We start from the raw sequence: 445,493 nt of genomic DNA on the forward strand, positions 1-445,493 counted from the left end.
CGAGGGCCTCGGCGGCGGCCTCCGCGGCCTGGGCCGTGTCGTTGGCGGCCTGGGCGGCACCGTCGTCCGAGCGGCTCTCGCGGGTGGCGGGCGACTGGGGCAGCGCTTCGGTGAAGGCGCGGGAGACGCCCTGGAGCGCGGAGGTGACCTCGCTGGGGATGACCCAGAAGGTGCTGCCCGAACCCTGGGCGAGCTGCGGCAGCACCTGGAGGTACTGGTAGGCCAGGAGTTTGGGGTCGGGGTCGTTGCGGTGCACGGCCTGGAAGACCTCGTCGATGGCCCGGGACTGCCCCTCGGCCTTGAGGATCTCGGCGGTGCGGTTGCCCTCCGCGCGCAGCACGGCGGCCTGCTTGTCGCCCTCGGCGGTGAGGATCTGCGACTGGCGCTGGCCCTCCGCGCCGAGGATCGCGGCCCGCTTGTCGCGCTCGGCCCGCATCTGCTTCTGCATCGCGTCCTTGATGGACTGCGGCGGGTCGATGGCCTTGATCTCCACCCGGTTGACGCGCAGCCCCCATTTGCCGGTGGCCTCGTCCAGTACGCCGCGGAGCTGGCTGTTGATGGTGTCACGCGAGGTGAGGGTCTTCTCCAGGTCCATCGAACCCACGACGTTGCGCAGGGTGGTGACGGTGAGCTGCTCGACCGCCTGGAGGAAATTCGCTATCTCGTAGAAGGCCGCGCGTGGATCGGTCACCTGGAAATACAGCACGGTGTCGATCTCGACGACCAGGTTGTCCTCGGTGATGACGGGCTGGGGTTTGAAGGAGACGACCTGTTCGCGCAGGTCTATCACCGGATAGACCCGGTCGATGTAGGGGATGACGAGGTTCAGCCCCGGTTTCAGCGTGCGATGGTAGCGGCCGAGCCGTTCGACATTGCGGGCACGGGCCTGGGGCACGATGCGAACCGCCCGCACCACGGTGAACACCGCGAGAAGCGCGACGATCACACCGGCGATCAGGAACGCCGAGAATTCCATGGTCACTCCCGGGGATAGACGAATGCGGTGGTGCCGCTGATCTCCATTACGTCGACGGTCGCCCCGCGGGGAATCACCAGCGTCTCGTCGTAGGAACGGGCGCTCCATTCCTCACCGCCGATACGGACCCTGCCCTCCATGCCCGTCACCTCGGAGACGACGTACGCGGCCTTGCCGACCAGCGCCTCCACGCCGAACCGCTCGGTCTGGGGCTGTATGAGATGGCGTACGGCGACGGGGCGCACGAACAGCAGGGTGACCGTGGCGACGACGGTGAACAGGAGGAACTGGAAAGGCGGCGAAAGGCCGGCCGCGGCGGATCCCGCCGTGATCAGCGCGGCGGCACCCAGCATTCCGAGCGCAGCGGTCAGAGTGAAGATCTCCGCCACGATCAGGACCGCCGAAACGATCAACCAGATCAGCCACGGATCCATGGCGACCCCTCCCGGACGATGCGAAAAGAGCGGTCTGTTGATCAAGTAGTGATCAAGGCACCACAAAGGCGCCTTTGACGTAATTTTACCTGGTTCCCGGAAAATCCGACCCCGCCCGGGATCAGCCCTTTACGATCACGTGTTCGGCACCCGGGAGCCCTTTTTCCCACCAGTGTCCGTAGCGCCGGTACACGGCCGGATCGCGGTCGGCGAGCAGCGCCAAGAGTTTCTCCGCCTCCTCGGTCACACCGCGCCACGCGGCCTTGCCGAGCTTGTGGAACGCGGTCAGTTCCAGTCCGCCGTCGACCGCGCGCCACACCCCGGCGACCCGGCCGTCGACCAGCAGGCAGGGCAGCACGTCACCGTTGCGGCGGACGACCGCCGGGCGGTACTCGGGAGGCAGGAACCGTCCCGGGACGACGTGCGCGAGCAGGGTGCTGTCCCACATCGGCAGCAGCCGGGGCGGGGCCTCGGCTTCCTCGGCCGGCACGGTGGCGTCCGCCAGGTCGAACAGGGCGGCGCGGCCCCGGCCCGCCACCGGCACCACCCGGTCGCCGAGTTCGTGCAGCGCCCCGTCGACGGCGCCGCGCGTCAGCAGGGTGAAGCGGGCGAAGTCCTGGGCCGTGGCGGGCCCGAACGCCCGCAGGTAGGAGAGCAGCAGCCGCCGCACCCCCGCGGCCGCCTCCCCCGGACCGTTCTCGGCGTCCGCCGGGGCGGCCAGGTAGGCGTTGCGCGCGGCGAACGACCAGGGCCCGCCGGTCGGCCCGTGATGTATCGGCGCGTAGGTGCGCAGCGCCCACCACACGCGGTGCGCGTCCTCGCCGAACCGCGCGGTGACCTCCTTCTCCACCTCGGCGCCGGTGCGGGGGGTGTCGAGGAACCCGGCCAGCTCCGGAAGGACCGAGTCGGCGTCGGCGGGGGTCAGCGATGTCGAGGTGAAGCGGCGGTCGTACAGCCGGGAGGCGCGCAGGGTGCTCAGCATGGCCGCGCGGAAGGGCGCGTAGTCCTCGGCGTGCACGGCGTGCAGGGTGATCCGCATCAGGCTCGCCTTGACGATCCGGCGCTCCGCGAACGCCGCGTCGAGGTCCTCCGGCGCGAAGTCCCGCACCCTGTTCCACAGCGCCAGGTACGGCGACGCCGGTGACTGCGCCTGCACCGCGCAGACCCGGCGCACCGCCTCCGCCACGTCCAGGCGCTCGCGTTCGAGCAGGAGTTGCCGGTCCAGGGTGGCCAGGGCGAGGCGTCGCGGGGTGAGGGTCACGCACGGATTATGGCCTCCCGGGGCCCGCGCGGGGTGACGTGGGCGTGCAGGCCCCTCCTCCGCCCTCGTCCGTCGGACCGGCCGGGCCGCTCAACGCCGGATACGGTGGTCCGATGAGTACCGTCAACGCCAACGGAGTGACCCTGGGCGTCGAGTCGTTCGGTGACGACGACGCGCCCCTCGTGCTGCTCGCGGGCGGGACGACGATGCTGTCCTGGCCCGACGCGCTCTGCGAGCGACTGGCCGCCGGCGGTCGACGCGTGGTGCGCTACGACCTGCGCGACAGCGGCGAGTCGACGACGGCGGATCCGCAGGCGCCCGCCTACACCCTGCGGGACCTCGCCTCCGACGCGGCGGCGCTCGTGCGCGCCCTGGGCGGCGGGCCCGCGCACCTCGCGGGGACCGGCGTCGGCGGGATGGTCGCCCAGGTGGCCGCCCTCGACCATCCGGAGGCGTTCTCCGCACTCACCCTGGCCGGCACCCGCGCGGTCGCCCCCGGCCCGCCCGACGACGACCTCCCCGACCACGACGCGGCGACGATGAGCCGCCTGTTCGCGCATCCCATGCCGGACTGGACCGACCGGGAGGCGGTGGCGGAGTTCGCCGCCGCCGGTGCGGCGATCCTCGGCGACGACCCCGACGCCGCGCGCGCGACGGCCGCGCGCGTCTGGGACCGCACCCCCGGCACCGAACCCCCCGTGCACCTGGCCAACCAGCTCGGCATGGTCTTCTCCGCGCTCGACTGCGCGCCCCGCTGGCGGGAGCGGCTGCCCGGGATCGCGATCCCCACGCTCGTCGTCCACGGCCGCCGCGACCCGTTCTTCCCCGTCGGCAACGCCGAGGCGATCGCGCGCGAGATCCCCGGCGCCCGGCTGCTCGTGCTGGAGGACACGGCGACCGCGATCCCCGACACGTCGGCCGGGGAGGTAGCCGAGGCGATGCTCGCGCTCGGCACGGGCCGGTCCTAGGGCCTGTCTGACAATTCCCGTCGTCGCCCGGAGGGCGGCCTCGCGGCGTCAGGTGCGTGCTCTCGCCGTGCCGGGCGTAGAGCCTCGTACTGGATGTACTTGGCTCTGCGCCCGGTGCGGCGAGAGTGCGTGCATGGCGTCGCGGGGCTGGGGGCACCTCCCGGCCGGAGGCTGGGGGAGGGAATTGTCAGACAGGCCCTAGGCGCCGGCGCCGGGCGGCCCGTCGAGGACCCTGGGGACGTACTCCAGCAACTGGAGCCCGCCGTCGAACGTGCGGTGTTCGACCATGTCGAGGGCGAGGTCGGGATAGCCGTCGAAGATGCGGTCCCTTCCGGTGGCGCCGGTGATGACCGGGAAGACGACCACGCGGAAGCGGTCGACCACGCCCGCCGCGATGAGCGACCGGCACAGGGTGAGGCTGCCGAGGGTGCGCAGCGGGCGCCCGTCACGCTTCATCTCCCGTACGGCCGCCACGGGCTCCTGGCGGTTCAGCTCCGAACCGGACCACGACAGCGGCGCCTCCAGGGTCGAGGAGAACACCACCTTGGGCGTCGCGGCCAGGAGGGCCATCCCCGGGTCGTCGGGCATCTGGGCGGCGAACCCCGACATGAGCCGGTACGTCGTGGCGCCCATGAGGGTCGTGTACTCCTTGTGCGAATCCTCCTCCAGCCAGGCGAGGTACTCGGGCCCCTCCATGCCCCAGAATCCCGGCCATCCCTCCGCGGCCCCGTAGCCGTCGAGCGAGATGATGAAGTCCACCATGAGGCTTGACATCGGTCTCTCCTCCTACGCACGTGTACGTAAGAGTGCTGACCGGCGGCGGGAGCGAAAGTCATCGGCGCCGCGGCGATCCCCCGGAGGGCCTCCGCCCTGACGGACGGCGCATCGGCCCAGCGCTGAACCGGCCTGCGGTCAGCGTGTCGTCAGGCGGGCGATCGTCCCGTTCTCCAGGGCGGTCCAGATCGCGCCGTCCGGTCCCTGGACGATGCCGTGGGGTTCCGAGCCCGGGGTGGGGAGGTCGTACTCGTCGATCTCGCCGTCGGGGGTGATCCGCCCCACCCGGTTGGCTCCCCACTCGGTGAACCAGCAGCCGCCGTCGGCGCCGGGGGCGATGGCGTGCGGGCGGGACTCGCGGTCGGGCAGGGCGAACTCGCCGATCGTGCCGTCCGGGGTGATCCGCCCGATCCGCCCGGCGCCGATCTCGACGAACCACATGGCGCCGTCGGCCCCGGCCGCGATGCCGACGGGGGCGGCGTCCGGTGTCGGCAGCGGATGGACGTCGACGGCGCCGTCGGGAGCGATGGCGCCGATCGCGTTCGCCTGGTTCATCGTGAACCACAGCCGGTCGTCCCGGCCGGCGGCGATGCCCGAGGGGAAGGCACCCGAGACGGGGAGGGGGAACTCGGTGACCCGGCCGTCGGTCGTGATCCGGCCGATGCGGTCGGCGCTCGCCTCCGTGAACCACAGCGCGCCGTCCGGGCCCGCCACGATCCCGAACGGCCCGGCGTCCGGCGTGGGCAGCGCGAACGAGGTGACCTCCCCGGCCGTGGTGATCCGGCCGATCCGATGGCCGCGGAACTCGGTGAACCACAGCGCGCCGTCGGGCCCCGTCGTGATGGTCGACGGTCCGCCGGAGGCCGGGTCCAGGGCGTGGGAGTCGGTGGCGCCGTCGGGTGTGAGGCGCCCGATCCGCCCGTGGTGGACCATGGTGAACCACACCGCGCCGTCGGGTCCGGCGGTGATCCCGTAGGGGCCTGCCCCGGGGCCGGAGACGGAGAACTCCTCGATCGAAACGGTCGGGCGGCGCGACATGGGCGGTTCCTCGATCGGTCGGCGGCGGGAGTCCGACGGCGGATGCTAGCCGTGCCGCGGTCACCACGCCTCCGATTTTTCCGGCGGCCCGGCCGGCGGCGACGCCTCGCGGGACGACGCGCATGCACGACGGCGGACAGGGCAGAAGCAGCGTCGTCGGCGTCGGCCGACGGCTCAGGGGCGGGTTCACCGGGAACTGTCGCTTCCCCTTGCGCGCTTCGAAAGGAAACAGGGATGACGAGTGTCCAGGAGGTCCCGTCGGCCTCCGCCCGCGCGGCGGACGACGGTGCGGTGGCGGAACGGGCCGTGCGGATACGGCGCCGCCTGGAGCGGCTGATCGGCATCGCGGCGACCGAGGGCAACGCGCTGCTTCCGCTGCGCAACGGGGACGAGATCTTCCCGGCCATGCTCGACGCCATCCGCTCGGCCGAGCACACCGTGGACATGATGACGTTCGTGTACTGGAAGGGTGAGATCGCGCGGGAATTCGCGCACGCCCTCGCGGAGCGGGCCCGGGCCGGCGTGCGCGTGCGGCTGCTCCTCGACGGTTTCGGCAGCCGGCTCATCGACTCCGACCTGCTCGCCGAGATGGACCGGGTCGGCGTCCAGGTGGCCTGGTTCCGCAAGCCCGCGCACCTGTCGCCGCTCAAGCAGAACCACCGCTGCCACCGCAAGGTCCTGGTCGTGGACGAGCAGGTGGCCTTCACCGGCGGCGTGGGCATCGCCGAGGAGTGGTGCGGCGACGCCCGCAACCCCGGCGAGTGGCGGGACACCCACGTCCAGGTGCGGGGACCGGCCGTGGACGGCATCGCGGCCGCGTTCGCGCAGAACTGGGCCGAGTGCCACGACGAACTCTTCGACGACCGCGACCGCTTCACCCCGCACCAGCCCCACGGCGACGCGGTGGTGCAGGTGGTGCGCGGCTCGGCCAGCTTCGGCTGGCAGGACATGCAGACCCTGATCCGGGTCATGATCGAGTCCGCCGAGGAGCGTTTCCGGCTGACCACCGCCTACTTCTCCCCGGACCGCTACTTCATCGAACTCCTGTGCGCCGCCGCACGGCGCGGCGTGGAGGTGGAGATCCTGCTGCCCGGCCCGCACACCGACAAGCGCGTCTGCCGGCTGGCCGGACAGCACTACTACGACGATCTCCTCGCCTGCGGGGTGAAGGTCTACGAGTACCAGCCGACCATGATGCACGCCAAGGTCATCACCGTGGACCGTACGGCCGCCCTGGTCGGGTCGACCAACTTCAACCGGCGCTCGCTGGACCACGACGAGGAAGTCATGCTGGCCGTCCTGGACGCGGAGTTCACCGCCGGCCTGGACGCCCACTTCGACGCCGACAAGGCGGCGGCCGAACCGATCCGCAAGGGTGCCTGGAAGCGGCGTTCGGTGCTCCAGCGCGCCCGCGAGGCGGCCGTCCAGCCCATCCGCCGGTTCCTGTGACGGTGACCGTCGGCACGGCGGCCGTCGCACGCCGGGCCCCGGTCAGCGCAGTGCCCGCGCCCGCGGCCCGATGACCGCGAGGAGGCGCAGTCGGTCGTGGCTCTCGCTGCCCGGGACCGCCGTGTAGACAAGCAGTCGGTGTGACTGGTCCGGGTCGAGGAGCGTCTGGCAGTTCAGTTCGAGGGCGCCGACCTCCGGATGGCTGAAGCGCTTGACGTGGTGCGGCCGGACGCCGACCTCCTGCTTGTCCCACAGGGCGCGGAACTCGTCGCTCCGGGCGAGGAGCAGCTCGGCGTAGTGGGCGGCCCGTGAGCCGGGGCCCCGCAAGGCGGTGACCTCACGCAGCCCGGACGCGAACATCCGGGAGAGGAACGCGTGATCCTCCGGCGCGTAGAGCCCGCGGGTGGCCGGGTCGGTGAACCAGCGGTAGCCGATGCTGCGCGCGGGTCCGGTGCAGCGGGTCGTGTCGCCGGTGAGAGCGACGCCGAGCGGGGTCTGGCGCAGCGTCTCCCCCAGCTCGGTGACGACCTCCGCCGGCGTGTCGTCCAGCCGGTCGAGGATGCGGAGCAGACCGGGGCTGACGTGCTCGTCGACGGCGCCCGTGCCCCGGACGGGCGGAGCGTGGCCACCGAGGCGGAACAGGTGGTCCCGCTCGTCGAGGGAGAGGTGCAGCCCCTGCGCGATCGAGGCGATCATCGACTCGGACGGCTGCGGGCCGCGCTCGCGCTCGAGCCGGGCGTAGTAGTCGGTCGACATGTGACACAGCTCGGCGACCTCCTCGCGGCGCAACCCGCTGGTCCTGCGCCGCGGCCCGCGCGGGAGGCCGACGTCCTCGGGTTGCAGCAGCTCTCTGCGGCGCCGCAGGAACGCCGCGAGCCCGGCCCGGTCGATCTCCATGCGCTGTCTCCCTCTCCCACCGGTCTCTTTCTAGCGTGTCCGGCCGCGCTTATCCACGGTCCGCCGATCCCCCTCTGCGACGGCGCCGCGCGACCGCGCGCACAGGTGGATCGGGAGTCCCTGGATGGGTCCGGTCGCCGGGGTGACGGTGGAGGCAACGCCATCGTTGGGAGCAGACATGCCACGCAAGGACATCGACATCACCGTTCCCGACCTGACCGGGAGGCGCGCTGTCGTCACCGGAGCGAGCGACGGGATCGGACTCGGCATCGCGACGCGTCTGGCCGCCGCCGGCGCGCAGGTCGTCATGCCGGTCCGCAATCCGGGCAAGGGCGAACGGGCGGCCGCCGGGATCCGGGAGCGGATCCCCGGGGCGGACGTGTCCCTGCGCGCCCTCGACCTCTCCTCGCTCGCCTCCGTCGCGGAGCTGGGCAGGACGCTGCTGGACGAGGACCGCCCCATCCACCTCCTCGTCAACAACGCCGGCGTCATGACCCCGCCCGACCGGCGGACGACGGCCGACGGCTTCGAGTTGCAGTTCGGCACCAACCACCTGGGGCACTTCGCCCTGGTCGGCCATCTCCTCCCCCTGCTACGGGCCGGGCGGGCCCGCGTGACGTCCCAGATCAGCGTCGCGGCGAACCGCAACGCCATCAACTGGGACGACCTGAACTGGGAGCGTTCCTACGACGGCATGCGCGCCTACAGCCAGTCGAAGATCGCCTTCGGTCTCTTCGGCCTCGAACTCCAGCGGCGCAGTGAAGCGGCGGGCTGGGGCATCACCAGCAACCTCTCCCACCCGGGCGTCGCACCGACGAGCCTGCTCGCCGCCCGTCCCGAGGTCGGCCGCGCCCAGGACACGCTGGGCGTACGCCTGATCCGGGCCCTGTCCGCCCGCGGCATCGTGGTCGGAACGGTGCACACGGCGCAGTTGCCCGCCCTGCACGCCGTCACGGCCCCCGAACCCGAGGCCACGGGCGGCGGCTTCTACGGACCGAGCGGGCCCGGGCACCTGGGCGGCCCGCCGGCGGAGCAGAAGCTGTACGGCCGCCTGCGCGGTACGGAGGACGCGCGGCGCGTCTGGCAGATCTCCGAGGAACTCGTGGGCGCCCACGCCTGGCGGTAGGCGGGTTCGCCTGCCGGTACGTTTGCACGGAAGCGGGGCGCACGGGCGACGGAGGAGTACGCGAACCGGACGCCCCTCGGGGAGACTCCGAAATAACCGTTGGCGGACGGGTGCCGGCCACTGCTACGTTCCCGGAGGCCGTGCGAGAGAGCGAGGAGGTGGTACCCGTGAACACAGTATCGACGTGGGTGCTCCCCTCCGGGGTCACGGTCGGGCGATAGGCAGGTCGTCCGGGAGCGCCGTTCCAGTGCACTCCCGAAAGGCACGACCATGCATGTCACTTCCGAGCAACGCCTCGACGACGGCGTCCTCGAACGCGCATTCACCCTCGGTGAGATCCCCGGCTTCCTGTGGACGCCCGAGTCCGCGTCCGCTTCCGCACCCGTGCCGCTGATCCTGCTCGGCCACCCCGCGCTCGGGCTGGGCAGGATGTACCCCCGGCTGGCGGCCCGGGCCCGGCACTCCGCGGCGGCAGGCTTCGCCACGGCCACCATCGAGCTTCCCGGAAGCGGCGACCGGCCCGGTTGGCCCGCCCTCGACCAGGCCCGCACCGACCTGCGCCGGGCCATGCAGGCCGGCCGGCCCGTCCCCGACGAGACGGTCGACGCCCTGATCCTCCCGCTGGTCGACAGGGCGGTCCCGGAGTGGCAGGCGGCGCTGGACGTCTTCCTGTCGCTCCCCGAGATCGGCGGTCCGGTCGGGTACTCGGGAGGAGTGATCTCCATCGGCGTCCGGCTGGCGGTGGTCGAGCCACGCATCAGGGCCGCCGGCCTGTTCGCGGGGAGTCTCGTGCCTCGCGTCATGTTCGAGGAGGCCCGGCAGGTCACCATTCCGCTGCACGTGCTGCTCCAGTGGGACGACGAGGGCAACGACCGTCAGGCGTCCCTGGACCTGTTCGACGCCTTCGGTTCCAAGGAGAAGTCCCTGCACGCCAACATGGGCGGGCACACCGGCGTCCCGCAGCACGCGGGAGACTCCGCGGCGCAGTTCTTCACACGACACCTGAAGTAGGGGTCACCGCCCAGGGCCCCTGCCGAAGTCTCGGCAGGGGCCCGCCCCGGTCCGGCTGTACCGGGCCACCCCGCGCGACTGACCGGCCTCCGTCCACGACCGCGAACGGCTCACGGCACGGCGATGCGGCTCACCCGGCGTTCTCCAAGCCGATGCGGGCGAACGGCGAAGCCCCGGCGAATCGTACGACCGCGTCCTCGATCTGCTCCTCGCTCAGGGGGAATCCGGGGAAGCGGGAGAGCCGTCGCAGCGGTATCGCACGGATCATCTGACCGTTGTGCGAGTCGAAGAGGACCGCGCCGAAGCCCTGCTCCCCGACCGCCTCGCGGAGCCACGGTCCGGCGTCGCCGTGGGACAGCCACTCCTCCGCCGGGGAGTCGGGCCGGAGCGGGAGGGCGATGTCGTCGCCGGTGAGGGCGACGGCGGTCTCCAGGCGGATGTCACGGGACGAGGCGCCGACGCGCAGCCCGAACGTGCCGCCCTCGACGACCCACCGGCCCAGTGCCTCGTTCCAGAAGGCGAAGGCCCGACGGCCGAGGGCGAGGGTGACCAGGGAACTCTCACCGGGCTCCAGGACGACCCGCGCGAACGCGCGCAGTTCCTGCGCGGGCCGGCTCACGGTCGATTCGGGGTCCGTGACATAGAGCTGGACGGTCTCGGTGCCCGGCCGGTCACCGGTGTTGGTGACGGTGACCGTGACCTCCACCTCCGGCTCGGCGCCGTCGGACCGGACCACGGCGTCGACGTCGTCGTAGGAGAACGTCGTGTAGGACAGCCCGTGGCCGAACGGGTAGGCGACGGGCATCCGGCGCGTGTCGTACCAGCGGTAGCCGATGAGGAGGCCTTCGCCGTAGTGGACGCGGCCGAAGTCGCCGGGGAAATTGGCGAAGGCCGGGTTGTCCTCGTGGCGCAGCGGGATGGTCTCGGCCAGCTTGCCGGAGGGGGTGGCGGCACCGAGGAGGAGGTCCGCCACGGCGCTGCCGCCCGCCTGCCCGAGCAGCCAGCCCTCCAGCACCGCCCGGACTCGCTCCTGCCAGGGTGTCAGGCATACGGCGGACCCGTTGGTCAGCACCACCACGACGCGCGGATTGACGTCCGCGACCGCGTTCAGCAGGTCGATCTGGTGGGCGGGCAGGTCCATGTGGGCGCGGTCGTAGCCCTCGGACTCGTACGAGGGGGGCAGACCGAGGAAGACCACGGCGACGTCGGCGTCCGCCGCGGTGCGCACGGCTTCGGCGACGAGGACCGGGTCGGCCGACTCGGACTCCACGACGAAGCCGGGTGCGAAGGCCACCTCGCGACGTCCGTCGACCGCGGTGCGCAGCGCGTCCAGCGCGGGGACGACGCGGGTCGGGTTGACCTGCGACGAACCGGCCCCCTGGAAGCGCGGGGTGCGGGCGAACTCGCCGATCACGGCGATCCTTCCGCCCTCCGCCGGGTTCAGCGGCAGAATTCCCCCCTCGTTCTTCAGCAGTACGGCGCTGGCGCGGGCGGCCTCCCGGGCGAGCTCGTGGTGGGCGTCGGCGTCGAAGCTCGTGTCGGCGTCATGTGCTGCCCCGGCCCGGTTCACGAGCGTCAGGAGGCGGGTCACCGCGAGATCGAGGTCGGACTCGGCGAGTTGCCCGGAGCGGACGGCTGCCAGGATGTCCTGGGTGCCCGTGCCGCCGGACGCGGGCATCTCCAGGTCGACGCCCGCGGTCAGGGACCGCGCACGGCGGCTGACACCGCCCCAGTCGGACACCACGAGGCCGTCGAAGCCCCACTCCTCGCGCAGGAGCCCGGTGAGCAAGGTACGGCTCTCGGCGACGTACGTGCCGTTGATCCTGTTGTACGAGGACATGACGGTCCACGGCCGGGCCTTGGTGACGACCGTTTCGAAGGCGGGCAGGTAGATCTCGCGCAGCGTCCGCTCGTCGACCTCGGCGGACACCGTCATGCGGTCGGTCTCCTGGTTGTTGGCGGCGTAGTGCTTGACGGACACGCCCACGCCCTGGCTCTGCACGCCGTTGGTGAAGGCGGCGCCGAGTTCACCGGCGAGCGCCGGGTCCTCGGAGTAGTACTCGAAGTTCCGGCCGCACAGCGGTGAGCGCTTCATGTTGACGCCCGGACCCAGGACGACCGAGACCCGCTCGGCCCGGCACTCGCGGCCGATCGCCTTCCCCACGCGGGCGAGCAGGGCGGTGTCCCAGCTGGAGGCGAGGCCGGCGGCGGGCGGGAAGCAGGTGGCGGGGACGCTGTCGAGGAGGCCGAGATGGTCCCCTCCCTCCTGCTGCTTGCGCAGGCCGTGCGGGCCGTCGGACAGCATGATCGCGGGAATGCCGAGCCGTTCGACGGGCTGCGTGTGCCAGAAGTCCGACCCGTCGAGCAACTGGGCCTTCTCCTCCAGGGTGAGCTCCTTGAGCAGCGCCGGGATGTCGAGTCGCGCCGTGACGTGAGGTCCGGGCATGGCGGTGCCTCCTTCATGTCGTATGTGTGTCGCCGACCGGTGCCTCTTGCCTGCCGGGCACCGGGTGCCATATGAATGGTGACACGTGTAACCCGCCCCAAGGAAGGCTTCGGCAGATGAAGTTGAACGTTCATGAGAACGGCACCGGCGACAAGGTCGCGCTGCTGATCCACGGCGGCATGTCCGACCACCGCACCTGGCACGCGATCGAGGACCACCTCGTCGGCCTCGGTTACCGGGTCGTCGCCCCCGACCTGCGCGGACACGGCCGCAGCCCGCGCGGCGAGTACCGTCCCGAGCTGCTCGCCGAGGACCTGGTGGAGAACCTGCCGGCCGGCGCGGACGTGGCGATCGGACACTCCCTCGGCGGTCTCTCCCTGGCGCTCGCGGTCTCCCGGCTGGCGCCGGGGCGTGCCGTGTACTCCGATCCCGGCTTCCTGCTCGGCAACGTGCCGGCCGGGGCCACGGCGGGCATGCGGCGGATGGTCGCCTCCGCGACCGCCGAGAGCGTACGGGCCATGAACCCCAGGTGGTCGCAGCAGGACGTGGCGGCGGAGCTGGCGGGCTTCGCGCTCTTCGATCCCGAATTCCTTTCCGCCGTCGAGCAGTTCGAGCAGGGCTACCTGCCGGAGACTGCCGTCGTGCCCTCGCTGGTGCAGCTGGCCGATCCCAGCCTGTGCGTCGACGCGCGGGGCGCGGCACGCCTCGAGGAGCGCGGCTTCGAGGTGTGCGTGGTGCCCCGGACGGGACACTGCGTCCACCGCGACGATCCGCAAGCGTTCCTGAAGTCGCTGGACGGCTGGATCTGAGCCCGCCCCGGACGGCGTGAGACGCTCCCCGAACGGCGTGAGACGCAGCCGGACATCGTGAGAGGGCCCCGGCGCTCCCCCCTGAGCCCGGGGCCCTCGTGGTGGGGGGGTGGGAGCGGCGGCGTGTGCCGCGCCGCGCCCACCCCGGTCCTCAGTGCCCGCCGCCCCGCACGAAGCGTTCGAGCGGCCGGGTCTCCGGGCCCGTGTGGGTGCGGTCCGGACCGACCGGTGTCACCGTCACGTAGCCGCGCTGGAGCAGGGCGAAGTCCGGACGGCGCTTGCTCTCGGGGCGGCAGTCCGGTGAGTCCGCCGCACAGAGCCGGCCGCCGATGGTGAAGGTGTCACCGTGCGCCGTGTAGCGCGGCTCGACCAGTTTCTGGGTGCCCACGGACGTCCACACCGTCCCGCGGGGGCGCTGTCCCGGCGCGTGGTGCGGGTAGTTCACGTTGACGACGTACTCCGTTGTGAGCAGGTCGCGTTGGCGCAGACCGGCGATGAACCCGGCCCCGAACTCGGCGGTCCTGCGATAGGTGTGGTCCGCGACCTCCAGGGAATCGGTGACGGCCGGGTCGTAGGAGCTGTTGAGGGCGACCGCCGGCACTCCCTCGTCGATCGCGGCGAGCGCTGCCCCCACGGTGCCCGACTCGTTGACCACGGAGGCCACGTTCGGGCCGTAGTTGCTGCCGGCGACCACCAGATCGGGGCCGTCCTTCCAGCCCGCCTTCGCGGCCAGTGCGCCACGGGTCGCGAGCCGCACGGTGTCCGCGGGCGTCGCGCTCGGCGTGGACGGCCCGCAGGGCGCCGCCCCCTTGCAGACCCCGTACACCGCGCCGCCGCCCGGCGCTCCGGAACAGTCGCCCGCGTAGCCGGCGGGCAGCGCGTCCCGGCGCTGGACGGTCAGGGCGCCCGCGCTCGTGGCGCTGGTGCCGGCCCCGCTCTGGTTGGCCCACGGGGCCATGACGACGACGTCGGCGCCGGCCGCGCACAGGGCACGGCGGACCTCGTACAGGCCCTTCCCGTCGGAGGCGTTGGGGCGGGCCATCTGCATGGAGTCGTCGTTGCTGAGCAGGACGCGCAGGCCCGCGAGCGGCCGCCGGTCACCCTCGGCCCCCGGCCCGGGTCCTGGTCCGCCGTGGGCCGCCCGCGCCTGGGTGCAGGCGAGCAGCACGGTGCTTGTCGCGGCGAGTGCGGTGAGTGTTCTGCGTCGGTTCACGGTGCGTCTCCTGGGGCGGGCGGTGTGGGCTGTGGGAGCGGTTTGGCCTGTGCGGGCTGCGTGGTCGGTATGGACGTGCCGGGGCAGCCAGGCCGACGGCCGTGCGGGGTTGTGGCCGGTGTGGTGTTGTGGCCGGTGCGGCGGCCGGTGCCGCGACCCAAGCCACGACCGGCGCGGAGGCCCGAGCCACGACCGGCGCCGAGGCCGAAGTCGCGGCCGATGCCGTGTGGGACCGGCGCGCGATCACCGGACGCCGCGGACGCGCAGTACGCCCACCGCACCGATCAGCGAGACGACGGCGGCGACCGGGAAGAGGGCCTCGTAACCCCCGGCGGCGACGATCCAGCCGGCGACGGAGGGGGCGAGGATCTGCGGGCCGGCGTTGGCGATGTTGATGACGCCCATGTCCTTGCCGGCGTCCTCGGTGCGGGGCAGCACCTTGGTGATGAGGGCCATGTCGACGGCCATGTACACCCCGAAGGCCAGACCGCCGGCGATGTTGTACGCGAGCATGCCGCCCTCGGTCGGCCACACCATCGGCAGGGTCAGCGCGAGCGCGGCCGCGATGCCGGAGGTGAGCACGAAGGGCTTGACCCGCCCGACCCGGTCGGCGAGGGGCCCCACCACGACGGAGGCGATCACCGTGCACACGGCGTTGACGATCATCAGGAATCCGACCGTCGGCAACAGGTCCTGCGGCGGGACCTCGATGTGCTCCGCGAGCAGGAACATGTTGTACGTGAGGACGATGAAGTAGCCGAGCATGACGCCGAGTCGCGACAGGAAGGCCCAGCCGAAGTCCGGGTGACCCTTGGGGCTGACCCAGAAGTTGGCGAGGAACGCCTTGAGCGAGAACCGTTCCCGCGGCAGGGCGCGCGCGTCCTGGTCCGGGGAGACGATCACGAACATGATGGCCGCGGCGACGACGACCGCCGCGATCAGGTAGTAGCCGTTCTCCCCGGCGAACCGCCCGCCGAAGCCGCCGATCACACCCGCGAAGCCGAACTTCTCACCGGGCACACCGCCGATGACCAACGCGGCGGCGATCGTGCCGAGCGGCACGCCCAGCCCGACCAGCGCGGAGAAGGTGCCGTACCTGGCGGCGGGCACCCGGTCGGGCATCGTGGCGGTCAGGGCCGCCTGGTAGCCGTTCATGATGAACTGCACCACCCCCCAGCTCAGACCGAGCATGGCGATGCTCGCCGCGTGCGCCTGACCGACCAGGGCGAGCGCTCCGAGCACGGCGCACAGCAGGATCCAGGGCGCACGACGGCCGTACCGGGAGCGGGTGCGGTCCGAGAGCTGTCCGAACACCGGGTTTCCGACGGTCGCGAGAACGGCGCCGATGGTGCTGGCGGTGGAGAGCGCGGCGGTGTCGTTGGTGCCGGTGATCCGCGCGACCTGGAGGGGGAGCAGGAAGCTGCCCACGCCGAACCAGAGCAGGTACAGCGCGATGTTGGCGACCGGCAGCGTGGCGTGGAGCCGGCCGAGGCGCGCGGGGCCGGCCGGCGCGGCGGCGCCCTCGTCCCCGCGCGCCTCGGCCGTCACGGTGGCGGGTGCGTTTTCAGGAAGTGAATGAGTCATCAGGGCCCCTAGGAAGGCGATGCCGAAGTAGCGGGACGCGGGGTGGGGCACGCGTTCGGCAGGAGCGTAGATGACACGTGTAAGCAAAGGAAGGCGTCGTACACCCCTCGATGCTTTTCGTTTACTTCCGCGGGGTGCTGTGTTGAGAAGTTGGAGTCAGGCCGATTCGCGCACGACGATCCCCGCGCGGAGCATGTCGTGGGTCTCCGGCGGCGTGCCGGGGGCGCCGATCAGCCGGTCCAGCAACCGGGCGATCTCGCGCGAGGGCATGTAGTCGAGACGGACGGTCGTGAGCCGGGGCCGCAGGAGTCTGCCGATCAGGAGATCGTCCGCGCCGACGACGGCGACGTCCTCCGGCACGCGCACCCCCGCGTCCTGCAACGCGCGCAGGGCGAGCGCCGCGTACTCGTCGTTGTACGCGAACAGGCCGTCGACGCCGTCCGCCGCGCACCGTCGAGCCCACCGCGGCGCGGCTTCCTCGTCGAGCGACAGGGTCTGCCGGACGACGGTGGCCCCGCCATGGGCCCGCGCGGCCCGCTCGACTCCGGCCAGCCGGGGCTCGGCGAACCCGCGCAGCGAGGGGTCGACGGGCGTGATCACGCCGAGGGTCCTGCGGCCGCTCGCCAGCAGATGGGTCGCCGCGTGGAAGCCGATCTGTTCCTCATCGGTCACCAGGGCGTGTGCCCCCGCGACGGGTACCGGACCGAAGGCGAGTACGACCTTGACGCCGGCCTGGTGCAGAACGGCCACGGCGTCCTCGTCCATGCTGTCGTCGCGCAGCGACAGGACGGCGTCGGGCCGCAGTTCGGCCCAGCGGCGGCCGGCGTCCACGCCCCGGACGCCGGTGGGGCCGTAGAGCACGGCCGTGTGGCCGAGTGCGGACAGCTCCTGCTGCAACTCGGCGAACGTGCGCGCGAAGAGGGGCCCCACGGTGACCGCCGGCGCGGTCAGCAGCACGATCCCGCTGCGTCCGGCCCGCAGGGCCCGCGCCACGGCGTGCGGCACGTAGCCGAGTTGCCGGGCGGCCTCCCGCACCCGCTCACGCGTCCCCTCGCTGACGCGTCCCCCCTCGGTGTCGTTGAGGACATAGGAGACCGTGGCCCGCGACACCCCGGCGGCCCGTGCCACGTCACTGCTGGTGGGCGGGGTACCGGCGGGGCGGGGCGAGGAGGGCGGGGGCGGGGCCATGGTCGTCATCTTCGCAGAGGGGTGAGACGGACCGCCTTCCCCCTGGTGTCCGGGACCGGTGAGACCGGCCGGTGCGGTTCAGCGGGTCCGGTAGCGCGCGTAGAGCAGTCCGCTGTCGAAGGCACGCTCCTCGACCAGTTCCAGATCGAGGCGTACGCCGTCGGGGAAGAACCGCTTGCCGCCGCCGACCACGCTGGTGGTGATGAACAGGTGGTACTCGTCCACCAGACCGGCCGCGATCGCCTGGGCCGCGAGGTTGGGGCCGTCGACGGTGAGGTCAGCCTCGGCCTCGGCCTTGAGCCGGCGCACCGCCTCCGGGTCGAAGGTCCGCTCGATCCTGGTCTTCGCGCTGGACACCGACTCGAGCGTCGTGGAGTACACGACCTTCTCGGCGGCCTGCCAGTCGCGGGCGTACTGCAGGATGTGCGGCGGCTGGCCGGGCTCGGTGTGCGCGGTCTCCCAATAGACCATCGTCTCGTACATCCGCCGGCCGTAGAGGTAGGTGCCGACGGGGCGGAAGAGGTCGTTGATGAAGGTGTGCACCTCCGGGTCCTCGGCGCCGGTGCCGAGGTCGCCCTCGGCCGCCTCGGCGTAGCCGTCGAGCGAGGTGACCATCGAGTAGATGAGCTTTGCCATGCCTCTCCTTCGAGTGAGACAGCGTCAGTCTGTCAGCGGTCCTGCGCATCATGACCGCGGCAGGGCCCGGAACTCATCGTTCGGCCGCTCTCCCTGACGGACGCCCCGGCCACCATCGGCGATTCGGCCACGCCCGCGCGCGCGGAACCGGCTCCAGCAACGCGCCGCCCCGTTCGCTCCCTTGTGCGGCAAGGGATCCAGCGCGTCCGGAATCGAGCGCGTTCGATTCCGGGTCCGCGTCGTTGTGCCGGGCACCACCGAGCCGTCGGGGCTCGGTACCGACCTTCAGGAGGGACGCAGGTGACTGCGACTCACGCCTCGACCGCGAACGAGGGAACGCCGCCCCCTCCGCCGCCTGCCGCCCTCACCTTCGGGGGGATGCACGGCAAGAACCCGCTGGCGGACGCCAGTTTCGCGGCGATGTGCCGCCGCCTGCCCTCGGTGCTCGGGCACACCGTGCGGCTGGCGTGGGCCGTCGACAGGGCCGGTGTCGTCCTGCTCCTCGCCTGTCAGCTGCTCACCGGCGTGGCGGCCGCCGTCGTCCTCGCGTTCACCGCTCGGGCCATGACGCACGTCCTCGGCACCGGCCCGGTCTCCGAACGCCTGGACGATGCGCTGCCCGCCCTGGTCGTGGTGACGGCCGCGGCCGCCGTCGGCCGGATCGGCGGCGCCCTGTCCTCCTACGCCGACGGCCGCATCACTCCCCTGCTCACGACCGAGGCGGACGTCGCGCTGGTCGCCGCCGTGTGCCGGGTGGAGTCCTCGGCGTACGGCGAGGACGGGTTCGCCGACCGGCAGGAGGCCGCCGAAGTGGGCGTGACCCGCACCCGGCTGATGGTCCAGGACGCCCAGCGGTTCATGTCCGCCCTGATCCGGATGGTCGCCGCGAGCGGAGTCATCACCGCGCTGCACCCGCTGATGCTGCCCCTGCTCCTGCTGGCCGTCCTGCCGGCCGGCGCCGGAGCCGTGCTGTCCGCACGCGTCACGTACGAGACCCACTACCTCAACGTCGGCGACCGCAACGTCCGCACCATGATGCGCTGGTGGGCGACCTACTCACGGCACGGCGACGAGGTCCGCGCCAACGGCATGACCGGCTACCTCCTGTACTGGTACCGCGCCCTGTCCGACCGCATCGACCGGCGCACCCTGACCGCGGCTCCGCGCACGCTGCGCATCGTGCTCTCCACCAGCGCGCTGGGCGGGGTCTTCCTGCTCGGCACCTGGGCCACCCTCGCCTGGCTGGCGGCCGGCGGCCGGGTCGCCCTGCCCGTCGCCGCCACCGCCGTCGTCGCCGTGCAGACCACGCTCGCGGCGCTGTCCCAGTTCGTCGTCCACGGCGCGGCGATGTTCCACACCTCGCTCTACCTGGCCGACATGCGGGCCTTCCTCGATCTGGCCGCCGAACGCGCGCCCCGACGGGGGACGTCGGCCATTCCCGAGCGGGTGGACGAGATCCGGCTCGACGAAGTGGTCTACCAGTACCCCGGCAAGGACGAACCGGCCGTCGCCGGGGTCTCGCTCGCGCTCCGCCGGGGCGAGATCCTGGCGATCGTCGGCGAGAACGGCTCGGGCAAGTCCACCCTCGCCAAACTCATCACCGGCATCCTCCTGGCCGACAAGGGACGCGTCTCCTGGGACGGGGTCGACCTCGCCGACGCCGACCCCGACGCCGTGTGGAAACGGACCGCGCTCGTCCCGCAGAACTTCGCCTGCTGGCCCCTGCGCGCCCGCGAGAACATCACGCTCGGACAGCCCAGGACCTTCGACGACGGACCCGTGTGGGACGTCGTGGACGCGGTCGGCATGCGCGAGGCCGTGGAGAAACTCCCCCAGCGGCTCGACACCCTCCTCGCCAAGGAGCTGTGGGGAGGCGCCGAACTCTCCGGCGGCCAGTGGCAGCGCCTGGTCTGCGGACGCGCGCTGTACCGGCGGACACCCCTGCTGATCCTGGACGAGCCGACCTCCCAGATGGACGCCCGCGGCGAGCACGCGATCTTCCTGGAGATCAAACGGATCGCCGCCGAGCGCATGACCATCGTGGTCACCCACCAGCTGGAGAACACCCGCCTGGCCGACCGCGTCCTGGTCATGGACCGGGGCCGGGTCATCGAGCACGGGACGTACGAGGACCTGGTCGGCGCCGGCGGCCTGTTCGCCGAACTGGTGGCCCTGGCCAAGGACAGGTGACCGGACTCCCCCAGTGTTGACGGTGCTTACATGGTCGGGTTAGCGTCATGTAAGCACTGTCAACATAAGTCAAGGGAGCTGCTCCGATGCCATCGAGCCGACAGGAACCGGACGGGCGGGACGGGGTTGAGGTCGATCTGGGCGGCCGCACGGTCACCGTGCCCAGGGGCGGCCTGTACGACCGCTACCGGATGGACACCGACCTCGACGAGGTCGCTCGCGACCCCCGCGTCAGCGGGGTGGACTTCTTCCGGCGGCTGCCGAAGACGCGGGTCGACTCCGCCATCGGCCCCACCCTCACCCCGAACTTCTACTACCGCGTCTCGACCGCCCGGCTGACGATGCCGGCCCCCTCCCGGGCGATCCGCTCCCGGCTGCCGAAGGAGCTCGCACCGCTGGAGGTCGCGCCCGGGCTCGGCCTGGTGTCGGTGATGTTCTTCCGCTACGACGTCTGCGACATCGGCTTCTACACGGAGGCCGCCGTCGGCATCGCCGTCAAACCGGCGCTCCACGGCAGGCTCGGCTTCTTCGATCTCGTCGCCGGACTGAAGAACGAACACCTCAACTCCTACGTGCTGGCCCTGCCCGTGAGCACCCGGATCGCGCAGGTCCGCGGCCACGACGGCTACGGCTTCCCCAAGTGGGTCACGACCCTCGACGTCGACATCGACACGGACCGCACGACGGCGCGCGTCGCCAACGACACGGGCGGCACCGACCTCTCCCTCTCGGCGGCCACGCCCGCGCAGACCGCCCACCCCAGCGGCGAGCGCGTCACCTCGCTCACCTCGTACACGACGATCGACGACGCGTGGCACTCCACCCTGAGCCAGACCCACGTGCTGTCGGCCGGTACGGCACGACTCCCCCGCGACCTCACCCTCCGGGTCGGTCAGGGCCGCATGGCGGACGAACTGCGTTCGCTCAAGCCGAGGAGAGCGGTCCGGTTCGACGTCATGACCGAGGGCCAGCTCGCCCTGCACATGCCGGTCCCCACCTCGGTCCGGAGCCGCGACCGGTGAAGGGGAGCCCCACCATGGCCCGACGGGACGAGGCGCTCGACCCCGAAGGCGACGGGGTTCGCTGAGCTGCGGTCCGGCTACGCGGGGCGGCGCAGCGTCGCGTCGTCCCGCGAGGCCGACAGCCAGGCACGGTAGCGGCGCAGCGCCCCGCGCTGCTTCCACTGCTCGGACAGCAGGGTGTACACCGGGTGGATCCGGAGCCTGGGGTCACTTCCGCGGGCGAGGCGGCGCATCTGGTGCCGTACCCGGGCCATGCCCGCGGCCGAGGCCAGGGCCTTGTCGGACCAGGTCACCGGCGCCATCTGCCGGTCGGCCTCGCGTTGGTCCCGCCAGCGGTCGGGCAGGTCGGGAGTGACGGCGAGGGCGGTGCCCATGCCGACGACGCCCACACCGCTGTCGAGGACCCGCTCCGCCGTGACCCGCCGCGTGATGCCGCCGGTGAGCATCAACGGGAGGGGGCTGGTGCCGACCAGGTCGCGCGCCAGGTCCAGAAAGTAGGCTTCGCGCGCCTGGGTGCGTGCGTCGGCGGAGCGGCCGGTCATCGCCGGGCTCTCGTAGCTCCCGCCGGACAGTTCGACCAGATCGACGCCGAGCGGCTCGAGCATCTCGATGACCTGACGGGCGTCGTCGGCGTCGAATCCGCCGCGCTGGAAGTCGGCGGAGTTGAGCTTCACCGCGACCACGAAGGACGGGGAGACGGCGGCTCGGACGGCGCGGACGACGTCGAGCAGCATCCGCGCGCGGTTCTCGGGCGTCCCGCCCCACCGGTCGGTGCGACGGTTGACCAGGGGAGACAGGAACTGCGACAACAGATAGCCGTGGGCGGCGTGGATCTCCACGCCGTCGAAGCCGGCCTTCTCGGCACGGTGCGCGGTGACCGCGAACCGGGTCACGGTCGCGTCGATCTGTTCGGCGGACATGGCTTCCGGACGGCCGAAGCGGCCACTGTGCCGCCCCAGTTCGACGCCGACGTCGGACGGCCCCCACACGACGCCGGGCATGTCGGAGGTCACCTGCCGGCCGGGGTGGTTGATCTGCATCCATATCGCGCCACCGGCGGACTTGCCGGCCTCGGCCCACTCGGTGAACGGGCGGAGCGGAGCGTTCTCGTCGAGCACGACACCTCCCGGGCCCGTCAGCGCCTCGGCGTGCACCATGACGTTGCCGGTGATCAGCAGCCCGCTGCCACCGGCGGCCCAGCGCCGGTAGAGCGTCAGCAACCGCCGGTCGGGCAGCTGGCCGTCGCCCGCCAGGTTCTCCTCCATCGCCGCCTTGGCGATCCGGTTCTTCAGCACCTGTCCGGAGCGCAGGGGCAGCGGCGAGAACAGCTCGCTGGTCATCCCGATTCCTCTCGTTCGTCTCGGCCACCTACGATGTATGCATCGTTCACATTAGACGACGATGTAAGCACCGTAAACATAGAGAGGTGTGACCTGTGCCGCAGACCAGCACGTACCACCACGGCGATCTGCGCGCCGCCTGCCTGCGTGCCGCACGCGAGCTGCTCGAAGCGGACGGCAGCGCCGGACTTTCGCTGCGTGCGGTCGCCCGGCGTGCCGGAGTGTCGGCGACGGCCCCCTACCGCCACTTCGCCGACCGCGACGCCCTCGTCTCCGCGGTGGCCGCCGAGGGGTACCGCGAGCTGGCCGGGTACCTGGCCGAGGCCCACCCCGCACCCTCGACGCCCGACGAACTCGCCGCGGTCGCCGTCGCCTACGTCCGGTTCGCGCTCGACCACCCGGCTCTGTTCCGGGTGATGTTCGCCGAGCCCTGCGACCCCACGAGCGAGGAACGGGTCGCCGCCACCGCGGCCATCTCGGAGTACGTCCGCGGCATCGTCCGCGCCACCTTCCCCGAGGTGGACGCGGACGCCCTGTCGACCACGGTGTGGGCCCTGGTCCACGGTCTCGCGTTCCTGCACCTCGACGGCAAGCTCGACGCCTCCACCCCCGAGGTGGTCGCCACGCAGGTCCGGGCTGCCGTGCACGCGCTGTTCGCCGCCTCACCGGCGGTCCGCGAGGTGCCTGCTACTTGACTCGGTCGAGGAAGCCGAGCACTCGACGGGCGACCTGCTCCGCGGCCCCTTCGTCGTAGGACGGCAGGCTGCTGTCGGTGAACAGGTGCCTGTCGCCCGGGTAGAGGAACAGCTCGCCGTCCGCCGCCGTCGCCACGAGCGCGCGGGCCGCGTCCACGTCGCCCTCCCCGGCGAAGTAGGGATCCGCGTCCATGCCGTGGACCTGGACCGGGACGTCCCGGGGCCAGGCGCCGCCGAACTCGGCGACCGGGACGCACGACTCGATCAGCAGCGCGCCCTTCGCGCCGGGGCGGGTCTGGGCCAGCTTCTGCGCCGGCAGGACGCCGAGTGAGAAGCCGACATGGACGACCTCGGGCGGCAGCTGCTCGGCGGCGGCGATTCCGCGCGCGGTGATCGTGCCGAAGCCGACGCTCCCGGCGTAGGCGATGCCCTCCTCAAGGGTGTCGAACACCTGCCCCTCGTACAGGTCCGGGGCGTGGACGGTGTGCCCGGCCCGTCGCAACCGCTCCGCGAACTCGCGGACGCCCGCGGTCAGCCCGTGTCCGTGATGGAAGACCAGCACCTCAGCCATGTTGCTCCCCTCGTGCCACGGTGCCCGGGTGGCGCCGCGGCACGAGTATGGCCGGGAGCACTGACATCCGGTCCGGCTCGGCGCTCACCCACTCCGGGCAGGAGCTGGGCGCCGGCCGGCGCCCGGCATCAGGCGACCCGCGGCCGGAGGGCCGGGAGCGGGGTCAGGGAGGCGTACTCCAGCGGCGCCGACGGATCGATGGACACCTCAAGCGGCGCGGGCTCGGCGCCGGCGCGGACGAGGAGGTCACCGACGGCGGCGATCATGGCGCCGTTGTCCGTGCAGAGCGTCATGGGCGGCACGCGCAGCTCGATCCCGGCCGCGGCGCAGCGTTCCTCGGCCAGGCCCCGGACCCGGGAGTTCGCGGCCACACCGCCGACCACGATCAGTGTCCGCACGTCGTGGGCACGGCAGGCGGCGAGCGCCTTGCGGGTCAGCACGTCCGCGACGGCCTCCTGAAGGGCGGCGGCACCGTCGGCCACCGGCACCTCCTCGCCGCCGAGCCGCTGCCGCTCGACCCATCGGGCCGCGGCCGTCTTGAGCCCCGAGAAGGAGAAGGCGTACGGATCGTCGCCGGGGCGCGTGAGGGGGCGGGGGAAGTCGACGGCGCGGGGGTCGCCCTCCCGTGCCGCCCGGTCGATCGCGGGTCCGCCCGGATAGGGCAGACCGAGGATGCGGGCGACCTTGTCGAAGCACTCCCCCGCCGCGTCGTCGAGGGTGTCCCCGAGGTGCAGGATCGGCTCACGCACCAGGTCCCGTACGAGGAGCAGCGAGGTGTGTCCGCCGGAGACGATCAGCACGACGCACGGTGTGGGCAGCGGCCCGTGCTCCAGCGTGTCCGCGGCGACGTGTCCGGCGAGGTGATGCACCCCGTACAGCGGCACCCCCGCCCCGTAGGCGAGCGACTTGGCTCCGGCGAGGCCGACCTGGAGGGCGCCGGAGAGCCCGGGGCCGGTCGTGACGGCGACGGCGTCGATCCGGCCGAGTCCCAGGCCCGCCCGGTCGAGGGCCTCACGCACGACCGGGGTGAACGCCTCGAGATGCGCCCGGGCGGCGATCTCGGGCACGACCCCGCCGAAGCGGGCGTGCTCGTCCATGCTCGACGCCACGACGTGGGCGAGCAGCCTTCCGTCCTGGACGATTCCGGCTCCGGTCTCGTCGCACGAGGACTCGATCCCGAGTACCACTGGTCCGCCCATCGGGCCCATCTCCTTCTGCATGCGATCTGCAACTGCAATATATGCGCAATAGATACGGGCAGACACGTCCGGTGCGTCCGAGGGCGACGGCGAGCGGGTGCGGCGCGAGCGCTTCCTGACCGCGGAGGCATGCGGGGGCGGGATTCCGCGCGCAGAATGAAGCCCGTCGCCGGCCGCGCGGCCGTCGGCGGAAGGAGAAGCGTGGGCGAGATTCCGTCGAAGCACATCGCCTCCGGGATGCGGGAGGCGGCACATGCGCTGCTGGCCGCCCTGGAGCCGGAGCAGGTGCGTGAACTGCGCTCGGGCCCCGGCCGGTTGGACGCGCCGGAGCTGCGCGAGTGGACCTACCTGCCGGGCCCGCGCCCGGGGCTCTCCACCGAAGGACTCGACGCCGGGCAGCGGGAGGCGGTAGACGCGCTCCTGGCCACGGCGCACAGTGCGCCGGGAGCGGAGCTGGCGCGCGGGGCGATCGAGGTGGAACGGCATCGCCGCGCCCAGCAGGGGCCCGTGGGCGCGGACCGCTACTGGGTGCGACTGCTGGGCGACCCGGACGGCGACGAACCGTGGGGCTGGCGGATGAACGGCCACCACCTCGCGGTGCACGTCCTGGTCACGGCGGCCGGGATCCGGGTGACGCCGCACTTCGTCGGCTCGGAACCGGCCCGCATCGGCAGCGGCCCCCAAGCCGGCCGCCGGCTCCTGGGCCCGGAGGAGGACCTGGCCAGGGAGCTGATCACAGGCCTGGACGGCGGCGCGCGGGCCGAGGCGGTCTTCGCCGCCGTGCCGCCGGACGACATCCTGACCCGGGACGATCCCTTCGCCGATCCGACCGTCCTGCCGGACGGCCTGGCCCACGACCGTATGACGCCAGGTCAGCAGCGCCTGCTGGAGTCCCTGGTGCGCCGCTATCTCGACCGCGCGCCCGCGGCGTACGCGCGGGAGTGCTGGTTGGACGCGGTGACCCGCGGACTGGGTTCGGTCTCCTTCGCCTGGGCCGGCGGCCTAGCCCCCGGAGACCGGCACTACTACTGCGTCCGCGCCCCGGACTTCCTCATCGAGTACGACAACACCCAGGACGACGGCAATCACGCCCACTCGGTCTGGCGTCACGTCCGCCACGACTGGGGAACGGACCTGCTCCGGAGGCACTACTCGGAGCAGCACGCCTAGGGCCTGTCTGACAATTCCCTCCCCCAGCCTCCGGCCGGGAGGTGCCCCCAGCCCCGCGACGCCATGCACGCACTCTCGCCGCACCGGGCGCAGAGCCAAGTACATCCAGTACGAGGCTCTACGCCCGGCACGGCGAGAGCACGCACCTGACGCCGCGAGGCCGCCCTCCGGGCGACGACGGGAATTGTCAGACAGGCCCTAGGGCGGTGCCGCCCCGTTCAGTTCCCGGATCCGGCGATGGCGGTGACGCGGATCTCCACGCGCATGGCGGCGAGGCCGAGGACCGTGACGCCGGTCTCGGTCCAGATCGGCGCGCGGCCGCCGAGGCGACGGCGGAACTGCTCGGCCATGACCCTGTTGTGGTCGTCGCCGATGACGTCGTCCCCCGGCGCGACCTTGTGGTACGAGTTGACGTGGATGACGTCCTTCCAGGTCGCGCCCACCGTGGCGAGCGTGCGCTCCACGTTGTCGAAGGCCTGGACGATCTCGTCCTCCAGCGAGTCGGGAATGACGAGATCGTCGTCCACGCCGGCCTGGCCGGAGATCTCCACCCGGTCGCCGACGCGGACGGCTCCGCTGTAGCCGAGGGCCTCGTGGAGCTTCTCACCGAAGCCCGGGGTGACGCCGAAAGTGACGGTACTCATGGTGGTCCCTCTTCCTGTCCGCAGGGCCGCGTTTCTCGTTACATGACTTCACGCGTAAAGTGAGACTAGCAACCGATGACTTCAAGCGCAAAGTGATGGCGGAGGGTTCGTGAGCGACACCGGGGAACATGAGGACGATCAGGAGCTGCGATGGCTCGACGAGCAGGAGAAGTCGGCGTGGACGGGGCTGATCTCCCTCGTCCTGCTGCTGCCCGGCAAGCTGGAGTCACCGCTGCGGCAGGAGCACGGCCTCACCCTGTTCGAGTACCTCGTGCTCAGCCACCTCTCCGAGGCTCCGCAGCGCAAGCTGCGCATGGGAGAGCTGGCCTTCCTCGCCAGCGGGTCGCTCTCCCGCCTGTCCAACGTCGTCAAACGCTGTGAACAGCGGGGCTGGATCGTACGGACCCCCGACCCGGCGGACGGCCGCTACACGCTCGCCGAACTCACCGACACCGGCTTCGACACCGTGCACCTGGCAGCCCCCACCCACCTGCGCTCCGTACGCCGCGTCGTCCTCGACTCGCTCAACACCACGGACCAGAAGGCCCTCGCGCGCATCGCGCAGAAGCTCCGCATCGTCCCCGACGACTTCGGCTGACGGGCGGAGCCGGTCACATCAGTGACACGGCGCGGGCGACGAAGAAGGCGGCGAAGATCACCGCGCCGATGAGGATGATCCACGTCCAGATGCGGGGGTGCTCCCAGATGCCGCCGTCGGGGCGCTCCTCGTGGGCCTCCGCCGTGGAGCCTTCGACGGGAGGGGTCTCCTGAGGGGGTACGAGCGGTTCTGTCATGGTTCCAGGTTCCTTCAGACACCCGGGGAACGCATCCGCTGCCCGCACACCCCCGCGGACCCGGAGCACGAAGGTCCCGGCGGTGACATGACTGTCACTGCCGGGACCGGGCACCGCCGGGGTGATCACCGTCGCCGGGATCAGACTCCCGTGGGGTCCTTCTCGTGCCTCCGCTGCGCCGGGGGCGCCGGCTCGTGGCCGCCCTCGCTGAGACCGAAGCGGTCGTGCGCCTTGCGCAGGAACGGTGGCGCGTACCAGGCCGAGCGGCCGAGCACGCGCATCGCGGCGGGCACGAGCACCCCGCGGACGGCGACGGCGTCGATGAGGATGGCCAGTCCGCTGCCCAGACCGAACATCTGCATGTAGCTGATGCCGGCCGTCCCGAAGGCGAAGAAGCTCACCGCCAGCAGACAGGCCGCCGCGCTGACGATGCGTCCCGTGTGCCCGAGCCCGTCGACCACCGCGGTCTCGTTGTCCGCGCCCTCGTCGTGCAGCTCCTTGATCCGGCTGGTGACGAACACCTCGTAGTCCATCGAGAGGCCGAAGGCGATGCAGAACATCAGCAGCGTCATCGACACCTCCATCGGCTGCGGCGTGAAGCCGAACAGGTCGGAGAGGTGACCGTCCTGGAACATCCACGTCATGACGCCGAGGGCCGCTCCCAGACTGACGATGTTGAGCACCAGCGCCCGCAGCGGCTGCACCACGCTGCCGGTGAACAGGAACAGCAGGATGAAGGTGGTGAGGGCGATCAGGCCGCCGGCCGGCGGAATCAGGCTGGTGATGGAGTCCTTGGAGTCGACCAGCGCGGCGTCCCTGCCGCCCGCCAAGGCGTCCGTCCCCCCGGGCGCTTCGACCGCTCGCACGTCCTTGACCAGGTCCTGGGCGGCGTCCGACATCGGCGTCAGGTCGCTCACCACGTTGATCCGCTGCGCCTCGGGGCGGCCGAGCGCCGTGTTGCGCGGACCGGGCGCGGCGGCACGACCGTCGGTGTAGGTCCCGGTGGACGCCTCGACGCGGACCACTCCGTCCAGCTCGGAGAGCTTGCCCGCGTACGCGTCCAGCGGCGCCCTGTCGACCGCCTCGTCCATGACCACGTGGATGGCCGCCGCGTCGCTGCCGTTGAAGTTCTTCTCCAGTGCGGCCGAGACCTGGCGGCTCTTGGCGTCCTCGGGCAGGGAGCGCTCGTCGGCGATGCCGATGGTGATGCCCAGCAGCGGGCTCGCCGCCAGCAACAGCACCGCGAGGACCGGCAGCGCGGTGAGGGCGGGACGCCGCACGGCCGTACGGGCCAGCCGGCCCCAGAAGGGGAGCCCGGAGTCCTGCCGCTTCGCGTTCCCGGCCCAGGGCAGCCGCCCCTTGTTGACCCGGTGCCCCAGGACCTTGAGCAGGGCCGGCATCACGAACAGGGTGCTGATGGCGGCGATGGCGACGACACCGACCCCGGCGTACCCGAACGAGCGCAGGAAGTACTGGGGGAACACCAGCAGTGCGGCGAGCGCGACCGCCACCGTGGCGGCGGAGAAGGCGACCGTACGGCCGGCGGTGTGCACGGTGTGCCGGACGGCGTCGTCCACGCTCGCGCCCTTCGCGAGCCGCTCGCGGAACCGGCTGACCATCAGCAGCGCGTAGTCGATGCCGAGGCCGAGTCCCAGGGCGGTGGTCAGGTTGGTGGCGGTGATGGAGATGCTGGTGGCGCTGCCGAGGAGGAAGAGTTCCGCGAACGTACCCACGATCGCGATGAGCCCGATGACCAGCGGCAGCAGGGCCGAGACCACACTGCCGAAGACGAAGAGGAGCAGCAGGAGGGTCAGGGGCAGCGCGATCGCCTCGGCCAGGACGAGGTCCTCGGAGGAGTAGGTCCCCATGTCGTCGCCCACGGCGGCGGTGCCGCCGGCCTCGACGGTGAGCCCGGCGCCCTTCGCACCGGTGTACTCGTCGATGATCTCCTTGGCGTTCTCCCGCTCCTCGGTGTCACCGCCCTTCACATGGGCGAGCACCATCGCCTGGTTGCCGTCCTTGGAACGGAGGTCCGGGTTGTCCGTGTCCCAGTACGAGACGACGTTCGCGACCGTGTCCTCGTTCCTCAGGTCGGCCGCCAGTTTCGTGCCCTGCCGCTCGACGGCCGCGGCGTCGACGCCGCCCTCGGGGGCCCGGACCAGCAGGACCAGATTGGACTCCCCGCCGAACTTCTCGCCGATGACCGTCTTGGCCTTGCTGGACTGGGAGGACGGGTCGTCGAAGCCACCGGGCAGGAGCTTGCCGAACGCGCCGGCGCCCAGGACTCCCATGAGCACCACGGCCACGGCGGTGATGACGAGTACCAGCCGGGACCGGCGGATCGCCAATTCGGCTATGCGTTCAAACACGCACTTTCTCCTTGCATTCTGACGGAGTGAACCCTGGGCCCGCGCGGGTGGTGGCGGGTGTGGCCCTGAAGGTATCCAGGCAGCAAGGGGCTTTGGCAGTGCGAGATTTACCTGACAGTGTCAGGTAAATCTCGCACCTTGGATTCGAGCGTTCCCGACCGCTCTCACACACTCCGTTCGGGGAGCGTCGGGAGGATCTTCTCGGCGATGTCGAGGAGCGCGGTGTCGTCCGGGAGGGCTCCGGTCTCGCTCCACACGGTGATGTCGAAGTAGCCGCCCCGGTCCTTCGCGTCGAAGGCCACGGACAGCGTTCTGGCCGGCGGGCCCTGCTCGACCGGTCCGCCGGATCCGCCGCTCCCGAGATTGATCTCGATCCTCATGGTGTGGTCCGAGGCGAGGACCGCCGGCCGGCCGAGGACCACGAGCTTCTTGACGTCCGTCTCCTCCCCGTACTTCATCAGGTTCACGTACTGGGCGATCGACAGCTTGTTGTACGTGGCCGAGACGTTCACGGTGTAGGTGTCGAACTGGACCTCGGCCTCCGGCTGGGCGACCTTCCCGTCGGTCAGGGGCGCGGTGTTGCTCGTGCCGGACGCCACGGTGGCGGTCTCGGCGGGGGTTCCCAGGAGCCGGGCCAGGTCGGGCACGTTGAGTGCCTTGCACAGCTCGTCGCCCGTCACCGCCTCGGGGTTCTTCGCGTAGGCGCCCGGCAGTTTCTCGTCCTCCCCGCTCGAACACGAGGCGGCCTGCGGCGTGCTGTCGTTCCCTGAGGGCTGAAGACGCGGGCCCAGCCACACCGCGGCCCCGAGCGCCGCGAACACGGCCACGGCCGCGAAGGCCTGGGCCCACGCGTTGGGTTCCTTCTCCGGGGCGGACGGAGTGGGACGCTGCGCTGCTGGAGCGTGAGTCTGCGCCTGCGCCTGCACAGGGGCGGCGGTCGCCGTCCCGTCCGCCGAGGCCGCCGGGCCCGGGTTCCGGCGGGCGCGCAGGGCACGGACCACCGTGTGGACGCGCACCGCGGTGAACACCAGGAACACCGCACCGATCCCGGCCGGCACCCATGCGTCGTCGCGGAGGGCGAGATGCAGGAGGCGAACGCCGAAGACGGCCCCGACCACGATGAGCAGCGGCTCACGTACCCAGAAGGGCAGGAGCCGGAGGAGGAAACCGAGCATCCGGCAATCTCAGCAGGACAAGATCGCATTGGCTGTGGTGGAAGCCACAGTTCCGGCTCGGACGGTTCAGTGCGCGACCGCATCGTCCGGGACGCCACCGCATCGGGCTTCCTGGCCGTGAGCTGCTGGACGTCCCGATGCTGCCCGCTCCGTACGACCGCGCCCGGGTGGCAGCCGCCGATGCCCGGAACCGGGCCACGCTTGCCCATCTCCGCTGCCGCAGCCGCGGCCGGCGGCAGGCCGCTCTCACAGCGGGCGCGTGAGCGGCTCATGTCACACCCGCGGAGAGAACAAGGTCACAACCGCTCCCTCTGCTGCGCCTCGAGCGACCTGACCTAACATCCGAGCATGACGCTCCTGCCTGACGACGGACTCGACCTCGCGGCCGAGTTCCCTCACGTGACACACGAGCAGTGGCAGCACCTGGTGGCGGGCGTGCTGCGCAAGTCGGGCAGGGAGGTGCCGGACGACGAGGCGGAAGCCGCCCTGTCCACGGCGCTCGAGGACGGCCTGCGGGTACGCCCCCTGTACACCGCGCGTGACGCCGCCCCCGACCCCGGTCTGCCGGGCCTCGCGCCCTTCGTGCGCGGCGGCCGCGCCCAGGCCGCCCGCATCGGCGGCTGGGACGTGCGCCAGCGGCACACCGTGGCCGAGGGAGCGTCGGTCATGACCGACCTCGAGAACGGTGTCACCTCCCTGTGGCTGGTCGTCGGCGAGTCCGCCGGCATCCCGGTCACCGCGCTCGACGGCGCCCTCGACGGCGTCTACCTCGACCTGGCTCCCGTCGTCCTGGAGGCGGGCGACGCCTTCGAGCCGGCCGCGCGTGCCCTGTTGCGCCTGCACGAGGAGCGGGGCGTCCCGGCGGACACCGTGCGGGGCAACCTCGGCGGCGATCCGCTGGGCCACGAGGCCCGTACCGGCAGGTCGTACGAGACCGCGCCCGTGACCGAGCTGGCCCGGCTGTGCGCCGAGCGCCACCCCGGAATGCGGGCGCTGACCGTGGACGCGCTGCCCTACCACGAGGCCGGTGGCTCGGCCGCGCAGGAGCTGGGCTGCTCCCTGGCGACGGGCCTGGCCTATCTGCGCGACCTGACGGCGGCCGGACTGGACATCGCCCAGTCCCTCGCCCAGCTGGAGTTCCGGTACGCCGCGACCGCCGACCAGTTCCTGACCATCGCCAAGCTGCGTGCCGCACGCCGGCTGTGGGCGCGCGTGGCGGAGGTCTGCGGCGCGCCGCGCGAGGGCGCGCAGCTTCAGCACGCGGTGACCTCGCCGGTGATGATGACGCGCCGAGACCCGTGGGTGAACATGCTGCGTACCACGGTCGCCGCCCTGGCCGCCGGGACGGGCGGCGCCGACGCCGTGACCGTGCTGCCCTTCGACCACGCGCTCGGTCTGCCGGACGCGTTCGCGCGCCGCATCGCCCGCAACACCTCCACCATCCTGATCGAGGAGTCGCACCTGACCCGGGTGATCGACCCGGCGGGCGGTTCCTGGTACGTGGAACGGCTGACCGACGAACTGGCCGACGCCGCCTGGACGTTCTTCCAGGACATCGAGCGGGCGGGCGGGCAGGCGGCCGCCCTGCGCTCCGGGACGGTCGGCGAACGGCTGGCGGACACCTGGGCCGTGCGCAGCGCGAAGCTGGCGAAGCGGCGGGAACCGGTCACTGGGGTCAGCGAGTTCCCGCACCTGGCCGAGAAACCCGTCGTGCGCGAGCCCGCGCCCGAACCTCCGTCCGGGGGCCTGCCCCGGGTGCGGCGGGACGAGGCGTTCGAGGTGCTGCGTGCCCGTTCGGATGCCCACCTGGCCGCGACCGGCGCCCGGCCCCGTGTCCACCTGGCCGCGCTCGGCCCGGCCGCCGCCCACACCGCCCGGCTCACCTTTGCCGCCAACCTCTTCCAGGCCGGCGGCATCGAAGCCGTCACCGACGGGGACTTCGGTGCGAGCGGGGCGCGGGAGGTGTGCCTGTGCTCCAGCGACGCGCTGTACGGGGAGCAGGCCGAGTCCACCGCCGCCGCGTTGCGCGAGGCGGGCGCCGAGCACGTGTTCCTCGCGGGCCGTCCGGGCCCGTACACGGGCGTGGACACCTACGTCTTCGCGGGCTGCGACGCCGTCGCCGTGCTGTCCGCCACCCTCGACCGCATGGGAGTGTCCTGATGTCCATCCCCGACTTCTCCGCGATCGAGCTGGGGACTCCGACCGCCGACGCCGACGCCTTCGACGAGTGGCGTGCGGCCGTGAAGAAGGCCGCCGACGGCGACGACCTGCGCTGGGAGACGCCGGAGCAGATCACGGTCAAGCCGCTGTACACCGGGCAGGACCTGGAGGGTCTGGACTTCCTGGACACCTTCCCGGGCGTCGCCCCGTACCTGCGCGGGCCGTATCCGACGATGTACGTCAACCAGCCGTGGACGATCCGTCAGTACGCGGGTTTCTCCACGGCCGAGGAGTCCAACGCGTTCTACCGCCGCAACCTGGCGGCAGGGCAGAAGGGCCTGTCGGTCGCCTTCGACCTGCCCACCCACCGCGGCTACGACAGCGACCACCCGCGGGTGACCGGCGACGTCGGCATGGCGGGCGTGGCGATCGACTCGATCTACGACATGCGGCAGCTGTTCGACGGCATCCCGCTGGACCGCATGACGGTGTCGATGACGATGAACGGCGCCGTGCTGCCGGTGCTCGCGCTGTACATCGTGGCGGCGGAGGAACAGGGCGTGCCACCCGAGAAGCTGGCCGGGACCATCCAGAACGACATCCTCAAGGAGTTCATGGTCCGCAACACCTACATCTACCCGCCGAAGCCGTCGATGCGGATCATCTCCGACATCTTCGCGTACACGTCCCAGCGGATGCCCCGCTACAACTCCATCTCCATCTCGGGCTACCACATCCAGGAGGCTGGCGCGACGGCCGACCTGGAGCTGGCGTACACCCTCGCGGACGGGGTGGAGTACATCCGGGCCGGGCGTGAAGCGGGCCTGGACGTCGACGCCTTCGCGCCCCGGCTGTCGTTCTTCTGGGCGATCGGCATGAACTTCTTCATGGAGATCGCCAAGTTGCGGGCGGCCCGGCTGCTCTGGGCCAAGCTGGTGAAGCAGTTCGACCCGAAGAACGCCAAGTCGCTTTCCTTGCGTACGCATTCGCAGACCTCCGGCTGGTCGCTGACCGCGCAGGACGTGTTCAACAACGTCACCCGCACGTGCGTGGAGGCGATGGCCGCCACCCAGGGCCACACCCAGTCGCTGCACACCAACGCCCTCGACGAGGCGCTCGCGCTGCCCACCGACTTCTCCGCGCGCATCGCCCGCAACACGCAGCTGCTGCTCCAACAGGAGTCCGGCACGACCCGCGTGATCGACCCGTGGGGCGGCAGCGCCTACGTGGAGAAGCTGACGTACGACCTCGCGCGCCGGGCCTGGCAGCACATCCAGGAGGTCGAGGGGGCGGGCGGCATGGCGCAGGCCATCGACGCCGGCATCCCCAAGCTGCGGGTCGAGGAGGCCGCCGCCCGCACCCAGGCGCGGATCGACTCCGGGCGGCAGCCGGTGATCGGCGTGAACAAGTACCGGGTGGACTCGGACGAGCAGATCGAGGTGCTCAAGGTCGACAACTCCTCGGTGCGCGACCGGCAGATCGCCAAGCTGCGGCGGCTGCGCGAGGAGCGGGACGAGACCGCGTGCCGGGACGCGCTGGACGCGCTGACACGGGCCGCCGGCGCCGAGGGCAACCTGCTGGAGCTGGCGGTGCGCGCGGCTCGCGCGAAGGCGACCGTGGGGGAGATCAGCGACGCCCTGGAGAAGGTGTACGGGCGGCACGCGGGTCAGATCCGTACGATCTCCGGTGTGTACCGCAACGAGACGGGCGAGTCGCCGGCCGTGGAACGCACCCGGGCGGTGGTGGACGCCTTCGCCGACGCCGAGGGCCGCCGGCCGCGCATCCTGGTCGCCAAGATGGGCCAGGACGGCCACGACCGCGGCCAGAAGGTCATCGCCACCGCCTTCGCCGACCTCGGCTTCGACGTGGACGTCGGCCCGCTGTTCCAGACCCCGGCCGAGGTGGCCCGCCAGGCGGTCGAGGCGGACGTGCACATCGTCGGGGTGTCGTCCCTGGCCGCCGGGCACCTCACCCTCGTCCCGGCGCTGCGCGAGGCGCTCGCCGAGGAGGGGCGCGAGGACATCATGGTCGTCGTCGGCGGAGTGATCCCGCCGCAGGACGTGCCGACCCTGCTGGAGATGGGCGCGGCGGCCGTGTTCCCGCCCGGCACGGTGATCCCGGACGCGGCCCGTGACCTGGTGGGACGGCTGGCGGCCGGTCTCGGGCACGACGAGCTGTGAGCCGGTGACGTGATGGCCCTCGAACTCGACGCCTACGTCAAGGGCGTCCTGGACGGCAAGCGCGCGGTCGTCGCCCGCGCGATCACCCTCGTCGAGTCCACCCGTCCCCAACACCGCACGCTCGCGCAGCAGTTGCTGACGGAACTGCTGCCGCACAGCGGCACGGCCCGGCGGATCGGGATCAGCGGCGTGCCGGGCGTCGGCAAGTCGACGTTCATCGACGCCTTCGGCACGATGCTGACCGGGCTCGGCCACCGGGTCGCCGTCCTCGCCGTCGACCCGTCCTCGAGCCGGACCGGCGGATCGATCCTCGGCGACAAGACCCGGATGGAGCGCCTGGCCGTCGACCCGGCGGCGTTCGTCCGCCCCTCCCCCACCGCGGGGACGCTCGGCGGGGTCGCGAAGGCGACCCGCGAGTCGATCGTGGTGATGGAGGCCGCCGGCTACGACGTGGTGCTGGTGGAGACGGTCGGCGTGGGCCAGTCCGAGACGGCCGTCGCCGACATGGTCGACTCCTTCCTGCTGCTCACCCTGGCCCGCACCGGCGACCAGTTGCAGGGCATCAAGAAGGGCGTGCTGGAACTCGCTGACGTGATCGCCGTCAACAAGGCGGACGGCCCGCACGAACGCGACGCCCGCACGGCGGCACGTGAACTGGCGGGCGCCCTGCGGCTCATGCACGGCAAGGACGCCTTCTGGACGCCGCCGGTGCTCAGTTGCAGCGCACGCGAGTCGACCGCGCTCGACACCGTCTGGGAGCGCCTGGAGCAGCACCGCACCCTGCTGGACTCCACCGGCCGCCTCGCCGCCAAGCGCCGCACCCAGCAGGTCGACTGGGTCTGGAGCATGGTCCGCGACGAACTGCTGGGCCGCCTGCACGCCGACCCGGCCGTCCGGTCGCTGGCTCCGGGGCTCGAACAGCAGGTGCGGGAGGGCGGATTGACGGCGACCCTGGCGGCGGAACGCATCCTGGACGCGTTCACCACGGGCACGGCGGCCTCCGCTCGGTGACCGGCTCGGTCATCGCCGGCTGCCCGCCGTCACCGGGACACGCCGGTGGGCGCTGGGCGGCCGCACCCTGCCGAGACGGTGCCGAAAAGCCGCACCGGCCGCAGTCCGCCGGCGCCGCAGAGCGATCGAAGGCCGGTGATTCAGACCCGGCGCCTACGCTCCTGCGGCATGATCCTCGACTATGGACCTGTCTGCCATAGCCGCATTGCTTGCCCTTGCCGGCATTCCCGCACCGAGCACCTGGGTCCGCAGACGAGTACGAGAAGGAGCGTCACCGGCAGGACGGTCAGCCACCCTTCCCCGCCCTCAGGGCCGCTCGCCATGGGCCCTGTCCAGCGCGGCCAGCGCCGCGTCGAGGTTCGTGGTGCCGGCGAAGAGGGCTTTGACCTGGGCGAAGTGTGTCCGCTGGACGGCGGAGTTCGGCCAGCGCTGGTCCATGAAAGGGACCGTGGTGCCGGCCTTCTGCCGCTCGGCCACCTCTTTGATCGCGGGGTCGACGGTGAAGGAGGTGTTGGGGATGGCGGGCAGGGTGGCCCCTGAGCGGTTGTAGAGGTTCTGTCCGCGGGCCGATCCGAGGAAGTCGATGAGAGCGAAGGCCTCCTTGCGGTGAGGTGTGTCGGGGTTGAGGGCGTAGGCGGCTGACACCGCCCCCGGCATCCGTGTCTCCTCGGGGTCGTCACCGGCGGGCAGCGCTGTCATGCGCAGTGTCAGGTCGGGGGCGGCTGCGCGCAGTTCGGACAGTACGCTCGCGACCTGGACGACCCCGACCGCGCGCCCTGTCGCCACCTGGTCGAGGCTTTCCTCGTAGGTCGTCTCCAGTGGGTCGGCGTTGAAGCAGCCGCGTTCGTCCAGTTCCAGGTACTTCCGCAGTGCCGTTCTCCATCCCGACCCGGCGAAGGTTTCCTTGCCGAGGTCCAGGTTCCGGTCGAAGTCCGGTTCGTCGGCGTACACGGTTGTCGCGACCAGGGCGTAGCTGATGAGCTGAGTGACCCACGGAGTCGCGTTGCCGACGGCGAAGAGGACCTTCCCGTGATCGCGGGCCGTCTGGCAGAGACTCAGGAGTTCCGTCCATGTCCGGGGCGGCTCTCCTCCGACGGCGTCCAGGGCGCCCATCGAGAAGACAGCTCCGATTCCGCTGAAGGTCACCGGCACCGCGTACGTGCTGCCGTTGACGTCGGTGACCGGTTTCACGCCCATGGGCATCGTGAGGTTGAAGCGGCGGAGGCTGAGGTTCTCCAGGAGGCCGTCCTGTTCCAGCGCCGTGACGGAGGCGGGGTTGCCGCTGCCGGGCCAGACGGTGAAGATGTCGGGCCCCTTCTCCGCACGGAAGTCTTCGGGCAGTTGCTCCTGGAGGGTGTCGGCGTCGGCGTAGGCGACCGAAACGTGGATGTCCGGGTTGAGGCGGTGGAACTCGGCGACGACGGCGTCCATCGCCGACTTGTCGGTGATGGACGCCTTGACGGTCAGCTCGACCGGCGCGTTCTCCGAGGCGCCGAACGGACCGCATCCGGTTGTCGTGGTGGCCGCGAGGACCAGGGCGAGGGTGAGACCCCGCAGGCGTGAGGGGCGTGTCATGGACGGGCTCCGGGCGGGAAGGTGAGGGCGGTCGGCTGGGCGGTGTGCGGATGGAGCGGATCGCCCGGTCGCCGCCGGCTCGCGCGGGTCCGCCGGGCGGAGGTCCCGCGAGCCACCGGCGGCCGGGGCCCGTGGTGAGGGTCAGCCGAGGGCGAGGGTGCGCCGTGCGGTGATGGCACGGGACGATCGCGCGGTGGCGAAGGTGTAGGTGCCGGAGGTGAGCGCCGCCGCTCCCGACGTCCACACGGTGAGGTCCTGGACCGGGATCGTCAGGGTCAGACGCTTGCTGCCGGCCGCGGGGAGCGTGAGCTTCTGGAAGGCGACCAGTCGGCGCGGCTCCGCCGCCGCTGCGGCGGGCAGGACCGCGTAGACCTGGACCACGTCGGTGCCCTGACGCCGGCCGGTGTTGGTGACCGTCACGGAGACGGTGACCTGCTCGGCCGCCGGCTCATAGGCCGCTTCGAGGGAGCCGTGGGCGAAGGTGGTGTAGGACAGGCCGTGGCCGAAGGGGAAGCGGGGCTCCTGCTTCCTCGCGTCGTAGAAGCGGTAGCCGACGGCTGTGCCCTCGGCGTAGGAGACGGTGCCGTTGGTGCCGGGGTAGGTGGCCGGCGTGGTGCCGGGCCCTTGGGTGGCGTCGGCGGGGAAGGTGACGGGAAGCCGGCCGGCGGGGTCGCTGTCGCCGAACAGGACGGCGGCCAGGGCGGTTCCGGCGCCGCGGCCCGCGTACCACGCCTGGACCACGGCCTCCACGTCGTCGATCCATGGGGTCGCGACGGGACCGTCCGTGTTGAGGACGACGACGGTGCGGGCGTTCGCGGCGGCCACCGCTTTGACGAGCCGGTCCTGGTCGCCGGGGAGCGCGTAGCCCGCGTGGTCCATGCCCTCGCCCGCGACGCGGTTGACGAACACGACAGCGGCGTCGGCCGCGCGGGCCGCCGTCACGGCGGCGGGAATGAGGGAGTCGGGCTGCCAGCCGAAGGTGAGGCCGCAGGTCCCGGTTTCCGCGGTGGCGTTGTTGTACGTGATCTCCACGGTGACGGCGCGGCCGGCGGTCAGTTCGGCGGTTCCCTGGAGGGGATAGTCGTAGGGGCCGAGGAAGAAGCGGGCCATCTGCCGGGTGCCGGAGACGACGACTTTGCCGTCGATCTTCAGCGTGGTGGTTCCGGACGGGAGCAGGGAGAAGCGGTGGAGGCCGGTGGTGGTGGGGGTCAGGGTTCCGGTCCACTTCGCGGACCACACCTGTGGCAGGCCCTCGACGGGCGCGGTGGTGAAGTCGACGGCCGCATCGGTGCGGGTCGCGACCGGTGTGCCGGTGCCGTCGGCACTGGCGTAGTAGGTCCCCGTCAGTCCGGCCGCCCCGGAGGACGTGCGAAGGACCGTCGAGGGGACCGCGGTGAGGGGGAGGTCGCCCTTGGTGCCCTGGGCGTGTGTGACCTCGACCGAGCTTCCGGCGCGGGCCCGGATCGCGTCGAGGGGAGTGGTCCAGGTGCCCGGTTCGACGTAGGTGGAGCCGGATACACCGGTAAAGGTGTCGCTGCCCGCCGGGCCGATGACGGCCAGCGACTTCACCGCACCGGTCAGTGGGAGCGCCGCCGAACGGTTGGTGAGCAGCACCGTGGAGGCGACGGCCGCCTCGTGGGCGAGGTCCTGATGCGCCTGGGTACTGACGTTCCCGGCGGGGGCGGGGACCGGGTGGTCGAAGAGACCGTTCGCGAACATGGTGACGAGGATGCGGCGGGCGGCGTCGTCGAGCCGGGCGGCCGGTATCGCGCCGCCGGTGAGGGAACCCGCAGGGAACTGGACGGCGCCGGGTCCCAGTCCCGCGAGGTCCATGCCGGCCCGGGCGGCGGCCACCTGGTCGTCCCCGGCCCAGAAGTCGGGCACGGTGTAACCCTGTAGGCCCATCCCCTTCTTGAGGTCGTCGAAGAGGCCGGCGTTTCGTGTGGCGAAGGTGCCGTTGATCTTCGGGTAGGCCATCATCACCGAGGTGGCGGGGGCGGCGGCGATCACGCGGCGGAAGGGGGCCTCGTAGTACTCGCGCAGTGCACGGTCGGAGACCTTGCTGTCGATGAGGAAGCGGTTGACTTCCTGTGTGTAGGCGGCGAAGTGCTTGAGGGTGGCGGCCAGGTGCTTCGACTGGATCGCCACGGTGAGGGCTGCGCCCAGGCGTCCGGCGAGCACGGGGTCCTCGCCCATGGCCTCGGCCTGGCGGCCGAAGTGCCAGGTCCGGGTCAGGTCGATGGTGGGGCCGAGCGCGTTGTTGTAGCCCTTCGCCCGTCCTTCGGTGCCGATGGCCTCGCCCATCCGTCGCGCGAGGCCCTCGTCGAAGGTGGCCGCCTGGGCGACGGGCACGGGGAAGGCGGTGACCCCCGTCTCTCCGCGCAGCCCCGCCGAGGCGTCGACCATGGTGAGGGCGGGGATGCCCAGATGGGCCACCGCGGCGAAGTCGCAGCGCACGAGGGCTTCCTTCTCGGCGGCCGTCATGCGAGCGAGCAGTTCGCCGGCCCGGTCCTGCGCGGCGGAGGCCGGCGCGGCGACCGCACGGTCGGTCACGGTGGGGGCCATGCTCGCGGCCAGGGCCGTGAAGGCTGCGGCGGAAAGGAACGTTCGTCGGTTCACAGCGGCTCTCCGGACTGACATGGCGGCCGTAGGACGCGCCGCCGAGGATGGGGGGAGGGGCCGGCCGAGGGGTCAGGTCACGGCCGGCCCCGGCTCGATGGGCTCTGATGAGCCTGCTGGTGGCCGCGGCGAAACAAAGCCATATTCGCGACGAAGAATTCAACCAGCAGGCTGGAAACTACGACCCTTTGAGCCTCAAGGTCAACCCTCAGGAAAGGCTTCATGCGACTACGCCCTGACCAGCGTTTTCATTGCATTGGAAATTGAAAAGCACGCTTGAATTTCAATTGAAGAAGACGCTTTCCCGCCTCACCATCAACGCCTTGGATGGCCCTATTCGCGAGGCGAATGGCTGGGATCAAGCCGCGTCCTTGATTTCCGACGTGTCCAGGAAGTGATCGCCCGGTGGCAGGACGATCGGCGCGCAGCCGGGCAGTTCCGCTGTGGCCGTGCAGCCCTCCGGCACCGTGGCGCGGGCCGTCATACCGGTCGCGGTGAGTTCCCAGGAGAGAGCGACCGTCCCGTAGGGCGTCTCGTGTCGGACACGGGCCCAGGTGATACCGCCTCCTGGGCGAGGGCGAAAGGAAAGCCGCCGGTAGCCGGGTGCGGTGGCGGCGATGCCGCCGACCACACGGTGCAGCCAGTCGGCGACGGCCCCGAGCGCGTAGTGGTTGAAACTGGTCATGCCGCCGGGGTTGAGCGTGCCGTCCGGGCGCATGCTGTCCCAGCGCTCCCAGATCGTGGTCGCCCCCATGGTCACGGTGTAGAGCCAGGAGGGGCAATCGGTCTGGAGGAGCAGCCGGTAGGCGACGTCGAGGTGGCCGTTGTCGGCGAGGGCGTCGCAGATGAGGGGGGTGCCCACGAACCCGGTGGAGATGCGGGCCTCGTCGGCGAGGACGATCTCGGCGAGACGGTCGGCGGCCGGTCCGCGCTGCTCCGGAGTGAGCAGTCCGAAGGCGAGGGCGATCGCGTACGCGGTGGCGCTGTCACTGGTGAGCCGGGCCGCGGGCAGAACGTACCGGTGCCGGAAGGCTTCGGCCACTTCGGCCGCGAGCGCGGCGTACCTGTCGGCGTCCGCGTGCTTTCCCAGTTCCTTTGCAGTGAGCGCGAGATGGTGCGCGGAGTGGGCGAAGTAGGCGGTGGCGACGAGGTAGCGGTCGGTGCGGCCGGCGGCCGGGTCGTCGGGCGGGGCCGCCGGGTCGAGCCAGTCCCCCAGCTGGAAGCCGGTGTCCCACAGGCGGGTGGGCCCGGCGAGGCGTTCGACGAGGTCGACCCATGCTTGGGCCATGGGGTAGTGCCGACGCAGGAGTTCCCGGTCGCCGAAGCGCTGGAAGAGGGTCCAGGGAGTGAGGACGGCGGCGTCGCCCCACGCGGCGCCGGGATGGATCGGCGTCCACATGGGTTCACCGGGTATGACCGGGACGTACCAGGGGATCGTGCCGTCGGGGAGCTGCTCGACGCCGACGTCGGTGAGCCAGGAGTCGAGCAGGCCGGCGCAGTCGTGGAGGAAGCTCGCGGTGGGGGCGAAGACCTGGATGTCACCGGTCCAGCCGAGGCGTTCGTCGCGCTGCGGGCAGTCGGTGGGCAGGTCGACGAAGTTGCCGCGCATGCTCCATACGACGTTCTCGTGCAACCGGTTGACCAATGGGTTACTGCACTCGAACCATCCGGTTCGGCGCATGTCCGTGTGGTGGACGCGAGCGGTGACCTGACTGGTGGTCATGTCCTGCGGCCAGCCGGTGATTTCGGCGTAGCGGAAGCCGTGCAGGGTGAAGCGGGGCTCCCAGGTGAGGGGTCCGCTCCCGGAGAGGATCAGCGTGTCGGTGGACGTCGCCTCGCGCAAGGGGCCGGTGGCCAGTTCGCCGTTCTGGAGAACTTCCGCGTGGCGCAGGGTGAGTGTGGCACCGGCCGGCCCGTCGACCGTGACGCGGAGGCGGCCGACGAGGTTCTGCCCGAAGTCGAGCAGGTGACGCCCGTCGTCGGTGCGGGTGACGGTGAGGGGGGCGATCTCCTCGGTGCAGCGGACGGGCGGTCCGAGGGGGGCGACGAGGGTGGCGGGGTCGCGCACACCCGTGCGGACCGGTGTCCACTGCCCTGTGCCGGTCGCCGCCGGGGTGGCCCAGGCAGGGTCGTGCAGTCGTGCGTCGAAGGTCTCCCCCTCGTACAGACCGCTGGTGAGGATCGGGCCCGGCTCGGCCGTCCAGGTCCCGTCGGTTGCGACGACATGCGTGGTGCCGTCGTCGTACTCGACCTCCAGCTGGGCGATGAGGGACTGGTCGGTGCCGTAGATGTCGCGGGTTCCGCCGTCGAAGCCGTACTTGCCCCGGTACCAGCCGTCGCCGAGCCAGGCACCGACGGTGTTCGAGCCCTCTGTGAGGTGGGCGGTGACGTCGTGGGTGCGGTAGCGCAGCCGGTGGGTGTAGACGGTCCAGCCGGGCGCGAGGGCCTCGTCGCCGACACGGCGTCCGTTGATCTCCACCTCGTACAGACCGTGGGCGGTCACGTAGAGGCGGGCGCGGGCTACGGGACGGGCCAGCGGGAAGTCCTTGCGTACGCGGGCCGGGCGGCGCTCGGCCCCGGGGTGCTCGTCCCACGCGGCACCCACGGGTACGGCCTGCCAGTCTTCGGGTGCGAGGAGCCCGGCCTCGACCTCGGTCGGTGGGCTCCACCGGGAAGGGCCGGCGGCGTCGGGTGTCCAGACCCGGACGCGAACGGCGGCGCGTTCCCTGGACGTCAGCGGTGCCCCGGGCCAGGCCACCAGTATCTGCTCGTCGCCGTCGACGCGTCCGGTGCGGTGGGTACCGTCGCGGCGGTCGAGTTCCAGTTCGTACGCCACCTGGCGACCGGTGCCCGCGGGCAGGGTCCAGGTCAGCCGGGGGGAGGCGACGCCGATGCCGAGTCCGTCCGGCAGGTGTTCGAAGCTGACCGGCGAGGGCTGAGGGGGGAGCAAGGGGGGACCCTTCTTTCACGTGTGATCACATGCGGGAGCGGGACGGCGGACCCGGTGTGGGTCGTCCCCCGGAGGGTGGGCCGGAGGGAGACGCCTCGGGTCGGTGGCCGGGTCAGCCCTTGACCGCTCCGGATGTGAGGCCCTTCATGACCTTCTGGTTGAGGAACAGATAGATCAGGAGGGTGCCGAAGACGTTGATGCAGATGGCCGCGAAGAGGGGGCCGTACTGGGTGGCACCGAAGTCGCCGGTGAAGTTGAGCAGTCCGACCTGGATGGTGCGCAGGTCCTGGTTGTTGGTGAAGGTCAGTGCGATGAGCAGGTCGTTCCAGATGAAGAAGAACTGCACCAGGCCCACGGTGAGCAGGGCGTTGCGCACCAGGGGGACGCTGATGGTCCAGAAGGCGCGCAGGATGCCCGCGCCGTCGATCGTGGCCGCCTCGAACAGCTCCCGGGGGACGGTGCGGTAGTAGGTGGCCATCATGAAGACCGTCAGCGGCAGGCCGGTGCCGGTGTAGGTGAGGATCAGCGGCCACAGGGTGCCGGACAGGCCGGTCTGGAAGTAGACGGTGAACAGGGGCAGCAGGATCATCTGCGGCGGCACCATCATGCCCGCGAGGAAGATCAGCAGGGTGAGGCTGCGGCCCTTCCAGACCATGACCTGGAGAGCGAAACCGGCGGCGGTACCCAGCAGGAGCATCAGGGCGAGGGCGGGCACCACTGCGAGCAGGCTGTTCTGCACGTAGAGGCCGATGTGCCCGGTGGTCCACGCCTCGGTGTAGTTCCCCCATTGCCAGGTGGTGGGCAGGGACCAGGTGGAGTTGTTCAGGTAGTCGTCGTTGGACTTCAGCGACGTGAGGAACATCCAGACCATGGGGTAGATCTCGACGACCAGCAGGAGGGCGACGACGATCTTGACCCAGAGGCGGTTTCCCCGCCTGCCGCGCCGGGTCCTGAAAGGTCGCGCGGGCGCGGGTCCGGAGCCGTTCGGCGGGGTCTTCACGACGGTGTCTGTGGTGGCCACGGTGCTCAGCCCTCCGTGAGGTCGCGCCGCGAGACGCGGTAGACGACCAGGCTCACCAGCAGGCACACGACGGTCAGCAGCAGGGCGATGGTGCTGCCGTAGCCGTAGTCGCTGTAGGTGAACGACGTCTGGAACATGTACAGGGTCAGTGGAGTGGTGCCGGTGCCGGGGCCGCCGTTGGTCAGGGCGACGATCGAGTCGAAGACCTTGAGCGTGCCGTTGATGCTGAAGATCAGCGAGGACATGAGGACGGGCAGGGACAGCGGCAGCACGATGTGCCGGATCAGACGCAGCCCCGTCGCCCCGTCCAGACGGGCGGACTCGAGTACCTCGTCGGGGATGTCGACCAGGCCGGCGAAGAGCAGGACGGCGTAGAAGCCCATGGAGCGCCAGATGTCCATGGCGATCAAGACCCAGAAGGCGCTGCCGGCGCTGCCGAAGAAGTCGATCGAGTCGATGCCGACGGCGTTGAGGAGGGAGTTGACCGGACCCGTCTGGGGGGCTACCTGGAAGAACTTCTGGAAGAGCAGGCCGACGGCGACGGTGGGCAGTACCACCGGGAAGAACACCAGGGTGCGGATCAGCGCCGAGGCGCGCTTGAGGAAGAAGACGTAGAGCAGCGCCAGCAGATACCCGGCGACCACCTGGCCGGCCGTGACGACGACGGCGTACTTGAGGGTGAACCAGAGCGCGTCGTGCACGGCCGGGTCGTCGAGGAGCCGGGAGAAGTTGGCGACACCGTTGCCGGTGAAGCCGTTGATCGTGTTGCCCTTGGTGAAGGAGTACCCGAGTGACCACACCATCGGGACCAGCATGATCAGGGAGTAGACGAGGAGAGCGGGACCGAGCAGGACGGCGATGGCCCTGCGGTCACCGAGTACGCGGTGCATGGGTGGTGTCCACTTTCTTGGCAGGGACGGAGGCGGCCCGCGCGCGGCGGGGCGGCGAGGTGCGCGCGGGCCGCCCCCGGCCGGTCACTGGGCGGCCAGGGCGTCCTGGACGGTCTGCATGAACTGCTCGGGGCTCGTGCTGCCGTTGACGAGGCCCGCCGCGCCCTGCTGGCTGACGGTGGTGGCCTTGGTGCTGAACAGGGCCTCGAACCACAGGACGTTCTGCTTCGAGGAGCTGATGGTGTCGCGCACCTGGGTGGTGACCTCGTTGGTGTCCTTCACCTCGGTGTTGACCTTGAAGCCGGAGATGGAGCCGTGGTCCTCGAGCCCGGTCGCGCCGTAGTTCTTCGCGATGCAGGAGACCCAGTCCCCCGTCTTCTTGTCGAAGGACTTGGAGGCGAGGGTGATGCCGAGCCCGACGTTGGACGGGTACTGGTCGGCGGAGCCCTTGCCGCCCGTCACGGCCGGCAGCGGCATGAAGCCCGTGTTCTCCGCACCTATCTTGTTCTGCTTGTCGTCGGCGATGTTCGCCAGCGCCCAGCTGCCCATGTAGAACATGGCGGCCTTGCCGGTGAGGAACTGGTTCATCGCGGTGTCGTAGTCGATGGAGCCGACGCCCTTGCCGAAGTAGCCCTTCTTGCCGAGGGCGGCGACCTCCTCGGCCGCCTTCACGTACTGGGGGTCGGTCAGCTTCGCCTTGCCGTCGGCCACCTTCCGCAGGGCGTCGGGGCCGAGGCTTCGGTAGAGGTAGCCGCTGATCAGACGGGTGAGCGGCCAGCCCTGCTGACCGGATGCGGAGAACGGCTGGACGCCGGCGGACTCCAGCTTCGCCGCGGCTGCGACCAGTTCCTCCCAGGTGCCGGGCACCTTCAGGCCGTTGTCCGCGAAGAGCTTCTTGTTGTAGAAGATGCCCTCGACGTTGTACTCGTACGGCAGGACCTGGAGTTCGCCGCCGTACAGGGCCTTGATGGTGGAGACGGCGGCCGGCTCCAGCTGGTCGAGGACCCCCAGCTCCTTCAGCTTCGCCTCCAGGTCGGCGACCTTGCCGGACTTGTCCAGCTCCTGGGTGAGCGCGGGGGCGTTGCCGGCGGCGAACTGCACCGGCAGTGCGTCCTGGCCGGCCAGCAGCTGGAGCTTCTGATCCAGGCTCGCTTGCGGAACGGTCTCCACCTTCAGCGGCAGGGCGTCGTTCGCGCTCTTGCAGGCGCCTTTGGACAAGGTGGTGAGCGCCGTCTTCACGGTGGTGTTCTCGGTGACGCTCAGGTAGTCGAAGTTCTCCGGGGCGGAGGAGGAGCCGCCCGACCCGCTGCCGCCGCAGGCGGTGGCGAGCAGCGCGAGCGAGGCGGTGCCGGCGGTGAGCAGGCTCAGTCGCGCACGACGGGCGCGGGAGGTACGGAGGGGCACGGGTGACTCCCAATGGTTCGTGACGAGGGATGAGTTCGGAAGGAGCGTCATGGGCGACGAGCGGGCCCGGCAGTGAGGGCGGACCGGCGACTCGACCGTTGTTGTAAAACGTTATCCACGATCGAGTGGGCATTACCTTGCACCCCTCCCCTGCCACCGTCAAGACACGAGCCGGTAACACTGTGTTGATGGACGGAGGCTCACCAAACGCCTTGACGACCCATGGGGAGTATCGTGTAGACCGTTACACTCACGACGACTCCAATCCGGGATGTGGACGATGGGCGGGGCTCCTGCGGCCAGGCCGAACAAGCGCGTGACCATCACCGATGTCGCCCGGCATGCCGGCGTGTCGACGGCCGCCGTCTCCAAGGTCATGCGCAACGCCTACGGCGTGAGCGAGGCCATGCGCGAGAAGGTCCAGGCGGCCATCGCCGACCTGGGCTACCGTCCGCACGCGGCGGCACGGGGAATGCGCGGCCGGACGTACACGATCGGCGTGCTGCTGGACAACGTGCGCAACGCGTTCTTCGCCGACATCCTCGACGGCATCCGGGACGAGCTGCGCCACACCGACTACACGGTCCTGATCGGCGCCGCGGGCTTCGACCCGGAGGAGCAGGCCAGGACCATTCGTTCGCTGGTCGACCGGCAGATGGACGGCCTGATCCTGATCGCCCCGGGGACGACGCGCGCCGAGGTTCTGTCCACTGCCGCCTCGACGCCGACCGTGGTCATCGGGCACCACGACGCCTCGGACGCCCACGACTCGGTGGTGGACGCCGACGACCTCGGTGCGGGCCTGGTGGTCGACCACCTCGCCGCGCTGGGCCACCGCGACATCGCCCTGGTCTCGGCCCCCGGCGCCCGCGCCAACAAGTGGAAACGGACGCCTGAGGCCGTGCTGAGCGAGGGCTACCTGCGCGCGATGGAGCGGCACGGACTCGCCGCGCTCGCACGGGTCCACCACACCGCCTACTCCGACGACGGCGGCTTCAAGGCGGGCATGACGCTGCTGACGGCCGACCGTCCGCCGACCGCCGTGATGACGGGCGCGGACGTGGCCGCGCTGGGCGTCTACCGCGCCGCGCACGAACTGGGACTGCGCGTCCCCGAGGACCTGTCGCTCGCCGGCTACAACAACACCGCGCTCGCCGCCCTGGCGCCCGTGCAGCTGACCAGCGTGGACCAGGCCGGGCACACCATGGGGTCCGCCGCCGCCCGGATGCTCGTCGAGCGTGTCGAAAGCCGGAGGGACCGAGCCATGCAGACCACGATGACCCCCCGTCTGGTGGTGCGCGCCACCACCGGCGCACCGCGGGGACGCTAGGCCGTGGACCACCGGCCCGCCGATGCGCCCACGGCGCACCTCGCACCCGGCGCCGGCGGGAGGACGGTGATGGCCGCACAGGCCGGCCGCACGCGTCCGCGGGTCGGCATCAAGGACGTGGCGCGGCAGGCCGGCGTCTCCCTCGGTACCGTCTCCAACGTCCTCAACCGGCCGGAGGTGGTCTCCGAAGGCACCCGCTCCCGCGTCCTGGAGGTCATCGACTCCCTCGGCTACGTGCGGGCCGAGGGCGCCCGGCAGTTGCGCGGATGGGCGTCCCGGGTGATCGCCGTCATGGTGCTCGACATGGCCAACCCGTTCTTCACCGCGCTCGCCTCCGGCGTGGAACAGGCCGCCCGGGAGGCGGACCTCGGCGTCATGGTCTGCACGGGCGCCCACGACCCGGCCGAGGCGGCGCGCCATCTGTCGCTGATCACTTCGCACCAGGTGCGGGGTGCGGTACTGACCTCCGGCGAAGGAGTCGGGCGGACCGTCGCCGCCTTCCGCCGCAACGCGGTCCCGTTCGTCGTGGCCGACCAGTACGCGCCTCAGCCCGCCGCCTCTTCCATCGGTATCGACGACATGGCGGGCGGCCGGGCCGCCGTACGGCACCTCGTCGAACGGGGGCACCGCTCCCTGGTCTATGTCAGCGGCCCCGACCGCCTTCAGCAGGTGCGGGACCGCCGCCGGGGCGCCCTCGCCGCGATCGGCGAGTCGGGTCTGCCGTCCGCCGCGCTGAGTGAACTGCCCTGCGACGCCCTCACCGTGACCGCCGGCAAGGACGCCGGGTACCGCGTCCTCGGTCTGCCGGTGCGGCCCACCGCCGTCTTCTGCGCCAACGACCTGCTCGCCCTGGGTGTCCTGCAGGCGCTGTACGAGGGCGGCCTCAGGGTGCCGGACGACATCGCGGTGGTCGGCTACGACGACATCGAGTTCGCCGCGTCGGCGGTGGTGCCGCTCACCTCGGTGCGGCGCCCGGCGGCCGCCATGGGGCGCCAGGCCGGCCGACTGCTCATCGAGGACACGGCCCGTGGAACCGGGCACACGCACAGCCACGTCGTGCTCCAGCCCGAACTGGTCGTGCGGCGGTCGACGATGGCGGCTCCCCCGCGCTGAACGTACCCGCTCCAAGCGGTGCCGCTCGCCACCATGAGGGGCGTGCGCGTCGGCGACGCGCGGCAGGGCATGAGGAACGGGCACGACATGACTCCGGCCGGCGGTGCGGGAAACCGCCCCCGGACGTGAAGGGATCCGAGACCGGAGGCAGACGTGGCGGGGGAACCCGCGGACGTGCCTGTTCCGAGCATGCGTTTCGCGGGGCGGTATGCCCACCCCTACCGTGATTCACGTTGCGGATGACCTCCATTCGTCCGGTGGATGCCATCCGCCGCCCGTGACACGCGGGGCGCCGTTCGTCCGTGGCAGGCGGCCCCCTCACGCCTCGGGCTCGTCGGGCATGCGCCGGCCGACCCGGGCGGCGGTCTCGCGCAGCCAGATGTGGGCGGCGTCGTGGGTGTGCACAGGGTGCCACCACATGGCTTCCCGCAACGGCACGGCCTCGTACGGCGGATCCACCACGCGAACACCGGCGAGCGGTGCCAGAAGCCGGGCCAGGCGGGCTTGGAGGAGAGCGATGCGCCTGGTCCCGGCCACCAGCAGCGGGATGCTCTGGAAGCTGTCGACGGAGACCTCGACCTGCGGTTCGATGCCCAGCATTCCGAGCTGGCGCACGGCTGGGGCGTCGTAGGTGCGCTGGTAGGTGACCCAGGGCAGACGGGCCAGGTCCTGGCGGTCCAGACGGTCCTCGACACTCGGGTGGTCGTCGGCGACGAGGAAGACCCAGCGGTCCCCGTAGAGGTCGGTGGCCGGGAAGTCGCTGATGACTCCGTGCGGCATCAGCAGGCCGTCGGACGTGCTCAGCAGCGCGTCGGTGGCGTCCACCACCATGGTCGGGGTCTGTGCGAACCGCAGCCTGATGCCGGGCGCCTCCTCGTGCACGACCCGGGCCAGCTCGGCGCCGAACACGGCCACCGCGTAGTCGGAGGCGATCAGCTTGAACTCCCGGTGCTCCCGGGCCGGATCGAAGTCCGCCTGGCTGGCGAAGAGGCGTTCCAGAACGTCGTACGCCGTGGTGGTGCGGTCCAGGAGAACCTGCCCGAGGGCCGTCAGTTCGTAGTGACCGCCGACCCGGGCGAGCAGGTCGTCGTCGAAATGGCGGCGCAGCCGGGACAGGGCGGCGCTCATCGCGGGCTGGCTGAGCCCGACCCGCCGTCCGGCGCGGGTGACGTTGCGCTCCTCCAGCAGGGCGCGCAGGGCTACGACGAGATTGAGGTCGAGGCGACTTAGATTCACGGCGGTTTCCCTAGCTGTCCGGCGCCGACCAGCGGAAATTTGACCCATCAATGGCAATCATCAACAGAATCGATTTCCGTGATCGCGAGTGGCGGGTCCAGATTAGTGCCATCGCAATCAGGAGGACATGTCCGTGAAACCTGAAGCCGCGTCCGCCCTCTTCGCCGGACCCTTCGCACTGGCCACCCTTTCCACCCACGAGGGCCCCGCCTTCCCCGCTCTCGTCACACCCGACGCCCAGGTCCTCGATCTGCGTCCTGCCCTCGGCGATACCGCTCTGACCACGCGTGGGCTCCTGGACGACTGGGACTCGACGGCGCCGCGGCTGGCCGCACTGGCCGAGGACGGCTCCCTGCCCCGCCGACCGCTGACGGAGTTCCGGGTGCATGCCCCCGTCGAGCCGCGTCAGGTGCTGCAGTCGGGTGCCAACTACCGGCAGCACGTCATCGACCTGCACGTCGCGCACAATGCGCCGGGGGACGACCGCCCGGAGGAGGAGCGGCGGGCGGAAGCCGCGGAGATCATGGACCGCAGGGCCGCCGAGGACCTGCCGTACGTCTTCATCGGCCTGCCGAGCGCGGTCACCGGTCCGTACGACGACGTGGTGCTGCCCGCCTGGGCGAAGAAGCCGGACTGGGAACTGGAACTGGCCGCGGTGATCGGCCGCCCGGCCCACCAGGTGTCCGTCGAGGAGGCCCTGGACCACGTGGCGGGGTACACCATCGCCAACGACCTGACCGACCGCGCCACCGTCTTCCGCCGGGACATGCCGCAGATCGGCACCGACTGGCTGCGCAGCAAGAACGCGCCAGGCTTCACCCCGCTCGGCCCGTGGATCGTGCCCGCCACCTCCGTCGCCGAGCCGGACGACCTGCGACTGACGCTCAAGCTCAACGGCGAGACCATGCAGGACGAGTCCACCAAGGACATGATCTTCAACGTGGCGCGGATGGTGGCGTACGCCTCGCAGACCGCCCGGCTGCTCCCCGGCGACCTGGTGCTCACCGGCTCCCCCGCCGGCAACGGCATGCACTGGGGCCGGCTGCTGCGCGACGGCGACGTCATGGACGCCTCCATCACCGGGCTGGGCGCCCAGCGCACCCGCTGTCTGGCGGAGGCGACGACGTGACCGTCGACCGTACGGACCCGGCGGGCTCGGTCGCGAGGGCCGCGAAGGCGTACTCCAACTGGGGCCGCTGGGGAGCTGACGACGTGCTCGGTACGCTCAACTTCCTCGACGAGGCCAAGCGCCGCGAGGGCGCCGCGCTGATCCGGAGGGGCGTGAGCTTCTCCCTCTCCCAGCGCTTCGACATCGACGGTCCGCAGAAGGGCTGGCGCAAGCGCACCAACCCGGTGCACACCATGCTGGACACCGGAACGGACGCCGCTCTCGGCAACCAGGGGCTGCCGCACGGCATCGGCGGCGCCGACGACGTCATCGCCATGCCGCTGCAATGCTCCACCCAGTGGGACGGGCTCGGCCACATCTTCGACCACGGCAAGGCGTGGAACGGCCGGGCCGCCGAGCAGGTCGTCACCTCCGACGGTGACCAGGTCACCGGCATCGAGCACATGGCACCGCACGTCGCCGGGCGCGGCGTGCTCCTCGACGTCGGCCGGGCCGTCGGCGAGGGCGGTGAACTGCCGGACGGCTTCGCGATCACCGAGGAGCACCTGGCCGCCACCGCCGAGGCCCAGGAGGTCACGGTGGGCCGCGGCGACCTCGTACTGGTGCGCACCGGTCAGCTCGCCAGGGTCCGCCGCGACGGATGGGGCGACTACGCCGGCGGCCCCGCCCCCGGTCTCTCCTTCACCACGGCCGGCTGGCTGCACGGCACCGAGATCGCCGCGATCGCCACCGACACCTGGGGTTTCGAGGTGCGGCCCAACGAGTTCGACCACGCCTTCCAGCCGCTGCACCAGGTCGCCATCCCCCATCTCGGCCTGCTCATCGGCGAGATGTGGGACCTCGAGGCGCTCGCCGAGGACTGCGCGGCCGACGGCCGGTACGACTTCTGGCTCACCGCGGCGCCACTGCCCATCACCGGGGCGGTCGGCTCCCCCGTCAACCCGATCGCCGTCAAGTAGACCGAGGAACAAGGGAGTTCCCCCATGAGTCCCCTGAGTGAAGGCCGCGAGGTGCTCGTCGTCGGCGGCGGAGCCGCGGGCAACGCCGTCACGATCCTGCTGCGCCGCGCCGGTGTCCGCGTCGACCTCGTCGAGGCCAGGGAGGACTGGAACGCCACCGCCGGTTCCGGCATCACCCTCCAGGGCAACGCCCTGCGCGTGCTGCGTGAACTGGGCGTGTGGGAGCAGGTGGAGGCATCCGGCTACGGCTTCGGCTCGGTCGGCATCACGGCACCCGACGGGACCGTACTGCACGTCCAGGACGACCTGCGCACCGGCGGCGACGACCTGCCCGCCACCGTCGGTATCCGGCGCCCCCGCCTCCAGCAGATCCTCATCGAGGCCGTCCGCGCCAGTGGCGCCACCGTGCGGCTCGGCACCACCGCCGAGATCCTGGACCAGGACGCCGACGGTGCCTCCGTCCGCCTCTCCGACGGCTCGGAGCACCGCTACGACCTGGTGATCGCCGCCGACGGGCTGGGCTCCGCCACCAGGGCCGCGATCGGCATCACGGACAAGCCCGAGCCGACCGGCATGGCCATCTGGCGCGTCGAGGCCCCGCGGCCCGCGGACGTGACCCGCACCGACCTCGCCTACGGCGGGCCCGCCTACATAGCCGGCTACTGCCCCACCAGCGCGACGACCCTGTACGCGTACGCCGTCGAGGCCAACCGCGACCGCGCCTCCATACCGCCCGCTTCCCACGCCGACGAGATGCGCCGCCTCACCCAGCACTACGGCGGCTTCTGGCCCGAGATCACCACGCACATCACCGACGCGGCGAAGGTCAACTACACCTGGTTCGACCGGCTGCTGGTCGAGGGCTCCTGGCACCGCGGCCGGGTCGTCCTGGTCGGTGACGCCGCGCACTGCTGCCCGCCCACCCTCGCCCAGGGCGCCGCCCTGTCCATGGAGGACGCGTGGGTGCTCGCCCAGATGCTCACGGGGTCCGACACCTGGGACGAGGCGCTGCTCCAGGCCTACTACGAGCGGCGGATCGCCCGGGTCCGCCCCGTCGTGGAGGCATCCGTGCGGATCGGGCAGTGGCAGCTCGACGGCGTGCGGGACGCCGACGTACCCGGCCTGATGGCCCGCACCATGACCATGCTCCGGGAGCTGCCGTGAGCATGCCGCAGCCCCGAGCCGCGGCCCCCACCGTCGACGTGCACGCCCACGTCCTGCTGCCCGAGATCGAGGCACTGGTGGAGGGCGAACCCCGGCTTGCCGAGGCGCGCGCGCTGGACGCCCGCCGCAACGGTCCGGCCGCCCTCGCCGTCAGCGGGCCGATGATCCGCGAACGCTTCCCCCGGCTGACGGACGTGTCCGTCCGCCTCGCCGCCATGGACGCCCAGGGCGTGGACGTCCAGCTGGTCAGCCCCTCCCCCTCGCACTACCACTACTGGGCCGACGATCCGACCGCCGAGAAGGTGTACCGGCTCGCCAACGAGGCGACGGCGGCACACTGCGCAGCTTCCCCGGACCGGCTGCGCGGGCTGGGTCTCGTCCCGCTCCAGCACCCGGAACGCACCGTCGAGGCGCTCGACCACGCGCTGGCGCAGGGCCTGCTCGGTGTCGAGATCTCCAGTCACGCCCCTGACCGTGAACTCTCCGACCCGGCCTTCGAGCCCCTGTGGACCCGGGCCGAGGAAACCGGTGCGCTGCTCTTCCTGCACCCCTTCGGCTGCACCCTCGACGAGCGCCTCGACCAGTGGTACTTGTCCAACACGGTCGGCCAGCCGGTGGAGAACGCCGTCGCGCTGTCCCATCTGATCTTCTCCGGGGTCCTCGACCGGCACCCGGGGCTGAAGGTGGTCGCCGCGCACGGCGGCGGCTACCTGCCCACCCACATCGGCCGCTCCGACCACGCCTGGGCCGCCCGCCCCGACGCCGGCGCCGGCTGCGCGCAGCCGCCCAGCAGCTACCTGAAGCGGCTGTACTTCGACTCCCTCGTCCACGATCCGCACGTCCTGAGGGAGCTGGTGAGGGTGGCCGGGGCCGACCGGGTGCTGCTCGGCTCGGACTTCCCCTTCGACATGGGCAGCGAGGACCCGGTCGGCGCCCTGCGCGCCGCCGGGCTGCCCGACTCCGACTTCCACGCCGTACGAGGCGGCAACGCCGCCGCCCTGATCGGGAAGGACTGATCCCGCCATGCGCCTGCTCACCCACCTCAGGCACGTCGACCTCGCCGTGCCCGACTACGACAAGCAGCTCGACTTCTACTCGGGCGTCTGGGGCCTGACCCGGGTCGCCGAGGACTCCGGCATCTCCTTCCTGGCCGCCGAGGGCTCCCCCGAGCAGTACGTCGTACGGCTGCGCAAGGCCGAGGAGAAGCGCCTCGACCTCGTCTCCTACGGCGCCGCGTCCGCCGCCGACGTCGACACCCTCGCCGAACGGCTCCTCGCGGGCGGCGTGCAGCTGATCTCGCAACCGGGGAAGGTCGACACCCCCGGCGGCGGTTACGGCTTCCGCTTCTTCGACGTCGACGGCCGCACCATCGAGGTCTCCTCGGACGTCGAGGTCAGGCAGCACCGCAAGATCGAGGAGAAGGAGTCCATCCCGGTCAAGCTCTCCCACGTGGTCCTCAACTCCCCCGACCTGAACCGCACCCGGGAGTGGTACGAGCGCCACCTCGGCTTCGCCCTCTCCGACACACTCAGCTCACCGCACATGGGCGAGGTCATGCACTTCATGCGGATCAGCAGCCAGCACCACTCGATGGCCCTCGCCCAGGGCCCGCACACCTCCCTGCACCACGTCTCCTTCGAGATGCGCGGCATCGACGAGTACATGCGCGGCTCGGGCCGCGTCATCCGTGCCGGGTTCAGGAAGATCTGGGGTCCGGGCCGGCACATGGCGGGCGACAACACCTTCACCTACTTCCTCGACCCGCACGGCAACACCGTCGAGTACACCACCGAGCTGGAGTGCCTGGACGAGGACACCTGGCACCCGCACGTCTACGACTTCTCGCAGCCCGAGGTCACCGACCAGTGGGGCACCGCCAACCCGATGAACGAACTCGTCGCCAAGGAGTCCTTCAACGACCCCGACCGCGGTGTCTTCACCGCCCCGCCGGTCTGAACCGGCCCGCCGGCTTCGGGGACACGGCAGTACCGCCGACAGCCGCGGCTGCCCGGGCCTCCGCGCGAGAGGCCGGCTGCCGGGGCCGCATCACCGTGGGCCGCGACCTCGTGCGCATACCACTCGCCTGATCACACTCCGCTGGAGCCCCACCATGCGATTCGCCGCTTACGAACACCGACACCGCCGCAGAGTGGCGGTCGTGGAAGAGGACGGCACCCTCTTCCCGCTGCCCGCCGCCACCTCGCTCACCGAGCTGATCAAGGACTGCGACGGGCTCCCCGGACTCCTCGCCGCCGGCGCCGCGGCCCTGGACGTGCCCCCCGGCCCCCACGTCTCCCAGGTCCGCCTGCTGCCCCCGCTCCAGCCGTCCTCCGTAAGGGACTTCGTGGCGTTCGAGGAGCACGTGGAGGGGGTGCGTCGCGCCGTGGAGGGCACCGGTGGCGTTCCGGAGCAGTGGTACGCGGCACCGACCTTCTACTTCACCAACCCGCACGCCGTCTACGGCCCGGACGACGCGATACCCGTACCCCCGGGATCGTCCGAGCTCGACTTCGAACTCGAAGTGGGTGCCGTGATCGGCCGGGAGGGCCGCGACCTCACCCCGGACCGGGCCCGCGACCACATCGTCGGATACACGGTGTTCAACGACTGGTCGGCCCGCGACCTCCAGGGCGCGGAGATGAAGGTGGGCCTCGGCCCCTGCAAGGGCAAGGACACGGCCACCAGCCTCGGTCCCTATCTGGTCACCGCCGACGAACTGGAGCCGCACCGGGACGCGGACGGATTCCTGCGACTGGCGCTCACCGCCACGGTCAACGGTGAGACCGTCGGCAAGGACCTGCTGTCCAACATGAGCTGGACCTTCGAGGAGATGGCCGCCTACGCCTCGCGCGGCACCCGCGTCGTCCCCGGTGACGTCCTCGGCTCCGGCACCTGCGGCAACGGCGGCTGCCTCGCCGAACTGTGGGGCCGGCGCGGCGAGCGGACCCCGCCCCCGCTGAAGCCGGGCGACACCGTCGCCCTCACCGTCGAAGGGCTCGGCACACTCACCAACACCGTCGTCCCCGGCGTGGAGCCCGTTCTCCTCCCCGCGGGCCGACGCCGTTCGCGGGAGCGTCCGTGAGGGGCCTGCACCCCAAGAGGCTGCTCGGCAAGGTCGTCGTCGTCACCGGCGCCGCCCGCGGTCAGGGCGCAGCCGAGGCCGAGCTGCTCGCCCGGGAGGGCGCCCGTGTCATCGCCGCCGACCTGACCGAGGCACCCGGCTGCCGTCGGCTCGACGTCACCGACGAGAAGGCCTGGGCCGAACTCGCGGCCGAACTGCGGGAGTCCTCCGTCCAGGTGCACGGCCTGGTCAACAACGCCGGCGTCACCTGGCGGGCCCGCCTCGACGACGTACGTCCCGAGGACATGGCCCGCGTCCACGCGGTCAACGTCACCGGTCCGCTCCTCGGCATCCAGCATCTCGCTCCCCTCATGCCGCCGGGCTCCTCGATCGTCAACGTCGGCTCCTCGGCGGCCCTCACCGCCCATTACCCGGTCGCCTACACGACCAGCAAGTGGGCGCTGCGCGGCCTGTCGAAGACCGCGGCGCTGGAGTTGGGCCCGCGCGGCATCCGGGTCAACACGGTGCACCCCGGCTACATCGAGACCGAGATGACGGCCTCCGCCGCCCCCGCGTTCCGCGAGGCCAACGTCGGCGAGACCCCGCTGGGCCGGACCGGCACGGCTGCCGAGGTCGCACCCCTGGTCGCCTTCCTGCTGTCCGACGGCGCGTCGTTCATCAGCGGCGCCGAGATCCCGGTGGACGGCGGCATGACCGCGCACGGCGGCGTGAAGTCCGTCTCCGACGCCCTGCGCGGGGGAACTCCGTGAGGCGGCTGGAGGGCAACTGATCCGTGCCCTGTACGAACGCGGCACGAACGACCTGAGGGTCGTCTCCAACAACTGCGGAGTCGACGTCCGCGGCCTCGGTGTCCTGCTCTCCGCCGGCCGCATCGCCCGCGTGACCGGATCCGTCACCGTCGAGGAGATCACCGCCCGGACCGGGACCGTGCCGCACGTGAACGGCGTATCCGCCGCCTGCTGACTGCGTGGCGCCGTGGAGTGTCGCACCACAGAAGACCGCCGGCATACAGAAACTCATGGAGGCCCCGATGCCCGTCCCACCTTCCCCGCTACACATCGCCGTGGTCGGCGGCGGCATCGGCGGACTGGCCGCCGCGCTCGCGACCGCCCGCACCGGCCACCGCGTGACGCTCGTGGAGCGGGCCGAGCGCTTCGGCGAGATCGGAGCCGGCCTGCAACTCGCCCCGAACGCCTCCCTGGCCCTCGATGAACTGGGCGTGCTCACGGCCGTCCGGAGCACCGCGGTGACCCCGCCTCGGCTGGTGATGATGGACGCGCTGACCGGCGACGAGGTCACCTCTCTCGATCTGCGTGGCTCGGCCTATACCGACCGCTTCGCGCACCCCTATCTGGTCACGCACCGCACCGATCTGCACGCCGCGCTGCTGGCCGCCTGCCAGGAGCACCCCGGCGTCACCCTGCGCACGGGACACACCGTCACGGAGGCCGAGCAGGACGGCACCGGGGTGCGCCTGCGCTTCGCGGAGGGCCACCCGAGGCTGACCGCCGACGCGGTCGTCGCCGCGGACGGACTCCACTCCCGCCTGCGCCAGGCACTGGTCGGCGACGGCGAACCGGTCTGCTCACGCTATGTCGCCTTCCGCGGTGCCCTGCCCACCGAGAGGATGACGGGCCGGATGTCCCGGCTGGCCGCCTCGGAAGCGGTCATGGTGTGGGCCGGACCGCGCATGCACCTGGTGCAGTACCCCGTACGCCGCGGCGAGCTGTACAACCAGGTCGCCGTGTTCGAGAGCGACCACTACGCGCCGGACTCCGACGGCTGGGGCACGGAGGCCGAGTTGGAGGAGCGCTTCGCCGGCGCCTGCGACGCCGTTCGCGACGCGTTGCCCCTCGTCTCCCGCGACCGGCGCTGGCCGCTGTACGACCGTGCACCGATCGACACCTGGGTGCACGGCCGCGTCGTCCTCCTCGGAGACGCGGCGCACCCCATGCTCCAGTACCTCGCGCAGGGCGCCTGCCAGGCGCTGGAGGACGCCGTGGCCCTGGGCGAGGCCCTCGGACACCGCACCGACCCCGCCGACGCCTTCACCGCGTACGCGGACCGGCGCCGGGAGCGGGCCGCCCGCGTCCAGACCAACGCCCGCCGCTTCGGGGAGATCTGCCACCTGGAAGGCATGGGAGCGACCCTGCGCAACATGCTGCTCGCGTCACGCGGCCCCGAGGCGTTCGACGACATCTCCTGGGTGTGGACACCCGCGCCCGCTCCCCTGCCCGCTCCGGTCCCGGCCCCGTGATCCCGCTCGCGAAGGAGAACACACCATGACGACGGACGAACTCGCCTACAAGGCCCTGGACGGCCTCGGCGCGGCCCCGCTGTGGCGCTTCTACGGCAACCTGTTCCCCGCCCAGCCCAAGAGCCGCGCCGTCCCCTACCGGTGGAGCTGGCGCGAACTCCGCCCGCACCTGCTGCACTTCTCCAGGACCCTGTCCCTGGAGGAGGCCGAACGCCGGGTCCTCATGCTCGTCAACCCCGGCCTCACCGACCCGCCGGCCACGGTCAACACCCTCTACGCGGGCCTTCAGATCATCCTCCCGGGCGAGACCGCCCAGGCCCACCGGCACACCTCGAACGCCTTCCGCTTCATCCTCGAGGGCGACGGCGCCTGGACCACCGTCAACGGCGAGCGCGTCTTCATGTCCCCCGGCGACCTGCTGCTCACCCCCGGCCGGCACTGGCACGACCACACCCACGAGGGCGACGCCCCGATGATCTGGCTCGACGCCCTCGACTACCCCTTGGTCAACGCACTCGAGGCCGGCTTCTACGAGAAGTACCCCGAGCGCCTCCAGCCGGTGACCAAGCCCGACGACGCCGGCAGCCGCCAGTTCCTGCACGGCCGGCTCACCCCCGCCTGGCTCACGCAGGACGGCCCCAACTCCCCCGTCACCCGGTACACCTGGCAGGAGACCCGGCGCGCCCTGGACGCCATCGCCGACACGGCCGACGGCAGTGACGTCGACGGCATCGTGCTGGAGTACACCAACCCCTGGACCGGTGGCCCGGTCATGCCCACCATCGGCTGCCGCGTCCAGCGACTGCGCCCCGGCTTCGAGGGGGCCGGCCGCCGCCACACGGCCTCAACCGTCTTCAACGTCGTCCGCGGCGAGGGCGCCACGATCGTCGACGGCGAGCGGCTGGAGTGGTCCGAGCACGACACCTTCGCCGTCCCCGGCTGGGCCTCCTACCGCCACGTCAACACCTCGCCCACCGCGGACGCCGTCCTCTTCTCCTACAACGACGAGCCCGTCATGCGCTCCCTCGGCCTCTACCGCACCGAAGACGCCGACCCCGGCGCCTGATCCGCCCGCCCGACACCCACAAGGAGGCCAGCATGCGTCTGGCGCTGTTCAACAAGGGACGCCTCGGACTCGTCGACGGCGACGACCTCATCGACGTCACCGACCAGGTAGCGGGAGCCGACACCGCCGGACCGGCCGGAGCACTCCAGCGCTGCATCGAAGCCGCGTCGGACGGTGCGACGGTCCCCTTCGAACTCGACGGGCGGACCCGGATCCCACTGGCCGACGCGGCCCTCGACGCCCCGCTCCCCCGCCCCGGGAAGATCATCGGTGCGCCGGTCAACTACCTCGACCACAAGGCCGAGATGGAGTACACCACCTCGGTCGCCGACCTCGGGGTCTTCCTCAAGGCGAACTCCTCCGTCATCGGCCCCGGCGAGGACATCCTCCTCCCCTACTCCGACAAGCGCACCGACCAGGAGGGCGAGCTGGGCGTCGTCATCGGCCGCACCACCACGCACGTCAGCGCGGACGACGCCCTCGACCACGTATTCGGCTACACCTGCGTGCTGGACATCACCGTGCGCTCCGGCGAGGACCGCTCCACCCGCAAGTCCTTCGACACCTTCACCCCCATCGGCCCCTGGATCGTGACCGCCGACGAGATCCCCGACCCCGACACCCTCGACCTGCGCTGCGACGTCGGCGGCACCACCCGCCAGCGCACCAACACCGCCGACCTCATCTTCGGCGTCCGCGAACTGATCGCCTACACCTCCTCCGTCATGACCCTGCACCCGGGGGACGTGATCGCCACCGGCACCCCGGCCGGCGTCGGCCCGCTCGCCCACGGTGACCGCGTCGTCCTCGACATCGAGAAGGTCGGCCGCCTCGAGGTCGGTGTCGACGGCTCCCGGGCCACCCCCTACGAGCAGCGCCCCGGACGCCGCGACCGCTGACCGCACCGTCCCCGCCGGGTGGTGCCGGGCCACCTCGTCCGGCGCGTCCGTCAAATGAGCGCGGTGGCTGTATGTCTGCCAGTCCGGTATTCCCCAGGACCCGCAGACCTCGCCTCGCGTGACCTCAGCGGTCACAAGGTCGATACTGCCCCTGCGGGACTCTTGTCGGTCTGTAGTCGACTCGCCACAAAAATCTGACGCTGCGTGACCAAAGTCAGCATTGAGTCAGTATCAGTACCGCCGGAACCCGCTCCCGACCGCCGCCGACCACCAAGATCACGCACCGACCTCAACCACCCCGACCAGCAAAAACCCAGGCCCATCACCCAGCTGCTGACTTACACAGGAGGTACCCGTGAAGATGCTCATCAACGTCCCCGAGACCGTGGTCGCGGACGCGTTGCGCGGTATGGCGGCCGCCCATCCGGAGCTGGCCGTGGACGTCGAGAACCGGGTGATCGTGCGGCGGGACGCGCCCGTGGCGGGGCAGGTGGCTCTGGTGTCGGGGGGCGGGTCCGGGCACGAGCCGCTGCACGGCGGGTTCGTGGGGCCGGGGATGCTCTCGGCGGCCTGTCCGGGCGAGGTGTTCACCTCGCCGGTGCCGGACCAGATGGTGCGGGCCGCGGCGGCCGTGGACAGCGGGGCCGGGGTGTTGTTCGTCGTCAAGAACTACACCGGTGACGTGCTCAACTTCGACATGGCCGCCGAGCTGGCCGAGGACGAGGGCATCCAGGTCGCGAAGGTGCTGGTCAATGACGATGTCGCGGTGACCGACAGTCTCTACACGGCCGGGCGGCGCGGCACGGGGGCGACGCTGTTCGTGGAGAAGATCGCCGGGGCCGCCGCGCAGGAGGGACGGCCGCTGGAGCAGGTGGAATCGCTCGCCCGGCGGGTCAACGACAGCTCCCGCAGCTTCGGCTTCGCGCTCAGCGCCGTCACCACGCCCGCCAAGGGTTCCCCGACCTTCGACCTCCCGGCGGGTGAACTGGAACTGGGCATCGGCATCCACGGGGAGCCCGGCCGTGAGCGGCGTCCCATGATGACCTCGGGTGAGATCGCCGAGGCCGCCGTGGACGCGGTCCTCACCGACCTCGCGCCGCGCAACCCGGTCCTCGTGCTGGTCAACGGCATGGGCGCGACGCCACTGCTCGAGCTGTACGGCTTCAATGCCGAGGTGCAGCGCATCCTCCGCGGGCGCGGGGTCGCCGTCGCCCGTACGCTCGTCGGCAACTACGTCACCTCGCTCGACATGGCGGGCGCCTCCGTCACCCTGTGCGAGATCGACGAGGAGCTGCTCGGACTCTGGGACGCGCCGGTGAGCACCCCCGGACTGAGGTGGGGCATGTGACGGTGGACGGGGAAGGGATCACACCGTACCTACCAGGCAAGGAGACACCGTGCTCGACGCCGACTTCTTCCGCCGCTGGATGACGGCCACCACCACGTCCGTCGACCGCGAGGCGGAACGGCTCACCGCCCTCGACTCGCCCATCGGCGACGCCGACCACGGCAGCAACCTCCAGCGGGGCTTCAGGGACGTGGCGGCCGCGCTGGAGAAGGAGGCGCCGGACACCCCCGGCGCGGTACTGATCCTCGCCGGGCGCCGGCTCATCTCCACCGTCGGCGGTGCCTCGGGACCGCTGTACGGGACGCTGCTGCGCCGTACCGGCAAGTCACTCGGGGACGCGCCCGAGGTCAGCCGGGAGCAGTTGGCGGAGGCGTTCCGGACGGGGGTGGACGCCGTCATGACGCTCGGGGGTGCCGCGCCGGGCGACAAGACGATGATCGACGCCCTGGTGCCGGCCGTGGACGCCCTCGGCGAGTCGTTCGCCGCGGCGCGCACGGCGGCCGAGGAGGGGGCCGAGGCGACCACGCCGTTGCAGGCCCGCAAGGGCAGGGCGAGCTACCTCGGCGAGCGCAGCATCGGGCACCAGGATCCCGGGGCCACCTCGGCGGCACTGCTCGTCGCGGCACTTCAGGAGGCGGCCGGTGAGTGACGACAAGCTGGTCGGGATCGTGCTGGTGTCGCACAGCGCCGCGGTCGCCGCGTCCGTGGCGGAGCTGGCCAAGGCGCTGTCGGGCGGTGGCGCGGCCGTCCCCGTCGCCCCGGCGGGCGGGACCGCGTCCGGCGAGTTCGGCACCAGCTCCGAGCTGGTGTCGGCGGCCGCAGCGTCCGTGGACCGGGGTGCGGGCGTCGCCGTCCTCACCGACCTCGGCAGCGCGGTACTCACCGTCAAGGCGCTGCTCGCCGAGGGCGACGAACTCCCGGCGCACACCCGCCTGGTGGACGCGCCGTTCGTCGAGGGCGCGGTGGCCGCCGTGGTGACGGCCTCGACGGGCGCCGACCTCGCGGCCGTGGAGGCGGCCGCCGCGGAGGCGTACTCCTACCGGAAGGCCTAGGTTCCCGCGCCGGGCGGTCGGGTGAGTCCGGCCGCCGTGGCGCGGTGCGCGGGGGCGGGCGCGGTCCTCGGTCGTCCCGGTCTCAGTCGTCGCCCATGAACTCCCGTACCAGCCGCTCCCCCTCCTTCTCCGCGGCCGCCGGGTCCTCGATGGGCTCGACCCGGCTCCCCTTGAAGACGATGTACGTCACGTCGGACGCCGCGCCGCCGCCGTGCGGGTCGGCCGGGACGCCGAGCGCCTTCGCGGCGGCGTAGGACGCCTCGCCGACGAGGTCGCGCGGGCCGACGTCGCCGACGACCGCGTACCGCACCCGGTCCCCGTGGACGAGGGCGGCGAGCGACCCGCCGCGCACGTCGTCCTCGCGGTGGTCCCAGATGTCGCTCGGTTCGGGCACGACGACGTAGGGCAGGCGTTCGGCGTCCAGCGGGCGGCCGTCCGACCGGGTGAACGCGGTGGCGGGGCTGAAGTGCGGGTCGCTGCGGCTGTTGCACCGGTCGCCGGGCACCCCGTCGCAGTCGACGTCCAGGTCGGCCTTCCAGTACACGGCATCGCGCTTGCCGCAGACCGGGATGTCCGCCGGTGTCCCGGAGTCCTTGCGGTAGCGCCCGCGCGAGACGGGTGTGCAGTCGCGTACCTCGGCCAGCAGGTCGGCGGCGCGGACCGGCGCCTCTCGCCGGTCTCCCCTCGGGCGGGCGGCCGCCCCTGCCGGGCGCTCCGGGACCGGCCCGATCCGGACTCCGGACCGGTTCGCGCGCCCCGGGACGTCCTGGGACCGGTCGGCGGCCAGGTGGCGCGCCGGGAGGTCGGCGCGGAGCGGGTGCGGAGCGTCGGGGAACGCCGTGGGAGCGATCAGGGCGGCACTGGCCGCGACCAGCGTCAGCGACTGGACACGCACGATGTGGCCTCTCCTGGGGGACATGGGCGGGCACTCGGTCCCATCTGTCCCCGATTCGGCCGTGCGGCCACCTTTCACAGGGCCAGACGGTGCACGCCCCGGTCCTCCGCGCCGCCTCGGCGGTGCGACGGGGGGCGGGCGGGCCGGGACCCGTGACGGCTCCCGGCGCGCCCGGCCACCCGCGCCGGCACGGCATCTGCGACGACAGCGGTCCGCGCCTTTGGCCCGAACCCGCCCGGGACATCCCGGAGTTCGGCCCTCAGGTGACTCAGCATACGTAACGCGGTGACGGCCTCTTGATGTGATCGCGTCACGGGCGTCATATTGGTCCGGACCATTGCCGCCGCATCGAATCGGACCGACGCCCCACCGGAGGCTGAGCCGTGCGAGACGTACCCGTTCCCGCTGTCCCCGCGCCCACCGCCGCCCCCGGCGCTTTCCTGCGCCGGTGCGCCCTGCCCCTGTTCTGCGGCGCGGTCGTCCTGCTGACCTCCTGCGGCACGGGCGCGGGCGGGGAGGGGGAGGACGGCGGGCTGCCCGGCGTACCCATGGGCGTCACCGCCGAGGCGGGCAGCGCGACGACCGTGCACGTGATGTGGAACGCCCTGGACGGGGCGGAGACCTACGAGGTGTACCGCGGCGGCACGCTGGTCAAGGAGGTACCTGCGTCCGACCGCATGGTGGACGTCACCCGGCTGCGCCCCTCGACGGCGTACGCCTTCACCGTCCGGGCGCGCGACGCCGACGGGCGGCTCGGGCCGCGCAGCCGGGAGGTGCGGGCCACCACGCCGGCCGCCGTCACCGACGCCTCCGCCCCCACCCGCCCGGAGGGCGCCGAGGGCCGGGCGGCGGGCGGCCGGGCGGTGCAGCTCACCTGGTCGGCCGCGAAGGACGACCGCAAGGTGGTGTCGTACGACGTGTACCAGGGCGGCACGAAGGTGCACAGCGTCGGCGGCGCCCAGACGGCGGCCGTCGTCACGGGGCTGCGGCCGGGCACCCGTTACACCTTCACGGTGCGGGCGCGGGACGCCGCCGACAACCTCTCTCCCGCCAGCGCGGTCGTCCGGCTCTCCACCCCGGGGTCGGACGACGGCCGCACCTCCGCGCCCACCGCTCTGCGCGCGGCCTCCCATCTCGCCGACGGGGCGTACTACCTCGACCTGACCTGGGTCCCGCCGCGGACGGACGGCCCGGTCACCGAGTACCAGATCCACCTGGACGGCCGTCCGGCGACCTCCCTGGTCTACGGCGCCGAAGCGCCGCGCGACCTGGCCGAGTACAGCTTCTACGCGGGACGCGAGGCCGGTGTCACGCACCGGGTGCGGATCCGGGCCAGGCTGGCCGACGGCACCTGGGGCGGCTTCTCTCAGGAGCGGAAGGTGACGCTGGGCGCGGGCGGCTGACCTCGGTGCGGCTCGGACCGGGCGGCGCGTCACCTGGGCGGTCGCGCTCGGCATGCGGGCGCGCTCGCCGCGCTGTTGGCTGCCACTGAGGGAGCACGGGCGTTCCCGATCTCGGCGACGCAAGGGATGTGCCGCCGACCGTGCCGCCGGAGGGCAGTCCACATGCGCATCTCTTCGCCGTTTCTCCGCTCCGGCCTGACCGCGGCGGCCGCCGCCGCGCTGCCCGTCGCCCTGGCCGCCGGGCCGGCTCTCGCGGGGCCGGGCATCTCGGTGAGCACCACCGGGACGACGGTGTCGGTCACCACCACGGCCTGCGCCCAGCTCAACGGCAGTTGGGGCACCGCATCGCTGCTCACCAGCAGCCAGCGCGACTTCGCGCAGGGGCGCCAGGTGGCGCTGTCCGGCACCGGCTCCGGGCAGTCGGCGGCCTGGTCGGGGATCTCGCCGGGCACCTACACGGTGATCGTCATGTGCTCGAACAACAGCACCGCGGGCACCCAGACGGTCATCGTCTCCAGGGCGCCCTCCCCCTCCCCGAGCCGCTCGGCCGCTCCCTCGCCGTCCGCGTCGCCGCGCGGTGTCATGGGCGGCCTGGGCGGGGCGATCCAGGACTACGGCACCGCGACCCTGGTGGCGGGCGGCGCACTGGTGGGGGCCGGTGTCATCGGCGCGGCCTGGTTCCTGCGCCGCCGCGCGAAGCCCTACCGGTTCTGAGTCCTACCGGTCCTGAGTCCTACCGGTCCCGCGCCCCGGTTCCCTCGGCGGGCAGCTCGGCGAACTCCGCCAGCGCGTGCCTGAGCCACCCCGTCCAGAAGGTCTCCAGGTCGATGCCGGCCCGCAGCACCAGGTGCCGCAGCCGGTCCTCGGCACCGTCCCTGCCCGGCGGGAAGTCCCGCTCCTCGATCTGCCGGTACTCCGCCAACTGCCGCTCGTGCAGGTCCAGATGGCGACGCAGGTCCTCCTCGACACCGGCGGTGCCGACCACCGCGGCGGCCCGCAGGCGCAGCAGCATCGTGTCCCGCAGGGGCTTGGGGTCCTGGGGTACGGCGGTCCAGCGGGCCAGTTCCTCGCGGCCCGCGGGCAGCACCTCGTAGGACTTCTTCTGCCCGCGGGCCGGCTGCCGCCCGGGCAGCTCCCGGATCAGGCCCTCGCCCTCCAGCTTGCCCAGCTCGCGGTAGATCTGCTGGTGCGTCGCCGACCAGAAGTAGCCGATCGACCGGTCGAACCGGCGGGTCAGCTCCAGCCCGGACGACGGCTTTTCGACCAGGGCGGTGAGGATCGCGTGCGGGAGGGACATGCGCTCATCCTAGGGATGCCGCGGGCCGCCCGGACGGCCGCTACAGCGCCGCCGCCAGTTCGGTGCCCTGCTTGATGGCGCGCTTGGCGTCCAGTTCGGCGGCCACGTCGGCGCCGCCGATGAGGTGCGCGCTGCGGCCGGCGGCGATCAGGTCGTCATACAGGCCGCGGCTGGGCTCCTGTCCGGTGCAGAGCACGACCGTGTCGACCTCCAGGACGGTGGACTCGTCGCCGATGGTGACGTGCAGTCCGGCGTCGTCGATCCGGTCGTAGCGCACGCCCGGGACCATGGTGACGCCGCGCTGCCTCAGCTCGGTGCGGTGGATCCAGCCGGTGGTCTTCCCCAGCCCGGCGCCGACCTTGGAGGTCTTGCGCTGGAGCAGGTGGACGGCGCGCGGCGGCGCGGGGCGCTCGGGCGCGGCGAGGCCGCCGGGGGCGGCGTAGTCCATGTCGACGCCCCAGAGGCGGAAGTACGTCGACGGGTCCTCGTGCGCCTTGTCGCCGCCGTCGGTGAGGTATTCGGCGACGTCGAAGCCGATGCCGCCGGCGCCGAGGACGGCGACGCGGTCGCCGACGGGCGCGCCGTCGCGGAGCACGTCGAGGTAGCCGACGACGCTCGGGTGGTCGATGCCGGGGATGTCCGGGGTGCGGGGCGTGACGCCGGTGGCGACGACGACCTCGTCGTGGCCGGTGAGGTCGTCGGCCGCGACGCGCGTGTTGAGGCGTACGTCGACGCCGTGCGCGGCCAGCTGGGTACGGAAGTAGCGCAGCGTCTCGTCGAACTCCTGCTTGCCGGGGACCTTGCGGGCCACGTTGAGCTGGCCGCCGATCTCGCCGGCGGCGTCGAAGAGGGTGACCTCGTGGCCGCGTTCGGCCGCGCTGACCGCGCAGGCGAGCCCGGCGGGTCCGGCGCCGACGACCGCGACGCGCTTGCGCCGCCGGGTCGGGGTGAGGACCAGCTCGGTCTCGTGGCAGGCGCGAGGGTTGACCAGGCAGGAGGTGATCCGGCCGCTGAAGGTGTGGTCGAGGCAGGCCTGGTTGCAGCCGATGCAGGTGTTGATGGCCTCGGGGCGGCCCGCGGCGGCCTTGGCGACGAAGTCGGGGTCGGCGAGCATCGGGCGGGCCATCGACACCATGTCGGCGGTGCCCTCGGCGAGCAGCCGCTCGGCGACCTCGGGGGTGTTGATGCGGTTGGTGGTGACGAGCGGCACCGTCACCTCGCCCATCAGACGCCTGGTCACCCAGGTGTAGGCGCCGCGCGGCACGGAGGTGGCGATGGTGGGGATGCGGGCCTCGTGCCAGCCGATGCCGGTGTTGATGATGGTCGCTCCGGCGGCCTCGACGGCCTTGGCGAGGGTGACGACCTCGTCGAGGGTGGAGCCGCCGGGCACCAGGTCGAGCATGGACAGGCGGTAGACGACGATGAAGTCCTCGCCGACCGCCTCGCGCACCCGGCGGACGATCTCGACGGGGAAACGCGTCCGGTTCTCGTACGAGCCGCCCCAGCGGTCGGTGCGGTGGTTGGTCCGCGCGGCGATGAACTCGTTGATCAGGTAGCCCTCGGAGCCCATGATCTCGACGCCGTCGTACCCGGCCCCGCGCGCCAGTCGGGCGGTGCGGACGTAGTCGTCGATGGTGCGCTCGATCTCGGCGTCGGTCAGCTCGCGGGGCACGTGCGGGCTGATCGGGGCCTGGAGCGCGCTGGGGGCGACCAGGTCGGCGTGGTAGGCGTAGCGGCCGAAGTGCAGGATCTGCAGGGCGATCCGGCCGCCCTCGCGGTGCACGGCGTCGGTGACGACGCGGTGCTGTTCGGCCTCGTCCTCGCTGGTGAGCCTGGCACCGCCCGGGTAGGGGCGGCCCTCGTCGTTGGGGGCGATGCCGCCGGTGACGATCAGGCCCACTCCCCCGCGGGCCCGGGCCGCGTAGAAGGCGGCCATGCGCTCGAAACCGTTCTCCGCCTCCTCCAGGCCGACGTGCATGGAGCCCATCAGGACCCGGTTGGGGAGCGTCGTGAAGCCCAGGTCGAGCGGGCTCAGCAGGTGGGGGTAGCGGCTCATCGGGGCGCCTCCGTGCGGGGTGTGGTGCCTCCGTTGTAGAGGACGGCCGCGTCTTTGTGCAACTAGTTGCACAAAGACGCGGCGCACACCACACCGCCGCACCGGCGGGTCCCGGCCGGCTCAGCGGCTCTCGAGCCGTACGTGCAGCTCGCGCTCCTGGTCCCCGGAGGCCGTGCTCAGGTCGCGCACGGTGAACAGGGAGTCCAGGGTGGTGCGGAACCTCTCGATCGCCCAGTAGCCGCCCTGCACGTCGGCCTCCACGGACTCCCGCAGCCGGGCGGGGTCGCACTCGCCCCGGTGCGCGTCGGCCACGTCGAAGGTGCCGAGCCACACGGTCGGGCGGACCTCGTGGTACTCCCGGGTCACGTCGCCCGCGTGCCGGTCCGACCCGTAGCACGCGCACAGCGCGTCGAACACGGTCCGGGCGTCCTCCTTGCTGCACCCGCTCAGCTCCACGGAGACGGATTCCGGATGCAGTCGCTCAGCGTCCATCGTGATCGCTCCTCTCGCGGCCATACCACCAGAAAAGCACCACCTGGTGCCGGGCACTACCGGGTGAAGCGGTAGGTCTTGCTGTCGGTCAGCACGCAGAAGCCCGGCGAGACGACGATCACGCGCAGGGTGCCGGTGCGGCGGTCGTAGTCGATGCCTTCCGTCTCGAAGTCGCCGGAACAGGCGCTGCGCAGGGGCAGCTGCCGCAGGGCGGTGACGTGGCCGGTGACGTCCGCGGCGCCGTTGGGCGCGGCGGACAGGTCGATCCGCAGCAGGGGTTTGGTGATGCCGAAGAGGGTGCCCTCCGGGTCGTCCGAGGAGCACAGCAGGGTGGTCGCGTCGAGGAAGTCGCAGCCCTGGACGTCGCGCACGGCGTGGTCCAGGCGCACGGTGGAGGCCTGGGGGAGGTTCGCGGACGGCGAGGTGGCCGGATTGACGCCCGGTGTCGGGAAGACCAGCAGCCGGTCCATGGTGCCCCACTCGCCGGAGAGCATCCACTGGCCGTCCGGCGAGACGGCGGACCAGGAGTTGTTCCGCGCCTCACCGGGGCCGAGCGTGTGCACGTACTCCGCCCAGCTTCCGTCGGGCTCCCGCACGCGGAACATCTTCGTGTTGCCGTCGTCGCGCTGGTACGGCTCGATGTAGTGGCCGTCGTAGGAGGCGTCGGGGTCGCCGACGTGGTTCCAGCCCCGGGTGCTGAGGCTCAGCGGGATGGTGCCGATGCCGGTGTAGCGGTTGGGGCTGCCGGCCGGGACCTCGACCGAGGCCAGGCCCTGGCTCTCGGTGAGCGGGTCGGCGCGGTCGGAGCCGACCTCGGTCCAGGTGTCGGCAACGGACGACTCGGACGAGGCGCCGACGGCGGCCGCAGGGCCCGCGAGGCCGGCGGAGAGGGCGAGGGCGGCGAGTCCGGTCAGGACGGTGTGACAACGTTGCCGGGCGCGCAGGGGCATGGAGGCTCCTCGGTGGGGGGCGGGCGGCAAGGACGGGGCGAGCGCGTTCGGCGCACAGTCTGGACCGCCCATCACGGCATGTACAGACCAACTCCGGACGCGCTTCGTGCGGCGGTCACCGCCCGGCCGGGAGATGCTGGAAGGAGTCCGCGGAGCCGGTCGGAATCGGCCCTGTGCGCGGCGGAACGCGGTAGAACAAGGGAGTCGGCATCAGGAAGGCGTGCCGCGCGGAACGGTGAAGGCGGGGCGTGGGATGAGTGCATCCGGGTCTGCCGGGTTCGAGGGCGACGCGTCGCCGCGCGGCCCCGTGCGGCCCAGCGGACTGCTCGACCTGCTGAGCGTGGCCTCGGTCGTGCTGGACGCCGAGGGCCGGATCGTGCTGTGGAGCCCGCAGGCGGAGGAGCTGTTCGGATACTCCGCCCAGGAGGCGCTGGGGCAGTACGCCGCCCGCATCATGGTCCACGAGCGCCACCTCGACCTGGTCGTCAAGCTGTTCTCCGACGTCATGCGGACCGGCCGCAGCTGGGCCGGGGCCTTCCCCATCCGGAACAAGGACGGCGGCACCCGGCTGGTGGAGTTCCGCAACATGCGTCTGCTGGACGACCGGGGGGACGTCTACGCGCTGGGGCTCGCGGCCGACCAGTCGACGGTGCGGCGGCTGGAGCGCGACCTGGCGCTGTCCTCACGGGTGATCACACAGTCACCGGTCGGACTGGCGGTGCTCGACACCGACCTGCGGTACGTCTCGGTCAACCCGGCCCTGGAGCGGATCAACGGCATCCCGGCCGACGACCACATCGGCCACCGGACCCACGAGCTGCTGCCGCAGGTCGACGCGGCCCAGATCGAGGCCGCGGCGCGAGAGGTGCTGGAGACCGGGCAGCCGGTGATCGACAGGCCCACCACCGGACGGACGCCCGCCGACCCGGACGAGGACCACGCGTGGTCCGTCTCGCTGTACCGGCTGGACGACGCGCTCGGCACGGTCCTGGGCGTGGCCGTCTCGGTCGTGGACGTCACCGAGCAGTACCGGGTGAGCGCCGAGGCCGAGGCCGCGCGGCGCCGGCTGGCCTCGGTCGCGGACGCCTCCGCCCGGATCGGCACCACGCTGCAACTGGACCGCACCGCGCACGAGCTGGCCGACGTGGCCGTGCCCGGCCTCGCCGACGTCGCCGCCGTGGATCTCCTCCAGGCCGTGGTGGAGGGCCGGCGCAGCAACCTGGGCCCGGCCGAGCCCGCCGTGATGAGGGCGCTGGCCGTGCACGCGGACGACGCCCCCGACGCGCTCGCGGCGGCCGACCGGCCCGGCCAGGTGGCCCGGTACGGGCCGGACCGCCTGGTCACCGAGTGCGTGCGCAGCGGGCGGCCGGTGTGGGTGGCCCGGGTGACCGGGGAGGACCTGGAGCGCATCGCGCGTTCACCGGAGGCGGTGGAGCTGCTGCGCCGGGCGGGCGTGCACTCGTACCTGGCCGTCCCGCTGATCGCGCGGGGCGAGGTGCTCGGCGCCCTGGACCTGAAGCGGACCGCCAACCCGCTCCCGTTCGGCAAGGACGATCTGCTGCTGGCCAACGAACTGGCCGCGCGGGCCGCGCTTCAGATCGACAACGCCCGCTGGTACCAGAACGCCCGTACCACCGCCCTGACCCTTCAGCGCAGCCTGCTGCCGAGCCATCCGCCGGTGACCGGTGGCCTGGAGGTCGCCTCGCGCTACCAGCCGGCCGGGGCCACCAGCGAGGTCGGCGGCGACTGGTTCGACGTGATCGAGCTGGAGGGGTGCAAGACCGCGCTCGTGGTGGGCGACGTGATGGGCAGCGGCATCGCGGCGGCGGCCTCGATGGGGCGGCTGCGCACCGCGACGAACACCCTGGCCGCCCTCGACCTGGATCCGGCGCTGCTCATGGAGCACCTGGACCGCACCACGGCGGGCCTGGACCAGGCCATCGCGACCTGCGTCTACGCCGTGCACGACCCGCACGAGAGGCGGTGCCTGATCGCCAACGCGGGGCACCTGCCGCCGGTGCGGCTGCGGGCCGGGCACCCGCCGGAGCTGCTTGACCTGCCCACCGGGGTGCCGCTCGGGGTGGGCGGCGTCCCGTTCTCCACGACCGCCGTCGCCCTGGAGCCGGGCGACCGGCTGGTGCTGTACACCGACGGCCTCGTCGAGACCCGCCGGCACCCCCTGGACGAGCGGCTGAACGCCCTCCTGGCCCTGCTGGACGGCCCGGACTGCCCGCTGGAGGAGGTCTGCGACCAGCTCCTGCGCACCCTGCACGAGCCGGAGAACTCCGACGACGTGGCCCTGCTGATCGCCCGCGCCACGCCGCCCGCCTAGGGGTTGCCGTACCGCGCTACTCCCGTACGCCCGTCACCACGTGGGCGTACAGCTCCTCCGATTCCGCGACGCGGGTCGTCATTCCGGCGCGGGTGAAGGCGGCGACCGCGGCGGGTGCCTGGGCCTCGCTCGTCTCGACCAGCAGGCAGCCGCCGGGCGCCAGCCAGCGGGGCGCCTCGGCCGCGACACGGCGCAGCACGTCGAGTCCGTCGGCGCCCCCGTCGAGGGCGACCAGCGGTTCGTGGTCGCGGGCCTCGGCCGGCAGCAGGGCCACCTCGGCGGTCGGGACGTAGGGCACGTTGGCCGCGAGGATGTCCACGCGGCCGCGCAGAGCCCCGGGCAGCGCGTCGAACAGGTCACCGGCGTACACCCGGCCGCCCGCGTCGGCGAGGTTGCCGCGGGCGCAGCGCACGGCGGCGGGGTCGACGTCGGCGGCGTGCACCTCGGGCCGGTCCAGCGCGGCGGCCAGGGCCGCGCCGACGGCGCCGGAGCCGCAGCACAGGTCCACGACGACGGACGCGTGCGGCGCGTGGGCAAGGGCCTCGTCGACCAGGAACTCGGTGCGACGGCGGGGGACGAAGACACCGGGGGCGACGGCGACCCGCAGGCCGCGGAACTCGGCCCAGCCGAGGACGAGTTCGAGGGGCAGCCCGGAGACCCGGCGGTCGATCAGGGCGGTGAGTTCACCGGCGTCGCGGGCGGCGGCCATCAGGAGCGCCGCCTCGTCCTCGGCGAAGACGCAGCCCGCGGTGCGGAGCGCGCCGACGACCCGGTCGCGCGACGGACAGGCCGCGGAGGGCAGAGGGGAACGAGAGGAAGAGAGCGAAGAGCGTGCGGGAGAGGACGAGGCCATGGAAGCCGAGAGCCTTTCGGGAACCGAAGGGCGCTCTCGCGGTCAGCCGTTCGCGGTGACCGTGCTGCCGTGAGGTGAGAGCACCCGGACCGACACAGCGGTAATGGGTCTCACCTCCAGACGTCCGGCGGCCGGGACGGTCCGCGGCCGCCGGTCACATTACCCCAAGTTGTACTCTGCAACCAGCGATACGAGGGAGGATCCGTGACGGCTGCCGAGATGCCCGATGCCGCGGCGGACGCGGCCGTGGAGACCGTCCAGCGCGAGATGACGGCCTTCGCCCGCCGCGCCCGCGCCTCGGCGGGGCGCATGCATCCGGAGCTGTCGCTGGTGTCGTACACACTCCTCGGGCACCTGGAGGAGCAGGACGGCTGCCGGGCCACCGACCTGGCGGCCCACTACGCCCTCGACAAGTCCACGGTCAGCCGCCAGGTGTCCGCGCTGGAGCGGGCCGGGCTGATCGAGCGGCGTCCGGACCCCGAGGACCAGCGCGTGCAGGTCCTGCACCTGACGCGGGCCGGGCGGCGCATCCTGGCGCAGGTCACCGAGAGCCGCCGGGCGGCCTTCCGGGAGCGGCTCGCCGACTGGCCCGACGAGGACCTGATCCGCTTCGCCGCGTATCTGGAGCGGTACAACGCGTGGCGGGGCGGTCCGCGGGGCGAGGACCCGGACCGGGGAACGCCGACGGGCACGTACCGTTGACGGCGTACGCACTGATCACGCAGGCCGCGAGCATCTGCCGCAGCGGCCCGAAAGGCCCCACCGCATGAACACCACCCGAGGCTTCGCCGGGCGCCCGCGCGTCGACCGGCCGGGGCTGCCGCCCGGCCAGTACGACGCGGGCGACGACTGGCCCGTGCTGTCCGCCGAGGTCACGCCCGACCTCGCCCCCGCCGACTGGACCTTCCGGGTGGGCGGTCTCGTGGCCGAGGAGCGCACCTGGGACCTGGCCGGGGCGCGACGGCTGCCCGCCTCGGCGTACGAGGGCGACATCCACTGCGTCACCGGCTGGTCGAAGTTCGGCGTGCGGTTCGGGGGCGTGTCCCTGGACGCCTTCCTGGAGGCGGTCCGTCCGCTGCCGTCCGCCACGCACGCCGTGGCCTACGCGCACACGGGCTACACCGCGAACCTGCCGCTGGCGGACCTGACCGGCGGGCGGGCCTGGATCGCCTGGGAGTACGAGGGGCGTCCACTCGCCCCCGAGCACGGCGGCCCGGCGCGGCTGGTGGTGCCGCACCTGTACTTCTGGAAGAGCGTGAAGTGGCTGGCCGGCCTCGAACTGCTCGACCACGACCGGCCGGGCTTCTGGGAGCAGAACGGCTACCACGCGCGCGGCAACCCCTGGGAGGAGCAGCGGTACTCCGGTGACTGAGACGGCCATGCACACGGCGGGGGCCTTCGCGCCCCCCACGCGGTTCGCCGTGCCCGGACGCATCGAGGTGAACGGCCCGGCGGCCGGAACCTGGCAGCCGGCCACGCTCACGGAGATCCGCCGCGAGACGCCCCGCGCCTCCACCTTCCGGTTCGCCGTGCCCGGCTGGGCGGGCCATCTGCCGGGCCAGCACCTGATGGTCCGGCTCACCGCCGAGGACGGGTACGTGGCCCAGCGGCACTACTCGCTGGCGTCCGCGCCGGACGGCTCCGGGCACATCGAGCTGACCCTCGACCACGTGTCGGACGGGGAGGTGTCGGGCTGGTTCCACACGGTGGCGCGGCCCGGCGACCGGATCGAGGTGCGTGGGCCGCTGAGCGGCTTCTTCGCCTGGCCGGGCGACCGTCCCGCCCTGCTGCTGGGCGCGGGCTCCGGCGTCGTCCCGCTGATGTCCATGGTCCGCCACCACCGGGCGCGGGGGCTGACGGTGCCGCTGCGGATGCTGGTGTCCGCGCGCGGCCCCGAGGAGTTGATCTACGCGGACGAGTTCGGCCCGGAGACCACCCCCGTCTTCACCCGGAGTGCCCCGGCCGGGACGCCCGTGGGCAGGCTGACCGCCGCGCACCTGGCCGCGCTGCTGTCCGAGCCGCCCGCCGAGGGCTGGGAGGCCTACGTGTGCGGGTCGAACTCGTTCGCCGAGCACGCGTCACGGCTGCTGGTGGCCGGGGGCCAGCCGGTGGAGCGCATCCGGATCGAGCGCTTCGGCTGACCCGCGGCGGAACTTCGCCGCGAGGGTGGGCGAGTCCCGCCGGACTGGGTACCAGTCCAGTACGGGCACTCGCACACTGGCGCGACCCGGAGGCGCGGGGGTTCCCGCCCGTCATGGACGTCCGTCCGCCTTCCGGTCGCGGTGATCGCGGGGAGGTCGACATGCGGAACCGGGTGCGCGGCTGGCGCTGGCGGCACAATCCGCTGCGCCGCCGGTCGGACGTCGTCGAGTCGTGGACCCTGCTGGTCGTCGCCCTGCTGCTGTTCGTGGGCGCCCCCCTGCTGGGGGCCGCCACCGCCTGGTGGGGCTACGGTCAGGCGAAGGCGATCGTGGCGGAGCAGCGGGCGGACCGGCACCGGGTGAGCGCCGCGGTGGCCGGCGACACCGGGGGCACCCTGCCGTCCGCCCAGCTCGACGGGCAGCACTCGTACCGCACGACCGTCCGCTGGAGCACGCCGGACGGCACGGAGCGGAGCACCACGGCACGGGTCCCGGCCGACGCCCGGCGCGGTGACCGGGTCGACGTGTGGCTGGACTCGCGGGGGCGGAGCGTGCCGCCGCCGTCGGACGGCTCCCAGATCTGGCAGCACAGCGCCACCGTGGGCTCCTTCACCGCCATCGGCACCGGCCTCACGGTGCTCCTGCTGCACCGTGCGGTGCGCGGCGTGGCCCTCAGGCGCCGGATGAACGAGTGGGACCGCGACTGGGCCCGCACCGAACCCCAGTGGACGCACCGCGGGGCCTGACGGCCTCCCGCCCGCGCTCTGGTCCGCCTCCCGGCCCCTCACGTACGGTGTGATCATCCGTACGGTCCGGCACGTGCTCCCGCAAAGGCGGTTCCCCGATGGCCCTGTTCGATCTTCCGCTCGACGAACTGCGGGAGTACCGGAGCGCGTCGGGCGAGCCGGAGGACTTCGACGCGTTCTGGACCAAGACGCTCCAGGAGGCCCGCGCGCACGACGTGGACGCGCGCTTCGAGCCGGTCGACACGGGCCTGTCCACGGTGCGGGTGTACGACGTGACGTTCGCCGGGTTCGGCGGTCACCCGGTGAAGGGCTGGCTGGTGCTGCCGGCCGCGGCGGAGGAGCCGTTGCCGCTGGTCGTGGAGTTCGTCGGGTACGGCGGCGGGCGCGGGCTGCCGCACGAGCACCTGCTGTGGGCGTCCACCGGCCGGGCCCACTTCGTCATGGACACCCGGGGCCAGGGCAGCGGCTGGGGCGGCGGTGGCGGGACCGCGGACCCGGTGGGCGGCGCGCCCGCGTACCCGGGCTTCCTGACCCGCGGCCTGGACGCCCCCGAGAACTACTACTACCGCCGGGTCTTCACCGACGCCGTGCGCGCCGTCGAGGCGGCCCGTTCCCACCCGCTGACCGACCCGGCACGCACGGTCGCGCTCGGCGGGAGCCAGGGCGGCGGGATCTCGCTCGCGGTGGGCGGTCTGGTGCCGGACCTGGTGGCGGTCGCCCCGGACGTGCCGTTCCTGTGCGACTTCCCGCGCGCGACCACGATCACCGACCGGCATCCCTACCGCGAGGTCGGCCTGTACCTGAAGACGCACCGCGGCCGGACCGAGGACGCGCTGCGCACGCTGTCCTACTTCGACGGCGTGCACTTCGCGGCGCGGGGCCGGGCGCCGGCCCTGTTCTCGGCGGCGCTGGAGGACCAGACCTGCCCGCCGTCCACCGTCTTCGCGGCCTTCAACGCCTGGGCGCACGAGGACAAGGCGATCGAGGTGTACGACTTCAACGACCACGAGGGCGGCGGACCGTTCCAGCAGGCCGCCAAGGTGCGCTGGCTGCGCTCGTACGCCTGATCCGACGCGGTCCCGGTGGAGACGGCGCGGTTTCGGACACGGCGCTCCCGCCGGAGGCCGTACGCCGCCGTAGGCGCGGGTGATCTTTCGGCCGAACCGGCGGACCGGCCTTCCCTGCTGGTTTAGACCAATGGTACTCCTGGTGGCGCACCGAGCCCGCACGGCTACCGTACGTCACCCTCAGGAGGCGCGGCATGGACCGCACCACCCCGCACGACGACCCTCTCGCCGACGACCGGCCGCTGTACTGGCGGGTGGCGGCACGACTGCTCGGCGAACTGCACGACGGCACGGTCCCGCCGGGCGAACGCCTGCCCGGCGAGCGCCGGCTGGCGGAACACTTCGGCGTGAGCCGGGAGACCGTCCGGCAGGCCCTGGACGTGCTGCGCCGGGACGGTCTGCTGACCACCGACCGCCGGGGCAGTCACGCCGCCCTCCCCGGACCGCCGGCGGGGAACCCGGCGCCGCTCGCGTTCCCGGTGGGCGCCCGTCCGGCCGAGCCCCGTACGGGCGACCGCGCCACCGTCGCCTGGGAGGCGCCGCCGCCCGAGCACGCGGCGGCGCTGGGACTGGTGCCGGGCCGTCCTACGCTGGTGCACCGGTACGCGTCGGCGACCGCCGACGGGAGCGGGCGGCGGACTGCCGTGACCTCGTTCTCGGCCGTCGCGCTCGCCGAGGTCGAGGAGCTGGCCCGCTACCGCGACCGCGCCGACGGCGTCGCCTCGGCCCAGCTGCGGCGGGCCTACGACTGGATGCGCAGGGCGGGCCTGACCCTGCATCACCGGGACACCATCACGCCGCTCACGGACGCGGCCTCGGTCCGGGTCGTGCGCCGGGTGCACGACCAGCACGACCGTCCCCTGGAGATCACGGAGCTTCTGGTGGACGCCCGACAGGACGCCCTGGTCTACGAGTTCACGCTGCCGGCCGCGGGGTGAACCCCGCGCGCTACGCCGTACGCCGGGCCGTGACCAGCCGGACGCGCGGGCTGCCGTCGGGCCGCCGGCCGAACTCGGGCAGGGCGTGCAGTTCCGCCCGGAAGCCCGCGCGGGCGAGTTCCCGGCCGACGTCCCCGAGGCGGAAGGTCCGGTAGTACATGACGAACGGCGGCCGCCACAGCGCGTTGCGCACCCGCATCGCGGCGTCGAAGCCGAGCAGCGTCCAGTACCCCGCGGAGCCGGGGCGGGGCGGCGCGACCACGGGGAAGGCGAAGCGGCCGCCCGGCCGGAGCACGGACCGCACCTGACCGAACAGGCCCGGCAGTTCCCGGGGCAGGAAGTGCCCGAACGCGCCGAAGCTCACCACGAGGTCGAACTCGGCGCCGAACGGCAGCGCACGGGCGTCCGCGCGCACCCAGGAGACCTCGGGGCCCGGAGGCGCGGGGCGCCGACGGGCGACCTCCAGCATGCCCGCGCTGAAGTCGACCCCCGTCACCCTGTCCCGGCACACCCGGGCCAGCACGTCCACACCCGCGCCGGTGCCGCAGCACAGGTCGAGCCCGGCGCCGAACGGTCCCATCGGCGCCAGCGCCGAGGCCACGGCGTCGAGCACCCGGTCCGGCGTCCGGTAGGGGGTGTGGTCGAACTTCGGGGCGAGCAGGTCGTAGCCGCGCTCGACCGACGACAGTGCCTGGACGGCGAGTTCGCGCAGGGTGGGGCCTTCGGAGCTGAACATCGGCTCAGCCTAGGGCGTGTCCAGTGGGGCCCGCCGGGGCACGCCGTTCGTCGAGCACGGCGAGGACGCGCTCGCACCAGCGGGCGTTGTCCCGTTCGAAGGTGATTCCGGCGAGCAGCGTGAGGTAGGGCCCGACGCGGTCAGCCTCGCGGAGGTGCCGCTCCTCCGTGCGCCCGTCCAGGAGGCGTTCGCGCACGCGCTCGTAGCGGGCGAGCTTGCCCAGGGCCCACGCCCTGCGCTCCTCGACCAGTGCGCGGACGGCGTCGGGGTCGGCGCCGTCCATCGCCTGCATCTTGATCAGGAACTCGTCGCGGACGGCGGTGGGGCGCCGGGTCGGCTCGACGGCGAAGGCGCCCAGCCGCTCCCGCCCGGCCTCGGTGAGCGAGAAGAGCCGTTTGGTGGGCCTGCGTTCCTGCTGCACCGTCCGTGCCTCGATCAGCCCGTCGCCCGCCAGGCGCTCCAGCTCCCGGTAGAGCTGCTGCGGCGTGGCGGGCCAGAAGTTGGCGAGCGACACGTCGAACACCTTGGACAGTTCGTAGCCCGAGGCCTCCCCCTCCAGGAGAGCGGCCAGGACGGCGTACTTGAGAGACATGTCGACACGCTAGCAAGCACGGACTAATCTACTCCGCACCTATTCAATTATTTTACTAGGAGGTGGCCGCGATGCAGGCATTCCGCGCGGCGGTCGAGGCGCACGACATCGACGCCGTCGAAGCACTGCTGGCCGAGGACGTGGTCTTCACCAGCCCCGTCGTGTTCAAGCCCTACCGGGGCAAGGCGATCACGGCGGCGATCCTGCGCGCGGTCGAGCGCGTCTTCGAGGACTTCCGCTACGAGCGCGTCATCGGCGAGGAGGGCGGCCGCGACCACGCGCTGGTCTTCTCGGCACGGGTGGGCGACCGGGAGATCGGCGGCTGCGACTTCCTGCACCTGGACGAGTCGGGCCGGATCGACGAGCTGACGGTGATGGTGCGTCCGCTGTCGGGCGCCCAGGCGCTCCAGGCGGCCATGGCCGCGCAGTTCGAGCGGATCGCGCAGGAAGCGCAGGAGGCACAGGCGGGCACGGCCGGCTGACCTCGGCCCGGCACATGCGGAACACGGAATCGCGGAAGCCGGAATAGGGACCGCACCGCCGGCGTTGAGGGGCGCGGGACGCAGGTTCGTCCCCTTCCCGTGCCCCTCCCACCACGTCCCGTGGTACGGTGCGGTCAGCACTTGTGTACGCCCCACTGGGGCGCCGGTGCCAGTTTCCTTCGGTTCGCCGACCAGCCCGTCGCGATGCGACCGGCGCGTCCGCTTCTCAGCACAACCTCTTGAGCAGGGTCTTCGTACCCGCGGTCACCGAGGTGCTGTTCCCGCCGTCCGGAGGCGTGTCGTCCGACCCCTCGCACGGCTTCCCCCTTCCTTCCGCATGTCCCATGCCCAGGTGTCCTCGAAAGGACCGACCACCATGACCACCACACTCGAACACCCTCCTGTACAGCAGCCCCCGGCCGAGACCGCGAGCGGCGTCCTCGACATCGAGACGGGCGGGAAGGGCCGCCTGCGGGGCGCGAGCCTCCAGCCCGGGCCGGACGACCTCGCCCTCTCCCCCGCCCTGATCCGCCGGCACGGCCTGCGCAAGGGCGACCTGGTCGAGGGCGTGCGCGGCGACCGGCGCACCCTGACCGACGTCGTCCGCGTCAACGGCCGTACGCCGGACGGCCGGGGCGGCCGCCGGCACTTCCACGACCTGACCCCGCTGCACCCGCACGAGCGGCTGCGGCTCGAACACCCCGCGTCCGGTCTGACCGGGCGCGTCACCGACCTGCTCGCACCGGTCGGCAAGGGCCAGCGCGGCCTGATCGTGGCCCCGCCCAAGACCGGCAAGACCGTCCTGCTCCAGCAGCTCGCCGCCGCGGTGGCCGGCAACCACCCCGAGTCCCGGCTGATGGTGGTGCTGCTCGACGAACGGCCCGAGGAGGTCACCGACATGCGCCGGTCGGTGCGGGGCGAGGTGTACGCCTCGACCTTCGACCAGAGCGCCAAGCAGCACATCGCGCTCGCCGAACTCGTCGTCGAGCGCGCCAAGCGGCTCGTCGAGGCCGGTGAGGACGTCGTCATCCTGCTCGACTCCCTCACACGGCTGTGCAGGGCGCACAACAACGCCTCCTCCTCGGGCGGCCGTACGCTCAGCGGCGGCGTCGACGCCGGGGCGCTCCTGGGCCCCAAGCGGTTCTTCGGCGCGGCCCGCAAGGCGGAGGAGGGCGGCTCCCTCACCATCCTCGCCACCGCCCTGGTGGAGACCGGCTCGCGCGCCGACGACTTCTACTTCGAGGAGCTGAAGAGCACCGGCAACATGGAGCTGCGGCTGAGCAGGGAACTCGCCGCCCGCCGGGTCTTCCCGGCCGTGGACATGGCCGGTTCGGGCACCCGGCGCGAGGAACTCCTGCTGTCCGCCCCCGAGGCCACCGCCGCGCGCGGGCTGCGGCGGGCGCTGGCGTCCCGGGACGGGCAGTCCGGCCTGGAGACGCTGCTGGAGCGGATGCGCCAGACCCCGGACAACGCCGCGTTCCTGCGGCAGGTCCAGCCCACCCTGCCGGCCGGCTGACCCCACCCGCCCCGCCGGGGTCACCCCGCCCCGCCGAGACCCCCGTCCTACGGCAAACGGGTGCATGCGCGCCCGACTCGCCCCGGGCAGCGCGGCGGTTCGGGCAGTCGTTCCTACGTTTGCGGTATGACTATCGGATTCTCAGCCCGGGCGGCTCGATCCACTTGCGTGCTCTGCGTGGCAGGCCTGCTGACGCTCATGCCCGCCGCCGCGGCCGCCCGTACGGGACAGCCGGACCCCGGGCCACCGGGCGCGCCCGGCCCGATGGCGGGGCCCGCGGCGCTGTACGGCTCCGGAACGCAGGTCCGGCCCGGCCCCGAGGCACCGGAGGTTCCCCATGTCTCCGCGCTGTCCTGGGTGGTCGCCGACGCCGAGAGCGGCGACGTGCTGGCCGCCCACGACGCGCACCGTCCGCTGCCTCCTGCCAGCACCCTCAAGACGCTGTTCGCCCTCACCGTGCTGCCGGTCCTGCCGGGCGGCGTCCGCCACGAGGTGCGCGCGGACGAACTGTCCGGCATCGGCCCGGGCAGCAGCCTGGTCGGTGTCGCCGAGGGCCACACCTACCGCGTCTCCGACCTGTGGAACGGGGTCTTCCTCAACTCCGGCAACGACGCCGTGCACGTCCTCGCCTCGCTCACCGGGGGCTGGAGCGCCACGGCCGCCCGGATGCAGGCCGAGGCCCGGGCCCTCGGCGCCCTCGACACCCAGGTGCGCTCACCGGACGGTTACGACGCGCCGGGTCAGGTGTCGTCGGCGTACGACCTGGCGGTCTTCGGACGGGCGGGACTGCACAACCCGGACTTCGCACGGTACTGCGGCAAGGTCGACGCGCTCTTCCCCGGCCGGGACGGCGAGGCGTACGGAATCATGAACACCAACCGCCTGCTCACCGGGGCGGACGGCGTGGAGCCGTACCCGGGGCTCATCGGCGTCAAGAACGGCTACACCAGCAACGCCGGCAACACGCTGATCGCGGCGGCCCACCGCGACGGGCGCACCCTGGTGGTCACCGTGATGAACCCGCAGGAGGGCGGCGGCCACGCCGTGTACGAGGAGACCCGTTCGCTGCTCGACTGGGGCTTCGAGGCGTCCGGTCTGGTCGAGCCGGTGGGCTCGCTGACGCCCCCGGACGACCGACCCCAGCCGGGCTCGGAGGCGGCAGCGCCCGTGGCGGTCGCGTCGACGCGGGCCGCCGAGCACGAACCGGGCTGGCCGGAGACCGGCGCCATCCTCGGCGTCGCCGGGCTCGGCGCGGGCGCCATGGCACTGGCGCTGCGGCTCAAACTCGTGCGCGACGACGGGAGTTGACGAGAGGCGGGAGGAGGCCCCCGGAGCGGGGGTGGTGCTGGCCACACCCCTGTTCCGGGGGCGGACGCCATTCTGCGGCCGGTAGCGCGTTCACATACTGAACCGCATGGCCAATCCAACGATGCTCATCGAGAACTCCCCCGCGCGCGGACGGGAACCACGACGCGAGAAGGGCAGCGACTTCTCCGAACTCGCACGGCGCATGGCCGACGCGGATCTGCTCCGGCGCCGCCCGCTGTACTACACGGTGCGCTTCGGTGCCGTCGCCCTCGCGCTCGCGGGCGGTGTCGCCGCCTTCGTCACCCTGGGGGACAGTTGGAGCCAGCTGGTGGTCGCGGCGGCGCTGGCCGTCGTCTTCGGCCAGCTCGGACTGGCCGCCCACGACCTCGCCCACCGGCAGGTCTTCACCCGACGGCGCCCCAGCGAGGCCGGCGGACTGCTGGTGGCCAACCTGCTGCTGGGCATGAGCTACGGCTGGTGGATGAACAAGCACACCCGCCACCACGCCAATCCCAACCACGAGGAGAAGGACCCGGACGTCTCACCCGACATCCTCGTGTGGTCCCGGGGCCAGGCCGGCAGGGCGAAGGGGCTGCCGCGCTTCGTCGGGAAGCACCAGGCGGCCCTCTTCTTCCCCCTGTTGACGCTGGAAGGTCTCAACCTGAGCTTCAACAGCTTCAAGGCGCTGCGCAGCCCGTCCATGAAGCGGCCGGTGGTGGAGGGTTCGCTGCTCGTCGCGCACTTCGTCCTGTACTTCGGCGGACTGTTCACGCTGCTGTCCCCCGGCAAGGCGCTCGCCTTCATAGCCGTGCACCAGGGCCTGTTCGGGATCTACCTCGGCTCGGTCTTCGCACCCAACCACAAGGGCATGCCGATGATCGAGGAGGGCACGCGGCTGGACTTCCTGCGCCGCCAGGTCCTCACCTCCCGCAACGTACGCGGCGGTGTCTTCGTCGACGCCTTCATGGGCGGCCTCAACTACCAGATCGAGCACCACCTCTTCCCCAGCATGCCGACCCCCGCGCTGGCCGAGGCCCAGGCCCTCACCGAGGCGTACTGCGCCGAGCTGGGCGTCCCGTACCACCAGACGGGGCTGCTCGCCTCGCACCGCGAAGCCCTGCGGCACATGCGGAGCGTCGGGGAACCGCTGCGCGCCGCCCGCTGAGCGCGGTGGCGGTCAGCTCTTCAGCACGCCCGCGCCGAGCAGCCCGAACAGCAGGACGCCGACCGCGATCCGGTAGACGACGAAGGCGTTGAAGGAGTGCTTGGCGACGAACTTCAGCAGCCAGGCGATCGAGGCGTAGGCCACCACGAAGGAGACGAGGGTGCCGACCAGCAGGGGCGCGGCACCCGCTCCCGCGCCCAGGGCGTCCTTGAGTTCGTACAGACCGGCGCCGGTCAGGGCCGGGATGCCGAGGAAGAAGGAGAGCCGGGTGGCGGCGACCCGGTCGAGGTCGAGCATCAGGGCGGTGGACATGGTGGCGCCGGAGCGGGAGAAGCCGGGGAAGAGGAGCGCGAGGATCTGCGAGCCGCCGACCAGCATGGCGTCCTTGAACGAGGTGTCGTCCTCGCCCCGCTTGTGCCGGCCGGTGCGGTCCGCCACCCACATCACCCCGCTGCCGACGATCAGTGAGCCGGCCACCACCCACAGGGAGGCGAGCGGGCCCTTGATCAGCGGCTTGGCGGCCAGGCCCACCAGGACGATCGGGATCGTCGCGCAGATGACCCACCAGGCGAACTTGTAGTCGTGGTGGTAGCGCTCCTCCCGGTCCCGCAGCCCGCGCACCCACGCGGAGAGGATCCGAGCGATGTCCTTGTAGAAGTAGACGAGCACGGCGGCGATCGCGCCGACCTGGATGACCGCCGAGAAGCCGATGACGGAGTGGTCGTCCACCGGGATGCCCATCAGCCCTTCGGCGATCTTGAGGTGGCCGGTGGAGGAGACGGGCAGGAACTCGGTCACCCCCTCGACGGCTCCGAGGACGATGGCCTGACCGATGCTGATGGCGCTCATGAGACCCACTTCCTACTACACGCGGGCGAGCACCCCCCGTCACACTCGGAGCGCGTCGGCGAGTGTCACCCCCGCGAACACCGCCGCGAGGCCGGCCGCCACGCTCGCCAGCACGTTCACCGCGGCCGGGAGGCGGGAGCCCGTCTCGGTGAGGCGGAGCGTCTCGTAGGAGAAGGTCGAGTACGTCGTGAGGGCGCCGCACAGCCCGGTCCCGAGCAGCAGACGCAGGTCGGATCCCACGGCTCCGGCCAGCGTGGCGCCGGTGACCAGGCCCAGGACCAGGGAGCCGGCGACGTTCACGGTGAAGGTGCCCCAGGGGAAGTCCGCGCCGTGCCGGGACTGCACCGCGCGGTCGGTGAGGTAGCGCAGGGGTGCTCCGACCATGCCGCCCACGACGACCAGCAGCCAGTTCATCCGGGGCTCCGCCTCCGCTTCGGTGTCCGGCGGGCCGCCCACGAGGCGAGCCACACCGCGGTGAGTGCCGCGAGCGGGGTGGCGGCGAGGTAGGCAAGACCGGTGCCCGGGTGGCCGTCAGCGAGCAGCCCGCGGATGTCCGCCGCGTAGGTGGAGAAGGTGGTGAAACCACCGAGCACGCCGGTGCCGAGGAAGGGCCGGACCAGGCGGTGGACGTCCCACACCTCGGTCACGGCGACCATGAGCACGCCCATGGCGGCACAGCCGGCCACGTTGACCCAGAAGGTCGTCCAGGGGAAACCGCCGCTCCGCGTCGGCCACCACAGGGCGGCGGCATAGCGGGCCGCGGCGCCGGCACCACCGCCGAGCGCCACGACCGCGACGACGGGTGCCTGGACACGCCACCCCTGCGTCATGGTCGTATGCCTCCCGCTCGCTCGACGGCGGGGCCAGGCTACCCGTCTACCAGCCCTTCTCGAACATCCGGGCCACCTCGGCGATGCGCACCTCGTCGCGCCGGTAGTACGTCCGTCCGCGGATCCTGCGGGTGCGCAGCAGGCCGAGGCGGGTGAGCAGGACCAGGTGGGTCTCGGCCACCCGGCGGGGCACACCGAGCTTCGCGGCGACCGTGCCGGACGGGACGCCGTGCGTGGCCGCGTCCACACAGCGCTGCGGCGGGAAGTGCGCGACCGGGTCCTTGAGCCATTCCAGGATGTCGAGACGCGTGCCGTGCCCGGGAGCCCTAGGCATCTCGCCCTCCCCTCCGTCGGGCCCGCCCTTCCCTGTCCGTCCACTGTCCCGCAGCCGGGGCCCCGCTGTCCGGGAGTCCCCTTCCTTGTCCGGTACCCGACCCGCTGGAGCCCCGCCCTTTCTTGCACGCGCACTAGTTGCACACTCAACGAATGGGCTTTCCGGTGCTACCGTGCAGGTATGGCAGTCAGGACGGCCGGTCTGCGGCTCGAGGAACGGTGGCGGGACATCCTCGCCGTGCACGCGCGCACCATGTGCGAGATCGACCGCGTGCTGCATCCGCACGGTCTGGGCGCGAGCGACTTCGAGGTGCTCGACCTGCTCGTGACGGAGGGGCCGGAGGAGGGCGCCCAGTGCCGGGTGCAGAACCTGGTCGGCCGGGTCCACCTGAGCCAGAGCGCGCTGTCCCGGCTCATCGCCCGGCTGGAGAAGGACGGACTGGTCGAGCGCACGATGTGCGCGGAGGACCGGCGCGGTGTGTACGTCGCGCTGACCCGCCGCGGCCGCGAGCTGCACGGCGAGGTACTGCCGCTTCAGCGGGACGCACTCTCCCGCATGCTCGGCGACGAAGACGAGCCCCGCCCCTGACCGCGGGCGGGTCAACCCCCCGCGACGGGGCGAGGCGGCGAAGACCCTCTGACGGATCGAGGCCAAGTCGGCTCAGGGGCGGGCCAGCAGGCTGCGCACGCCGTCCGACGTCAGGGTGAGCCGGTGCTCCGAACCGGCGTCGATGGACAGCGACAGGTCGTCGGCGGGCCACTGCGCGGCGAGGGCGCCCAGCGGCACCATCCGGTAGCGGGAGACGTACGGCAGCAGGTCGGCCATCTCCAGCTCCGAGGTGAACACGGGCACCACCTGACGGCCGCCCTGCTGTTCCAGCACCGGCAGCGCCAGCATGCCGGGGTCGGCGGCCTCCTGGTCGTTCGTGTCGTCGGGCACGGGGACGAGGACGTCGCTGCTCGCGAGCGTGTCGAGCGCCGCGGTGTCCTCGGTGTTCTCGGCCAGCGTGTCCAGGGCACGCTGGGCGGGCGTCACGGGGTGGTCGTTCGCGGGTGTCTCCATGGCAGATTCCCTGATAGCGGCGGTCTACGGCCCGCGCGGACGATGGGCACGCACGCGCTCCAGACTCGCGTACCCGATCATCCAGGGCGCAATCATGTGCGCCGCGGGTGCCGGACTCAGCCCTTCCGCTCGGCCGCCTCCACCAGTGCGGCCAGCTTCGCCAGCGCCATCCGCGTGCCCGTCTCGTTGTCCTCGGCCGGCACCGCGTCGGGCAGACCGTCGTGGGCGACGACCACCTCCGTGCCGCCGCCCGCGTCGGTGAGCGTCGTGGTCATGGTCATCCGGCCCTGGAACGCGGGGTCGGCGGACTCGAACTCCAGCACCTCCACGACCTGCTCGTCGGGCACGAGGCGGGCGAAGTGGCCGTGGTAGGTGTCGGTGTGCGCGGCGGACTTGCCCGTGCCCGTCGGCGCCTCGTAGGTGAGTGACACGCGGAAGGCGCCGCCCGCACGGGCCTCGAACGCGTGCACCCGGGCGGTCATGCCGTCCGGGACGCGCCAGTCGGCGACGGCCGCCGGGTCGAGCAGCGCGCGGTACACGGCGGAGCGCGGGGCGTTCACGTGTCGGGAGACGCGGGTCGAGTGCATGGACACCACCCTTCCCCCGCCCGTCCCCCCGGGCAAGCACTGCGGAAAGCGCACTCATCTGATCGCACGGGGGCCCACTTGATCGATCAATGGAGTGGTCGGGTTAGCATATGAGCGCCGCCTAGCTCGAAAGATAGAGACGTGACTGTCAACGACGACTCGTTCACCAACTGGAAGAACCGCGAAGAGATCGCGGAATCGATGATCCCGATGATCGGGAAGCTGCACCGGGAGCAGGACGTCACGATCCTGCTGCACAGCCGTTCCCTGGTGAACAAGTCGGTGGTCAGCATCCTCAAGACCCACCGCTTCGCCCGCCAGATCGCCGGCGCGGAACTGTCGGTCACCGAGACGATGCCCTTCCTCCGGGCACTCACCACGCTCGACCTCGGTCCCTCGCAGATCGACATCGGCATGCTCGCCGCCACCTACAAGGGCGACGACCGCGGACTCACCGTCGAGGACTTCACCGCCGACGCCGTCGCCGGGGCCACCGGCGCCAACAAGATCGACCGCCGCGAGCCGCGCGACGTCGTCCTGTACGGCTTCGGCCGCATCGGCCGGCTCGTCGCCCGCCTGCTGATCGAGAAGGCCGGCTCGGGCAACGGCCTGCGGCTGCGCGCCATCGTCGTCCGCGGGGGCGGCGACCAGGACCTCGTGAAGCGGGCCTCGCTGCTGCGCCGTGACTCCGTGCACGGGCAGTTCCAGGGCACCATCACCGTCGACGAGGAGAGCAGCACGATCCTCGCCAACGGCAACGCGATCAAGGTGATCCACGCCGACGACCCCTCGCAGGTCGACTACACGGCGTACGGCATCAAGAACGCCATCCTCATCGACAACACGGGCAAGTGGCGCGACCGCGAGGGCCTGTCGAAGCACCTGCGTCCCGGCATCGACAAGGTCGTCCTGACCGCCCCGGGCAAGGGCGACGTCCCCAACATCGTGCACGGCGTCAACCACGACACCATCAAGCCGGACGAGCGGATCCTGTCCTGCGCGTCCTGCACCACCAACGCGATCGTGCCGCCGCTGAAGGCGATGGCCGACGAGTACGGTGTGCAGCGGGGCCACGTGGAGACCGTCCACTCGTTCACCAACGACCAGAACCTGCTGGACAACTACCACAAGTCGGACCGCCGCGGCCGCAGCGCGCCGCTGAACATGGTCATCACGGAGACGGGTGCCGCCTCGGCCGTCGCCAAGGCCCTCCCGGACCTCAAGGCGCGGATCACCGGCAGCTCGGTCCGGGTGCCCGTGCCGGACGTGTCGATCGCGATCCTGAACCTCCAGCTCGCCCGCGAGACCACCCGCGAGGAGGTGCTCGACCACCTCCGCGAGGTGTCGCTGACCTCGCCGCTCAAGCGCCAGATCGACTTCATCAGCGCGCCCGACGCGGTCTCCAGCGACTTCATCGGCTCGCGCCACGCCTCGATCGTCGACGCCGGAGCGCTCAAGGTCGAGGGCGACAACGCGATCCTCTACCTCTGGTACGACAACGAGTTCGGCTACTCCTGCCAGGTCGTCCGCGTCGTGCAGCACGTCTCCGGGGTGGAGTACCCGACGTACCCGGCTCCGGCCGTCTGATCCGGAGTACGCGCGAGGGGGCGGCGGGACACGGTTCCCGCCGCTCCCTCGGGTATCAGCCTGCCGCGGCCCGGGCATGCGTGTGATGGCGTTCCCGCCCGGACGCCCCGCGTGGCACGACGGCCGGCTGAAACGAGAATGGCTCCATGGACGCACTGGTTCGGCGCTCCCCCTGGGTCGGGGTGCTGACCTGGTGCGTGGCGGTGCTGAGCCTGACCGTCCTGGCCGCGGCCGCCGTCATCCGCAGCACGGTGCTCGACCCCGGGTTCTACGGGCAGGTGCTGGAGGACGAGCGGGCCTACCAGCGGTTCTACGACGAGGTACTGGTGGACCCGGGCAGTACGCCGTTCACCAGCGAGCTGCTGGACCGGCTGCCGGTGCCGCAGTCGACCGTCACCTCGAACCTCAAGGTCGTGATCCCGCCGGAGACCCTGCGGGCCATGGGGAACCGTCAGATCGCCGAGGTGGTCCAGTACCTGGAGGGCGACCGCGAACGGCTGCGGATCACGGTCGACCTGGAGCCCGTGGTGGCGAACGTCGAACGGCTCAGCCAGGCCTACTTCGGTGATGCCGTCGCCGCTCTCCAGGAGCGGTCGGAACCCGACTTCCAGGCCTTCGTGCAGCGCATGTCCGAGCTGGCGGCGCGGGTGGTGGCCGGTGAGGCACCGCTGGAGGGACTGCCGTCGCTGCCGCTCTCGCACAGCCAGGCGGTCGCGGCCACGGACGCGCTGATGCCCCTGCTGCCGAGCGCCGAGCGCGCGGACCTGCGGCCCAGCGTGCAGACGGCACTGGACCGCGGGGACCTCGCCTCGGCGCTGGCCGCGATCGCGCCGGTGGTCCTGACGGACCAGGTCCGGGACGCCGCCACCGAACTGCTGAGGGAGGCGCGGCAGGGCACCTGGGTCGTCTCGGCCGACGTCGACCCCGCCGCCGAGGCGCTGGCTCCGGTGGACCGCGCCCGGTCGGTGACCCGGCTCTTCCAGGAGGTGGTGGAACCGGCGGCGGCCGTGCTCGGCGCCGCCGCGCTCACCCTGCTGTGGCTCTCCACGCCCGGGCCCGCGAGGCGCCGGCTGATGCCGCTGGGCTGGGCACCCGCGGCCGCCGCGGCGCTGCTGGCGCTGACGGTGCTGGGACTGCGGCTCACCCTGGGCGACGCGCTGTTCGGCCGGCCGCCCGCGTGGCCCCCGGCGGCCTCGGGTCTGCTCGCCGACGTCCAGGCCACCGCGCTCGACCGGCTCCTGACCACCGCCGTCGTCGTCGCCGTCATCCTGCTCGCCGCCGGCGCCCTGCTGATCCTCGTGGGCTGGGTCTGGGAGACCCGGCCCAGCGTGCCGGTCCTCACCGATCCGCGGCACGGTCCGACGCTGACCTTCGCCGTGACCGCCTGCGCCCTGGTCGGGACGATGGTGGCGCCGGTGGCGATCACCGGCTCCTCGCCGCGCATCTGCCAGGGCAGCGCCGAGCTGTGCGACGCCCGCTACGACGAGATCGCCCAGCTCGCCTCGCACAACGCGATGGCCACGACGGCGGACCGGTTCATCGGCCCGCTGCAGGACCCGGACATCGTCGGCCAGCTGGGCGCCGGGGTGCGCGCCCTGCTGCTCGACACCCACCAGTGGGAACGGCCCGAGGAGGTCGCGGACCGGCTGAGCACCTCGGACTTCTCCCCCGACCTGCGCCGGCGGCTCACCGGGATCCTGGGGCGGGTGAACCCGCCGCACCCGGGTCTGTGGCTGTGCCACTCGGTGTGCGGCGCCGGGGCGCTGGAACTGGTGCCCACGCTGGGCCAGATCGGTGACTGGCTGCGGGACAACCCCACCGAGGTGGTCACCCTGATCCTCCAGGACGGCGTGGACCCGGTGACGACGCAGAACGCCCTGCTCCAGGCCGGGCTCGCCGACCTGCTGTACCGGCCCGACCCGGACCCGGACCGCCCCTGGCCGAAGCTCAAGGACATGATCGACAGCGGCCGGCGGCTGGTCGTGTTCGCCGAGCAGGCGGACGGCCCCGCGCCCTGGTACCGGAACCTCTACCGGTACGGCATGGAGACGCCGTTCGCCTTCCGCAGCCCGGACGAGATGTCCTGCGTGCCGAACCGGGGCGGCTCGGACAAGCGGCTGTTCCTGCTCAACCACTTCGTCACGGCCGGCGGCGGGCTGCGGCTGGACGCCGGGACCGTCAACTCCCGGGAGCGGGTGCTGGAGCGGGCGCACAACTGCGAGCGGCAGCGCGGCAGACCCGTCAACTTCATCGCGGTGGACTACGCGACGATCGGCGACGCGCTGGGCGCGGTCGAGGAGCTGAACGCCGAACGGCTGGAGGACGACGCCCGCGACCCCGTCGAACGGTCGCCGGACCGGCTGCGCGACGCGCGGAACACGCCCGTGCGGGACGGGTCACCGGGGGCGTGAACGGGCAGGGGCCCGGCGACGCGGTGGTACTCCGCGTCGCCGGGCCGGATGGTGTGTCAGGGCTACCTGTTGATCCTGAACTGGGAGCCCGGCTCGATGGTGACGTCCTCCTCCGCCGAGTTGGTGATCGTGACGTCGGTCAGCGTCGCGCTGCCGCGGGCGCCGCCCATCGCGAGGATGCCGGAGCCGTTGTTGGACTTGTCGATGCGGACATTGCTGATCTTCACGTCCGGCATCGCACCGCCGCCGGTCTTGAACTGGATGCCGTCGTAGGTCGAGTCGAGGATCTCGGTGTCCCGGATGGTCACGCCCGGGATGTCCTGGCCCTGCGCGAACAGGGTGATGGCGCCGAACTCCTGGTCCTCGTTCCAGAACGCGCCGCCCGTGCGGTGCAGGGCGTTGCCCGCGATGAGGGTCTGCCCGGAGAAGGGCAGCGGGTCGTGGTCGGTGGCGAGCATGATGCCGGGGTAGTTCATGGTGTCGGAGATGACGTTGTTCTCGATGGTGTTGCCGTAACCGCCGTACACCGCGATGCCGTTGGCCCGCCAGGGCAGCTGGATGGTGTTGTTGCGGAAGTGGTTGTCGTGGCCGACGTCCACGGAGGTGTCCTTCACGTACTTGCTGGCCCACACGGCGAGCGAGTCGTCGCCGGTGTTGCGGAAGGACGAGTTGTAGACGGTGGAGTTGCGGGTGCCGTTGGCGAAGTTGATGCCGTCGGCGTACGTGTTGCGGATGCGTACGCCGGTGAACTCCAGGCCGTCGCCGGGGCCCCACAGCTCGGGGATGTTCGAGTAGTCGCGGCCGGCCCAGACGCCGACGTTGGCGTGCTCGATCCAGACGTTGGTGATCTTGGTGTCCTTGCCGAAGCGGCCGTTGAGTCCGACGCCGCCCTCGTGGTTGCCGTCGCCGCCGCGGATGGTGCCCGAGCCGAAGATGGCGATGTCCGAGATCTTGGTGTTGTCGTCGATGTCGAAGCCGAAGTTGCCCTCGTGCGGGTGGTTGATGCCGCCGGCCTCGTGCGGCGGGGTCAGCGTGTAGAGCTGGGAGTGCCACATGCCGGCGCCCCGGATGGTGACGTTACGGATGCCGACCTGGTTGAACTGGCCGCGGTTCTGCGGGTCGTCGGTGAGGATCTTCTGTTCCTGGCGCCACTGTCCGGCCGGGATCCAGACGCACTCGATCTGGCCGTTCTGGTCGGCGGTGACGGCGCGCTGGATGGCGTCGGTGTCGTCGAGCCCGTCGCCGGGGACGGCTCCGTACTGGGTGATGGAGGTGCAGTTCGCCGGCTTGGCCGCCGGGGGCGCGACCTGCTCCAGGTCGATCAGGTCGATGACGTAGAAGGCGGCCGTGTCGCCCGCGTCGCGCTGAAGGCGGAACTGGGTGCCCTGCGGGAAGGTCTTGTTCAGCAGGGCGTGGGACTCGTCGAACAGGCGCCGCGCGTCGCCGCCGGGCCGGTTGGTGAGGCCCTCGGGGTCGTCGGTGCTGCCGTAGAGCCAGCTGTGCTTGGACGAGAGGTTCAGCTTCTGCACGAACTGGCCGTCCGCGTAGAGGCTGATGGTGGCGTCCGCTCCCCCGCCGCCCGGGGCGTCCGGGATGGAGTTGCGCACCACGATGGAGTTGGTGGGCGTGGTGGAGGTGAACTCGACGTGGTCGCCGGTGGAGTCGAGCCGGACGGACTCGCGGCCCGAGGACTCGGTGCCGAAGTTGGTGTGCCCGAAGGTCCGCTTGGCGTCGGAGGTGAGCAGTGTGCCGTCGTAGCGGCCGTCCTCCGCCTCGTACTCGGTGTACGGCACGGCGGCGCCGCGTCCGACGACGAGGGACTTGGCGAGCACGTTGTTGTTCTCGTTGGTCTCGGCGACGACGTTCGTGGCGTCGGCGGACGCGGTGAGCGTGACGCCGCCGCCGGTCGCCTTCCAGGTGCCGCTGACGGGCACGTTCACGGTGGCTCCGGCGGCCACCTGGCCGGTGGTGCCGTTCAGGGTGGTGGAGCCGGCCTGGATCCGGGTCACCGAACCGGCCGCGGCGGCGCTGGTGCCGCGGTTGTGCACGGCGACGGTGAAGGAGACGTCGGCGCCCACGGCCGGGTTGGCCGGGTTGGTGGTGATGGACCGCACCTCGAGGTCGGGGCCGGGCGCCTGGCCGACGACCAGCCGGTCGGTGGCGGTGCGGCTGTTGTTGGTGTCGTCGAGTTCGGCGACGGTGTCGCGGGGGTCGGCGACCGCGGCGACCGCGTAGCTGCCGGCCGCGTGGGTGCCGGTGGAGACGGCGACCTCGGCGGACTGGCCCGGGTCGAGCGCGGGGACGGAGGCGCTGCCGGCGGCCGTGCCCTCCACGGTGACCTCGGTGGTCGTCGCGGCCGAGCGCGCGGTGCCGGCGTTGCGGACCGTGGCGTTCACGGTGACCGCGTCGCGCTCGGAGGGCGCCGCGGGTGACCAGTCGAGGCCGGTGACCGTCAGGTCGGGCGCGGGCGCGGCGGTGCCGACGACCTGGAACTCGGCGACCTGTCCGCCGGGGGCGCCGGTGTTGGAGAAGAACCTGAGCCGCACGTCGGACATCCGGCCGCTGACCGGGATGCTCACGGTGTTGGCCTGGCCGGGGCTGAAGGCGTAGTCGGCGCGGTCGCGCAGCGAGGTGAACCCGCTCGCGCCCTGGGCACGGCCGAGGACCTGGATGCTCTGGGTCCGCGCGGCCCACACCGGGTCGGGGTTGAGCTTGACCACCACGCCGCTGACGTCCGCGTCGGCGCCCAGCTTGACGGTGAGGTCGGCCGGGTGTCCCGCGGCTTCCCAGTACGTCGAGGTGGAGTCGTCGGTGGCGTTGGCGGCGACGTAGGACTGCGTCGACGAGGTCGCCTCGACCGGCTTGTTGCGGGCGAGGTTGGTGCCGGTGGGCGGCGGGCCCGGGTCGGTCTCGTCGCCGTAGACCTCGAGTTCGGACAGTTGCGCGGCGTTCCAGCCGGTGTTGCCGGTGATGTCGACGCGGACGTAGCGGGTGCCGGCGGCGGAAGCCAGGTCGACGGCGACGGTGTTGGCGCGGTCGGGGCTGAACGCGCGCGCCGCGCCGGTGGCGAGGGTGCGGAAGGTGGAGCCGTCGGTGCTGCCCCGCACGGAGAGGCTCTGGCTGCGGCTCTCCCAGCCGGCGGGCAGTTTGAGGACCACCCGGTCGACGTCGCGGGCGGTGCCGAGGTCGACCTGGAGCCACTGGGGGAAGGACCCGGCCGGGCCCTCCCAGTAGGTCGCCTGGGTGCCGTCGGTGGCGTTCCCCGCCGGGTAGGCGCCGTGCGAGCCGCCCGCCTGGGCCGGGCGGCCGAGGGCGAGGTTGACGTCGGCGGCGGCCTTCGCCGGGGCGGCCTGCGCGGTGGCGGCCAGGGGCAGCGGCAGCAGCCCGACCGTCATCAGCCCGGCTACGGCGGCGCCGGGCAGCGACCGTCGGCCGAGAGATCTCCATCTCATGGGGGTCCTCTGTTCCGTGGGGAGGCGGGGAGCGCGACAGTCCGGCAGGGAGGGAGAGCACCGATCCTGCGCGCCAATTGAGCAGGACAGTCGATTCTTTGCGGAAAGTGCGTCATCAGGTTTCTAGCGTGTCACCGGTTTGTCAACGGTCGCGGTTGAGGCGGGAGTTGGCACGTAATTCACTTGCGCGGCTTGCGTCATCCTTGCGTACGCGTTGAGCTGCGCAGGGATGAACCGGCGCGCGCGGATGGGCGGTTCGAAGCCAGTCGGGCACGCAAGTCGTGCACGGAGGTGAGAAACAGAAAGGCCGGCCCGACGCCGTGAGGCGTCGGGCCGGCCCTTGCCGGTGCGGGGTCCCCCCGGAGGGGACGGATCAGTCCGTGCCGGACTCCATGGCGGCGCGGTCGAGCAGTTCGTCCTCGGCGGAGACCTGGCCGCGCGAGGCGATGGCCTCGGCGCCACCCTCCGGCATGGCGCCGATCAGCCCGGTCGAGGCGGCCTGGGCCGCGCCGATGGCGGGGTTGGCGGTGCCGATCAGGCCGATCCCCGCGTACTGCTCCAGCTTGGCGCGCGAGTCGGCGATGTCGAGGTTGCGCATGGTGAGCTGGCCGATCCGGTCGACCGGGCCGAACGCGGAGTCCTCGGTGCGCTCCATCGACAGCTTGTCGGGGTGGTAGCTGAACGCCGGGCCCGTGGTGTCGAGGAGCGAGTAGTCCTCACCGCGCCGCAGCCGCAGGGTGACCTCGCCGGTGACCGCCGAGCCGACCCAGCGCTGCAACGACTCCCGGATCATCAGCGACTGCGGGTCCAGCCACCGGCCCTCGTACATCAGCCGGCCCAGGCGCCGCCCCTCGGCGTGGTACTGGGCGAGGGTGTCCTCGTTGTGGATGGCGTTGACCAGCCGCTCGTAGGCGGCGTGCAGCAGTGCCATGCCCGGGGCCTCGTAGATGCCCCGGCTCTTGGCCTCGATGATCCGGTTCTCGATCTGGTCGGACATGCCCATGCCGTGGCGGCCGCCGATGGCGTTGGCCTCCATCACCAGGTCGACCGGGGAGGCGAACTCCTTGCCGTTGACCGTGACCGGGCGGCCCTGGTCGAAGCCGATCGTCACGTCCTCGGCCGCGATCTCGACGGACGGGTCCCAGAACCGCACGCCCATGATGGGCTCCACGGTCTCCACGCCGGTGTCGAGGTGCTCCAGGGTCTTGGCCTCGTGGGTGGCGCCCCAGATGTTGGCGTCGGTGGAGTACGCCTTCTCGGTGGAGTCCCGGTAGGGGAGGTCGTGGGCGACGAGCCACTCCGACATCTCCTTGCGGCCGCCCAGCTCGGTCACGAAGTCCGCGTCCAGCCACGGCTTGTAGATCCGCAGCTGCGGGTTGGCGAGCAGGCCGTACCGGTAGAACCGCTCGATGTCGTTGCCCTTGAACGTGGAGCCGTCGCCCCAGATCTGGACGTCGTCCTCGAGCATCGCCCGCACCAGGAGCGTGCCGGTGACGGCGCGGCCGAGCGGCGTGGTGTTGAAGTAGGCGCGCCCGCCGGAGCGGATGTGGAACGCCCCGCAGGTGAGCGCGGCCAGGCCCTCCTCCACCAGCGCCGCGCGGCAGTCGACCAGGCGCGCGATCTCGGCGCCGTAGGTCTTCGCACGGTCGGGCACCGAGGCGATGTCGGGCTCGTCGTACTGGCCGATGTCGGCGGTGTACGTGCAGGGCACGGCGCCCTTGTCACGCATCCACGCGACCGCGACCGAGGTGTCGAGGCCGCCCGAGAAGGCGATACCGACGCGCTCGCCGGTGGGAAGGGAGGTGAGGACCTTGGACATAGGAAGAGTATGCATGATGACGCATGACCATGCAAAGCCTGTCGCTCAATCTCCTCCTCACCGGGTCGGCAGCGCCACGTACTGGTACTCCAGGAACTCGTCGATCCCGACCCTGCCGCCCTCCCGGCCGAGGCCCGACTGCTTGACGCCGCCGAAGGGGGCGGCCGGGTTGGAGACCAGGCCGGTGTTGAGGCCGACCATGCCGGTCTCCAGGCGTTCGCTGACCCGCAGGCCGCGGTCCAGGCCCTCGGTGTAGAGGTAGCCGACGAGGCCCCAGGGGGTGTCGTTGGCGCGGCTTACCACCTCGTCCTCGTCGTCGAAGGTGAGGATCGCCGCGACGGGGCCGAAGATCTCCGTGTCCATCAGCGCGCTGTCCGGGGAGACGTCGGTGAGCACGGTGGGCGGGTAGAAGCAGCCGGGGCCCTCGGGTGTCCGGCCGCCGGCCAGCACCCGGGCGCCGCGCTCCACCGCGTCGGCGACCAGTTCCTCGACCTTGGCCCGTCCGGCGGCGTCGATGAGGGGGCCCACGTCGACGCCGTCCCGGGTGCCGGGGCCCACCACCAGCGCCTCCATCCGCCGGGCCAGCCGCCGCGAGAACTCCTCGGCAACCGGGCGGTGCACGAAGAAGCGGTTCGCGGCCGTGCACGCCTCGCCCATGTTGCGCATCTTGGCGATCATCGCGCCGTCCACGGCGGCGTCCAGGTCCGCGTCGTCGAAGACGATGAACGGCGCGTTGCCGCCCAGCTCCATCGAGGTCCTGACGACCGTGTCCGCGCACTGGGCGAGGAGCAGCCGTCCGACGGCGGTCGAGCCGGTGAAGGACAGCTTGCGGATCCGGCCGCCGCGCAGCAGCGGTTCGCAGACCTCTCCCGCCCTGGAGGTGGGGACGACGTTCAGCACGCCGTCCGGCAGTCCGGCCTCCTTGAGGACGGCGGCCAGGGCCAGGCTGGAGAGCGGGGTCTGCGGGGCCGGCTTGTGCACCATCGTGCAGCCGGCCGCGATCGCCGGGGCGATCTTGCGGGCGCCCATGGCGAGCGGGAAGTTCCACGGGGTGATCAGCAGGCAGGGCCCGACCGGGCGCCGGGAGAGCAGCATGCGGTTGCGCCCGTCGGGCAGGAGGCCGTGGCCGCCGTCGATCCGGACGGCCTCCTCGGAGAACCAGCGGAAGAACTCGGCGGCGTAGGCGACCTCGCCCCGGGCCTCGGCCAGCGGCTTGCCCATCTCGGAGGTCATCAGCCGGGCGAGTTCGTCCGTGCGCTCCAGGACGATCTCGTGGGCCCGGCGCAGGATCTCGCTGCGCGCCCGCGGTGCCGTGCGCGCCCACGCCTCCTGCGCCAGGACGGCGGCGTCCTCGGCGAGCCGGGCGTCCTTGGGTCCGGCGTCGGCGACGTGGCGGACGGTCTCGCCGGTCGCGGGGTCGTCCACGGGCAGCACGGCGCCGTCCGCCGCGTCCGTCCACGCGCCGCCGATGAACAGCTGGGTCGGTGTGTCGGTCATGGGGTCCCTCCTGGTCGCCCGGCCCGGAGGCCGGGCTCGGTCTGCGTGTGCTCGGTCCGCCCGCCCTCCTCGCGCGGGCGGCGGCCGTCGGGTCACCGGTCGGCCGCTCCCGGTGGGCCGGCCTCGGCAGGCGAACCGGGTCGCCGCGCGCGACGTGCCGGCCTCGCCGGCCGGACCCGGCCGGCGCGCGCGCCGGAGGGCCCGCCCGCCTCACGACGGCGGCGGCCGTCGGCTCACCGGTCCGCCGCCCCCGACGTGCCGGCCTCGACGGCGGCGGACCAGGCCCGCAGGCCCTCGTCGACCGCCGTCTCGTCGATCACCAGCGCGGGGATCATCCGGACCACCTGGTTCCAGGCTCCGCAGAGCAGCAACAGCAGGCCCTCGTCGACCGCGGCCCGCTGGACCCGGGCGGCCGTCCCGGGGTCCGGGTCCCCGTTCTCGGTGACGAACTCGCTGGCCAGCATCAGCCCCATGCCCCGCACGTCCCCGATGGCGGGCGTCCGCGCGGACACCTCCTCCAGTCCGCGGCGCAGGCGCGCGCCCATCGCCTCCGTGTTCTCCACCAGCTTCTCGTCGCGGACGACGTCGAGCGTGGCGCAGGCCGCCGCGCAGGCCACCGCGTTGGCGCCGTACGTGCCGCCCTGCGAGCCCGCCCATGCCTTGGCCATCAATTCCTCGGAGGCCGCGATCGCGGACAGGGGGAAGCCGCTGGCCAGACCCTTGGCGGTGATCAGGATGTCGGGGGTGACGCCGAAGTGCTCGTGGCCCCAGAACCGGCCGGTGCGGCCCACACCGGTCTGCACCTCGTCCAGGATCAGCAGGAAGCCGTGGCGGTCGGCCCGCTCGCGCAGGCCCTCCATGAAGGCCCGGGTCGCGGGGACGTAGCCGCCCTCGCCCAGGACCGGCTCGACGATGACGGCGGCGGTGTCGGCGGGCGAGGTGATCGTCTGGAGGGTGTAGTCGAGTTCCTGGAGGGCGAAGCGGGTGGCGGTCTCCTCGTCCCAGCCGTAGCGGAAGGCGGTCGGGAAGGGGGTGACGACCACGCCGCTCATCAACGGCGAGAAGCCGGACCGGAAGCGGGTGCCCGAGGTGGTCATGGACGCGGCGGCGACGGTGCGGCCGTGGAAACCGCCGTGGCAGACCAGCACGTTGGGGCGGCCGGTGGCCTGGCGGGCCAGGCGCAGCGCCGCCTCCACCGCCTCGCTGCCGGAGTTGGTGAAGAAGAGGCTGTCCAGACCGGTCGGCAGGACCTCGCCGAGCTTGTCGACGAGGCGCCGCAGCGGCTGGTGCATGACGGTCGTGTACTGGCCGTGGACCAGGGTGCCCACCTGCTCCTGGGCGGCGGCCACCACCCTGGGGTGGCAGTGCCCGGTGCTGGTGACGCCGATGCCGGCGGTGAAGTCCAGATAGCGGCGGCCGTCCTCGCCATGGATGTGGACGCCCTCGCCCCGGACGGCCACCACGGGCGTGGCCTGGCGAAGGTGCGGCGACAGTGCGGTCATGCTCGTCTCCCGGCGTGATCGTCGGTCTCCTGCGGTGCCCCGAGCCTTCCCGCCGGGGCGGGCCCGCCAACGCGTGATCTGTCCGGCGCGGGCCCGGTATCCGGACGATGTGTCAACCGTCCGGCGCCGCGCGCGCCGCCGGACCGCGCCCGCGCGACCCTCCGAGCGCTCTTGCGCAGGTCAAGGAGGCTTGTCAGAGTGACCAGGGGGCACAGGGAGGCACCGTGAGCGAGAACCGGCACCCGGGCCGGGAGGGCCGTCCGCCCACCGTGGCGGACGTGCTGGCCCTGCCGGTGCTGGCCGGGGGCGAGCCGCGGGTGGTCACCGGCGCCGACCGCGTGGACCGCCCGGTCCGGTGGGTCCACGTCACCGAGCTGACGGACCCGGCGTCGTTCCTCAAGGGCGGCGAACTGGTCCTCACCACGGGCATGCCCCTGCCCGAGGACCCGGCGGGGGTACGCCGCTACGTCGACGAACTCGCCGACGTCGGTGCCGCCGCCCTGGTCATCGAGCTGGTACGCCGCTACCACCGGCCGCCCGAGGCCCTCGTACAGGCGTGCCGGGCGCGCGGGCTGCCGCTCGTCACGCTCGCGCGGGACGTCAACTTCCTGGAGGTCACGCAGGTCGTCCACGCGCTGATCCTCGGCGGCCAGGCGGGCGCGATGCGCAGGACGCAGCGGGTCCACGAGGCGTTCACCGCGCTCACCCTGCGCGGCGCCGGTCCCGAGGACGTGGTGCGTGCGGCGGCGGAGATGAGCGGACGCACGGTGGTGCTGGAGAACCTGGTCCACCGGGCCCTGGTCTGCGAGCCCTCGGGCAGTACGGCGCAGGCCGCGCTCACCGGATGGGAGCGGCGCTCGCGGACCGCACCGGCGACCGACCGCGCGGGCGTGGCCGGTCCCGAGGGATGGCTCGTGGCCCCGGTGGAGTACCAGGGCGAGGGCTGGGGGCGGGTCGTCATGCTGCCGGGCGGGGGCCGGGCCTTCGGGCCCGAGGACGTCACCGTGCTGGAGCGGACCGCGATGGCCCTCACCATCGCCCGTCTCACCCACTCCACGCCCTGGGAGCGCACCGCCCACCGCACCGCCCTGCGGGACCTGGCCGAGCGGCGCCACCGCTCCCCGGCGGACGCGCGCGCCCGCGTCGCGGCCCTGGGGCTGCCCGCGGCGGACGCCCGCTTCGTCGCCGTACTCGCGGACCTCCCCGGAGAGGCGGAGGCCGCGACGGCCGAGGACCGGCTGTCCGAGGAGCTGAGCACGTCGGGGGCGCGGGCGCTCGTCGGCCTGCTCTCCCCCACCCGCCTGGGCGTCATGCTGGCGCTGCGCCCGTCGCCGCCCTGGCGGGAGGCGGTCGAGCGGCTGAGCCGGGGCGTGCTGGACGCCGCTCCGGACGCGGTCGTGAGCGTCGGCTCCCCCGCCCCGGATCTCGACGGCGTCGCGCGTTCCTTCGGCGAGGCGGCCCGGGTGGCCGAGGCGACCGAGCCGGGCCGGCCCCCGCCGCCGGACCGCTCCTTCCACGAACGGGCGGACATCGGCCTGGGCCGGCTGCTGTTCGCGCTGCGCGACGACACCCGCGTCCAGGACTACGCGGAACGGCAGTTGGGCCGGCTGCTCGAACACGACGCCCGGCACGGCACCGACCTCGTGACGACCCTGCGCGGCTATCTGGACGCCGCGGGCAACAAGACCGTCGCCGCCCGGTCGGCCGGGCTGTCCCGGGAGACCGTCTACCAACGGCTGCGGACGATCGAGCGGTTGCTCGGGCGCGACCTGGAGTCCGGCGAGCAGCGCACCGAACTCCACGTCGCGCTCCAGGCGCTCGACGTGCTGCGGGGCGGCTGACCCGGGTGCCTCAGCCGACCGCCGACGGCTCCTGCCCGAAGACCGCGTGCAGCCGCCGCGTGTGGTCGACCCGCCGTGGCGCACCGGTGACGGTGACCGCCGCCGTCAGGGGCGGCGCGGTGCTGGACGCGGCGAACCGCAGCTCCAGCGCGCCGGGTTCGACGATCCGGTGGCCGTCGCGCCCCGTGAAGGAGGCGAGGTCGGCCGGGACGACGACGCGCACCCTGCGGGCCTCGCCGGGCGCCAGGGGCACCCGGGTGTAGCCGACGAGGCGCTGCACCGGCTGGACGACGGAGGCCACCGGGTCGTGCAGGTAGAGCTGGACGACCTCGGTGCCGTGCCGTTCGCCGGTGTTGCGGACGGTCAGCGCCAGCGAGAACTCGCCGTCGGCGGGCGCCTGTCCCACGTCCACCGCGAGGTCGCTCCAGGCGAACGTGGTGTACGTGAGGCCGTGCCCGAAGCCGAAGGCCGGCGTCGGGTCGATGCTGGACACCTCGCTCGCGTGGGCGAGCCGCGCCCCCAGGTAGGTGGTCGGCTGCGCACCGGCTCCGCGGGGCACGCTGACCGGCAGCCGGCCGGAGGGACCGGTACGCCCGCTGAGCACGCCCGCGAGGGCGGCGGTCCCCTCCTCTCCGGGGAAGAAGGACTGCACGATCGCGGCGGCCTCCGTCACGGCCCGGCCCAGCGCGTAGGGCCGGCCCGCCAGCAGCACCGTGACCACCGGCCTGCCGGTGTCCAGCAGGGCGTCGAGGAGCTGCTGCTGGGCGCCGGGAAGGGCGAGCGACTCGACGTCGCAGCCCTCACCGCTGGTGCCGCGTCCGAAGAGTCCGGCGCGGTCGCCCAGGACGGCGACGACGACGTCCGCCTCCCCGGCCGCGCGGACGGCCTCGGGGATGCCGGAGACGTCGCCGTCGTCGACGCCCGTGCCGTGGGCGAGCGTGAACTCGGTGCCGGGGAACTCCGCGGCCAGGGTGGCGCGCAGGGTGGGCAGGTCGATGCCGACCGGGGTCGCGGGGTGGTGGACGCCGATGTGCTGGGGAAAGGAGTAGCAGCCGAGTACGGCGGTGGGCTCGTCGGCGTTGGGTCCCACCAGGGCGATGCGGCGCGGCCGGTCGAGGGGCAGCGTGCCGTCGTTGCTCAACAGCACGACCGCTTCCTCGGCGACGGTGCGGGCCAGTTCGCGGTTGCCGGGAGCGTCCAGGTCGATCCGGCCGCGCAGGGCCTCCGGGTCGTCCAGGTCCGCGCCGTCCAGTGCGGCGGGCACCGGGTTCCAGTCCGGGTCGAGGAGCCCGAGCAGCGCCTTCTGGGTGAGCACCCGGCGCAGCGCGCGGTCGATCACCTTCTCGGGGACCCGGCCGGCCGCGACCGCCTCCACCAGGGGCGCGCCGAACGTCTTGACAGTGGGCAGCTCGACGTCGACGCCCGCCCGCAGCGCGGCGCCCGCGGCCTCCGCCCAGTCGGCGGCGATGCCGTGCAGGGTCTTGAGGAAGGCGATGCCGAAGTAGTCGGCGACGACGGTGCCGTCGAAGCCCCAGGTGTCGCGCAGCAGTCCGGTGAGCAGGTCCTCGTCGGCTGCCGCGGGGACGCCGTCGGTGTCGGTGTAGGCGTGCATCACGGACCGGGCGCCGCCCTCGCGGACCGCCATCTCGAAGGGCGGCAGCAGGACGTCGGCGCGCTCGCGCGGGCCCATCGGGGAGGGCGCGAGGTTGCGTCCGGCGCGGGAGGCCGAGTAGCCGGCGAAGTGCTTGAGGGTGGCGACGACACCGGCGCCCTCCAGGCCGCGCACGTAGGCGGTGCCGATGGTGCCGACGAGGTACGGGTCCTCGCCGATGGTCTCCTCGACCCGTCCCCAGCGGGCATCGCGCACCACGTCCAGGACGGGTGCGAGGCCCTGGTGGATGCCGACGGACCGCATGTCGCGGCCGATGGCGGACGCCATGCGGTGCACCAGGTCCGGGTCGAAGGTGGCGCCCCAGGACAGGGGGACGGGGTAGGCGGTCGCGCCCCAGGCGGCGAAGCCCGCCAGGCACTCCTCGTGCGCGACGGCGGGGATGCCGAAGCGGTTCGCCGAGGCGATGCGGGCCTGGGTGCGCAGCAGCGAGAGCGCGCCGAGCGCCGGGTCGACGGGGGCGGTGCCGAAGGGCCGGGTCAACTGGCCGAGGCCGGTGGGCAGGAGCGCGTCGAGGTCGACCGCCTCCTCCATGTCGTGCTGATGGGGGGCTACGTCTCCGCCCTCGTCGGACGCGCCGACCCAGACGCCGTAGAGCTGGGCGATCTTCTCCTCGGGGGTCATCGCCTCGATGAGCGCGGACACCCTGGTGGTGACGGAGAGGGCGGGGTCGTTCCAGAGGGGGATTTCGGGGTGGGTCTCAACCGCCACGTTGTGGGTCACTTTCCTCCGACGCCCATCAGGCCCTGGACCAGGGCGCGACGGGCGAACAGGTAGACGAGCAGGACGGGCACCATGGACAGCACGACGGCGCCCAGCAGGCCGGGGATGTCGATGCCGTGTTCGGTCTGGAAGTTGTAGAGGCCCAGGGTGACGACCTTGGTGGCGTCGGACTGGGTCAGGACGAGCGGGAACAGGAAGCCGTTCCACGCCTGGAGGGCGGAGAACACGACGATCGTGGAGAGTCCGCCGCGGGACAGCGGCACCACGAGCTGGAAGAACATGCGCCGCGGGGTGGCGCCGTCCATGGTCATGGCCTCGAACAGCTCCGGGGAGATGTCCCGCATGGCGCCGCTGAGGATCAGCGCCGACATCGGGAGGCAGAACGCGGTCGTGGGCAGGATGACGCCGAGCAGGTTGTCGTACAGCCCGGCCTCGCTGATCAGGTAGAACATCGGCACGATCACCGCCTGGGCGGGGATGGCGAGGCCGAGCAGGAAGAGCCGGAAGACCGCCGAGGTGGCCCGGCCGCGGCTGCGCACGATGGCGTAGGCGAGGGGCGGGACCAGCAGCAGGACGAGGCCGACCACGCAGGCCGTGACGACGAGGGTGTTGAGGAAGTAGCGGCCGAAGCCGGAGTCGAAGGCGCCGGTGTAGTTGTCCAGGGTGAAGCTGTCCGGTATCGACACCGGGCCGTTGTCGGCGTAGTCCTGCCGGGTGCGCAGGGTCGCGGCGATCAGGACGTACAGCGGCAGGCCGACCAGGAGAAGCCAGACGAACGAGCCGGCGCCGGCCAGGTAGTTCGGTCGGCGCCTCATGACACACCCTCCATGGAACTGCGCATCTTGTCGTAGCCGGAGACCCGGACGACGATCAGCGAGACGACCGTGGCCGCGACGACCAGGGCCAGGGCGATCGCGGAGCCGGTGCCGTAGTCGAAGCTCTTGAACGCCTTGTCGTACATGTAGTAGGCGCTGATGGTGGTGTCGGTGCCGGGGCCGCCCTGGGTCAGGATGAGGACCGTCTCGAACGTGGTCAGTCCGCCGACGGTCATCAGGATCATCGAGGTGATCATGGCGGTGCGCAGCTGCGGCAGCGTGATGTGGAAGAACTGCCGGTAGCGGCCCGCCCCGTCGACCTCCGCCGCCTGGTACAGCACCTGCGGCACGGCGCGGGCGGCGCCCTGGTAGATCAGCGTGTGGAACGGGGTGAACTGCCATGTGCTGACGAACGCGAGGACGCCGATGGCGGTGGCCTGTTCGCCGAACAGGTTGCCGTCGCCGAACAGCCAGGTGGCGTCGGCCGGGATGCCGAAGTTCGGGTCGAGCAGCGCCCGCCACAGCACGGACACGGCCGTGGCGGACAGCAGCAGCGGGATGAAGTAGATGACCGACAGGACGGCGCGGTTGCGCTGGTGCCCGGCGGCCCAGACGCCGAGCAAAATGCTCAGCGGGGTCTGGAGGGCCACGCCGAGCGCGGTCAGCAGCAGGGTCAGCCAGACGCTGTCCAGCATGACCGGGTCGTCGGCGAGGCGCGACCAGTTGTCCGTGCCGACGAACTCGGGCGCGCTGATGCCGTCCCAGCTCATGAAGGACAGCACCGCCACCATGATCAGCGGCACGATCGCGAAGAGGGCGAAGAACACTGCGGCGGGCAGCGCCCAGACGAAGCCGGGCCGGGCGCTCGATGTCTGTGTGGTCATGGGCCGTTCGTCAGTCGGTCGGGAGGGCCTGCATGGCCTTGATGAAGCCGTCCGTGTCGAGCTGTCCGTTGAAGAACTGCTGGATGGCCTTGTGCATGTCGGAGCTCGCCTTCTGCGGGTACGCCTGGTCCCAGGAGAGCTGGAACGACGGGGCGTCGGCGACGAGGTCGTACTGGAAGCGCGAGTACTCGGGGGTGCCCGAGCCGTCGATGAACTTGTCGGTGTTGGTCGTGGTCGGCAGGTTGCCGATGTCCAGTTGCGCCTTCACGAACTCGTCGGAGTACATGAGCTTCAGGAACTCGGCGACGGCCTCGGGGTGCTTGGTCTTCTTCATCACCGAGTAGTAGTTGTTGGTGTTGCCCGCGACCGCGGCCGGGTCGCCCTTGCCGCCCTCGACGGTCGGGAAGGCGCTGTATCCGAGGTTCTTGCGGGCGAACTCCTCGTGGTCCGTGAGCTGCTGGGAGTAGTACCAGGAACCCATCAGTTCGAAGCCGGCCTTGCCCGAGGCCACGAGCTGGACCGAGCCGCCGTTGGTGTACTTGACCGAGTCGTAGTTCTTGCCGAAGGCGCCGGTGTCGACCAGCTCCTCGATCATGCCCAGGGCCTTCCTGCTGTCCGCGCTCTCCCAGGCGCTCTTGTCGCCCCCGACGGCCTTCGCGAACAACTCCGGTCCGGCTGTGCGGTCGTAGAGGTACTGGAACCACATCTGGGTCGGCCAGACGTCGCCGCCGCCGAGCGCGATCGGCGTGACCCCCTGGCCCTTGAGCTTCTCGACCGCGTCGAGCAGCTCGTCCCAGGTCTTGGGCGGCGCGACGCCCGCGTCGTCGAGGACCTTCTTGTTGTGGAAGAGCAGGACCGGCTGGGTGCCGCGCATCGGGATGCCGTACGGCTTGCCGTCGACGACGGCGCTGTCGAAGACGGACGGCAGGAACTTCTTCTCGAGGTCCGGGTCCTTCTCGATGAGGCCGTCGAGCGGCAGCAGCAGGTCGGCCTCGACGAACGGCTTGATGCTGCCGCCACCCCAGTTGAAGAACACGTCCGGTGCCTGCGGCGTGCTGATGATCGTCTGGAGCTTCTTCTGGTAGTCGGCACCGGGGATGGTGTCGAGGACGGCCTTGACGTCGGACGTCTTGTTGAAGGTGTCGACGATCCGCTGCTCGACCTTGTTGCTCGCGTCCCCGTAGACCAGAACATGGATCTTGCCGTCGTCGGACGACGCCCCGCCGTTCCCGTCGCCGCAGGCGGACAGGCTCAGCGCCAGGGCGAGCGTCGCGGCGGTGGCGACGAGTCCGGGCAAGCGCGCACGTTTCTTCATCGTCTGCCTTTCGAAAGTTTCGGTGCCGTCACCGAAAGCTCATGGTGTCGGACAGTAAAGTCAGACGGGAATCTTGGTCAATGGCCGTGCAGGCGCGGACTCAATTCGTTATCGATCGCTTCCGACACTTTCGAATGCCGTGCCGGTGCCCGGGCGCGTCGGCCCGCGGCGAGGCCTGGCAGGATGGGCGGATGCGGGAAGGTGACGGCAGGCATCTGCTGGTGGTGGACGACGAACCGGCGATCGTCGACGTGCTCGCGACCTCGCTCCGTTTCCTCGGCTACGACGTGGCCGAGGCGACCAGCGGCCGGGAAGCACTCGCCAAGGTGCGCGAACGCAGGCCCGATCTGGTGCTGCTCGACGTGATGCTGCCGGATTTCGACGGCTTCGAAGTGGTGCGGCGGCTCGCGGCCGACGGCGGCGCGCGGGTACCGGTGGTGTTCCTGACGGCGCGTGAGAGCGGGGAGGACGTCGTCGGCGGCCTCGATCTGGGCGCGGACGACTACATCACCAAGCCGTTCCGGCTCGCGGAGGTCGCCGCCCGGGTGCGCGCGGTGCTGCGCCGCGTCGAGGGGCCGGGCGGCACGACGGAACGCGCCGTGCTGCGGTGCGCGGACCTGGAGCTGGACACGGTGGCCTACGAGGTGCGCCGGGGCGGGCACCTGGTGGAGCTGTCGCCGACCGAGTACCGGCTGCTGCACCACCTGCTCGCCAACGCGGGCCGCGTGCTGACCCACGAGCAACTGATGGACCGCGTATGGGAGTACGGCACCGGGGACACGGCCGTCCTGAAGTCGTACATCTCATACCTGCGCAGGAAGATCGACTCGCGTGGCCTGCCGCTGATCCACACTCGCCGCGGCATCGGCTACGTGCTGCGCGCTCCGGAGGCGTGACCGATGGGGGTGGCGGGGTCCCGGCCACCGCGGTCCCTGCGGGGGAGGCTGCTGCTCGCGGTCCTCGCGCTGACCGCGGTGGTCCTGGCCGCCCTGGACGCGGTCGTGTACGTGTCCCTGCGGGACCATCTCCTCGACCGCACGGACACGTCGTTGCGCGGGGTTCAGGCACAGGTCGTCAAGCAGATACGCAACGGAAGGCCTCCCGCGCAGGGACTCGCGGCGGACGCCCGGATGCTCGGCGTCTCCGAGTACTTCATCGAGATCCGGCGGCCCAACGGCGACGTGGCACCGCTGGCACCGGGTCTGCGCGATCCCGGCGACGCGCCACCGCGGGTGCCGGAGAAGCCGGAAGACGCGGCCGGCACCCCGGTCACGGTGCCCGCCGAGGACGGTGGCGGCCCCGACTACCGGCTGCTGACCCGTTCGCTGCCCGAGCGCCGCGGCACGCTGGTGACCGCCGTTCCGCTGTCCTCCGTCGACGGCACACTGCACCGGCTCCTGCTGGTGGAAGGCGCGGCGACCGCCGGAGCGCTCGTGCTGCTCGCCGTGTCCGGTCTGTGGCTGCTGCGGCGCGGGCTGCGGCCCCTGGAGTCGATGGCGCGGGACGCCGACGCCATCGCGGCCGGAGACGGCGGGCTCCGCGTCGCGCCGGCGGACGAGGACAGCGAGGTGGGCCGGCTCGGCCTCGCGCTCAACACCATGCTGGACGAGCAGGAGGCGACCCAGGGCCGGCTGCGCCAGTTCGTCGCCGACGCCTCGCACGAGCTGCGCACACCGGTGACGGCGATCCTCGGCTACGCGGATCTGCACGCTCAGGGAGCGCTCGGCGATCCCGCCCACCTCGGCCGGGCCATGGACGGCATCACGGACGAGGCGCTGCGGATGCGCCGACTCGTGGACGATCTCCTCCTGCTCGCCCGCCTCGACACGGTACGGGCGCCCGAGCGGCTCCCCGTCGACGTGACGAAGGTGGCGCGGGCGGCGGTCGCCGCGGCCCGGGCGGCGGCTCCCCGGTACCCCGTCGCGCTGGACGCCGAGCGGCCGGCCGTGGTCGAGGGGGACGGGGAGCAACTGCGCCGCGTCGTGGACAACCTGCTCGGCAACGTCCGCGCCCACACGGCCGAGGGGACCGGGGCCCGGGTGACCGTACGGGCGGCGGCGGACGGCTCGACGGAGCTGGCCGTGGTGGACGAGGGTGCGGGTATCCCGGCCGAGTCGCTGCCCAAGGTGTTCGATCGCTTCTACCGTGCCGACCGGGCTCGCGGCGGCCACGGCAGCGGTCTCGGCCTCGCCATCGTGGCGGCGGTCGTGGATGCCCACGGAGGGCGGGTCGACGTCGCGAGCACGGTCGGGAGCGGGACCCGGGTGACCGTGCGCCTGCCCGCCCCCGCGCGGGCGTGAGCGCCCCGGAGGTCGCTACAGGAAGGCCAGCGTCCGGTCGTGTCCGTCCAGGATCCGCCCGGGGTCGGTGTCGAGCACCCGCGCCAGCAGCGTCGCGTACACGTCCCGGAAATCCGTGGTCGTGGCCAGGTCGTCGTCCTCGAGGCTGGTGAGGCTCGGCTGGTCGCCGTAGAAGCCGCCGCGGACCGGTTCGCCGAGGATCAGCACGGGGCCCGAAGTGCCGTGGTCGGTGCCCTGGTTGGCGTTGGCGCGGGCGCGGCGCCCGAACTCCGAGTAGACGGCGACCACCACGTTCTCGCCGCGTACCTGCCGCAAGAAGCCGGTGACGGCGTCGTCCAGTTGGCCGAGCAGCCGCGACTGGGTGTTCTTCTCGGCCGCGTGGGTGTCGAAGCCGCCGAGGCTCACGCTGTACGCCCGGGTCGGCGCGCCCGTGCGGATCGCCTCGGCCACCACCGCCAGCTGGGCCGCGAGTTGGCCCTGTGATCCGGCCGAGCCGCCACCGTCGTCGTCACCGTCCGTGTCGTCGCGCGGCTCGTCGGGGTCCTGCGGAGCACCGGTGTCTTCGTCGCGCGACCGGCCTCCGAACCGGCTCACCACCGTGTTCAGGTCCCCCAGGGAAGCCGCCGCACGGGCCTGCAACGGGTGCACACCTGCCTGAGCCACCGCCAGTTCCTTGCACACCCGCTGCCAGGGCGCGGCGAGCCGGGCACCTCCGAGCTGCACGGCGGCGCCCGCCGTCTTCTCCCCGGCGAGCAGCGGCGGCAGCGTGGCGCCGATCGACACGCCACGCAGCGGGTCGCGGTCCTCGGCCGTGTCCAGCCAGCGGCCGAGCCAGCCGGTGGGCAGCGGGCCGGAGGGCGAGGCGGTCTGCCAGATCGACATCGAGCGGAAGTGGCTGTGGTCCGGGCGGGGGTACGACACGCCCCGGACGACGGCCAGCTGCTCGTCGTCCCACAGCCCCTTGAGGCCCTTCATGCCGGGGTTCAGCCCCAACTCCTCCCCGAGCGGCAGCACTTCGTCCTCACCGTAGGCGAGGTCGGGACGCAGGTCGTGGTACGCCCGGTCCCAGGCCGGGACGACGGTGTTCAGGCCGTCGTTGCCGCCGTACAGGGTCACGAGCACGAGGACCTTGGCATCGGCGGCCCGGGGTTCGGCAGCGCCGGAGGCCAGCAATTGGTCGACGGTGTACGCCGTGGCGCCCGCCGCCAGTGCGGCTCCCGCGGTCACGCCGCTCGTGGTCAGGAACTTGCGTCGGGTCCAGGTGTCCACCGGGTACTCCTTCACGGCGTGGGGATCGGTGCGTCGGATCGAGAGCGGGAGTCACGGGTGCAGGAGGTACTCGGGCGCGGTCAGGGCGATCGCCGCGGCGCGGTCCGGCTCGCCCGCCGCACCGGCGAGAACGGCGGCGGTCCGTTCGCTCCAACGGCGCACGCCGAGCAGCCGGGCCAGTACCTCGGGGCGCTCCTTCGCAGGCGCTGTCTCCACCGCGCTCAGGTCCCCCTGGTGTACGGCCTGCTGTGCGAAGCCGATGCGCACGCGGGCCGCCGCCGTGGTGAGCCATGCGGTGCCGTGCGGCCAACCACCCACGCTGGGCGGCGCGAAGGGCACCTGACCGAGACCGCTCAGCGTCCGCAGGAGTTGTCCGCGGGCCTTCCGCTCCAGGCGGGCCGGCCGGACGCCGAGCGCGCGCAGCGTGCCCACGACGTACTCCACGGGTTGCCTGACGACGACGTTCGCGGAATCGGCGAACGCCGGGTCCTCGCAGATCGCCCGCACCATGGCGGTGAGGTCACCCGCGGCGGCGATCCGGTCGAGACTGCCGTCCGAGGGGCCGCTGTCGGCCGAGACCAGTCGCGCCCACAGCCGGGAGGCCACGTGGCGCGGGCATTCGGGCTGGGCAACGAGATGGTCCACCAGCGCCGTCGCGGTGAAGTCGGTCCGCCTGCCGAGCACGGTCTGTGCGCCGTCGGCGTGCCGCTGGGGACGGAAGCGCGCGCTCCAGTCGCCGTCCCCGCGGCGGTCCACGCTCCAGCCGGTGAGCGCGGCCGCGGCCTGCCGCACGTCCTCCTCCTCGTAGTGGCCCACACCGAGTACGAAGAGTTCCATCAGCTCGCGGGCGAGGTTCTCGTTGGGTGCTTCGGCGGTGTTGCCCGAGGCGTCGAGCCACAGCATCAGGGCCGGGTCCTGGACCATGGCCCGCGCCATCGTCCGGAACTCTCCCGCCCCGAGCCTGCGCAGCGTCTGGTTCTGCGCGAGCATCGCCCTGCCGGACTTGACCTTCTGGATCGACGTCGCCCAGTGGTCGTGCCACAGCAGGGTCCGCTTCTCGATCCACGGCCGCTCGGTGGCGGTCATCCGGTCGAGCCACCAGATCGTCAGCTCCTCGCGCTGCTCGCGGACGGCACGCCGATAGGCCTGCCGCGTGCCGTCGGCAGTGTTGTCGTCGGCCTTGCCGCGGTCGGGCAGCGGGCCGAGATCGGGCGGTGACGGGGCATCGGGGTCGTCGGCGGGGGCGAGGACCCGCTCCAGTGCCTGATCCCACCCTTCTCCGGCGCCGCCTTGCCCCAGCGCGTCCTCCCCGGCACCCCCGAAGCCGGTGCGCTGAAGCAAGCGGAGTACCCGAGCCTGCTCGTCCAGTTTCGCCATGGCCCCCACGGTGCCCGCGAGCCGTCACCATCACGTGCGATGCGCGTGGGAAATCGGTGGGAGTCCGTAGCCATGTGCCTTCGGCACAGCAAGCGAGCGCTCCGTGTGTGGTCCGAACCGGTCGTCGCGTCGAAGGGACGGTCCTACTGTCCAGCCAACCGGTGAGATCCACGTCACAATTCCCCAGGTCTGTAGGAGTGTTGCGATGTCCCACACCCATCCGTATCCGTCAGCCGTGCCGCCGGCGGCCGGAGGCGGCGTCCGCGCCTGGGCGGCCCTGCTGACCGTGCTGATCGCCGCGGCGGCGTTCCTGTCCGTGCCCGCGGGAACCGCCCGCGCGGCCGGTCTCCAGGAGGTGACCGGGTTCGGTTCCAACCCCGGCAACCTTCAGATGTTCCGGTACGTCCCGGACGGCCTGCCGGCCGGACGTCCACTCGTCGTCGCGATGCACGGATGCACACAGAACGCGGCCGCCTACGACGACGAGACGGGCTGGACGGAGATGGCCGACCGTCTTCGGTTCGCGCTGCTGCTCCCCCAGCAGCGCAGCTCGAACAACGCCAACTCGTGCTTCAACTGGTTCGAGAACGGCGACACGTCGCGCGGCTCCGGCGAGGCTCTCTCCATCGTCCAGATGATGGACCGGATGCGCGCCGACACCGCGGTGGCGGCAGACCGTTCGTTCGTCACCGGGCTGTCGGCCGGCGGGGCCATGACGTCCGCGATGATGGCCGCGTACCCCGACCGGTTCGACGGCGGCGCGGTCGTCGCCGGGATCCCGTCGCGGTGCGCCACGAGCCTGACCCAGGCCTTCGGCTGCATGAGCCCCGGCTCGGACCGGACGCCCGCGCAGTGGGGCGCTCTGGTGCGCGGCGCCTCGTCCCACGGCGGCCCGTGGCCGACCCTGTCCGTCTGGCACGGCACCACCGACACCACGGTGGCACCCGCGAACCGGCGCGAACTCGTCGAGCAGTGGACCGACGTCCACGGCGCCGACACCACCCCGGAGATCTCGGACACCGTCGGCGGCTACCCGCACCTGGTCTACGAGGACGCCGCGGGCCGCCCGGTCGTCGAGTCGTTCGAGATCACCGGCATGGGCCACGGCCAGCCCGTCGACCCGGGCAGCGGAAGCGGCCAGTGCGGACGGGCCGCCGCCTACGTCCTCGACGTGAACATCTGCGCCGCGCACCACATCACGCGGTTCTGGGGTCTGGACGCGGGAACCGATCCCGGCCCGGACCCCGGTACGCGGACGGTGACCCTGGCGAACGACGACAGCCGCGACGGTTACGTCAAGGCGGGCGCCGACGGAGCCGGTCCGGCGGTCGGCACGCTGGAGTCCCTCTACGGGCTGGGCGTGGGCCGGGGCGCGGACGGCAAGCACAACCGGGCGGTGCTCTCCTTCGACACCTCCTCACTCCCCGACGACGCGGTCGTCGACCGTGCCAGGCTGTCCGTCACACACGCGAGCGGCAGCGGCGATCCATGGGGGAACCCCGCCGCCAACTCCCTGGCGGTGGACGCGCAGACCGGCTGCCTCGGCGGGTGCGCGATCGAGCCCGCGGACTGGTCCGCGCCCCCGACCGCGACCGGGGTCGCCACCGTCCCCCGGTTCACCTCGGGCACCGCGTCCTCCACGGAGTTCTCCGGCCCCGGCCTGAGAGCCCTCGACCCGACCGGGACCACCCAGCTGAGGCTCCGGTTCGCGCAGTCCCCCGGCTCCACCGGGTACGTCTTCGTCGCGCCCGGTTCCGCGGCGCGGCTCACCGTCACCTTCCACTGACTAACCCATCAATCAGAACCTCAACCAGCATGTCAGGACGTTGATAGTCGATTCCGTTGTTGAGTTTTCCGCAACACGCCCCTAAGGTCGTGGCCCGTGGAGACCGACGACGTCATCGAAGGCGCGCCTGCCGCCGACACCGCCGCCCGCGTCCGCGAGGTCATCGCGGACGCGGGCGTCAGCCAGCGCGAGTTCGCGCGCCGTGTCGTCATGGATCCGTCCAAGCTCTCGCGTTCGCTGAGCGGCACCCGCCGCTTCACGGCCGCGGAGCTGGCACGGATCGCCGACGAGGGCCGGGTCGACGCGGGCTGGCTGCTCGGCACCCGGCCCCCCGCGAAGGAGACCGCGCCGGCCGCCGACATCCAGGGCGGGCGGCCACTGCAGATCGTCCGCGAGACGGTCCGGCTGATCGCCGAGCACGGATTCCACGCGGTGCGGGTCGCGGACATCGCCCGCGCCTGCGCCACCAGCAGCGCCGCGATCCACTACCACTTCCCGGGCCGCGCCGAACTCCTCGAAGCGGCCGTGCGCTGGTGCATGGACGAGGACACCGCGCGCCGTGCCGCCCGTCTCGCCGAGGCGGACGACGCGGCGGCGGAGCTGCGCCAGCTCATCGCGCTGCAGACGCCGCGCACCGCGCAGCAGCGCCGCCAGTGGGCGGTCTGGCTCGACCTGTGGGCCGAGGCCGCGCGCTCCACGGGAGTGGGCCGACTGCACTCCGAGTACTACCGGCAGTGGCGGGAGACCGTCGCCGACGTCGTACGCCGAGGTGTCGGACAGGGCGTGTTCCGCGCCGACGTCGATCCGCGGGCCGCGGCACTGACGCTGACCGCGCTGATCGACGGCCTGGCGACCCACGTCCTCTCGGTGAGCGGCCCCTCGTCCGACAGCGCCGCCGACGCGATGCACGCGGCACTGACCACACACGTCACGCACACGATCCTGGCCGAGTAGCTCCAGCAGCCACAAAGCCAGTACTTCGGGAGGCCCTCGCATGCCCATGACCGAGAACGTCATCATCACCTGCGCGCTCACCGGCGCCGGCGACACCGTCCGCAAGAGCCCCCACGTCCCCGTCACCCCGGAGCAGATAGCCAGGAACGCCGTGGAGGCGGCCGCCGCCGGAGCGGCCGTCGTCCACATCCACGTACGCGACCCGGAGACCGGCGCTCCGTCCCGCGACCCGAAGCTGTACCGGGAGGTCGTCGAACGCGTCAAGGAGACCGGCACCGACGTCGTCATCAACCTCACCGCCGGCATGGGCGGCGACCTGGTCATCGACCCGGACGACCCGCTCACCCACCTCCCCGGCACCGACCTCGTCAGCGGTCTGGAGCGCCTCCCGCACGTCGAGGACCTGCTTCCCGACATCTGCACCCTGGACTGCGGCTCGCTCAACTTCGGCGACGGCTCGAACCTCTACGTCTCGACGCCCGACATGCTGCGTGCGGGCGCGCGGCGCATCCAGGAGCTGGGCGTGCGGCCCGAACTGGAGATCTTCGACACCGGACAGCTCTGGTTCGCCAAGCAGTTGCTCGCGGAGGGGCTGCTCGACGACCCGACCGTGTTCCAGCTGTGCATGGGCATCCCGTGGGGCGCCCCCGCAGACCCAGGAGTGCTCCAGTCGATGGTCAACATGCTGCCGGACGGCGCGCGATGGGCGAGCTTCGCGCTCGGCCGGATGCAGATGCCGTGGGTCGCGCAGTCCATCCTGCTCGGCGGCCACGTCCGCGTGGGCCTGGAGGACAACCTGTACCTCGGCAAGGGCAACAAGGCGACCAACGCCCAGCTCGTCGAGCGCGCCGTGACCATCACCGAGTCGATCGGCGCGCGCGTCGCGACACCGGACGAGGCCCGCGCCACTCTCGGCCTCAAGCCGCGCAAGTAGCCCGCCGCCACGACGGAGGATCTCTCTCATGACCTCATCACCGCAGTTCACCTCGCCGGAGCACGTCCGCCGGGTCGCCTGCGTCGGCGCCGGAGTCATCGGCGGCGGCTGGGTCGCCCACTTCCTGGCCCGCGGCTACGACGTGACCGCCTGGGACCCGGCGCCCGACGCCGGACGGAGGCTGCGCCGCCTGGTCGACGCGGCATGGCCGACGCTCACCTCGCTCGGCCTCGCCGAGGGCGCGTCGACCGACCGCCTCACCGTGACCGACACCCTCGAACAGGCCGTTGCCGAGGCCGAGTTCGTCCAGGAGAGCGCGCCCGAGAAGCTCGACCTCAAGCGCGATCTGCTGGCCCGCCTGGACGCGGCGACACCGCCCGGCGTCGTCATCGCCTCCTCCACCTCCGGCTATCCGATGACCGACATGCAGACCACGGCCGCGGACCCGTCGCGCCTGGTCGTCGGGCACCCCTTCAACCCGCCCTATCTCATCCCGCTGGTCGAGGTCGTCGGCGGCGAGCGCACCGACGCGGCGGCCGTCGCCTGGGCCTCCCGCTTCTACGAGGTCGCGGGGAAGTCCGTCGTCACGATGGACAACGAGATACCGGGCTTCATAGCGAACCGCCTCCAGGAGGCCCTGTGGCGCGAGGCGCTGCACATGGTCGCGAACGGCGAGGCGACGGTCCGGGACATCGATCTGTCGATCACCGAGGGCCCCGGGCTGCGCTGGGCGGTGATGGGACCGATGCTGACGTTCGCGCTCGCGGGCGGCGAGGGCGGCATGGCGCACATGCTGGACCACTTCGGCCCGTCCCTGAAGTCGCCGTGGACGCGCCTCGAAGCGCCCGAGCTGGACAGGGAGTTGTACGACGCCGTGGTGGCGGGCTGCGACGAGGCGGCGGACGGCCGCTCCATCGCGGACCTGGTGGTCGAACGCGACCGGGGTGTCGTCGAAGTGCTGCGCGCCACCGGCCGCCTGGACCGCGAGGAGAACCCCCGATGACGAAGCTCCCGTTGTTCCACAGCACGGTCCGCCCGGAGTGGGTCGACTACAACGGCCACATGAGCGAGGCGTTCTACGTCCTCGTCTTCGGGCACGCCACGGACGCGCTGATGATCGAGACGGGGCTGGACTCCGGCTACCGCGAGTCCACCGGCTGCTCCCTCTACACGGTCGAGTCCCACGTCCGCTATCTCCAGGAAGTGCCCGAGGCAACCCACCTGGCCGTCCGCACCCGGGTGCTGGGAGCGGCGGAACGCAAGGCGCGCTTCGTGCACGAGATGCACGTGGTCCCCGAACCGGGGTCGGAGCCGCTGCCCGACGCGGCCCCGGTGGCGACGACCGAACTGCTCGCGGTCCACGTCGACCAGCGGGCCGGCCGGGCCGCCGAGTTCCCGGACGCGGTCCGGCACCGCTTCTCGGAGCTGACCGAACCGGCTCCCTCCTGGGCGGGCCGCTCGATCCGCGCCGTGACCTGACCGTGCGGCCAGGCCCGCGCCGCCGCACGACGGCCGGTCAGCGTCTGCGGCCCGCGCGCAGTTCCAGATACTCGGCTTCGAAGCGCGCCCGGAAGCCGCGGTCGTGCGAGACCGCGACCACAGCCCCCGGGTACGCGGCGAGCGCCGCTTGCAGGTCCTCGGCCAGGTCGAGTGCGATGTGGTTGGTCGGCTCGTCGAGTACGAGAAGGTCCGCGGGCCGGGTCACCAGGGCCGCGACCTGCAGGCGCCGCTGCTGCCCCACCGACAGGGCGGCGACCGGCACGAGCAGGTCCTGTTCGCGGAACAGCCCCAGGGACAGCAGCTGTTCGGCGTACTCCTCCGGCGGTCCGGGCCGCCCGGCGGCGAACGCGGCGAGCAGCGGCAGCCGCGTGGCCCGCGCGGGCAGTTCCTGGGCGAGGTAGCCGATGCGGGCGGGCCGGCGCGCCGTACCGGCGTCCTGCCGCAGGTCGCCCGCCAGGACGCGGAGCAGCGTCGTCTTGCCCGCGCCGTTCTCGCCCGTGACCAGGAGGCGTCCTCCGGGCTCGATCGTCAGGAGGCCGTCCAGGCGCAGCCGTTCCCCGACCCGTACGTTGTCGAGTTCGGCGAGGGGGCCCTGGACCGTGCCGCCGGGCGCCGAGGGCAGCGCCGTCGTGAAGCGGAGCGGTACGGGCGGCTTCGCCACCGGGTTGCGCCGCAGCCGGTCCAGGCGCTCCCGCACCGAGCGCACCTGGCCGCCGAGTTTCGCCTCGCTGGAGCGGCGGTGCTTGCCGAAGCCCTGCTTCGGGTCGCGGCCGGTGACGGCCAGCCGCCTGCCCGCGGCCTCCAGCAACTCCTGCGCGTGCGCGACCTCCTCGGCCCAGTCCGCGTACCGCTGCTCCGCTCCCCGCCGGGCGGCGGACTTCGCGGCTCGGTACCCGTCCCAGCCGTCACCGTACCGGTGCACGGTGCGCTCGTCCCGGTCGACCTCGAGGATCGTGGTGGCGATGCGCTCCAGGAAGCCGCGGTCGTGGGTGACGGCGACGACGGTGCCGCGGTGTGCGCGCAGGTGTTCCTCCAGCCAGCGCACTGCCGTCGCGTCGAGGTGGTTCGTCGGTTCGTCCAGGAGCAGCAGTTCGGGAGCGGCGGCCAGGACGCAGGCGAGGGCCAGGCGCGACTGCTCGCCGCCGGACAGTGAGCCGAGCGGGCGCTCCCGGGTGATTTCCGCCAGCCCGAGCCCGTGCATGGCGACGTCCACACGGGCGTCCGCCTCGTATCCGCCGCGTTCCTCGTAAGCGGTCAGCAGCTCGCCGTATGCGGCCAGCTGCTCGTCCGTCGCGTCGGCGAGGGACTCCTCCGCGGTACGGAGCCTTCGCTCCATGTCGCGCAGTTCGGTCAGAGCGAGGTCGACGGCGTCCTGCACGGTGCGGTCGGCGTCGAGGTCGAGGGTCTGGGCGAGATGGCCCGTCCCGCCGGGGAAACGGACGGTGACCTCCCCCGCGTCCGGCGTCTCGGCCGTGGCGAGCAGGCGGAGCAGGGTGGACTTGCCGGAGCCGTTCTCGCCGACGACGGCGGCCTTCTCGCCCGGCCGGACGGTGAAGGAGACCTGGTCGAGGACGGTCCGGGTGCCGTAGGACTTGGTGACGGACTTGACGGACAGTTGCGCCACGGCGGGGGCGGTGGTCGGCAGCACGGTAGGAGCGCGGTCGCGCATGGGTCTTTCCCTGATGGTTCGAGGGGTCTACGGGCAGCAGAAACGGCGGCAGGGGCCGTGCCCGGACTCAGACGAAGAAGAGGAAAGCCATGCCCCCACTGTACGAGACGGGGCGTCTCGCCGCAACGGGCGGGTGCGCGTCGGGGGTGGCGTCGGTCAGTAGATGCTCAGTCCGTACACCGACAGCCACTCGACCACCGGCTGGTAGTAGGTGACGCCTCCCGAGCTGCAGTTGCCGCTGCTGCCGACGATGATGCCCAGCGCGGTGGTGCCGGAGAAGGCCGGGCCGCCCACGTCTCCGGGTTCGGAGCAGACGTTGGACCGGAAGAGACCGCTCACGCTCCCCCCGCCGTAATTGACCGTGACGTTGACCGCCTGGACGACCCCGCAACGGTGTCCCGTGGTGCGTCCGACATGGCAGACCGACTGGCCGACGACGGGGTGGGCCGCGGCGGTGATGTCGCGGGTCCCGGCCCCGGCGCCCAGGGAGACCTCGCCCGGACGGGCGACCGTCGTGCCGGTGTACCGGACGGTCGCGTAGTCGTTGCCGGGAAAGCTGACCCCCGCGGTGACCCCGACGGGGACGGTGAGGGCGGCGTCGGCGTACCAGGAGGTGCCTGCCGTCTGCGCACACCGGCCCGACAACAGCGCGTACTCGGCGGATCCGGAACGGGCGTTGAACCCGACGGTGCAGCGGGCGCCCGCACTGTAGAGGACGTCGCCGCCGCGCACCGCGATGGCGGCCGGCCTCTCCCGCGGCGCGGCGTCCGCGACCGGTCCGAGGACGGCGGTCCAGCCGAGCAGCAGGGCCAGGAGAACGGCGGGGGTGACGGCGACGTGCGAGGGGCGGTCGGAACGCGTGCGAGCCACAGCGGCCTCCAATGTCATGTACTGGCCATTGTGAGGCTCGCGGAGCCGTGCGGTCAGACCCAAAGCCGCCAACCGGGACGGGGGAATCCGTGCCACCGGTAGCCCTGGCATGCCAGTGGAACGAGCGGAAGCCCGCCACCCCTTGGGGGTGGCGGGCTCCTTACCGGCTGTGCCGGTCAGTTGTGGGTTCGGGCGTCAGCGGCGGCCGCCGTGGCGGTGGTGGCCCCAGGACTTGTCATCGACGAAGCGGCCGTGGTCGTTGCGGAGCGTGGCGGTGTCGGAGCGGTTGCCCCACACGTGGTTGCGCCGGTCCTGGAACACGTCGGAGCGGGTGTCGCGGCCCTCGCCGGTGTGGACGCGGACCGTGGCGCGGCCGTCGAGGCGGTAGTGGCGGAAGGTGTAGCGGTGGCCGTCCTCACCCCTGAGGGTCCAGCCGTCCAGGTTGACCGCGCGGCGGGTGTTGTTGGTGATCTCCACCCATTCCTTGTTGAGCGAACGGTTGGAGCGGTTGTCACGGCCCGGGGCGTCGTACTGGACGTCCGTGATCTCGACGCGGGGCCGCTGACGCTCGTGGTCGGCGGCCGACGCCGGCACCACGAGTGCGGCGGTCAGGGCGCCGACGGCGAGGACGCCGGCGGTCAGGCGGCGGGCGGTGATGGACTTCGACACAGGTTCCCCCTGCTTTGTGCGGGCACCGCCGGCCCCGGGATCCAGGTCCCGGGGTGGTGGTGCGTGGTGCGTTGCCCGGCCGGTCGGCCGTGCCCTCACAGATTGCGGGCCGGTCGACCGGTTCGTGGAGACGACGTGAACGGTGTTACGAACCACCGACATCCTGGTGACTCTCGCCTGTATTGAGCATTTATGTGCTGAATGCACTGTGTTGACGCCGCTGAAGCACGTGTCCCCTTGTGTCCGCTGGGCCGAGGGCCGAGACCGCCATGGCACGCCACCCCGACACCTCGAGAGCGTTCACCCGAAAGTGAGTAACAGCGCCGGCCGCTCTCCTGGGTCCGAGATGTGAAGGAGTGGACCGCGCCCGGGCACGCTGCCCGTGCCCCTGACCCGCCTTGCCGCGGGCTGGCATGGTGGCCGCACGCATAGCCGACCCACGAACTATGTAGCCCCGCCACATGTGCGCCTGACCTGCGAATTCCTACGGTGTGGCGACACGCAAACGTCCCCGCAGATCCCCAGGAAGTGGTGCCGATGTCGTCGCCCGCAACCGCTCCACCAGCCCCGAACAACCTCAAGCGCATCGTCGCCGCGTCCCTCATCGGCACCACCATCGAGTGGTACGACTTCTTCCTCTACGGCTCCGCCGCCGCCCTCGTCTTCAACAAGCTGTTCTTCCCGGACTCCGACCCGCTGGTCGGCACGCTGCTCTCGTTCCTGACGTACGCCGTCGGTTTCGCCGCGCGGCCGCTGGGTGCCCTGGTCTTCGGTCACTACGGTGACCGGCTCGGACGCAAGAAGCTGCTGGTCCTGAGCCTGTTGATGATGGGTGGCGCGACCTTCGCGATCGGGCTGCTCCCCACCCACGCGACCATCGGCACGGCCGCTCCCGTGCTGCTGACCGTGTTGCGGCTCGTCCAGGGGTTCGCGCTCGGTGGTGAGTGGGGCGGCGCCGTGCTGCTGGTGTCCGAGCACGGGGACGCGCGACGGCGCGGATTCTGGGCGTCCTGGCCGCAGACCGGCGCGCCGGCGGGGCAGTTGCTGGCCACGGGTGTGCTCTCGCTGCTGACCGCCGTGCTGTCGGACTCCGCGTTCAACAGCTGGGGCTGGCGGATACCGTTCCTGCTCTCCGGCGTACTGGTCATGGTCGGACTGTGGATCCGGCTGTCCGTCGACGAATCACCGGTCTTCAAACAGGCGCTGGCGCAGGCCGAGTCGCGCAAGGCGGAGGCCGAGCCGATGCCGATCGTCGCCGTGCTGCGGCACCACTGGCGCGACGTGTTGATCGCGATGGGCGCGCGCATGGCGGAGAACATCAGCTACTACGTCATCACCGCCTTCATCCTCGTCTACGCCACCACCGCGGCCGACGTCTCCAAGCAGACCGCGCTCAACGCGGTCCTGATCGCCTCGGCGGTGCACTTCGCCGTCATCCCGGGCTGGGGCGCGCTGTCGGACCGCATCGGCCGACGGCCCGTGTACCTGCTGGGCGCGGCCGGCGTGGGGTTGTGGATGTTCCCGTTCTTCATGCTGATCGACCACGGCGACTTCGGCAGTCTGCTGCTCGCGGTGACCGTGGGGCTGGTGCTGCACGGCGCCATGTACGCGCCCCAGGCCGCCTTCTTCTCCGAGATGTTCGCGACCCGGATGCGGTACTCCGGGGCGTCGATCGGCGCCCAGTTCGCCTCCGTCGCGGCCGGTGCCCCGGCGCCGCTGATCGCCACCGCGCTGCTCTCCGAGTACGACAGCTCCACCCCGATCTCCCTCTACGTGATCGCCTCCGTCCTGCTCACCCTGGTCGCGGTGGGCGTGGCCAAGGAGACGCGCCACCGCGACCTCGCGGAGCCCGTGTCGTCCCCCGAGGACGAGGACGGGTCGGTCAAGGCCTCTCGTGCGCAGGGGGCGCGCTCGGTCTGAGCCCGGCCCACCGTTCGCTGCCGACCCCGTACGCCGACGCGTGCGGGGTCAGTGCTGTTCAGTGCTGTGCCGGGAGCGACAACCGGTGGAGTCTGAGGGCCAGTTGTATCTCCAGTGCGCGGTCGGGGCTCTGCCAGTCGTCGCCCAGGAGGCGGCCCACGCGCTCCAGGCGCTGGGCGACCGTGTTCACGTGGACGTGGAGTTCGTCCTTGGTGCGGGCCGGGCTCATGCCGCAGGCGAAGTAGGCGTCGAGGGTGTGCAGCAGCTCGGTGCCGCGCCGCTCGTCGTAGGCGACGACCTGGCCGATGGTGCGCTCGACGAAACCCGAGACGTTCTGCTCGCCGGCCAGCAGCAGGCCCAGGAAGCCGAAGTCCTCGGCGGCGGCGCCGTCCCCGGAGCGGCCCAGCAGGCCCAGGGCGTCGAGGCAGCGCCGGGCCTCGGCGTAGGCGCCGGCGACGGCGTCGGGGCGGGCGGCGAGGTCCTCCACGGGTGCGGAGGCGCCGACGGTGACGCTCTCGTGGACGGCACGGCCGAGGTGCCGGGCGGTGCGGCGGGCCAGGTCCGTGGCCCCGTCACCGGTGTCGAGCGGCAGCAGGAGCACCGTGCCGCCGTCCCGGGCGGCGGCCAGGCCGTGCCGGGTCGCGGCGAGGTGGGAGGCGGCGGCCCACAGGCGCCTGCGCGCGTCCGCCTCCTGGTCGGCGTCGGACGCCGCGGTGTCGAGCCGGGCGGCGAGCACGACGTGCGTGGCGGCCAGGTCGGCGCGGAGGCGCCGGGCGCGGTCGCCCAGCAGGCGCGGGTCGCGGTCGCGGGCGTCGAGGAGGTCGTCGAGCAGCTCACCGCGGACGCGCTGTTCGGCCTCGGCGGCGGAGCGCCGGGCGAGCAACAGCAGGGAGGTGACCGTCGCGGCCCGCTCCAGGGTGAGTTGGTCGACGGGGTCGAGTCCGGGGTGGCCGCGCAGGACCAGGGCGCCGAGCAGTTCGTCACCGGCGGCGACGGCGGCGATCCAGTCGTCCTCGTGCCGCACCGCGTGTCCCTCGGCGCGCGACACCTCCAGAGCCCTCGCCGGCGCCGATCCCGCCTCGGTGAACTCGACGGTGCCGTCCAGGACCTGGGAGACGGCGGCGGCCACGTCGTGCACCCCGCCACCGCGCAGGACCAGCTCGGTGAGCCGGTCGTGGACGTCGGAGGCGCGCTCGATGACGGCGCTGCGGTCCCCGATGATCTCGTTGGCCCGCTCCAGGCCGGCCAGGGCCGACCGGGTCTCGGCGAGCAGGTTGGCGGTGTCGATGGCGGCTGCCGCGAGGGCGGCGAAGGAACCGAGCAGGGCGATCTGCTCGCGCTCGAAGACCCGGGCCCGCCGGTCCGCGGCGAAGAGCACGCCGATGACGTGGTGGCCGAGCATGAGGGGGACGCCGAGGATGGCGACCAGGCCCTCGTCGCTCACGCCCGCGTCGATGGTGCGGGTGTGCTGGAAGCGGGCGTCCTTGAAGTAGTCGTCCGTGACGTAGGGCCGGGCGGTCTGGGCGACGAGGCCGCCGAGCCCTTCCCCCATGCCGAGCCGCAGTTGCTGGAAGCGGGCGGCGACCGAGCCCTCGGTGACCCGCATGTAGGTGTCGCCGCGGGCCGCGTCGTGGAGACTGAGGTAGGTCACGTCGGTGCCGAGCAGGGAACGGGCCCGCTGCACGATGGCCCGCAGCACCGCGTCCAGGTCGCGCAGCCCGGCGAGGTCGTGGGCCGTCTCGAACAGCGCGGACAGCTCCGCCTCCCGCCTGCGCCGGCCCTCCAGCTCGGAGCGCACGCGCAGTGCGAGCTGCTTGGCCCGGTCGAGCGCGTCGATCCGGTCGGCCGGTCCTCCCTCGGCGCGGGCGAGCAGTACCGGCTGCTCGTAGGCGTCGGCGGACGCGCCCCGGGCCAGCAGCTCCAGGAACGGCGTCTCGACGACGGCGGAATCCGGGACGGCGGCGTCGTCGGCCGGGGCCTTGGCGTCGGCGGCCGGGCGCTCGGTGGACTGCAGGTGATCGCGGGACATGCTCACAGGATTCCCCATCGCGCGGTCGTCCCGGCAGCCCTGTGGACAACCCCGTCCACAGGGGCCGCCGCCGGGCCGGCCGGTGCGCGGGCCGGGACCGGGCTCAGTGCGCCGTCCAGCCGCCGTCCAGCACGAGTGAGGTGCCGGTGACGAAGGACGCCCGCGGCCCGCACAGGTACGCGACCGCCTCGGCGACCTCGTCCGGTTCGATCAGCCGCCGCACCGCGCTGTCCTGGAGCAGCACGTCGGTGAGCACCTGCTCCTCGGGGATGCCGTGGGCCCGGGCCTGGTCGGCGATCTGCCGCTCGACGAGCGGGGTGCGCACGTAGGAGGGGTTCACGCAGTTCGAGGTGACGCCGTGGGCGGCGCCTTCGAGGGCCGCGGTCTTGGACAGGCCCTCCAGGCCGTGCTTGGCGGCGACGTAGGCCGACTTGTAGGCGGAGGCGCGCAGGCCGTGCACGGAGGAGATGTTGACGATGCGGCCCCAGCCCTGCCCGTACATGTGGGGCAGGGCGCCCCGGATCAGGCGGAAGGGCGCCTCCAGCATCACGGTGAGCACCGTGTGGAAGACGTCCGGGGGGAACTCCTCGATGGGCCGCACCAGCTGGATCCCGGCGTTGTTGACCAGGAGGTCGGTGCCGGCGGCGGCGCGTTCGGCGGCGTCCAGGTCGGTCAGGTCCAGGACCTGGGGCAGGACGCTGCCCGCGAGGTCGGTGCTGCTCTCGGCGAGCGCGTCCAGTCCTGCCGCGTCCCGGTCGACCGCTCTGACCCGCGCCCCGGCGGCGGCCAGGCGCAGGGCGCAGGCACGGCCGATCCCCCCGGCGGCGCCGGTGACGAGGGCGGTGCGGCCTTCGAGGTCGAGCGAGGAGGCGTGGGGGGCCGGGAGGACGCTGGGCGAGGTCATGTCCCCGACCCTAGGCAGCACCCGTCCCGCTCCCCATGTGGGCACGCCCCATACTTCAGTAGGGGGCAGTGGGGTCGAACCATGTGGGTGCGTCGGACAGCGCCTGCTTGATCCTGAGCTGCCCGAACTCCCCCAGCTCCGGCAGCGCGTCCACGGCGAACCAGCCCACCTCCAGCGACTCGTCGTCGTTGACCCGGGCCTCACCCCCCACGGCCCGGCAGCGGAAGGTGACGTCCATGAACTGGCAGACGTCCCCGTTGTCGTACGTCACCGGGCTCAGCGCCTGGACGACGACCATCCGCTCGACGACGCACCGGACGGCGGTCTCCTCCTCCACCTCGCGCATTGCGCAGGCGGCGGGCTGCTCGCCGGGCTCGGGGATGCCTCCGATCAGTGACCATCGCCCGTTGTCGGACCGTCGGCCCAGGAGCACCCGCCCTTCGTCGTCGAAGACGACGGCGGTGACTCCGGGGAGCCAGAGCAGTTGCTGTCCGGCGGTGGCGCGCAGGTCGCGGATGAAGTCGGGAGTAGCCATGCGGACGACCCTAACGGGCCGCGCCGGCCACTCCGGGCGGTGTCACGGGGCGTGCGACGGGCGTACGGCTACACGTCCCGGGCGCGTCGCCCGCGCACACCGGCGCCGACGGCCCAGCCCAGCGCGCCCGCCGCGACCAGCACGAGAGCGATCTCGGGGAGTACGCCCAGCCGGGTGGCCGGGGTCTCGGAGGAGCGCAGGGGCACCTCCTGGACCAGGGAGTCGGCGACGAACATGCCGGTCTTCTGGGTGATCCGGCCGTCCGGCATGATGATCGCGCTGACGCCGCTGGTCACCGGGACCGTGACGGTCCGGCTGTGCTCGACCGCGCGGACGCGGGACATGGCGAGTTGCTGGTAGGTCATCTCGCTGCGGTCGAAAGTCGCGTTGTTGCTGGGTACGGAGATCATCTGGGCGCCGTCGGTGACCTCGGAGCGCACCGCCCAGTCGAAGGCTGCCTCGTAGCAGGTGACCAGGCCGACCTCGGTGCCCGCCATGGAGAAGACGCCGGGCTCGGTGCCCCTGCTGAAGTCCCGGCTGACCATGGAGGTCCAGTCGTCGTTGATCGCCCCGATGAGCGAGCGCAGCGGCAGGTACTCGCCGAAGGGCTGGATCTGGCGCTTGTCGTAGGTGTCGACGGGACCCTTGTCGGGGTCCCAGAGGATCTGCTCGTTGAGGAGCTTGCCGTCCCGGTCGACGACGCCGCCGACCGAGACGGGCGCGCCGATCGCCTTGGCGGCCCGGTCGATGACCATGCGCGCGTCGGTGTTGGCGAAGGGGTCGATGTCCGAGGAGTTCTCCGGCCAGAGCACGAAGTCGGGGCGGTCCACCCGGCCCGCCCTCACCTCGGCGGCGAGTCGTTCCGTTTCCCTCGCGTGGTAGTCGAGTACGGCCCGCCGCTGCGCGTTGAAGTCGAGGCCCGCGCGCGGCACGTTGCCCTGGATCACCGCCACGGTCGCGGTGCCGTCCTCCGCCTCGTCGCTGACCAGCGGACGGGCGGCGAAGGCGGCCACGACCGGGACGGCCACGGCGACGAGGGCCACCGCCGCCGCGCCACGCCGTACCTCGCCGGCCCGGCGCGCCCGGACGGCGAGACGCACGGCCTCGCAGAGGCCGAAGCCGCACAGGACGACCGCGAACCCGAGCACCGGCGTACCGCCGAGCGCGGCGAGGGGCAGGAACACGCCGTCCGCCTGGCCGAAGGCGACCTTTCCCCAGGGGAACCCATCGAAGGGGACACGCGCGCGTGCGGCCTCCCCCGCGATCCACAGCGCCGCCGCCCACACGGGCCATCCCGGCAGCTTCGACACCGCCGCGACGCCCGCGCCGACCAGCGCGACGAAGAGCGCCTCGATCGCCACCAGGGCGAGCCAGGGGCCGGGGCCGACCTCCACACCGGTCCACACCAGCAGCGGCAGCAGGAAGCCGAGGCCGAAGAGGTAGCCGAGGCCCAGGCCCGCCTTCCAGCCGCGGCCGCGCAGCACCCAGCCGAGGACGGCGAAGGCGGGCAGGGCCAGCCACCACAGGGTGCGCGGCGGGAAGCTGACGTAGAGCAGTACTCCGGAGAGCGCGGCTGCGGCGGCCGGGAGGAGGCGCAGGAGCCGTGCGGTGAGCCGGGAGGGGGGCACGGGCCGCGGCTGCGTCCGGTCCGGCTCGCCGACGGAGGTTGCGGTGGCTGTCACCCCCCGGAGTGTACGGCGGGTGACCGAACCCCCGACAGCACGGTCCGCGGCGGCGGGTGGACGGCCCGCACAGGGCCGACGGGTGGCCGGCGACCGATGCCGTGTCGTTTCGGCACAACCGGGCACCGAGCCGTCCACACTTCGCCGACCAGCCGTTACGGTGTGTCCGAGCCTCGGTCGCCGGGCGGGCGGCGGGGCCCGTCAGGTCGGGGGCGACGGGGGCGGGGGGCACGGTGGGTTCGAGGGGGACGGCGTCCGCGGACGCCGCGGGGACGGCCGACGCCGACGGTGGCAGACGCGGCGGTGCCGACACCGCCGGGATGGTGGTCCTCGGGGCGTGCGCGTCCTGGTCGCTGATCACGGCGGCGGCGCGCGACGGGCGCCCGGAGGGCGTGCTGCTCGCCGTGCTGGCCGTGGCCGCCGGTTACGCCGCGGGGCGGATCTGCGGGGCGCTGCTCCCGGTCGCCGCACCCTCGGCCGCGGCGCTGGCCGGGGCGGCCCTCACGGTGGCGGTCCCGCATCTCGCGCCGGGGCCGCGGATCACCGCACCGCTCGGGCACGCGGGTGCGACCGCCGCGTTGCTCGCGCTGTCGGCGGGTGCCGCGTGCTGCGGGGCATGGGCCGCCCGGGCGGCCGTCGTGCGGGTGGCGCTGCGGCTGCTGGCCGTCGGGATCGCCGTGGCCGCGGCGGCGATCGGTTCGGCCGTGGGCTGCGTCGCGTGTGCCTTGGTGCTGGTGTGTTCCCTCGCGGCCGGCCGGATGCCCCGCGGCGCGGGGATCGCCGGGCTGGGCGTGGTCACGGGGGTGGTGGCGGGCCTGGGGTGGATGGTCGTGAGCACATGGGCACCGGACGGTCTCGCCGCCTCCCTGGAGGGGCAGCTGACCGCCCATCGCGTGCAGCTGTGGCGCGACGCGCTGGAGCTGCTGCGCGCGGACGTGGTGTTCGGCGCGGGCCCGGGGCGCTTCGGCGCGCTGAGTCCGACCGCCGCCGCAGCGCCGGTGCCGGACGACAGACCGCACTCGGCGCTCTGGCAGCAGGCCGCCGAACAGGGCGTCGTGGGCGTGGTGCTGCTGGGCGCGGCGTTCGGTTGGGTGCTGTACGCGCTGTGGCGCTCGCCCCGGCCGACGCCGGTCGTCCTCACCGCCGGCCTGGCTCTCACCGCGCTGGCCGTGATCGCCGCCGTCGGCAACGCCCTGTGCTTCACGGCGGTGTCGGTGGGCGCGGGGCTCCTCGCGGGGCTGGCCACCTCCCGCCCGCTCGCCGACGACGGTGCGCTCAGTGCGCGGGCTGCTCGGGTGCCTTCGGGCGCAGCCGGTCCGTGATGACCTGGACGGCCGCCTCCGCGTCGTCCACGGTGACCGTGAAGGTGTGCCCGTCGCCCAGCTTGAGGATCAGGCCCTCGCCGCGCCGCACGACCACGGCGGTGCCCTTCTCGGGCCGCCAGCGGTAGCCCCAGCCGCCCCAGTGGCGCGGGGTGACGTGCGGGGCGAACTCGGCCCCGACGACGTGGGACAGGGGGATGCGCCGGCGCGGCAGGCCGATGTGGCCGCAGCGCACTTCGAGGCAGTCCTCGTCGACCCGCAGGGCGACGTGTACGAAGGCGAGGGTGCCGAAGAGCACGAGCAGTCCCGCCGCGATGCAGCCGACGACCGCCATGGTGAGCGGGACGACGCCGGACTCCCAGGCGGAGTCGACGGCCAGGGCGATGCCGAGCGCCATGCAGGCCGCGCCGATGAGCGCCAGGAACCACTGGACCCGGTTGGTGGCACGTCCGGTCCAGATGTCCGGCTGCGGGGTGGTCTCGCCGTGGCGATGCCTCATGGCTATGAGGTTACTCATGTTTCGCTGCGCGGGTACCTCGTCGCGCTGGGTGACTGGGCCGTCCGGGCGGGCGGGCCATCAGCGGGCCGGTGTGACCGCGCGCAGGAGCCTGCCCTCGGCGTAGGCCAGCGCGGGCGCGGGCAGCGTGCCCTCGCGTCCGCTGAGCAGCACGGTGAGGGTGCCCTCGGCCGGGGCGCCCGGGTCGGGGTGGGCGCCGATCCGGCGCAGCGCCTGGGCGGCGACCGCGCCCGCCGAGCCGTGCAGCACGAGCCGCGGGGCGCCGGGGCGCTGTACGGCGGCGCGGATGCGCTCGGCGACCAGTTCGTAATGGGTGCAGCCCAGGACGACGGTCGTCACGTCGTCGGGGGTGAGGGCCGCCGCGGCGGCGACGGTCGCGGTGATGGCCGCCTCGTCCGCGTGCTCGACGGCTTCCGCGAGCCCCGGGCAGGGCACTTCGGTGACGGTCGCGTCGCCGCCGAAGTCCGCGATGAGGCCGCGCTGGTAGGGGCTGCCGGTGGTGGCGGGGGTCGCCCAGATCGCCACGGGGCCGCCACCGGCCGCGGCGGGCTTGATCGCCGGTACGGTGCCGACGACGGGCAGCGCGGGCTCCAGCCGGGCGCGCAAGGTGGGCAGCGCGTGCACGGTGGCGGTGTTGCAGCCGACGATCAGGGCTTGGGGCCGGTGCGCGGCGGCGGCCTCGGCCACCGCGACGGCGCGGCCGGTCAGGTCCTCGGGGGTGCGCGGACCCCAGGGCATGCCGTCGGGGTCGAGGGAGAGGATGAGATCGGCGTCCGGTCGCAGGCGCCGTACCGCGGCGGTGGCCGCCAGCAGACCGATTCCGGAGTCCATGAGCGCGATCTTCACCCGGCCACCATAGACGATGCGCGGCCGAGGGCCGGTGGCGTGGGGCAGACTGCGCACGTGAGCGCCGACGCGTGGATGACCCCGGTGACCGTCGTATCCGCACTCTCCCTCGCGGCCTGGCTGTGGCTGCTGTTCGCGCGGGGCTTCTTCTGGCGTACGGACGTCGGACTGCCGGCCCGGGAGGAACCCGCTGTCTGGCCCTCGGTGTGCGTCGTCGTCCCGGCGCGCGACGAGGCGGCGGTGCTGCCCGCGAGTCTGCCGTCGCTGCTCGCGCAGGACTATCCGGGGCGGGCGGAGGTCTTCCTGATCGACGACGGGAGCAGCGACGGCACGGGTGAGCTGGCGTGCGAGCTGGCCCGGCGGCACGAGGGGCTGCCGCTGACCGTGGCCTCGCCCGGGGAGCCGCCCGCCGGCTGGACGGGCAAGCTGTGGGCGGTGCGGCACGGCATCACGCTGGCACGCGCGCGTGAGCCCGAGTACCTGCTGCTGACCGACGCCGACATCGCGCACGCGCCGGACAGTCTGCGCGCGCTGGTGGCGGCGGCCGGCCCCGGCGGTTTCGACGTCGTCTCCCAGATGGCGCGGCTGCGGGTGGTGAGCGGGTGGGAGCGGCTCGTGGTGCCCGCCTTCGTCTACTTCTTCGCGCAGCTCTATCCGTTCCGGTGGATCGGGCGCGAGGGGAGGACCGCGGCGGCGGCCGGCGGTTGTGTGCTGCTGCGGACCGGGGCGGCCGAACGGGCGCGGTTTCCGGACGCCATCCGGCACGCCGTCATCGACGACGTGGCCCTCGCCCGCGCGGTCAAGGGCTCCGGCGGGCGCGTCTGGCTTGGCCTGGCCGAGCGGGTGGACAGCGTGCGTCCCTACCCGCGGCTGCGCGACCTGTGGCGCATGGTCTCGCGCAGCGCGTACGCGCAACTGCGGCACAACCCTCTGGTGCTCGCCGGAACGGTGGCCGGGCTGGCCGTCGTGTACCTGGTGCCGCCGCTCGCGGTCGTCGTCGGCGCGGCGCGGGGCGGGACGGCGGCGGCTCTCCTGGGGGGCGCAGCGTGGCTGGTGATGGCGGGGACGTACGCGCCGATGCTGCGCCACTACCGGCAGCCGCTGTGGCTCGCTCCCCTGCTGCCGTTCACCGGGTTCCTCTATCTCCTGATGACGGTCGACTCGGCGGTGCAGCACTACCGGGGGCGGGGTGCGGCGTGGAAGGGCCGCACCTACGCCCGTCCGGACGTCGTGCCCGACGAGGGCTGACGGGCCGGACGGGCTCCGGTCACTTGCGGCCGGGGGTCCAGTTCATGCCCCATCCGTAGGCGTGGTCGACGGTGCGCTGCGGGCTCACGCCGCGTTCCGGCACCAGGTACCGGGCCTCGCGCTGTACGACGAGGTCGCCGCCGGTGTTGGTGATCAGTGCGAGGGCGCAGACCGTGGAGGGCACGGTGCACTCGTCGAGCGAGAAGTCGACCGGGGCGCCGTACTGCGGCTGGAGGGTGACCGTGGCGTGCAGGTCGGCGAAGGAGCGGGCCCCCTGGTAGATGGTCACGAAGACGAGGATGCGCCGGAAGTACTGCTTGTGGTCGAGGCTGACCGTGAGGTTCTCGCCGCTGGAGACGGCGCCGGTGCGGTCGTCGCCGTCGAGGTGGACGAACGGCGGCCGGTCGAGGGCTCCGAAGGCGTTGCCGAGTGCCTGGACCACGCCCTTGCTGCCGTCGTTGAGTTCGTACAGGGCGCACAGGTCGAGGTCGAGGTCGTCGTGCATGGCGACCGGGCGGCCCAGTTTGCGGGCCCAGCCGGAGAACTGCTTGCGCACCTGCCAGTTGAGGTTGACGCGCAGCGCTCCCGAGGTGCCGCCCTGCTTGGTCAGCGAGACGGAGGGCGCCGCCTTGGTGAGCGTGACCTTGGTCAGCCGGACCGGCGCGGTGGACGGCGGCGCGGGCGGGGGCGGGTTGGTGACGGCGGGAGGCGCGACCGCAGGAGCGGGCGGTGCCGCGGGGGGCGGAGGGGGCGGCGTGACCGCGGGGGCCGGCGCAACGGGTGCGGCTGCCTGCTGGGGTTCGTCCACCGAGATGCCGTAGTCCGTGGCCAGACCTTCGAGCCCGCTGTCGTAGCCCTGGCCGACGGCGCGGAACTTCCAGGCGCCCTGGCGGCGGTAGAACTCGCCCAGCACGAAGGCCGTCTCCACGGTCGCGCCCGGGTTGTCGAAGCGGGCCACCACGGTGTTCCGCGCCGCGTCGCGCACCTCGAGGTACAGGTCCGGGACCCGTCCGAACGGGCCGCCGTCCGAGGAGGCGGCGAGGATGACGGTCTCGATCGCGGGCTCCACGCGCGCGAGGTCGACGAGGAGGCTGTCGGTCACCCGCCCGCCGGCGTCCCGCTTGCCCTCGTGCCGGACCGCGCCGGAGGAGTGCGCGGGCTGGTTGTAGAAGACGAAGTCCGCGTCGGAACGCACCTTTCCGCCCACCAGGAGCAGGGCGGACGCGTCCGCGTCGGGGACTGAGGGGCCGGATCGCCAGCCCAGTTCGACCCGCAGCGCCGTCGTCGGCACCGGGGTGTTCGATCCTTTCGACATTGACATGTCTGCCCCCATCAGGTGTCACCGGGCCGCGTCCCGGCGCTTCGTCGCGTTCTCCGCGCCCAACCTATTCTCCCGGGCGTCCGTCCCACGCGCGGAGTGCGACGAAGAGGTTCGGCGCGATGTTCGGCCAACCGCCGGTAACCCGCTCGGAACACGGCCTTTACCTCAAAAGTGCGCGCCGTGACGCCCTATTTTGCCAAGTTCGCTCGCATTGGGGATCCCGGGTCAGTGCGGACACGGAAAACAACCCTCTTATCGGTCTCCCCAACCAGCACATCGTGGGCTTAACTTATGGCCATGACCTCCCCCCGCTCCACTTATGGCGGCGGCTACTACTCCGCCTCCTTCCCGGACACCCCGATCTACGACTCGCTCGTGGCCGAACGGGGCACCCCGCAGATCGCCCCGATCCGGGTCCCCGCGGCGTACGACGTGCCGAGCAGTCACCTGCCGGCGCTCCCGTCCGCCCTGCCCGCCCTCCCGGCGGGGCCCTCCCAGTCCTCCTACGGCTACCCGCAGCAGGCGCCGCAGCCCGCGCCCCTGCAGCAGGCCCCCGCCGCGTACATCCCCCAGCAGGCGACCGCGCCGCGCGGGTACCCCGGCCCCCAGTACCAGCAGCAGCCCCGCCCGGCCGCGCCCGGTCCCGCGGGTTACGAGGCGATGCGCCCCGCGACTCCCCGGCCGGCCCCCGCGCCGTACCAGGACCCGTACAACCAGCAGCAGTACCGCGGCTACTGAGCCGTCCCCCGGATCGTCCGTGCCACCTGGCACGATGGCGTCATGGGGAACGCGCGACTGAGGTCGATCCACGTCCATCCGGTCAAGGCGTTCCGGAGCCTGTCGCTCCGGGAGGTCGTCATGGAGCCCTGGGGGCCGGCCGGAGACCGACGCTGGATGCTGATCGACGACGGGGGAAAGGTCGTCACGCAACGCAAGCAGCCGCGCCTCGCCCTGGCCGCCGCCGAGCTTCTGCCCGGCGGCGGCGTCCGGCTGTCCGCACCCGGCATGGAGCCGCTCACCGTGCCGGTGCCGCGCGGGGCGGTCACCGTCCCCACGCAGCTCTTCCGTGACAAGGTCGAGGCGCTGCCCGCGGACGACGCGGCCGCGCACGACTGGTGCAGCGCCTTCCTCGGGGCGGAGGTCCGGCTGGTGCACCTGGACGACCCCGCGACCCGCCGGCCCGTGGACCCCCGTTACGCGCTGCCGGGCGAGACCGTCACCTTCGCCGACGGCTTCCCGCTGCTGCTCACGACGACGGCCTCCCTGGACGCCCTCAACTCCCTGATCGCGGGCGGCCCGCACGCCGCCGACGGCCCCCTGCCCATGAACCGCTTCCGGCCGAACCTGGTCGCCTCCGGCACCGAACCCTGGGCGGAGGACGGCTGGTCCCGCGTCGCGGTCGGCGAGGTCGTCCTGCGGGTCGCCAAACCCTGCGGGCGCTGCGTCGTGACCACCACCGACCAGGCCACCGCCGGACGCGGCGCGGAGCCCCTGCACACCCTCGGACGGCACCGCCGCGTCGACGGCAAGCTGGTCTTCGGCCAGAACCTGGTCCCGGCAGGCCGCGGCACGGTCCGGGTCGGCGACCCGGTGCGGATCCTCGACTGACGTGCCACGCCCCGGCGGCGGGATCAGGACAGCGGCCCGGAGCCGGGAACCCGTTCCCCGCTCCGGGCGTTGGGCTTTGTGAGACGTTCATGAGAATCAGGCCGGGACGGACCGGCCAGGGGGTGGCGGGGAGCGGGAAAGGGGGCGGACGTGCGGGCGATCCGGGGGCTGTGGCGCTGGCGGCGCAATCCGCTGTGCCGCGCGACCGACCTGGCCGAGGCATGGGTGGCACTGGCGGGACTGCTGCTGATCCTGTCCGTGGCGCCGTTGCTCGGGGTGCTCGCGGGCGGCGCCGCCCAGGACACCCTCCAGCGGTCGGTGCGCGAACAGCACGAGTCGCGGCACCGGGTGACGGCCACCGTGGTTCGTCCCCTGGAGCGCTCCACCCTGTCCGTCGATCCGGAGGGCGCCGGTGAGAGCCTGCGCAGCCGCGTCCTCGCAGACTGGACCGGTCCGGACGGATCCCGGCACGAGGGCTCCGTCACGGTCGGCATCGACGACCCCGGCCCCGGCGACCACTTCGGGCTGTGGACGGACGAGCGGGGACGCGCGGTGGCCCGGCCGCTGGACGGCGCGACGGCGGCCACGCACGCCGTGCTCGCCGGGACAGGCGCCGCGGTGGCGGCGGCGGGCCTGATCGAGGCCGGCCGGCGCATAGCCGTCTGGCGCATGGTCCGCGGCCGGTACGCGCGCTGGGAGCGCGAGTGGGAGCGGGCGGGCCCGGACTGGGGCAGGACCGGCACGGGCAGCTGACGGGCTTCCGGCTCCGGTCAACTCACCACCTGCGCGCACGCTACGGTGGACCGGCCGAAGCGAATCGGCGACAACCCGCGTACGACGAGGTGGGGGCACAGCAACGCCATGGCACAGGGCACGGTCCAGGTGACGCACACCGGCACCTCGCGGTGGCGGCGCCGCACAGGTGAGTACGCATCGCTCGCCGCCGCCCTGGAGGCCGCGGCGGAGGGTGACGTCCTCACCGTCGCCCCGGGGACCTACCGGGAGAACCTCGTCGTCCAGCGGGCGGTGACCCTGCGCGGACCCGAGGGCGGCCAGGGTTCGGTGCGCATCGCGCCCGTCGACGGCGTCCCGCTGACCGTGCGCGCCTCGGCGGTGATCCAGGATTTGCACGTGGAGGGCCAGGACGCGGCGGCGCCCGCGGTGCTCGTCGAGGACGGTACGCCGGAGCTGCTGGGCCTGAGAGTGGTCGCGCGTTCCGCCTCCGGGATAGAGGTGCGCGGCGGCGCGCGGCCCACGGTGCGACGCTGCGTCGTCGACAATCCGGCCGGTGTCGGCATCGCCGTCCTGGACGGCGGGGGCGGCGTGTTCGAGGAGTGCGAGGTCGTCTCGGCCGGACAGGCGGGCGTCGCGGTGCGCTCCGGCGCCCATCCCCGGCTGGAACGCTGCCGCGTGCACCATGCCGCCGGTTCCGGGCTGACCGCGACGGGCGAGGGCTCCGCGCTGGAGGCCGTGGGCTGCGAGGTCTACGAGGTACGGGGCAGCGGAGTGCAGGTCACGGGCCGGGCCACCGCGCACCTGACCGACTGCGACGTGCACCGCACCACCGGCGACGGCGTCACCCTGGACACGGACGCCGTGCTCACCCTCGCCGACTGCCGCATCCACGACATCCCGGAGAACGCGGTCGACCTGCGCTCCCGTTCCGTCCTCACCCTGACCCGCACCACCGTGCGGCAGTTCGGCCGCAACGGCCTGTCGGTGTGGGACCCGGGCACGCGGGTGGACGCCAACCAGTGCGAGATCTTCGACAGCACGGGCGACTACCCGGCCGTGTGGGTCAGCGACGGCGCCACCGCGGTGCTCGACTCCTGCCGGGTGCACGACGTACCGGACGCGCTGTTCGTCCTGGACCGCGGCTCCCGCGCGGACGTCGTCGACAGCGACCTGTCCCAGGTGCGCAACACGGCGGTGTCGGTGAGCGACGGCGCCACCGCTCAGCTCGACGACTGCCGCATCCGGGACGCGGCCACGGGCGCGTGGTTCCGCGACCACGGCAGCGGCGGCACCCTCAACAACTGCACCCTGGACGGCAACCGCACCGGCGTCATAGTCACCAAGGGGGCCGACCCCACGATCGAACGCTGCACGGTCGACTCCCCCTCGGAGGCCGGTGTCTACGTGTCGGCCGGCGGCCGCGGCAGCTTCCTGAACTGCCGGGTGACCGGCAGCGCGGGCTACGGCTTCCATGTGATCGACGGCTGCCGTACGACGCTCCGGAAGTGCCGCACGGAGCGGTGCGCGCGCGGCGGGTACGAGTTCGCGGAGGGCGGCCCGGACAGCGCGTACGACTCCGGTCCGCTCGTCGAGGACTGCACCAGCGACGAGAGCGGCTCCGCGGCGGCGACCGCCCCGGCGGAGCCGGTCGTGCAGACGGTGAGCCAGTCCCCGGGGCTGCTGGGCTCGATCCCCGGGCAGCGCACCACCGAGCAGGAGCCCCTGATCGCGCCCGTCGCCCCGCAGGAGCCCGCGCGGACCTCGAAGGCGGTGCTCGGCGAACTGGACGCCCTGGTCGGCCTGGACAGCGTCAAGCGCGAGGTGCGGGCCCTGACCGACATGATCGAGGTGGGCCGGCGCCGGCAGCAGGCGGGCCTGAAGGCCGCGTCGGTCAAGCGGCACCTGGTCTTCACCGGCTCCCCGGGCACCGGCAAGACGACGGTCGCCCGGCTGTACGGCGAGATCCTCGCCTCGCTCGGTGTGCTGGACAAGGGGCACCTGGTCGAGGTCTCCCGGGTGGACCTGGTCGGCGAGCACATCGGCTCCACGGCGATCCGCACCCAGGAGGCGTTCCAGCGGGCGCACGGCGGGGTGCTGTTCATCGACGAGGCGTACGCGCTCTCCCCCGAGGACGCGGGCCGGGACTTCGGCAAGGAGGCCATCGACACGCTGGTCAAGCTCATGGAGGACCAGCGCGACTCGGTCGTGGTGATCGTCGCGGGCTACACGGCCGAGATGGAGCGGTTCCTGTCGGTCAACCCGGGTGTGGCGTCCCGTTTCTCACGGACCATCACCTTCGGCGACTACGGACCCGACGAGTTGCTGCGGATCGTCGAGCAGCAGGCCGACGAGCACGAGTACCGGCTGGCCCCGGGCACGCCCGAGGCGCTGACGAAGTACTTCACGGCGATCCCCAAGGGCCCCGCCTTCGGCAACGGCCGCACCGCCCGCCAGACCTTCGAGGCCATGGTGGAACGGCACGCGAGCCGCGTGGCCCAGCTGGCCGATCCCAGCACGGACGACCTGACCCTGCTGTACGCCGACGACCTGCCCGAGCTGCCGAAGTAGCGCTAGCAGGCCCCGGTCGCGTCGTCCGCCGCCGGAACGGGCGCGGGGCCCTTGGTGTGGCGGGGCGCCGGCACCTCCGGCCGGAGCCGGGCCAGCAGCCGCCCGCGCTCCTCGGCGAAGACCGGGTCGGCCTGGTAGTCGGAGTGGCCGAGGACCGGCGCGGGCAGCGGATGGAGTTCGGTGCGGCCGTACGTCAGCGGGTCCTTGAGGGGCTCGTGGTCCACCGCGGGGCCCGGGTCGCCGGGCAGCCGCACCGGTCCGCCGATGGGGTCGGTGCGGCGGTACAGGTTGCGCCAGCAGTCGACCTCCCGGTGCAGCGAGGCGAGCGCCTCCGGTCCGAAGTGGGCCGGGAACCAGCGGCCGTACAGCCGCTCCAGCGGTGAGCCGTAGGTGAGCAGGGCGACCCGCCTGCGGGCGGCCGGCTCCAGCTGCCAGGACGCGGCGGCGGCGAGGACGCTGCCCTGCGAGTGCCCGGAGATGACCAGCCGTCCGCCGGTGGCGCGGGTCCAGGTCGCCATCCGCCAGGTCAGGTCGGGCACGGCGCGCTCGGCGTAGCAGGGCGGCGCGAAGGGGTGGGCGGCGCGCGGCCAGAAGGTGCCGACGTCCCACAGGATGCCGATGGTGCGCCGCGCGGAGGCGTCCTTGTAGGCGCGCCTGCCCCACGTCACGAACAGTATGAAGCCGAGGCCGATCAGCCAGGAGCCCAGTGCCTGCGCGGTCTGCGCGGCACCGTGCACGACGGCGTACGTACCGCGCGCCGCCTCACCGGGCACCTGGTCGGTCGTCAGGGCACCCACCAGCGCTCCGGCACCCAGCAGCAGGGTGGCGGCCGAGGTGATGGCGACGATCAGCGGCGCCCGGTCGGTGAGAGTGGCCGTCGCGCGGGCCAGCGCGATGCGCCGGGTGCGTCCGGGGTCCCCGGCCTCCCCTGCGAGGTCACCCTCCACGGCGTCCCGTTCGGCGCGGGCCAGGCCCCAGGTGTGCCGGGCCAGCGCGGCGCACAGCAGCAGCACGACGACGAGGAGCGGCGGGATGACGGACGCCTGCCAGGTCAGCAGGACGGGCGGGCCGTCCAGGAAGGTGCCGGTGCCGTCCATCCAGTCCGAGACGCGCTGGGCGACGCCGCCGGACATGAAGCCGCCCAGGGCGCAGGCCAGCATGACGACGGCGGGTCCGCCGAGGCCGCGGATCGCCGCGCGGGCGTCGGGGAGGCTGCGGTGGAGCAGGTGCGCGACCACGGCGAGGGCGATGACCAGCAGACCCTGCGTCAGGGCGATGCCGCCGAAGGCCATGTCACCGGAGAGCCGGCCGGCCGACGCCCACCCCGGACGGTCCCAGCCGCCGTAGAGCAGGGCGAGGACGAACAGGACGAGGGCGGCGAGCGGCAGACGCCGTACGAGGTGGCGGTCGAGGCGCCGGTCGAGGCGGTTCTCGCTGCGGCCCCGGCGGCAGACCACCACGATCACGGCGACGGCGCCGGCGGCCAGTGCGATCTGGAGGAGCCATCCCAGCGTGTCCAGCGCCGCGGGCCCGCCCGGCCGGCGGTCGAAGCGGGCCGCGGGCGCGCCGACCGCCACCGCGATGGTCAGCAGCCCGGCGGCGGTGTGCGCGGCGCGCAGCCGGGCCACCAGGCGGCGGCCGTACCAGAAGCCGGGCCGGCCGAGGGCGGTGTGGCCGGGGCCCTCCTCGGGGTCGGCCTCGCGGTCCATCGGCTGCTGGGACTCGTACGCCCGCCAGGTGCGCAGCGACAGGTACCACAGCAGACCGGTGAGGGCGGCGGGTACCGCGGCCGCGAGGGCGAGCCTGCGGCCGGGCGCGCTCCACCAGCCGCCGTCGGAGACCACCGGCGACAGGAAGCCCACCCAGGAGTGGCGCTCGGCGCACACGCGCGTGCCCGCGCACTGCCAGGCCACGAGGTCGAGCGCGACCTCGCAGGCGGCGGCGACCAGCAGCACCGTCAGGGTGAGCCCCGCGAGCCGCACCAGCAGCCCGTACAGCCGTACCGTGCGGATCCGGCCGCTCGCGGCGGGCCGCATCCAGTGGGCGAGGTTGACCACCATGAACGGCAGGAGCAGCAGCCACAGGGCGCGGGTTCCGTTGCCGGAGGTGAGGTTGCACCAGACGTAGGCCTCGGGCACCGGCCGGCCGCGGTAGTCCTCGGGCCGGGACTCCGCGTCGACGTCCTCCGCGCGCCGGAAGACGGCCGCGACGTGGTCGCCGGTGACCCGCACGGTCCGCGGGTCGTCCAGCATCTCGGCGGGCGTGGTGCCGCCCACCCCGTGCACCAGGAGTTCCAGGGCGGTGCCGGATCTCCCGTCCCGCTGCTCGGCCTGTTCCACTGTCCGCACTCCCCCGTGACGCGCCGTCGGCTCTGTCCGTGCGGGCACAAGGATCTCCGTTCGACGGGCTCCGCACACCCTTCGGCACGGAATCTCCCCGAACCGTGTGACGAGTGATGCCATGACGAGACACGGGTGACATGTGCGCGTCGGACGGGCGGTGGGGCGGCCGGCGGTGCGGCGTGCGAGGATGGGACGTCCGCGCACGGGTGCGGGGGAAAGTCCTCATCAGAGCGCGTGCGGCGGCGGGTCGGACGGTTTGCGGCGAAAGGACCGAAGCGTACGTGAGTGAGAATCCGAACCTCCTCGCGGAGCAGCGGCGCGCCCTGATCCTCGACGAGGTGCGCCGCCGGGGCGGGGTCCGGGTCAACGAGCTGACCCGGAAGCTCGGCGTGTCGGACATGACGGTCCGCCGCGACCTGGACGCGCTGGCCCGGCAGGGTGTGCTGGAGAAGGTGCACGGCGGCGCGGTCCCGGTGGCGGAGGCGAGCACGCACGAGCCGGGCTTCGAGGCCAAGTCAGGTCTGGAGCCGACGGCCAAGGAGGACATCGCCCGGGCCGCGGCCGAGCTGGTCGCGCCGGGTGCCGCGATCGCCCTGTCCGGCGGTACGACGACGTACGCGCTCGCGCACCGGCTGGTGGACGTGCCGGACCTGACGGTGGTCACGAACTCGGTGCGGGTGGCCGACGTGTTCCACGTGGCGCAGCGCACGTCGGGGACCCGGCAGGGCGCGGCCACGGTGGTGCTCACCGGCGGCGTGCGCACTCCCTCGGACTCGCTGGTGGGCCCGGTGGCCGACCAGGCGATCGCCACGCTCCACTTCGACGTGCTCTTCCTCGGTGTGCACGGGATATCGGCCGAGGCGGGCCTGTCCACGCCGAACCTGGCGGAGGCCGAGACCAACCGGCGGCTGGTGCAGTCGGCGCGGCGGGTCGTGGTGGTCGCGGACCACACCAAGTGGGGTGTCGTGGGCCTGAGTTCCTTCGCGGCGCTGGAGCAGGTGGACACGCTGGTGACCGACGGCGGCCTGTCGGCGGACGCCCGCGCGGAGGTCGCCGAGCACCTCGCGCTGGTCGTGGCGGGCGAGCCGGAGCCGACGACCGACTGATCCGGATACGCGGACGCCGCGCGTCGCTCCCGGCCCGGCGTCCGTGACGCCCCGCGCACCGCGTGCCCGGTCCGTCCCGTCAGGCCCCGCTGACACCGGACGCGCCCCCGGCTATCGTGGCGCCACTCGGCCGATCGTCCGCATGCGCCGCCGCGTACAAGGGGGTTGTGTCCATGGCTCACCGTCTGCGTCCGGTGGGTCTCGACTTCGTCGAGACGGCGCCGGTGCGTCTGGTCTTCGCGCGGGAGATCTCCGCCGCTCCCGAGGCGGTGTTCCGCGCGCTCGCCGAGGACGTGGCGGGCTGGCCCACGTGGTTCTCGGCGGTGACGTTCGCCCGGCCCATCGGTGAGGACGCGGGGCGCGAGGTCCGGCTGCGGGGCGGGACGCGCTTCGTCGAGACGGTCCTGACGGCGGAGCGGCCCGAGGTGTACGCCTATCGCGTGGACGTCACCAACGCGCCCGGCGCCCGGGCGATGGCCGAGGAGTGGCGGCTGGCGCCGGCCGGGACGGGCACGCGCGTGCAGTGGACCTTCGCGGCGGACGGTACGGCCCTGTTCCGTTTCGTGCTGGGCCGGGCGCGCCCGGGGCTCGGGCGGTCCTTCCGGGGAGCGGTCACCGCGCTGGACCGGCGGCTGACGCGTTCCTAGGGCCTGTCCGGCGGGGCGTCAGTCGGGCCAGGTGCCCGTGCGCAGCAGCGTCTCGATCGCGGTCGTGTACGGGCCGATGTCGAGGCCCTGTTCGGCGAGCCAGGTGTCCGAGTAGTACTTGTCGAGGTACCGGTCCCCCGGGTCGCACAGCAGCGTCACGACGCTGCCCCGGCGACCCGCGGCCACCATCTCGGCGACGATCTTCAGCGCGCTCCACAGCCCGGTTCCCGTGGAACCTCCCGCCTTGCGGCCGATGGCCTGCTCCAGGGCGCGGACGGCCGCGACGCTCGCCGCGTCCGGGACCTTCATCATGCGGTCGATGGCGCCGGGCACGAAGCTCGGTTCCATCCGGGGCCTGCCGATGCCCTCGATCCGTGAGCCGCGGTCGCAGGCGACGTCCGGATCGCCGGTGGTCCAGCCCTCGAAGAAACAGGAGTTCTCCGGATCGGCGACACAGACCCGGGTGTCGTACTGCATGTAGTGCACATAACGCGCGAGCGTCGCCGAGGTGCCTCCGGTGCCGGCCGTGGCGACGATCCACGCCGGTTCGGGGAACCGTTCCAGCCGCAGCTGCCGGAAGATCGACTCGGCGATGTTGTTGTTGCCGCGCCAGTCGGTGGCACGTTCGGCGTAGGTGAACTGGTCCATGTAGTGGCCGCCGGTCTCGGCCGCGAGGCGTGCGGACTCCTCGTACATCCGGCGGGAGTCGTCCACGAAGTGGCACCGTCCGCCGTGGAACTCGATCAGGCGGATCTTCTCCGTGCTCGTGGTGCGCGGCATCACGGCGACGAAGGGCACGCCGACCAGTTTCGCGAAGTACGCCTCGGAGACGGCCGTGGAGCCGCTGGACGCCTCGATCACCGGCCGGTCCGGGCGGATCCAGCCGTTGCACAGGCCGTAGAGGAAGAGGGAGCGGGCCAGGCGGTGCTTGAGGCTGCCGGTCGGGTGGGTCGACTCGTCCTTGAGGTAGAGGTCGATGCCCCACCGCTCGGGGAGCGGGAAGAGGAGCAGGTGGGTGTCGGCCGAGCGGTTCGCGTCGGCCTGGACCTTGCGCACGGCCTCTTTCAGCCATGTCCGGTAGCCGGCGTCACTGTGGTCGACGTCCAGGGTGGCGCCGGTGCGGGGGTGCGGGGTGGTGCTCACGAGGAGGCTCCTTACGCTGCGCGCCGACGGCGTGCCGGGCGGCCGACGCCTCGATCATAGACACCTTCCACACGCTTCTCACCTGCATAAACACACCTTTGAGCGCCCCAAAGGCACCCCTGGGGCGCGTCCGCACACACGGTGGGGGCGCATTCGCGCGAGTGCTCCGGACGACCCCGGAAAGAGGGGGTGCGTACTGGTGCTCCTCGCGCGGTGCGGGCAGACTGCCAGCGGGTGGGACGACCGACGCGCGCACGAGGGGGCGACGGCATGGCGGACCCGGAGTTCAGGGCCACGGGAGTGCGGATCGGCAAACGGCTGCGCTCACTCACCCGGGCCGGGACGGTCCGGATCAGCGGTGGCAGGGTCGAGTTGCTCACCAGCTACGGCAGTGAGATCGACAGCGCGCCGGTGCAGGCGGTACGGGCCTCGCGCCCCTGGTTCGGCCCGCACGACCGGGCCCTCGCCGACCTCAACGGCAAGCGGTACCTGCTGACGCTCGGCGAGCGGGACCCCGCGCCGGGTGAGCCGGGCCCGCCCGCGGCCCGCCGTTTCATCGAGGCCGTGCACAGGGCGGCCGGACATCACCGTTGAGATGTCCGTAAGTTGCGGTGCCTCACCCCTTGCGTCACGCTGGTCTCACGTCACTCTGGGTTTACCGGCGATAACGCTGCGAACCAGCCCGCCGGCCATGACAGCAGGCGGCGGCGCGCCGCGTGCGCCCTGCTGGATCCGAACTCCGTGTTCTTCCGGACCTCTTTGTCGGGGAGTCGCAGCCGTGATCAGTCACCCAAGCAGACACTGCACGGTGGAGCTGCAAGCCCTGCCGTCGCGGATCGGCCAGGTCCGCAGAATCGTATCTGCGCAATTGCGCTACTGGCATATGCACTCCCTGATCGACCGGGCCTCGCTCGGCGTGACGGAGCTGCTGACCAACGTCCACCTGCACGCCAGGCCGGACAAGACGTGCACCGTGGAGATAGAGCTGCTGCTGGAGCGGCTCACCGTCTCAGTGCGGGACCACGATCCGCGCCTGCCCGTCGTGGACGACGCCGAGCCCCTCGCCACCGGCGGGCGGGGGCTCGCCATGGTGGCGGCGATGAGCGAGAGCTGGGGCGCCCGGCCGGACGGCGAGTCCGGCAAGGTCGTCTGGTTCACGCTGCCGACGTGCGGCGGCCTGGCACCGGTCACCGCGCGCCCGCCGCGCCGCCTGGTCGAGGAGGTGCCGGCCGCCGTGTTCGTGGAGACCGAGCACGCCGTCGATCTGGGCAGCCCCCAACCCGCTCCCGCCCGGTCGGCCGTTGCCGGCTGACCGGGCGGTGACCCTTCGCTGCCGGGGGCCGTGCAGTGTGGGTCCGGTACCCGGTGGGTTCGGTGGGGGTGCGGGGTCCGGTGGCCGTGTCCGACCCCGTGCGCGTGCCCGACCCCGTGCCCGCGGGGGCGTGTCCGCGCGGGGTGACCCACGGCGAGCCCGCGCGGAACACCCCTGCGCGCGCGGGACGTACGCCCGTGCGGCAGGGTCCGCGCACGGGGGACGCCCGCCGCGTGCGCGCGCTCGGAGCACCCCGAAGCGCGCCTGCCCGCACGGAGTCCCCCGCCGGCTGGTCGCTACTCCGTGGCCACGGCGCGCAGTACGTCCAGGCGGGCCGCGCGCCGGGCCGGGCGGAGGCCGGCGAGGGCGCCCGCCGTGAGGCCGACGAGGGCCACCACCGCGAGTTGGACGGGCGGCACGGCGAAGGCGAAGGCCGTGTCCGAGGCACCGTCGGAGGCCGCCACGAGCACCCAGCCGAGGAAGGCGCCGAGGGCGAGTCCGCCGACCGTGCCGAAGGCGGCGACCAGGACGGACTCCCAGCGGACCATGGCCCGCAGTTGGGCCCGGGTCTGCCCGACGGCACGCAGCAGGCCGAGTTCGCGGGTGCGCTCGTGGACCGCCAGGGTCAGCGTGTTGGCGATGCCGAGGAGTGCGATGAGCACCGCGAGGGCGAGCAGCGCGTAGACGAGCGTGAGCATCATGTCGATGCCACCCGCCGAGGACCGCGCGTACTCGTCGCGGGTCTCCACCTCGGGGTTGCCGTACCGGTCGGCGACCTGTGCCACGGCCGCCTTGCCGGCGCTCGTTGACACGCCGTCCGCGAGGGCGACGGCCACCAGCGTGTCGGAGTCCTGGGTGCGGTGCGGGGCCCAGGCGGCGCGGGTGATGACGTAGTCGCCGGCGAGTTCGGACTGCCCGTAGACGGCGCGGACCGTGAAGGTCTCGGTGCGGCCGTCGGTGAAGGTCAGGCGTGCCGTGTCGCCGGTGGTCAGCCCTCGCTTCGCCGCCTCGCTCCCGGTGATCGCGATGCCGTCGGTGCCGAGGGAGCCGAGCGAGCCGTGGACGGTGCCCAGGTCGAAGGTGCGCTCCAGCGCGACCGGGTCCGTGACGGTCAACGCCCTTCCCTCGCCGTCGACTTCCGCGACGCCCCGGCCGAGGCCCACGGCGGTGTCCACCTCCGGCAGCCGCTGGACCGCGTCGGCCAGTCGCGGACTGAGTCCGCTGCCGCCCGCCCCGAAGGACGGGGCGCTGACGGCGACGTCGCCCGCGAAGGACCGGGAGACGGTCTGGTCCATGGTCGCCTTGAGCGAGGCTCCGAAGACCGTGAACAACGAGACGACGGCCACCCCGATCATCAGCGCCCCGGCCGTGGCGGCCGTGCGCTTGGGGCTGCGCAGGGCGTTGCGCCGGGCGAGGACGCCGGTGACGCCGCGCAGCCGGTCCAGCGGTGCGCCGAGGACGCGCACGGCGGTGGCGGAGGCGACCGGGCCGAGTACCACGAAGGCGGCCAGGGCCAGTACGCCGCCCAGTCCCGCCAACCAGACCGAGGGGGAGAGCAGGATGCCGCTCAGGGTCACCGCGAGGGCGAGCGCCAGCAGCGCCGCGCCGGTGACCGCACGCGTGCGGGAGGCACCGGACGTGTCGACGGCCGTCTCGCGCAGCGCCGCCAGGGGCGCGGTGCGGCCGGCCCGCGCGGCGGGCAGCAGGGCGGAGCCGAGGCAGACCACGACGCCGACGGCGAGCGGGAGCAGCATCGACAGGGCGCCGATCACCAACGCGCCCTCGGGGAAGGGGAACCCGATCGCCGGGAACAGTGCCTGGAGTCCGGCCGCGATGCCGATGCCGGCGGCGAGACCCGCGGCGGACGCGGTCACGGCCACGGCGGCCGCCTCGACGAGGGTGGCGGCGGTGATCTGGCGCCGGGAGGCTCCGAGCGCCCGCAACAGGGCGTTCTCGCGGGTGCGCTGGGCGACCACGATGGCGAAGGTGTTGTGGATCGAGAAGGTGGCGACCAGCAGGGCGACACCGGAGAAGACGAGCAGGAAGGTCGTGAAGAGGGTCAGGAACTGGCTGGAGATCATGTCGGTGTTCTCCGCCGCCGACTCCTCGCCGGTGATGGCCTCGACGCCGTCCGGCAGTACGGGCGTCAGTCGGTCGACGAGTTCCTGCCGGCCGACCCCCGGGCCGGCGCGCACCTGGATGCTCGCCGCCTCGCCCGGACGCGCGGTCAGGTACTTCTCGGCGTCGGCCCGCGTCATACCGGTGTAGGTCACCTGGGCCATGCCGTCCTCGCCGCCGAAGGTCGCCAGGCCGACGACGGTGACCTCGACCGGGTCGGGCGTGCGCAGGGTCGTCGTGTCGCCGATCGCGAGACCGCCCCGCTCGGCGGTGCCGCGGTTGACGACGACCTCGCCGGATGCCCGCGGGGCACGGCCCTCGGCGAGGCGGTACGGGTTCAGCCCGGGGTCGGTGATCCAGTTGCCGGCCAGGGTGGGCGGGCCCTGGCCGCCGATCGGCTCGCCGTCCGCGCCGACGAGCTGGCCCGCGCCCTGGATGCTGGGGGCGGCGGCCGCCACGCCGGGCACCCGCTCGACCGTCTCGGCCAGATCGGTGCCGACCGGCTGCCGTACGCCCTGGCTCTCGCCAGGTGTGGTGATGGCGTCCGCGCTGCGCACCACGGCGTCCGTGCCCGCGCCGGCCTTGCCGAACATGGTGTCGAAGCTCGCGCGGAGCGTGTCGCCCATGACCAGGGTGCCGGCCAGGAAGGCGACGCCGAGGACGACGGCGAGGAACGTCCCGGCGAGACGCCGCTTGTGGGCCCGCAGCGAGGAGACGCCGAGGCGGACGGAGGCGTTCATGACGGCACCTCGAAGGCTTTCATCCGGTCCAGGACCTTGTCGGCGGTCGGGGCGTCCATGCGGTCGACGAGGCGTCCGTCCGCGAGGAAGAGGACCTCGTCGGCGTGGGCGGCGGCGACCGGATCGTGGGTGACCATGACGACCGTGCGGCCGGTCCGCCGCACGGTGCGGCCGAGGAGGCCGAGCACCTCGCCGCCGGAGCGGGAGTCGAGGTTTCCGGTGGGTTCGTCGGCGAAGACCACGTCGGGCTGCCCGGCGAAGGCACGGGCCACGGCTACGCGCTGTTGCTGGCCGCCCGAGAGTTCGGCCGGCCGGTGGTGGAGGCGGGCGCGCAGTCCGACGACGTCGATCAGCGCGTCGACCCACTCGGGGTCGCCGCGGCGGCCCGCGAGGTCGAGCGGGAGGGTGATGTTCTCGGCGACGGTCAGCGTCGGGACCAGGTTGTAGGCCTGGAACACGAAGCCGACCCGGTCGCGGCGCAGCAGTGTGAGGCGTCGGTCGTCGAGGGTGCTCAGGTCGGTGTCGCCGATGCGGGCGGTGCCCGAGGTGAGCGTGTCCAGTCCGGCGGCGCAGTGCATCAGGGTCGACTTGCCGGAGCCCGAGGGCCCCATGATCGCCGTGAAGCGGCCGGCCGGGAACTCCACGCTCACCCCGTCCAGGGCGTGTACGGCGGTGTCGCCACCGCCGTACACCTTCACGGCGTCGACGACCCGGGCGGCGGCCCCGGTGACGGTCGTCGTGGTCACGCCGCACCGCCCTTGCGGGTCCGGCCGAACTGCTCGTCCAGCACGGAGAGCCGGCGCCAGTACTCGTCCTCGTCGATCTCGCCGGAGGCGAAGCGGTGGCCGAGCACGGTGATGGGCGAGTCGTCCTCGGCGGTGGGCCGTCCGGGTCCGCGGCGCCCTCGCCACACGGTGCGGCGGAGCAGGGTGACGCCGGCGCCGATGACCAGCGCCCAGATCAGCGGGAAGAGCAGGATCCAGGGGCCGGGCCCGCCGTCGCCGAAGTGTGCCAGGGTCTCCATGTCGTCCAACTCCTCGGTGGCGATGTCGTTCGTGTCGCTTTCGAGCGTCGTCCCCGAGGCGGGTCCCGGTCGTCGTACGGCCAGCGGCAGTGTGCGTACCCCGCGGGGAGTACGTACGCCGTCCGGGCCTGCTCCCTCCCCCGCCGGACTTCGGGTGTCCTGCGCCTCGACCTCTGTAACTACTAGTATGTACAGTGGATGCATGAGCACCTCGGAGCGGCTGATCGAGTCCACCCGCGAGCTGTTGTGGGAGCGGGGGTACGTGGGGACCAGCCCCAAGGCGATCCTGGAGCGGGCCCGCGCCGGACAGGGCAGCATGTACCACCACTTCAAGGGCAAGCCCGATCTCGCGCTGACCGCGATCCGGCGGACCGCCGAGGAGATGCGGGCCGGCGCCGCGGGGGTGCTGGACGGTCCGGGCACGCCGTACGAGCGGATCGCGGGCTATCTGCGGCGCGAGCGCGAGGTGCTGCGCGGCTGCCCGGTGGGGCGGCTGACCATGGACCCGGACGTGATCGCCGACGACGCCCTGCGCGCACCCGTCGACGAAACGCTCGACTGGCTCAGGGAGCGCATCGCCCGGATCGTCGAGGAGGGCAGGGCGCAGGGCGAGTTCGCGCCCTCACTGGTCGCCGAGGAGATCGCGGCGGCCGTCGTCGCGACCGTCCAGGGCGGTTACGTCCTCGCCCGCGCGTCCGGCTCCCCCACCGCGTTCGACGCAGCGGTCCGGGGACTGCTGGCCCTGCTGGCCCCGCACCACGACGCCCCCGCCCGGTAAGGAGCCCGCCGATGCACGCCATGCAGTACGAGTTCACCCTGCCCGCCGACTACGCGATGGACGCCGTCCGGGAACGGGTCGCCCGCACCGGGCACCTCCTGGACGACTGGCCCGGTCTCGGCGCCAAGGCGTATCTGATGCGGGAGCGCGGGGTGCACGGCTCGCCGGTCAACCAGTACGCGCCGTTCTACCTGTGGCGCACTGTGGAGGGCATGAACTCCTTCCTCTGGGCGGGCGCCTTCCAGCGGCCCACCGACGACTTCGGCCGGCCCGCGGTCCGCCAGTGGACGGGCCTGGCCTACGAGGAGGGCGGCGCCGCCCACTCCCCCGCGCGGGTGGCCGTACGACGCCGGCGGCCGGTGCCGGAGGGGGTGCCCCTGACGGAGTGGGCGGCGGAGGCGGTGCGGGAGACCGGGCGACTGGCGTCCGGGGACGGGGTGTTGCTCGCGGCGGCGGTCGTGGACACCGGCCGCTGGGAGCTGGTCCACTTCTCGCTGCACGCCGACGAGGCGCCGGACGGGGTGGCGGGCGAGGTCTTCCAGGTGCTGCACGTGTCGGCACCGGAGCGGGAGCGGCTGCCCCGGGGGCGCCAGTGGTGAGCGCCGTCCGCGTACGCGACGCGCACGACGACCCGTTCTTCGCCGACACCCGGCTCCCGGGTGAGGCTCCCTTCTTCAACGGGCCGTGGCGGGCCCGCCACGCCACCCGCTGACGTCCGTGCGCCGAGCGCCCGGACCCCGAACCGCCTCCGTCCGAACGGGAGATGCCCGCATGCCCTTCGTCCGCATAGACGCCCACGGCACCGACGCCGATCGCCTCGACGCACTCGGCCGTGCCGTCCACGACGCCCTGGTCGAGACGCTCGGGATCCCCCACGACGACCGGTTCCAGGTCCTCACCGGGCACGACGGCGCCCGGGGCACGCTGCGCTACGACGACTACCTCGGAGTCCACCGGGACGAAGGCATCGTCTTCGTGGCGATCACCCTCCGGGCGGGCCGGACGAGCGAGCGCAAACAGGCGCTGTACCGCCGGATCGCCGAACTCGCCGAGGCCTACGCGGGTACCGAGCCCCGGAACGTCTTCGTCACCCTGACCGAGAACACCTCCGACGACTGGTCGCTCGGCCACGGGATCGCGCAGTACGCCCCGCGCGGTACGTAGGCTCTTGACCATGCTGAGACTCGGTGTCCCCGTCATCGGCGTCACGGACGAGTGGCGGAGCGCGACGCGGGAGGCCGACTGGGACCGCTTCCCGCCCGACCCCGACCCCGACTTCGTCGTCGTCGCGGACCCGGACGGCAACGCCTTCTGTGTGGTCGACAGCGGCGGCGCCCTGCCGACGTCCTGAGCCCTAGGCGAGCGCGTCCAGCGGGTCGTCCAGGACCGGCTGCCAGGCCAACTCGGCCGCGCCGACCAGGCTGTTGTGGTCCAGGCTGCACGGCAGGATGGGTACGCCGCCGCTCTGGCCCCACAGGCTGCGGTCGGCGACGACCGCGCGCAGCCGCTCGGGGTCGGCGTCGAGGAGGGCTCGGTGGAGGCCGCCGAGGATGATGCGGTCCGGGTTGAGGATGTTCACCAGGCCCGCGAGACCCAGGCCGAGGCGGTCGATGAGGGCCTCGGTGGCGGTGCGGACGGCCGGGTCGGCGTAGTGGTCGCGGATCAGGTCGTAGGACTGCTGGAGCAGGGACACCTCCGGCCCCGGCTCGCGGCCGGCCGCCGTGAGGAAGGCCAGCGGATCGGCCTCCACGTCGAGGCAGCCGCGGCTGCCGCAGTGGCAGGGGCGGCCCTCGGGGTTGACGGCGAGGTGCCCGACCTCCAGGGCGAGGCCCGAACTGCCCATGTGCAGGCGGCCGTCGAGGACCAGGGCACCGCCGACGCCCCGGTGGCCGGTGGCCACGCACAGCAGGTCGCGCGCTCCGCGCCCGGCACCGTGCCGGTGTTCGGCGAGGGCCGCGAGGTTGACGTCGTTCGCGGCGAACGCGGGCCCGTCGATACCGGCGGCGCGCACCTGCTCGGCGAAGATCCGCCGCACGGGCGCACCCGCCGGCCAGGCCAGGTGCAGCGGGTTCAGGGCCAGGCCCTCCGGTTCCGCGACGGCGGACGGCACGGCGAGCCCCGCGCCGACGCAGCGCCGCCCGGTCTCCCGCAGCAGCTCCGCGCCCGTCTCGACGACGGAGCCGAGCACCTTCGCAGGGTCGGCGTCGACGACCTCGCAGCCGGGTGCGGTGGCGACGATCCGGCCGCCGAGACCGACCAGGGCCGCGCGGAAGCCGTCGGCGTGGACCTGCGCGGCGAGCGCGACGGGGCCGTCCTCGGCGACCGCGAGGCGGTGCGAGGGGCGGCCCTGGGAACCGGCCGCCGCGCCGGGCCTCGCGTCGACCCGGATCAGGCCGAGCGCCTCCAGTTCGGCGGCGACGGCGCCGGCCGTGGCCCGGGTCACGCCGAGTTCCGCGGTGAGGACGGCCCTGGTGGGGGCGCGTCCGGTGTGCACGAGCTCCAACGCGGGTCCGAGCGCACCGCGCCCCCGCTCCAGCCGCGTCCTCGAGGTGGTCCCTTCCCCCGCCGCCCGGGGGTCCGCCTTGCCGCTCATGGAGGGGAGTCTCCCATGATCCGCACGTGTGGCGTGTCTAGAGGCCGCTGACCCGGAGCGTGATGTTGAGCCGTCCGGTGAGCCCCAACTCGGGCGGTGCCGTGCCCGGGTGCACCCTCGGCACGCCGTGGTACGCGAGCCGGGACGGCCCGCCGAAGACGAAGAGGTCGCCGCTGCGCAGTTCGACGTCGGTGTAGGGGCGGGTCCGGGTCCGCGGGTTGCCGAAGCGGAAGACGCAGGTGTCGCCGAGGCTCAGGGAGACCACGGGCGCGTCGGAGCGCTCGTCGGCGTCGCGGTGCATGCCCATGCGGGCGTCGGCGTCGTAGAAGTTGACCAGGGCGATGTCGTACGCCGCGTCCGCCGCGGCGTCGGCGCCCAGCGCGTCGGTCACCGCGCCGCGGCCCAGCTCGCCCAGCCAGGCCGGGAAGGGCTTCACCGGCGCGCCGTCGCCGTCGACGACGGTGCGGGCGTAGGCGTACGGGTGCCAGTGCCAGCCGAGGCAGACCTGCCGGGCGGTCATGGTGCCGCCGCCGGGAGTGCGGACCGTGCGCAGTCCGGCCGGGGGACGGGCCCACTCGCGGCAGGCACGCAGCAGCTCGCGCTGCCGTCCGGGCGTCAGCCAGTCCGGCACGTGGACGGCACCGGGCGCGGTCTCGGTACGGCTCCTGGGGAACAGCTCGGAGTCCATGTCCCCATCCTGCCCGCGATGCCGTCCGGTCCGCGCGAGGGGGCCTGAGCTGCGGCTCGGTTAGCCTGGGCGCACGATGAACGACCGCAGTGACCGTATGACGACGCCATGGGGCGAGCAGGTGCTGACCCGCTTTCCCGAGGACCCGCGCGACCGGCTCCGGGCCTGGGACGCCTCCGACGAGTACCTGCTCGGGCACCTCGCGGAGCGGGAGGTGCCGCTGACCGGCACGGTGGTGGTGCTCGGGGACCGCTGGGGGGCGCTGGTGACGGCGCTGGCGGGGTACCGGCCGGTGCAGATCACCGACTCCCACCTCGGGCGGGAGGCGGCTCGCGTCAACCTGGAGCGGGCCGGCGCGGAGCCCGGCTCCGTGCGCCTGCTGACCACGCAGGACCCTCCGCCGGACCGCGTCGACGTGCTGCTCGTGCGGGTGCCCAAAAGCCTGGCGCTGCTGGAGGACCAGTTGCTCCGGCTGGCGCCCGCCCTGCACGAGGGGACGGTCGTCGTCGGCGCCGGGATGGTCAAGGAGATCCACACCTCGACGCTCCGGCTGTTCGAACGGATCGTGGGCCCGACCAGGACCTCGCTGGCCGTGAAGAAGGCCCGGCTGATCTTCGCCACGCCGGACCCCGCCCTGCGGCGGCCGGCCAACCCCTGGCCGCTCACCTACCGGCTCCCCGACGACGTAGGACCGCTGCTCTCCGGCCGGGCCGTCGTCAACCACGCCGGCGTGTTCTGCGCCGACCGGCTGGACGTCGGCACCCGGTTCTTCCTCCAGCACCTGCCGACGGCCGGTGGCGCCCGCCGGGTGGTGGATCTGGGCTGCGGCAACGGTGTGGTCGGTACGGCGATGGCGCTGGCCGACCCCGGGGCCGAGGTGCTGTTCACCGACGAGTCGTTCCAGGCCGCGGCGTCCGCGGAGGCGACGTACAGGGCGAACGGGGCGACCGGGCAGGCGGAGTTCCGGGTGGGCGACGGGCTGGCCGGGGTGCCCGACGGCAGCGTCGACCTGGTCCTCAACAACCCGCCCTTCCACTCCCACCAGGCGACCACCGACGCCACCGCGTGGCGGATGTTCACCGGGGCGCGGCGCGTGCTGCGCCCCGGCGGCGAGCTGTGGGTGGTCGGCAACCGGCACCTGGGCTACCACGTCAAGCTGAAGCGCCTGTTCGGCAACAGTGACCTGGTGGCGAGCGACAGCCGGTTCGTGGTGCTGAGGGCCGTCAGGACGTAGCGCCGACCACCTGGATGATCGTCGCCACCGTCCGCACCATGGCCTCCCTTCCGGCGGTGAGGTAGCCGCGCGAGTCGACCGCGTCGGGGTGGGCGGCGAGGTGCTCCCGGATCGCGCCGGTCATGGCGATGTTGAGGGCGGTGCCGACGTTGACCTTGGCGATGCCGCCCGTGACGGCCGCGGCGAGTTCGGCGTCCGGGACGCCGGAGGAGCCGTGCAGGACGAGCGGGACGTCCAGCGCGCTGGACAGTGCCTTCAGCAGGTCGTGGTCGAGGGCCGCGGTGCGGCTGGTCATGGCGTGCGAGCTGCCGACGGCGACGGCCAGGGCGTCCACGCCGGACTCGGCGACGAAGGCGCGGGCCTCGGCGGGGTTGGTCCGGGCGCCCGGGGCGTGGGCGTCGAGGGGCGCCGCGCCGTTCTTGCCGCCGACCTCCCCCAGTTCGGCCTCGATCCAGATCCCCTGGGCGTGCGCCCAGCCGACGGCGGCCCGGGTGGCCGCGAGGTTCTCCGCGTACGTCAGCCGGGAGGCGTCGTACATCACGGAGCTGAACCCGGCGTCCCGCGCCTGGCGCAGCAGGCCGTCGCTCTGGACGTGGTCGAGGTGCAGGGCGACGGGCACGGCCGCGCCCTCGGCGGCGGCGACGGCCGCGGCGGCCAGGGGTAGCAGGCGGCCGTAGCGGTACTTCACGGCGTTCTCGCTGACCTGGAGCACGACGGGCATGCGCACGGACTCGGCGCCGGCGACGACGGCCTCGATGTGTTCCAGGGTGATGACGTTGAAGGCGGCTACGGCGGAGCGTGCGGCCGCGGCGCGGCCGACCAGGTCGCCGGTGCTGGCGAGGGGCACGGTCTCTCCCTTCCCGGGCGTCGGGGCACGGGTGTCGGGGCGGGCTCGGGGCGGATGTCTGGTGCGCGCGGCGGGTGCGCGCGGCGGCGTCAGGGAGCGAGGATCACCGAGCGGGTGAGGTGGCGCGGGCGGTCCGGGTCGAGGCCGCGGGCGGCGGCGACGGCGACCGCGAGCCGCTGGGCCCGGACCAGTTCGGCGAGCGGGTCCAGCTCCCCCCGCACCCACATCGCGCCGGTGTCGCGGACCTGGTCGGCCAGCCCCTCGGGGGCCTCGCCGAACATCCAGGTGGCCGTGCCGGCGGTACTGATGCTGATGGGCCCGTGTCGGTACTCCATCGCCGGGTATGCCTCGGTCCAGGAGAGGGACGCCTCGCGCATCTTGAGTCCGGCCTCGTTGGCCAGTCCGACGGTCCAGTCCCGGCCGAGGAAGGTGAACTGGGTGCGCTCGACCAGCCCTTCGGGCAGCGCGGCGGCGAGCGCCGTGCGGGCGTCGGCGACGACCGCGTCGGTGTGCAGGCCCAGGTGGGCGCGGAGCAGGGTGAGGGCGGTGGTCGCGAACCGGGTCTGGACGACCGACCGTTCGTCGGCGAAGTCGAGGACGACCACGTCGTCGGCGGCGGCCATGACCGGTGTCCTGGGGTCCGCGGTGATCGCGACGGTTCGGGTACTGCCCTTCAACTCCGCGAGCAGCTCCAGCACTTCGGTGGTGGTACCGGAGCGGGTGAGCGCGACGACCCGGTCGTACGCGCGTCCCCGCGGGAACTCCGAGGCGGCGAACGCGTCCGTCTCGCCCCGGCCCGCGCCCTCGCGCAGCGCCGCCACCGACTGCGCCATGAAGTACGAGGTGCCGCAGCCGACGACGGCCACCCGCTCGCCCGCCGCGGGCAGCGCCGCCGTGTGCCCCGCCGCCTCCGCGGCGGCGCGCGTCCAGCACTCGGGCTGGCTGTTGAGTTCGTCCTCGACATGCGTCATGCCGCACACTCCCCGATCGACCGATCTGATTGTTCCTGCAAGATATAGCGAGCTTTCGAGCACAATCAAGCAATCCGTGGAAGTGGACCGTGCGCTAGTGTCAGCGGGAGATCGAGGAACGGAGGCGCGGATGTCGCGCGACGCCCGCTGGAAGGCGCTGCTGGAACTGCTCGTGGAGCGGGGCCGGCTGGACGTCGAGGAGGCGGCCACCGAGCTGGAGGTCTCGGCCGCGACGATCCGCCGCGACTTCGACCGGCTCGCCGAGCAGCAGATGCTCGTGCGCACGCGCGGTGGCGCGGTCGTGCACGGGGTGTCGTACGAGCTGCCGCTGCGCTACAAGACCGCCCGTCGCGCCTCGGAGAAGCAGCACGTCGCGCAGGCGGTCGCGGCTCTGGTGGCACCCGGGGAGGCGGTGGGACTGACCGGGGGGACGACCACCACGGAGGTGGCGCGCGCCCTGGCCGTGCGCGCCGACCTGGCCACCGGGACGCCCGCGCTGACGGTGGTCACCAACGCGCTCAACATCGCCAACGAGCTGGCCGTCCGGCCGCAGTTCAAGATCGTGGTGACCGGCGGGGTGGCCCGGGCGCAGTCGTACGAGTTGATCGGGCCGCTCGCGGACGGCGTGCTGGGCCAGGTGACGCTCGATGTCGCGGTGCTGGGTGTCGTCGCCTTCGACGCCGAGCACGGTGCGGCGGCCCACGACGAGGCGGAGGCGGCGATCAACCGGGTGCTGTGCGAGCGCGCCGAGCGCGTGGTGGTGGCCGCCGACTCCAGCAAGCTGGGCCGGCGGGCGTTCGCCCGGATCTGCGCGACCGAGTCGGTGGACACGCTGGTCACGGACGTCTCGGCCGACCCGGAGCTGGTGCGCCGGTTCGAGGAGGCGGGGGTCCGGGTCGTCACGGCCGGCGCGTAGGAGCGGTTCGCCGGAGCCTCAGTGCCCGTGCTCGTCGCCGTGCTCGGCCGGCGAGGTGGGCGCCGGTTCCGACGCGTCCGGCGCCGCACCGGCCCGCACGGTGAAGGCGGCGGTGTGGACCTCGCCCCGGTGCCGGAAGTCCAGGAAGAGGCGGTAGGTGCCGTCGCTGGGCGCGGTGGCCGTGAAGGAGATGCCCGGGCCGGACCTGGTGGTCCCGTCGCCGGGCTCGCCGCCCGGGTGGACGTGCAGGTAGGCGAGGTCGCCGGAGCGCAGGGCGACGAGGTGGCCGTAGGCGCCGAGGTAGGGCTGGAGGTCGTTGACGGGTTCGCCGTCGCGGGACACCTCGAACTTCAGCTCGCTCGCCTTGCCGGGGCGCAGGGACCCGGCCAGCTCGACCTGGTAACCGCCGGTCCTGGCGGTGCCGTTGAGGGCGGGCGTGCGCGCGGGCTCGTAGCGGCCGGAGGCGGCGAGGTCGGCGCCGAGCGTGAGGTTCTCGGCACCCTTCCGCGCCGGGGTGAAGTCGGCGAAGACGCGGTAGTCGCCCGCGCGGGGCAGGTCGACGGGCGTGCTCCAGGTGCCGTCGGCGGCGCGGACGGGGTGCAGGTGGCGGTAGGTGACCAGGTCGCGTGAGGCCACGATGAGGTGGAGTTCCTTGTCGTGCTCGCGCTGGTACGCGGTGACGGCCCCGCCGCTCGCGTCCCGCACCGTGAAGCGCAGCTCTTCACGCTCACCGGCGCTGACGCGCGGGGTGGCGAGGTCGAGGGTGTAGCCCTTCTCGGAGACCTGGAGCCCACCGGGCGGGGTGCTCTCATGCCCCTCGCCGCCGTCGCCCCCCGGCTCCCGGGGCGCCGGCCCGCCGTGCTCATCGTGGGGCGCGGGCGGCGCGCTCTCCTCCACTACGGGGTCCACTCCCGTGCCGACGCCGTACGCGGTGCCGAAGGTCGCGGCTAGTGCGGCGGCGAAGGCGGTGATCCTCAGTCCGGTGCGCATGACGGTCGTCTCCTCGGGTTCCGGGCCTCCGGCTCGACGGCGCATGGAGGCTCTTCGGCTCTTCCTGCATCTCACAATACCCCTAGGGGGTACCCAGTCAAGCGGGACGAACGCTTGCGTTCGATACCCCCTATGGGTATACATGAATCCGGAGCGGGGATACCCCCTCCCCGTATACGCACCCAGTACACGCCGCGCACGCGTCAGGAGCTGCCATGACCACCAGCACGACCAGGGCACCGGCCGAGGTGGAACTCGCCATCGGCGGCATGACCTGCGCCTCATGTGCCGCCCGGATCGAGAAGAAGCTCAACCGGATGGACGGGGTCAGCGCCACCGTCAACTACGCGACGGAGAAGGCCAAGGTCAGTTACGGGGGTGAGGTGTCCGTACCGGACCTGATCGCCACGGTCGAGGCGACGGGATACACGGCCCACGAGCCCGAGCCGGTACGCGCCGAGCCCGCGCCCGGTACCGGGACGGCCGCTTCCCCCGGGGACGGCGACGCGCTGCGGCCCCTGCGGCAGCGGCTGGTCACCGCCGTACTGCTCGCCGTCCCCGTCATCGCGATGGCGATGGTGCCGGCGCTCCAGTTCGAGTACTGGCAGTGGCTGTCGCTGACCCTCGCGGCCCCGGTGGTGACGTACGCCGCGTGGCCCTTCCACCGGGCGGCCCTCACCAACGCCCGGCACGGCGCGGCCACCATGGACACGCTGATCTCGGTGGGCACCTCGGCGGCGTTCCTGTGGTCGCTGTGGGCCCTGTTCCTCGGCACCGCGGGCACGCCCGGCATGACCCACCCCTTCGAGCTGACCATCGCCCGCGGTGACGGCTCGGGGAACATCTACCTGGAGGCGGCCGCCGGGGTGACCGCCTTCCTCCTCGCCGGGCGCTACTTCGAGGCACGCGCCAAGCGCAAGGCCGGCGCCGCGCTGAAGGCCCTGCTGGAACTGGGCGCGAGGGAGGTCACGGTCCTGGACCCCGACGGCCGGGAACGGACGGTTCCGACGGCCGGGTTGGCGGTGGGCGACCGCTTCCTGGTCCGCCCCGGCGAGAAGATCGCCACCGACGGCACGGTCGTGGAGGGTGCCTCCGCGGTGGACGCCTCGATGCTCACCGGCGAGTCACTCCCCGTCGAGGTCGGCGTGGGCGACGGCGTCACGGGCGCGACCCTGAACGCGGGCGGCCGGCTGGTGGTCGAGGCGACCCGCGTCGGCGCTGACACACAGCTGGCCCGGATGGCGAGGCTGGTCGAGGACGCGCAGAACGGCAAGGCCGCCGCCCAGCGCCTCGCCGACCGCGTCTCCGGTGTCTTCGTCCCCGTCGTCATCGCCCTGGCACTGGCCACCCTGGGCTTCTGGCTCGGCAACGGGTCCGGACCCACCGCCGCGTTCACGGCCGCCGTCGCCGTACTGATCATCGCGTGCCCCTGCGCCCTGGGGCTGGCCACTCCCACCGCGCTCATGGTCGGCACCGGCCGGGGCGCCCAGCTCGGCATCCTCATCAAGGGACCCGAGGTGCTGGAGTCCACCCGCAGGGTCGACACCGTCGTCCTCGACAAGACCGGCACCGTCACCACCGGCCGGATGACCCTGCTCGCCGTGCACACCGCCGGTGCCACCGAGGAGGACGACGTACTGCGCCTGGCCGGTGCGCTGGAGCACGCCTCGGAGCACCCGGTCGCCCGCGCGATCGCCGACGGGGCGCTGGAGCGGCTGGGCGGCACCCTGCCCACCCCCGAGGACTTCGCCAACGTCCCGGGCCTCGGCGTGCAGGGCGTCGTCGACGGCCACGCGGTCCTCGTCGGCCGGGAGCGGCTGCTCGCCGAGTGGGCGATGGCCCTTCCGGCGGATCTGGCCCGTGCCAAGGCCGAGGCGGAGACGTCCGGGCGGACCGCGGTCGTCGTCGCCTGGGACGGGGAGGCGCGGGCGGTCCTGGAGGTCGCGGACGCGGTGAAGGAGACCAGCGCCGAGGCGATCGGCCGACTGCGCGCCCTGGGGCTGACGCCGGTCCTGCTGACCGGGGACAACCGTGCCGTGGCCGCCTCGGTCGCCCGCGAGGTCGGCATCGACCCCGGGTCCGTCTTCGCCGAGGTGCTGCCGCAGGACAAGGTCGACGTGGTCAAGCGCCTTCAGGGCGAGGGGCGTTCGGTCGCGATGGTCGGCGACGGCGTGAACGACGCCGCCGCGCTCGCCCAGGCCGACCTGGGGCTCGCCATGGGCACCGGCACCGACGCCGCCATCGAGGCCGGCGACCTCACCCTGGTCCGCGGCGACCTGCGCGCCGCCGCCGACGCGATCCGGCTGGCCCGCAGGACGCTGGGCACGATCAAGTCCAACCTGTTCTGGGCCTTCGCCTACAACATCGCCGCGCTGCCGCTCGCCGCGGCCGGACTCCTCAACCCGATGATCGCCGGTGCGGCCATGGCCTTCTCCTCGGTCTTCGTCGTCGCCAACTCGCTGCGCCTGCGGTCCTTCCGGGCCGCGGGCTGAGCGGCCACCCAGCACGCCGGGCGCGGCGTCGGCCGCGCGTCCGCCCGGTCCCGTTCCAGGCTCGGTCTCCGGCCCGTTCCACACGGTCCCGGACCCGTTCCACAGGCGGTCCCAAACCCCGTTCCACGTACGGTCCACGTCCCCCGGACGGGCCCCGCCGGCGCGCCCCGGGTACAGACGCGGACCAGGATGGTGCGGCGAGGGACCACGCCACGCACACCGGCCGGCCCACGGAGCAGGAGCCGATGAACGAACCGACCAGAGCCGACCGGGACGACGACACCGGCGGCCCGCCGGGCCCGCCGCCCGCCCCGCGACGGGCCGGTCGGGCCCTCAGCGCCGTCCTCGGTGACCTGCGTGCCGTCGACGGCGCGCTGTACGCGGCGGTCGCCGCCACCTCCACGCCCACGCTCGACCGGGCGCTGCGCCGCCTCTCCCACGCCGCGGACCATTCGAAGGTCTCCCTCGGGATCGCCGCCGCCCTCGCCCTGAGCGGTGCGCGGGCGCGCCGGGCGGCGCTAGTCGGGGCCGGGGCGGTCGCCGTGGCCTCGGCCTCGACGAACCTGCTGGGCAAGCGCCTGGTGCACAGGGCGCGGCCGGACCGGGAGTCGGCACGGGTGACGGTCGACCGGTACGTGCCCATGCCCGCGTCGGCGTCCTTCCCGTCGGGCCACACGGCCGCGGCGGTCGCGTTCGCCACGGCCGTCGGTGTCGTCCTGCCCGCCGCCGCCGTCCCCCTGGGCGCGCTGGCGAGCGCCGTCGGCTACGCCCGGGTCCACACCGGCGTCCACTATCCCGGCGACGTCGCCGCGGGCGCCGTCGTGGGCATCGCCAGCGCCGCGGCGGCGCTGGCCGCGGCGGCCGCCTCCCCGGTCCCGGGCGTGCGGTCGGTCTACTCGGCGAAGACGGTGCCGCGGACCGCCGTCGGCCCCGGGTAGTCGCCGCGGAGGACCGGAGGCCCGCGAAGGCCCCCAAGTGCACCGGCGTGGCAGCCCGCACCCGCGGCGCCGCTCGGCGACGACCCCCGCTCGTTCCGCGGCCACGGCCCTCACGCTCCGTGCACCCCCGGGCGAGGGCGCTCCTGGTGCCCTTTCCCTCCGGCTGTGGAAGCGTCCGGATCATGGCCCACATGTCCCACGGCGCCCACGGCAGACCTCCGACCCGCGGGCGGCGCTGGTCCACGTTCCGGCAGTCGCCGTTCTGGCCGGCCACGGTGCTGGTGCTGATCCTCGCCGCCGCTGCCGGTCTCTTCGCGGGTTCGTACACCTACTCGATGGCGGACCCGACGCCGCGCTCGATCCCGACAGCGGTGGTGGGCTCGTACGACGAGGCCCGCAGCCGGGTCTTTCTGGACGGCCTGGAGCAGGCGCTGAACGCCTCGGTGAAGGTGCACGCCTACGACACCCGGTCCGCGGCGGTCGGGGCGCTGGAGGACCAGGAGGTCTTCGCGATCTTCGAGTTGCGCGAAGGGGGACGGACCGCCGTCCTCGACCTGTCCAGCGCGTCGGGCGCCTCGGTCGCCGAAGTCCTGTCCGACGCGGCACCGGCCGTGGGCCGGAAGACGGGCGTCCAGGTCACCGTCCGGGACATCAACCCCCTCCAGGACGGCGACCCGCGCGGGCTGGCGATCTTCTACATCTCTTTGGCCGCGGTGATCATCGGTTTCGTCGGGGCGATCCAGCTCAGCGTGCACGCGCGGTCGCTGGTCCCCTTCGAGCGCATCCTGTTCACGATGGCCTACGCGCTGCTGGGCGGCTTCGCCATCGCCGCGACGGTGGACTGGCTGCTGGACGCCCTCGACCTGCCGTTCGCGGAGTCGTGGCTGATCCTGGCGCTCACCCTGTTCACCTCCGGCATGGTCTTCTCCATGTTCAACACCCTGTTCGGGCGCTGGGCGATGCTGCCGACCTGGGGGCTGATGGTGCTCCTCGGCAATCCCTCGTCCGGCGGCGCGGTGTCGTGGCCGCTGCTGCCGTCCCCGCTGGGGGTGATCGGCCAGTGGCTGCCGCCGGGCGCCTCGGTCAACGCGCAGCACACGGCGGTGTACTTCCAGGGCCATCAGCACGTGTTCCCGTTCCTGGTGCTGGGCGGATGGGCCCTGTTGTCCTGCGCGGTCTTCTGGATCTGGCGTCACCGGCACCCGGGCGGGCGCGAGAAGGAGCCGGTGGCGGAGGAGTCCTGAGGCGGCGGCGCCCCGGGCCTCATTCGAGTTCCTCGCGCAGGGTCGCCGCGATGCGGGTGAGCGCGACCCCCAGGTGGCGGCGCTGGGCGGCGGTCAGCGGATCGAACACGAGCCGCTTCACCTGCGCGACGTGTTCCGGCGCGCTCTCGACGAGCTTCTGACGGCCGGCGTCGGTCAGGGTGGCGAGGGTGTACCGGCCGTCTCCGGGGTCGGGGCGGCGGGCGACCCAGTGGCGGGATTCGAAGCGGTCCATGACCTTCGACAGTCGCGGCTGGGTGCTGTCGCTGACCCGGGCCAGGTCGCTCAGACGCATCGTGGCCTCCTGCGCCATGGACAGCTGGGCCAGCACCCCGTACTCGAAGTTGGAGATGCCCGCGTCGCGCTGCAACTGGCGGTCGAGGGCGGCCGGGAGGGCGATGACGACCGTGCGCAGCGCCTGCCACAGGTCCTGCTGGTCGTCGTCGAGCCAGGGTGACTGGGTGTCCATGGGCCTCATCATACTTGCCCGGGCAACTGAATCACTTGCCTGGGCAAGTCAATATGGGCTAGCTTCACACTTGCCTCGGCAAGTGAAAATACTTGCCTGAGCAAGTGAATAAGCCGATGAACCCCCTGTTCGAAGACGTCAAACACCCCCTGAGGAAGTGCCATGAAGGCCATACGTTTCCACGAGTTCGGCAGCGGCGGCGTCCTGCGCCACGAGGATGTCGACCGTCCTGTCCCCGGCACCGGGCAGGTGCTGGTGCGTGTGACGGCCACGTCGTTCAACCCCGTCGACGACCACATCCGCGCCGGCGTCCTGGCCGAGATGATCCCGATCGCGCTCCCCTACGTGCCGGGCATCGACCTGGCGGGCACCGTCGCCGGACTCGGCGCCGGCGTCACGGACCTGGAGGTGGGCGACCGAGTCGTGGCGATGCTCCCCCTCGACTCCGCCGGAGGCGCCGCCGAGTACGCGCTCGCCCCGGCCGCGTCCCTGGCCCCGGCCCCCCGGACGACCGAGCTTGCCGACGCGGCCGCACTGCCGCTGACCGGTCTGGCGGCCTGGCAGACGGTGTTCGAACTCGCCTGCCTGAAGCCGGGACAGACCGTCCTGGTCAACGGGGCGGGAGGCGCGGTGGGCAGCCTCGTCGTGCAGCTCGCCGTCGACGCCGGCGCGAAGGTGACCGCCGTGGACGCGCCGAAGCACGCCGACCGCCTCCGGGGGTACGGCGCGGACCGCGTCACCGGCCCCCTCGACCTCGCCGCGGGCCCGGCCGCCGTCGGCGGTCCGTTCCAGGCCGTGGTGAACCACGTCCGCGTCTCCCCCGAGGAGCTGGCGCGGCTGACCGAGTACGTCGCCGACGGCGGGGTCGCGGCGAGCACGGCCGGCCCGGTTCCCGAGGATCCCGCCCGGGGCGTGCGGAGCGCGAGCCTGTGGGTCCGGAGCGACGGAGCCCAGCTGGCCGAGCTGGTGGCCAAGGTGGACGCGGGCAAGCTCCGGCTGCACGTCGCCGCGCGCCGACCGGTGGCCGAGCTGGCCGCCGTGCACGAGGACGCCGGTGCCGGACGGCTGCCCGGCAAGACGGTGGTACTCGTACCCTGACCGCGCCCGGACGGACCGGACGCCCGCCGTTCGACGCCCGTCGGCGGGCGGCCCGGAACCCGGGTCCGCGGGGCGGGCCCGCCCGGCCGCCCCGTCTGTTCCGAACGCGGCCCGGCTGCGATCATCAGGACGGAGTTTCCGCCTTCGGTTGGTTGGAGTGCACATGGCCCTCGACGTCGACGCGATCCGCGCGCAGATACCCGCCCTGAAGTCCGGCTCCGCCCGCTTCGACGCGCCGGGCGGCACCCAGACCCCGCAGCCGGTGATCGACGCCATCGGCGAGGCACTGGCCAACCCGCTGGCCAACCGGGGCCTGACGACCGAGGGCGAGCGCAACGCGGACGGCATCGTCGCGGACGCCCGCGGCGCGCTCGGCGACCTGCTGGCCACCGACCCGCGGGGGATCGTCCTCGGCCGCAGCGCCACCCAGCTCGCCTACGACCTGTCCCGGACGCTCGCGAAGACCTGGGGGCCCGGGGACGAGGTGGTCGTCACCCGCCTCGACCACGACTCCAACATCCGGCCCTGGGTCCAGGCGGCCGAGGCGGTGGGCGCGAGCGTGCGGTGGGCGGACTTCGACCCGGCCACCGGGGAGCTGCTTGCCGAGCACATCGAGGCGGTGCTCTCCCCGCGCACCCGGCTGGTCGCCGTGACGGCCGCCTCCAACCTGATCGGCACCATGCCCGATCTGCCGGCCGTCGCCCGTCTGGCGCACGGAGTCGGCGCTCTGCTGCACGTGGACGCCGTGCACTACGCCTCGCACGCGGTCGTCGACCCGGCTGCGCTCGGCGCGGACACGCTGGTCTGCTCGCCGTACAAGTTCCTCGGTCCGCACCTGGGCGTGCTGGCGGCGCGGCCCGAGTTCCTGGAGACCCTGCGCCCGGACAAGCTGCTGCCGTCCAGCGACGCCGTCCCCGAGCGGTTCGAGCTGGGCACGCTGCCGTACGAACTGCTGGCCGGCACCCGTGCCGCAGTGGACTTCCTCGCCGGTCTGGAACCGGACGCGCACGGCGGCCGCAGGGAGCGGCTCGTCGCCTCCTTCGCCGCCCTGGAGACGCACGAGGACGCGTTGCGCCGGCGGATCGAGGCAGGGCTGGCGGACCTCGGCGGCATCACCGTCCACTCCCGGGCCGCGCGGCGCACGCCCACCCTGCTGTTCACCGTGGCGGGCCTGAGCCCGGCCGAGGTGTACCGGCGGCTCGCCGAGCACGGGGTCGACGCGCCCGCCGGCACCTTCTACGCGCTGGAGGCCTCGCGCCACCTGGGCCTCGGCGACGAGGGCGGGGTCCGCGTCGGCCTCGCGCCCTACACCAGCGCCGACGACGTCGACCGCCTCCTGACGGCCCTCGCCGCTCTCACCACCTGACCGGAGGTCCCGGCGCCCGGGCTCACCCCAGCGGCACCGTCACCCCACCCGCGCCGCGCGCGCTCCCGCCGCCCGCGACCCGCACGGTGAACGGCCGGTCGGTGCCGGTGGCGGTGACCCGCAGGACGTCGCCGTCGCGGCGTACGCGGAACGTGGCGGCCGGGGTGCCCAGCAGGTCGGGCACGGTGACCTCGGTCGCGTACTCCGCGCCGGCGGCGGGCGGGTGGACCAGCAGCGTCGGGTCGTCCAGCCAGTCGCCGTCGGGGCGCCGGTCGTCGGAGGCCAGCGGCAGGACCGCGCCCTCGCGGACGTACAGCGGCAGGCTGTCGAAGGCGTGCCGTTCGGTGCGCCAGGCCGGGCCCGTGACGCGGTCGCCGGTCAGGAGGTGGGTCCAGGTGCCCTCGGGGAGGTAGACCTCCACCTCGCCGTCCTCGGTGAACACCGGGGCGACCAGGAGGTCCGGGCCGAGCATGTACTGGCGGTCCAGCGGGCGGCAGCCGGGATCGTGCGGGAACTCCAGGAGCATCGGACGCATCATCGGCACGCCGGTGCGGTGGGCCTCGGCGGCGACGCCGTACAGGTAGGGCATCAGGCGGTGCTTGAGGAGGGTGAACCGGCGGGCCACGTCGACCGCCTCCTCGCCGAACTCCCAGGGCACCCGGTACGACGAGGAGCCGTGCAGCCTGCTGTGCGAGGAGAGCAGGCCGAAGGCCAGCCAGCGTGTGAAGACCGCGGCGTCGGGCGTGCCCTCGAAGCCCCCGATGTCGTGGCTCCAGAAGCCGAAGCCGCTCAGGGAGAGCGACAGTCCGCCCCGCAGGGACTCGGCCATCGCCTCGAAGGACGACCAGCAGTCGCCGCCCCAGTGGACGGGGTACTGCTGCCCGCCCGCGGTCGCCGAGCGGGCGAAGAGGACCGCCTCGCCCTGGCCGCGCTCCTTCTCCAGGAGTTCGAAGACGGTGCGGTTGAAGAGGTGGGTGTAGTAGTTGTGCATGCGCTCCGGGTCGGAGCCGTCGTGCCAGACGACGTCGGTGGGGACGCGCTCGCCGAAGTCGGTCTTGAAGGAGTCCACGCCCTGGTCGAGCAGGGGCTTGAGCTTCCCGGCGAACCAGTCGCGGGCGGCGGGATCGGTGAAGTCGACCAGGCCCATCCCGGCCTGCCACAGGTCCCACTGCCAGACGTCGCCGTCCGGCCTGCGGACCAGGTGCCCGAGGGCGGCGGCCTCGTCGAAGAGCGGGGACTTCTGGGCGATGTAGGGGTTGATCCAGACGCTGACCTTCAGTCCCTTCGCCTTGAGCCGGGCGAGCATGCCCGCCGGGTCGGGGAAGACGTCCGGGTCCCACTGGAAGTCGCACCACTGGTACTCGCGCATCCAGAAGCAGTCGAAGTGGAAGACGGTCAGCGGGATGCCGCGTTCGGCCATGCCGTCCACGAAGGACGTCACGGTCCGCTCGTCGTACGACGTGGTGAAGGACGTGGTGAGCCAGAGGCCGAAGGACCAGGCCGGGGGGAGGGCGGGGCGGCCGGTGAGGGCGGTGTAGCGGGTGAGGACGTCCTTGGGGGTGGGCCCGGCGACGACGTAGTACTCCAGCGTCTGGTCCTCGACGCTGAACTGCACCTGGCCCACGGACTCGGAGCCGACCTCGAAGGAGACCGCGCCGGGGTGGTTGACGAAGACGCCGTAGCCGCGCGAGGAGAGGTAGAACGGGATGTTCTTGTAGGCCTGCTCGCTGCTGGTGCCGCCGTCGGCCTGCCACATGTCGACGACCTGGCCGTTCTTGACGAACGGGGTGAAGCGCTCGCCCAGGCCGTAGACCTGCTCGCCGACGCCGAGCGAGAGCCGGCTCAGCATGTGGTGGGCGCCGTCGCCGGTGGTGGCGAAGGCGGTGCCCTTGGCGTTCGCCCGGGTCAGCTCGCGTCCGTCCCCGTCGTGGAAGGTCAGACCCCAGGGACCGGCGCGGTCCAGCCGCAGGGTGAGCGGGCCGCTGGTCAGCTCGGTGACGGTGCCGTCCTGGCGCACCGCGCCGGCGCCGTCGGCCGGGTCCGCGAGGGCGAAGTCGGGGCCGGGGCCGCGTTTTCCGGCGTGATGGGTGACGCGCACGCCGATGACCCCCTCGGCGGGCGAGAAGCATTCGACCGTGAGCAGCGGCGCGTTGAGCGTGTCCCCCCTCCGCGCCACCTTCTTCACGGCGGCATAGGCAGTGAAGCGCTTCGATTCCGGGCGTACATCGCGTACCTCGGTGGCGTACGAGAGATGCACACCCTCACGGATGAGCCAGAAGCCGTCGGTGAACTTCATGATCTTCCTCGGGTGGGGCGGGAGCTGTCGGATGGGGAGCGCAGAAGCCGTCGCACAGCAGGTTGATCGTACACAGAACCCCTTCCGGCTCCGAGGTGTTCACGCCAACTCCACCGCCTTGAACTGGAAGGATCACCGAAAACAACACCACGGTCACCGCACGGAGTGAAGAGGTCGGGGTTGCCTCGGTCTAGCGCGGGAGCGGGTGCTTGACGTATTAGTCATCCCATCAAACAAAAAGGTCCGGCGGGGCAGCCGGACGGGACGACAGCAAGGGCCGCACCATGTCGAAGCGCTTCACCTCGCTCGCCACCGCTTCCGTGCTGGTCGCCGGGGCGGCGCTGGCCGGCTGCGGACAGCAGCGCGACGCCGACGTCTACACCGTGATGAATTCCTCGACCGACGAGTCCTACCACCGCTGGGACGCCGAGGCGATGGCCCGCTGCGGGGAGCGGCTGGGGGTGACCATCGAGCAGCAGAGCGTTCCGGCGGCGCAGGTGATGACGAAGGCGCTGCGCATGGCGTCGTCCAAGTCGCTGCCGGACATCGTGCAGTTCGACGCGTCCGAGATGCCGACGTTCGCCGAGGCGGGCGGCCTGGTCGACCTCGGGACGCTCGGGCTGAGTACCGACGGCATACCCGAGGGCATCGTCGACTTCGGCTCCTACAAGGGGACGTACTACGGCGCGGCCCGGTCCGTGAACACGCTCGCCCTGTTCTACGACAAGGACGTCCTCGACGAGGCGGGCGTGCGAGTACCCACCACCTGGGACCAGTTGCGGGAGACCGCGAAGCAGCTCACCCGGGGCGGGCGGTACGGACTGGCGCTCAGCGCGGGCGGCGCGGAGGACGGCGTCTTCCAGTTCTTGCCGTTCATGTGGTCCAACGGCGGCGACGAGACCGAGTTGGACGGTCCGAAGGTGGTCGAGGCCCTCGACTACTGGAAGGGCCTGCTGACGGACGGTTCGCTCTCGAAGTCCACGGTCAACTGGACGCAGGCGGACGTCAACGACCAGTTCATGGCCGGCAACGCGGCGATGATGATCAACGGGCCGTGGCAGGTGGAGACCCTCAACGGCGACGAGTCGCTGCACTGGGGCATCGCGCCGATCCCGGTCCCCCGTGCCGGCGACGACTCGGTGGGCCCCCTCGGCGGCGCCGTGCTCACCGTGCCCAACACCGGTGACGGGGCCCGGGAGAGGACGGCCGGGAGGATCGTGGCCTGCCTGTCGAGCGAGAAGGAGCAGCTCACCTACGCGCTCAACAGCTGGATGGTCCCGGCCAACGCCCGGGCCGCCGCCGCCTGGCGCGAACGGGTGCCCGAACTGGACTCCCTCGCCGACCAGGTGGCCGTCGCCCGGTCCCGGACGGCGCAGCTCGGCGCCGGCTGGTCGAGTGTGTCGCTCGCCCTGCAGAGCGCCTTCCAGTCCGCCCTGACCGGCCAGTCCAGTGAGTCCGCCCTGAAGCGCGCCCAGCAGCGGGCCACGAGCGGGAACTGAGGTACACCCCCATGACCACGCCCACCGTCACCGCCCGGACCCGGCGCCGGCTCGCGCAGTGGGGGTTCGTCGCCCCCGCCGTCGTCTTCATGCTGCTGTTCTTCGGCTATCCGCTGGTCCGCAACGTCGTGATGAGCTTCCAGCACTACACGCCGAAGACCTTCTTCACCGGTGAGGCGCCCTTCAACGGGGCCGACAACTGGTCAGGCGTGTTCCAGGACGCGCTGTTCGGCAAGGCGCTGTGGCACACGCTGGTGTTCACCGCCGGATCGCTGCTCGGACAGTTCTGCATCGGGCTGGCGCTCGCGGTCTTCTTCAGCCGCCGCTTCCCGCTGAACGGCGTGCTGCGTTCGCTGATCCTGCTGCCCTGGCTGGTGCCCATGGTGGTCTCCGGCATCGTGTGGCGGCGCATCCTCGACCAGGACACCGGCGTGCTGAACTCGTTCCTCGACACCCTCGGGGCGGGCGGGCACACTCCCTGGCTGACCAGCCCGGACCTTGCCCTGCTGTCGGTCGTCCTGGTCAACGTCTGGATCGGCATCCCGTTCAACATGGTCATCCTGTACGGCGGCCTCCAGGAGATCCCGAAGGAGCTGCACGAGGCGGCCGCGCTGGACGGCGCGTCGGCGTGGCGGACCTTCCGCTCCGTCACGCTGCCGGTGCTCAGGCCGGTCGTCACGGTCGTGCTGGTGCTGGGGTTCATGTCGACGGTGAAGATCCTGGACCTGATCCTCGCCCTGACCGACGGCGGCCCGGCCGACGCCACGCAGACACTCGGCACCCTGACGTACCAGAACTCCTTCGTCCAGCTGGACTTCGGCGCGGGCGCCGTGGTCGGCAACGTACTCATCCTGATCTCCGCCGTGTTCGCGGTGTTCTATCTGCGGGCCAACCGCACCGAGGGGAAGTGACCGACGATGGCCACCCACACGCCCACCGCGTCCCGGCGCCGCTGGGGCTCCACCGTCGCCGGCGTGCTCGTCCTCGGCGTGATGCTGTTCCCGCTGTACTGGATGCTCAACACCGCGCTTCAGCCCGAGTCGGGGCTGCTCCAGGTCGACCCGGTGCCGGGGGGCCTCGACCTGTCCGGCTTCTCCAAGGCGATCCGCGACCAGGGCGGGCACCTGCTGACCTCACTGGCCGTCTCGCTCGGCGCGGTCGCCCTCTGCCTCGCGATCTCGGCGCCGGCCGCGTACGGGCTCGCGCGGTTCGGGCTGCGCGGCTCGCGCACCATCGTGTTCGGCACCCTGATCACCCAGATGGTGCCGGGCATCGTCATCGCCAACGCGCTCTACAACTCGTACGTGGACCTGGGCCTGGTCAACTCCTACTTCGGCCTGATGCTCGCGGACGCCTCGCTGGGCATCCCGTTCTCCATCGTGCTGATGCGCTCCTTCATGGTGTCGATCCCGGGCGAGGTGATCGAGGCCGCGCAGATCGACGGGGCCGGGCCGGTCCGGACGTTCGCGCGGGTGGTGCTGCCGATGAGCCGCAACTCGCTGATCACCTCGGGGCTGTTCGCGTTCCTGTTCGCGTGGAGCGACTTCATGTTCGCGCTGACCCTGAACACGACCGACGAGGTCAAGCCCGTCACCCTGGGCATCTACCAGTACATCGGCGCGCACGTCGGCGACTGGGGCTCGGTCATGGCCGCCTCCGTGCTCTCCGCGGTACCGGCGGCGATCCTGCTCGTGCTCGCCCAGAAGTACATCGCCGCCGGGATCACCGGCGGCTCCGTCAAATGACGCGGGCGGCGAGCCGTGCCTTGCCGCCGTCCCCGTCCGGCGCCTAGCCTGACTTTGTGCCGCTAATAAACAAAACCCGATCGCACAGCGCCGTGCCGGGTCCCCGCGACAATCTCACCCGCCTGCGCATCGCCCTGACCGCCTTCTTCGCCCTCGACGGCTTCGTCTTCGCCGGCTGGGTGGTGCGCATCCCCGCCATCAAGGAGCAGACCGGTGCCTCCGCCAGCGCCCTGGGGCTGGCCCTGCTCGGTGTCTCGGCCGGTGCCGTCGTCACCATGACGCTCACCGGCCGGCTGGTCCGCCGCTACGGCAGCCATCCCGTCACCGTCGCCTGCGCGGTCCTGCTCTGCCTGAGCATCGCCCTGCCCCCGCTCACCCACTCGGCGCTCGCCCTGGGCGCCGTCCTCCTGGTCTTCGGCAGCGCGTACGGCGGGATCAACGTCGCCTTCAACAGCGCCGCCGTCGATCTGGTGGCCGTGCTGCGGCGGCCGATCATGCCGAGCTTCCACGCGGCGTTCAGCCTCGGCGGCATGGTCGGCGCCGGGCTCGGCGGGCTGGTCGCCGGGTCGCTGTCCCCGACGCGGCACCTGCTCGGCCTCACGTTGCTCGGACTGCTCGTCACCCTCGTCGCGGGCCGCGCCCTGCTGCGGTGCGAACCCGCCGCGCCGCCCGACCGCCCGGCCGGGGGCGACGGCTCCCCGCGCCGCCTCGACCGCCGGACCCGCCGGCTGGTCGTCACCTTCGGCCTGATCGCCCTGTGCACGGCGTACGGCGAGGGCGCCATGGCCGACTGGGGCGCCCTGCACCTGGAACAGGACCTGGACGCCTCGCCGGGTCTGGCCGCCGCCGGCTACTCCTGCTTCGCCCTCGCCATGACCGTCGGCCGGCTGACCGGCACGACCCTGCTGGAGCGGCTGGGCCGGACCACCACGGTGGTGGCGGGCGGCACCACCGCCGTGGCCGGGATGCTGCTCGGCTCGCTCGCCCCGTCGGTGTGGGCGGCCCTGTTCGGCTTCGCGATCACCGGACTGGGACTCGCCAACATCTTCCCGGTCGCCGTCGAACGGGCCGGCGCCCTGGGCGGACCGAGCGGTGTGGCGACCGCGTCCACGCTGGGATACGGCGGCATGCTGCTCGGGCCGCCCGCGATCGGCTTCATGGCGGACTGGTTCTCCCTGCCGGCCGCGCTCACCAGCGTGGCGGCGCTCGCGGCGGTCGCGGTGCTCGTCGCGGTGGCGACCCGGCGCGCGGCGGTGGAGGGCTGAGGCGCGGGGCCGGTCAGCGCACCAGCATCCGGTTCAGCACGGCCCGCTGCACCGGGAGCGCCACGCCGTGCCGGGCCCGCCCCTCGGCGGTGAGCGCCACCCGGACGCCCCGCCGGTCCTCCGGGCACAGGGAGCGCTCGACGAGGCCGTCCTTCTCCAGGCGGGCGACCAGCCGGGACAGCGCGCTCTGGCTCAGGTGGACCCGCTCGGAGATCTGCTGCACCCGGTAGCCGCAGGCGCCGTCGGCGTCCGGTGAGCCCGCCAGGATGTCGAGCACCTCGAAGTCGCTTCCGCAGAGCCCGTGTTGGTGCAGCGCGCGGTCGAGTTCGCACTGGGTCCTGGCGTGCAGTGCCAGCATGCCGCGCCACCGCGCGACGAGCGCCTGTTCGGACCTGTCCCCCGCCATGGGCGCACCGTAGCAGAGCGCACGCGGCCCGGAAGACCGGTCGCCGGGCCGGCCCGGTCCTGCCAGACTTGCCGGCATGGAGACATACGGGGGACGGCGTACGCAGGGCGAGCGGGACGCGATGACGGTCGAGATCGGCTACGCGCTGTGCAGCGCGGCGTTCGCGGCGGCCGTGCTGTTCGGGGCCGTGGCGGGACCCGCGTATCTCTTCGCCCTGCCGGCCGGTTGGCGGGGTGTGCTCGTGACCGCGGGGGCGGTGTCGGCCGTCGCGGTGTTCCTGGTGCGGGTGGTGAGTGTGCTGGTGCGGTTCGGACGCGGGGGTCAGCCCAGCCAGCCCGGCCGCACCAACCCCGACTCGTAGGCGAGCACGACCAGTTGGGCGCGGTCGCGGGCGCCCAGCTTGACCATGGTGCGGCTGACGTGGGTCTTGGCGGTGAGCGGGCTGACGACCAGTCTGCGGGCGATCTCCTCGTTGGACAGGCCGATGCCGACCAGGGCCATCACCTCCCGCTCCCGCTCGGTCAGCCGGGCCAGCTCCCCTGCCGCCGCGGGCTCCTTGGAGCGGGCGGCGAACTCGGCGATCAGGCGCCGGGTCACCCCCGGCGACAGCAGCGCGTCGCCGTCCACCACCGCGCGCACGGCGCGCAGGAGTTCCTCGGGTTCGGTGTCCTTGACCAGGAAGCCGGAGGCGCCCGAGCGGATGGCCTCGAAGACGTACTCGTCGAGTTCGAAGGTGGTGAGCATGACGACCCTCACCTCCCGCAGGCCGGCGTCCCCGGTGATCCGGCGGGTCGCGGCCAGACCGTCGAGCAGCGGCATGCGGATGTCCATCAGGACGACGTCGGGGCGCAGTTCGCGGATCGCGCGCACCGCCTCCTCGCCGTCGGCGGCCTCGGCGACCACCTCGATGTCCGCCTGGGCGTCCAGCAGGGCCCGGAATCCGGCCCGTACCAGTGACTGGTCGTCGGCGAGCAGTACGCGGATCACCGGTCCTCCTCCTTCGTGTGCGCCACGTCGATCGGCAGCGCGGCGAGCACGCGGAAGCCGCCGTCGGCGCGCGGGCCCGCCTCGATGGTGCCACCCAGCGCGGCCGCCCGCTCCCGCATGCCGGCCAGCCCGTTGCCGCTACCGCCCGCGTCGGCGCCCGTCGCCGGTCCGTCGTCGTCGACGCGCAGCCGCAGGGTGCGGCCGTCCCGGTCGAGGCGCACGCGCGCGTGCCGCGAACCCGAGTGCCGCACCACGTTGGTGAGCGCCTCCTGGACGATGCGGAACGCCGCCAGGTCGGTACCGGGCGACAGTCGCGGCGGCTCCCCCTCGACCTCGACGGTGAGGCCCGCGCTCGCCGCCTGCTCAACCAGTTCGGGCAGCCGGTCCAGGCCGGGGGCCGGTGCGCGCGGCGCGTCTCCGGGGGTGCGCAGGGCGTCGAGGACCTGCCGCACCTCGCCGAGCGCCTCCTTGCTCTGGTCCTTGATGGTGGTGAGCGCGGTGCGCGCCTGCTCCGGGTCGGAGTCGAGGAGGGCGAGTCCGACGCCCGCCTGCACATTGATCACGGAGATGCTGTGCGCGAGGACGTCGTGCAGCTCACGGGCGATCCGCAGCCGTTCCTCGTCCGCGCGGCGCTTCGCCGCCTGGGCCCGTTCGGCCCGTTCCCGCGCCCACTGCTCGCGCCGGGTCCGGGCCAGCTCCGACAGTGCCACGATCGCCACCACCCAGGTGGCGATGACGATCTCCTCTCCCCAGGAGGCGGCGGAGTCCCCGGACGGCGGGAGCCGGCGGTAGAGCCAGTGCGACACCAGGGCGTGCCCGGCCCACAGCGTGACCATCGCCGTCCACGCGGCCCGGCGGTGCCCGGTGACGACGGCACTGAAGCAGGCCACCGCGACGGCCACGAACACCGGCCCGTACGGGTATCCGGAGCCGAGGTAGAGCAGCGTGGCCGCCGCCGTGCCGAACACCACGGGCACCGGGTGGCGCTGCCGCCACAGCAGGGCGGCCGCGGTGACGAACAGCAGCACCCGTGCGAAGGGGTCCAGACCGGCCCGTTCCCCCGCCTGGGCGTGCGCGGCGAAGTTGGAGCCGATCAGCACGAACGCCGTGATCAGCGCGGTGGAACGCCAGGGCCACCGGGGGCGGCGCCCCTCGTCGTCCCGCCGGTCCCACCACGGGGGCCCGTGCCGCCACCACTGCGGTGGCCCGCCGCGGCGCTCGCGCTGTCCGTCCATGCCGCCACGCTAGACGCCGTGTGCCTCCGGCGGCGTCAGCCGGGCGTGGTGATCACCGGTACTCCCGGGGAAGTACGGCGCGGCTCCGCCCCGGGGGGAGGGCGGCGGTGAGCGGGGGCTTCTGACGGTGGACGGGTGCGGGTGGCCGGGGCTGGGCGCGCAGTTCCCCGCGCCCCTGGGTGGGTCGGGGCGACGCGTCTCCAGGAGTGCGAGGGCAACGGTGCTCGGGCCGGGCGGGTCAGGAATCGGCCCCCTCGTTCGCCGAGGTGTCGGTGGGGCGCCGGTCCATGGCCGTCAGGGCGCGCTGGGCCAGCGGGTGGCCGCGGACCAGTTCGCCCAGGGACGTCGATCCCTGCGTGATGTCCTTGAACGCCTTCCAGGCCGGCCGGAACCCGGTCAGGGCCGCGTGGAAGAGACCGGGGCGGCGCTCGAACACCGTCAGCATCCGCTTGCCGACGCTCATCTCCACGCCGAGGCCGGCCTTGATGGCGAAGGCGTAGTTCAGGGCCTGCCTGCGCGCGTCCACCGCGTCGTGCGCCTCCGAGATCCGCACCGCCCACTCCCCCGCGAGCCGGCCCGACCGCAGCGCGAAGGAGATGCCCTCACGGGTCCACGGCTCCAGGAGGCCCGCCGCGTCGCCGCAGACCAGGACCCGGCCGCGGGAGAGCGGCGAGTCGTCCGCGCGGCAGCGCGTCAGATGGCCGGAGGAGATGCTCGGCTCGAAGCCGGCGAGGCCGAGCCGGCCGACGAAGTCCTCCAGGTACCGCTTGGTCGCCGCGCCCTCGCCCCGCGCCGAGATCACCCCGACGGTGAGCGTGTCGCCCTTGGGGAAGACCCACCCGTAACTGCCGGGCATCGGCCCCCAGTCGATGAGGACGCGACCCTTCCAGTCCTCGGCGACCGTGTCCGGCACCGGGATCTCCGCCTCCAGGCCGAGATCGACCTGGTCCAGCTTCACCCCGACGTGGGCGCCTATCCGGCTGGCGCTGCCGTCCGCGCCGACGACCGCGCGCGCCAGCACCGTCTCCCCGCCCTGGAGGACGACGGCGACGGTGCGCCGGTCCGGGACCGCCGACCCGTGCTGCTCCACCCGGGCCACCGTCGCCCCGGTGCGCACCTCGGCGCCCGCCTTCTGCGCGTGCTCGACGAGCTGCTGGTCGAACTCGGGCCGGTTGATCAGCCCGAAGAGCATCTGCCGGGAGCGCCGGGTCCGGGTGAAGCGTCCGTTGTTCGAGAACGTCACCGCGTGCACCCGGTCCCGGAAGGGCAGCTCGAAGCCGGGCGGAAGGGTGTCCCTCGAAGGGCCGATGATGCCGCCGCCGCACGTCTTGTAGCGGGGCAGCTCCGCCTTCTCCAGCACCAGCACGCGGCGCCCCGCGACCGCCGCCGCGTAGGCGGCCGAGGCCCCTGCCGGTCCCGCGCCCACCACGACGACGTCCCAGACCTGACGCGCGTCGTCCGCCGAAGAGTTCTCGCTGCTCACGATGGTCTACTGCTCCGATCAAACCGCATGCCGCACCTGACCCCCGCATCCTACGGCGGCCATCGCCGCAGGCCACTGTGGGAGGATCGGCCCATCAATCCAAGTACTCCTTGGTACAACGTCGCACCCACAAGGAGCGTGCCCATGTCGTCGAATCCGGTCGCCGAGACCGTCTCCTCGCTGCTGCCCCGCGCGAAGGAGGAACTCGCCGCGCTGGTGGCCTTCAAATCGGTGGCGGACTTCGACCAGTTCCCGCGCAGCGAGAGCGTCGGCGCCGCCAACTGGATAGCCTCCGCCCTGCGCGCCGAGGGGTTCCAGGACGTGGACCTGCTCGACACACCGGACGGCACACAGTCGGTGTACGGGTACCTGCCCGGGCCCGAGGGCGCGAAGACGGTGCTGCTCTACGCGCACTACGACGTACAGCCGCCGCTGGACGAGGCCGGCTGGGTCACGCCGCCGTTCGAGCTGACCGAGCGGAACGGCCGCTGGTACGGGCGTGGCGCGGCCGACTGCAAGGGCGGTGTGCTGATGCACCTGCTGGCGCTGCGCGCGCTCAAGGCGAACGGCGGCGTGCCGGTGCACGTCAAGGTGATCGCCGAGGGTTCGGAGGAGCAGGGCACGGGCGGTCTGGAGCGGTACGCCGAGGCGCACCCGGAGTTGCTGGCCGCGGACACCATCGTCATCGGCGACGCGGGCAACTTCCGGGTCGGCCTGCCGACGGTCACCTCGACGCTGCGCGGCATGACGCTGGTGCGCGTGCGCGTGGACACCCTGGAAGGCAACCTGCACTCCGGCCAGTTCGGCGGTGCGGCGCCCGACGCGCTGGCCGCCCTGATCCGCGTACTGGACTCGCTGCGCGCCGAGGACGGCTCCACGACCGTCGACGGGCTGGCGGCGGACAGCGCGTGGGAGGGCCTGGCGTACGACGAGGAGCAGTTCCGCCGGGACGCGCGGGTGCTGGAGGGCGTGGAGCTGGTCGGCTCCGGTTCGGTCGCGGACCGGATCTGGGCCCGGCCGGCCGTCACCGTGCTCGGCATCGACTGCCCGCCGGTCGTCGGCGCCACCCCGTCGGTGCAGGCCGGCGCCCGCGCGCTGGTGAGCCTCCGGGTGCCGCCGGGCGTGGACGCCGCCGAGGCCACCAAGCTGCTCCAGGCGCACCTGGAGGCGCGCACGCCGTGGGGCGCCCGGGTCGCCGTCGAACAGATCGGCCAGGGCCAGGCGTTCCGCGCCGACACCTCCAGCCCGGCGTACCAGGCCATGGCGGACGCGATGTCGGTGGCGTACCCCGGCGAGCAGATGCAGTACGCCGGTCAGGGTGGCTCCATCCCGCTGTGCAACACCCTGGCGACGCTGTACCCGGAGGCCGAGATCCTGCTGATCGGCCTGAGCGAGCCGGAGGCGCAGATCCACGCGGTGAACGAGAGCGTGTCCCCTCAGGAGCTGGAGCGGCTGTCGGTCGCCGAGGCGCTGTTCCTGCGCAACTACGCGGCGAGCTGAGCCCGGGCGGCGCGGGTTCCGCCGTCGGCAGAGGGGCCTCGCCACCGCGCGGGGCCCTGCCCGCGGTCGTCCCGTGGACGTCATCCCATGGCCGTCATCCTGCCGCGTCCGCGCCTGCTGAGCTTCGCGGTCGGCCAGGCCCACCCTCTGGTGCGACGGTGACGACCTGACGCTGGTCGAGGCGGGGCGGCCCGGGCGGGTGCGGGCATCGTCGCGTGGGCCGGATCCGGTCACGGGGATCCGGGGACCGTCCGGGCCGGCCGGACGCCGCGGGAGTCGGCACGGAGCCACGGGGCGTCCCCCCCTGACGTCAGCCGACGGGGATGCCCGCCTCCAGGTAGAGGGCGGCTCCGCGTTCCCGGGCCCGCAGGGCCCAGCGCAGCCGCTCGTAGCGGACCGGGGGCAGCAGGCCGGCCGCCTCGTCCTCGGTGACGAAGCGCCAGTCGCGCAGTTCCTGACCGGGGAGCAGCACCCGGCCGGCGTCGGCGGAGTCGAGTCGTCCGCCGTCGAAGAGGAGCCGCAGACCGCCGTAGGCGGGGGGTGCGGGCCGTTCCCAGTCGACGACCAGCAGGGCGGGCACGTCGGCGAGGCGGATGCCGGTCTCCTCGTGGACCTCGCGCATGCCCGCGCGGGCGGGCGCCTCGCCGGGTTCGACGACCCCGCCGGGGAACTCCCAGCCCGGCTTGTAGGTGGGGTCGACCAGCAGCACGCGGTCCCGCTCGTCGAAGAGCAGGACACCGGCGGCGACGGTCTCTCCCGTGGGCTCCGGGGTCTGCACGATCTCGCAGGCCGGGGCGGCGCCGCTGCCGACGGCCTCGGCGACCCGGGCGGCGGCCTCGTACGGGGTGAGGGAGCCGGTGTCGACCGGGTGGGCGTCGGCCGTGAGCCAGGAGGCGAGGGCGGACCGGTAGGGCTCGATGTTGTCGTACGACCACTGCCGCACGCGCATCTCGCCGTCGGGCATGCCCTCCGGTATCTCGCGGCGGGCTATCCGCTCCCGCAGGATCGTTTCGGCCGGGGCCAGCAGGACGTGCCTGACCTCGATCCGGCGGGCGGCGAGACCGCCGAAGATCTCGTCCCGGTACTCCTGGCGGAGCAGGGTCATCGGGACCACGAGGGTCCCGCCGAGCTCGGCGAGCATCGCGGCCGCCGTGTCGATCACCAGGCGGCGCCAGATCGGCAGGTCCTGGAAGTCGCCCACCTCGGCGAGGCGTTTGGGCGGCAGCAGGTGTGCGAGTGCCCCGCCGATGATCTCGGGGTCGAAGAGCGTGCTGTTCGGGATCAGTTCGATCAGTTCCCGTGCGGTGGTGGTCTTCCCCGCACCGAACGCGCCGTTGATCCAGACGACGGTCACAGGTCCCCCTCTTCTGTTGGCCCCCTGTGGCTTGCCCGCTCCACCCTGCCACGGAAACCAGGCCCAGTTGAGGACGTACGGCAGCGGCGCCGGCGCCCCCGGGGAGAGGGGCGCCGGCGCCGTGGGTACCGATGGCGCGGCGGGCGTCAGCCCAGCTGTCCCAGGGCGTCGTCGTCCAGGGCCGGGCTCTCGGTGGCCACCGTGTCCTGGGCGGTGCTGACGGCGTCCTCCGCGCCGAGGCCGAGCGGGAGGTCGCTCGATTCGGAGTGGGACGGAGTGACGGCCGCGACGACGAAGCCGGTGGCGAGGGACGCGAGGGCGAGCATGCTGCGCTTCTTCATGCCCCGTTCAACTACGGGGCGACGCCAGGGTCACGGGTACGCCCCGGGAAGCGTCGGCCCAGCCCGCCCCTCCCGTCGTCGACCAGGGGCGACCGGCCACTCCTCCGCCGCCCGCCCGGCACCACGCGGCCGACCCGGGGCGGCGGCTCAGACGTGCGCCGCCGTCACCCCGGTCACCCTGGTCAGCGCCGCCGACGCCGCCCCCACGAGGCCCGCGTCCGTGCCCATCTGGGCCGGGACGACCACCAGGCGCTGGACGAAGGAGAGGGTCGCGTAGTCGGTCAGGGCCTTGCGCAGGGGGGTGAAGAGGACGTCGCCCGCCTTGCCCACGCCGCCGCCCACCACGGCGATGTCGATCTCGACCAGGGTCGCGGTGGCGGCGATACCGGCGGCCAGTGCCTGCGCGGCGCGCTCGAAGGAGGCGACCGCGACGGGGTCGCCCAGGCGGGCCGCGGCGGCGACCGCGGCGGCGGAGGTGTCGCCGTCCGGGCCGGGCCGCCAGCCGCCGTCCAGGGCGCGCCGGGCGATGTTGGGGCCGCTCGCTATGCGCTCGACGCAGCCGCGGGCACCACACGGGCAGGGATCCCCGTCCAGGTCCACGCTGATGTGACCGATGTGGCCGGAGTTGCCCGTCGGGCCGGGGTGCAGCCGGCCGCCGAGCACGAGTCCGCCGCCGACGCCCGTCGAGACCACCATGCACAGCGCGTTGTCGTGCCCGCGCGCCGCGCCCTGCCAGTGTTCGGCCGCCGTGATGGCCACCCCGTCGCCGATCAGCTCGACGGGCAGGTCGCCGACGGCGTCCCGGACCCGCCGGACCAGCGGGTAGTCGCGCCAGCCGGGCACGTTCACCGGACTGACGGTTCCGGCGGAGGCGTCCACCGGGCCCGCGCTGCCGATCCCGACGGCCGCGACCCGCCCCCACAGCGCCGACGCCGTCAGCTCCGCGAGCACGGCCTCGACGGCCCCCATCACGGTGTCGCCGTCCTCCCGGGCAGGCGTCGCACGCTGGGCGCGCGCGTGGATGCGGCCGTCGCCGTCCACCAGCGCACCGGCGATCTTGGTGCCGCCGATGTCCAGCGCTGCCACGAGGTCGGTGTGCATCAGAGTCGGATCTCCCCGTCGGACCGAAAACGAAAAAAGAAAGCGAAAAAAGGTGAACACAAGTGCGCACCGTGGACCGGTCCCAGGTGGGGACGAGGACCGGAGAGTGCGATGGACAGTGTCTCCCGCATCTGACAACGTTGTCCAGGCTCTATGCTCGACGCCACATCCTCATACAAACGCATGACCGACACATCCCCCGTGGACGACAGGAGCCGACGCACTCCCGTGGACGACAGGACAGGACACCGCATCGTGCCCGACACGACCCGCCGCGCAGACCGCCTCCCCGGGAACCGCTACGGCAATCGCCCGACCATGAAGGACGTCGCCGCCCGGGCCGGGGTCGGCCTGAAGACCGTCTCCCGGGTGGTCAACGGGGAGCCCGGCGTCACCCCGGAGACCGAGCGCCGCGTCCAGGAGGCCATCGACGCCCTCGGCTTCCGCCGCAACGACAGCGCGCGGGTGCTCCGCAAGGGACGGACCGCGAGCATCGGCCTCGTCCTGGAGGATCTGGCCGACCCCTTCTACGGGCCGCTCAGCCGCGCCGTGGAGGAGGTGGCCCGGGCGCACGGCGCGCTGCTGATCAACGGGTCCAGCGCGGAGGACCCGGACCGTGAGCAGGAGCTGGTGCTGGCGTTGTGCGCGCGGCGCGTCGACGGCCTCGTGGTCATTCCGGCCGGGGACGACCACCGGTACCTGGAGCCCGAGCTGAAGGCCGGCGTCGCGACGGTGTTCGTGGACCGCCCGGCGGGGCAGATCGACGCGGACGTGGTGGTGTCCGACAACTTCGGCGGCGCCCGCGACGGCGTGGCCCACCTCATCGCGCACGGGCACCGCAGGATCGGCTTCATCGGCGACATGCCCCGCATCCACACGGCCGCCGAGCGGCTGCGCGGCTACCGGGCCGCCATGGAGGACGCGGGCATCCCGGTGAAGGACGCCTGGATGTCCCTGGGCGTCACCGACCCCGAGCGGGTGCGCAGGGCGGCCGAGGACATGCTCGCGGACCCGGAGCCGGTCACCGCGATCTTCACCGGCAACAACCGGGTGACCGTCACCGTCATCCGCGTCCTGGCCGAGCACACCCCGGGTGTCGCCCTCGTCGGCTTCGACGACATCGAGCTGGCCGACCTGCTCCAGCCGGGCGTCACCGTGGTCGCGCAGGACGCGGCCGCCCTCGGCCGCACCGCCGCCGAACGCCTGTTCCGTCAGCTGGACGGCACCCTCCTCGCACCGGACCGCATCGAGCTGCCGACCAGGCTCGTCACCCGCGGCTCCGGCGAGCTGCCGCCGGCGGGCTGAGGCGGGCGTGCCGAAGCCACCGGGCGAAGGCCCCCCGCCGCGGCCCCCCGAGGGCGCCCGCGCGGCCGTACGGGCCGACGTCGACGACCGGACGCTGGAGGCGCTCGGGCTGGCCGCGGTGCCCCGTGAGGAGCCGCTGCTGTACCCGGGCGCGTGGCCGCGGGAGTCGGGGCTGCTCGACGGCGACCGGCTGCTCCCGCTGGACCGGCCGGTCCCCGAGGACGGGGGCGACCGGGTCCCGGTGCTGGCGATCGGTTCCAACGCGAGCCCGGGCCAGCTGCGCCACAAGATGGCCGAGTTCGGCATCGACTCGCCGATCCCGATGGTCAGGACCCGGGTCACCGGCCTGGACATCGGGGTCTCCGCCCACGTGAGCCGCATGGGCTACGTCTCCGCCTCGCCGGTGGGCGCCCCGGGCGTCGTGCGGGAGCTGTTCGTCCTGTGGCTGGACCCCGAGCAGCTCGCCGTGATCGACGCGAGCGAGGGCGTGCCCATGGCCCACGGCAACTTCGACCGGGCCTGGCTCCCCGCGCCCGAGGTGCGCGTCGAGCCGCCGGACGGCACGGTGCTGCGCGGTACGTACGTCTACGTCAACCGCCACGGCGTCCTGCACGACGGCACCGGCACGCCACGGCGGCACCCGGGCGAACAACGGCCCCTGATCACCGACCTGCTGCGCGGATCGGCGCGGTTGCGCGCCCTCTTCGGCACGACACCCGAGGAGTTCTGCGCCCGGGCCCGGGCCGACCGCTCCTTGTGCGACCGGGGCACGCGGCTGTTCGCCGAGGAGCGACGCGTGACGGCGTCGGGCCTGGAGAAGTACGTGCGCCCCGGCCGGCCCGAGGACCCCCGCGGCGGGACCCGGCCGCCGCCTACTGCGCCGATGCCGTGAGGTCGCCGCGCCGGGGCGCGGAGAAGCCCTCCAGTTCGGCGCGGGTCAGGCCGGTGAGGCGGGCGACCTCTCCGATGTCGAGGGCACCGCAGTCCAGGCCGCGCAGCAGGTAGCCGCTGAGGGCCTTGGCGGTGGCGGGCTCGTCCATGACGTCGCCGCCCGCGCGGTTCACGTACCGGGCGAGGCGGGCGGCGGCCTGCTCGAAGCCCTCGCGGTAGAAGGCGAAGACGGCCGCGTACCGGGTGGGGATGTGGGCGGGGTGCATGTCCCAGCCCTGGTAGTAGGCGCGGGCGAGGGCGCGGCGGGTGAGGCCGTAGTGCAGGCGCCAGGCGTCGTGCACCTTGGCCGTGGGGCCGACCGGGAGGACGTTGGTGGAACCGTCCGACACGCGTACGCCGGTGCCCGCGGCGGCGACCTGCATGACGGCCTTGGCGTGGTCGGCGGCGGGGTGGTCGCTGGCCTGGTGGGCGGCGGAGACGCCGAGGCAGGCGCTGTAGTCGAAGGTGCCGTAGTGCAGTCCGGTGGCGCGGCCCTCGGCGGCCTGGATCATGCGGGCGACGGCGGCGGTGCCGTCGGTGGCGAGGATGGACTGGCTGGTCTCGATCTGGATCTCGAAGCCGATCCGGCCCGGCGTCAGGCCGCGTGCCTTCTCGAACGCCTCCAGGAGCCGCACCATGGCGGTGACCTGCTCGGGGTAGGTCACCTTCGGCAGCGTGAGGACGAGTCCCTCGGGCAGGCCGCCGGCCTCCATCAGGCCGCTGAGGAAGATGTCGAGGGTGCGGATGCCGCGGGCCCGCACCGGGGCCTCCATGCACTTCATCCGGATGCCCATGTACGGGGCCGCCGTGCCCTGTTCGTACGCCTCGGCGATCAGACGGGCGGCACGGGCGGCGGCCTCGTCCTCCTCGGCGTCCGTGCGGTTGCCGTAGCCGTCCTCGAAGTCGACCCGGAGGTCTTCGATCGGCTCGCGCTCCAGTTTGGCGCGCACGCGCGTGTGGACCGGCTCGGCGAGGTCGTCGGTGAGGCCGAGGACGGCGGCGAAGGAGGCGGCGTCCGGGGCGTGTTCGTCGAGGGCGGCGAGCGCCTGGTCGCCCCAGGAGCGGATGGTGTCGGCGGCGAAGACGTCACCGGGGACGTACACGGTGTGGACGGGCTGGCGGGTGCCCGGGTCTCCGGGGTAGCGGCGCTCCAGCTCCGCGTCGACCGGTGCGAGGGAGGCGCTGATCTCCTCGCCGACGGCGCCCGCGAGGCTCGTTGCCACCTTCTCCTGCTGACCCATCCCACACCCTCCTGGTATCCACTTTTCCGCTGAACGGAATCAATAATCCGTAGAGCGAAGTTATCCGGCGGTTCGGCGCCGGTCAACACCCATCCTGCGCAGACACCGAGGCCCCCGCGACCAGGACGACGGTCGCGGGGGCCTCGGCCGGAATGCCGGGATGGCGCTCAGCCCTTGCGGGACTTCACTTCCTCCGTGAGCTGCGGGACCACGTCGAAGAGGTCGCCGACGACGCCGTAGTCGACCAGGTCGAAGATCGGGGCCTCGGCGTCCTTGTTGATCGCCACGATCGTCTTCGAGGTCTGCATGCCCGCGCGGTGCTGGATCGCGCCGGAGATGCCGGAGGCGATGTACAGCTGCGGCGAGACGGACTTGCCGGTCTGGCCGACCTGGTTGGTGTGCGGGTACCAGCCCGCGTCCACCGCGGCGCGCGAGGCACCGACGGCCGCGCCGAGGGAGTCGGCGAGCGCCTCGATGATCGCGAAGTTCTCCGCGCCGTTGACGCCGCGGCCGCCGGAGACGACGATCGCGGCCTCGGTCAGCTCGGGGCGGCCGGTCGACTCGCGCGGCGTGCGCGCGGTGACCTTGGTGCCCGTGGCCTGGGCGGAGAAGGTGACCGACAGGGCCTCGACCGCGCCGGCGGCCGCGGCGGGCTCGACGGCGGCGCTGTTGGGCTTGACCGTGATGACCGGGGTGCCCTTGGAGACGCGGGACTTGGTGGTGAAGGCGGCGGCGAACACCGACTGGGTCGCCACCGGGCCCTGGTCCCCGGCCTCCAGGTCGACGGCGTCGGTGATGACGCCGGAGCCCAGGCGCAGCGCCAGGCGGGCGGCGATCTCCTTGCCCTCGGCGGAGGAGGGGACCAGCACGGCGGCCGGGGAAACGGCCTCGACGGCGGCCTGGAGGGCGTCCACCTTCGGCACGACCAGGTAGTCGGCGTACTCGGCGGCCTCGTGGGTGAGGACCTTGACCGCGCCGTGCTCGGCGAGGGCGGCGGCGGTGTCGGCGGCGCCGTTGCCCAGCGCGACGGCGACCGGCTCGCCGATGCGGCGGGCGAGGGTCAGCAGCTCCAGGGTCGGCTTGCGGACGGCACCGTCCACGTGATCGACGTAGACGAGAACTTCAGCCATGGGACTTCTTCTCTCCTGCTTGCGAAAGATGAGGGGCGGTCGGCGGAGCGGGGCTCAGATGAACTTCTGGCCCGCGAGGAACTCGGCGAGCTGCTTGCCGCCCTCGCCCTCGTCCTTGACGATGGTGCCCGCGGTGCGCGCCGGGCGCTCGGCCGCGGAGTCGACCGCGGTCCAGGCGTTCTCCAGGCCGACCTCGTCCTCGTCGATGTCGAGGTCGGAGAGGTCCCAGGACTCGACCGGCTTCTTCTTGGCGGCCATGATGCCCTTGAAGGACGGGTAACGCGCCTCGCCCGACTGGTCGGTGACGGACACGACGGCCGGGAGAGAGGCCTCCAGCTGCTCGGTGGCGGTGTCGCCGTCCCGGCGGCCCTTGACCGTGCCGCCCTCGACGGAGACCTCGGACAGCAGCGTCACCTGCGGCACGCCCAGGCGCTCGGCGAGCAGCGCCGGTACGACGCCCATGGTCCCGTCGGTGGAGGCCATGCCGGAGACGACCAGGTCGTAGCCGGCCTTCTCGATCGCCTTGGCCAGGACCAGGGAGGTGCCGATGGCGTCGGTGCCGTGCAGGTCGTCGTCCTCGACGTGGATCGCCTTGTCCGCGCCCATGGACAGCGCCTTGCGCAGCGCGTCCTTCGCGTCCTCGGGGCCCACCGTCAGGACGGTGATCTCCACGTCGTCGTCGGAATTCTCGGAGATCTGCAGCGCCTGCTCGACCGCGTACTCGTCCAGCTCGGAGAGCAGACCGTCCACGTCGTCCCGGTCGACGGTCAGGTCATCGGCGAAGTGCCGGTCGCCAGTGGCGTCGGGCACGTACTTCACAGTGACAACGATCCTCAAGCTCACGCCGGCTCTCCTACTGCGTCGACATTTCAGTGCTGCCTCTTGCAGGCAGCATAGGCGCCCCAAGCGGCCGATCCCGGGCGGGGCGACCTGCGCTTCGCACCGGAATATTACTCGTCAGTACACCCAGTTCTTTCCCGCTAAGCAAGCGCTTTGAACTGTGACCTTCGCAACGCAGCGTAACCGGAACTCGACGCCTCCGCAGAAGCGGCCGGTGCCGGGACGCCGGCACCGCTCAGTCGCGCAGGCCGGTGTAGCCGCCCCGGTGGTACAGCAGCGGACCGCCGGTGCCCGAGGGGTCGCCGGTCAGCACCTCGGCCAGCACGATGCGGTGGTCCCCCGCGGGCACCCGGCCGACCACGCGGCCCACGAGCCAGGCGAGGACCCCGTCCAGCAGGGGGACGCCGTGCGGGCCCTCCCGCCAGGCGGTGGGCGCCGCGAAGCGGTCGGCGCCGCTGCGGGCGAAGGTGGCGGCCAGCTCCTCCTGGTGTTCGCCCAGGACGTGCACCCCGACGTACTCGGCCGCCAAGACCGCGGGCCAGCTGGAGGAACCGGTGCCGATGCCGAAGGAGAGCAGCGGCGGCCGGGCGGACACGGACGTGAGGGAGGTGGCCGTGAAGCCGGCCGGACCGGCGGCACCGGACGCGGTGATCACGGCGACGCCCGTCGCGTGCCGCCGGAAGACGGACCGCAGCAGGTCGTCGGTGGCGAGCCGCGCCGCGGCGACGTCGGGTGTGGCCGTCATACGGGGTGTCCTTCTGCGTTGTGCCTCGGTCCGGGCAACGGGGAGCGGGGCCTTCGGGCAGGCTGACGACAGGTGGCACGCACAGTCAAATACGTCCCGGCACGCGGAAGCTGTGGAGGACGCCTCACCCCCGGCGTGGCGCTGATCACACCGCCTCGCCCAGGGCGGCGATCACGTCCGCCTTGCGCGGCTGCCCGACGGCACGCCGCACGACGCGGCCGCCGCCGTCGAGCACCAGCACGGTCGGGGTCTTGTGCACGCCGAGTGCGCGGACGAGTTCCAGCCGGGCCTCGGCGTCGATCTCGACGTGGGCGACGCCGGGGACCATGCGGGCCACCTCGCCGAGGACCCGCCGGGTGGCACGGCAGGGGGCGCAGAAGGCGCTGGAGAACTGCACGAGCGTGGCGCGGCCGCCGAGTTCCGCCCCGAGGTCGGCCGCGTCGAGGTGCGGGCCCGGAGTCCCGGACCCGCCGTCGTCACCCTGCCCGCGCACCAGCGCGCCCCCGATCCGCCGCGTCCGCGGCACTCATGGGCACGCCCGAGCAGCGCGCCACCGGTCCGGTCGTCCCCAGGTGCAGCGCTCGCGGCGGCCCGGAGATTCCCGGTCCACCATCGTCTTCCGGCCACCCGATGGACGGGCGAGTGATGAGGATCTCGCCGCGTACGGGCACCAAGGCTGGTACATGGGCCGTTCTTGGGGCACGATCTGCGACAAGCCGTAAACCTACGGCTCCGTAACTTTCGACTGGGAGCCCCCTTCCCAGGCTGACAAGGAAGGGTCCGACCCGCCCATGGCAGAACTCGCCTACCGCCCGGCCATCGGTCTCGCCCGCACTCTGTTCAAGGTGTGGGACCTCAAGATCGACTGCCAGGGTTCGGAGAACATCCCGCGCTCGGGCGGCGCCGTGCTGGTGAGCAACCACATCAGCTACCTGGACTTCATCTTCGACGGCCTGGCGGCGCTGCCCCAGAAGCGGCTGGTGCGCTTCATGGCGAAGGAGTCGGTCTTCCGGCACAAGGTCTCCGGCCCGCTGATGCGCAACATGAAGCACATCCCGGTCGACCGCAAGCAGGGCGAGGCGGCGTACGCGCACGCCCTGGACTCGCTGCGGTCCGGCGAGATCATCGGGGTCTTCCCGGAGGCGACGATCTCCGAGTCGTTCACGCTGAAGAGCTTCAAGTCGGGCGCCGCGCGCCTGGCGCAGGAAGCGGGCGTCCCGCTGATCCCGATGGCGCTGTGGGGCACCCAGCGCCTGTGGACCAAGGGACACCCGCGCAACTTCAAGCGCAGCCACACCCCGATCACGATCCGGGTCGGCGAGGCGATGGATGCCTCCCGCGAGCAGTACGCGGGCGCGATCACCCGCCGCCTGCGCGAGCGCGTGCAGGAGCTGCTGGAGGCCGCGCAGCGCGCCTACCCGGTACGCCCCAAGGGCGCGGACGACACCTGGTGGATGCCGGCCCACCTCGGCGGCACCGCGCCGACGCAGGAGCAGCTGCGCGCGGCCCAGGCGCACTGAGCCGGACGCGTCAGAGCGCCGTGGGGAGGGTCGCCCACAGGTGCGGCCGGTCGGTGGCCGCCTTCAGGGCGTCCACCACGGCCGGGTGCGGCGCGGCGTACAGCTCCGGGTAGTCCGCCTCCCCGGCCTCGTGGTCCGGCGTGAAGGCCAGCCGCTCCCCCTCCAGGGAGAACCGCGCGTTCACGCCGGGCTTGTTCCCGCGCGGGTCCTGCCGGTGCCAGGCGCCGTTGAAGCGCACCGCGACCAGTCCGTGCACCACGTCGAACCGCTGGTAGCACAGGGCGGTCGGGATGTCCTCGGCCCGCAGCAGGGCGGCCAGCGCGTGGGCCTTGGCGTAGCAGATGCCGGTGCGCCGCTCCAGGACGTCGGAGGCCCGCCAGGTGACGCGCGGGTCTCCGGAGTCCTGCGAGTGCGGGATGGTGTCCCGCACGAACTCGAAGGCCAGTCGCGCATAGGCATACGAGTCGGCCGCCTCTTCGGCGAGTCCGCCGGCCACCTCCCGGACACGGGGGTGATCATGGTCGATGACCTCGTCGGCAGCCAGATAGGCGGACAGGTCGGGGGTCTTCTGGATCAGCTCCATGCCCGCAGAGCATAGAAACGCGATCACCCGTGAGTCAATGACTTTTCAGGTGACCGCATATCTATGCATCAACGGGCCTCGCGGCTCAGCGCGCCATCTCCTCCTTGAGCGCCGCCACGAAGGTGTCGACGTCGTCCTCGGTGGTGTCGAAGGCGCACATCCAGCGCACGTCGCCGGCGGCCTCGTCCCAGAAGTAGAACCGGAACCGCTTCTGCAGGCGCTCGCTCACCTCGTGCGGCAGGCGGGCGAAGACCGCGTTGGCCTGCACCGGGTAGAGGATCTCCACGCCGTGCACGGCACGCACGCCGTCGGCGAGGCGCTGCGCCATCTCGTTGCCGTGCCGGGCGTTGCGCAGCCACAGGTCCTTGGCGAGCAGCGCCTCCAGCTGCACCGACACGAAGCGCATCTTGGAGGCGAGCTGCATGGAGAGCTTGCGCAGGTGCTTCATGTGGCTGACGGCATCCTGGTTGAGGACCACGACCGCCTCGCCGAACAGGGCGCCGTTCTTGGTGCCGCCGAGCGAGAGCAGGTCGACGCCGACGGCGTTGGTGAACGTCCGCATGGGCACGTCCAGGGAGGCGGCGGCGTTGGCTATCCGGGAGCCGTCCAGGTGCACCTTCATGCCGTGCGCGTGGGCGTGTTCGCAGATGGCCCGGACCTCGTCGGGCGTGTAGAGCGTGCCCAGCTCGGTGCTCTGGGTGATCGAGACGACCTGCGGCATCGCGCGGTGCTCGTCGTCCCAGCCGTACGCCTGCCGGTCGATGAGGTCGGGGGTGAGCTTGCCGTCGGGCGTGGGCACGGTGAGCAGCTTCAGCCCGCCCATGCGCTCGGGGGCGCCGCCCTCGTCGACGTTGATGTGCGCGCTCTCGGCGCAGATCACCGCCCCCCAGCGGTCGGTGACCGCCTGGAGCGCGACGACGTTGGCGCCGGTGCCGTTGAAGACCGGGAAGGCCTCGGCGCCGGAGCCGAAGTGGCCGCGGATCACCCGCTGGAGGTTCTCGGTGTACTCGTCCTCGCCGTAGGCGACCTGGTGCCCGCCGTTGGCCAGCGCCAGCGCGGCGAGTACCTCCGGGTGGGCCCCGGCGTAGTTGTCACTGGCGAAACCGCGGACCTCGGGGTCGTGATGGCGACGCGCGTCGGTCTTCGGGGGGTTCACGGCTTCTCGGTCAGCCACAGACGGTTTCCGTTCACTTCCGCGGCGGGCTTGTCCCAGACTCCGGCGACGGCCTCGGCGAGGTCACGCACGTCCGTGAAGCCCGCGAACTTCGCGTTGGGCCGCTCGGCGCGCATCGCGTCGTGCACCAACGCCTTCACCACCAGGATCGCAGCCGCCGACGTCGGCCCCTGCTCGCCCCCCGCCTTGCGGAAGTAGTCCGCCATCGCCAGGGTCCAGGCCTCGGCCGCGGCCTTGGCGGCGGAGTAGGCGGCGTTGCTCGCGGTCGGGTTGCTCGCGCCCGCGGCGCTGATCAGGACGTACCGGCCGCGGTCGCTGCGCTGGAGCGCCTCGTGGAAGGCGAGGGAGGTGTGCTGCACCGTGCGGATCAGCAGCAGCTCCAGCAGGTCCCAGTCGTCGAGGTTGGTCTTGGTGAAGCTCTGGCTGCCGCGCCAGCCGCCGACCAGGTGGACGAGGCCGTCGACCCGCCCGAACTCCTGCTCGGTGCGGTCGGCCCACGCCTGGGCGGCGTCCCGGTCGAGCAGGTCCACGGTCTCGCCGGTGACGCTGGCGCCGCCGTGCGCGTAGCGGGCCGCGTCCACCGCCTCCGCCAGCCGCTCCGGGTCGTTGTCCGAGCCGACGACCGTCGCACCCGCCTCGGCGAGCCGCAGCAGCGCGGCCCGTCCGGCGGGTCCGCCCGCTCCGGCCACCGCGATCACCGCGCCGTCGAGCGCCCCGTTCCCCATGGTCCTCGCCTCCCGAGCCTGTGCCTGCCGCTGTTGTACCCGACCGCCGGTGCCGTCGCTCACGCGGCGGCCCGGTCGGCGCCGTCCGCGGTGATGCCACGGGTCGAGGCGATCACCTTCTTGAGTTTCTTGGACAGCGCCTCGTAGAACATGCTCAGCGGAAACTCGTCCGGAAGCACGTCGTCGACCAGCTTGCGCGGGGGCAGGGTGAGGTCCAGGGCGTCGGGACCCTTCGCCCACTTCGAGCCCGGGTGCGGGGCGAGGTAGGCGGAGACCAGCTCGTAGCCGGCGAACCAGTGGACGATCTTCGGGCGGTCGATGCCGTCCCGGTAGAGCGTCTCGATCTCGGCGCACAGCTGGTTGGTGACCTCGGGTGCGCGCTGCCAGTCGATGAAGAGCTTGTTGTCGGTCCAGCGGACGACCTCGTGCTTGTGCAGGTAGGCGAAGAGGAGCTGGCCGCCGAGCCCGTCGTAGTTGCGCACGCGCTCGCCGGTGACCGGGAAGCGGAACATGCGGTCGAAGAGGACCGCGTACTGCACGTCGCGGGCCTGCGGGACGCCGTCGGCCTCCAGGCGTACGGCCTCCCTGAAGGCGGTGAGGTCGCAGCGCAGCTCCTCCAGGCCGTACATCCAGAACGGCTGGCGCTGCTTGATCATGAAGGGGTCGAAGGGCAGGTCGCCGTGGCTGTGGGTGCGGTCGTGGACCATGTCCCACAGGACGAAGGCCTCCTCGCAGCGCTTCTGGTCGTCCACCAGCGCGGCGACGTCCTCGGGCAGCTCCAGGCCCAGGATGCCCACGGCCGCCTCGGTGACGCGGCGGAAGCGGGCGGCCTCGCGGTCGCAGAAGATGCCGCCCCAGGAGAAGCGCTCGGGGGCCTCGCGCACGGCGATGGTCTCCGGGAAGAGGACGGCCGAGTTGGTGTCGTAGCCGGCCGTGAAGTCCTCGAAGGTGATGCCGCAGAACAACGGGTTGTCGTAGCGGGTGCGCTCCAGCTCGGCCAGCCAGTCGGGCCAGACCATGCGCAGCACGACCGCTTCGAAGTTGCGGTCCGGGTTGCCGTTCTGCGTGTACATCGGGAAGACGACCAGGTGCTGGAGGCCGTCCGCGCGGTTCGCGGCGGGCTGGAAGGCCAGCAGCGAGTCGAGGAAGTCGGGCACCTCGAAGCCGCCGTCGGCCCAGCGGCCGAGGTCGGCCACCAGGGCCTCGTGGTACGCGTGGTCGTGCGGGAGGAGCGGGGACAGCTCCCGGACCGCGGCGACGACCCGGCGCACGGCGTCCTCGGCGTCGGTCCGCCCGGGCGCGCCCTCGGCGTCGAAGTCGATCGACCCGTCCTTGGACTGCCATGGCCGGATCCGCTCCACGGCATCCTTGAGCGCGGGCCACGCCGGGTGCTCGACCACCCTGCTCACCGGAGGAATGTTTTCCTCCGCACCCACCTGCACAAGAATTTCCGTCATGTCCCATCCTCTACGAGAGAAGCTTGCGTCAGGACACCGTATGCATACGAGGTTTCTCCCAGCAAGGGGAGCCCCCGTAAATTATCCTGCCGCACCCCGGCCTTCACCGCATTTTTTCCTGCGGGACGCCGTGGCTCGTATACCAGGCGCGGCAGAGGGGAAACGGTCCCGCAGGGCCGTTAGGCTGCCGCCCTGCCATCGCCGACGTCGACGGAAGCGAGTCGAGCCTTGAACTTCCTCACCATCGGTCACCGCGGAGCGATGGGTGTCGAACCCGAGAACACCCTGCGTTCCTTCGTCGCCGCCGAGCAGGCCGGCCTCGACGTCGTCGAACTCGACCTGCACCTCAGCAAGGACGGCGCGCTCGTCGTCATGCACGACGCGGAGGTGGACCGCACCACCGACGGCACCGGCGCCATCGCCGACAAGACCCTCGAGGAGCTGCGCGCGCTGGACGCGGGCCGCGGGGAGCGCATCCCCGTCTTCGAGGAGGTGCTGGACGCCGTCTCCGTGCCGTTGCAGGCCGAGATCAAGGACGCGGCGGCCGCCCGGACGCTCTCCGAGGTGATGCTCCGCCGGGACCTGGTGGACCGGGTGGAGGTGATCTCGTTCCACGACGAGGCCATCGTCGAGATCGCGCGGCTGGTACCGGGCGTGCGCACCGCGCTGGTCGCGCAGTACTACGGCAAGGAAGTCGTGGACCGGGCCGTGGAGGCGGGCGCCGGGACCCTGTGTCTGGACATCAACCGGATCACCCTGGAGATCGTGGAACGGGCCCGCAAGGCCGGACTGCGGGTCTTCTCCTGGACCGTCAACACCCAGGACCAGCTGCGGCTGGTGCGCGCCCTGGGCCTCGACGGCGCGACGACCGACTACCCGGAGATCAAGCGCACCGGCCGCTTCACCGCCTGAAAACCGCGCGAGGGCTCAGACCAGCGGCTTGACCAGCAGCTCGAACTGCAGGTCGTCCCGCTGCGGAATACCGAAGCGCTCGTCGCCGTACGGGAAGGGAGTCATCTCTCCCGTACGGCGGTAGCCGCGGCGCTCGTACCAGGCGATGAGGTCCTCGCGGACAGAGATCACGGTCATGTGCATCTCCGTGACGCCCCACGTCCCGCGGGCCTGCCGCTCCGCCTCCGCGATGATCGTCCTGCCGAGGCCCTCGCCCTGGAGCGCGGGACTGACGGCGAACATCCCGAAGTACGCGTGCTCCCCGCGGTGCTCCAGCTGGCAGCAGGCCACGATCCGGCCGTCCCGCTCGACCGTCAGCAGCCGGCTGTCCGGCGACTTCACGACGTCCAGCACGCCCTGCGGGTCCGTGCGCTGCCCCTGGAGGATGTCCGCCTCGGTGGTCCACCCGACCCGGCTGGATTCGCCCCGGTAGGCCGACTCTATGAGCGCCACGATCCCGTCCACGTCGGCGTCGGTGGCATCGCGGTAGATCAGTCGGCCGGCGGTGGTGTCCATGTGGGGCGTCTCCGGTTCTCTCTCGGGCGCGGCGGGGGCATCGATGAGGGTAACGCCGCCAGTAGGGTCGGGACGCATGGTGCATGTACTCAGCAGCCGGATCCTGCTCCGTCCCACCGACCCCGAACGCTCCCGCGTCTTCTACGGCGACCAGCTCGGCCTCGCCGTCCACCGGGAGTTCGGCACCGGCCCCGAGCGGGGCACCGTCTACTTCCTCGGCGGCGGCTTCCTGGAGGTGTCCGGGCGCTCCGAGGCCCCGCTCTCCCCGGCGCTCAAGGTGTGGCTCCAGGTCGAGGACGTGGCGGCGGCCCACGACGAACTGCGCGCCAAGGGCGTCGAGATCGTGCGGCCGCCGGTCGAGGAGCCCTGGGGGCTGGTGGAGATGTGGATCGCGGATCCGGACGGCACCCGGATCGTGCTGGTGGAGGTGCCCGCGGAGCATCCGCTGCGATACCGGCCGGGGATCTGAGGCGTCGGGGCCTCCGGGGGCGGTGTGCGCCGGATGGCCCCGGCACCGGGGCGGCCTTAGCGTGCTGGAAGGGGGCGGACGGCCCGTGGCCCGGCGGAAGGAGGCCCCGCGATGAAGCTCCATGAACCGGTGACCGGCGGACCCTGCTGGGCGGAGCTGGGGACCGACGACCTGGCGGTGGCCGAGCGGTTCTACAGCGGGCTGTTCGGCTGGCGCCCCGAGACCGACCCGAGGCAGCGGGCGAGCGGCCACACGATCGCCCGGCTCGGCGGCGACGCGGTCGCCGGGCTGACCCCGCTGTCGCGGGCGCGGCAGCCGGTCGCGTGGGACGTGGTGTTCGCCGTGCGCGACGCGGACACCGCCGTCCGGCAGGTGACGGCGGCCGGCGGCACGGTGCCGGAGGGTCCCACGGACGTCCCCGGCCACGGCCGCTTCGTGGTGGTCGTGGATCCCACCGGGGCGCTGTTCCAGCTGTGGCAGCCCGGCTCGTTCGCCGGTGCCGGGCTGTTCAACGCGCACGGCTCGCTGGGCTGGGTCGAACTGCTGACCCGCGAGCCCGACCTGGCCGCCGACTTCTACACCACGGTGTTCGGCTGGAGCCTCACCGCCTCGCAGTACTACCCGCAGTGGGGCATCGGCGGGGCGGACTTCGGCGGCATGGTGACGATGGACGACAAGTTCCCGCACGAGGTGCCGGCGCACTGGCTGCCCTACTTCGCGGTGACGGACGTGGACACGGCGGCGGCCGGCACGACCGACGGCGGCGGCACCGTGCTGATGGAGCCCGTCTCGCCGCCCGACGGACCGCGGATCGCGGTGCTGCGCGATCCCCGGGGCGCGATGTTCGGCGTGTACCGGGCGGGGGACGAGCGCTGAGCCTGCCGCGGGGGCGTGTGCCGGCCGCCGGGGCGGCGTATGGCGGCCGCCGGGGCAGCATGCGGCGGGCGCCCGGGCCCGGCCTGCCCGGCCTTCGGGGGGCGGCTTCAGACCCGCAGTGCGTCCAGGCGGCCCTCCAGCTGGCCCAGCAGTCCGCCGAGAAGTGCCGCCAGCTCCCCCTGCCGGGGCTCGTCGACGCCCGACAGCACGGCGGCCTCGTAGGCGAGCTGTTCGGGCAGGATGCCGTCGACGAGGTCGCGTCCGGTGTCCGTGAGGCGGACGTGCGCGACGCGGCGGTCGCGGGTGTCGCCGCGCCGCTCCACCAGGCCGCGCTCGGTGAGCTGCTTGAGGCGCTTGGTGACGGCGGCGCCGGAGGAGAAGGTCTCGCGGGCGAGGTCGCCCGGGGTCAGCTCGTGGCCGGTGCGGCGCAGCGCGCCGAGCAGGTCGAACTCGGCCCGGCTCAGGCCCGCCCGGCGCAGTGGCGCGTCCTCGGCCTGCTGGAGGAGGGCGGCGCAGCGGTTGATCCGGCCGATGATCTCCATCGGCCCCGTGTCGAGGTCCGGGTGGACGGCCCGCCACTGCCGCACGACCGCGGCCACGGTGTCGCCGCCCGGTCCCCCTCTCCCGTCGCCCCCGGTCGCCGAGCCCCCGTCGGTTGCGGTCATGGCCGTACGTCCTCCGCTCTCGTACCCGTGTCCCGGTCCCGACGCGCTGCCCGGCGTCGCACCGCTGCGGCGAGCGTACGGTGTCCGGACTGCTCGGCGAGCACGACCCTCTCCTGCGGCAGTGCGCGTCCCCACCATTCGCCCGCCGCCCCGTCCACGGTGGCCCGCAGGTCGGTCAGCGCGGCGGCCAGGGACCGGCGGGCGGCCTCCAGGGCGCCGGGCGCCGGATCGGGCTCCGCCAGGACGCGGGCGGTGTGCTCCCGGGCCCGGTCGGCGGCCCGCAGCGCCCGCTCGACGCGGTTACCGGCGCTTCGGTCGGTGACGGCGACGGCGGCCAGGAAGCCGACCAGGGCGCCGACGAGGGTGTCCACCACCCGCTCGGTGATCAGCGAACCCGGTTCCTGATACCCGGCGAACTCGGTGATGAGCAGCGCCATCGGGGTCACGCAGACGCTGCCGAGCCAGTAGTTGCGGGTGATGAGGGCCTCGGCGCCGAAGTTGAGGGCGAGGCAGAGCAGGACGAGCGGCGCCTTGCCGAGGTGGGCGAGCGGGGCTATCGCGGCGAAGAGCAGCACTCCGGCGAGGTTGCCGACCACGCGCTGCACGGCCCGGCTCCAGGTGAGGGTCAGGTTGGCCTGGTAGAGCGCGGCGGCGGTGACCAGCGCCCAGTAGGGGCGGCCGACGCCGAGGGCCAGGGAGGCGTAGCCGGCCAGCGCGCAGCCCAGGGCGGTGCGTGCGGCCACCGGGGTGAGCGGGCCGAGCCGCTGCCACAGGGGTGCCGGGCGGGCGGCGAGTTCGGCGTCGACGCCGAGGAGTTCGTCGGTGACGGCCGGGCCGTCGTCGGTGCGGGGGACGCGGCCGGTGCCGCGCACGGCGCGGGCCCAGGTGCGCAGCGGCTCGGCGTCGGTGTCGGCGGGGGCGGCCAGCGCGACCTCGGCGCGGACGACGAGGCGTTCGAGGGCGTGCCGGGTGGTGGCGCGGGCGCCGGTGCCCGGGAGGGACAGCAGCGTCTGCCAGGCGTGCTGCACCGCGGCGTACCCGGCGGCACGGGCGTCGCCGGTGCCATGGGGATCGGTGTGCGCGGTTTCGGCGTACGCGGCGGCGGCGTTCAGGGCCTGGGCGGTGGCCCGGCGCTCCGGGCCGTGCGGTCGGACCAGGACGGGTGCCATGCAGACCAGCCAGGCCCAGGCGCCGGCGGCGGCGCCCAGGGCGAGGTGGGCGGGGATCTGGCCGAGGGTGTGCGGGACGAAGAGGGCGGCGGAGCTGATGAAGGTCAGGACCACGTTGCCGGGCGGGCCGATGCGGGTGGCGTCGCACAGTGCCTTCTGCACGGCGGCCAGCAGGGCCCCGACAGTGACCAGGACGACGGCGTTCCGGGTGAGCGAGGCGGTGACCAGGGCGACGACGACGCCGCCGAGCATGCCGAGCACCACCCACGCGAGGGCCCGGGCCCGGGCGGCGTAGGGGCGGTTGTGGGCGTAGAGCGCGCACAGGGACCCGGCCATCGTGTACATCGCCAGGTCGAGCCGGCCGAGGGCCAGCAGGAGCAGGTTGGGCGGGGCGACCGCGGCGACCGAACTCAGGGCGGGCTTGAACCAGATCTCGGAGGGCCGGCGCAGGCGCAGCACGCCGGCCAGGGACAGACGTCGGCCCGGTGAGGTGCCGGGGAGGGAGGGGGGCGCACTGCTCATGGGAATTATATTAGCAGGTGTTTTACTCGTGAATCATATCTCCGCGCTCCCCCGAATACCCCCTGCGTACTCCCTTGCGCTCGCGTGCGCGCCGCGTGGCCGGGGCAGGCCTTGACCGACCGTGGACCACCGAACGGGGAGGTGCGTGTGCACGGACCGGTACCGCCCGGATGGCTGCTGGTCGCGCTGTGCGCGGCGACCGGCGCGTACTGCCTGCTGCGGATGCGCAGCCACGAGGGGGAACAGCGCCGCGCCGCGGGCGGCGAGGCGCTGATGGGGTTCGGTATGGCCGCCATGGCCGTGCCCGCGGCGGCGTTCACCCCGCCCGCGTGGGCCTGGGCCGGATACGTGGTGGTGTTCGGCGCCGCCGGGCTGCGCGCCCTGTGGGCGTCGGCGCGGTACGGGGGCCACCATCTGCACCACCTCGTCGGAGCCGCGGCCATGGTCTACATGGCGGTGGTGATGGCCGGTTCGCCCGCCCACGCCCACGGGCACGGCGTGTCGGGCCCGCCCGCGGCGACGGGTGCGCTGCTGCTCTACTTCACCGGTTACGTCCTGCTGTCCGGCGTACGCCTGCTGCCGGTCGTCGCCGTCGCCGGGGGCGGCGGTCCGACGGCCGGGTGGGGGGACCGGCCGGAGCTGGCCCGGGCCTGCCGCCTCTCCATGGGCATCGCGATGCTGGCCATGCTGGCGGCCATGTGACCGGGCGGTGCGCGGGGGCCGTGGGACGCGGCACTGTGACCCGGCGGTGCGCCGGGGCCGTGCGACGGGGCCCTGTGACCCGGTGGTGCGCCAGAACCGTGCGATGCGACCGCGTCGTCGGCCGACTGTGCCCGGTGTTGGCGGCGCGCAACCGTTGCCTGCGTCACTTTGTGTCTCGGCCCGTACTGCGGGCGGCGCCGCGCTCATAGGCTGCCCCCATGATTCTCCCCGCGGCACTGCTGCTGCTCGGCGCCCTCACGGCCGTGCTCGCCCCGAGGCTGCTCGCCCGGGCCGACTGGCCGGACCGCGAACCGGTGGTCGCCCTGTGGGTGTGGCAATGCGTGGTGGCGGCCGTGCTGGTGTGCTGCGCGCTGTCGATGACGTTCAGCGCGGCGGCGGCCTGGCACGCGGTGGGCGGGCCCGTGTTCGCGACGGCGCCGGGCCCGGTGGTCGAGGCCTACGCGCTCGGCACGTCCGGCCTCTGGGCGGACACGACCGCCCTCACCCTGGCCTGTGCCGGGCTGTGGAGCGCCGCGATGCTCGTCAGGGAGGTCGTACGGGCCCGGTCCCGGCGTCGGGTGCGCCGCGCGGAACTCCTGCACCGCGCGCCGCTGTTGCCCGGCGAGGTGCCGGGTCCGGACCGCCTCGTCGTGCTGGAGGGCGAGCGGCCGGACGCCTGGTGGCTGCCCGGCACTCCCCCGCAACTCGTCGTCACCACCGCCGCGCTGAGCCGCCTCAAGGGCCGTCAGCTGGACGCGGTCCTCGCCCACGAGAAGGGGCACGCGCAGGCGCGGCACGACTGGCTGCTGCACTGTTCGGCCGCGCTGGCGGACGGGTTCCCTCAGGTTCCGGTCTTCGCCGCGTTCCGCGACGAGATGCACCGCCTGGTCGAACTCGCCGCGGACGACGTGGCGTCCCGCCGCTTCGGCCGCCTGACGACCGCGCTGGCGCTGGTCGAACTCAACGAGGGCCGCGGCGTGTTCGGTCCGTGCCCGACCCCGCAGGCCCAGGTCCCGCAGCGGGTGCACCGGTTGCTCACCCCGCCCGACCGGCTCTCGGCGGCCCGGCGGCTGCGGCTGACGGCGGCGGCCGCGCTGGTGCCGGCGGTACCGGTACTCGTGGCGTTCGCGCCGGGGCTGCGGGCGCTGGGCTAGCCGGCTCACGGGCGCTCCGACGCCGGGAATTCGCCTCCGGGCCACCCGGTCGGCGAGTATCGCAGCATGCAGACGCCGCCCGTCGACTCCCCGCCCACTCCACCGCGCCCCCGCACGGCTCTCGGCCTCACCTGGACGCTGGCCGTGTGCTCGGCGCTGCTGCTCACGCTGGTGGCCGTCGAGTGGGGGCCGTTGATCCGCCTCGACGACGACATCGCCACCACGACGCACCGCTGGGCCGTCGACGAACCCGACGTCACACAGGTCATGCGGGTCCTCACCGACTGGGTGTGGGACACGTGGACGATGCGACTCCTGTGCGCGGCGGTCGTGCTGTGGCTGTGGTTCAGGCGCGGGGACCGGTGGACGGCCGTCTGGCTGGGGGCCACCTGTCTGCTGGGCAGCCTCCTCCAGCAGGTCCTGAAAGCCGCGGTGGACCGCCCCCGCCCGGTCTGGCCCGACCCCGTCGACTCCGCCCACTACGCGGCCTTCCCGTCCGGGCACGCCATGACGGCGACCTTCGTGTGCGGCCTCCTGGTGTGGCTCGTCCACTATTACGGCGCCTCCCCCGCCCTGCGCCGCGCCGCCTGGGCCGTGGCGGCGGTCTCCGTGGCGGGCGTCGGTGTGACCCGGGTGTGGCTGGGCGTGCACTGGGCCACGGACGTGGCGGGCGGCTGGCTCCTGGGCGTCCTGGTCACGGCGCTCGCGGTCCTGGTGCACCGGCGTCGGCATCCCTGACCCGGCACCAGCCGCGGCCCCGCCTCGTAGGATCCGCCCATGACCGCCGTGCTGTTCGACTTCTCCGGGACCCTGTTCCGCATCGAATCGTCCGAGGACTGGCTGCGCGCCGTGCTCGACGGTGCCGGGGTGCCCCTGTCCGGTCCGGAGCTGGCCGAGACGGCACGCGCGCTGGAGGCCGCGGGGGCACTGCCCGGTGGCGCACCGCCGGTGGGGGTGCCGGAGGAGCTGGCCGGCGTGTGGGAGATCCGCGACCAGAGCTCCGAACTGCACCGGACCGCCTACACCGGGCTGTCCAGGCGGGTGCCGCTGCCGAACCCCAGGCTGCACGACGCGCTGTACGAGCGGCACATGACGCCGGACGCCTGGCGTCCCTACCCCGACGCCGCCGAGGTGCTGGAGACGCTGCGCGTGCAGGGCGTCGCCGTGGGCGTGGTCAGCAACATCGGCTGGGACCTGCGGCCCGTCTTCCGCGCACACGGCCTCGACCGGTACGTGGACGCGTACGTCCTGTCCTACGAGCACGGCATCCGCAAGCCCGACCCCCGGCTTTTCGCGCTGGCCTGCGAGGCGCTCGGCGCCGAGCCGGGGCGGACCCTGATGGTGGGCGACGACCGGCGGGCGGACGGCGGCGCGGCGGCCCTCGGCTGCGGGGTTCACTTCGTGGATCATCTGCCGGTGACCGAACGCCCGGCCGGACTGCGGCCGGTGCTCGACCTGGTGCGCCGAACGGGGCCGGGCGCGTAGCCCGAGGCAACCAGCGGGACGGATTCGGTCTCCTGGTGAGGCGCCTACCGCCAGGCGGGCTTCGGGTACCGCGGGTCTTCCTCCGGGTTGCCCTGACTCGCATCGCGTTGACACCCGGAGCCTGGGGGGTGAGGCCGCCCCCGGTGGTGATTCCGCCGGGGCACCGGGGCGGCGAGGGTCCCGAGGATGAGCCCTCTCAGTCAGCTTCCCGTCGCACCCTCCCGACGGATGCACCCCGGGCAGCAGCAGACCCCGCCTGCGTGACCAGACGGGGCCTTCAGCCACAACAAACCCGACTTGCTCGTCGGATCGATGGGACAAGTCTAGGAGCGGCCACTGACAGAGCCGGTGCGTCGCGCCGGTGAGCTGAGCGTGGCCGCCGCGAGCCCAGACACCCCACACCTGCCTGCGTCGCGGTCGAGACGGCGGGCGAGCGCGAGGGCCGCGGCAGCTCCCTGCCATCGGCGACCACGGCCAGGTGGAAGCGGCCGGCGGCCATGCCCGTCATCACGCGAGGCGGATTCCACGCGGCTGGTGCGCTTCGCGGGCGATGGCGCCCTTCGCCTCCAGTTCGCGCAGCTGATAGTGCACCGATGACGGCCGCAGACCCACGGTGGCGGCGATCTCGGCGACGGTGGGGGCGTCACCCTGGTCGGTGATGGCCGCGCGGATGGCGCCGAGGATCCGCTCCTGGGTGTCGGTGAGGTACTCGACCTTGCGTCTGACCATGACCCCAGTAGAAATCTTGTTCGAATTTTGGTGCAAGCTGGAGACGTGACCGATCTCCCGCCCGACCTGCCGCGACTCCGCACCCTGGAGACCTGGCTCGCCTACACCCTGGACGAGGTGCGGGCCGCCATCCGGCAAGCAGAGCGGCGGGAGGCAGAGCGGCAGCGCGGCATCCAGGACCGGCCCCGGCCACCCGACTGGCTCCTCGAAACCGGCCTGAACCGGAACAGTCCGCCCGTCCAGGTCCACCAGGGCGACTGCTGGAACCGGGGCAGACGCACCCGCGGCATCAGCCTCGACGAGGCTCGCCGCGCCATCACCGAAGGCGTCACACCCTGCGACGTATGCCGGCCCGACAGCGCCCTTGGATTCCTGGACGGCTAGGAAGCGCGCTGCGGGATGCGGCCCGCGCCCCCTGGGTACGACTGCTGACCCGGACACGCTTACGGCCGAGGGGGACGCGCAGACGTGAATGGGACCGCAGTCGTCATATCCGGGATCGCCCTGGTGATCAGCCTCTGCTCGTTGTACCGGTCGGTCCGCAATGACCGCCGGGACATCACCTTGCGGCTCCACGAATCACTGATCGACCCGAAGCTCCAGACCGGGCGAAAGGTGCTGCACGAGATGCGGGACGTGGAAAGCCTGACCCCAGAGCAGTACGAGCTGGCGAACCGAGCCCTGGCAAGCCTCGACATCGCCGGCTTCTACTGCGCCAAGAGGTACGTGAGCGAGAAGGACTTCCTCGACCTCTGGGCCCCGGCACTGGTCACGCTGGGCCGCTCCGCGACCCCGTTCCTTGCCTACCGTGACGCCCAGCGGCCGAAGCCGGTATGGCCCTACTACCGGCGCCTGACCGAGAAGGCAGAGGAGCACCTACGCAGGGGGGAGTAGGCACCGTCGCCCAGGCGGACCCCTTCGACGGACTCCGTCACCGCGCCCATCAGATCGACCAGCCGCCCCGACTCGGCGGCCGGCTCGGGCGTAACGACCGGCTCGCGATGCTCGCGCTTCGCCTCCGCGCAAGAGCCGCGGAACTGGCAATCGTTGAGGTCGTCACGGCTCTACGTGTCCATCAGGGCGCGCACGCATTCGGTCCGTTCCAGTTCGACCGTCGCCAATTCCCCGCCAACGACCGGCAGATTGTGCCACCAGTGGCCGCATCCGCCGGAGCAGAAGCGTTGGCGACGCCGTTCGTCCGCGACCGCGAGTACCGCGATCAGCAGCCGGAACGCCTTGCGGCGTTCATCGACAGGAGTGAGGCCAGCGATCTTCCCCAGTTGCTGGTCGATCGAGCCGCAGAGGATCAGAACCGCAGGCGTGTGCGTCGGGCGCAGTCCGGCACGGCGGATGCTCTCCGGTCCATCTTCGGCGACGGCGCGGGCCTGCACGCAGTGATGGCGCAGGAACAGGAGTACTTCGGCCTGCTTCTCCGGCCCGCAGGTGTCGAACCACTCGATGCCCTGTGACATCGGGCGCACGCCTTGGGCGAGTTCATTCAGGATGATGTCTCGCTCCATCATGATCAGCCCCCACAGTCCAGCGAGACGAAGGCCTCGGCGGCCTCGTCGACGAGAACGCAGAGTTGCTGCACGATCTGCCGGCAGTGTTGCGGGTCGAGGGCCGCGACGGCCCGGACTTCGAGCCATCGGTCCCACGGACCGTCCGGGCCGAGGAACCGTGTTGCGCAATCGGAGCCGCGAATGTCATCGAGGTACAGGAGCGTCCCGAGGACGACTGCCTGGTCGTAGTCGAGGTCGGGACGCGACAAGTAGTGATCAAGGTATGCGCTGAGAAGTCCGGCATCCGCTGCACTGCCAAACTTCGCTAGAACGACGCAGTATGCCGCGCCCGCATACGGCCCCTCGCTTGCCAGAAGGAGCCGACCGATGAGGTCGCGGAACTCGGTCCTGTGGGCCACGGCCACCAGCCATGCGGCAGTCTTGCGCTCGCGCCATCCACCCTCGAAGAGGATGCTGAGCTCCGCCGGAGTGATCTCGCAGGCAGCCTGAGCCAGATCCCGCACGAATGCGGATCGCTCGATTGGGTTCAGCCGCAGAAGGCCCCCGCCCAGACGGAGGTATCGCCGATCAGGCGTGACGTACCGCCGAACCAGATCCTGCAACTCGGGATCGTTCTGGACGTGACGCATAGCCGCATCCTGGCCCGGGACGGTACGCATGCACCACGGGTTTGCCGACTGCCTCGACGGACGCTATCGCCGCGGCACTACCCTCCGTGACAGCCCCGAGCGGAACCAGCGCAAGCGGATGCATCGATACGGTGCGAATAGGACGTAGCGGACGTGGAACTCCGATCTCAACCCCACAGAGAGGACCCGCCGTGATCATCAAAAAGATGCACGACATCGGCATCAGAAGCGAACACGCCTACCTCGCCGGCATCGCCTCCATCGGCCTCAGTGTCGCCTCCTGGGTCGGCAGCCTCAAAGCCGAAGCCGCCGGGATCGAGCGCGCCGACCGATGGGGCATCTTCGTAGGCGAATGGGCGCCCACCTTCATCGGCATCGGCATCGCCCTCTCCCACTACGAACAGCACGACGGCAGCCTCGCCCACATCCACGAGAGCTGAGCACCGACGCATCCTCCATGCCCGGGAGTCACACCGAGCGATGTACGGCCCCCGGCAGAAGTGCCGGGGGCGCGGCAAAGTCACGACAGGGTGAACCGCGTTCACAGATCGTCCACATGTGGTTTAACGTGTTCCGGCGTTCAACTGTGTCTTGGGGGATCTCATGTCGTACAACCAGCCGCCGCCTGCCCAGCCGCCCACGTTCATCGGCCCACCGCCCGGGCAGCCCGGCGGTAAGCCCGGGTGGGCCCGGAAGCGTGTCGCCGTCCCAGCGGCGTGCCTCATCTTCTTCGTCGGTGTCGGCGTCGGCACCTCGGGCAACAGCGGGCAGGAGAAGGCGAGTAGCAGCGCGAAGCCGCAGCCGACCGTCACGGTCACCGAGACCGCCGAAGCCAAGCCGGCCAAGGACGATGCGAAGCCCGCGAGGGACGAGAAGCCGGCGCCGGGCAAGAACGACGGGACGGCGACTGTGCCGAACTTCGTCGGCATGGGCTTGCAGTCGGCGCAGGACAAGGCGCAGGAGCTCGGCTTCCACGGTTTGGACTCTCACGACGCGCTGGGCCGGGACCGGATGCAGGCCTTCGACCGGAACTGGAAGGTGTGCAGCCAGAACGTGAAGGCCGGCACCTCGACGTCCACGGACACCGACCTGGACTTCGGCGCGGTGAAGCTCGAGGAGACGTGCCCGGCGAAGGACGAGAAGGCACCGTCCGCCGAGGGCGGGAAGATGCCGGACTTCACCGGCAAGTCGGTGAAGGCGGCCCGCGGAGCCCTCGACTCCGGCGCGTCGATCACGGTGAACGACGCGTCAGCCGAGGACCGGATGGTGCTGTTGGAGTCCAACTGGCAGGTCTGCACGCAGAAGCCGGCCGCGGGTGCGGCGTTGAACGGCCGGCCGGTGGAGTTCACGGCGGTCAAGTTCGAGGAGTCCTGCCCGTAAAGGGCGGGGCTGACACAGGGGGGAATCATGCGTACACGAGTCTCTGCGGCCACGGCCGTCCTGCTCCTCGCCGCGCTCACGGCCTGCGGCGGTGGGGACGGCGGGAGTTCGGAGTCGCCGTCGAAGCCGAAGGCGGCGGCATCGAAGGAGCCCAGCGAGCCCGAGGTCGACTGCATGGACGAGTCGATCGGCCAGGCCGACTGGATGAAGTACTGCTCCGACGAGGGCGCCGGCACGGGCGGCGACGGGACCGACGGCCGGGCAACGGGCCTGAAGTTCGGCGAGTCGTACACGTGGCCGGACGGGCTGAGGGTCACCGTCGTGGGCGCGAAGAAGTTCACCGACTTCAACGCGGACTACGGGGAGACGCCCGAGCCGGGCGGCACCGACTTCCGCGTGTCGCTGAAGCTGGAGAACCGCGGCAAGGCGTCGGTGGACCTGGGTGACCTGTCAACGATCACCGAGGGGGCGACGAACGGCGGTCAGGCCGCCTTCACTCGGTTCGACAACGGCTCGCAGCCTCTCGAGGGCCGGCTCGCCGCGGGGGTGACGGCGACGAAGACCGACGACAACGTCCTCGAGACGAAGTACGGCAGGAAGATCGTGGTGACCGTGCAGCGGAACAGTGAGGACTTCGACCTCGAGTTCCCCGAGTTCGAAGGCGAGATCACGGGCTGATCGGATCGGGACGCCTCCGCCGCTCGCACTTGGCAGCGGCGGGGGCGTTGTCACGCCGGCTCGTCTTCACGAGGGCGGGCCCTCCGTCGATGGTCATAGCCCGAGGCAACCAGCGGGGCGGATTCGTCCGTCCCGGACGATCCCCCGTGTCGCCCGGGACGGACATGACGGGACCGGACCTCAGAAGGGCCGGCCCGCCTGCGCCGAGTATAGTTGGCTGGCAGCCAGTCAACGCAGGAGTACAGCATGTCCCCGCGCAGCGCCTCGGTCAATGAAGAGTTGCGGCGGCGTTCGAAGGAGCGGCTTCTGCAAGCCGCCGTGGAGCTGGTGGGCGAGCACGGGTACGAGGCGACCACGCTGGGCGCCATCGCCGACCGCGCGGGCTCGGCACGCGGCCTGGTCTCGTACTACTTCCCCGGCAAACGCCAACTGGTGCAGTCCGCCGTGCACCGGCTGATGCACCGCACGCTGGAGGAGGCCCTGGAACGCGAACCCCGCACCGCCGACGGGGCCGAGCGGATGGCGCGCGCCATCGACGCGATCCTGGGCCTCGCCAGGGACCGGCCGGTGCTCATGCGCCAGCACATGGCGGGCCTGCTCCAGGCCGAGGTGGGTTTCGTGCCGTGCCCCGAGCAGCGGAGGCTGGCGGAACTCCTGCGGGACACCGTCGCCCGGCACGGCTCGCGGGACGTCGACCACGACTACCCGATGCTGCGCGCGCTGCTGATGGGAGCGGTCTTCGCGGCCCTGGTGCCGGGCGTACCGATGCCCGTGCCGGTGCTGCGCGCCGAGTTGTTCAAGCGTTACCGGCTGGAGTGGGAGATGGGTGTCCCGCCGGACACCGAGGCGTCCGGCGGGACGACGTGCGACGCGGACCTGTCGCGGTTCTTCGCGACCGGCGGCCGCGACGACCGGGCTCAGTCGAAGTAGTCCGGCTGCGTCTGCGTGTTCAGCTCACGCAGGTGAACCCGCTTGGCCGGGTCGGTGCGCCGGTCGTCGAGCTTGAGGACGTCGAAGCCCTTGGCGATGTCGTTGGAGTAGATGTAGCCGTTGTAGTAGTACGCCGACCAGGAACCGCCCGTGGTCATGCCGTCCGTGGTCAGCGGGCCGCGCTCGAAGTAGGCGATCTCCTTGGGGCGCTTGGAGTCGGTGAAGTCCCAGACGGAGACACCGCCCTGGTACCAGGCCTGCACCATGATGTCGCGGCCCTTGACCGGGATCAGCGAGCCGTTGTGGGCGACGCAGTTCTCGGTGTCCGCCTGGTGGCGGGGGATCTTGAAGTAGCTGCGGAAGACCAGCTTGCGGTGGTCGCCGCGGCCGACGATGTCGTAGATGCCGTCGGCGCCCCGGTCCGGGCCGATCTCCGCGTTGCAGGTGGCCGCGCCGCCGCCGCCCAGCTCGTCCGTGAAGACGACCTTGTTGGCCTTCTGGTTGAAGGTCGCCGAGTGCCAGAACGCGAAGTTCACGTTGTCCTGGACGCGGTCGATGACCTTCGGACGCTCGGGGTCCTTGATGGAGAACAGGATGCCGTCACCCATGCAGGCGCCCGCCGCGAGGTCCTCGGAGGGCAGCACGGTGATGTCGTGGCAGCCGGTGGTCTTGGAGACGCCCGGGTTGGTGGGCCCGCCCGGGTTGCCGCCGCCGTCGGGGCCCTCACCGGGGAACAGCACCGGGAAGTCCACGACCGCCGCCCGCTCGGGCGCCTTGCGCGGCACCTTGATGACGGAGATGCCGTCGTGCGGCGGCTGGCAGTCGGGGTACGCGGCGCTCGGCGAGTACGAGGAGACGTAGACGTAGACGTCCTTGCGCTCGGGCACCAGCGTGTGGGTGTGCGAGCCGCAGGCGGTCTCGACGGCGGCGACGTACTTCGGGTTCCGCTTGTCGCTGATGTCGAAGACCTTCATGCCCTCCCAGGAGGACTTCTCGGTCGCCGGCTGCGTGGTGCTGTTGCAACTGCTGTCGCTGCGCGAGGAGTCGGTCGACAGGAACAGCAGGTCACCGGAGACGGAGATGTCGTTCTGCGAGCCGGGACACAGCACCTGGGCGACGGTCTTCGGCTTCTTCGGGTTCCTGATGTCGAAGATGCGGAAGCCGTCGTAGTTGCCGGCGAAGGCGTACTGGCCCTGGAAGGCCAGGTCCGAATTGGTGCCCGGGAGTGCGTCCTTGGGGATGTTCGTCAGGTGCTCGATGTTGTCCGAGTGGACTATCTCGTCCTGACCGGGTATCTCGCCGCTCTCTATCGCCTCGCGCACCTCGGCGCGCGCGCTCTTCGACACCTCCTTCGACGTGGCCGGGCTGTCCCCGGGGTCTGGGGTCGCCACGGCCGGGGCGGCGGTGAGCAGCGCGGAGAGCAGTCCGGCGGCGACCGCCGCGACTCCCAGGCGTCTGCGCCGCGTTCGCGGGTCCTTCAACAGGGTCACTGTTTCCTCCCTAGGTCCGTTCCCGTCGGAACGGTTCACGCACCACGCAGTATCGTCTTCGCCATGCCCATACCAACAGGGGGCAACAAACACGCAATGAAGTTTTTTGATCAGTGACGCGCGGAAGCGTGCTAGGACGGTCATCGCACCCACCAGGTGCTCCGCATTCCGCCTGCCACAGGAGGTTGTTGTGCCCTTTCGCTCCGCGATGTCCGGCGCGTCGCTCGTCACGGCCTCGCTGACCGCACTGGCCGTGCTCGGCCTGAGCGCCTGCGACTCGGACCCGGACACCGGGTCGGCCGCCAGGACCGGGCCCTCGGTGATCGCTCCCGGCCAGCCGGGCGAGGGCAACCGGACACTCTCCGCCGAGGACGCCGAGAAGCAGCGGGCCGACGACGACTCCCCCAACTCGGCTGATGTCGCCTACGCGCGGATGATGATCCAGCACCACGCCCAGGCTCTGAAGATGACCGAACTCGTGCCGAAGCAGGCCGAGTCGGGCCGGATCAAGAAGCTCGCCGAACGGATCTCCGCCGCGCAGGGCCCGGAGATCGAGGCGATGCGGGGCTGGCTGAAGAACCACGGCGAGAAGGAGCAGGACGAGAAGGGGACGGGCGGCGGGCACGAGCACGCCGGGATGCCCGGCATGGCGACCGAGGCCCAGCTGAAGAAACTGCGCGCGGCGCGGGGGAAGGCCTTCGACCAGCTCTTCCTCACTCTGATGATCACCCACCACGAGGGCGCGATCACCATGGCCACGGACGTCAAGTCGCAGGGCAACAACGTGCAGGTCGAGGAGATGGCCGACGACGTGGTCGCCCAGCAGACGAGCGAGATCTCGCGGATGCGCGAGATGCTGTGACTCTCGGCCGACGGCGGCTCAGCGGCGGGCGCGACGCGGCGCCAGGAACCCCTCGTCACGCGCCTGGCCGATCAGCCTGAGGGACTTGCGCCTGCTGTGCCCGGTCACGCGCATCACCGCGAGGACGGGGTCGCTCCCCTCCTCGCGGGCCTCCCGGTACTCCCGCGCCACGAGCCGGCGCTCCTCCCTGCCGCGCGGCCACGCGGGGCGGCCCCGGCGCGACACGGCCGGCAGCGGGCGGGCCGGCGCCGGCACACAGGCCGCGAAGAGCGGGTTCTCCAGCCACTCGGCGAGCACGGCGAGGTCGTCGAGGGACAGGGGCGGCTCGGCCCGCACACCCTCGACCCGCACCTCCCGGCCGGACAGGACGGCGAGCGCGTCCACCCGGGCGCCGTCGGCGAAATCCAGCCGGACATCGAACCAGGAGGCCGTGGCGCCGCCCTCCCGCACCACCCAGGCGTGCCGCACGGACATCTCACCGTCGTCCGGACAGCGATCGGAAAGCTGAAGAGAACGATCAAAGAAGGATGCTTCGAGCACATACGCAACGTAACCGAATGATCACATTCCATGCGGACGGAACACGCGGTCAGCTGCCACCAAGGGCGGCGGCCTGGCGGGCGGCGGCGGACAGCAGGGCGTCGAGCAACCCCGGGAACAGCGCGTCCAAGTCACCCCTGCGCAGGCCGTTCATCTTGGCCGTGCCCCGGTAGGTCTGCCGGACCACCCCGCTCTCGCGCAGCACCCGGAAGTGGTGCGTGGTGGTCGACTTGGTGACCGGCAGGTCGAAGTGCGAGCAGGAGAAGAGCGCGTCACTGTCGGCGGCGAGATCCCGCACGATCCGCAGCCGCACCGGGTCGGAGAGCGCGTGCAGCACGCCTTCCAGCCGGATCTCCGCGCGCGTGGGGTGCGGCAGCTCACGGGCGCCTGCGGCGGTGGCGACGGGGGTCACGGCGACTCCAGTTTTCGTCCGGGGGCTTCATTGTACGAGAACCACCGTAGTTTGACACTCGCCGTACTACGAGACGTATCGTACGAGCTGTCACGCCCCTCCACACCCCAGGGAGCAGCCCGCCATGAGTGCCCTCTTCCAGCCTCTGCAACTGCGCGACACCACGATCCCGAACCGGGTCTGGATGCCGCCGATGTGCCAGTACTCCGCCGCGCCCCAGGGCCCGTTGGCCGGCGTACCCGGCGACTGGCACTTCGCGCACTACGGCGCACGCGCGGCCGGCGGCACCGGCCTGATCGTCGTGGAGGCCACCGGCGTGTCGCCCGAGGGCCGCATATCCCCGCAGGATCTGGGGCTGTGGAACGACACGCAGGTCGAGGCGTTCCGCCGGATCACGGACTTCATGCGCTCCCAGGGCACCGTCCCCGCGGTCCAGCTGGCACACGCGGGCCGCAAGGCGTCGACCGCGCAGCCCTGGAAGGGCGGCGCCCCGGTGGGGCCGGACGCGTACGGCTGGCAGCCGGTGGCGCCGAGCGCGCTCGCGTTCGACGCACGGCACCCGGTACCGACCGAGCTGACGGTCCCGCAGATCCAGGAGGTGGTCGGCCGGTTCGCGGACGCCGCGCGCCGGGCCCTCGCCGCCGGCTTCGAGATCGTCGAGCTGCACGGCGCCCACGGCTACCTGATCCACGAGTTCCTGTCGCCGCACTCCAACCACCGCACCGACGCCTACGGCGGCTCGTACGAGAACCGCACCAGGTTCGCCCTGGAGGTCGTCGACGCCGTACGGGAGGTGTGGCCGGACGACAAGCCGCTGTTCTTCCGCGTCTCGGCGACCGACTGGCTCGACGAGGGCGGCTGGACGCGGGAGGACACCGTCCGGCTGGCCGGCGACCTCAAGGCGCACGGCGTCGACCTCCTCGACGTCTCCACCGGCGGCAACGTCCCGCGCGTGCGGATCCCGACCGGCCCCGGCTACCAGGTGCCCTTCGCCGCGCGCGTGCGGGCCGGAGCCGCGGTGCCGGTCGCCGCCGTCGGCCTGATCACCGAGGTGGCGCAGGCCGAGAAGATCCTGGCCAACGGTGAGGCCGACGCCGTACTGCTGGGCCGCGAGCTGCTGCGCAACCCGTCCTGGGCGCAGCACGCGGCGCGGGAACTGGGCGAGGACGTCCGGATGCCGGACCAGTACGGCTGGGGCATGTGAGGTGGCGTTTCGCGCGAAGCGTTGACCAGAAAGCGCTTACCCTCTACGGTCCGTTCATCAGCATGACCGATGCGCGCGCGGTGGGCACCCAATGCCCCGCTTGCCCCTCACCGCGCGCGCATCGCAATCATGTCGACGCACATCGTTCACGTACATGTTCCGTTCCACCCCCACTCCCTATGGAAGGGATCAGAACATGACCGCAGCGACACGCCCCCACGCGCAACGGCGCGCGGCCGTCGGCGCATTGGCCGCGCTCGGGCTCTCCGTTGGCATGCTCATGACTACCGAGGCGACCTCGGCGCACGCCGCCACCTGGCCCACCCCCAACGGCAGCGAAGGCGTCTCCTCCACCATCTCGGTGTCCGGCACCAAGGACTACGGGATGAAGCGCCTGTACGGCACCGGCGACCTGGGCTCCGGCGGCCAGGACGAGGACCAGGGGCCGATCCTGGAACTGGCACCCGGCGCGGTCCTCAAGAACGTGATCATCGGCGCCCCCGCCGCGGACGGCGTCCACTGCGAGGGCAGCTGCACGCTGCAGAACGTCTGGTGGGAGGACGTCGGCGAGGACGCGGCGACCTTCCGGGGCTCCTCGTCGTCGAACGTCTACACCGTCTCCGGCGGCGGTGCCAAGGAAGCCAGCGACAAGGTCTTCCAGTTCAACGGCGCCGGCACCCTGAACGTCTCCAACTTCGCCGTGAAGAACTTCGGCACCTTCATCCGCTCCTGCGGCAACTGCTCGTCACAGTACAAGCGGACGATCAACCTCAACACCATCGAGGTGACCTGGAAGGGCGGCCGGATCGCCGGCATCAACACCAACTACGGCGACAGCGCGACCCTGCGCAACATCACCGTCGTCGGGGACAGCAGCAAGAAGATCGTCCCGTGCCAGAAGTACATCGGCAACGACGACGGCGACGAGCCGGACTCCAACGGCTCCGGCTCCGACGGCACGTACTGCAAGTACGCGTCCTCCGACATCACCTACAAGTGACGTCTCAGGTCCGGGTGCCGCCCGCCCGGACCTGTCCGGACTGCTCCCGCTGATACTCCGTGTAGGCGTCCCGCAGGGCCGCCCCCGGCCAGTCGGACGGGAGCAGTTCCGCGGGCAGCACCGGGTCGGCGAGCAGATGGCGCACGACGGCCGCGAAGGCGGTGAGACGGTCGGCCGGCCGCCGGGCCCGGCCGACCCGCGCGAGCAGGTCCCGGGCCGTGCGGGACCAGGTGTCCAGCGGCCACAGCCGCGCGGACAGTTCGGCGGCCGGGCACTCGGGGCGTGAGACGAGGCGCTCGGCGACGCCGTCGAGAGCGGCGGGCAGCGGACGGCGCAGGTTGGCGGGGCGCAGCCAGACACCCTCCCGGAGCTCGGCGAGGCGCAGGGCGGTCAACCGGGTGCGCAGTTCGGCGCGTTCGGCGGGGCCGCGCCCGGTCGCGGTGATGACGAGCATCTCCCAGTCGCCGTCCCACGCGCGCGTGCGCGGGCGCAGCGCCTCGTCCTGGCGCCGCTGGCGTTCCAGGAGCCGCTCACTGAGCCGGTAGCCGGTGTCCGTGCGCCTCAGGTCCCCGGCGGCGGCCATCCGGCTGAGCGCGGCGCGTACCGTGGACCCGCCGACGTCGAACCCCTCCACGAGCCGTACCAGCTCCCGGACCGGCAGCTCGGGGGGATGGGTGCCGAGCAGCAGGCTCAGAACCACCGACCGCGCGGACAGCGGGCGCAGCGGCGACTCGCCGGGGGCCTCGGAACCGTTCATCCGCGCGGGTGCGTGTCGTCCGTCCACATGAGCACGTACTGTACGTGCGCCCGAGTGTTGCACTATTGCTGCGGTCGCAGCGATGGTGCAACACTCGGGTCATGACGACACTCGCGCAGGAGCCGGACGAGCAGTACGAGGAGTCCGCGGGCCACCCGGAGGGGTACGCCACGCACGACGTCACCAACCAGCCCCCTCCGCTGGCCCCCTACGACGCCTCGGACGACACGGCGCTGCTGGAAGGTCTGCGGCGGGAGGGCGCCGGGTGGGCCGAGGACGGGCTGCGCCGGCTCGGACGGCGGGCCGGCAGCGCACAGGCGCAGGACTGGGGCGACCTGGCCAACCGCCACGAACCCGTCCTGCGCACCCACGACCGGTACGGCAACCGGGTCGACGAGGTCGAGTACCACCCGAGCTGGCACCACCTGCTGCGGGTGGCCGTCGGGGAGGGCCTGGCGGGTGCGCCCTGGGCGGACGACCGGCCGGGCGCCCATGTCGCGCGCACCGCGGGCGGACTGGTGTGGGGCCACACGGAGGCGGGGCACGGGTGCCCGACGTCGATGACCTACGCGGCCGTCCCGGCGCTGCGCACCACCCCGGAGCTGGCCGAGGTCTACGAGCCGCTGCTGACCGGCCGTGAGTACGAACCGGGGCTGCGCACGCCCACGGAGAAGCGCGGCCTGCTGGCCGGGATGGGCATGACCGAGAAGCAGGGCGGCTCGGACGTCCGCACCAACACCACGACGGCCACCCCGACCGCCGAGCCGGGCGTGTACACGCTGCGCGGGCACAAGTGGTTCACGTCGGCGCCGATGTGCGACGTGTTCCTGGTGCTGGCCCAGGTGGCGCCCGGCAGGGGGCAGGGGGGCCTGTCCTGCTTCCTGGTGCCGCGCGTGCTGCCGGACGGCACCCGCAACACCTTCCGCATCCAGCGGCTCAAGGACAAGCTCGGCAACCGGTCCAACGCCTCGTCCGAGCCCGAGTTCGACGGCACCGTCGCCTGGCTGGTCGGACCCGAGGGGCAGGGCGTCAAGACGATCATCGAGATGGTGAACTGCACCCGGCTGGACTGCGTGATGTCCTCGGCGACGCTGATGCGCAAGACGCTGGTCGAGGCGGGTCACCACGCACGGCACCGCAGCGCGTTCGGTGCCCGGCTCGTCGACCAGCCGCTGATGCGCAACGTGCTGGCCGACCTGGCGCTGGAGTCCGAGGCCGCGACGGCGCTCACCCTGCGGCTGGCCGGGGCGGCGGACCGGGCGGTGCGCGGGGACACCGCCGAGGCGGCCTTCCGGCGGATCGCCACCGCCGTCGGCAAGTACTGGGTGACCAAGCGGGGACCCGCGTTCACCGCGGAGGCCCTGGAGTGCCTCGGCGGCAACGGCTACGTGGAGGAGTCGGGCATGCCCCGCCACTACCGCGAGGCCCCGCTGCTGTCGATCTGGGAGGGCTCGGGGAACGTCAACGCCCTCGACGTCCTGCGGGCGCTGGGCCGCTCCCCCGCGACCGCGCACGCCCTCTTCGCGGAACTGGCCCTCGCACGCGGGGCGGACGCCCGGCTGGACGCCGCCGTGGCCCGGCTGGAGAGGGGGCTGGCCGAGGCGTCCGAGACCGGTGCCCGCCGGCTCGTGGAACTGATGGCCCTCACCCTCCAGGGCTCCCTCCTGGTCCGGCACGCGCCGCCCGCCGTCGCCGACGCCTTCTGCGCGACGCGGCTCGGCGGCGACTGGGGGCACGCCTTCGGCACCCTGCCGTCCACGGCCGGCCTCGCCGGCATCCTGGCGCGGGCGCTGCCGACGGCGGACTGAGCGGGCGGGGTCGGCTTCCGGCCCCGCGCCCGCCCCTCCCCGACTCCGCGAGCATGCCGCATCACCGGGATGACCTGCGACGACGCCGACTCCAGAGGTGACTGTCAGTGGCTGGGTGCAGACTGGCCCGTGTCCGAGACAAAGGCGTCGACGAGGACGCCGCGGAGGTGATCGGCATGACCGAGGTACTGCTCGCCGTGGGCACCCGCAAGGGCCTGTTCATCGGGCGCCGGCGGGGTGGCACCTGGGAGTTCGACGAGAGCCCGTACTTCAACGCCCAGGCCGTCTACTCGGTCGCCCTCGACATCCGCGGCGACACCCCGCGCCTGCTGGCGGGCGGCGACAGCGCGCACTGGGGCCCGTCGGTGTTCCACTCCGACGACCTGGGCCGCACCTGGACCGAACCGGGCTCTCCGGCCGTCAAGTTCCCCAAGGACACCGGAGCCTCTCTGGAGCGGGTGTGGCAGCTGCACCCGGCCGCCGCCGAGCCGGACGTGGTCTACGCGGGCACGGAACCGGCCGCGCTGTACCGCTCGGAGGACCGCGGCGAGAGCTTCGAGCTGGTCCGGCCCCTGTGGGAGCACCCCACGCGGTCCCAGTGGGTGCCGGGCGGCGGCGGGGAGGGGCTGCACACCGTCCTCACCGACCGGCGGGACCCCGACTCGGTGACGGTCGCCGTGTCGACCGCGGGTGTGTTCCGCACCACCGACGGCGGCGCGAGCTGGGCGCCGTCCAACTCCGGCGTCTCCGCGGTCTTCCTGCCGGACCCCGACCCGGAGTTCGGCCAGTGCGTGCACAAGGTCGCGCGGGACGCGGCCGACCCGGACCGCCTGTACCTGCAGAACCACTGGGGGGTGTACCGCAGCGACGACGCGGGCGGGCGCTGGACGGACATCGGCGAGGGGCTGCCGTCCACGTTCGGGTTCGCCGTGGCCGCCCACCCGCACCGCGGCGACACGGCGTACGTCTTCCCGATCAACGCCGACGCCGACCGGGTGCCCGCGGACCACCGGTGCCGGGTCTTCCGCACCGCGGACGCGGGCAAGAGCTGGGAGCCGCTGTCGGCGGGCCTGCCCCGGGAGGACCACTACGGCACGGTGCTGCGCGACGCGCTGTGCACGGACGACGCGGACCGCGCGGGCGTGTACTTCGGCAATCGCAACGGCGAGGTGTTCGCGTCGGCCGACGACGGCGACAGCTGGCGGCAGTTGGCCTCCCACCTGCCGGACGTGCTGTGCGTGCGGGCCGCGGTCCTGGCGTGAACCGGGCGGGGGGTTCCGGCCTTGGCCACCGCTTGATCGGCGTCACCCGTACGGCAGTAGGGTGACGCCCGTGGCACCACGACCCTTGAATGAAATCGTCGAAGCGGGCTGGGCGAAGGCGCTGGAACCCGTCGCCGGGCGGATCACCTCGATGGGTGACTTCCTGCGCGGGGAGATCGCCGCCGGACGCACCTACCTCCCGGCCGGAGCCAACGTCCTGCGGGCCTTCCAGCAGCCCTTCGACGACGTCCGGGTACTGATCGTCGGGCAGGACCCCTATCCCACCCCGGGGCACGCCGTGGGGTTGTCGTTCTCGGTCGCACCCGAGGTGCGTCCGCTGCCCGGCAGCCTCCTCAACATCTTCCGGGAGCTGAACACCGACCTGAACCTGCCGCAGCCCTCCAACGGCGACCTGACCCCGTGGACCCGGCAGGGCGTGCTGCTGCTCAACAGGGCGCTCACCACCGCCCCGCGCAAGCCCGCCGCCCACCGCGGCAAGGGCTGGGAGGAGGTCACCGAGCAGGCGATACGCGCCCTGGCGGCTCGCGGCAAGCCGATGGTGTCCATCCTGTGGGGCCGCGACGCCCGCAACCTGCGGCCGCTGCTCGGTGACCTGCCGGCCCTGGAGTCCGCGCACCCGTCCCCGATGTCGGCCGACCGCGGGTTCTTCGGCTCCCGCCCGTTCAGCAGGGCCAACGACCTGCTGGTGCGGCTGGGGGGCCAGCCGGTCGACTGGCGGCTGCCGTGAGCGGCGGCTTCCTGGCCGTGGACTCCGGCGGCTCGGGGCTGCGCGTGGTCGTGGGCACGGCCGGTGCCGACGGGCGCGGCCCGCTCGGGCACCGTGCGTCGCGGGAGCCCGTGCGCACCGGCCCCCGTGGCATCGAGCCGGAGCACCTGATGGAACAACTGCTCCCCATGGTGCGGGCGTTGACCGCCGAGACCCGGGTGGACCGGTTCGGCACCGTCGTGGTCGGGGCCGCCGGGCTTGCCACCCTGGGCGACGCGCTGCGCGCCGAGCTGCCCGGCGCGCTCGCCCGGGAGCTGGGAGCCCGGAAGGTCGCGCTGGTCGCCGACGCGGTGACCGCCTACGTCGGCGCCCTCGGCCCCCGGCCCGGAGCGGTGGTGGCCGCCGGGACCGGCCTGATCGCGACGGGCACCGACCTGGCCCGCTGGCACCGGGCGGACGGCTGGGGGCATCTGCTGGGCGACTGCGGCGGCGGCGCGTGGATCGGGCGGGCCGGTCTGGAGGCCGCGCTGCGCGCCCACGACGGGCGGAAGGGCGGCTCGGCGCCGCTGCTGGCCCGGGCCCGGGAGCGCTTCGGCCCGGCGGCGGGCATCCCGGGGCAGCTGTATCCGCGGACCGACCGCCCCGCCGTCCTCGCCTCCTTCGCGCCCGACGTCGCCGCCTGCGCGCCCGGCGACCCCGTGGCCGCCGAGATCCTGCGCGCCGCGGCACGGCACATGGCCGACTCGGCCGCCGCGGTCTGCCCCCGCGACGGCGAGCCCCGCCTCGCGGTCACCGGCGGCCTGCTGAAGCTGGGCGACCCGCTCGTCGCACCGCTGGAGGAGGAGCTGGCGAAGCGGCTGCCGCAGGCGCGGCGGACGGCCGCGGAGGGCGATCCCCTGGACGGCTCGGTCCGCGTCGCCACCGACCTGGCGACCGGCACGCTCACCCTCCCGGGTGATGACGCGATGCTGTGGGTGACGACCGTGACGGAAGGCCGATAACCGGTCCGCCGGGAAGGTGAATCGTGCCGATGTCGGCCGATCCGTACATCACTCATCAGACAAAACAGGACGGATACCGCTCACCTGCACCCTCCCCGAACAGGGAAACCCCGGAAACCAGTAACATGCGGCGCCATGAGCTCCCCCACTGGGCCCGCGTCCGGCCTGCCAGTACGAATGCCGCGCCCCCGCCAGCCGGGACGGCACCGCCGCCCCGAACCCCTGGTGGCGCCCGAGGGCGCGCCCGCGCTTGTCCTCGCGGTCCCGGGGACGCCCAGTAGCGCCACCCGGGGCCTCGCCGACGAGGTCATCAGCATCGCCCGCTCCGAGCTTCCCGGCCTCGACGCCCGGGTCGGCCACCTCGAGGGGGACGACACCGAGTTCCCCTCACTGTCGGCCGTACTCGTGAGCGCCGCCGAGGAGCGCGCCGCCCGCTTCGAGCAGGCGCGCGCCGCCGGCCTGGAGGTGAAGGAGCCCGACGGCCCCGTCGCCGTCGTCGTGCCGCTGCTCGCGGGCCCGGACAACGCGCTGCTGCGCCGGATCCGGCAGGCCGTCATGGACAGCAGGGTCGCGGCCGAGCTGACCGACGTGCTCGGCCCGCACCCGCTGCTGGCCGAGGCCCTGCACGTGCGGCTCTCCGAGGCCGGTCTGGCCCGCGCCGACCGCGCCCGGCTGTTCACCGTGGCGACCGCCGCGGACGGCATCATCCTGGCCTCCGTGGGCGGTGACGAGGCGGTCCAGGCGGCCGGGATCACCGGCATGCTGCTCGCCGCGCGCCTCGCCGTTCCGGTGATCGCCGCCGCGCTGGACGAGGAGGGCTCGATCGCGTCCGTGGCCGAGCAGCTGCGCTCCTCGGGCTCCCAGCAGCTGGCGCTCGCGCCCTACCTGATCGGCCCGGAGATCGAGGCGTCCGTGCTGGTGGAGGCCGCCAAGGAGGCGGACTGTTCCACCGCCGAGCCGCTCGGCCCGTACCCGGCGATCGGCAAGCTGGCGCTGGCCAAGTACACGACTGCGCTCGGCATCTCGCCGCAGCAGCCGCAGGGCACTCCGGTCCGCTGACGCGCGGACGCCCGCGCGCACACGGTCGCGGGCGGGCACGGGACACGGCTGCACGGCACCTCAGGGAAGCCGAAGGGCCCGCTCCGGTACGGGAGCGGGCCCTCTGTCGTGCCGTGTGGCGAAGAGGGTCCTCGGAGCCAGCCGTGGACCCCGCGCGACGTCAGCCGAAGACCACGCAGGACGCCGCCGGCACCGCCAGTGAGCCGGCCCGCCGGGGCACGCCGGTGTCCGGGTCGAGGGCGAACCAGGTCACGTCCCCGGAGCGCTCGTTGGCCGCGTACAGGAAGCCGCCCGACTCGGCGATCTCCCGGGGCCAGTGCCCGCCGCAGGGCACGGTCGCGGTCAGGCGCAGTCCGTCCGGCTCCACGGCGAGTACGGACAGGACGTCCTCGCCGCGGGTGGCGGTCCAGACGAATCGGCCGTCGGGAGAGACCACGACGCCGGACGGGTAGGCGTCCCCGGCCGGCGCCCCGGGCAGCACCGGCACCTCGGTGAGCGGCTGGAGGGCGCCCTCGGCCGCGTCCCAGCGGCACACGGTGACGGTGGGCGCCAGTTCGTTGAGCACGTAGGCCCGGCCGCCGTCCGGGTGGAAGGCCAGGTGGCGCGGGCCGGAGCCGGGGCGCAGCGCGGTCTCCCGGTGCACGGCCGGGGCGCCGTCCGCCAGGGTGCAGACCCGGACCGAGTCGGTGCCCAGGTCCACGCTGACCGCCCACCGCCCGCTCGGGTCCGGCCGCACCTGGTGCGCGTGCGGCGCCTGCTGCCGCTGGGCGTGGGGGCCGGAACCGGTGTGCCGCAGGACCCCGGACGCGGACCGGGCGAGGCTGCCGTCGGAGCGGACCGGTACGGCGGAGACCGTGCCCGAGCCGTAGTTGGCGGTGAGCACGTGACCGTCGTACAGGCTGAGGTGGGTCGGTCCGTCGCCGTCCACGGGTACCGGACGCCCGGCGGGCTCCGGCTTGTCCCCGTTCACGCGGTAGGCGGCCACCGCGCCCTCGGCCGTCTCGCTGACGGCGTAGAGCGTGGCTCCGTCGGGGGCCAGGGCGAGGTAGGACGGGTCGGGCAGCCGGTCCGTGCCGCTCACGACGGTGAGCGCGCCGCTGTCGGGGTCGACGTCCGCCGTCAGGATGCCGGGGCCGCCGGCCGCCGTGAACGACCCGATGTACGCCCGCCGCTGCCGCCTGCCACCGTCCGCCACCGCTGCCCCTCTCGTCCTGCGTCACTCGTCACACGCCGTCCCGCGCGGGTCGGTACCGACCGGTCGTCCGCCCCGGAGCGACGGTAGCAGTCGATCACATGCGGTCTAGACCAAACGAGTGGTGCGGCGCCCGACGCCTCAGGCGCCGACCAGCGGGGACCCGGAGGGGGCGCGCAGGGGCGCGGCGAGTTCGGCGAGGGCGCGCTCCAGGTCGTGGAGGTGCGCCAGCGCCGGTTCCACGGCGCGGGGGCCGGCCGCGTGGGCGGGCACGTCGCCCCCGCCGGTGAGCGCCTCCACGGCGGTCTCGACCCGCCAGCAGGCGGCGGCCAGCCGGGCGTCGTGCGAGGCCTCCGGGTCGGCGGCGACGGCGACCAGGCCGCGGATCTCCCGGGCGCAGTCGTCGAGCAGGTCGAGGACGCGCCGGGCGCGCTGTTTGCGGCCGGACATCGGGTTCAGCGGGTGCACGAGCGGGGCGACCGACAGCCGGACCCGGCCGAGCAGCTGCTCCAGTTCGGCCACGCGCGGCGCGGGGTCGGCGCCCTCGGTTCCGGCGAGCCGCGCGGCGGCCTCGGCGGTGCAGGCGTGCACGCAGCGCAGGGCGCGCTGGATCCAGGCGTCGGTGACGGCGTGGGTGGTGACCGGCAGGAGGAAGAGCACGGCGAGCACGGCGCCGAGCGCGCCGACGCCGGTCTCGGCGATCCGCAGGGCGAGCAGGCCGGGGCTGAGGACGCCCAGGAGTCCGTAGAGCAGCTCGGCGAGGAGGGTCACGCAGAGCATCATCCAGGTGTAGGAGACGGCCGCGGTGTAGAAGATCCCGAAGACGCATGCGGCGGCGAGTACGGCGGTGGGCACCACGGAGCCGGCCAGCGGGAAGGCCACCAGGAAGCCCAGGCCGATGCCGACCACGGTGCCGAGGACCCGGCGGAAGCCGCGGACCACGGTCTCGCCGCGCGAGGTGGTGTTGACGAACACCCACCAGGCGGCGCCGACCGCCCAGTACCAGCGTTCGCCCGACACCAGCTGGCCCACGACCAGCGCGAAGCCCGCTCCCGCGGTGGCCTGGACGGCCTGGCGGGTGGTGATCCGGGCGAGTCCGGTGCCGCCGGGCGGCGCGGGGGCGGCGGGCGCGGGCCGGCCGCGCTCGTAGCACCACACGCCGAAGCGGACCGCCGCGGCGGTCGCCACGGAGAGCAGGACGGCGGTGAACATCTCCGGCAGCCGGTCCGTGGTCGCCCGCAGGAACTGGGCGATGAAGAAGGTCATGAACGCGAACACGCCGAGGCTGTGCCCGCGCGGGCCCCAGCGCCGGGCGTAGACGCCCGCGCCGACGACGGCGAGGAAGGTGAGGTCGCGGGCCACGGGGAAGTCGTGCAGAGCCGCCGCGGCGGCGAGCACGGGCAGTCCGGCCAACGGCAGCAGCGCGGTGGTGACGGCCTGTCCGCGGACGGTCGCGTCGGTGACGGTGAACAGCGCCAGCAGCGCGGCGAGCCCGCCGATGACGGCGCCCACCAGTGAGACGCCGGCCAGCCCGCACACGACGACGGCCGCCCCGATGCCGAGGACCGCGCGCGCGGCGAACCGCAGCCGCGCCCGCCCCGGATCCGGGCTCGTGAACACCTTCTTCAGCACTGCTTACCGCCCCCTCGCACCGGCCCGTACGTACTGGCATGAAAAAGGCGCCGCGGGATCCGCAGCGCCATCGACCCTCCTATAGGAGCATCCCTGCCACCACTGGCTCAACCGGGCGCTTCCGAACTGAGCCATTGGTACAGTCTCCGTGGCATTCCCCCGGCCACCCGAGAGCCAATGGCCGACGAAGGAGGACCCGGCCCGTCATGGCCGTCGACGCGCTCGACACCCGCATCCTGCGGCTGCTCCTCGAACAGCCGGGCACCAGCGTGCGCGAGTACGCCCGGCTCCTCGGCATCGCCCGCGGCACATTGCAGGCCCGGCTCGACCGGCTGGAACGCGACGGTGTGATCACCGGTACGGCGCCGTCCCTCTCCCCCGCCGCGCTGGGCCACCCGGTGCTCGCCTTCGTGCACATCGAGGTCACCCAGGGCCACCTCGACGAGGTGGGCGAGGCGCTGGCGGCCGTGCCCGAGATCGTGGAGGCCTTCTCCATCACCGGCGGCGGGGACCTGCTGACCCGGGTCGTGGCCCGCGACAACGCGCACCTGGAGGACGTGGTCCAGAAGCTGATCAGCCTGCCCGGGGTGGTCCGCACCCGCAGCGAGGTGGTGCTCCGCGAGCGCGTCACGCACCGGCTGCTGCCGCTGGTGGAGTCGATCGGGCGCTCGGCCCGGAAGTGATCCTTGGCATCCTGGAGCGCATGAGCACTCTCGGCGGCATCTCGGTCATCTTCGATCTCGACGGAACGCTCGTGGACAGCGAGCCGAACTACTACGAAGCGGGCCGTCTGACCCTCGCCGAGTACGGCGTCCCGGACTTCACCTGGGCCGACCACGAGACGTACGTGGGCATCAGCACACAGGAGACGGTCGCCGACTGGAAGCGGCGGTACGCGCTGACGGCACCCGTGGAAGAGCTGCTCGCCGTCAAGAACCGCCACTACCTGGAGCTGGCCCGCACCTCGGCCCGCGCGTACCCGGAGATGCGGAGGCTGGTCGAGTGGCTGGCCGCCGAGGGCGTCCCGCTGGCGGTCGCCTCCGGGTCGTCGCCCGAGGCCATCGGGGCGATCCTGGCCCGCACCGGCCTGGACGCGCAGTTGCGCACCGTCGTCTCGGCCGACGAGGTGGCACGGGGCAAACCGGCCCCCGACGTCTTCCTGGAGGCCGCCCGCAGGATCGGCGCGGACCCGGCCGACTGTGTGGTCCTGGAGGACGCAGCTCCCGGGGCCGCCGCGGCGCACGCGGCGGGAATGCGCTGCATCGCGGTGCCGTACGTCGCGGCGCAGGCGGACGCGCCCGAGTTCGCCACCGCCGGACTGCTGGTGCGCGGGGGCCAGGACGCGTTCACCGCTCGGGCGGCGTACGACTGGCTCGCGGGACCGACGCGGACAAGTTTTTGCCCGGAGCGGTGATCAGAGCAGGGTCCGTGTCCGTACCTCCTGGTGTCCGAGCCTGTTTTCGCCCCAGGAGGCACGATGCGCATCACGCGCACCACGGCAGGGACGGCCTTCGTGGCCGGTGCCCTGGTCCTCACCCTCACCGCCCTCGCCTACCCGACCATGCTCGGGGTGCAGAACACGGGCAGTGACCAGGCCAGGATCATCACCAACACGCGGTACGGGCCGCTCACCGAGCAGGACCGGGACTTCGTGGTCAAGGTGCGTGCCGCGGGGCTGTGGGAGCACCCGCTGGGGCTGATGGCGATCGAGCGGGGGACGACACCGGAGATGAAGGAGGCCGGGGAGCACCTGGTCGTCGGGCACTCCCGGCTCGACGCGACCTGCCGCAAGATCGCGCCCGAGCTGGGCATCACCCTGCCCAACCTGGCGTCCCCGCAGCAGCAGCAGTTCGTGTCGACCGTGGACGGGACCACGGGCAAGCAGTTCGACACCACCGCGGTGAACATCATGCGCATCACGCACGGCCAGATCTTCCCGGCCATCGCCAAGATCCGCGCCAACACCAAGAACTCCCTGGTGCGGCAGCTGGCGGATCAGGCCAACGACACCGTCCTGGACCACATCACCGTGCTGGAGAAGACCGGGCTGGTCAACTTCGACCAGGTCAACTTCCAGCAGACGGCGCCGCCGAGCCTGCCCAAGGTGCAGCTGACACCGCCCGCGCCGCAGCCGGGTGAGCCGGTGCTGTCCCTCACCCAGCCGCCCGGTCTTGACGTCAACACCTCGGCGCCGACGCCGAGTCCGACGGTCCGCTGACGCGCTCGGGGGCCCGGAGGTTCGGCGGGTCGGAGCTTCGGCGGGTCAGCGCCGGCGGGGCTTGCCGCGCCCGCCGCCGCTGCCGCTCTTCTTGCGCGGGGTGCCGCCCCCGCGCCGGGCTCCGCCGGTCTGCTGCTTGCCGGACTGCTGCTTCCCGGTCTGCTGCTTCCCGGTCTGCTGCCTCCCGGCCGCCGGCTTCCGTGCGGCGGGGGCCGGGTCGGGCCGCCGGCCCCGGGTGCTGTTGACCGTCCGGCCGCGGACGATGCCGATGAGGTCCTCGACGCGGTCCGTGTGCGCGTCCTCCGGCCAGGACAGCGCGACGCCCGACTGGGGGGCGTCGGTGACCGTCCGGTACGTGAGGTCCTTGCGGTGGTGCAGCCGGGCCAGCGACAGGGGCATCAGCAGCACGCCGATCCCGGCCGCCACCAGCTCGACGGCGTCCGCGGTGGTGGCCGGACGCTCGAGCGCGGGCCGGCCCGGCGGCCGCTCCTCCCACCCGAGGACGTCGTCCAGCGGGTGCAGCACGATCTCGTCGGCGAGGTCCTCGGCGGTCACCTCGTCGGCCGCGGTGACGACGTGGTCCTTGGGGATCACCACGACCGTGGTCTCGGTGTAGAGGGGGATGGCGCTGAGGCGGGTCCGGTCGACGGGCAGCCGCACCAGTCCGGCGTCGGCGTCACCGTCCAGCAGGACGCCGTCGGCGCCGGCCGCGGGGACCTGGGTCAGGGACAGCGGGACGTCCGGCAGCCGCTCGTGCCAGATGCGCGCCCATTTGTCGGGCGTCACCCCCGGGACGTACGCGAGCCTGAACGAGGGGCGATCTTCCGAGCCTGTCACCCGGCCAGGTTACCGGGCGTGGTCGGGGGCCGCTCACATGCTCGATACCCTGGACGGCATGACGTCGCACCAGAACACCCAGTCCATGAAGCCCGCGACCGCGGCGAAGAAGCTGGGTGTGTACCTCGAAGCCACACCCGCTCAGTTCCGGGAGGGCGTCGTCACGCGCGCCGAGCTGAACGCGCTCCAGACCGAACCGCCGGCGTGGCTGCGTGACCTGCGGCGCGACGGCCCGCACCCGCGGCCGGTGGTGGCGGCCAAGCTCGGGGTGTCCATCGCGGGCCTGCACCGGGGCGGAGTGGCGGAGCCGCTCACCACGGAGCAGATCGAGACGCTGAAGCAGGAACGCCCGGAGTGGCTGGAGCGGGAGCAGGCCGTCCAGGCCGACGTCCGCAAGGAGGCGGCCCGGGTGAAGAAGCTGCACGCCGAGCGGGCCGAGCGCGCGGACCGCGACTGACCTGACGCCGGGCCCCGGGCTCGCGGGGGCTCAACGCGGTGCCCCGCCCGGGCCGCCCAGGAGGTCGGCGCAGTCGGCGGGCAGTTGGGCCAGGAGCCGGTCGACGCGTTCGCGGGGCACCGCTTCGGCCAGGGCGGCGAGCACGGCGCCCGCGTCCCACTCCGCGGTGCGCGGCCGTGCGCCGGTCTGCTGGGCCACCCGCCGCAGGAACTCGTCGCGTCCGAAGGACTCGGGCCGCCCCCGCTCGGGGCGCAGCACGTCGTCCAGGGGCGCGGGCAGGTCGGCGGCGAGCGCGGCCGCCTCCCCGGTATCGACGCGGGACGCGATCACCCAGAGGACGGCCCTGCTGACCTGCTCGGCCTCGTCGTCGCTGTGGTACTCGCCGAGGTCGCGGACCCGGGTCAGGAATTCGTCCAGCCGCACGTCCTCGCCTCCCTGTGCCGCTTCCGGCTCGGGGCCGGGTGCCCACGGCCCGCGAGGGGAAACCAGCGCGCGGCCGTGCTCAGCCGCGGGCGCGCACGGCGGCGGCGAGGTCGGTCACCCGGGTCAGGGCGTCGTCGGTGAACAGCGCCCGTCCGGCGGCGATCCGCTCGCGGCGGGCCGGGCCCGGAGCGGTGAGCCGGCGTACCGCGCCGAGCAGGGCGGCGTCGTCCCCGGCGACCTCCGACACGCCCAGCGCGGCCATCCGCCGGACACCGTCCGCGCCGTGGCCCGGTATCGGGCGGTACCCCACGACCGGCAGTCCGGCGGCGAGCGCCTGTACGGCCGTCTGGCCGGCCGCGTTGTCGATCAGGAGGTCGGCGGCGTGCAGCAGACCGGGCATGTCGGTCACCCAGCCCAGGGCGACGACGCCCGGGGCGCCGGACAGGGTGCGGCGCAGCCGCTGGTTGCCGCCGCAGAGCACGACCGGCAGGAAGCCGTGGTCCGCGAGGAACCGGACGGTGCCGTCCAGGTGGGAGCCGACGCCCCAGGCGCCGGCGGACACCACGACGGGGGGCCGCCCGGGACCGAGCCGTTCGAACAGCGCCCGCCATCCGGCGGCGCCGGGGGCCTCGGCGAAGAACTCCGGGGCCACCACGGGGCCGCAGGTCCCCGCGGGGCCGCCCGTGCTCTCGCGCGCCTCGTGTGCCGCTTCCTCGGTGAGACACAGGCAGTGGTCGTTACCGGGGTGCAGCCACTGCCGGTGGACGGCGAAGTCGATCACGAGGACGACGCTGGGCACCGGCAGCAGACCGCGGGCCCGCAGGTGTCCGGTCAGCTGGGCGCCGAGGTGGAACACGGGGACGACCACGTCCGCGCCGGACCGCTCGGCCAGCTCGCGCAGCCTGCCGCCGGCCAGCCGGGCCAGGGGCGTGCCGCCGGGGCGGCGTCCCGCGCCGGGGCGCAGGAAGAGGCGGTGGATCACGGCGTACAGCCAGGGGAAGTGGCGTACCGACCCGCGGTAGAAGCGCCGCAGGGCGCCGCCGAGGCCGTAGGGCAGGAGCGCGAGGACGTCGACGACCAGGGCGTCCCCGCCGCGCTCGCGAGCACGGCGGACCAGTTCGGCGGCGATGGTGTCGTGGCCGGCGCCCATGCTCGCGCTGACCACCAGCAGCCGGCTGCCCTCCCGCGCGGTGGGCGGTGCCGCCGGCCGGGGCGCCGGGGAGTCCGTCGGGGGGCCGGCCGATGAACTGCGAGGATGCACGGCGGACCAAGTTGCCCACCCGGCATGTTCCAAACCACCGCACATGGGTGCGTTTCGGGCGGGCTGACAGGGATACTCCGTGACCGCCCGTCCGGCCGGCCGCCGGAGCCCGACCGCCCGGTCGCACGCCTCCGGTGTCCGCCCCGAGCCAAGGTGGTCCCCCATGGTCCATGCGTTCTCCCGTCCCCGGTCCGCTCCCGGACCTCGGGCCGTCGCCCCCGACGCGGACCGTGCGAGCACCCGGCGGCAGCCCGCGGGCGGCCAGGACACGCGGACCCGGACGGCGCTGGTGACCGGGGCGTCCTCCGGCATCGGCGCGGCCGTGGCCCGCCGGCTGGCGGACGAGGACGGCTGGCGGCTGGTGCTCACCGGGCGCGACCCGGTGCGGCTGCGGGAGGTCGCCGACGACGCGTCGGCCACCGCCTTCGCCGCGGACCTCACCCTGCCCGGTGCCGACCGGCAGCTGACCGACTTCGCCCTGGCCACGGTGGGTCACGTGGACCTGCTGGTGGCGGGTGCCGGGGTGGGCTGGGCCGGGGAGTTCCTGGACATGCCCCCGCACACGGTCGACGACGTGCTCGACATCAACGTGCTGGCCACGCTGCGGCTGGTGCGGCTGGTGCTGCCGGGGATGGTGGCCGCGGGCTCGGGCCGGGTGGTGCTCATCGGCTCGCTGGCCGGCAGCGTGGCGGTCCGCGACGAGGCCGTGTACTCCGCCGCCAAGGCCGCGATCGGCGCCTTCGCCGACGCGCTGCGCTACGAGTTGCGGGGCACCGGCGTGGGCGTCACCCATGTGGTGCCCGGGGTCGTGGACACGCCCTTCTTCGAGCGGCGCGGGGCTCCCTACCGGCGCTCCAGGCCGCGCCCCGTACCCCCCGAGCGGGTGGCCGACGCGGTGCGCGACGCGGTGCGGCGGGGCCGGGACGAGGTGTACGTGCCCGCCTGGCTGCGGCTGCCGTGCCGGGTCCGGGGCGCCGCCCCGGGGCTGTACCGGCGTCTGGCGGCGCGGTTCGGATGAGCGGGAACGCGCGGCGGTGAGTGCCCTCACCGTCGTCCTGGCCCTGTTCGCGGCGCTGGCCAACGCTGCGGCGTCGGTCTTGCAGCGGCGGGCCGCGGCACAGGACGAGGAGCGGGCGGGCGCCCGGCACACGATGGTGCGCTCACTGCTGCGGCTGGTGCGCGACCGGTACTGGGTGGCGGGCGCGGCGCTGCTGGCGGTGACGACGGTCCTGCAAGCGGCCGCGCTGGCGGTGGGCAGTCTGGCCGTCGTCCAGCCACTGATGGCCAGCGAGCTGCTGTTCACCCTGATGGTCGGCAGCGTGGTCTTCCACCGGCGTCCCGACGCGCGGACCTGGGTGGCCTTCGTGGCCCTGGCCGTGGGCCTCGCGCTGTTCCTGGGCGCGGCGGCGCCCTCGGCCGGTGAGGACACCGCCGTCGAGGGCCGGTGGGGCTGGGCCGGGCTGGCGCTGTGCGTCCTGGTGACGGCGCTCGCCTCGGCGGGCAGCCTGGTGCGGGGGGCGCCCCGCGCCGCGCTGTTCGGATCGGCGGCCGCGGTGGGGTTCGGCGGTACGGCGGCGCTGCTGAAGGAGGTCACGGGGCGGCTGCCCCAGGGGGTGGGCGCGGTGCTGTCCCAGTGGCCGCCGTACGCCACCGCGGCGGTCGGTGTGGTCAGCTTCCTGCTGTTGCAGAGCGCCCTGCGGGCGGGGACGCTGGCCGCGTCGCAACCGGCCCTGACCCTCGGTGACGCGCTGACCAGCGTCGCCCTCGGATGGGGTCTGTTCGGTGAGGAGATCGTGCTCGGCGTGCGGGTACTGCCCGAGCTGATCGGCGTGGCGCTGATCGGCCTCGGCAGTGTCGGACTGGCGCGGGCGCCGTCGGTCCACGGGGCGTGGGACACGGCGCCGGCCGCGCGGGACGGGCCCGAGCCGGGGCAAGGGGGACGCCGGGGGGCATGAGTCGGGCCGAGCGGACGGGAGGCACCGGGGATGCGTCAGGGGTTTCACACCGGGCGGGCGGTCTGCGCCGTGGCGCCCATGGCCGTCGCGCTGGCCCACATCGGTCCGGCCGTGACCTGGCTGCCGGAGCTGCGCCGGCGCCGGTTCCCGGGCCTGGCGGGGTGGGGCCGCCCCGGTCACGTCGCCCTCACCTTCGACGACGGCCCCGACCCGGTGACCACGCCGCGCTTCCTCGACGCGCTGGACGGACTCGGGGTGCGCGCCACGTTCTTCCTGCTCGGCGAGAACGTCGTACGCCACCCGGCGACGGCCCGGGAGCTGGCCCGGCGCGGGCACGAACTCGCGGTCCACGGCTGGGCCCACGACCGTCCCTGGCTGCCGTCGCCGGTGCGGGACGCGCGCGACCTGCTGCGGGCCGCCCGTGTGGTGGGCGAGGCCGCGGGACGGGCGCCGTTCTGGTACCGCCCGCCGTACGGCATCCTCAGCTCGGGGCGCTGGGCCGCCGCCCGCGGGGCCGGACTGCGGCCGGTGCTGTGGACCGCCTGGGGCAAGGACTGGCGGTCGGACGCCACACCCGCGTCGGTGCGGGCGACCGTCGCGGCGGACCTGGGCGGGGGCGGCACGATCCTCCTCCACGACACCGACCACGCCTCCGCCCCGGGCAGCTGGCGGGCCGCGCTCGGCGCCCTGCCCGACCTCGTGCGGGACTGCCGCGCGACGGGGCTGGAGGTGGGGCCGCTGAGCGAGCACGGGATCCCCGGTGCGGACGCCGCCACCGGCACCGGGGCCGGGCGGCGCGGGCCGGTACCGGCGCCCGTGCCGTGACGTCGGGGACGTCACCGCCCCGGGCACCGGCCGGCATGTGCGACGGCCCGCTCGGCTCAGGCGGCCGTCTCCGTCAGGTCCCGGTGGATCGGGGTCGCTCCGCCCGTCAGGGGTTCGCCCGTACCGCCGCGCCGGGCGGCGACGATCTCCGCCGCGATGGACAGCGCGGTCTCCTCGGGTGTGCGTGCGCCGAGGTCCAGGCCGATCGGTGAGCGGAGCCGGGACAGCTCGTGCTCGGTCAGGCCGGCCTCGCGCAGGCGCCGGTCCCGGTCCCGGTGAGTGCGGCGCGAGCCCATCGCGCCGACGAACGCGACCGGCATCCGCAGTGCCTCGGTCAGCAGGGGCACGTCGAACTTGGCGTCGTGGGTGAGCACGCACAGCACGGTCCGCGCGTCGGTGGAGGTGCTCCGCAGGTAGCGGTGCGGCCAGTCGACGACGACCTCGTCGGCCCCGGGGAAGCGCGCCTGCGTGGCGAAGACGGGCCGGGCGTCGCAGACGGTGACGTGGTATCCGAGGAACTTCCCCGCCCGCACGAGCGCCGCTGCGAAGTCGATCGCCCCGAAGACGATCATGCGCGGCGGCGGCACGCTGGACTCGACGAGCAGGGTGAGCCCGCCGGGGCAGTGCGTGCCGTCCTCCGAGAGCCCTATTGTGCCGGTGCGGCCGTTGTCCAGCAGGGCACGGGCCTCGGCCGCCGCCGTGCGGTCCAGGTCCGGGTGACCCCCCAGACCGCCCTCGTGCGTGCCGTCGGGGTGGACGAGCAGGGCCCGGCCCAGGAGGTCGGACGGGCCCTGGACGACCCGGGCGAGGGCGGCGGTCCCGCCCCGGGCGGCAGTCGCCAGCGCCGCCCGGAACAGCTCCCGCGACGGCGCGTCCGCACCGACCGGAGTGACCATCATGTCGATGACCCCACCGCAGGTCAGCCCGACCGCGAAGGCGTCCTCGTCGCTGTAGCCGAAGCGTTCCCGCACGGTCTCGCCGCTGCGCAGGGCGTCGGCGCACAGCTCGTACACCGCGCCCTCCACACAGCCGCCGGAGACCGAGCCGATCGCCGCGCCCTCGCTGTCCACGGCGAGGGCGGCGCCGGGACCCCGCGGTGCGCTGCCGCCCACGGAGACCACCGTGGCGACGGCGAACTCCCGGCCCTCGTCGAGCCAGCGGTTCAGTTCGGCGGCGATGTCAAGCATCCGCCGCTCCTCCGCCCGGGCCGGCCGCTCCCCCGCTCGCGGTCGCCGCCGACAGGACGCGGTCCGGCCGGATCGGCAGGTTCCGGTGACGGACGCCGGTCGCGTGCCAGACGGCGTTGGCGACGGCCGCCGCCGCGCCCACGATGCCGATCTCGCCGACGCCCTTGATGCCCACCGGGTCCTCCGGGTCGGAGTCGTCCACCCAGTCCGCGTCGATGTCGCCGATGTCGGCGTGCGTGGCGACGTGGTAGCCGGCCAGGTCGGGTGCGTAGAGGCCGCCGCTCGCGCGGTCCCGTACCGCCTCCTCGTGCAGGGCCATGGAGACGCCCCAGATCATGCCGCCGACCAGCTGGTTGCGGGCGGTGAGCGGGTTGACGATCCGGCCCGCCGCGAAGATGCCGAGCATGCGGCGCACCCGCACTTCGCCGGTGGCGGTGTCCACGGCCACCTCGGCGAACTGGGCGCCGTAGGAGTGCCGTTCCTTCTGGGCGAGGCTGCCCAGGGCGGCGGTGGTGTCGGAGCGCACCGTGATGCCCTCCGGCGGGACGGTGGTGCCCAGCGCCAGCCGCTCGCGCAGTTCGCGGGCCGCCTCCGTGACCGCCCAGGCCCAGGAACGGGTTCCCATCGAGCCGCCCGCGATCATGGCGGGTCCGAAGTCGCTGTCGCCGATCCGGACGCGGACCCGGTCGGGTGCCACCTCCAGCGCGTCGGCGGCGATCATCGTGAGCGCGGTACGGGCGCCGGTGCCGATGTCGGCGGCGGAGATCCGCACCGTGAAACCGCCGTCGGCCTCGGCGGTGAGGAGCGCCGTGGAGGGTGCCGCGCCCGCGCCGAAGGAGGCCGCGGCCGTGCCCGTGCCCAGCAGCCAGCGCCCGTCGCGGCGCACGCCGGTACGCGGGTCGCGTCCGTCCCAGCCGAAGCGGCGGGCGCCCTCGCGGAAGCACGCCTCCAGGTTGCGGCTGCCGAAGGGCAGGCCGGAGACGGGGCCGGTCTCGGGCTCGTTGCGCAGGCGCAGTTCGACCGGGTCGACGCCGCAGCGCTCGGCGAGTTCGTCGAGCGCCGACTCGATGGCGAAGGAGCCCGGCGCCTCGCCCGGCGCGCGCATGAACGTCGGGGACGGCACGTCGAGGCGGACCACCTCGTTGGCCGTGCGGTGCGCCTCGGCGTCGTACATGACCCGGGCCACGCCCGCGCTGGGCTCGACGAACTCGTAGACGGTGGACGTCTGGCTCACCGAGCGGTGGTCCAGGGCGCGCAGCCGCCCGTCGGCGTCGGCGCCCAGCCTGACCCGCTGGGCGGTGGGGCTGCGGTAGCCGGCCAGGGTGAACATCTGACGCCTGGTCATGACGACGCGCACCGGGCGTTGCAGGACGGTCGCGGCCATCACGGCGGACACCTGGTGGGCGCGCAGGCCCTTGCTGCCGAAGCCGCCGCCGATGTGCTCGGAGCGCACCCGCACCGCGGACTCGTCCAGGGAGAACATCTTGGCCAGTTCGCCCTGGATCCAGGTGGTGCCCTGGTTGGAGTCGACGACCTCCAGCCGTCCGCCGTCCCACAGGGCCGTGGCGGCGTGCGGCTCCATCATGCTGTGGTGCTCTTCGGGGGTGGTGTACTCCTCGTCCACCACGACGGGGGACGCGCCGAGTCCGGCGTCGAGGTCGCCCTTCAGGGTCTCGGCGGGCATCACCCCGGCGGCCGGGTACGCCTCGGGGTGGGCGCCGGTGAGCACGGTGTCGTGGGTTTCCTCGTCGTAGGCGACGACCAGGGCCTCGGCGGCCTCGCGGGCCTGCTCGGAGTTCTCGGCGACGACGAGGGCGACCGGCCAGCCGCGGTGCGGCACCCGGTCGTTCTGGAAGACGGCGGCGGTCGGGTCCGGCGGGATGCCGAGCAGGCCGACGTAGTCGGTTTCGAGGCGCGGCGCGTTGCCGTGGTGCAGGACGGCGAGGACGCCGGGCATGGTGAGCACGGGTTCGGTCTCGACCGCGCGGATGCGGCCACGGGTGACGGTGGACAGCACCAGCCAGCCGTGCGCGAGGTCGGCGAAGGGGATCTCACCGGCGTAGCGGGCCGCTCCGGTGACCTTCTCGCGGCCCTCGACGCGGGTCCGCGAGGTGCCGACGACACCCCTGACCGTCGTACGGCCGCCGGTCGTGGCGGTGGTCATCGGGCGGCCTCCTCGGTGAGTTCGGTGAGCACGGCCACCACGAGGTTGCGCATGAGGGTCACCTTGTATCCGTTGTCGGGCAGCGGCCTGGCGGCCGCGAGTTCGGCGTCCGCGGCGGCGGCGAAGGTCTCGCCGTCGGCGGGTGCGCCGGTCAGCACGGCCTCGGCCGCGTGGGCCCGCCAGGGCCGTGAGGCCACCGCGCCGAAGGCCAGCCGCGCCTCGCGCACGACGCCGTCCTCGATGTCGAGCGCGGCGGCGACGGAGCCGATGGCGAAGGCGTACGAGGCGCGCTCGCGCACCTTGCGGTAGCGGGAGTGGGCGGCGACCGGGGCGGGCGGCAGGATGACGCCGGTGATCAGCGCTCCGGGCGGCAGGGCGGTCTCGCGGTCGGGGGTGTCGCCGACGGGGAGGTAGAAGTCGGCGAGCGGCAGTTCGCCGGGGCCGTCGAGGGTCTCGTAGGTGACGACGGCGTCGAAGGCCGCGAGTGCCACGCCCATGTCGGACGGGTTGGTGGCCACGCAGTGGTCGGAGGCGCCGAGGATCGCGTGGTTGTGGTGCTCGCCCGTGACGGCGGGGCAACCGCTGCCGGGGGCGCGCTTGTTGCAGGGCCGGCTGAGGTCGGCGAAGTAGCCGCAGCGGGTGCGCTGGAGCAGGTTGCCGCCGACGGTGGCCATGTTGCGCAGCTGGCCGGAGGCGCCGGCCAGGACCGCCTGGGCCAGCGCGGGGTAGCGGCGGCGCACCGCGGGGTGGGCGGCGAGGTCGCTGTTGGTGACGGTGGCGCCGACGCGCAGGCCGCCGTCCGGGGTCGGTTCGATGCCGTCCAGCGGGAGTTCGCGGACGTCGACGAGGCGGGCGGGGCGTTCGACGCCGGTCTTCATCAGGTCGACGAGGTTGGTGCCGCCGCCGAGGAAGCGGGCGTCCGGGTCGGCGGCGAGCAGTGCCACCGCGCCGGAGACGTCGTCGGCGCGCTGGTATCCGAACTCCCTCATGCCGCCGCCTCCTGCGCGTCGCGGTCGCCGTCGGTGCCCCGGGCCTCGGCCTCGTGGGCCTCGGCGGCGCGCGTGACGGCCTGGACGATGGAGACGTAGGCGCCGCAGCGGCACAGGTTGCCGCTCATCCGTTCGCGGATCTCGTCCGGTGTCAGGGGTGGCGGCCCGGCCTCGGGGCGTACGTCGTCGGTGGCGGCGCTGGGCCAGCCCGCCGCGTGCTCCTCGATGACGGCGATCGCCGAGCAGATCTGGCCCGGTGTGCAGTAGCCGCACTGGTAGCCGTCGAGGTCGAGGAAGGCCTGCTGCACCGGGTGCAGCCGGTCGCCCTCGGCCATGCCCTCGATGGTGGTGATCTCGCGTCCCTCGGCGGCGACGGCGAGATTCAGGCAGGAGACGGCCCGGCGCCCGTCGACCAGGACGGTGCAGGCTCCGCACTGTCCCTGGTCACAGCCCTTCTTGGTGCCGGTGAGGTCGAGCCGCTCGCGCAGGGCGTCGAGCAGGGTGGTGCGGTGGTCGACGGTCAGCTGGTGCTTCTCGCCGTTGATGTTCAGAGTGACGGCGCTGGTCGTAGACGAGGGTGCTGGGGCCATGATCAGCCTTCTCTGGTCTGTGGTGACAGCTTCTTCGGTGTCCGGTGGCGGGAAAAGCCGCGTTCGCCGCTAAAGTGGGCAAGTAACCGGACAACTGTCCGCTCACTGGAAACGTAACGGACAGTTGTCCGGTTAGCAAGAACGGGATTCGGCCACGAAACCCGGAAGGAGGAGGAGTGCCGCCGCCGAAGAAGGACAGGACGGACGCGCCCCTGCGCTCCGACGCGCAGCGCAACCGCGAGCGCATCCTGCGCGTCGCCACGGAGGAGCTGACGCGCTGCGCGAACGCCCCGCTCAGCATGATCGCCAAGAAGGCGGGCGTCGGGCAGGGCACGTTCTACCGCAACTTCCCGCATCGCGAGGCGCTGGTCCTGGAGGTCTACCGCTACGAGATGCAGCAGGTGGCGGAGGCCGCGAGGGAGCTGCTGGCCACGCGGGAACCCGACCGGGCGCTGCGCGAGTGGATGGACCGGCTCGCCCGGTTCGCCCTGACCAAGGTCGGTCTGGCGGACGCGATCCGGCTGGTCACCAGCGCGCCCGGCAGCCCCGCGAAACCGGAGCCCGCCCCGGTCACGGAGGCGACCGAGCTGCTGCTCCGCGCGAACGAGGAGGCCGGCACCATCCGCCCCGGTGTGACGGCGGACGACTTCTTCCTGGCCATCGGCGGCCTCTGGCAGGTCGACGCCAGCGAGGACTGGCAGCCGAGGGTCACCCGGCTCCTCGACCTCGTCATGGACGGGCTGCGGGCGGGAGCGCCAGGCCGGTGACCGCGCCCCGGAAGCGGTAGCGGCGCTCGGGGCGGCCCGCCACGCCGTAGCGCAGCGAGACCTCCGCGGTGCCGACGGTGTGGAAGTGCTCCAGGTAGCTGCGGGCGCTGACCCGGGAGACGCCGGTCAGTGCCGCGCACTCGCTCGCGGAGAGCGTGCCGTCGGCCTCCCGGAGGGTGCGTTCGACCAGCTCGGCGGTCTCCACGCTCATGCCCTTGGGCAGCGCCGGTGCCGCGGCGGCGGGTGCCGCGCCCGCCAGGACGCGGTCGACGTCGGCCTGGCTGCGCACCACCGTGCCGAGCAGCCGGCCGCGCTGGACGGCGTAGCGCTCCAGCCGGACCCGCAGGTCCTCGAACTCGAACGGCTTGAGCAGGTAGTCGACCACGCCGTGGCGGACCGCGCCGCGCACCGCGTCCGCCTCCCGGGCCGCGCTGATGACCATGACGTCGCAGTCGTGCCCGGCGGCGCGCAGCCTCGGGATGACGTCCAGACCGAAGACGTCCGGCAGGTAGAGGTCGAGGAGGACGAGGTCGGGGCGGAGTTCGGCGACGGCGGCCAGCGCCTCCTCGCCGGTGCCGGCGACGCCGACGACCCGGAAGGGTTCGACGCGTTCGACGAAGGCACGGTGCACGCGGGCCACCATGAAGTCGTCGTCCACCACGAGCACGCCGATCGCGCCCCCGGCGGCACCCGCCCCCGCCGTACCGGTCGCGTCGGGCGTGCCGCTCGTACCCGTCATGGCGTTGCTCCTTCCGCCACCGCGTCGGTGAGGTGGCTGACGGTCATGCGTGCGGTGAACATGGCCCCCTCGGGGGTGTTGGTCACCGAGATCTCACCGCCGTGACGTTCGCAGACGAGCCGGGTCAGCGCCAGGCCGATGCCCCGCTCGCCCTGCCGGGCGGCCTTGGTGGTGAAGCCGTGGGAGAAGACCTCGCGGGCCAGTTCGGGAGCCACTCCGGGCCCGGAGTCGCGGACCGCGATCTCGACGCTGGCGGCGTCCTGCCGCAGCTCGACCTCGACCCAGGCGTCGTGCTCCTCGCCCGCCGCCGCGGCGGCGTCCACGGCGTTGTCGACGAGGTTGCCGAGGACGGTCGCCACGTCGGCGGCGTCCTGCGGGACGAGCCGGTCCAGTGCCGTGCGGTCAGAGACCCGCAGCGCGACCCTGCGCTCCGCGGCGAGCGAGGACTTGGCCGTGATCAGCGCGGCGACGGCGGTGTCGCGGACCCGGCGGCTGAGCGTGACGTCCAGGGACTGGCGGCGCTGGTTGAGCGCGCGGATGTAGCGCACCACCTCGTCCTGCTCGCCGATCTGGATGAGCCCGGAGATGGTGTGCAACTGGTTGGCGAACTCGTGGGCCTGGGCGCGCAGCAGCTCGGAGGTGCTGCGGAAGGAGCCGATCTCCCGCTCCAGGCGGGCCAGTTCGGTGCGGTCGCGCAGGGTGGTGACCGAGCCCAGCGGGCGGCCGTCCTTGGTGACGGTCATGCGGTTCATGACCAGGACCCGCCCGTGCCGGACGACGACCTCGTCGCGGGGTTCGGCGGCGTCCGGCGCGGTCCCGGCCAGTACGTCGCGCAGCCGCCCCTCGATGCCGAGGCCGTCCAGGCTCTGGCCGACGCAGTCGGCGGGGAGGTCGAGCAGGCGCCGGCCCATCTCGTTGACCAGGGTGAGCCGGTGCTGCGGGTCGAGGGCGACGACGCCCTCGGCGATGCCGTACAGCATGGCTTCCCGGTGCTCGGCGAGCCCCGCGATCTCGCGCGGCTCCAGGCCGAGGGTCTGCCGTTTGACGCGCCGGGCCAGCAGCCAGGAGCCGGCCACGCCGAGGCCGCTGGCGATGCCGAGGTAGGCGAGGAGGTAGGAGGAGGCGCCGCTCAGCCGCTGCCACACCGTGGGGTCGGCCTCGCCGACCATCACGGTGCCCAGATGCCGGCCCAGGGTGTCCCGGGTGGCGCCGAGCACCGGGACCTGGGCGACGAGTTCACGGCTGCCCCGCAGGGTCAGGGGCCCCGACCAGCCGCGCCCCGCGGCGGCGCCCTCCACGCGCGGCAGCCGGCCGCCGATCAGCGTGGGGTCGGTGGAGCTGACGACGCCGCCGTCGGCGTCGGCGATCGTGACGGAGGTGACGCCGGACTGGGTCTGTGTGGCGTTGACCAGCGGGGCGAGGGCCTCCTGCGGCACGGGGCGCAGCAGCTGGCTGCGGACCAGCGGTGTGGCGGCCAGCTGTTCGGCCAGCGCGGTGACCCGGCGGCCCTCGACGCGGTTGAAGGTGGCGCGGGACTGGGCGAGCGAGACGGCGGCGACCGCGCAGAGGACCACCACGACGATGGCGAGCTGGAGAACCAGCATCTCGCCCGCGAGGGTCTGACGGCGGAAGGTGGGTGCCACGGCGGACTCGATCTCGGCTGACTGGGGGGGCGGGCGGGTGTGCCGGGTCGCCATCATGGCGCCCACCTGCGGCGAAGGAAAGAGATGTGCCGTCTTCGCAATGAAGCGGCGACCGCAATGACCACAACCTCCCTTGGTTCCGCAAGGAAGACACGCCGCCGGAGCGCGGGCACCATGTGGCCCACGTCACCCTTCCCCACAGGGCTCCCCGTACCGATCTTCCCGACCGACAGGTGGTGTCATACGTGCGCCTGCGCACCCCCCTTGCCCTGCTCGGGGCCGCCGTGCTCGTGCTCGCGGGACCGCCGCTGCTCTCCTCCGGCGGCGACTCCGACTCCGGCACGCAGATTCCCGGCCTTCGCTTCATGGTTCCCAACACGCCCGGCGGCGGTTACGACATCACCGCCCGCACGGCCGCGAAGAACGCCGAGGACGCCGGGCTCACGCACAACATCGAGGTGTTCAACCTGCCCGGCGCGGGCGGCACCGTGGGTCTGAGCCGGCTGGTGAGCGAACACGGCAACGGCAAGCTCGCGATGTCCATGGGCCTCGGCGTCGTCGGGGCCGCCCGCTCCAACCACGCGCCCAAGACCCTCGCCGACACCACGCCGATCGCGCGGCTCACCGAGGAGCAGGACGTCGTCGTGGTCGCCAAGGACTCGCCGTACCGGACGATCGGGGAGCTGATCGACGCCTGGAAGAAGGACCCGGGCAAGATCCCCGTGGGCGGTGGTTCGTCGCCCGGCGGGCCCGACCACCTCGCGCCGATGCTGATGGCGCAGGCCGCCGGGATCGCCCCGAAGTCGGTCAATTACATCCCCTTCGACGGCGGCGGCGAGCTGCTCGCCTCGATCCTCGGCAACAAGGTCGGCTTCGGCGTCTCCGGCGTCGGCGAGTACCTGGACCAGATCAAGGCGGGCGAGCTGAGGGTGCTCGCGGTGACCGGCCCGGAGCGGGTGGACGACCTCAAGGACGCGCCGACGCTGAAGGAGTCCGGCTACGACGTGGACTTCACCAACTGGCGCGGCATCGTCGCCCCGCCCGGCCTCTCCGAGGCTGAGCGGAACAAACTGACGCGCCTGGTCGAGGAGTTGCACGACTCGCCCGAGTGGCGGGAGTCGATGGACAAGAACGGCTGGGACGACGCGTTCCTCACCGGTGAGAAGTTCGGCACCTTCCTGGAAGCCCAGGACAAGCGTGTGGTGTCGGTGCTGAAGGAGCTGGGACTGTGACGACACCGACCGACTCCACCCCCGCCCCGGAGGCGGCCGGCGCCCCGGCGCCCGAGCGCCGCTCCTGGCTGCGGGACCACTCCGAACTCGGCGTGTGCGCCATGCTGCTGGCGCTGGGCGTCCTCGTCCTGACCGACGCGCTCACCATGGACGTCGACATCACCCAGCGCGGTCCGGTCGGCCCGAAGACCGTGCCGATCGTGGTCGGCATCGGCCTGCTGGTGATCGCCGCGCTGCTCGCCGTGGACGTGCTGCGCGGCGGCAGGGGCGAGGCCGAGGGCGGCGAGGACATCGACCTGTCCGAACCGGCGGACTGGCGCACGGTGCTGCTGCTCTCCGGGATCTTCCTGGGCGCCGCCGCGCTCATCGAGCCGGCCGGCTTCCCGGTCGCCGGGGCCCTGCTCTTCTGGGGCGCCGCCTTCGCCCTGGGCAGCCGGCGCGTGGACCGCGACCCGCTGATCGCCGCGGCGCTGTCCCTGCTCACCTACGTCGTCTTCGACAAGCTGCTCGGTGTGCCGCTGCCCGGCGGTCCGCTGATGGGAGTGCTCTGACATGAACGCCCTCAACTCCCTCATGGACGGGTTCGGCACGGCCCTGTCCCCGCTCAACCTCCTGTGGGCCGCCCTGGGTGTGCTGCTCGGCACGGCGATCGGTGTCCTGCCCGGCATCGGCCCGGCGATGGCGGTGGCGCTGCTGCTGCCGGTGACGTACGGCCTCGACCCGGTCGCGGCGTTCATCATGTTCGCCGGCATCTACTACGGCGCGATGTTCGGCGGTTCGACGACCTCCATCCTGCTGAACACCCCCGGCGAGAGCGCCGCGGTGGTGGCGGCCATGGAGGGCAACCCCATGGCCAAGGCGGGGCGCGGTGCGCAGGCGCTGGCGGCCGCCGCCATCGGCCACTTCGCGGGCGGCATGATCGGCACGATCCTGCTGGTGGCGCTGGCGCCGGCGGTCGCCGACCTGGCGGTGGACATCGGGGCTCCGGACTACTTCGCCATCATGGTGCTGGCGTTCATCGCCGTGACGTCGGTGCTGGGTTCCTCGCGTGTCAGAGGTCTGGCCTCGCTGCTGATCGGCCTGACCATCGGCCTGGTGGGCCTGGACCAGATGACGGGGCAGCAGCGGCTGACCTTCGGTTCGCTGCAACTCGCCGACGGCGTCGACGTGGTGATCGTCGCGGTCGGTCTGTTCGCGATCGGCGAGGCGCTGTGGGTGGCGGCGCACCTGCGGCGCGGCGCTGCCGAGCCGATCCCGGTGGGCCGGCCCTGGCTGGGCCGCGGGGACGTCCGCCGCACCTGGAAGTCGTGGCTGCGCGGCCCCTTCATCGGCTTCCCGTTCGGCGCGATCCCGGCGGGCGGTGCGGAGATACCCACCTTCCTCTCCTACGTCACGGAGAAGCGCCTGTCCAAGCACAAGGACGAGTGGGGCAAGGGCGCCATCGAGGGCGTGGCGGGACCGGAGTCCGCGGCGTCGGCCTCGGCGGCGGGCACGCTGGTGTCCATGCTGACCCTGGGCCTGCCGACGACGGCGGTCGCGGCGGTCATGCTGGCCGCCTTCCAGCAGTACGGCATCCAGCCCGGTCCGCTCCTCTTCGAGCGCGAACCCGAGCTGGTCTGGGGCCTCATCGCGTCCCTCTTCGTCGGCATGGTGCTGCTGCTCGCGCTCAACCTGCCGCTGGCACCCGTGTGGGCCAAGCTGCTGCGGATCCCGCGGCCGTACCTCTACGCGGGGATCATGTTCTTCGCGGCGGTCGGCGCGTACGCCGTCGGCGGCGAGGTCGTCGACCTGGTGATCCTGCTGATCATCGGCCTGGTGGGCTTCGGCATGCGGCGCTACGGCCTGCCCGTCCTGCCCGCGGTGATCGGCGTCATCCTCGGCCCGAACGCCGAGCAGCAGCTGCGCCGCGCCCTGCAGATCAGCGACGGCAGCGTGACGGGCCTGGTCAACACGCCGTTCGCGGTGACGGTGTACGCGGTGATCGTGCTGCTGCTGGCCTGGCCGCTGCTGAGGCGACCGCTGGCGCGGCCGGCGGGCCGGGGACGGACGCGGGCCGACGTCTGACCCCGGATCCTCGTACCGTGATCCGGAGACGGGTCCTGCTCCGTCCGGCAGGACCCGCATCCGCACGACAGAGGAGAGCCCCATGATTTTCATCACCGCGAAGTTCCAGGTCCTGCCGGAGCACGCGGACCGGTGGCCGGAGATCTCCGGCGACTTCACCCGGGCCACCCGGGCGGAACCCGGCTGTCTCTGGTTCGACTGGTCCCGCAGCGTCGCGGACCCCGCGGAGTACGTCCTGGTCGAGGCGTTCCGCGACGACGAGGCGGGCGCGGCGCACGTCCAGTCGGCGCACTTCCGCGCCGCGCAGGAGCAGCTGCCGGCCTACCTCGCCCGGACACCGCGCATCGTGAACGCGTCGCTCGACCAGGACGACTGGTCGCTGCTGGGTGAGATGGCGGTCGAACGCGACTGACGGGCGTTCGGTCGTCCGGTCGGGGCGGCCTCCGCCGGAGCTAGGGGCGCCCTTCCCCAGGGGGCGCCCGTCGCTCGATCAGCCTTTCAGGGCTTCCACGGCCCGAGCATGTCCTTCATCGCGTCGGTCATCGCGAATTGCAGCAGCGGACCGTACGTGATCCGGCCGACACCGAGGCGACGGAAGCGCTCGACGTCGTGCTTGACCGGGTGGGCCGTGGAGTTCACGGGGATGGAGACCGCGCCCACCACCGCCGCGAGCAGGTCGTCGTCGTCCTGGATGCGCACCGGGTAGACACTGTCGGCGCCCGCCTGCTCCAGGGCGCGCAGCCGCTCGATCGCCTCGTCGAGGACGCCGGACGCGTCCTCGGCGTGCAGGAAGAGGTCGGTGCGCCCGTTGACCCAGACGGGGATCCCCGCGTCGTCGGCCGCCGCGCGCAGGCCGGCGATGTAGCTCGCGTGCTCCTGTGTACTGCGCACGCGTCCGCCCTCCGAGTGGACGGTGTCCTCGAGGTTGAGGCCGACGCCGCCGACCTCGGTGAGCCCGGCGATGAGGTCCGCGGGTTTCTGTCCGTACCCGGCCTCCAGGTCCACGGACACAGGGACGTCCACCGCCGCGATGATGGGCCTGACCGCGGCGAGCACCTCCTCGAAGGTCTGCCCCTCCTGGTCCTCGGCCCCCCGGGAGTCGGCGAGGGGGTGGCTGCCGATCGTCAGCGCGGGGAACCCGGCGCCGGCCGCCGTCCGCGCGGACCACACGTCCCAGACGGTCGGCAGCACCAACGGCTGCTGCTGGGCGTGCAGTTGCTTGAGGCGTTGAGCCCGCTCAACGGTGGTTCGAAAGTCCATGCCGAGGACGCTACCCCGGATCACACGACCGCGAGTCGGTTCACGTCCCGCGCGGTCAGTGGGCGGCCCTCAGCAGGACGAGGGATCCGCGGTATGCGGGGCGGCTGCGCAGGTGCCCGAAGGCCTCGTCCCAGGCGCCGGAGCCCAGGGCACGGCGCAGGGAGATGTCGAACTCCTGGCGGGCGCGGTCGTCGATGAAGCTCCACGCCGAGCAGGCTTGCCGGGCCCCGGGGTCGAGGAGCATCTCGGGGCGGCCGTAGTACGCCTCGTTGAAGCCGTCGGTGCAGTCCAGCGGGATGGGGACCGGCTCGACGGTCACGGTGCCGCCGAGGGCTTCGGTCAGGGCGGCCAGGCGCGGGTAGCGGCGGGCCTCGGTGTCGAGGACGTCGGGCGCGTAGTCGTAGAGCCAGAAGTCGCGCACGAGGGTGGGGTCGCAGGTGAGGATCACGACGGGACCGCGGGTCACACGGCGCATCTCGCGCAGTCCGGCGGCGGTGTCGGACCACTGGTGAACGCTGAAGAGGGCCATGGAGGCGTCGAACCGGCCGTCGTCGAAGGGCAGGTCCTCGGCGACCGCGTCGATCGCCGTCGCCAGTTGGGCGGGCCGCCGCGCGCGCATGGCCAGGGACGGCTCGACCGCGGTGATGGCGTGCGCGGGGTTCTCGTACGAGCCCGTGCCCGCCCCGACGTTCAGGACGGTGTCGGCGCCGCCGAGAGCCTGCGCGACGACCTGGGCGATGCGGGCGTCGGGGCGGCGCGAGCGGGCCCGGCCGGAGCCGGCGTCACCGGCGCCGCCGGCGTGAGTGCGCATGACCATGGGAGACCTCGCCTCGTGGACCGGGACCTGACCGGGGCGGTGACCGCCATGACCGCCCGCCCCGAACAACGTCCCCATCTTGCATCTGCGATGCTCGCTGCAAAAGATGGCTCGCGAATGCTTGGCGGATCGCTCAAACAGCGGAGCATCTGCAACCCGATGCGAATTGTAGGATGTGTCGACGGTCCTTCGCCGGTGCCGCGCAGTTCAGCCCAGCGCCCGGTCGAGGTTGAAGGCCGCGCTGATCAGGGCGAGATGGGTGAACGCCTGCGGGAAGTTGCCGTTCTGCTCGCCGGTGTGGCCGATTTCCTCCGCGTACAGCCCGAGATGGTTCGCGTAGGTGAGCATCTTCTCGAACGCCAGCTGCGCCTCCTCCAAACGTCCGGCGCGGCTCAGTGCCTCGACGTACCAGAAGGAGCAGATCGAGAACGTTCCCTCCTCGCCCCGCACCCCGTCCGGGCTGGCCTGCGCGTCATACCGGTAGACCAGGGAGTCCGCGACCAGCTCCTCCCCCAGTACCTCCAGCGTCGACAGCCACTTCGGATCCGTGGGGGAGATGAATTTGGCCAGCGGCATCATCAACACGGAGGCGTCGAGGACGCTGTCGCCGTAGTGCTGGAGGAACGCCTTCCGTTCGGCCGACCAGCCGCGGTCCATGATCTGGCGGTAGACGGCGTCGCGCGTGCCGCTCCAGCGCGCGATGTCGGCCGGCAGCCCGCGGCGCCGGGCCAGGCGCATCGCCCGCTCGATCGCCACCCAGCACATCAGTCGCGAGTAGAGGTAGCTCTTGCGTTCGCCGCGGGTCTCCCAGATGCCCTCGTCCGGCTGGTCCCAGTTGTCGCAGACCCAGTCGACCAGGCCGCAGACCGTGTCCCAGTGGGCGCTGGATATCGGCTCTCCCCACTTGTCGTAGAGGTAGATCGAGTCGACGAGGGCTCCGTATATGTCCAGTTGCAGCTGGCCGACCGCCCTGTTGCCCACGCGGACGGGGGAAGAGCCCTGGTGGCCCTCGAGACCGGGCAGCTCACGCTCGGACAGGTCCCGGCGACCGTCGACGCCGTACATGATCTGCAACGGTCCGCTTCCGGAGTCGGAGGGGTGGGCGTACTCGGTCAGGAAGCGCATGAAAGCCTGCGCCTCCTCGGTGAAACCGAGCCGCAGGAGGGCATAGACGCAGAAGGCCGCGTCGCGGATCCAGACGTACCGGTAGTCCCAGTTCCGTTCGCCGCCGATCTGCTCGGGCAGGCTCGTCGTGGGTGCCGCCACCATGGCGCCGGTCGGGACGTAGGTGAGCAGCTTGAGCGTCAGTGCGGAGCGGTGCACCATCTCGCGCCAGCGGCCGCGGTAGCGCGACGTGGACAGCCACCCCCGCCAGTACCGGACGGTGGCCTGGAACAGTTCCTCCGCCTCGGCCACGGCGCAGACCCGGGGGGCGACGCTGTCCCCGACACGGTCGAGTGCGAAGACGGCGCTCTCGCCCTCGTGGAGCTTGAAGAGCGACCACACGTCCCGGCCGTCGTGCTCCACGGGCACGCTGGAGGTCAGCGCGAGGGAGAGTGAGGCCGACTCGAAGACCGGACAGCCGTGCTCGGTGCGGATGGTGTGCGGCTCGGTCGCGTACTCGAACCGCGGTGAGACGCCGGCCCGGAAGGGCAGTGATCCGCGGACGCAGACCACTCTGCGGATCAGCCGATGACGGTCGGCCTCACGCGAGTTGTCGACGATCGGCATGAAGTCCTGGATCTCGGCCACACCGTCATTCGCGAAGAAGCGGGTGATGAGCACATTGGTGTCCGGGAAGTAGAACTGCTTCGTGCGGGTCGGCACGTCCGGCGCGAGCTCGAAGCTCCCTCCCTTCTCGGCGTCGAGGATCGAGGCGAACACACTGGGAGCGTCGAACCGGGAGCAGCAGTACCAGTCGATCGTGCCGTTCGTCCCCACGAGGGCAGCACTGCGCAGGTCTCCGATCAGCCCGTGTTCCGAGACGGGCAGATACCTGGCACACACGGTGAAGCCCTCCTCCGCCGGAGGAAAGTGCTGTTACGGCTCATTTCATACTAGAACGCAAGACGCCCCCACTTCACTGGGACCGGCCCCGCCCAGGACCGGCACCCCACCGGCGACGCTTCGTGTCGCTGCCGGTGCACATCGTTACCAGGACCGTGTCTGCCATTGCCGGTGGACAGACGGTCACACCAGGTCCGGCAAGTCCATCAACGCGAGTTCGGCCGGGTCGACGACGGCGGTGATCTCGGTGATGCGGCCGTCGGCGACGGTGAACGTGAGCAGGGACAGCGGGATGCCGTCCTCGTTCCAGGCGATGACGCCGGGTCGCCCGTTGACGGTCACGGCATGTCCGTGTGCCGCGCCGCCTGCCACTCGGGCACGGCCGGCGACCTCGGTGGCTCCGATCGTGACGAACCGTCCGCCCGGCGCGTGCACGGTGAACTCCACCTCGGGATGGAGAAGTTCCAGCAGCCGCTCGAACCTGCCCTCACGGGCCGCGGCCAGGAACGCCCCGACCACCTCGCGTCGCTGCCGCCGGTCGCTCGCCGACCGCCGGGCGGCCCGCACCTTGCGGCGGGCGCGACTGGTGAGCATCTTGGTCGCGTCGGCCGACCTGCCGAGGATGGTGCCGATCTCCCCGTGGGGTACGGCGAACACGTCGTGCAGCACGAACGCGAGGCGCTCGTCGGGGCGCAGCGAGTCCAGGACCGTCAGCAGCGCCAGGCCCACCGAGTCGCCCAGTGCCACGAGCTCTTCCGGAGTCGAACCGTCGTCGAGCGTCACGGCGGCTTCGGGCAGCCGGTCGTCGAGGGGCACCGTCGGGCGCGTGCGGCCGGAGCGGAGGAGATCGAGGCTGATGCGGCCGACCACGGTGGTCAGCCAGCCGCCGAGATTGTCGATGCCGTCGGCGTCCTGGCGGGACAGCCGCAGCCACGCCTCCTGGACCGCGTCGTCCGCGTCGGCGTGCGAGCCGAGTACGCGGTATGCGACGGCCGTGAGCCGGGCGCGGTGCGCCTCGAAGGCCTCGGCGATCGGATCGGCGGGATGGGCGCCGGACATGGTGTTACCTCCCTGGTAGCTGCTCCGTCATAGGGGTGACGGGCACCAGCCCCGCAAGGTAACCCCGACCAAGGAGAGCACCCTGCCATGCAGAACCGACTGAAGAACAAGAACAGCGACAACCCCGACGTGTGGAAGGCGATCGGGCACCTGCACAAGGCGATCGCCGCCGGGGGCGTCGACCCGAAGCTGCTCGCGCTGGTCCACCTGCGCGTCAGCCAGATCAACAGCTGCTCGGCGTGCGTCTTCGCCAGTGTCGCCGGCGGGAAGAAGGCCGGTGAGAGCGACGAGCGGCTGCACAGCGTGGTGGCGTGGCGGGAGGCGCCGTTCTACACCGATGCGGAGCGTGCGGCACTGGCGCTGGCCGAGGCCGCCACCCGGTTGCAGGACGGTGCGGAGGGAGTCACCGACGAGATCTGGGAAGAGGCCGGCGCCCACTTCACCGAGGAGCAGATCGGCGCGATCAACCTGGAGATCGCACTGACGAACTTCTTCAACAGGATCAACCGCACCATCAAGGAGCCGGCCGGCCAGACCTGGGGCTGAGCCCGGCACGCCTCGCACGTCAGCGACCTCGGATACACGGATACAGCAGACTATCGGGACCAACCGGACGAGCATCGCTACGGTGATGCCATGAGGACCTGGCTGCCCGTCGACGCCGTGCCGAGGCTGTCCGGCGCTCTCGCGGTCGGAGCCGTGGTGGGTGTCGCGGTGGCGGTGGCAACCGGTGTCGTCCTGGGAGCTCTGGCCGGGATCGCGGCGACGGAACTGGTCTTCACGCTCGCCGGCTGGATCACGCTGTGGTCGATGGACGCATCCGCCACACGCCGCAATGCCGGACGAGAGGATTTCCGGCCGCACACGGACGAACTCGTCGTAGTGGCGGTCGCCCTGTGCGGCCTGGTGGCCATCGTGCTCCTGCTGCTCCTGGGCACGTCCGACGCCGGACGCGCCGGTGCCGCTGTCGCTCTCTGCGGCGTCTTCATGGCCTGGGCCACCGTGCACCTGATGTACGCGACCCGCTACGCCTACGTGTACTACGCGGCGCACGGCGGAATCGACTTCAATTCCGACGCCCCACCGTCGTACCGGGACTTTCTGTATTTCAGCTACAACCTCGGCATGACCTATCAGGTGTCCGACACCAACGTCTCCAGCGGAGCGATTCGCGTGATCGTTCTGCGTCATTGCCTGCTGTCCTACATTTTCGGCACCAGCATTCTGGCGACCGCCATCAACCTCGTTGCCGGACTTGTCACGGGCTGACCGTGGTCGGGTTTCCCCACATGGTCGCCGCCGGCGCGCGTCCGGCCGAGCCGGGAGCCAGGATGTTGGATGCACGCTCTGGACCTGGAGGGCTCCATGAGGGAGAAGCCGTTCGGCAAGATCGGCGATGAACTGCTGCGCGTCCGACGTGACGTTTCGCGTGCCGTTGAGGGCAGATCGGCGCCTGCCGGTTTCGGCGTGGATCAGAAGCTGATCACTGCTTTCGGGGCCGGGACACTCTCCCCGGCCGGTCAGCAGGAACTGGCGCAGCAAGTGGCACGGCAGCTGCCGGCTCACTGGTCGCAGCCGAACACCCTCGCCGAAGCCATGTCCCGGTTCGTCGAGGACCTCGGCGGTCAGCGCAAGCTCATCGCCTGGCTGGACGAGTACCCAGGTCTGCCGCGGTTGGTGGCACGGCTGTACGTCCTGATGGGACTCCTCGACCAGTACAGCGAGAACCCTGCCGTCGTCACCGCGCTGCGCGAGTACCGGGAGCGGGAGCCGTACCCGGCGGGTCTCCAGGGCTACCTGGTGCCGCAGACCAACGACGACACGTTGGCCGGTCTCTCCTTCACCATCGAGGAGTTGCTGAGCGACGGTCGGCAGGGGAAGGCGGTCGATCTGGCGCTGGCGACGACCGACTGCCTGCGGCGGGTGGCGCCGCGTGCGGAGGAACTCGATCCCGCGCTGGACGACCTGTCTGAGGTGATGGACCACTCTCACCGGGACCTCCAGGAGGCGGCCGCCGAAGGCTGAGTCCAAGCTCCTCGTCCCTCCCCCACCACCCGACCCGCGTTGTTCGACATGCGAAGAACCATTCATCCCTCCCCCGAGGTCAAGGTGCCCCTGTCCATCCGATCCGCGCCGAGTGGGTCCGGCGCGATCGTCGGACATCGAGGTGTCCGTCGCACTCGGCTGCCGCACGACCAGGTCGGGTGACCCGCCTCGCATGCTCTCCCCTCGTCGCGTCCTTCGGACGATTTCCCGGCACGGCATCGGGCGCTTCATGGCCGACGCGGTCCGCGCACTCGCCCCCCACGGTGTCTTCGCCCTGCACACCGCGGACGGTGCCCTTCTCTTCGCGGCACGCTCGGCACTGGCCCTGGGCTGGCTTGCCCTGCCCCTCACCCTGACGGGCCATCCCGACCTCGCGGTGTACGCCATGCTGGGCGGCTTCACGACCACGTTCGGCCGCAACCTGCCGTACGCGCGGCGCGCTCACGCGCTCGCCTTGGTCGCCGTGGCCATGACGGCGTGCGTGGGCTGCGGTTCGGTCCTGGGCGTCTGGACCCGGCCGTGGGAGGGAGGGGCCGGCGCCGCGGTCGTGGTTGTGGCGACCGCGGTCGTCGCCGGGTTGGCGAAGCTGGCCTGTGACGCGACACAGCTGAGCGGGCTGGGGGCGGTCATGCTGCTGTTCTCGTTCGCCGTGGCAGCCAACGACCCGTCGCCCTGGGCCGATGTCCTCCCCCGGACGGGCCTGGCCGCCGCGGGAGCCGTGGCGGCCTGGGCCCTCGGCATGTCAGGCCGGCTCATCCACCCCGACCGCCCGCAGCGTCTGGCCGTGGCCACGGCTCTGCGGGCCGTGGCCGACCTGCTGGTCGCGCCGTCCGGGGCTGCCGCGGGGCGGGCTCGGCACGTGGCGACCGACGCCGTGCTCAACGCCTACCGCTCACTCGGGCTCGTACCGGCCACGGAACCGCTGCGGCAGAACCACACCTCCGCCGTCGTGGGGCTCAGCCACCTGTCCTGGTCATTGCTGGTCGGCTCGGCACGCCATGGGCTCGCCGACCCTGACGGCACCGCAGTCCTCCTGCGTCGGCAGGCTCGCCTTCTGACGGACCGACGGCGTCGGCCTCCCCTGCTGCTGCCCGAGCTGCCGTGGCCTCCGGAGCCTTCCGGGCGCGCCGGGTCTTCGAGGCCCTCGGCGCCGCCAGACCGAGGCCTGGGGAGGCCGGCGGCGATCCCCGGCCAGACACCGCCGGTCGATCCCGTCGCGCGGCGTGCGGCCGAGCTGTTGGGCCTGCGGCGCCTCGGCATTCCGGATCATCGCGCCGTCCTTGCCGTTCCCGCGCTGCGGATGGCCCTGGGCACCGCGGCGGCCGGCGGGCTGGCCGTGCTCCTCGACCTGCGGCACGGATACTGGGCGGCCATCTCGGCGGCCGCCGTACTGCACTCCGTCAATCTGAGGACCACCGCCCAGCGAGCAGCGCAGCGCACCGTCGGAACGGTCCTCGGCGTACTGCTCGCCCTCGCCCTCCTGGCCACGCATCCCACTTCCGTGGCGCTCGTCCTGGTCATCGTGGTGCTGGAGTTCCTGCTGGAGTACATCGTGGTGCGCAACTACGGCCTGGGGGTCGTGTTCATCACCCCCATCGCGCTCCTGCTCAGCGATCTCGCCGAACCAGCACCGGCCGGCGAGCTGGTCCACCACCGGCTGCTGGGCAGCCTCCTGGGGATCGTCGTCGGCCTGCTCTGCGCGATGCTGGTCGTCCACGACCACGCCGCCCTGCGGACCGAACGTGCCCTCGCCGCCTGCCGGAGGTCTGCCCAACGAGCCGAGTCGGCGCTCAGAGCGGCGTCGAGTCCGCCACCGACCGTCCAGGCGGAGCTCGCCGCGGCCGTGGTCGAGCTGCGCGAAGCGGACGACGCGGCTGCCGGAGAACTGTGGCCCGCCGGACTGGACCCCGCCGAGGTCGCCGCCGCCGAGGAGAACGCGTACGACCTGCTGGCGAAGCTGCACAGCCGGCCCCGGCCGTGATGTCCCTTCGCTACTCAGTGACCGATCGGGGAACGTCCGGGTTCGGGCCGACCTGAAGGCTGAACGGGTCCATGCGGGGGCGACGAGCGTGGGACGAGATGGGGCAGCGGGGCGCTCGAACGCCCTTGGGGACCCTTTGTCCCGATCAAGGGAAAAGTAGCCGTGTTTCGCGCTGAAGGTCTTACGCAGTCACCCGATGACCGCTAGCTTCATTGTTGCGGCCATGTCATGACCCGCGGACAGCCGCACATCGGCGCGACGGCGCGCGCCAGTACTCCCCACACATGCCATCTGACGGGCATGCATGCCTCAACCCCTCACAGCTTCGGGAGACACCTGTGCGCACGAAACGACCGTTAGGAAGCAGAACCCCAGGCCGTCGGCGCTCCCACCTGCCGTCGACGGCCCGTTCAACGCTCCTTCCCGGCCTCGGCGGCACCCACCGCCGGCACAGCGATCGCCTCTGGCCGACGGCGTCGACGCACACTGCCACGTCGGGCATCCCCCGTCGAGGCACAGCATGCCCTGACTTCGCGGTCTGACGGACGGAAAATCCGGGCCCGTCCCGGACCCGATCTCCGCGATGTGAGCTTCGCCGGGGCGACTCCCCCACCACCTCGTCCGGAATCCCCGGCGACGCGCCCCAGCATGCCCGCTGAGCCCCGCACCGCCCTCGCGCGCGGTGCGAGGAGAGCGGTGTCCGACACGCCTTCCGTCGGCACCCCCTCCCGCACTGCGCAACTCCGCAGTCCGTCCCCTCTCGATGAAGGAGATGACGCCGTCTTGCACCGGAAACTGATCGGTACCCTGGCCCTGATCGCGGCGGCAGCGCTGAGTGCCACGCCATACGCCGCGGCGGCGCCCGAGAGACCGTCCCCGCCGTCGGCGCCCACCGCTCAGGCGGCGCAGGCCGCCGCCGACCCCCACTACGAGGTCCTGGTCTTCTCCAAGACGGCCGGATTCCGCCACTCATCGATCGACGACGGACTGGCGGCCCTGCGCGAACTGGGAACGGCCAACAACTTCTCCGTCGACGCCACCGAGGACGCGGGCGCCTTCACGACCGCCGGACTGGCCCCCTACGAGGCGGTGGTCTTCCTCTCGACCACGGGTGACGTGCTGAACGACGCCCAGCAGACCGCCTTCGAGCAGTACATCAACAACGGCGGCGGCTACGTCGGCGTGCACGCGGCGGCGGACACCGAGTACGACTGGCCGTTCTACGAGGGTCTGGCGGGCGCCCTCTTCCAGTCCCATCCCGCCGTCCAGTCCGCCACCGTCCGGGTCGAGGACCGGGCCCACGACGCCACCGCCCATCTAGGCCGGGCCTGGCAGCGCACCGACGAGTGGTACAACTACCGCACCAACCCGCGTGCCTCCGCCCGCGTCCTGGCCTCGCTGGACGAGTCGAGCTACTCCGGCGGCTCCATGTCGGGCGACCATCCGATCGCCTGGTGCAAGGAGTACGAAGGCGGCCGTGCCTTCTACACCGGTGGCGGCCACACCGACGAGTCCTACGGACAGGCCGAGTTCCGCCGCCACCTGCTGGGCGGTGTCCGTTGGGCGGCCGGTATGACCGAGTCGGACTGCCGTCCGGAGACCGGCTACACCAGCCTCTTCGACGGCTCCGGCACCAGCGGCTGGAGCCAGGCGGGTCCCGGCGGTTTCACGCTCGCCGACGACTCCCTGACGTCGCACGGCGGCCTCGGCATGATGTGGTACACCGCCAGGGAGTTCACCGGTGACTACTCCGTGAAACTGGACTGGAGGATGGACGACGACTCCAACTCCGGTGTCTTCCTCGGCTTCCCCGCCTCCAACGACCCCTGGTCCGCGGTCAACAACGGCTACGAGATCCAGATCGACGCCACCGACTCCCCGGACCGCACCACGGGCTCCGTGTACGGGTTCCGGGCGGCGGACATCGCCGCTCGGGACGCCGCGCTCAACCCACCCGGAGAGTGGAACACCTACGAACTCCGCGTCACCGGCGAACGGCTGGAGATCTTCCTCAACGGCCGCAAGATAAACGACTTCACCAACACCGACCCCGCCCGCAGCCTCCGCCAGGGACACGTCGGCATCCAGAACCACGGTGACGGTGACACGGTGTCGTTCCGCAACATCCGGGCCAAGGTCGTGAACGCCGGTCCGTCCGCGGGCGAGGTGAAGGGCGTGAACGGCAAGTGCCTGGACGTCGACAACTCGCAGACCGCCGACGGCACGAAGGTCCAGTTGTGGACGTGCAACGGAACGGCCGCGCAGAAGTGGACGGTGCAGGGAGACGGCACGGTGAAGGCACTCGGCAAGTGCCTCGACGTCTCCAACGGCGGCAGCGCGGACGGCACCCGCGTCCAGCTCTGGACCTGCAACGGCACGGGCGCGCAGTCATGGCAGCCGCAGGCCGACGGCACGATGCGCAACCCGCAGTCCGGCAAGTGCCTCGACGCCTCCGGCGGAACCTGGAACGACGGAACCCCGGTCCACCTGTGGACCTGCCACACCGGCGCCAACCAGAAGTGGACCCTGCCCTGAGGAACCGGGCCTGACGGAGACCGCACCTTCCCGAGACACCTCACCGAGCCCGACGCGGGGGCGGTTCCAGTCCCCGTCCGCACCCTGCCGAGTCCGGGACGACGGCGCGTCCCGGCCGCGGTGGATCTCCCACCCATCCGACCGAGTCCCTCCGCTCCGGGGGACCGTCAGGAGGTCACGTGTATCCACGCCCGCACCCCCACCGCCTGGGCAGACGCCTGGCCGGCGCGCTCGTCGCCTCCCTGCTGGCCGTCGGACTGTCGTCGTCTCCCGCTCCGGCGCAGGACGCGGCCGCCGCCGATCCGCCCCCGCAGGAACCGGGCGTCACCATGCGCGTCTTCGACGTGCAGACCCCGTTGAGCGGGATCTGCACCCTCAAGGCCGGCCAGACGCCCAACATCGACAAGCTGATGCCGGTGATCGACTGGTCCTCGGTCGACGACTTCGGCCTGGAAAGCGGCTTCGTCACGCACGCGCTCGGCAACCTCAACGCCCCGGGCGCGGGCAGCTACGCCTTCCGCCTCACGAGCGACGACGGTTCCCGCCTCTGGATCGACAACCAACTGGTCGTCGATCACGACGGCCTGCACGGTCCGGAGCCGAAGGACGGCACCGCGCAGCTGACGGCCGGGTACCACTCACTGCGCATCGAGCACTTCGAGCGCGACGGGGGCCAGCAGCTGACCCTGGCCTGGAAGCCCCCGGGCGCCTCCGGCTTCTCCGTCGTGCCGAACTCCGCGCTCAGCACGGACGCCGACGTCGTCCGGGTGACCGCGCCCGGCCAGAAGGAGTGCGAGGGCGGCACGGACTCGCCGGGCGACGGTCTGCCCCTGACGGGAGTGCATCCGAACTACACCCTCACCGACCTGCGTCCCGCGGGATTCGAACCGCAGGTCTCCGCGATGGACTGGCTGCCGGACGGCCGGCTGGCCATCACCACCTGGGGCGGCAGCAACAACACCACCGGAGAGGTCTATCTCCTGGACAACGTCACCGGGAACACGGGCCCGGACAAGGTGACGGCGAAGAAGGTGGCCTCGGGTCTCAAGGAGCCGATGGGCATCAAGTACGTCGACGGAAAGCTCTACGTCTCCCAGAAGCACGAGCTGACCGAACTGAACGACACCAACGGCGACGAGGTCACCGACTCCTACCGCAGGGTCGCGACCTGGCCCTTCGGCGGCAACTTCCACGAGTTCGCCTTCGGCCTGCTCTACAAGGACGGCTCCTTCTACCTGAACCTCTCCGTCTCCATCAACTACGGCGGCGCGACGACCGATCCGCAGCCCGCCCAGAACCGCGGCACCACCATCAAGGTGAACAAGGAGACGGGGAAGGTCGACTACGTCGCCGGCGGGCTGCGGACGCCCAACGGCATCGGATGGGGCCCCGAGGGCGGGATCTTCGTCACCGACAACCAGGGCGGCTGGCTGCCTTCGTCGAAGCTGGTCCACATCAAGCAGGACCGCTTCTTCAACCACTACACCAACCCGGACGGCCCCTTCGACAACAAGCCGGTGACCCAGCCGGTGCTGTGGCTGCCGCAGAACGAGATCGGCAACTCGCCCAGCACACCACTCCAGTTGACCGAGGGACCGTTCGCCGGGCAGATGCTCTTCGGCGACGTCACCTACGGCGGCGTCCAGCGCGGCTATCTGGAGAAGGTCGGCGGTGAGTACCAGGGTGCCGTCTTCCGCCTCACCCAGGGCCTGGAGGCAGGCGTCACACGGATCAGCATCGGCCCGGACGGAGCGCTCTACGCGGGCGGCCTGGGCGCGGGCGGCAACTGGGGCCAGGAGGGGAAACTGAGCCACGGCCTCCAGAAGCTGACGCCGAACGGCGCGGACGCCTTCGACATCCGCGCCATGCGCGCCGTACCCGGCGGTTTCGAGCTGGAGTACACCCAGCCCCTCTCCGAGGAGACGGCGGCCGGCCTGGCCGGACGCTACAAGATCAAGCAGTGGCGCTACGTCCCGACCGCCGACTACGGCGGCCCCAAGGTCGACCAGGAGACCCTCACCGCCCAGTCGGCCACTCTCTCCGCCGACGGCAGGAAGGTCACCCTGGCCATTCCCGGCCTCAAGGCCGACCGGGTGGTCCACGTCCGCTCACCGCGTCCCTTCAGTTCCGCGGGCGGCGAGTCCCTGTGGAGCACCGAGGCGTGGTACACGCTCAACAGGATGCCGGGCGCGATCTCCGGCACGGGTGAGGTGAAGGGCGTGAACGGCAAGTGCCTGGACGTCGACAACTCGCAGACCGCCGACGGCACGAAGGTCCAGTTGTGGACGTGCAACGGCACGGCCGCGCAGAGGTGGACGCTGCCCGGGGACGGCACGGTGACGGCACTGGGCAAGTGCCTCGACGTCTCCAACGGCGGCAGCGCGGACGGCACCCGCGTCCAGCTCTGGACCTGCAACGGTTCCGGCGCGCAGTCCTGGCAGCCGCAGGCCGACGGCACGATGCGCAACCCGCAGTCCGGCAAGTGCCTCGACGCCTCCGGCGGAACCTGGAACGACGGAACCCCGATCCACCTGTGGACCTGCCTCACCGTCGCCAACCAGAAGTGGACCCTGCCCTGACCGTGAGGTTCACCGTCCGACGTTGAACGCGGCGGCCTTCACTTGATCGGCGTTTCGTGGAGCAGCGCACGTGAACACGGCCTTCGTCTGATCCTGGGCTCCGTCACGGAGTGGATCAGCGCGAAGGCCGTGGTCGTGCTGCGGCACGGTGAGGCCGGCTCGGAGGGGCGATACCCCGGTCGCGGCCTAGTTGTGATCATCCCGTTCCGGGCCCGGCACGCGGATGATCGTCTTTCCGGGGGTCCGCTTGTCCGGCGCGAAGGCGGAGACAGCCTCGGCGAGCGGCCGGACGGCGCCGACGATCGGCTTGAGACGCCCGTCCCGCAGCCGCTGTGCCAGGTCGGCGAGACGGGCCCGGTCGGGTTCGACGACGAAGAAGACCGCACGCCCGTCGCGGGGGTGGACGGTGGGCGGCTCGGCGATGGTCACCAGGGTGCCGCCGGGACGGACCAGCGCGGTGGAGCGTTCGAGGATCTCACCGCCGATCACGTCGAAGACCACGTCCACCTCCCCGATGTCCTCCAGCTTCTCCGCCTCCAGGTCGACGAACGTGTGCGCACCCAGGCCGAGGGCGGTGTCGCGGGCACCGGACCGGCCGGTGCCGATCACTCGGGCGCCGGCCTCGCGCGCCAACTGCACGGCGATGGAGCCGACGCCGCCCGCGGCACCGTGGATGAGCACGGTCTGGCCGGTGTTCAGGTGTGCGTGGTCGAACAGGGCCTGATAGGAGGTGAGTCCGGAGATCGGCAGCGCGGCGGCCGTGACGTGGTCGACATCGGCCGGGAGCGGGGCGAGGTTACGGGCCTCGACCGCCGTGTACTCGGCCAGTGTGCCGTTGCGGGCCCAGTCGGTCAGACCGAACACCCGCTGCCCGACCGTCAGGCCGGTGGTGCCGTAGCCGAGTGCGGTGACCACGCCGGACAGCTCGTGGCCGGGCACGCTCGGGGTCCGGTCACGGCCGGCCCGGTCGGTCCAGGTACCGGGCCAGTCCAGCTCGCCCGGGGTGAATCCCGCGGCGTGGACCTTCACGATCACGTCGTTCTCGGCAGCATGCGGATGGGGCAGCTCGGAGAGGGTCAGGCCGCTGACACCGGCATCGCGGTCCTGGACGGTGATGGCTTGCATGAGGGGTTCCACCTCGGAGTGGGAGAGGTACAGGAAGCGGGCGTCGCGTCTCGTGGGCGCGGGCATCGCACCCGCGGAAGGCCGACCGCCGCGCCACGACACACCCGGGGCCGAGTCCTCCCCCGCCCCAGCGCTTTTCAGCCGGCGAACGACGGCTGACCAGCCCTTTGGATTTCCAGCCTACGATCGAGGAGGCCCGGACCTCTGGGCCAATTGCACTCAGTGCTGGTGGGCCATTGACGCCGGCCGGCTCGTTCTCGGATCGCGGCCACGTAGGTGAGGTGCACGGCGAGGGGAGGCTGAAGACGGTCGCGGGGCCCAGGACGTCCGGTCGTCCGGTCCGCAGGTCCGCGTCGTGGGCGGACGGTTCCGGCAGGCAAGTTTGCACATGCCGTAGCGGCATGTGGTGTCGTCGAGGGCACCAGAGCACGAAAGGCCCTGTCTGCGATGTATCCCTCCGCCATGCCGCCCCGCGAGGTCAAGATCGGCGATGCCGCCGCCTTCGCCGGAACCACCCCGCGCGCCATTCGCCACTACCACCAGATCGGTCTGCTGCCGGAGCCCGGACGAGGCGGAGACGGACGCCGCCGCTACGGCTACGACGACATGATCCGCCTGCTGTGGATCCGCAAGATGTCCGAGGCCGGCATCAGCCTGGACGACATGCGGGCCGCTTTCGACGAAGCCAGGGGCGTCGAGGATGTCCTGGAACGGCTGGAGGAGACCCTGGCCGCCCAGGAGGCGGCCATCAAGCGTCAGCGCGCGGCGGTCCAGCGCCTGCGGGCCGTGGGCAGCCCCCTGGGTCTGCTGTCGCCGTTGGTCACGGACCGGCTCAGCCACCTGCCCCCTGGCGCACTGCGCCCCTCCGACCTGGACGCCCTGCTGGTCACGGAACGGATCTTCGGGCCGCTGGGAGCCGCGATCCAGGCCGGCGTGTTCATCATCCTGGCGACCCATCCCGGCCTGCGGGCCGAGGCCGACCGCCTCGACGCCGCCGACGCAGCCCTCGATGACACCGTCGACCCGCACGACCCGCGGGTCGACGAACTCGCCGCACGGCACTGCGCCCACCACAAGGCCCTGCTCCAGGCCATTGAGGCGGCCGGACTGGAGGTGGCCGAGGAGAAGCTCTTCGAGATGGACGACGCCGAGGCGAGCGGCGAGGAGGAGGCCGGGATGAGTGCTTTCGAAGCGGTGACCAAGATGCCGTACGGCTTCTCCGCGGCCCGGACGCGGTGCATGGAACTCACGGCACGGCTCCTCGACGGGGACCTCGCCACAGGGAGCTGACGGCTGGGGCGTCAGCCCCGGGCATGCCGCGCACCGGCCGCACTCCGGCGTCACCGGCGTGGTGTCACGAGGGAATCGGTCCCCGGCCCGTCAAGCTCCTCCAGAGCCACCCGTCGCCCGCAGACCGCCAGCAGCAACGTAAGCGCAGGACCCCTGACCTCCGGACCGTCTCCGATGGACAGGTCGGCGTCCACCGCCGTGAGCCGGATGCCGGCTGTCAGCTCCTTGGCTCCGCCGAAGGACGCAGGAGTGCGAGCCTGTAGGCGCAGCGACCGGACGACGGCCTCCGGCGGGTAGGAGCGGCTGATGCCCAGCGGCCTGCGGATGTCCTCACCGTGGACGACCTGCTCGACGAGCCGGCTGTCCAGCGGCGCGGGAGGGGTCGACCTCCGGGAGGCGACCTGCCGAAGCCGCTGCAACGTCTCCTGCGGTGAGGCGCCCCGCGCCCGCTCCACGCCGCGTGCGTTCTGGCGGTCGAAATCGAACCGCTCACGGACCAGACCGACCACAAACCCAAGACGTGTCGTCCGAGCGGTGTCGATCAGGTGCGCGACCACGTCGTGCACGGTCCACCCCTCACAAAGCGACGGCTGCCCCCACCGTTCCTCTTCGAGGTGCGCGAGGTCATCGATCAGCGCGGCACGCTCCGTATGCACCATCGGCCAGACAAGGTTGCGCATGAGTTCATCCTTCACTCGACCCCGGCATTCGTCTGGTGGGACTCCCGGCGCCGTGAGAACTCATCGCCCTTGTTCAGGGGGTGGACCTCAGCGACGGTGCCTGCCACGTCACCCCCGGCGGCTGGAGCAGGGGCGAGGGCTCGGGTCCGGGGTCGTCGGAGTCGACGACCCCGGCAGCCGTGTGATCGAAGTCGGCGGGCCAGCGGGTGTACTCACTGGCCAGGGCGCCGGTCAGGCGTGCCTCCACGAGGTTGGCGGTACTCAAGTCGGTGCCGCGCAAATCAGCCATCCGGAGGTCGGCGCGGTGGAAGACCGCACCCTGCGCGGTGGCCTTGCGCAAGTTCGCCTCGCGCAGGTCGGTCTCGGTGAAGTCGGCGTCACACAAGTCGGTTTCGACCAGCTTCGCGGCCCGCAGGTCGGCCAGGACGCAGCGAGCCCGGCGGAGAATCCCCGTGGTGAGGTCGGCGTGCCGCAGGTTGACCGAGACCAGGGACGCCTGTGTCAGGTTGACGCGGTACAGACTCGCCGCCTCCATGCAGGCGCGGTCGAAGTTGACCTCGGGAAACCACAGCCCGTCGCAGTCCGCTCGGCGCAGGTCGGTGACGCTGAGATTGACCCAGGACTGCTCCCGGCGCCGGCAGAGCACGCCGAGCGCGGTCAGCGCCACCTGGGCGTCGGCGGTGCGGATCTCCAGGGGTGCGATGTCGTTGATGGGCACGTCCGGCGCAGGTGTTTCCGGTCCCGCGGGTGGCCAGGGCAGGTGTGTACGCAGATACGCGGCCTGGATGGAGATGATGGCCTCCCGGTCACGGGTGGACTGCTCCGCGATCCGCCACAGCGCGTGCAACCCGCCGATGCGCACATCCAGCTTGTCGCTGCCGAGCTGGTCGACGGCGCGGCTGAACCGGTCGGTGACGTAGCCTTCCCGGGTGGCGCGCAATCCGTCCTGGCTCACCCGCAGTTGCCGCCAGGTGGCGTACGCACCGAAAAGCACGATCAGGCCACCGACCACCTGCAGAAGCGTCGTGCGGACATCGTTCACCGCCTTCAGCCGGTCCTGTGCGGCGACGCTCGCCCCGGCGAGGTCGTGGTCGACCACCACCCCCGGCAGCACGACGAACAGCACGCCCAGCATGACCAGACCCGCCCCGGCCAATAGACCTGCGGCGATACGACGTCTGACCGGCCCGTCGTACCATCCCCGCCGCCCACGGTCCGGCTCCCCCATCTCCATGGGCATGGGAGCCTAGGCGCCGCTCAGAAGACGATCAAGAGTGAGGCCACGGACCCGCGCCATGAGAACGGGCTTACCGGGTGCACGAGTTGTGAGCCAAGCGCCCAAATATGCTCGTGGTGCAGCTCAGTCCCAACGGCGCGGATCACTCTCCAGTGTCGCGCGGTCCCAGTCGCCGTGCTCGGCGGCAGCCTCGTAGGTGGTGTGGAGGAATTCCATCAGTGCGTGATCGGGATCGCGCGCGGTGCGCACGGTCTCGTACGGCAGCAGGAACTGTCCGTTCTCGGTGCTGTAGTAGGCGCCGTCGGGGCGCACCGGGTGTTCCGCGAAACCGTCCGGCTCGGGGTACGCGTAGGAGTAGAAGGCGCCCTCGTCGCCGCCTCCGGGCCAGAATCCGCAGCTGGAGAGTTCCCGTGAGTAGCCTTCCGCCATTACCCAGTCACCGCAGTTCGGGGCGCCGCCCGGATGGGTGGGGGCCGGCCGGCCGGAGAAGCGGGTGCAGGCCAGGTCCATGGCGCCCCAGAAGAAGTGAACGGGGCTGACCTTGCCCACGAACTCCGCGCGGAAGCGGCCCAGGAGGCGGTTGGCCTGTAGCAGCTGGCGCCAGAAGAGGTGAGCTGCCGTCGCGTCGTAGGAGCAGTGCTGCTCGTCCTCGGCGAACGGGATGGAGGGTTCGACCTCGTTGGGCCGCCGCTGGAAGGCGGCTTCGATGCCCAGCGCGTCCAGGGCCCGCATGGTTTCGGTGTAGAAGGCCGCGACCGACTTGGGCTTCAGGGCCACCTCGCGGCTCGCGCCGTTGCTGCTGCGGATGAGGAGCCGGTGTCCGACGAAGTCGAACTCCGCATCGAAGGCGCCGTCGCCGTAGGGCACCGAGCTGGTCGTCAGGCCCCTCGGGGTGACGTAGAGGGTCACCTGCCACCAGTGGTTGACCATGGGGGCGTGGGCCAGCCGCAGCTTGCCCACGATCTGCGTCCACATGTGCAGGGTGTCACGGGTTTCGGTCCAGTCGGCCACCCGTAGTGAGGGCCATGCTGCGCGGTGCGAGACCTCGGATGCGGTGGGTGAGTGCTGGACGCTCACGGCGTCCACCTCCGCTTCGGCTATCGGTGTTCCGGGTTGCTGGAGTCGGGGCGGCAGCCGGCGTCCCATGCGGTGCGCTGGTTGCCATAAGGCGGGATGCCTCCGGCTGCGCGCAGCATCGCCGCCATGTGGAGCAGGTTGAAGGTCATGAATGTGGTGTTGCGGTCGGTGAACTCATTGTCCGGCCCGCCGGAGCCGGCGTCCAGATATGACGGTCCCGGCCCGGCCTCTCCTACCCAGGCAGCGTCGGCCTGCGGCGGAATGGTGTAGCCCAGGTGCTGCAGGCTGTAAAGGACGTTCATGGCACAGTGCTTGGCGCCGTCCTCGTTGCCGGTGATCAGGCAGCCGGCGACCCGGCCGTAGTAGGCGTACTGACCTGCGTCGTTGAGCATGCTGGAGCAGGCGTAGAGGCGCTCGATCACCTGCTTCATGACAGAGCTGTTGTCGCCGAGCCAGACGGGGCCGCACAGGACCAGGATGTCCGCGTCCATCACGCGACGGTAGAGCTGGGGCCACTCGTCCAGTGCGGCGCCGTGCTCGGTCATGTCCGGCCAGACGCCGGTGGCGATGTCGTGGTCGGCGGCACGGAGGATGTCGGCCTGCGCTCCGTGGTGCCGCATGATCTCCATGCTGCGGTCGATGAGGCCGCCGGTGTTGCTGACCTCGGGTGACCGTTTGAGGGTGGCGTTGATGAACAGTGCCCGCAGCCCGTCGAAACGGGGTCCGTTCCCGTCGGTGGACCTCGCGCCCGCTTCCGTTCCGGGTGCTGCCATGATCGGTTCCCCCTTGGGTGCGTGGTGAGCAGTTCGAGAGCGCCGCGACCAGCACCGTAGGTCGGCACGAGGCGTTTGCCGCCTCCGCCACGCCCACCGGCGGCGAAGCGAACAGGGCGCGGGGATGCCTGGGCGCGGCCCGAGGCGGGCACTCGGCTCATGTCCGTTGGATCCCCACACTCCGTTCAGGAGGTATGGACGATGGCGCAGCAAGACCTGCCGGCTCCGGCCGAGGGGCTGGTCCTCACTCACTTCCTGACCGTCCGCGACGTGGCGGTCTCCCGGCGCTTCTACGCCGACGTCCTGGGCGGGGAGATCGTGCTGGAGGAGAACCCGGCCATCGTGAAGGTCGCCAACAGCTGGATCATCATGAATCCCGGGGGCGGCCCCACCCCCGACAAGCCCGGCATCTCGCTGGAGCCGCCGGGGGACCCTGCGAGGGTGTCCAGCTTCCTCAACGTCCGGGTGGCCGACATCGCCGCCTTCTACGCGGATGCGAGCGCGAAGGGGGCACGGTTCGTGACCGAGCCGATCGACCGCAAGGCGGAGGTGCGCTGCTACATGCGGGACCCGGACGGCTACCTGATCGAGGTGGGGCAGGCCACCGGGATGCTGAAAGGTGTCTTCGCCGACCCGCCCGCGGGCGCTGACGGGTAACGGACGGTTCATTTCCGCACACGGGCGGCTGTGCTTGCCGCACCCAGGACGATCCCACTCAGCCCAGGAAGCTGAGCCGGACCCGGCGGTCGGGGTTGTCCCTGTTGGTGTCCACCAGGCACACCGACTGCCAGGTTCCCAGCTCCAGGCGGCCGTCGATCACCGGCAGGGTCGCGTGCGGGGGGACGAAGGCGGGCAGGACATGGTCGCGGCCGTGGCCCGGGCTGCCGTGGCGGTGCTGCCAGCGGTCGTCGGCCGGGAGCAGGGTGTGCAGTGCGGCCAGCAGGTCGTCGTCGCTGCCGGCGCCGGTCTCGATGATCGCGATCCCGGCGGTGGCGTGCGGCACGAAGACGTTGAGGAGGCCGTCGCGGCCGGCCGCCGCCTCGCGCAGGAAGGACTCGCAGTCACCGGTGATGTCGGCGACGCGCTCCGCCGAGCCGGTGGCGAGGTTCAGGACGCGGGTGGTGAAGGCATCTGACATGGGACCATCCTGACACCGCGGGAAGATCCAGACCCTCGGCGCCGTTGGTAGAAACGTGAACTACACACGCGAGGTCGAGGTCGTCGTCATCGGGGCCGGTCAGGCGGGTCTCGCCGCCGCCTATCACCTGCGGCGCACCGGCTTCGAGCCGGAACGCGACTTCGTGGTGCTGGACCACGCGCCCGGTCCCGGGGGCGCCTGGCAGTTCCGCTGGCCGTCACTGACGTACGGGAAGGTGCACGGCATGCACTCGCTGCCGGGCATGGAGCTGACCGGCGCGGATCCGGCGCGGCCGTCCGCCGAGGTGGTGGGCGGGTACTTCGCCGACTACGAGCGGACCTTCGACCTGCGGGTGCGTCGGCCCGTCGACGTGCGCGCGGTGCGCGAGGGGACGGGCGGGCGGCTGCTCGTGGAGACCTCGGCCGGGTCCTGGTCCGCGCGGGCCCTGATCAACGCGACCGGTACCTGGGACCGGCCCTTCTGGCCGCGCTACCCCGGGCAGGAGTCCTTCCGGGGCCGGCAACTGCACACCGCCCAGTACGCGGGGCCCGAGGAGTTCGCCGGGCAGCGCGTGGTCGTGGTCGGCGGCGGCGCCTCGGGGACGCAGCATCTGCTGGAGATCGCCTCGTACGCCGCTTCCACCACGTGGGTGACCAGGCGGCCCCCGGTCTTCCGAGAGGGGCCCTTCGACGAGGACGCGGGCCGGGCGGCGGTGGCGCTCGTGGAGGAACGGGTGCGGCAAGGGCTGCCGCCGAAGAGCGTGGTGTCGGTGACGGGGCTGCCGCTCAACGACGCGATCCGGGCGGGGCTGGAGTCGGGTGTGCTGGACCGGCAGCCCATGTTCGACCGGATCACACCCGAGGGGATCGAGTGGGGCGACGGGCGGCGCGTGGCGGCGGACGTCATCCTGTGGGCGACCGGGTTCCGGCCCGCCATCGATCATCTGCGGCCGCTGCGGCTGCGGGAGGCGGGCGGCGGTATCCGGGTCGAGGGGACGCGCGCGGTAGCCGATCCGCGGGTCCACCTGGTCGGGTACGGGCCGTCTGCCAGCACCATCGGCGCCAACCGGGCGGGGCGCTCGGCCGTGCGGGACATCAGGCGGCTGCTGGCCGAGGAGGCACCGGTGGCCGCGTGACGCCCCGCCCGGTCACGCAGCCCCGGCCGCCTTCGAGGCGCTCTCCCGGGCCCGGTTGAACTCGGCGACGTTGCGCTGGTGTTCGGCGTAGTCGGCGGTGAAGCGGGTGTCGCCCGGCTTGACCGTGACGAAGTACAGCCAGTCCCCGGGGGTCGGATTGATCGCGGCGGTCATCGCGACGTCGCCCGGGTTGGCGATGGGCGTGGGCGGCAGGCCCATGCGCTGGTACGAGTTGTAGGGGCTGTCGACCCGGGTGTCCTTGGTGGTGGTGTCCAGCGTGGAGCGGCCCAGGGCGTAGTTGATGGTGGAGTCCATCTGGAGCGGCATCCCTCGTTCCAGCCGGTTGAAGACCACCCGGGCCACCTTGCCCATGTCCTCCTTGGCGGCGGCCTCCGACTGCACGATGCTGGCGATGGTGACGGCCTGATAGACGTTCAGCGCGTTGCGCTGGGCGCCCGCGGCGACCGGCGCGCCGGTGAACTTCTTGTTCGCCGCGTCGACCATGGACTCCAGCAGCTTCTCCGGCGTCGGGGACTCACCGAGCGGATAGGTCGCCGGGAAGAGATAGCCCTCGGGGTTTCCCTCGGCGTCGTTCGGCAGCTTGAGGTCGGCCTTGGTCAGGGACTTCTTGGTGGTCCCCGCGGGCAGTTCGAGCGTCTTGTCGACGGCCGCGTAGACCTGCGTCGCCCGCCAGCCCTCGGGGATCACGAGCGAGGTGGGGCGGGACTCGGCCTTCTCGTCCGTCGTCAGCAGGGGCACCGCCACGGCGGTGGCGGCCACGACGGCGCCGGCCGCGATCAGGGCGACTCGGCCCCGGCGTGTCAGCCGAATCGTCCGCCTCGGGCTCCTCGGTCTCCTCGGGCTCCTGGTGCTGCCGGCGTTCCTCGCGCGCCTCGCGCTTCGTCGCGGAGTGTTCGTCTGCATGCGGGCACGGTAACCCTGATTTGCACACAAACCCGGCATATCGTCATCTTGTCGGCTCCAGTCGGGCGTCTCTGCGGACCAGGGCCGCGTAGCGTCCGTTCCGCTCCAGGAGTTCCTCGTGCGTGCCCTGTTCGGCCAGGCGCCCGGAGTCGAGGACGACGATGCGGTCGGCGTCCCGGACGGTGGACAGGCGGTGGGCGATGGTGACCGTGGTCCGGTTGGCGGACAGCGCGTCGATGGCGTCCTGCACGGCTGCCTCCGTACGGGTGTCCAGCGCGCTGGTCGCCTCGTCGAGGACCAGGACGGGCGGGTCGCGCAGGATGGTGCGCGCGATGGCCAGACGCTGCTTCTCCCCGCCGGAGAAACGGTGGCCGCGCTCGCCGACCACCGTGTCGTAGCCGTCGGGCAGGGCGGCGATGTGGTCGTGGATCTGGGCCGCCCGCGCGGCCGCCTCCAGTTCGGCGTCGGTGGCGTCCGGCTTGGCGAACCGCAGGTTGTCGGCGACCGAGGCGTGGAAGAGGTACGTCTCCTGCGAGACCACGCCGATCCCCCGGGCGAGGGTGTCGAAGTCCAGGTCGCGCACGTCAACCCCGTCGAGGGTGACCCGCCCGTCCGTCGCGTCGTACAGGCGCGGCACCAGGTGGCCGAGGGTGGACTTGCCGGCGCCGGTCGGGCCGACGACGGCGAGGCTGCTGCCCGCCGGGACGGTGATGTCGATGCCGTCGAGGACCGCGGAGCCCTTGCCGTCGTAGCGGAACCCGACGTTCTCGAAGCGGACCTCGCCCTTGATGTGGTCGAGGTGGACCGGCTCGTCGCGTTCGGTGATGTCGATCGGCAGGTCGAGGTATTCGAAGATGCGCTGGAAGAGCGCGAGCGACGCCTGGATCTGGACACCGGTCGACAGCAGGCTCACGGCCGGACGGAACAGGCCCTGCTGGAGCGAGACGAAGGCGACGATCGTGCCGAGGGAGACCTCCGGCCCGCCCAACTGGAGGGCGATGCCGGCGGTCCAGTAGATGACGGCCGGCATGGCGGCCATGACGATCGTGATGACCGCCATCCGCCAGCGGCCCGCCATGTTCGACCGCACCTCGAGGTCGACCAGCCCCTCCGACTCGTCCGCGAAGGCGCGGGTGAGCGAGTCCGAGCGGCCCATGGTGCGGCCGAGCAGGATGCCGCTGACGGAGAGCGACTCGGTGACCGTGGCGGCCATCGCGGCCATCTGCTTCTGGCGCCGGGTGGTGATCTTCCGGCGCTCCTTGCCGACGCGGCGGCTGATCCACACGAAGACCGGGAGCAGGAGCAGCGAGACGACGGTCAGGCGCCAGTCGAGAACGACCATGGCGGCGACGGTGGCGACCACGCTGGTGAGGTTGGAGACCAGGGAGGTCGCCGTGGAGGTGACGGTCGCCTGCATGCCGCCGATGTCGTTGGCGATGCGGGATTGAACCTCGCCCGTGCGGGTGCGGGTGAAGAAGGCGAGGGACATCTGCTGGAGCCGGCCGTAAACGGCGGTGCGCAGGTCGTGCATGACCCGCTGGCCCACGGTCGTGGAGATCAGCGTCTGAAGCACGCCGAAGACGCTGGTGAGGACGGCGCCCAGGATCATGCCGAGGGCGAGCAGGCTCAGCAGGCCGGTCCGCCCCTCGGGGATCGCGACATCCAGGATCTCCTTCAGCAGGAAGGGGGTGGCGACGGAGACGAGCGAGGCGGCACCGACCAGCAGTCCGACGACCGCGAGGCGGCCCCGGTAGGGACGGAACAGCTTCAGGATGCGTCGCACCTGCCGTGGCTGTTCCTCGGCGTCGGCGGGTGCGGTCCAGGTGGACGCGCGGTCGGGTTGCATGGGCTCCTACGGGGGTGTCGGCAGTGGGGGGGGGCCGGCGGATCCCTCGGATCGCCGGCCTTGCGGAGCATAGGTCATTGTTACCTATACTCACAATGAATGTCGTCCTGATATTGTTCCCGCATGACCGCCCCCGATCCCGACGGCCTGCTCGCCGAGCAGTTGCTGCGGCTCACCCGCCGGGTGCACCGCATCCAGAAGCGCCACCTGGAGCACCGCGCCCTCGGCATCACTCCGGCCCAGTCCCGGCTGCTGCGCACCCTGGCGCACTACGGCTCGCCGCCGCGCATGGCCGACCTGGCCGAGCGCCTCGAAGTGGTTCCCCGGGCGGTGACGACGCTGGTCGACGGGCTCGAGGCGGCAGGGAAGGTACGGCGCGCCCCGGATCCGGCCAATCGCAGGGTCATCCGGATCGAGCTCACCGACGACGGACGCACGGCCCTGAGCGAACTGCGCGGCGCCCGCCGCTCGGCCGCGGAGGAGATCCTGGCACCGCTGTCGGACGAGCAACGCGCTGTGCTCGGCGGTCTGCTGGACACGCTGGTCGACGGCCCCGGCTGCGGACCGGACCGGGGCGCCGCCCGACGCTGAGGCGCTCCCGGGCGCGGTCAGGCCTTGAGTCGCGCCTTGTCCCCCATCACCACCACGGGACGTGCGTCCGGGTCCAGCGTGCGCAGCAGGTACTCCATCGCCGGTTTGGGCAGGCTGACACAGGCCGACGTGCCGCTCCCGTGGTCCATGTGCAGCCAGATCCCGCCACCCTTGGACGCGCCCCGGGGACGGGTCGGGTCGTTCGGTGAGGTGCCCTTGACGCGGTTGTAGTCGATGGCGATGACGTAGTCGAAGTCGTGCCAGTACGACTTCGCCCACCACCTCGGCGCCGCGAAGGACGCGGAACGGGTGTACGGCAGTCCGGTGTCCGGGGCGGGATCCGGATCCGGGAGCACGCCGCCGGCATCGCTCAGCGTGAAGACGCCTACGGGGCTGCGCTTGTCGTTCTCGCGGTGGTCGGTCGTCCACCCCTTCGTGCCGTTGTGCGCGGCCCAACTGCGGGCGCGGTGCCAGGCGGAGCCCTGCTTCGTGTAGAGCACCACGGTGGCGTCGGCTGAGTCCGGGCCGTCGCCGTACACCGCCACGACCTGCCGGGAACCGGCCGGCACCAGCCGCTGGTACCGGTCGCCGACGCCGGGGATCCGCGTCGGGTCGGCCGTGGCACTCGCGTGCCCGGCCCCGTCGGCCGGTCCGCTCCCCCGGTCCTCCGCGCCGTCCCCGGAAGGGCCTCCGCAGCCGGCCAGCGCCGACACCGTCAGGAATCCCAGGGCCGCCATCGCGACCGCCGTACGCCGTGTGCCACCACTTCCCATCGGTCCATGGTCGCACCAGCGTCCACAAGCGCGTTCCCAAGGCCCGGCGCGAGTACGGCGGAAGCAGCCTGATCCGTGCGCCACCGCGGAAAACCGCTTGATTTTGGGCATGCCGCGACGCGAACCTTTCACGGTTTGCAGCCTCTCGATGCCGTGTGGCAACGGCACCCCCTGACACGAGCCACTGGGACGTCATGCAGATCCAAGACCTTCCGTATCCCGACCCGGGTGTGCCGGACGCACGCTCGGGCTCCCGCTTCCTGTGGTGGCTGTTCCGCAATCAGCTGGGCGGCCAACTCAAGTCACTGGCCTGGGGCCTGCTGCACTTCGCCTCCGTCTCCGCCCTGCCCTTCTGCGTCGGGTTCGCCATCCAGGCCGTCGTCGACCGCTCCGGCAGCCGGCTCGCCCTCGCGGGCGGCCTCATGGCGCTGTGCTGCGCCGGCAACGCGCTCGGCGACACCTTCCTGCACCGCGCCGCCGTCACCAACTGGATCACCTCCGCGGCCCGAGTCCAGCAACTGCTCGCCCGCAAGGCCGCGCTGCTCGGTTCGGCCCTGACCCGGCGCGTCGCGGCCGGCGAGGTCGTGGCCGTGTCCACCGGCGACGTCGAGAAGATCGGCTGGTTCGTGGAGGCCGTCTCCCGCTTCACCGCGGCCGCGCTCACCATCGTGCTGGTCTGCGTCGCGCTGGTCGTCTACCAGCCGGCCCTCGGCGTCGTCGTGATCGTGGGCCTGCCGGTGCTTGCCCTCGCGGTACTGCCGCTGCTGCCCCGGGCCACCCGGCGGGCCGACGTCCAGCGCGAGAAGGCCGGCCGGGCCACCGAACTCGCCTCCGACACCGTCGCCGGCCTGCGTGTGCTGCGCGGCATCGGCGGCGAGGCGCTCTTCCTCGACCGCTACCGGAGCGCCTCCCAGGAGGTGCGCCACGCGGCCGTGCGCAGCGCGCGCATGTGGTCCCTGATCTCCGCGATCCAGGTGCTGCTGCCGGGCCTGCTGCTGATCGCGGTGGTCTGGCACGGCGTCCACCTGGCCCGGGACGGCCGCATCGGCATCGGCGAACTCGTCACCGTCTACAGCTCCGTCATGCTCCTCACCTACCCGCTGCGGCACTTCGAGGAGATCGCCATGGCGTACTCCTTCTCCAAGCCCTCGGCCAAGCGGGCCGCGCGGGTGCTGGCGCTGGAACGGGCCACGGACACCGCGGGGACGCGCACCGCCGAGATCCCGACCGGTGATCTGTACGACCCGGCCACCGGTCTCCTCGCCCTGTCGGGCCGGTTCACCGCCGTGGTGTGCGGCGACCCGGACACGGCCGGACGTCTTGCGGAACGGCTCGGCGGACACCCCTCGGAGGAGGGCACGTCGGCCCTGCTGGGCGGGGTGCCGCTCGACGAGCTGCCCCTCGGATCCGCCCGCACGGCCGTACTGGTGCAGGACAAGGACCCGGTACTGCTCTCCGGCACCCTCCGGGAACTGCTCGACGTACCCGCCTCCGGCGCGGTGAGCGCGGGGGACGCGCTGGCCGCCGCCCAGTGCGGCGACGTGCTGGCCGCGCTCGCGCAAGGCTCGCTCGACGCCGAGGACCCCATGGACGCTCGCATCACCGAGCGGGGCCGCTCACTCTCGGGCGGCCAGCGCCAGCGGCTCGCACTGGCCCGGTCCCTGATCACGGACCCCGAGGCGCTCGTCCTGGACGAACCGACCTCCGCCGTCGACTCGCACACCGAGGCACGGATCGCGGAAGGCGTAAGGGAGCTGCGCGCGGGGCGCACCACGGTGGTGTTCACCTCGTCGCCCCTGCTGCTGGACCTCGCGGACCGGACCGTGTTCCTGCACGAGGGCGAGGTCGCGGCGACCGGCACGCACCGGGAGCTGCTGCACACCGAGCCACTGTACCGGGCGGTGGTGACCCGCGAGCCCGACGAGGAGACGACGGCCCGCACGGACGTGACCGCGGTCGGGGAGCGCTCGGACATGACCGTGGTCGGCGGCCGCAAGGCCGACGGCCGCCCGGCGAAGACCCCGGACGACGACGTCCTGGGCGAGGACGACGTACTGCGCCACGACGGCGACGTACTGCACCGACTGGAAGAGATCGAGGAGAAGGCATGATCGGCGTCGCACCACCGCCGTACGACCCGGCGGCCCCCACGACGGCGAACACCCTCCCCGTCGGCGCTCCCGCGACCGTCCGCGCCTACACGGGCGAACTGCTGCGCCGGCACCGCCGGGCCTTTCTGCTCCTCGTCACCGTCAACACCGTCGCCGTGATCGCCTCGATGGCAGGTCCGTACCTGCTGGGCGGGCTCGTGGAGCGGGTGTCGGACGGGGCCCGCGAACTGCATCTCGGCCTCACCGCCGCGTTCTTCGTGGTCGCGCTCGCCGTACAGGCGCTCTTCGTCCGCGAGGTGCGGCTGCGCGGGGCCATGCTCGGCGAACGGATGCTGGCCGATCTGCGCGAGGACTTCCTCGTGCGGTCGGTCGGACTGCCGCCCGGCGTGCTGGAACGGGCCGGTACCGGGGATCTGCTCTCCCGGATCACCACGGACATCGACCGGCTCGGCAACGCCATGCGCGAGGCGGTGCCCCAGCTGGCGATCGGTGCCGTGTGGGTGGTGCTGTTGCTCGGCGGACTGGTGGTCACCGCTCCGCCGCTGGCACCGGTCGTGCTGATCGCGGTGCCGCTTCTGGTGATCGGCTGCCGCTGGTACTTCCGGCGGGCGCCCTCCGCCTACCGGTCCGAGGCCGCCGGGTACGCCGCGGTGGCCGCCGCGCTCGCCGAGACGGTGGACGCCGGCCGCACCGTCGAGGCGCACCGTCTCGACGCCCGGCGCATCGAGCTGTCGGAGCAGCGGATCAGGGAGTGGACGGCCTGGGAGCGCTACACGCTCTGGCTGCGGTCGGTGCTCTTCCCGGTCATCAATGTCACCCATGTGACCGTGCTCGCCTCCGTCCTGCTGATCGGCGGTGTGTTCGTCCTGCAGGGCTGGATCGGGGTCGGGCAGATGACCACGGCCGCCCTGATCGCGCAGATGCTGGTCGACCCGGTCGGCCTCATCCTGCGCTGGTACGACGAGCTCCAGGTGGCCCAGGTCTCCCTGGCCCGGCTCGTGGGCGTGCGGGACATCGAACCGGACGCCGGTGACGGCGGCCTGTCCCCCGAGGGACGGGACGTGCACGCAGACCGCGTGCACTTCGGCTACGTCGAGGGCGTGGACGTCCTGCGCAAGGTGTCGCTGGAGGTCGCTCCCGGCACGAGGCTCGCCCTGGTCGGGCCCTCGGGCGCCGGCAAGTCCACGCTGGGCAGGCTGCTCGCCGGCATCTACGGTCCGCGTGACGGCCGGATCACCCTGGGCGGCGCCGAACTGTCCCGGATGTCCGCGGAGCGGGTCCGCTCCCACGTCGCCCTCGTCAACCAGGAGCACCACGTCTTCGTGGGCTCCCTGCGCGACAATCTCCGGCTGGCCAGGACCGGCGCCACCGACGCCGAGCTGTGGGCGGCGCTGGGCGCGGTCGACGCGGACGACTGGTCCCGCGCGCTCGACGACGGCCTGGACACCGAGGTCGGCTCGGGAGGCTTCGCCCTCACTCCCGCGCAGGCCCAGCAGATCGCCCTGGCCCGGCTGGTGCTGGCCGACCCGCACACCCTGGTGCTGGACGAGGCGACGTCGCTGCTCGACCCGCGGGCCGCACGTCATCTCGAACGGTCCCTGGCCCGGGTCCTGGACGGTCGCACGGTGATCGCGATCGCCCACCGGCTGCACACCGCCCACGACGCGGACGTCATCGCCGTGGTCGAGAACGGCAGGATCAGCGAGCTGGGCAGCCACGACGAGCTGGTGGCGGCGGACGGCGCCTACGCGGCACTGTGGCGGTCCTGGCACGGGTGAGCCGGCGCCCTCCGGGGGTGGGGACGGATTCGGGATCGGGTTCGGGTTCGGCTGCGACCGGGCACGGGCAGCGCTCCGGCCCGGTCGGCCCCCGGCGGCGCTCGACGGCAGCCCATCGGTGCTTGGGGGCAGCCCATCGGCCCTGGACCGCGGCGCATCGGTCCGAGACGGCAGCTCACCCGTGCCGGACCGGGCGGCCGTGGGCCGGACCGAAGCGGGGGTGCCGACCGGAGCGGCGACGCGGCGAGGAACGGGGTGGACAGGGAGGGCGGCCACCCGGGCGGGGTCCGTGCCGTTGCGCGGTCCCGAACCGGAGTGGAAGGCTGGAGGTAGGCACCGGCTCGAGGTGAGCCCGGGAACCGTGCGGTTCCGCGACGGGCGAAGCCTGTGCCCCGTGCAGCGGCGGTCCGCCGCGGTGCGTGGCGAGAAGGGGCCGGTCCCCACCCCCTGGAGGTACCCGTGAACAGCGCCGACGGATGGGGAGACGACGTCTACCAACCGGACGGATCGGAGCAGCGGGAGGACACCGGGCTGCTCGACAGCGAGGACACGCTCGAGAACGACGGCGTGGGCGATCCCCTCGATCGCGGCTGGTCCCCGCCGGAGCGCCCCTGGGCGGTGGAACACACCGGCGTGACGGCAGCCGAACGTCACGAGGGCGAGACCCTCGACCAGCGGCTCGCCGAGGAGCGCCCCGACCAGCCCGCCCCCGAGGGCGACGGGCTGGGGGACGCCGACGGCACCGACGGAGAACTGCTGGACGGCGAGGTGGGCGCCGACCGTTCCGGACGGCTCGTGGCACCCGACGAGGGGGCGCACGAGGACGAGGAGCCGGCCCTGGTGGCCCTGGACGTGGGCATCGACGGCGCGGCCGCCTCCGCCGAGGAGGCCGCGATGCACGTCGTCGACGAGGACGCGCTGCCCGGCTGACACCCCCAGGGGCGGCGCATCCACGTCGTCCGCTCCATGATCCGCGCGGCACGAGGAGCAGCCATGCAGCAGGACAAGCATCCCGAGTACCGGCCCGTGGTCTTCCGCGACCGCAGTGCCGGCTACGCCTTCCTGACCCGGTCCACCGCGACCAGCGACCAGACCATCGCGTGGGACGACGGGGAGACCTACCCGGTGGTGGAGGTGGAGATCTCCTCGGAGAGCCACCCCTTCTACACGGGCAAGGCGCGAACCGTGGACTCGGAGGGGCGGGTGGCCCGCTTCGAGCGGCGTTACGGCGGCGAGGGCGGCGACGCGGGGCAGGGCGCCGGGGCCTCCGGCTGAGGTGGCAGTGCCCGCTTCCCTCAGATGAAGTTGAGCGCCGACGCGCAGCCCACTCCGCCGAGCAGCATGAACGCCGGCATGAGCACCTTCAGCTCCACCCAGCTTCCCGCCCGGAACCGCATCGGCTTCGGCGGCCCGATCGGATACCAGCGCTTCCGGCCCACCGGTATCGGCCAGAGTATGGGGCAGCCCGAGACGGTCAGCGCGTCCCCGATGTCGTGCACCAGCGCGCCGAGGACGACCGGCAGCCCCAGCCACAGGTACTCCTGGCCGGGCGCGGTGAACAGCCAGTCCGCGCCGCCGTCCGGCTTGTCCAGTATCCCGGCGATGATCCACGCGCTCGTCCCGGCCAGCAGCCAGACCAGCACGTCGCTGCTGGAGCCCCGGGTGGCCCGCCACAGCAGGCCCTCGATGGCGAGCACCATGTGCACGAAGAGGATCGCCAGGAGCGCCCAGCGGCCACCCGTGATGGCCAGCACCGACGTGCCCGCGCCGATCAGGACGGCCCACAGCCAGGTGTGCGTGAGGGTGCGGTGCCCGCCCGAGCGGCGCGGGTCGGCCGGCTTCTTCGTGGCTTTGTAGACGGCGTACGACAGCTTGTCCACGATCTCGCAGAGCCCCCGGGAGAGCGGTCCGAAAGCCCGGGAGATGGTGGCCGCCTTGTGGTCGAGGTCCGGGGCCAGCGCCGCGCCCGCACAGATGAGGGCCCCCGCGAGCAGCACCGGCCACGGCATCGGGTGTCCCGCGGCGGCGGCCGCCGCCCCGACGCCGAGCCACGCCGCGGCGCCCGAGAGTGAGTGTGCTGGTCCCATCATCGCCGTTGCCCGCCCCATTCCTCGTGTGCCGCTGTGCAGTTGTCCGGGTCCACTGATGCCTCGTCGGCGACCCAGCGTAGCGTTCGTGATCTTCATGCGGACAGCCGATTCCCCCATCGCGACGCGGGGCAGGCAAGATGGGGGCGTGACCCTCATCGATCAGCTGCCGCGGACCGCCGACCCCGATGCCCTGTACGAAGCCTTCGAGGCGTGGGCCCAGGAGCGCGGTCTCACGCTCTACCCCCATCAGGAGGAGGCGCTGATCGAGGTGGTCTCCGGGGCGAACGTGATCGTGTCGACGCCCACCGGCTCCGGCAAGAGCATGATCGCGGCGGGCGCCCACTTCGCCGCCCTGGCGCGGGACGAGGTCACCTTCTACACGGCTCCGATCAAGGCGCTGGTGTCGGAGAAGTTCTTCGAGCTGTGCAAGATCTTCGGCACCGAGAACGTCGGCATGCTGACCGGCGACGCGTCCGTGAACGCGGACGCGCCCGTCATCTGCTGCACCGCCGAGGTCCTGGCGTCGATCGCGCTGCGCGACGGGAAGCACGCGGACATCGGCCAGGTCGTCATGGACGAGTTCCACTTCTACGCGGAGCCGGACCGCGGCTGGGCCTGGCAGATTCCGCTGCTGGAACTGCCGCAGGCCCAGTTCGTCCTGATGTCGGCGACCCTCGGCGACGTCTCCTTCTTCGAGAAGGACCTGGCCCGCCGCACCGGCCGGCCCACCGCGGTGGTCCGCTCGGCCACCCGCCCGGTGCCGCTCTCCTACGAGTACCGCTACACGCCGCTGACCGAGACGCTCACCGATCTGCTGGCCGCCCGGCAGGCACCCGTCTACATCGTGCACTTCACGCAGGCGCAGGCAGTGGAGCGGGCGCAGGCGCTGATGAGCATCAACATGTGCACGCGTGAGGAGAAGGAACGGATCGCCGACCTGATCGGCAACTTCCGCTTCACCACGAAGTTCGGCCGCAACCTCTCCCGCTACGTCCGGCACGGCATCGGCGTCCACCACGCCGGCATGCTGCCCAAGTACCGGCGGCTGGTGGAGAAGCTCGCGCAGGCCGGTCTGCTCAAGGTGATCTGCGGGACGGACACCCTGGGCGTGGGCGTCAACGTCCCCATCCGGACGGTGCTGTTCACGGCGCTGACCAAGTACGACGGCACTCGGGTGCGCACGCTGCGGGCCCGGGAGTTCCACCAGATCGCGGGCCGGGCGGGCCGTGCCGGGTTCGACACCGAGGGTTTCGTCGTCGCCCAGGCGCCGGAGCACGTCGTCGAGAACGAGAAGGCACTCGCCAAGGCAGGTGAGGACCCGAAGAAGCGGCGGAAGGTCGTCCGCAAGAAGGCTCCCGAGGGCTTCGTGGCCTGGTCGGAGAGCACGTTCGACAAGCTCATCGGCTCCGATCCGGAGCCGCTGACGTCCCGGTTCCGGGTCACGCACACCATGCTGCTGTCGGTGATCGCCCGTCCGGGCGACGCCTTCCACGCGATGCGGCACCTGCTGGAGGACAACCACGAGCCGCGCAAGCAGCAGCTGAGGCACATCCGGCGGGCCATCGCCATCTACCGCTCGCTGCTGGACGGCGGCATCGTCGAGAAGCTCGACCGGCCGGACGCCGAGGGGCGCGACGTGCGCCTCACCGTGGACCTCCAGCAGGACTTCGCCCTGAACCAGCCGCTGTCGACGTTCGCCCTGGCGGCCTTCGAGCTGCTGGACCCGGAATCGCCGTCGTACGCGCTGGACATGGTGTCCGTCGTGGAGTCCACGTTGGACGACCCGCGGCAGATCCTCGCCGCCCAGCAGAACAAGGCGCGCGGTGAGGCCGTGGCCGCGATGAAGGCCGACGGTGTCGAGTACGAGGAGCGCATGGAGCGCCTCCAGGACATCACGTACCCGAAGCCGCTGGAGGAGCTGCTCTTCCACGCCTACGACACGTACCGCAGGAGCCACCCCTGGGTCGGTGACCATCCGCTGTCGCCCAAGTCGGTCATCCGTGACATGTACGAGCGGGCGCTGACGTTCACGGAGCTGGTCTCCCACTACGAACTGGCCCGCACCGAGGGCATCGTGCTGCGCTACCTGGCGAGCGCCTACAAGGCCCTCGACCACACCGTTCCGGACGACCTGAAGTCCGAGGACCTTCAGGACCTGATCGAGTGGCTCGGCGAGATGGTGCGCCAGGTCGACTCCAGCCTGCTGGACGAGTGGGAACAACTCGCCAACCCGGAGGAGATGACCGCCGAGGAGGCACAGGAGAAGGCCGACCAGGTACGGCCGGTCACCGCCAACGCGCGGGCCTTCCGGGTCCTGGTCCGCAACGCCATGTTCCGCCGGGTCGAACTCGCCGCCCTCGACCATGTCGAAGAGCTGGGCGAGATGGACGCGGAGGCGGGCTGGGACGCGGACGCGTGGGGCGAGGCGATGGACAAGTACTGGGACGAGTACGACGACCTCGGCACCGGTCCCGACGCCCGCGGCCCGAAGCTGCTGGTGATCGAGGAGGAGCCGCAGAACGGTCTGTGGCGCGTGCGGCAGATCTTCGACGACCCGAATGACGACCACGACTGGGGCATCAGCGCTCAGGTCGACCTCACGGCCTCCGACGCGGAGGGCCGGGCTGTCGTCCGCGTCACCGATGTCGGCCAGCTGTGAGCACAGGAGAAACCCACCCATGACGAACCCGGCCGAGAGCCTCGTCGCCCTGCTCGACCTGGAGCAGATCGAGGTCAACATCTTCCGTGGCCGCAGCCCCGAGGAGTCGCTGCAGCGGGTCTTCGGCGGACAGGTCGCCGGCCAGGCGCTGGTCGCCGCCGGCCGCACCACCGACGGCGACCGCCCGGTGCACTCGCTGCACGCGTACTTCCTGCGTCCCGGCCGTCCGGGCGTGCCGATCGTGTACCAGGTCGAACGGGACAGGGACGGACGGTCCTTCACGACCCGGCGGGTCACCGCCGTACAGCAGGGCCGCACGATCTTCACGCTCACCGCCTCCTTTCACAAGCCTGAACAGGGGAGCTTCGAGCACCAGCTGCCGCCGGCCCGCGAGGTCCCGCACCCGGAGTCTCTGCCGACGGTGGCCGACGAGGTGCGGGAGCACCTGGGCGAGCTGCCCGAGCAGTTGGAGCGGATGGCCCGCCGTCAGCCCTTCGACATCCGCTACGTCGACCGGCTGCGCTGGAGCGCCGAGGAGGTCAAGGGCGCCGAGCCGCGCAGTGCGGTGTGGATGCGAGCGGTCGGGCCGCTCGGCGACGACCCGCTCGTGCACACCTGCGCACTGACCTACGCCAGCGACATGACCCTGCTGGACGCCGTACGCATCCCGGTGGAACCGCTGTGGGGTCCCAGGGGCTTCGACATGGCGTCGCTGGACCACGCCATGTGGTTCCACCGGCCGTTCCGCGCGGACGAGTGGTTCCTGTACGACCAGGAGTCGCCGATCGCGACCGGCGGACGGGGCCTGGCGCGCGGGCGGATCTACGACACCGAGGGACGCATGCTGGTGTCCGTCGTCCAGGAGGGGCTCTTCCGGGCCCTTTAGGTCATCGGGCGGGCCACAGGGTCAGGCGTCTCTGCGCCACAGCCTGCCCAGGAGACCGCGCAGCCTCCTGGGCTCCTCGGTGTCGTCCGGCGTGGACTCCGGTCCCGGCGGGACAGGAGCGGCGCGAAGGGACGGTCCGGGCGCGGGGCGCTGCTCGCGGGCGGCTGCCACCGCGTCCGCCAGGTCCGCGCGCAACCAGTCGATCTCGTCCGGGTCCGCCGCCGTCATGATCTCCTCGGCGAGCTGTGCGGCGGGGGAACCGGGCGAGCCGTGCGCCGGCCGCAGGGGGTGGAGCCGGCGCAGGTAAGAACGCTCGTAGGGATCCCTGACGGCCTCGGCGACCTCGACCGCGTCGAGCAACGACGCCACGGCCGCCGCGCGGGCCCAGGGGTCGTCGGCCTGGCGGAGCAGGAATCCCAGGTGCCGCCCCCTCCAGTTGCGGGGGCGCAGGTCCAGCCCCTCCCCCAGCCGGCCCCGCAGTCCCTCGGGCGTGCGGCCCTTCAGCACTGAGGCATTGCGCTCGTCGGCGGCGAACTGCCGCAGTTCGTCGGCGAGGTACAGCCAGACGACGGCTCGGTACCGGTTGACGTAGAACTTGACGGGGACCACCAGCCCCAACCGTGCGAGGCGGGTGAACCGGACCTTGGTCACGTCCATGAGGGCCGCGCCCTCCGTGGTCCCCACGGTCCGGACCCCCGCCCTCAGTGTCTCGGGGAAACCGTCCGCCGCCCGGATCCGCTGGATCTCGTCGCGGGTGACGCGCCCGCCACCCCCTGCGTCGTCGGGCACGGTGCGGATGCGGCCGAGGTGGACGGCGAGGTCGAACTCACTGCGTTTGAGGCCCAGTACTCGTGCCGCGCGCCCCGGCGCGAGAGGGGCGTCCCCGGTACTGCCGGTCTGCTCGGTGGCCGCTGGGAATTCGCGCGTGACGGTGCTGCCGGACATGTTCGTCTCCCCCGTGGAGTGTTCGGCCGGCACCGTGCGTGCCCGCCTGACACGAAAAACCGTAGCCGCTGAGACGGCATCCGCGTCAGGCCTGTGGAAAACTCCGCCGCCCACGCCACGACGGCATTGAATGTGCAGGTCAGAGCTCTGTGGGCGATATTCGTCCCGGCTGCCGTGCGTCGACGTCGAGATGCTCGCCGACCCGGTTCACGAGCAGCGTCATCTCGTACGCGATCTGCCCGATGTCGACCTCGGCCCCGCTGAGCACGCACAGGCAGCTGCCCGAGCCGGCCGCCGTCACGAACAGCACGGCGTCGTCGAACTCGACCATCGTCTGCCGTACCTGGCCGGCACCGAAGTGCCGCCCCGAGCCCTTGGCCAGGCTGTGCAGCCCGGACGAGACGGCCGCGAGGTGTTCGGCGTCCTCGCGTCGCAGTCCCGTACTGGCTCCGGTCACCAGGCCGTCGTTGGACAGGACCAGCGCGTGCCGGACGTGCTCGACGCGCGCGGTCAGGTCGTCCAGCAGCCAGCCGAGTCCCTGGTTCTGCACCATTGATCCGAACTCCCCGTGTCGTCCCCGTATGCCTTGCCTCCCCCTGGCCGGGGGATCTGTCCGCCAGCCTTCCCCACGCCCGTGCTCCGGGCAAGGAGGATGGGGTGCATGGCACAGAAGATGACCGATGAGGAATGGCGGGCGTTCGTCTCGGACGGCACCCGCACCGGAAAGCTCTCGACCGTCCGGGCGGACGGCAGTCCGCACGTGGCGCCGATCTGGTTCCTGCTGGACGGGGACGACATCGTGTTCAACACCGGCAAGGACACGGTGAAGGGGCGCAATCTGGCCCGCGACGGCAGGATCGCCCTGTGCGTGGACGACGACCGGCCGCCGTTCCACTTCGTGGTGCTGCAGGGACGTGCCCGGCTCTCGGAGGACCTCGACGAACTCCGGCACTGGGCCGGCCGCATCGGAGCGCGGTACATGGGTGAGGAACGCGCCGAGGAGTTCGGGGCGCGCAACGGCGTCCCGGGCGAACTCCTCGTCCGTGTCGCCGTGGACAAGGTCCTCGCCCAGAAGTCCGTCGCGGACTGAGTCACGTCAGCGCACGGAGTCGAGCAGCCGGGCGGTGTGCATCCGCCCGGCGTACTCGACGAGCCGGATGAGCACCTCCTTGCCCGAGTCGCGGTCCCGCGCGTCGCACAGCACCACGGGTGTTCCGGAGTCCAGGTCCAGGGCGCGCAGTACGTCCTGGGCCTCGTGCCGGCGTGCTCCGGTGAAGCAGTTGACCGCCACCACGAACGGGATGTGCCGGTGCTCGAAGTAGTCGACCGCCGGGAAGCAGTCCGCCAGCCGCCGGGTGTCGGCGAGGACGACGGCCCCGAGCGCGCCCTGCGACAACTCGTCCCAGAGGAACCAGAAGCGGTCCTGCCCCGGTGTGCCGAAGAGGTAGAGGGAGAGGCCGGACCGGATGGTGATCCGCCCGAAGTCCATCGCGACGGTGGTGGTGACCTTGCGGTCGATGCCACCGGTGTCGTCCACCAACCGACCGGCCTCGCTGAGGAGTTCCTCCGTACGCAGCGGCCTGATCTCGCTGACCGCGCCCACCAGGGTGGTCTTGCCCACGCCGAACCCTCCGGCGACGAGGATCTTCAGCGCCAGCGCGGCCGACTCGCCGTCCGTGGCATCGGGGTGTCCGGTGTGTCCGGCATGGTCGGCGTGTTCGGCGTGTTCGTAGACCATTGATCACTTCTCTCGGTCCGGGTGGTCGTACGCGTGCGTGCCGGTCATGGTCTTCGGCCTTCTCTACAGTGCGCGCAGTCCGTCGATCACTTCGCGCAGAATCCGTTCGTCGGGCAACTGGGCCGGCGGAACCGGACGGCTGACGGTCACGCAGCCCAGTTCCACCAGGTCCCCGAGGAGCACCCTGACGACGCCCACCGGGAGATCGGCGTCCGCCGCGAGTTCGGCGACCGACTGGGTCTCGGTGCGGCACAGCTCGATCAAGGTCCGGTGTTCCGGTCCGAGCACGGTGACGTCGCTGCCCGGCGCGCCCGGGACCCGCGTCACGAGGGCGATGAGGTCGAACCGCACGCCGGTGGGCCTGGGCCGGGTGCGCCCGCCGGTCATCGCGTAGGGGCGGACCAGGGGCCCGGCCTCGTTGTCGTACCACTGGCTGCCCGGCCGTTCCCGGCCGCCGTCCGTGCTCTGGTCGGTCATCCGTGCGGCCCTTCCGGGTCATCCGCCGAAGGGTGGCCGTGCGGCGGCGCGCGGCGCGGTGTGGAGGTGCTCGCCCACGCGTCTGACCAGGCGGGCCATCTCGTAGGCCACGAGGCCGATGTCGGCGCTCACGGCGGTGAGGACGGCCAGGCAGGAGCCGTCGCCCGCGGCGGCGACGAACAGGAAGCCGTCGTCCATCTCGACCATCGTCTGGCGCACGCCCCCGGCGCCGAAGTGCCGGCCCGCGCCCTTGGCCAGGCTGTGGAAACCGGAGGCGACCGCGGCCAGGTGTTCGGCGTCCTCCCGTCCGAGGCCGGCCGACGCGCCCACGGCGAGCCCGTCGTTCGACAGCACGACGGCGTGCCGGACTTCGTGTACGCAGCCGACGAGGTCGTCCAGCAGCCAGTCGAGTTCGCGGGTCCGCCGGGCGGTCCCCGTGCCGGGGTCGTGGATCATGCGAGGTCTCCTTCGCTGCTGTGGCCGGCCTGCGGGGCCGGCTGCTCCGCGTGGCCGGGCCGGCGTCCACCGCCGCGCGTCCAGCCGTCGCGGTAGGCGGTCATGCGGTCCCGCACCGCTTCGGGCGTGCGCTCTTCCTCGCCGCGCGCCTGGGGCGGCCTCGCGGGTTCCGCAGGGCGCCCGTCCCGCAGTTGGGGTGCGAGGCTGGCCTGGCGTACCCGCCGGGGCAGGTTGTCGGACTCCTCGGCCGGGTCCGGTGTGCCGTCTCCGGCTCCAACGCCGTCTCCGTCGCCGCCAGTGGAGTCGGCGGAGTCGTCCGGGACGTCGGGGGATCGGTGCAGTCGCAAGGCGGGGGCTCCTGGGGGCCGGTTCGGCGCCGTCGTCTCCACAGTCACTGGTGCGGCGGACGCCAGTGCCGGTCGGCCGGACGGTGCGGGCACGGTCTCCCGGTGTGCGGCGGCGTGCGGCACGCGCGCGTACAGGCGCTCCGCTGGTGGGGCCTCCTCGTGTGCCGCCCCTGGGGAGCGTTCCGCGGTTCCGCTGTGCAGGAGCGCGGTGGGCAACAGGACGACGGCGGTGGTACCGCCGTAGGGAGAGGTCTTGAGGTGGACCTTGATGTCCTGCCGGGCGGCGAGACGGCTCACGACGAACAGGCCGAGCCGGTCGCTGTCGAACAGGTCGAGTGCCTCGGAGCGCGTGATGCGGTGGTTGGCCTCGGCGAGACTGTCCTTGCCCATGCCGAGGCCGCGGTCCTCGACCTCGATCGCGTAGCCGTTGCCGACGGGCTCTCCGGTGACACGCACGCGCGTGTGGGGTGGGGAGAACTGCGCGGCGTTCTCGATGATCTCGGCCAAGAGGTGCGTGAGGTCGGCGACGGCCGCGCCGACGACGGATGCCTCGGGGAGCTGTCGTACCTCCACGCGCGCGTAGTCCTCCACCTCGGAGACGGCCGCACGGACCACGTCGGTGAGTGAGACCGGCATGCGCCAGGCACGTCCGGGCGCCGCGCCGGAGAGGATGATCAGGCTCTCGGCGTGGCGCCGCATGCGGGTGGTGAGGTGGTCGAGGCGGAAGAGGTCGCTCAGCTCGTTCGGGTCGTCGGAGCGGCGTTCCATGCTGTCCAGGAGGCTCAGTTGGCGGTGGACGAGGACCTGGCTGCGGCGGGCGAGATTGACGAAGACACCGGAGATGCCACTGGCGAGTTCGGCGCGTTCCACCGCGGCCCGCAGCGCCGCCCGGTGCACGGTGCCCAGGGCTTCGGCGACCTGGCCGGCCTCGTCTACGGCAGCAGGTTCGGGTGGCGCCTCGGACCGGATGTCGATCTCCTCCCCCGCACGCAGTCGGCGCATGGCTTCCGGGAGCTTGTGCCGGGCGATCTCCAGGGCGCTGTTGCGCAGGCTCACCAGCTCGACCACCAGGCCACGGCCGATGCGGACGGAGATGACCAGCGAGGCGACGACGGCGAGAAGTCCGAGGAGGACCGCGGCCCCGGCCGGGGTGAGCGCACCGCGGGTGAACGGGTCGGCCCGGTCGGCGACTCCACGCGCGGCGTCCCGCTCGATCGTCCGCATGCCGTCCCGTACGCGCGCGTGGGCCCCGTCCCAGGCGGCGAGGGGTGCCGCCGCCTCGACCGGGCGGCCCTGTGCCGAGGGGTCCAGCAAGGCGTCCTCGGCCTTCCCCACGGTCGTATGGGCGGCGTCTCGGGCGAGTTCCTGCCAGGCCGCGCGTTCGGAGCCGCGCAGGTCGGTGGCGGCGGACTCGGTGAGGCTCCGTCGCGTGTCGACGGCGCCGGTGAACAGCCGCAGCCGCTCGCCGTCGAGGCGGCCGGCGAGGCGCGCGGCGGCGAGCAGGGCGTTCTCCTGGGCAAGCGCCTCGCCCGCGCGGGCGAACTCGACCAGCACGCGCGCGTCGGAGCCCAGATCCGCGTCCTGGATTCCGCTCAGCGCGCCGCCCACCCGGAAGGCGGCCGAGATGGCCGTCGTGTACCGGCGGTAGGTGTTCTCCCAGTCGGTGCGGCGGTCCAGGACGGCGGTGCGCAGCGGTCCCAGCCGTTCGGCGCCGGTCACGAACGCGTCGAGCCGCCGTGCCACTCCGGCGGGCAGTTCCTCGCCGTCGGCGACCGTGTGGCGGTCGCCGAGCCGCAGCTTCGCCACGGCGCGGTCGGTGCGCTCCGACAGTTCCCGGTAGTCGCCGTCCGGCACCGCCGACGGGTCGGTGGCGTGGCGCACGGCCGCGAGGCGCTCGGCCTGCAGGGCGGCCACGGCCGCGCCGACGGGGGCCCGGACGTCGGCGTCCACGCGCTGCACCTGCCGCAGCCGGGAGATGTCCTGGGCCGTGGTGACGGTGGCGTACGCCCACAGGGCCAGCAGGGAGACGACGGGCACCATCAGCAGGCAGACGATCCTGGCGCGCACGGTGCGGGGCTGGACGCGCCCGCGCCACGCGCGCGTGGTGGCCGATTCGGGCGCCTCGACCGTGGGCTCCGCCTGGCCCTCGTCGGCAGGTGGTCCGGCGTGCGCGCGACGTCCGCGCGCGGGTCGCCGGGACGGCGTGTCGGCGCCGTTCGCGGGGTTCGTACGAGGTGTACGCATGGCCTCCTCGCTCGGGACGGGGGTCGGGGCGTGGTCGCCGGGCCGCGGGCGCGGGTCCGCCGTCACCGGGCGGTGCTGCCGACGGGGCGGCGGGCCGCGGCGGACGCGTCGCGTTCCCCCGCCGTCGGTGACAGCGCGACGAAGGCCGAGGTCAGAAAGAGGTAGGACCCGAGGCCGACGGCGAGGGGGAAGATGAACTGCATCGCCGTGGCCCCGGGGAGCGTCTCGCCCGAGGGGGTGACCCGCACGCTCACCGCGAACATGCCGGTGTAGTGCATGCTGCTCACCGCCGCTCCCATGATCAGTGAGGCGACGGTGACCGCGAGGGGCGACCTGATGTTGAGCGCGGCCCAGAGTGCCGCGGTGGCCGCGGCGACGGCGATGAGGACGGAGAGTGCGACGCGTACCGGGTCGTAGCTCACGGCGCCGTGCAGGCGCACGGCCGCCATGCCCAGATAGTGCATGCTCGCGACGCCGATCCCCGTGGTGAGTCCGCCGAGCAGGAGTGCCCGCGCGCGGTCGCGGCCGTAACCGACCGCGAAGACTCCGGCGCATACGACGAGCATCGCGACGAGCAGGCTGGCGAGGGTGAGCGGCACGTCGTAGCGGATGTCGGTGCCGCTGACCCGGAAGCCGAGCATGGCGACGAAGTGCATCGTCCAGATGCCCGTGCCGATGGCCGAGGCCGCGGTCAGCAGCCAGTTGCGGCGCGAGCGCCCGGTGGCGGCGAGGGCGCGCACGGTGCAGCGCAGTCCGAGGGCCGCGCCGGTGCAGGCCATCGCGTACGACAGCACCGGGGTCAGCCAGCCGAGGGCGGCGTGGTCCAGGTGTCCCATGACCCCGGGACGCTAGTACCGGGCAGGGCGCACAACGGGGGCGCATTTCGAAAGGTGTTGCTATCTGACACAGAGAAGCGCTGGAACGATCGCGTCACGCTCGAACGTGTGCGCCTCGGCATCACCCGCCCGTTTGGGGAATCATGCGGACCATGAGCGACGACCACACGCACGTCCAGGAGTTCTTCGGCGCCCGCGCAGCCGGCTGGGACAGCCGCTTCCCCGACGACGGGCCCGCCTACTCGGCCGCGGTGGCCGAACTGGGCTTGCGGGAGGGCGACCGGGTGCTCGACGCGGGCTGCGGCACCGGACGTGCCCTGCCGCCGCTGCGGGCGGCCGTGGGGCCGTCGGGGCTGGTCCTCGGGGCCGATCTGACACCGGCCATGCTCCAGACCGCCGTACGGGCCGGGAGGGACCGGGACGGGCGGTTGCTGCTCGCCGATGTGGCCGCGCTGCCGTTGCGCGCGCGGTCGCTCGACGCCGTGTTCGCGGCGGGCCTCATCGCGCACCTCCCCGAGCCCGGCGGGAACCTGCGGGAACTGGCGCGCGTCGTGCGTCCCGGCGGTGTGCTGGCCCTGTTCCATCCGATCGGCCGGGCGGCGCTCGCGGCACGGCAGGGGCGGCGGATCACACCGGACGACCTGCGCGCGCAGGCCAACCTGCAACCTCTGTTGGCCGGTTCGGGGTGGCGCATGACGTCGTACGTCGACGAGGACGACCGCTTCCTGGCCCTGGCCGTGCGCGAGAGCTGACGGACGCCGCGGACGCCCGCGGCTTCCGGAGCCTCCCGAACCGGCCTCGGCTCGCCGTGCGAGACGATCGGCTCACTCGGCTGACGACGTGTCGATGTGGCGGACCGGGCAGCCCCGCACGCCGGGGACCGGGTGGGTGCCCAGGTCGGTCAGCCGGTACCCCTTCGGGTAGCCCTTGATCTCCCGGTTCTGGCGGGCGTGGTGCGGGGCGCTCCTCGGGGGCATCAGCCGGACGGCGCGCCCGCGCAGCCGCACCGCGCGGCGCATGATCGCACGCGTGGTGGGGCTCGGCGGGGTGTACCGGAGGGCGCGCAGCAGGGGCTCGTCGAGCAGGGAGCGTGTCCCGGCGCGCAGGAGGGGCGCGAGGGGGCGCGGGTACCAGGAGGCCATGAGGTCGAGGGTGGCGTCGGAGACCCTGCGGGCGCTCTCGTCCCAGACGAAGTGGGCTGCCTCGTAGGCGTCGAGGCAGTCTTCGAACTCCTCGTAGGACCCGGGGATGTCCTGGATCCCCATGTGCCGTCCCAGCATGCGGTAGTGGACGGCGGAGGCCACGGTCTCGTGCCGCGACATCCTGCGCCATGCGTAGGCGTCGATCCAGCGTTTCGGGGTCACGACGAACGTGCACAGGACATACCGCATGTCGTCGTTGGCGATGTCGTAGCTGCGGTGCATCCGGTTGATGCGCCGGATGGCGGTGCGGCCCTGCTCGCTGCCGAAACCGTGCTCGACGACGGCGTCGAGCAGCAGTGCCGTGTCGTCGTACCGCTTCTGCGTCCGGTCGGTGAACTCCGCCGTCTCGGCCAGCAGCCGGCCGATGCTCGGCACGGCGTAGGTGCGGAACAGGGCCAGCTCCAGGGCGCGGCCGAAGTCCCAGGGGAACTCGTAGGCCGAGGAGAGCCGGTAGATCTCTGCGGCGTCCTCGTGGGGGTCCATCCGCCGGATCTCCGCCAGCCGTTGAAGCGCTTCACCTTGGCCATACCCTTCTGCCGCCGAGGCTTCAACTCTACGTTGAGTAGCAGGAGATGCACGATCGGCGATGGTGACCGGCAGGGGAGGTGGTCCGCTTGTTCAGCAGGATCCTCGAGGCTTGGGACAGATCTCGCGCCGCCCGGCGCACGGAGGGCAAGACGGGAGGGGAACCGAGGTCGCACAATCTGTTCGAGGCCGCGGCCGCGTACGTCTCCGCGTGTGCGGACGACGATCAGGACCGGATCGACGAGGCGGCGGGGTGGGTGTCGCCGGAGGCCCTGTCGTTCGGGGTGAACGAGCTGGCGTGCCGAGCCGTGGTCGCGCTCGCGCGGGAGCGCGACCAGTCGCCGCGGGACGTCGCCCGCGCGCTCCTGGGGCTGCCCGCGACCTGACCGTCGGATCCCCCCGGCGCGTGGTCGATTCGCCCCCGTCCAGCCGGAAAACTGCAGCTCGCGTGCGTCTGGGTGTCGTGACAAGGCATTCCCGGGCGCACTAGGGTGCGCGCCATTGGACGAACCGATGGGGAGGCTGGGATGGCCGGGACGGATGAGGACGCCGTCGCCGCCGCGGACGACGCGCTCTATGTGCTCACGGCGGTGCTGCTGACGCCGGCGAAGTTTCCGAGTGTGCTGGGCGACGACTATCCGGAGGCGTGCGCCGCGCTCGGTCTCCCACCACTGGCCGACGGCTACGGACTGGTGCTCGGCCAGGACGGTGACGGGGCCCGGTGGACCGTCGTCGTCGACGACGTGTCGCTGGTGGCCGTGGCCGTGGCCTCCTGGGACTGCGGCATGGAGTACGACCTGTCGCCGGACGAGCGCACGGTCGTCGCGGCGCTGCCCGGCTGGCCCCTGGCGGTCGCCGTGGCGGCACCGGGTGTACCCGCGCCGCACGACCCCGGGCCCGAGTCCGCCGACCAGCCCGCGCTGTGTCCGCCGGACACCACGGTGTGGGGGCCCGCCCAGCGGCGTCTGGGAGCCGACGAGATCGCCCTCCAGTGGGCGCAGTGGCGGGAGCAGATCGACGACGCGGAGTTCCCGGCGGCGGGTGGTACCGGCGCCTCGTCCGACGCGCATTCCGGCGACCTGGAGGCCGACCCGAGCACCGGGGCGGGCACGCGCGGAGAAGCGCCGGGCTCGACCGGCTTCGCGGGCGGCGAGGACGACGCGGCGTCCTCCGGGCACGGCGGGGTCCGGCGGGTACTCGCGGAGGCCCGCACCTATGTGGACACTCCCCCGCCGCTCGGCCGGGTGCGGTCGTCGTTCGCGCCGGGCGACGCGCGGACGCTGCGGGCCGACGGCCCCGGCTGGTCGCTCGTCGCCCGGACCGACGACATCGCCTTCATCCTGCTCGACGAGGAACCTGGCGAGGTCCTGCCGGTGGGCCGGGGGCCGTCGCTGCCCGGCCTCCTGGAGGCCCTCGACAAGATGGCCGTACGTCCGAGCTGACCAGGGGCGCAGAGGTCCCGACTGTCTTCAACCTCCATGACCGGCCTCCTCTCCATGTGGCTCCAGCCCATGGAAGGGGTCGTGGCGGGCCCGCACCATGGGGCAGCCCTCGACCTCACTCCCCTTGTCGCGTCCGGAGGCCCTGATGCGTCTGTCCCGTGGTGTCCCGTTCCTCGCCGCCGTCCTGACGGCCGTCACGCTCACCGGGCCGGCTCCCGCCGCCACCGCCGCGGCGGAGACGGAGGGACACTGTGCCCGGCTGGAGGGCGTGCGGGTGCCGGGCGCGGCCCTGCAACGCGGCGCCTGCCTGGCCGATCTGACCACCACCGGGCTGGCGGGCACCCAGTACACCGACCTGGCCGACCAGGCCGGACTGACGGCCGTCGGCACCAGGACGCCGTCCGGCGTTCCCGGCGTCCAGATCGACGGGTACTTCCCGGACTCCTCCCGCTTCAACACGACGCACGGCTGGCGGCACGACGCGCAGTTCGTGATCCGGCTGCCGGACCACTGGAACGGCGGCCTGGTCGTGACGGGAGCGCCCGGCAACCGCAAGCAGTACGCCACGGACAAGGCGATCTCCGACCGGGTCCTCGCGCAGGGGTACGCGTACGCCGCCACCGACAAGGGGAACAGCGGAACCGACTTCTACCGGGACGGTGTCCGTCCCGGAGACGCGGTCGCGGAGTGGAACGCGCGCACCACCCAGCTGACCCGGGCCGTCCGGCGGGTGGCGGCCCAGCGCTACGGCCACGCGCCACGCCGTACGTACATCACCGGCATCTCCAACGGCGGCTATCTCACCCGCTGGCAGTTGGAGAACCACCCCGGGCTCTACGACGGTGGCGTGGACTGGGAGGGAGCCCTGTGGACGGCGGACGGGCCCAGCCTGCTCACTTCGCTGCCGACCGCGGTCGCCCGGACGCTCGGCTCGGCCCGGGACGAGGACCTGTACGCGGCCGGGTTCGCCCGTGGCTCCGAGTTTCTGTGGCCGTACCACGAGAACGCCTACTGGGGCGTGACGCAGAAGATCTACCGGGCCGAGTTCGATCCGTCGTACGACCCACGCTGCCCGGGCAGCACGGCAGGGTCCTCCTTGGCGGAGATCCTCGCGCCGTGCGCCTCCGACGCCGCCTATGACTACGCCGCACGTCCTGCCTCCGTCCATCGCGCGGTGGCCCGGGTGGCACTGACCGGACGCATCGGAAAGCCGTTGATCACGCTGCACGGCGATCTGGACGCACTGCTGCCCAAGGCCGCCGACTCCGACGTGTACGCGCGCATGATCGACGCGCGCGGGCGAGGCGCGCTGCACCGCTACTACACCGTCCGGGGCGGAACCCATGTCGACGGGCTGTACGACACGTATCCCGACCGGCTGCGGCCGATCCTGCCCTGCTACCGCTCGGCCTTCGACGCCCTGACCGCGTGGGTGGAGCGGGGCACGCCGCCGCCCGCGGACCACACGGTCGGCGAGCCCGCGGACGGCGACGTGATCGACTCCTGCCCCTTGCGCTAGCCGGGCACGCGGCGGCGCCGGCGCGTCAACGCCCTATCTCCCTGCGCGTGGTCCGGCGCAGCCGGCGCCGCTGGGAGGGGTCCAGGGTGAGGTAAGCGGCGGCCGGGACTCCCAGAACTATCAGCAGGGCGGCCCACCAGGGCAGCCAGATCAGCAGGATGAGCCCGACCGCCACACCCCCTGCTGCGACCTTGGCGTTCTTCGACATGGTGTCGCCTCCTTCGCGGCCACTGCCGCTCTCTGTCCTGAAAACGGGCCCGCGCTCCCGGCGGTTCCGGACCGCGACCCTGAGACGTCCCTGAGTCCGGACCCCGACAACCCTGAAAGAACCGTCGGCGTAACCGCTCGTCGGCGCATCCATCCGTCCATCCGGTAGAGGGAACACCTCTCCACTTGAATAGTGACCCATGCCACAGATCATCCACACCCCGAGACCTCAGGAGTGGTGTACAGTCGGCCGCCGCATACTGGCTAGTCAAATTTGAGGAATACATCATCACCGTGCAGACCGCTCTCCCGGAAACCCCTTCCGAGATCTCCGCACTCGTCGGCTGCTGCGCTGTCTTCCTGCCCGGTGAACCCGGCCGCACCGGCGCCGTGGCCTTCTGGCGGCCCGACGGCGCCGCACCCGGAGGCACCCCGGGCGGCCGGGCCAACCCGACCGCCGAGGACCTGACCGTCGTCCTGCCCGACGACGACGGTGTGGGACGGGTGAGCGTTCCCGCGGTGGTGCTGCCACTGCGGGCGGCCCTGCCGGTCCTCACGCGCGCCCGTACCTCCGCGCACGCCCACCGGTCGTCGGCCTTCTGGGGCGCCGCCGCCGTCGAGGCGCTGCACCTGGTCGCGCGCGGGCTGCTGCTGCCCGGCCTGTCCACGGCCGACCACGATGCCTGGCGGGCCGGCCCGCTGGGCGCGGAGGAGACCGAGCGGGTCCGCCATCTCGCAGCCGCCATGCCGCCAGAGGCACACGCGGTCCCGGTGGACGACACCGATCCGCCGCGGCTTCACGACCCGGAACGCCTGGTACGCGCCTTCCTGGACGCCGTGGCGGACACACTGCCCCGCTCTCCCGCCGCCGCCCTGGTGACGGCCGGGCCCGCCTACGCCTCACGGGAACCGCGGCGGATGCCCGAGCTGCGCGAGTGGGCCGCCGACGTCGCCGCCGGACACGACGCGGGGGTGCGGCTGTCCTTGCGGGTCGAGGTGCGGGGCCTGTCGGCCGACGCTCCCGCCGAGGAGAAGCCCGCCTTCCGGGCGGTGCTCCAGGTGCACAGCGTCAGCGACCCCGCGCTCGTCGCCGACGCCGCCGAGGTGTGGGCCGGGGCCGTGAGCGAGGCGTTCGGCACGCGCGCGCGTATGGACGCCCTGCTCGCCCTGCGCCGCGCGGCACGGGCCTGGCCGGCGCTCACACCGCTGCTGTCGGCCGCCGTGCCGGACGCCGTCGAGCTCGCGGGCGCGGACGTGACCGAGCTGCTCGGCACGGGGTCCCGGGCGCTCGCGGGCGCGGGGGTCGACGTGCACTGGCCGAGGGAGCTGGCCCGCGATCTGACCGCACGCGCGGAGGTCGGACCGCCGGACGACGCGCGGGCGACGCTCGCGGCCGCCGCAGAGGGCGGCCCTTCGCTACTGTCCGCCGACGCGCTGCTCGCCTTCAACTGGACGTTCGCCCTGGGCGACAAGAGCCTCACGCGCGAGGAGCTGGACCTGCTCGCCGAGGCAGGCCGGCCCCTTGTGCGCCTGCGCGACCAATGGGTGCTGGTCGACCCCGGGGAGGTCCACCGCGCCCGCGCCCGGCAGGACCACAAGGTCGCACCGGTGGACGCGCTCGCGGCCGTTCTCACCGGCTCGACGGACGTCGACGGACACCGCGTCGAGGTGCGCCCCACGGGCTGGCTGGCGACGCTGCGGGAGCGGCTCGCCGACCCCGAGGCTCAGGAGGCGGTCCCGCAGCCCGCCGCGCTCGACGCCACCCTGCGCGACTACCAGCGGCGGGGGCTCAACTGGCTGGTCCGCATGACGTCACTGGGCCTCGGCTGCTGCCTCGCCGACGACATGGGCCTCGGCAAGACCATCACACTGATCGCCCTGCACCTGCACCGGCAGACCGACCCGGCCGCCGCCGGGCCCACCCTGGTGGTCTGCCCGACCTCCCTGATGGGCAACTGGCAGCGGGAGATCGAGCGGTTCGCGCCCGGCACGCCGGTTCGCCGCTTCCACGGCACCCGACGTGACCTGAACGGCCTCGCGGACGGCGAGTTCGTGCTGACCACCTACGGGACCATGCGCCTGGACACCGAACGTCTCTCCGCCGTGCCGTGGGGCATGGTCGTGGCGGACGAGGCCCAGCACGTGAAGAACCCGTACTCGGAGACCGCGCGCCAACTGCGCTCCCTCGGCGCACGCGCGCGTGTGGCGCTCACCGGCACTCCGGTGGAGAACAACCTCTCGGAGTTGTGGGCGATCCTCGACTGGGCCACCCCGGGACTGCTGGGCCGGCTCGGCACCTTCCGCCGTCAGTACGCCCAGGCCGTCGAGAGCGGCGAGGACCCTGCCGCGGCGGAGCGACTCGCCCGGCTCGTACGGCCCTTCCTGCTGCGACGCCGCAAGTCGGATCCGGGGATCGCACCCGAGCTGCCGCCGAAGACCGAGACCGACCGTCCCGTGTCGCTGACGGCGGAACAGACGGGCCTGTACGAGGCGGTGGTGCGCGAGGCGCTCGCGGAGATCGCCGGAGCCGACAGCATGGCGCGACGCGGCATGATCGTGAAACTGCTGACGAGCCTCAAGCAGATCTGCAACCACCCGGCGCAGTTCCTCAAGGAGGACCGGCCGAGGATCGGGGGCCGTTCGGGGAAGCTGGAGCTGCTCGACGAGCTGCTCGACACGATCCTCGCCGAAGAGGCGAGCGTGCTGGTCTTCACGCAGTACGTGCAGATGGCCCGTCTCCTCGAACGCCACCTGGCCGCTCGCGGCGTGGCGTCGCTGTTCCTGCACGGCGGCACGTCCGTCACGGCACGCGAGTCGATGGTCCGCCGGTTCCAGGAGGGGGAGGTGCCGGTCTTCCTGTTGTCGCTGAAGGCGGCGGGCACCGGGCTGAACCTCACACGCGCGGAGCACGTCGTGCACTACGACCGCTGGTGGAATCCGGCGGTGGAAGCGCAGGCCACCGATCGCGCCTACCGCATCGGCCAGACCCGCCCCGTGCAGGTGCACCGGCTGGTCGCCGAGGGGACGATCGAGGACCGCATCGCCGCCCTGCTGCACCGCAAGAGGGAACTCGCCGAGGCGGTACTGGGCACCGGCGAGGCGGCGTTCACGGAGCTGACGGACGCGCAACTGGCCGACCTGGTCGAACTGCGAGGGGGTGCCCGATGACCCGGTACGACGACACGGAGCGGACGTTCACCGCGCTGCCACCGGCGCACGGACGGGGCTTCGCCCAGACCTGGTGGGGCCTGGCCTGGCTGAAGGCGCTGGAGGACGCGGCGATGGACACGGCCCAGGTGAAGTCGGGCCGCCGTCTCGCCCGCGCGGGAGCGGTCGGCGCCGTGTCGGTGCGGCCGGGACGCATCACGGCCGTCGTCCAGGACCGCGATCGCACGGCACATCGGGCCGACGTCCTGCTGGAGCAGTTGTCCGACGCACAGTGGGATCGTTTTGTCGACATGGCGATTGAGCGTTCCGGGCACGTCGCGGCGCTGCTGGACCGGGACATGCCCCCGCACCTGGTGGAGGACGCGGCGACCGCAGGCATCGATCTGCTGCCCGGCATGGGCGACTTGGAGCCGGAGTGCGACTGCGGCGCCTGGGACCACTGCGGGCACACCGCCGCCCTCTGCTACCAGGTGGCCAGGCTGCTGGACCAAGACCCCTTCATCCTGCTGCTGATGCGAGGCCGCGCGGAGGGCGCCCTGCTCGAGGCACTCCAGGCGCAGGGAAGCGCACCCGCGCGGGAGTCCGCTTCCCGCCGGGAGGGCGTGGACGCCGGCGAGGCGTACGCGGCCGGGGACGTGCTGCCTCCGCTGCCCGCGCCACCCGAACTCGGGGACGGCCCGGGCGTGCCGCCCTCCCTGGACACCGAGACGGCACCCCCGTCCGGCGTCGATCCGTCCGCCGTGGCCCACCTGGCCTCCAGGGCGGCAGCGGACGCGCACCGCCTGCTCACCGAGGCCCTGCGCGGCGGGCACGAGCAGCAGGCCTCGGACAGAGAGGCGACGGCATCGCAGGACGCGGTACGGCTGGCCGCGGGCGAGCCCGGCCCCGAGGTACTGCGACGACTCGGCGAGGGTTCGGGACGCACACCGGAGGCGCTGGCCGTCGCCGTGGGCGCGTGGCGGCTCGGCGGCGTGACCGCCCTGTCCGTCCTGGAGGAGGAGTGGGCACCGGAGGGCGAGGCGCTCGCACGCGCGCGTGCCGCGCTGGAGTCGGCCTGGGAGGACGACGAACGCCCGTCGATGCGGGCGCGGGCCAACCGGTGGACCGTCGTCGGGGAACCGCGGCAGCTCCGCCTGGACCACAACGGCCGTTGGTGGCCGTACCGCAAGGAGCGTGGCCGTTGGGTGCCCGTGGGCGGGCCGGTCCAGGACCCGGCCACGGCACTTGCCTCGGTCGCCCTGGGGACCGCGGACCAGCCCTGACGTCCCGCCCCCGCGCGGCGGCGCACTTCCCGCGCGAGGGCTCCGGCCTCCTTCCGGCACACGGAGGGAGGCCGGAGCCGACCGGTCCGCGACGGACCCCTCCGTGTGCCTCAGCGAGCGCCGAGGAGGTGATCCATGGCGAGCTGGTCGAGGTGCTCGAACGCCATACCGCGCGCGGCGGCCGCGTCCACGTCGAAGGTGTCGTACGCGGTCGGGTCGGCCAGCAGTGCCGCCAGGCCGTCCTCGGCGGTCGGGCGGGCCAGTTCGTCCAGGCGCGCCGCGGCCAGGGCCTCCCGCACCTGGGGGTCGGCGCGGAAGGAGGCCGCGCGGTCCTTGAGGATCAGGTAGTTGCGCATGCAGCCGGCCGCGGACGCCCACACGCCGTCGAGGTCCTCGGTGCGGGGCGGCTTGAAGTCGAAGTGCCGCGGGCCCGCGTACCCGGCCCGCTCCAGCAGGTCGACGAGCCAGAACGCCGCCCGCAGGTCGCCCGCGCCGAACCGCAGGTCCTGGTCGTACTTGATGCCGGACTGGCCGTTGAGGTCGATGTGGAACAGCTTGCCCGCCCACAGCGCCTGCGCGATCCCGTGCGGGAAGTTCAGCCCCGCCATCTGCTCGTGGCCGACCTCCGGGTTCACGCCGTACAGCTCCGGCCGCTCGAGGCGCTCGATGAACGCCAGCGCGTGGCCCACCGTCGGCAGCAGGATGTCACCGCGCGGCTCGTTCGGCTTCGGTTCGATCGCGAACCTCAAGTCGTAGCCCTGCTCGGTGACGTACTCGCCCAGCAGGTCGAAGGCCTCCTTCATCCGCTCCAGAGCGTCCCGTACGTCCTTGGCCGCACCGGACTCCGCGCCCTCCCGGCCACCCCAGGCGACGTACACGCTCGCACCCAGCTCGACCGCGAGGTCGATGTTCCGGATCGTCTTGCGCAGTGCGTACCGGCGCACGTCCCGGTCGTTCGCCGTGAAGGCGCCGTCCTTGAACACCGGGTGCGTGAACAGGTTCGTCGTCGCCATCGGCACCTTCATGCCGGTGGCGTCCAGGGCCTGCCGGAAGCGCTTGACGTGCGCCTCCCGCTCCGAGTCGCTCGACCCGAACGGGATCAGGTCGTCGTCGTGGAACGTGACGCCGTGGGCGCCCAGCTCGGCCAGGCGACGGACTGATTCCGCAGGGTCCAGGGCCTGCCGGGTGGCGTCGCCGAACGGATCACGGCCCTGCCAGCCGACCGTCCACAAACCGAACGTGAACCTGTCCTCGGGAGTGGGCTGGTAGTTCATTCCGCGGCTCCTCACTCGCTGCCGATCACTCGCTGCCGACTATTTCGTCATGGCGCTTTACAAATTAGTATGCACACACGGTCCTGGGAAGGGACAAGGTGTGCCAGTGCCCGAAGCAGTGAAGTCCGGGGAGAGGGAGTAGACCGATGTCAGCAGCCGAGGGTCCGCTCGTCGTCGGTGTGGACACATCCACTCAGTCCACGAAGGCGCTGGTCGTCGACGCGGCCACCGGCCGGGTCGTCGCGAGCGGCCAGGCCCCCCACACCGTGTCCTCCGGAGCCGGCCGGGAGAGCGATCCGCGCCAGTGGTGGGACGCGCTGGGCGAGGCGCTGCGCCAGTGCGGCGACGCCGCCCGCGAGGCGGCCGCGGTGTCGATCGGCGGGCAGCAGCACGGGCTCGTCACCCTGGACGCCCAGGGCGAGCCGGTGCGCCCGGCGTTGCTGTGGAACGACGTGCGTTCCGCCCCGCAGGCCCGGCGTCTGATCGAGGAGCTGGGCGGGCCCAAGTCCTGGGCGGAGCGCACGGGCAGCGTGCCCAGCGCGTCCTTCACGGTCACCAAGTGGGCCTGGCTGGCCGAACACGAACCGGACGCGGTCCGCGCGGCGAAGGCCGTACGCCTCCCGCACGACTACCTGACGGAGCGGCTCACCGGCGAGGGCACCACCGACCGGGGCGACGCGTCCGGCACCGGCTGGTGGGCGTCCGGCACGGAGGCGTACGACGAGGACGTCCTCACGCGCGTGGGACTCGACCCGGCACTGCTGCCCCGGGTGGTCCGGCCCGGCGAGGTGGCCGGCACCGTGCGCGACGGCCACGGCCTTCCGTTCACCAAGGGCACCCTGGTCGCCGCGGGCACCGGTGACAACGCGGCCGCCGCTCTGGGGCTCGGGCTCCGTCCCGGTGTACCGGTGATGAGCCTCGGCACGTCCGGCACCGTGTACGCCGTCTCGCGGCTGCGCCCCGCCGACCCGACCGGCACGGTGGCGGGATTCGCCGACGCGCGCGGTGACTGGCTGCCGCTCGCCTGCACGCTGAACTGCACGCTCGCCGTGGACCGCGTGGCGACCCTGCTGGGCCTGGACCGGGAGGCCGTCGAACCCGGCACCGAGGCGACGCTCCTGCCCTTCCTGGACGGCGAACGCACCCCGAATCTCCCGCACTCCTCCGGGCTCCTGCACGGACTGCGGCACGACACGACCGCCGGTCAGCTGCTCCAGTCCGCGTACGACGGCGCCGTCCACTCGCTGCTCAACGCCCTCGACCTGGTGCTCGACGCCGACGCCGACCCGTCGGCGCCGCTGCTCCTGATCGGCGGCGGGGCGCGAGGGGGCGCCTGGCAGGAGACGGTACGGCGGCTGTCGGGGCGTCCCGTCCAGATCCCCGAGGCGAAGGAGCTGGTCGCGCTCGGCGCCGCGGCACAGGCCGCCGGCCTGCTGACCGGCGAGGACGCGGGCGCGGTCGCCCGCCGCTGGAACACGGCGGCCGGACCGGTACTCGACGCCGTGGAGCGGGACGAGGCGACGCTGGCGAGGATCACCGGGGTACTCTCCGACGCGGCACCGCTGCTGGAGCGGTCCACGGATTCCCGCTGAGGACGCGGTGACCCGGGCGACGACCGACCGAGGATTGACGGAGGCATGACCGCACCGCCGCACGAAGCCGAACCGGCCCGGCACGGGCGCACGCTTCCGGACACCCAGCAGGGGATGCGCCGCCGGAACCTCGCCCGGGTGATGCACACCGTCAGCGCGGAGGGACCGCTGTCCCGGGCCGCCGTCGCCTCACGGATCGGGCTCACACGCGCGGCGGTCTCGACCCTCGTCGACGAACTCATCCGCTCGGGCCTGCTGGAGGAGCTGGGTCCCGAGCGGCCGGGCCGGGTGGGGCGGCCCGGGTCGGCGCTCGCCGTCAGCGCGCGCGGCCCGGCGGGCATCGGCGCGGAGGTCGGCGTCGACCACCTCGCGGTCTGCGCGGTCGATCTGCGCGGCCGGGTGCGGTCCCGTGCCGTGCGGTACGGCAGCAACCGGGACAGCTCCATCGAGCCGGTGATCGAACGGCTAACCGCTCTGGTGCGGCAGGTCGTCGCGGAGGCCGAGTCCGAAGGGCTGTGGCCGGCGGGGCTGGCGGTGGCCGTGCCGGGTCTCGTGGCGCGCGACGGCCGCACCGTCGTACGCGCCCCGAACCTGGACTGGCACGACGCCGACCTCGGCGCGCTGCTGCCTGCGGACCTGCCGCTGACCGTGGACAACGAGGCCAACTTCGGGGCACTCGCCGAACTCTGGCTCGGCGACGGGACACCCCGGGACTTCCTGCACGTCTCGGCCGAGATCGGCATCGGCGCGGGCGTGGTCTTCGACGGACGGCTGCTGCGGGGCACGCGCGGATTCGCGGGCGAGCTGGGTCATGTGCCGGTCCGGCCCGACGGCCCGGAGTGCCCCTGCGGCGGGCGCGGGTGCCTGGAGCAGTACGCGGGTGAGAAGGCGGTGCTGCGCGCCGCCGGCGTGGAGCCGGGCGAGGACCGCGTCGGGCTGCTCGCCGGACGGGCCGCGGCGGGCGACGAGGACGTGCGGCGCGCCCTGCGCGAGGCGGGCACGGCGCTCGGCATCGCGCTGACCGGGGCGGTCAACCTGCTGGATCCCGAGAGCGTGGTGCTGGGCGGAGCGCTGGCCGGGCTCGCGCCCTGGCTGCTGCCGTCGTTGCGCGACGAACTGGCCCGGCGCACGGCCGGGCCGGCCTGCCCGGTCTCGGTGTCGGACCTGGGCCCGCAGGGGCCGCTGCTCGGCGCGGCGCACTCCGTGGTCCGGGCGGTCCTGGACGACCCGGCGGTGGTGGCGGAGCGCGCCTGAGCCGTTCAGAGGGCTCGGCGAGGGGCCCACTCACGCCCTTCTTTCACTCGATCGAGTGACCGAGTTGTCCACAAGGCGGTGGCCGTCCACGGAACGGCGCGGCGTTCTTCTGCGCAATCCCCGTCCCCCGTACGGTGATTGCGCGGCCGCACCCCGCAGCCAGGGTGGACGGACCGTCGGCGTTGCCCTCCTCGGCAGGGCCGGACTTCTCCTCGGCATGACCGAACAGCTGAGCACCCACTCCCCCCACCGGGCTCCAGGGCCCACCGACGAAAGGGCATCCATGGACAGGGAAAGGACAGCTCCGGTTCCGACCAGGCGGCGGATTCTGATGGGCGCCGCGCTCGCCGCCGTCCCGTTCACCCTGCTCTCCGGTACGCCGGCCGCCGCACGGTCCCGGGCGGTCGACTACCCCTCCGCCGAGTGGCAGCCCGCGACGGCGTCCAACTACAGCCGGTCCAGCAGGCCCACGGCCTATCCCGTCGACTACGTCGTCATCCACGTCACGCAGGAAACGTACGCCGACACCCTCTCCATCTTCCGCGACCCCGACAGGCAGGTGTCCGCGCACTACGTCGTCCGGTCCGCCGACGGACACGTGGCGCAGTGCGTCCGAGAGGTGGACATCGCCTGGCACGCGGGCAACTGGGACTACAACACCCGCAGCATCGGCATCGAACACGAGGGGTGGGTGGACCAGCCGGCGTACTTCACGGACGCGATGTACGAGCAGTCGGCCCGGCTCACCGCGGCCATCTGCACCACGTACGGCATCCCCATGGACCGCACGCACATCATCGCGCACCACGAGGTGCCCGGCAGCGACCACACCGACCCGGGGCCCTACTGGGACTGGACCCGCTACATCAGACTGGTCAACCTGGCCTCGGCCGCGGCAGACACCGCGTCGCGCTGATCCGGCTGGTCGAAGAGGTTGTCCGCGCGTGTCGGCGGAGTGACGATGTCTCCCGTCCCATCACTGTCCGGGGAGGCCGAGTTGACTGATTCATGGCTGGCTCTGGAACCGGGGGCCGACCCCGCCGAACGCGCCCGGACACTGCGCCGCGCGCACGAGACGTTCACCGCGGCGGGCACGGTGTCGCGGCCCGTGCGCGCCGTGGTGGCGGAGTCCTGGCGGCGGTCGGTGCGGGCGGGGGTGGGTCCTGACGGCACGGCGAGCGTGGAGCTGATGGACGGCGACCTCGGCGCCTACCGAGCCGAGCATCCGCTGGCGCGCGTGATGCCGCTGGTCCGGGAACTCCTGGGCACCTTCGCCGCCGACGGCGAGCATCTGCTCGCGGTGTGCGACGCGCACGGCAGACTGCTCTGGGTGGAGGGGCATCCGGCCACCCGGCGCCGGGCGGGACGGATGAACTTCGTGCCGGGTGCCCGATGGGCGGAGTCCGCGGTCGGGACGAACGCGCCGGGCACGGCGATATCGGTCGGCCGTCCGGTCCAGGTCTTCACGGCGGAGCACTTCATACGCCGGGTGCAGCCGTGGACGTGCGCGGCGGCTCCGGTGCACGATCCGCGCACCGGGCGGGTGCTGGGCGCCGTGGACATCACCGGCGGGGACGGGCTGGCACACCCGCACAGCCTGGGCTTCGTGCAGGCGGTGGCGCGTGCCGCCGAGTCACAGCTGGCCCTGCTCGCTCCGGAGGCACCCGCGGGCGAGGCAGCCGAGCTGACCGCGCTGGGCCGTGACGAGGCCCTGCTGGGCGCGGACGGCCGCAGGGTCCGGCTGAGCCGACGGCACAGCGAGATCGTCGTGCTGCTGGCCCAGCACCCGGAGGGCCTGACCGGCGACGAGTTGCTGTGTGCGCTGTACGAGGACGAGACGGTGCCGCCGGTGACCCTGCGGGCCGAGCTGGCCCGGCTGCGCGCCGTCGTGGGGCCCGGCCGGCTGGCGTCCCGGCCGTACCGGCTCACGATGCCCGTGGAGTCCGACGCCGCCGTCGTCGAGCGCCGTCTGCGGGCGGGAGCGGTCACCGGGGCGGCGACGGCGTACGCGGGTCCGCTGCTGCCCGGGTCCCAGGCCCCGGCGGTGGTGCGGCTCCGGCGCCGCCTGGCCGACGGGCTGCGGGCCGCGCTGATCGCCCGCAGTGATCCCGACCTGCTGGCCGACTGGGCGCACGCGCCGTGGGGTGAGGACGACCTCGACGTCTGGCGCGCGCTCGCCACGGTCCGGCCCACGGCGGCGACCCGGTCCCGGCTCGCCGCGCTGGAGTCGGAACTGACGGCGCCGGGCCCGTGGTGACCGTCGCCGGCGCAACGTGCCTGCAACGTCCCGCTGCCTAGCCTCACGCGCAGAGCTGTCCAACGGCGGGCAGCGCTCGACGAGGAGGCATTCAGGATGACCCGTTACACGGCGCCCGGCACCGAGGGCGCGATCGTCTCCTACCAGTCGCGCTACGACCACTTCATCGGCGGCGAGTACGTGCCTCCGGCCCGCGGGCAGTACTTCGAGAACCCGTCACCGGTGAACGGTCAGCCGTTCACGGAGATCGCGCGGGGAACGGCGGAGGACGTGGAGCGGGCGCTCGACGCGGCACACGAGGCCGCCCCGGGCTGGGGCCGCACCTCGGTGACCGAGCGCTCCGACATCCTGCTGAAGATCGCCGACCGCATGGAGGCGAACCTGGAGCGTCTCGCGGTCGCCGAGAGCTGGGAGAACGGCAAGCCGGTGCGCGAGACGCTGGCGGCCGACATCCCGCTGGCCATCGACCACTTCCGCTACTTCGCCGGAGCGGTCCGCGCCCAGGAGGGCTCGCTCAGCGAGCTGGACGACGACACCGTCGCGTACCACTTCCACGAGCCGCTCGGTGTCGTCGCCCAGATCATCCCGTGGAACTTCCCGATCCTGATGGCGGCCTGGAAGCTCGCCCCCGCACTCGCGGCCGGGAACGCGGTGGTGCTCAAGCCCGCCGAGCAGACCCCGGCGTCGATCCACTACTGGCTGAGCCTGGTCGCGGACCTGCTGCCGCCCGGTGTCCTCAACGTCGTCAACGGCTTCGGCGTGGAGGCGGGCAAACCGCTCGCGTCCAGCGCTCGGGTGGCGAAGGTGGCGTTCACCGGCGAGACCACCACCGGGCGGCTGATCATGCAGTACGCCTCGGAGAACATCAAGCCGGTCACGCTGGAGCTGGGCGGCAAGTCGCCGAACGTCTTCTTCGACGACGTCTGGGCGCGGGACGACGACTTCCGCGACAAGGCGCTCGAGGGCTTCACGATGTTCGCGCTCAACCAGGGCGAGGTCTGCACCTGCCCGTCCCGGGCCCTGATCCAGCGCGGCAACTACGCCGAGTTCATGGAGGCCGCCGTCGCCCGCACCCGGTCGATCAAGCCGGGCCACCCGCTGGACACGGACACGATGATCGGCGCGCAGGCCTCCAACGACCAGTTGGAGAAGATCCTGTCCTACCTGGACGTCGGCCGGCAGGAGGGCGCCAAGGTACTCACCGGCGGCGAGCGCATCGAGCACGACGGCGAGCTGAAGGGCGGCTACTACGTCCAGCCGACCATCTTCGAGGGCCACAACCGCATGCGGATCTTCCAGGAGGAGATCTTCGGCCCGGTCGTCTCGGTCACGTCCTTCGACGACTTCGACGACGCGATCAAGACCGCGAACGACACGCTGTACGGCCTCGGCGCCGGGGTGTGGACCCGCGACATGAACACCGCCTACCGCGCGGGACGCGCGATCCAGGCGGGACGCGTGTGGACCAACTGCTACCACGCGTACCCGGCGCACGCCGCCTTCGGCGGGTACAAGCAGTCGGGCATCGGCCGGGAGAACCACAAGATGATGCTGGATCACTACCAGCAGACGAAGAACCTTCTCTGTTCCTACAGCCCTCGGAAACTCGGCTTCTTCTAGAGTCTGAAGCCGGTTGCCTGGAGGCATCGTCGCGCTCCAGGCAACACGGAATAACGACTACAGCCCGTGATTGGCCGGAGCCTTCGCGCTCCTGTGTCTGACACGCACGGGAGTCTCCCGGAAGGTGGTACCGCCTTCACCCCTGCCTGTTCCGGAGGCCGGCGTGATCCGATCGTGTCGAGGCACCCGCTGCGGGTATCCCGCTCCGTCGGGAAAAGAAGACCGCGCAGGCGGTCGATCAACTCGTCCCGCTCTCCGGGTACCGTCAGGGTATGAGCCATCCGCACCCCGAGCTGAAAGCCGCCCCGCCCCTTCCCGAAGGAGGACTGCGGGTCATCGCCCTGGGCGGCCTAGGTGAGATCGGCCGCAACATGACCGTCTTCGAGCACGCCGGCAAGCTGCTCGTCGTCGACTGCGGCGTGCTGTTCCCCGAGGAGACCCAGCCTGGCGTGGACGTGATCCTGCCGGACTTCACCTCGATCCGGGATCGCCTGGACGACATCGTGGCCGTGGTCCTCACCCACGGCCACGAGGATCACATCGGCGGCGTGCCGTACCTGCTGCGCGAGCGGTCCGACATTCCCGTCGTCGGCTCCAAGCTGACGCTGGCGTTCCTGGAGGCCAAGCTCAAGGAACACGGCATCCGGCCGCGCACGGTGCGGGTGCGGGAGGGCGACCGGCGCGGTTTCGGGCCCTTCGACTGCGAGTTCGTGGCTGTCAACCACTCCATCCCCGACAGCCTCGCGGTCGCGATCCGCACCCGCGCCGGGATGGTGCTGCACACCGGCGACTTCAAGATGGACCAGTTCCCTCTCGACGACCGCATCACCGATCTGCGGGCCTTCGCACGCCTCGGCGAGGAGGGCGTGGATCTGTTCCTCACCGACTCCACCAACGCCGAAGTACCCGGCTTCACCACGTCCGAGCGTGAGCTGAACCCGGCGATCGAGCAGGTGATGCGCACCGCGCCGCGCCGGGTCATCGTCTCCAGCTTCGCCAGTCATGTGCACCGTATCCAGCAGGTTCTGGACGCCGCCCACCAGCACGGCCGCAAGGTCGCCTTCGTCGGCCGGTCGATGGTCCGCAACATGGGCATCGCCCGTGACCTGGGCTATCTGAAGGTCCCGTCCGGTCTGGTCGTGAGCACCAAGGAGCTGGAGAAGCTCCCGGACCACAAGGTCACTCTGGTGTGCACCGGCTCCCAGGGCGAACCGATGGCCGCGCTGTCACGGATGGCCACCCGCGACCACACGATCCGCATCGGCAAGGGCGACACCGTCCTGCTCGCCAGCTCCCTCATCCCCGGCAACGAGAACGCCATCTACCGGGTGATCAACGGCCTCACCCGATGGGGCGCCCACGTGGTCCACAAGGGCAACGCCAAGGTGCACGTCTCCGGGCACGCCAGCGCCGGCGAACTCGTCTACTGCTACAACATCGTCAAACCCCGCAACGTCATGCCGGTGCACGGCGAATGGCGTCACCTGCGGGCCAACGCCGACCTCGCCATCCGTACCGGTGTCGACCCCGAGCGGGTCGTCATCGCCGAGGACGGCGTCGTCGTCGACCTCGTGGACGGGCGCGCGACCATCACCGGCAAGGTATCCGCGGGCAACGTCTACGTGGACGGCATGGAAGTCGGCGGCGCCACCGAAGTGTCCCTCAAGGACCGCCTCACCCTCGCCGCCGAAGGCGTGGTCACGGTGGTGGCGATCGTCGACGCGGACACCGGCGTCCTCGCCGAGGCCCCCGACTTCCTGGCCCGGGGCTTCGTCCACGACGACGCCACTTTCGAGCCGGTCATCCCTGTCATCGAGAAGACCCTGGCCACCGCGGCCGAGGAAGGCGTCGGGGACGCTCGCCAACTCGAACAACTCGTCGCCCGCGCCGTGGCGAACTGGGCGTTCCGCACCTACCGCCGCAAGCCCCTCATCATCCCCGTCATCATCGACGCCTGAACCACAACCCGGCAGCACAGTCCCGGTTCCGGCCGCGGCCCCGCCGCCATCGACGCCGGGCACGGGAGTCAGCAGCCACCCCAGCGGGTCGGGGTGGCAACGCACTGCACACGCATCGTGCGGGCGTACACAGCCTGAAACGAGGGTCACGGCCGACCACCCGGGACGCGGTCGCGCTGTCGCGGCTGTAGACCCCGGCCGGCAGTCCGCGATGGACGAGCTCACCGCTCTGGGAGTGCCGGAGGCAAGGGAGCAGCCGCGCGAGACCGCTGGCGCAAGCGATCACCCGCCAGGGCAGAGGCGACGACACACACAAAGCGCGTGGCGTCCAGCGGCTCCTGCATGCGGTCACCGTGCAGGCGAAGCCGGTGCCCTGCGGGACCGGCACAACGCGTCATTCCGAAGGAACGCGGAACTCGAATTCGGGACGGTCCCACGGCACGGCGGGTGGGTTCGCGAACGCGGTCCCGGTCCGCACCGCACCAACACGGTGGTAGAAGTCCTCGGCGGGAAGATGCGACACGACCTTGAGACGGTCGAGCCCGGCGGCACGGGCCTCGGACTGCATGTGCGCCACGAGCAGCCGTCCGATACCCCGCCCTTGCGCTTCGTCGGCGACGAAAAGCAGGTCGAGCTCCGGTGGAGCGAGGACGAGCGAGTAGAACCCGAGCACCCGGCCTCCATGCTCGTCACCCGCGACGGCCACAAAGACGCGGTGGGCCTCGATGTAATCAGGACCGACCCGGTAGCCCGCCACTGCGGCTGCGTACTTGCCCTCGTAGGCGCCTGAGCCGCGCACAAGCCGCGTGAGCCGTTTGGCATCCCGCGCGACGGCCCTCCGTATCGTGATCGGACGGCTGGTCGGGGATGTGCGTGCACTCACCGGGAGAGTATTTCGCACCGGGGAGTGTCTTCGTGCGGCGGGTCGACTGCTCGGGCAGGTGTTCCTGTACCGCTCCCCGCAACCGCTCGCCCGGGCCCCGATCGGCCACGTCACTGCCGCCGCATCGGCCGCACCCAAGAAGCGGTCGACGACTGTTCTCCCCGGCATGCCGTGGCGAAGCCGAGCCGGCACAGGAAGGTTTCGAGCTGCCTCATGACGCGGACCATCCTCGGCCTGAACGTGGACGAAGACACCGCCAGGCAGCCCCGGAAGCGGTCTCAGCCGCCGCGCCGCACCCGGGCCGCCTTGCGGGCCTCCGCGAGCTTGCGGGCCTCGCTGCTCTTGCGGGACGACGACCTGCCACCGGAACCGCTCTTCGCGTCCTTGGTACTGCCCAGGCCACCGAACGGCACATTGCGGTTCTTGGGGCGCGGTACGGCCGACCCGCCGTCGAGAGGCTTTCCGGAGGGGGCTTTGGCGCCGGTGATCCGACTCAGCTCCGCCTCGCCGGACCGCACGTTGGTGACCTTGGGGGCGACGCCGGCGGCCGCCACGACCTGACTCGTCTCGCGACGCTGTCCCGAGACGACGAGTGTCACGACGGTGCCGGAGCGGCCGGCCCGAGCCGTGCGGCCCGCGCGGTGCAGATAGTCCTTCGGGTCGGTGGCCGGGTCGACGTTGACCACGAGGTCGAGGTCGTCGACGTGCAGGCCGCGTGCGGCGACGTTCGTCGCCACCAGCGCGGTGATCTGCCCGCTCTTGAACTGGGCCAGGGTCCTGGTGCGCTGCGGCTGGGACTTCCCGCTGTGCAGGGCGGCGGCGGCCACGCCGCTGGCCCGCAGATGCCGGGTGAGCTGGTCGACGCCGTGCTTGGTGTCCAGGAACAGCAGGACGCGGCCGTCCCGGGCAGCGATCTCCGTGGTCAGGGCGTACCGGTCCGGGCCGTGCACGACGAAGACGTGGTGCTCGATCGAGGAGACCGCGCTCGACGAGGGGTCCACGGAGTGGACGGCGGGCTCGCGCAGGTAGCTCTGCACCAGCTGGTCGACGTCGCGGTCGAGGGTGGCTGAGAACAGCATGCGCTGCCCGTCGGGACGCACCTGGTCCAGGATCTCTGTGACCTGCGGCAGGAACCCCATGCCACACATCTGGTCGGCTTCGTCCAGGACCGTGATGCGCACCCGTCCCAGTCGGCAGCCCTTGCGCTCGATGAGGTCGTGCAGCCGACCGGGCGTGGCGACGACGATCTCGGCGCCGTCCCGCAGCACAGCGGCCTGCCGTCCGATGGACACACCGCCCACCACGGTCGCGAGCCGCAGCCGCAGTGCCTCGGCGTACGGGGTGAGCGCCTCACCGACCTGCTGCGCCAGCTCCCTGGTGGGCACCAGAACGAGCGCCAGCGGCTCCTTGGGCTGCGCGCGCCGCCCGGCCGTCCGGGCGAGCATCCCCAGGCCGAAGGCGAGCGTCTTGCCGGATCCCGTGCGGCCCCGGCCCAGGACGTCCCGTCCCGCGAGCGCATTCGGCAGCGCCGCCGCCTGGACGGGGAAGGGCACGGTGACACCATGCTCGTCGAGCACCTGCAGAACCTCGGGCGGCAGTCCCAGCCGTGCGAAGGAGGTCACGGCGGGCATCGCCGAAGTTGCGCCCGACGCCTCGGACACACGGTCCTGCTGCCAAGCACCGGCACCTACTGATTCGCTCACAGAAAGCCTTCCTCCGAAAGGACCGTACCGAGGAAGGCGCGGCAGGGAAGCGGCCGCCGATCAGAGATACCCGACAGAGCACCGAACAGCGACACAGCAAAAGCACAACGCTAGCACGGGGCACACCCTCCGCGGCCTCCCGCGCCGCACCGCTTCAGCCGAGGTCGGAAACTCGGCTTCTTCTGGAGCCCGGGGGCGGGTTCCCGGCGTGCGGTGCCCCTCACTGCCGGTCCGGACTGCCCGAGGGCGACCGGATACAGTGCGCGAGACGGCCGCCTTGGTCAGAGAGGGGCAGCGTGACCGACACCAGCAACACCCGATCCGCCGAGAGCGAAGCGCGGACTCCGCGGCAGAGCCGGCTGCACCGCGTGATGCGCTACCTCCCCCTCGTCGCCCCCGTACTCCTGTGGGCCGTGCCCTGCTGGGTGCTCCTGTACGCCGGGCAGCACTGGCCGCTGGCCGTCACGCTGGCCGCCAGCGCGCTGTTCGTGCTCGGCCTCGTCGGGATGCCGCTCGCGATGGCGCGCGGCCACGGCCGGCGTCAGCAGGACCGGGCGGCGATCGTCGGAGACACCCTGCTGGGCGCCGGCTGGATTCTGTTCACGTGGTCCGTCCTGCTCGGCGTCCTCCTCCGGCTCGCCCTGACCGTGGCCGGCGTCGGCGACGGGCAGGACCGGGCCCGCATCGTCACCTGGGCCGTCCTCGGTGTGACCGCCGTACTGCTCGCCTGGGGGTACGCCGAGGCCCGCCGCGTGCCGCGCGTGCGCCGGCTCGACGTGCGACTCCCCCGGCTGGGAGCCGGGTTGGACGGCACTCGCGTCGCCCTCATCACCGACACCCACTACGGTCCCCTCGATCGCGCCCGCTGGTCGGCGCGGGTGTGCGAGACGGTGAACACCCTGGAGGCCGACCTGGTCTGCCACACCGGCGACATCGCGGACGGCACGGCCGAACGCCGCCGCGCCCAGGCCGCCCCGCTCGGGACCGTCCGGGCCACCCATGCCCGCGTCTACGTCACCGGCAACCACGAGTACTACAGCGAGGCCCAGGGCTGGGTCGACCTGATGGACGAGCTGGGCTGGGAGCCGTTGCGCAACCGCCATGTGCTGCTCGAACGCGGAGGCGACACCCTCGTGGTCGCGGGCGTGGACGACGTCACCGCCGAGTCCTCCGGCCTGGCGGGCCACCGCGCCCACCTCGCCGGGGCCCTGGACGGCGCCGACCCCGACCTGCCCGTCCTGCTCCTGGCACACCAGCCCAAGTTCGTCGACCGCGCGGCAGCCGCCGGCATCGACCTCCAGCTCTCCGGGCACACCCATGGCGGCCAGATCTGGCCCTTCCACCACCTGGTGCGCCTCGACCAGCCCGCCCTCGCCGGCCTCAGCGAGCACGGCTCCCGCACGCTCCTCTACACCAGCCGCGGCACCGGATTCTGGGGCCCGCCGTTCCGCGTCTTCGCCCCCAGCGAGATCACCCTGCTGGTCCTTCGCTCCCCGGGCCCGCCCGCGTCGACGTAGGAATCGGTGGGAGTCACGATTTCGCCGCGAGGGCGGGGCGGCCGAGGCGGACGGGGACGCCCGGCGAGTAGAGGACGCTCACCGGGGCACGGGTGGGGGCCTCGATGCCGGCGCCCGCGACCAGGTCCTCGTCACACGTGACGAGCTGGGCCCGGTGCAGAGGCCAGCGGGGATGGTGGTTGGGCAGGTACGCCGCCCCGCCGAAGAACATGTTGTGCATGCCCCAGCGGGCGGTGAGGAAGTGCTCCAGGGCGGTCGGCTCGTGGATGCGTTCGCCGGGCCGTACCGTGATGCGGCTGCGGGCGCCGCGCGGGCCGGGCCAGCGGCGGGAGCTGGTGTAGGTCACGGTGTCGCCGACGGTACGGACACTCATCCGGGACCACAGGTAGGGCAGCCGGAAGGCGACGCGCCCCATCACCACCGGGATCAGCCGCGAGGCGTCCATCGACCGGAAGACCACGCCACGGCGGCCATGGGTGTCCACGCTGTAGAGGCGGACGTTGGTCTCCGGGAACGAACCGAGGTACGGAACCCCGGGCAGCCGGAACCAGCCCACCCTGTGCATCCGGAAGGCGACCAGCCCGACGTACGTGAGCCCGTCGTGCGTGTCGGGGACGGTGCCGCGCGGCATGAGTCCCGCCACGTCGGCGGGATTCACGGCCCAGTGGATGAAGGCGAGGTCGAGCCACTCCTGGGTGAGGAGTGGCACGCGTATCGGTGCGGGAGCGTCGGGAGTGACGGCGCTGGGCTTCTGCACGGCGCAAGAATGGCAGACGCGCGGGCGCCTCCTGCCGGGGGGCCGGGCCGGCCGGGTCGGGATTGACCCTCGACCTGGTCAAGGGCCCAGGGTTCCGGACGTGGAGAGCGAGATGCGCAGCATTGGTGAGATGGCCCGCGACAGCGGACTGGGCGTGAGCACCCTGCGGTTCTACGACCGCGCCGGTGTACTGGTGCCCGCCTGGGTGGATCCGGTGAGCGGGTACCGCTGGTACGCGCCGGGGCAGCTGGACGAGGCCCGGCTGCTGGCGCGGCTGCGGCGGGCCGGGATGCCGTTGGCGGACATCCGGCTGGTGCTGGCCGGCTGGTCCGGCCCGGACACGGACCTCGTGCGCGGACTCCTCCAGGCGCACCTGCGCCGGCTCGAACGTGGGCTGGCCGATGCCCGCAGCGAGTTCTCCGCACTCCGAGTCCTGCTCGACCAGAGGGAGAGTCCCATGACCGCTTCGCCCCGTACCGACTCCGTCCGGCTGTCCGTGCCCGCCGACGGACTGGCCGCCGCGCTCGACGCGGTCCGATTCGCCGTCGGCGCCGACCCCGAGCTGCCGATGCTCGGCGGGGTCCTGTTCGACGTGGAGGGCGACACGCTGCACGTCGTGGCCACCGACCGGTATCGGATGGCCGTCGCGCGCACGACTGCCACCGGGCACGGCGGGCCGCGTGACCAGGTCATCGTGCCCGCCCCGCTCGTGGACGCCATGCGCGCCCTGCTGGGCGGCGACGGGCCCGTCCACCTGGGTGTGGAGGGTGACCGTGTGACGCTGGAGGCCGGGGACGGCCAGGCCGCCGGGCCGCGCCTCGCGTACGACTTCCCCGACTACCGGCGTCTGGTGCGACTGCCGGCCGGACGCCGCGCCGTCGTCGACGTGGCCGCTTTCCGGGCGGCCCTGACGGACGGGCCGGCCCGCGCCGGTGAGGTGCGCGACGAGGGCGGGACCGCGCGGGAGACGAGTGTGCTCGACGTGACGGACGACGGCACCGCAACCGTGTGCGGGGAGGGCGACGAGGGCCGGGACGCCGTCGCCGTCGACCGCGGGTTCCTGCTGGACGCGCTCGCCGCCGCGGGGCGGGACCGGCTGGTCCTGGAGCTGGGCGCCCCCACCGCGCCGCTCGCGATCCGGCGGACCGACGACGAGGGCACGTTCTCGCTGCTGATGCCGGTCCGCCTGGACAACTGAGGGCGGCTCAGGGGTCTCTCCGCCCCGGCCGTCCCTTGCGCCGACGGCGTTGTCAGTGGTCTCGCCTACAGTTTTCAGCAGTTGATCACTGCGGTGCGGGGAGGCACTCATGGGGTGGGTGACGGCCGGGGACTACGAGGTCGCCCTGGACGACGGGAAGGTGGTCTGCCGCAACGCGGCGGGGCGATGGCTGAAGTCGGTCCCGGCGAAGCTCGCGGACGATCCGGCCGTGGTCGGGCTGCGGCAGCTCGTCGAGTGGCTGGATCGGCACGAACGCCAGTGCCTCACCGACGTCGAGCGGTGGATGGTGCGGTCACTGCCCGTCCCCCTCGACGTTCTCACCCGGGTGTGGGCCGACCCCGCCTGGCGGTCCGCGCTGCGCGATCTCGTCGTCACCGGCGCCGACGGCGAGGTCGCGGGCTTCCTGCGGGACGCCGACCCCGAGCGCGGTCTCGGCCTCGTCGACCTCGACGGGGACACGGTGCGCATCTCTCCCTCCCTCGTCCACCTGCCGCACCCCGTGCTCCTCGAAGACCTGGAGGATCTGCGGGAGTTCGCCGTCGAACTCGGCGTGGAGCAGCGGGCCCAGCAGCTCTTCCGCGAGGTGTGGCACCGCCCCGCGGCGCTGGACGCCGACGCCACGTCCGTCGAGGAGTACGCGGGCGGCACGTTCAAGGAACTGCGCTTCCTGCACGGGCGGGTCACCCAGCTCGGCCACCGCGTGCGCGGCGGATACGCCGTCTGCTCCGCCTGGGAGGACGGCCGGAGCGTGGAGGCCCGGGTGTGGGTCGGCGACTACGACAGCTACGAGGAGACCGAGACGGGCCCGCTGACCTGGGCCGACGCCGCGGGACGCGAGCTGAGGCTGGGCCGGATCGGGCCGGTGGCCTGGTCGGAGGGCATGCGCATGGCCGCCGCGCTGTACGCGGGCCGCGACATCGAGGACGAGGAGCGCGCCGCGTGAACACCGTGAACGCCACCGGGGCGGCCGACGCCCGCACCACCGCACGCGGGGGCACCGCCGCAGGTGGGAGCAACGCCGCGGGTGAGGGCACCGCCCCCGACGACGCCACCGTCGCCGCCCTGCTCGACGCCGGGGCGCTCCTGCCGCCGGGCAGTACGGGGCGGGAGGACGCCGACACCCTCACCGTGCGCACGTACAGCCATGCCGCGCTCGGCGACCGCAGCGTCGTCCGGCTCGTGCCCGGCACCCTCGGTGAGGCGGAGGACCTCGCCCTGGACTTCCTCGGACTCGTGCGGGACGGGGAGACCGAGGAGGTCGGGCAGATCAGGCGGGAGACCCTGGGCTTCCCCGCCTGGGCGCTGGTCCACGACCCGGCCAACGGCCACCACGCGCTCGCCCTGGTCAAGGACGTCGAGCGGCTCGCACGCCAGGCCAAGTCCCGCCCCGGCACCGCCAAGGAGGGCTTCGAGGAGCTCGGTGAACGGCTCGGCCGGGCCGTGCCGCACTTCCTGCCCACCTTCTACGAGCAGGCCGCGCGGATCTTCCTCCAGTACGACAACACCACGTACGCCGCGGCTTTCTTCGGCAAGGCCCGTGACGCCGAGCGGGTGCACGCGCTCACCGTCGACGAGGACCGGCAGCGGGCTGTCTTCCTGGAGTTCGCCTTCGCCGGGGCGCTGACGGTCAAGGCGCTGAAGCAGCATGTGAGGGATCTCGCCGACCGGCTGGACGCCGGCGAGGCGTGGGCCCAGTTCCGGCAGTTGGCGGTGGAGCGCTGTGCGGCCGGCATGCCGCCGTACGCGTCCCTCCCGCAGGACGCGCGTGTGCTGATCAAGGCCGCCGGACTGCCCAAGGTGGAGACGGAGGGCGATCTCGTCGCCGACCTGGTCGCCTCGCCCGCCGCGGTCCGGGCGCCCGCCTCGTTCTGGACCGCCTACCGGGCGACGCTGACCGTCCTGGCCGAGCGGCGGCCGGCCGTCCGTGAGCGGTTGCTGGAGATCATGCCGGCCGGGCTCGATCGCGGTGCCAAGAGCGACGAGTTCTGGCTGGCGCTGCTGACCGAGTGCGGCGCCGACCGGCTGCTCACCGGGGAGGACACGACGGTCGCCGTCGACGCCGCGGACTGGCTCGGCCGTTGGGCCGCCCACCGTAAGCACGGGGCCACGACGTGCGACAGCTCCCCCGCCACACTGGCTCTCGTCTCCCGGATGGCGGCCCGGCTCAGGGCCGACGGGCGGACCGTCGACCTCTTCACCGGCCGTCGGCAGGTGGGTGCCGACATCGGCCTGCTGGACCTGTGCGTGGCGTTGGACATCCCTCTCGCGCTGCCGGATCCCGGCACCGAGGTCCACCTCGGGCTGGACCGCTGGGTGCGCGACACCGATCCCGAGCGACGCGATCTGGCGGCCCTGGCGGCGGACGCCCGGCTGCGGCCCCTCCTGCTGAGGGCCGTCGGTGCCACGAGCCAGTACCGGCAGTCGGGCTCGGTACTGGAGCACCTCGCCGACCACCCCGTACTCCGCGACGTACTGCGGGAGTGGCTGGACGGCGCGGTCGGGCAGCTGGCCGACGCGAGGGGACTGCCCGGCGCCCGCGAGGCGCTGCACCGGCTGAGCCCCTTCCGGCCGGTCGCGCCCCGGGTCAACCCGGCAGCCGTCGCCCGAGCCGCCGCCTACGAGACGGCCCCGCTGCTCGCCCGCACCCTGCGGGCCGGCATCCTCGACGAACTCGGCTGGCCCGCCCTCGAAGAAGCCCTGCGGATCCTCGACACCGAGACCCGCCGGAGCAAGGACCGCGACAACTCGCTCATCGTGAACGAGGCGTGGCCCTGCCTGATCCTCAGCCGCGGGCACAAGGCGGTCGTGGTGGGCCCGGACGCGGTTCTCCTCGAACACGACGTGCGCCTCCCGGCCGACCTGGACCGCTGGCAGCGCCCGCAGTTCCGCTACAGCGACGGCGAGCTGCTGGTGGTGTGGTGGCACGACGGCAAGCAGCGCGGCTACTGGTCCAACCGGCCGTCCGAGGTGGTCACACTCACCGGTGAGCGGATCTCGCACTGGTGGCGCAACGACGACGCGGTCGCCCCGTCCATCCCGCTGCCCGACGGGGGCCGGGCCACCGGCGGTCGCACCCTGCACGCCGGCGACACCGTCCTGCCCACCACCCGTCCGGTGATCGGGGACGGCACCTCGTACTGGCGACAGGGCCGGCACGGGCGGCAGCACGTGTGGCTGGAGTACGACCCGGCGACGGGCTCGCACGGGCGCGCGTCCCTGCCCGCCTTCCTGCGCTCCGGCATCCGGGACGGCGCGACGCTGTTGCAGGGCCGGTGCGAGGTGCTGCCCCTGCGACCCGGCCTGGAGCAGAGTCCGTTCGGCACCGACGGCGCCGTGCTCGGCCGCTGGGTGCGTGCCGAGGACGAGGCCGACGAGGCGCGCACGACCACGGGGACACCCGACGGCCGCACCGTCACGCTCACCGCCGCCCGGCACGGCGAACGTCTCGTCCCGCTCGGTGCGCTGCGGCTGCCCGGCGCCGCCCCCGTCGTCGCCCGGACCCGACGCCAGATCACGCTGTTCGCGCAGGACGACGGTACGCGGGCCGGTGAACTCGGCCGGGTGACACCGCACGAGCGCGGCGGTGAGTTCGCCGCCGGCACCCCGCTGGTGCCGCCGGTCGCCTTCTGGCACGCCCTGCGCCCCCGGGACGAGAGCGCGTCGGCGGTACTGCGGACCTGCACCGACGAACAGGCCGCCCAGGTACTGAGCGAGGCGGCGCGCGCACTCGCCGACCGGCAGGCGCTGGTGAAGGCCGCGGGCGAGGGCGACGGGCCGGACGGCGGCGCCACCGCGGTCAAGCCCACCGTGCCGTCCGCCGAGGAGGTCGTGCGGCAGACCGTCTCCCGGTCTCTGCCCGGCCTCACGGACCGGCGGATCCTGGCCGGTGTGACGGCCCTGGTCCGCACGACGCTCCAGATCGCCGACACGGTCGACAGGTTCGTGACGCCGCCCGCCGAGCAGCCGAAGCGGGAACGGAAGCGGACCGAGGGCATGTTCGCGGACTACCGCCCCGAGCACGGCGACGACCACACCCTGCGCACGGCCACCCGCGGTCTGGCCCACATGTGGGGGGTCTGGGGCGGCGACCACCAGTGGACGGCACTGCGCCAGATCCGCGCCGTGAACCACGTCCTCTCGGGACGTCCCGCCGACGGCAGGCAGTTGCCCGACCGCACCCGTCTGGACGCCCTCGGCGACGGCTGGCACAGCGACGAGCACACCGTACCGGGCATCGGCCTGGTGTGGCCGTCCCTGCTGACCGTGGTGCGGCCGCTGGCCTACCGGGCCGCGGCGCCCACCGTCCCCGCGGCCGAAAGGCAGGCGCTGCTCCTGCTGTTCGAGGCCCTGGGCGAAGGGCCGCTCGCCGCACCCGGGCACGGACTGCGGGAGATCGTCCTGAGCGAGCCGCAGGACAAGCGCAGCCAGCGGGAGCGGGCCGGGCAGGTACTGCGCCGGGACGGCCGGACCGTGGTCGTCCTCGGCTGCCAGAACATCGACTACGGGCGTGAGCGGGTCAACTGGCTGGCGCTCGACCACGATCCGACGGGCGTGTTCGGGGCCGTCGCCCACTTCACGCTGGAGCGCGAGACGCGGCACACCCCGGGCCTTCCCGCCGGCACACTCGCCGCCGTCACCCGGTTGGTCCGGGACAAGGGGGCCGCGCCCTGGCAGCCGGAGGCGCCCACCGCACTCGCCGCGTCGGCGCAGGGCGGGGTGGGACCGCTCCAGGCCACGGTCCTCCTCGCCGGACAGCCGGAGCAGCTCGACGCCGAGACCCTGGCCGCGGTGGGGCTCAAGTCCCGTCAGCTGGACGCGGGCAATGCCATGCTGAACACGCTCCCCGCCACGGAGCGGGCCGCGCTCGTCGGCGCTCTGCTGCCCGACGACCCGGCCGAGCTGTGGACGACGGGGCCGGACACGGGTGCCGCGGGCCGGACGTGGGCCGCGCGCCTCGGTTCTCTCGTCCGTGTGCCCGAGGACCTGGCTCCCGCGCTCGACGGTCTGCCGACCGGGTCCGCGGAGGCGGTCCTCAACCCGGCTCGCACCGCGTGGCTCAGCCGTACCACGGTCCAGCGCCCCGACCACGACGGCCGGCTCGTCGCGGAGGACCCCGCCGCCGTGCCCGGACGCCACGCTCTGACCGGCGCGGTCGCCACCCTCACGTCACTCGCCTACGCCCTGCCCTACGGCCATCCCCTGCGCGCTGCCCTGCCGGAGGGCCTGGCCGCGCTGCGCCGCCGCCTCGCCGACCCGGGTCTGCTGCTCGACCTGGACGTCGGGTGGACGGAGAAGGGCGGCACCACCGCCGCCGAGCTGCGGAAGGCCTACGGTCTGCCCACCACCGGGGGCGCCGACGCGGACGGGACGGTGCGGGTCGGCGAGGCTCTCGTCCTGCGCCCCTGGCACGGCGACAACGAGACCGTGCTGGTGCGTCCGGCGGGCCTCACCGGGCCGGACGACGCCGTGTTCAGGCTGCTGGAAGGGCTGGTGGGTGCCGCACGCGGTTCCGGCATGCGGGCCTTGCGGTCCGTCCTGGGTGAGGAACTCGCCCGTGCCCTGGCCGCCGGTCAGGACCCCGCGGGGCCCGCCGGGCCCGCGCAGGACCCCACGGTGAGCGTGCCCGCGCTCGTGGCGGAGGTCGCGTCGGAGCACGGCCTGAGCGAGGACGCGGCGGCGCTGTACCTGCAACTGCTCGCGCTGCCCGACCCGACGGACCGCAACTGCGCCCGGTGGACCGGGTGGCGGCCCGCCCGGATGAAGAAGGCCCGGGCCGAACTCGCCGCCACGGAGCTGGTGGTCGAGGCCAAGCGTTCCCGGGCCGGCCGTTCCCTCTTCCTGCCGTGCGGCTGGCGCGACCTCAAGGCGCCCGCCCTGCCGGTGGAGACGTGGAAGGAGGGTCTCTACCCGGTCCGCGAAGGGCTGCGCGCCGTTCCGCCTTTCCCGGTACCCGAGTTGTTCGCACGTGCCTGGGACCGGGTGCGGGCACAGGACGCGCCCGCCTACCAGGAACTCACCACCCGCGCCACGCGGAAGGGCCGCCGCCGATGACGACCGTGCACCCGCCCGGCCAGGCACCCGCACCCGCATCCCCGCCCGCACCCGCACCCGCAGGGGCGGCGTGCCCGCGCCCGCCACGCGACCGCTCCACGCCCTCCGTCCGAGCCCACCGGAAGATCCCTCGATGACCGCCACCCTCTCCCCCGACACCACCCGCCAGATCGTCCCGCCCGAGGACCGGTACGCCACCGAGCTGGCCTTCCTCGCCGCCTACGACGACGGCCCGCGCCCTCCCGCCTGGCGGCTCACGCCCCGGGCCGTGGTCACCTTCGTCATGGGCAGCGACGACCGCGCCCTGCGGCTGCCCGACGACGCCCGGGCACCCGTGGGCGTACCCCGCCGGATGGTCGTGGAGGGCAAGTTCGTCGGCGACCGGGCGCTGGTGGAGCGGTGCGTCGTCACGCTCGCCGGGGAGCGCGGCCTGCTGCTGGTGGGCGAGCCCGGTACCGCCAAGTCCATGCTGTCCGAGTTGCTGTCGGCGGCCGTCTGCGGCACGAGCGGGCTGGTCGTGCAGGGCACGGCCGGTACGACCGAGGACCAGCTCAAGTACGGCTGGAACTACGCCCTGCTGCTGGCCCAGGGCCCCAGCCGCACGGCCCTCGTCCCCTCCCCCGTCCTGACCGCCATGGCCCGGGGCGGCATCGCCCGGGTCGAGGAGGTGACCCGCTGCCTGCCGGAGGTGCAGGACGCCCTGGTCTCCCTGCTCTCCGAACGGCGCATCGCCGTCCCGGAACTCTCGGGCACGGACGACGCCCTGGCGCACGCCGCGCCCGGTTTCAACCTGATCGCCACCGCCAACCTGCGGGACAAGGGAGTCTCCGAGATGTCGGCGGCCCTCAAACGCCGGTTCAACTTCGAGACGGTCGGCCCCATTCCGGACCTCGACGCCGAGACGGCACTGGTCCGCAGTCAGGCGCGGGCCTCGGTCGAGCGTGCCGGAGCGCCCTTCCAGGTGGACGAGGCCGTCCTGGAGGCGCTTGTCGTCGCCTTCCGTGACCTGCGTGAGGGGCGTTCGGCGGAGGGCTGGGAGGTCGAGCGGCCGTCCACCGTGATGAGCACCGCCGAGGCCGTGTCCGTCGCGGGCGCGCTCGGGTTGGCGGCGGCCTACTTCCCCGGGGACCGGGACGTACTCGGGCTGCTCCCGGGGCACCTCCTCGGCGTGGTCCGCAAGGACGACCCGGCCGACGCGGCCCGGCTGCGCGGCTACTGGGACGGTCCGGTCCGGCGCCGCGCGGAGCAGGGTTCGGCCACCTGGCGCACCCTGTGGGACCTGCGCACGGTTCTGGAGGGCTGACACCCGTGTCCGTCTCTCCGCCCGTCCCGCGCTCCGCGTCGCCCGCCCCGCTCTCTCCCCCGCCGTCCCCGGACGAAGGGGTGGCCGCGCTCACCGACCCGGCCGCGCCCTACCTCATCGGCGTACGGCACCACGCGCCGTCGCTGGCCGCGGCCGTGCCCGCGCTGCTGGACGCGGCCGCGCCGGACGTGCTCCTGGTCGAGCTGCCCGCCGAAATGCAGGAGTGGCTGCCGTGGCTGGGACACGAGGAGACTAGGGCTCCGGTGGCCCTCGCCGCCGCCGGTCCGCGGGAGGGAGGGGGGCCGGCCTTCTATCCGTTCGCCGACTTCTCCCCCGAACTGGCCGCCGTGCGCTGGGCCGCCCGGCGCGGTGTCCCGGTCGTCGCGTGCGACCTGCCGCTGGCCGACCGCGCGTGGCGTGCGGGGAGGCGGCCGGGCGCGCCCGCCTCGCCCACGGCGCCGGAGGCCCCCAGCTCAGGGCTCACCACCGCCCTCCGGGCCCGGCTCACCGGCCGCCCCGGTGAGGACCTGTGGGACCGTCTCGTCGAGGCCACCGCTCCGGGATCCGAGCCGGAGGCGCTGCGCCGCGCCGCGCTCCTCACGGGGTGGGCCCTGCGCGAGGAGGCCGTGTCCTCGGGAGGGGTGCCCGAACTGGATCTGCGGCGGGAGGGCTGGATGCGGTCCCGTCTGGCCGCCGCCACCGTCGACGGCGCGCGGGCCGCCGTGGTCGTCGGCGCCTTCCACGCCCCGGCGCTGCTGTCCCCGGACAATGCGGCCGAGGCGGCCGGTGCCGCCGAGGTGGCCGATGCGGCCGGTGCCGTGCCGGGTGCTCGCGGCGACGCCGAGCCGTCCGAGTGGACCACCTCCCTGATCCCGTACACCTACGCACTCCTGGACGAACGGTCCGGGTACCCGGCGGGCATCCGGGACCCCGAGTGGCAGCATCTGGTGGTGCGGGCGGCGGGCGACCCGGACGCCTTGGAGGAGGCGCTGACGCGCGCGGCGGTACGGGTGTGTGCGGAGCTGCGCGGCCTCGGGCATCCGTCGGGGCCCGCGGACGCGCGCGAGATCACGAGGCTGGCCTCGGACCTGGCCCGGTTGCGGGGGCTGCCCGCGGCCGGCCGGGGCGAGCTGGTCGAGGCGATCCAGACGGTGCTCGCGCAGGGCGAGCCGTACGGCAGGGGGCGGGCCGTCGCCCGCGCGATGGAGCGCGTCCTGGTCGGCGACCGCGGCGGCCGTCCCGCGCCGGGCGCGCCGCGCAGCGGACTCGCTCCGGCGGTCGAGACCGAGCTGACGAGACTGGGACTGCCCGGCCCGAGGCCCGACGGGACCACCCCTGGAGCAAGGGGTGGGACGAGTGCACCGAACGCGACGGCCAAGGAGCTGCGGCTGGACCCCCTGCGTTCCGGCCTCGACCGTGACCGCGACCTGCTGCTGCGGCGCCTGACGGTGTGCGGGGTGCCGTACGGCGAGCTGAGGGGCGTGGTCGGTGCGGGCGGCGCCGAGGCGTTGACGACGCGGTGGGAGGTGCGCTGGACCCCGGCGACCGAGGCCGTGCTGTCCGCGGTCGGTGTGCACGGCGTCACGCCCGCTCAGGCCGCCGAGGGTGTCCTGCGCGAGCGCCGGCGGACGGAGCGCGACGAGGGCGGTCCCATGGCGGCGCAGACGCTGGACGGACTTCGGCAGGCGGCGGAGTGCGGCCTGCCCGAGCTGACGGACGCCCGTCTGGCGGAGGCCGCCGACGTGCTGCCCGCCTCGGCCACGCTGCCCGAACTCCTCACCGGGCTGGGCCTGCTGGACCGTTTGCGCGCGGGGCACGTCGCGGGGCTCGGCCTCGACAAGGACCGTGCGGTGCGGGCCGATGCCGTGGCCGACGTTCTCACCGCGGCCGCGGTGCGCCAGGTGGAGGGTCTCGCCGGTGCCGAGGACCCGGCGGACGCGCACGCGCTGCTGGAACTCGCGCACCGGGCCGACGTCCTCGGCGGTGTACGCCTGACCGACGCCCTGGCCCGGCTCGCGCGGGAGGGATCGCCCCTGATGCGTGGCGCCGCCGGGGCGGTGCGGGTCCTGCTGGGGCACGAGGACCCCGACGTCCTCGGCCGCCGCGTCGCCGCCTGGGTCGACACGGCGACCGACCGCGAGTCCCGCTCCGCGCTCACCGCGCGGCTCACGGGTCTGCTCACGGCCGCGGGCCCACTGCTGGAGTCCGCGGCACCGGCACTGGAGCCGCTGCTCGACCGGGTGTCCGGGCTGTCCGACCGGGACTTCCTGCACCGGCTGCCGGCCTTGCGCGGCGGCTTCGACACGCTGAGCCCGGCCGCCCGCGACCGGCTTCTCTCGGCCGTGGAGGAGCGCCTGGGCATCGGCGGTGCGGCCGACCGGGCGCAGCGGGCCCACTTGGCCGACCTGGGTCGCGTGGACCCCGCCGCCCTGGCCGTGTGGACCCGCGCGGACCTCACGGCGCGGGCCACGCTGGGCGGCCTCGGCCTACTGCCCTCGCCCACCCGGCCCGCGGAACCGGCACCGCCCTCTCCTGAGCCCTCAGTACGGCCCTCTTCTCAGCCTTCAGCTCCGCCCTCCCCTCAGCGCTCAGCACCGCCCGCGGCACCGACCCACACCTCCACCCCCACGCCGCCCGCGACACCGACCCACGACCCCGCCCCCACGCCGCCCTCGATCCGACCCACGACCCCGCCCCCTCATCCAACGGATCCCTCAGCAGCTTCCGCAACGGACGAGCCCTACGACACCGCGCTTCAGCACCTCGCCCCCGTCGACCGCTGGCGGCTCGTACTCGGCCGCCGCACCGACCAGTTGCCCCCGTCGGCCGGCGCACCGGCCACCGCGCTCGACGAGTTGTACGGCAGCGGGCGGGGCGAGGGCAGCCGGGGTGAGCTGAACGGCCCCGGGCGGGACGGCGGCGGTGGCGGCCGGGAAGCCTCCTACCCGAGCGTGCGGGAATGGTCGGAGGAGCTGAGGGCGCTGTTCGGCCCGGGTGTCCGCGAGGAGGTGCTGGCGGCGGCCGCCGCGGCGGGCCGACCGGACGTCCTGGCCGAGCTCGACCCGGACAGTGTGCGACCGTCCGTCGACCTGCTGCGCACGGTCCTGCGGCACGCGGGTGGTCTGCCCGAGGCACGGCTGGCCGCGCTGCGGCCACTCGTCCGGCGTCTGGTGGAGGCGTTGACCAGGCAGTTGGCCACGCGGCTGCGCCCCGCGCTGCACGGCGCCGTCCTGCCGCGGCCCAGCCGCCGTCCGGGAGGCGGCCTCGACCTGCCCCGCACCCTGCGGGCCAACCTGGCCTCCGCACGCCGTGGACCGGACGGCAAGGTGCTGGTCGTTCCGGAACACCCCGTCTTCCGTACCCGGGCCAGAAGGGCCGCCGACTGGCGGCTGATCCTCGTGACGGACGTGTCGGGGTCGATGGAGGCGTCCACGGTCTGGGCCGCCCTCACCGCGTCGGTACTGGCCGGAGTACCCACACTGTCCACGCATTTCCTGGCCTTCTCCACAGAGGTCATGGACCTCACGGACCACGTCCACGACCCGCTGTCCCTGCTGCTCGAGGTGAGCGTGGGCGGCGGTACCCACATCGCCGCGGGGCTGCGGCACGCCCGCGAACTGGTCACCGTGCCGTCTCGCACACTCGTGGTGGTCATCAGCGACTTCGAGGAGGGCTATCCCGTGGGCGGCCTGCTCGCCGAGGTCCGCGCCCTGGCCGGGAGCGGGTGCCACGTCCTGGGCTGTGCGAGCCTCGACGACACCGGCCGGCCCCGGTACTCGACCGCGGTCGCCGGGCAGCTCGTCGCGGCGGGCATGCCGGTCGCCGCCCTCAGCCCTCTCGAACTCGCCGGCTGGGTAGGGGAGAAAATCGGATGAACGCGCACCTTCCGGGGGTCGCCCCCTCGGTGACGGCCCAGCTCGTCGCGGCACTGACGCCCAGGCTGCGCAAGCGGCTCGACGCGGGTGTCGCGAAGGTGGCGGCACGGCCGGTGGCCCGGGAGGGCGACATGGTGCGGATCGCCCTGGACGACGACACCGACCTCGAACTGCACGCCCCCGACGGGGTCGTGACCAGTGCCGAGGGGATCCGCTGCGGGTGCCTGCTCGCGCCCGACTGCCTGCACCGGGCCGCCGTCGCCTCCGCTGCCCCGGTCGCCGACCCCACGGCCCCGCCCGCCACGGCACCCCCCGCGACGGACCTCCAGGAGCCCGCACCCCCCACTGAGCCCTCCGCCCCTCCGGAAGCGGCCACCCCGGCCCAGCGCACCGCCTCGGCCGCCCTGCACGACGCGGCGGCCGCGGTGCTGGAGGCCGGTACCGACGGAGCCGGTGCCGTGCTTCAGGCGGAGTTGCTGCGGGCGGCGCACACCGCGCGGCTCGCGGGGCTGCCCAGGGCCGCGGGCCGGGCCGTCGCCGTGGTCACGGCGTTGCGGGCGGCGCGCGGCGGCGACCCCGACTACCGACTCACCGACCTCACGGCGGCCCTGCGTGACGTCCTGGTGCTGGCGCACCGCCTCCCCGACGCCACCGGTCCCGAACTCGCCGAGCTGCGCGGCAGCGTACGGCAGCCGTACAGCCCGGACGGCTCCCTGCGCCTGTACGGGGTCTTCGCCGAGCCGGTCCTCTCCGCGACCGGATACGCGGGCGCCGTCACCTGGACCGCCGACGCTGCGGGCCGCCTCTACACGGTCTCGGACGTGGCGCCGGGCGGCGCCGAGCGGGCCACGGGTGCGGCGGACCGTGCCGTGCGCCTCGGCGACACGGCACTGACGCACCGTGAACTCTCCCGCGCGGGACTCGCCGTGTCCGGGGCGACCGTCTCCCCGGCGGGCCGCCTCGGCGCGGGCGCGGGCGTACGGGCCGTGCGCGCGTCCGGCGTCGACTGGGACGCCGGACCCCTGGACCGCCTGTGGGCGGTACCGGTGCCGGAGCAGATCTCCCGCGCCCTGAGGGACGACCGGGCCGGAGGGGAGGCGCGGGAAGACCGTGACCTGCTCTTCCTCGACGTCACGCTCGTCGGCACCGTCCGTGAGGCGGCGGGTGAGTGCCTGGTCGCGGACTGCGGCGGGCTCCGGCTCCGGCTCGCCGCCGCACACGACCATCCGGCGCTGCCCCACCGCGAGAACCTGCGCCTCCTCGCCTCCGTGCCGGGCGCCCGGCTGCGCGTCGTCGCCCGGCTCACCCCTGGCCCGCTCCCCCGCGCCACGCTGCTGGCCGTGAGCCATCCCAACGATCCCGGCGGACGCGTCGATCTCGGCCTGGACCGCCTCCGCCGCGCCGACCTGCCCACCGTGCCGCTCCAACAGGCACGGCCGTCGCACGAGCCGTCACCCCAGCCCCCGCCACCACACGACACCCCGCCCCACGAGCCCCCGCCCGCCATCGACGACGCCCCGGTCCACCTGCTGCGACGCCGGGTCATGCAGGCCGTTTCCGGAGGGCGCCGCGTGCTGGCGTTCCCCGGCGACCGGGCCGCCGAGGTCGCACGGTTGCGGCGGTACGGCCTGGGCACCGCGGGTGAGTTGCTCGCCGAGCTGCACACCACCGCGGCGGACCGCGCACGCGACCCCTTCGGCCGGCTGCTCCCGGCCGACACAGGCCGGTTCGTCCGCGCCTGGCTCGGCGCCGCCGTCTACACGGAGTCACTCGACCGCGCCCTGTGCGCCGCCGCGTGGGGCGCGGACCCCACCGCGGACTTCACCACGGACCCCACCGCAGACCCCACGGCGGTCCCCACTGGGGCTCCACCGCAGACCGCGGCGGACCCCACCCGGCCGGACGACCCCGCACCCCGGGCCGCCGTGAGGTAGTGGGCCAGCGGCGCCACCCGCACGATCCGCCCGCTGAGCGGCGCGGGTCGCCGTAGTATCGGATGATCTCGTGGGGGAAGGCGGGCGGACATGGGCAGACAGCGTCCCGGTACGCCGACGCTGGAGGAGGTGGCCGCCCTCGCCGGCGTGGGGCGGGGCACCGTCTCAAGGGTCATCAACAACGCGGCCGGCGTGCGGGACTCGACGCGCCGCGCCGTGCAGCGGGCCATCGCGGAGCTGGGGTACGTCCCGAATCTCGCGGCCCGCTCGCTGGCGGGGCACCGTGCGGACGCCGTCGCGCTGGTGATGACGGAGACGGACTGGCGGCTGTTCGCGGAGCCGTTCTTCACGGAGATCGTGCATGCCGTCGGCGACGCCCTGACCGACACACCGGTGCAGCTGCTGCTCACCCTGGTCCGTACCGACACCGAGCGCCGGCGATTCGTGGAGTACGCGCGGGGCGGGCGGGTCGACGGTGTGCTGCTGATGTCCGTGCACGCCGCGGATCCGCTGCCGGACATGCTGGCCAAGGCGGGGCTGCCCACCGTGATGCTCGGGCGGCGTTCCGGCGACGAGAGTGTCACCTACGTCGACGCCGACAACGCCGGGGGTGCGCGCGGCGCGGTCACGTATCTGCTGGACGGGGGCCGGAGCGCGATCGGTGCCATCAGCGGACCGCTGGACATGTACGTCGCCCAGTGCAGGCTGCGCGGATACCGGGAGGCTCTGGAGCTGGCCGGGGTGACGCCGGACCCCTCGCTGGTCGTCGAGGGCGCCGACTTCACGGAGGAGAGCGGGCGCCGGGCGATGACCGACCTGATCGGCCGTCATCCGGAGCTGGACGCGGTCTTCGCCGCCTCGGACACCCTGGCCGCCGGGGCACTCGGCGCGCTGCGCGCCGCGGGGCGGCGGGTGCCCCAGGACGTGGCGGTGATCGGCTTCGACGACTTCCAGCCGGCCCGGCCCACGGACCCGCCGCTGACGACGGTCCGCCAGCCGCTGGAGGAGATCGGCCGCACCATGGTGCGGCTGCTGCTGGAGGAGATGGAGGAGTCGCCCGTCGCCTGGCGGCACGTCATCCTCCGTACCGAGCTGGTACTCCGGGACTCCGCCTGACCGAGGCCGTCGTCGGGAGCGCTCCCGTCAGGGACCCGGCTCCCACCTGGGGCTTCGGGATTCGTGCGACGGCTCCGTTGCGCACAGTCTTGTCAGGAACATGAACCGCTCCTACAGTCCCCAGTCAACCGGTAGTTGGGAGCGCTCCCATCAGTGGGGAGTTGGGAGCGCTCCCGCTCCGGCCCCTTCCCCCCCGCACTCTCCCGGAGAGGCCCCCCCCCCATGCGAACGCCACCGCCCCAAGTCCGCTCCTTACGCGGCCTCTTGTCGGCCCTGATCGCGACGCTCGCGACCTTCGCGGCCGTCGCGGCCCTGGTGGCCGCGGCGCCGCCGGCCCAGGCGGACACGACGATATGCGAACCCTTCGGAACGACGACGATCCAGGGACGGTACGTCGTCCAGAACAACCGCTGGGGCTCCAGCGCCACCCAGTGCGTCACCGCGACCGACAGCGGCTTCCGGGTCGCCCAGGCCGACGGCTCGGTGCCGACCAACGGGGCACCGAAGTCGTACCCGTCGGTCTTCAACGGCTGCCACTACACCACCTGTTCGCCGGGCACCAGCCTGCCCGCCCGGCTGAACACCGTGTCCAGCGCGCCGTCCAGCATCTCGTACGGCTTCGTCGGCGACGCCGTCTACAACGCCTCCTACGACATATGGCTGGACCCGACGCCCCGGACCGACGGCGTCAACCAGACCGAGATCATGATCTGGTTCAACCGGGTGGGCCCGATCCAGCCCATCGGCTCCCCGGTCGGCACGGCCACCGTGGGTGGCCGGACCTGGGAGGTGTGGAGCGGCGGCAACGGATCCAACGACGTGCTGTCCTTCGTGGCCCCGTCGGCGATCAGCAGCTGGAGCTTCGACGTCATGGACTTCGTCCGGGCGACCGTCGCGCGCGGTCTCGCCGGGAACGACTGGTACCTGACGAGCGTCCAGGCGGGCTTCGAGCCCTGGCAGAACGGCGCGGGCCTGGCCGTGAACTCCTTCTCCTCCACGGTGCAGACCGGCACCGGACCCGGCCCCGACCCCGACCCCGGCGAGCCGGGCGAGGCGGCGTGCGAGGTGTCGTACGGCACGAACGTCTGGCAGAACGGCTTCACCGCGGACGTCACCGTCACCAACACCGCAACGGCGCCCGTCGACGGCTGGCGGCTCGCCTTCACCCTGCCCTCCGGCCAGCGGATCACCAACGCCTGGAACGCCTCGGTCACCCCGTCCTCGGGCGCGGTCACGGCCACCGGTGTGGCCCACAACGCCCGGATCGCTCCCGGCGGCAGCCTGTCGTTCGGCTTCCAGGGCACGCACGGCGGGACGTTCGCGGAACCGGACGGCTTCCGCCTGAACGACGCCGCCTGCACCACGGCGTAAGCGCTCCCCCGCCCGTCCGGTCGAAGCCCCGCCCCCGGACGGGCGGGGGCTCCACCTCCCCGCCCCCTCTCTGTCCGACTTCGCTCGGTTCTCATGAACCGATTGTCATGACCCGATCATTAACAACCGGCGGAATCAGGAGACCCCATGGCTCGACGCAGCAGACTCCTCTCCCTCGCGGCGGTGCTGGCCACCCTGCTCAGCGCGCTCGGCGTGACCCTCCTGCTCGGGCAGGGGCGCGCCGAGGCGCACGGCGTGGCGATGATGCCCGGCTCCCGCACCTACCTCTGCCAACTGGACGCCAAGACCGGCACAGGCGCCCTCGACCCCACGAACCCGGCCTGCCGGGCCGCCCTCGACGAGAGCGGCGGGACGGCGCTGTACAACTGGTTCGCCGTACTCGACTCCAACGCGGGCGGACGCGGCGCGGGCTACGTGCCGGACGGCACCCTGTGCAGCGCCGGCGACCGCTCCCCGTACGACTTCTCCGCCTACAACGCGGCCCGCGCGGACTGGCCCCGGACGCATCTGACGTCCGGCAAGACGATCAAGGTGCAGTACAGCAACTGGGCGGCCCACCCCGGTGACTTCCGGGTCTATCTGACCAAGCCGGGCTGGTCGCCCACGTCCGCGCTGGGCTGGGACGACCTGGAGCTGATCGAGACGGTGACCAATCCGCCGCAGCAGGGCTCGCCGGGTACCGACGGCGGCCACTACTTCTGGGACCTCGCGCTGCCCTCGGGCCGCTCGGGCGACGCGCTGATCTTCATGCAGTGGGTGCGTTCGGACAGCCAGGAGAACTTCTTCTCCTGCTCGGACGTCGTCTTCGACGGCGGCAACGGCGAGGTCACCGGCATCCGCGGTTCGGGCGGCACTCCGAGCCCGGACCCGACGCCCACGCCGACCCCGACGACACCGCCCACGCACTCCGGTTCCTGCATGGCGGTCTACACCGTGGAGAACTCCTGGAGCGGGGGCTTCCAAGGCTCCGTGGAGGTGATGAACCACAGCAGCGAGCCCCTCAACGGCTGGGCGGTGCAGTGGCGGCCGGGCAGCGGGACCACACTGGGCGGGGTGTGGAACGGCTCGGTGTCCAGAGGCGGCGACGGCACGGTGACGGTCCGGAACGTGGACCACAACCGCGTCATCCCACCGGACTCCAGCGTGAGCTTCGGCTTCACGGCCACGTCCACGGGCAACAACTTCCCCGCGGGGACGATCGGCTGCGTCGCGCCCTGACCCCTTTCGAGTGAGGTCGGCGGCGCCCCGCCCCGGGCCCCGCCGACCTCACGTACCGGTTACGAATCGCTCAACCTCTGGTTGCGAAGCGGTGATCGGGCGACGATGGGGGCATGACTCCGGCCCAGCACGCCTTTGAGCGGCTGCAAGCCTGGCCCGACCTCACCGCGGGTTCGGCCAGTTGTGGAACCGGACGGGCACTGTGTTCCGTCCGCTCCGAGATCGTCCACTTCCATTCGGACCGGGACGTGGACCTCCACCTCACCCACCGGGCCATCCAGCGCTTCCAGTACGACCTCAGCGGCTCCAGCGCCATCCGGCTGGTCGCCGGCTCACGCTGGGTGACCGTGCACCTGGACTGCGACGCCGACGTCGACCTGTTGCTGAGCCTGGTGAGCATCGCGCTCAAGGCCCATCAGTCCCGTCCGGCCGGCGACCCGCCCTCGGGGTGCAACTTCCGCCGGGTCACGGTGCTGCCCCGCACGGTGGCCGGGGAGGTCTGACGGACGCCGACGGCGGTGCGCCCGGCCGTGGGCACACCGCCGTGACCTGATGTCAGTGGTCCGCCCCGCCCTCCGGGGCGCGCCGGACACCGGCCGCGGCGAGGGCCGCGCCGAACAGGCAGAGGACGCCGGTGACGGCCACGGCCAGGTGGACGCCGTTCATGAACGCCTGCCCGCTGCCCTCCACCACGGCGGCCCGCAGGCCGGCCGGCAGGTCGCCGGAGACGGGTGCCACGCCCATCGCCACGGCATCCTCGGCCTCCCGCAACCCGTGGGCCACGGCGGCCGGCACGCCCGCGCCGGTCAGTTCCCCGGTGAGCGTGGCGCCGACCCTGGCGCTGATCAGCGAGACCAGGACGGACGTACCGAGCGCCCCGCCGATCTGAAGGGTGGTCGCCTGGAGGCCACCGGCCACACCGGCGTACCGGACGGGGGCGTTGCCCACGATGGCGTCCGAGGAGGCCGACATCACCATGCCCACGCCGAGGCCGAGCGCGATGAACGGCGGCCACATCGTGGCGTAGGCGGAGTCGGTCTGCCAGGTGAGCATGCCGAAGCAGGATGCCGCCTGGAGCAGCATGCCCGCAGGCATGGTCAGCCGCGGTCCGAAGCGCTGGGTCAGGGCCGCGCCGAGCGGTGAGGCGACCAGCGAGGCGAGACTGAGCGGAAGTGTGCGCACACCCGCCTCGACGGGGGTGAAGCCGCGCACGTTCTGGAGGTACAGCATCACGAAGAAGATCACTCCGAGCATGACGAAGAAGTTCAGCGCGGTGATGACCGCGCCGATCGTCAGGGCCCGGCTGCGGAACAGGCTCATCGGCAGCAACGGGTGCGCGGTGCGGGTCTCGTGCCGTCCGAACACGAGCAGCAGGACCAGTCCGGCGGCGACGGCGCCGAGCGTTCCGGCGGAGGTCCAGCCCCAGGTCTCGCCCTTGACGACGCCGAAGACCACGGCCAGCAGACCGAGGGCGAGCAGGACGAGACCGGGAAGGTCGAAGCGCTCCCGGCCGGCGGCCCCACGGCTCTCCGGGAGGACGAGGACGCCGAAGACGATGGCGGCGACGCCTATGGGGGCGTTGATGTAGAAGACGGACTCCCAGTCGACGTGTTCCACGAGGAGTCCGCCGACGATGGGTCCGAGGGCGGTCGCCACGGCGGAGACCATGGCCCAGATGCCCACGGCCATGCCGAACCTCCTCGGCGGGAACACGGAGCGCAGCAGCCCGAGGGTGTTGGGCATCAGCAGTCCGCCGAAGGCGCCCTGGAGCGCGCGGAAGGCGACCACGCTCTCGACCGAGCCGGAGAGGCCGATGGCGACGGAGGCGAGGGTGAAGCCGGCGACGCCCACGAGGTAGTAGGTGCGCCGCCCGAACCGGTCGCCGAGCTTGCCGCCCAGGATGAGGGTGGCGGCCAGGGCGAGCAGGTAGGCGTTGGTGACCCACTGGAGTTGGGCGGTCGACGCGTGCAGGTCGCTGCCGATGGCGGGGTTGGCGATCGCGACGACGGAGCCGTCGAGCTGGACCATGAAGAGCCCGAACGCGACGGCGAGCAGGGTCAGCCACGGGTTGGACCGCCGACGGCCGGCCGCCGGTCGGGCGGTCTCGGCCGCGGGCGCGGTGGGGTCGGCCACGGGGGTGGAGGGCATGAACGGGCCTTCGCTTCCAGGTTCGGGAGGGTGGTGCGACTGGACATGGCGGTGCGCGCGAGCACGGCGGACCGGCCGCGGGCACGACGGTGCGCCGGCGGCTCAGGAGAGCGCGCGGGTTCCGCCCGGTCAGCGGGCGGTGGGGTGGAGGTGGCGCGCCAACGCGTCGAGCGCGTCCAGGGCGGAGCCGAGCGCGCCCTGCTGCCCCTCGGTGAGGGAGGTCAGGGCCTGGCGGATGAACGCCGTCTCGAGTTCCCGCACCTCGGAGACCCGCCGGCGGGCCATGGCCGTGAGGTGGAGGTGGGCGACCCGCTTGTCCGCGCTGTCCTGCCGGCGCTCCAGATCACCCCGCTCGGTGAGCTGGGAGACCAGGGCGCTGACGTTGTTCGGCTTCATCAGCAGGGCCTCGGCGGCCTCGCGCACCGTGGCGCCCTCGCGCTGCGCGACGAAGCGCAGCAGGGCGAGCTGGCCCTCCGGGGGCTTGGGGTGCGGGTATGCGGCGGCGACCTGCCGGTCCAGCGCCCGGTGCAGCGCGGGAAGGCACGCCGCGAGCCCGGAGGCCACGCGGTCGATGTCCCGGCGAGGGGTGCTGGAGTCGGTCACCCGCGGATAATAGATATAGCCATATAGGTATGTCAAAAGACCGAAGCGCGAGCCCGCGGCACCACGGGCGCAACGCACTCGCAACCTTCCCCGTGCTGGGATGCGCCCCATGGGCGACACATACGAGGAGACCCCCCGCGTCGAGCTGACCGCGGAGGCAGCCGTACTGCTGCGGCGCCTCCGCGAGGCACATGGCCCGCTGATGTTCCACCAGTCCGGCGGCTGCTGCGACGGCAGCGCACCCATGTGCTACCCCGCGGGCGAATTCCGCACCGGCGGTTCGGACGTCCTGCTCGGCGAACTGGAGGTCGACGGTGTCGGGGAGCCGGTGGAGTTCTGGATGTCGCGCAGTCAGTACGAGGCCTGGAGCCACACGCGGCTGACCGTGGACGTCGTCGCGGGCCGGGGCAGCGGCTTCTCCCTGGAGGCACCCGAGGGGGTGCGCTTCCTCATCCGCTCGCGAGTCGTCGACGCCTAGGCCTCCGCGTCCGGTCTACGGTCTGAGGCTGCTCACGATGTCCGCCGTCGCGGTCAGGCCGCTGTTGATGGTCGGGGCGATGCTCGTGCTCGCCAGGTAGAAGCCGAGCAGCAGGCACACCAGCGCGTGCGAGATCTTCAGCCCGCCGTTGCGCAGGAAGATCACCGCGAGGACGAACAGCAACAGCACCACAGAGATGGAAATGGCCATGGTCAACCTCCTCCGCCACGTCCACTTCGCGGCGTTCGGCCGCAAGTGTGGCGTAGCGGAGGGTTCGTCCGGGCGGCTGACCTGTCCTCCGAACGAGTGGTGTTCCCGCCGGAGTCCTACGCGCCCCGGTGGGCGTCGAGGAACGCCTCCAGGCCCGCGAGGTCGTCGGTGTTGAGGTGGTCGACACCGGCGGCGACCAGTTCGGTCCACACGGCGTCCCGCGCGGGGCCCGCGATGTCGGGCGTGGCCCAGAACCGGACCCGCTGCCCGCGGGCGTGCGCCGCGCCGACGATGCCCCGCAGCCTGCTCCGTTCGGCCGGCGGGAAGGCGCCCACGCCCTGCCAGGTGAAGTTGAGCGTCCAGTTGTCGCTGATCAGCGGGACGAAGGAGGCGGGTGCGGTGGTGCCGAGGTCGGTGAGCCGGCCGTCGTAGAAGGCGTGGCGGGTGCGCTGGGCCTCCATGGGGGCGCGGGCCGCCCGGTCGCCGGAGACCACCGCGGTGACCGCGCCGGGCAGGACCCGCCCGTGGGCGTAGGTGGTGAACAGGTGCCGGTGGCGGCGCAGTTGCCGGTCGAGTTCGAGGTACGTCGACGCCCCCTCGGTCTTGATGTCGACGAGGAGTTGCAGGGCGCGGCGGTCTTGCCGGTAGACACGGCCGTGGTTGGCGCGGATCCGGGCGGCGAGGGGGTCGAGGTAGAGGGACTCCAGGGTGCGGGCCGGGTCGAGGTCCTCGGGGTCGTGGGCGACGAGGAGTTGGCCGTCGACCAGGTAGATGTCGGCCTCGACGCTGCCGAAGCGGTGGTCGAGGGCGTCGAGGAGCGGGCGGGGGTGCTCGTAGTCGTTGTGGGCGTGCGCGCGCCACAACGGGCGCGGCCCGCGCCCGCCTTCGCTCGCCAGCGCGTTGCCTGCGGGCAGGGCGACCGCGCCCGCGAGGGCGGCGCCGAGGGTGGTGAGGGCTCTGCGTCGGGTGGTGAGGGCCATGCTCTGCCTCCCTGGATGTGCCGTACGGGACGCCTGTGAGTATGCGGTCCCGGTGCCCTCGGAGAGCAGAGCCGTGCGGGGAGTTGGCCGGACCGCCCTCGGTCGTTCACCTCGACGGAGCCGGCCGCACGGAACGTGCCCGCCCCCCGGAGGGGACGGGCACGCGTCGGTGGAACGGAGCGGCGTCAGGGGGCTCGCAGGTCGACCAGGTCGGCCAGGGCCGCCCGGTGGGCGCCCGCCGCGCCGTAGGCGATCGAGTCGGCCTTGGCCCGCTTCAGGTACAGGTGGACCGGGTGCTCCCAGGTCATGCCGATGCCGCCGTGCAGTTGCAGCGCCTCCTCGGCGGCGTGGACGGCCACCCGGGCCGCGTACGCCTGGGCCACGGCGACGGCCACGTCGGTGTCCTCACCGGTGGCCAGGGCGTCGGCCGCGTTGCGGGCCGCGGCGCGCAGCCCGGCCACCTCCAGCCACAGCCCGGCGAGCCGGTGCTTGAGCGCCTGGAAGCCGCCGACCTGGCGGTTGAACTGCTTGCGTTCCTTCAGGTAGCGGACCGTCTCGGTGAGCAGCCAGTCGGCGAGGCCCAGTTGCTCGGAGGCGAGCAGCCCCGCACCGGCCCGCAGGGCGCGCCGCACGGCGGGCCCGGAGTCGCCGAGCCGGCGCCCGGGGGCACCGTCGAGGGTGACGCGGGCGAGCGGCCGGGTGAGGTCCAGGGAGGTCTGCGGGGTGATGGTCGCGTCGGCGGCCCGGACCGCGTACAGTCCCCCGTCGTCCGCGGGCACCAGCAGGACGTCGGCCACGGCCGCGTCGGCGATGCCGGTCAGTTCACCGTGCAGGGTGCCCGCTTCGAGCCGCACGTCAGGGACGGGGCCGCCCGGTGCGACGTGCAGTCCGACGGCGAGAGCGGCGACGGAGGTCGCGGACGCCAGCTCGGTGAGCAGGTCGTCGGCCGCGCAGGCCAGCAGCGCCTCGGTGGCGACGACGGCGCTCGTCAGGTAGGGCACCGGCGCGACCGCGCGCCCCAACTCCTCCAGCACCACGGCGGTTTCCCGGTGGGTGGCGCCCTGGCCGCCCAGTTCCTCCGGGATCAGCAGGCCGGCGAGGCCCATGGAGTCGGCGAGCGCCTTCCACAGCGACAGGTCCTGCGGGGTGGCCGATTCGGTGCGGGTGATGACGCCCGCCGGGTCGCAGTGATCGGTGAGCAGGTCCCGGACGGCGGCGCGCAGCGCCTCTTCCTCCTCCGAGTAGAGCAGAGCGGGTTCCGGCTGTGCGCTCATCGGGCGAGGTCCTTCCATGCGACGTCCTTGTCGGTGCGCGGCTCGGCGGGCAGGCCCAGGACGCGTTCGGCGACGATGTTGAGCAGGACCTCGCTGGTCCCGCCCTCGATGCTGTTGCCCTTGGAGCGCAGGTAGCGGTATCCGGCTTCGCGGCCGGTGAAGTCCACCAGCTCGGGGCGGCGCATCGTCCAGTCGTCGTACAGCAGGCCCTCCTCGCCGAGGAGTTCGACCTCCAGGCCGCTGATCTCCTGGTTGAGCCGGGCGAAGTTCAGCTTCATGCCGGCGCCCTCGGGGCCGGGCTGGCCGGCCACCAGCTGCTGGCGCAGCCGTACACCGGTGAGCCGGGCGACCTCGGCCTCGACCCACAGGCCGAGCAGCCGCTGGTGCAGGTCGTGGGTGCGCAGGTCCGGGCGTTCGCGCCAGGTGCCGGCGATCTTGCCGATCATCCCGCCCTCGCGGGGGATCGGGGTACCGCCGATGGCGACGCGCTCGTTGTTCAGCGTGGTCTGCGCGACCCGCCAGCCGTCGCCGATCTCGCCGAGGCGCCGGGCGTCGGGGATGCGGACGCCGGTGAGGAACACCTCGTTGAACTCGGCCTCGCCGGTGATCTGGCGCAGCGGCCGGACCTCGACGCCGGGGTCGGTCATGTCGCAGACGAAGTAGGTGATGCCCCGGTGCTTGGGCAGGTCCGGGTCGGTGCGGGCGATGAGGATGGCCCAGCGGGCGAGGTGCGCGCTGGAGGTCCACACCTTCTGCCCGTCGACGACCCAGTCCTCGCCCTCCCGGACGGCCCGGGTGCCGAGCGCGGCCAGGTCGGAACCGGCGCCCGGTTCGCTGAACAACTGGCACCACACCTCCTCGCCGGTCCACAGCGGGCGCAGCAGCCGGCGCTTCTGCTCCTCGGTGCCGTACTGGAGGATCGTCGGGGCGGCCATGCCGAGGCCGATGCCGATCCGCCGGGGGTCGTTGTCGGGAGCGCCCGCCGCCGCCAACTCGGCGTCCACGACGGCCTGGAGGGAGCGGGGGACGCCGAGTCCGCCGAGGCCCTGCGGGTAGTGCACCCAGGCGAGTCCGGCGTCGAAGCGGGCCCTCAGGAAGTCCAGGCGCTCCGTGGTGGCCGGCGGATGCGCGGCCAGCAACTCCTTGGTACGGGTGCGCAGTTCGGTCGCGTCGGTCATGCGGTGGCTCCCTTCTCCGGCGTCCGGGGTACGACGGCCACCCGGCCGGTCGTCCTGCCGTCGGCGACGCGCTGCACGGCGTCCGCCGCCCCGCCGAGCGGGACCCGTTCGCTCACCAGCGGCTTGATCGCGCCCCGTGCGGCCAGGGCGGTGAGCTGTTCGTGGCAGTGCTGGACCAGCTTGGGGTCCTTGGTGTTGTAGAGGCCCCAGTGCAGGCCGAGGATCGCGTAGTTCTTCACCAGGGCGTGGTTGAGCGCGGGGCTGGGGATGGTGCCGCTCGCGAAGCCGACCACGACGATCCGGCCCTCGAAGGCGACGGTCTTGGCGGACTGGGTGTAGGCCTGGCCGCCCACCGGGTCGTAGACCACGTCCGCGCCCCGGCCGCCGGTGGCCTCCTTGACGGCGGCGACGACGTCCTCGGCGTGCCGGTCGACGACCACGTCGCAGCCCTGTTCCCGGGCGACGGCCGCCTTCTCGGGGCCGCCCACGACACCGATGACGGTGGCGCCGGCGGCCTTGCCGAGCTGTACGGCCGCACTGCCGACCCCTCCGGCGGCGGCGTGCACCAGCAGGGTCTCGCCCGCCTCCAGCCGCGCGCGGCGGTGCAGGCCGAACCAGCCGGTCTGGTAGCCGATGTGCAGGGCCGCGGCCTCGGCGTCGTCCAGCGCGTCCGGCGCGGGCAGCAGGGCCCGGGCGTCCGCGAGGGCGTACTCGGCGAAGCCGCCGTGCGGCAGCGCGGGGTTGGCGATGACGCGGCGCCCGTCCTCGGTCTCGCCGCAGATCTCCACGCCCGGCGTGAAGGGCAGCGGCGGCCTGATCTGGTACTGGCCCCGGCAGAGCAGGGCGTCCGGGAAGTTGATGTTGGCGGCGCGGACCCTCAGCAGGACCTGGCCGTCGCCGGGCGTGGGCGGCGCCACGTCCTCGAGGCGCATCACCTCGCCCGGCTCGCCGTTCTCGTGCACCTGCCATGCCTGCATGCGGGGCCTCCACCGACTGCGTCGTCCGACCGGGTCACTCGCATACTAAGCGGTCGCTTGCCGATCGGGGAACAGCTCGGGCGCGGTCGTGCGTCACGCACCCCCGCCCACGCGCCGGGCAAGCCCCCGCCGACGGGCGGCGGGCCGGGCCGGCGCCTGCGAAACGCCCACCGCCCCCCTCACCGACCCGGCCCCGACCCTCCGGGGCACTCTCCCACCCTCGCCATGCGCACCGGCGCGAGGACGGCACACGCGAGGAGCCGACGGCGCCCCGCGTGTCGCGATGGCGGCCCCGCACGGTCGTACGACGCGCACCGTCGCCGCCCACCGGGCGAGCCTCACCCGCGGGCGGTGGGCCGTGCTCGTACGTGCATCCGCTCGCCCTGCGGGCCGAAGAGGCTGAGGAACTCGGCGGGCCCCTCCCCCGTCGACCCGAACCAGTGCGGCACCCGGGTGTCGAACTCGGCGGCCTCCCCCGCCGACAGCACCACGTCGTGGTCCCCGAGCACGAGCCGGAGCCGGCCCGAGAGGACGTAGAGCCACTCGTACCCCTCGTGGGTGCGCGGGTCCGGTTCCTCCTTGCGTGCGGGCTCCAGCACCTTGAACGCCTGGAGCCCGCCCGGCTGGCGGGTGAGGGGCCAGTGCGTGCGGCCGTGGCGCACGATCGGCTCGGACCGCACGCGGGGGTCGCCGACCGGCGGGGCGCCGACGAGTTCGTCCAGTGGCACCTGGTGGGCCTGGGCGATCGGCAGCAGCAGTTCGAGGCTCGGTTTGCGCAGGCCCGACTCCAGCCGCGACAGGGTGCTGACGGAGATGCCGGTGGTCTCGGACAGGGCCGCCAGCGTCACCTCGCGTTCCTTGCGGACCTGGCGGAGCCGGGGGCCGACACCGGCGAGGACGTCGTCTGCAGTCATGTGAATATTGCAGATTCAGCAACAAGATTTGTCAATACCGGGGCGATCGGGCGACCTTCTGGGTGGAGGTGGTCACCATGACCCAGAACGTCACCCAAACCCAGACCCCTGCTCGGAGCGAGGACCCCACCGGGACCTACGACGTGGTCGTCGTGGGCGGCGGTGCCGCCGGGCTGTCCGCCGCGCTCGTCCTGGGCCGGTCACGGCTGCGCACGCTGGTCGTCGACGCCGGGGAGCCCCGCAACACGCCCTCGGACCACATGCAGGGCTACCTGACGCGGGACGGCATGCCGCCCGCCGAGTTCCTGGCGCTGGGCCGGGAGGAGGTCGCCGGCTACGGCGTGGAGCTGCTCCGCGACCGGGCGGTCGACGTGGCCCGGGACGGGGACTTCGCCGTGCGGCTGGCCGGTGGCGACACCGTGCGGGCCCGCCGGCTGATCGTCACCACCGGGCTCAGGGACGAGCTGCCGGCCGTGCCGGGGGTCGCCGAGCGGTTCGGCCGGGACGTGCTGCACTGCCCGTTCTGCCACGGCTGGGAGGTGCGCGACGGACACTTCGGCGTACTCGCCACCAGCCCGCTCAGCGTGCACCAGGCGCTGATGGTGTCCGGCTGGTCGGACGACGTGACGCTCTTCCTGCACACCGTCGCCGAGGAGGAGCTGACCGACGACGACCTGCGCCGCCTGGCCGCGGCCGGGGTCAAGGTGGTCCCCGGCGAGGTCGCCGCCCTGCGGATCGAGGACGACCGGCTCACCGGGGTCCGCCTGGCGGACGGCTCGGCCCACGACCGCTCGGTCGTGTTCGTCGCCCCGCGGGCCGTCCCGCAGACCGGCCTGATGGAGCGGCTGGGCGCGGAACTCCAGGAGACCCCGTTCGGCGCGTACCCGGTGGTCGACCCGACGGGCCGCACCTCCGTCCCCGGCGTGTGGACGGCCGGCAACGCGATGGGCTTCGGCGAGCAGGTCGTCCACGCGGCCAGCGGCGGCTACCGCGCGGCGGCGGCGATCGTCGGCGACCTGATCATGTCGAACCTGGACGCGACCCTGGCGGAGTGAGGGGCGCACGAGGAGGGCCGTCCGGCGGGCGCCGATCGCCCCGGGCCCCGGCGCGCGGACCCGCCCGCCGGACCCGTCCCGCCCGCCAGGTGTGCCCCCGCCCTCTCCGGTGCACCATGACTGCATGCTGCTTGCCCGGTTGGCCCAGGTGTCCCGGGAGGTCGCCGAGACGTCGGCGCGGTCCCGGAAGACCGTCCTGCTCGCGGAGTTGTTCCGGGAGGCGGAGGCGGAGGACGTGCCGGTCGTCATCCCCTACCTGGCGGGACGCCTCCCGCAGGGCAGGATCGGCGTCGGCTGGAAGGTGCTGGGCCGCGAGGTGACGCCGGCCGCCGGGCCCTCGCTCACCGTGCGCGACGTGGACGCCCGGCTCACCCACCTCGCCTCGGTGACCGGCACCGGTTCGCAGGCCGAGCGGGCCCGGCTGGTCGGCGAGCTGATGGGCGCGGCCACCGAGGACGAGCAGCGCTTCCTGATCGGTCTGCTGACCGGCGAGGTCCGGCAGGGTGCCCTGGACGCGGCCGCGGTCGAGGGCCTGGCCGCGGCGACGGACGCGCCCCCGGCGGACGTACGCCGTGCGGTGATGCTCGCCGGCTCCCTCCAGACGGTGGCCGAGGCCCTGCTCGCGGAGGGGCCCGGCGCCCTGGAGGGGTTCCGGCTCACCGTCGGCCGGCCCGTGCTGCCGATGCTGGCGCACAGCGCCTCCTCGGTCGCCGAGGCGGTCGGCAAGCTGGGGACCTGCGCGGTCGAGGAGAAGCTGGACGGCATTCGCGTCCAGGTGCACCGCGACGGCGGCACCGTCCGCCTCTACACCCGCACCCTGGACGACATCACCGACCGGCTCCCCGAGGTGACCGAGGCGGCCCTCGCGCTGCCCGGCGAGCGGTTCATCCTGGACGGCGAGGTGCTCTCCCTGGACGGGAGCGGCCGCCCCCGGTCCTTCCAGGAGACCGCCGGACGGGTCGGCTCCCGCACGGACGTGGCGACGGCGTCGCGGGCGGTCCCCGTCTCCGTGGTGTTCTTCGACGCGCTGTCCGTCGACGGCCAGGACCTGCTCGACCTGCCGCTGACCGATCGGCACGCCGCGCTGGCCCGGCTGGTCCCCGAGCCCGAACGGGTGCGGCGCACCCTGGTCGGCGGGCCCGAGGACACACCGGCCGCCGAGGAGTTCCTCGCCGAGACGCTGCGGCGCGGCCACGAGGGCGTCGTCGTCAAGGGACTCGACGCCGGCTACAGCGCGGGCCGCCGCGGCGCGTCCTGGCTCAAGGTCAAGCCCGTCCACACACTCGACCTGGTCGTGCTGGCCGCCGAGTGGGGCCACGGCCGCCGCACCGGCAGGCTGTCCAACCTCCACCTGGGCGCCCGCACGGCCGACGGCTCCTTCGCGATGCTCGGCAAGACCTTCAAGGGCATGACGGACGCGCTGCTGGCCTGGCAGACCGAGCGCCTCGGGCAACTGGCCGTCGAGGAACACCCCTGGGGCGTGACCGTACGCCCCGAACTCGTCGTCGAGATCGCCTACGACGGCCTCCAGCGCTCCACCCGCTACCCGGCCGGCGTCACCCTCCGCTTCGCCCGCGTGGTCCGCTACCGCGAGGACAAGCGCCCCGAGGACGCGGACACCGTGGACACCCTGCTCGCCGCCCACCCGGGCGTCGCCCCGTGAGGCGCAGCGCGGGCCTGCTGCTGCACCGCCGCGGCCCCGGAGCGGAGCGCCAGGTGCTCCTCGGGCACATGGGCGGCCCGTTCTACGCCCGCCGCGAGGCCGGCGCGTGGACGGTTCCCAAGGGCGAGTACGACGCGGCGGAGCCCGCCTGGGACGCGGCCCGGCGGGAGTTCCAGGAGGAGCTGGGGCTGCCGCCGCCCGACGGGGAGGCCGTCCCGCTGGGCGAGGTGCGGCAGGCGGGCGGGAAGGTCGTCACGGTCTGGGCCGTCGAGGCCGACCTCGACCCGGCGGCGGTCGTACCCGGCACCTTCACCATGGAGTGGCCGCCGCGCTCGGGCCGGACCGAGGAGTTCCCCGAGCTGGACCGGGTCGCCTGGTTCCCGGTGGAGCGGGCGCGCGAGGTGATCGTGAAGGCGCAGGCCGCGTTTCTCGACCGGCTGGCTGAGCACTCGCACTGACAAGAGGCGACGCGGTGCGGAAGGCCCGCACCGGACCCGTCCGCGTTGCGGCACCCCGCGCCACGCGCCAGGGTCGAAGCACGAGCCACCACCCAGGGAGGTCGGTCATGCCCATCGCGACGGTGAATCCGGCGAACGGCGAGACGCTCAGGACGTACGAGGCCATGGGCGAGGAGGAGATCGAGCGCCGGATCCAGCTCGCGGAGGCCACCTTCCGCACGTACCGGACGACGGCGCTCGACGAGCGCGCCCGGCTCATGCACCGGGCCGCCGATCTCCTGGAGGCCGACCAGGAGGAGATCGGCAAGGTCATCACGACCGAGATGGGCAAGCCGGTCAAGCAGGCCCGCGCGGAGGCCGCCAAGTGCGCCAAGGCCATGCGCTGGTACGCCGACCACGCGGCCTCCCTGCTCGCCGACGAGGAGCCCGCGGAGTCCGACGTGAAGGACTCCGGCGCCTCCCGGGCCCTGGTCCGCTACCGGCCACTGGGCCCGGTGCTCGCGGTGATGCCGTGGAACTTCCCGCTCTGGCAGGTGATCCGGTTCGCGGCGCCCGCGCTGATGGCGGGCAACGTCGGCCTGCTCAAACACGCCTCGAACGTGCCGCAGACCGCCCTGTACCTGGAGGACCTGTTCCACCGGGCGGGCTTCCCCGAGGGCTGCTTCCAGACCCTGCTCATCGGCTCAGCGGAGGTGGACGGCATCCTGCGCGACGAGCGGGTGCGGGCCGCCACCCTCACCGGCAGCGAGCCGGCCGGGCGCGCGGTCGCCGCCACCGCCGGGGAGATGATCAAGAAGACGGTGCTGGAGCTGGGCGGCAGCGACCCCTTCGTCGTCATGCCGTCCGCCGACGTGGACCGGGCCGCCGAGGTCGCCGTCACCGCGCGCACGCAGAACGCCGGGCAGTCCTGCATCGCCGCCAAGCGGTTCATCGTGCACACGGACGTGTACGACGCGTTCGTGGAACGCTTCACCGCCGGCATGAGGGCGCTGAAGGTCGGCGACCCGATGGAGGAGGAGACCGAGGTCGGGCCGCTCTCCAGCGAGCAGGGCCTGAACGACGTGATGGAGCTGGTCGACGACGCCAAGCGCTCCGGTGCGACGGTGCTGTGCGGTGGCGAACGCCCCGAGGGCCCGGGCTGGTACTACCCGCCGACCGTGCTGGCCGACGTGACGCGCGAGATGCGCATCCACCGCGAGGAGGCCTTCGGCCCCGTCGCCACGCTGTACCGGGTGACGGACCTGGACGAGGCGGTGCTGATCGCCAACGACTCGGACTTCGGACTCAGTTCCAACGTCTGGACCCGCGACGACGCCGACGTGGACCGCTTCGTACGGGATCTGGAGGCGGGCGGCGTGTACGTCAACGGGATGACCGCGTCCCATCCGGCGTTCCCGTTCGGCGGGGTCAAGCGGTCGGGCTACGGGCGTGAGCTGTCCGGGCACGGAATCCGGGAGTTCTGCAACATCACCACGGTATGGCACGGAGCGTGAGCCTTCCGCGACTACGATCCCCATTGTGAACCGCGAAGTGACCCTGCCTCTGATCGTCGACGACCGCGGCACCCTGCAGGTCGCCGCGTCCGACGTGAGCAAGCTGCTGCGCACGGTGGGTGGGCGGTGGCTGCGGCTGGTGGAGGCGGGCGAGATGAGTCTGGACGAGGACACGGTCGCGGCGCTCACCATCGAGCTGGCCAAGCTGGCCGACCGGATCGACGTGGCGTGCATCGCCCACAGCAGCGGCCCGTCCTCCTGACGCCGCTCCCCGGAACGGACCGGCCCGGCGAGAGATCGCCGGGCTCCGGCCCGTCCCGCAGGCGCTACCGGATCGGCACCCCGGCCAGCGTCCGCGCGATGACGAGCCGCTGGATCTCGCTCGTCCCCTCGAAGATGGTGTAGATCGCGGCGTCCCGGTGCATCCGCTCCACGGGGTACTCCCGCGTGTACCCGTTGCCGCCGAGGATCTGGATCGCCTGCGCGGTCACCTTCTTCGCCGTCTCGCTCGCGAACAGCTTGGACATCGACCCCTCGGCCGCCGTGAACGGCTTGCCGTTGATGGCCATCCAGGAGGCCCGCCACACCAGCAGCCGGGCCGCGTCGATGGACGTCCGCATGTCGGCGAGCTGGAAGGCGACACCCTGGTTGTCGATGATCGGCCGCCCGAACTGCTCACGGGTGCGGGCGTACTCCAGCGCCTCCTCGTACGCGGCGCGGGCGGTGCCCACCGCCATGGCGCCGACGGCCGGACGCGAAGCCTCGAAGGTGGCCATCGCCGCGTTCTTGACGCGCTCGCCGCCCTTCTTGGCCTTCTCCCGGGCCCGGGCCAGGCGCGCGTCCAGCTTCTCCTTGCCGCCGAGCAGGCAGGACCCGGGGACGCGGACGTTCTCCAGGACGACCTCGGCCGTGTGCGAGGCGCGGATGCCGTGCTTCTTGAACTTCTGGCCCTGGGACAGGCCCGGGGTGGCCGGCGGGACGATGAAGGAGGCGTGCCCCTTGGAGCCCAGCTCCGGGTCCACGACCGCGACGACGACGTGGACGTTGGCGATGCCGCCGTTGGTCGCCCAGGTCTTGGTGCCGTTGAGCACCCACTCGTCCTTGGCCTCGTCGTACACGGCGCGCGTGCGCATGGAGGCCACGTCGGATCCGGCGTCCGGCTCGGAGGAGCAGAAGGCGGCGACCTTCACGTCGTTCACGTCGCCGTACATCTGGGGGATCCAGGTGCCGATCTGCTCCTCGGTGCCGTTGGCGAGGACACCGACGGCGGCGAGACCGGTCCCGACGATGGACAGGGCGATGCCCGCGTCGCCCCAGAACAGCTCCTCCATGGCCATGGGGATGCCGAGGCCGGTGGAGTCGAAGTACTGCTGGGCGTAGAAGTCGAGGGAGTAGATGCCGACCTTGGCGGCCTCCTGGATGACCGGCCAGGGAGTCTCCTCACGCTCGTCCCATTCGGCGGCCGCGGGGCGGATGACGTCGGCCGCGAAGCCGTGCAGCCAGTCCCGGACCTCCTTCTGTTCGTCGCTCAGCTCCATGGTGAACTCGGCCATGTCCCCTCCAGTGACCCACGTACGTGTTACTTGCGGTAACCCGAGTCTGTTACCGGTCGGTAGGAAAAGTCAACTCCCGAGGCCCCGTCGCCCTCCCGTTCGATGCCGGGCGCCCCGTGGGTGTTAGTTTGCGACGGCGTCACCGAAACAGCACGGGTGGGGAGAGCACATGGACACCACACAGCGGACCGACCAGCAGCGGTCCGCCGACCGCAGACGGCGCGAGCTGCTCGAGGCCGCCGACCGGGTGGTGCTGCGCGACGGTCCACAGGCCTCGATGAACGCCATCGCCGCCGAGGCCGGCATCACCAAGCCGATCCTCTACCGCCACTTCGGGGACAAGGGCGGACTGTACGCCGCCCTCGCCGTCCGGCACACCGACGCCCTCCTCGCCTCGCTGCGGGCCGCCCTGGACGCCCCGGCGGAGCGGCGGCAACGCGTCGAGGCCACCCTGGACACGTATCTGGCGGCCATCGAGGCACGCCCGCAGGTGTACCGCTTCCTGATGCATCCGGCGGAGGGCATCGCCACCCCGGCCGACCAGGCCGACCAGGGTTTCGACGTCGGCAAGCACTCGGCCCCGCTGCTGCGCCGGATGGGCGAGGAACTGGCCCAGGTCATCGAGGAACGCCTCGACGTCGGCCCCGGCACCCAGCAGCTGGCCCGGGTGTGGGGGCACGGCATCGTCGGCATGATGCACGCCGCGGGCGACTGGTGGCTGGGCGAACGCCCCTGCTCCCGGGCCGAGTTGGTGAGCACTCTGGCGGACCTGCTGTGGGGCCGGCTGGCGGCCGCCGGGGACAAGGCGGGCGGGCCCGGCTTCTGACGGCCCCCCGGCCCGCACACTCCCCGGCCCGCCGCGCGCTCAGCGGCGCCAGGTGGCGCGCGCCACCTGGCGCGCCAGCCGCCGGTGGCGCCATCCCGACAGGCGCTCGGAGTACACCCGCCCCTCCAGGTGATCGCACTCGTGCTGGAGGCACCGCGCGAAGAACCCGGTGCCGCGCACGGTGACGGGCTCGCCGGTCACCGTGAGTCCCGTCACGACGGCCTCGTCGTGCCGCTCGGTCCCGGCCTCCAGACCCGGCAGCGACAGACAGCCCTCCGGTCCGCGCACCACCACCCCGCCGGTCTCGACGAGCCGCGGGTTCACCAGGTGGCCGAGGTGGCGCTCGTCCTCGTCGTCCGGGCAGTCGTAGACGAAGACGCGCAGACCCGTGCCGATCTGGTTCGCGGCCAGACCCACGCCGTGGGCGGCGTACATGGTCGCGAACAAGTCCTCCACGAGCGCCGCGAGTTCCGGACCGAAGTCCGTCACCTCCTCGCACGGGGCGTGCAGGACGGGATCGCCGAGGAGGCCGAGGGGACGGACGCGCCCGTGGGCGCCCGGGATGGAGCCGTGTCGCATGGCGGCAAGAGTAAGGTCCCTGTGTCCCCCGGCGGGCCGCGCCCACCGCCGGAGCCCCGTGGCCGGTGCCGCGATTCGGGAGTGCGAACGGATCTCGATAGGCTGAGGTCCACACCACGTGGCCGTCAGGCTTCAGGCGCGGCGCGTACGCAAGGAGGATCGAGAACTGATGGCAGGCAACTCGGACCCGCTCTCGCCCCGGGCCAAGATCGCCGTGACCGCGGGCAAAGCGGTCGCGGCGGCTTCGCGCGCCGCGGGGCGCGGCAGCGGTTCGGTGATCGGCGGCAAGGTCGCGCTGAGACTCGATCCGGACCTCCTCGCCCGGCTCGCCCAGCACCTGGACGTGACCCTGGTCTCGGCGACCAACGGCAAGACCACCACCACCCGGCTGATCGCCGAGGCGCTGCGCGCGGCGGGACCGGTCGTGTCCAACGCGCTCGGCGCCAACATGCCGGCCGGCATCACCTCGGCCCTCGCGGCCGGCTCGGACGCCCGCTACGGCGTCATCGAGGTCGACGAGAAGTACCTCGTCGGCGTCGCCCAGGCCACCGAGCCGAAGTGCATCGCGCTCCTCAACCTCTCCCGCGACCAGCTCGACCGCGCCGCGGAGACCCGCATGCTCGCCGAGAACTGGCGTGAGGGCCTGACCGGCTCGAAGGCCGTGGTCGTCGCCAACGCCGACGACCCGCTGGTGGTGTGGGCCGCGTCCTCCTCCCCCAACGTGATCTGGGTCGCCGCCGGCCAGATGTGGAAGGACGACGCCTGGTCCTGCCCCGCGTGCGGCGGCGTGATGCAGCGTCCCGGTGACGACTGGTTCTGCGGCGAGTGCGGCTTCCGCCGTCCCACGCCGAGCTGGGCGCTCTCGGGCGACCACGTCCTCGACCCGCACGGCTCCGCCTGGCCGATCCACCTCCAGCTGCCGGGCCGCGCCAACAAGGCCAACGCCGCCTCCTCGGCCGCCGTCGCCGCCGTCTTCGGCGTGCCGCCGCAGGTCGCCCTGGAGCGCATGTACCAGGTACAGGCGGTCGCCGGACGCTACGACGTGGTGCAGTTCCAGGGCCGCGACCTGCGTCTGCTGCTCGCCAAGAACCCGGCCGGCTGGCTGGAGACCTTCTCCCTGATCGACCCGCCGCCCACGCCGGTGATCCTCTCGGTGAACGCGCGCGGGGCCGACGGCACCGACACCTCCTGGCTGTGGGACGTGGACTACACCCGGCTGACCGGCCACCCGATCTGCGTGATCGGCGACCGCAAGCTGGACCTCGCGGTGCGCCTGGAGGTCGCGAACCAGCAGTTCCAGGTGTGCGAGGACCTCGACCAGGCGGTGCAGATGTGCCCGCCCGGCCGGATCGAGGTCATCGCCAACTACACCGCCTTCCAGGACCTGCGCCGCCGCGTCGGCAACTGACCGCGAGACTTCAGGGGACTTTCGTGAGCGACAACCAACTGCGGATCGTCTGGATCTACCCGGACCTGCTCAGCACGTACGGCGACCAGGGCAACGCCCTCGTGGTGGAGCGCCGGGCCCGGCAGCGCGGCCTCGACGTGGCCCGGCTCGACGTGCGCAGCGACCAGCAGATCCCGACCTCCGGCGACATCTACCTGATCGGCGGCGGCGAGGACCGTCCGCAGCGGCTCGCCGCCGAGCGGCTGCGCCGCGACGGCGGTCTGCACCGGGCCGTGGAGAACGGCGCGATCGTGTTCTCCGTCTGCGCCGGCTACCAGATCCTGGGCCACGAGTTCATCAACGACCTGGGCAACCGGGAGCCGGGCCTCGGACTGCTCGACGTGGTCTCGACGCGCGGCGAGGGCGCCCGGTGCGTCGGCGACGTCCTCGCCGACATCGACCCGCGCCTCGGGCTGCCGCCCCTGACCGGCTTCGAGAACCACCAGGGCGTCACCCACCTCGGCCCCACCGCGCGCCCGCTCTCCCAGGTCCGCTTCGGCAACGGCAACGGCACGGGCGACGGCACCGAGGGCGCGTACAACGACACGGTCTTCGGCACGTACATGCACGGCCCGGTGCTGGCGCGCAACCCGCAGATCGCTGACCTGCTGCTCAAGCTGGCCCTCGACGTGAACGCGCTGCCGCCGACGGACGACCGCTGGTACGAGGCGCTCCGCAACGAGCGCATCGCGGCTGCGCAGCAGCCTGCGTGATCTCCTCCGGGCGGCCCGTCTGATGGGTCATCCGCACAGGTGAGCGGGCACGTCCAGTAGGCGGACGCGTGGTTCGGTCCCGGCCCCCGATGCCGCTAGGGTGGCCTGGATCGAGCCGGACAGCGCGGTCCGGACCCGTGCCACGTTGAGAAGGTATTTCGGGCTATGCGCATTGGTGTCCTCACGTCCGGCGGCGACTGCCCCGGCCTGAACGCCGTCATCCGGTCCGTCGTGCACCGCGCCGTCGTCGACCACGGCGACGAGGTCATCGGCTTCCGGGACGGCTGGAAGGGCCTCCTGGAGTGCGACTACCTGAAGCTCGACCTCGACGCGGTGGGCGGCATCCTGGCCCGCGGCGGTACCATCCTCGGCTCCTCCCGGGTCCGCCCCGAGCACCTGCGGGACGGCGTGGAGCGCGCCCGCGGCCACGTCGAGGAACTCGGCCTGGACGCGATCATCCCGATCGGCGGCGAGGGCACCCTGAAGGCGGCCCGGCTGCTGTCGGACAACGGCCTGCCCATCGTCGGCGTCCCCAAGACCATCGACAACGACATAGCGGTCACCGATGTGACGTTCGGCTTCGACACCGCCGTGACCGTGGCGACCGAGGCCCTGGACCGGCTGAAGACCACCGCCGAGTCCCACCAGCGGGTGCTGATCGTGGAGGTCATGGGCCGTCACACCGGCTGGATCGCGCTGCACTCGGGCATGGCGGCCGGCGCCCACGCCGTGGTCGTCCCGGAGCGGCCCTTCGACATCGACGAGTTGACCGCCAAGGTCGGCGAGCGGTTCTCGGCGGGCAAGCGGTTCGCGATCGTGGTGGCCGCGGAGGGCGCCAAGCCGAAGGCCGGCACCATGGACTTCGACGAGGGCGGCAAGGACGTCTACGGGCACGAGCGCTTCGCCGGCATCGCCCGCCAGCTCTCCATCGAGCTGGAGGAGCGGCTCGGCAAGGAGGCCCGGCCGGTGATCCTCGGCCACGTGCAGCGCGGGGGTACGCCGACGGCGTACGACCGGGTGCTGGCCACGCGGTTCGGCTGGCACGCGGTGGAGGCGGTGCACCGCGAGGAGTTCGGCATGATGACGGCCCTGCGGGGGACGGACATCGTGATGGTGCCTCTCGCCGACGCGGTCGAGGCGTTGAAGACGGTGCCGGATGCACGGTACGCGGAGGCGGAATGCGTTCTGTGAGGTTGGTGTAGTTCGCCGACCGCGGGTCGTGTGTGGTTGCTCGCGCAGTTCCCCGCGCCCCTGAGGGGCGCTCAACGCCCCCGGTGGAATGCTTCGCCGGGGGCGGTTCTAGTCTTGCTTCGGACAGACTGCGTTCAACCCCCACGAATCAGGAGCCGGCGGATGGATCACAGCGGGCACGGCATGACGATGGATCTGCCGCCGTTCACGCTGGGGCGAGGGCTCGCCTGGTCGGCGGACCCGTTCTTCCTGATCGCCTGCCTGCTGGGACTGGCACTGTACGGCTGGGGTGTGGCGCGGCTGGTGCGGCGCGGTGACAAGTGGCCGGTCGGCCGGACCGTGGCATTCGTCATCGGCGTGCTGAGCATCGTGCTCATGATGTGCACCAGGCTCAACGACTACGGCATGGTCATGTTCAGCGTGCACATGGTGCAGCACATGATCATCAGCATGGTCTCGCCGATCCTGATCCTGCTCGGCGCCCCGATCACGCTGGCCCTGCGCGCGCTGCCGCCGGCGGCCCGCGGCAGCAAGGGTCCCCGCGAGCTGCTGCTGATGCTGCTGCACAGCCGCTACATGCGGATCGTCACGCACGCCGCGTTCACCATCCCGCTGTTCATCGCCAGCCTGTACGCCCTGTACTTCACGCCCCTCTTCGACTTCCTGATGGGCTCCCGGGCCGGTCACATCGCGATGATGGTGCACTTCCTCGCCGTCGGGCTGGTCTTCTTCTGGCCGATCATGGGCGTGGACCCGGGCCCGCACCGGCCGGGCTACCTGATGCGGATGCTGGAGCTGTTCGCGGGCATGCCGTTCCACGCGTTCTTCGGCATCGCGCTGATGATGGGATCGTCGCCGATGGTGAAGACCTTCGAGAACCCGCCCGCGTCGCTCGGCATCGACGCGCTCTCCGACCAGAACGCGGCGGGCGGCATCGCCTGGGCCTTCAGCGAGGTCCCGTCCGTGCTGGTCCTGCTCGCCCTGGTCTTCCAGTGGTACGCCTCCGAGCAGCGCCAGGCCCGCCGTACCGACCGGGCCGCAGAACGGGACGGCGACAAGGAGCTGGCGGCCTACAACGCCTACCTGGCCTCGCTGAACGCACGCGGCGGCTGAAGAGGATCGGGCCGATATCCCGCGGTCCGTGCTCCATGGAGGCAGAACCGGGGCACCATGGAAGGCAACGGACCACGAGGAGGGTGTTGCGATGCCCGGTTCCACGGACAGTTCGACGAAGACGATGGGGGCGCTCACCATCGGCGGCCTCGTCGCGGTGACGGCCTACACGGTGGCGCTCGGAAGCAACGGCTGGCTGTGGTTCGGCTGGGTCGTGCTGGGACTGATCACCCTGGGGATGGTGGCCACCCGCAGCGCCTGAGCCCGCGGAGCGCCCGCCCCCTCACTCGCGGCCCAGCCGGCCCGCCGAGTGCACGCCCGGCTGGTACTTCGGCAGCCGGACGGTGATCTTCATGCCCGCGCCGACGGCCGTCTCGATGACGAGGCCGTGGTCGTCTCCGTAGACCTGGCGGAGGCGGTCGTCGACGTTGGACAGCCCGATGCCGCCCGACGGGCTGACCTCGCGCGCGAGGATACGGCGCAGCAGCCCCGGGTCCATGCCCGCGCCGTCGTCCTCGATGACGACCAGGGCCTCGGCGCCCGCGTCCTGCGCGGTGATCTGAATACGGCAGCGGTCCGCCTTACCCTCCAGACCGTGCTTGACGGCGTTCTCGACGAGCGGCTGGAGGCACAGGAAGGGCAGGGCGACCGGCAGTACCTCGGGGGCGACCTGGAGGGTGACGGCGAGCCGGTCGCCGAAGCGGGCCCGCACCAGTGCCAGGTAGTGGTCGATGGCGTGCAGCTCGTCGGCGAGGGTGGTGAAGTCGCCGTGCCGCCGGAACGAGTAGCGGGTGAAGTCGGCGAACTCCAGCAGCAGCTCCCGGGCGCGCTCGGGATCGGTGCGGACGAAGGACGCGATCACCGCGAGCGAGTTGAAGATGAAGTGCGGGGAGATCTGCGCCCGCAGCGCCTTGATCTCGGCCTCGATGAGCCGGGTGCGGGACTGGTCGAGGTCGGCCAGCTCCAGCTGGACGGAGACCCAGCGGGCGACCTCCCCGGCGGCCCGGACCAGGACGGCGGACTCGCGGGGCGCGCAGGCGACCAGGGCGCCGTGCACCCGGTCGTCGACGGTGAGCGGGGCGACCACCGCCCAGCGCACCGAACAGTCCGGGATGTCGCAGGTCAGCGGGAACGCCTCGCCGCGGCCGGTCTCCAGCGGCCCGGCGAGGCGTTCCATGATCTCCGTGCGGTGATGGCCGCCCACACCGTCCCACACCAGGACCTCCTTGAGGTCGGTCAGGCACAGCGCGTCCGTGCCGAGCAGGGAGCGCAGCTTGCGGGCGGACTTGCCGGCGGTCTCCTCGGTCAGGCCCGCCCGCAGCGGGGGTGTGGCCAGGGACGCGGTGTGCAGGGTCTGGAAGGTGGCGTGCTCGACCGGGGTGCCGAGACCGCCGAGGGTCTGCGGGCGGGCGGTGCGCCGCCCCAGCCAGAAGCCCGCCGCCAGCAGGGGCAGCAGGGCCACGGCGAGGCCCGCCAGGAATCCGCCCAGGGAGCCGCTCACGGCCTCACCTCCTCGCGCGGCGCCTGATGACCGCCCGAGGGCAGACCACCGGCGGCCGGCGCGTCCGCCGGGCGGCCCTCCCCGCGCAGCTCCCCCGCGCCCAGCTCCTCCGGCAGGTGGAAGCGGGCCAGGATCGCCGCCGTCCCGGCCGGTACCCGGCCCGGCGTGGCCAGGGAGACCAGCACCATGGTGAGGAAGCCCAGCGGCACCGACCAGAGCGCCGGCCAGGCCAGCAGGGCGTGCAGCGCCCCGCCGCCGCCCGGGAAGCCGCCCATGGTGGCGGCGACGGCGAGCAGGGCGGAGCCGCCGCCCACCAGCATCCCGGCCGCGGCGCCGGGCGGGGTCAGCCGGCGCCACCAGATGCCGAGGACGAGCAGCGGGCAGAAGGACGAGGCCGACACGGCGAAGGCGAGGCCCACGGCGTCGGCGACGGGCAGTCCGCCGACCAGCGCGCTCGCCGCCAGCGGTACGGCCATGGCGAGGAGGGTGCCGAGGCGGAAGTGCGGCACGCCCCGGGACGGCAGCACGTCCTGGGTGAGGACACCCGCGACGGCCATGGTCAGCCCCGAGGCGGTGGACAGGAACGCGGCGAAGGCGCCGCCCGCGACCAGCGCGCCGAGCAGGTCGCCGCCCACTCCCCCGACGACCCGGTCGGGCAACAGCAGGACGGCGGCGTCGGCGTCGCCGGTGAGGGTCAGCTCGGGGGCGTAGAGGCGGCCCAGGGCGCCGTAGACGGGCGGCAGCAGGTAGAAGGCGCCGATCAGGCCGAGCACGGCGACGGTGGTACGGCGGGCGGCGACGCCGTGCGGGCTGGTGTAGAAGCGCACCACGACGTGCGGCAGGCCCATGGTGCCCAGGAAGGTGGCGAGGATCAGGCCGTACGTGGCGTACAGCGGGCGCTCCGTGCGGCTCTCGGCACGGGAGGGCGACAGGGCGTCGTCGGCGCCGCGTCCGGCGGCCGGGACCGGGGTGTCCTCGGCGAAGGTGAGGCGGGTGCCGGCCTCAATGCGGTGGGTGCCGGTGGGCAGGCTCAGCCGGGTGCCGTCGTGGGCGCGGCCGTCCACGGTGCCGTCGACGGTGACGGTCAGCGGGCGGTCGAGCTTGAGGGTGAGGCCGTCGTCGACCCGCACGGAGCGCTGCTCGCGGAAGGTGGCCGGTTCCTCGAAGGGTCGGCCGGGCGCGCCGTCTCCCTGCCAGGCGAGCACCAGGAAGAGGGCGGGGACGAGCAGCGCGGTGAGTTTCAGCCAGTACTGGAAGGCCTGGACGAAGGTGATGCTGCGCATGCCGCCGGCGGCGACCACACCGGTGACGACGACGGCGACGATCACCCCGCCGAGCCAGTCGGGGGCGCCGCTGAGCACGGTGAGGGTCAGCCCGGCGCCCTGGAGCTGGGGCAGCAGGTACAGCCAGCCGACGCCGACGACGAAGGCGCCCGCGAGCCGCCGCACCCCCTGGGAGGCGAGCCGCGCCTCGGCGAAGTCGGGCAGTGTGTAGGCGCCGGAGCGGCGCAGCGGGGCCGCGACGAAGAGCAGCAGGACCAGGTAGCCGGCGGTGTAGCCGACCGGGTACCAGAGCATGTCGGGACCCTGGACGAGGACCAGGCCGGCGATGCCGAGGAAGGAGGCGGCGGAGAGGTACTCGCCGCTGATGGCGGCGGCGTTCAGGCGCGGGCCGACGGTGCGGGAGGCGACGTAGAAGTCGGAGGTGGTGCGGGAGATGCGCAGGCCGAAGGCGCCGACCAGGACGGTGGCCACGACGACCAGGGCGACCGCGGGTATGGCGTAGCTGGAGTTCATCGGTCCTCGACGAGGCGCACGAAGTCCCGTTCGTTGCGCTCGGCGCGGCGCACGTACCAGCGGGCCAGGAGGACCAGCGGCGCGTACAGGCCGAAGCCGAGGACGGCCCATTCCAGGCGGCGGGCGTCGGGCAGTGCCGCGAAGAGCAGGGGCAGCGGTCCGACGAGGAGGCCGAGGACCGCGAGGGCGGTGAGGCCGGCCCGCAGCTGGCTGCGCATGAGGGAGCGGACGTAGGTGTGGCCGAGGGTGGTCTGCTCGTCGATCTCGGTGCGCGGGCGGTAGTAGCCGGAGGCCCGCCGGGTGCGCCTGGGCGGGCCGGTGACGGTGACGCGGCGCTCGCCGGGGTCCTGGGGCACGGTCACGGCCTCCGCATGAGCAGGTCCCGCAGCTCGCGGGCGTGGCGGCGGCTGACCTGGAGTTCCTCGGTGCCCACCAGGACGCTGACGGTGCCGGCGTCCAGGCGGAGTTCGCCGATGTGGCGCAGGGCGACGAGGTGGCGGCGGTGGATGCGGACGAAGCCGCGGGCCCGCCAGCGCTCCTCCAGGGTGGACAGCGGGATGCGGACGAGGTGGCTGCCCTTGTCGGTGTGCAGGCGGGCGTAGTCGCCCTGGGCCTCGGCGTGGGTGATGTCGTCGACGGGGACGAAGCGGGCGACGCCGCCGAGTTCCACGGTGATGTGGTCGGGGTCGGGTTCGTGGACGGGTATCCGCGGTGAGGGGGGCGTCGCGCCGCGCTGCTCGACGGCGCGGCGCACCGCCTCGGCGAGCCGCTCCCGGCGCACGGGTTTGAGGACGTAGTCGACCGCGTCCAGGTCGAAGGCCTGCACGGCGAAGTCCTCGTGGGCGGTGACGAACACGATCAGCGGAGGGCGCGCGAATCCGGTCAGCAGCCGGGCGAGGTCCAGTCCGTCGAGGCCGGGCATCTGGATGTCGAGGAAGACGACGTCGATGGCGTCCGGCCCGTCGGGGCCCGACTCCAGGGCCCGGTTGATGCGGCGCAGCGCCTCGGTCGCGTCGCTCGCGCCCTCCGCCGCGCCGATGCGGGGATCGGCGTTGAGGAGGTACACGAGTTCTTCGAGCGTGGGGCGTTCGTCGTCGACAGCGAGGGCGCGCAGCATGAGGCTGGAGTGTAGGAGTAATCCGTACGCCTGCACACGGGCCGGGCATGGACGTATCCGCTGGATACAGTGCCCGCATGAACAGCAGGCCCACTCCGTTCGACGAACTCGACCGGAAGATCGTCACCGCCCTGATGACGAACGCCAGGACGTCCTTCGCCGAGATCGGCGCGGAGATCGGGCTCTCCTCGACGGCGGTCAAGCGCCGGGTGGACCGGCTGCGCGAGACCGGTGTGATCACCGGGTTCACGGCGACGGTGCGGCCCGCCGCGCTGGGCTGGCGCACCGAGGCGTACGTGGAGGTGTACTGCGAGGGGGCGGCGCCGCCGCGGCGGCTGGCGGAGGTCGTGCGGGGCTATCCGGAGATCAGGGCGGCGATGACGGTGACCGGCGGCGCGGACGCCCTGCTGCACGTGCGGGCGCGGGACGTGGAGCACTTCGAGGAGGTGCTGGAGCGGATCCGTGCGGAGCCGTTCATCCGGAAGACGATCAGTGTGATGGTGCTGTCCCACCTGATCCCGGACAGTCCGGAGGCGGGCGCGGGTCTGCTGGCTCTCGAGGGCGCAGCAGACCTGCGCTGACCTGGTGGAAGACGCAGCGATCGTGCGGCAACACGCAGTCTTCGTCGCTTGTCCGGCGTGGCCGTCGGTTTCTACCGTGGTATCAACCCAGTTACACACCGTGAGTAGCGGAGGTACCCCTCTGTGCCCGAGTCCCGTGTGCCGCGCCGACGGCGCTTCCTGGTCTGCGAACCCAGACACTTCGCCGTGCAGTACGCGATCAATCCGTGGATGAGCACCGACCGGCCGGTCGATGTCATACGCGCCCTCGACCAGTGGCAGGCGCTGGTCGACGTCTACCGTGCCCACGGCCACACCGTGGACGGCGTCGACCCGGTCCCGGGCCTGCCCGACATGGTGTTCGCCGCGAACTGCGCGGTCGTGGTCGAGGGGCGGGTCTTCGGCTCGCTCTTCCACGCGCCCGAGCGACGCCCCGAGTCGCTGCCCTTCATGGCGTGGTTCAAGACGCGGGACTTCGAGGTCCAGCTTCCCGAGTCGGTCTGCGAGGGCGAGGGCGACCTGGTCCCGGCCGGCCGCTGGATCCTGGCCGGCACGGGGTTCCGCACCTCCCGTGAGGCACATCGCGAGGTGCAGGAGTTCTTCGGCGTGCCGGTGGTCTCGCTGACGCTGGCGGACCCGTACTTCTACCACCTGGACACGGCGCTGTTCGTGCTCGACGACGGGACGGACGGCACCGAGGCGAACATCGCCTACTACCCCGAGGCGTTCTCGCCGGGCAGCCGCGAGGTGCTGGAGCGGCTCTACCCGGACGCGGTGCTCGCCACCCGCGAGGACGCCATGGCGTTCGGGCTGAACTCCGTCTCCGACGGACGGCACGTGTTCATCGCGCCCCAGGCCCGTGCCCTTGCGGACGCGCTCGCCGGCCGCGGCTACGTGCCCGTCCCCGTCGACCTGTCCGAGTTCCACAAGGCCGGTGGCGGCATCAAGTGCTGCACCCAGGAGATCCGGGAGGCCCACCCATGACCGCACCCGCCCCCACCCGCGGTTCCGCGGAGCTGATCCGCGCGGAGGAGCCCGTCCTCGCGCACAACTACCACCCGCTGCCCGTGGTCGTGGCCCGTGCGGAGGGCGCCTGGGTCGAGGACGTGGAGGGCCGCCGCTACCTGGACATGCTGGCCGGCTACTCGGCTCTCAACTTCGGGCACCGCCACCCGGCGCTGATCGAGGCCGCCCACCGCCAGCTGGACCGGCTCACCCTCACCTCACGCGCCTTCCACAACGACCGGCTCGCGGGCTTCGCCGAGCGGCTGGCCGCGCTGACCGGCACGGACATGGTGCTGCCGATGAACACCGGCGCGGAGGCGGTGGAGAGCGGCATCAAGGTGGCCCGCAAGTGGGCCTACGACGTGAAGGGCGTCCCTGCGGACCGGGCGACGATCGTGGTCGCGGCGGACAACTTCCACGGCCGTACGACGACGATCGTCAGCTTCTCGACGGACGAGACGGCGCGCGCGGGCTTCGGCCCGTTCACGCCGGGTTTCCGGGTGGTGCCGTACAACGACCTGGCGGCCATGGAGGCGGCCGTCGACGAGACGACGGCGGCCGTGCTGATCGAGCCGATCCAGGGCGAGGCGGGGGTGCTGATCCCGGACGACGGCTATCTCGCCGGGGTGCGGGAGCTGACCCGCCGGGCGGGCTGTCTGTTCGTCGCGGACGAGATCCAGTCGGGTCTCGGCCGCACCGGGCACACGCTCGCCGTCGCGCACGAGTCGGTCGTGCCGGACGTGGTGCTGCTCGGCAAGGCGCTGGGCGGCGGCATCGTCCCGGTGTCGGCGGTGGTCGGCCGCCGGGACGTGCTGGGCGTGCTGCACCCGGGCGAGCACGGTTCGACGTTCGGCGGCAACCCGCTGGCGGCCGCGGTCGGCACGGCGGTGGTGGAGCTGCTGGAGACGGGCGAGTTCCAGCGCCGCGCCGCGGAGCTGGGCGCGGTGCTGCGCGAGGGTCTGGCCGCGCTGGTCGGCAAGGGCGTCGTCGGCTTCCGCGCGCGGGGGCTGTGGGCGGGGGTCGACGTGGACCCGGCGCTGGGCACCGGCCGTGAGATCAGCGAGCGGCTGATGCGCGAGGGCGTCCTCGTGAAGGACACGCACGGTTCGACGATCCGGCTGGCGCCGCCGCTGACGGTCACCGCCGCGGAGCTGGAGGGGGCGCTCGGGACGCTGGAGAAGGTGCTGACGTCCTGACCCGGGCGTGTCCGTCCTACGGAGCGGTGCGGCCCCGGTCGAGCCGCTCCACCCGCGTGACGTTCTCGCGGTCCTCGGCGTCCTCGCTCGGCCCGCCCGCGAACCAGGCGTCGAGGATCTCCCGCAGCAGCGGTGCCGACGTCAGGCGCAGGCTGAGGGCGAGCACGTTCGCGTCGTTCCACCGGCGGGCCCCGTCCGCCGTGTACGCGTCGGCGCACAGGGCCGCGCGGACGCCCGGCACCTTGTTGGCGGCGATCGACGCGCCGGTGCCGGTCCAGCAGCACACCACGGCCTGGTCGGCCCGCCCGTCGGCGACCTCGCGGGCCGCCCGCTCGGAGCACACGGCCCACCGGTCGTCCGCCCCGGCACTCAGCGCGCCGTGCGCGAGCACCTCGTGTCCGCGTCCGCGCAGCTCCTCCACGAGGAGCCGGGCCACGGGTTCGTCCATGTCGGAGGAGACGGCGATGCGCATGCGCGCAGGGTACCCGCCCGCCCCCTCACCTCATTGGCTCAGCCGCATGACCGAAGTCACGACCATACCCAGCATGATCGAGGGAAGGGGTACGACCTGAGATTCGTACGACCGAGCAGCCCTCCGGCAGGAGTGGCTGCGCGTGGAAAGGGAGGCCGCCACGTCCCCCACCGACAACGGCCAGGAACCCGACGCCGCGGCGGTGCGCCGCCACCGGACCCTGTTCCGGGCCATCAAGCGCCGGCAGAACCCCCGGCTGCGCCGGTCGGACATCACCGTCACGGACGAGGCCGCGGTCAAGCGTGCCGTGAAGGCGGCGTCCCTCGGCAATGCCATGGAGTGGTTCGACTTCGGCATCTACGCCTATCTGGCCGGCACCATCGGCCGGGTGTTCTTCCCGTCCGGGAGTGACACGGCGCAGCTGCTCTCCTCGTTCGCCACGTTCGCCGTGGCGTTCCTGGTGCGTCCGCTGGGCGGCATGTTCTTCGGCCCGATGGGTGACAAGATCGGCCGCAAGAAGGTGCTCGCGCTGACGATGATCCTGATGGCGATCGGTACCGCCGCCATCGGACTCATCCCCAGCTACGCCACGATCGGCTTCTGGGCCCCGGTCCTGCTGATCGTGTTCCGTCTGCTCCAGGGCTTCTCGACCGGCGGCGAGTACGGCGGTGCCTCCACGTTCATCGCCGAGTACGCGCCCGACAAGCGGCGCGGTTTCTTCGGCAGCTTCCTGGAGCTGGGCACGCTCGCCGGATACACCGGCGCGGCGAGTCTGGTCACCGGCCTCACGGCCTGGCTCGGCACCGACACGATGGACGCCTGGGGCTGGCGCATCCCGTTCCTGGTGGCGGCGCCGCTCGGCATCGTCGGTATCTACCTGCGGCTGAGGCTGGACGACACGCCCGCGTTCCTGAAGCTGGACGACTCCAACGTCCACGTCTCGGAGGCGGCGACGGCGGTGGAGACCACCGCCCGCGGCGACCTCGCCAAGATCTTCCGGACCCACTGGCGGTCGCTGGTGCTGTGCATCGCGCTGGTCGGCGCGTACAACATCACCGACTACATGCTGCTGTCGTACATGCCGACGTACCTGTCGGACGAACTGGACTACAGCGAGAGCCACGGCCTGATGATCCTGGTGGCCACGATGGTGCTGCTGATGCTGATCATCAACCAGGTCGGCAAGCTGTCCGACCGCTTCGGCCGCAAGCCCTTGCTGATGACCGGCATGATCAGCTTCTTCGTGCTGTCCGCACCGGCCTTCGTGCTGGTCCAGGAGGGCAGTCTGCTCGCCGTCTCCGCGGGCATGCTGATGCTCGGACTGTCCCTGGTGTGCCTGCTCGGCACGATGTCGGCGGCGCTCCCGGCGATGTTCCCCACCAACGTCCGGTACGGGTCCCTGTCGGTCGGCTACAACCTCTCGGCGTCCCTGTTCGGCGGCACCACGCCGCTGGTGATCACCGCGCTGATCAGCGTGACCGGCTCCGACATGATGCCCGCCTACTACGCGATGGCCGCGGCCCTGATCGGTGTCGTGGCGGTGGCCTGCATGAAGGAGACGGCCCAGCAGCCTCTCGAGGGCTCCCCGCCGTCGGTGCAGAGCGACGAGGAGGCCGCGGAGATGGTGGAGGCGCAGGCGCCGACGCCGAGGTTCTGACGGGAGTACGGCCGGCGGGCCGGGCACGTCCGGTTCCGGGCGGGCCCGGCCCGCACCTACACTGGCAGCCCGGCAGACGCCGGTCGACCAGTGAAAACACGGCGATCGTGCCGTCCCACCGGGCTGAGGAGCGACGCCTTGTTCTACTACGTCCTCAAATACGTGCTGTTGGGCCCGCTGCTGAGGCTGGTCTTCCGGCCGCGGATCGAGGGCCTGGACCACGTACCGGCGTCGGGGGCGGCCATCGTGGCGGGCAATCACCTCTCCTTCTCGGACCACTTCCTGATGCCCGCGGTGCTCAGACGCCGCATCACCTTCCTCGCCAAGGCCGAGTACTTCACCGGGCCGGGTCTGAAGGGCAGGCTGACGGCGTTCTTCTTCCGCAGCGCCGGGCAGATCCCCGTCGACCGCTCCGGCAAGGAGGCGGGGCAGGCCGCGATCCGCGAGGGCCTGGGCGTGCTGGGCAAGGACGAGTTGCTGGGCATCTACCCGGAGGGCACCCGCTCGCACGACGGACGGCTGTACAAGGGCAAGGTCGGCGTCGCGGTGATGGCACTGCGGGCGGGGGTGCCGGTCGTGCCCTGCGCGATGATCGGCACGTTCGAGGCGCAGCCGCCGGGCCGGAAGATCCCCAAGGTGCACCCGGTGGTGATCCGCTTCGGCGAGCCCCTGGACTTCTCCCGCTACGCGGGCATGGAGGGCGAGAAGGCCGTGCTGCGCGCCGCCACCGACGAGATCATGTACGCCATCCTTTCGCTGTCCGGTCAGGAGTACGTCGACCGGTACGCCGCGGACGTGAAGGCCGAGGAGGCTCAGAAGGCGGCGCAGGGACGCCGGTTCCCCCGCCTGCCGCACCGCTAGGGCCCGTTGACGACACGGCCCGGGACACGTCGTCTGCCGTCGGCAGAAGGCCGTGGCCCGTGCCGGGAGACACGCCTACGGTCGGCGTATGACACGTGCAGTGGTGATCGGGGCGACGGGACAGATCGGACGCATGGCCGTGGGGGCGCTGGCCCGGGACGGCTGGGAGGTGACCGCCGTCTCGCGGGGCGGCGGCCGGGACGCGCGGTGGCCGCGGGACGTACGGGTGGTACGGGCCGACCGGGAGGACGACGCGGCGCTGTCGGCGGCGGTCGGCGAGGGCTGCGACGTCCTGGTGGACACGGTGGCCTTCGACGCGGGGCACGCACGGCAGTTGACCGCGCTCGCCGGACGGGTCGGCTCGGCCGTGGTCGTCTCCAGCATCTCGGTCTACGAGGACGACGAGGGCCGGAACTTCGACACCCAGTCCGAGCCCGACGGCTTCCCGCACTACCCGGTGCCGCTCACGGAGGCGCAGCGAACCGTCGAGCCGGGCGACGCCTCGTACAGCACCCGGAAAGTGGCGCTGGAACGTGAACTCCTCGCGGCGGGCGACCGGTTGCCCGCGACCCTGCTGCGCGCGGGCGCGGTGCACGGTCCGTACTGCCGGACCCCGCGCGAGCTGTACTTCGTCAAGCGCAACCTCGACGGCAGACGCCGGCGTGTCCTCGCGTACGGGGGCGGGAGCCGCTTCCACCCGGCGAGTGTGCACACCGTCGCCGAGCTGATCCGGCTGGCCGCGCCCCGGCCGGGCAGCCGCGTCCTGAACGCGGTCGACCCGGACGCGCCGACGGTGGCGGAGATCGCGGCGGCCGTCGACAAGGTGATGGGCGTGGAGACCGAGGACGTCCTGGTGGACGGGGAGCCGCCCGCGGACACCGTGGGCGACACGCCGTGGTCGGTGTCGGCGCCCGTCGTGTGCGACATGAGCGAGGCGGAACGCCAGTTGGGCTACCGCCCGGTGGGCCGGTACGCCGACCACCTGGCGGAGACGGTCGCCTTCATCGAGGAGCGGCTGACCGGACGCGACTGGCGGGAGGCGTACCCCAAGATGTTCCAGGCGTACGGCGACCTCTTCGACTACGCGGCCGAGGACGCCTGGTTCGCGGCGCGCCAGGGCTGAGAACGGCCGAAGGGGCGGCCGGTCGGACCGGCCGCCCCCACGAGGTGCCCGCGAGTGTCAGGGCTTGGGCGTGGCGTGCGGGGCGCAGGTCACGTCCTTGGTGTCCACCTTCCCGGTGAGCAGGTACGTGTCGACCCGGTCGTTGACGCACGGGTTGACCAGCCCGGTGACGCCGTGCGAGCCGGCGTCCCGCTCGGTGATGAGGCGGGATCCCTTGAACCGCTTGTGCAGTTCGACGGCGCCGCCGTACGGAGTGGCCGCGTCCCGTTCGGACTGGACGATCAGCACCGGCGGGAGGCCCTTGCCGGTCTTCACGTCCACCGGGGTGCGCTGCTTGACCGGCCAGGTGGCACAGGGCAGGTTCATCCAGGCGTTGGCCCAGGTCATGAACGGGTGGTCGCGGTGCAGCTCGGTGTTGTCGGCGTCCCAGGTCCGCCAGTCGGTGGGCCACTGGGCGTCGGCGCACTCGACGGCCGTGTAGACGGCGTTGCCGTTCTCCGACGAGGCGTTGCCCGCGGTGTCGGAGAGGTCCGGCGCGGCGGCGTCGACGAGGGCCTGGGTGTCACCGGCGACGTACTTGCCGAAGATGTCCGCGGTGGGCACCCACGCGGAGTCGTAGTACGGGGCGCTCTGGAAGAAGGAGATCAGCTCGGCCGGGCCGACGACGCCGCCGAGGGGTTCCTTCGCGGCGGCGGCGCGCAGCTTCAGCCACTGCTCCTGGACCTCGGCGCGGGTGTCACCCAGGTGGAAGGTGGCGTCGTTCTTCGCGACCCAGTCCTGCCAGTCCTTCCAGCGCTGCTCGAAGGCGACGTCCTGGTCCAGGTTGGCCTGGTACCAGATCTTCTCGCGGGACGGGTTGACGACGCTGTCGACGACCATGCGGCGCACGTGGCCGGGGAAGAGGGTGCCGTAGACGGCGCCGAGGTAGGTGCCGTAGGAGACGCCGAGGAAGTTGAGCTTCTTCTCGCCGAGGGCGGCCCGGACGACGTCGAGGTCGCGTGCGGTGTTCGGCGTGGTCATGTGCGGGAGCATCTCGCCGCTGCGCTCGAAGCAGCCGTCGGCGTACTCCCGGGCGAGCTTGCGCTGGGCGAGCTTGTCGGCCTCGGAGCCGGGCACGGGATCCATCTTGGGTGCCTTGACGAACTCCTGCGGGTCGACGCAGGAGATCGGGGCGGACTTGCCGACGCCGCGCGGGTCGAAGCCCACGAAGTCGTAGGCCTCGGCCGTCTTGGCCCACACCGCGCTCTTGCCGGTGACGCGGGCCGGGAAGCGCAGTCCGGAGCCGCCCGGGCCGCCGGGGTTGTAGAGGAGGGCGCCCTGGCGCTCGCTCTTGGTGCCGGTGTTGCCGATGCGGTCGACGGCGATCTTGATCTGCTTGCCGAACGGCTTGGCGTAGTCGAGCGGCACGGTGACATAGCCGCACTGGATCGGCTTGGGGAGGTTCCAGTCGGCGGGGCAGTCCTGCCAGTCGACCCCGGCGCGGGCGGCGCGGGCGGCGGCGATGACGGCACCGCGGGCCTCGTGGTCCCAGCCCTGCGCGGAGGGCTGCCCGGACGCGGGTGCGGCGCTCGCGGTGGGTGCCGTGACGGCACCGGCTATCAGCGTGGCGGTGACCAGCGCTCCGGCCGTGCCGAACGCCGTCGCCCTCTGCCGCACTCTGCTCTTGCTCAAGTGGCCCTCCCCGTACGTGTTCGTGACAAGTACGGGGATCCTCGCGGCTGTGCGTCGACTGAGAACAGACTAAGTACTACTTCTTTGCCAATCCGATAAACGGAGAAAGGCGTTCGCTAGTCGCGCCCCAGCGAGGCCAACGCCCCGTCCAGCAGCCGCCGCAGCCGCAGCGCGTCCGGCGCCACCGCGGTCACCAGCGCGGCGGGTCCGGCCAGCGGCATGACGGCCGCGCCCTCCTCGAACACCCGGGCGGCCGGCGGCTCCGTCGCGAACCCGGGGCGTACGACGACCAGCTGGCCGACGGCACGGTGTCCGGCGAGCCCCGCCGGCCCGTCCCAGCCACCCGGGGCGCCGGGCCCGCAGGCCAGTTCCTGGTCGAGGACGCCGCGGCCCTCGATCCGTACGGTCAGACGGCTGGTGAGGCGGCCCGGTTCCTCCCCGGCCCGGCCGAGCACCTGCTCCTCGCGCAGCAGCAGCCGGGCTCCGGCGGCGAGGTCGACGCGCGTACCGACGTACAGGTCGCTGCCGTGCGCGGAGATCAGCTGCTCGGGCAGCCAGTGCAGTTCGGCGTCGTCGCCGACGGTGAGCCGGACGTCGTAGCGGGAGCCCCCCTTCTCCTGCCCCGGCAGGGCGAGGGTGGCGGCGGCCGAGCCGACCCGCAGCCGGGCGCCCCGGGCCGCCTCGGCCGTCACCGTGAAGTGGTCGCCACCGAGCGGCCCGCTCATCGCCCCGACCAGCATCACCCGGGCCTCGGCACCGCTCCCCCGGGTCCGGCGCACCGCGAGCGGTCCCTCGCCCTCCAGCACGGGCAGGGCGGTGCCGCCGCGCCCGTCGCCGTGGGCGAGGATCCGGGCCCTCGCCCGCACGCCGCCCGGACCGGTCACGCGATCCACGCGGCGATCCGCCCCCTGACCCAGCCGGCGACCTCCCCGACGCCGTCCTCGCCGCGCAGCGACTGCAGGACGACGGGCAGTTCACCGCGCTGCGCCTTGGCGTCCGCGGCCATCCGCGCGAGGTCGGAGCCGACGTGGGGCGCGAGGTCGGTCTTGTTGACGATCAGCAGGTCGGCGGTGGCGACGCCGGGCCCGCCCTTGCGCGGGATGTCGTCGCCGCCGGCCACGTCGATCACGAAGATCTGGGCGTCGACGAGCCCCTTGGAGAAGGTGGCGGTGAGGTTGTCCCCGCCGGACTCCACGAGGACCAGGTCGAGCGGCCCGACCTCGTCCTCCAGGTCCTCCACGGCCTCCAGGTTGGCGGAGATGTCGTCCCGGATGGCGGTGTGCGGGCAGGCCCCGGTCTCCACGGCGGTGATCCGCTCGGGCGGCAGCACCGCCTCCCGGAGCAGGAACTCGGCGTCCTCGCGGGTGTAGATGTCGTTGGTCACCACGGCGAGCGACAACTCCTCGCGCAGGGCCCGGCAGAGGGCGGCGACGGTGGCGGTCTTCCCGGACCCGACGGGCCCGCCGAGCCCGATCCGCAAGGCCCGTCGCGTGCCGTCGGGACGCCGGGCATCGGCGGACACGGCGGCGGGGAGTTCGTGGTGGTGGTCAAGATGCATGAGGCGGCTCCTTGGCAACTGGATTGCGTTGTCGGCCCGTCCGGCGCTTGAGGACGAGGCCGTCCAGGCCGAAGGGGGTCCACGGGGGCGAAGCCCCCTCGGCGGGGTCGAAGGGGCAGAGCCCCTGGGGTCGGGAAGGGGAAGGGGCGGCGGGGGCGAACGACGCCCTACGAGGCGAACAACCGAACCGCCCACCCCGCGTGCGCCTCCGCCGCGATCTCCAGCAACGGCGCCGACCGCGCGGGCAGCCCATCCGCCCCGTCGGTCATCACGCGCCCCGCCGCCTCCACCGCGTCCCGCGCCACCAGATCCACGTCGTCCGCAAGCCGCGCCAGCACCCCCGTGGCGTCGAAGGGATCGAGGCTGAGCAGCCGCACGACCGCGGTGGCCGGCCCGCTCACCCCCTCGTAGGCGGAGCAGTACGCCGCGTCCAGCGCCCCCAGCCCGGCCGCACGGGCGGCGACCCCCAGGACGACGGGCTGATGCGCACCCTTGGGGAACCTCCCGGCCAGCGCGTCGAGTTCGGGATGCGGCCAGGTCGCCCGCGCGGCCCGCATCAGCTGCCGGCCGAGTCTGCGCGCCACCCCCCGCAGGGCGGGCGACGGGGTACGGGCGTCGGCGGCCCGGTCGAGCCCGACGGGGTCCGCGCCGAGGGCCGCGGCCGCCGCGAGGGACGCCGCGACGGCGCCGCTGGTGTGCAGCCGCCCCCGGCAGAACTCCTCCAGGCTCGCGGCGTCGGTCACGCGTCCCGCCCGGACGGCGGCCTCCGCCCCGCCGGAGTGGGCGTGCCCTCCGGCGGGGAAGCGGCCGTCCGCGAGGACGAGCAGTGCTGCGCGGCTCATCCCGGCGCTCAGAAGAGGAAGTACCGCTGGGCCAGCGGCAGTTCGGCGACGGGGGCGGGCTCGACGAGTTCGCCGTCGATGGTCACCGCGAAGGAGTCCGCGGCGACCTCCACGCGGGGCAGCGCGTCGTTCTCCCGCATGTCGGCCTTGGTACGGCCGCGCGTCGACCGGATCGGCACCAGCTCCCGCCCGATTCCCAGCCGTTCCGCCAGTCCGTCCTCGACGGCCCGCTCGGCCACGAAGGCGACCGAGTTGGCGGCCGGCGCCGTCCCGTGGGCACCGAACATCGGGCGCGGCAGGACCGGCTGCGGGGTCGGGATGGAGGCGTTCGCGTCGCCCATCTGCGCGTAGGCGATCTGCCCGCCCTTGAGGACGAGCTGCGGCTTCACCCCGAAGAACCGCGGCTCCCAGAGCACCAGGTCGGCGAGCTTGCCGGTCTCGACGGAGCCGACCTCGTGCTCGATGCCCTGTGCCACGGCGGGATTGATCGTGTACTTGGCGACATATCGACGGGCGCGCCGGTTGTCGGCCCGCGTGTCGCCGGGCAGGAAGCCGCGGCGCCGCTTCATCACGTGCGCGGTCTGCCAGGTCCGCATGATCACCTCGCCGATGCGCCCCATGGCCTGGGCGTCCGACGCCATGATGGAGATCGCCCCCATGTCGTGCAGGACGTCCTCGGCGGCGATGGTGCTGGGCCGGATCCGGGACTCGGCGAAGGCCAGGTCCTCGGGGACGGCCGGGTTCAGGTGGTGGCAGACCATCAGCATGTCGAGGTGTTCCTCGACGGTGTTGACGGTGTGCGGCCGGGTGGGGTTGGTGGAGGCCGGCAGCATGTTGGGCAGTGAGACCGCGGTGATCATGTCGGGCGCGTGGCCGCCGCCCGCGCCCTCGACGTGGAAGGCGTGCAGGGTGCGGCCCGCGATCGCGTCGAAGGTGTCGCCGACGAAGCCCGCCTCGTTCAGGGTGTCGGTGTGGACGGCGAGCTGGACGCCGGACTCCTCGCAGACGTCCAGGCAGGCGGAGATGACGGCGGGGGTGGCGCCCCAGTCCTCGTGGATCTTGAAGCCGAGCACTCCGGCGCGGAGCTGGTCGCGCATCGACTCCTTGGACATGGTGCTGCCCTTGCCCAGGAATCCGATGTTGACGGGGCTCGACTCCAGGGCGGCGAACATCCGCGCCAGGTGCCACGAACCCGGGGTGACGGTGGTCGCCTTGCTGCCCTCGGCCGGGCCCGTGCCGCCGCCGATGAGGGTGGTGACGCCCGACGCCAGGGCCTCGTCGACGGCGGTCGGCGCGATGAAGTGCACGTGGGTGTCGATGCCGCCCGCGGTGAGGATCTTGCCGTTGCCCGCGATGACCTCCGTCTCGGGCCCGATGACGAGGTCGGGGTGGACGCCGTCCATCGTGTCCGGGTTGCCGGACTTGCCGATGCCGGTGATCCGTCCGTCGCGGATGCCGACGTCGGCCTTGACGACGCCCCAGTGGTCGATGATCACGGCGCCGGTGACAACGGTGTCGGGGGCTCCTTCGGCGCGGGTGGCGCGCGACTGGCCCATGGATTCGCGCAGCACCTTGCCGCCGCCGAAGACGGCCTCGTTCCCGGAGCGGCCCGGGCCGCCCGCGCGGTCCTCCTCGATCTCGACGAAGAGGTCGGTGTCGGCGAGGCGGACCCGGTCGCCGGTGGTCGGGCCGAACAGGTCGGCGTAGGCGCCGCGGGACAGCTCAGGCATCGAGGGCACCTCCGGTGGCGCCGCGCAGGCCCATGACGACGCGGGCGCCCGCGAGGGGGACCAGTTCGACGTCGACGGGGATGCCGGGCTCGAACCGGACGGCGGTGCCGGCGGGGATGTTCAGCCGGGCGCCGTGCGCGGCGGTGCGGTCGAAGTCGAGACCGGGATTGGCCTCGGCGAAGTGGTAGTGGGAGCCGACCTGGACGGGCCGGTCGGCGGTGTTGAGGACGGTCAGACGGGTGACCGGGAGCCCTTCGTTGAAGGGGACCGGCGCGTCGGCGAAGAGGATCTCTCCGGGAATCATGGCCGCCGTTCCCGTCAGACGATCGGTTCGTGGACGGTGACCAGCTTGGTGCCGTCCGGGAAGGTGGCCTCGACCTGCACGTCGTGGATCATCTCGGGGACGCCCTCCATGACCTCGTCGCGCTGGAGCACCTTGCGTCCGGAGGACATGAGTTCACCCACGGTGCGCCCGTCCCGGGCGCCTTCGAGGATGTGCGCGGTGATCAGCGCGACGGTCTCGGGGTGGTTGAGCTTCACCCCTCGCGCGCGGCGCTTCTCCGCCACGTCCGCGGCCACATGGATGAGCAGTCTCTCCTGCTCGTGCGGGGTCAGTTGCATGTACCACCTCACAGGACATGACGCCGGGACCGGACGGTCCGGGCTGCCGCGGCCACCGCGACGGCTCTAGATGTAACACACACGAACGGGCCGCAACGTACCCGTCAGTTGCTCGAAAACCGCAGGTGGATAGGGGTGCACAGTACGGCTAGAGTGTTTCCGCCGTGTGACCCGGTTTTGACCGATTGATTACCGGGGCCGTCGGCGGGCTGCCGCCTGCCCGCGCACCGCCGGGGGCTCGGGCGGCGGGCCTAGGCCGGATTCGGTCCCCTGTGCTCCGCCGCGATGCCGAAGCGGTGGTGTTCGCGGGGTGCCTGTTCGGCCGTGTCGCGGACCCCGGTGACCGAGGTGATCGCCTGCCCCTCCGACGACTCTCCGGCCTCCTGCTCCAGGCGCTCCAGGTCGGCGGCGGAGACGAGGGCGACGAGAGGCTTGCCGTGCCGCGTCACGACGACGCGTTCGCCGCCGTACACCACCCGGTTGATCAGGTCGGCGAGCTCAGCCCTGGCTTGCGTCACCGGAATCTCGTAGGCCATGCCTCCCAGCTTACGGTTCACCCCCACGCCGAGCGGCTGCGCAGCCGCCGGGCCCGGCGGACGATGGGACGGAGACGCCCCTCGGCCCCTGGCCACGTCCCGCGGGAGGTACCCATGACCGGCGAACCGTCGTTCTTCGAGCTCGGCGTGGCGGACCCCGAGCGCGGGCGGGTCTTCTACGGCACCCTGTTCGGCTGGTCCCTCGATGCGGGCCCCGCCGGAGGCGGGTTCTCCATCGGCACCGCCGGGCTACCGGGCGGCATGCACGGCGGCGACCAGGGCGCCTCCCCGTACCTGTTCTTCCGGGTCGACGACCTGGACGCCGCCGTGGCCCGGGTGCGCGAGCTGGGCGGCTCCGTCGAGGAGCCGGGCGAGGAGGACGGGGAGAACGGGGAGGACGCGGAGTCGGTGGCCCGGTTCGGCCGGTTCAAGCTCTGCCGGGACGACCAGGGCTCCTCCTTCGGCCTGCACGAGCCGCCGCACGGGAAATGATCACCGGGTTACGCGATTCCCATCCCCTCACAATGTACGTCCTGTACATTTTATACGGAGCCAGTGCAGCCGCAGAGGGTTCCGCCACGAGGAGGGGACAGCCATGACCCGACCGTCCGCCCGCCACGTCCTGCCCGAATTCACCGAGCGCACGAGCGCCGGAGCCCGGACGTCGGACCCGTACTCGAAGCTGCTGGAGGAGCGGATCGTCTTCCTCGGGACGCCGGTCGACGAGACCTCCGCGAACGACGTGATGGCGCAGTTCATGTACCTGGAGCACCAGGCCCCGGACCGGGACATCGCCCTCTACATCAACTCCCCCGGCGGCTCGTTCACGGCCATGGCGGCGATCTACGACACGATGCGCCACGTCGCCTGCGACGTGGAGACGACCTGCCTGGGACAGGCCGGCGCGTCCGCCGCGCTGCTGCTGGCGGCGGGCACGCCGGGCAAGCGCGCGATGCTGCCCGGGGCGCGGGTGGTACTCCGTCAGCCGTTGCTCACCGGGCCGATGGAGGGGCAGGCGAGCGACCTGGCCGTCCGGGCCGCGGAGTTGACCCGGATCCGCGCCCGCCTGGAGGAGATCCTTGTACGGCACACGGGCCGCTCTCCGGCGCAGGTGACCGAGGACATCGAGCGGGACACCGTCCTGGACGCCCAACAGGCTCTGGAGTACGGGCTGGTGGACCGGATCGTGTCCGACCGCTCGGCCGCGCCCGGCACACCCGGCACCCGGTGAACGAGCCGATGCCGCCACCGGAACTGCCGCCCCTGCCCGCCCTGACCCGCGCCGAGGCGGAGCTGATCGACCGCTACCTGGACGTCGTCGACCTGCTCGGACGCATCAACCCCGCGCGGGACGGCGACACCTACCGGGGGCTGCGGGCCGCCCAGGCGCTGGTCGGGAAGGCCGCGGCCCTGCGCGACGCGCTGGAGCTGATGCACGCGCGGGGTGAGACCGAACTGCACGCGCCCACCCTCGCCCGGGCCCTGCGCGTACTGGACGGCGAGCGGCGGACGGGACGCCTCAGCCTTCCGCCGCGTTCCGAGAGTTGAGTGGGCCGGGTTCCAAACGGACCAAAAGGCGTACCGCCTTTCGGCGTAGGAACACACCCGGTTGACGACCGGTCCGAGTTGCGCGGCCGCCCTCTCCCGACGTCCGCGCCCACCGCTGCGCCGCTGGTCCCGGGGTCGTCACCGCCTACGGCTCCGGCTCGAACACAGGGGTGTCCACCCGAACGGGTGGGTGGTGAGTAACAACACAAAAGCCACGTTCCGTTGGGATTTCCCCCTCCGTCGGGACAAGATCCGTGACTGACGACAAGCCCCCGCCACAGCGGCGGGGCGGTCCGGGCGGACGCCGAATCCTGCCGCCGCCCGGACGACCGGTCGACAGGAGTGGATCGGCAGGAGTGGAGGACCCGAGCACGACGGGTCGCAGGAGCGGTCGCCTCCGTGGGAGAGGCGCCGGACCGAGCAGCCCTTGGGGTGAAGCCGCACGCGTGCGGCCGGGCAACTTCGCCAGCCCGAATCCGACAGGTCATCCTTCACAGGCGGCTGACGAAGGGTTGCGCATGTTCGCGCTCAATCGTGTCCCGTCCCTGATGGCGCGTGCCGGTACGGCCTCGGCCCTCACTCTCGCCGCGGTAGGCGGCTCCGTCGTGGTCCCCGGTTTCTCCTCGGAGGCGGCCGCGGCGAGCCATGCGACGAAAGCCCTCAAGATCGCGGCCTCCAAGAAGGGCTCCCCCTACAGGTGGGGCGCCGTCGGGCCCCGCAGGTTCGACTGCTCCGGCCTGACGCTGTACTCGTTCAAGAAGGCCGGCAAGAAGCTGCCGCGCACGGCGGCCCAGCAGTACAACAAGACCCGCCACGTCTCGGCCAAGAAGCGCAAGGCCGGAGACCTGGTCTTCTTCCACTCCGGCCGCAGCGTCTACCACGTCGGCATCTACGCCGGTAAGGGCAAGCTCTGGCACGCCCCGAAGACCGGGGACGTGGTGCGCCTCCAGAAGATCTGGACCGGGAGCGTCTCCTACGGCCGGGTCAAGTAGCCCCTGGGGGGCGAGTGGCCCCGTGATCGAGTGACACGGGGTCAAACAGCCCGGGGTCGAGTAGCTCTCCCGAGGGGGATGACGGCGTTCTGCCCCGCCGTCACCCCCTCGGCGGCGGCCGGCGGGCCGGGGGCGCTCCAGGGCAGTTCGATGGAGACGGTCTTGCCGCCCTCCCGCGTCGGGCGGACCCGCAGCTTGCCGCCGCATTCGGCCGTCAGCCAGCGGATGATCACCATCCCGCGGCCGTTGTCCTGCTGCACGGCGGCGGGCAGGCGCTTGGGGAATCGCGGATGGCTGTCGGTGACGCCGATGCGCAGCCGCTCGTCACGGTCGAGGACGAGGTCCACCGTGAAGGTGGGCGACTGCCCGAGCGTGTGCTGGACCGCGTTGGTCGCCAGCTCGGAGACGATGAGCCGGACCGTGTCGGCCATGTCGGCGTCCGCCGGCAGGCCCCACTCCACCAGCGTGTCGACCACATAGGTGCGCGCGGCTGCCACCGAAGCGGGATCGCTCGGCAGAGTGACGGATGCTTCCAGGTGATCGGCCATGGCGACGTCGTCCCTTTCTCACGGGACCGTGGTCCGACACGAAGCGAATGGTTCGAGTACGGTCCCGGACTGGTGCTTCGCCGCCAGACTGCCATCACCCGGCCCGTGAAGGACGGCGATCCACCAAGATATGCATATATCTGTCGCTCGAAGCGGTGAACTCTGCGACGGCAGAGCGTATTTGGGCGGCCCATAAGGAGTAAGGGAGTGGCCCATGCAGCACGGTCCGGTGGTGCGCCGCAGGAAGCTGGGCGCGGAACTGCGCGCCCTGCGCACGACGGCGGGCATCACCAGCGGGGAGGCGGCCCGGCTGGTGGGCTGGCACCAGTCGAAGGTCAGCCGCATCGAGACCGGGACGAGCGGGGCGAAACCGGCCGACGTGCGGTTACTGCTCGACGCCTACGGCGTGGACGACGACCAGCTGCGCGGGCTGCTGGTCATGCTGGCGCGCTCCGACGACGCGGGCGGCCGGCACCACTGGTGGCACGCCTACCGGGGGGTGCTGCCGCCCACCTACCGCGACTTCATCAGCCTGGAGTCCCAGGCCGGAGCCATGCGCACGCTGGAGACCACGGTGGTCCCCGGGCTCCTCCAGACACCGGAGTACGCCCGCGAGGTGACGCGGGCCGCCGTGGACGGCATGCCGGAGGAACGACTGGACGCGCTGGTGGAGGTCAGGCTGGCCCGGCAGGACGTGCTGCGCGGCGAACCCCCGCTGGAGCTGAGCGCGGTGCTGGACGAGGCGGTGCTGCGCCGGCAGGTGGGCGGCCCCGGGGTGATGGCCCGTCAGCTGGAGCGGCTGGTGGAGGCGGCGCGTCTGCCGCATGTCCGGCTCCAGGTATTGCCCTTTGCCGCCGGGGCGCACATCGGTGTCACCGGCCCTTTCGTAATCTTCTCCTTTTCGAGCACTTCTGATCTGGACGTGGTTGTTCTCGACCACTTGACGAGTAGCCTGCACCTCGAACGGAAAGAAGACCTAGAGGCCTATACCGAGGCCTTCAACGCCCTTCTGATCCATGCCCTTTCGCCCGAGGACTCGTTGGACTTCATCGCCGCGACCGCGGCAGGCGCGTAAGGAGGCACCATGTCAGGCTCCATGTCCGAACTTCCCCGGAACATCCCTGCCGGCACCGATCTGACCGGCGTCCGGTGGCTGCGCAGCAGCTACAGCACGGGCGCGAACAACTGCGTGGAGACGGCCCGGCCGTCGGCCGGCCGCTGGGCGGGACTGCTCGCGGTGCGCGACTCCAAGAACCCCGCCGGGGCCGCCCTGCTCTTCTCCCCCGAGAGCTGGACGTCCTTCACCGCCGGGATCCACCAGGACTGACCACCCCACGAGACGTCGGACGACGCACGGCCATGCCACGCCGACTCATGGTCGCGTCTCGCCGATCACCCGCACCGCGCGTTCGATCTGTTCCCCGGAGAGGTCCGCCCGAGCGGTCAGCCTGAGCCGTGACACACCGTCCGGCACGGAAGGAGGACGGAAACAGCCCACGGACAGGCCGGCCGCACGGCAGTCGGCCGCCCACCGCACCGCCCCCTCCGGGGAGGGCGCGCGCACCGAGACCACCGCGGCGTCCGGACGTACCGCCGCCAGGCCCGAGGCGGTCAGGCGCGCGTGCAGTTCGGCGGCGACGGCACGGGCCCGTGCCGCGCGTTCCGGCTCGCGGCGCAGCAGAGTCAGCGCGGCCAGCGCCGCGCCCGTCGCGGCGGGGGCGAGCCCGGTGTCGAAGATGAACGTCCGGGCGGCGTTGACCAGGTGGCCGATCACCCGGGCCGGACCCAGCACCGCACCTCCCTGGCTGCCCAGCGACTTGGACAGCGTGACCGTGGCGACGACGTCCTCCCGGCCCGCCAGACCCGCCGCGTACGGGGCGCCCCGGCCGCCGTCGCCGAGCACCCCCAGTCCGTGCGCGTCGTCCACGACCAGACCGGCGCCGTGCTCCCGGCACACCTCGGCGAGGGCGGCCAGCGGCGCGGCGTCGCCGTCGACCGAGAAGACCGTGTCGGAGACGGCGACCGCGGGCCCGTCGTGCGTCGCCAGCGCCTTGCGCACGGCGTCCGGCTCGGCGTGCGCCACCACCTGGGTCGTGCCCCGGGCCAGCCGGCAGCCGTCGATCAACGAGGCGTGGTTGCCCGCGTCGGAGACGACCAGGCTGCCGTGCGGCGCCAGGGCGGTGACCGCGGCGAGGTTGGCCGCGTAGCCGGAGGAGAACACGAGCGCGGCCTCGAATCCGCAGAACGCGGCCAGTTCGCGTTCGAGTGCGGCGTGCAGTTCGGTCGTGCCGGTCACGAGCCGGGAACCGGTCGCGCCGCCGCCCCAGGTGCGCGCCGCCCGGGCCGCGCCCTCGGTGATCTCCGGGTGCCGGGCCAGTCCGAGGTAGTCGTTGCTCGCCAGGTCCAGCAGCGCCGAGTCGGCCGGGCGGGGGCGCAGAACCCGTACGAGTCCCGCCTCGTGGCGCGCCCGGGCCTGCTCGTCGATCCAGCCGAACGCCATGGGCCGTCCCTCCGGGAATTTGTAGGCAATGGACAGACACTAGCGGCATCGCCACCCCCGCGAGGTGTGGCAATACCCACACGTCGATCTGTCAGTGTTGTGCAAACTCTCCTTGGCCGCGGGCGGCCCCTTAGGACAGGATCGGCTCTCATGGACCTGCTGAACACGCTGGTGGACAAGGGGCTTCGGCGCGAGTCGCCGACCCGCGAGGAGGCGCTGGCCGTCCTCGCCACTTCCGACGACGACCTGCTCGATGTGGTGGCCGCGGCCGGCAAGGTGCGCCGGCACTGGTTCGGCCGGCGGGTGAAACTCAACTACCTCGTCAACCTCAAGTCGGGCCTGTGTCCCGAGGACTGCTCCTACTGCTCGCAGCGGCTGGGCTCCAAGGCGGAGATCCTCAAGTACACCTGGCTCAAGCCCGACCAGGCCACCGCGGCCGCCGCCGCCGGGGTGTCGGGGGGCGCCAAACGGGTGTGCCTGGTGGCCAGCGGACGCGGCCCGACCGACCGGGACGTGGACCGGGTCTCGGACACCATCCGGGCCATCAAGGAGCAGGACGGGTCCGTCGAGGTGTGCGCCTGCCTGGGGCTGCTCTCCGACGGTCAGGCGGAGCGGCTGCGCGAGGCGGGCGCCGACGCCTACAACCACAACCTCAACACGTCCGAGGCGACGTACGGGGACATCACGACCACGCACACGTACGCCGACCGGGTGGACACGGTGCGCAAGGCGCACGCGGCCGGGCTCTCCGCCTGTTCGGGTCTCATCGCGGGCATGGGCGAGACCGACGAGGACCTGGTCGACGTGGTCTTCTCGCTGCGCGAACTGGACCCGGACTCGGTGCCGGTCAACTTCCTGATCCCGATGGAGGGCACGCCGCTGGCCAAGGAGTGGCACCTCACCCCGCAGCGCTGCCTGCGCATCCTGGCGATGACCCGGTTCGTCTGCCCGGACGTCGAGGTGCGCATCGCCGGCGGGCGCGAGGTCCACCTGCGCACCATGCAGCCGCTGGCCCTGAACCTGGCCAACTCCATCTTCCTGGGCGATTACCTCACCAGCGAGGGCCAGGCCGGCCACGCCGACCTGGAGATGATCGCGGACGCCGGCTTCGAGGTGGAGGGCGCCGACCGGGTGACCCTGCCGGAGCACCGGGTGGCGGCCGCCGGTGGCGGCTGCGGATCGCACGCGGGCGGCGGCTGCGGATGGCACGGGGACGGCGAGGAGGGCGGGGGCTGCGGGTCGCACGCCGACGGCGGGGTCTGCGCTCCGGCGCCGGCCGCCCGGACCGAGGAGCCGCGGACGGATCTGGTGGCCGTGCGCCGCCGCGGTGCCGGCACGGATCTCGCGCCCAATGCCTGAGCCCGCGCTGACGGTGGACGAGCTGCTGGCGCTCGACCGGCGGCACGTCTGGCACCCGTACGGCCCCATGCCGGGGCGGCAGGACCCGCTCGTCGTGGACTCGGCGAGCGGGGTGCGGCTGCGTCCCGCGGACGGCTCGGCGGAGCTGGTGGACGGGATGTCGTCCTGGTGGTCGGCGATCCACGGCTACAACCACCCGGTGCTGAACGAGGCCGCCCGCGAGCAGTTGGAGCGGATGAGCCACGTGATGTTCGGCGGGCTCACCCACGAGCCCGCCGTCCGGCTGGCGAAGCTCCTTGTCGACATGTCACCGGACGGACTCGAGCACGTCTTCCTCGCAGACTCCGGTTCGGTCTCCGTCGAGGTCGCGGTCAAGATGTGCCTCCAGTACTGGCGTTCGCTGGGCCGCCCCGCCAAACGCCGCCTGCTGACCTGGCGCGGCGGCTACCACGGCGACACCTGGCAGCCCATGTCGGTGTGCGACCCCGAGGGCGGGATGCACGAGCTGTGGTCGGGCGCTCTGCCGCGCCAGGTCTTCGCCGACGCGCCGCCCGCCGAGTACGACGAGACGTACGCCGACCACCTGCGGTCGACGATCGAGCGGCACGCCGGCGAACTGGCCGCGGTGATCGTCGAGCCGGTGGTGCAGGGCGCCGGCGGCATGCGGTTCCACTCCCCCGCGTACCTGCGGGTGCTGCGGGAGGCGTGCGACGCGCACGGTGTGCTGCTGGTGTTCGACGAGATCGCGACCGGCTTCGGACGGACCGGCGCGCTGTTCGCGGCGGAGCACGCGGCGGTGACGCCGGACGTGATGTGCGTCGGCAAGGCGCTGACCGGCGGCTATCTGACGATGGCGGCCACCCTGTGCACGTCGGAGGTGGCCGACGGCATCTCGCGCGGCGAGGTGCCGGTCCTGGCCCACGGGCCGACGTTCATGGGCAATCCGCTGGCCGCGGCCGTGGCGTGCGCGTCGATCGGGCTGCTGCTCGGCCAGGACTGGCTCGCGGAGGTCAAGCGGATCGAGTCCGGCCTGCGCGACGGTCTGGCCCCCGCGGCCGGGCTGCCGGGCGTGACGGATGTACGGGTGCTGGGCGCGATCGGCGTGGTGCAGCTCGACCATGCCGTCGACATGCGGGCGGCGACCGCGGCGGCCGTCCGCGAGGGCGTGTGGCTGCGGCCGTTCCGCGACCTGATCTACACCATGCCGCCGTACGTCACGGGCGACGCGGACGTGGCACGCGTCGCCCGCGCGGTATGCGCGGCGGCAGAGGAGGGATGACATGCCGGTACTGGTGATCACGGGCACGGGCACGGAGATCGGCAAGACGGTCGTGACGGCCGCCGTGGCCGCGACGGCGCTGGCCGGCGGCCGGTCGGTGGCGGTGCTGAAGGCCGCGCAGACGGGCGTGGGCCCGGACGAGCCGGGGGACGCGCGGGAGGTGGCGCGCCTCGCCGGGGCCGTGACGGCGACCGAAGTGGCCCGCTATCCGGAGCCGTTGGCACCCGGCACGGCCGCGCGCCGGGCCGGTCGGGCGCCGGTGCGCCCGGCGGAGGTGGCCGAGGCCGCGGACAAGCTGGCCACCGAGCACGATCTGGTGCTGGTCGAGGGGGCGGGCGGGCTGCTGGTCCGCTTCGACGCGGACGGCGGGACGCTGGCGGACGTCGCCGCGCTGCTGGGCGCCCCGGTGCTGCTGGTGACGGCGGCGGGCCTCGGCACGCTCAACACCACGGAGCTGACGGCGCGTGAACTGCGCTCCCGCGGCCTCGACCTGCCCGGTGTGGTGATCGGCAGCTGGCCCGGGGCCCCGGACCTCGCCGCGCGCTGCAATCTGGCGGACCTGCCGGAGGTGTCCGGCGCTCCGCTGCTCGGCGCCGTCCCCGCCGGGGCGGGTGCCCTGCCGCCGGCCGCCTTCCGGTCGGCTGCGCCGGGATGGCTGGCGCCCCGGCTGGACGGCACGTGGGACGCGGCCGCCTTCGGGGCGCGGGAGGCGCCCTGAGCGGCAGGGCGCACGCGGCCGCCGGTGCGGTGGGTGCGGAGCGGTCGTACGGGGGACACAATCGCGGTAAGGCACCACCTCGTGAGGGAGGGCCCATGCCGCTGCGATCCGCCCGCGGGGTGCCGCGGGACGCCGTGCACCATCCGCTCTTCGCCCGCTACTACGCCCGGGCCAGCGTGGGCGCCGAGACCCGGATGGGCGTGGGGCGCGTCCGCGAGCGGCTGCTGGCCGGGCTGTCCGGGCGGGTGATCGAGGTCGGGGCGGGCAATGGGCTGAACTTCTCCCACTATCCGGGCGCCGTCTCGGAGGTCGTCGCCATCGAACCGGAGCGGCTGCTGCGGCGGTTGGCGGTGGAGGCGGCGCTGCGCGCGCGGGTGCCGGTGGACGTGGCGCCGGGCGCGGCCGAGGCGCTGCCGGTCAAGAGCGAGGCCTTCGACGCGGTCGTGGTCTCGCTCGTGCTGTGCAGCGTCCGCGACGTACCGCGGGCGCTCGGGGAGGCGCGGCGGGTGCTTCGGCCCGGCGGCCAGCTGCGGTTCTTCGAGCACGGCCGGGGCGGCGGGCGGATGATGACCTTCACCCAGCGGGCCCTGGACCGGACGCTGTGGCCGCCGCTGTCCGGCGGCTGCCACCTGTCCCGCGATCCCGTCGCCGCCCTGCGGGACGCGGGGTTCGCGCTCGGCCCCTACCGGCGGATGATGATCCCGGAACACGGTCCGGCACTGCCCAGTTCGTACTGCGTCCTCGGCACGGCCTGGCGGCCACCGGAGACGGCGGCCGGGGCGGACTAGGCCCTAGGGGCGGTCGGATGCTGAGGGCCGTCACGCGCGGGTGATCGACTCCCGTGTCACCGAACGCCCCGGTGAGCGGGGAGAGTTCATGTCGCGTCCGTTCCGGTTCGGCGTCAGCCTGGTGGTCTCGGCCCCGGCCGACGAGTGGAGTGCGAAGTGCCGGCGGGCCGAGGAGCTGGGCGTACGCCGTGATCCTGGTCTGAACGCCGAAGTCGCCGCGTTCACCAGCGGGCGCACGCCACAGCGGACGGGACGGCTCACGCCGATCACCGCCGAAGAGCTGGACGAGCGGGGCGCACGGTGCCGGGAGCCGGCGGCGGACCGCGCGGAGCCGGCCGAGTTGAACCTCCTCATCCGGATGGTCGACCTCACCGAGGGCAGGGAGGCCGCCTCCCGGCCCTTCCTGGGGCGCGTGCCCCACCTCACCCCCGGTCAGGAGCAGCTGCGTGCGCGGCGCGAGCGGTACGGGTTCACGTGCCTCACGGCGCTGGAGCCGTACATGGAGGCGTTCGCGCCGGTGATGCGCGCCGTGCGGGAGGACTGAGCAGGGCGGGCGTCCGCATGCCGGAATTCCCGTACCGGGGCGAGTCCGGCGTGCTGGGATCGGGGCATGACCGATCTGCGCATACGGGCCGCCGGGCCCGAGGACCTGGACACCGTGCTGGCCTTCTGGAAAGTGGCCGCCGAGGGCACGAGCATCAGCGACGACCGGGAGGGCGTGGAGCGGCTGGTCGTCCGCGACCCGGAGGCGCTGGTCCTCGCCGAGCGCGACGGGGAGCTGGTGGGCACGGTCATCGCGGGGTTCGACGGCTGGCGCTGCCATCTGTACCGGCTGGCGGTGCACCCGGAGCAGCGGCGCCGGGGCGTCGGCACCGCCCTGCTCGCGGCGGCCGAGGAACGGTTCGTACGGCTCGGCGGGCGGCGCGGGGACGCGATGGTGCTGCGGCGCAACGAGCGGGCGCAGCATGCCTGGCGGGCGGCCGGGTACGCGCCCGAGGAGCAGTGGCGACGCTGGGTGAAGCCGCTCACGGAGTGAACAGTGCACGGACTGAAAGGTTGAGCACCGGCGCATGAGCGAGTCCCTCCACGCCAAGGCTCCCGGCGCCTCCCCCGGCGCACGCCATCGCGCGAGCCACCGGTTCCTGGCCGATCATGGATCCGAGGTGACCCGATGACGGAAGTGCTCCTGCTGCTGGTGGCGGTCCTGCTCTCGCTCATGTGCGGCGCGTTCGTCGCGGCCGAGTTCTCGCTGACCACCGTGGAACGCGGCGAACTGGAGCGGGCGGCGGAGCGGGGCGAACGGGGCGCGGCCAGCGCGCTGAAGGGCGTACGGAGCCTGACGTTCCAGCTCTCCGGGGCCCAGCTCGGCATCACGGTCACCAACCTGGTGGTCGGCATGCTCGCCGAGCCCTCGGTCGCGGCGCTGATCGCGGGCCCGCTGGAGGCCATGGGGGTGTCGCGCTCGGCGGCCTCCTCGCTGGCGCTGGTGCTGGGCACGGCCCTGTCGACGGTCTTCCTGATGATCGTCGGCGAGCTGGTGCCGAAGAACTGGGCGATCTCCTCGCCGCTGGCGGTGGCCAAACGGGTGGGCGGCCCGCAGCGCTGGTTCAGCGCGGCGTTCCGGCCCTTCATCACCCATCTGAACAACACGGCCAACCGGATCGTGCGCCTCTTCGGCGTGGAGCCCGCCGAGGAGCTGGCGTCCGCGCGCGGGCCGCAGGAGCTGGCGGCGCTGGCCCGGCACTCGGCCAAGGAGGGCGCGCTGGAGGCCGACACCGCCGAGTTGTTCGTCCGGACCCTGAACCTGGCCGATCTGACGGCCCAGCACGTGATGACCCCGCGCGTCCAGGTCATCGCCCTCGACTCCCGCGCGACGTGCGAGGACGTGGCCAACGCGACGCGGGCGACCGGGCTGTCCCGGTTCCCGGTCTTCCAGGAGACCCTGGACGCCGTGGTCGGCACCGCCCACGTCAAGGACGTGCTGGCGGTGCCCGCCGAGCGGCGGCCCCTGATGCCGGTGTCCGAGCTGATGCGCGAGCCGCTGCTGGTCCCGGAGACGCTGACCGTCGACCGGCTGCTCGACCGGCTCTCCGGGCGGCGCACGATGGCCGTGGTCATCGACGAGTACGGCGGGACGGCGGGCGTGGCCACGCTGGAGGACATCGTCGAGGAGGTCGTCGGCGAGGTGCGTGACGAGCACGACCCGCACGAGACGCCCGAGCTGGACCCGGCCGGCACCGACGCGCGGGGACACGCGCTGTACTGGGCCGACGGCTCGGCCCGCGTGGACCGGCTGGCGCGGCTGGGCCTGCGGGTGCCCGAGGGGCCGTACGAGACCGTCGCCGGACTGGTCGCGGCCGGGCTGGGACGCATCCCGGCCGTCGGCGACACGTTCGAGGTCGCCGGCTGGCGGCTGGACGTCGTGGACGCCACGGGGCGCCGGGCGGCGCGGGTGCTGCTGCACGCGCCGCTGGACGACGCGGGCGCGGCCGGGGGACCGCACGGCGCGCGCGGTACGCACGAGGACGGGGAGGGCGGCCGGTGATCGCCGTACAGCTGCTGATCGGTCTGGCGACGCTCGTCGTCAACGCGTTCTTCGTGGGCGCCGAGTTCGCGCTGATCTCCGTGCGCCGCAGCCAGGTGGAGCAGCACGTGGAGGCGGGGGCGGAGGGCGACCGGCGGGCCAGGAGCGTGCTGTGGGGTCTGGAGCACGTGTCGGCGCTGATGGCGGCGGCGCAGCTGGGCATCACGCTGTGCACGCTGGTCCTGGGCGTGGTCGCGGAGCCGGCGATCGCGCACCTGCTGGAGCCGGTGTTCCACGCGGTGGGCTTGCCGTCCGGGGTGGGGCACGCGGTCTCCTTCGCGATCGCCCTGACGGTGGCGACGTATCTGCACATGCTGCTCGGCGAGATGGTGCCGAAGAACATCGCGCTGGCGGAGCCGGTGCGCAGCGCGCTGCTGCTGGGGCCGCCGCTGGTCGCGCTGTCCCGGGCGCTGCGGCCGGTGATCTTCACCATCAACGCCTTCGCGAACACGCTGCTCAAGCTGCTCAGGGTCGAGACGAAGGACGAGGTGGCGGCGACCTTCACCGACGCGGAGCTGGCCGAGATCGTGAAGGACGCCGGCGACGCCGGGCTGATCGACGACCGGGCCCAGGAGCGGCTGCACGACGCCCTGGAACTGGGCCGGCGGCCGGTGCGGGACGTGGTGCTGCCACTGGAGCGCGTCGTCCACGCGCGCGTGGGCATCACCCCCGAGCAGTTGGAACGGCTGTCGGCGCAGTCGGGGTTCTCCCGGTTCCCGGTGGTGGACGACGGGCGGCGGATCGTGGGCTACCTGCACGTGAAGGACGCCCTGGACGCCTCCCCGCGGGACCTGCCGTTCCGGCTGCGGGACATGCGGCCCATCGCGCGGGTGCGGGAGAGCACCCCGCTGGACGACGTGCTCACCGCACTGCGCCGCAGCCGCACGCATCTGGCCGCCGTCCTAGGGTCCGACGGCCGGCTCGCGGGCCTGGTGACCATGGAGGACGTGCTGCGTGAGCTGTTCGGTCAGCGGACCTGAGCCCGGAGGGCGGGAAGGTGGACCGGGCGCGGCGGGCCGAGGGGGACGACGGGCGGCGGGGACCGAGCGGGACGCCACGGGCCTGCTGACCGAGGCACTGCGGATGCCGGTCGCGTTCGTCGGCGCGATGGGCTCGCGCCGCACCCACCGGGACCGGCGCCTGCGCGAGGCCGGCCTGACCGAAGCCGGGCACGGGGAGGCCGTGGGCCGACCGACCGTCGGGTATGTGCACGCGCTACCATTTCTGACGCCATGCAGACGAACCCCACTCACAGCAGCCTCGTCGCCGTGGGCGACTCCTTCACCGAGGGCATGTCGGACCTGATGCCCGACGGCTCCTACCGGGGCTGGGCCGACCTTCTCGCCGCGCGGATGGCCGCCCGCTCGCCCGGCTTCCGGTACGCCAACCTCGCGGTGCGCGGAAAGCTGATCGGGCAGATCGTCGACGAGCAGGTCGGGCCGGCCGCGGCCATGGGTGCCGACGTGATCACGCTGGTGGGCGGGCTCAACGACACGCTGCGGCCCAAGTGCGACATGGCGCTGGTGCGGGATCTGCTGACCCAGGCGGTGGAGCGGCTCGCGCCCAGTTGCAAGCAGCTGGTGCTGATGCGCAGCCCCGGCCGTCAGGGTCCGGTGCTGGACCGGTTCCGGCCCCGTATGGAGGCCCTCTTCGCGATCATCGACGACCTGGCCTCGCTCCACGGCGCCGTGGTGGTCGACCTGTACGGGGCGCGCTCCCTGGCCGACCCGCGGCTGTGGGACGTGGACCGGCTGCACCTGACGGCGGACGGGCACCGCCGGGTCGCGGAGGCCGTGTGGCAGGCGCTGGGCCACGAGGCCGAGGACCCCGACTGGCACGCGCCCATCCCGGCCACACCGCCACCGGGGTGGATCACCCGCCGGACCACCGACGTCCGGTTCGCCCGGCAGTACCTGCTGCCCTGGATAGGCCGCAGGCTGACCGGCCGCTCGTCCGGCGACGGCCTGCCGCCCAAGCGCCCCGACCTGCTGCCGTACGAGGACATCGCGCCCTGATTCCCGGGGGGGGGCGCCCGGCCCCGTGGCTTCGTAGCTTCCGACGAACAACCCCGCGGCGCCGGCCTGCACGAATCGCCATTAGAATCCGTACACTGTTCTACGTCACTCGGAATACATGCAGGTCAGAGCGATATTCCAGACCTGGGCGGAGATCGTTTCTCACAATCTCTCACACAGGCGCTTTCGGGTCGCCTCCGTGGAACGCGTCCCAGGCGGACGCCGCGGCCCTCATGTCCTCCGGGTCGACGTGGACGTACTTACGCTTCGTGAAGCTGGCGTTCGCGTGGCCGGCCCACGCCGCGAGGACGACGTCCGGGACACCGTTGACCGCGAAGTAGCTAAGGCAGCTGTGCCGAGCGTCGTACAGTCGGACGCGTCGCATCTCCAGCTCTCGCATCAGCCGATAGGCGTGCTCGCGAAGATGCCGGGTGTTCCGGGCGATGCCCAGCTGGTCGACGACGACATACGGCGAGTCGGTGTAGCCCTCCCCCGCGTACAGCTTCTCCCGGGCCTGCATGGCACGGAACTTCTTGAGGGCGTCCAGCACCTTGCCCGGCAACGGGAGGACGCGTTCGCCGGCCGCGGTCTTCGCATCCTTCTCCAGCACGGTCACGTTGCCGATCATCGTGCGAGTGTTGGCCATCTCCAGCGTCGCCAGCTTGAGATCGATGTCGGACCAGCGGAGACCGACGACTTCCGCCGGCCGGAGGCCCATCAGGGAGAGCAGCAGCGGGGCGTACAGGCGGTCCCGCTCGATGCCCGCGATGAACGTCTGCACCTCGGCGACGGTCCACGGCTTCACGCGCTCCCGCTCCCGCTTGTCGGTCTTCTTGTCCGCCAGGGACGGCCGCACCTCGGCAGCGACGTTGACGGCGACCAGCTTCCGCACGACAGCCCGACCGAGGGCGCTGCGGAGACGGATCAGAATCCCGTCCACGGTCGAGATGGCCAGCCGCGTGCCGGGCTTGCCTCCCATGCGCCGGCCGCCGGACACCAGCCCGTCGACGAAGTCGCGCACCTGGTCCTCGCTCAGCTCCTGGAGGCGGATGTGCCCGAGCTGGTCGTAGACGTGGACCAGGGCCAGCCGGTACGTGCGGATCGTCGTCTCCTCGACGTCACGCCGCTTGAAGTCGAGCCACTGGTCGAGCCACTCCGCGAGCGTGATCTTGTTGGGGGCGATGAGCGTGCCGGCCGCGCGCTGGTGCAGGATGCGGTCGCGCTCCTCGCGGCACTCCCGGGCCGTGTCCTTCGTGATCGTGAGCTGGATGCGCTTGCCGTTCTCGTCGCGGCCGGCGTCCACCATCAGCCGGTATCGAACCTTCTTGTTCGCGAGAACGATCCGCTTCGGCTCAGCCATCCCTCGTTCCTCTCTCGTACACAGTGCAGTGCTCAGCGGAGCACGATGACGCGGCCCTTTCCGGGTGTTCCGCGGACGCTCTTCTCCTTGCCGAGTCCCTTGGCCATGGCGTCGACACGACACTGCCAGGCGAGGACGGCGGACACGGCCGCATCGATTTTCCGGGGCGACTCCGGGTGCTCCTTCATGATCTGGATACCGGAGCGGGAGCGGCGGCGCCGGGCGTTGAGGATGTGGCGGGCCAGGACGCTCGATCCGTCGTGCGACAACTCCGAGTCGGCGACCGATGACCGGAACGACTCCAGTGCGCGCACGATCAGGTTCGACCGGCCGCCCGTCATCCACCACTCGATGGGGTGCTGCGTCGTGGCCTTCACCTTCAGCCGGCGCCCGTACTTCGCTTCCCAGCTGGCCACGTGAGACTCCCACTTCTGGGGGTCCGCGTACATGCCGACGACCTTGTAATTGCGGAACGCGTCGTCGACCGCGGCCAGCACCTCGACCGTGGGAACCTGCCAGCCTTTCCCGTCCGGGCCGTCCGGCTGCTCCCAGCAGCCCAGCAGGAAGACGTGCCCGTCCGAGACCCGGCAGCCCACCAGCGCAGTGGCGTCCGTGACCGCGTGGGAGCGGCGCCGGGAACCGTCGAAACCGAGCACGATCGGTTCGTTCGCCGCGACTTCCTTGTCCGCGGCCGTGAGCGACGCCCATTCCGGCTGCGAGATCCACGAATCCGCTGCGTGCGTGACCTGGCCCAGGTAGAAGCGGCGGGCGTCCTGCGGATCCGTCGCAGGGTCCCAGACCTCCGCGGCGATCCTCTCCAGGTTCACCCAACCGCCGTTGACGTCAGCCGAGTCCCCGTAGGCGTGCGCGAGACCGCTCAGCAGAGACGCACGGTCGCCCATGTCCGTCTCGGCCGGCGCCTCCCGGTGGTCGTACAGCAGGCCGTGTTCCTTCACCCGGTCCTCCCGTATCGCCTTCCAGTACTCGGCTGTCTCCTCGGCCACCGACGCCTCCCCCGGGATGTAGGCGTTCGGGGACTCCACGGACGTGCCGCCGGTCTTGCCCAGGTTCCGGCGCAGCGTCGCCGCCAGGCGCACACCGCCGTTCGACGGCCGCCATTCCTCGGTCTGGTCGAGGACGCACCAGATCGGCCGGTTGCCCTCCCTCGACGTCGCCGACGACGTCACGAACTCGATGCGCCCGGAGGGCAGGTTCACGAACGTGTCGAGCGGCTCGACTCCCCGGTACGCGTCGATGACGGGGCCCTCCCGGAGCATCTCCAGCAGCGGCGCCCACGCGTTCCGGGTCTGGTCCTCGGAGACGGCGGCCAGCTGTAGCCAGGGGGTACGTACATCGGCCCACGGCCGGCCGACCGGTTCGCCGTTGGCGTCGTAGCCGTCCGGGACCACATCGGCCAGAGCCTCAGCGCAGGTGAGTGCGGCCAGAAATGGAGACTTCCCCCACCCCTTCGGGCGGGACAGGCAGGCACGCCGGTACCGGCGTTGACCCGTCCGCGGGTCGATGGCGTACAGGCGCAGGACGAACTGGGCCTGCTCGCGGGTCACCTGGAACGGCACGTACTCGGCGCGGTCCGGTGCCGCCAGGTAGGCGCGCATCCAGTCGATGACGTAGTGCCCGAGCGTCGGCAGCTCCCCCGGATACCTAGGCCCCCTCCACGGCATCCGCGCCACCTCCCTCGACGACGCGCAGGTCTGCGAAGCGCTCCGACGACGACGCCCCGGTCGGCCTCTTGGAGTCCGCCTCGTCGGCCTGCGCGAACTGCATGCGCAGCCTGGCCCGGTCCTCCGGGGTGGCGCCGAACTTGGCGACCCTCAGCCGTAGCTCGGGGCCGGCCGCGGCCTCCCCGTTCCAGTGCCGGGCGTGCACCAGCGCGGTGTCGAGCAGGAACGACCAGTCGGTACTGGAAAAGTGCTCCGCCTGGGGGGAGCGCTGCCACATCAACCACCACTCCCGGGTGGCCTCGGGCCACTCGAACGTCACCATCTCGTCGCCCTGGCGGACCCGGAGCGTCGGAAGTTCGGGTGCCTCCGCCTGCTCGAAGCGCAGCGTCGTCTGCGGGTGCGGGTCCTTGCGGTGGCCGGCGCGGCGCCGGGAATCCTTCGGGGCGGGTCCACGACCAGCCATAGCGGTACCTCCTAGAACATGATCCAAAAGTCCCAGACCTGGGCCCACAGACGGCGTCAATACGGTCCCGAGGAGGGAAACCCCAGGTCAGGGGGCCTCTCCCCTGGTCGGGGGCTTGATCGTTGGGTGGTGCGGTCCGGCCGGCTGGCGGCTACGGGGTCGGGCCGGCCGGACCGCGGTCGACGCTGGTGAGTCGCTTGCAGCCGCCCCTGGAGGTATGGGCTGCTCGCTCACCATCGGTTCGTGTCAGCCGTGAAGATGCAGCTGCACGATGCCGTTCACGCCGAGTCTTGGGTGTCTTCCTCCAGTGCTGCTTCCAGCACTGCTCGCACTGCTGCCTCTGCCCTGGTCGACCGCTGGTGCGGGTTGGCCATGACGCCGCGCGCTCCTAGTGCCTCACGCCAGAGCTGCATGTTCTTCGCTCGCTCCTTCACCTCACCTGGTGTGGCAAGCGTCAGCTCGATGTGAGGTGACCTTGCGAGGAACAACCATCGTGAAGTGGGTTGTCCTCGCAGCTCCCTCCACTGGGCGACGGCGGGCCCGATCTCGTCGCGCATGACGTTGTTGAACACGTCGTCGAGGGTGGGCTCGGGCAGCTTGGCTACGGCGTACAGCTCGTTGTCGCGTCCTCCGTCGCCGCCGATCGCCTTGGCCATGGTCTGCCTGTCGGCAACGAGCTGGTCGAGTTGGATGGCTGCTGACTCGGCCTTCTCCCACGGCGCGGTGACGGCCGAGTCGGACCAGTCGAGGTGCTGCTTGTCGAGGTTGCCGGGCAGCTTCTTCTCCTGCGCGGCGAGGGCCTTGACCAGGGTTTCGAACTCGGGCTGCAGTGCCGTGATCCAGCCGGGTACCTGCTCCTTCACGAGGGCGTTGAAGCGGCTGGCGACGGGGGCGCGGAAGTCGGAGGACACGTACCGGTGGGCCTCTGCCATGAGGTGGCGGTGGGCGCGTTCCTCGATCATCTCGGCGAGTTCTTCGGGGGTGCCGGGGATGGTGGTGTGGTCGGGCTTGTCTCCGACGTGTGAGTGGGCGGCTTTGACGACGACGTCCCACATGGCTTCCGCGTCGCTGATCTTTTGGGGTACGTGCAGGTTGCGGCGTGCGGCGGTCCGGACGGCGGCGCCGGCCGCGCTGGTGCTGTACTCGAAGTCGATCACGCGGCGTCGCCTCCGGAGTAGTCGGCGGTCGCGGCGATGCGGACCTGGTGGAAGTTCATGTCTTCGATCTCGCGCGGCTGGTAGGTGTGGTGTTCCGCGTCCCAGATCGTCGGGTCGACCTTGGGCATGTCGCGGTGCTCGACGAGCGCCCGCATGGCGGTGTCGTGGCTGCCGTCGGCGTTCCACTCGTCGACGAGGTCCTTGTAGTCGAGCGACCAGGCTTGCCCGGCGACGGTCTTGGCGAGCTGCTTGTCTCCGTCGGCGACGGCCTGGCGCAGCATGTCGCGGAGCTGCCGGTGGTCGTGGACGCCCTCGACGAGCTGGTTGGCCTGGCGCTGCGCCATGATGGTGCCGGCGTCGCCTCCGTTGTTGCCGAACGCGCGCTGTACGAGCCGGTTGCGGTGGCGGTCGAGGGCCTGCTCGGTCTGCGTCTTCATCTGCTTGATGGACTCGTCGGCCTGGAGGTAGGCGCGGGCGATGGCGCCGCGCTTGGCGTCGCGGGTCATGCCGGGGTGCTGGGAGATCCGGGCCACGTACTGGTCGAGCCGGTCGCGGACGTCCTGCACCTTGTCGCGGTGCTGAGAGAGCAGGTTGGCGGCGGTGTTGTTCGGGGTCGTCATGACGGGCTTCCTTCGAGGGTCGGGCGGTTGTCGCACTGTCGGAGGTGGGTGTTTCCGCACCAGGAGCGTCCGCGGCAGAGGGCGGCGCCGCAGCCGAGGGGGCAGCGGAAGTAGCGGCTGCGTGCCTGGGGGCGGGCGCAGGTCGCGCAGAACACCCGGGCGAGGGTTTTCACGTGACGTCCTCGGCTTCCCAGCGGGCCATCTTGGCGAGGTGGCGGGCTTGCAGGCCGTGCTGCCGGTTGGCGTCGAACTCGGCGCGCTGCTGACGGCGCAGTGCGCGTCGGGCGCGGGCGGCGGCGATACGGGCCGCGATCTGCTTGTCGACGTGGCTGGTCATGCTGCCTCGCATCCTGGGTGTGTGGTCTGGTCGGGCTCGTAGGGCTCGAACGGCTCGCGGCAGCCGGCGCAGAGGGAAGTCGAGCGGTTGAGGGAGCGCCCGTAGCCGGGGGCAGCATTAGAGAGTTGCTGCATTCCAGCGTCCATAGCGTCCCTAGCGTCCATCGCATGGGAATCCTGCTGGTCAGGGGATGTGCGGGGGATGGACGCTACGGAACGGCTAGCGTCCATCGCAGCGTCCACAGCGTCCATGCCGAGCTGTTCCGGGCGGGGGGTGGACGCTACAGCGTCCATCTCAGCGTCCATACTGTTTCCGCTGGTCAGGGTGCCTTTCTCGGCTTCACTGGACGCTGTGGACGCTGTTTCGCACCTTCTATCTGCTGATGCGGTCAGCTTGTACAGCCGCTGCCGTTTCGGGGCCGGTCCGCGCTGCGAGTCGTCCACCTCGATGCCGATGGTCCGCAAGGCGGGGGCGAGTCGCTTGAGCTGTCCGCCGGCCCGGGTGGAGTCCTTCGGCCACTTCTTTGGGAGCTTGTCGGGTGCCGTGACGCTGTCGAGGATCTGCTGTGTCGTCAGCGTGAGCCCGTCGGGGCCGGCGCTGTCGACCAGGGCGACAACGGCTTGCGCGAACGGCTCTCCGTCGAGGACGTCGGCCACGGCGTCGCGGGCGGACGCCTTGTAGCTGTCCATGGTGTTCCAGCCCTGCACCTTGTCGACGGCCGCGAGGATGCGGGCGAAGTCGGCCATGCGGGGCCGCTCGGTCAGGACGACGTCGGGCAGCACTTTCAGCACTTCGGCGAGCAGGTCGAAGAGGCTCGCGAGGATTGCGGCGTGCGCGTCGGCATACGCCTGGTCCATCTCGTTCTCTTCGCGCCGCTTGGCGTCGGGGATGGTGTGCAGCTCGATGGTGACGAGCCGTTCGGCGAGGTCGCCGGCCAGCGCTCCGGCGTCGATGGTCGTCATGGCGAGGACTCGCCGGAATTCGAGGACGACGACGTCGTCGTCGGTGTAGAGGGCGCGGTCGACGATGCCGTCGCCGGTGACCGCCCGGCACAATGCGTCGGACAGCCAGTCGGGAATGATCGACACGTTGTCGAGGCAGAGCGCCCACGAGTTGAACGCCTGGGTTGCCCAGGCCTTAATGTCGCGTGGCGCGGTCCGCTTCGGCGCCCCGGACGGGTCAACGATGCCGATGACCATCTTCGCGGCGTAGGACTTGCCGGTGCCCTGCTCACCGCGGAACGTGAGGATCGGGTGCGGCAGGTCGGGGATGAATGAGGCGACGAGCCAGGCGACGAGCAGGTGGAAGCCTTCCTCGTCGGTGTTGAGCAGGTCGCGGAGCTTGGCCAGGCCGTCGCCGTCGCGGACCGGTTCGGGCAGCGGCTTCATCGCACCGGACCGGCGGAACATCACGGGCGACGTGCCTCGTCGAGTCCATCCGTCCGGGCCGACCGAGACGCAACGGCCTTCCGGTGTGGCCAGGTCGACGATGATGCGGTCCTGGTGGCGGGCCACCCGCAGAGCCAGGTGCCGCGGTTCGGCTTCGGCGGCCTGGCCTTCGAGCACGGTCATGGCGTCGGCCAGCGCGGACTGGGACGGTACAGATCCGCCGTGGGCGTCGGTGTACATGCGGGCGAGCAGGGACCGCAGGCCGGCCTTGCCGCGGAGGGCGTAGACGGTGTTGGGCCCGTCCTTTTTGACCGCGTAGGGGCGGCCGTCCTCCGACATGAAATGGTCGAACTTCTCGCGGGCGAGCGCGACGAGTTGCGACGCCTGGGAGGGGCCGCGCCCCTTTTCGTCGTCCTGCTTCGGTTCGGGACTCACGCGGCTTGCCCCCCTTCCTTGTAGCTCAAGTGCTTGTCGGGCTGTCCGGGAACCCGGATCGGCGGCCAGCCTGGGGTGGCCTGCAGCTGGTGAGGCGGCTTCGGCTTGGCGGCGGCGTCGAGTTCGGCGCGGGTGCGTTCGCGGGCGATGTTGAGCCGGCGGACGGTGGACGCGGCGGCGGCCCGGAAGTCGGCCATGTTGCGGCGGACCCATTCGTCGGGTTCGTTCTCCAGCAACTCGGCGTCCTCGGCTTCGCGCAGCTGGTGGAGGCGCCAGGATTCGGCGGCTTCGAAGAGTGCGAGCCGTTTGCGGGGGTCGCGGGTGTCGAGGGCGTACCAGGCTGGCGTGCCGTAGGTGGGCCAGCTGTCGGGGACGGGCGGCGACTCCAGCCGGCGGGCTGTCCAGCCGCGGCGCAGCTGGGCTACGGTGGCAACAGCTTCGCCGCCCGCGAGGTTTCCACGGTCCCTAGGTGTCTCCAGCATCTGGGGGCCGTTCTCGTTATCGGTCACGCCGCCTCCCGGGATTCTCCGGAGAGCACGCGCAGGAGATCGGCGACGATGACGACGTACCGGGTGCCGAACTGCAGGGTTTTGACGGGGCTGTCGCCGCGTCGGATGCGCTCGTGCAGGTGGTTGGCGCTGCAGCCGAGTGCGCTCGCGCCCTTGGGGACGCTCACCGTGGCCGGCCACCTGCGGATGTCGGCGAGGGTGGGTCGCCCGTCGGTGTTACGCGGCATTGGCGGCCTCCTCGGTGAGGAGGTCGTCGACGGAGCATCCGAGGGTGTCGGCGACCGCGGCGAGGGTGGCAACGCTGGGGGTGACGCGGCCAAGTTCCCACTCGCGGACGGAGTAGAAGGATCGGCCGATGCTCACGGCGAGCTGTTCGGGAGAGAGGCCAGCCGACTTCCGTGCGTTACGGAGCCGGGGGCCGGAGAAATACCGGGCCATGGAAGGTTCCTTGAGGAAGGCAGATTGCGAGCGTGTGAGTGACCCACCGGGGGTCTGCACTGCCCGGCGCCTTTGGAACCTCCTGGGTGGCACCGCGAGCCTTACTCGACAGGGGGTTCACCACCGGGGTGAACGTGCCTGCCGCCTGGGGCTAGCAGATCGACAATCGCTGTCGATAACTGGGCAGCGTACTACTAGTGATCAGCGGTGTAAAGATCTCGGGTGTAGGCGGGCACCTCGCGGTACGGCCGGTGCCGGCGTCAGAGCGGCTGTCAGTCGCCGCTGTCAGGGCGCGTGACACCTGCTCCCGCCTAGGGGTTTGGGTGTCACGCGTCCGTGACGGTGTCAGGCGTCAGCGGGTGTCAGGGTGGGGACGATCCGCCAGCGTCCGGTCTTGCCGGTCTCCTTCAACCGGCCCTCCCGGTACGCCTCCGTGAGCCGCGCGGATACCCACGGCCGGGACAGCTGGTGCCGGTCGCACCAGTCCTGGAAGTCCTTGGGTCCGACGACCATCTGGCCGTTGCGCTCGAACTCCTCGAGGGCGCGGGCGAACAGTTCCCGGGCTTCCTCGGGGGACGGCTTGCGGCCGGTGTCCTGGCCGAACATAGGGGCGTCGTCGCCCTGCTCGGGCTCAGGCAACTCCTGCTCGGGGTCGATGCCGTCGTCCTCGGGGTCGACGAGCGGGGCCTGGTCCATGTCGTCGTCCTCTCCGTCCGGCTGTACGGCGCCGGCCTTTCGGTCGGTGTACGCGCTGCCGACGACCGTTTCGGCGGCCTTGGCGGTGATCGGGTCGGGGCGGGCCCCGTTGCGGGCAGCCCAGTCCGCGAGGACTTCCAGCATCGGCACCACCCGGTCCGGGAAGTGCTGGGTGCGGCCCGGGGACGCGTACCGGTCCTCGGGAACACCCGGGGAGACGACGTAGCAGTATCCGGGCCGGCGGTTGCGCCACGCCCCGGGGTGAGCGCCCGCGGCCAGCACCTCGTCGGGGAGGCAGAACCCTTCGTCGTCGGGGGCGCAGCCGAGTGCGATCACGGACGGCAGCGACGCCCGGGTGGACGTGCTCATCTGGTCGTATGAGGGGCGCTGCAGGCTGATGACCAGGGAGATTCCCGCGCTGCGGGCTTCCTGGGCGATGCCGGTGAACGCGCTGTCGTCGATGTACCGGAGGGTGTTCGCGGCCTCTTCCATCCACGTCACCAGGAACGGCATTCCGGGGCAGCCGCACGCGGTGCCGTCGTTGCGGCAGGAGTGCGCCGGGTCGGTCTGCTGCACGGCGGCCTCGGGCAGCCACTGCCGGTAGGAGTGCGCTCCGAGCCACCTGGTCCGGGCGGGGATGGCTGCCTTGATGGCCTCCACCATGGACTCGGTGGCGGCGCCCCCGCCGACTGCCCAGTCGTAGCCGGGCAGCAGCGGACGGAAGTCCTGGAACTCCTTCGGGTCGGAGAACCACATGATGACGTCCTTGCGGGACATGATCTCCGTCTGCAGGTTCAGGGCGGCGTCGCCCTTCCCGGAGCCGGTACCGCCCGCGATCAGCACGTGCGTGCTGTTGCGCTTCTCGTCCGGGTCGCCGGGCAGCCACAGGTACAGGGGGCTGCCGTCGTCGTAGCGGCCGATGACGAGCGGGTCGGCGATGGATCCGCCCGGGAGGGACGGGCCCTCCCACTCGACGACGTAGCGGAGCATGTCCTCCGGGACGATGACCAGTTCGCCGCGGCGCTCCGAGTCGGGGTCGGGCTGGTAGCGGACGGCGGTGCGGGGCACGTCCAGCGCGGAGGCGATGTGCGGCAGTGCCTTGGACACGTCGTCGTTGGTCTGCTCCCCCGCGGCGAGGGCGACGGGCGCGGTGACCCGGTTGGGTTCGACGCGGCCGGCGCCGATCTGCGCGCGGGCGAGTCCGACCTTGGCGAGCAGCCCCTTGTCTCCGGTTTCGCCGGCCGTGTCGGGGGTGCGCATCAGCAGCCGCACGTTCCACGACAGGGCGAGCGTCGCGCCACCCATCAGGTACAGGTCCGGGAGCGGTCCCGTGAGCGGACCGGCGAGGGACGCGGCGGTGAACCACGACGAGCCGGCGGCCACGGTGATGGCGGAGTGCAGGCGGCGCTGCGCGCTGGTCGACCGGCCGGCCCACCAGGTGACGGCGGTCAGGGCGACCGACGACAGGGTGAGGCCGACACCGGCCGCGGCCGAGTCGGACCAGAGCAGGCTGGCGCCTCCCCCGGCGAGACCGACCCCGGCGACGGACAGCCACGGCGGCAGGTGCGGCTTGGCCCGGTGCAGCAGGTACGAGCGGACCGAGCCCCCGCCGGTGTTCGCGGTGGCGGGTACGGCGAGTACGGCGTCCGTTTCGTTCATTCCGTTTCGCGTCATCGGTGTACCTCCCTTCTACTGCTGGGCCCAGTCGATGACGGGCTGCTGGGGCTTGCGGGCGCGGTGCCGTACCCGGTTGATCTCTTCCTCGTACTCCTGCTGGAACGACGAGTACGCGGCGGCGGCGTTCTTCGCGGCGGCCCTCAGCGCGTCCGCGGACTTGTTGAGCTTCCGGGCGACTTTGGCGGCGCGTACCCGGGACCCGAACGGCCGGCCGTCGGGGTCGGGTACGGCGGCGAGTACGCCCTTGAGGATCTCGGCGGCCATGGCCACCTCGATGGACAGCGTCACCCCGGCGGCCCGGAGGGTGTTGCAGTAGTTGCGGACCTGCGCGGGCGACGTGAACTCGGGGGCGGGCAGCAGCGACTTGGACTGCGGGGCACTGCCGCTGCCGCGGGACTGCCGGTTGATGGTGACGTTCACCGGAGGGGCGAAGCTGCTTCCCAGCCCTCCGACGAATCCGCCCGCGGCTGCTCCCGCGTTGGCGAACTTGTTGCTCTTGCCGTTGGTCGGCGTGGTCATGAGTCCTCCGGTCAGCGGTTGTTGAGGTAGTCGCGCCACATCGAGCGCAGGATGAGGAAGCAGCCGGTTCCGCAGGTCGCGGCGATGGCGACGGCGATGAACGCCATGGCGAACGCGAGGGCGAGGGCGCAGGCCACGCAGCCGCCGATGACGACCAGGCCGCCGATCGTCCACCACTTCCGGGCGTCGAACGGCTTGGCCTGCTGGTGGTCGTGCTGGCAGGTGTGGGGCTGTACGGCCTGCGCGAGGGTCTGCGCGGTCAGTACGGCCTTGACCAGCTCCAGCTGCCGGGAGTCGTCGGCGGCCTGCCCGGCGGCGGCGAGTGCCTTACTGAGGGCGTCCTCGGTCATCGCCGTGCCCTCCGAGTCCGGGCCCGCCGGGCGGTGGCATCGGCGATGACGCCAGCCCCCAGGGCGATGACGATGGGGTGGGACACGACGCCGGCCAGCTGCGGGAACGACAGCACCAGCACGGCGACGATAGCGAGCAGCGTCCACTTCACGACGTCGCCCCCGTCCCGGCGAGCTGCCATGCGGCGAGGGCCTTACGCAGGCCGTCTTGGATCTCCTTGGCCCGGTTCTGCCCGACGGACAGCCGGTCCTTGATGGCGCGAATCGACGGAACCTTCCCAGCGAACAGCTCCTCCTTGAACTGCTCGGCGGCCAGGCCGAGGCCGTACTCGTCGAGGGGCGCGTCGTTGGCCTCGGTCGGGTTGCCGTCGGCGTCGGCGTAGTCGCCGGGTACGGTCCACTCCGCGTGTACCTCGGCTCGGGTACGGGTGTACTCGGCTGCGGGTACGAGGGCGGGCCGCTCGTTGCGCAGCGCCCGCTTCAGCTCCCCGCGGCACTCGAAGGTGGGCAGCAGCCGTACCCCGTCGGGTACGGCCCGGGGCGCCTCCCGGACCGGCTCGGGCGCGGCGGGTACAGATTCCGCTTCCGCCTCTGGCCTACCGACCTCGTTCATATTAGAAACGAGGTCGGTAGGCTCCGCGGGCGTCTCGGCGGGGGCCGGTTCGGGTGCGGTCTGCTCGTGCCGGCGCAGCGCGTGTACCCGCCACAGCACCACCGGGGCGATACCGGAGACGAGTACGACGAGCCACGGGGCGACGGTGAGCATGCCGCCGTGCACCAGGTGCGCCGCCGCGTTCGTGGCGATCATCAGCAGGACCGGGGGAAAGATCTCCCGCCCGGCTCGCATGGCGCGGATCGCGTAGGCGTCGATGGCGATGGGCAGGCCGGCCGCGACCGCGTTGGCGTACCCGCAGGCGACGGCCAGGGACCATTCCCCGTGGGCAGTCACGGCGATGGACGCCAGCATGGCGGCCCATCCGAGTGCATCGTGTTCGGTCTTCATTCGCCCACCTCCGAGGGGGCGGCGGCGCGCACGACGCGGTGCGCGGCCAGGCAGACGCCCTCACGGTCGCGGCGCTCGTTCGCGTCGAGCAGCGCAGCCATCAGGGCGGGAACGGGAGGGGTCGGCCGGCCCGACCGGCACACCGCGCGAAGGGCGGTGTGCTCGGTCGGGCGCGGGATGGGCCACTTCGCGGTCACTGGTCGGCCTCCAGCAGCTGCAGTCGCTCGATGAGCTGGTGGAGTTCGCCGACTCCGAACGACACGAGGGCGTCGGCGAGGGCGGCGAGATCCTGCGAGTTGTAGTCGTGGGACTCGGTGGTGAAGGGCTCGCCGAACTCGACGGCCACCACCACACCGGTCTGGGTGGAGGAGAACGGCGCCTGATAGAGGGCCGCGGACAGGGCCCGCAGCGGCCCGTGGCACGGCGTCTCCACGACCAGGGCCAGCTCCTCACCCTCGTGGGCGAGGTCGGCGCGGTATCCGCCGGGCGCGTGGTGGCCGGTGCACCAGAACGGTTCCGGCACGGTCACGTCGCCGTGGTCGAGGGTCGGCACGATGATGGTGCGGGCATTCACCGGCGCTCACCCCGCTCGACGTCGAGGGCGGCCAGCAGCGCGCGGAGCCGGTACTCCAGGCCCGTCGCGGCGCGGATCATCGCGTCACGGTCGTGGATGTTGGCGCTGGCCGCGCGGTCCAGGTACTCGCGGGCGAGCTGGATCTCGTTCGCGACGCCGGCCGGGATCACCTGTGCGCGGGCGACCTGGTCGCTGAGCGGGGTGTAGGACTCGCTCATGGCGGTCACCAGCCGCGGACGCGCAGGGCGCGGCGGCGGGAGGACAGCTTGGCGGGCAGCGGACGCGGGGCCGGCGTCTCCTCGACGCGGTCCAGGTCGACGGACTCGACCTGCGGGTACCGGGACCGGTTCACGTTGTGGTTGCGGCGCGGCATCAGGCGACACCACCCTCGCGGACCCGGCGCAGCGCCTCGTCCATGTCGGGGTCGGAGTCGCCGGACTCGACGCTGTTGTGGAGGCGGGCGGTACGGGCCAGGTGCCGCAGCTGGGACGCGAAGCCGACGACCTTATCGGCCAGCTGCTCGGCCATCTGCGGGGTGAGGTAGGCGTAGTTGCTGCCGTCCTCGACGACGACGTGAGCCCGGCGCATGTCCGAGTCCGTCGCAGCCGGGTCGGACTCCAAGCCCGCCCACAGGCCGTGCACCCAACCGGGCGCCCCGGAGAACAACGTCTCGCCGGTGAAGGTCTCCACGACGAAGCCCTCAGTACCGGTGCAGTGCAGGATGTCCTCGACGTTGCGGACCGGTTCGGCGACGTGGTCCTCGGTGCACCAGTTCGGGCACTCGATGTAGACGATCGTCGACGTGCGGTTCGTCGCCCCGATCTTCGCCGGCACCAGCCGGTAGCCGGGCTTGATCGCCGGGAACGGGTGGACGGTCGCAGCCGTGGGCTGCTGGGGGATGTGGTTCGTCGTCACAGCGTCACCGCCAGCTCTGCGGCGGGGATGCCACGGTCGGTGAGGTACTGCGCGAACGCGGCCCGGGAGACGCGGATGGTGCCGCGACCCTGACCGACGCGGTAGGAGGGCAGCCGGCCCGACTTGATCTCGGCGTACACCGTGGCGCTGTTGATGCGCAGCGCGGTGGCGACGTCCTTGACCCGGAGCGGACCGCTCTCGGACGCCTGCGTCTGGGCAGGCGGGATAAGCTCAGCGTGCATCTGAGACCTCGACTCTTGGATGCGAGGCCCTGGCGGGCTCGGTGCTGGAACACCGAGATCACCCCGTCAGGGCTTTGGCATGACTGGCTTGACCTGGTCGGCAACCTGTCGGCCCGACTGGGTACACGCCTAGGATGTTCTAGAAGACCAGCGAGAGTCAACAGGCATTGCAGAACATTCTAGAAGTTAGGAGTTTTCATGGTTCGTGATCTCTCGGGACTGCCGCCGTACCAGCGGATCGCGGCGCAGATCATCGAGCGCATCGAGAGCGGCGAACTCCAGCCCGGGGACCGCGTCCCGTCGGTGAGCCAGATCATGGACACCGAGGGCGTCAGCCGTGCCACAGCTGCGCGGGTGCCTGGAGTTCTCCGCGCCGAGGGGTACGCCACCGCTACGCCCGGAGTGGGCACCATCGTCACCAGGCCGAGGAAGCTCACCGCAGGGGCCGACCGGCTCGCCAAGCTGCAGGCTGGCGGCGCGACGCTCGGGAACGACGAGCGTGTCGAGATCCTCGACGCAGTCAGGGAACCGGCCTCTCAGGAAGTTGCCGACGCGCTCGGCCTGGAGGCCGGCGCCGAAGTTGCCCGGCGGCGCCGCCGGTACCTGGACAGCGCGGGTGTGGTCACCGTGTCGACCACGTGGGTGTCGGCAGCCATTGCTGAGCAGGCACCCGAGTTCCTCGACGCCTCACCGCTCCCGAAGATGACGTTCGGCCTGATCGAGGACCGCACCGGCCGGCGCGTCAGTCGACGGCGGGACACGGTGGCGCTGAGGAAGGTCCCCGAGGACGTCGCGGGGCCTCTGGAGAGTGAGGCGGGCACGGCGACAGTCGTCGTGATCAATCACTACTGGGACCAGAACGGCGAACCCACCGAGTACGCAGTCGACTACCTCGGCGCCGGCCGCGAGCTGTCTTCCGAGTACGACCTGGAGGCGTGAGTGAGGGCGTGGGAGGACGACGGACGCTTCAACGTTGAGGAGGGCCGTCGTTCCGCTGGGATAGCTCCGACGTGGGAAGACCGGTTCGGCGCCGTGACCCCGGAACGCGAGCGTGCCGTGCTCAGGAAGGCGCGGCGCCAGACGTACCTGATCGGGATTGCGGGCACCGCGCTCGTAAAGATCGGCATCACCTCCAATCCGGTGCGGCGCCTCTCGACCCTCCAGGTCGGCCAGCCGGCGGAGCTGGCACTGCTCTGGACGCACCCGGGAGATCACGAACGGACTCTTCACGCTGCGTTCGCGCAGTACCGAACCCGCGGCGAGTGGTTCGACTTCAGCACGCTGGGCGACCCCGTCTCGGCTGTGAAGGCCGTTTTGGAGCCGTGACGACGTAGATCACGCAAAAAGGGCCCCCGCTCAGTGGTGATGAGCGGGGGCCCTTCGATACTCCTGGTGACGGCGGAACGGATCAAGATGTGGTCCGCATCGGCGTCTCACACATCTCTCACATGCCCTGTCGGACGATGCCGCTCACGGTGCCGTTGACCTGCGATTCCACCCCTGCCATGCGCGTTTAGGGGCCCGTATGAGCGTGGACTAAACTCCGTACACGTGACTTCCGCTCCCGCCAAGCCCCGCATCCCGAACGTCCTCGCCGGACGCTACGCCTCCGTCGACCTCGCCACCCTCTGGTCGCCCGAGCAGAAGGTGAAGCTGGAGCGCCGGCTCTGGCTCGCCGTGCTGCGGGCCCAGAAGGACCTCGGCATCGAGGTGCCCGACGCCGCGATCGCCGACTACGAGCGCGTCCTCGACCAGGTCGACCTGGCCTCGATCGCCGAGCGCGAGAAGGTCACCCGGCACGACGTGAAGGCGCGGATCGAGGAGTTCAACGACCTCGCCGGGCACGAGCACGTGCACAAGGGCATGACCTCCCGCGACCTCACGGAGAACGTCGAGCAGTTGCAGATCCGGCTCTCGCTGGAGCTGGTCCGCGACCGCTCGGTGGCCGTCCTGGCCCGCCTCGGCAAGCTGGCCGGCGAGTACGGCGAGCTGGTCATGGCCGGCCGCTCCCACAACGTGGCCGCGCAGGCCACCACGCTGGGCAAGCGGTTCGCCACCGCCGCCGACGAGCTGCTCGTCGCGTACGGCCGGGTGGAGGAGCTGCTCGGCCGCTACCCGCTGCGCGGCATCAAGGGCCCGGTCGGCACCGCCCAGGACATGCTGGACCTGCTCGGCGGGGACGCCGGCAAGCTCGCGGAGCTGGAGCGGCGGATCGCCGGGCACCTGGGCTTCTCGCAGGCCTTCACCTCGGTCGGCCAGGTCTACCCGCGCTCGCTGGACTACGAGGTGGTCACCGCTCTGGTGCAGCTCGCGGCGGCTCCGTCGTCGCTGGCCAAGACCATCCGGCTGATGGCCGGGCACGAGCTGGTCACCGAGGGCTTCAAGCCCGGCCAGGTCGGCTCCTCGGCGATGCCGCACAAGATGAACACCCGCTCCTGCGAGCGCGTCAACGGCCTGATGGTGATCCTGCGCGGCTACGCCTCGATGACCGGCGAGCTGGCGGGCGACCAGTGGAACGAGGGCGACGTCTCCTGCTCGGTGGTGCGCCGGGTGGCCCTGCCGGACGCGTTCTTCGCCCTGGACGGCCTGCTGGAGACCTTCCTGACCGTGCTCGACGAGTTCGGCGCCTTCCCGGCCGTCGTGGCCCGTGAGCTGGACCGCTACCTGCCGTTCCTGGCCACCACCAAGGTGCTGATGGGCGCGGTGCGGGCCGGGGTGGGGCGCGAGCTGGCGCACGAGGCGATCAAGGAGAACGCCGTGGCCTCCGCCCTGGCGATGCGCGAGCAGGGCGCCGAGCGCAACGAGCTGCTCGACAAGCTGGCCGCCGACGAGCGCATCCCGCTCGACCGGGCCGGTCTCGACGCGCTGATGGCGGACAAGCTCTCCTTCACGGGCGCCGCGGCCGACCAGGTCGGGGTGGTCGTGGGCCGGATCGAGGAGATCGTCAAGCAGCACCCGTCGGCCGCCGCGTACACCCCCGGGGCCATCCTCTGACCCGCTTCACCCGGGCCGAACTGGAGGCCGCCCGCGACCGTCTCGTACCGGACGTCGTCGCGGACGGCCTCCGGGTGCTGTTCTGCGGGATCAATCCCGGTCTGATGACGGCGGTGACGGGCCACCACTTCGCCCGGCCGGGCAACCGGTTCTGGCCGGTGCTGCACCTGTCCGGGTTCACGCCGCGGCGGCTGGCGCCGTCGGAGCAGGACCTGCTGCCGTCGTACGGGCTCGGGATCACCAACGTCGTGGCGCGGGCCAGCGCGCGGGCCGACGAGCTGACCGCCGAGGAGTACCGGGAGGGCGGGCTGCTGCTGACGCGGAAGGTGGCGCGGCTGCGGCCCGACTGGCTGGCCGTGGTCGGGGTCACCGCCTACCGGGCGGCGTTCGACGACCGGCACGCGCGGGTGGGGCCGCAGGAGCGGACCTTCGGGACCACACGCGTGTGGGTGCTGCCCAATCCCAGCGGGCTCAACGCGCACTGGACGACGGAGACGATGGCCGAGGAGTTCGCACGGCTGCGGGTCACGGCGGAGCCTTCTCCGTGACCACCGCCAGCAGTCGCACCTCGTCCGTCTCGTCCCGGTCGGCGACGGCCAGCGCGATCCAGCGGCCGGTGCCCCCTGCCTCCCAGAGGTACGCCACGCGCGCGCTCGCGCTCAGTCCGGCCCACGGCTCGGGTATCTCCTCCCGGCCGGTCCGCAGCAGGACCGTCTGAAGGTTCAGGGGGTCCCCCTCCTCACCCCAGCGGGCGGCGAGCCGCTCGTGGAGGGCGTCCCGGTCCTTCTCGTACTGCTCCACCGTCACCGCCCGCTCCGCCGGGCACCCGCCGCTCAGGCCGTGGCTGGTCTCCAGCACCGCCGTGAAGTGACCGGGAGTCCCGGCGCCCACGTCCGACGGGCCGTGCCCCGCCGGGAAGGGGCGGTGGCACAGCTCGTCGATGAGGGCGATGTGCCGTGCGATGTCCATGCCGTCCAGTAAACCGTCCGGCACTGACATTTGGCGGCCCGTCAGCCGGCCCGCGCGCTCAGGCGTCCCGGCGGTGCAGCCGCCACGCCCCCGCGAGCAGCGCGGCCGCCGCCCACAGCGCGGTCACCGCGAGCCCCGTCCAGGGGCCCAGGTGCCCGTCGTACGTCTGATGGACGACCACTTGACCGGCCCTGTCCGGCAGGAAGTCGGTGGCGCCGCCCGCCACGTCGCCGATCACGAAGGAGACGACGAGGACGAACGGGATCAGGGTGGACAGGGTGGCCACGCCGCTGCGGAACAGGGCGGTCAGGCCCGCCGAGAACAGGGCCATCAGCGTGAGGTAGACCGCCAGGCCCACGACGCCCCGCAGTTGCCGGCCCGCCGTGAGCCCGTCCGCCGCCGAGCCGAGGCCCGCCCGGGCCGCGAAGAGCGCGGCGGACGCGGTGAGCAGCCCCGTCACGAAGGTCGGCACGGCGACCACCACCAGCTTCGCCGCGAACCACCGACCGCGCCGCGGGACGGCGGCCAGGGAGAGCCGGATCCCGTTGCCGTGGAACTCGGAGGACACGACCATTGCTCCGAACGCGATGGCGGCGATCTGGCCGGGTCCGACGCCGGAGAAGGCCATGAACAGCGGATCGAAGTCCGGGTCCGAGGTGTCGGAGGCACCCGCCAGCGCGGAGAAGGCCGTGGTGACCGCGAAGAGGGCCGGCAGCAAGCCGCACAGCGAGCGCAGGCTGAGCACCTTGAGCGCCTCGGAGCGGAGTACGGGCGTGAAGGGCATGGTCAGGCCTCCTGGGGCTGTGCGGCGAACTCGGTCTCGGTGGCCGTCAGGTCGAGGTAGGCCTGCTCCAACGTGCCCTCGTCCGAGGTCAGTTCCAGTACGGGAACGCCCGCGCCGGACAGCGCGCGGCCGATGTCGTCCACGCGCGCACCGGACACGGTCCAGTACCCGTCGACGTGCTCCACGGCGGCGTGTCCGTGCCGGGCGAGCACGGCCTTCAGGGCGGAGGCGTCCGACGTGCGGACACGTACGCGCGGTTGGACGCGCGCGTCGATGAACTCCCGCATCGGCAGGTCGGCGAGCAGCCGCCCCCGGCCGAGGACGACCAGGTGGTCGGCGAACGACGCGGTCTCGTTCATCAGGTGGCTGGACACCAGGACCGTGCGGCCCTCGGCCGCCAGGCGGCGCAGCAGTTCGCGGATCCAGATGATGCCCTCGGGGTCGAGTCCGTTGGAGGGCTCGTCCAGCATGACCACGCCGGGCTCCCCCAGCAGCGCGGCGGCGATGCCCAGCCGCTGGCGCATGCCCAGTGAGTACGTCCGCACCCGGCGGCGCGCGACGGACGCGATGCCCGTCTCCTCCAGCACCTCGTCGACCCGGCGCGCGGGGACCCGGTTGCTCGCCGCGAGCACCCGCAGGTGGTCCCGGGCGGTGCGCGAACCGTGGGCGGCGCCCGCGTCGAGCAGGGCGCCGACGTGCCGCAGGGGTTCGGGGAGGGTGGTGTAGAGGCGGCCGCCGACGGTAGCCGTCCCCGAGGTCGGCCGGTCGAGGCCGAGGACGAGCCGCATGGTGGTGGACTTGCCGGCTCCGTTGGGACCCAGGAAGCCGGTGACCCGGCCGGGGCGCACGGTGAAGGTGAGGTCGTCCACGGCTCGTCGGGTGCCGTACTCCTTGGTGAGGTTCTGGACGTCGATGCTGGTCATGGCAGCAGCTTGACGGCACGTCAGGGGGCGGGTCCTCCCCCGCCGGTGGAGATCGTCTCCCCCGTGCGGGGGAGGTCCGCTGTCAGTGGCGGCTGGCACGATGAGCCAATGGTCCGCTTTCTGCGCCCGCTGGTATGGGGGGTCACGTACACACGGCTGCTGCATCTGTGGCTGCCCATGCTGGTGGTGAGCCTGTGGGCGCTCATCGACGACACCAAGCTGTGGGTCCCCGCGGCGGTGCTGGTGCCGGTCGGGCTCGTCCCGGCGGTGCGGACCGGGGAGGGCGTGCAGGCCCGCCTGATGCTCACGCCCGGCCATGAGGACTCCGCCTTCTCGGTCGCGCCGTCGGCGACCTGGCGCGACCGGCTTCGCACGGTGGTGTGGCTGGAACTGCGGATGCTGTTGGGCGCCTCGACCACGGTCGCCTGCGTCTGGCTGCCGATCCTCGTCGTCGTCCTGGTCCGGCTCTCCCTCGGGCACCGGGTCGACGACATACCCGTGCTGCGGGACGCCGCGCCGCACTGGGCATACGCGCTCCTGATCCCGCTCCCCCTCCTCGCGCTGTACGGCGCGGTGGTGGCCCTCGGTGTCCTGGCGACGGCGGGCGCCCGCGCGCTGCTCGGCCCGTCCGCCGCAGAGCGGCTCACCGCCCTGGAGGAGCGCACCGAACAGCTCCTGGAGCGCAATCGCATCGCCCGTGAGCTGCACGACTCCATCGGCCACGCGCTGACGGTCGCGGTCGTGCAGGCGGGGGCGGCCCGCGCGGCGAACAGTCCGGAGTTCACCGAGCGGGCCCTCACCGCGATCGAGGAGACCGGCCGGGCCGCGCTGGAGGATCTGGAGCGGGTGCTCGGCGTTCTCCGGGAGACGCGGCAGCCGGTCGGCTCCCGACCGACCCTGGCGGACGCCGGCCGGCTCCTGGAGTCCGCGCGCGTCTCGGGGGCCGAGATCGATGCCGAGGTCACCGGCCCGCTGGAGACGCTGCCGGGGCCGGTCTCCCGCGAGGGATACCGCATCCTCCAGGAGTCGCTGACCAACGTGCTGCGGCACGCGGGCGCGGTACCGACCCGGGTCCGCGTGGCGGTGGCCGAGGGCGCGCTCACCCTGGAGGTGCGCAATCCGCTGCCGGACACCAGGGCCTCGTCCGCCCGCGGCAGCGGGCTGCGCGGCATCCGCGAGCGGGCCGCGCTGCTGGGCGGGTTGGCGCACACGGGCCCCGACGCCGGCGATTGGCGGGTACGCGTCGAGCTGCCGCCGGGCTGATCTACGCTGGGCGGATGCCGGTCAGAGTGCTCCTCGTCGACGACGAACCCCTCGTACGCGCGGGTCTGCGGGCCGTGCTGGAGGCGCAGCCGGACATCGAGGTCGTCGGTGAGGCGGCGGACGGGGCGGCGGTCGTCCCGCTGGTGCGTCGGCTGCGGCCGGACGTGGTCGCCATGGACGTCCGGATGCCGCTGCTCGACGGCATCGAGGCGACGCGCGCGCTGCTGCGGACGGTGGCCGACCCGCCGAAGATCCTCGTGGTGACGACCTTCGAGAACGACGAGTACGTGTACGAGGCGCTGCGCGCGGGTGCGGACGGGTTTCTGCTCAAGCGGGCCCGGCCGGCCGAGATCGTGCACGCGGTCCGCCTGATCGCCGAGGGCGAGTCGCTGCTCTTCCCCGCCTCGGTGCGGCAACTGGCCACCGAGTACGGCGACGACGGCGGCGGCAACCGGGCGGCCCGTGCCGCGGTGGAGCGGGCGCGGCTGACCGAGCGGGAGGGCGAGGTGCTGCGGCTGATGTCGCGCGGGCTGTCGAACGCGGAGATCGCCGCCCGGCTGATCGTCGGCACGGAGACGGTGAAGTCGCACGTGAGCGCGGTGCTGGCGAAGCTGGGGGCACGCGACCGCACGCAGGCGGTGATCACGGCGTACGAGTCCGGGTTCGTGGCACCCGGGTGAGCGACGCGCACGGCCCGGGAAGGCGAGGACCGGCACTCGCCGGGGCGCGACGGGCCGAGTACGATCCGGCGCACACGCGCACGAGCTGGGAGGACGGACCTTGGGAGGCCTGACCGGCGGGGATCCGTCGCTGTTGCGGAGGATCAACTCCGCGGTGGTGCTGCACGCGTTGCGTGCGACGGACTGCGCGACGCTGACCGAGATCACCCGGGTGACGGGCCTGTCCCGGCCGACCGTCGAGGGCGTGGTCGAAGGGCTGATAGAGGCGGGCCTGGTGGTCGAGGCGGCCGCCGACGAGGGCACCGCCCGGCGGCAGGGACGGCCGGCGAGGCGTTTCCGGTTCCGGGCGGAGGCGGGGCATCTGCTCGGTCTGGAGATCGGGCCGCACCGCGTCGCCGCGCTCCTGGCCGACCTGGACGGCCGGGTGATCGGCGCCCAGGCCAAGGACGTGGACGAGGGTGCCTCCGCCGACGAGCGGCTGGAGCGGCTGCGTACGGCCGTCGCCGAACTGCTGCGCCGCGCCGGGGTGGCGCGCGGCTCACTGCGGGCCGTGGGCGCGGCCACGCCGGGGATCGTCGAGGCGGACGGCACGGTGCGGCTGGGGACCGCGCTGCCGGGGTGGACGGGGCTGAGTCTGGGCGAGCGGCTGAGCCGCTCCTTCAAGTGCCCGGTGCTGGTCGAGAACGACGCGAACGCGGCGGCGGTCGCCGAGCACTGGAAGGGCGCCGCGACGGAGTCCGACGACATCGTGTTCGTGCTGGCCGGGCTGAGCCCCGGGGCCGGGGCGCTGATCGGCGGGCGGCTGCACCGGGGGTACGGCGGCGCGGCCGGTGAGATCGGCGCGCTGCACCTGATGGGCCGGGACGTGACGCCCGAGACCCTGCTGTCGACGACCGACGAGCCGCTGCATCCGCTGGACGAGCAGGCGGTCGCCAAGGTCTTCGCCGAGGCCCGGGAGGGCGATCAGCGGGCCCGCGCGGCGGTGGAGCGTTTCACCCAGCGGCTGGTGCACGACGTGACGGCGCTGGTGCTGGCCCTGGACCCGGAACTGGTCGTCGTCGGCGGCTGGGCGGCGGGACTGGACGGCGTACTGGAGCCGCTGCGGCGGGAGCTGGCCCGCTTCTGCCTGCGCCCGCCCCGGGTGGCGCTGTCGCTGCTCGGTGAGGCCGCGGTGGCGACGGGCGCGCTGCGGCTGGCCCTCGACCACGTGGAGGAGCAGCTGTTCGCGGTGGAGGGCGCGACGGCACGCCGCTGACCCGCCGGGAGGCGGGTGCGGGCGGGGCCGGTCAGGAGGCGCGGGTCTGCGGGCCGTGGTGGATCTCCACGTCGCCGGAGTCCCCGAACGTCAGCCGGCAGGTGTCCGCGCGGTAGGTGGCGACGGAGAGGGCCGCGGTGCGGCCACCGGCGAGGTAGCGGGTGGTGACCACGAGGACGGGCGCGCCCGGGAGGCGGTCCAGTTCCTTCGCGTCGTCGGCGCCGGCCGAGCCCAGCTCGACGGCGCTCTCCCGGCGCTCCAGGTCGCCGCGCTGGAGTTCGCGCAGTACGGCACGCGCGCGGGCGGCGCCGGAGGGCGACTCGATGGCGGTGAGCTCGGGGACCGAGGCCGACGGGACGTAGAGCAGCTCAGCCGCGACGGGCTGGCCGTGGGTCACCCGGGAGCGGCGGACGGTGTGGACGGGCTCCTCGCGGCCGGTCCCGAGGGCGTCGGCGACGGCCGCGGGCGGGGCCGTCGGCGCGCAGTCGACGGGCTCCCAGGCGTCGTCGGCCGTGCCGGGCCAGGCGTGCTGTCCGGTGCCGACGGCGACGCCGACGCGTGGCGGGGCGACGGTGGTGCCGACGCCCCGGCGGCGCTGGAGGCGGCCTTCCAGTTCGAGCTGCTCCAGGGCCTGGCGGAGGGTCGCGCGGGCGACGCCGAAGCGGGCGGCGAGCTCGCGTTCGTTGGGCAGGACCTCGCCCACCGTGAACTCCGAGTCCAGGGCCTCGCTGAGTACGGTCCTGAGGTGCCAGTACTTCGGTTCCGGCACCGATTCCAACTGCGTGGTCCCCACCCTGTCCTCCGCAATCGCCGTGGTCCGGCGGCGTTTTGACGCCCTTGTTTATTAAAGGTTGTTGCAGTTCTCTGCGACCATAGGACGCCCTACCCCCTTGGTCAAGACCAATCCGGCTAGGCGAGGTCGGCCAGGGAGAGCAGTTTGTCGGGATTGCGGATGATGTAGACCGACTGGATGCGCCCGTCGGCCACCTCGATCTGGAAGACGGAGTCGGGCTTGCCGCCCGACAGGGCCAGCAGGGCCGGTCCGCCGTTGATCTCCAGGAAGCGGTAGGAGAAGTCCGGGACGCCCTTGCGGGCCGCGCCCTGAAGGAAGCGGGCCACCTTGTCGGAGCTCTCCAGCACGCGCAGGGGCGCCTTGGACTTGCCGCCGCTGTCGCCCACCAGCCGGACGTCCGGCGCGAGCAGCTCCATCAGCCCGGCCAGGTCACCGTCGGCCGCGGCGGCGAGGAAGCGCTCGGTCAGGTCGCGGCGCTGCGCGGGGTCCACGTCGTAGCGCGGGCGCCGCTCGTCGACGTGCTTGCGGGCGCGGCCCGCGAGCTGGCGCACCGCGGGCTCCCCGCGCTCCAGCATGGCGGCGATCTCCGCGAACGGGTAGCCGAACGCCTCCCTGAGCACGAACACCGCCCGCTCCAGCGGTGACAGGGACTCCAGGACGACGAGGACGGCGAGGGACACGGAGTCGGCGAGGACGGCCCGCTCGGCGGTGTCGGGCACGGCGTCCCCGAAGTCGGTGACGTAGGGCTCGGGCAGCCACGGGCCGACGTACGTCTCGCCGCGCGACTTGATCTGCCGCAGCCGGTCGATGGCGAGGCGGGTGGTGACCCGCACCAGGTAGCCGCGGGGCTCGCGGACGGTGGAGCGGTCGGCGCCGGACCAGCGCAGCCACGCCTCCTGGACGACGTCCTCCGCGTCCGCCAGGCGGCCCAGCATGCGGTAGGCGACCCCCAGGAGGACGGGCCGGTGTGCTTCGAAGACGTCGGTCACGGTTTCGGCGGTCACCGCTCCATACCAGCGGACGTGTCCGGTCGTGTCCAGACGGACCCGCCGGGGGCTACCCGTCGGTAGCTCTTACTGACAGGCTGTCTACGCAACGCACCGTCAAACGCACCGTCGTCCGCGTGTCCCGACAAGGAGCCCCATGTCCGCAACGCTCTCCTTCACGGCCCCCACCCCGCACGGTCCGCAGGACATCACCGTCGCCTACGCGCGCGTGGGCACCGGCGAGCCGCTGCTCCTGCTGCACGGCATCGGCCACCACCGGCAGGCCTGGGACCCGGTGGTCGACATCCTCGCCACCGAACGCGAGGTGATAGCCGTGGACCTGCCCGGGTTCGGGCAGTCGTCCGCGCTGCCGCAGGGACTGCCGCACGACCTGCCGACCACGAACGCGGTGCTCGGCGCCTTCTGCGCGACGCTGGGCATCGACCGGCCGCACGTGGCGGGCAACTCGCTGGGCGGCCTGCTCGCCCTGGAGCTGGGCCGCCAGAACCTGGTGCGGTCGGTGACGGCCCTGTCCCCGGCGGGCTTCTGGACGCAGGCCGAGCGGCGCTACGCCTTCGGCGTGCTCATGGGGATGCGCCGGACCGCCCGGAGCCTGCCCCTCCCGCTGGTCGAGCGGCTGTCCCGCACGGCCGTCGGACGCACCGCGCTGACCAGTACGATCTACGCTCGCCCCGCCCGCCGCTCCCCCGAGGCCGTGGTCGCCGAGACGCTCGCGCTCGCGCACGCCGAGGGGTTCGCCGAGACCCTGCGGGCCGGACGGAGCGTGCTGTTCACCGACGACGTGCCCGGCATCCCCGTGACCGTGGCCTGGGGCGACCGGGACCGGCTGCTGCTCCCCCGGCAGGGCGTCCGCGCCAAGCACGCCGTCCCGCGGGCCCGCCTGGTGCGGCTGCGCGGCTGCGGTCACGTGCCGATGAGCGACGACCCGGCGCTGGTGGCCCGCGTCCTGCTGGACGGCAGCCGCTCTCAGGAGGCGAGCGCCGCGAGCACTTCCTTCAGCACGGTCGGGTTGTAGGGCATGCTCGCGTGGGGTGTGCGGTCGTCCGGGTCGATGTCCTGGAGCACGATGTTCTTGACGTAGCGCCCCTCGGTCTCCTCCAGGGCGCACGAGGTGTACGGGGTGACCACGTCGTCGTACCGGGTGGCGATGACCGTGTGCCGGACGCCCTCCGTGGTCTCGCCGAGTCCGGCCAGCTCGCGCTGGAAGGGGTGGTCGTGCTGGAGCTGCGGCCAGGCCGGCACGACCTCCCCGACGGCGCCCTGTTCGAGGAGTTCCACCGCTCCGGGGATCTGGCGGGCCAGGTTAAGCAGCCCCTGCGCGGTGACTCCGTGGTTGCTGGGCGCGATGCCGACGAAGTTGTGCACCTTGGGCCCGCCGCCCAGCGCGTTGAGGTAGTACCGCGGCATCATGCCGCCCTGTGAGAAGCCGACGAGGTCGACCTGCTGGGCGCCGGTGCGCCGCAGCACCTCGTCGACGAAGTCGGCGAGCTGCCGGGCCGAGTGCTTGATGTCGCCGAGTCCGAAGATCACGGGGTTGCCGTGCTGGCCGTAGTCGAGCCGGAAGACCCGGTGGCCGTGCTGCCGCAGCAAGGGTGCGGCGGAGGTCCAGGTGTAGCCGCGGTTGCCGAAGGTGCCGTGCACCAGTACCACGGGACGCGGATGCTCCTCACCGGCCGGGACGTTCCAGTCGTCCTCGCCGGCCTGTACGTCGACGGTCGCGATGAGCTGGGCGGTGCCGGCCTGTCCGAGGCCGGTCAGCCGGTGCGGGGATTCGGTGAGGTCCGTGGTGACGTCCTCGGAATTGATCCCCGGGATGTGGGGATGGGGGAAACTCACGACGCTCTCCCTGTCATTGGGACGGCCCGCCGGGATCGCCGATGGGCACGCTGCGACTTCTCAGTCTCGCGTCCATCGAATTGCGCAACGATCCCTCGTCCGAGGGAAAGAATTCCCTCCATGGAGTCATTAGGGTCCGTTCTTTCGAATGCCTCACCCGGCCCGTCGGAAGGCGGCGCTGCGCAGCAGCCGCACGTACCAGCCGCACTCGACGGGACGCGCCACCCGCCCGGTCAGCGCTCGCTCGGCGCAGTCCATGCCGCGCTCGAACGCCGCGTCGTGCAGCGGCCGGACGACCAGCGCCCAGGCCAGCCAGCGGACGCCGCGCGGGCGGACGACGAGGGTGTTGCGCAGCACCGTCCGCCCGTCCTCGAGACCTTCGAGGCTGAATTCGTGGAAGCCGTCGAAGCCCGGGGGGCCGGTGAAACGGCAGCGGATCCAGCGGCCCGGCACATAGTGGCTCACCACATACCGCACCGGTCCGTGGCCGCCGGACACACCGACGGCCAGCGGCCGCTCGAACCGCAGCGGTGGCCAGTCCGGCGGCCAGAGGCGGTCGTGCTCGCTGCCCAGCGAGTCGATCAGCGCGCCGATCCGGTCCGGTGTGCCGGGCAGGGGGCGTTCATGCACGTTCAACACGGTGATCACGCGATTGATGATGCCCGCTCCGGTTTCTCGGGAAATCCGCCGAAGGAGCGGCCGCAACGCACCACCGGAGCGCGCATTCCGCGCCGTGCGCCGTCGCTCGTACGCCAACGCGCGGGCGGTGGGCGGGCGTTGCGCCTGGGGGGTGCGGCGGCGCCCGAGCGTAAGCACAGATGAGACGGAAACCGCCGGTACGGCACGCAGTGAGGGGGAGACGAACATGGCCGCAGGGACCGAGGGACCCGAGTCCGGTGACGAGGGGGTGAGTTGGCTCGACCTACCGCCTCAGGCGCTGCCCGGCGAGTGGCAGCCCCTGCTGGGGCGGCCCGCCCTGGCGGAACTGCTCGGACACCCCCTCGTGGGCGCCGCGCTCACCCGGATGCGCCGGCTGCCGCCGCGGGTCGCCCTGCACTCGCTGCGGACGTTCCTGCTGGCCGACGCCCGCGCGCGGGTCGACGGAACCGCCTACGACCGGGTCGGGCTGCTGGCCGCCGCGGCGTTCCACGACGCCGGGCTGGTGGGACGCTCGGCACTCGGACGCGGCGGATTCCCGGGCCGGTCGGCCGAGTTGCTCGACCGCTTCCTGGCCGGCCACCAGGTGGGGGCGGCCCGGCGCGGGGCTCTGACCCGCGCGGTGCGTGAGCACATGCGGCCGTTCCCGGCGCGGGGGGCCGGCCCGGAGGCGCGGCTGCTGCACTTCGGTGCGTGGCTGGACGTCACCGGGCGCGGCGAGCGCCACGTGCCGGGAGACCGGCGGCGGCTGTCCGAGCTGGCGCCCACCCCCTGGTTCGCCGTCTCCTTCTCCGCCCGGGTCGCGGCCTGCGGGCTGCGCCGGGTGCTGCCCGCATCCCCGGCCACCCACCGGTGAGGCGCGGAGCGGGCAACTCGCTCTACCCGTCGCGAAAGGAACCGCAGACATGCAAGAGGACCAGCGTGTTTTCGACGTCGCCATCGTGGGTGGCGGCATCGGCGGGACGATGCTGGGGGCCGTGCTCGCCCGCAACGGCGTGCGCGTGCTGCTGCTGGAGGGCAGCGGCCACCCCCGCTTCGCCATCGGAGAGTCCACCGTCCCCGAGACCACGTTCGGCCTGCGGGTGCTGGCCCGCCGCTACGGTGTCCCGGAGATCGAGCACCTGGCGACCAACGGGGCGCTGCGCCGCCACGTGTCGTCCAGCTGCGGGGTCAAGCGGAACTTCAGCTTCGTCTACCACCGGGAGGGCGAGCCGACCCGGCCCGACGAGTGCACCCAGTACCCCACCTGGGGTCCACCGCTCGGCCCGGACTCGCACTACTTCCGGCAGGACGTGGACGCCTACATGTTCCACGTCGCGGTGTCCTACGGCGTCACCGCGTACACCCACACCCTCGTCGACGACGTGAAGTTCGAGGAGGACGGTGCCACCCTGGTCACCCGGGACCGGGGGAGCTTCCGGGCGTCGTACGTGGTGGACGCCGGCGGGATGCGCGCCGTGCTGCCCGAGCGGCTGGGGCTGCGGCAGGAACCGCCGTACCGCACCCGCTCGCGCACGATCTTCACGCACATGGTGGACGTGCGCCCCTTCGACGCGGTGGCCCCGCCGCGCCGGGAGCACGGCATGCCCAGCCCGTTCAGCCAGGGCACGCTCCACCACATGTTCGAGGGCGGGTGGCTCTGGGTCATCCCGTTCGACAACCACTCGACCAGCACCAGCGAGCTGTGCAGCGTCGGCCTCAACCTCGATCTCGACCACCATCCCCGACCCGACGACGTCCCGGCCGAGGAGGAGTTCTGGCAGCACGTGCGCCGGTTCCCCAGTGTGGCCCGGCAGTTCGACCGGGCGCGCGCGGTGCGGCCCTACGTGTCCACCGACCGCACCCAGTTCGCCTCGCAGAAGGTGGTCGGCGACCGCTGGTGCCTGCTGCCGCACGCCAGCGACTTCATCGACCCGCTCTTCTCCAGTGGCCTCGCGGTCACGGTGATGGCACTCAACGCGCTCGGCCACCGCCTCATCGAGGCCGTGCGCCAGGACGACTTCGACACCGCCCGGTTCGCGTACCTGGACCACTGGACCAAGCGCATGTTCCGGTTCTACGACGACCTGGTGTCGTGCAGCTACATCTCGTTCGACGACTTCGAGCTGTGGAACGCGTGGAACCGGGTGTGGACGATCACCACGCTGTACGGGACGAACGCGCAGAACCAGGCCGCCGTGACCTTCGAGAAGACCGGGGACACCGCCTGCTTCGACGCCCTGGAACTGCCGCCCTACCGGGGCCTGCAAGGGGTCGACAACCCGTGGGTGGAGCGGCTCTTCGACCAGGCGAGGGACGCGGTGCTCGCCTACCGCGCGGGCGACTCGACCAAGGAGCGGACCGTCGCCCGCATCTACGAACTGCTGCGGGAGAGCGAACTGTGCCCGGCCGTGTGGGGCACCCTCGACCCCGAAGACCGCTGCCCCGCGGGCGTGTTCACCCTGTGGCCGCTGATGAAGATCCTGCTGTGGGGCAAGTTCCGCTCGCCGCGGCACGTCCGCGGTTCCTACTTCACCGGCGGCGCGCGCATGGTGGGCAAGGAGGCCGTCCAGGCGTACACCACCGAGCTGCGGGCCGGCGGCTCCCAGGTCCACCAGACCGTGCGGGACATGTGGGTCAACTGGAACCGGGACTGGGCACGGCGTCCGGCGCCGCGGAAATGAGCGCGAAGAATCATTCCTTCCGATCGGCGGAGGTACACATTCCGGTTTGCCGCTCCAGGGCCTCGGGTAGTAAAAGCACATGGCCGAGAAATAGAAACTCGGCCGCGATTCCCCCTGCTCAATCCGAGAGACAACGGGCTGCAATCCACAATGGCGCGACATTCCACCTGCCAATCGCCCGCTGAATGCTCCTGGGAAGACATCTTCCAGCATCAGGACCGCCTCATGCGGTTGGTTCGGCGAAGACTGCCAAGTTTTCAGGACGCCGAGGACTGCGTTCAGGAAACCATGGCCCGCGCAGCCGCCCACGCCGCGTTGGACAGGAATCGACTCGGTGCCTTTCTGACGTCCGTGGCGCTTCGCCTCTGCATCGACTTCTACCGTGACATGGACCGTCGCAGCAGACTTCTCCAGCGCGCGGTCCTCCTGGACGCCTCCGGCACGACCGAGGAGGACGTCTGCGACAGGGACTTCGGCACATGGCTCCTGGCCCAGGTGCAACACCTGCGGGGGCGCGAGCAGGAAGTCATACTCGCCCGCTCAAAGGGAATTTCCACAGCGGAATTCGCCCGCATGCACAACATCTCCGTCAAGGCGGCCGAGGCCGCCTTCACCCGGGGCCGCGCACGGCTCAAGAACGTGTGCGCAAAGGCCCTGGAAGGCTGCATCCAGTAAGCCACCAAGCTTCATCTCCCCCGTCGAAGAGAAACGGAAAGAGAGACCACCCATGTCCAACAACAAGAACATCCAGGACATTTTCAAGGACCTCGTCGGCAATATGGCCGACAGCAGTAAGGAGGCGTTCGACGACATTCTCAACCGCTCGGAGAAGTCCGGCTCGTGCCGCTCCGGCAACCCCGTCGACACGCTGGCCGGGCTGCCCGCGAACGCCCTCGGCGCCCTGGCCGGCGCCGTCAACCCGGCGACCGCGCTGGCCGGCGCGGCGAACCCGCTGGCGGCCCTCGCCGGCGGTGTCGGCGGCCTGGCCGGCGCGGGCAACCCCCTCGCCGGGCTGGGTGGGGACGCCGCGAGCCGGCTGGGCAACATCGCGAACGCGGCGCAGAACCCGCTGGCCGCCCTCACCGGCGCCGCGGGCGCGGGCAACCCGCTCGCGGCCGTCGCCGGGGCGGCCAACCCGCTCGCCGCGCTGAGCGGCGCGGGCAACCCGCTGGCGGCGCTGGGCGGTGCGGCGAACCCGCTGGCCGCGTTCGGCGGCGCGGCCGGCGCCCTCGGCGGGCTCGGTCAGCTCGCCGGCGGACTCGGGCACGCGGCGGGCGGGGTCGGCGACCTGATGTCGCTGCCGAGCCAGCTCACCCAGCTGCTCCAGGTGCTGCCCAAGCTCATCGAGACCCTCCAGGGCCTGCAGAACCTCACCAACCTGCCGGGCCAGGCGGCACAGCAGGGTCTCGGCGCCCTCCAGGGCCTCACCGGCCAGCAGGGTGGCGGCGGCGGCTCGCAGGGCGGAAAGCCCTCGACGACCGCCTGACCGTCGCACCACCCTCCCGTCGTCCCACCGTCCCACCTTCAAGGAGGACACACGATGGCGTCTGTCGTCGGCGACCGGCTGCGTCTCGTGGTCAAGGTCCTGGGCAGCCTCGTTGCCGACGAGGTCGGACAGGCGACACGGCTGCGGAGGCGCACCCGACAGGACCTGCGGTCCCCGGCGGAGGGCGCCGACGCCTCCGCCGGGTCCGAGCTGCGCCGTGCCAAGGCGGTGCGGCAGGCACTGGAGAGCCTGGGGCCGTTCTACGTGAAGCTCGGTCAGATCCTGTCCACCCGCCCGGACATGGTGCCGCAGGCCATCCGCGAGGAGCTGCAGAACCTGCACGACCAGGTGGACATCCAGCCGTTCTCGGTGTTCGAGCCGGTCCTGGCGCACGACCTCGGGCCGGACTGGAAGCTGCGCTTCGACGACGTCGAGACGGTCGCCCCGCTCGGGGCCGCGTCCCTCGCCCAGGTGTACCGGGTGACCCTGCCCGGCGGGCGCCCGGCCGTGGTGAAGATCCAGCGGCCCGGCATCCGGGACGGCGTGCTGGCGGACATGGCCCTGATGCGCCGGGCGTCGAAGATCGTGGCCCGGGTGGCGCCCCGGTTCAACGAGGTCATCGACATCGAGGCGATGCTCGGCTCGGTCTTCGACGCCATGGAGCCCGAGCTGGACTTCAACGGCGAGGCCCGCAACATGGACGAGGCCCGCGAGCACGTCCGGCCCTTCCGCTCGCTGGAGGTGCCCCGGGTCCTGTACTCCAGCCCCCGGGTCCTGGTCCAGTCGCTGGCCGGCGGCACGTCGGTACGGCACATCGACCGCGCCCACTTCACCGACGACGAACGCGTCGAGATCGGCAAGGATCTGCTGCGCTTCATGTACCACGGGTACTTCGTGCACCGCTTCTTCCACGCCGACCCGCACGCGGGCAACGTCTTCGCCGCCCCCGGCGGGCCCGCGACGCTGATCGACTGGGGCATGGTGGGCCGCCTGGACCGGCGCACCAGCCTGCAACTGCTGCCGCTGTTCATGACGTTGGCGCAGAACGACGGCGCGGGCCTGGCCCAGCACTGGGCGGAGATGGGCCGGATCACCCCGTGGGCCAACATGCCGGCGTTCGCCGCCGACATGGCGGCCTTCGTGCCCAAGGTCTCCCATCTGGCGCTGGAGGACATGAACTTCGGCGTCTCGCTCACCACCGTGCTGGCGAAGGCGACCAAGCGGGGCATCGGGTCACCGCCGTCCGTGTCGCTGCTGGGCAAGTCCTTCGCGAATCTGGACGGCTCGGTGCGCTGTCTGGCTCCGGAGATCACGCTGCCGGAGGTGTTCCAGGGCGAGGTGCCGAAGATCCTCTTCGCACTGGGCCGGGAGTTCCTCGGCCGCAACCAGTTCGCCCGCAACTCCATGGAACTGCTGCTGGCCGCGGTCACCAGCCCCGACCAGGCCCGCGGAGTGCTGTCCGACATCGCCAACCGCCAGTTCGCGCTCAACGTCCACGAGCCGCGCACCCCCGCCGCGATGGGGGGCCAGCGGCCGTCCCGCCCCTCCGGCGGACTGCTGGCCCTCGGCGCGCTCGCCGTGCTGCTCAGCCGCCGCCGGTCCTCCTGACCACCGCCCGTCCGCCCCACCCGAACCCAACGACACGGAGGATTCCCATGCCGGACCCCGCACGGTCCCAGCCCCCGCCCGCACCGGGCACCGCCCTGCCGGACGGGCTCTCGCGGGTCGCCCTCTGGACGGCGTCGGCCCACGCCCGGGAGTTCGCGCGGTCCGCGCCGTACGTCCGCGACCCGTGGGCCGCCGACTTCGTCGGCGCGGCCGGCCTCACCGGCGGCCCTCCGGGCGACGGCCCGCTGCAACGGCTGCTGCCCGACTGGGCCGTGGTGCGCACCCGCTTCTACGACGAGTTCCTGGTGGGCGCGGCCCGGGCAGGCTGCCGCCAGGTGGTGCTGCTCGGCGCCGGCCTGGACACCCGCGCGTTCCGCCTCGACTGGCCCACGGGGACACATGTCTTCGAGGTCGAGGATCCGGCGCTGCTGGCCTTCAAGGAGCACGTGCTGGACTGGGCGGCGCCGTCCTGCGGGCGCCGCAGCACCGTGGGCGCCGACCCGGCCGGAACGTCGTGGGGCGGGGATCTGCTCGCCGCGGGGCTGGATCCTCGGCGGCCCACCGCGTGGCTGTCCGAGACGTACCTGTACCACCTGCCGCCGCGCACGGTGGAGTCCCTCGTGCGCACGATGACGGAGCTGTCCGCGCCCGGCAGCGTCTTCGGCGCCGAGTGCGTGAACGCCGACGCCGCCTCGTCGTCCTTCGTGGCGCCGTTCCTGGACGCCCTGTCGGCGACCGGGATCTCCTGGCACTGGCAGCTCGCCGATCCGCGGGGCTGGTGGGCGCGGCAGGGCTGGGACGCGGAGGTCGCCGACCTGTTCACGCTGCCCTACGTGGTGCAGCGGCTGGCGCCCTACCTGCCGCTGCTCACCGAGGCCGCGGCCAAGTGCGTGTTCCTGACGACGGGGACGCTGCGCGAACGCTGACCGCCGGGCGCACGGCGAGGGCCCCGGGCACACGCCGCCCGGGGCCCTCGCCGTGCCGCGTACCGCTACGGCCGTTCCAGTTCCAGCAGCGCCGCGAGCCACAGGTCCGGGAGCGCGTCGGCACTCGTCAGGGCCTCGTCGTGGATCACCGCGAGGCAGGCGGTGTCGTGCTGGAGCGTCAGGGTGGTGAGGCAGCGGATGCCGGCGCCGAGTCCGGAGTAGACGACGGCGCGGCGGGCGGTGTTGCCCTGGTGGACGAGGGCGCTGCCGAAGTCGACGCTGCTCACCGGACCGGCGACGGAACGGCCGTTGACCATCCGGGTGCCGACCCGGGCGCCGATGCCTCGCGGGCCCGCCGTCAGCAACAGCCGCAGGGCGTCGCGCTGCCGGCCCGTGCGCAGGGTGTCGGTGCGGGCGACCACCCGGGTCAGGGCGTGGAGCGGGGACGGCGCGTCGCAGGGCAGCAGGACGCGGGCGACGACGAGCCGGTTGCCCGGCGCGCACTCCTCGCCCCGGGGCCGCACCGACATCGGGAGGGCGACCGGCAGCGGCGGGTGGGCGGCGCCCGTGCCCTTCCGGTGCCAGGTGCCGATCGCGTGGGCGAGCGCGGCGAGGAAGACGTCGTTCACCGTGGCGCCGTGCGCGCGGCCGACGGCCCGCAGCCGGGCGACCGGGACGACGGCCTGGCACAGGGTGGTCCGGCCGCTCACCGGTACGTCGAAGGCCGGCTTGTCGCTGGCGCGGAAGGAGGCCGCCATGTCGCCGAGGGCCCCGGCGAGTCCGGCTGGCGCCGGTGTGCGGGGGCGATAGGCCGGCGGCCCGCCCGCGGGGTGGTCGTCGAGCAGGGCCCGGGCGGTGTGCGCGGCGCCCACGCCGTCCTGGAAGGTGTGGTCGGTGCGGTAGCACAGGCTGTGTCCGCCGTTGGGGCCGTGCACCAGCCACACGTCCCAGGGCGGACGGCCGTCGCCGCACATGGGCCGGGACAGCATCAGCCGTCCGGCGCCCGCGCCGTCGTCGTCCCCGGGCAGCCAGGCCTCGTGCACGTGCCGCTCTACGTCGATTCCGTCGACCCGGGAGAAGGTGCGGCTCTGCCGCGCGATGCGGTAGCGCAGCGCCGGGATGCGGGCGGCCCGTTCGGCGACCCGGGCGCGGACCGAGTCCAGGGTGGGCGCCCGGCCGGAGAAACCGAACAGGAAGCCGGCCGGCAGCGGTCTGCCGCCCATGGCCAAGTGGTAGGCGACGTCGGCGGTGCCCATGGGCAGGGATGCCGGCAGGGCGTCGTGGGCGCGGGGGCGGGGGTCGTGCATCGGGAACCTCTCGTTCGGTTGCGGGACATGGCTACCGCGCCGGACGGCCCGTCAGCACGCGTGCCGCGCGACACGCCCGAGCGTGTCCACGTACCCGCGCAGCACGAACCGGCCGGGCCCGCCCACCGGCAGGCGGGGGGCCCGGGAGCGGTGCCACGGCAGCGGTTCGCCGGGGTCCGGCTCGCCCAGCAGGGCGGCGGCCACGTGTGCTCCGTGCGCCACGGACAGGGCGAGGCCGTGGCCGCAGCAGCCGCCGACGTACCAGACGTCGGGCAGGCCCTGGACCGGCCCGACCACCGGCAGGTCGTCGCCGGTCATGCCGATCCGGCCGGACCAGCGGTGGGTGACCCGGACCCGGGCGAGATCGGGGTGCAGCGACCGCAGCCATCCCTCCAGCCGGCCCCAGGCGCGCTCGCGGAGCGCCTGGAGCCGCGGGACGCCGAGCCCGGCCGGGACGGTGGCGGTGCCGCCGCCCGCGACCAGCCCCCGGTCCGGCAGCAGCCGGAAGTACGGGGCCAGCGGCACGGCGTCGACGACGGCGTGGCCCGCGCGTCCGCCCAGTGCCTCGTACGCGGTGTGGCTCAGCGGCTCGGTGGCGACGGCGTACACCTCCAGCGGCAGGACCGTGCCGACCGGCAGGTCCAGAGCCTGGGCCGCGGAGTTGACCGCGAGCACCGCCTGCCCGGCGTAGAGCCGGCCGTGCGGGAAGACCAGCTCCGGGCCGACCAGGTCACCCGGGCGCACGGCCAGCAGCGGGCTGCGGCCGTAGAACCGCACCCCCTTCTCGGCGCAGGCTCGGGCGAGGGCGCAGGTCAGGGCGGCGGGGTCGAGCGTGGCGGCGGGCCGGTGCAGGAGCGCCGCCCGGTAGGGCACGCCGACGCGTTCGCGGATGCCGGCCGGGGTGAGGACCGGCAGGTCCAGGCCGAGTTCGCGGGCGGCGCGGGCCTGGCGGGCGAGTGCCACCAGGCCCGCCGGGGAGCGCGTGGCGATGAGCTGGTCGCCGGGGATCGGCGCACAGGGCGCGTCGAGCCGCGCGCAAAGGTCGAGGACGTCCCGCACCGCCCGCTCGCCGGCGCGGTGCATGCGGCGCGCCGCGCGCGGGCCGAACCGGTGCACGGCCCGGTCGAGGGCGGGTCCGGCGCGCGGGCCGAGCAGACCGGTGCCCCGGCCGCTGGCCCCGGCGGCGGGCTGCGCGGCGTCCACCACGGCGATGTCGAGGCCGGGCGCGCGCTCCGCGAGGTGGTAGGCGCAGGACAGTCCGGCCAGACCGGCCCCGACGACGGCCACGTCCGCGGTGACCACGCCGTGCAGCTGGGGCTGGGACGGCAGTTCCGCCGGGGCCCAGCGCGGCGTTCCGGCCGGCGGCCCGGTCATCCGGCGGCGTCCGGGACCGGATGGGTCAGCGCGCCGAACCGGCGGTCGTGCCACAGCAGCGGGCGCCCGGCGCCCACGTGCACGGCGGCGACCCGGCCGACGACGAGGTGGTGGTCGCCGTAGCGGCGTACGTCCTCGGTGAGACAGACCGACCAGGCGAGCGACCCGGCCAGCACCGGGACGCCCAGGACCTGCCGGGTGTCGGTGCCGGCGAACCGCTCGGCCGCGGTGGTCGTCGGTGAGGCGAACCGGCCCGCCAGGTCCTGCTGTTCCTCGCGCAGCAGGTGCACGGCGAAGGCCCGGCGGGCGCGGACGGCGGCGAGGGTGCGCGAGCCGTCGCGCAGACAGGCCAGGAGCAGGGGCGGGCGGGCGGAGAGCGAGGTGACGGCGGAAACCGTCATGCCGAGCGGCCCGTCCTCGCCGCGGGCGGTCACGACGGTCACCCCGGCGGCCAGCTTCGCGTACAGGCCGAGGCAGCGGGCGGCGCCAGGGCCCGGCTCCTCGTGGAGGGGGTCCGCGGGCCGCTCGGCCGTCCGGTCAGCGACGAGCCGCAGCCGCGCGTTCATCGATCACCTCCGCGTCCGCCAGGCCCCGCAGCACCCGCGCGATGTTGGCCCGTACCGTCGACTCGGCCACCGGGTCGAGGATCTCGGCGAGGGACGGGATGCCCAGGTCGAAGGCGGCGGTGAAGACGACGAGCGTGCCGCCGTCCCGCGCCTCGCAGCGCCAGCTGCCTTCGAAGGTCTGGAAGTCGCCGCTGAGCTGTTCGAAGGTGAGGGAGTACGTCTCGGGCGAGTAGGTGTCGCGTTCCCGCCACCGCATCAGGCCGCCGCGGAACTCGACGGTCCAGTCGGAGACGGTGGAGCCGTCGGGCAGTGGCGGTTCCATCCGCACCTCGCGGAAGGTGGTGCTGTACTCGGGGTAGCGGGGGAAGTCGCTGATGCGGCGGTAGACCTCGGCGGGTGCCAGGCCGTCGGCGAGGGCGTGCAGGACCACGTGGCGCATGGGTGGGTCGGTTCCTTCCCGGAGGGTTCGCGGACGCGGGGGTCAGCCGGCCATGCGGCCGGCGGTGCGGTGCAGGGCCTCGGCGAGGGTGGTGCGGAACAGGTCGAGCGCACCGTCCTCGACCACGGCGGGCGGCGTGAGCCGCAGCACCCGGGTGGAGTTGAGGGAGTGGTTGACGAGCACGCCGCGGGCGATCAGCTCCAGCAGCATCTCGCCGACCGCCTGTTCCTCGGCGAACTCGATGCCGATCAGCAGCCCCCTGCCGCGCACCTCGCGGACCAGTCCGCCCTCGTAGGGCGCGCAGACGGCGCGCACGGCTTCGAGGATGCGGGCGCCGAGCGCGGCCGCGCGGGCCACGGTGTCCTCCTCCTCCATCGCCCGTACGGTGGCCAGGGCGGCGGCGCAGGCGATCGGCGAGGCACCGAAGGTGGAGGTGTGCAGGTAGGGGTCGCGGCTGAACGGCGCGTACGCCTCCTCGGTGGCGGCCATCGCGGCGATCGGTACGACACCGCCGCTGAGCCCCTTGCCGGCCAGCAGCACGTCGGGGCGCACGTCCTCGGCGTCGACGCCCCACCAGGTGCCGAGCCGCCCCATGCCGGTCTGGATCTCGTCGACGACCATCAGGGCGCCGTACGTCCGGCACAGCGCCCGCACCTGGCGGAGGTAGCCGGGGCGGGGGATGCGGACGCCGCCCTCGCCCTGGACGGGTTCCACGATGACGCAGGCCCGGTCGCGGCGGGCGGACAGTGCCTGTTCGAGGTCGGCGGGATCGTCGTAGTCGACCTGGGTGACGTCCGGCAGCAGGGGCCGGAACGGTGTCTGGTAGGTGTCGTTGGCGGTGACGCTGAGCGCGCCGAGGGTCTTGCCGTGGAAGCCCCGGCGGGTGGTGATCACCGAGGTGCGGCCCTGGGCGCGGGCCAGTTTCAGGGCGGCCTCGGTGGCCTCGGCACCGGAGTTGACGAAGTGGACGTAGTCGAGGCCGGGCGGGGTGTGGGCGGCGAGGGCCTGGGCGGCCCGGGCGGCGACCGGTTCGAGGAAGACGCGGCTGGCCAGCGGGTGGGTGTCGATCTGCCGGTGCACCGCCTCGACGACGGCCGGGTGGCGGTGGCCGAGGAGGAACACGCCGTAGCCGCCGAAGTCCAGGAAGCGGCGGCCGTCGTCGGCGTGGATCCAGACGCCCTCGGAGCGGACCTCGGCCATGCCGCCCATGACCCGGCCCATGACGGCGCGGCCGGTACCGATGTGCTTCAGGTAGAGGTCGACCACGTCGGTCGCGTCGGCGGGCGGGGCGGCGGGGGGTGACATCGTCATGACGCCACCTCCGCCGGGGCGGCCGCGGCGGCCCGGTGCCGGCTGAGCAGGGCGGACCGTTCCTCGGCCCAGCTCTCCGCGTTGCGCACCAGCGCGGCCCGGATGCCGGCACGGGTCAGACGGGTGCCGCAGTGGGGTTCGCCGAGGGAGGTGTCGAAGGGCAGTTCGCGCTGGAAGACCAGCAGCAGTTCCGCGTAGTGCTCCAGCCGGCGGCGGACCGAGACGGGCAGGGCGGTGCCCTCCAGCATGGGCAGCAGCAGCCGGTGCACCGCCTCGACGGGGATGAGCCGGGGGCGCTGGGGACGGGGCAGGCCGTGGCGTACGGCGACGTCGGCGCAGACGTCGGCGAACTCCCGCAGTTCGATGGCCTCCCTGCCCGCCGTCAGCCAGTACTCGCCGCCGCCGACCCCGCCCCGGACCAGGCTGCCGACGGCCCGTGCGACGTAGTCCTGCGGGACCATGTCGATCCGGGCGTCGGGTGCTCCGGGAAGCACCGGCACCTGCCCCAGGACCATCGACCCGATCGTCTTGGTCAGGCCCTGCTGACCGGCGATCCGTCCGGTCGCGGAGTCGCCCATGACGACCGAGGGCCGCACGATGACGCCCGGCACGCCCGCCTCGCGGGTCATCTGCTCGGCCCGGCTCTTGGAGTCGAGGTAGGCGGCGGCGCCGGGGAAGCGCCGGCGGTCCTCGTCGGTGGGGGTGTTGGCCACGAATGCGGTGCTCATGAGGTAGAGCGGGGCGTCGGCGCGGGCCGCGAGGTCGAGCACGTTGTCTGCGCCGCGCACGTTGGTGCGGGTGATGTCCTCCGGCGGGGTGCGCCAGTTGGTCTCGGCGGCGGAGTGCAGCACCACGTCCACCTCGAGGGCCAGTTCGTGCCAGGCGCGGGGGCTCAGTCCGAGCCGGGGAGCGACGAGGTCGCCCTGGAGTTCGCGCACCCGCGGGTCGCGCAGCGGTGTGTTGCGGCGCAGGCAGAGCAGGTCGTAGTCGGCGGCCAGTTCGTCGATCAGGGCCCGCCCGAGCACGCCGGAGCCGCCGGTCAGCAGCAGGGTGGGGCGGTCGCGCGGTCCCGTACGGCCGGTGGGCAGGACGGTGAGGCGCGGGTTGTCCGAGGGCATGAGGGTGTTCTCCCAACGGGTCTCGACCACCGGTGGGCCGGTGGGGCGGGGTGGGCCGGGTTCAGGCGATGGCCAGCGGGCCGTCGGCGAGGTACGCGCCGAGCGGTGCGGACATCCGGGAGCGGGACGGCGGGTGCAGGGAGAGTCCGTTGGCGCAGGCGGCCAGGTGGCCCACCTCGTCGGACGTCATGAAGTTCAGCCCGCCGAGCAGTTCGACCGCGCGCGGGACGATGCGGGCGAGGGCGTCCTGGACGCCGTACCGCACGCACAGGGCCTGGGCGAGGGCGGACTCGTCGAGGTCGCCGCCGTCGACGCGGCGGGCGACGCCCTCGGCTGCGGCCATGGCGGCCTCGGTCTCGACGAAGAGCCGCACCCGCTCGTGGTCGGGTACGCGTTCGTTGAGCAGCACGCGCTCCACCAGGGCGCTCGCGGCGCCGAGGTAGCTGCCCGTCATCAGGACCTGGAACCAGATCAGTCCGGCGGTCTGGAGTTCGTCGAGCCGTTCGCCGGAGGCGGTCGCGGTGCGCAGCACGAGTTCCGGCGGGACGAGGACGTCGGTGAGCGTGACCTGGTCGCTCTCGGCGCCGGCCAGGAAGGTGCTGGACCAGAAGCCGCTGACGCTGAGGCCCTCGCTGTCGGCGGGGACGAGGGCGACGGCGAGTTCGTCGCCCTGTCCGTCCTCGCGCGGGATCACGACGCCGGCGGTGAGCACGTCCATGGAGCGGGCGAGGCTGCACGGGCGTTTGACGCCGTTGATCCGGATGCCGTCCGCGGTCGCGGTGGCGGTCATCGAGGGGTCCAGGACGCCCGCGCCGCTGCGGCCCTCGGCGAAGCCGGAGGCGATGATGCGATTGCTGGATGCCACGCCCTCGATCAGCATCCACTCCAGGCCGTCACCGAGGCCGCCGAGGCCGACCAGGGTGGCCATGGAGAAGTGGTGCATGGTGGTGGCGACGGCCAGCGAGGGTGAGCGGCTGCCGATGGCCCGCTGCACCCTCAGCGCGTCCAGTGCGGTGGCGCCGCGCCCCCGGTGGGACTCCGGGACGAGCAGTCCGGGCCCGCCGCTGTCCCGGAAGTGCCGGATGCCCGGGCTGCCCGGCCGCTCCAGTTCCATCAGCGGGGTCTCGCGCAGGGCGGGGTCCAGGTCGGGGAGCAGCTTGGCGAGGGTGGTGCGTTCGCGTTCGAGGAATCTCATGGGCTGTGCGGTCCTCCTGGGTGAGGCGGTGGCGGCGGTGCGGATCACACGGCGTTGGTGGCGCGCAGCAGTTGCCAGACGGCGCCGGGGCGGGGTCTGCCGCGGAAGGCGATGTACTCCGGGAGGACCGCGTGCGGGGCCCATTTCTGCTTGTACTCGAGCTGGGAGGCCGCGGGGTAGACGGCGCCGCCGTGCTCTGCCAGGAGGCGGGCGAAGCGGGTGAACAGAGGGCTGGCGCCTGGGAGTTCGTGTTCCGGGTCGAGCCCCGTGAAGGGGGTGAACCCGAAGTGCAGCCAGCCCGCGCCCTCGGCGGTCAGCTGTTCCATCACGGTCGCGTTGAGCGCCTCCATCACGCCGGGCGGCGCGCCGGGGCTGCGTCGGCTGAGGTCGTGGAGCATGCCGGGGCGGCTGCCGTAGACCGGTGAGTAGTTGATGTAGCCGACCGCCTCGCCGTCGATGCGGCCGACGAAGAGGCGGCGGTGGCGCTGGAGGCCCCCGGTCCGCTGGCCGACCAGGAAGCGCAGCTCCTTGACGTGCCGACCCTTCTCCCGCAGCCAGCACTGGTCGATCCGGTCCAGGTCGGCGCAGTCGTCGCCGTCCCGGACCTCGACGACCTCCAGGCCGGCCCGCCGGGCGCGGGAGATCTTGTTCCGCAGCCGGACGAACCGCGAGCCGCGCAGCGTGAAGCGGCCGAGGTCGACGGCGTAGGAGGCGCCGATCTGGTTGACGGTGAAACCGTGCGCCGCGTACAGCTCGGCGTCCGCGCGTTGCAGTTGGACGGCGACCAGGCGGCGTCCGGTGTGGGCGGCGAAGGCGTCCAGGAGCCGCGCGCGGTGTTCGGGCGCCGTGAAGGGCCCGCCGAATTGCAGGGCGTAGCGGCCGCAGGTCCGATAGGCGCAGGCGCCCTCGAACCGGTCGTCGTGGAAGTACGAGTTTCCGCTGTTGAGGGCGAGAAAGGAACTGGGGTTGTCGCTGTGGGCGGCGAGGGTGTCAAGCACGGACGGCATCGGTGTCCTCCGTGTCGTTCGTGGAAGTGCGCGCCGTACCGAATTCGCCGGAATCCACCGACGACCGGTACCGCTGCTCGAACATCAGGAATGCCGGTGTGGTTTCCGGTTCGAAGGCGACCCCGAAGGGTTTGAGGGAGTTCCCGAACAGCGCCCGGTCGCCCATGAGATGGATCGGGAGGGCGAGCAGTGCCCATTCCGGCCGGACGAACAGCGCCCATGCCCCGGCCAGGACACCTGCCGTGACCAGGCTGTGCATCAGGTTGTAGGCAACGTAGCAGCCCCGCGGAACGCGTCGGTCCGGGCTGCGCCGGAAGGCGATCGCGCCGGGGAGATATCCGATGACGTCGATCACCGCGAACAGCAGGATGAAGACGGTCCATCGGATTTCCGTGTGGTGCTGGAATGCGAGCACGAGCGAAACGGTGAGAAAGCCCAGCCATTCGAGTCGGGAGAGGGCGAAGGTGACCTTGGTCTCGAAACGGTTCTTGGCGTCCACGGGCGCTCCTGGATTGCGCGTACGATTCCGGGGCCGGCAGCGGCCTGCCCCCTCGCTGTGGTCTGTCACTCTGTTTACGCACCGGCGGCTCCAACCCCTCGTAAAGTGGAGGCGATTGGAAAGAACTGATACGCGGGGGACTGATCGCATGACGTCGGCCTGGGAGCTGCTGCTGCCCGCCACCTCGGCACCGGCACGCGCGCGTGGCCGTGCCCTCCAGGCCGCGTTGCGGGACGCGGTCCGCTCGGGCCGGCTCGCCCCGGGCACCCGGCTGCCGTCGAGCCGGGACCTCGCGGCCGACCTCGGGGTGTCGCGGAAGCTGCTGACGGACGCGTACGAGCAGCTGACCGCCGAGGGCTACCTGCGCAGCGGGCGGGGTGCGGGGACCTGGGTGGGCGACGCGGTGCGGGCGGCCCGCCCGCGGGCGCGTGATCTCGCCCCGCGCTCCCCCGGTCACCGCGCGGACTTCGTGGCGGGGACGCCCGACCTGTCGCTCTTCCCTCGTTCGGCGTGGGCCGCCGCGCAGCGCGGGGTGCTCTCGGAGCTGCCGCACGAGGCTCTGGGCTATCCCGACCCGCGCGGCCTCCCCCGGCTGCGCGCCGCGCTGGCCGAGCTGCTGGCGCGGCGCCGGGGCGTGGTGGCGGACCCGGAGCGGATCGTGGTCGTGTCCGGGGTGGCGCAGGCGACGGCACTGCTCGCGGGCGTGCTGTACGCGCGCGGGACCCGCACCGCCGGTGTCGAGGATCCCGGCAGCCCGCAGCACTGCGACCTGTACGCGTCGGCGGGCGTCGCCACCGTGCCGCTGCCGCTGGACGCGGAGGGGCTGGCCGTCGGCGCGCTGCGCGGCTCGGGCGTGCGGGTCGTGGTGACGACGCCGGCCCACCAGTTCCCCACCGGGATCGCCTACTCGGCGCGGCGGCGCGCCGAACTCCTCGACTGGGCGCGGTCCGTGGACGGTCTCGTCCTGGAGGACGACTACGACGGCGACTTCCGCTACGACCGCGCCCCGGTGGGCGCGCTCCAGGGCCTCGATCCGGAACGCGTCGCCTATACCGGATCGGTCAGCAAGTCCCTCGCCCCGGGTCTGCGGCTGGGGTGGCTGCTGGTGCCCGAGTGGCTGGCGGACGAGGTGGTGGCCCGCAAGCGCACCACCGACCTGGGACACCCGACGCTGGACCAGGCGGTCTTCGCCCGGTTCGTCGAGCGCGGCGACTACGACCGCCAGCTGCGGGTCTGCCAGCGGGCCTACCGCGAGCGGCGCGACGCGCTGGTGGCGGCGCTGGCGGAGCACTTCCCCGGCTCGGAGGTCACCGGCATCGCCGCCGGTCTGCACGCGATCGCCACGCTCCCCGAGCGGTTCGGGCCCGCCGAGCGCTTCCTCGCCCGGGTGACGGAGGCGGGAGTGGCGGTGCGCTCCCTGGCGGAGTACGGGCACGGGGTGGACAGTGGGGCGGCGGTGCGGAAGGAGGTGCGGCTGGTGCTGGGATACGCGCATCTGACGCCGGGGCGGATCCGGGCGGGGGTGCGGGCGATGGCGACGGCCGCCTGACCGGCCGTCTCGCGGGTCGGGGCGGCGGGCTGTTCACGCGGAGTTTCCGTGCGCGCCGCGCCGGACCAGTAGGCCTTGCCGTGCACACCGGCCGCGGACCCGGCCGGATCCCTGCCCAGGAGTCCTTGGAGGCGCGTCCATGTCACACCGTCCGTTGCCCGGCCGCCGCAGTGTGCTGCGCGGCTCGCTCGCCGCGTCGGCGGCCCTGACCCTGCCCACCTCGCTCGGGGCGGCGCCGGCGTTCGCCCGTTCCGGACGTCCCGGGGCGGGCTGGGGTGTGCAGACGGGGGACGTGACCTCCCACTCCGGTCTGGTGTGGGTGCGGTCCGACCGCCCGGCGCGGATGATCGTCGAGACGTCCGCGACCGAGTCGTTCCGCCGCCCGCATCGGTGGCACGGTCCGCTGCTCGGCGGGGACACCGACTTCACCGGCACCACCCAGCTGCACGGCCTGCCGCCCGGCGAGCAGATCCACTACCGCGTCCTCCTCGCCGACCCCGACGATCCGCGCCGCACCGGCGAGCCGGTGACCGGCACCTTCCGCACCGTCCCGGTCCGCCGGCGCGACGGTGTGCGGTTCGTGTGGTCCGGCGACCTCGCCGGGCAGGGCTGGGGCATCAACCCGGACCTGGGCGGCTACCGCATCTACGACGCCATGGGCGCCCTGGACCCGGACTTCTTCCTGTGCAGCGGCGACAACATCTACGCCGACGGGCCCATCGCGGAGACCGCCGCCCTGCCCGACGGCCGCACCTGGCGGAACGTCACCACCGAGGAGAAGTCCAAGGTCGCCGAGACCCTCGCCGAGTTCCGCGGCAACTTCCGCTACAACCTGCTCGACGAGAACCTGCGGCGCTTCAACGCCCGGGTCCCCTCGGTCGTCCAGTGGGACGACCACGAGGTCCGCAACAACTGGTACCCGGGCCAGGTGATCGCGGACACGGACGACCGGTACACCGAGAAGAGCGTGGACGTGCTGGCCGCCCGGGCCCGGCGGGCGTTCGGCGAGTACTTCCCCGTCTCCACCCTGCGGCCCGGCGTGCGCGAGGGCCGCGTCCACCGGGTGCTGCGCCAGGGCCCGCTGCTCGACGTGTTCGTGCTGGACATGCGGACGTACCGCAACGCCAACTCCCCCGGCGGGCAGAGCGTGGACCCGCAGGGCATCCTAGGCCGCGAGCAGCTGGAGTGGCTCAAGCGGGAGCTGTCGCGGTCGCGTGCGGTGTGGAAGGTGATCGCCGCCGACATGCCGATCGGCCTGGTGGTGCCCGACGCCACCGAGGGCGCGCCCAACATCGAGGCGATCGCGCAGGGCGACCCCGGCGCGCCGCTGGGGCGGGAGCTGCAGATCGCCGAGCTGCTCCGGTTCGTCAAGCACCGGCGGATCACCGGCACGGTGTGGCTGACGGCCGACGTGCACCACACGTCCGCCCAGCACTACCAGCCCTCCCGGGCCGCGTTCTCCGACTTCGAGCCGTTCTGGGAGTTCGTGTCCGGGCCGCTGAACTCGGGGGCTTTCCCGGCCAGTTCGCTCGACGGCACCTTCGGTCCCGAGCGGGTGTTCGTGAAGGCGCCGACCGCCTCCAACGTCTCGCCGGCGGAGGGCTACCAGTTCTTCGGCGAGGTCGACATCGACGGCGACAGCGCCGAGATGACGGTGCGGCTGCGCGAGCAGGACGGCACGGTTCTGTACACGAAGGTGCTGCGGCCGGGGCGGGTGGGGCAGTAGTCCCGTAGCCTGTGGGGTGTACCGCGCACCGGCGTCATCCCCCGGTGCGCGGTCGGTGCCGGTGACCCGGAATGCCGCCAACTCCCCCCAAATGCACCGGAAGCCTTCTTTACCCATCGGTCACAGTGCGTTCGCGATCGGGCAACACCGCTCCTTCACAGTGGGTGCATGAGTCGAGACATGTCTGAAGTGACGGACGCCGTGGCGCGCGTGGCCGAGCACGGTCCGGCGGTGCCCCTGATGCTGCTGGCGTCGGTGGCCGCCCTGATCGCCACGGCGGGGTTCCACACCCGTTGGTCACGCCGCCACGGGCAGGCGCCGCCCGCGGACGATACCGGCGCCCGGCCACCGACCGAGGGGCGGCGGGCCGGGCGTGCCGAGGACGACGGCGGGCCCGCGCGGCCGTCCGGTGCCGAGGAGAGCGCGCTGTGGCGGATGCGGACGACGGTGCGGGACGCGCCGGGTTCGCTGGCGGTGCTGTGCGCGGCCCTGGCCGACCGGCGGATCGACATCCTGAGCCTCCAGACGCACCCGCTGGCCCAGGGCACGGTCGACGAGTTCCTGCTCCGCGCACCGGCCGGACTGACCGGGTCCGAACTGGCCGAGGTGGTGACGGCGGCGGGCGGTGACCACACCTGGACGGAGCGGGCGGACGCGCACGACCTGGTGGACGCGCCGACCCGGGTACTGGCCCTGGCCGCCCGGACCGCCCTGGACGCGGCGGAACTCCCGCTGGCACTGCGTCAGTTGCTGGGCCGCTGCACCATCAGGTCGCTGCCCGCGGCCGTCGGCGGCGCCGGGGACGACGTACCGCCTGAGGGCGCGCTGGAGGACACCGTGCTGCGGCTGCGCGCCCCGGAGGGCGGGGTGATCAGCGTGGAGCGGCCCTATCTGCCCTTCACCCCCGCGGAGTTCGCCCGGGCGCGGGCGCTGGTCGAGCTGGACGCGCGGCTCGGTCCGCGGGTACCGCGCGGCCGGGACTCGCTGACGCTGCCCGAAGGGCGCGACATCACCGTCCGCCGCGCCGACACCCGGGACGTCGCGGCGGCGAAGGCGATGCACGAGCGGTGCTCGCCGCGCACCCTCGGGATGCGGTACCACGGCCCGGTCGGGGACGCCGACCGCCACATGAACCACCTGCTCAGCCCCCGCTTCGGCCGCACCCTCGCCGTGCAGACCGCCTCGGGGCGGATCGTGGGCCTCGGTCATCTGCTGTGGGACGGGGACGAGACGGAGGTCGCGCTGCTCGTCGAGGACGCGTGGCAGCGCCGGGGCATCGGCGGCGAACTCCTCGGCCGGCTCGTGGCGATGGCGACCGAGGCGGGCTGCGCGAGCGTGTACGCGGTCACCCAGGCCTCCAACACCGGCATGGTCGCCGCGATGCGCGGCCTGGGCCTCCCCCTCGACTACCAGATCGAGGAGGGCACCCTGGTCGTCACCGCCCGTCTGAACCCGGTTCCGCGGACCACCACCGCGCCGGTGCCGCACGGGGAGCGGATCGGCGGGGAGTAGGCGGGCGACCGGCGCCCGGCCCGCCCGCCGGTCTCTACTCGGCCCCGGACAACGCCTCCCGCAGGGGGATGGCGCCGGGCGCCCGCTCCCCCAGCGCGCAGTCCAGGTCGGCCCACAGGTCCTCGACGTCCTCCAGGCCCACCGAGAGCCGCAGCAGCCGGTCGCCGACCCCGGCGCCCCGCCGGTCGTCGGCGTCCACGATGCGGTGGCTGATGGACGCCGGGTGCTGGATGAGCGTGTCGACGCTGCCGAGGCTCACCGCCGGGGTGATCAGGCGGACGCGGCCGATGACCTCGTGCGGGTCGCCGTGGACCTCGAAGGAGACCATCGCGCCGCCGATGCGCGGATAGTGGACGCGGGCCACCCGCGGGTCGGCGGCGAGCCGGGCGACCAGCTCCGCGGCGTTCGCGGAGGCGGCCCGCACCCGCACCGGCAGGGTGGACAGGCCCCGCAGCAGCAGATAGCCGGCCAGCGGGTGCAGCACACCGCCGGTGGCGAAGCGCACCTGCCGCAGCCGCCCGGCGAACTCCTCGTCGCAGGCGACCACGCCGGCCAGCACGTCCCCGTGGCCGCCGAGGTACTTGGTGGCGCTGTGCAGCACCAGCCGGGCCCCGTGCTCGGCGGGGCGCTGGAGCACCGGTGTGGCGAAGGTGTTGTCCACGAGCAGCGGCACAGAGCCGCAGGCGTGGGCTACGGCCGGCAGGTCGACCTCGGCCAGCGTGGGGTTGGCCGGCGACTCGACCAGCACCAGGCCGGTGTCCGGGCGCAGCGCGTCCGCGACGCCCGCCGGGTCGGTCCAGGTGACCTCGGACCCCAGCAGCCCGGCGGTCAGCAGGTGGTCGCTGCACCCGTACAGCGGCCGTACGGCCACGACGTGCCGCAGCCCCATCGAGCCGCGGACCAGCAGGACGGCGCTGAGCGCGGCCATGCCGCTGGCGAAGGCGACCGCGGACTCGGTCCCCTCCAGCTTGGCCAGCGCCGTCTCGAAGCGGGCGACGGTGGGGTTGCCGAGCCGTCCGTAGACCGGCGGGCCGTCGGGTTCGGCGCCGGTGGCGGCGAAGGCGTCGATACGGGCGGCCTCGCCGCGGCTGTCGTGCGACGGGTAGGTCGTGGACAGGTCGATGGGCGGGGCGTGCAGTCCCCGGCCTGCGAGGTCGTCGCGGCCGGCGTGCACGGCCTCGGTGGCCAGTGCCCTGCTCGTGGCGGCGGTGAGGCGAACGTCGTCGGGTGGTGACGTGGGCGTGCGCGCAGAGTCCATGGGCCGAAGAATGAACACCGGCCGGGCCAGCATGGTGTCCGTCCGTGCTACGTTCAGCTCATGGCCGATTCCGTCGTACTGGATCCGGTGGATCTCCATCTGCTGCGGCTGCTGCAGAACGACGCCCGGACCACCTACCGCGATCTCGCCGCCCAGGTGGGCGTCGCCCCGTCGACCTGCCTGGACCGGGTGACCCGGCTGCGGCGGGCCGGGGTGATCCTCGGCCACCGGCTCGAACTCGACCCCGCCAAGCTGGGCCGGGGACTCCAGGCGCTGCTCTCGGTGCAGGTGCGCCCGCACCGGCGGGAACTGGTCGGCCCCTTCGTGGAGCGGATCAGGGCGCTGCCGGAGTCGCGCACGGTCTTCCACCTCACCGGCCCGGACGACTACCTCGTCCATGTCGCGGTGGCGGACATGGCGGACCTCCAGCGGCTGGTGCTGGACGGCTTCACGTCCCGGCCCGAGGTGGCCCGGGTCGAGACGCGGCTGATCTTCCAGCAGTGGGAGTGCGGCCCGCTGCTGCCGCCGTCCCCGCCGACGGCCACGCCCTGAGCGAAATCCGGCCGCGCACGGCTTCGGGCCCGGTTCACCGGGCTGACGCGGCACCGGTATCCGTATGAGGATGTCCGCATGTCAGAGACCAAGAGCCCGCTGCCCCGCGAGGTCGCCGACGCCTACGTCGACGACCTCATCGCCCTCGACCCGGTCACCGGTACCTACCTCGGCGTCGCCGAGAGCTCGAGCCTCCTGCCCGACTTCTCGCCCGCGGGGCAGGAGGCTCTCGCGGAGCTGGCCAGGGCCACCCTCGCCCTGCTGGACGAGGCGGAGCGCCGGCCCGGCGGGGACAGCGACGTGGAGCGGCGCTGCGCCCGGCTGCTGCGCGAGCGCCTCACGGCGGAACTGGCCGTGCACGAGGCCGACGAGGGCCTGCGCTCGGTCGGCAACATGGGCACCGCCGCCCACTCGGTGCGCGAGGTCTTCACCATCACGCCGACGCAGACCGACGAGGACTGGGCCCGCGTCGCCGAGCGGCTGCGCGCGGTACCGGCGGCGTTCGAGGGCTACCGCGCGTCGCTGGCCCTGGGTCTGGAGCGGAAGCTGTACGCGGGGCCGCGGCCGACCGCGACCTTCGTCGAGCAGCTCGGCGAGTGGGCGGACACCGGGGAGGGGCGCGGCTGGTTCGAGGACTTCGCCGCCGACGGGCCGGACGCGCTGCGCGCGGAGCTGGACGAGGCCGCGCGGGGCGCGACGGCATCGGTGGTGGAGCTGCGGGACTGGATGCGCGACGTGTACGCGCCGGCGATCGAGGGCGCCCCGGACACGGTGGGCCGGGAGCGCTACGCCCGCTGGTCGCGCTACTACAACGGCACCGACCTGGACCTGGACGAGGCGTACGCGTACGGCTGGGCCGAGTACCACCGGCTGCTCACCGAGATGAAGGCGGAGGCCGAGAAGATCCTCCCAGGGGCCGGGACGCCGTGGGTGGCGCTGGCCCACCTGGACGAGCACGGCAGGCACATCGAGGGCGTCGACGAGGTCCGCGACTGGCTCCAGGGCCTGATGGACCATGCGATCGAGCAGCTGGACGGCACGCACTTCGAACTCGCCGAACGGGTAAGGCGGGTGGAGTCGCGGATCGCCCCGCCGGGCAGCGCGGCGGCCCCGTACTACACGTCGCCGTCGGAGGACTTCTCCCGGCCCGGCCGCACCTGGCTGCCGACGATGGGCCAGACCCGCTTCCCGGTGTACGACCTGGTCTCGACCTGGTACCACGAGGGCGTTCCGGGCCACCACCTCCAGCTGGCCCAGTGGACGCACGTCGCGGCGGACCTCTCCCGCTACCAGGCCTCCGTGGGCATGGTCAGTGCCAACGCCGAGGGCTGGGCGCTGTACGCGGAGCGGCTGATGGACGAACTGGGCTTCCTCACCGACGCGGAGCAGCGCCTCGGGTACCTGGACGCGCAGATGATGCGGGCCGCCCGGGTCGTCGTGGACATCGGCATGCATCTGGAGCTGGAGATCCCGGCGGACTCGCCGTTCCACCCGGGCGAGCGCTGGACGCCGAAGCTGGCGCAGGAGTTCTTCGGCGCGCACAGCAGCCGGCCGGCGGACTTCGTGGAGAGCGAGTTGACCCGCTATCTGACGATCCCGGGCCAGGCGATCGGCTACAAGCTCGGGGAGCGGGCGTGGCTGCTGGGCCGGGAGAAGGCCCGCGAGCGGCACGGCGACGCCTTCGACCCGAAGGCGTGGCACATGGCGGCCCTCTCCCAGGGCTCGCTGGGCCTGGACGACCTGGTGGACGAGCTGTCCCGGCTCTGACGGCCGGTCACCGGCGGAATCCGCCCTCCGAGTCGACGACCTGTCCGGTGACCCAGGCCGCCTCGTCCGTGGCCAGCCACGCGATGAGGCGGGCCGGGTCGTCGGGCATGCCCCACCGTCCGCCGGGGAAGCACGCGGCGACGGCCTCGTAGGCGTCGCCGGTCAGGTAACCGGTGTCCACGGGGCCGGGGTTGACCGCGTTCACGGTGACGGCGTGCTCGGCGAGGGTCGTCGCGAGGGAGCGGGTGACGGACGCCAGGGCGCCCTTCTGGAGCGCGTAGGCGATCTCGCCGGGCATGCCGCCGGCGATGTCCTGGCCGGAGGTCATCATCACGACGCGTCCGCCGGGTGTGCGGGGCGGCAGTGCGGCGCGGTGCCGGGCGTACGCCTGGACCAGCAGCAGTACCGAGCGGGTGTCGACCTGCCAGTGCGCGTCGAGCATCGCGGCGTCGATCGTGTCGAGGGTGCCGTCGGAGCCGCTGAGGGCGTGATTGGCGACCAGGACGTCCAGCCGCCCGCCGAGCGCCTCGGCGGCGGTGGCGACGAGACGGGCGGGCGCGTCCGGGGCCGAGAGGTCGGCGGGGCCCTCGTGCACGGCGGCGTCCGGGTCCCCCAGCGCGGCGCGGACGGAGGCGGTGACGTCCTCGACGCGGTCCGCGCCCCAGGGCATGGCGGCGTCGTGCGGGACGTGGTGGTGCAGGTAGACGCTCGCGCCGTGGGCGGCGAGCCGGCGGGCCACGGCGTGGCCGATCCCGCCGCGCCGGCTGGCACCGGTGACGAGGGCGGTGCGGCCGCGCAGGGGCAGCGGATCGCGGCACAGCTCTTCGGGGGTGGGGTGCGGAAGCGGGGGCATGGGCACCCATGATGGGCGGGCCGCGGCGGCCCCGCACGTCAATTTCGCGGCGGCTACCGGTCGGTGAGCCGCCGCAGCTGGACGAGGCTCGGCCACGCTCCGGGGCGGTGCCGGGCCCGGCGGTGCCGAACAGCAGCACCGGCCCCACCGCACCAGGCAACCTCAGGTGGCTACCCTTCGGAGAGCCGCCGCAGTTGGACGAGGCTCAGCCAGGTCTCCGCGCCCGGGCGCGCCTCGGCCGCGCGCACCGCGTACCGGCCGGGGTCGAGCGCGACCCGCACGCGCCCCGCGCGCTCCGACGCGGCGCCGGGCCAGGCGGCGTCGAACAGGACCACCGGTCCCGGCACGCGCCAGGCCACCTCGGGCTCCCACTCGGCCGTGTCGAGGGCGGCGGGCACCCCGGCCAGCACCTCGGCCTCGGAGTCGGCGGCGCACCAGCGGACGAAGGTCCCGTGCTCGGGCAGATAGGCGGTCGAGGCGGGTTCGTCGCCGAGCACCAGGGCGGTGGAGTCGCCGACCGGGAGGAGACCGACGTAGCCGTCGACCTCGCAGGCCCGGTCGTAGTCGGAGTCCGCGTCCTCGCCGTCGGCACCGGTCCAGAACGGCAGGACCGTCTCCGGAACCGCTATGAGCGGACCCCCGCCCGACTCGACCCACTCCACCGCGCCCGGCTCCGCGTATCGCACCATGCGGCAGAACCTACACGCCGGTCAGCAGCCGCAGTCGTCCGCGTCCACCGGGACGGTCAGGGGATCGGCGGCCGGATGTTCGGTGCCCTGCCGGGTCTCGTAGGCGAAGCCCTCGCGCACCCAGTACTCGAAGCCGCCGCGCATCTCCTTGACGTGGTAGCCGAGTTCGGCGAGGGCGAGCGCCGCGCGGGTGGCGCCGTCGCAGGCGGGTCCCCAGCAGTACGTCACCACCGGCACGGCGGGGTCCAGGAGGCGCCCGGCCTGTCCGGCGACGTGCGCGGTGGGCAGGTGGACGGCGCCGGGTACGTGGCCCTGGTCCCAGGACTCGGTGGACCGGCAGTCCACCAGCGTGAATCCGGGGCCCCCGTCGGCCGCCGTCGCGGCGGCGACGTCGGAGACGTCGGTGTGGAAGGCGAGGCTCGCCCGGAAGTACGCGGCGGCCTCGGCGGGCGGCGCGGGGGCGACGCGCAGGACGGGGTTGACGGTGGCGACACTCATGGTCCGGCCTCTCCTCGACGGATCTTCCGGTTCAGAAATCTACGGTCGGCGACCACGAACCTGAACGGCGATTCCCCGGCCTTTCACTTGCTGGGCCGGGGAATCCCTGCTACCCATCCCCCATGACCGAGTATTCCCCGGACGCCACCGACTGGCTCCTCCTCGACGCGCTTCAGCGCAACGGGCGGGCCGGTTTCGCCGAACTGGCCCGTGCCGTGTCGATGTCCGCGAGCGCGGTGACCGAGCGGGTGCGGCGGCTGGAGGAGGCCGGGATCATCCAGGGGTACGCGGCGGTCGTGGACCCCGAGCGGCTCGGGCTGCCGATCCTGGCGTTCGTGCGGCTGCGCTATCCGGTCGCCAACTACAAGCCGTTCCACGACCTGGTCGCGGTCATGCCCGAGATCCTGGAGGCGCACCACGTCACGGGCGACGACTGCTTCGTCATCAAGGTGGCGGCCCGTTCGATGCGGCACCTGGAGGAGGTGTCCGGCCGGATCAGCGCCCTGGGGTCGGTCACGACGAGCGTCGTGTACTCCTCGCCGCTCCCCCGCCGCCCCCTGGGCCGCTGAGGTCCGCCGGGCCGGTCAGCCGGTGCCCCGTTGGCGCAGCGCGGACCCCGACCGCCCCTTCACGACCTCCAGTTGGGCGTGGACCCGGCGCCGCAGGTCGGCCACGTGGCTGACGATGCCGACGCTGCGGTCCCGTTCGCGCAGGGAGTCGAGGACGTCGAGGACCTCGTCGAGGGTCTGGTCGTCGAGACTGCCGAAGCCCTCGTCGATGAAGAGGGTGTCCAGGCGGACGCCGCCGGCCTCGTCCGTGACGACGTCGGCGAGGCCGAGCGCGAGGGCCAGCGAGGCGAAGAACGTCTCGCCGCCGGAGAGCGTGGCCGTGTCGCGCTCCCGGCCGGTCCAGGCGTCGACGACGTGCAGACCGAGGCCGCTGCGGCCGCGGCCGGTGCGGTCGTCGGAGTGGACCAGGGTGTAGCGGCCGGCGGACATGCGGGTGAGCCGCGCGGTCGCGGCCGCGGCGACCTGTTCGAGGCGGGCGGCCAGGACGTAGGACTCCAGGCGCATCCGGCGGTCGTTGTCCGCGGAGGTGCCCGCGGCGAGGCCGGCCAGGCGGGCGACGCGGGTGTGCTCCTCGCGCAGCGGGGCGAGCCCGTGCACCGAGTCGGTGGCCCGCGCGGAGAGCCGGTCCAGCTCGGCGCAGCGCCGGGCGGCGGCGTCCTGGGCGGAGGACGCCTCGCGCAGGCGCCGGCCCGCGTCGGCGGCGGCGCGTTCGGCCGCGGCGGGGTCGGCCCGCGGGCGGCGGGCCGCGTCGGCGGTGTCGGGCTCGGCGAGGACCGCGCGGACGGCGGTCTCCTCCGCGTCCCGGGCGTCGAGCCGGTGCTGCAACTCGCGGTGGGCGTCGTCGTCGAGCAGCGCGGCGGCGGCGTCCGCCGGGGTGTCGAAGCCGGCCCGGAAGGCGGCGTCGGCGAGGCGCGCGTCGGCGTCCTTGAGCCGCTGGGCGGACTCCTCCGCGGCGCGCGCGGTGTCGGCGGCGTCGGTGAGCAGGGCGGCCCGGTACTCCAGTTGGGCGGCTCGTGCCGCGACGCTCCCGGCGGTGCCGCGGGCCCGGGTCAGCTCCCGCTCCAGCGCGGCCCGTTCGCTCTCCAGCCGCTCGCGGCCCGCGACCCGGGAGGCGGACCGTACGGCGGTCTGCTGCTGGGCGGCGACGCGCCGCTCGCGTTCGTCCCCCGCGCGGCGCAGCTCCTCCTGCGCCGCGTGCAGCCGGGAACCGACCGCGCGCATCCGCTCGTACTCGCGCTCCAGTTCCCCGGCCTCCTCGGCCAGCCGGGCGGTGGGCGCGTCCCCGGCCTCGGCCGTCGCGGCGGCCAGCGCCTCGCGTACGGTGCCCAGGCGCCGTTCGGCGTCCGCGCGGCGCTCGTCGGCCTGCTGGTAGGCGGTGAGGGCCCGCTCCTCCGCCGCGCGGTCGACGTGGCCGTCGGACCGGCGGGCGGGGGCGGGGTGCTCGGTGGCGCCGCAGACCGCGCAGGGCGCCCCGTCGGTGAGGCCGGCGGCGAGTTCGGCGGCGATGCCGTTCAGCCGCTGCTCCTTGAGGTCGAGCCAGTGGGCGCGGGCCGCGACGGCCTGCTCGGCCGAGGCGAGTGCCCGGCGCTGGGCCTCGTCGGTGTCGGCGGCGAACTGGTCACGCTGCCGGGCCGCGGTCAGCCGCCGCCGCGCGGGGTCGCGTTGCACGGCGAGCTGTTCGGCGCGGGTCGCGGCCTCCTGGGCCTCGTCGACGCGTGCCTGGAGTCCGGTGCGGGTGGCCTCCCAGTCGGCGAGCCAGGTCTCCGCCTCGTGCCGGACGTCGTCGTCGGCGCGTTCCTGACGGTCCAGCACGGCCCGCTCCTCGGCCAGTTCGGCGAGGCGCCGCTCGGCCCGGCGGGCCGACTCCAGGCCGCCCAGTTCCTCGGCGGCCCGGCGGGCGGCGGCGGCCAGTCCGGCGGCACCGGCGTCGGCGAGGGTCTCGGGCAGCCGGGCACGCGCGCGTGCCTCCGCGGCCGCCGCCCGCCCGTGTTCGGCCTCCGCGGCGTCCCGCAACTCCAGTGCGGGTGCGACCGCCTCGGCCTTGCGGGACCGCTCCATGCGCCGCTGCGCGGCCTGGTGGGCCTCGGTGCGCTCCGCCAGCCACTCGGCCCGCTCCCGCGCCTGGGCGAACCGGCGCTGCAAGCGGTCCAGTTCCCGTGCGTCGGCGAGGGCCCGGTCGGCGGCGGCGTGTGCGGACTCGGCTGCGGCGAGGCGGCAGTCGGCGACGGTCAGCAGTTCGCGGGCCGTGGAGCGGGCGACGGCGGCGGCGCCGAGGACGGTCTCGGCCAGGCCCGGCTCGCCCGGTGCCAGTTCCGGCAGTTCCATGGCGTCGCCGGCCGCCTGCTGCATCCGGTGGGCGTCGGCCAGCAGAGCGGTGTCGCCGTCCCGGACCCGGGCCTCGGTGGTCCGGCGCAGTTCGGCGAGGCGCTGCTCGACCTCGGCGAAGCGCCGGGTGTCGAAGAGGCGGCCGAGGAGCTTGCCGCGGGCCTCCGCGTCGGCGCGCAGGAACCGCGCGAAGTCGCCCTGGGGCAGCAGCACGACCTGGCAGAACTGCTCACGGCTCATGCCGAGCAGCTGTGTGATCTCCTCACCGATCTCCTGGTGGGAGCGGCTCAGGTCCTTCCAGGACCCGGCGGTCGCGTCGTACTCGCGCAGCCAGGTCTGGGCCTTGTCGACGGTGGTGCCCCTGCCGCGCAGCTTCGGCCGCTGCCAGGGCGGCTGCCGGGTGATCTCGAGGCGCCGTCCGGCGACGGTGAGTTCGAGCCGGACCTCGGTGCGGGTGCCGGTCGCCGCGTGGTCGCTGCGCAGGGCCATGCCCTGGCCGCTCTGCCGGGCTCCGGGCACGGAGCCGTACAACGCGTAGCAGACGGCGTCGAGGACGGACGTCTTGCCCGCGCCGGTGGGACCGTGCAGCAGGAAGATGCCGGCCCCGGACAGGTCGTCGAAGTCGACGCTCTGCGCGCCGCCGAACGGGCCGAAGGCGGTGAGGTCCAGCCGGTGCAGCCTCACCGGGACACCTCCCGCACGGTCTCGTCGGCGCGCACCGCGTCGAAGGCGTCCCGCAGTACGGCCTGTTCGTGGTCGTCGGGTCCGGCGCCGCGCACATGGGCCACGAAGTCCTCGGCGATCTGCTGGTCGCTGCGGTCGGCGAGGCGCCGGGCGTAGGACACGCCGGGTTCGCCGGGCGCGCGCTCGGGGTCGAAGACGAGGCTGAGGGTGTGCGGGAAGCGCTCCGTGAGCCGGGCCATGGGATCGTCCGGGCGGACCGGGTCGGTGAGGGTCGCCTCCACCCACGCCTCTTCGTGCGGGGTCAGCCCGGGGTCGGCGAGCAGGTCGTCCAGCGTGCCGCGGAGCCGGGCCAGCGCGCGCGGCACCGGGCAGTCGACGCGCTCGGCGGTGACGGTCCCGGCCGCGTCCAGGTCGACGAGCCACACGCTCTTGCGGTGCCGGTGCTCGGAGAAGGAGTACGGCAGCGGGGAGCCGGAGTAGCGGACGCGCTCGCCGATGGTCTGGCAGCCGTGCAGGTGGCCGAGGGCCACGTAGTCGACGCCGTCGAAGACACCGGAGGGGACGGCGGCGACCCCGCCGACGGTGATGTCCCGCTCGCTGTCGCTCTGCTCGCCGCCGGTGACGAAGGCGTGCGCGAGGACGACGGAACGGGTGCCCGTCGCGCGCGTGGCGAGGTCGGCCCGCACCCGGTCCATGGCGGCCGCGAGCACCGCCTCGTGACCTGCCTTCTCCACCCCGAACTCCGCCTTCACCAGAGCCGGTTCGAGGTACGGCAGGCCGTAGAAGGCGACGTCCCCGTGGGCGTCCGGCAGCACCACCGGGGTGCCGCAGCCGGCCGGGTCGGTGCGCAGGTGGATGCCCGCGCGGTCGATGAGTCCGGCACCGACGCCGAGGCGACGGGCCGAGTCGTGGTTTCCGGAGATCATCACGGTGGGCACGCCGAGCCCGGCGAGGCGGTGCAGGGCGTCGTCGAACAGCTCGACGGCGGCGAGCGGCGGCACCGCGCGGTCGTACACGTCCCCCGACACGACCACGACGTCGACGGCGTGCTCGCGCACGGTCGTCACGAGGTGGCCGATGAACGCCTCCTGGGCGTCGAGCATGTTCACCCGGTGGAACGCGCGGCCGAGATGCCAGTCGGAAGTGTGCAGAATTCTCACAGAATCGCCCCGACCCGCATGTTTCCCCTCACTCCGCCCCATAACCGGTGCGACTCCCGTCACCGGCACCCACCACGCTAACGCCCGCCGGCCCCTGATCCACCACGAACCTCAGTCGTTCGCCGGTCGGCCCTCGCCACCGCCGTCACGCCTCCCCGTACGCCTCCCCGCCCAGTTCGAGCCCGGCCGACCCGGCGGTGGCGTTCGCGAGCCAGGAGCGGAAGGTCTCCACCTCGGTCTCGGGCAGGCCGACCTCGATGGTCACCGCCTCGGCGTAGCGCACGTCGCGCACCGCGTGGCCCGCCGCGCGCAGGTCGTTCTGGAGCCGCCCGGCCCGCTGGTGGTCGACGGTCACCGTGACCAGCCGGAACCGGCGCCGGGTGAGGGTGCCGAGGTCGTCCAGCGCCTCGCCGACCGCGCCCCCGTAGGCGCGGATGAGTCCGCCCGCGCCGAGCTTGACGCCGCCGTAGTAGCGCGTGACGACGGCGACGACGTACCGCATGTCGCGGCGCAGCAGCATCTGGAGCATGGGGACGCCGGCCGTGCCGCCGGGCTCGCCGTCGTCGCTCGCCTTCTGGACGGCGGCGTCGGCGCCGATGACGTACGCCCAGCAGTTGTGACTGGCGTCGGCGTGCTCCTTGCGTACGCCCGCGACGAACGCCTGGGCCTCCTCCTCGGTGGCGGCGGGGGCGAGGGCGCACAGGAAGCGGGAGCGGTTGATCTCGGTCTCGTGCACACCCGCGCGGGCGACCGTGCGGTACTCGTCCTGCATACGGCCAGCCTATGCGCTCACTTCCGCCCGCCCCTCGGCACCGTCATCGCGGTGAGCAGGGCCGCTCCGGGGGCGAGCGCCCGCCAGGTGGTGCCGTGCCAGTCCAGTACGGCCACCGCCGACGTGGGGTACTTGGCCCGGAGCCGGTCCAGCGCGTCGTCGAGGGCGTCGCCGGCCAGGGTGCCGACGAGGTCCTCCAGGCCGGGGTTGTGGCCCACCAGGAGCAGCGTCTCGACGTCGCCGGGCGCCTCGCGCACGACGTCGAGCAGCGTCGGTACGCCGGCGGCGTACAGGCGCGGGTCGTGGCGCACCGGCGGGGGCGTGCCCCACTGCCCGGAGGCCAGCTCCCAGGTCTGCCGGGCGCGTACGGCGGTGGAGCACAGGGCGAGGTCGGGGAGCCAGTCGTGCTCCGCGAGGGCGCGTCCGGCGGCGGGGGCGTCGCGCAGTCCGCGCCGGGCGAGCGGGCGGTCGTGGTCGGCGACGCCCTCGGGGCGGGCCGACTTGGCGTGCCGCAGGACCACCAGGCGGCGGAGCGGGCCGGAGCCGGGGCGCGCGATCACGCGGGGGCTCCGAGATCGCGGGTGAGGTGGAGGCCGAGGAAGCGGTCGGCGTAGGCGCAGATCTCGAAGCGGGCTCCGTCCGGCAGGTCCGGGTCGGTCTCCACGCCGTGCAGGACCCGCAGCACCCCGGGCGCGTCCAGGTCGTCCTCCCAGGCGGCCCGCAACCGGTCGCGCACCTCGACGGGTACCGGGCGCGAGGGCTGCCGCGCCCAGGCGGCGACCGCGCTCCGCAGGCGCGCGAGGGTGTCGCGGGCCTCGTCCAGGGCGGCCGCGTCCAGCTCCACGCGCGCGTGGTGGTGCCGTGCCAGCAGGGCGAGACGCACGGCGTCCGGGTCGGCGAGGTCGGGTGCGGCCGGGTGCACGGGCGCGACGGCGATCGTGACACCGTCCGGGAGGGTTCCGCCCGCGCGCCGGACGTGCACGGTCTGGCCGGTGTCCGGTCCGGCGCCGCCGTCCTCGAAGGGCCGGATGCCCAGGGCCGCCGCCCGCTCCCGCAGCCCGCCGGGCTCCCGCGCGGCGGGCAGCAGTGCCCATGCGGGCGTGCCGGCGAGTTCCAGGGCGCGGACCAGGAGGTCGGCGACGAGCAGCACGCGCAGCGTCGTCGTGTCTGCCTCCGGCGCGTGCGCCACGACCCGCGTCGGGGCCCGCCGGGCGGGGGCGGCGGGGGCGGGCTCTCCGGTCCGGGCGTCGATGATGCGCAGCACGGGGTGAGCGTAGGCGGGGTGACGCGGTGACGCACAGGGGGCGCGCGCGCCGCTCCCGCCCCGAGCGGGGAATCTCGGCCCCTCGCGCACCGTTGACGGGACCGGGAGACGCGACACGCGACACGCGGGTCGCCCAGGAGCCGAAGGAGGCCGCCGGTGTACGGCGACGAGGCAGCAGTCCGCAAGATCCTCACCGAGCTGGGAGACACCTGGGCCGTGGTGGGCCTCTCGTCCAACCGGCAGCGCGCGGCGTACGGCGTCGCCGAGGTGCTTCAGCGCTTCGGCAAGCGCGTCGTGCCCGTGCACCCCAAGGCAGAGACGGTCCACGGCGAGCAGGGGTACGCCTCCCTCGCCGACATCCCCTTCGACGTGGACGTCGTCGACGTCTTCGTCAACGGCGACCTGGCCGGCCCGGTCGCCGACGAGGCGGTCGCGAAGGGCGCCGGGGCGGTCTGGTTCCAGCTCGGCGTGATCGACGAGGCGGCGTACGAACGGACCCGGTCCGCGGGCCTGGAGATGGTCATGGACCGCTGCCCGGCCATCGAGATCCCCCGCCTGGGCTGACGCCGGGATCACCCGGGCGGCTAACGTGCTCTGCGGCAACGGTGAACTGCGCTGCATCGGAGATCGAGTTGACTGAACGGCTGATCGGGCAACGCCCCACACTTGAGGATGTGGCGCTGAGGGCGGGGGTGTCGAAGTCCACCGTGTCGCGGGTGATCAACGGCGAGCCGAAGGTGCGGGCCGCGGTCGCCGAACGCATTCGGGAAGCGGTGGCGGAACTCGGCTACGTACCGAACCAGGCGGCCAGAAGGCTCGTCACCCGCCGGAACAACGCCGTCGCCGTGGTGGTCACCGAACCGCAGAACCGCCTCTTCGTGGACCCCTACTTCGACCGCCAGATCCGCGGCATCCGACAGGAACTCGTTCAGCACGGAGCCCAGCCGGTCCTCCTCTTCATCGAGGAGCATGACGACTATCCGCGCGTCTGCAACTTCCTGGGCGGCGGCCATGTCGACGGCGCCCTGCTGTTCTCCTTGCGTGCCGACGACCCGTTGCCGGACATGGTCGAGCAGATGGGGCTGCCCGCCGTCTTCGGCGGACGTCCCCTCCCCGGCTCCGGACATCGCGGTGATGTCTACACCTACGTCGACGCCGACAACCGCGGTGGTGCCCGGGAAGCCGTTCGGCACTTGGTGTCTCTGGGACGCCGGCGCATCGCGACGATCACCGGGCCGCTCAATCAGGCGGCCGCGATCGACCGCCTCGACGGCTACCGCGACGTCCTCCTGGACACCCCGCCCCACCTGCTCGCCGAGGGTGACTTCACCCTGCAGGGCGGCGCCGACGCGATGGCCCTGCTCCTCGGTCGGGCGCCGGATCTGGATGCGGTGTTCGTCGCCTCGGACCTGATGGCTTCCGGCGCGTTGCGGATCCTGCGGGAACGGGGGCGCAGCGTGCCGGGGGATGTGGCCGTGGTCGGCTTCGACAATCTCGAGTCCATCGCCGAGGCCACGGATCCACCGCTCACGACGGTGCACCAGGACATCGAGGAGATGGGACGGCTGATGGCGCGGCTTCTCTGCGACCGGACATCGCGACAGCCCCTCCGGGGAGACGGCCCCCGGCCCCTGCCGTCCGTGGTCACACCCACGCGTCTGGTTCTGCGGAATTCCGCCTGAGTTCCCCATCCGCCCGCCAGGGAATTTGCGGCACCGCGGGACGAAGACCCCGCGGCCGTTCCCGGGGGCGTCCGGGCGCCCACATAATGTGCGCGTGACCGCACCCTCCCCCCACTCCGACTCAGCTCCCGCGCAGCGTTTTCCGGTCGTCGTCGTGGGCGCCGGGCCGGCCGGGCTCACCATCGGCGCCGTCCTGCGCGCCGCGGGTGTCGACTGTCTGGTCCTGGAGACCGAGAGCCGTGAGTTCGTCGAACGGCGGCCGCGCGCGGGGGTCATCGAGGAGTGGGCCGTACGCGGGCTGGAACGGCGGGGGCTGGCGCGCACCCTGCTGGAACGGGCACAGACGCACACCGAGTGCGAGTTCCGGTTCGCCGGGGAGCGGTACCGGTTCGAGTACACCCGGCTGACGGGGCAGCACCACTACGTCTATCCGCAGCAGTTCCTGGTGACGGACCTGGTGCGCGAGTACGCGGACGTGCGCGGCGGGGAGATCCGGTTCGGTGTCCGGGACGTTCGCCTGCACGAGCCGGAGTCCGACCGCCCGTCGGTGTCGTACGTGTGCCCCGACTCCGGTGAACGCCTGCACGTGCAGGCGGACTTCGTCGCGGGCTGCGACGGGGCGCGCGGGGTGACGCGGGCGTCGCTGCCCCCGGAGCGGTCCCGGCTGGCCCGGCACGACTACGGCGTCGGCTGGCTGGCGCTGCTCGCCGAGGCGCCGCCGTCCGCGGACTGCGTCGTGTTCGGCATGCACCCGCGCGGTTTCGCCGGCCACATGCCCCGCAGCGCCGAGGTGACCCGCTACTACCTCCAGTGCCCGCCGGGGGACGACCCGGAGAGCTGGTCGCACGACCGAGTCTGGACCGAGCTGCGGGAGCGCCTGGGCGCGGCCGGCGCACCGCCGCTCCAGGAAGGGCGGCTGATCGAGCGGCGCGTCCTGGACATGCACAGCTACGTCGTCGAACCCGTGGTCTCCGGCCGGCTCTTCCTGGCCGGGGACGCGGCGCACCTGACGGCGCCCATCGCCGCCAAGGGACTGAACCTCGCCCTGCACGACGCGTTCCTGCTCGGCGACGGGCTGGCGGCGCACTTCACGAAGGACGACGACACCGGGCTGTCCGGGTACGCGGCGGCGTGCCTCGCCCGGGCCTGGGACTACCAGGAGTTCTCCCAGTGGCTGTCGGAGGTGTACCACGGCACGGCGTCGGGCGACCCGTACCGCGCGGGTGCGGCGCTGGCGAGGCTGCGCCGGCTGTTCGACTCGCCGGTCGCGGCGACGGAGTTCGCCGAGCGCTACCTGGGCGTGCGCACCGGCGGCTGAGGCTGCCGGTCAGTCGTGCAGCGGCCGGTCGCCGAGCCGGTGGTCGGCGACGTTCAGCGCCTCGTCGACGAGGCGGCGCAGATGCCCGTCCCGCAGCGCGTACACGACCCGGCGCCCCTCCTTGCGGGTGCTGACCAGCCCCGCGAGCCGCAGCCGGGCCAGATGCTGGCTGACCGCGGGCCGGGCCGCGTCGCACGCCTCGGTGAGGGTGGTGACGTCGGCCTCACCGTCGGTCAGGGCGTGCAGCAGGGTCAGGCGGGTGCGGTCGCCGAGCAGGGCGAGGAGTTCGGCGGCGAGCGCGAACTGCTCCTCGCCCGGTGTGCGCGGGTGCGCGTCGTCCGCGGCTGACAGGTGCATGCGTGCGCTCATACGCACATAATGGCTGCCGTGGGCGCCACGCGTCCACCCACCGCACCGGACCACCCGGACCACCGGAAGGGGCATCTCGTGAGCGACCCGCATCGGCATCACCCCCACGACGGCCACCGTCCTCACGGGGGCCGATGGCACCGTCTCACCCACCGGCTGACCCCGCACTCGCACGAGAGCGCCGCCAAGGTGGACTCGGCCCTGGAGTCCTCCGCCCGCGGGCTGCGCGCGCTGTGGGTGTCGCTGGCGGTGCTCGGCGCCACGGCGCTCGTGCAGGCGGCCGTGGTGGCGGTCTCCGGGTCGGTGGCGCTGCTCGGCGACACGGTGCACAACACCGCCGACGCGCTGACCGCCGTACCTCTCGGCATCGCCTTCGTCCTGGGCCGCCGCGCGGCGACCCGGCGCTTCACCTATGGCTACGGGCGGGCCGAGGACCTGGCCGGCGTCGTGATCGTCCTGACGATCGCCGCGTCCGCGGTCCTCGCGGGGTGGACGGCGGTGGACCGGCTCCTCGACCCCCGCCCGGTCTCGCACGTCCCGGCGGTCGCGGCGGCCGCGCTGGCCGGTTTCGCCGGCAACGAGTGGGTGGCCCGGTACCGGATCCGGGTGGGCCGGGAGATCGGCTCGGCGGCGCTGGTCGCCGACGGGCTGCACGCGCGGACGGACGGCTACACGTCACTGGCCGTACTGCTGGGCGCCGGCGGCGCCGCACTGGGGTGGCGGCTCGCCGACCCGCTGGTGGGGCTGGCGATCACGGCCGCGATCACGCTGGTCCTGCGGGACGCGGCGCGCGAGGTGTTCCGGCGGCTGATGGACGCCGTCGATCCGGCGCTGGTGGACCGGGCGGAACAGGTGCTGCGCGAGGTGCCCGGCGTGCGCGGGGTGGGTGAGCTGCGGCTGCGCTGGGTCGGGCACCGGCTGCGCGCCGAGGTCGCCCTGGTCGTCGACGGCGAGGCGACCGTCCGCCGGGCCCACGGCATCGCCGTCGAGGCGGAGCACGCCCTGTTGCACGCCGTGCCGCGGCTCACCGCCGCGCTGGTCCACGCCGACCCGGCACCGGTGCCGGGCGAGGCGGACCCGCATCTGGCGCTGGCCCACCACGCTCCGGGGTGACGGTCAGGCGACGCCCAGCCCCTCCAGGACGACGGCGCCCGGCAGTTCGGCGAAGGCCTTGCCGGGCACCAGCAGCTTGCCGCGCCGGCGCCCGCTGCCGACGAGGACGTAGGGCAGGTCGACGACGGCCGGGTCCACCAGCAGGGGCCAGTCGCCGGGCAGGCCGAGCGGGGTGATGCCGCCGTACTCCATGCCGGTCTCGCCGGTCGCGGTGTCCATCGGGGCGAAGGACGCCTTGCGCGCGCCGAGGTGACGGCGGACGACGCCATTGACGTCGACGCGGGTGGTGGAGAGGACCAGGCAGGCGGCGAGCGTGTTGCCGCCGGCCCGCTTGCCGGTGACCACCACGCAGTTCGCGGAGCGTTCGAGCAGGTCACGGCCGTAGTGCTCGACGAAGGTGGCGGTGTCGGCCCATTCCGGGTCGGTGTCGACGTAGACGATCTGCTCGGCGGGGACGCCGCCGCGCCAGTCGCGTACGGCGTCGGCGACCGGGCGGGTCAGCTCGTCGAGGCAGTCCGGTGCGGGCGTGGCGCTGTCGAAGTTCCCGATGGGTGCGTGCATGGCCGCACGCTAACAACAGCCACCGGTGCGCGGGACGACCGTCTCAGCGGACGGGCGGCACCGACACGGCCATGATCATCTCCATCGGCTCCGCGCCCTCGTTGCCGTACGTGTGCGGGGTGTCGGACTCGAACGAGGCGCTGGCGCCGGCCGGGACGCTGTGCGCCGCCCCGTCGACGGTGAGCGTCAGTTCCCCGGCCGTGACGTGCACCATCTCGACCGTGCCGGTGGGGTGCGGGTCGGAGGGGCTGCTCTCCCCCGGCATCAGCCGCCACTCCCACATCTCGAGCGGCCCGGGCGCCTCCACCCCGGCGAGCAGCCTGCTGAAGCTGCCGGCGTCGGTGTGCCAGAGGCGTACCGCCTGTTCGGCGGGGACGACGCGGAC

Annotated in this window: 422 protein-coding genes and 2 pseudogenes (2 of these 424 cut by a window edge); 215 read left to right on the forward strand and 209 right to left on the reverse strand. The window is 72.7% G+C overall.

The genetic code is table 11. The annotated features are described in order from the left end of the window. From ACZ67M_RS24070 to ACZ67M_RS24080, 3 genes are all read right to left on the reverse strand, one after another. Window positions 1-976 carry the 5' portion of an SPFH domain-containing protein gene (locus ACZ67M_RS24070; protein ID WP_361356226.1) on the reverse strand. 71 nt of this gene lie to the left of the window's left edge, so the window shows 976 of its 1,047 coding nt (coding positions 1-976); the start codon lies at window positions 974-976; its stop codon lies beyond the left edge, outside the window. A gap of 2 nt (window positions 977-978) precedes the next feature. Further along, window positions 979-1,410, reverse strand: coding sequence for an NfeD family protein (locus tag ACZ67M_RS24075; protein ID WP_361356224.1), 432 nt, complete (start codon window positions 1,408-1,410; stop codon window positions 979-981). A 121-nt stretch (window positions 1,411-1,531) separates the two neighbouring features. Next, window positions 1,532-2,671, reverse strand: coding sequence for a winged helix DNA-binding domain-containing protein (locus tag ACZ67M_RS24080; RefSeq protein WP_469852662.1), 1,140 nt, complete (start codon window positions 2,669-2,671; stop codon window positions 1,532-1,534). 113 nt (window positions 2,672-2,784) lie between these two features. On the opposite strand from ACZ67M_RS24080, the gene ACZ67M_RS24085 reads away from it, so the two are divergent. Beyond that, a complete protein-coding gene (locus tag ACZ67M_RS24085) occupies window positions 2,785-3,639 on the forward strand; it encodes an alpha/beta fold hydrolase (RefSeq protein ID WP_469852663.1) in 855 nt (284 codons plus the stop codon). Window positions 3,640-3,837: 198 nt separating this feature from the next. Here ACZ67M_RS24085 and ACZ67M_RS24090 read toward each other — a convergent pair whose 3' ends face one another. Beyond that, the gene (locus ACZ67M_RS24090) at window positions 3,838-4,413 is read right to left on the reverse strand and encodes a dihydrofolate reductase family protein (RefSeq protein WP_469852665.1); all 576 of its coding nucleotides are present in this window, start codon (window positions 4,411-4,413) and stop codon (window positions 3,838-3,840) included. A 138-nt stretch (window positions 4,414-4,551) separates the two neighbouring features. Continuing rightward, window positions 4,552-5,451 (reverse strand): Vgb family protein, encoded by a 900-nt coding sequence (locus ACZ67M_RS24095; protein ID WP_469852667.1) that lies wholly within the window; start codon window positions 5,449-5,451, stop codon window positions 4,552-4,554. 234 nt (window positions 5,452-5,685) lie between these two features. Between ACZ67M_RS24095 and ACZ67M_RS24100 the strand changes: the two genes are divergently transcribed. Continuing rightward, window positions 5,686-6,900: a phospholipase D-like domain-containing protein gene (locus tag ACZ67M_RS24100; RefSeq protein WP_382800821.1), complete on the forward strand. Its 1,215-nt coding sequence runs from the start codon at window positions 5,686-5,688 to the stop codon at window positions 6,898-6,900. Window positions 6,901-6,942: 42 nt separating this feature from the next. Here ACZ67M_RS24100 and ACZ67M_RS24105 read toward each other — a convergent pair whose 3' ends face one another. Continuing rightward, window positions 6,943-7,797, reverse strand: coding sequence for a helix-turn-helix transcriptional regulator (locus tag ACZ67M_RS24105; RefSeq protein WP_392237676.1), 855 nt, complete (start codon window positions 7,795-7,797; stop codon window positions 6,943-6,945). 178 nt (window positions 7,798-7,975) lie between these two features. On the opposite strand from ACZ67M_RS24105, the gene ACZ67M_RS24110 reads away from it, so the two are divergent. Then, window positions 7,976-8,923 (forward strand): SDR family oxidoreductase, encoded by a 948-nt coding sequence (locus ACZ67M_RS24110; RefSeq protein ID WP_469852669.1) that lies wholly within the window; start codon window positions 7,976-7,978, stop codon window positions 8,921-8,923. Between the two features lie 270 nt (window positions 8,924-9,193). Further along, the gene (locus ACZ67M_RS24115; RefSeq protein ID WP_469852670.1) at window positions 9,194-9,934 is read left to right on the forward strand and encodes a dienelactone hydrolase family protein; all 741 of its coding nucleotides are present in this window, start codon (window positions 9,194-9,196) and stop codon (window positions 9,932-9,934) included. 130 nt (window positions 9,935-10,064) lie between these two features. Here the strand turns inward: ACZ67M_RS24115 and ACZ67M_RS24120 are convergent, their stop codons facing one another. Continuing rightward, entirely contained in the window at window positions 10,065-12,380 is a 2,316-nt protein-coding gene (locus ACZ67M_RS24120; protein WP_469852671.1) for a glycoside hydrolase family 3 C-terminal domain-containing protein, read from the reverse strand. 116 nt (window positions 12,381-12,496) lie between these two features. Between ACZ67M_RS24120 and ACZ67M_RS24125 the strand changes: the two genes are divergently transcribed. Next, entirely contained in the window at window positions 12,497-13,189 is a 693-nt protein-coding gene (locus ACZ67M_RS24125) for an alpha/beta fold hydrolase (protein ID WP_385801188.1), read from the forward strand. 151 nt (window positions 13,190-13,340) lie between these two features. Here ACZ67M_RS24125 and surE read toward each other — a convergent pair whose 3' ends face one another. The 4 genes from surE to ACZ67M_RS24145 form a co-directional block, all read right to left on the reverse strand. Beyond that, window positions 13,341-14,402 (reverse strand): 5'/3'-nucleotidase SurE, encoded by a 1,062-nt coding sequence (gene surE / locus ACZ67M_RS24130; RefSeq protein ID WP_469852673.1) that lies wholly within the window; start codon window positions 14,400-14,402, stop codon window positions 13,341-13,343. 243 nt (window positions 14,403-14,645) lie between these two features. Beyond that, entirely contained in the window at window positions 14,646-15,986 is a 1,341-nt protein-coding gene (locus ACZ67M_RS24135) for an MFS transporter (protein WP_469852675.1), read from the reverse strand. Between the two features lie 156 nt (window positions 15,987-16,142). Then, entirely contained in the window at window positions 16,143-17,174 is a 1,032-nt protein-coding gene (locus tag ACZ67M_RS24140) for a LacI family DNA-binding transcriptional regulator (protein WP_469852676.1), read from the reverse strand. Window positions 17,175-17,252: 78 nt separating this feature from the next. Further along, window positions 17,253-17,810, reverse strand: coding sequence for a dihydrofolate reductase family protein (locus tag ACZ67M_RS24145; RefSeq protein ID WP_392014985.1), 558 nt, complete (start codon window positions 17,808-17,810; stop codon window positions 17,253-17,255). Window positions 17,811-18,110: 300 nt separating this feature from the next. On the opposite strand from ACZ67M_RS24145, the gene ACZ67M_RS24150 reads away from it, so the two are divergent. Then, window positions 18,111-20,000 carry an ATP-binding cassette domain-containing protein gene (locus ACZ67M_RS24150; protein WP_469852677.1) on the forward strand — a complete coding sequence of 630 codons (1,890 nt, stop codon included), beginning with the start codon at window positions 18,111-18,113 and terminating at the stop codon, window positions 19,998-20,000. Window positions 20,001-20,086: 86 nt separating this feature from the next. Further along, window positions 20,087-21,022 (forward strand): acetoacetate decarboxylase family protein, encoded by a 936-nt coding sequence (locus tag ACZ67M_RS24155; RefSeq protein WP_469852679.1) that lies wholly within the window; start codon window positions 20,087-20,089, stop codon window positions 21,020-21,022. Between the two features lie 77 nt (window positions 21,023-21,099). Here the strand turns inward: ACZ67M_RS24155 and ACZ67M_RS24160 are convergent, their stop codons facing one another. Further along, window positions 21,100-22,362, reverse strand: coding sequence for an NADH:flavin oxidoreductase/NADH oxidase family protein (locus ACZ67M_RS24160; protein ID WP_469852681.1), 1,263 nt, complete (start codon window positions 22,360-22,362; stop codon window positions 21,100-21,102). A 95-nt stretch (window positions 22,363-22,457) separates the two neighbouring features. On the opposite strand from ACZ67M_RS24160, the gene ACZ67M_RS24165 reads away from it, so the two are divergent. After that, window positions 22,458-23,057, forward strand: a complete 600-nt coding sequence (locus tag ACZ67M_RS24165; protein ID WP_469852682.1) for a TetR/AcrR family transcriptional regulator — start codon at window positions 22,458-22,460, stop codon at window positions 23,055-23,057. Here the strand turns inward: ACZ67M_RS24165 and ACZ67M_RS24170 are convergent. Both ACZ67M_RS24170 and tsaD read right to left on the reverse strand, forming a co-directional pair. Next, window positions 23,050-23,628, reverse strand: coding sequence for a dienelactone hydrolase family protein (locus ACZ67M_RS24170; protein ID WP_361356193.1), 579 nt, complete (start codon window positions 23,626-23,628; stop codon window positions 23,050-23,052). The genes ACZ67M_RS24165 and ACZ67M_RS24170 overlap by 8 nt on opposite strands. A gap of 128 nt (window positions 23,629-23,756) precedes the next feature. Then, complete coding sequence (gene tsaD / locus ACZ67M_RS24175; protein WP_392014995.1) at window positions 23,757-24,827, reverse strand: tRNA (adenosine(37)-N6)-threonylcarbamoyltransferase complex transferase subunit TsaD; 1,071 nt, start codon at window positions 24,825-24,827, stop codon at window positions 23,757-23,759. Window positions 24,828-25,028: 201 nt separating this feature from the next. Here tsaD and ACZ67M_RS24180 point away from each other — a divergent pair, with 201 nt between their 5' ends. After that, window positions 25,029-25,997 (forward strand): DUF3500 domain-containing protein, encoded by a 969-nt coding sequence (locus ACZ67M_RS24180; RefSeq protein WP_469852683.1) that lies wholly within the window; start codon window positions 25,029-25,031, stop codon window positions 25,995-25,997. 218 nt (window positions 25,998-26,215) lie between these two features. Here ACZ67M_RS24180 and ACZ67M_RS24185 read toward each other — a convergent pair whose 3' ends face one another. Further along, window positions 26,216-26,641, reverse strand: a complete 426-nt coding sequence (locus ACZ67M_RS24185; RefSeq protein ID WP_361356187.1) for a Rid family hydrolase — start codon at window positions 26,639-26,641, stop codon at window positions 26,216-26,218. A gap of 109 nt (window positions 26,642-26,750) precedes the next feature. Here ACZ67M_RS24185 and ACZ67M_RS24190 point away from each other — a divergent pair, with 109 nt between their 5' ends. Further along, window positions 26,751-27,239 carry a MarR family winged helix-turn-helix transcriptional regulator gene (locus ACZ67M_RS24190; RefSeq protein WP_392237690.1) on the forward strand — a complete coding sequence of 163 codons (489 nt, stop codon included), beginning with the start codon at window positions 26,751-26,753 and terminating at the stop codon, window positions 27,237-27,239. Window positions 27,240-27,252: 13 nt separating this feature from the next. Here the strand turns inward: ACZ67M_RS24190 and ACZ67M_RS24195 are convergent, their stop codons facing one another. The 3 genes from ACZ67M_RS24195 to ACZ67M_RS24205 form a co-directional block, all read right to left on the reverse strand. Then, window positions 27,253-27,435, reverse strand: a complete 183-nt coding sequence (locus ACZ67M_RS24195; RefSeq protein WP_125490339.1) for a DUF6480 family protein — start codon at window positions 27,433-27,435, stop codon at window positions 27,253-27,255. Between the two features lie 140 nt (window positions 27,436-27,575). Then, window positions 27,576-29,804, reverse strand: a complete 2,229-nt coding sequence (locus ACZ67M_RS24200) for an MMPL family transporter (protein WP_469852686.1) — start codon at window positions 29,802-29,804, stop codon at window positions 27,576-27,578. A gap of 164 nt (window positions 29,805-29,968) precedes the next feature. Next, window positions 29,969-30,979, reverse strand: a complete 1,011-nt coding sequence (locus ACZ67M_RS24205; RefSeq protein WP_467321430.1) for a DUF6215 domain-containing protein — start codon at window positions 30,977-30,979, stop codon at window positions 29,969-29,971. A gap of 348 nt (window positions 30,980-31,327) precedes the next feature. Between ACZ67M_RS24205 and ACZ67M_RS24210 the strand changes: the two genes are divergently transcribed. From ACZ67M_RS24210 to meaB, 3 genes are read left to right on the forward strand one after another with little or no spacing between them, the layout of a single operon-like run. Further along, window positions 31,328-33,139, forward strand: coding sequence for a methylmalonyl-CoA mutase family protein (locus tag ACZ67M_RS24210; protein WP_392015051.1), 1,812 nt, complete (start codon window positions 31,328-31,330; stop codon window positions 33,137-33,139). After that, entirely contained in the window at window positions 33,139-35,319 is a 2,181-nt protein-coding gene (scpA, locus tag ACZ67M_RS24215) for a methylmalonyl-CoA mutase (RefSeq protein ID WP_361356177.1), read from the forward strand. Before ACZ67M_RS24210 ends, scpA begins: the two co-directional genes overlap by 1 nt. A 12-nt stretch (window positions 35,320-35,331) precedes the next feature. Then, entirely contained in the window at window positions 35,332-36,330 is a 999-nt protein-coding gene (gene meaB, locus ACZ67M_RS24220; RefSeq protein WP_392015053.1) for a methylmalonyl Co-A mutase-associated GTPase MeaB, read from the forward strand. Between the two features lie 306 nt (window positions 36,331-36,636). On the opposite strand, the gene ACZ67M_RS24225 is transcribed toward meaB, so the two are convergent. Both ACZ67M_RS24225 and ACZ67M_RS24230 read right to left on the reverse strand, forming a co-directional pair. Continuing rightward, on the reverse strand, window positions 36,637-37,905 hold the full coding sequence (locus ACZ67M_RS24225) for an ABC transporter substrate-binding protein (protein WP_469852689.1): 1,269 nt from the start codon (window positions 37,903-37,905) through the stop codon (window positions 36,637-36,639). Window positions 37,906-38,046: 141 nt separating this feature from the next. Continuing rightward, on the reverse strand, window positions 38,047-40,524 hold the full coding sequence (locus ACZ67M_RS24230) for a glycoside hydrolase family 3 protein (protein WP_469852691.1): 2,478 nt from the start codon (window positions 40,522-40,524) through the stop codon (window positions 38,047-38,049). A gap of 107 nt (window positions 40,525-40,631) precedes the next feature. Between ACZ67M_RS24230 and ACZ67M_RS24235 the strand changes: the two genes are divergently transcribed. Next, window positions 40,632-40,763: a hypothetical protein gene (locus ACZ67M_RS24235; RefSeq protein ID WP_469852693.1), complete on the forward strand. Its 132-nt coding sequence runs from the start codon at window positions 40,632-40,634 to the stop codon at window positions 40,761-40,763. Between the two features lie 119 nt (window positions 40,764-40,882). Here ACZ67M_RS24235 and ACZ67M_RS24240 read toward each other — a convergent pair whose 3' ends face one another. The 4 genes from ACZ67M_RS24240 to ACZ67M_RS24255 all read right to left on the reverse strand — a co-directional run bounded on the left by ACZ67M_RS24240 (window position 40,883) and on the right by ACZ67M_RS24255 (window position 46,789). Continuing rightward, window positions 40,883-43,474: a family 78 glycoside hydrolase catalytic domain gene (locus ACZ67M_RS24240; RefSeq protein ID WP_469852695.1), complete on the reverse strand. Its 2,592-nt coding sequence runs from the start codon at window positions 43,472-43,474 to the stop codon at window positions 40,883-40,885. A gap of 112 nt (window positions 43,475-43,586) precedes the next feature. Then, window positions 43,587-44,495, reverse strand: coding sequence for a carbohydrate ABC transporter permease (locus ACZ67M_RS24245; protein WP_392237706.1), 909 nt, complete (start codon window positions 44,493-44,495; stop codon window positions 43,587-43,589). A 5-nt stretch (window positions 44,496-44,500) separates the two neighbouring features. Beyond that, entirely contained in the window at window positions 44,501-45,385 is an 885-nt protein-coding gene (locus ACZ67M_RS24250) for a carbohydrate ABC transporter permease (RefSeq protein WP_392103089.1), read from the reverse strand. 84 nt (window positions 45,386-45,469) lie between these two features. Further along, window positions 45,470-46,789, reverse strand: a complete 1,320-nt coding sequence (locus tag ACZ67M_RS24255) for an ABC transporter substrate-binding protein (protein WP_469852697.1) — start codon at window positions 46,787-46,789, stop codon at window positions 45,470-45,472. Window positions 46,790-47,105: 316 nt separating this feature from the next. Here ACZ67M_RS24255 and ACZ67M_RS24260 point away from each other — a divergent pair, with 316 nt between their 5' ends. Both ACZ67M_RS24260 and ACZ67M_RS24265 read left to right on the forward strand, forming a co-directional pair. Continuing rightward, window positions 47,106-48,119 carry a LacI family DNA-binding transcriptional regulator gene (locus ACZ67M_RS24260; RefSeq protein ID WP_392103086.1) on the forward strand — a complete coding sequence of 338 codons (1,014 nt, stop codon included), beginning with the start codon at window positions 47,106-47,108 and terminating at the stop codon, window positions 48,117-48,119. A gap of 69 nt (window positions 48,120-48,188) precedes the next feature. Continuing rightward, window positions 48,189-49,232, forward strand: coding sequence for a LacI family DNA-binding transcriptional regulator (locus ACZ67M_RS24265; RefSeq protein ID WP_469852698.1), 1,044 nt, complete (start codon window positions 48,189-48,191; stop codon window positions 49,230-49,232). A gap of 318 nt (window positions 49,233-49,550) precedes the next feature. Here ACZ67M_RS24265 and ACZ67M_RS24270 read toward each other — a convergent pair whose 3' ends face one another. After that, entirely contained in the window at window positions 49,551-50,468 is a 918-nt protein-coding gene (locus ACZ67M_RS24270; protein WP_469852700.1) for a LysR family transcriptional regulator, read from the reverse strand. Between the two features lie 127 nt (window positions 50,469-50,595). On the opposite strand from ACZ67M_RS24270, the gene ACZ67M_RS24275 reads away from it, so the two are divergent. From ACZ67M_RS24275 to ACZ67M_RS24340, 14 genes and pseudogenes are all read left to right on the forward strand, one after another. After that, window positions 50,596-51,597: a fumarylacetoacetate hydrolase family protein gene (locus tag ACZ67M_RS24275; protein ID WP_469852702.1), complete on the forward strand. Its 1,002-nt coding sequence runs from the start codon at window positions 50,596-50,598 to the stop codon at window positions 51,595-51,597. Further along, complete coding sequence (locus ACZ67M_RS24280) at window positions 51,594-52,556, forward strand: cyclase family protein (protein WP_392103080.1); 963 nt, start codon at window positions 51,594-51,596, stop codon at window positions 52,554-52,556. The genes ACZ67M_RS24275 and ACZ67M_RS24280 overlap by 4 nt, the downstream gene beginning before the upstream one ends. Window positions 52,557-52,580: 24 nt before the next feature. Further along, window positions 52,581-53,720, forward strand: coding sequence for an FAD-dependent oxidoreductase (locus tag ACZ67M_RS24285; RefSeq protein ID WP_469852703.1), 1,140 nt, complete (start codon window positions 52,581-52,583; stop codon window positions 53,718-53,720). Between the two features lie 2 nt (window positions 53,721-53,722). After that, window positions 53,723-54,736, forward strand: a complete 1,014-nt coding sequence (locus ACZ67M_RS24290) for an amidohydrolase family protein (RefSeq protein ID WP_469852705.1) — start codon at window positions 53,723-53,725, stop codon at window positions 54,734-54,736. Between the two features lie 7 nt (window positions 54,737-54,743). Beyond that, window positions 54,744-55,676, forward strand: coding sequence for a VOC family protein (locus tag ACZ67M_RS24295; RefSeq protein WP_469852707.1), 933 nt, complete (start codon window positions 54,744-54,746; stop codon window positions 55,674-55,676). Window positions 55,677-55,830: 154 nt separating this feature from the next. Next, window positions 55,831-56,802 carry a fumarylacetoacetate hydrolase family protein gene (locus tag ACZ67M_RS24300; RefSeq protein ID WP_469852709.1) on the forward strand — a complete coding sequence of 324 codons (972 nt, stop codon included), beginning with the start codon at window positions 55,831-55,833 and terminating at the stop codon, window positions 56,800-56,802. 5 nt (window positions 56,803-56,807) lie between these two features. Next, window positions 56,808-57,551, forward strand: a complete 744-nt coding sequence (locus ACZ67M_RS24305) for an SDR family NAD(P)-dependent oxidoreductase (RefSeq protein WP_469853037.1) — start codon at window positions 56,808-56,810, stop codon at window positions 57,549-57,551. Between the two features lie 16 nt (window positions 57,552-57,567). Beyond that, a pseudogene (locus ACZ67M_RS24310) lies at window positions 57,568-57,765 on the forward strand (CoA-transferase); the annotation flags it as partial. A gap of 67 nt (window positions 57,766-57,832) precedes the next feature. Beyond that, the gene (locus tag ACZ67M_RS24315) at window positions 57,833-59,059 is read left to right on the forward strand and encodes an FAD-dependent monooxygenase (RefSeq protein WP_469852711.1); all 1,227 of its coding nucleotides are present in this window, start codon (window positions 57,833-57,835) and stop codon (window positions 59,057-59,059) included. A 25-nt stretch (window positions 59,060-59,084) separates the two neighbouring features. Then, the gene (locus tag ACZ67M_RS24320) at window positions 59,085-60,125 is read left to right on the forward strand and encodes a cupin domain-containing protein (RefSeq protein WP_392103072.1); all 1,041 of its coding nucleotides are present in this window, start codon (window positions 59,085-59,087) and stop codon (window positions 60,123-60,125) included. Window positions 60,126-60,157: 32 nt separating this feature from the next. Continuing rightward, a complete protein-coding gene (locus tag ACZ67M_RS24325; RefSeq protein WP_469852712.1) occupies window positions 60,158-61,024 on the forward strand; it encodes a fumarylacetoacetate hydrolase family protein in 867 nt (288 codons plus the stop codon). A gap of 355 nt (window positions 61,025-61,379) precedes the next feature. Then, window positions 61,380-62,372: a dihydroxyacetone kinase subunit DhaK gene (gene dhaK, locus ACZ67M_RS24330; protein ID WP_361356173.1), complete on the forward strand. Its 993-nt coding sequence runs from the start codon at window positions 61,380-61,382 to the stop codon at window positions 62,370-62,372. A 49-nt stretch (window positions 62,373-62,421) separates the two neighbouring features. After that, the gene (gene dhaL / locus ACZ67M_RS24335) at window positions 62,422-63,021 is read left to right on the forward strand and encodes a dihydroxyacetone kinase subunit DhaL (RefSeq protein WP_392015066.1); all 600 of its coding nucleotides are present in this window, start codon (window positions 62,422-62,424) and stop codon (window positions 63,019-63,021) included. After that, window positions 63,014-63,424: a PTS-dependent dihydroxyacetone kinase phosphotransferase subunit DhaM gene (locus tag ACZ67M_RS24340; RefSeq protein WP_361356169.1), complete on the forward strand. Its 411-nt coding sequence runs from the start codon at window positions 63,014-63,016 to the stop codon at window positions 63,422-63,424. Before dhaL ends, ACZ67M_RS24340 begins: the two co-directional genes overlap by 8 nt. An 82-nt stretch (window positions 63,425-63,506) precedes the next feature. On the opposite strand, the gene ACZ67M_RS24345 is transcribed toward ACZ67M_RS24340, so the two are convergent. Further along, window positions 63,507-64,319 carry a glycoside hydrolase family 75 protein gene (locus ACZ67M_RS24345; protein ID WP_361356167.1) on the reverse strand — a complete coding sequence of 271 codons (813 nt, stop codon included), beginning with the start codon at window positions 64,317-64,319 and terminating at the stop codon, window positions 63,507-63,509. A gap of 383 nt (window positions 64,320-64,702) precedes the next feature. Between ACZ67M_RS24345 and ACZ67M_RS24350 the strand changes: the two genes are divergently transcribed. Beyond that, window positions 64,703-65,722, forward strand: coding sequence for a fibronectin type III domain-containing protein (locus ACZ67M_RS24350; protein ID WP_392015069.1), 1,020 nt, complete (start codon window positions 64,703-64,705; stop codon window positions 65,720-65,722). Between the two features lie 162 nt (window positions 65,723-65,884). Next, window positions 65,885-66,436, forward strand: coding sequence for a hypothetical protein (locus ACZ67M_RS24355; RefSeq protein WP_392015072.1), 552 nt, complete (start codon window positions 65,885-65,887; stop codon window positions 66,434-66,436). A gap of 19 nt (window positions 66,437-66,455) precedes the next feature. Here ACZ67M_RS24355 and ACZ67M_RS24360 read toward each other — a convergent pair whose 3' ends face one another. The 4 genes from ACZ67M_RS24360 to ACZ67M_RS24375 all read right to left on the reverse strand — a co-directional run bounded on the left by ACZ67M_RS24360 (window position 66,456) and on the right by ACZ67M_RS24375 (window position 70,517). After that, window positions 66,456-67,019 (reverse strand): PadR family transcriptional regulator, encoded by a 564-nt coding sequence (locus ACZ67M_RS24360; RefSeq protein ID WP_361356161.1) that lies wholly within the window; start codon window positions 67,017-67,019, stop codon window positions 66,456-66,458. 40 nt (window positions 67,020-67,059) lie between these two features. Next, window positions 67,060-69,075, reverse strand: coding sequence for an oxidoreductase (locus ACZ67M_RS24365; protein WP_469852715.1), 2,016 nt, complete (start codon window positions 69,073-69,075; stop codon window positions 67,060-67,062). Between the two features lie 120 nt (window positions 69,076-69,195). After that, complete coding sequence (locus tag ACZ67M_RS24370) at window positions 69,196-69,567, reverse strand: hypothetical protein (protein ID WP_161329734.1); 372 nt, start codon at window positions 69,565-69,567, stop codon at window positions 69,196-69,198. A gap of 56 nt (window positions 69,568-69,623) precedes the next feature. Continuing rightward, window positions 69,624-70,517, reverse strand: a complete 894-nt coding sequence (locus ACZ67M_RS24375; protein WP_469852717.1) for a hypothetical protein — start codon at window positions 70,515-70,517, stop codon at window positions 69,624-69,626. 253 nt (window positions 70,518-70,770) lie between these two features. Here ACZ67M_RS24375 and ACZ67M_RS24380 point away from each other — a divergent pair, with 253 nt between their 5' ends. Beyond that, window positions 70,771-72,849: a SpoIIE family protein phosphatase gene (locus ACZ67M_RS24380; protein WP_469852718.1), complete on the forward strand. Its 2,079-nt coding sequence runs from the start codon at window positions 70,771-70,773 to the stop codon at window positions 72,847-72,849. Window positions 72,850-72,865: 16 nt separating this feature from the next. Here ACZ67M_RS24380 and ACZ67M_RS24385 read toward each other — a convergent pair whose 3' ends face one another. Beyond that, complete coding sequence (locus tag ACZ67M_RS24385; protein ID WP_392103061.1) at window positions 72,866-73,702, reverse strand: putative protein N(5)-glutamine methyltransferase; 837 nt, start codon at window positions 73,700-73,702, stop codon at window positions 72,866-72,868. Window positions 73,703-73,921: 219 nt separating this feature from the next. Here ACZ67M_RS24385 and ACZ67M_RS24390 point away from each other — a divergent pair, with 219 nt between their 5' ends. The 6 genes from ACZ67M_RS24390 (at window position 73,922) to ACZ67M_RS24415 (ending at window position 78,594) form a co-directional block, all read left to right on the forward strand. Then, window positions 73,922-74,404: a MarR family winged helix-turn-helix transcriptional regulator gene (locus ACZ67M_RS24390; protein WP_392238120.1), complete on the forward strand. Its 483-nt coding sequence runs from the start codon at window positions 73,922-73,924 to the stop codon at window positions 74,402-74,404. Window positions 74,405-74,468: 64 nt separating this feature from the next. After that, on the forward strand, window positions 74,469-75,074 hold the full coding sequence (locus tag ACZ67M_RS24395; RefSeq protein ID WP_382813607.1) for a sulfite oxidase-like oxidoreductase: 606 nt from the start codon (window positions 74,469-74,471) through the stop codon (window positions 75,072-75,074). Window positions 75,075-75,081: 7 nt separating this feature from the next. Continuing rightward, a complete protein-coding gene (locus ACZ67M_RS24400) occupies window positions 75,082-75,843 on the forward strand; it encodes a ferredoxin reductase (RefSeq protein WP_469853039.1) in 762 nt (253 codons plus the stop codon). Between the two features lie 161 nt (window positions 75,844-76,004). After that, window positions 76,005-76,589 (forward strand): Rv1733c family protein, encoded by a 585-nt coding sequence (locus tag ACZ67M_RS24405; RefSeq protein WP_469852719.1) that lies wholly within the window; start codon window positions 76,005-76,007, stop codon window positions 76,587-76,589. A 98-nt stretch (window positions 76,590-76,687) separates the two neighbouring features. Then, window positions 76,688-77,656 (forward strand): acetylxylan esterase, encoded by a 969-nt coding sequence (locus ACZ67M_RS24410; RefSeq protein ID WP_385801253.1) that lies wholly within the window; start codon window positions 76,688-76,690, stop codon window positions 77,654-77,656. A 194-nt stretch (window positions 77,657-77,850) separates the two neighbouring features. Beyond that, window positions 77,851-78,594, forward strand: a complete 744-nt coding sequence (locus ACZ67M_RS24415; protein WP_392103059.1) for a GntR family transcriptional regulator — start codon at window positions 77,851-77,853, stop codon at window positions 78,592-78,594. Between the two features lie 10 nt (window positions 78,595-78,604). Here the strand turns inward: ACZ67M_RS24415 and ACZ67M_RS24420 are convergent, their stop codons facing one another. Continuing rightward, window positions 78,605-79,330 carry a class I SAM-dependent methyltransferase gene (locus ACZ67M_RS24420; RefSeq protein ID WP_467321436.1) on the reverse strand — a complete coding sequence of 242 codons (726 nt, stop codon included), beginning with the start codon at window positions 79,328-79,330 and terminating at the stop codon, window positions 78,605-78,607. 4 nt (window positions 79,331-79,334) lie between these two features. Then, window positions 79,335-79,922, reverse strand: a complete 588-nt coding sequence (locus ACZ67M_RS24425; protein WP_361356142.1) for a PadR family transcriptional regulator — start codon at window positions 79,920-79,922, stop codon at window positions 79,335-79,337. Between the two features lie 71 nt (window positions 79,923-79,993). Between ACZ67M_RS24425 and ACZ67M_RS24430 the strand changes: the two genes are divergently transcribed. The 4 genes from ACZ67M_RS24430 to ACZ67M_RS24445 all read left to right on the forward strand — a co-directional run bounded on the left by ACZ67M_RS24430 (window position 79,994) and on the right by ACZ67M_RS24445 (window position 84,393). Next, window positions 79,994-80,404 (forward strand): nuclear transport factor 2 family protein, encoded by a 411-nt coding sequence (locus tag ACZ67M_RS24430; RefSeq protein ID WP_125490715.1) that lies wholly within the window; start codon window positions 79,994-79,996, stop codon window positions 80,402-80,404. Between the two features lie 376 nt (window positions 80,405-80,780). Next, a complete protein-coding gene (gene rho / locus ACZ67M_RS24435; protein ID WP_385801259.1) occupies window positions 80,781-81,920 on the forward strand; it encodes a transcription termination factor Rho in 1,140 nt (379 codons plus the stop codon). A gap of 126 nt (window positions 81,921-82,046) precedes the next feature. Next, window positions 82,047-83,228 carry a D-alanyl-D-alanine carboxypeptidase family protein gene (locus ACZ67M_RS24440; RefSeq protein WP_392015092.1) on the forward strand — a complete coding sequence of 394 codons (1,182 nt, stop codon included), beginning with the start codon at window positions 82,047-82,049 and terminating at the stop codon, window positions 83,226-83,228. Window positions 83,229-83,334: 106 nt separating this feature from the next. Then, the gene (locus ACZ67M_RS24445) at window positions 83,335-84,393 is read left to right on the forward strand and encodes a fatty acid desaturase family protein (RefSeq protein ID WP_392015094.1); all 1,059 of its coding nucleotides are present in this window, start codon (window positions 83,335-83,337) and stop codon (window positions 84,391-84,393) included. A 12-nt stretch (window positions 84,394-84,405) separates the two neighbouring features. On the opposite strand, the gene ACZ67M_RS24450 is transcribed toward ACZ67M_RS24445, so the two are convergent. The 4 genes from ACZ67M_RS24450 to ACZ67M_RS24465 are packed head-to-tail and all read right to left on the reverse strand — an operon-like array spanning window position 84,406 to window position 86,406. Beyond that, the gene (locus tag ACZ67M_RS24450) at window positions 84,406-85,242 is read right to left on the reverse strand and encodes an undecaprenyl-diphosphate phosphatase (RefSeq protein ID WP_469852723.1); all 837 of its coding nucleotides are present in this window, start codon (window positions 85,240-85,242) and stop codon (window positions 84,406-84,408) included. Window positions 85,243-85,281: 39 nt separating this feature from the next. Next, window positions 85,282-85,656 carry a fluoride efflux transporter CrcB gene (gene crcB, locus ACZ67M_RS24455; protein WP_469852725.1) on the reverse strand — a complete coding sequence of 125 codons (375 nt, stop codon included), beginning with the start codon at window positions 85,654-85,656 and terminating at the stop codon, window positions 85,282-85,284. Continuing rightward, window positions 85,653-86,072 carry a FluC/FEX family fluoride channel gene (locus tag ACZ67M_RS24460; protein ID WP_361356132.1) on the reverse strand — a complete coding sequence of 140 codons (420 nt, stop codon included), beginning with the start codon at window positions 86,070-86,072 and terminating at the stop codon, window positions 85,653-85,655. The genes crcB and ACZ67M_RS24460 overlap by 4 nt, the downstream gene beginning before the upstream one ends. A gap of 46 nt (window positions 86,073-86,118) precedes the next feature. Further along, window positions 86,119-86,406: an ArsR family transcriptional regulator gene (locus tag ACZ67M_RS24465; RefSeq protein ID WP_385801269.1), complete on the reverse strand. Its 288-nt coding sequence runs from the start codon at window positions 86,404-86,406 to the stop codon at window positions 86,119-86,121. Window positions 86,407-86,586: 180 nt separating this feature from the next. Here ACZ67M_RS24465 and ACZ67M_RS24470 point away from each other — a divergent pair, with 180 nt between their 5' ends. Further along, complete coding sequence (locus ACZ67M_RS24470) at window positions 86,587-86,994, forward strand: MarR family winged helix-turn-helix transcriptional regulator (RefSeq protein ID WP_361356129.1); 408 nt, start codon at window positions 86,587-86,589, stop codon at window positions 86,992-86,994. Between the two features lie 72 nt (window positions 86,995-87,066). On the opposite strand, the gene ACZ67M_RS24475 is transcribed toward ACZ67M_RS24470, so the two are convergent. Together ACZ67M_RS24475 and ACZ67M_RS24480 are read right to left on the reverse strand one after the other, a co-directional pair. Then, window positions 87,067-87,468, reverse strand: coding sequence for an SseB family protein (locus ACZ67M_RS24475; protein WP_352153728.1), 402 nt, complete (start codon window positions 87,466-87,468; stop codon window positions 87,067-87,069). Window positions 87,469-87,584: 116 nt separating this feature from the next. Next, a complete protein-coding gene (locus ACZ67M_RS24480; protein ID WP_469852729.1) occupies window positions 87,585-88,055 on the reverse strand; it encodes an SRPBCC family protein in 471 nt (156 codons plus the stop codon). Window positions 88,056-88,196: 141 nt separating this feature from the next. Between ACZ67M_RS24480 and ACZ67M_RS24485 the strand changes: the two genes are divergently transcribed. After that, complete coding sequence (locus tag ACZ67M_RS24485; protein ID WP_469852730.1) at window positions 88,197-89,642, forward strand: glyceraldehyde-3-phosphate dehydrogenase; 1,446 nt, start codon at window positions 88,197-88,199, stop codon at window positions 89,640-89,642. Window positions 89,643-89,788: 146 nt separating this feature from the next. Then, window positions 89,789-92,053, forward strand: a complete 2,265-nt coding sequence (locus ACZ67M_RS24490) for a PI-PLC domain-containing protein (protein ID WP_469852732.1) — start codon at window positions 89,789-89,791, stop codon at window positions 92,051-92,053. 62 nt (window positions 92,054-92,115) lie between these two features. Here the strand turns inward: ACZ67M_RS24490 and ACZ67M_RS24495 are convergent, their stop codons facing one another. The 4 genes from ACZ67M_RS24495 to ACZ67M_RS24510 form a co-directional block, all read right to left on the reverse strand. Continuing rightward, entirely contained in the window at window positions 92,116-95,505 is a 3,390-nt protein-coding gene (locus ACZ67M_RS24495) for a CARDB domain-containing protein (protein ID WP_469852734.1), read from the reverse strand. Between the two features lie 373 nt (window positions 95,506-95,878). Next, window positions 95,879-97,324 carry an argininosuccinate synthase gene (gene argG, locus ACZ67M_RS24500; protein ID WP_355832608.1) on the reverse strand — a complete coding sequence of 482 codons (1,446 nt, stop codon included), beginning with the start codon at window positions 97,322-97,324 and terminating at the stop codon, window positions 95,879-95,881. Window positions 97,325-97,381: 57 nt separating this feature from the next. After that, window positions 97,382-98,821 (reverse strand): NAD-dependent succinate-semialdehyde dehydrogenase, encoded by a 1,440-nt coding sequence (locus tag ACZ67M_RS24505; protein ID WP_469852735.1) that lies wholly within the window; start codon window positions 98,819-98,821, stop codon window positions 97,382-97,384. A 233-nt stretch (window positions 98,822-99,054) separates the two neighbouring features. Further along, window positions 99,055-100,323, reverse strand: a complete 1,269-nt coding sequence (locus ACZ67M_RS24510) for an aspartate aminotransferase family protein (RefSeq protein ID WP_469852737.1) — start codon at window positions 100,321-100,323, stop codon at window positions 99,055-99,057. A 224-nt stretch (window positions 100,324-100,547) separates the two neighbouring features. Between ACZ67M_RS24510 and ACZ67M_RS24515 the strand changes: the two genes are divergently transcribed. Continuing rightward, window positions 100,548-102,164, forward strand: a complete 1,617-nt coding sequence (locus ACZ67M_RS24515) for a PucR family transcriptional regulator (RefSeq protein WP_469852739.1) — start codon at window positions 100,548-100,550, stop codon at window positions 102,162-102,164. Between the two features lie 10 nt (window positions 102,165-102,174). Here ACZ67M_RS24515 and ACZ67M_RS24520 read toward each other — a convergent pair whose 3' ends face one another. From ACZ67M_RS24520 to ACZ67M_RS24535, 4 genes are read right to left on the reverse strand one after another with little or no spacing between them, the layout of a single operon-like run. Continuing rightward, window positions 102,175-104,556 carry a beta-xylosidase/alpha-l-arabinosidase gene (locus ACZ67M_RS24520; RefSeq protein WP_469852741.1) on the reverse strand — a complete coding sequence of 794 codons (2,382 nt, stop codon included), beginning with the start codon at window positions 104,554-104,556 and terminating at the stop codon, window positions 102,175-102,177. Continuing rightward, on the reverse strand, window positions 104,553-105,371 hold the full coding sequence (locus ACZ67M_RS24525) for a carbohydrate ABC transporter permease (RefSeq protein WP_361356111.1): 819 nt from the start codon (window positions 105,369-105,371) through the stop codon (window positions 104,553-104,555). Before ACZ67M_RS24525 ends, ACZ67M_RS24520 begins: the two co-directional genes overlap by 4 nt. Then, window positions 105,368-106,255: a carbohydrate ABC transporter permease gene (locus tag ACZ67M_RS24530; protein WP_361356109.1), complete on the reverse strand. Its 888-nt coding sequence runs from the start codon at window positions 106,253-106,255 to the stop codon at window positions 105,368-105,370. The genes ACZ67M_RS24525 and ACZ67M_RS24530 overlap by 4 nt, the downstream gene beginning before the upstream one ends. Window positions 106,256-106,265: 10 nt before the next feature. Next, window positions 106,266-107,570 (reverse strand): ABC transporter substrate-binding protein, encoded by a 1,305-nt coding sequence (locus tag ACZ67M_RS24535; RefSeq protein WP_469852744.1) that lies wholly within the window; start codon window positions 107,568-107,570, stop codon window positions 106,266-106,268. A 191-nt stretch (window positions 107,571-107,761) separates the two neighbouring features. On the opposite strand from ACZ67M_RS24535, the gene ACZ67M_RS24540 reads away from it, so the two are divergent. Next, window positions 107,762-108,466: a response regulator transcription factor gene (locus ACZ67M_RS24540; protein ID WP_469852745.1), complete on the forward strand. Its 705-nt coding sequence runs from the start codon at window positions 107,762-107,764 to the stop codon at window positions 108,464-108,466. Window positions 108,467-108,469: 3 nt separating this feature from the next. Continuing rightward, entirely contained in the window at window positions 108,470-109,870 is a 1,401-nt protein-coding gene (locus ACZ67M_RS24545; protein ID WP_469852747.1) for a sensor histidine kinase, read from the forward strand. A gap of 15 nt (window positions 109,871-109,885) precedes the next feature. Here ACZ67M_RS24545 and ACZ67M_RS24550 read toward each other — a convergent pair whose 3' ends face one another. Continuing rightward, on the reverse strand, window positions 109,886-111,139 hold the full coding sequence (locus tag ACZ67M_RS24550; protein ID WP_469852749.1) for a DUF1501 domain-containing protein: 1,254 nt from the start codon (window positions 111,137-111,139) through the stop codon (window positions 109,886-109,888). 51 nt (window positions 111,140-111,190) lie between these two features. After that, on the reverse strand, window positions 111,191-112,516 hold the full coding sequence (locus tag ACZ67M_RS24555) for a DUF1800 domain-containing protein (RefSeq protein WP_469852751.1): 1,326 nt from the start codon (window positions 112,514-112,516) through the stop codon (window positions 111,191-111,193). Window positions 112,517-112,721: 205 nt separating this feature from the next. Between ACZ67M_RS24555 and ACZ67M_RS24560 the strand changes: the two genes are divergently transcribed. From ACZ67M_RS24560 to ACZ67M_RS24580, 5 genes are all read left to right on the forward strand, one after another. Next, complete coding sequence (locus ACZ67M_RS24560; RefSeq protein ID WP_469852753.1) at window positions 112,722-114,302, forward strand: extracellular catalytic domain type 1 short-chain-length polyhydroxyalkanoate depolymerase; 1,581 nt, start codon at window positions 112,722-112,724, stop codon at window positions 114,300-114,302. 96 nt (window positions 114,303-114,398) lie between these two features. Next, complete coding sequence (locus tag ACZ67M_RS24565; protein ID WP_392103038.1) at window positions 114,399-115,256, forward strand: TetR/AcrR family transcriptional regulator; 858 nt, start codon at window positions 114,399-114,401, stop codon at window positions 115,254-115,256. A 40-nt stretch (window positions 115,257-115,296) separates the two neighbouring features. Then, on the forward strand, window positions 115,297-116,190 hold the full coding sequence (locus tag ACZ67M_RS24570; protein ID WP_392237763.1) for a beta-keto acid cleavage family enzyme: 894 nt from the start codon (window positions 115,297-115,299) through the stop codon (window positions 116,188-116,190). A 28-nt stretch (window positions 116,191-116,218) separates the two neighbouring features. Then, on the forward strand, window positions 116,219-117,193 hold the full coding sequence (locus ACZ67M_RS24575) for a 3-hydroxyacyl-CoA dehydrogenase NAD-binding domain-containing protein (RefSeq protein WP_469852755.1): 975 nt from the start codon (window positions 116,219-116,221) through the stop codon (window positions 117,191-117,193). Next, complete coding sequence (locus tag ACZ67M_RS24580; RefSeq protein WP_392237767.1) at window positions 117,190-117,669, forward strand: thioesterase family protein; 480 nt, start codon at window positions 117,190-117,192, stop codon at window positions 117,667-117,669. Before ACZ67M_RS24575 ends, ACZ67M_RS24580 begins: the two co-directional genes overlap by 4 nt. 37 nt (window positions 117,670-117,706) lie before the next feature. Here the strand turns inward: ACZ67M_RS24580 and abc-f are convergent, their stop codons facing one another. The 3 genes from abc-f to ACZ67M_RS24595 all read right to left on the reverse strand — a co-directional run bounded on the left by abc-f (window position 117,707) and on the right by ACZ67M_RS24595 (window position 120,898). Next, the gene (gene abc-f, locus ACZ67M_RS24585) at window positions 117,707-119,359 is read right to left on the reverse strand and encodes a ribosomal protection-like ABC-F family protein (RefSeq protein ID WP_469852757.1); all 1,653 of its coding nucleotides are present in this window, start codon (window positions 119,357-119,359) and stop codon (window positions 117,707-117,709) included. 156 nt (window positions 119,360-119,515) lie between these two features. Beyond that, window positions 119,516-120,229 carry a S1 family peptidase gene (locus ACZ67M_RS24590; protein ID WP_469852759.1) on the reverse strand — a complete coding sequence of 238 codons (714 nt, stop codon included), beginning with the start codon at window positions 120,227-120,229 and terminating at the stop codon, window positions 119,516-119,518. A 195-nt stretch (window positions 120,230-120,424) separates the two neighbouring features. Next, the gene (locus ACZ67M_RS24595; protein ID WP_361356085.1) at window positions 120,425-120,898 is read right to left on the reverse strand and encodes a lamin tail domain-containing protein; all 474 of its coding nucleotides are present in this window, start codon (window positions 120,896-120,898) and stop codon (window positions 120,425-120,427) included. Between the two features lie 537 nt (window positions 120,899-121,435). Between ACZ67M_RS24595 and ACZ67M_RS24600 the strand changes: the two genes are divergently transcribed. Next, entirely contained in the window at window positions 121,436-122,818 is a 1,383-nt protein-coding gene (locus ACZ67M_RS24600) for an MFS transporter (RefSeq protein WP_469852761.1), read from the forward strand. A gap of 58 nt (window positions 122,819-122,876) precedes the next feature. Here ACZ67M_RS24600 and ACZ67M_RS24605 read toward each other — a convergent pair whose 3' ends face one another. The 4 genes from ACZ67M_RS24605 to lnt all read right to left on the reverse strand — a co-directional run bounded on the left by ACZ67M_RS24605 (window position 122,877) and on the right by lnt (window position 127,968). Next, window positions 122,877-124,847, reverse strand: coding sequence for a helix-turn-helix domain-containing protein (locus ACZ67M_RS24605; protein WP_469852763.1), 1,971 nt, complete (start codon window positions 124,845-124,847; stop codon window positions 122,877-122,879). Between the two features lie 103 nt (window positions 124,848-124,950). Further along, the gene (locus tag ACZ67M_RS24610) at window positions 124,951-125,751 is read right to left on the reverse strand and encodes a 3-hydroxybutyrate dehydrogenase (protein ID WP_361356080.1); all 801 of its coding nucleotides are present in this window, start codon (window positions 125,749-125,751) and stop codon (window positions 124,951-124,953) included. 55 nt (window positions 125,752-125,806) lie between these two features. Continuing rightward, a complete protein-coding gene (locus ACZ67M_RS24615; RefSeq protein ID WP_385794884.1) occupies window positions 125,807-126,286 on the reverse strand; it encodes an NUDIX hydrolase in 480 nt (159 codons plus the stop codon). A gap of 68 nt (window positions 126,287-126,354) precedes the next feature. Then, window positions 126,355-127,968, reverse strand: coding sequence for an apolipoprotein N-acyltransferase (gene lnt, locus ACZ67M_RS24620; protein WP_361356077.1), 1,614 nt, complete (start codon window positions 127,966-127,968; stop codon window positions 126,355-126,357). 320 nt (window positions 127,969-128,288) lie between these two features. On the opposite strand from lnt, the gene ACZ67M_RS24625 reads away from it, so the two are divergent. After that, window positions 128,289-129,290, forward strand: a complete 1,002-nt coding sequence (locus tag ACZ67M_RS24625; RefSeq protein WP_469853041.1) for an O-antigen ligase family protein — start codon at window positions 128,289-128,291, stop codon at window positions 129,288-129,290. Here the strand turns inward: ACZ67M_RS24625 and ACZ67M_RS24630 are convergent. Together ACZ67M_RS24630 and ACZ67M_RS24635 are read right to left on the reverse strand one after the other, a co-directional pair. Next, window positions 129,244-129,789: a hypothetical protein gene (locus ACZ67M_RS24630; protein WP_125495733.1), complete on the reverse strand. Its 546-nt coding sequence runs from the start codon at window positions 129,787-129,789 to the stop codon at window positions 129,244-129,246. The two genes, ACZ67M_RS24625 and ACZ67M_RS24630, sit on opposite strands and share 47 nt — an antisense overlap. 78 nt (window positions 129,790-129,867) lie before the next feature. After that, window positions 129,868-130,653 (reverse strand): glutamate racemase, encoded by a 786-nt coding sequence (locus ACZ67M_RS24635; RefSeq protein ID WP_361356075.1) that lies wholly within the window; start codon window positions 130,651-130,653, stop codon window positions 129,868-129,870. Between the two features lie 75 nt (window positions 130,654-130,728). On the opposite strand from ACZ67M_RS24635, the gene ACZ67M_RS24640 reads away from it, so the two are divergent. Beyond that, window positions 130,729-131,901: a glycosyltransferase gene (locus tag ACZ67M_RS24640; RefSeq protein ID WP_469853042.1), complete on the forward strand. Its 1,173-nt coding sequence runs from the start codon at window positions 130,729-130,731 to the stop codon at window positions 131,899-131,901. 19 nt (window positions 131,902-131,920) lie between these two features. On the opposite strand, the gene ACZ67M_RS24645 is transcribed toward ACZ67M_RS24640, so the two are convergent. Then, window positions 131,921-133,216: a TerD family protein gene (locus ACZ67M_RS24645; protein ID WP_469853044.1), complete on the reverse strand. Its 1,296-nt coding sequence runs from the start codon at window positions 133,214-133,216 to the stop codon at window positions 131,921-131,923. Window positions 133,217-133,519: 303 nt separating this feature from the next. Here ACZ67M_RS24645 and ACZ67M_RS24650 point away from each other — a divergent pair, with 303 nt between their 5' ends. From ACZ67M_RS24650 to ACZ67M_RS24665, 4 genes are all read left to right on the forward strand, one after another. Then, entirely contained in the window at window positions 133,520-133,960 is a 441-nt protein-coding gene (locus ACZ67M_RS24650; RefSeq protein ID WP_161328455.1) for a DUF6643 family protein, read from the forward strand. Between the two features lie 42 nt (window positions 133,961-134,002). Continuing rightward, entirely contained in the window at window positions 134,003-134,830 is an 828-nt protein-coding gene (locus ACZ67M_RS24655) for an MOSC domain-containing protein (RefSeq protein WP_469852765.1), read from the forward strand. A 150-nt stretch (window positions 134,831-134,980) separates the two neighbouring features. Further along, window positions 134,981-135,583, forward strand: a complete 603-nt coding sequence (locus tag ACZ67M_RS24660) for an Rv1733c family protein (RefSeq protein WP_361356072.1) — start codon at window positions 134,981-134,983, stop codon at window positions 135,581-135,583. Between the two features lie 108 nt (window positions 135,584-135,691). After that, a complete protein-coding gene (locus tag ACZ67M_RS24665; RefSeq protein ID WP_469852767.1) occupies window positions 135,692-138,133 on the forward strand; it encodes a right-handed parallel beta-helix repeat-containing protein in 2,442 nt (813 codons plus the stop codon). A 2-nt stretch (window positions 138,134-138,135) separates the two neighbouring features. Here ACZ67M_RS24665 and ACZ67M_RS24670 read toward each other — a convergent pair whose 3' ends face one another. Continuing rightward, window positions 138,136-140,385, reverse strand: a complete 2,250-nt coding sequence (locus tag ACZ67M_RS24670) for a hypothetical protein (RefSeq protein WP_467322250.1) — start codon at window positions 140,383-140,385, stop codon at window positions 138,136-138,138. Between the two features lie 371 nt (window positions 140,386-140,756). Here ACZ67M_RS24670 and ACZ67M_RS24675 point away from each other — a divergent pair, with 371 nt between their 5' ends. Together ACZ67M_RS24675 and ACZ67M_RS24680 are read left to right on the forward strand one after the other, a co-directional pair. Further along, entirely contained in the window at window positions 140,757-141,581 is an 825-nt protein-coding gene (locus ACZ67M_RS24675; protein WP_469852769.1) for a DeoR/GlpR family DNA-binding transcription regulator, read from the forward strand. 173 nt (window positions 141,582-141,754) lie between these two features. Further along, window positions 141,755-142,228: an SRPBCC family protein gene (locus tag ACZ67M_RS24680; RefSeq protein WP_361356064.1), complete on the forward strand. Its 474-nt coding sequence runs from the start codon at window positions 141,755-141,757 to the stop codon at window positions 142,226-142,228. Between the two features lie 18 nt (window positions 142,229-142,246). Here ACZ67M_RS24680 and cds1 read toward each other — a convergent pair whose 3' ends face one another. After that, on the reverse strand, window positions 142,247-143,371 hold the full coding sequence (cds1, locus tag ACZ67M_RS24685; protein WP_382813120.1) for an L-cysteine desulfhydrase Cds1: 1,125 nt from the start codon (window positions 143,369-143,371) through the stop codon (window positions 142,247-142,249). A 270-nt stretch (window positions 143,372-143,641) separates the two neighbouring features. On the opposite strand from cds1, the gene ACZ67M_RS24690 reads away from it, so the two are divergent. Both ACZ67M_RS24690 and ACZ67M_RS24695 read left to right on the forward strand, forming a co-directional pair. After that, window positions 143,642-143,965: a hypothetical protein gene (locus ACZ67M_RS24690; protein ID WP_122620713.1), complete on the forward strand. Its 324-nt coding sequence runs from the start codon at window positions 143,642-143,644 to the stop codon at window positions 143,963-143,965. 184 nt (window positions 143,966-144,149) lie between these two features. Beyond that, the gene (locus ACZ67M_RS24695) at window positions 144,150-144,683 is read left to right on the forward strand and encodes an ATP-binding protein (RefSeq protein ID WP_385794908.1); all 534 of its coding nucleotides are present in this window, start codon (window positions 144,150-144,152) and stop codon (window positions 144,681-144,683) included. 296 nt (window positions 144,684-144,979) lie between these two features. On the opposite strand, the gene ACZ67M_RS24700 is transcribed toward ACZ67M_RS24695, so the two are convergent. From ACZ67M_RS24700 to ACZ67M_RS24710, 3 genes are read right to left on the reverse strand one after another with little or no spacing between them, the layout of a single operon-like run. Continuing rightward, window positions 144,980-147,541, reverse strand: a complete 2,562-nt coding sequence (locus ACZ67M_RS24700) for an ABC transporter permease (RefSeq protein WP_469852771.1) — start codon at window positions 147,539-147,541, stop codon at window positions 144,980-144,982. Next, window positions 147,538-148,287 carry an ABC transporter ATP-binding protein gene (locus tag ACZ67M_RS24705; protein WP_361356056.1) on the reverse strand — a complete coding sequence of 250 codons (750 nt, stop codon included), beginning with the start codon at window positions 148,285-148,287 and terminating at the stop codon, window positions 147,538-147,540. The genes ACZ67M_RS24700 and ACZ67M_RS24705 overlap by 4 nt, the downstream gene beginning before the upstream one ends. Continuing rightward, a complete protein-coding gene (locus ACZ67M_RS24710) occupies window positions 148,284-148,565 on the reverse strand; it encodes an SHOCT domain-containing protein (RefSeq protein WP_361356421.1) in 282 nt (93 codons plus the stop codon). The genes ACZ67M_RS24705 and ACZ67M_RS24710 overlap by 4 nt, the downstream gene beginning before the upstream one ends. A 202-nt stretch (window positions 148,566-148,767) precedes the next feature. Here ACZ67M_RS24710 and ACZ67M_RS24715 point away from each other — a divergent pair, with 202 nt between their 5' ends. The 4 genes and pseudogenes from ACZ67M_RS24715 to ACZ67M_RS24730 all read left to right on the forward strand — a co-directional run. Next, complete coding sequence (locus tag ACZ67M_RS24715) at window positions 148,768-149,343, forward strand: TetR/AcrR family transcriptional regulator (protein WP_469852773.1); 576 nt, start codon at window positions 148,768-148,770, stop codon at window positions 149,341-149,343. Between the two features lie 11 nt (window positions 149,344-149,354). Then, entirely contained in the window at window positions 149,355-149,942 is a 588-nt protein-coding gene (locus ACZ67M_RS24720) for a DUF4865 family protein (RefSeq protein WP_469852774.1), read from the forward strand. 172 nt (window positions 149,943-150,114) lie between these two features. Then, window positions 150,115-150,507, forward strand: a complete 393-nt coding sequence (locus ACZ67M_RS24725) for a tautomerase family protein (protein ID WP_392015231.1) — start codon at window positions 150,115-150,117, stop codon at window positions 150,505-150,507. Between the two features lie 67 nt (window positions 150,508-150,574). Continuing rightward, window positions 150,575-150,694 (forward strand): annotated as a pseudogene (locus tag ACZ67M_RS24730) (VOC family protein); the annotation flags it as partial. A 3-nt stretch (window positions 150,695-150,697) separates the two neighbouring features. On the opposite strand, the gene ACZ67M_RS24735 reads toward ACZ67M_RS24730, so the two are convergent. Both ACZ67M_RS24735 and ACZ67M_RS24740 read right to left on the reverse strand, forming a co-directional pair. After that, a complete protein-coding gene (locus tag ACZ67M_RS24735) occupies window positions 150,698-151,936 on the reverse strand; it encodes an ROK family protein (protein WP_469852777.1) in 1,239 nt (412 codons plus the stop codon). Window positions 151,937-151,973: 37 nt separating this feature from the next. Next, window positions 151,974-152,624 (reverse strand): alpha-ketoglutarate-dependent dioxygenase AlkB family protein, encoded by a 651-nt coding sequence (locus tag ACZ67M_RS24740; protein WP_392237819.1) that lies wholly within the window; start codon window positions 152,622-152,624, stop codon window positions 151,974-151,976. A 97-nt stretch (window positions 152,625-152,721) separates the two neighbouring features. Here ACZ67M_RS24740 and ACZ67M_RS24745 point away from each other — a divergent pair, with 97 nt between their 5' ends. After that, a complete protein-coding gene (locus tag ACZ67M_RS24745) occupies window positions 152,722-153,858 on the forward strand; it encodes a methyltransferase (protein ID WP_469853046.1) in 1,137 nt (378 codons plus the stop codon). On the opposite strand, the gene ACZ67M_RS24750 is transcribed toward ACZ67M_RS24745, so the two are convergent. Continuing rightward, window positions 153,848-154,705, reverse strand: a complete 858-nt coding sequence (locus tag ACZ67M_RS24750) for a class II fructose-bisphosphate aldolase (RefSeq protein ID WP_392102996.1) — start codon at window positions 154,703-154,705, stop codon at window positions 153,848-153,850. The genes ACZ67M_RS24745 and ACZ67M_RS24750 overlap by 11 nt on opposite strands. An 89-nt stretch (window positions 154,706-154,794) precedes the next feature. Further along, window positions 154,795-155,676, reverse strand: a complete 882-nt coding sequence (locus tag ACZ67M_RS24755) for an SIS domain-containing protein (RefSeq protein ID WP_361356042.1) — start codon at window positions 155,674-155,676, stop codon at window positions 154,795-154,797. A 130-nt stretch (window positions 155,677-155,806) separates the two neighbouring features. Between ACZ67M_RS24755 and ACZ67M_RS24760 the strand changes: the two genes are divergently transcribed. Continuing rightward, window positions 155,807-156,592, forward strand: coding sequence for a DeoR/GlpR family DNA-binding transcription regulator (locus ACZ67M_RS24760; RefSeq protein WP_361356040.1), 786 nt, complete (start codon window positions 155,807-155,809; stop codon window positions 156,590-156,592). Window positions 156,593-156,610: 18 nt separating this feature from the next. Here ACZ67M_RS24760 and ACZ67M_RS24765 read toward each other — a convergent pair whose 3' ends face one another. After that, window positions 156,611-157,582 carry a hypothetical protein gene (locus ACZ67M_RS24765; RefSeq protein WP_392015239.1) on the reverse strand — a complete coding sequence of 324 codons (972 nt, stop codon included), beginning with the start codon at window positions 157,580-157,582 and terminating at the stop codon, window positions 156,611-156,613. Window positions 157,583-157,797: 215 nt separating this feature from the next. On the opposite strand from ACZ67M_RS24765, the gene ACZ67M_RS24770 reads away from it, so the two are divergent. The 3 genes from ACZ67M_RS24770 to ACZ67M_RS24780 all read left to right on the forward strand — a co-directional run bounded on the left by ACZ67M_RS24770 (window position 157,798) and on the right by ACZ67M_RS24780 (window position 162,256). Further along, window positions 157,798-160,074, forward strand: coding sequence for a heavy metal translocating P-type ATPase (locus ACZ67M_RS24770; protein WP_469852779.1), 2,277 nt, complete (start codon window positions 157,798-157,800; stop codon window positions 160,072-160,074). Between the two features lie 245 nt (window positions 160,075-160,319). Beyond that, window positions 160,320-161,012, forward strand: a complete 693-nt coding sequence (locus tag ACZ67M_RS24775; protein ID WP_469852780.1) for a phosphatase PAP2 family protein — start codon at window positions 160,320-160,322, stop codon at window positions 161,010-161,012. 182 nt (window positions 161,013-161,194) lie between these two features. After that, window positions 161,195-162,256, forward strand: a complete 1,062-nt coding sequence (locus tag ACZ67M_RS24780) for an ABC-2 transporter permease (RefSeq protein WP_469852782.1) — start codon at window positions 161,195-161,197, stop codon at window positions 162,254-162,256. 19 nt (window positions 162,257-162,275) lie between these two features. Here ACZ67M_RS24780 and ACZ67M_RS24785 read toward each other — a convergent pair whose 3' ends face one another. Further along, a complete protein-coding gene (locus ACZ67M_RS24785) occupies window positions 162,276-162,743 on the reverse strand; it encodes a MarR family winged helix-turn-helix transcriptional regulator (RefSeq protein WP_385794936.1) in 468 nt (155 codons plus the stop codon). A 162-nt stretch (window positions 162,744-162,905) separates the two neighbouring features. On the opposite strand from ACZ67M_RS24785, the gene ACZ67M_RS24790 reads away from it, so the two are divergent. Beyond that, on the forward strand, window positions 162,906-163,841 hold the full coding sequence (locus ACZ67M_RS24790; RefSeq protein WP_469852784.1) for an NADP-dependent oxidoreductase: 936 nt from the start codon (window positions 162,906-162,908) through the stop codon (window positions 163,839-163,841). Window positions 163,842-164,004: 163 nt separating this feature from the next. Further along, a complete protein-coding gene (locus ACZ67M_RS24795) occupies window positions 164,005-165,207 on the forward strand; it encodes a cysteine desulfurase-like protein (protein ID WP_469852786.1) in 1,203 nt (400 codons plus the stop codon). A gap of 22 nt (window positions 165,208-165,229) precedes the next feature. On the opposite strand, the gene yicI is transcribed toward ACZ67M_RS24795, so the two are convergent. Next, the gene (yicI, locus tag ACZ67M_RS24800) at window positions 165,230-167,503 is read right to left on the reverse strand and encodes an alpha-xylosidase (RefSeq protein WP_469852787.1); all 2,274 of its coding nucleotides are present in this window, start codon (window positions 167,501-167,503) and stop codon (window positions 165,230-165,232) included. A 284-nt stretch (window positions 167,504-167,787) separates the two neighbouring features. Between yicI and ACZ67M_RS24805 the strand changes: the two genes are divergently transcribed. From ACZ67M_RS24805 to ACZ67M_RS24820, 4 genes are all read left to right on the forward strand, one after another. Next, window positions 167,788-169,002 carry an ABC transporter substrate-binding protein gene (locus ACZ67M_RS24805; RefSeq protein ID WP_392102983.1) on the forward strand — a complete coding sequence of 405 codons (1,215 nt, stop codon included), beginning with the start codon at window positions 167,788-167,790 and terminating at the stop codon, window positions 169,000-169,002. Window positions 169,003-169,013: 11 nt separating this feature from the next. Continuing rightward, a complete protein-coding gene (locus ACZ67M_RS24810; protein ID WP_469852788.1) occupies window positions 169,014-169,913 on the forward strand; it encodes a carbohydrate ABC transporter permease in 900 nt (299 codons plus the stop codon). A gap of 6 nt (window positions 169,914-169,919) precedes the next feature. Then, on the forward strand, window positions 169,920-170,747 hold the full coding sequence (locus tag ACZ67M_RS24815) for a carbohydrate ABC transporter permease (RefSeq protein ID WP_392237835.1): 828 nt from the start codon (window positions 169,920-169,922) through the stop codon (window positions 170,745-170,747). Between the two features lie 92 nt (window positions 170,748-170,839). Beyond that, window positions 170,840-172,012 carry an MFS transporter gene (locus ACZ67M_RS24820; protein WP_392102979.1) on the forward strand — a complete coding sequence of 391 codons (1,173 nt, stop codon included), beginning with the start codon at window positions 170,840-170,842 and terminating at the stop codon, window positions 172,010-172,012. Window positions 172,013-172,025: 13 nt separating this feature from the next. Here ACZ67M_RS24820 and ACZ67M_RS24825 read toward each other — a convergent pair whose 3' ends face one another. Continuing rightward, window positions 172,026-172,418 (reverse strand): MarR family winged helix-turn-helix transcriptional regulator, encoded by a 393-nt coding sequence (locus ACZ67M_RS24825; protein ID WP_469852790.1) that lies wholly within the window; start codon window positions 172,416-172,418, stop codon window positions 172,026-172,028. A 76-nt stretch (window positions 172,419-172,494) separates the two neighbouring features. On the opposite strand from ACZ67M_RS24825, the gene ACZ67M_RS24830 reads away from it, so the two are divergent. After that, window positions 172,495-172,779 carry a DUF6332 family protein gene (locus tag ACZ67M_RS24830; RefSeq protein ID WP_361356014.1) on the forward strand — a complete coding sequence of 95 codons (285 nt, stop codon included), beginning with the start codon at window positions 172,495-172,497 and terminating at the stop codon, window positions 172,777-172,779. Here ACZ67M_RS24830 and ACZ67M_RS24835 read toward each other — a convergent pair. The 3 genes from ACZ67M_RS24835 to ACZ67M_RS24845 form a co-directional block, all read right to left on the reverse strand. Next, complete coding sequence (locus ACZ67M_RS24835) at window positions 172,740-173,405, reverse strand: response regulator (protein ID WP_392015272.1); 666 nt, start codon at window positions 173,403-173,405, stop codon at window positions 172,740-172,742. The two genes, ACZ67M_RS24830 and ACZ67M_RS24835, sit on opposite strands and share 40 nt — an antisense overlap. Continuing rightward, window positions 173,402-174,640 (reverse strand): sensor histidine kinase, encoded by a 1,239-nt coding sequence (locus ACZ67M_RS24840; protein WP_392015274.1) that lies wholly within the window; start codon window positions 174,638-174,640, stop codon window positions 173,402-173,404. Before ACZ67M_RS24840 ends, ACZ67M_RS24835 begins: the two co-directional genes overlap by 4 nt. A gap of 238 nt (window positions 174,641-174,878) precedes the next feature. After that, window positions 174,879-176,123 carry a geranylgeranyl reductase family protein gene (locus ACZ67M_RS24845; RefSeq protein WP_361356008.1) on the reverse strand — a complete coding sequence of 415 codons (1,245 nt, stop codon included), beginning with the start codon at window positions 176,121-176,123 and terminating at the stop codon, window positions 174,879-174,881. A gap of 144 nt (window positions 176,124-176,267) precedes the next feature. Here ACZ67M_RS24845 and ACZ67M_RS24850 point away from each other — a divergent pair, with 144 nt between their 5' ends. After that, window positions 176,268-177,623, forward strand: coding sequence for a dipeptidase (locus tag ACZ67M_RS24850; RefSeq protein ID WP_392015280.1), 1,356 nt, complete (start codon window positions 176,268-176,270; stop codon window positions 177,621-177,623). A gap of 310 nt (window positions 177,624-177,933) precedes the next feature. On the opposite strand, the gene ACZ67M_RS24855 is transcribed toward ACZ67M_RS24850, so the two are convergent. The 3 genes from ACZ67M_RS24855 to ACZ67M_RS24865 all read right to left on the reverse strand — a co-directional run bounded on the left by ACZ67M_RS24855 (window position 177,934) and on the right by ACZ67M_RS24865 (window position 180,419). Continuing rightward, window positions 177,934-178,977: an NUDIX hydrolase gene (locus tag ACZ67M_RS24855; protein WP_469852793.1), complete on the reverse strand. Its 1,044-nt coding sequence runs from the start codon at window positions 178,975-178,977 to the stop codon at window positions 177,934-177,936. 146 nt (window positions 178,978-179,123) lie between these two features. Then, a complete protein-coding gene (locus ACZ67M_RS24860; protein ID WP_361356002.1) occupies window positions 179,124-179,318 on the reverse strand; it encodes a hypothetical protein in 195 nt (64 codons plus the stop codon). A 147-nt stretch (window positions 179,319-179,465) separates the two neighbouring features. Then, on the reverse strand, window positions 179,466-180,419 hold the full coding sequence (locus ACZ67M_RS24865; RefSeq protein ID WP_392015284.1) for an ROK family protein: 954 nt from the start codon (window positions 180,417-180,419) through the stop codon (window positions 179,466-179,468). A gap of 228 nt (window positions 180,420-180,647) precedes the next feature. Here ACZ67M_RS24865 and ACZ67M_RS24870 point away from each other — a divergent pair, with 228 nt between their 5' ends. Continuing rightward, window positions 180,648-181,724 (forward strand): LacI family DNA-binding transcriptional regulator, encoded by a 1,077-nt coding sequence (locus tag ACZ67M_RS24870; RefSeq protein ID WP_361355998.1) that lies wholly within the window; start codon window positions 180,648-180,650, stop codon window positions 181,722-181,724. A 94-nt stretch (window positions 181,725-181,818) separates the two neighbouring features. Continuing rightward, the gene (locus ACZ67M_RS24875) at window positions 181,819-182,616 is read left to right on the forward strand and encodes a hypothetical protein (RefSeq protein ID WP_469853048.1); all 798 of its coding nucleotides are present in this window, start codon (window positions 181,819-181,821) and stop codon (window positions 182,614-182,616) included. Here ACZ67M_RS24875 and ACZ67M_RS24880 read toward each other — a convergent pair. From ACZ67M_RS24880 to ACZ67M_RS24900, 5 genes are all read right to left on the reverse strand, one after another. After that, on the reverse strand, window positions 182,597-183,895 hold the full coding sequence (locus ACZ67M_RS24880) for a DUF6986 family protein (RefSeq protein ID WP_361355996.1): 1,299 nt from the start codon (window positions 183,893-183,895) through the stop codon (window positions 182,597-182,599). The two genes, ACZ67M_RS24875 and ACZ67M_RS24880, sit on opposite strands and share 20 nt — an antisense overlap. A 167-nt stretch (window positions 183,896-184,062) precedes the next feature. After that, a complete protein-coding gene (locus tag ACZ67M_RS24885; protein ID WP_161329992.1) occupies window positions 184,063-185,025 on the reverse strand; it encodes an electron transfer flavoprotein subunit alpha/FixB family protein in 963 nt (320 codons plus the stop codon). Between the two features lie 54 nt (window positions 185,026-185,079). After that, window positions 185,080-185,868: an electron transfer flavoprotein subunit beta/FixA family protein gene (locus tag ACZ67M_RS24890; RefSeq protein WP_122620747.1), complete on the reverse strand. Its 789-nt coding sequence runs from the start codon at window positions 185,866-185,868 to the stop codon at window positions 185,080-185,082. Between the two features lie 232 nt (window positions 185,869-186,100). Beyond that, window positions 186,101-186,610, reverse strand: a complete 510-nt coding sequence (locus ACZ67M_RS24895) for a flavin reductase family protein (protein WP_469852796.1) — start codon at window positions 186,608-186,610, stop codon at window positions 186,101-186,103. Window positions 186,611-186,755: 145 nt separating this feature from the next. After that, window positions 186,756-187,136 carry a TlpA family protein disulfide reductase gene (locus ACZ67M_RS24900; RefSeq protein ID WP_385794976.1) on the reverse strand — a complete coding sequence of 127 codons (381 nt, stop codon included), beginning with the start codon at window positions 187,134-187,136 and terminating at the stop codon, window positions 186,756-186,758. Between the two features lie 265 nt (window positions 187,137-187,401). On the opposite strand from ACZ67M_RS24900, the gene ACZ67M_RS24905 reads away from it, so the two are divergent. Then, window positions 187,402-188,130, forward strand: a complete 729-nt coding sequence (locus tag ACZ67M_RS24905; protein WP_392015294.1) for a lysophospholipid acyltransferase family protein — start codon at window positions 187,402-187,404, stop codon at window positions 188,128-188,130. Between the two features lie 10 nt (window positions 188,131-188,140). Here ACZ67M_RS24905 and ACZ67M_RS24910 read toward each other — a convergent pair whose 3' ends face one another. The 4 genes from ACZ67M_RS24910 to ACZ67M_RS24925 all read right to left on the reverse strand — a co-directional run bounded on the left by ACZ67M_RS24910 (window position 188,141) and on the right by ACZ67M_RS24925 (window position 192,069). Beyond that, window positions 188,141-188,713: a transglutaminase domain-containing protein gene (locus tag ACZ67M_RS24910; protein ID WP_392102973.1), complete on the reverse strand. Its 573-nt coding sequence runs from the start codon at window positions 188,711-188,713 to the stop codon at window positions 188,141-188,143. Between the two features lie 85 nt (window positions 188,714-188,798). After that, entirely contained in the window at window positions 188,799-189,869 is a 1,071-nt protein-coding gene (locus ACZ67M_RS24915) for a threonine aldolase family protein (RefSeq protein WP_307009848.1), read from the reverse strand. Then, window positions 189,866-190,612: an SDR family NAD(P)-dependent oxidoreductase gene (locus tag ACZ67M_RS24920; protein ID WP_361355987.1), complete on the reverse strand. Its 747-nt coding sequence runs from the start codon at window positions 190,610-190,612 to the stop codon at window positions 189,866-189,868. The genes ACZ67M_RS24915 and ACZ67M_RS24920 overlap by 4 nt, the downstream gene beginning before the upstream one ends. 59 nt (window positions 190,613-190,671) lie before the next feature. Then, the gene (locus ACZ67M_RS24925; RefSeq protein WP_385794983.1) at window positions 190,672-192,069 is read right to left on the reverse strand and encodes a DUF6421 family protein; all 1,398 of its coding nucleotides are present in this window, start codon (window positions 192,067-192,069) and stop codon (window positions 190,672-190,674) included. A 228-nt stretch (window positions 192,070-192,297) separates the two neighbouring features. Between ACZ67M_RS24925 and ACZ67M_RS24930 the strand changes: the two genes are divergently transcribed. Next, window positions 192,298-192,981: a glycerophosphodiester phosphodiesterase gene (locus ACZ67M_RS24930; protein ID WP_385794986.1), complete on the forward strand. Its 684-nt coding sequence runs from the start codon at window positions 192,298-192,300 to the stop codon at window positions 192,979-192,981. A gap of 15 nt (window positions 192,982-192,996) precedes the next feature. Here the strand turns inward: ACZ67M_RS24930 and ACZ67M_RS24935 are convergent, their stop codons facing one another. After that, complete coding sequence (locus tag ACZ67M_RS24935) at window positions 192,997-193,536, reverse strand: GNAT family N-acetyltransferase (RefSeq protein WP_392015304.1); 540 nt, start codon at window positions 193,534-193,536, stop codon at window positions 192,997-192,999. A 76-nt stretch (window positions 193,537-193,612) separates the two neighbouring features. Here ACZ67M_RS24935 and ACZ67M_RS24940 point away from each other — a divergent pair, with 76 nt between their 5' ends. Continuing rightward, complete coding sequence (locus tag ACZ67M_RS24940; protein WP_469852799.1) at window positions 193,613-194,005, forward strand: VOC family protein; 393 nt, start codon at window positions 193,613-193,615, stop codon at window positions 194,003-194,005. A 111-nt stretch (window positions 194,006-194,116) separates the two neighbouring features. Continuing rightward, window positions 194,117-194,881 (forward strand): VOC family protein, encoded by a 765-nt coding sequence (locus tag ACZ67M_RS24945; protein WP_469852801.1) that lies wholly within the window; start codon window positions 194,117-194,119, stop codon window positions 194,879-194,881. A gap of 107 nt (window positions 194,882-194,988) precedes the next feature. On the opposite strand, the gene ACZ67M_RS24950 is transcribed toward ACZ67M_RS24945, so the two are convergent. Both ACZ67M_RS24950 and ACZ67M_RS24955 read right to left on the reverse strand, forming a co-directional pair. Next, window positions 194,989-195,546, reverse strand: a complete 558-nt coding sequence (locus ACZ67M_RS24950; protein WP_122620758.1) for a MarR family winged helix-turn-helix transcriptional regulator — start codon at window positions 195,544-195,546, stop codon at window positions 194,989-194,991. Continuing rightward, window positions 195,543-197,237 (reverse strand): FUSC family protein, encoded by a 1,695-nt coding sequence (locus tag ACZ67M_RS24955; RefSeq protein WP_469852802.1) that lies wholly within the window; start codon window positions 197,235-197,237, stop codon window positions 195,543-195,545. The genes ACZ67M_RS24950 and ACZ67M_RS24955 overlap by 4 nt, the downstream gene beginning before the upstream one ends. A gap of 147 nt (window positions 197,238-197,384) precedes the next feature. Here ACZ67M_RS24955 and ACZ67M_RS24960 point away from each other — a divergent pair, with 147 nt between their 5' ends. The 4 genes from ACZ67M_RS24960 (at window position 197,385) to ACZ67M_RS24975 (ending at window position 200,578) form a co-directional block, all read left to right on the forward strand. Next, window positions 197,385-197,939, forward strand: a complete 555-nt coding sequence (locus ACZ67M_RS24960) for a DUF5134 domain-containing protein (RefSeq protein ID WP_467322148.1) — start codon at window positions 197,385-197,387, stop codon at window positions 197,937-197,939. A gap of 218 nt (window positions 197,940-198,157) precedes the next feature. Then, on the forward strand, window positions 198,158-199,093 hold the full coding sequence (locus tag ACZ67M_RS24965; protein ID WP_392015315.1) for a M56 family metallopeptidase: 936 nt from the start codon (window positions 198,158-198,160) through the stop codon (window positions 199,091-199,093). A 66-nt stretch (window positions 199,094-199,159) separates the two neighbouring features. Next, on the forward strand, window positions 199,160-199,831 hold the full coding sequence (locus ACZ67M_RS24970) for a phosphatase PAP2 family protein (RefSeq protein ID WP_361355971.1): 672 nt from the start codon (window positions 199,160-199,162) through the stop codon (window positions 199,829-199,831). Between the two features lie 39 nt (window positions 199,832-199,870). Beyond that, window positions 199,871-200,578 (forward strand): HAD family hydrolase, encoded by a 708-nt coding sequence (locus ACZ67M_RS24975; protein WP_469852803.1) that lies wholly within the window; start codon window positions 199,871-199,873, stop codon window positions 200,576-200,578. 507 nt (window positions 200,579-201,085) lie between these two features. Here the strand turns inward: ACZ67M_RS24975 and ACZ67M_RS24980 are convergent. Next, the gene (locus tag ACZ67M_RS24980; protein WP_385795011.1) at window positions 201,086-201,307 is read right to left on the reverse strand and encodes a LexA family protein; all 222 of its coding nucleotides are present in this window, start codon (window positions 201,305-201,307) and stop codon (window positions 201,086-201,088) included. Between the two features lie 45 nt (window positions 201,308-201,352). Here ACZ67M_RS24980 and ACZ67M_RS24985 point away from each other — a divergent pair, with 45 nt between their 5' ends. Both ACZ67M_RS24985 and ACZ67M_RS24990 read left to right on the forward strand, forming a co-directional pair. Continuing rightward, complete coding sequence (locus ACZ67M_RS24985) at window positions 201,353-201,691, forward strand: DUF6233 domain-containing protein (protein WP_361355967.1); 339 nt, start codon at window positions 201,353-201,355, stop codon at window positions 201,689-201,691. A gap of 84 nt (window positions 201,692-201,775) precedes the next feature. Continuing rightward, on the forward strand, window positions 201,776-202,201 hold the full coding sequence (locus tag ACZ67M_RS24990; RefSeq protein WP_450730240.1) for a hypothetical protein: 426 nt from the start codon (window positions 201,776-201,778) through the stop codon (window positions 202,199-202,201). Between the two features lie 170 nt (window positions 202,202-202,371). Here the strand turns inward: ACZ67M_RS24990 and ACZ67M_RS24995 are convergent, their stop codons facing one another. Further along, window positions 202,372-202,830 (reverse strand): DUF5958 family protein, encoded by a 459-nt coding sequence (locus ACZ67M_RS24995; protein WP_392237857.1) that lies wholly within the window; start codon window positions 202,828-202,830, stop codon window positions 202,372-202,374. 2 nt (window positions 202,831-202,832) lie between these two features. Continuing rightward, window positions 202,833-203,459, reverse strand: a complete 627-nt coding sequence (locus ACZ67M_RS25000; RefSeq protein ID WP_469852806.1) for a DUF6000 family protein — start codon at window positions 203,457-203,459, stop codon at window positions 202,833-202,835. A gap of 191 nt (window positions 203,460-203,650) precedes the next feature. Between ACZ67M_RS25000 and ACZ67M_RS25005 the strand changes: the two genes are divergently transcribed. The 4 genes from ACZ67M_RS25005 (at window position 203,651) to ACZ67M_RS25020 (ending at window position 206,447) form a co-directional block, all read left to right on the forward strand. Continuing rightward, window positions 203,651-203,899, forward strand: coding sequence for a hypothetical protein (locus ACZ67M_RS25005; protein WP_361355964.1), 249 nt, complete (start codon window positions 203,651-203,653; stop codon window positions 203,897-203,899). 163 nt (window positions 203,900-204,062) lie between these two features. Beyond that, window positions 204,063-204,839, forward strand: a complete 777-nt coding sequence (locus ACZ67M_RS25010; protein ID WP_469852807.1) for a hypothetical protein — start codon at window positions 204,063-204,065, stop codon at window positions 204,837-204,839. 27 nt (window positions 204,840-204,866) lie between these two features. Further along, entirely contained in the window at window positions 204,867-205,517 is a 651-nt protein-coding gene (locus ACZ67M_RS25015) for a hypothetical protein (protein WP_392015329.1), read from the forward strand. 246 nt (window positions 205,518-205,763) lie between these two features. Then, on the forward strand, window positions 205,764-206,447 hold the full coding sequence (locus tag ACZ67M_RS25020; protein ID WP_361355958.1) for a TetR/AcrR family transcriptional regulator: 684 nt from the start codon (window positions 205,764-205,766) through the stop codon (window positions 206,445-206,447). Here the strand turns inward: ACZ67M_RS25020 and ACZ67M_RS25025 are convergent. Then, window positions 206,435-207,937 carry an LVIVD repeat-containing protein gene (locus ACZ67M_RS25025; protein WP_361355957.1) on the reverse strand — a complete coding sequence of 501 codons (1,503 nt, stop codon included), beginning with the start codon at window positions 207,935-207,937 and terminating at the stop codon, window positions 206,435-206,437. The genes ACZ67M_RS25020 and ACZ67M_RS25025 overlap by 13 nt on opposite strands. A 208-nt stretch (window positions 207,938-208,145) precedes the next feature. On the opposite strand from ACZ67M_RS25025, the gene ACZ67M_RS25030 reads away from it, so the two are divergent. After that, the gene (locus ACZ67M_RS25030) at window positions 208,146-208,799 is read left to right on the forward strand and encodes a DUF305 domain-containing protein (RefSeq protein ID WP_385795540.1); all 654 of its coding nucleotides are present in this window, start codon (window positions 208,146-208,148) and stop codon (window positions 208,797-208,799) included. A gap of 18 nt (window positions 208,800-208,817) precedes the next feature. Here ACZ67M_RS25030 and ACZ67M_RS25035 read toward each other — a convergent pair whose 3' ends face one another. Together ACZ67M_RS25035 and ACZ67M_RS25040 are read right to left on the reverse strand one after the other, a co-directional pair. Further along, window positions 208,818-209,273 (reverse strand): DUF6214 family protein, encoded by a 456-nt coding sequence (locus tag ACZ67M_RS25035; RefSeq protein ID WP_361355955.1) that lies wholly within the window; start codon window positions 209,271-209,273, stop codon window positions 208,818-208,820. 115 nt (window positions 209,274-209,388) lie between these two features. Further along, window positions 209,389-209,751, reverse strand: a complete 363-nt coding sequence (locus ACZ67M_RS25040; protein WP_361355954.1) for a helix-turn-helix transcriptional regulator — start codon at window positions 209,749-209,751, stop codon at window positions 209,389-209,391. A gap of 124 nt (window positions 209,752-209,875) precedes the next feature. Here ACZ67M_RS25040 and ACZ67M_RS25045 point away from each other — a divergent pair, with 124 nt between their 5' ends. Both ACZ67M_RS25045 and ACZ67M_RS25050 read left to right on the forward strand, forming a co-directional pair. Continuing rightward, the gene (locus tag ACZ67M_RS25045; RefSeq protein ID WP_385795022.1) at window positions 209,876-210,955 is read left to right on the forward strand and encodes an NADH:flavin oxidoreductase/NADH oxidase; all 1,080 of its coding nucleotides are present in this window, start codon (window positions 209,876-209,878) and stop codon (window positions 210,953-210,955) included. A 196-nt stretch (window positions 210,956-211,151) separates the two neighbouring features. After that, window positions 211,152-211,955, forward strand: a complete 804-nt coding sequence (locus tag ACZ67M_RS25050) for a pectate lyase (protein ID WP_469852809.1) — start codon at window positions 211,152-211,154, stop codon at window positions 211,953-211,955. Window positions 211,956-211,959: 4 nt separating this feature from the next. Here the strand turns inward: ACZ67M_RS25050 and ACZ67M_RS25055 are convergent, their stop codons facing one another. Then, a complete protein-coding gene (locus ACZ67M_RS25055) occupies window positions 211,960-212,712 on the reverse strand; it encodes a PaaX family transcriptional regulator C-terminal domain-containing protein (RefSeq protein ID WP_392015598.1) in 753 nt (250 codons plus the stop codon). A gap of 101 nt (window positions 212,713-212,813) precedes the next feature. Here ACZ67M_RS25055 and ACZ67M_RS25060 point away from each other — a divergent pair, with 101 nt between their 5' ends. The 5 genes from ACZ67M_RS25060 to ACZ67M_RS25080 all read left to right on the forward strand — a co-directional run bounded on the left by ACZ67M_RS25060 (window position 212,814) and on the right by ACZ67M_RS25080 (window position 218,569). Next, complete coding sequence (locus tag ACZ67M_RS25060; protein WP_469852810.1) at window positions 212,814-214,520, forward strand: DNA alkylation response protein; 1,707 nt, start codon at window positions 212,814-212,816, stop codon at window positions 214,518-214,520. 107 nt (window positions 214,521-214,627) lie between these two features. Continuing rightward, window positions 214,628-215,782, forward strand: a complete 1,155-nt coding sequence (locus tag ACZ67M_RS25065; RefSeq protein WP_361355949.1) for a WD40/YVTN/BNR-like repeat-containing protein — start codon at window positions 214,628-214,630, stop codon at window positions 215,780-215,782. Between the two features lie 70 nt (window positions 215,783-215,852). Beyond that, complete coding sequence (locus ACZ67M_RS25070) at window positions 215,853-216,530, forward strand: uracil-DNA glycosylase (protein WP_122620777.1); 678 nt, start codon at window positions 215,853-215,855, stop codon at window positions 216,528-216,530. Then, complete coding sequence (locus ACZ67M_RS25075; RefSeq protein WP_469852812.1) at window positions 216,527-217,510, forward strand: N-acetylglucosamine kinase; 984 nt, start codon at window positions 216,527-216,529, stop codon at window positions 217,508-217,510. The genes ACZ67M_RS25070 and ACZ67M_RS25075 overlap by 4 nt, the downstream gene beginning before the upstream one ends. Before the next feature lie 135 nt (window positions 217,511-217,645). Next, window positions 217,646-218,569 (forward strand): sirohydrochlorin chelatase, encoded by a 924-nt coding sequence (locus ACZ67M_RS25080; protein WP_392237872.1) that lies wholly within the window; start codon window positions 217,646-217,648, stop codon window positions 218,567-218,569. A 160-nt stretch (window positions 218,570-218,729) separates the two neighbouring features. Here ACZ67M_RS25080 and ACZ67M_RS25085 read toward each other — a convergent pair whose 3' ends face one another. Next, window positions 218,730-219,764, reverse strand: a complete 1,035-nt coding sequence (locus ACZ67M_RS25085) for a lactonase family protein (protein ID WP_392015349.1) — start codon at window positions 219,762-219,764, stop codon at window positions 218,730-218,732. 138 nt (window positions 219,765-219,902) lie between these two features. Beyond that, complete coding sequence (locus ACZ67M_RS25090; protein ID WP_361355942.1) at window positions 219,903-221,393, reverse strand: FUSC family protein; 1,491 nt, start codon at window positions 221,391-221,393, stop codon at window positions 219,903-219,905. A gap of 206 nt (window positions 221,394-221,599) precedes the next feature. Here ACZ67M_RS25090 and ACZ67M_RS25095 point away from each other — a divergent pair, with 206 nt between their 5' ends. The 3 genes from ACZ67M_RS25095 to ACZ67M_RS25105 all read left to right on the forward strand — a co-directional run bounded on the left by ACZ67M_RS25095 (window position 221,600) and on the right by ACZ67M_RS25105 (window position 223,611). Continuing rightward, window positions 221,600-222,076, forward strand: coding sequence for an Lrp/AsnC family transcriptional regulator (locus ACZ67M_RS25095; protein WP_361355940.1), 477 nt, complete (start codon window positions 221,600-221,602; stop codon window positions 222,074-222,076). 20 nt (window positions 222,077-222,096) lie between these two features. Next, a complete protein-coding gene (locus ACZ67M_RS25100; RefSeq protein ID WP_469852814.1) occupies window positions 222,097-222,807 on the forward strand; it encodes an HAD family hydrolase in 711 nt (236 codons plus the stop codon). 63 nt (window positions 222,808-222,870) lie between these two features. Next, the gene (locus tag ACZ67M_RS25105; RefSeq protein WP_307009906.1) at window positions 222,871-223,611 is read left to right on the forward strand and encodes a DUF4142 domain-containing protein; all 741 of its coding nucleotides are present in this window, start codon (window positions 222,871-222,873) and stop codon (window positions 223,609-223,611) included. Between the two features lie 45 nt (window positions 223,612-223,656). Here the strand turns inward: ACZ67M_RS25105 and ACZ67M_RS25110 are convergent, their stop codons facing one another. Continuing rightward, a complete protein-coding gene (locus tag ACZ67M_RS25110) occupies window positions 223,657-224,448 on the reverse strand; it encodes a LysR substrate-binding domain-containing protein (RefSeq protein ID WP_469852815.1) in 792 nt (263 codons plus the stop codon). 58 nt (window positions 224,449-224,506) lie between these two features. On the opposite strand from ACZ67M_RS25110, the gene ACZ67M_RS25115 reads away from it, so the two are divergent. Continuing rightward, window positions 224,507-224,905, forward strand: a complete 399-nt coding sequence (locus ACZ67M_RS25115; protein ID WP_361355935.1) for a DUF5997 family protein — start codon at window positions 224,507-224,509, stop codon at window positions 224,903-224,905. A gap of 30 nt (window positions 224,906-224,935) precedes the next feature. On the opposite strand, the gene ACZ67M_RS25120 is transcribed toward ACZ67M_RS25115, so the two are convergent. Beyond that, window positions 224,936-225,328, reverse strand: coding sequence for a DUF2267 domain-containing protein (locus ACZ67M_RS25120; RefSeq protein WP_385795045.1), 393 nt, complete (start codon window positions 225,326-225,328; stop codon window positions 224,936-224,938). A gap of 79 nt (window positions 225,329-225,407) precedes the next feature. Further along, entirely contained in the window at window positions 225,408-226,478 is a 1,071-nt protein-coding gene (locus ACZ67M_RS25125) for an MGDG synthase family glycosyltransferase (RefSeq protein ID WP_469853049.1), read from the reverse strand. Between the two features lie 274 nt (window positions 226,479-226,752). Here ACZ67M_RS25125 and ACZ67M_RS25130 point away from each other — a divergent pair, with 274 nt between their 5' ends. The 3 genes from ACZ67M_RS25130 to ACZ67M_RS25140 are packed head-to-tail and all read left to right on the forward strand — an operon-like array spanning window position 226,753 to window position 229,369. Beyond that, on the forward strand, window positions 226,753-227,607 hold the full coding sequence (locus tag ACZ67M_RS25130) for an SDR family NAD(P)-dependent oxidoreductase (protein ID WP_469852817.1): 855 nt from the start codon (window positions 226,753-226,755) through the stop codon (window positions 227,605-227,607). Window positions 227,608-227,623: 16 nt separating this feature from the next. Then, entirely contained in the window at window positions 227,624-228,544 is a 921-nt protein-coding gene (locus ACZ67M_RS25135) for a DMT family transporter (RefSeq protein ID WP_385795048.1), read from the forward strand. Window positions 228,545-228,574: 30 nt separating this feature from the next. After that, window positions 228,575-229,369 carry a polysaccharide deacetylase family protein gene (locus ACZ67M_RS25140; RefSeq protein WP_469852819.1) on the forward strand — a complete coding sequence of 265 codons (795 nt, stop codon included), beginning with the start codon at window positions 228,575-228,577 and terminating at the stop codon, window positions 229,367-229,369. Between the two features lie 56 nt (window positions 229,370-229,425). Here the strand turns inward: ACZ67M_RS25140 and ACZ67M_RS25145 are convergent, their stop codons facing one another. Genes ACZ67M_RS25145 through ACZ67M_RS25160 form a run of 4 tightly spaced genes read right to left on the reverse strand, consistent with a single transcriptional unit; the run spans window position 229,426 to window position 234,299 of the window. Further along, window positions 229,426-230,556 (reverse strand): XdhC family protein, encoded by a 1,131-nt coding sequence (locus ACZ67M_RS25145; protein ID WP_469852820.1) that lies wholly within the window; start codon window positions 230,554-230,556, stop codon window positions 229,426-229,428. Then, entirely contained in the window at window positions 230,549-232,720 is a 2,172-nt protein-coding gene (locus ACZ67M_RS25150; RefSeq protein WP_469852822.1) for a xanthine dehydrogenase family protein molybdopterin-binding subunit, read from the reverse strand. The genes ACZ67M_RS25145 and ACZ67M_RS25150 overlap by 8 nt, the downstream gene beginning before the upstream one ends. After that, window positions 232,717-233,709 (reverse strand): FAD binding domain-containing protein, encoded by a 993-nt coding sequence (locus ACZ67M_RS25155; RefSeq protein ID WP_392015366.1) that lies wholly within the window; start codon window positions 233,707-233,709, stop codon window positions 232,717-232,719. The genes ACZ67M_RS25150 and ACZ67M_RS25155 overlap by 4 nt, the downstream gene beginning before the upstream one ends. Beyond that, on the reverse strand, window positions 233,706-234,299 hold the full coding sequence (locus ACZ67M_RS25160; RefSeq protein WP_064726584.1) for a 2Fe-2S iron-sulfur cluster-binding protein: 594 nt from the start codon (window positions 234,297-234,299) through the stop codon (window positions 233,706-233,708). The genes ACZ67M_RS25155 and ACZ67M_RS25160 overlap by 4 nt, the downstream gene beginning before the upstream one ends. Before the next feature lie 176 nt (window positions 234,300-234,475). On the opposite strand from ACZ67M_RS25160, the gene ACZ67M_RS25165 reads away from it, so the two are divergent. Continuing rightward, window positions 234,476-235,066: a TetR/AcrR family transcriptional regulator gene (locus ACZ67M_RS25165; RefSeq protein ID WP_361355920.1), complete on the forward strand. Its 591-nt coding sequence runs from the start codon at window positions 234,476-234,478 to the stop codon at window positions 235,064-235,066. Here ACZ67M_RS25165 and ACZ67M_RS25170 read toward each other — a convergent pair. Continuing rightward, complete coding sequence (locus ACZ67M_RS25170; protein ID WP_469852824.1) at window positions 235,029-235,805, reverse strand: response regulator; 777 nt, start codon at window positions 235,803-235,805, stop codon at window positions 235,029-235,031. The two genes, ACZ67M_RS25165 and ACZ67M_RS25170, sit on opposite strands and share 38 nt — an antisense overlap. Next, window positions 235,802-237,448 carry a sensor histidine kinase gene (locus ACZ67M_RS25175; RefSeq protein ID WP_469853051.1) on the reverse strand — a complete coding sequence of 549 codons (1,647 nt, stop codon included), beginning with the start codon at window positions 237,446-237,448 and terminating at the stop codon, window positions 235,802-235,804. Before ACZ67M_RS25175 ends, ACZ67M_RS25170 begins: the two co-directional genes overlap by 4 nt. Window positions 237,449-237,693: 245 nt before the next feature. Here ACZ67M_RS25175 and ACZ67M_RS25180 point away from each other — a divergent pair, with 245 nt between their 5' ends. The 4 genes from ACZ67M_RS25180 to ACZ67M_RS25195 all read left to right on the forward strand — a co-directional run bounded on the left by ACZ67M_RS25180 (window position 237,694) and on the right by ACZ67M_RS25195 (window position 241,156). Further along, window positions 237,694-238,680 carry a Bug family tripartite tricarboxylate transporter substrate binding protein gene (locus ACZ67M_RS25180; RefSeq protein WP_163016389.1) on the forward strand — a complete coding sequence of 329 codons (987 nt, stop codon included), beginning with the start codon at window positions 237,694-237,696 and terminating at the stop codon, window positions 238,678-238,680. Next, a complete protein-coding gene (locus ACZ67M_RS25185) occupies window positions 238,677-239,231 on the forward strand; it encodes a tripartite tricarboxylate transporter TctB family protein (protein ID WP_361355914.1) in 555 nt (184 codons plus the stop codon). The genes ACZ67M_RS25180 and ACZ67M_RS25185 overlap by 4 nt, the downstream gene beginning before the upstream one ends. Before the next feature lies 1 nt (window position 239,232). After that, window positions 239,233-240,744, forward strand: a complete 1,512-nt coding sequence (locus ACZ67M_RS25190) for a tripartite tricarboxylate transporter permease (RefSeq protein ID WP_361355912.1) — start codon at window positions 239,233-239,235, stop codon at window positions 240,742-240,744. 82 nt (window positions 240,745-240,826) lie between these two features. Beyond that, the gene (locus tag ACZ67M_RS25195; protein ID WP_392015374.1) at window positions 240,827-241,156 is read left to right on the forward strand and encodes a putative quinol monooxygenase; all 330 of its coding nucleotides are present in this window, start codon (window positions 240,827-240,829) and stop codon (window positions 241,154-241,156) included. A gap of 86 nt (window positions 241,157-241,242) precedes the next feature. Here ACZ67M_RS25195 and ACZ67M_RS25200 read toward each other — a convergent pair whose 3' ends face one another. The 4 genes from ACZ67M_RS25200 to ACZ67M_RS25215 all read right to left on the reverse strand — a co-directional run bounded on the left by ACZ67M_RS25200 (window position 241,243) and on the right by ACZ67M_RS25215 (window position 245,887). After that, window positions 241,243-242,004, reverse strand: a complete 762-nt coding sequence (locus ACZ67M_RS25200) for an isocitrate lyase/PEP mutase family protein (protein ID WP_469852827.1) — start codon at window positions 242,002-242,004, stop codon at window positions 241,243-241,245. A gap of 55 nt (window positions 242,005-242,059) precedes the next feature. Further along, a complete protein-coding gene (locus ACZ67M_RS25205; RefSeq protein ID WP_469852829.1) occupies window positions 242,060-242,815 on the reverse strand; it encodes a class I SAM-dependent methyltransferase in 756 nt (251 codons plus the stop codon). A gap of 213 nt (window positions 242,816-243,028) precedes the next feature. After that, complete coding sequence (locus tag ACZ67M_RS25210; RefSeq protein ID WP_450730197.1) at window positions 243,029-244,828, reverse strand: glycoside hydrolase family 15 protein; 1,800 nt, start codon at window positions 244,826-244,828, stop codon at window positions 243,029-243,031. Between the two features lie 183 nt (window positions 244,829-245,011). Beyond that, a complete protein-coding gene (locus tag ACZ67M_RS25215; RefSeq protein ID WP_469852831.1) occupies window positions 245,012-245,887 on the reverse strand; it encodes a sigma-70 family RNA polymerase sigma factor in 876 nt (291 codons plus the stop codon). Window positions 245,888-245,974: 87 nt separating this feature from the next. On the opposite strand from ACZ67M_RS25215, the gene ACZ67M_RS25220 reads away from it, so the two are divergent. The 6 genes from ACZ67M_RS25220 to ACZ67M_RS25245 all read left to right on the forward strand — a co-directional run bounded on the left by ACZ67M_RS25220 (window position 245,975) and on the right by ACZ67M_RS25245 (window position 255,028). After that, window positions 245,975-246,433 carry a carboxymuconolactone decarboxylase family protein gene (locus ACZ67M_RS25220; RefSeq protein ID WP_392015383.1) on the forward strand — a complete coding sequence of 153 codons (459 nt, stop codon included), beginning with the start codon at window positions 245,975-245,977 and terminating at the stop codon, window positions 246,431-246,433. Window positions 246,434-246,523: 90 nt separating this feature from the next. Beyond that, entirely contained in the window at window positions 246,524-247,156 is a 633-nt protein-coding gene (locus ACZ67M_RS25225; RefSeq protein ID WP_361355900.1) for a DUF1345 domain-containing protein, read from the forward strand. 69 nt (window positions 247,157-247,225) lie between these two features. Further along, a complete protein-coding gene (locus ACZ67M_RS25230; RefSeq protein WP_392237902.1) occupies window positions 247,226-247,912 on the forward strand; it encodes a hypothetical protein in 687 nt (228 codons plus the stop codon). A 250-nt stretch (window positions 247,913-248,162) separates the two neighbouring features. Beyond that, complete coding sequence (locus ACZ67M_RS25235) at window positions 248,163-249,914, forward strand: FUSC family protein (RefSeq protein WP_469852833.1); 1,752 nt, start codon at window positions 248,163-248,165, stop codon at window positions 249,912-249,914. 783 nt (window positions 249,915-250,697) lie between these two features. Next, on the forward strand, window positions 250,698-252,449 hold the full coding sequence (locus ACZ67M_RS25240; RefSeq protein WP_469852835.1) for a ThuA domain-containing protein: 1,752 nt from the start codon (window positions 250,698-250,700) through the stop codon (window positions 252,447-252,449). Between the two features lie 179 nt (window positions 252,450-252,628). Then, window positions 252,629-255,028 (forward strand): ricin-type beta-trefoil lectin domain protein, encoded by a 2,400-nt coding sequence (locus tag ACZ67M_RS25245; RefSeq protein ID WP_469852837.1) that lies wholly within the window; start codon window positions 252,629-252,631, stop codon window positions 255,026-255,028. A gap of 186 nt (window positions 255,029-255,214) precedes the next feature. Here the strand turns inward: ACZ67M_RS25245 and ACZ67M_RS25250 are convergent, their stop codons facing one another. Further along, window positions 255,215-256,153 carry an NADP-dependent oxidoreductase gene (locus ACZ67M_RS25250; RefSeq protein WP_469852839.1) on the reverse strand — a complete coding sequence of 313 codons (939 nt, stop codon included), beginning with the start codon at window positions 256,151-256,153 and terminating at the stop codon, window positions 255,215-255,217. Between the two features lie 447 nt (window positions 256,154-256,600). Between ACZ67M_RS25250 and ACZ67M_RS25255 the strand changes: the two genes are divergently transcribed. Continuing rightward, the gene (locus ACZ67M_RS25255) at window positions 256,601-257,443 is read left to right on the forward strand and encodes a MerR family transcriptional regulator (protein WP_392015399.1); all 843 of its coding nucleotides are present in this window, start codon (window positions 256,601-256,603) and stop codon (window positions 257,441-257,443) included. A 50-nt stretch (window positions 257,444-257,493) separates the two neighbouring features. Here the strand turns inward: ACZ67M_RS25255 and ACZ67M_RS25260 are convergent, their stop codons facing one another. From ACZ67M_RS25260 to ACZ67M_RS25275, 4 genes are all read right to left on the reverse strand, one after another. Continuing rightward, entirely contained in the window at window positions 257,494-258,123 is a 630-nt protein-coding gene (locus ACZ67M_RS25260; RefSeq protein WP_392102917.1) for a maleylpyruvate isomerase family mycothiol-dependent enzyme, read from the reverse strand. A 73-nt stretch (window positions 258,124-258,196) separates the two neighbouring features. After that, window positions 258,197-259,357 (reverse strand): pentapeptide repeat-containing protein, encoded by a 1,161-nt coding sequence (locus ACZ67M_RS25265; RefSeq protein WP_467323359.1) that lies wholly within the window; start codon window positions 259,355-259,357, stop codon window positions 258,197-258,199. 126 nt (window positions 259,358-259,483) lie between these two features. Beyond that, window positions 259,484-260,437, reverse strand: a complete 954-nt coding sequence (locus ACZ67M_RS25270) for a DUF5996 family protein (protein WP_392102915.1) — start codon at window positions 260,435-260,437, stop codon at window positions 259,484-259,486. Window positions 260,438-260,457: 20 nt separating this feature from the next. After that, entirely contained in the window at window positions 260,458-261,210 is a 753-nt protein-coding gene (locus tag ACZ67M_RS25275; protein WP_453438176.1) for a flavodoxin family protein, read from the reverse strand. A 201-nt stretch (window positions 261,211-261,411) separates the two neighbouring features. Here ACZ67M_RS25275 and ACZ67M_RS25280 point away from each other — a divergent pair, with 201 nt between their 5' ends. After that, window positions 261,412-261,867, forward strand: coding sequence for a VOC family protein (locus tag ACZ67M_RS25280; RefSeq protein WP_361640588.1), 456 nt, complete (start codon window positions 261,412-261,414; stop codon window positions 261,865-261,867). Window positions 261,868-261,925: 58 nt separating this feature from the next. Here ACZ67M_RS25280 and ACZ67M_RS25285 read toward each other — a convergent pair whose 3' ends face one another. Continuing rightward, window positions 261,926-262,348, reverse strand: coding sequence for a secondary thiamine-phosphate synthase enzyme YjbQ (locus ACZ67M_RS25285; protein ID WP_392237918.1), 423 nt, complete (start codon window positions 262,346-262,348; stop codon window positions 261,926-261,928). A gap of 55 nt (window positions 262,349-262,403) precedes the next feature. Between ACZ67M_RS25285 and ACZ67M_RS25290 the strand changes: the two genes are divergently transcribed. Continuing rightward, window positions 262,404-263,483: an NAD(P)-binding domain-containing protein gene (locus ACZ67M_RS25290; RefSeq protein ID WP_392015409.1), complete on the forward strand. Its 1,080-nt coding sequence runs from the start codon at window positions 262,404-262,406 to the stop codon at window positions 263,481-263,483. A 12-nt stretch (window positions 263,484-263,495) separates the two neighbouring features. On the opposite strand, the gene mltG is transcribed toward ACZ67M_RS25290, so the two are convergent. Together mltG and ACZ67M_RS25300 are read right to left on the reverse strand one after the other, a co-directional pair. Further along, entirely contained in the window at window positions 263,496-264,248 is a 753-nt protein-coding gene (mltG, locus tag ACZ67M_RS25295) for an endolytic transglycosylase MltG (protein WP_469853053.1), read from the reverse strand. A 202-nt stretch (window positions 264,249-264,450) separates the two neighbouring features. Beyond that, window positions 264,451-266,253 (reverse strand): ABC transporter ATP-binding protein, encoded by a 1,803-nt coding sequence (locus tag ACZ67M_RS25300; protein ID WP_361355876.1) that lies wholly within the window; start codon window positions 266,251-266,253, stop codon window positions 264,451-264,453. A 123-nt stretch (window positions 266,254-266,376) separates the two neighbouring features. Here ACZ67M_RS25300 and ACZ67M_RS25305 point away from each other — a divergent pair, with 123 nt between their 5' ends. Beyond that, window positions 266,377-266,844 (forward strand): MarR family winged helix-turn-helix transcriptional regulator, encoded by a 468-nt coding sequence (locus ACZ67M_RS25305; RefSeq protein ID WP_469852844.1) that lies wholly within the window; start codon window positions 266,377-266,379, stop codon window positions 266,842-266,844. 17 nt (window positions 266,845-266,861) lie between these two features. On the opposite strand, the gene ACZ67M_RS25310 is transcribed toward ACZ67M_RS25305, so the two are convergent. Continuing rightward, on the reverse strand, window positions 266,862-267,617 hold the full coding sequence (locus ACZ67M_RS25310; protein WP_392015417.1) for a L,D-transpeptidase family protein: 756 nt from the start codon (window positions 267,615-267,617) through the stop codon (window positions 266,862-266,864). Between the two features lie 194 nt (window positions 267,618-267,811). Between ACZ67M_RS25310 and ACZ67M_RS25315 the strand changes: the two genes are divergently transcribed. The 4 genes from ACZ67M_RS25315 to ACZ67M_RS25330 all read left to right on the forward strand — a co-directional run bounded on the left by ACZ67M_RS25315 (window position 267,812) and on the right by ACZ67M_RS25330 (window position 272,781). Beyond that, entirely contained in the window at window positions 267,812-269,728 is a 1,917-nt protein-coding gene (locus tag ACZ67M_RS25315; RefSeq protein WP_469852845.1) for an ABC transporter transmembrane domain-containing protein, read from the forward strand. Continuing rightward, on the forward strand, window positions 269,725-271,506 hold the full coding sequence (locus ACZ67M_RS25320) for an ABC transporter ATP-binding protein (RefSeq protein WP_392102905.1): 1,782 nt from the start codon (window positions 269,725-269,727) through the stop codon (window positions 271,504-271,506). The genes ACZ67M_RS25315 and ACZ67M_RS25320 overlap by 4 nt, the downstream gene beginning before the upstream one ends. A gap of 459 nt (window positions 271,507-271,965) precedes the next feature. After that, window positions 271,966-272,436, forward strand: coding sequence for a DUF5709 domain-containing protein (locus ACZ67M_RS25325; protein ID WP_361355867.1), 471 nt, complete (start codon window positions 271,966-271,968; stop codon window positions 272,434-272,436). Between the two features lie 63 nt (window positions 272,437-272,499). Further along, entirely contained in the window at window positions 272,500-272,781 is a 282-nt protein-coding gene (locus tag ACZ67M_RS25330; protein WP_122620840.1) for a type B 50S ribosomal protein L31, read from the forward strand. 20 nt (window positions 272,782-272,801) lie between these two features. Here ACZ67M_RS25330 and ACZ67M_RS25335 read toward each other — a convergent pair whose 3' ends face one another. Further along, the gene (locus tag ACZ67M_RS25335; protein ID WP_161328257.1) at window positions 272,802-273,596 is read right to left on the reverse strand and encodes a metal-dependent hydrolase; all 795 of its coding nucleotides are present in this window, start codon (window positions 273,594-273,596) and stop codon (window positions 272,802-272,804) included. 145 nt (window positions 273,597-273,741) lie between these two features. Between ACZ67M_RS25335 and ACZ67M_RS25340 the strand changes: the two genes are divergently transcribed. Both ACZ67M_RS25340 and ACZ67M_RS25345 read left to right on the forward strand, forming a co-directional pair. Further along, window positions 273,742-276,255 carry a DEAD/DEAH box helicase gene (locus ACZ67M_RS25340; RefSeq protein WP_392015427.1) on the forward strand — a complete coding sequence of 838 codons (2,514 nt, stop codon included), beginning with the start codon at window positions 273,742-273,744 and terminating at the stop codon, window positions 276,253-276,255. A gap of 19 nt (window positions 276,256-276,274) precedes the next feature. Next, on the forward strand, window positions 276,275-277,141 hold the full coding sequence (locus ACZ67M_RS25345; protein WP_122620842.1) for an acyl-CoA thioesterase: 867 nt from the start codon (window positions 276,275-276,277) through the stop codon (window positions 277,139-277,141). Window positions 277,142-277,162: 21 nt separating this feature from the next. Here ACZ67M_RS25345 and ACZ67M_RS25350 read toward each other — a convergent pair whose 3' ends face one another. Together ACZ67M_RS25350 and ACZ67M_RS25355 are read right to left on the reverse strand one after the other, a co-directional pair. Continuing rightward, window positions 277,163-278,086 carry a DUF6397 family protein gene (locus ACZ67M_RS25350; RefSeq protein ID WP_469852848.1) on the reverse strand — a complete coding sequence of 308 codons (924 nt, stop codon included), beginning with the start codon at window positions 278,084-278,086 and terminating at the stop codon, window positions 277,163-277,165. 139 nt (window positions 278,087-278,225) lie between these two features. Further along, window positions 278,226-278,639 (reverse strand): roadblock/LC7 domain-containing protein, encoded by a 414-nt coding sequence (locus ACZ67M_RS25355; RefSeq protein WP_123622003.1) that lies wholly within the window; start codon window positions 278,637-278,639, stop codon window positions 278,226-278,228. Window positions 278,640-278,747: 108 nt separating this feature from the next. Here ACZ67M_RS25355 and ACZ67M_RS25360 point away from each other — a divergent pair, with 108 nt between their 5' ends. Further along, window positions 278,748-279,176: a PPOX class F420-dependent oxidoreductase gene (locus ACZ67M_RS25360; protein ID WP_122620845.1), complete on the forward strand. Its 429-nt coding sequence runs from the start codon at window positions 278,748-278,750 to the stop codon at window positions 279,174-279,176. A 6-nt stretch (window positions 279,177-279,182) separates the two neighbouring features. On the opposite strand, the gene ACZ67M_RS25365 is transcribed toward ACZ67M_RS25360, so the two are convergent. The 5 genes from ACZ67M_RS25365 to ACZ67M_RS25385 form a co-directional block, all read right to left on the reverse strand. Then, window positions 279,183-279,824, reverse strand: coding sequence for a GTP-binding protein (locus ACZ67M_RS25365; RefSeq protein WP_450729971.1), 642 nt, complete (start codon window positions 279,822-279,824; stop codon window positions 279,183-279,185). Between the two features lie 63 nt (window positions 279,825-279,887). Further along, on the reverse strand, window positions 279,888-280,301 hold the full coding sequence (locus ACZ67M_RS25370; RefSeq protein ID WP_469852850.1) for a DUF742 domain-containing protein: 414 nt from the start codon (window positions 280,299-280,301) through the stop codon (window positions 279,888-279,890). Between the two features lie 18 nt (window positions 280,302-280,319). Continuing rightward, window positions 280,320-280,757, reverse strand: coding sequence for a roadblock/LC7 domain-containing protein (locus tag ACZ67M_RS25375; RefSeq protein ID WP_161328264.1), 438 nt, complete (start codon window positions 280,755-280,757; stop codon window positions 280,320-280,322). Next, window positions 280,754-283,348, reverse strand: coding sequence for a sensor histidine kinase (locus ACZ67M_RS25380; protein ID WP_469852851.1), 2,595 nt, complete (start codon window positions 283,346-283,348; stop codon window positions 280,754-280,756). The genes ACZ67M_RS25375 and ACZ67M_RS25380 overlap by 4 nt, the downstream gene beginning before the upstream one ends. Window positions 283,349-283,410: 62 nt before the next feature. Then, the gene (locus ACZ67M_RS25385; protein ID WP_361355854.1) at window positions 283,411-284,184 is read right to left on the reverse strand and encodes an MHYT domain-containing protein; all 774 of its coding nucleotides are present in this window, start codon (window positions 284,182-284,184) and stop codon (window positions 283,411-283,413) included. A 152-nt stretch (window positions 284,185-284,336) separates the two neighbouring features. On the opposite strand from ACZ67M_RS25385, the gene ACZ67M_RS25390 reads away from it, so the two are divergent. Further along, entirely contained in the window at window positions 284,337-284,936 is a 600-nt protein-coding gene (locus tag ACZ67M_RS25390; protein WP_469852853.1) for a class I SAM-dependent methyltransferase, read from the forward strand. Window positions 284,937-285,008: 72 nt separating this feature from the next. Here the strand turns inward: ACZ67M_RS25390 and ACZ67M_RS25395 are convergent, their stop codons facing one another. Continuing rightward, complete coding sequence (locus ACZ67M_RS25395; RefSeq protein WP_469852855.1) at window positions 285,009-285,869, reverse strand: oxygenase MpaB family protein; 861 nt, start codon at window positions 285,867-285,869, stop codon at window positions 285,009-285,011. A 131-nt stretch (window positions 285,870-286,000) separates the two neighbouring features. Here ACZ67M_RS25395 and ACZ67M_RS25400 point away from each other — a divergent pair, with 131 nt between their 5' ends. The 3 genes from ACZ67M_RS25400 to ACZ67M_RS25410 all read left to right on the forward strand — a co-directional run bounded on the left by ACZ67M_RS25400 (window position 286,001) and on the right by ACZ67M_RS25410 (window position 288,872). After that, complete coding sequence (locus ACZ67M_RS25400; RefSeq protein WP_361355849.1) at window positions 286,001-286,297, forward strand: hypothetical protein; 297 nt, start codon at window positions 286,001-286,003, stop codon at window positions 286,295-286,297. Between the two features lie 141 nt (window positions 286,298-286,438). After that, on the forward strand, window positions 286,439-287,353 hold the full coding sequence (locus ACZ67M_RS25405) for a hypothetical protein (RefSeq protein ID WP_469852857.1): 915 nt from the start codon (window positions 286,439-286,441) through the stop codon (window positions 287,351-287,353). Window positions 287,354-287,498: 145 nt separating this feature from the next. Next, on the forward strand, window positions 287,499-288,872 hold the full coding sequence (locus tag ACZ67M_RS25410; RefSeq protein ID WP_469852859.1) for a tannase/feruloyl esterase family alpha/beta hydrolase: 1,374 nt from the start codon (window positions 287,499-287,501) through the stop codon (window positions 288,870-288,872). Window positions 288,873-288,897: 25 nt separating this feature from the next. Here the strand turns inward: ACZ67M_RS25410 and ACZ67M_RS25415 are convergent, their stop codons facing one another. Then, window positions 288,898-289,080: a hypothetical protein gene (locus ACZ67M_RS25415; protein ID WP_122620855.1), complete on the reverse strand. Its 183-nt coding sequence runs from the start codon at window positions 289,078-289,080 to the stop codon at window positions 288,898-288,900. 293 nt (window positions 289,081-289,373) lie between these two features. On the opposite strand from ACZ67M_RS25415, the gene ACZ67M_RS25420 reads away from it, so the two are divergent. Together ACZ67M_RS25420 and ACZ67M_RS25425 are read left to right on the forward strand one after the other, a co-directional pair. Next, window positions 289,374-292,247, forward strand: a complete 2,874-nt coding sequence (locus ACZ67M_RS25420; RefSeq protein WP_469852861.1) for a DEAD/DEAH box helicase — start codon at window positions 289,374-289,376, stop codon at window positions 292,245-292,247. Beyond that, window positions 292,244-293,509 carry an SWIM zinc finger family protein gene (locus tag ACZ67M_RS25425; protein ID WP_469852863.1) on the forward strand — a complete coding sequence of 422 codons (1,266 nt, stop codon included), beginning with the start codon at window positions 292,244-292,246 and terminating at the stop codon, window positions 293,507-293,509. The genes ACZ67M_RS25420 and ACZ67M_RS25425 overlap by 4 nt, the downstream gene beginning before the upstream one ends. Before the next feature lie 110 nt (window positions 293,510-293,619). Here ACZ67M_RS25425 and xylA read toward each other — a convergent pair whose 3' ends face one another. Further along, a complete protein-coding gene (gene xylA / locus ACZ67M_RS25430; RefSeq protein WP_385795158.1) occupies window positions 293,620-294,783 on the reverse strand; it encodes a xylose isomerase in 1,164 nt (387 codons plus the stop codon). Window positions 294,784-294,929: 146 nt separating this feature from the next. Between xylA and xylB the strand changes: the two genes are divergently transcribed. The 6 genes from xylB (at window position 294,930) to ACZ67M_RS25460 (ending at window position 303,464) form a co-directional block, all read left to right on the forward strand. Further along, complete coding sequence (gene xylB, locus ACZ67M_RS25435; protein ID WP_469852865.1) at window positions 294,930-296,375, forward strand: xylulokinase; 1,446 nt, start codon at window positions 294,930-294,932, stop codon at window positions 296,373-296,375. 45 nt (window positions 296,376-296,420) lie between these two features. Next, a complete protein-coding gene (locus ACZ67M_RS25440) occupies window positions 296,421-297,629 on the forward strand; it encodes an ROK family protein (protein ID WP_467323774.1) in 1,209 nt (402 codons plus the stop codon). A gap of 283 nt (window positions 297,630-297,912) precedes the next feature. After that, window positions 297,913-298,545, forward strand: a complete 633-nt coding sequence (locus ACZ67M_RS25445) for an N-acetylmuramoyl-L-alanine amidase (RefSeq protein WP_392102887.1) — start codon at window positions 297,913-297,915, stop codon at window positions 298,543-298,545. 81 nt (window positions 298,546-298,626) lie between these two features. Next, window positions 298,627-299,886 (forward strand): GAF domain-containing protein, encoded by a 1,260-nt coding sequence (locus ACZ67M_RS25450; protein ID WP_392237952.1) that lies wholly within the window; start codon window positions 298,627-298,629, stop codon window positions 299,884-299,886. A gap of 96 nt (window positions 299,887-299,982) precedes the next feature. Continuing rightward, a complete protein-coding gene (gene exaC, locus ACZ67M_RS25455) occupies window positions 299,983-301,506 on the forward strand; it encodes an acetaldehyde dehydrogenase ExaC (RefSeq protein ID WP_469852868.1) in 1,524 nt (507 codons plus the stop codon). A 272-nt stretch (window positions 301,507-301,778) separates the two neighbouring features. Beyond that, window positions 301,779-303,464, forward strand: a complete 1,686-nt coding sequence (locus tag ACZ67M_RS25460) for a ribonuclease J (RefSeq protein ID WP_385795172.1) — start codon at window positions 301,779-301,781, stop codon at window positions 303,462-303,464. 394 nt (window positions 303,465-303,858) lie between these two features. On the opposite strand, the gene ACZ67M_RS25465 is transcribed toward ACZ67M_RS25460, so the two are convergent. Together ACZ67M_RS25465 and ACZ67M_RS25470 are read right to left on the reverse strand one after the other, a co-directional pair. After that, window positions 303,859-304,347 carry a GNAT family N-acetyltransferase gene (locus ACZ67M_RS25465; protein WP_392102883.1) on the reverse strand — a complete coding sequence of 163 codons (489 nt, stop codon included), beginning with the start codon at window positions 304,345-304,347 and terminating at the stop codon, window positions 303,859-303,861. 278 nt (window positions 304,348-304,625) lie between these two features. Further along, window positions 304,626-305,978 (reverse strand): DEAD/DEAH box helicase, encoded by a 1,353-nt coding sequence (locus tag ACZ67M_RS25470; RefSeq protein WP_469852871.1) that lies wholly within the window; start codon window positions 305,976-305,978, stop codon window positions 304,626-304,628. Window positions 305,979-306,346: 368 nt separating this feature from the next. On the opposite strand from ACZ67M_RS25470, the gene ACZ67M_RS25475 reads away from it, so the two are divergent. Next, complete coding sequence (locus tag ACZ67M_RS25475; RefSeq protein WP_361355824.1) at window positions 306,347-307,567, forward strand: metallophosphoesterase; 1,221 nt, start codon at window positions 306,347-306,349, stop codon at window positions 307,565-307,567. 13 nt (window positions 307,568-307,580) lie between these two features. Here ACZ67M_RS25475 and ACZ67M_RS25480 read toward each other — a convergent pair whose 3' ends face one another. Then, the gene (locus ACZ67M_RS25480) at window positions 307,581-308,324 is read right to left on the reverse strand and encodes a YqjF family protein (RefSeq protein ID WP_469852872.1); all 744 of its coding nucleotides are present in this window, start codon (window positions 308,322-308,324) and stop codon (window positions 307,581-307,583) included. 112 nt (window positions 308,325-308,436) lie between these two features. On the opposite strand from ACZ67M_RS25480, the gene ACZ67M_RS25485 reads away from it, so the two are divergent. From ACZ67M_RS25485 to ACZ67M_RS25530, 10 genes are all read left to right on the forward strand, one after another. Further along, the gene (locus ACZ67M_RS25485) at window positions 308,437-309,522 is read left to right on the forward strand and encodes a DNA polymerase III subunit beta family protein (protein WP_469852874.1); all 1,086 of its coding nucleotides are present in this window, start codon (window positions 308,437-308,439) and stop codon (window positions 309,520-309,522) included. A gap of 109 nt (window positions 309,523-309,631) precedes the next feature. Further along, window positions 309,632-310,486: a DUF4132 domain-containing protein gene (locus tag ACZ67M_RS25490; RefSeq protein WP_469852876.1), complete on the forward strand. Its 855-nt coding sequence runs from the start codon at window positions 309,632-309,634 to the stop codon at window positions 310,484-310,486. After that, entirely contained in the window at window positions 310,483-315,594 is a 5,112-nt protein-coding gene (locus tag ACZ67M_RS25495; RefSeq protein WP_469852877.1) for a hypothetical protein, read from the forward strand. Before ACZ67M_RS25490 ends, ACZ67M_RS25495 begins: the two co-directional genes overlap by 4 nt. Window positions 315,595-315,727: 133 nt before the next feature. Then, the gene (locus ACZ67M_RS25500) at window positions 315,728-316,897 is read left to right on the forward strand and encodes an ATP-binding protein (RefSeq protein ID WP_385795194.1); all 1,170 of its coding nucleotides are present in this window, start codon (window positions 315,728-315,730) and stop codon (window positions 316,895-316,897) included. Between the two features lie 5 nt (window positions 316,898-316,902). Further along, window positions 316,903-320,772: a vWA domain-containing protein gene (locus ACZ67M_RS25505; protein WP_469852879.1), complete on the forward strand. Its 3,870-nt coding sequence runs from the start codon at window positions 316,903-316,905 to the stop codon at window positions 320,770-320,772. Next, a complete protein-coding gene (locus ACZ67M_RS25510; protein WP_469852881.1) occupies window positions 320,769-322,706 on the forward strand; it encodes a hypothetical protein in 1,938 nt (645 codons plus the stop codon). Before ACZ67M_RS25505 ends, ACZ67M_RS25510 begins: the two co-directional genes overlap by 4 nt. Window positions 322,707-322,796: 90 nt before the next feature. Further along, on the forward strand, window positions 322,797-323,822 hold the full coding sequence (locus ACZ67M_RS25515) for a LacI family DNA-binding transcriptional regulator (RefSeq protein ID WP_385795203.1): 1,026 nt from the start codon (window positions 322,797-322,799) through the stop codon (window positions 323,820-323,822). 222 nt (window positions 323,823-324,044) lie between these two features. Beyond that, the gene (locus tag ACZ67M_RS25520) at window positions 324,045-325,193 is read left to right on the forward strand and encodes a glycoside hydrolase family 12 protein (protein WP_469852883.1); all 1,149 of its coding nucleotides are present in this window, start codon (window positions 324,045-324,047) and stop codon (window positions 325,191-325,193) included. Window positions 325,194-325,340: 147 nt separating this feature from the next. After that, window positions 325,341-326,432 carry a lytic polysaccharide monooxygenase gene (locus ACZ67M_RS25525; protein WP_392102869.1) on the forward strand — a complete coding sequence of 364 codons (1,092 nt, stop codon included), beginning with the start codon at window positions 325,341-325,343 and terminating at the stop codon, window positions 326,430-326,432. A 113-nt stretch (window positions 326,433-326,545) separates the two neighbouring features. Further along, a complete protein-coding gene (locus ACZ67M_RS25530) occupies window positions 326,546-326,935 on the forward strand; it encodes a luciferase domain-containing protein (RefSeq protein WP_122620876.1) in 390 nt (129 codons plus the stop codon). Between the two features lie 52 nt (window positions 326,936-326,987). On the opposite strand, the gene ACZ67M_RS25535 is transcribed toward ACZ67M_RS25530, so the two are convergent. Both ACZ67M_RS25535 and ACZ67M_RS25540 read right to left on the reverse strand, forming a co-directional pair. Further along, window positions 326,988-328,580, reverse strand: coding sequence for an MFS transporter (locus ACZ67M_RS25535; protein WP_469852886.1), 1,593 nt, complete (start codon window positions 328,578-328,580; stop codon window positions 326,988-326,990). A gap of 129 nt (window positions 328,581-328,709) precedes the next feature. Beyond that, a complete protein-coding gene (locus ACZ67M_RS25540; protein ID WP_469852888.1) occupies window positions 328,710-329,183 on the reverse strand; it encodes a MarR family winged helix-turn-helix transcriptional regulator in 474 nt (157 codons plus the stop codon). Window positions 329,184-329,292: 109 nt separating this feature from the next. On the opposite strand from ACZ67M_RS25540, the gene ACZ67M_RS25545 reads away from it, so the two are divergent. Beyond that, window positions 329,293-329,661, forward strand: coding sequence for a DUF779 domain-containing protein (locus ACZ67M_RS25545; RefSeq protein ID WP_385795218.1), 369 nt, complete (start codon window positions 329,293-329,295; stop codon window positions 329,659-329,661). 15 nt (window positions 329,662-329,676) lie between these two features. Here the strand turns inward: ACZ67M_RS25545 and ACZ67M_RS25550 are convergent, their stop codons facing one another. The 6 genes from ACZ67M_RS25550 to ACZ67M_RS25575 form a co-directional block, all read right to left on the reverse strand. Next, a complete protein-coding gene (locus tag ACZ67M_RS25550) occupies window positions 329,677-329,871 on the reverse strand; it encodes a hypothetical protein (protein ID WP_469852889.1) in 195 nt (64 codons plus the stop codon). A 116-nt stretch (window positions 329,872-329,987) separates the two neighbouring features. Next, window positions 329,988-330,851, reverse strand: a complete 864-nt coding sequence (locus tag ACZ67M_RS25555) for a phosphatidylinositol-specific phospholipase C/glycerophosphodiester phosphodiesterase family protein (RefSeq protein ID WP_361355804.1) — start codon at window positions 330,849-330,851, stop codon at window positions 329,988-329,990. A 185-nt stretch (window positions 330,852-331,036) separates the two neighbouring features. Beyond that, window positions 331,037-332,125 (reverse strand): acyl-CoA dehydrogenase family protein, encoded by a 1,089-nt coding sequence (locus ACZ67M_RS25560; protein ID WP_392015498.1) that lies wholly within the window; start codon window positions 332,123-332,125, stop codon window positions 331,037-331,039. Then, window positions 332,122-333,303, reverse strand: coding sequence for an acyl-CoA dehydrogenase family protein (locus ACZ67M_RS25565; protein WP_392102864.1), 1,182 nt, complete (start codon window positions 333,301-333,303; stop codon window positions 332,122-332,124). The genes ACZ67M_RS25560 and ACZ67M_RS25565 overlap by 4 nt, the downstream gene beginning before the upstream one ends. After that, the gene (locus tag ACZ67M_RS25570; RefSeq protein WP_392015504.1) at window positions 333,300-334,280 is read right to left on the reverse strand and encodes an NADPH:quinone oxidoreductase family protein; all 981 of its coding nucleotides are present in this window, start codon (window positions 334,278-334,280) and stop codon (window positions 333,300-333,302) included. The genes ACZ67M_RS25565 and ACZ67M_RS25570 overlap by 4 nt, the downstream gene beginning before the upstream one ends. Window positions 334,281-334,618: 338 nt before the next feature. Beyond that, window positions 334,619-335,194, reverse strand: a complete 576-nt coding sequence (locus ACZ67M_RS25575; RefSeq protein WP_361355798.1) for a helix-turn-helix domain-containing protein — start codon at window positions 335,192-335,194, stop codon at window positions 334,619-334,621. A 77-nt stretch (window positions 335,195-335,271) separates the two neighbouring features. Here ACZ67M_RS25575 and ACZ67M_RS25580 point away from each other — a divergent pair, with 77 nt between their 5' ends. The 5 genes from ACZ67M_RS25580 to ACZ67M_RS25600 all read left to right on the forward strand — a co-directional run bounded on the left by ACZ67M_RS25580 (window position 335,272) and on the right by ACZ67M_RS25600 (window position 340,125). Continuing rightward, complete coding sequence (locus ACZ67M_RS25580) at window positions 335,272-336,249, forward strand: NAD(P)/FAD-dependent oxidoreductase (protein WP_469852892.1); 978 nt, start codon at window positions 335,272-335,274, stop codon at window positions 336,247-336,249. Window positions 336,250-336,373: 124 nt separating this feature from the next. Beyond that, entirely contained in the window at window positions 336,374-337,912 is a 1,539-nt protein-coding gene (locus ACZ67M_RS25585) for an ATP-dependent DNA ligase (RefSeq protein ID WP_469852894.1), read from the forward strand. Next, on the forward strand, window positions 337,909-338,370 hold the full coding sequence (locus ACZ67M_RS25590) for an NUDIX hydrolase (RefSeq protein ID WP_392102860.1): 462 nt from the start codon (window positions 337,909-337,911) through the stop codon (window positions 338,368-338,370). Before ACZ67M_RS25585 ends, ACZ67M_RS25590 begins: the two co-directional genes overlap by 4 nt. A 107-nt stretch (window positions 338,371-338,477) precedes the next feature. Then, window positions 338,478-339,863: an NADP-dependent succinic semialdehyde dehydrogenase gene (locus tag ACZ67M_RS25595; protein ID WP_392015517.1), complete on the forward strand. Its 1,386-nt coding sequence runs from the start codon at window positions 338,478-338,480 to the stop codon at window positions 339,861-339,863. Between the two features lie 25 nt (window positions 339,864-339,888). Continuing rightward, the gene (locus ACZ67M_RS25600) at window positions 339,889-340,125 is read left to right on the forward strand and encodes a DUF6213 family protein (RefSeq protein WP_361355790.1); all 237 of its coding nucleotides are present in this window, start codon (window positions 339,889-339,891) and stop codon (window positions 340,123-340,125) included. 64 nt (window positions 340,126-340,189) lie between these two features. Here ACZ67M_RS25600 and ACZ67M_RS25605 read toward each other — a convergent pair whose 3' ends face one another. After that, a complete protein-coding gene (locus tag ACZ67M_RS25605; RefSeq protein ID WP_361355788.1) occupies window positions 340,190-341,416 on the reverse strand; it encodes an acyl-CoA dehydrogenase family protein in 1,227 nt (408 codons plus the stop codon). A gap of 169 nt (window positions 341,417-341,585) precedes the next feature. Here ACZ67M_RS25605 and ACZ67M_RS25610 point away from each other — a divergent pair, with 169 nt between their 5' ends. Next, the gene (locus ACZ67M_RS25610; protein WP_122620889.1) at window positions 341,586-342,242 is read left to right on the forward strand and encodes a TetR/AcrR family transcriptional regulator; all 657 of its coding nucleotides are present in this window, start codon (window positions 341,586-341,588) and stop codon (window positions 342,240-342,242) included. Between the two features lie 39 nt (window positions 342,243-342,281). Here the strand turns inward: ACZ67M_RS25610 and def are convergent, their stop codons facing one another. Beyond that, the gene (gene def / locus ACZ67M_RS25615) at window positions 342,282-342,821 is read right to left on the reverse strand and encodes a peptide deformylase (RefSeq protein WP_392102858.1); all 540 of its coding nucleotides are present in this window, start codon (window positions 342,819-342,821) and stop codon (window positions 342,282-342,284) included. A 169-nt stretch (window positions 342,822-342,990) separates the two neighbouring features. Between def and ACZ67M_RS25620 the strand changes: the two genes are divergently transcribed. The 5 genes from ACZ67M_RS25620 (at window position 342,991) to ACZ67M_RS25640 (ending at window position 347,547) form a co-directional block, all read left to right on the forward strand. Then, the gene (locus ACZ67M_RS25620; RefSeq protein ID WP_122620891.1) at window positions 342,991-344,229 is read left to right on the forward strand and encodes a Mur ligase family protein; all 1,239 of its coding nucleotides are present in this window, start codon (window positions 342,991-342,993) and stop codon (window positions 344,227-344,229) included. A 23-nt stretch (window positions 344,230-344,252) separates the two neighbouring features. Then, window positions 344,253-344,981 (forward strand): type 1 glutamine amidotransferase, encoded by a 729-nt coding sequence (locus tag ACZ67M_RS25625; RefSeq protein ID WP_361355784.1) that lies wholly within the window; start codon window positions 344,253-344,255, stop codon window positions 344,979-344,981. A 165-nt stretch (window positions 344,982-345,146) separates the two neighbouring features. Next, window positions 345,147-346,172, forward strand: coding sequence for a 6-phosphofructokinase (locus ACZ67M_RS25630; RefSeq protein ID WP_392102857.1), 1,026 nt, complete (start codon window positions 345,147-345,149; stop codon window positions 346,170-346,172). A gap of 162 nt (window positions 346,173-346,334) precedes the next feature. After that, the gene (locus ACZ67M_RS25635; protein ID WP_385795261.1) at window positions 346,335-347,285 is read left to right on the forward strand and encodes a cytochrome c oxidase assembly protein; all 951 of its coding nucleotides are present in this window, start codon (window positions 346,335-346,337) and stop codon (window positions 347,283-347,285) included. 91 nt (window positions 347,286-347,376) lie between these two features. Then, window positions 347,377-347,547 carry a hypothetical protein gene (locus tag ACZ67M_RS25640; RefSeq protein ID WP_107291848.1) on the forward strand — a complete coding sequence of 57 codons (171 nt, stop codon included), beginning with the start codon at window positions 347,377-347,379 and terminating at the stop codon, window positions 347,545-347,547. Window positions 347,548-347,568: 21 nt separating this feature from the next. On the opposite strand, the gene ACZ67M_RS25645 is transcribed toward ACZ67M_RS25640, so the two are convergent. From ACZ67M_RS25645 to ACZ67M_RS25660, 4 genes are read right to left on the reverse strand one after another with little or no spacing between them, the layout of a single operon-like run. Beyond that, window positions 347,569-348,774, reverse strand: coding sequence for a sensor histidine kinase (locus ACZ67M_RS25645; protein ID WP_361356407.1), 1,206 nt, complete (start codon window positions 348,772-348,774; stop codon window positions 347,569-347,571). A gap of 8 nt (window positions 348,775-348,782) precedes the next feature. Continuing rightward, window positions 348,783-350,582 carry a sodium/solute symporter gene (locus tag ACZ67M_RS25650; RefSeq protein ID WP_469852897.1) on the reverse strand — a complete coding sequence of 600 codons (1,800 nt, stop codon included), beginning with the start codon at window positions 350,580-350,582 and terminating at the stop codon, window positions 348,783-348,785. Next, window positions 350,579-350,938, reverse strand: a complete 360-nt coding sequence (locus tag ACZ67M_RS25655; RefSeq protein ID WP_161332471.1) for a hypothetical protein — start codon at window positions 350,936-350,938, stop codon at window positions 350,579-350,581. Before ACZ67M_RS25655 ends, ACZ67M_RS25650 begins: the two co-directional genes overlap by 4 nt. A 2-nt stretch (window positions 350,939-350,940) precedes the next feature. Beyond that, complete coding sequence (locus tag ACZ67M_RS25660) at window positions 350,941-351,699, reverse strand: LytR/AlgR family response regulator transcription factor (protein WP_361355778.1); 759 nt, start codon at window positions 351,697-351,699, stop codon at window positions 350,941-350,943. A 77-nt stretch (window positions 351,700-351,776) separates the two neighbouring features. Here ACZ67M_RS25660 and ACZ67M_RS25665 point away from each other — a divergent pair, with 77 nt between their 5' ends. The 3 genes from ACZ67M_RS25665 (at window position 351,777) to rocD (ending at window position 354,460) form a co-directional block, all read left to right on the forward strand. Continuing rightward, complete coding sequence (locus tag ACZ67M_RS25665; protein WP_469852899.1) at window positions 351,777-352,280, forward strand: Lrp/AsnC family transcriptional regulator; 504 nt, start codon at window positions 351,777-351,779, stop codon at window positions 352,278-352,280. A 123-nt stretch (window positions 352,281-352,403) separates the two neighbouring features. After that, entirely contained in the window at window positions 352,404-353,243 is an 840-nt protein-coding gene (ddaH, locus tag ACZ67M_RS25670) for a dimethylargininase (RefSeq protein ID WP_467323810.1), read from the forward strand. Next, entirely contained in the window at window positions 353,240-354,460 is a 1,221-nt protein-coding gene (rocD, locus tag ACZ67M_RS25675; RefSeq protein ID WP_385795273.1) for an ornithine--oxo-acid transaminase, read from the forward strand. Before ddaH ends, rocD begins: the two co-directional genes overlap by 4 nt. 16 nt (window positions 354,461-354,476) lie before the next feature. Here the strand turns inward: rocD and ACZ67M_RS25680 are convergent, their stop codons facing one another. Then, window positions 354,477-354,932, reverse strand: coding sequence for an RpiB/LacA/LacB family sugar-phosphate isomerase (locus tag ACZ67M_RS25680; protein ID WP_122620901.1), 456 nt, complete (start codon window positions 354,930-354,932; stop codon window positions 354,477-354,479). A gap of 142 nt (window positions 354,933-355,074) precedes the next feature. On the opposite strand from ACZ67M_RS25680, the gene proP reads away from it, so the two are divergent. The 3 genes from proP to ACZ67M_RS25695 all read left to right on the forward strand — a co-directional run bounded on the left by proP (window position 355,075) and on the right by ACZ67M_RS25695 (window position 358,573). After that, window positions 355,075-356,589 (forward strand): glycine betaine/L-proline transporter ProP, encoded by a 1,515-nt coding sequence (gene proP, locus ACZ67M_RS25685; protein ID WP_361355770.1) that lies wholly within the window; start codon window positions 355,075-355,077, stop codon window positions 356,587-356,589. A gap of 138 nt (window positions 356,590-356,727) precedes the next feature. Further along, window positions 356,728-357,450 (forward strand): lysophospholipid acyltransferase family protein, encoded by a 723-nt coding sequence (locus ACZ67M_RS25690; RefSeq protein WP_122620903.1) that lies wholly within the window; start codon window positions 356,728-356,730, stop codon window positions 357,448-357,450. Between the two features lie 88 nt (window positions 357,451-357,538). After that, window positions 357,539-358,573 carry an NAD-dependent epimerase/dehydratase family protein gene (locus ACZ67M_RS25695; protein WP_469852902.1) on the forward strand — a complete coding sequence of 345 codons (1,035 nt, stop codon included), beginning with the start codon at window positions 357,539-357,541 and terminating at the stop codon, window positions 358,571-358,573. A 57-nt stretch (window positions 358,574-358,630) separates the two neighbouring features. Here ACZ67M_RS25695 and ACZ67M_RS25700 read toward each other — a convergent pair whose 3' ends face one another. The 8 genes from ACZ67M_RS25700 to ACZ67M_RS25735 all read right to left on the reverse strand — a co-directional run bounded on the left by ACZ67M_RS25700 (window position 358,631) and on the right by ACZ67M_RS25735 (window position 365,531). Next, window positions 358,631-360,244 carry an alpha/beta hydrolase gene (locus ACZ67M_RS25700; RefSeq protein WP_385795277.1) on the reverse strand — a complete coding sequence of 538 codons (1,614 nt, stop codon included), beginning with the start codon at window positions 360,242-360,244 and terminating at the stop codon, window positions 358,631-358,633. Window positions 360,245-360,360: 116 nt separating this feature from the next. Next, window positions 360,361-361,137 carry an urease accessory protein UreD gene (locus tag ACZ67M_RS25705; RefSeq protein WP_469852905.1) on the reverse strand — a complete coding sequence of 259 codons (777 nt, stop codon included), beginning with the start codon at window positions 361,135-361,137 and terminating at the stop codon, window positions 360,361-360,363. After that, window positions 361,125-361,802, reverse strand: a complete 678-nt coding sequence (ureG, locus tag ACZ67M_RS25710; RefSeq protein ID WP_467324079.1) for an urease accessory protein UreG — start codon at window positions 361,800-361,802, stop codon at window positions 361,125-361,127. Before ureG ends, ACZ67M_RS25705 begins: the two co-directional genes overlap by 13 nt. Window positions 361,803-361,969: 167 nt before the next feature. Beyond that, a complete protein-coding gene (locus ACZ67M_RS25715; RefSeq protein WP_469852906.1) occupies window positions 361,970-362,644 on the reverse strand; it encodes an urease accessory protein UreF in 675 nt (224 codons plus the stop codon). A gap of 8 nt (window positions 362,645-362,652) precedes the next feature. Beyond that, window positions 362,653-364,374, reverse strand: coding sequence for an urease subunit alpha (locus ACZ67M_RS25720; RefSeq protein ID WP_385795287.1), 1,722 nt, complete (start codon window positions 364,372-364,374; stop codon window positions 362,653-362,655). Further along, window positions 364,367-364,678, reverse strand: coding sequence for an urease subunit beta (locus ACZ67M_RS25725; RefSeq protein WP_382812550.1), 312 nt, complete (start codon window positions 364,676-364,678; stop codon window positions 364,367-364,369). Before ACZ67M_RS25725 ends, ACZ67M_RS25720 begins: the two co-directional genes overlap by 8 nt. Window positions 364,679-364,692: 14 nt before the next feature. Further along, window positions 364,693-364,995 (reverse strand): urease subunit gamma, encoded by a 303-nt coding sequence (locus tag ACZ67M_RS25730; protein WP_361355754.1) that lies wholly within the window; start codon window positions 364,993-364,995, stop codon window positions 364,693-364,695. A gap of 251 nt (window positions 364,996-365,246) precedes the next feature. After that, window positions 365,247-365,531: a type II toxin-antitoxin system Phd/YefM family antitoxin gene (locus ACZ67M_RS25735; protein WP_469852908.1), complete on the reverse strand. Its 285-nt coding sequence runs from the start codon at window positions 365,529-365,531 to the stop codon at window positions 365,247-365,249. Between the two features lie 114 nt (window positions 365,532-365,645). Here ACZ67M_RS25735 and ACZ67M_RS25740 point away from each other — a divergent pair, with 114 nt between their 5' ends. The 4 genes from ACZ67M_RS25740 to ACZ67M_RS25755 all read left to right on the forward strand — a co-directional run bounded on the left by ACZ67M_RS25740 (window position 365,646) and on the right by ACZ67M_RS25755 (window position 368,071). Next, a complete protein-coding gene (locus tag ACZ67M_RS25740; RefSeq protein ID WP_469852909.1) occupies window positions 365,646-366,023 on the forward strand; it encodes a VOC family protein in 378 nt (125 codons plus the stop codon). A gap of 103 nt (window positions 366,024-366,126) precedes the next feature. Then, window positions 366,127-366,762, forward strand: a complete 636-nt coding sequence (locus ACZ67M_RS25745) for an ATP-dependent Clp protease proteolytic subunit (RefSeq protein WP_469852911.1) — start codon at window positions 366,127-366,129, stop codon at window positions 366,760-366,762. A gap of 8 nt (window positions 366,763-366,770) precedes the next feature. Further along, window positions 366,771-367,079 (forward strand): hypothetical protein, encoded by a 309-nt coding sequence (locus ACZ67M_RS25750; RefSeq protein WP_361356405.1) that lies wholly within the window; start codon window positions 366,771-366,773, stop codon window positions 367,077-367,079. A gap of 518 nt (window positions 367,080-367,597) precedes the next feature. Further along, entirely contained in the window at window positions 367,598-368,071 is a 474-nt protein-coding gene (locus ACZ67M_RS25755; protein ID WP_122620915.1) for a C40 family peptidase, read from the forward strand. Between the two features lie 41 nt (window positions 368,072-368,112). Here ACZ67M_RS25755 and ACZ67M_RS25760 read toward each other — a convergent pair whose 3' ends face one another. After that, the gene (locus tag ACZ67M_RS25760) at window positions 368,113-368,619 is read right to left on the reverse strand and encodes an ATP-binding protein (RefSeq protein WP_361355746.1); all 507 of its coding nucleotides are present in this window, start codon (window positions 368,617-368,619) and stop codon (window positions 368,113-368,115) included. A gap of 214 nt (window positions 368,620-368,833) precedes the next feature. On the opposite strand from ACZ67M_RS25760, the gene ACZ67M_RS25765 reads away from it, so the two are divergent. Then, complete coding sequence (locus ACZ67M_RS25765; RefSeq protein WP_125490862.1) at window positions 368,834-369,694, forward strand: helix-turn-helix domain-containing protein; 861 nt, start codon at window positions 368,834-368,836, stop codon at window positions 369,692-369,694. Window positions 369,695-369,715: 21 nt separating this feature from the next. Continuing rightward, the gene (locus ACZ67M_RS25770) at window positions 369,716-369,946 is read left to right on the forward strand and encodes a DUF397 domain-containing protein (protein ID WP_122620918.1); all 231 of its coding nucleotides are present in this window, start codon (window positions 369,716-369,718) and stop codon (window positions 369,944-369,946) included. A 45-nt stretch (window positions 369,947-369,991) separates the two neighbouring features. On the opposite strand, the gene ACZ67M_RS25775 is transcribed toward ACZ67M_RS25770, so the two are convergent. Next, the gene (locus tag ACZ67M_RS25775) at window positions 369,992-371,119 is read right to left on the reverse strand and encodes an 8-amino-7-oxononanoate synthase (RefSeq protein ID WP_469852913.1); all 1,128 of its coding nucleotides are present in this window, start codon (window positions 371,117-371,119) and stop codon (window positions 369,992-369,994) included. Between the two features lie 150 nt (window positions 371,120-371,269). On the opposite strand from ACZ67M_RS25775, the gene bioB reads away from it, so the two are divergent. From bioB to ACZ67M_RS25820, 9 genes are all read left to right on the forward strand, one after another. Beyond that, the gene (bioB, locus tag ACZ67M_RS25780) at window positions 371,270-372,478 is read left to right on the forward strand and encodes a biotin synthase BioB (protein WP_469852915.1); all 1,209 of its coding nucleotides are present in this window, start codon (window positions 371,270-371,272) and stop codon (window positions 372,476-372,478) included. Next, window positions 372,471-373,757, forward strand: a complete 1,287-nt coding sequence (locus ACZ67M_RS25785; protein ID WP_469852916.1) for an adenosylmethionine--8-amino-7-oxononanoate transaminase — start codon at window positions 372,471-372,473, stop codon at window positions 373,755-373,757. The genes bioB and ACZ67M_RS25785 overlap by 8 nt, the downstream gene beginning before the upstream one ends. 1 nt (window position 373,758) lies before the next feature. After that, window positions 373,759-374,475, forward strand: a complete 717-nt coding sequence (bioD, locus tag ACZ67M_RS25790; RefSeq protein ID WP_361355739.1) for a dethiobiotin synthase — start codon at window positions 373,759-373,761, stop codon at window positions 374,473-374,475. Between the two features lie 95 nt (window positions 374,476-374,570). Next, window positions 374,571-375,263 carry a class I SAM-dependent methyltransferase gene (locus ACZ67M_RS25795; protein WP_469852917.1) on the forward strand — a complete coding sequence of 231 codons (693 nt, stop codon included), beginning with the start codon at window positions 374,571-374,573 and terminating at the stop codon, window positions 375,261-375,263. A gap of 88 nt (window positions 375,264-375,351) precedes the next feature. Beyond that, window positions 375,352-375,807, forward strand: a complete 456-nt coding sequence (locus tag ACZ67M_RS25800; protein WP_469852918.1) for an LLM class oxidoreductase — start codon at window positions 375,352-375,354, stop codon at window positions 375,805-375,807. 66 nt (window positions 375,808-375,873) lie between these two features. Then, window positions 375,874-376,299 carry a GNAT family N-acetyltransferase gene (locus tag ACZ67M_RS25805; RefSeq protein WP_469852920.1) on the forward strand — a complete coding sequence of 142 codons (426 nt, stop codon included), beginning with the start codon at window positions 375,874-375,876 and terminating at the stop codon, window positions 376,297-376,299. A 135-nt stretch (window positions 376,300-376,434) separates the two neighbouring features. Further along, window positions 376,435-377,808, forward strand: a complete 1,374-nt coding sequence (locus tag ACZ67M_RS25810; RefSeq protein WP_361355733.1) for a hemolysin family protein — start codon at window positions 376,435-376,437, stop codon at window positions 377,806-377,808. Next, on the forward strand, window positions 377,805-378,827 hold the full coding sequence (locus tag ACZ67M_RS25815) for a hemolysin family protein (protein ID WP_361355732.1): 1,023 nt from the start codon (window positions 377,805-377,807) through the stop codon (window positions 378,825-378,827). Before ACZ67M_RS25810 ends, ACZ67M_RS25815 begins: the two co-directional genes overlap by 4 nt. 252 nt (window positions 378,828-379,079) lie before the next feature. After that, complete coding sequence (locus ACZ67M_RS25820) at window positions 379,080-379,862, forward strand: SGNH/GDSL hydrolase family protein (protein ID WP_385795324.1); 783 nt, start codon at window positions 379,080-379,082, stop codon at window positions 379,860-379,862. Between the two features lie 172 nt (window positions 379,863-380,034). Here the strand turns inward: ACZ67M_RS25820 and ACZ67M_RS25825 are convergent, their stop codons facing one another. The 21 genes from ACZ67M_RS25825 to ACZ67M_RS25925 form a co-directional block, all read right to left on the reverse strand. After that, entirely contained in the window at window positions 380,035-381,222 is a 1,188-nt protein-coding gene (locus ACZ67M_RS25825) for a site-specific integrase (RefSeq protein WP_469852922.1), read from the reverse strand. Between the two features lie 32 nt (window positions 381,223-381,254). Further along, window positions 381,255-382,904 (reverse strand): terminase, encoded by a 1,650-nt coding sequence (locus tag ACZ67M_RS25830; protein ID WP_469852924.1) that lies wholly within the window; start codon window positions 382,902-382,904, stop codon window positions 381,255-381,257. Next, window positions 382,885-383,367, reverse strand: coding sequence for a phage terminase small subunit (locus ACZ67M_RS25835; protein WP_469852925.1), 483 nt, complete (start codon window positions 383,365-383,367; stop codon window positions 382,885-382,887). Before ACZ67M_RS25835 ends, ACZ67M_RS25830 begins: the two co-directional genes overlap by 20 nt. Window positions 383,368-383,645: 278 nt before the next feature. Beyond that, window positions 383,646-384,524: a hypothetical protein gene (locus ACZ67M_RS25840; RefSeq protein WP_469852926.1), complete on the reverse strand. Its 879-nt coding sequence runs from the start codon at window positions 384,522-384,524 to the stop codon at window positions 383,646-383,648. Next, window positions 384,521-385,144: a hypothetical protein gene (locus ACZ67M_RS25845; protein WP_469852928.1), complete on the reverse strand. Its 624-nt coding sequence runs from the start codon at window positions 385,142-385,144 to the stop codon at window positions 384,521-384,523. Before ACZ67M_RS25845 ends, ACZ67M_RS25840 begins: the two co-directional genes overlap by 4 nt. Before the next feature lie 169 nt (window positions 385,145-385,313). Beyond that, entirely contained in the window at window positions 385,314-385,481 is a 168-nt protein-coding gene (locus tag ACZ67M_RS25850; RefSeq protein WP_469852929.1) for a hypothetical protein, read from the reverse strand. Further along, complete coding sequence (locus tag ACZ67M_RS25855) at window positions 385,478-387,304, reverse strand: ATP-binding protein (RefSeq protein WP_469852931.1); 1,827 nt, start codon at window positions 387,302-387,304, stop codon at window positions 385,478-385,480. The genes ACZ67M_RS25850 and ACZ67M_RS25855 overlap by 4 nt, the downstream gene beginning before the upstream one ends. Next, window positions 387,301-387,813: a DUF2742 domain-containing protein gene (locus ACZ67M_RS25860; RefSeq protein ID WP_469852933.1), complete on the reverse strand. Its 513-nt coding sequence runs from the start codon at window positions 387,811-387,813 to the stop codon at window positions 387,301-387,303. Before ACZ67M_RS25860 ends, ACZ67M_RS25855 begins: the two co-directional genes overlap by 4 nt. Then, a complete protein-coding gene (locus ACZ67M_RS25865) occupies window positions 387,810-388,040 on the reverse strand; it encodes a DNA-binding protein (protein WP_469852935.1) in 231 nt (76 codons plus the stop codon). Before ACZ67M_RS25865 ends, ACZ67M_RS25860 begins: the two co-directional genes overlap by 4 nt. Further along, on the reverse strand, window positions 388,030-388,251 hold the full coding sequence (locus tag ACZ67M_RS25870) for a helix-turn-helix domain-containing protein (protein WP_450729724.1): 222 nt from the start codon (window positions 388,249-388,251) through the stop codon (window positions 388,030-388,032). The genes ACZ67M_RS25865 and ACZ67M_RS25870 overlap by 11 nt, the downstream gene beginning before the upstream one ends. A gap of 345 nt (window positions 388,252-388,596) precedes the next feature. Then, the gene (gene traB, locus ACZ67M_RS25875; protein WP_469852937.1) at window positions 388,597-390,621 is read right to left on the reverse strand and encodes a plasmid transfer protein TraB; all 2,025 of its coding nucleotides are present in this window, start codon (window positions 390,619-390,621) and stop codon (window positions 388,597-388,599) included. A gap of 15 nt (window positions 390,622-390,636) precedes the next feature. After that, window positions 390,637-391,143: a plasmid transfer protein TraA gene (traA, locus tag ACZ67M_RS25880; RefSeq protein WP_469852938.1), complete on the reverse strand. Its 507-nt coding sequence runs from the start codon at window positions 391,141-391,143 to the stop codon at window positions 390,637-390,639. A gap of 11 nt (window positions 391,144-391,154) precedes the next feature. Then, the gene (locus ACZ67M_RS25885; protein ID WP_469852939.1) at window positions 391,155-391,493 is read right to left on the reverse strand and encodes a hypothetical protein; all 339 of its coding nucleotides are present in this window, start codon (window positions 391,491-391,493) and stop codon (window positions 391,155-391,157) included. Then, entirely contained in the window at window positions 391,490-391,645 is a 156-nt protein-coding gene (locus tag ACZ67M_RS25890) for a hypothetical protein (protein ID WP_469852940.1), read from the reverse strand. The genes ACZ67M_RS25885 and ACZ67M_RS25890 overlap by 4 nt, the downstream gene beginning before the upstream one ends. Next, on the reverse strand, window positions 391,642-392,496 hold the full coding sequence (locus ACZ67M_RS25895; RefSeq protein ID WP_469852942.1) for a hypothetical protein: 855 nt from the start codon (window positions 392,494-392,496) through the stop codon (window positions 391,642-391,644). The genes ACZ67M_RS25890 and ACZ67M_RS25895 overlap by 4 nt, the downstream gene beginning before the upstream one ends. Then, window positions 392,493-392,693: a hypothetical protein gene (locus ACZ67M_RS25900; protein ID WP_469852943.1), complete on the reverse strand. Its 201-nt coding sequence runs from the start codon at window positions 392,691-392,693 to the stop codon at window positions 392,493-392,495. The genes ACZ67M_RS25895 and ACZ67M_RS25900 overlap by 4 nt, the downstream gene beginning before the upstream one ends. After that, window positions 392,690-393,070, reverse strand: a complete 381-nt coding sequence (locus ACZ67M_RS25905; protein WP_469852945.1) for a DUF6907 domain-containing protein — start codon at window positions 393,068-393,070, stop codon at window positions 392,690-392,692. Before ACZ67M_RS25905 ends, ACZ67M_RS25900 begins: the two co-directional genes overlap by 4 nt. Then, window positions 393,067-393,288: a hypothetical protein gene (locus tag ACZ67M_RS25910; RefSeq protein WP_469852946.1), complete on the reverse strand. Its 222-nt coding sequence runs from the start codon at window positions 393,286-393,288 to the stop codon at window positions 393,067-393,069. The genes ACZ67M_RS25905 and ACZ67M_RS25910 overlap by 4 nt, the downstream gene beginning before the upstream one ends. Before the next feature lie 5 nt (window positions 393,289-393,293). Further along, window positions 393,294-393,443: a hypothetical protein gene (locus tag ACZ67M_RS25915; RefSeq protein WP_469852948.1), complete on the reverse strand. Its 150-nt coding sequence runs from the start codon at window positions 393,441-393,443 to the stop codon at window positions 393,294-393,296. After that, window positions 393,443-393,985, reverse strand: coding sequence for a DUF6907 domain-containing protein (locus ACZ67M_RS25920; RefSeq protein ID WP_469852949.1), 543 nt, complete (start codon window positions 393,983-393,985; stop codon window positions 393,443-393,445). Before ACZ67M_RS25920 ends, ACZ67M_RS25915 begins: the two co-directional genes overlap by 1 nt. Then, window positions 393,982-394,227, reverse strand: a complete 246-nt coding sequence (locus ACZ67M_RS25925) for a helix-turn-helix domain-containing protein (RefSeq protein ID WP_469852951.1) — start codon at window positions 394,225-394,227, stop codon at window positions 393,982-393,984. Before ACZ67M_RS25925 ends, ACZ67M_RS25920 begins: the two co-directional genes overlap by 4 nt. 198 nt (window positions 394,228-394,425) lie before the next feature. Between ACZ67M_RS25925 and ACZ67M_RS25930 the strand changes: the two genes are divergently transcribed. From ACZ67M_RS25930 to mug, 4 genes are all read left to right on the forward strand, one after another. Continuing rightward, entirely contained in the window at window positions 394,426-395,166 is a 741-nt protein-coding gene (locus ACZ67M_RS25930) for a GntR family transcriptional regulator (protein ID WP_469852953.1), read from the forward strand. A 93-nt stretch (window positions 395,167-395,259) separates the two neighbouring features. Further along, the gene (locus ACZ67M_RS25935) at window positions 395,260-395,553 is read left to right on the forward strand and encodes a GIY-YIG nuclease family protein (protein WP_469852954.1); all 294 of its coding nucleotides are present in this window, start codon (window positions 395,260-395,262) and stop codon (window positions 395,551-395,553) included. A gap of 225 nt (window positions 395,554-395,778) precedes the next feature. Continuing rightward, entirely contained in the window at window positions 395,779-397,221 is a 1,443-nt protein-coding gene (gene purB / locus ACZ67M_RS25940) for an adenylosuccinate lyase (RefSeq protein ID WP_361355728.1), read from the forward strand. Further along, the gene (gene mug, locus ACZ67M_RS25945; RefSeq protein ID WP_361356402.1) at window positions 397,218-397,769 is read left to right on the forward strand and encodes a G/U mismatch-specific DNA glycosylase; all 552 of its coding nucleotides are present in this window, start codon (window positions 397,218-397,220) and stop codon (window positions 397,767-397,769) included. Before purB ends, mug begins: the two co-directional genes overlap by 4 nt. Here mug and ACZ67M_RS25950 read toward each other — a convergent pair. Genes ACZ67M_RS25950 through ACZ67M_RS25960 form a run of 3 tightly spaced genes read right to left on the reverse strand, consistent with a single transcriptional unit; the run spans window position 397,747 to window position 399,897 of the window. Next, window positions 397,747-398,190: a hypothetical protein gene (locus ACZ67M_RS25950; protein ID WP_469852956.1), complete on the reverse strand. Its 444-nt coding sequence runs from the start codon at window positions 398,188-398,190 to the stop codon at window positions 397,747-397,749. The genes mug and ACZ67M_RS25950 overlap by 23 nt on opposite strands. 58 nt (window positions 398,191-398,248) lie before the next feature. Further along, window positions 398,249-398,974, reverse strand: coding sequence for an ABC transporter permease (locus ACZ67M_RS25955; protein WP_469852958.1), 726 nt, complete (start codon window positions 398,972-398,974; stop codon window positions 398,249-398,251). Window positions 398,975-398,976: 2 nt separating this feature from the next. Next, window positions 398,977-399,897, reverse strand: coding sequence for an ABC transporter ATP-binding protein (locus ACZ67M_RS25960; RefSeq protein ID WP_469852959.1), 921 nt, complete (start codon window positions 399,895-399,897; stop codon window positions 398,977-398,979). A gap of 108 nt (window positions 399,898-400,005) precedes the next feature. On the opposite strand from ACZ67M_RS25960, the gene ACZ67M_RS25965 reads away from it, so the two are divergent. The 3 genes from ACZ67M_RS25965 to ACZ67M_RS25975 all read left to right on the forward strand — a co-directional run bounded on the left by ACZ67M_RS25965 (window position 400,006) and on the right by ACZ67M_RS25975 (window position 403,095). Beyond that, window positions 400,006-401,160: a sensor histidine kinase gene (locus tag ACZ67M_RS25965; protein ID WP_469852960.1), complete on the forward strand. Its 1,155-nt coding sequence runs from the start codon at window positions 400,006-400,008 to the stop codon at window positions 401,158-401,160. A gap of 14 nt (window positions 401,161-401,174) precedes the next feature. Next, window positions 401,175-401,840: a response regulator transcription factor gene (locus ACZ67M_RS25970; RefSeq protein WP_361355719.1), complete on the forward strand. Its 666-nt coding sequence runs from the start codon at window positions 401,175-401,177 to the stop codon at window positions 401,838-401,840. A gap of 100 nt (window positions 401,841-401,940) precedes the next feature. Beyond that, window positions 401,941-403,095 carry an ROK family transcriptional regulator gene (locus ACZ67M_RS25975; protein ID WP_361355717.1) on the forward strand — a complete coding sequence of 385 codons (1,155 nt, stop codon included), beginning with the start codon at window positions 401,941-401,943 and terminating at the stop codon, window positions 403,093-403,095. A gap of 31 nt (window positions 403,096-403,126) precedes the next feature. Here the strand turns inward: ACZ67M_RS25975 and ACZ67M_RS25980 are convergent, their stop codons facing one another. Together ACZ67M_RS25980 and ACZ67M_RS25985 are read right to left on the reverse strand one after the other, a co-directional pair. Continuing rightward, window positions 403,127-403,888 carry a GntR family transcriptional regulator gene (locus ACZ67M_RS25980; RefSeq protein WP_361355715.1) on the reverse strand — a complete coding sequence of 254 codons (762 nt, stop codon included), beginning with the start codon at window positions 403,886-403,888 and terminating at the stop codon, window positions 403,127-403,129. 116 nt (window positions 403,889-404,004) lie between these two features. Further along, window positions 404,005-404,892, reverse strand: coding sequence for an RNA polymerase sigma-70 factor (locus ACZ67M_RS25985; protein WP_469852961.1), 888 nt, complete (start codon window positions 404,890-404,892; stop codon window positions 404,005-404,007). A gap of 139 nt (window positions 404,893-405,031) precedes the next feature. Between ACZ67M_RS25985 and ACZ67M_RS25990 the strand changes: the two genes are divergently transcribed. Beyond that, the gene (locus tag ACZ67M_RS25990) at window positions 405,032-405,910 is read left to right on the forward strand and encodes an alpha/beta fold hydrolase (RefSeq protein ID WP_469852963.1); all 879 of its coding nucleotides are present in this window, start codon (window positions 405,032-405,034) and stop codon (window positions 405,908-405,910) included. Here ACZ67M_RS25990 and ACZ67M_RS25995 read toward each other — a convergent pair. Together ACZ67M_RS25995 and ACZ67M_RS26000 are read right to left on the reverse strand one after the other, a co-directional pair. Next, a complete protein-coding gene (locus tag ACZ67M_RS25995; protein ID WP_392018447.1) occupies window positions 405,862-406,731 on the reverse strand; it encodes an esterase/lipase family protein in 870 nt (289 codons plus the stop codon). The genes ACZ67M_RS25990 and ACZ67M_RS25995 overlap by 49 nt on opposite strands. Before the next feature lie 153 nt (window positions 406,732-406,884). Then, entirely contained in the window at window positions 406,885-407,361 is a 477-nt protein-coding gene (locus ACZ67M_RS26000; RefSeq protein ID WP_361355707.1) for an SRPBCC family protein, read from the reverse strand. 235 nt (window positions 407,362-407,596) lie between these two features. Here ACZ67M_RS26000 and ACZ67M_RS26005 point away from each other — a divergent pair, with 235 nt between their 5' ends. The 6 genes from ACZ67M_RS26005 (at window position 407,597) to ACZ67M_RS26030 (ending at window position 414,071) form a co-directional block, all read left to right on the forward strand. Continuing rightward, window positions 407,597-408,244, forward strand: a complete 648-nt coding sequence (locus tag ACZ67M_RS26005) for a hypothetical protein (RefSeq protein ID WP_361355705.1) — start codon at window positions 407,597-407,599, stop codon at window positions 408,242-408,244. A gap of 49 nt (window positions 408,245-408,293) precedes the next feature. Further along, window positions 408,294-410,051 carry an NAD(P)/FAD-dependent oxidoreductase gene (locus tag ACZ67M_RS26010; protein ID WP_469852965.1) on the forward strand — a complete coding sequence of 586 codons (1,758 nt, stop codon included), beginning with the start codon at window positions 408,294-408,296 and terminating at the stop codon, window positions 410,049-410,051. A 150-nt stretch (window positions 410,052-410,201) separates the two neighbouring features. After that, on the forward strand, window positions 410,202-410,726 hold the full coding sequence (locus ACZ67M_RS26015) for an RNA polymerase sigma factor (RefSeq protein ID WP_260474141.1): 525 nt from the start codon (window positions 410,202-410,204) through the stop codon (window positions 410,724-410,726). A gap of 52 nt (window positions 410,727-410,778) precedes the next feature. Next, window positions 410,779-411,537 carry a hypothetical protein gene (locus tag ACZ67M_RS26020; protein WP_361355700.1) on the forward strand — a complete coding sequence of 253 codons (759 nt, stop codon included), beginning with the start codon at window positions 410,779-410,781 and terminating at the stop codon, window positions 411,535-411,537. A 54-nt stretch (window positions 411,538-411,591) separates the two neighbouring features. Then, window positions 411,592-413,145, forward strand: a complete 1,554-nt coding sequence (locus tag ACZ67M_RS26025; protein ID WP_125490889.1) for an ABC1 kinase family protein — start codon at window positions 411,592-411,594, stop codon at window positions 413,143-413,145. Window positions 413,146-413,192: 47 nt separating this feature from the next. After that, window positions 413,193-414,071: an SAM-dependent methyltransferase gene (locus tag ACZ67M_RS26030; RefSeq protein WP_392102825.1), complete on the forward strand. Its 879-nt coding sequence runs from the start codon at window positions 413,193-413,195 to the stop codon at window positions 414,069-414,071. Window positions 414,072-414,136: 65 nt separating this feature from the next. On the opposite strand, the gene ACZ67M_RS26035 is transcribed toward ACZ67M_RS26030, so the two are convergent. The 9 genes from ACZ67M_RS26035 to ACZ67M_RS26075 all read right to left on the reverse strand — a co-directional run bounded on the left by ACZ67M_RS26035 (window position 414,137) and on the right by ACZ67M_RS26075 (window position 422,887). Beyond that, a complete protein-coding gene (locus ACZ67M_RS26035) occupies window positions 414,137-415,378 on the reverse strand; it encodes a wax ester/triacylglycerol synthase domain-containing protein (RefSeq protein WP_469852966.1) in 1,242 nt (413 codons plus the stop codon). A gap of 51 nt (window positions 415,379-415,429) precedes the next feature. Then, the gene (locus tag ACZ67M_RS26040) at window positions 415,430-416,752 is read right to left on the reverse strand and encodes an NAD(P)/FAD-dependent oxidoreductase (protein WP_469852967.1); all 1,323 of its coding nucleotides are present in this window, start codon (window positions 416,750-416,752) and stop codon (window positions 415,430-415,432) included. Then, window positions 416,749-417,318 (reverse strand): flavin reductase family protein, encoded by a 570-nt coding sequence (locus tag ACZ67M_RS26045; protein ID WP_385795360.1) that lies wholly within the window; start codon window positions 417,316-417,318, stop codon window positions 416,749-416,751. Before ACZ67M_RS26045 ends, ACZ67M_RS26040 begins: the two co-directional genes overlap by 4 nt. Then, the gene (locus ACZ67M_RS26050; protein ID WP_361355690.1) at window positions 417,290-417,757 is read right to left on the reverse strand and encodes an aromatase/cyclase; all 468 of its coding nucleotides are present in this window, start codon (window positions 417,755-417,757) and stop codon (window positions 417,290-417,292) included. Before ACZ67M_RS26050 ends, ACZ67M_RS26045 begins: the two co-directional genes overlap by 29 nt. 42 nt (window positions 417,758-417,799) lie before the next feature. After that, window positions 417,800-419,062: an aspartate aminotransferase family protein gene (locus ACZ67M_RS26055; RefSeq protein WP_361356400.1), complete on the reverse strand. Its 1,263-nt coding sequence runs from the start codon at window positions 419,060-419,062 to the stop codon at window positions 417,800-417,802. Between the two features lie 2 nt (window positions 419,063-419,064). Then, window positions 419,065-420,186 carry an SDR family oxidoreductase gene (locus ACZ67M_RS26060; RefSeq protein ID WP_392102818.1) on the reverse strand — a complete coding sequence of 374 codons (1,122 nt, stop codon included), beginning with the start codon at window positions 420,184-420,186 and terminating at the stop codon, window positions 419,065-419,067. A 61-nt stretch (window positions 420,187-420,247) separates the two neighbouring features. Next, window positions 420,248-421,381 (reverse strand): acyl-CoA dehydrogenase, encoded by a 1,134-nt coding sequence (locus ACZ67M_RS26065; RefSeq protein WP_469852970.1) that lies wholly within the window; start codon window positions 421,379-421,381, stop codon window positions 420,248-420,250. A gap of 44 nt (window positions 421,382-421,425) precedes the next feature. Beyond that, entirely contained in the window at window positions 421,426-422,388 is a 963-nt protein-coding gene (locus tag ACZ67M_RS26070; RefSeq protein ID WP_361355684.1) for a bifunctional lysylphosphatidylglycerol flippase/synthetase MprF, read from the reverse strand. Continuing rightward, entirely contained in the window at window positions 422,372-422,887 is a 516-nt protein-coding gene (locus tag ACZ67M_RS26075) for a hypothetical protein (RefSeq protein WP_361355682.1), read from the reverse strand. The genes ACZ67M_RS26070 and ACZ67M_RS26075 overlap by 17 nt, the downstream gene beginning before the upstream one ends. Window positions 422,888-423,035: 148 nt before the next feature. Here ACZ67M_RS26075 and pdxR point away from each other — a divergent pair, with 148 nt between their 5' ends. The 3 genes from pdxR (at window position 423,036) to ACZ67M_RS26090 (ending at window position 427,674) form a co-directional block, all read left to right on the forward strand. Beyond that, window positions 423,036-424,436 carry a MocR-like pyridoxine biosynthesis transcription factor PdxR gene (gene pdxR, locus ACZ67M_RS26080; protein WP_469852972.1) on the forward strand — a complete coding sequence of 467 codons (1,401 nt, stop codon included), beginning with the start codon at window positions 423,036-423,038 and terminating at the stop codon, window positions 424,434-424,436. Window positions 424,437-424,575: 139 nt separating this feature from the next. Next, window positions 424,576-426,162 carry an alkaline phosphatase D family protein gene (locus ACZ67M_RS26085; RefSeq protein ID WP_469852974.1) on the forward strand — a complete coding sequence of 529 codons (1,587 nt, stop codon included), beginning with the start codon at window positions 424,576-424,578 and terminating at the stop codon, window positions 426,160-426,162. 180 nt (window positions 426,163-426,342) lie between these two features. Then, window positions 426,343-427,674 (forward strand): GNAT family N-acetyltransferase, encoded by a 1,332-nt coding sequence (locus tag ACZ67M_RS26090; RefSeq protein ID WP_469852975.1) that lies wholly within the window; start codon window positions 426,343-426,345, stop codon window positions 427,672-427,674. Between the two features lie 34 nt (window positions 427,675-427,708). On the opposite strand, the gene ACZ67M_RS26095 is transcribed toward ACZ67M_RS26090, so the two are convergent. Further along, window positions 427,709-428,932: a trans-sulfuration enzyme family protein gene (locus ACZ67M_RS26095; RefSeq protein WP_469852977.1), complete on the reverse strand. Its 1,224-nt coding sequence runs from the start codon at window positions 428,930-428,932 to the stop codon at window positions 427,709-427,711. A gap of 60 nt (window positions 428,933-428,992) precedes the next feature. Between ACZ67M_RS26095 and ACZ67M_RS26100 the strand changes: the two genes are divergently transcribed. Next, on the forward strand, window positions 428,993-429,484 hold the full coding sequence (locus ACZ67M_RS26100) for an Lrp/AsnC family transcriptional regulator (protein ID WP_361355672.1): 492 nt from the start codon (window positions 428,993-428,995) through the stop codon (window positions 429,482-429,484). 78 nt (window positions 429,485-429,562) lie between these two features. Then, window positions 429,563-431,251: a DUF885 domain-containing protein gene (locus ACZ67M_RS26105; RefSeq protein ID WP_469852979.1), complete on the forward strand. Its 1,689-nt coding sequence runs from the start codon at window positions 429,563-429,565 to the stop codon at window positions 431,249-431,251. A gap of 7 nt (window positions 431,252-431,258) precedes the next feature. Here the strand turns inward: ACZ67M_RS26105 and ACZ67M_RS26110 are convergent, their stop codons facing one another. From ACZ67M_RS26110 to ACZ67M_RS26120, 3 genes are all read right to left on the reverse strand, one after another. Beyond that, on the reverse strand, window positions 431,259-432,104 hold the full coding sequence (locus tag ACZ67M_RS26110) for an SDR family oxidoreductase (RefSeq protein ID WP_469852980.1): 846 nt from the start codon (window positions 432,102-432,104) through the stop codon (window positions 431,259-431,261). Window positions 432,105-432,274: 170 nt separating this feature from the next. Further along, window positions 432,275-432,793 (reverse strand): immunity 21 family protein, encoded by a 519-nt coding sequence (locus ACZ67M_RS26115; protein WP_392102808.1) that lies wholly within the window; start codon window positions 432,791-432,793, stop codon window positions 432,275-432,277. Between the two features lie 21 nt (window positions 432,794-432,814). Continuing rightward, window positions 432,815-433,291 carry a rhodanese-like domain-containing protein gene (locus ACZ67M_RS26120; protein ID WP_469852982.1) on the reverse strand — a complete coding sequence of 159 codons (477 nt, stop codon included), beginning with the start codon at window positions 433,289-433,291 and terminating at the stop codon, window positions 432,815-432,817. A 122-nt stretch (window positions 433,292-433,413) separates the two neighbouring features. Between ACZ67M_RS26120 and ACZ67M_RS26125 the strand changes: the two genes are divergently transcribed. Continuing rightward, complete coding sequence (locus ACZ67M_RS26125) at window positions 433,414-433,860, forward strand: Lrp/AsnC family transcriptional regulator (RefSeq protein WP_122620962.1); 447 nt, start codon at window positions 433,414-433,416, stop codon at window positions 433,858-433,860. A 15-nt stretch (window positions 433,861-433,875) separates the two neighbouring features. Here the strand turns inward: ACZ67M_RS26125 and ACZ67M_RS26130 are convergent, their stop codons facing one another. From ACZ67M_RS26130 to ACZ67M_RS26150, 5 genes are all read right to left on the reverse strand, one after another. Further along, entirely contained in the window at window positions 433,876-436,869 is a 2,994-nt protein-coding gene (locus tag ACZ67M_RS26130) for an AAA family ATPase (protein WP_469852984.1), read from the reverse strand. After that, window positions 436,866-438,029 (reverse strand): exonuclease SbcCD subunit D, encoded by a 1,164-nt coding sequence (locus ACZ67M_RS26135; protein WP_392238044.1) that lies wholly within the window; start codon window positions 438,027-438,029, stop codon window positions 436,866-436,868. Before ACZ67M_RS26135 ends, ACZ67M_RS26130 begins: the two co-directional genes overlap by 4 nt. 145 nt (window positions 438,030-438,174) lie before the next feature. Further along, window positions 438,175-438,801, reverse strand: coding sequence for a YigZ family protein (locus tag ACZ67M_RS26140; protein ID WP_361355659.1), 627 nt, complete (start codon window positions 438,799-438,801; stop codon window positions 438,175-438,177). A gap of 17 nt (window positions 438,802-438,818) precedes the next feature. Continuing rightward, a complete protein-coding gene (locus ACZ67M_RS26145) occupies window positions 438,819-439,361 on the reverse strand; it encodes a SixA phosphatase family protein (RefSeq protein WP_469852986.1) in 543 nt (180 codons plus the stop codon). Continuing rightward, window positions 439,358-440,065, reverse strand: coding sequence for a hypothetical protein (locus ACZ67M_RS26150; RefSeq protein WP_392018467.1), 708 nt, complete (start codon window positions 440,063-440,065; stop codon window positions 439,358-439,360). Before ACZ67M_RS26150 ends, ACZ67M_RS26145 begins: the two co-directional genes overlap by 4 nt. Before the next feature lie 156 nt (window positions 440,066-440,221). Here ACZ67M_RS26150 and ACZ67M_RS26155 point away from each other — a divergent pair, with 156 nt between their 5' ends. The 3 genes from ACZ67M_RS26155 (at window position 440,222) to ACZ67M_RS26165 (ending at window position 443,065) form a co-directional block, all read left to right on the forward strand. Then, on the forward strand, window positions 440,222-440,629 hold the full coding sequence (locus ACZ67M_RS26155) for a CoA-binding protein (RefSeq protein ID WP_329469808.1): 408 nt from the start codon (window positions 440,222-440,224) through the stop codon (window positions 440,627-440,629). A gap of 68 nt (window positions 440,630-440,697) precedes the next feature. After that, complete coding sequence (locus ACZ67M_RS26160; protein WP_469853056.1) at window positions 440,698-441,747, forward strand: LacI family DNA-binding transcriptional regulator; 1,050 nt, start codon at window positions 440,698-440,700, stop codon at window positions 441,745-441,747. Window positions 441,748-441,841: 94 nt separating this feature from the next. Then, the gene (locus tag ACZ67M_RS26165; RefSeq protein ID WP_469852988.1) at window positions 441,842-443,065 is read left to right on the forward strand and encodes a 4-hydroxybenzoate 3-monooxygenase; all 1,224 of its coding nucleotides are present in this window, start codon (window positions 441,842-441,844) and stop codon (window positions 443,063-443,065) included. Window positions 443,066-443,074: 9 nt separating this feature from the next. Here the strand turns inward: ACZ67M_RS26165 and ACZ67M_RS26170 are convergent, their stop codons facing one another. Next, a complete protein-coding gene (locus ACZ67M_RS26170) occupies window positions 443,075-443,434 on the reverse strand; it encodes an ArsR/SmtB family transcription factor (RefSeq protein ID WP_385795417.1) in 360 nt (119 codons plus the stop codon). A gap of 78 nt (window positions 443,435-443,512) precedes the next feature. Here ACZ67M_RS26170 and ACZ67M_RS26175 point away from each other — a divergent pair, with 78 nt between their 5' ends. Further along, on the forward strand, window positions 443,513-444,547 hold the full coding sequence (locus ACZ67M_RS26175; RefSeq protein WP_450729649.1) for a cation diffusion facilitator family transporter: 1,035 nt from the start codon (window positions 443,513-443,515) through the stop codon (window positions 444,545-444,547). A 3-nt stretch (window positions 444,548-444,550) separates the two neighbouring features. Here ACZ67M_RS26175 and ACZ67M_RS26180 read toward each other — a convergent pair whose 3' ends face one another. Next, window positions 444,551-445,108, reverse strand: coding sequence for a YbaK/EbsC family protein (locus tag ACZ67M_RS26180; RefSeq protein WP_385795423.1), 558 nt, complete (start codon window positions 445,106-445,108; stop codon window positions 444,551-444,553). A gap of 43 nt (window positions 445,109-445,151) precedes the next feature. Next, window positions 445,152-445,493, reverse strand: the 3' portion of a protein-coding gene (locus ACZ67M_RS26185; RefSeq protein ID WP_361355643.1) for a helix-turn-helix domain-containing protein. The gene runs 231 nt beyond the window's last position; the window shows 342 of its 573 coding nt (coding positions 232-573); its start codon lies beyond the right edge, outside the window; it ends in the stop codon at window positions 445,152-445,154.

This window comes from Streptomyces sp. NPDC107500 (assembly GCF_055582785.1).

What these genes read in the sequence shown, in the direction of transcription:
- ACZ67M_RS24630 (WP_125495733.1), bottom strand. Translation starts at nt 129,789, where the DNA reads ATGAGGCATCGCCACGGCGAGACCACCCCGCAGCCGGACATCTGGACC.
- ACZ67M_RS25205 (WP_469852829.1), bottom strand. Translation starts at nt 242,815, where the DNA reads ATGCGCACTCACGCCGGCGGCGCCGGTGACGCCGGCTCCGGCCGGGCC.
- crcB (WP_469852725.1), bottom strand. Translation starts at nt 85,656, where the DNA reads ATGAACTGGCTGCTGGTCGTCGTGGGCGGCATGGTCGGAGCACCCCTG.
- ACZ67M_RS25785 (WP_469852916.1), top strand. Translation starts at nt 372,471, where the DNA reads ATGCCTGAGCCCGCGCTGACGGTGGACGAGCTGCTGGCGCTCGACCGG.
- ACZ67M_RS25485 (WP_469852874.1), top strand. Translation starts at nt 308,437, where the DNA reads ATGCGCAGCATTGGTGAGATGGCCCGCGACAGCGGACTGGGCGTGAGC.
- ACZ67M_RS26030 (WP_392102825.1), top strand. Translation starts at nt 413,193, where the DNA reads ATGCCGGACCCCGCACGGTCCCAGCCCCCGCCCGCACCGGGCACCGCC.
- ACZ67M_RS25030 (WP_385795540.1), top strand. Translation starts at nt 208,146, where the DNA reads ATGTCCGGCGCGTCGCTCGTCACGGCCTCGCTGACCGCACTGGCCGTG.
- ACZ67M_RS24995 (WP_392237857.1), bottom strand. Translation starts at nt 202,830, where the DNA reads ATGATGGAGCGAGACATCATCCTGAATGAACTCGCCCAAGGCGTGCGC.
- ACZ67M_RS25170 (WP_469852824.1), bottom strand. Translation starts at nt 235,805, where the DNA reads ATGACGGGTACGAGCGGCACGCCCGACGCGACCGGTACGGCGGGGGCG.
- ACZ67M_RS25570 (WP_392015504.1), bottom strand. Translation starts at nt 334,280, where the DNA reads ATGCAGGCATGGCAGGTGCACGAGAACGGCGAGCCGGGCGAGGTGATG.
- ACZ67M_RS25000 (WP_469852806.1), bottom strand. Translation starts at nt 203,459, where the DNA reads ATGCGTCACGTCCAGAACGATCCCGAGTTGCAGGATCTGGTTCGGCGG.
- ACZ67M_RS25280 (WP_361640588.1), top strand. Translation starts at nt 261,412, where the DNA reads ATGGCGCAGCAAGACCTGCCGGCTCCGGCCGAGGGGCTGGTCCTCACT.
- rocD (WP_385795273.1), top strand. Translation starts at nt 353,240, where the DNA reads ATGACCGCACCCGCCCCCACCCGCGGTTCCGCGGAGCTGATCCGCGCG.
- ACZ67M_RS25255 (WP_392015399.1), top strand. Translation starts at nt 256,601, where the DNA reads ATGTATCCCTCCGCCATGCCGCCCCGCGAGGTCAAGATCGGCGATGCC.
- ACZ67M_RS25560 (WP_392015498.1), bottom strand. Translation starts at nt 332,125, where the DNA reads ATGAGCGCACAGCCGGAACCCGCTCTGCTCTACTCGGAGGAGGAAGAG.
- ACZ67M_RS25095 (WP_361355940.1), top strand. Translation starts at nt 221,600, where the DNA reads ATGGCCGTCGACGCGCTCGACACCCGCATCCTGCGGCTGCTCCTCGAA.
- ACZ67M_RS25820 (WP_385795324.1), top strand. Translation starts at nt 379,080, where the DNA reads ATGCAGACGAACCCCACTCACAGCAGCCTCGTCGCCGTGGGCGACTCC.
- ACZ67M_RS25870 (WP_450729724.1), bottom strand. Translation starts at nt 388,251, where the DNA reads ATGGCCCGGTATTTCTCCGGCCCCCGGCTCCGTAACGCACGGAAGTCG.
- ACZ67M_RS24850 (WP_392015280.1), top strand. Translation starts at nt 176,268, where the DNA reads ATGTCGTCGAATCCGGTCGCCGAGACCGTCTCCTCGCTGCTGCCCCGC.
- ACZ67M_RS24205 (WP_467321430.1), bottom strand. Translation starts at nt 30,979, where the DNA reads ATGCTCGGTTTCCTCCTCCGGCTCCTGCCCTTCTGGGTACGTGAGCCG.
- ACZ67M_RS24445 (WP_392015094.1), top strand. Translation starts at nt 83,335, where the DNA reads ATGGCCAATCCAACGATGCTCATCGAGAACTCCCCCGCGCGCGGACGG.
- yicI (WP_469852787.1), bottom strand. Translation starts at nt 167,503, where the DNA reads ATGAAGTTCACCGACGGCTTCTGGCTCATCCGTGAGGGTGTGCATCTC.
- ACZ67M_RS24405 (WP_469852719.1), top strand. Translation starts at nt 76,005, where the DNA reads ATGCGGAACCGGGTGCGCGGCTGGCGCTGGCGGCACAATCCGCTGCGC.
- ACZ67M_RS24115 (WP_469852670.1), top strand. Translation starts at nt 9,194, where the DNA reads ATGCATGTCACTTCCGAGCAACGCCTCGACGACGGCGTCCTCGAACGC.
- ACZ67M_RS24430 (WP_125490715.1), top strand. Translation starts at nt 79,994, where the DNA reads ATGCAGGCATTCCGCGCGGCGGTCGAGGCGCACGACATCGACGCCGTC.
- ACZ67M_RS24880 (WP_361355996.1), bottom strand. Translation starts at nt 183,895, where the DNA reads ATGGGTCAGCAGGAGAAGGTGGCAACGAGCCTCGCGGGCGCCGTCGGC.
- ACZ67M_RS24605 (WP_469852763.1), bottom strand. Translation starts at nt 124,847, where the DNA reads ATGTCCCGCGATCACCTGCAGTCCACCGAGCGCCCGGCCGCCGACGCC.
- ACZ67M_RS25010 (WP_469852807.1), top strand. Translation starts at nt 204,063, where the DNA reads ATGTCGTACAACCAGCCGCCGCCTGCCCAGCCGCCCACGTTCATCGGC.
- ACZ67M_RS24690 (WP_122620713.1), top strand. Translation starts at nt 143,642, where the DNA reads ATGGCGGACCCGGAGTTCAGGGCCACGGGAGTGCGGATCGGCAAACGG.
- ACZ67M_RS25370 (WP_469852850.1), bottom strand. Translation starts at nt 280,301, where the DNA reads ATGACCGACCAGAGCACGGACGGCGGCCGGGAACGGCCGGGCAGCCAG.
- ACZ67M_RS24680 (WP_361356064.1), top strand. Translation starts at nt 141,755, where the DNA reads ATGGCTCACCGTCTGCGTCCGGTGGGTCTCGACTTCGTCGAGACGGCG.
- ACZ67M_RS24735 (WP_469852777.1), bottom strand. Translation starts at nt 151,936, where the DNA reads ATGAGCGGCAAGGCGGACCCCCGGGCGGCGGGGGAAGGGACCACCTCG.
- ACZ67M_RS24075 (WP_361356224.1), bottom strand. Translation starts at nt 1,410, where the DNA reads ATGGATCCGTGGCTGATCTGGTTGATCGTTTCGGCGGTCCTGATCGTG.
- ACZ67M_RS25665 (WP_469852899.1), top strand. Translation starts at nt 351,777, where the DNA reads ATGAACAGCAGGCCCACTCCGTTCGACGAACTCGACCGGAAGATCGTC.
- traA (WP_469852938.1), bottom strand. Translation starts at nt 391,143, where the DNA reads ATGACCACGCCGACCAACGGCAAGAGCAACAAGTTCGCCAACGCGGGA.
- ACZ67M_RS26105 (WP_469852979.1), top strand. Translation starts at nt 429,563, where the DNA reads ATGTCAGAGACCAAGAGCCCGCTGCCCCGCGAGGTCGCCGACGCCTAC.
- ACZ67M_RS25760 (WP_361355746.1), bottom strand. Translation starts at nt 368,619, where the DNA reads ATGGCCGATCACCTGGAAGCATCCGTCACTCTGCCGAGCGATCCCGCT.
- ACZ67M_RS24125 (WP_385801188.1), top strand. Translation starts at nt 12,497, where the DNA reads ATGAAGTTGAACGTTCATGAGAACGGCACCGGCGACAAGGTCGCGCTG.
- ACZ67M_RS24580 (WP_392237767.1), top strand. Translation starts at nt 117,190, where the DNA reads ATGACGAAGCTCCCGTTGTTCCACAGCACGGTCCGCCCGGAGTGGGTC.
- ACZ67M_RS25825 (WP_469852922.1), bottom strand. Translation starts at nt 381,222, where the DNA reads ATGGCTGAGCCGAAGCGGATCGTTCTCGCGAACAAGAAGGTTCGATAC.
- ACZ67M_RS25440 (WP_467323774.1), top strand. Translation starts at nt 296,421, where the DNA reads ATGACCGCACCGCCGCACGAAGCCGAACCGGCCCGGCACGGGCGCACG.
- ACZ67M_RS26110 (WP_469852980.1), bottom strand. Translation starts at nt 432,104, where the DNA reads ATGCCCCCGCTTCCGCACCCCACCCCCGAAGAGCTGTGCCGCGATCCG.
- ACZ67M_RS25300 (WP_361355876.1), bottom strand. Translation starts at nt 266,253, where the DNA reads ATGCAACCCGACCGCGCGTCCACCTGGACCGCACCCGCCGACGCCGAG.
- ACZ67M_RS25330 (WP_122620840.1), top strand. Translation starts at nt 272,500, where the DNA reads ATGCAGCAGGACAAGCATCCCGAGTACCGGCCCGTGGTCTTCCGCGAC.
- ACZ67M_RS24100 (WP_382800821.1), top strand. Translation starts at nt 5,686, where the DNA reads ATGACGAGTGTCCAGGAGGTCCCGTCGGCCTCCGCCCGCGCGGCGGAC.
- meaB (WP_392015053.1), top strand. Translation starts at nt 35,332, where the DNA reads ATGGCCCTCGAACTCGACGCCTACGTCAAGGGCGTCCTGGACGGCAAG.
- ACZ67M_RS25220 (WP_392015383.1), top strand. Translation starts at nt 245,975, where the DNA reads ATGCAGAACCGACTGAAGAACAAGAACAGCGACAACCCCGACGTGTGG.
- ACZ67M_RS25795 (WP_469852917.1), top strand. Translation starts at nt 374,571, where the DNA reads ATGCCGCTGCGATCCGCCCGCGGGGTGCCGCGGGACGCCGTGCACCAT.
- ACZ67M_RS24475 (WP_352153728.1), bottom strand. Translation starts at nt 87,468, where the DNA reads ATGGAGACACCCGCGAACGACCACCCCGTGACGCCCGCCCAGCGTGCC.
- ACZ67M_RS25235 (WP_469852833.1), top strand. Translation starts at nt 248,163, where the DNA reads ATGGCCGACGCGGTCCGCGCACTCGCCCCCCACGGTGTCTTCGCCCTG.
- ACZ67M_RS24825 (WP_469852790.1), bottom strand. Translation starts at nt 172,418, where the DNA reads ATGGCGGGGGACAGGTCCGAACAGGCGCTCGTCGCGCGGTGGCGCGGC.
- ACZ67M_RS25140 (WP_469852819.1), top strand. Translation starts at nt 228,575, where the DNA reads ATGCGTCAGGGGTTTCACACCGGGCGGGCGGTCTGCGCCGTGGCGCCC.
- ACZ67M_RS25260 (WP_392102917.1), bottom strand. Translation starts at nt 258,123, where the DNA reads ATGCGCAACCTTGTCTGGCCGATGGTGCATACGGAGCGTGCCGCGCTG.
- ACZ67M_RS24720 (WP_469852774.1), top strand. Translation starts at nt 149,355, where the DNA reads ATGCACGCCATGCAGTACGAGTTCACCCTGCCCGCCGACTACGCGATG.
- ACZ67M_RS25550 (WP_469852889.1), bottom strand. Translation starts at nt 329,871, where the DNA reads ATGGCCATTTCCATCTCTGTGGTGCTGTTGCTGTTCGTCCTCGCGGTG.
- ACZ67M_RS25895 (WP_469852942.1), bottom strand. Translation starts at nt 392,496, where the DNA reads ATGAAGACCGAACACGATGCACTCGGATGGGCCGCCATGCTGGCGTCC.
- ACZ67M_RS24785 (WP_385794936.1), bottom strand. Translation starts at nt 162,743, where the DNA reads ATGGACACCCAGTCACCCTGGCTCGACGACGACCAGCAGGACCTGTGG.
- ACZ67M_RS25190 (WP_361355912.1), top strand. Translation starts at nt 239,233, where the DNA reads ATGAACGCCCTCAACTCCCTCATGGACGGGTTCGGCACGGCCCTGTCC.
- ACZ67M_RS24495 (WP_469852734.1), bottom strand. Translation starts at nt 95,505, where the DNA reads ATGAGATGGAGATCTCTCGGCCGACGGTCGCTGCCCGGCGCCGCCGTA.
- ACZ67M_RS24645 (WP_469853044.1), bottom strand. Translation starts at nt 133,216, where the DNA reads ATGTCGAAAGGATCGAACACCCCGGTGCCGACGACGGCGCTGCGGGTC.
- ACZ67M_RS25565 (WP_392102864.1), bottom strand. Translation starts at nt 333,303, where the DNA reads ATGACCGACGCGACCGAACTGCGCACCCGTACCAAGGAGTTGCTGGCC.
- ACZ67M_RS24155 (WP_469852679.1), top strand. Translation starts at nt 20,087, where the DNA reads ATGCCATCGAGCCGACAGGAACCGGACGGGCGGGACGGGGTTGAGGTC.
- ACZ67M_RS25830 (WP_469852924.1), bottom strand. Translation starts at nt 382,904, where the DNA reads ATGCCGTGGAGGGGGCCTAGGTATCCGGGGGAGCTGCCGACGCTCGGG.
- ACZ67M_RS26090 (WP_469852975.1), top strand. Translation starts at nt 426,343, where the DNA reads ATGTCTGAAGTGACGGACGCCGTGGCGCGCGTGGCCGAGCACGGTCCG.
- ACZ67M_RS25755 (WP_122620915.1), top strand. Translation starts at nt 367,598, where the DNA reads ATGTTCGCGCTCAATCGTGTCCCGTCCCTGATGGCGCGTGCCGGTACG.
- xylB (WP_469852865.1), top strand. Translation starts at nt 294,930, where the DNA reads ATGTCAGCAGCCGAGGGTCCGCTCGTCGTCGGTGTGGACACATCCACT.
- ACZ67M_RS26035 (WP_469852966.1), bottom strand. Translation starts at nt 415,378, where the DNA reads ATGCACGACCCCCGCCCCCGCGCCCACGACGCCCTGCCGGCATCCCTG.
- ACZ67M_RS25045 (WP_385795022.1), top strand. Translation starts at nt 209,876, where the DNA reads ATGAGTGCCCTCTTCCAGCCTCTGCAACTGCGCGACACCACGATCCCG.
- ACZ67M_RS25575 (WP_361355798.1), bottom strand. Translation starts at nt 335,194, where the DNA reads ATGACTGCAGACGACGTCCTCGCCGGTGTCGGCCCCCGGCTCCGCCAG.
- ACZ67M_RS25605 (WP_361355788.1), bottom strand. Translation starts at nt 341,416, where the DNA reads ATGGCCGAGTTCACCATGGAGCTGAGCGACGAACAGAAGGAGGTCCGG.
- ACZ67M_RS24210 (WP_392015051.1), top strand. Translation starts at nt 31,328, where the DNA reads ATGACGCTCCTGCCTGACGACGGACTCGACCTCGCGGCCGAGTTCCCT.
- ACZ67M_RS26025 (WP_125490889.1), top strand. Translation starts at nt 411,592, where the DNA reads ATGGCGTCTGTCGTCGGCGACCGGCTGCGTCTCGTGGTCAAGGTCCTG.
- ACZ67M_RS24765 (WP_392015239.1), bottom strand. Translation starts at nt 157,582, where the DNA reads ATGCGCACCGGACTGAGGATCACCGCCTTCGCCGCCGCACTAGCCGCG.
- ACZ67M_RS24560 (WP_469852753.1), top strand. Translation starts at nt 112,722, where the DNA reads ATGTCCCACACCCATCCGTATCCGTCAGCCGTGCCGCCGGCGGCCGGA.
- ACZ67M_RS25015 (WP_392015329.1), top strand. Translation starts at nt 204,867, where the DNA reads ATGCGTACACGAGTCTCTGCGGCCACGGCCGTCCTGCTCCTCGCCGCG.
- ACZ67M_RS25745 (WP_469852911.1), top strand. Translation starts at nt 366,127, where the DNA reads ATGACCCGACCGTCCGCCCGCCACGTCCTGCCCGAATTCACCGAGCGC.
- ACZ67M_RS24135 (WP_469852675.1), bottom strand. Translation starts at nt 15,986, where the DNA reads ATGACTCATTCACTTCCTGAAAACGCACCCGCCACCGTGACGGCCGAG.
- ACZ67M_RS25395 (WP_469852855.1), bottom strand. Translation starts at nt 285,869, where the DNA reads ATGGACCCCCACGAGGACGCCGCAGAGATCTACCGGCTCTCCTCGGCC.
- ACZ67M_RS24950 (WP_122620758.1), bottom strand. Translation starts at nt 195,546, where the DNA reads ATGACCGCAACCGACGGGGGCTCGGCGACCGGGGGCGACGGGAGAGGG.
- ACZ67M_RS26020 (WP_361355700.1), top strand. Translation starts at nt 410,779, where the DNA reads ATGTCCAACAACAAGAACATCCAGGACATTTTCAAGGACCTCGTCGGC.
- ACZ67M_RS25750 (WP_361356405.1), top strand. Translation starts at nt 366,771, where the DNA reads ATGCCGCCACCGGAACTGCCGCCCCTGCCCGCCCTGACCCGCGCCGAG.
- ACZ67M_RS25765 (WP_125490862.1), top strand. Translation starts at nt 368,834, where the DNA reads ATGCAGCACGGTCCGGTGGTGCGCCGCAGGAAGCTGGGCGCGGAACTG.
- ACZ67M_RS24370 (WP_161329734.1), bottom strand. Translation starts at nt 69,567, where the DNA reads ATGGACGCTGAGCGACTGCATCCGGAATCCGTCTCCGTGGAGCTGAGC.
- ACZ67M_RS24315 (WP_469852711.1), top strand. Translation starts at nt 57,833, where the DNA reads ATGCCCGTCCCACCTTCCCCGCTACACATCGCCGTGGTCGGCGGCGGC.
- ACZ67M_RS24905 (WP_392015294.1), top strand. Translation starts at nt 187,402, where the DNA reads ATGGCAGAACTCGCCTACCGCCCGGCCATCGGTCTCGCCCGCACTCTG.
- ACZ67M_RS24110 (WP_469852669.1), top strand. Translation starts at nt 7,976, where the DNA reads ATGCCACGCAAGGACATCGACATCACCGTTCCCGACCTGACCGGGAGG.
- ACZ67M_RS25020 (WP_361355958.1), top strand. Translation starts at nt 205,764, where the DNA reads ATGTCCCCGCGCAGCGCCTCGGTCAATGAAGAGTTGCGGCGGCGTTCG.
- ACZ67M_RS24170 (WP_361356193.1), bottom strand. Translation starts at nt 23,628, where the DNA reads ATGGCTGAGGTGCTGGTCTTCCATCACGGACACGGGCTGACCGCGGGC.
- ACZ67M_RS25500 (WP_385795194.1), top strand. Translation starts at nt 315,728, where the DNA reads ATGACCGCCACCCTCTCCCCCGACACCACCCGCCAGATCGTCCCGCCC.
- ACZ67M_RS24780 (WP_469852782.1), top strand. Translation starts at nt 161,195, where the DNA reads ATGGCCCACATGTCCCACGGCGCCCACGGCAGACCTCCGACCCGCGGG.
- ACZ67M_RS25195 (WP_392015374.1), top strand. Translation starts at nt 240,827, where the DNA reads ATGATTTTCATCACCGCGAAGTTCCAGGTCCTGCCGGAGCACGCGGAC.
- ACZ67M_RS24615 (WP_385794884.1), bottom strand. Translation starts at nt 126,286, where the DNA reads ATGGCTACTCCCGACTTCATCCGCGACCTGCGCGCCACCGCCGGACAG.
- ACZ67M_RS25960 (WP_469852959.1), bottom strand. Translation starts at nt 399,897, where the DNA reads ATGACCAGCATCGACGTCCAGAACCTCACCAAGGAGTACGGCACCCGA.
- ACZ67M_RS26095 (WP_469852977.1), bottom strand. Translation starts at nt 428,932, where the DNA reads ATGGACTCTGCGCGCACGCCCACGTCACCACCCGACGACGTTCGCCTC.
- ACZ67M_RS25160 (WP_064726584.1), bottom strand. Translation starts at nt 234,299, where the DNA reads ATGGCCCCAGCACCCTCGTCTACGACCAGCGCCGTCACTCTGAACATC.
- ACZ67M_RS26040 (WP_469852967.1), bottom strand. Translation starts at nt 416,752, where the DNA reads ATGACCGGGCCGCCGGCCGGAACGCCGCGCTGGGCCCCGGCGGAACTG.
- abc-f (WP_469852757.1), bottom strand. Translation starts at nt 119,359, where the DNA reads ATGCGCGACCGCGCTCCTACCGTGCTGCCGACCACCGCCCCCGCCGTG.
- ACZ67M_RS25345 (WP_122620842.1), top strand. Translation starts at nt 276,275, where the DNA reads ATGACGAACCCGGCCGAGAGCCTCGTCGCCCTGCTCGACCTGGAGCAG.
- ACZ67M_RS24955 (WP_469852802.1), bottom strand. Translation starts at nt 197,237, where the DNA reads ATGAGCAGTGCGCCCCCCTCCCTCCCCGGCACCTCACCGGGCCGACGT.
- ACZ67M_RS24140 (WP_469852676.1), bottom strand. Translation starts at nt 17,174, where the DNA reads ATGGCCCCGCCCCCGCCCTCCTCGCCCCGCCCCGCCGGTACCCCGCCC.
- ACZ67M_RS25265 (WP_467323359.1), bottom strand. Translation starts at nt 259,357, where the DNA reads ATGGAGATGGGGGAGCCGGACCGTGGGCGGCGGGGATGGTACGACGGG.
- ACZ67M_RS25845 (WP_469852928.1), bottom strand. Translation starts at nt 385,144, where the DNA reads ATGACGACCCCGAACAACACCGCCGCCAACCTGCTCTCTCAGCACCGC.
- ACZ67M_RS25445 (WP_392102887.1), top strand. Translation starts at nt 297,913, where the DNA reads ATGGACAGGGAAAGGACAGCTCCGGTTCCGACCAGGCGGCGGATTCTG.
- ACZ67M_RS24965 (WP_392015315.1), top strand. Translation starts at nt 198,158, where the DNA reads ATGATTCTCCCCGCGGCACTGCTGCTGCTCGGCGCCCTCACGGCCGTG.
- ACZ67M_RS26060 (WP_392102818.1), bottom strand. Translation starts at nt 420,186, where the DNA reads ATGCCCTCGGACAACCCGCGCCTCACCGTCCTGCCCACCGGCCGTACG.
- ACZ67M_RS24355 (WP_392015072.1), top strand. Translation starts at nt 65,885, where the DNA reads ATGCGCATCTCTTCGCCGTTTCTCCGCTCCGGCCTGACCGCGGCGGCC.
- ACZ67M_RS25250 (WP_469852839.1), bottom strand. Translation starts at nt 256,153, where the DNA reads ATGCAAGCCATCACCGTCCAGGACCGCGATGCCGGTGTCAGCGGCCTG.
- ACZ67M_RS24360 (WP_361356161.1), bottom strand. Translation starts at nt 67,019, where the DNA reads ATGTCCCTCCCGCACGCGATCCTCACCGCCCTGGTCGAAAAGCCGTCG.
- traB (WP_469852937.1), bottom strand. Translation starts at nt 390,621, where the DNA reads ATGACGCGAAACGGAATGAACGAAACGGACGCCGTACTCGCCGTACCC.
- ACZ67M_RS24505 (WP_469852735.1), bottom strand. Translation starts at nt 98,821, where the DNA reads ATGACCGACACACCGACCCAGCTGTTCATCGGCGGCGCGTGGACGGAC.
- ACZ67M_RS26170 (WP_385795417.1), bottom strand. Translation starts at nt 443,434, where the DNA reads ATGAGCGCACGCATGCACCTGTCAGCCGCGGACGACGCGCACCCGCGC.
- ACZ67M_RS25695 (WP_469852902.1), top strand. Translation starts at nt 357,539, where the DNA reads ATGACACGTGCAGTGGTGATCGGGGCGACGGGACAGATCGGACGCATG.
- ACZ67M_RS24980 (WP_385795011.1), bottom strand. Translation starts at nt 201,307, where the DNA reads ATGGTCAGACGCAAGGTCGAGTACCTCACCGACACCCAGGAGCGGATC.
- ACZ67M_RS24250 (WP_392103089.1), bottom strand. Translation starts at nt 45,385, where the DNA reads ATGCACCGCGTACTCGGTGACCGCAGGGCCATCGCCGTCCTGCTCGGT.
- ACZ67M_RS24715 (WP_469852773.1), top strand. Translation starts at nt 148,768, where the DNA reads ATGAGCACCTCGGAGCGGCTGATCGAGTCCACCCGCGAGCTGTTGTGG.
- ACZ67M_RS24815 (WP_392237835.1), top strand. Translation starts at nt 169,920, where the DNA reads ATGGCCACCCACACGCCCACCGCGTCCCGGCGCCGCTGGGGCTCCACC.
- ACZ67M_RS24555 (WP_469852751.1), bottom strand. Translation starts at nt 112,516, where the DNA reads ATGGCGAAACTGGACGAGCAGGCTCGGGTACTCCGCTTGCTTCAGCGC.
- ACZ67M_RS24120 (WP_469852671.1), bottom strand. Translation starts at nt 12,380, where the DNA reads ATGCCCGGACCTCACGTCACGGCGCGACTCGACATCCCGGCGCTGCTC.
- ACZ67M_RS25490 (WP_469852876.1), top strand. Translation starts at nt 309,632, where the DNA reads ATGGGGTGGGTGACGGCCGGGGACTACGAGGTCGCCCTGGACGACGGG.
- ACZ67M_RS24830 (WP_361356014.1), top strand. Translation starts at nt 172,495, where the DNA reads ATGGAGACATACGGGGGACGGCGTACGCAGGGCGAGCGGGACGCGATG.
- ACZ67M_RS24380 (WP_469852718.1), top strand. Translation starts at nt 70,771, where the DNA reads ATGAGTGCATCCGGGTCTGCCGGGTTCGAGGGCGACGCGTCGCCGCGC.
- ACZ67M_RS25955 (WP_469852958.1), bottom strand. Translation starts at nt 398,974, where the DNA reads ATGCCCTTCACGCCCGTACTCCGCTCCGAGGCGCTCAAGGTGCTCAGC.
- ACZ67M_RS24545 (WP_469852747.1), top strand. Translation starts at nt 108,470, where the DNA reads ATGGGGGTGGCGGGGTCCCGGCCACCGCGGTCCCTGCGGGGGAGGCTG.
- ACZ67M_RS25365 (WP_450729971.1), bottom strand. Translation starts at nt 279,824, where the DNA reads ATGGTCTACGAACACGCCGAACACGCCGACCATGCCGGACACACCGGA.
- ACZ67M_RS24755 (WP_361356042.1), bottom strand. Translation starts at nt 155,676, where the DNA reads ATGACGCATGTCGAGGACGAACTCAACAGCCAGCCCGAGTGCTGGACG.
- ACZ67M_RS25775 (WP_469852913.1), bottom strand. Translation starts at nt 371,119, where the DNA reads ATGGCGTTCGGCTGGATCGACGAGCAGGCCCGGGCGCGCCACGAGGCG.
- ACZ67M_RS25380 (WP_469852851.1), bottom strand. Translation starts at nt 283,348, where the DNA reads ATGCGTACACCTCGTACGAACCCCGCGAACGGCGCCGACACGCCGTCC.
- ACZ67M_RS25225 (WP_361355900.1), top strand. Translation starts at nt 246,524, where the DNA reads ATGAGGACCTGGCTGCCCGTCGACGCCGTGCCGAGGCTGTCCGGCGCT.
- ACZ67M_RS25970 (WP_361355719.1), top strand. Translation starts at nt 401,175, where the DNA reads ATGCCGGTCAGAGTGCTCCTCGTCGACGACGAACCCCTCGTACGCGCG.
- pdxR (WP_469852972.1), top strand. Translation starts at nt 423,036, where the DNA reads ATGACGTCGGCCTGGGAGCTGCTGCTGCCCGCCACCTCGGCACCGGCA.
- ACZ67M_RS24910 (WP_392102973.1), bottom strand. Translation starts at nt 188,713, where the DNA reads ATGGAGCTGATCCAGAAGACCCCCGACCTGTCCGCCTATCTGGCTGCC.
- ACZ67M_RS26140 (WP_361355659.1), bottom strand. Translation starts at nt 438,801, where the DNA reads ATGCAGGACGAGTACCGCACGGTCGCCCGCGCGGGTGTGCACGAGACC.
- ACZ67M_RS25375 (WP_161328264.1), bottom strand. Translation starts at nt 280,757, where the DNA reads ATGATCCACGACCCCGGCACGGGGACCGCCCGGCGGACCCGCGAACTC.
- ACZ67M_RS24625 (WP_469853041.1), top strand. Translation starts at nt 128,289, where the DNA reads ATGGTGGTCCTCGGGGCGTGCGCGTCCTGGTCGCTGATCACGGCGGCG.
- ACZ67M_RS25805 (WP_469852920.1), top strand. Translation starts at nt 375,874, where the DNA reads ATGACCGATCTGCGCATACGGGCCGCCGGGCCCGAGGACCTGGACACC.
- ACZ67M_RS24510 (WP_469852737.1), bottom strand. Translation starts at nt 100,323, where the DNA reads ATGACCGCACTGTCGCCGCACCTTCGCCAGGCCACGCCCGTGGTGGCC.
- ACZ67M_RS24775 (WP_469852780.1), top strand. Translation starts at nt 160,320, where the DNA reads ATGAACGAACCGACCAGAGCCGACCGGGACGACGACACCGGCGGCCCG.
- ACZ67M_RS25105 (WP_307009906.1), top strand. Translation starts at nt 222,871, where the DNA reads ATGCGCATCACGCGCACCACGGCAGGGACGGCCTTCGTGGCCGGTGCC.
- ACZ67M_RS24770 (WP_469852779.1), top strand. Translation starts at nt 157,798, where the DNA reads ATGACCACCAGCACGACCAGGGCACCGGCCGAGGTGGAACTCGCCATC.
- ACZ67M_RS25915 (WP_469852948.1), bottom strand. Translation starts at nt 393,443, where the DNA reads ATGCCGCGCCGCAACCACAACGTGAACCGGTCCCGGTACCCGCAGGTC.
- ACZ67M_RS25850 (WP_469852929.1), bottom strand. Translation starts at nt 385,481, where the DNA reads ATGACCAGCCACGTCGACAAGCAGATCGCGGCCCGTATCGCCGCCGCC.
- ACZ67M_RS24465 (WP_385801269.1), bottom strand. Translation starts at nt 86,406, where the DNA reads ATGCCTAGGGCTCCCGGGCACGGCACGCGTCTCGACATCCTGGAATGG.
- ACZ67M_RS24740 (WP_392237819.1), bottom strand. Translation starts at nt 152,624, where the DNA reads ATGGACTCCGAGCTGTTCCCCAGGAGCCGTACCGAGACCGCGCCCGGT.
- ACZ67M_RS25305 (WP_469852844.1), top strand. Translation starts at nt 266,377, where the DNA reads ATGACCGCCCCCGATCCCGACGGCCTGCTCGCCGAGCAGTTGCTGCGG.
- ACZ67M_RS24795 (WP_469852786.1), top strand. Translation starts at nt 164,005, where the DNA reads ATGGCCCTCGACGTCGACGCGATCCGCGCGCAGATACCCGCCCTGAAG.
- ACZ67M_RS24925 (WP_385794983.1), bottom strand. Translation starts at nt 192,069, where the DNA reads ATGACGGAAATTCTTGTGCAGGTGGGTGCGGAGGAAAACATTCCTCCG.
- ureG (WP_467324079.1), bottom strand. Translation starts at nt 361,802, where the DNA reads ATGCATCTTGACCACCACCACGAACTCCCCGCCGCCGTGTCCGCCGAT.
- ACZ67M_RS24600 (WP_469852761.1), top strand. Translation starts at nt 121,436, where the DNA reads ATGTCGTCGCCCGCAACCGCTCCACCAGCCCCGAACAACCTCAAGCGC.
- xylA (WP_385795158.1), bottom strand. Translation starts at nt 294,783, where the DNA reads ATGAACTACCAGCCCACTCCCGAGGACAGGTTCACGTTCGGTTTGTGG.
- ACZ67M_RS25580 (WP_469852892.1), top strand. Translation starts at nt 335,272, where the DNA reads ATGACCCAGAACGTCACCCAAACCCAGACCCCTGCTCGGAGCGAGGAC.
- ACZ67M_RS25130 (WP_469852817.1), top strand. Translation starts at nt 226,753, where the DNA reads ATGGTCCATGCGTTCTCCCGTCCCCGGTCCGCTCCCGGACCTCGGGCC.
- ACZ67M_RS25275 (WP_453438176.1), bottom strand. Translation starts at nt 261,210, where the DNA reads ATGGCAGCACCCGGAACGGAAGCGGGCGCGAGGTCCACCGACGGGAAC.
- ACZ67M_RS25080 (WP_392237872.1), top strand. Translation starts at nt 217,646, where the DNA reads ATGAGCTCCCCCACTGGGCCCGCGTCCGGCCTGCCAGTACGAATGCCG.
- ACZ67M_RS24085 (WP_469852663.1), top strand. Translation starts at nt 2,785, where the DNA reads ATGAGTACCGTCAACGCCAACGGAGTGACCCTGGGCGTCGAGTCGTTC.
- ACZ67M_RS26115 (WP_392102808.1), bottom strand. Translation starts at nt 432,793, where the DNA reads ATGGTGCGATACGCGGAGCCGGGCGCGGTGGAGTGGGTCGAGTCGGGC.
- ACZ67M_RS26100 (WP_361355672.1), top strand. Translation starts at nt 428,993, where the DNA reads ATGGCCGATTCCGTCGTACTGGATCCGGTGGATCTCCATCTGCTGCGG.
- ACZ67M_RS24970 (WP_361355971.1), top strand. Translation starts at nt 199,160, where the DNA reads ATGCAGACGCCGCCCGTCGACTCCCCGCCCACTCCACCGCGCCCCCGC.
- bioD (WP_361355739.1), top strand. Translation starts at nt 373,759, where the DNA reads ATGCCGGTACTGGTGATCACGGGCACGGGCACGGAGATCGGCAAGACG.
- ACZ67M_RS24365 (WP_469852715.1), bottom strand. Translation starts at nt 69,075, where the DNA reads ATGAGCCGCTACCCCCACCTGCTGAGCCCGCTCGACCTGGGCTTCACG.
- argG (WP_355832608.1), bottom strand. Translation starts at nt 97,324, where the DNA reads ATGTCCAAGGTCCTCACCTCCCTTCCCACCGGCGAGCGCGTCGGTATC.
- ACZ67M_RS24160 (WP_469852681.1), bottom strand. Translation starts at nt 22,362, where the DNA reads ATGACCAGCGAGCTGTTCTCGCCGCTGCCCCTGCGCTCCGGACAGGTG.
- ACZ67M_RS26070 (WP_361355684.1), bottom strand. Translation starts at nt 422,388, where the DNA reads ATGCCGTCCGTGCTTGACACCCTCGCCGCCCACAGCGACAACCCCAGT.
- ACZ67M_RS24610 (WP_361356080.1), bottom strand. Translation starts at nt 125,751, where the DNA reads ATGACCTCGCCCAGCGTCCTCCCGGCCCCCCACGCCTCCTCGCTCGAC.
- ACZ67M_RS24530 (WP_361356109.1), bottom strand. Translation starts at nt 106,255, where the DNA reads ATGACCACACAGACATCGAGCGCCCGGCCCGGCTTCGTCTGGGCGCTG.
- ACZ67M_RS25715 (WP_469852906.1), bottom strand. Translation starts at nt 362,644, where the DNA reads ATGAGCCGCGCAGCACTGCTCGTCCTCGCGGACGGCCGCTTCCCCGCC.
- ACZ67M_RS24145 (WP_392014985.1), bottom strand. Translation starts at nt 17,810, where the DNA reads ATGGCAAAGCTCATCTACTCGATGGTCACCTCGCTCGACGGCTACGCC.
- ACZ67M_RS24385 (WP_392103061.1), bottom strand. Translation starts at nt 73,702, where the DNA reads ATGGCCTCGTCCTCTCCCGCACGCTCTTCGCTCTCTTCCTCTCGTTCC.
- ACZ67M_RS24325 (WP_469852712.1), top strand. Translation starts at nt 60,158, where the DNA reads ATGCGTCTGGCGCTGTTCAACAAGGGACGCCTCGGACTCGTCGACGGC.
- ACZ67M_RS24895 (WP_469852796.1), bottom strand. Translation starts at nt 186,610, where the DNA reads ATGACGGCCACACCCGACGTCGCCGCGGCGCGGCTCGCCACCGACGAC.
- ACZ67M_RS25415 (WP_122620855.1), bottom strand. Translation starts at nt 289,080, where the DNA reads ATGTCGAAGAACGCCAAGGTCGCAGCAGGGGGTGTGGCGGTCGGGCTC.
- ACZ67M_RS25630 (WP_392102857.1), top strand. Translation starts at nt 345,147, where the DNA reads ATGCGCATTGGTGTCCTCACGTCCGGCGGCGACTGCCCCGGCCTGAAC.
- ACZ67M_RS26065 (WP_469852970.1), bottom strand. Translation starts at nt 421,381, where the DNA reads ATGAGATTCCTCGAACGCGAACGCACCACCCTCGCCAAGCTGCTCCCC.
- ACZ67M_RS25115 (WP_361355935.1), top strand. Translation starts at nt 224,507, where the DNA reads ATGACGTCGCACCAGAACACCCAGTCCATGAAGCCCGCGACCGCGGCG.
- ACZ67M_RS25410 (WP_469852859.1), top strand. Translation starts at nt 287,499, where the DNA reads ATGCGTCTGTCCCGTGGTGTCCCGTTCCTCGCCGCCGTCCTGACGGCC.
- ACZ67M_RS26120 (WP_469852982.1), bottom strand. Translation starts at nt 433,291, where the DNA reads ATGAGTGTCGCCACCGTCAACCCCGTCCTGCGCGTCGCCCCCGCGCCG.
- ACZ67M_RS24480 (WP_469852729.1), bottom strand. Translation starts at nt 88,055, where the DNA reads ATGCACTCGACCCGCGTCTCCCGACACGTGAACGCCCCGCGCTCCGCC.
- ACZ67M_RS25910 (WP_469852946.1), bottom strand. Translation starts at nt 393,288, where the DNA reads ATGAGCGAGTCCTACACCCCGCTCAGCGACCAGGTCGCCCGCGCACAG.
- ACZ67M_RS24490 (WP_469852732.1), top strand. Translation starts at nt 89,789, where the DNA reads ATGGACGCACTGGTTCGGCGCTCCCCCTGGGTCGGGGTGCTGACCTGG.
- ACZ67M_RS26050 (WP_361355690.1), bottom strand. Translation starts at nt 417,757, where the DNA reads ATGCGCCACGTGGTCCTGCACGCCCTCGCCGACGGCCTGGCACCCGCC.
- ACZ67M_RS25965 (WP_469852960.1), top strand. Translation starts at nt 400,006, where the DNA reads ATGGTCCGCTTTCTGCGCCCGCTGGTATGGGGGGTCACGTACACACGG.
- ACZ67M_RS25650 (WP_469852897.1), bottom strand. Translation starts at nt 350,582, where the DNA reads ATGAACTCCAGCTACGCCATACCCGCGGTCGCCCTGGTCGTCGTGGCC.
- ACZ67M_RS26010 (WP_469852965.1), top strand. Translation starts at nt 408,294, where the DNA reads ATGCAAGAGGACCAGCGTGTTTTCGACGTCGCCATCGTGGGTGGCGGC.
- ACZ67M_RS24935 (WP_392015304.1), bottom strand. Translation starts at nt 193,536, where the DNA reads ATGGACACCACCGCCGGCCGACTGATCTACCGCGATGCCACCGACGCC.
- ACZ67M_RS24195 (WP_125490339.1), bottom strand. Translation starts at nt 27,435, where the DNA reads ATGACAGAACCGCTCGTACCCCCTCAGGAGACCCCTCCCGTCGAAGGC.
- ACZ67M_RS25740 (WP_469852909.1), top strand. Translation starts at nt 365,646, where the DNA reads ATGACCGGCGAACCGTCGTTCTTCGAGCTCGGCGTGGCGGACCCCGAG.
- ACZ67M_RS25725 (WP_382812550.1), bottom strand. Translation starts at nt 364,678, where the DNA reads ATGATTCCCGGAGAGATCCTCTTCGCCGACGCGCCGGTCCCCTTCAAC.
- ACZ67M_RS24420 (WP_467321436.1), bottom strand. Translation starts at nt 79,330, where the DNA reads ATGTTCAGCTCCGAAGGCCCCACCCTGCGCGAACTCGCCGTCCAGGCA.
- ACZ67M_RS25385 (WP_361355854.1), bottom strand. Translation starts at nt 284,184, where the DNA reads ATGGGACACCTGGACCACGCCGCCCTCGGCTGGCTGACCCCGGTGCTG.
- ACZ67M_RS25155 (WP_392015366.1), bottom strand. Translation starts at nt 233,709, where the DNA reads ATGAGGGAGTTCGGATACCAGCGCGCCGACGACGTCTCCGGCGCGGTG.
- ACZ67M_RS25610 (WP_122620889.1), top strand. Translation starts at nt 341,586, where the DNA reads ATGGACACCACACAGCGGACCGACCAGCAGCGGTCCGCCGACCGCAGA.
- rho (WP_385801259.1), top strand. Translation starts at nt 80,781, where the DNA reads ATGACCACCACACTCGAACACCCTCCTGTACAGCAGCCCCCGGCCGAG.
- ACZ67M_RS25660 (WP_361355778.1), bottom strand. Translation starts at nt 351,699, where the DNA reads ATGCTGCGCGCCCTCGCTGTCGACGACGAACGCCCCACGCTCGAAGAA.
- ACZ67M_RS25060 (WP_469852810.1), top strand. Translation starts at nt 212,814, where the DNA reads ATGACGACACTCGCGCAGGAGCCGGACGAGCAGTACGAGGAGTCCGCG.
- ACZ67M_RS24920 (WP_361355987.1), bottom strand. Translation starts at nt 190,612, where the DNA reads ATGGGGAACGGGGCGCTCGACGGCGCGGTGATCGCGGTGGCCGGAGCG.
- ACZ67M_RS25620 (WP_122620891.1), top strand. Translation starts at nt 342,991, where the DNA reads ATGGCAGGCAACTCGGACCCGCTCTCGCCCCGGGCCAAGATCGCCGTG.
- ACZ67M_RS24700 (WP_469852771.1), bottom strand. Translation starts at nt 147,541, where the DNA reads ATGAACGCCTCCGTCCGCCTCGGCGTCTCCTCGCTGCGGGCCCACAAG.
- ACZ67M_RS24665 (WP_469852767.1), top strand. Translation starts at nt 135,692, where the DNA reads ATGGCACAGGGCACGGTCCAGGTGACGCACACCGGCACCTCGCGGTGG.
- ACZ67M_RS25460 (WP_385795172.1), top strand. Translation starts at nt 301,779, where the DNA reads ATGAGCCATCCGCACCCCGAGCTGAAAGCCGCCCCGCCCCTTCCCGAA.
- ACZ67M_RS25055 (WP_392015598.1), bottom strand. Translation starts at nt 212,712, where the DNA reads ATGAACGGTTCCGAGGCCCCCGGCGAGTCGCCGCTGCGCCCGCTGTCC.
- ACZ67M_RS26085 (WP_469852974.1), top strand. Translation starts at nt 424,576, where the DNA reads ATGTCACACCGTCCGTTGCCCGGCCGCCGCAGTGTGCTGCGCGGCTCG.
- ACZ67M_RS24395 (WP_382813607.1), top strand. Translation starts at nt 74,469, where the DNA reads ATGAACACCACCCGAGGCTTCGCCGGGCGCCCGCGCGTCGACCGGCCG.
- ACZ67M_RS25230 (WP_392237902.1), top strand. Translation starts at nt 247,226, where the DNA reads ATGCACGCTCTGGACCTGGAGGGCTCCATGAGGGAGAAGCCGTTCGGC.
- ACZ67M_RS24945 (WP_469852801.1), top strand. Translation starts at nt 194,117, where the DNA reads ATGAAGCTCCATGAACCGGTGACCGGCGGACCCTGCTGGGCGGAGCTG.
- ACZ67M_RS25555 (WP_361355804.1), bottom strand. Translation starts at nt 330,851, where the DNA reads ATGGCCCTCACCACCCGACGCAGAGCCCTCACCACCCTCGGCGCCGCC.
- ACZ67M_RS24525 (WP_361356111.1), bottom strand. Translation starts at nt 105,371, where the DNA reads ATGAGGCGCCGACCGAACTACCTGGCCGGCGCCGGCTCGTTCGTCTGG.
- ACZ67M_RS25350 (WP_469852848.1), bottom strand. Translation starts at nt 278,086, where the DNA reads ATGTCCGGCAGCACCGTCACGCGCGAATTCCCAGCGGCCACCGAGCAG.
- ACZ67M_RS25865 (WP_469852935.1), bottom strand. Translation starts at nt 388,040, where the DNA reads ATGCCGCGTAACACCGACGGGCGACCCACCCTCGCCGACATCCGCAGG.
- ACZ67M_RS25150 (WP_469852822.1), bottom strand. Translation starts at nt 232,720, where the DNA reads ATGACCACCGCCACGACCGGCGGCCGTACGACGGTCAGGGGTGTCGTC.
- ACZ67M_RS24470 (WP_361356129.1), top strand. Translation starts at nt 86,587, where the DNA reads ATGGCAGTCAGGACGGCCGGTCTGCGGCTCGAGGAACGGTGGCGGGAC.
- ACZ67M_RS25145 (WP_469852820.1), bottom strand. Translation starts at nt 230,556, where the DNA reads ATGCTTGACATCGCCGCCGAACTGAACCGCTGGCTCGACGAGGGCCGG.
- ACZ67M_RS25525 (WP_392102869.1), top strand. Translation starts at nt 325,341, where the DNA reads ATGGCTCGACGCAGCAGACTCCTCTCCCTCGCGGCGGTGCTGGCCACC.
- ACZ67M_RS25315 (WP_469852845.1), top strand. Translation starts at nt 267,812, where the DNA reads ATGCAGATCCAAGACCTTCCGTATCCCGACCCGGGTGTGCCGGACGCA.
- ACZ67M_RS25950 (WP_469852956.1), bottom strand. Translation starts at nt 398,190, where the DNA reads ATGGACATCGCACGGCACATCGCCCTCATCGACGAGCTGTGCCACCGC.
- ACZ67M_RS24975 (WP_469852803.1), top strand. Translation starts at nt 199,871, where the DNA reads ATGACCGCCGTGCTGTTCGACTTCTCCGGGACCCTGTTCCGCATCGAA.
- ACZ67M_RS24425 (WP_361356142.1), bottom strand. Translation starts at nt 79,922, where the DNA reads ATGTCTCTCAAGTACGCCGTCCTGGCCGCTCTCCTGGAGGGGGAGGCC.
- def (WP_392102858.1), bottom strand. Translation starts at nt 342,821, where the DNA reads ATGCGACACGGCTCCATCCCGGGCGCCCACGGGCGCGTCCGTCCCCTC.
- ACZ67M_RS24790 (WP_469852784.1), top strand. Translation starts at nt 162,906, where the DNA reads ATGAAGGCCATACGTTTCCACGAGTTCGGCAGCGGCGGCGTCCTGCGC.
- ACZ67M_RS26180 (WP_385795423.1), bottom strand. Translation starts at nt 445,108, where the DNA reads ATGCACGCACCCATCGGGAACTTCGACAGCGCCACGCCCGCACCGGAC.
- ACZ67M_RS25050 (WP_469852809.1), top strand. Translation starts at nt 211,152, where the DNA reads ATGACCGCAGCGACACGCCCCCACGCGCAACGGCGCGCGGCCGTCGGC.
- ACZ67M_RS25320 (WP_392102905.1), top strand. Translation starts at nt 269,725, where the DNA reads ATGATCGGCGTCGCACCACCGCCGTACGACCCGGCGGCCCCCACGACG.
- ACZ67M_RS25520 (WP_469852883.1), top strand. Translation starts at nt 324,045, where the DNA reads ATGCGAACGCCACCGCCCCAAGTCCGCTCCTTACGCGGCCTCTTGTCG.
- ACZ67M_RS25735 (WP_469852908.1), bottom strand. Translation starts at nt 365,531, where the DNA reads ATGGCCTACGAGATTCCGGTGACGCAAGCCAGGGCTGAGCTCGCCGAC.
- ACZ67M_RS25930 (WP_469852953.1), top strand. Translation starts at nt 394,426, where the DNA reads ATGGTTCGTGATCTCTCGGGACTGCCGCCGTACCAGCGGATCGCGGCG.
- ACZ67M_RS25730 (WP_361355754.1), bottom strand. Translation starts at nt 364,995, where the DNA reads ATGCAACTGACCCCGCACGAGCAGGAGAGACTGCTCATCCATGTGGCC.
- ACZ67M_RS24105 (WP_392237676.1), bottom strand. Translation starts at nt 7,797, where the DNA reads ATGGAGATCGACCGGGCCGGGCTCGCGGCGTTCCTGCGGCGCCGCAGA.
- ACZ67M_RS25470 (WP_469852871.1), bottom strand. Translation starts at nt 305,978, where the DNA reads ATGCCCGCCGTGACCTCCTTCGCACGGCTGGGACTGCCGCCCGAGGTT.
- ACZ67M_RS26125 (WP_122620962.1), top strand. Translation starts at nt 433,414, where the DNA reads ATGACCGAGTATTCCCCGGACGCCACCGACTGGCTCCTCCTCGACGCG.
- ACZ67M_RS26015 (WP_260474141.1), top strand. Translation starts at nt 410,202, where the DNA reads ATGGCGCGACATTCCACCTGCCAATCGCCCGCTGAATGCTCCTGGGAA.
- ACZ67M_RS24575 (WP_469852755.1), top strand. Translation starts at nt 116,219, where the DNA reads ATGACCTCATCACCGCAGTTCACCTCGCCGGAGCACGTCCGCCGGGTC.
- ACZ67M_RS25810 (WP_361355733.1), top strand. Translation starts at nt 376,435, where the DNA reads ATGACGGAAGTGCTCCTGCTGCTGGTGGCGGTCCTGCTCTCGCTCATG.
- ACZ67M_RS24885 (WP_161329992.1), bottom strand. Translation starts at nt 185,025, where the DNA reads ATGGCTGAAGTTCTCGTCTACGTCGATCACGTGGACGGTGCCGTCCGC.
- ACZ67M_RS24570 (WP_392237763.1), top strand. Translation starts at nt 115,297, where the DNA reads ATGCCCATGACCGAGAACGTCATCATCACCTGCGCGCTCACCGGCGCC.
- ACZ67M_RS24745 (WP_469853046.1), top strand. Translation starts at nt 152,722, where the DNA reads ATGACGACGCCATGGGGCGAGCAGGTGCTGACCCGCTTTCCCGAGGAC.
- ACZ67M_RS24650 (WP_161328455.1), top strand. Translation starts at nt 133,520, where the DNA reads ATGACCTCCCCCCGCTCCACTTATGGCGGCGGCTACTACTCCGCCTCC.
- ACZ67M_RS25925 (WP_469852951.1), bottom strand. Translation starts at nt 394,227, where the DNA reads ATGCACGCTGAGCTTATCCCGCCTGCCCAGACGCAGGCGTCCGAGAGC.
- tsaD (WP_392014995.1), bottom strand. Translation starts at nt 24,827, where the DNA reads ATGGGCGGACCAGTGGTACTCGGGATCGAGTCCTCGTGCGACGAGACC.
- ACZ67M_RS24390 (WP_392238120.1), top strand. Translation starts at nt 73,922, where the DNA reads ATGCCCGATGCCGCGGCGGACGCGGCCGTGGAGACCGTCCAGCGCGAG.
- ACZ67M_RS25390 (WP_469852853.1), top strand. Translation starts at nt 284,337, where the DNA reads ATGAGCGACGACCACACGCACGTCCAGGAGTTCTTCGGCGCCCGCGCA.
- ACZ67M_RS24400 (WP_469853039.1), top strand. Translation starts at nt 75,082, where the DNA reads ATGCACACGGCGGGGGCCTTCGCGCCCCCCACGCGGTTCGCCGTGCCC.
- ACZ67M_RS24655 (WP_469852765.1), top strand. Translation starts at nt 134,003, where the DNA reads ATGGGGAACGCGCGACTGAGGTCGATCCACGTCCATCCGGTCAAGGCG.
- ACZ67M_RS25530 (WP_122620876.1), top strand. Translation starts at nt 326,546, where the DNA reads ATGACTCCGGCCCAGCACGCCTTTGAGCGGCTGCAAGCCTGGCCCGAC.
- ACZ67M_RS25595 (WP_392015517.1), top strand. Translation starts at nt 338,478, where the DNA reads ATGCCCATCGCGACGGTGAATCCGGCGAACGGCGAGACGCTCAGGACG.
- ACZ67M_RS24670 (WP_467322250.1), bottom strand. Translation starts at nt 140,385, where the DNA reads ATGCTGGACGACCCGCGGACCGTGCGGGTCACCGGCGACCACGTCGCG.
- ACZ67M_RS24095 (WP_469852667.1), bottom strand. Translation starts at nt 5,451, where the DNA reads ATGTCGCGCCGCCCGACCGTTTCGATCGAGGAGTTCTCCGTCTCCGGC.
- ACZ67M_RS25360 (WP_122620845.1), top strand. Translation starts at nt 278,748, where the DNA reads ATGGCACAGAAGATGACCGATGAGGAATGGCGGGCGTTCGTCTCGGAC.
- ACZ67M_RS24450 (WP_469852723.1), bottom strand. Translation starts at nt 85,242, where the DNA reads ATGAGCGCCATCAGCATCGGTCAGGCCATCGTCCTCGGAGCCGTCGAG.
- ACZ67M_RS25125 (WP_469853049.1), bottom strand. Translation starts at nt 226,478, where the DNA reads ATGGGCGCCGGCCACGACACCATCGCCGCCGAACTGGTCCGCCGTGCT.
- ACZ67M_RS24410 (WP_385801253.1), top strand. Translation starts at nt 76,688, where the DNA reads ATGGCCCTGTTCGATCTTCCGCTCGACGAACTGCGGGAGTACCGGAGC.
- ACZ67M_RS25100 (WP_469852814.1), top strand. Translation starts at nt 222,097, where the DNA reads ATGAGCACTCTCGGCGGCATCTCGGTCATCTTCGATCTCGACGGAACG.
- ACZ67M_RS24290 (WP_469852705.1), top strand. Translation starts at nt 53,723, where the DNA reads ATGCCGCAGCCCCGAGCCGCGGCCCCCACCGTCGACGTGCACGCCCAC.
- ACZ67M_RS24415 (WP_392103059.1), top strand. Translation starts at nt 77,851, where the DNA reads ATGGACCGCACCACCCCGCACGACGACCCTCTCGCCGACGACCGGCCG.
- ACZ67M_RS24265 (WP_469852698.1), top strand. Translation starts at nt 48,189, where the DNA reads ATGGCCGCACAGGCCGGCCGCACGCGTCCGCGGGTCGGCATCAAGGAC.
- ACZ67M_RS24805 (WP_392102983.1), top strand. Translation starts at nt 167,788, where the DNA reads ATGTCGAAGCGCTTCACCTCGCTCGCCACCGCTTCCGTGCTGGTCGCC.
- ACZ67M_RS26005 (WP_361355705.1), top strand. Translation starts at nt 407,597, where the DNA reads ATGGCCGCAGGGACCGAGGGACCCGAGTCCGGTGACGAGGGGGTGAGT.
- ACZ67M_RS24090 (WP_469852665.1), bottom strand. Translation starts at nt 4,413, where the DNA reads ATGTCAAGCCTCATGGTGGACTTCATCATCTCGCTCGACGGCTACGGG.
- ACZ67M_RS25990 (WP_469852963.1), top strand. Translation starts at nt 405,032, where the DNA reads ATGTCCGCAACGCTCTCCTTCACGGCCCCCACCCCGCACGGTCCGCAG.
- ACZ67M_RS25680 (WP_122620901.1), bottom strand. Translation starts at nt 354,932, where the DNA reads ATGCGCATCGCCGTCTCCTCCGACATGGACGAACCCGTGGCCCGGCTC.
- ACZ67M_RS25510 (WP_469852881.1), top strand. Translation starts at nt 320,769, where the DNA reads ATGAACGCGCACCTTCCGGGGGTCGCCCCCTCGGTGACGGCCCAGCTC.
- ACZ67M_RS25405 (WP_469852857.1), top strand. Translation starts at nt 286,439, where the DNA reads ATGGCCGGGACGGATGAGGACGCCGTCGCCGCCGCGGACGACGCGCTC.
- ACZ67M_RS25285 (WP_392237918.1), bottom strand. Translation starts at nt 262,348, where the DNA reads ATGTCAGATGCCTTCACCACCCGCGTCCTGAACCTCGCCACCGGCTCG.
- ACZ67M_RS25800 (WP_469852918.1), top strand. Translation starts at nt 375,352, where the DNA reads ATGTCGCGTCCGTTCCGGTTCGGCGTCAGCCTGGTGGTCTCGGCCCCG.
- ACZ67M_RS26055 (WP_361356400.1), bottom strand. Translation starts at nt 419,062, where the DNA reads ATGTCACCCCCCGCCGCCCCGCCCGCCGACGCGACCGACGTGGTCGAC.
- ACZ67M_RS24300 (WP_469852709.1), top strand. Translation starts at nt 55,831, where the DNA reads ATGCGATTCGCCGCTTACGAACACCGACACCGCCGCAGAGTGGCGGTC.
- ACZ67M_RS24860 (WP_361356002.1), bottom strand. Translation starts at nt 179,318, where the DNA reads ATGAAGAAGCGCAGCATGCTCGCCCTCGCGTCCCTCGCCACCGGCTTC.
- ACZ67M_RS25770 (WP_122620918.1), top strand. Translation starts at nt 369,716, where the DNA reads ATGTCCGAACTTCCCCGGAACATCCCTGCCGGCACCGATCTGACCGGC.
- ACZ67M_RS25035 (WP_361355955.1), bottom strand. Translation starts at nt 209,273, where the DNA reads ATGTCCGTGCGGCACGCCTGGGTGGTGCGGGAGGGCGGCGCCACGGCC.
- ACZ67M_RS25835 (WP_469852925.1), bottom strand. Translation starts at nt 383,367, where the DNA reads ATGGCTGGTCGTGGACCCGCCCCGAAGGATTCCCGGCGCCGCGCCGGC.
- ACZ67M_RS25885 (WP_469852939.1), bottom strand. Translation starts at nt 391,493, where the DNA reads ATGACCGAGGACGCCCTCAGTAAGGCACTCGCCGCCGCCGGGCAGGCC.
- ACZ67M_RS25310 (WP_392015417.1), bottom strand. Translation starts at nt 267,617, where the DNA reads ATGGGAAGTGGTGGCACACGGCGTACGGCGGTCGCGATGGCGGCCCTG.
- ACZ67M_RS24640 (WP_469853042.1), top strand. Translation starts at nt 130,729, where the DNA reads ATGACCCCGGTGACCGTCGTATCCGCACTCTCCCTCGCGGCCTGGCTG.
- ACZ67M_RS25335 (WP_161328257.1), bottom strand. Translation starts at nt 273,596, where the DNA reads ATGATGGGACCAGCACACTCACTCTCGGGCGCCGCGGCGTGGCTCGGC.
- ACZ67M_RS24235 (WP_469852693.1), top strand. Translation starts at nt 40,632, where the DNA reads ATGAGCCTGCTGGTGGCCGCGGCGAAACAAAGCCATATTCGCGACGAA.
- ACZ67M_RS24320 (WP_392103072.1), top strand. Translation starts at nt 59,085, where the DNA reads ATGACGACGGACGAACTCGCCTACAAGGCCCTGGACGGCCTCGGCGCG.
- ACZ67M_RS24540 (WP_469852745.1), top strand. Translation starts at nt 107,762, where the DNA reads ATGCGGGAAGGTGACGGCAGGCATCTGCTGGTGGTGGACGACGAACCG.
- bioB (WP_469852915.1), top strand. Translation starts at nt 371,270, where the DNA reads ATGGACCTGCTGAACACGCTGGTGGACAAGGGGCTTCGGCGCGAGTCG.
- ACZ67M_RS25635 (WP_385795261.1), top strand. Translation starts at nt 346,335, where the DNA reads ATGGATCACAGCGGGCACGGCATGACGATGGATCTGCCGCCGTTCACG.
- ACZ67M_RS25215 (WP_469852831.1), bottom strand. Translation starts at nt 245,887, where the DNA reads ATGTCCGGCGCCCATCCCGCCGATCCGATCGCCGAGGCCTTCGAGGCG.
- ACZ67M_RS24940 (WP_469852799.1), top strand. Translation starts at nt 193,613, where the DNA reads ATGGTGCATGTACTCAGCAGCCGGATCCTGCTCCGTCCCACCGACCCC.
- ACZ67M_RS25545 (WP_385795218.1), top strand. Translation starts at nt 329,293, where the DNA reads ATGGGCGACACATACGAGGAGACCCCCCGCGTCGAGCTGACCGCGGAG.
- ACZ67M_RS24535 (WP_469852744.1), bottom strand. Translation starts at nt 107,570, where the DNA reads ATGAAGAAACGTGCGCGCTTGCCCGGACTCGTCGCCACCGCCGCGACG.
- ACZ67M_RS24295 (WP_469852707.1), top strand. Translation starts at nt 54,744, where the DNA reads ATGCGCCTGCTCACCCACCTCAGGCACGTCGACCTCGCCGTGCCCGAC.
- ACZ67M_RS25355 (WP_123622003.1), bottom strand. Translation starts at nt 278,639, where the DNA reads ATGGTGCAGAACCAGGGACTCGGCTGGCTGCTGGACGACCTGACCGCG.
- ACZ67M_RS25585 (WP_469852894.1), top strand. Translation starts at nt 336,374, where the DNA reads ATGCTGCTTGCCCGGTTGGCCCAGGTGTCCCGGGAGGTCGCCGAGACG.
- ACZ67M_RS25535 (WP_469852886.1), bottom strand. Translation starts at nt 328,580, where the DNA reads ATGCCCTCCACCCCCGTGGCCGACCCCACCGCGCCCGCGGCCGAGACC.
- ACZ67M_RS24185 (WP_361356187.1), bottom strand. Translation starts at nt 26,641, where the DNA reads ATGAGTACCGTCACTTTCGGCGTCACCCCGGGCTTCGGTGAGAAGCTC.
- ACZ67M_RS24840 (WP_392015274.1), bottom strand. Translation starts at nt 174,640, where the DNA reads ATGGACGGACAGCGCGAGCGCCGCGGCGGGCCACCGCAGTGGTGGCGG.
- ACZ67M_RS26045 (WP_385795360.1), bottom strand. Translation starts at nt 417,318, where the DNA reads ATGAACGCGCGGCTGCGGCTCGTCGCTGACCGGACGGCCGAGCGGCCC.
- ACZ67M_RS24275 (WP_469852702.1), top strand. Translation starts at nt 50,596, where the DNA reads ATGTCCGTGAAACCTGAAGCCGCGTCCGCCCTCTTCGCCGGACCCTTC.
- ACZ67M_RS24810 (WP_469852788.1), top strand. Translation starts at nt 169,014, where the DNA reads ATGACCACGCCCACCGTCACCGCCCGGACCCGGCGCCGGCTCGCGCAG.
- ACZ67M_RS24440 (WP_392015092.1), top strand. Translation starts at nt 82,047, where the DNA reads ATGACTATCGGATTCTCAGCCCGGGCGGCTCGATCCACTTGCGTGCTC.
- ACZ67M_RS24460 (WP_361356132.1), bottom strand. Translation starts at nt 86,072, where the DNA reads ATGACGCAGGGGTGGCGTGTCCAGGCACCCGTCGTCGCGGTCGTGGCG.
- ACZ67M_RS24285 (WP_469852703.1), top strand. Translation starts at nt 52,581, where the DNA reads ATGAGTCCCCTGAGTGAAGGCCGCGAGGTGCTCGTCGTCGGCGGCGGA.
- ACZ67M_RS25640 (WP_107291848.1), top strand. Translation starts at nt 347,377, where the DNA reads ATGCCCGGTTCCACGGACAGTTCGACGAAGACGATGGGGGCGCTCACC.
- ACZ67M_RS24710 (WP_361356421.1), bottom strand. Translation starts at nt 148,565, where the DNA reads ATGGAGACCCTGGCACACTTCGGCGACGGCGGGCCCGGCCCCTGGATC.
- ACZ67M_RS24865 (WP_392015284.1), bottom strand. Translation starts at nt 180,419, where the DNA reads ATGCACACCGACCTCGTGGCAGCGCTGGACATCGGCGGCACCAAGATC.
- ACZ67M_RS25515 (WP_385795203.1), top strand. Translation starts at nt 322,797, where the DNA reads ATGGGCAGACAGCGTCCCGGTACGCCGACGCTGGAGGAGGTGGCCGCC.
- exaC (WP_469852868.1), top strand. Translation starts at nt 299,983, where the DNA reads ATGACCCGTTACACGGCGCCCGGCACCGAGGGCGCGATCGTCTCCTAC.
- ACZ67M_RS25425 (WP_469852863.1), top strand. Translation starts at nt 292,244, where the DNA reads ATGACCCGGTACGACGACACGGAGCGGACGTTCACCGCGCTGCCACCG.
- scpA (WP_361356177.1), top strand. Translation starts at nt 33,139, where the DNA reads ATGTCCATCCCCGACTTCTCCGCGATCGAGCTGGGGACTCCGACCGCC.
- ACZ67M_RS24225 (WP_469852689.1), bottom strand. Translation starts at nt 37,905, where the DNA reads ATGACACGCCCCTCACGCCTGCGGGGTCTCACCCTCGCCCTGGTCCTC.
- ACZ67M_RS25200 (WP_469852827.1), bottom strand. Translation starts at nt 242,004, where the DNA reads ATGGACTTTCGAACCACCGTTGAGCGGGCTCAACGCCTCAAGCAACTG.
- ACZ67M_RS25720 (WP_385795287.1), bottom strand. Translation starts at nt 364,374, where the DNA reads ATGCCTGAGCTGTCCCGCGGCGCCTACGCCGACCTGTTCGGCCCGACC.
- ACZ67M_RS24725 (WP_392015231.1), top strand. Translation starts at nt 150,115, where the DNA reads ATGCCCTTCGTCCGCATAGACGCCCACGGCACCGACGCCGATCGCCTC.
- ACZ67M_RS24375 (WP_469852717.1), bottom strand. Translation starts at nt 70,517, where the DNA reads ATGCCCCTGCGCGCCCGGCAACGTTGTCACACCGTCCTGACCGGACTC.
- ACZ67M_RS24760 (WP_361356040.1), top strand. Translation starts at nt 155,807, where the DNA reads ATGTCGCGCGACGCCCGCTGGAAGGCGCTGCTGGAACTGCTCGTGGAG.